This is a genomic window from Pseudomonas sp. ZS1P83, assembly GCF_054897825.1.
In genome coordinates this window covers 5,317,501-5,773,881 of the sequence record NZ_CM142706.1, presented here as the reverse complement: position 1 = coordinate 5,773,881, position 456,381 = coordinate 5,317,501, and the positions used below count along the sequence as shown (strand labels likewise).

Sequence of the window (456,381 nt, the reverse complement as noted above, 5' to 3'; positions counted from 1 at the left end):
TCGAGCTGCAAGGTGTGCTTGCCGGGTGTCAATTTGACTTCAGCCTGGGTCTGCGCCTTGCCGAAGTGCATATGGTTGGCATCATTCGGAATCGGTGCGCCTGCGGCAGGCAGCTTGTCGACATCGATCAGCAAATGGTGATGGCCGGTGTTTTTGGTGACATCGCCCGCTGGCGCCAACGCGACGTTCTCGACGGCGAACTTGACGATGAAGGTTTGCGGGACCGTGGCACCGTCCGCGGGAGAAACGATGGACACTTCTGCACCCTTGGGAGCCGGTGTGGCAGCCGTTGCCAGCATCGAAGCCCCCAACAACAGGCCAGCCAATGCTGCTCGTGACATAAAGGTTTTCATTCTTTTCTCCAGTTTTTTCGTAAAATCCGCTTGGCCATGACAACTTCACGGCCATTCGTTGTCGAAGGCTCTCGACAACCATAGCAAAGCGAGCCTGAACCAGCGCATCGCGATAATGAATTCAAGGAGTGACCATGCGTTTTTTGCCTGGCTTGATCTGCCTGCTACCCCTTTTGAGCCCTTTGGCTCATGCCGAACTGATTGACGATGTAAACGACCGTGGCGAATTGCGCATCGCTCTTGAGGCTAATACACCGCCGTTCAATTTCAAGGACGATGGCAATCTAACGGGCTTCGAGGTCGAATTGGGCCAACTGCTGGCCAACGAACTGGATGTACGGGCCGATTTCGTCATTACCGATTCCAACGATCTGCTGCAAGGTGTTGAAACCGGCAAGTATGACGTCGCCATCAACCACATAGCAGTGACCCCGGACCTCAAGGATCGTTTCGACTTCAGCGAACCTTACAGCTACACCCATGCGCAATTGATCGCGCAGAAGGAAGAGCAACCGCGCTCGATGCTGCTGGTTCAAGCCTTGACCGAAGAGAAGCCGAAAGTCGGCCCGACCGTGAGCCTGGCAATTCCGTTTCAGAAGGGTAACCCGGCGTTTCATGCCAGCCTGGAAAACGCGCTGCAGCGGATCAAGGCGGATGGGCGACTGGAGGCGTTGTCGCAGAAATGGTTGGGGGCGGATACGAGTGTGGCGCCCAAACCGTAAGACACTGAAGATCCCACAGGGGTTTTGTGTAAGACGTTACTTCAGGTTGGTCAGGGCCTGTACAGCTTGCGGCAACTCCAGCTCGCTGAAAACCTGGACACCGTGACGCTTGAGCAACGCCGCAGTAACACCTTCACCACTGACCTTCACACCACTAAACGTCCCGTCATAGGTCAACAAGTTCCCGCAAGACGGGCTATTGGCCTTGAGCACGGCGATCCTGATGCCGAGCTTTTGCACCCGTTCCAACGCCTGATAAGCCCCCGAGAGAAACTCGGCGCTGACGTCCTCGCCCTCGGTGGTGATCACAGAGGCGTGGCCATCAAGCACTTCACCACCCTGCCCGCCCGGAATCTCCGCCGCCGCCCTTGGCGTCGGCAAGCCACCGGCCACCTCCGGACACAACGGCACCACCCGACCTTCATCAAGCCACTGCTGAAGTTGATCGAAAGGCCCGCTGGCGCCGCCGTCGTAACGTACGCGGTGGCCCAGCAGACAGCGGCTTACCAGAATTTTCTGCATGATCAGAACGGCTCGTTGCCACGACGCCGGAACCAGCCGGTCAACGACAGGCGATCCCGGGTCGCGGGCAGGACTTCGTGGGGCACCTCGCCCGACAGGAACACCACCAGGCCTCCGCCGGTAGGCACTACATCGTGTTCGACGCCTTCATCAAGGTACATGCGCAACTGGCCGCCGTGCTCGGGCAGCCAGGCGTCATTGAGGTAAACCACCGCCGACACCCTGCGCCGGTCATCGTCACGAAAACGGTCGACATGCTTGAGGTAGAACGCGCCCGGCGGGTACAAGGCGAAATGGCTTTCGAAATCTTCCAGGCCCAGAAACAAACCGCGATTCATCGCCTCGCGCAGGCTGTCCATCAACTCAAGATAGCTGTCGCAAGCATCTGCCTGGCCGGGCTCGATCCACTGGATATGGTCGCCGCGAATCCCCTCGCGAATTTCGGTTGTCGGCCCGCGCCCCACTGCCGCCGGGACCAATTCACCCTCGGCAGCACGTTTACGGCACTCAGCCGCCAGTTCCAGAGTCAGAGCCTTGGGCAGGAAAATATTCTGCTGCGACCAGCCGTGTTCTGCCAGGTCGTCGACGATACGTAACAGCAGCGGGTGATCAGAGGGTATTGGCATGGCGCGCATAGTATTCCTGTGCCCGAAAATCCGACAGAGCCGCGCAGCAGGTTGATACGAATTCTCGACAAGGACGAAGGCCACACGGAGAATAGTCGCCTGCTGACAGGAGTCCCTATGCGCCGTTTGCTTTTCTCAATGCTGATGTTCTGCGTTATGCCTGCTTGGGCAGACGGCCACGACCAGTTGTACAAGGTCGCCGGCTGGCCAGAACAACGCGCGCATTTCAACGACGCTCTCTCGGCCGCTCAGCAGCGGTATCAAAATAGCCTGCCACCGGCCGTTTTCCAGGCGTTGGTGAATAACAGCAACCAGCGCTTTGCCCCCCAGGCCGTGGACCAGCGCGCCGAAGCGCAATTGCGCAAGACCCTTGCCGATCCGAAACCCGCGCTGACGTTCTTTCAGTCACCCCTGGGCAAGAAAATCGTTGCCGCCGAATTGCTCGCGACCCGTCGTGATCAACTGGCAAAAAACGCCAAGGGTTTACCCAAGATCCAGGCCAGCGACAGCCGCATGCTGATCATCGGCCATCTGGCTCAGGCCCTGCCCGCTCGCGAGGCCGGCGCTGAAGTCAGCCTGGCGATTGCCGGTGTCGCGGCCGACAGCCTCAGTTCGATGATCCCCGGCCTGCTCGGCGGTGGTCAGGCTCAAGGCATGTTGAACGGTCAGCGTCAGCGCTTGATGGACCAGATTGGCAGCGACCTGAACAACACGCTGTTGTATGTCTATCGCGACCTGTCGGATAACGAACTGGAAGAGTTCGCCACGTTTGCCGAGTCTGACGAAGGCAAGGCTTACTATCAGGCAGCGTTGGCAGCGATTCGGGCGGGGCTGGCGGTGGGGCAGAGTACGCCGAGCCTTACCCAATAATCTGCAGCGCGTTTGAGATTGCCTTCGCGGGCAAGTCGGACCGCCGCACCGCTCGCTCCTACAGGGAAATGCATTCCAATTGTAGGAGCGAGGCTTGCCCGCGAAGAGGCCCTCACTACCGCTATCGATTCCGGCCTTTAATTCGCTTGCTCAAAAACCCGAAATACTCCCGCCGCAACGCCAGCGTCTCATTCGCCAGGTGATGCCGCGCCTCGGGCAACATCAGCACCTGCGGCCGATCGAACTTGCCTCGCAACACTTCAAGGTTATGTTCCCAATCCACCGTCATGTCCGCCTGCCCCTGAACAATCAGCGGTCGCCGCGGACTGTTCGGTGCAGCCTCGATTCGTTTGATCCACCGCGCCAACGCACCGACCCAGGCAGTCGGCAGACGTAGCGGCTGCAATGGATCGGCTTGCAGGAATGGCAAAAAATCCGGGTCGTTGGAGTTCTCGCTGAAGCGCCGGGCGATGGCTTTGACGAAGGGTTTGAGCAAGTAATAGCTGAGCTGCGACCAGCCCCAGGCCCGCGGCCGAACCAGCGGTGACAACAGGATTACCTGGCCCTGGGCAGGACTGCTCGCCCCTTGATTAAGAACATGATCGATCACGATCGCCCCGCCGGTACTTTGCCCGCACAAGTGCCACGGCTGTGGCAAATCGAGGGCCACAGCCTCGGTAAACAACCCTTCCAGCGTGTGCTGATACTCGGCGAAATCCTTGATGCTCGCCCGCTCACCGCTGGACAGCCCGTGCCCCGGCAGGTCGCAGGCAATCACCGCAAAATCCTGATCCAGCGCCCACTCGATCACATGCCGGTAAAGCCCGGTGTGATCGTAAAAGCCGTGGAACAAAAACAGCGTCGCCTTCGCCCGCTCGGGCCACCAGACCTGGCTAACCACCTCATAACCATCGACCTCGAAACGCCCAAGGCTACTGCGCACATTACGCCCCGCAAAATCCAGCCCGTAGAAGCGCTGGTAAGCCAGCGCCTCTACCGACAGCGGCTGCCTGTCGGCCAATGGCCGCAGGCTGGCACGCAGATGATCGGGGTCGAAAGTGGCAGACATGAGCAATTCCAGAACGCGAAACGGTCTTTATTGGCCTGCGATATTCATCTGTCGCGGCAAGCATGGCAAGCTAGCGCACCTTCGAGGACTGAAATCCATGCGCTCGCCCTACCGCGCCACACTGCTTGCCAGCCTGCTCGCCCTCGTGTGTGCCGGCGCGCTGTGGTTTGCTTACGACTGGTTTCAGGGCCGCTACCTGCGAGCGTTCAGCGAGCACACCGCAGTGTTCTCCGGTGACCCGCTGCGCCTGCCCGACAACCTCGCCGGCCCCGGCGCCATCCGCCTCGTGCACTTCTGGGACCCGGCCTGCCCGTGCAATGTCGGCAACCAACAACACCTGAGCGAACTGGTTGAGCACTACGTACCGCAAGGCGTGGAGTTTTATGCGGTACAAAAGCCTGGCAGCCACGGTCAGTTACCGAGCACTTTAAGCCGCCTGAAAAGCATCACCATCCTCCCAGGTTCCGAACAGATCCCCGCCAGCCCGGCCGTGGCGATCTGGGATCGCAGCGGCAAACTGGCGTATTTCGGCCCGTACAGCGAGGGCCTGACCTGCAATTCGAACAACAGCTTTATTGAGCCGATTCTGCAAGCGTTGAGCGAAGGCCGCGCGGTGAGTGCCACGCACACACTGGCAGTGGGTTGTTACTGCCCGTGGCCAAAAAAACAACAATAGATAACTAATGCAATATGCCCATCTATAAGCCAGGATGGGCAAAATTGCTCGACGAAGATTTATGATAGGTATTAGACAATATCTTTAAAATCCAAATAACGTCTTAATGGTTCAGGAATCTCCACAGAGCCGTCAGCCTTTTGAAAGTTTTCCAAAATCGCGATCATCGTTCTTCCTAGTGCCGAAGCGGTTCCATTGAGAGTATGAACATACTGATTTTTCTTCAGAAGAGGGTCCTTATATTTAATATTAAGGCGACGCGATTGATAGTCAGTACAATTACTTGCTGACGTTATTTCGCCATATTCCCCGGCAGTGCCTTTACCCGGCATCCAGGCCTCGATATCATATTTTTTGTACGCCGGCGCCCCCAAGTCGCCAGTGCAATTTAGTACGACTCGATACGGAATACCAAGCTCGGTATAAATCTCTTCCTGCAATGCAAGAATTTTCTCATGATATTCAGCGCTATCCTTGGGCAGACACACTACAAATAATTCTAATTTTTCAAATTGATGGACCCTGTAAAGGCCTTTGCTAGACTTACCGGAAGCCCCAGCCTCTCGCCTGAAACAATGGCTTTCGGCAATATAAAGAAGTGGGAGTCGAGCAAAATCAATTACCTCATCAGAATGCATACCGGCAATACATATTTCGGCTGTAGCGATAAGACTTTTGTCTAAGCCACCCAACTCGTATGTATTACTTTCGTCCCCCTTGGGAGAAAATCCTACGCCTTCCATTATATGATTGTAAGATATGTCCGGCGTCTGCAAAGGCGTGAAGCCGGCCTTTAATGCCTTATTGAAAATATAGCTCTTCAGCGCGTGCTGGAGGAACACTGCTTGATTTTTAAGAAAATAAAATTTTGAACCTGCGACTTTTGCACCCGAGTCAAAATCAAGCAAGTCGAGATTACGCCCCAATTCAAGATGATCCTTACTGGAAAAGGAGAACTTGGGAATGTCACCACTTACTCGAACAGTTAAGTTATCGTCATCGCTGAGGCCAATCGGCACTTCTGACGAAATCCAATTTGGTAACTGGCGGATACACAATGAAAACTCCGCTTCAAGTAAATTAAACCTCTCCTTAGCCTTTATAACGGCACCTTTTAATGTCATCGCACTCATCGCGACGGACGGTGGGCTTTCCGCCGTTGAGGCACTATCTCTGGGACCTTTCGAAAGAGCATTTAACTGACCTTGCATATCCTCAAGTTCTCGCTTTTGCGATTTAACGTCCTCATAGAGAGAAATAATACGATCTAAATCGATTCTTATATTTCTTGCCGACAAATTGGACTTCATCGACTGATAATTTTCCTGAAGCTTTTTTATATCTATCATATTAAATACTCGCATATTTTTCTAATACTTACGGAAACAGACGGCTTCACCTAACCGAACTGGCACCAAATATCTAGGCAACAATTAAAGGTCCAGATAAAAAATTTGCTAATGCTTTAATGCCAAATCGCATTTGATCGATATCGATTTTTTCATTCGCTGAGTGTGCATCACTTAAAGAGCCCGCACCAAAAATCGCAGTGGGAATATTGGCTTCTTGGGCATAATGTCGAGCATCACAACTAGCCCTCCAAGCAAACATTCCATCGTTCTTGTTTAACCCCCGCGCCTCGGAAACAGATTGATCTAATCGCTTTAAAAAAATGTCCTCCTCAGAAACAATATATGCTTTATTCCGTAATCCAACGTAAAAATCTAAGTCGACTTTGACTTCTGGGTATTCCGACAAAAGTGACTTCATTCGAGTATTCAATAAAGTTTCGATATCTTCTATCGACGTGGCTGGCAAAAAACCAATATTAAAAGTGAAGCTGCACTTTTCGGGCACCGAACCAGGCCACTCTCCCCCTGAAATCTTACCCACATTTATCTGTACAGGTCGTTTCCAGATTGAAAAGGCAGAGTCACTATGAGACTCCCGAACCATCTCTTTTTCTAAAGCGTTCAAACCTTCGATTAATTTCATTGCGACAGTTATCGCAGACACCCCCTCTAGAATGCTACCCATATGAACAGCCTTTCCGACAATAGTTATTTCACAGGTCAAACACCCTCGGTGACCGCGATGAACCGCCAAGTCAGTAGGTTCGAAAACAACGGCCATATCTGCATAAACCCCATGAAGAATAGTGGACAATGTTCCGTTACCTCCTACTTCTTCTTCCGAAACCAAGTCCAATAAAATTTTAAATTGAGGACTGATCTTTTTGTGCTTCATATACGCCAAAGCACCAAACAATAAAAAAAGATTCCCCTTGGTATCACATGATCCACGACCATAAACGTAATTGCCGTCGATCCAAGGTGATAGCAACTTTCGCCCCTCACCCTCTGCCGGAACAACATCTATGTGCGAGTTGAATAGAACCGTGCTATCCGTAACAGACAACGCATTCAACTCTGCTCTAATATTTACTTTTCCATTGTTATCATCTGAAACAGTGTTAGCCCTATGAGCTCCAAGCTCCGTATGATATTGCTCAACACGGAACCTAAAACCATATTTCTCAAGTAAATTCTCCAAACAAGGAATGGCCTCCCGCTCCTTTCCTAAGCTGGTATCAATAGATAAATACTCTATTAGCTCAGGTAGCATTTCTTTTTTGTAACCATTAAACCAATCACCGAACTCACAAGTATTTAACATTATCGTCACCTTTGAATTTTTTCAATTACAAGGGGATCAATCTTGTTTAATCAGATATGACAAAGTTTTCTCAGATAGACCTTGTCGAACTTTGGATAAAAATATTTCTTGAGTGGCCTTGATCATTTTGTAATCTTCAGTTCCATTCAGAAGATCGGAGCAATAGCTCAAGTCTTTTAACGCATCACCAATTGAAAATCTAAGCGGATCTTCGATATCATCTATAATGGCGCTCACAAGCGATTGAGTAATAGCATTATTTACTGCCCCCTGCTGTATTAAAGTTCTTAAATAATGAACATTAATGTTCAATACCTGCGCGGCACCAATCATATTTGCAGTCAGCGCAACAACTCCCATAGAAAGCGCATTATTTAGCAACTTTAACTTCTGCCCTTCCCCTGTTTCCCCCGCATGAAGTACCCATCTACAAAACCCACTTAATACAGTACAAGCCTCATCCACCAGCGCCTTTGGTGCCCCAAGTATCGCATTTGACTCCCCACGTCTTGCCTCTCTAGGCCCTCTTGTGAGTGGCGCATCAACGTAACGAATGCCGTGGTCCAACAATTTCTCGGAAAGTTGTCGGGTTTCAACCGGACATCCTGTCGTAGTATCAATTATTAATAGACCCTCGTGACGTGCTGTAATTAATCCATTCCTGCCAAAGCAGACACTTTGAACCTCTTTCGTAGAGGGAAGTGACAGAATAATGGTTCCGCACGACTCAGCGACTTCCTTCGGAGTGGTTACTTCATTACCACCCAACTCGACTAACTCTGCTATGCCTTTCCGAGAGCTATACGATAAACTTGTAATCGAAGCTCTATTTCTGATTAGGCTTACAGCAATTCCGCGCCCCATTTTTCCGAGACCTATAAGCCCTATGCGACGCCCTTCTAGTAGCGTCTTTTTATACAAATCAATATCGACTACTCCAGTCATAAGGCAACTCCTTCGAAACACCGAATTTTATTAACTTAGCCAGCTCATACAATTGCCGTATTTCCTTTTCGTCTGAGGCATAACGGCCCTCAGAAAACCCTCGCCGCCTGATTACTCTCCCCTTCTCAAACTCATTTACGATTTTCTGTACCAAAAGGGCTTGAGACTTAGTTGGTAGAGTCTTTGAACCTCCGACACCGATATCGCTAATAACGTCCTCCAGAAATAAACAGATTTTTTCAATGTGCCGGCGCGAACCAAACTGTTGAGACTGAGTAACACATGAAGTCTCAAGACTCGGTAAGATAGCATCCCCGCCAATTCTAAAAATTCTCAGACTATCGTCGTCCCACCCAGGGTTATCTAGGTGAAGGACCGCAACTTCAACAACCTTCGATAATTCGTCAGCAAGTAGAAACTCCATCGTTCTACTACGTTGACTGTGAACATAACTACTAGTGCCACTAAGTAACATACCTCCCTCAAACTCAGCACAAGCCGTCATCGTGTCAGGTCGAAATGCCCCTCCTCGTACGTAATCGCTTTCTAAAATGCAGGAAAAGTGAAGCTGGAAATCATTATCATCTTTTACAGCACCTAAATAGCAGGCCAAATCTACTGGATGAGTTATTTCTGAAATTACTCCCACAGTGGGTCGTGAATCTTTTATTCGATATTTTGACCAAACAAAATTAGCACTGGATACACTTCGCCTATTGCTTTCAATATAATTTTTCAATGCTGAAACAGCTGAACTGTACCGTTCGACGAAACTAACAAAGATCTGATCATCATCAAATGCTGAACGTACGAATTGACAATTCTCCTCACTAGTAACAATAGGCTTTTCGCAAATTATTTTTTTATATCCAATTGATTGCTCTTTAATGAATCTCAATATTTCATAATGTGAACTGTCAGTGGTAGCAATTATAATTAGCTCACATGGAACATTTCTTAGGATTTTTTTGAAGTCCAACTCTAAAGGTATATCTATTTCGGTTAAAGCATTTAGCTTTTCTGGATCTATGTCCGCCACACCTACTATTTCTATTTTGCCGATTGACGGATCAATATATTGGGCAGCTCGTAAGAAACGCGAACCAGATCTCCCTACCCCAATTACCACAGTTTTAATACTCATCATTACCTCAACCCCGCTTTACTTATTCATCAACAGCCCCAGCAATAAATAACTTAATTACAACAAGCAAAATACACATAAAGGCAACCTTAGTTGCACTTGCGCGCTTTTGACTTTTGGTAATGCTCAACGTACCAATTCACAGTTTCCCTCAAGCCTGTCGCGACGGTCATGCTTGGTTCATACTTTAGTTCCTCTTTGATCCGATTTATATCTGCTAATGAATGTCGAATGTCGCCTTCCCTATACGGAGCCTTAACTGGAGTTAACTCATATTGCAAACCCAAGTTTTCGAGCTGACTTTTTATCAAGCAGTAGAGTTCGATCAAAGATGTTTGAGAATTCAGTGCGACATTGAAGATATTGCTTGTGCTTCTTTCATTAGCTAGGGAAGCAAGGATATTGGCCTGGACCACATTTCCCACAAAACAGAAATCTCGGCTCGTGTCTCCACCCCCATTTATCACGACAGGTTTATTGCGAAGCATCGACTCAATCCACCGCGGAATTACCGCCGAATATTCACTTACTGCATTTTGCCGGGGACCAAAAACATTAAAATACCGTAACCCAATAATTTTATAATCGCAGGATGAAGAGAAAACATCCGCATACAATTCATTCGCTCTTTTCGTCACAGCGTAAGGTGACAACTGTTTGCCCGTTTGTTCCTCATGCATTTGCGCACCCTTTACGTTTCCATATACTGAACTAGAAGATGCATATACAAAACTCTTGAGCCCTATATTCCTTGAAGACAATAACATATTCAAAAATCCGCTTATGTTAACTTCATTAGTTTCCAAAGGATCTTTCAAAGATCGTGGAATTGACCCTAAAGCCGCATGATGCAAGACATGGTCGACACCAATGAGACTCTTCCTACAGTCTTCCAAGTTCCTAATATCCCCCTCTATGAATTCAAATCTGTCCCACTGGCGCTTACTAACCTTAAGTTTTACTTCCTTAAGGTTACTTTGTTGTCCAGTCGAAAAATCATCCAACCCCACTACCTCCTGGTCTGCGGAAAGTAAATACTCAAGTAAATTCGAACCAATAAATCCTGCGACACCTGTGATCAACCATTTTCGCTTTGTATTTCTCAATGACACTTCAAGGTTTTCAATCAGAGTGCTCATATAAACTCCGACATTAGAGACGCAAGTCGCTGGAGGCCTTAGGCAAAATATATTTCAAATCGTAGATTAGGCATTGTGCTTTCCCCCAAGAACGGATGATTTCTTCATCAAACGATCGAAACTCATCGTGAGCGACCGCCAGTACTACAGCGTCATATGCTGCTAACGCTGGAGATGAAATCGTATTAAGGTCATACATATCAAGCACGTCATCCTTGTTAGCAAAGGGATCATATATATCAACCTGCACGTTATAATCAATTAGTTTTCGGGCTATATCGACTATCTTGGTATTACGCAGATCAGTACAATTTTCTTTAAAAGTACAACCGAGCAATAGAACTCTAGCTCCATTTATTGGAAAACACCGCTGAACCATTTTTTTTATCAGTTCAACGACGATGTGTTCTGCCATACCTTCATTGATTCGCCTCCCTGAGAGGGTCATGACAGGGTGATGGCCAATTTCTTCGGCTTTATATGCAAGATAATACGAGTCCACACCGATGCAATGTCCACCAACCAATCCAGGCCTAAAAGATAGAAAGTTCCATTTGGTTTCGGCCGCGGTCAACACCTCTTCAGTGTCAATTCCCAACCTATTAAAAATCATGCTGAACTCGTTTATTAAAGCAATATTCACATCCCGCTGAACGTTTTCAATAAGTTTCGCTGCTTCTGCTATTTTTATACTGCTTACAACATGGACTCCGGCTTTTATAATACTTGAGTAAAGTTCTCGAACAAACTTCTCAGTTTTAACTGTCGAGCCCGATACTAATTTGACAACTTGAGTAAGACCGCGTTTTTTATCGCCTGGATTAATTCGCTCTGGACTGTACCCTACAAAAAAGTCTAAATTAAACTTTAGACCTGAAACCTCTTCAATGCAGGGCACACACTTTTCTTCGGTTGCACCAGGATAGACTGTTGATTCAAATATAACTACATCATCCTTTTTTAGCACTTTCCCGAGCAGCTCACAGGCAAATATCAAAGGATTGAGGTTTGGCCTACTATCTTCAGCAGGAGTTGGAACCGCTACGATATATACATTATAGAGCGCTAGGTCATCTGGATTTGCAGATAGCTTTAACTTAGAAGACCTCGCTATTGCTTCGTCACCAACCTCGTAGCTGACATCTGTACCGCTTACAAGTTGGTCTATTCTTTTCTCATTAATATCAAATCCGAGAGTAGGATAAAAACGCCCAAATTCAACAGCAAGGGGAAGTCCTACGTACCCTAGTCCAATAACAGCGATGCGACATTGATTAATATCCATACACTCTCCAGAGATTTCTCAAAGTAGTTTGGATTAGCGAACCAACAAAAAAATAGTAACAATGATGACAAAACAGTCTAATCAAACCAATATGCTGTTTGATCTTAATTCAATTTCGGCCAACAACTTCCCTTGTCAGAACCTCTAAGTACTCCGTGAGTATAGAATCCCTATCTAGAAACGGGACAATCTCCCTGACTTTATTGAATAGAACGGTAGTTGAATCTGACAAACCATCTACGCCTCGTATTTCCGCCGCTTGGCAAGCGCATATCAGCTCGAAAGAAATAATAAATTTAGTATTTTCAAAAATTTCTCGAGCTCGCCTTGCTGCCACTAACCCAAATGAGACGATATCTTGAAAATCTGCAGTCGTCGAAAGTGATTGGATAGATAAGGGAGTACAAAGTGATCTATTCTCCGCCGTCAATGAGGCAGTCATGAATTGTCCTCCCATTAGACCTAATCTCAACCCAGGGTCTTTACTACAAAGGAACGGCGGAAGCCCATTGCTATTACTTTTATCGAGGAACCTATCTACGCGCCGGTTAGAAAGATTTGATAATGTAGTGAGCCCAATCGATAAGATATCCATTGCCATCGCGACATATTGCCCATGAAAATGGCCATTATGAAAGATCTCATTAGAGTCAGGCACAATAAGTGGGTTGTCGTTTGAGGAATTCAATTCATTCTGCACAATGGTCCGAACATACTCTAATCCATCTACAACTGGACCGAGAATTTGCGGAGTGCATCTTATCGAATAAGCATCCTCTATTTGACTATTAGATGGCTTTACCGAACCGTCTTGTTCTAACTGAATTTCCTTCTGAGCTTCTGCCTCCTGTTTGATCATTTTTGATGTTTCAAGATAATCAAAAATTTTCTGTGCTACTTTCAACTGTCCTGGATGAGGTTTCAATTTATGGACTTCTGGATCAAATGGTTTCTTTATTGCATGTAGCCCTTCAAAACTTAGAGAACTTATTAGACAATATTGCTCTAACAATTCTTGAACTTCTCGAACCAAACAACAGGCGACACCGGTCATCGCCGAGGTTCCATTTATGAGTGCTAAACCTTCCTTATAGCTTAAACGAGCTTTTTCTATTCCCGCGAGAATAAGCGCGTCTTGCGCCGGGAGCAACTTACCCTCGTACCTGACTTTCCATTCGCCCGTGCATACAAGCGCAATACATGCAAGGGGCCCTAGATCTCCGCTTGTCCCTAAAGACCCTTTTTCCGGAATACATGGAAGAATCCCGCTATTGTACAAAGCTACTAATACATCTAATACCTCTAAAGAAATAGCTGAGTTCCCTCGACACAGTGAATTTATTCGCGAAAGCATTATCGCTTTAGTATCCACTTCACTTAAATAGCCACCTACATTTGTTGCAACAGATCTTATAAGATTCATTTGGAGCATATTCGCTTTTTCTATTGGCACATGCCAATTAACAAAGCCACCCATGCTTGTATTTACACCATATATAATACGACCCTCAGAGACAAACTTTTCTAGTTGTCGTCGGGACGAATCGACCCTGCGCCGGGTCTCATCGCTTAGGCTGATTTCGGTATCACTCGTCGCTATCTCTGCGAGTCGTTCAGGAGAAAGAGTTTCACCTGTTTCAAATATAAACATGACGTCACCTCTGGCTTGTATTAATTTTTATTCTCCGCTCTATCCTATCCGCGTTTTCGATAGCCTTAGCTCTTGTTGATCCAACGGCAATTATATACGCTACACCACCGCATCCATATTGAATCGGCGGAATTTCGTCACCGACTTTAAGTTCGCTCCCCCACCATTTGAAAGAATAATACCCTTCACATTTTTTTAGTGAATCTACATCCGAAATACTTTGTATAACGCCCGGATCCAGAGCAATTGATCTATTTACCATCCCCTTAGAGAATTTTGGAAGCAACAAATCCATATTGATTTCGTCACCCACTGCTTGCTGTATTGCCGCTTTTAGTATGGTTGTTCCATTGCTTAACGGAACCATCTCCGTACCAAAACGTGGTCCGCCTAGTCGTGCGGCAACCTCAAGTACGTTAACTCCTTTCCTTGCTGAATAAACAAGATCTCCTTTAACTACTCCTTTGGTTAATCCTAGCGAGAGCGCGGCATCACGCGTAACTTCATATAATTCATTTTTTGCCTTTTCGGGAAGAAATGTAGGCATTACATCACCTACCTCTACAAAAAAAGGATGGTACTTCTCGTAATGGAAAACTCTATCCGATATAGCGGTAAGGTAAAAATCACCATCCACCATCAATCCTTCAACACTGTGCTCAGTTCCGATCAGATACTCATTCAATATTATATCTTTTTTGTCGGAAAAACTTTTACAGTGCGCGTATGCAAAACCTAAACTTCCTATAGAGTCAACTCTGATCACACCTTTGGATGATGACTGATCTATCGGCTTTAAAATAATCGGAAACTCAAACTCTTGTATGCGCTGAAGTAACTGTTCATACGAATTTATAACAGCATATTTTGGTGAAGGGACACCATGTTTTCGAAATGCATCGGACCTCAGATCTTTATGTGTCGCTTTCATAGCTGAAGCTATCGAAACCGAATACAAATCTAATTCAGCGGCAATGGTAGCGACCGATATAGCGGTATCCCAACAAAGACTGATTACACCATTGATCTCAACGCCCGACTCCACCAAGCTTTTAGCTGCTCCCAATGCCGCTTCCGGATCCTTCGAGTTTGCTTCAACAAAAATATCTGCTTCCGACGTGCCTACATCTAGTGGAAATTCCGATATCAAAGCTACTTTATAGCCCCACGTTTTAATTGTAGGAATTACCTCTCCACTCAAACCATTCCCACATAGTAAAATAGTCTTCACTGGAAACTACCGCCTTAAATGTTCACCGCACTTAAACGATGCTTATTTTTATTAAGTTGCGCTAAAAAACAACCAGCGCTCCGACCGCATATTACTATCACCAAGAACTCAAAGAGGGACAGATCATTACACCGCCCAAATCACTTGTGTTCTTTATAGTCAGACTAGAAATAATTCGCAATGCTATTTTTGTAGTACAATTCGCTAACTAACGAAGGAAGTTTCCTATAAACACATCGCCTCAACCACATTAATTCGCTATGTGCTGCCGCTTATCCATTCCTAGATCAGCGGCCTCAACGCTATAGATCATATTCTTTCGCCTACAATTTTCTCATTTATCTGCACACTTTTAAGTCAACTATTTTATATGCTTCACAGTACGAACAAGCAACCAGCCTTTGCGTAGGAGACGTACTAATTATGCGCAGGGGATTGCCTATATTAGAGACACTACTTTAAACAACTTATACGCAATACTGTTTAACCCAGACACGACAACGAACACTAGAAGATGGAGTTCGTAGATTCAGTGGCACTTTCTTGTGATTGCCACGCACACACTCGCGGTGGGGTATTACCGACCTTGGCCAGTCGACCCCACGAAGTAGCAAAGACGTTGAAATACGAATCCCTCCTACGGGCGATGGGCCAATTCGGTGAGCCGTGTTAAACAGTGGCACCAGGGAACTACTGCCACTCATAACAACAAGGAATCACCATGAAACGTAGCCTGACTGTTCTCGCCCTGCTGATTGTCGCGCTCGCCGCAGGTGCCGGCGGGTATGTCTACAGCAAGCAGCCGTCACGCCAAGGCATGGTGGAGCTGCAACACCTGCAAGGTTCGGTCACCGTGCGCTACGACGAGCGCGGCATCCCGCACATCCGCGCTGAGAACGAAACCGATCTGTACCGCGCCCTTGGGTACGTGCACGCCCAGGACCGGCTATTTCAGATGGAAGTCCTGCGCCGCCTAGCCCGCGGGGAGCTGGCCGAGGTCTTGGGCCCGAAACTGCTCGATACCGACAAGCTGATGCGCAGCCTGCGCATTCGTGAACGCGCCGAAACCTACCTGGCGAATCTGGACAAACAATCGCCGACCTTTATCGCCCTGCAAGCCTATCTGGACGGCATCAACCAGTATCAGGACAGCCATCCAAAACCCGCAGAGTTTGATGTTCTGGGCATCCCCAAACGCTCGTTCACGGCTCAGGACACCATCAGCATCGCCGGCTACATGGCCTACAGTTTTGCCGCGGCGTTTCGCACTGAACCGTTGCTGACCTACGTACGCGATCAGCTGGGCGCCAACTACCTGACTGTCTTCGATCTCGACTGGCAGCCCAGAGGTGTGCTCAACGGCAGCACGCCGCCTCTGGCCAGTACCGACTGGAAAGACCTCAACGCCCTCGCCCGCCTTAGCGAACAGGCACTCGCCGACAACGGTTTGCCGCAGTTCGAGGGCAGCAACGCCTGGGTCGTCTCTGGAGGCCGAACCAAAAGCGGCAAACCGCTGTTGGCCGGCGACCCGCATATCCGCTTTTCCGCGCCGTCGGTGTGGTATGAAGCGCAGCTCTCGGCGCCGGACTTCGAACTCTACGGCCACTATCAGGCGTTGATGCCGTTCGCCTCCCTCGGGCTGAACCGCGATTTCGGCTGGAGCATCACCATGTTCCAGAACGACGACCTCGATCTGATCGCCGAGAAGGTCAACCCGGACAACCCCAATCAGGTCTGGTATCGCGGCAAGTGGGTGGACATGGTGATCAGCGAACAGCAGATCGCGGTCAAGGGCCAGGCACCCGTGACATTGGTATTGCGCCAGTCGCCCCACGGTCCGATCGTCAACGATGCGCTCGGCACCAGCGTCGGCAAAACACCGATCGCCATGTGGTGGGGGTTTCTCGAAAGCCAGAATCCGATCCTTGAGGGCTTCTACCAGCTCAACCGGGCCGACACCCTGGCCAAGGCGCGCAGTGCCGCGGCGAAGATTCAGGCGCCGGGTCTGAACATCGTCTGGGCCAACGCCAAGGGCGACATCGGCTGGTGGGCAGCGGCGCAGTTGCCAAAACGTCCGACGGGTGTGCGTCCGGGGTTCATCCTCGACGGCAGCACCGCCGAAGCGGACAAGGAAGGTTTCTACCCGTTCAGTGCCAACCCACAGGAAGAGAACCCGACACGCGGTTACATCGTCTCGGCCAACTTCCAGCCTGTATCGCCGACCGACATGGAGATTCCCGGTTACTACAACCTGGCCGATCGAGGTCAGCAGCTAAATCGCCAGCTCAGCGACAAAACCATCAAGTGGGATCTGGACGCCAGCCAGAAGCTGCAACTGGGCACCACCACTGCCTACGGCCCTCGCGTGTTGGCGCCGTTGCTGCCGGTATTGCGCGAAGTAGTGAGTGACCCCTCCGAGCTCAAGCTGGTTGAGCAACTGGCCCAATGGAAAGGCGACTACCCGCTCGATTCCACCAGCGCCACGCTGTTCAACCAGTTCCTGTTCAACCTGGCTGACGCGACGATGCACGATGAGCTGGGCAATGACTTCTTCGAAACATTGCTGTCGACCCGGGTGATTGATGCCGCATTACCGCGACTGGCCGCGACCCCCGATTCGCCATGGTGGGACAACCGCAACACCCTCGGCGAGGAAACCCGCGCCGATACGGTCAAGGTTGCATGGCAAGCGAGCATCGCTCACCTCAAGACCACCCTCGGCGCCGATTTCGCACAATGGCAGTGGGGCAAGGCGCACACGCTGACGCATGGCCATCCGCTGGGGCAGCAAAAGCCGCTGGACCGCCTCTTCAATGTCGGCCCGTTCGCGGCGCCTGGCACTCACGAAGTGCCGAACAACCTTTCGGCGAAAATTGGTCCGGCGCCATGGCCAGTGACTTACGGACCGTCGACCCGTCGCCTGATCGACTTCGCCGACCCGGCCCACAGCCTGACCATCAACCCGGTCGGCCAGAGCGGCGTGCCGTTCGACAGCCATTATGACGACCAGGCTGAGGCGTTTATCGAAGGGATCTACTACCAGGCGCATCTCAATGATGAAGAAGTCACGGCCAATACGCGGAGCACGTTGAAGCTGTTGCCGGCGCGTGTGGCTCAGTAGTTGATCGTTCCCACGCTCCGCGTGGGAACGATCTGTCAGCTCAAACCATCGCCGCAAAGTTCAGCCTGAACTGCTGCGGCGTCACCCCCAGCCTGCGGTTGAACACACTGCGCATGTGCTGGGCATCGCGAAACCCGCACTGATAGGCCACGGTCTTGAGCGGCGATTGGGTGCTTTCGAGCAGCACCCGCGCCGCATCCACCCTGGCCCGTTCGACGAATTCCGCCGGGGTGATTTTTGCCACTTTGGTAAACACCCTGGAAAAGTTGCGGGCACTCATGTTGGCGGCGTTGGCCAGGTCGGAAATCGTCAGGTCGCCCGTCAGGTTGGCCAACACGTAGAGCTGCACCAGTGCCACGGCAGAAGTGGGTTCGGCGTGAGGCGTGAGGAATGGGCTGAACTGTGACTGCCCGCCGGAGCGCTGAGTGAACACCACCAATCGTTTTGCCACATTCAATGCGACTTCCGGCCCGTGATCCCTGGCCAGCAAGTACAGCGACACATCAATCCCCGCCGTGACACCTGCCGAGGTGTAGAGCTCGCCGTCCTGCACGTAAAGACGATCAGCATCAACCTGAGTCGACGGGCACAACTGCGCCAGCGCCGCGGCGTCACCCCAGTGGGTAGTGACCGTTCGCCCTTCCAGCAACCCGGCCCGGGCAAGCACGAACGCGCCGTTGCAGATCGAGCCAAAGCGCTGCGCCAGTGCGCAGGCATCGCGCAGCCAGGCATCGAATGCCGCACCGAAATCCATGAACGGCAACTGCGGCCCACCGGCCACCAACAGCAAGTCATAGGCCTCCAGCGCTTCGCTGAAATGCCGATGGGCATTGAGTGCCAAACCGTTGGAACACGGCATCACCCCGCGCTCGACGCCAATCACCTCCAGTCGATAGTGATCGTGCGGTTCGAGGAAACGATTGGCTTCTGAAAACACATCCATGGGACCGGTGACGTCCAGGGACTGAACGCCTGAGAACACCACGATGGCAACGGTTTTACTCATGGCGTAGTTAACCTTCTGTGGCTTCAACGAGCTCATGATACTTCGGCTTACGCAATTCCTGTGGCGAGGGAGCCTGCGCTAGCGAACCGATTTTCGTAGGAGCCAGGCTTGCCGGCGAAGGCGCTCTCAAGATCGCCTTCGCCGGCAAGCCTGGCTCCTACAGGGCCCGCGTTCAAACTTAGCCAATCCTCGGCCCACAAGCGAGGTTGGCGCGATATGCATGCTCATTGGCAAGGATCGCAGCCATGGATCGATTGTCCGGTTTCGGGTGCGCGGACAGACTGAACCCATCAGCGCAATGTAGCGTTGGTCACCGCCGGCGTCGAGATGGATGTGTTGGGCATCGATTACGGGGCGTTCCCCAGCGCGCAACGCGAAGAAGTGGTGCACGCCCACCCGCGTGGCGAAGGGTTCAAGGAGTGCATCCTGTGTGCGTTCGCCAACGGCTTCAAACACCGGCCGGACACCACGTTCGGCACTGTAAACGCTGATGTGCTGGTCGACAGCGAGCCAGGCTTCAAGCCGATGAACTTTGTCGAGATCATCCGCAAGTCGCCGTGGGTGGCTTGACCTGATCATTCCCACGCTCCGCGTGGGAACGATCATCATGTGTTACTTAAGCCGCTTCCGGCGCCGGGGCGCGACGCACGTCCGGTTGTTTCCAGGAGTCGGCAGCACCTTCTTCGATCGCCTGCTGAATCGCACGTTTGCGACTTTCTTCGGCACGGCGGCTGAAGAACCAGACCAGGAACGTCATCAGCGATACCGCCAGCAGAATCAGGCTGGCCACGGCGTTGATCTCGGGTTTCACGCCCAGACGCACCGCCGAGAACACTTCCATCGGCAGGGTTGTCGAACCCGGCCCCGAGACGAAGCTCGCCAACACCAGGTCGTCCAGCGACAGGGCGAAGGACATCATGCCGCCGGCCCCCAAGGAGGGCGCGATCATCGGGATGGTGATCAGGAAGAACACCTTCCACGGCCGCGCACCGAGGTCCATGGCCGCTTCTTCGATGGACAGGTCCAGCTCACGCAAGCGCGCCGACACCACCACCGCCACATACGCCGCACAGAACGTGGTGTGGGCGATCCAGATGGTGATGATGCCCCGCTCCTGTGGCCAACCGATCATCTGCGCCATGGCCACGAACAGCAGTAACAGCGACAGACCGGTGATCACTTCGGGCATCACCAGCGGCGCGGTGACCAGGCCACCGAACAGCGTACGACCCTTGAAGTGGGTGATACGGGTCAGCACGAACGCGGCCAATGTACCCAGCGCCACCGCCGCCACCGCCGTGTAGCAGGCGATTTCCAGCGAGCGCACCACCGACCCCATCAGTTGCGTGTTGTCCATCAAACCGACGTACCACTTGATCGACCAACCACCCCACACCGTCACCAGTTTGGAGGCGTTGAACGAGTAGATCACCAGGATCAGCATTGGCGCGTAGATGAACAGCAGACCCAGCACCAACATCAAGCTTGAGAAACGAAAGCGCTTCATTCTTTGCCCTCCATTTCTTTGGCCTGACTACGGTTGAACAGAATGATCGGCACAATCAGGATCGCCAGCATCACCACCGCCAGGGCAGACGCCACCGGCCAGTCACGGTTGTTGAAGAACTCTTGCCAGAGCACTTTACCGATCATCAGGGTTTCCGGACCGCCGAGCAGTTCCGGGATCACGAACTCACCCACGACCGGAATGAACACCAGCATGCAACCCGCGACAATGCCGTTCTTGGACAGCGGAATGGTGATCTTCCAGAAGCTGTTGAAGGTGCTCGAACCGAGGTCCGATGCGGCTTCCAGCAGGCTGTTGTCGTGCTTCACCAGGTTGGCGTAGAGCGGCAGGATCATGAACGGCAGGTACGAATAAACGACGCCGATGTACACCGCGAGGTTGGTGTTGAGGATCTGCAGCGGTTCGTCGATCCAGCCCATGCTCATCAGGAAACCATTGAGCAAACCGTTGTTACTGAGGATGCCCATCCACGCGTAGACGCGGATCAGGATCGCGGTCCAGGTCGGCATCATGATCAGCAGCACCAGCACCGTTTGCATCTCTTTGCGGGCACTGGCAATGGCGTAGGCCATCGGGTAGCCGATCAGCAAACAGAGGACGGTGCTGATCAGCGCCATCTTCAACGAGCCGAGGTAGGCGGCGATGTACAACTCGTCGCCGGCCAGCATTGCGTAGTTGCTCAGGTTAAGCAGCAACTGCACTTTTTGGTCGAGGTAGCTGTAGATCTCGGTGTACGGCGGAATGGCCACGTCGGCTTCGGCGAAGCTGATCTTCAAGACGATGAAGAACGGCAGCATGAAGAACAGGAACAGCCAGATGAACGGAACCCCGATGACCATCTGACGGCCACCGGGAATTATTCGATTGAGGCGGCGTTTGAATTTGCGCAGGTTCATGAGCGAAGTACCACGCCGCTGTCGTCTTCCCAATACACGTAAACCTGGTCACCCCAGGTAGGGCGCTGACCGCGGCGCTCGGCGTTGGCGACGAAAGACTGGACGATCTTGCCGCTCGGCAGTTCGACGTAGAACACCGAGTGACCACCGAGGTAGGCGATGTCGTGCACCTTGCCGCTGGACCAGTTGTATTCACAGGTCGGCATGGTCGGGGTCACCAGCAGTTTTTCCGGACGGATCGCGTAGGTCACGGATTTGTCCTGCACCGAGGTGCTAATGCCGTGGCCCACGTAAATCTGGCGGTCCAGGTCCTTGCAGGTGATGGTCGCGTGGCCCTCGGCGTCGTCCACCACTTCGCCGTCGAAGATGTTGACGTTGCCGATGAACTCGCAGACCAGACGGCTGGTCGGGGTTTCATAGATGTCGATCGGGCTGCCGATCTGGGCGATCCAGCCCAGGTGCATGATCGCGATGCGCTCGGCCATGGTCATGGCCTCTTCCTGGTCGTGGGTCACCATGACGCAGGTTACGCCGACCCGCTCGATGATCTCGACCAGCTCAAGCTGCATTTGCGAGCGCAGCTTTTTATCCAGCGCGCCCATCGGTTCATCGAGCAGCAACAGCTTCGGTCGCTTGGCCAACGAACGCGCCAAGGCCACACGCTGACGCTGACCACCGGACAACTGATGCGGCTTGCGCTTGGCGTACTGGCTCATCTGAACCAGCTTGAGCATGTCCGTGACACGGGCATCGACTTCAGCGGCGGGGATTTTGTCCTGCTTGAGGCCGAAGGCGATGTTCTGCGCCACGGTCATGTGCGGGAACAAGGCATAGGACTGGAACATCATGTTGATCGGCCGCTCGTACGGCGGCATGTCAGTGATGTCTACGCCATCGAGGAAAATGCGCCCCTCCGTGGGCCGTTCGAAACCTGCGAGCATGCGCAGCAACGTGGATTTGCCCGATCCCGAACCGCCGAGCAGGGCGAAAATCTCGCCTTTCTTGATTTCCAGGGACACATCGTCCACGGCAATCGTCTCGTCGAACTTCTTCGTGACCCGGTCGATTTTGACCAGCACCTGTTTCGGTGTCTGGTCGCCCTCGAGGGCTTTCTTATAGGCGCCGGAGGCAACTGCCATTTACGAAACTCCCAACAAAATTTGCAGTTCGCCCGAGGCGAGCGAACCTTGGATAGTTTGAGCCTTACAGCTATTTACCCGACTTGACCTTGGTCCAGCTGCGGGTCATCAAACGTTGAATGTTTGGTGGTAACTCGATAGACACGTAAGTCTTGTCGAGGACTGCTTGCGGTGGATAAACCGATTCGTCAGTGCGAATGGACTGTTCCATCAATTTGTCCGACCCTGGGTTAGGGTTGGCGTAACCCACGTAATCACTGACCTGGGCGATCACCTCAGGTTTGAGCAAATAGTTGATGAAGGCGTGGGCTTCCTTGACGTTGGCCGCATCCTTGGGGATCGCCAGCATGTCGAACCAGAGCGCGCCGCCCTCTTTCGGAATCGAGTAGGCGATGTTCATGCCTTTGCCGGCCTCAGCCGCGCGGGCCTTTGCCTGGAACATGTCGCCGGAAAAACCGATCGCTACGCAGATATCGCCGTTGGCCAGGTCCGCGATGTATTTGGAAGAGTGGAAATAGGTCACGTAAGGCCGCACCGCCAGCAACTTCGCTTCGGCCTTTTTGTAGTCTTCGGGGTTGGTGCTGTTGGCGTTGAGGCCCATGTAGTTGAGGACCGTGGGCATCATTTCATCGGCGGAGTCGAGGAACGCCACGCCACAGCTGTGCAGCTTCTTGATGTTCTCCGGCTCGAACACCACATCCCAAGAGTCGATCTTGTCGAGGCCCAACACAGCCTTGACCTTATCGACGTTGTAACCGATGCCGTTGGTGCCCCACAAATACGGCACGGCGTACAGGTTACCCGGATCGTTTTGCTCCAGACGCTTGAGCAGCACCGGGTCGAGGTTGGAATAGTGGGTCAACTTGGATTTGTCGAGCTTCTGGAAAGCGCCCGCCTTGATCTGTTTGCCAAGGAAGTGATTGGACGGCACGACCACGTCATAACCGGTACGCCCGGCCAGCAACTTGCCTTCCAGGGTTTCGTTGGAGTCGAAGACGTCATACACCGGTTTGATGCCGGTCTCTTTCTGGAAGTCAGCCAGGGTGGTCTGACCAATGTAGTCCGACCAGTTATAAATATGCACAGTGCCAGCCGCCTGGACACTAACGGCAAGCGTCAGTCCGGCGCCGACCAGCAGTGCATGGCGCAACAAAGAAAAAATAGGCACGTGGAGGTCCTCTAAAATTAGTTGGGCCCAAGTTGCCCCGCGTTACATGACAGCCATGGCGGCCTGGCAACAAAACCGGGGCGCAACTTACCTTCGAAAAACCGTTCCAGCAAAACTTTTATGCAGAGACCTGTAGCAGCTGCCGAAGGCTGCGTTAAGGTCCGAAGGACCTTCCCGCGTTTTCAACAGCACAACTGCTTCGCAGTTGGACGCAGCCTGCGGCAGCTGCTACAGGGTTTTACTACTTATTTACCCGATTTGATCTTGGTCCAACTACGAGTCAGGATCCGCTGGGCCGCGGCCGGCAAGTCGGCAATCGCGTACAGCTTGGCCAGCACGTCCGCTGGCGGGTAGATGCCTGGGTCGGCGGTGATGTCTTTATCGACCAATGCGGTCGCTGCCGCATTACCGTTCGGGAAGCGTACGGCGTTGGTGATCTCAGCCATGATTTCCGGCTTCTGCAGGAAGGTCATGAATTTGTAGGCGCCTTCGACGTTTTCGGCATCTTTAGGGATGGCGACCATGTCGTAGAAGCTGCCCGCACCCTCTTTCGGAATGTTGTAGCTGACTTTCACCTTGTCACCGGCCTCAGCCGCGCGGGACTTGGCCTGGTAGATGTCACCCGAGTAACCGACAGCAACGCAGATGTTGCCGTTAGCCAGGTCAGAGATGTACTTGGACGAGTGGAAGTAGCCCACCGAAGGACGAATCTTCAGGAACAGCGCTTCGGCTTCGGCCAGTTGGTTTTTGTCCTGGCTGTCGGTTGGATAGCCCAGGTAGTGCAACGCCACCGGAATCATCTCGGTTGGCGAATCGAGGAAACTGATACCGCACGACTTCAACTTCGCGGCGTTTTCAGGTTTGAAGATCAGGTCCCAGGAATTGGTGGGCGCATCGGCACCCAGTGCAGCCTTGACCTTCTCGGCGTTGAAGCCGATACCGATCGAACCCCACATGTACGGGAACGCGTGTTCGTTGCCCGGGTCGCTCACCGAGACTGCTTTAAGCAGGTCAGTGTTCAGGTTCTTCCAGTTAGGCAGCTTGGACTTGTCCAGCTTCTGGTAAACACCGGCCTTGATTTGCTTGGCCAGAAAGTTGTTCGACGGTACGACGATGTCGTAGCCGGACTTGCCTGCCAGCAACTTGGCTTCCAGGGTTTCGTTACTGTCGAATACGTCGTAAACAACCTTGATCCCCGACTCGGCTTCGAACTTCTTGACGGTATCCGGCGCGATGTAATCGGACCAGTTGTACACGTGAAGAACCTTGTCGTCCGCCTGAACTGCGCCCGCCATCACACCCATCAGGGACATGGCGAGGAGGGTCTTGCCAGCTATCTTCATACCTAATGCCTTCATGGGTAATGCTCCAATTTTTCTTTTTAACCACGTGCTTGTTAACCAAGAGCCAGCGGCCTATTCCTGGGCAACTAAAACAACCGGTAGTCTGGCAAGATCCAAGGCAGGCTTTCAAGGAAAGACCCATCCTTTGTTTGCGCTGAGCGAAATGCAAACTTCACACCCCGCTCAGAGCCTAGCACTTAGCCCTGCAATGCACTCAGGGTCAGGTCCAGACACTTGCGTGCCTTGGTCACCAACTCATCGATTTCTGCCGGTGTAATCACTAGTGGTGGAGCAATGATCATGGTGTCGCCGACGGCGCGCATGATCAGGCCGTTTTCGAAGCAGAACGTGCGGCAGATCATGCCGGCGCCCTTGCCTTCGTAACGCTTGCGAGTGGCCTTGTCCTGCACCAGTTCGATCGCCCCCAGCAGCCCCACCCCGCGGACTTCCCCCACCAACGGGTGATCGTTCAGTTCCCGTAGACGCTTTTGCAAATAGGGTGCCGTTTCTGCATGAACGCGCTCGATAATTTTTTCTTCGCGCAGAATGCGGATGTTTTCCAGTGCGACCGCAGCGGCCACCGGGTGCCCGGAATAGGTGAAACCGTGGTTGAAATCACCACCTTCATTGAGCACCGCAACCACTTCATCACGCACGATCAGGCCACCCATAGGGATGTAGCCGGACGTCAGGCCTTTGGCGATGGTCATCATGTCGGGTTTGAGGTCGTAGAAATCGCTACCAAACCACTCACCGGTACGGCCGAAACCACAGATCACTTCGTCCGCCACGAACAAGATGTCGTACTTGGCGAGGATTTCCTTGATGCGCGGCCAGTAGGTGTCTGGCGGAATGATCACGCCGCCGGCACCCTGGATTGGCTCGGCGATAAAGGCACCGACGTTGTCCACGCCGACTTCCAGAATCTTCTCTTCCAGCTGATTGGCCGCCCAGATACCGAATTCTTCCGGTGTCATGTCGCCGCCTTCAGCGAACCAGTACGGCTGCGCGATGTGGACGATGCCCGGGATCGGCAAGTCGCCTTGTTCGTGCATGTACGTCATGCCACCCAGGCTCGCGCCGGCCACGGTGGAACCGTGATAACCGTTCTTGCGGCTGATGATGACTTTCTTCTTCGGCTGGCCCTTGATCGCCCAGTAGTGGCGAACCATACGCAGCATGGTGTCGTTGCCTTCAGAGCCGGAACCAGTGAAGAACACGTGGTTCATGCCTTGCGGCGCGATGTCGGCGATAGCCTTGGCCAATTCCAGCACTGGCGGGTGAGCCGTCTGGAAGAACAGGTTGTAGTAAGGCAGTTCGCGCATTTGTTTGCTGGCGGCATCGGCCAGTTCATCGCGACCGTAGCCGATCGCCACGCACCACAGGCCGGCCATGCCGTCGAGGATCTTGTTGCCTTCGCTGTCCCAGAGGTAAACACCCTTGGCGCGGGTGATGATCCGCGGGCCTTTCTCTTTCAGCTGCTTGAAGTCGCTGAACGGGGCCAGGTGGTGATCGTTGCTCAGGGTTTGCCATTCACGGGTTTGCGGGTTGTTGCTGGTCATGCGAATTCTCCTAAGGTTGCAGTGAAAGGCGCGGCAATTTCCGGCCGCGCCCGGCGTATCAGACGGCGAAAAGCAGGAATTCCCGCTCCCACGAACTGATCACACGCTTGAAGTTTTCATGCTCGGCCCGCTTGACCGCGACGTAGCCAGTGATGAATTTTTTGCCCAGGTACTTCTCGATAGTCACGCTGTGTTCCATACGTTCCAGCGCGTCTTCGATAGTCAGCGGCAGGCGCAGGTTGCGGCGTTCATAGCCACGGCCCACCACCGGCGCACTCGGGTTCAAGCCTTCGACCATGCCGATGTAACCGCAGAGCAGGCTCGCGGCAATCGCCAGGTACGGGTTGGCGTCGGCGCCCGGCAGGCGGTTTTCCACCCGACGGTTTTGCGGCCCGGCATCCGGAACCCGCAGGCCCACGGTACGGTTCTCTTCGCCCCACTCCACGTTCACCGGTGCCGAGGTGTCCGGCAGGAAGCGGCGGAACGAGTTGACGTTAGGCGCAAACAGCGGCAACAGCTCGGGGATCAGTTTCTGCAAACCACCAATGTGGTTCAGGAACAACTGGCTCATGCTCCCGTCTTCATTGGAGAAGACGTTCTTGCCGGTTTCGATGTCGATGATGCTCTGGTGCAAGTGCATCGCGCTGCCCGGCTCGCCGGTCATAGGCTTGGCCATGAAGGTGGCTGCCACGTTGTGCTTGAGCGCGGCTTCGCGCATGGTGCGCTTGAACACCAGGATCTGGTCGGCCAGGGACAGGGCATCGCCGTGACGGAAGTTGATTTCCATCTGCGCCGTGCCGTCCTCGTGGATCAGCGTGTCGAGGTCCAGCTCCTGCAATTCGCACCAATCGTAGACGTCTTCGAACAACGGATCGAATTCGTTTGCCGCTTCAATCGAGAAGGACTGGCGACCCGTTTCCGGGCGACCTGAGCGGCCAACCGGCGGTTGCAGCGGGAAGTCCGGGTCTTCGCAACGCTTGGTCAGGTAGAACTCCATTTCTGGCGCCACAATCGGCTGCCAGCCCCTGTCGGAATAGAGTTTCAGAACCTTTTTAAGCACGTTGCGCGGCGACAGCTCGATCGGGTTGCCTTGCTTATCGTAGGTGTCGTGAATCACCTGGGCAGTTGGCTCGATAGCCCAGGGCACCAGGAACACCGCGTTCTGGTCGGGACGGCAGATCATGTCGATGTCGGCCGGGTCGAGCAGTTCGTAATAGATGTCGTCTTCGACATAGTCGCCGGTCACGGTCTGCAACAGAACGCTCTCGGGCAGGCGCATGCCTTTTTCGGCAATGAACTTGTTGGTCGGCGAAATCTTGCCCCGGGTGATTCCGGTCAAGTCGGCGATCATGCATTCGACTTCTGTGATCTTGTGGTCTTTCAACCAATCGGTGAGCTGGTCGAGGTTGTTACTCATAAATGCCTCTTAGGCTTGGTTTCCTGACTCTTATGAGTCAGGCGTTGTTTGACGCATCGGCGTCGCTTGGTACAGATTGCCACTGCAATTGCCGCGCACAAAGACCCACCTCGACAATGGCGTGAATCAGCGGGAACGAAGTGGTGTGTGCAAAATCATGAGCAGTACCCGACGCATGGGTCGGGCCGCCACGGTGAAACGGTTCTATATTGGAAGCAGAGCCCGTAAAGAGAATGCCATCCAGACCGTCCAGAATTTCGGACGGTGCCAGCAAATCGGCCAGGGACGGAAGAATCACCGGCAGGCCCTTGGCTGCTGAGGCCACGGCGCGGACGTACTTGTCGCCACTGATGTGATAAGCATGCAGACCGATCTGCTTAGAGCAGGCGGTGACGCCGATTAACGGCAGGCGAGACATGAAGCACCCCGGTATTATTGGTGTTTTGGGTTTGAATCGAGCTTAGCCTTGTTCATTTTTTTACACAACACCCCCGTAAAAAATACAACACGGCCCGCTCAAACCCGCGGGCGCTAAAGCGCTCAAAGGCATAAAAACACCCCAAAGTGCCTCAAAAATGCCCAATGGGCGCTTTTTTAGGGCAAAAAAGGCCTCGCTTGACTTCGGCATGCCGTTCGGGTTGACTGAAACCCGAAGTGATCAATGATTGATATTTTTAACAACAAAGGTGTTGCATCATGTCGGTACCCCCGCGTGCCGTTCAGCTTAACGAAGCGAACGCGTTCCTTAAGGAACATCCTGAGGTTCTGTACGTTGACCTTCTGATTGCGGATATGAATGGTGTGGTGCGCGGCAAGCGCATTGAACGCACCAGTCTCCACAAGGTTTACGAGAAAGGCATCAACCTGCCGGCCTCTCTATTTGCTCTGGATATCAATGGCTCGACGGTCGAAAGCACCGGCCTGGGCCTGGACATCGGCGATGCTGACCGAATCTGCTATCCGATCCCTGACACCCTCTGCAATGAGCCTTGGCAGAAGCGCCCTACCGCGCAACTGTTAATGACCATGCACGAACTCGAAGGTGAACCTTTCTTCGCGGATCCCCGTGAAGTCCTGCGTCAAGTCGTGGCCAAGTTCGATGAGATGGGTCTGACCATCTGCGCCGCGTTCGAACTGGAGTTCTACCTGATTGACCAGGAGAACGTGAACGGTCGCCCACAACCGCCTCGCTCACCGATTTCCGGCAAGCGCCCGCATTCGACACAGGTTTACCTGATCGACGACCTCGACGAATACGTCGACTGCCTCCAGGACATTCTGGAAGGTGCGAAAGAGCAAGGCATCCCTGCCGACGCGATCGTCAAGGAAAGTGCCCCGGCGCAGTTCGAAGTGAACCTGCACCACGTGGCCGACCCGATCAAGGCCTGCGACTACGCAGTTCTGCTCAAGCGTCTGATCAAAAACATCGCCTACGACCATGAGATGGACACCACCTTCATGGCCAAGCCTTACCCGGGCCAGGCGGGTAACGGTCTGCACGTCCACATCTCGATTCTTGATAGAGACGGCAAAAACATTTTTGCCAGTGAGGATCCCGAGCAGAACGCCGCACTGCGTCACGCGATCGGCGGTGTGCTCGAGACCCTACCGGCGCAGATGGCTTTCCTCTGCCCGAACGTCAACTCCTACCGTCGTTTCGGCGCACAGTTCTACGTGCCGAATGCACCGTGCTGGGGTCTGGACAACCGTACTGTTGCGGTACGTGTGCCGACCGGTTCCGCCGACGCGGTCCGTCTGGAACACCGCGTTGCCGGCGCCGATGCCAACCCGTACCTGCTGATGGCTTCGGTCCTGGCAGGCGTGCATCACGGTCTGACCAACAAGATCGAGCCAGGCGCACCCGTGGAAGGCAACTCCTACGAGCAGAACGAGCAAAGCCTGCCGAACAACCTGCGCGATGCATTACGCGAGCTGGACGACAGCGAAGTCATGGCCAAGTACATCGATCCGAAATACATCGATATCTTCGTCGCGTGTAAAGAGAGCGAGCTGGAAGAGTTCGAACACTCCATCTCTGACCTCGAGTACAACTGGTATCTGCATACCGTGTAAGCGATTGCAGTAAAAAAAGCGCCGCAGGCCTCACAGCTTGCGGCGTTTTTTTGTGCATCGATCATTCCCACGCTCCTGCGTGGGAATGCATCAAGGGACGCTCCGCGTTCCAGGCTTACCGATGTTGTCATGCCTGGCATTGATGTGAGGCGGAGCGTCACGGGCTGCATTCCCACGCAGAGCGTGGGAACGATCAACGCGGTCAAAGGGTGGGAGCGAGGCTTGCCCGCGATATAGGTAGTCCGTTCCTTTCTCTTCCATACTGACTTCGCCGGATGTTGGCTGTCGGCGAGGAAGGAACATGCACCTGCGGGCTACGAATATGCTCGCGCAGCACTCGATGATTACGCCTTCACCTTCGAGTCCACAGGTGCGCTTGCGCCCTCTAACGAATTCTCAGGGAAAGCCCGACACGGCTCTCTATATCGCCTTCGCTGGACGCAAGCATGCATGTCCCTGCATGTACTTTAGCGCCTGTGGAGGTGTTCCATGCAAACGCTCCTGTCTCAGAATTTCACTGCTTATATCGGAATTGATTGGGCAGACGCCAAGCACGACATCTGTTTGCAGATTGCTGGAGAGGCGCAGCGGAGTTTCGAGGTCATCGACCACAAGCCCGAGTCGATTGATCGCTGGGCCAAGTCGCTGCATCAACGTTACGGTGGCCCGATCGCGATCGCCGTGGAGTTGAACAAAGGGCCACTGATAGCGGCTCTGCAAAAATATGAGTTTTTTTGTATCTTTCCGATCAATCCGAGCATCTTGGCCCGGCACCGTAAAACCTTCGTCCCCAGTGGCGCCAAGGATGATCCAACGGATGCTCAATGGGCGCTTGAGCTGTTGCTGAATCACCCCGAACGGTTTCCTCAACTGGTCCAGCAAAGCTCCGCCATGCGTTCGCTCGCCAGCCTGACCGAACATCGCCGCGGGTTGGTCGATGACCGGGTCAAGATCAGCAATCGTCTGGTCTGCATGCTCAAACAGTATTATCCGTTGGCTCTTGAGCTGTTTCATGACCATGACACGCTGGTTTTCTGTGAGTTTTTGGCGCGCTGGTCGACATTTGAAGTGCTTAAGCACGCTCGGCCAGCCAGCGTTTTGAAGTTCCTTCACGCGCATAATGTTCGCCATGCTGAGCTCAATCAGCAGCGTTTGGCATTGATCGCCAAAGCCATGCCGTTGACTGAAGATCCAGGCGTGGTCAGTCCTTCAGCGCTGTATGTGCTGGCCCTGGTCTCGCAACTGAAAGGGGTCATCACGGCGATCAAAGATTTTGATCGGGAGATCGAAAAAACTGCCAACACCCTGGCCGACTATCGACTCTTCAAGGCCTTGCCCGGCGCGGGACAGCAGCTTGCACCACGGTTGATGGTCGCCTTTGGTGAGCAGCGTGATCGCTTCAAGGATGCCAGTGCTGTGCAGCGATATGCCGGGATTGCCCCGGTCACCGAACGCAGTGGCAAGAAAAAAGTCGTCCACTGGCGCTATCAATGCGCAACTTTTTTGCGCCAGACCTTTGTTGAGTGGGCTGCACACAGCATCAATCAATCGGTGTGGGCAGAGGCTTATTATCGCCAGCAAAGGGCCAAAGGCTGCTCATACCAAGCGGCCCTCAGGGCCCTGGCGTTCAAGTGGATCCGGATCGTTTATCAGTGCTGGAAGAGCAGCACCGTGTACGACGAAAAGGTTTATTTACAAGCCTTGCTCCGGCACGGCTCACCGTTGACCAGCGAGCCGGACACAGCAAAACCGTGTTGACGGAAAGGCTCAGGGCGTGAAGGCGGCCGAGAAGACAACACACAACTCGACTCGTACAATGCCCGCTGCCCTGCAGGAGACACTAATGACCCGACTCGCCACCCCACGCAAACCCCGCGCACGCAGCCGGGCCCGGATCGATTCAATACTCGATGCCGCCCGCACGCTGCTGGCTGCCGAGGGCGTGGCCAGCCTGTCGATCTACAGCGTCGCCGAACGCGCGGAGATCCCGCCCTCCTCCGTCTACCACTTCTTTGCCAGCGTTCCGGCGCTGCTCGAAGCCCTGACGGCCGACGTCCACGCGGCGTTCCGCGCCTGCCTGCAAGCGCCCATCGACCACAACGCCCTGTACGGCTGGCGCGATCTGTCGCGACTGGTGGAACAACGCATGCTCGACATCTACGACGAAGACGCCGCCGCCCGCCAACTGATCCTCGCGCAGCACGGACTGACCGAAGTCACCCAGGCCGACCGCCAGCACGACATCGAACTCGGTGACCTGATGCACAAGCTGTTCGATCATCATTTCGAACTGCCGAAATTGCCGACCGACGTCGATGTGTTTGCCCTGGCCATGGAACTCGGCGACCGCGTCTATGCGCGCTCGGTGCAACAACACGGGCAGATCACCCCGCGCATGGCCGAAGAAGGCATGCGGGTATTCGACGCCTATCTGGGCCTGTACTTGCCGCCGTACCTGCCCAAGCGACCCGCGCTCTGATCGTTTCCGCGTTCCGCGTGGGAACGATCAATTACAGAGCCGAACGCGCTTACAACTTGGCGATCGACACCTCAGTGGATTTCACAAACGCGATCACTTCGCTGCCGACCACCAGTTCCAGCTCTTTCACCGAGCGAGTCGTGATCACCGAGGTGACGATGCCGGAAGCGGTCTGTACGTCTATTTCCGACAGCACGTCACCGAGTACGATTTCCTTGATGGCGCCTTTGAACTGGTTGCGAACGTTGATGGCTTTGATCGTCATGATGTTGATTCCTGTCGTGGGATAAGGCGTGAGCTATTGAGCCCAACGCAATTGCGTGGGTAATGGTGAAACGGGTTCCGGTTCCGGCGGCTGGCCGGGCAGCGCCAGCACGCGATTGAGGACTTCGGTTTCCAGCGCCGCCAGCCGATGAGAGCCGCGAACCCGAGGGCGCGGCAACTCGACGTGCAGGTCGAGGCCGACTTCGCCCTCTTCGATCAGGATCACCCGATCGGCAATCGCCACCGCTTCACTGACGTCGTGGGTGACCAGCAACACGGTGAAACCGTGCTTCTGCCAGAGCCGCTCGATCAGCTGCTGCATTTCAATTCGGGTCAGCGCATCCAGCGCGCCCAGCGGTTCGTCCAGCAACAGCAAACGCGGTTGATGGATCAACGCGCGGGCCAGGGCCACACGTTGCTTTTGCCCGCCGGACAAGGCGGCCGGCCATTCATTGGCGCGGTCTGCCAGACCTACCGACTCAAGGGCTTCCAGCGCTTGTGGCCGCCAATTGCCCTTGAGCCCGAGGCCAACGTTGTCGATGACCTTTTTCCATGGCAGCAAACGCGCTTCCTGGAACATCAACCGGGTGTTTTCCCGCGCATCACTCAGCGGCGCGGAACCGGCCAGCAATTCACCGCCCGTGGGTTTGTCGAGGCCGGCGAGCAAGCGCAGCAAGGTACTTTTGCCACAACCGCTACGACCGACCACGGCGACAAACTGACCGGCCGTGATGTGCAGATCGACCTCACGCAGCACCTGCCGCGAGCCGAAGGTTTTTTGCAGCTTGCGCACTGCCAGCGCAATCCCGCGCAGCAGGCGTGGAGGTTGTTGAGCCGTCATGCCGCACCTCCCTTGGTCACCTGATAGGCCGGGTGCCAGCGCAACCACACGCGTTCAAGCCCACGGGCCACGAGGTCGGCGAGTTTGCCGAGCACGGCGTACAAGAGAATCGCCAGCACCACCACGTCAGTCTGCAAAAACTCCCGGGCATTCATCGCCAGGTAGCCAATGCCGGAGCTCGCAGAAATAGTTTCCGCCACGATCAGGGTCAACCACATGAAACCGAGGGCGAAACGCACGCCGACCAGAATCGAAGGCAGCGCGCCCGGCAGGATCACCTGACGGAACAGGCTGAAACCGGACAAGCCATAACTACGGGACATTTCCACCAGCGCCGGATCGACGTTGCGGATGCCGTGATAGGTGTTGAGATAGATCGGGAACAATGTGCCCAGTGCCACCAGGAAAATCTTCGCCGACTCATCAATGCCGAACCACAGGATCACCAACGGAATCAGCGCCAGGTGCGGCACGTTACGGATCATCTGCACCGAACTGTCGAGCAGGCGCTCGCCCCATTTCGACAGGCCGGTGATGAAGCCCAGCGTCAGACCGATGCTGCCGCCGATGGCGAAGCCCAGCGCTGCGCGCCAGCCGCTGATCGCCAGGTGAGTCCAGATTTCACCGCTGCGCACCAGGCTGACACCGGCTTCGATGACCGCGATTGGCGCCGGCAGAATCCGTGTCGACAACCAGCCTGCCGACACCGACAGCTGCCACACCGCCAGCAGCAAAACAGGTAACGCCCAGGGCGCAAGACTGTGGATAAGTTTCTTCATGGCGCGCCTCAGCTCTGCGACGCGGCTTTTGGGAGGATGTCGTTGGCGACCATCTCACCAAACGGGCTGACGTAACCGGCGCCTTTCGGCAGCTCTGGACGCTCGATGTCCAAGTGCGGGAACAGCAACTCGGCAACGCGGTAAGACTCTTCGAGGTGTGGATAACCGGAGAAGATGAACGTGTCGATGCCCAGGTCCGCGTATTCCTTCACGCGGGCGGCCACGGTTGGACCATCGCCCACCAGCGCCGTACCAGCACCGCCGCGCACCAGACCGACACCGGCCCACAGGTTGGGGCTGACTTCCAGATTGTCGCGGCTGCCGCCGTGCAATGCGGCCATGCGTTGCTGACCGACCGAATCGAAGCGCGCCAGCGAGGCTTGGGCACGAGCGATGGTTTCGTCATCCAGATGAGAGATCAGCCGATCCGCCGCTTGCCAGGCTTCGGCATTGGTTTCGCGAACGATCACGTGCAGACGAATGCCGAAGCGAACCGTACGCCCGAGCTTCGCGGCCTTTGCACGAACCTGTTCGATTTTCTCGGCAACGGCTGCCGGTGGCTCGCCCCAGGTCAGGACCATTTCGACCTGTTCCGCCGCCAGGTCTTGGGCCGCTTCCGACGAGCCACCGAAGTACAGCGGCGGACGCGGTTGCTGGATCGGCGGATAGAGCAACTTGGCGCCCTTCACACTGATGTGCTGACCGTCGTAATCGACGGTTTCGCCTTCCAGCACGCGGCGCCAGATACGGGTGAATTCCACCGAGGCTTGATAGCGTTCTTCGTGCGTCAGGAACAAACCGTCGCCGGCCAATTCTTCCGGATCACCGCCGGTTACCAGGTTGAACAACGCACGACCGCCGGACAGGCGATCCAGCGTCGCGGCCTGACGCGCTGCCACCGTCGGGGAAATGATCCCGGGGCGCAGGGCGACGAGGAATTTCAAACGCTGGGTCACCGGGATTAGCGACGCCGCTACCAGCCATGAGTCTTCGCACGAGCGACCGGTAGGAATCAGCACCCCGCCGAAGCCCAGGCGATCCGCCGCTTGCGCGACTTGTTGCAAATAACCGTGGTCGACGGCGCGAGCGCCTTCGGCGGTGCCAAGGTAATGACCGTCGCCGTGGGTAGGCAGGAACCAGAAGATATTGAGGCTCATGGAGTGGTCTCCTTAGGGAATTGAATTACTGAGCTTTGGCAACGGCCGCCGGTGGCGTCCAGATCACGTCTTTGATGCTCAGTGGCTTTGGAATCAGTTTGAGCTGGTAGAAGCTGTCGGCGATTTTCTGTTGCGCGGCGACCACTTCAGGCGTGAGGAACAGCGCGCCATAGCCCTGGCGTTTCATCGACGTCAGGGTGATGTCCGCCGGCAGGCCGATGAGTGGCGAAACCTGTTTGGTCACGTCTTCGGGGTTGGCTTTGGTCCATTCGCCGACCGCGCGCACTTCTTCCACGAGGGTCTTGATCACCTCAGGATTTTTCTGCGCATAAGGCTTGGTCGCGAGATAGAACTGATGGTTGTCGACGATGCCTTGGCCGTCACGCAAGGTACGTGCTTGCAGTTGCTGTTCGGCGGCGGCCTGGTACGGATCCCAGATCACCCAGGCATCGACACTGCCACGCTCGAACGCGGCGCGGGCATCGGCCGGCGGCAGGAATACGGTCTGGATGTCGGTGTATTTGAGCCCGGCGTCTTCCAGCGCCCGCACCAACAGGTAGTGAACGTTGGAGCCTTTGTTCAGGGCTACTTTTTTGCCCTTGAGGTCCTGCACCGATTTGATCGGCGAGTCCTTCGGCACCAGGATCGCTTCGCTGTGAGGCGCAGGCGGTTCGTAGGCGACATAGAGCAGATCGGCGCCGGCGGCTTGGGCGAATACGGGTGGCGTTTCACCGGTAACGCCGAAATCGATGGAGCCGACGTTCAGGCCTTCAAGCAGTTGCGGGCCGCCGGGGAATTCAGTCCATTGCACGTCCACGCCTTGGGCGGCGAGGCGTTTTTCGAGTGTGCCTTTGGCTTTGAGCAGCACCAAAGTGCCGTACTTTTGATAACCGATCCGAAGGACGCCTTCATGGGTAGAAAGCGCCTGAGCTTGAGTGATAACGCCGAAGGCGGCCGCGACAAACAGAGCGACCAGACCACGACGCAAAATGACAGTGCGCATAGCGCTCTCCTTTTTGCAGTTGGGTTTTGGCTGCACCTGCTTGGCCGTTAGCGGCTGAGTAAGGTGAGTGAATCAAATTCAGGTGTGGCTTAAGTGCTGGCTTAAATGCTCCAGCGAGCACTCAACAAACGTTCATTCAACAGGTTCGGATCGATCGGCTTGGGACGGCGAGCCATGGCGCTGAAAAACAGCTCCAGCGATTCTTTCAGTCGTTGTTCCAGCTCGGGTACCAACTGCGCCTGGGCGCTGCCTTCGCCGTAAGCGATCTGGCTGTCCACGGCGAAAATCCCGTGGAGCATTTCCTGGGCTTTCAACGCCGACAGCACCGGCTTGAGCGCGTAATCCACCGCCAGCATGTGGGCGATGCTGCCACCGGTGGCCATTGGCAAAACCACCTTGTGGGCCAGCGCGCGTTCGGGCAGCAGGTCCAGCACGGTTTTCAATGCGCCAGAGAACGACGCTTTGTAAACCGGCGTGGCGATCAGCAGGCCATCGGCGTTTTCAATCTGCTGCAGCAGGTCGATGACCTTCGGGCTGTCGAAGCGTGCATGCAGCAAGTCTTCGGCCGGGAAGTCCCGTACCTGGTAACTCACCACTTCCACACCTTGCTCCTGCAACCAGCGTTGCGAGCGCTCCAGCAGCACCCCGGAACGGGAGCGTTGGCTGGGACTGCCACCGAGTGAGACGACCAGCATCAGACGATTCCTTGAACGGTGTTGGCGATTCGCGGCTTGCGATCTCACTTTGATGGAATGACCTTAACAGGTGATTGTTATATCTTTAAATCATATTTATTCATTTGGTTATTCTTTACAGATCTATGAAAAACACCTTTTCTTTGGCAAAAAAATAGGCCGTAAAAACGGCCTGAAATCCCCTGCTTTGAGAATGTACGCCCCCCTGTAGGAGCGAGGCTTGCCCGCGAAGGCGTCGTCTTGGCCTGTATCAATGTCTGACGTGATGGCCTCTTCGCGGGCAAGCCTCGCTCCTACGGGGCGGTTATTTCAGATCAACGATTCGGTTGTGGCGTCAGACGCAGGTACGGCTTCACCGCGCGATAGCCCTTGGGAAAACGTTTCTGGATTTCGTCTTCATCCTTGAGCGAAGGCACGATCACCACTTCATCACCGTCCTGCCAGTTCGCTGGCGTGGCCACCTTGTAGTTGTCGGTGAGTTGCAGCGAGTCGATCACCCGCAGAATTTCATGGAAGTTACGGCCGGTGCTCGCCGGGTAGGTGATGGTCAGCCGAACCTTTTTGTTGGGGTCGATCACGAACAGCGAGCGCACGGTCAGGGTGTCGTTGGCGTTCGGGTGGATCAGGTCGTAAAGGTCCGACACCTTGCGGTCGGCGTCGGCAAGGATCGGGAAGTTGACGAGGGTGTTCTGGGTTTCGTTGATGTCCTCGATCCACTTGTGGTGCGAGTCCACCGGATCCACGGACAGGGCAATCGCTTTCACACCGCGCTGGGCAAATTCGTCCTTGAGCTTGGCGGTGAAGCCCAACTCGGTGGTGCACACCGGGGTGAAGTCCGCCGGGTGGGAAAACAGCACGCCCCAGCTATCGCCCAGCCATTCGTGGAAACGGAGGGTGCCGGCGCTGGAATCCTGTTCGAAGTCGGGGGCGATATCGCCCAGTCTGAGGCTCATGGTGCTGCTCCTGGTGAGTGCTTGTTGAGATCAACTGTGCCTGCATTTCCTATTCATTAAAAAGAATAAATATCGATTTATTTAGATCGCAAAAGAATATTAAAAATGTGTTCATTGGACCTCGGCGACGATCAGGACGACCATCGCCCTCAAGGTTCGAGAAGGCCTTGAGTTGCTGCACAAAGAGGGAAATTTCGAGGAGGGTTTACGGGGGTGAGCCTGACTTGAAAACGCAAAAGCCCCGCCCGGCGTGATGCCGGGCGGGGCTTTTTTTACTTCAGTTACGCGAGTGCTATTACAACAGCGGGATCGAGTAGCTGACGATCAGACGGTTTTCGTCCTGGTCGCGTTGGCCTGGGACGTCGTTGCGCCACATGGCGTTTTTCCACATCAAGCCCAGGTTTTTCAGTGGACCGCTCTGGACTACGTACGCCAGGGTCAGGTCGCGCTCCCACTCGGAACGGCCGGAACCGTTCTCGCGACCATTTGTACCAACGGTATCAATGTTGTCGCCACGCAGGTAAACGATGCCGGCAGTAGCGCCTGGCAAGCCGACCTTGGCGAAGTCATACAAGTAGCGAGCTTGCCAGGTACGTTCGCCAGCGCGGGCGAACTTGGCAATCTGCGAGTCGGTAATGATGTAAGCCGACGAGCCGTCACCCTGGTTCAGCCAAGGAAAATCGCTGCTGCCGTTGCTGACCTGGTAACCGCCACCAAAGGTGTGACCGGCAACGGAGTACAGGAACAGGCCGCTGTACAAGTTGTTATCGACCTTGCCTTTACCAGCGCGGAAGCCCTGATAGTTACCGGTGCTGTAGTAAGCCGAGTCGTGGCCGTTGGCACCATCATCAGAGCTGTTGAAGTAACGCAAGTCAGACTTCAACACCCCAGGACCGATTGCCCAGTTGTGAACCAGACCCAAGAAGTGCTGCTTGTAGAAATCTTCCAGGTTGCCGTAGTAGTACTGGGCAGTCAGGTCTTTGGTGATTTTGTAGTCGCCACCACCGTAGATGAACTTGTTGCTGTCACGACCAGCAGCTGTGGGAGCGTTCGCACCAGCAATCGACAACTCTTCGTTGTTGCTGGAGTTACGACCTTTGGCGTGCTCGATCTGACCACCGACCAGTGTCAGGTCCTTGATCTCGTTCGAGGTGATCTGACCACCTTGAAAGGTTTGCGGCAGCAGACGGCCATCGTTGGTCACGATAACCGGTAGTTTTGGCTGCAGGGTGCCCAACTTCAGTTCGGTCTGGGAGATCTTGGCTTTGGCAGTCAGGCCTAGGCTGGAGAAGTTATCAACCGCTTCACCGTTGGACTTGCTTGGGAAAACAGTACCGCCATAAGAAGTCGAAGTGGCGCCGTTGGTGCCGCCGCCCGAATCCAGACGCACGCCCAGCAGGCCGATAGCATCAATACCGAAGCCAACGGTGCCTTGGGTGTAACCGGAGATGAAACGCAGATCGAAGCCTTGACCCCATTCTTCGTTTTTGCTCTGAACACCGTTAGCCTTGTTGGCAGGAGTGCCTGCAGCACTGTCACGGTTATCGGTGTTGATGTAGAAGTTACGCAGCCCCAAAGTAGCTTTGCTGTCTTCGATGAAACCGGCGGCGCCTGCCTGCTGCGCCAAAACCCCTACGGCCACAGCCAGGGCCAAGGTGGACTTGTTCATGTGTTTCGCTCCTATCGTTTCTAATGCTTGTGGTCCTGGGTCGAATGCCCTGGATCCGCAGACGCGCTAATCGCGCCAGCCCCTCTAAATTGTTGGTGATCGCTACAGGATACCTCGACATAAGCCTTAAAAGAATTACGTCATTCTTTTTCATTCCATTTGGCTATATACCATCACAGCACAGAACAGGGGTATCGGCTAAAAGGCCAATTCCTTAACCTGTTTGATTGTCGAGGGGTGAAATCGCCAAATCCGAGACCCGTCGCGAATCGGATGAGCTTACTTTATGCGTTTGGAAAAAAAGCTAAAAAGAATAAAAAATCATCATGTGCGCTGTTTATGGAATATGAAAAAAAGCCCGAAAAAAAACCTCGCCAACGGGCGAGGCTCTTTCTGGTGCGAATTACATAAAGCTGTAGGTGTAGTTGAAGATCAGACGGGTCTGGTCTTGATCAGGAGTGCTGGTGTTGCCACGGTAGGTACCGTGACGCAGCGTTGTACCAAACCCTTTAAGCGCACCCGTTTGAATCACGTAGTCCACACGTGCGTCGGTCTCGTGCTCACTCAGGTCTTTACCAGTACCGCTGGTAGCCCTGATGTCTTGGCCATTCAAGTAACCAATCGAAGCTTTCAAACCCGGCACGCCCAGTGACGCGAAGTCATAGGAGTACTGACCGTACGTGGTGTTTTCACCGGCACGGATAAAGCTGCCAACCGTGGCGTCGGTAAACGAGTAGAAGCTGGCGCCGCCGGCACCTTCCGGATTACCGTTGCCATCGACAACGCTACCTTGGTTCAGGAAAACAAAGCCGCCGTCATCGCTGACACGCTGATGCCCGAGCAGAAACGCGCTGCCACCCAGGGTATAGGTGAACGTGCCGCTCCAGGTCTTGTTATCGACCACGCCCCTTTCCTTGGCGAAGCCATTGTTGTTGTTGAATTGGTAGCCGGCATCGCCGTTCTTGCCGTCGGAGCTGCTGTCGAAATAACGAAGATCGGTCTTGAACGACTGGTTCGGAGCGATTGGGTAGACGTGTACCAAGCCGAGGAAGTTCTGCTTGTAGTAGTCTTCCAGGTTCGCATAGTAGTACTGCAGCATGAGGTCTTTGGTGACCTTCCAATCAGCACCGGCGTAACGGAACTGGTTGCTGTCCTGCGTACCGCCAGCCACTGCCAGGCCGGTGCTGTTGGAGGAGGCGCGACCTACCGCGTGCTCCAGCTGACCCACGTTGAAGGTCACGTTGTCGATTTCCTTCGAGGTGAGGGTGCCACCTTCAAAGGTTTGTGGCAGCAAACGACTGTCGTTCGCGATGAGGATCGGCATGTTTGGCTGCAGAGCGCCGCCCAAGTGGGCTTCGGTCTTCGAGAAGCGTGCCTTGACGTTGCCCGCTACACGGCTCCACTCATCCACCGCTGAACCATCGGAATCGCTAGGGATGAACGTGTTGTTGGCCGGATGATGACCCTTGCCACCATCCAGATGGATGCCGACCAGCGCCTGAGCGTCGAAACCGAAACCAACGGTACCTTGGGTGAAACCGGACAGGTAATCGAATTTGAGACCCTCACCGGCTTCTCGCTGTCTGTTACCAGGAAGCTTGGCACCTTCACGGACATCGGCGTCGTAATACATGGTCCGAGAACTAACGGAAGCCTTGCTGTCTTCGATGAAACCCGCGGCGCCTGCCTGCTGCGCCAAAACCCCAACGGCCACGGCCAGAGCCAAGGTGGACTTGTTCATTGTTTCGCTCCTCTCGTTTTCTAATTCTTGTGTTCTTGGCCCTGGGTCGTATGCCCGGGATCCTAAGATGCGCGATTAGCGCCAGACCGTGACTCACAAGTCAATCGTAACTATGTGTGTCTACGACCATAGTCTAATCCCCGATTATTTAGTCCTTGCAGGGTCATGAATTCGTCATAAACCCAAAAAGAATTGGTTAATTCTTTTTTCATACCTTTTAGGAATATAGCCCACCCGACTTATCGACTCGGAGTAGAGCGGCCGACCCATAAGCTAATTCCTAAATAGTATTTACTAGCAATTTTTTAGATCGATTAGCTTTGACGCAATTCGGAAACATTTCCTTACCGAAAGGCGAAGCCATGACGACCAAACGCGCACTATCCAGTCCATTTGTTACAGTTTGTGTATCGGTATTATTTTCTTTTAGCGCTCACGCGGCGAACCTCACGGTCGGTTATCAAACCGGCATCGACCCCAGCAAAGTCCCCCAGGCAGATGGACTGTACGAGAAAACCACCGGCCAGAAAATTGACTGGCGTCGTTTCAATAGCGGCCCGGAAGTGGTTGCAGCCATTGCTTCCGGCGATGTGCAGATTGGCAACCTCGGCTCAAGCCCGTTGGCGGCCGCCGCGTCGCGCAATCTGCCGATTGTCGCGTTCATCGTTTCTGCCCAGATCAATGCCGCCGAAGCACTCGTGGTGCGCAACGGCAGCGGTATCGATAAACCGGAAGATCTGATCGGCAAGACCCTCGCCACACCCTTCGTTTCAACCTCCCATTACAGTCTGCTCGGCGCGTTGAAGCACTGGGGCCTGGATGCCTCGAAAGTCAAAGTGGTGAACTTGCAACCTGCGGAAATCGCGGCGGCGTGGAAGCGTGGTGACATTGATGGTGCGTTTGTCTGGTCACCCGCGCTGGGGGAAATTCGCAAGACTGGCAAGACCTTGACCGACGCCGCAGAGGTTGGCCAATGGAGTGCACCGACCTTCGAAGTCTGGGTCGCGCGCAAGGATTACGCCGAGAAACATCCAGAAGTTGTGGCCAAATTCGCCAAAGTCACGCTGGATTCGTTCGCCGACTATGCCGCCCATAAAGACAGCTGGACCGCTGACTCGGTACCGGTTCAGAAAATCGCCAAACTGACCGGTGCCAACGCCACCGATGTACCGGAATTGCTGGCGGGCTCAGCCTTCCCGGATGCCACGGCCCAACAGACCACCGCGCTGCTGGACGGCGGCACGGCCAAGGCCATTGGCGAAACGGCGAAGTTCTTGAAGGAACAAGGGAAGATCGAGACGGTGCTGCCGGATTATTCGCCGTATGTCAGCGCAAAGTTTGTGCAGGATTAAGATCGTTCCCATGCTCTGCGTGGGAATGCCTCTTCGGACGCTCCGCGTTCGGCTTTGAAGGGACGCGGAGCGTCCCGGGCTGCATTCCCAGGCGGAGCAAGGGAACGATCAAACGATCAGGTCAGAGGGTCTTTTCGAAGATCTTCGAATTACGCTGATAGTTGTATAGCGATGCCCGCGCCGACGGCAGGCGTTCGACGCTGCTCGGCACGAAACCACGCTCGCGAAACCAGTGAGCGGTCCGCGTAGTCAGTACGAACAAGGTTTTCAACCCTTGCGCCCGGGCACGGGTTTCAATGCGCTCCAGCAGCTCATCACCACGACCGCCATGGCGGTATTCCGGGTTCACCGCCAGACACGCCAACTCCCCCGCATCCGAATCAGCAATCTGATACAGCGCCGCACAGGCGATGATCATGCCTTCGCGCTCGACCACACTGAACTGCTCGATCTCACGCTCCAGCACCTCACGGGAACGCCGCACCAGAATGCCCTGCTCTTCCAGCGGGCTGATCAAATCCAGCAAGCCGCCGACGTCTTCAATGGCCGCCTCGCGCACAATCTCGAATTGCTCCTGGGCCACCAGCGTACCGCCACCGTCACGGGTGAACAGTTCGGTCAGCAGCGCGCCGTCTTCGGCGTAGCTGACGATATGACTGCGTGCCACGCCACCGCGGCAAGCTTCAGCGGCCGCATCCAACAGCTCAGCCTGATAGTTGCTGCCCAGGCGCTGCAGATGCGCCGGCACTTGTTGCGGACGCAACTCACGAACCAGACGACCGTTTTCATCGATCAGCCCCAGGTCGGCGCCAAACAACAACAACTTGTCCGCACCCAGTTCGATGGCCGCGCGAGTGGCGACGTCTTCACAGGCGAGGTTGAAAATCTCACCGGTCGGCGAGTAACCCAGTGGCGACAACAACACGATGGAGCGTTCATCCAGCAGACGATTGATGCCCTTGCGATCGACCCGACGCACTTCGCCGGTGTGGTGATAGTCGACGCCTTCGAGCACGCCGATCGGCCGCGCCGTCACCAGATTGCCGCCGGCCACCCGCAGACGCGAGCCCTGCATCGGCGATGAAGCCATGTCCATGGACAGTCGCGCTTCGATGGCGATACGCAGCTGGCCCACCGCATCGATCACGCACTCAAGGGTCGCGGCATCGGTGATGCGCATGTCATGGTGGTAATGCGGGGTCAGGCCACGCGCAGCCAGGCGGGTTTCAATTTGCGGACGGGAACCGTGAACCAGCACCAGTCGCACGCCCAGGCTGTGCAACAGCACCAGGTCGTGGACGATATTGCCGAAGTTCGGGTGCTCCACGCCGTCGCCGGGCAGCATGACGACGAAAGTGCAATCGCGGTGGGCGTTGATGTAAGGCGAAGCGTGACGGAGCCAATTAACGTATTCGGGCATGAACCTGGGCCTGTAATAAATAGCAGCCAAAAAATGGGCGAAACTGAAAACGCACAGCGGGCTGATGGTTATCGTCGGAACAGGCTTGGCGACACGCGCGCTCTCCTCATGAATACGGGTTGGGATGCTGGCAATTTATACGGCTTGGGCCGGTGTGAGGCAGTAATGTTCAATCAGTTGTCGTAATAGATGCACGGTAGGCTGCAAACGTGACATTTCGAGGTATTCCCCCGGTTGGTGCGCGCAGGCGATATCGCCAGGGCCCAGCACCAATGTTTCGCAGCCGAGGCGCTGAAGATAAGGCGCTTCCGTGCCGAACGCCACTGCTTCGGCGCGATGGCCGGTGAGCTTTTCCGCGACCCGGACCAATTCGGCGTCCTCGGCTTGCTCAAACGGCGGCACTTCGGGGAACAGCGGCGCGTAATCGATCTTCACCTGATGCCACTCGGCAATGGGCTTGAGCTTCTGCAGAATCTCCGCGCGCAGGGCATTAGGGTCCATGCCTGGCAACGGCCGCAGATCAAACTCCAACGAACACTGGCCACAAATGCGGTTGGGGTTATCGCCACCATGGATGCAGCCGAAATTCAGGGTCGGCGTCGGTACACCGAACTGCGGATTACGAAATTTGCGCTGCCACAGCAGGCGTAAACCGCGCAGTTCACCGATGGCATCGTGCATGGCTTCGAGGGCACTGTGGCCAAGGCGCGGGTCCGAGGAATGGCCGCTCTGACCGAGGATGTCGATGCGCTCCATCATGATGCCTTTGTGCATGCGGATCGGCTTTAGCCCGGTCGGCTCGCCGATGACAGCGGCACGGCCCAGTGGCCTCCCGGCTTCGGCCAGTGCGCGAGCGCCGGACATCGAGCTTTCTTCATCACAGGTCGCGAGAATCAGCAGCGGTTGTTTGAACGGTTGGTCGAGCAGAGGAATGACGGCTTCGATGGCCAGGGCGAAAAAACCCTTCATGTCGCAACTGCCCAGCCCGATCCAGCGGCCATCGACTTCGGTCAGCTTCAGCGGATCGGTCTGCCACAGCGCGCCATCGAACGGCACGGTGTCACTGTGACCGGCCAGCACCAAGCCTCCGGGGCCAGAACCGAAACTGGCCAGCAGGTTGAATTTGCCGGGGCTGACCTGCTGAATGTCGCAGGCAAAACCAAGGTCACCGAGCCAACTCGCCAGCAGGTCAATCACCGGGCGGTTGGATTGATCGAGGCTGGGTTGGGTGCAGCTGACGGACGGCGTAGCGATCAGCGCAGCGAACTGATCTTTCATGGACGGCAAAGGCATCGCTGACTCCCATCTCCCAATTTGAAGTCCATCATAGAGCCATCCGGCGACAGGAATAAACCGTCGCGGCACGTAGGACTTGTGAGTCCTGTACACTGCACGACCTTGGCAGCCACACATTCCCCCCGGCTGCGCTCCCGATCCTGGATTTTCCGGCCATGCAGAAAGAAACCGAAATCAAACTCCGCGTCAGCCGCGAAACCCTCGCTGCCCTGCGCGAGCACCCGCTCCTGAAAAAACGCAACAAAAGTGGCTGGGAACGCCGTGAGTTGATGAACCAGTACTTCGACACGCCTGAGCGCGACCTGGCCCGCGCCAAGGTTGCCCTGCGCCTGCGTCGCGATGGCGAAGAAGTGATTCAAACCCTCAAGACCCGTGGCCAGAGCGTCGCCGGTCTGTCGGTGCGTAATGAATACGACTGGAACCTGCCCAAAGCCAAGCTCGACGTGAAGAAACTCGACGGCGAATGCTGGCCCGAAGAACTCGCCGAGCTGGACAAGAAAACCCTGAAGGCGATCTTCACCACCGATTTCGTCCGCGAACGCGCTGAAATCGCTTGGGGCCGTGGCAAGACCAAAGTGGTCATAGAAGCCGCGCTGGACCTCGGCCACGTTGTGGTCGGCAAGCAAAAAGAAGAAATCTGCGAACTGGAGCTGGAACTGCGCGAAGGCGAGCCGTCCGCTTTGCTGGAACTGGCCGCCGAACTGGCCGCGACCCTGGCCCTGATGCCATGTGACATCAGCAAGGCCGAACGCGGTTATCGCTTGTACGACGCCAACAGCTATTCGTTGAGCCTGCCGGCGCCGCAGATTACCGCCGAAACGCCGCTGGACGACGCTTTCGCCGCGCTGAGCTGGCACTTGCTGAGCAGCAGCCAGCGTCTGGCCGAGCAGTATCGCTTCAACGGCCACTGGCGCCTGCTGCAGGACTGGGTCGAAAACCTGGCTGAATTGCGCGCGCTGCTCAGCAGCCTGGGTCAAGCCGCACCGCGTCAGTCGACGCACGATCTGCGCGTCGCGCTGGATGCCTTGCTCGAAGACTGGCGTCCGCTGGTGCAAGCCGGTGTCGACGACGAAGACGTGCGTAAAGCCGCGCCGGAGCAGTTCCTTGAAGAACTGGAAGACCCGCGTTGGGGCCTGTTCTCGCTGAACACTTCGCGCTGGTTGCTCGCCCGCACCTGGGCTGCCGATCGCAACGTTCGTGGCAATCGTCAGGGCGCTGCGCAATTGGGTAGCTGGTTACCGCGCCTGCTAGGTGAAGAAGCGACGTCCCTGCAATTGCAGCGTTACCAGCAACAGCCGGAAGATCTCGCCGAACAGCTGCCGCGCATCGAGCGCATCCAGGCCTGGCTGCATCACGCCCGCAGCGTGTTGGACATCCCGGAAATGGATCGCCTGTATGGTGAGCTGAAACAGCTTGCTCTGCTTGCTAACGAGCCGATCACCGATGAATCGCTGGATGCGCGCAAGCAGCAGGCGATTGCGGTGTATCAGAATCGTGCCTGGAAGATGTTGCTGCGTATGTAATCCTGTGATGATGATCGTTCCCACGCTCCCGCGTGGGAACGCAGCCGGTGACGCTCCGCGTCACCTGGACGCGGAGCGTCCCTTGAGGCATTCCCACGCAGAGCGTGGGAACGATCACCGCACTAGCGCAACACCGGCAAACTCGTCGTGGATTTGATCTCCGACAACGCCACGATCGAGTTGACCTCCTGAATCCCCGGCACCATCGACAGCTTCTCGAAAAAGAAGCGCTCGTACGCTTCGATGTCCGCCGTGACGATGCGTAGCAAGAAATCCACCGACCCCATCAGCACATAACACTCCAGCACTTCGGGAAAGCCACGAATCGCCTCGGTGAACTCGGTGAAGTTCGAACGCCCGTGAGCGTTGAGTTTGATTTCAGCGAATATCTGCGTGTTCAGGCCGATTTTCTTCCGGTCGAGCAACGTTACCTGCCCGCGAATGATCCCTTCTTCCTTCATCCGCTGAATCCGTCGCCAGCATGGCGACTGCGAGAGTCCCACCTGTTCAGCGATCTGCGCACTGGAGAGTGAAGCGTCCTCTTGCAGCAACGCGAGAATCTTGCGGTCGTAGCCATCCAGCTCGCTCTGCATAAAAAAACCTTTGATTGATCACTTTTCGAATCAAGCAATTCAAATAATTGCCAATACGCTCAATCATAGATAAGAAATGCCCGGCACCGAATGTAAAAATTCCTCCAGTGATTTTGGAGTCCGACCATGCCGCATCTAGAAGCCGTGAACACCCCACACACCCGCGCCGATGTCTGGAACGTCAGCAACGCTCACTGCCGCGTTCACTATCAATTGCTGGCCGAGGCCGAACCGGATCTGCTGTGCCGGGCGCTCAACCTGTTCGCCTTGCAGTGCCTGACGCCTGTGCAGGTCAACATGCAGCGGCGGGACGATCTGCAGTCGATCGACATCGTGATGGACGGTCTGAGCTGGCACCGCGCCCAAGTGATCGCGGAAAAATTACGTAACCTGATCAGCGTCTGTTCGGTCGAGCTGCAAGCGGCTGATTGCGCGTGGGATGAACCGGCTCAGGCGGCGGGCTGAAAAAACTCGACACGGCTTCGTCGGGTAGTGGCCCAACGGTCTGCGGGTCCGCGACTATCCTTTGCGAACTGTTGTTCATAAGGAGCCCGCATGTCCGTTCAACTTGCCATTCAGGACCGCTGGCTGGATCTCAATGATTTGCTGCGTGAACTGGTCGCCCAAGGCTTTATCAGCCAGGACTCGGCCGAACACGCGCTCAATGCTCGACGCCGTCACGCCGCCAATGGCCAGATGCACCCACTGGAATTCATCGCCAGCCAACATCTGGACGACCTCAGCCGTCCGGGTAAACACCTCGATCTGGAAAGCCTGACGCTTTGGCTGTCGCAGCAGGCCGGCCAGCCTTATCTGCGGATCGATCCGCTGAAAATCAACGTAGCGGCGATTACGCCGCTGATGTCCTACGCCTTCGCCCAGCGCCACAAGATTCTTGCGGTCTCCATCGACCGCGACGCGGTGACCGTGGCCAGCTCCCAGCCCTACGTCACCGGCTGGGAAGCCGACCTGACCCACGTGCTCAAACTGCCGATCAAGCGTGTAGTGGCCAACCCGGTCGACATCCAGCGCTTCAGCGTGGAGTTCTTCCGCCTGGCCAAATCGGTCAGCGGCGCGACCAACGCCGATCAGCAGATGAACACCCTGGGCAACTTCGAGCAGCTGCTTAACCTCGGCGCCAGCGACCAGGAACCGGACGCCAACGACGCACACATCGTCAACATCGTCGACTGGTTGTTCCAGTACGCGTTCCAGCAACGGGCCAGTGATATCCACATCGAACCCCGTCGCGAGCAAGGCACGGTACGCTTTCGCATCGACGGCGTGCTGCACAACGTCTATCAATTTCCGCCACAAGTGACCATGGCCATCGTCAGCCGCCTGAAAAGCCTCGGGCGGATGAACGTCGCGGAAAAACGCAAGCCCCAGGACGGCCGGGTCAAGACCAAAACCCCGGACGGTGGCGAAGTCGAGCTGCGGCTATCGACATTGCCTACCGCATTCGGCGAAAAAATGGTCATGCGGATCTTCGACCCGGAGGTACTGCTCAAGGACTTTGATCAGCTGGGCTTCTCCGCCGATGACTTGCGCCGCTGGCAGGACATGACTAGCCAGCCCAACGGCATCATTTTGGTCACCGGGCCGACCGGTTCCGGTAAAACCACCACGCTTTACACCACGTTAAAGAAGCTGGCGACGTCAGAGGTCAACCTCTGCACCATCGAAGACCCGATCGAAATGGTCGAGCCGGCGTTCAATCAGATGCAGGTCCAACACAACATCGACCTGACCTTCGCCGCCGGTGTGCGCGCGCTGATGCGACAGGATCCGGACATCATCATGATCGGCGAGATCCGTGATCTGGAAACCGCTGAAATGGCGATCCAGGCCGCGCTCACTGGCCACCTGGTGCTGTCGACGCTGCACACCAACGATGCGCCGAGCGCGATCAGTCGCTTGCTGGAACTGGGCGTGCCGCATTACTTGATCAAAGCCACGGTGCTCGGCGTCATGGCCCAGCGCCTGGTCCGCACCTTGTGCCCGCATTGCAAGGCGCCGCTGACGCTGGGTGAAGAAGACTGGCAATCCTTGACCCGGCCTTGGCAGGCACCGTTGCCGAACAACGCACATCGTGCCATCGGTTGCCTGGAGTGTCGCGATACCGGTTACCGTGGCCGCGCCGGGGTCTACGAAATCATGCAGCTGACAGACGGCGTCAAAGCGCTGATCAACCCCGACACTGATTTGCTGGCTGTGCGGCGGCAGGCGTTCAAAGAAGGCATGCGCAGTTTGCGGTTGTCAGGGGCGCAAAAAGTGGCGGCCGGTTTAACGACGATTGAGGAGGTCTTGCGGGTGACGCCGCAGAGTGAGCAGAAATGAAGCCTTTTATGTCTCCTGATGATGCGAGGGCCGACTAACGGTTCTTATCCCCAGCCGGCGCCGCTACACTCCTGCGATCGCAAATTCATTGATCAACAGGGAATCGTTATGCAGATCGGTAGCGTGCTTTTACTTTTTGTCGGCCTGGTGGTCGCCATTCTGTTCATGGGTTTCAAGGTCGTGCCTCAGGGGTACCAATGGACGGTCGAACGTTTCGGCCGTTACACCAACACGCTCAAGCCCGGCCTGAACATCATCATTCCGGTGATGGACCGCATCGGTCGCAAGATCAACGTCATGGAAAGCGTGCTGGACATTCCGCCTCAGGAAGTCATCACTGCCGACAACGCCACGGTGCAGATCGATGCCGTGTGCTTCTTCCAGGTGGTCAACACTGCCCAGGCCGCCTACGAGGTCAACAACCTCGAACACGCGATCCGCAACCTGCTGCAAACCAACATCCGTACCGTGCTCGGCTCCATGGAGCTGGACGCGATGCTCAGTCAGCGCGACGGGATCAACGAAAAACTGCTGCGCACTGTCGATGAAGCCACAGCACCGTGGGGCATCAAGATCACCCGGATCGAAATCAAGGACATCAGCCCGCCAGCTGACTTGATGGCGGCAATGTCGGGGCAGATGAAAGCCGAGCGGATCAAGCGCGCGCAAATTCTTGAAGCCGAAGGCCTGCGCGCCGCGGCGATTCTGACGGCCGAAGGCAAGAAGCAGGCACAAATCCTGGAGGCCGAAGGTGGCCGTCAGGCAGCGTTCCTTGAGGCCGAAGCCCGTGAACGCCAGGCCGAAGCCGAAGCCCAGGCCACCAAAGTGGTGTCCGAAGCCATCGCGGGCGGCAACGTGCAGGCAGTCAATTACTTCGTCGCGCAGAAGTACATCGATGCGCTCGGAAAACTGGCCTCGGCCAACAACAGCAAAGTGATTCTGATGCCGCTCGAGGCCAGTTCGATGATCGGCGCAGTCGGCGGCATCGGCGAAATCGTCAAGGCCACGTTCGATAACAAGAAAGCCTGAGGCACGATATGTGGGCATTCCTGCAGCATTTATCGTTCTGGGACTGGCTGGCATTAGGCACCGTGCTGCTGATTCTCGAAGTGTTCGGCGCCGGTGGCTACTTGCTGTGGATCGGCATGGCAGCCGCCGCCGTTGGCGTACTGACTTATGCAGCGCCGGACATCACTTGGGAATTGCAGTTTCTGCTGTTCGGCCTGCTCTCGATCGCTACCGCCCTGTATTGGTGGAGACGCCAGCGTAGCGCGGTGCGGATGAGTGATCAGCCGAACCTAAACCTGCGCGGTCAGGAATTGATCGGCAAAACCTTTGTGGTACATGAAGCGATTGTCGACGGTCGCGGCAAGATCAAGGTCGCCGACGGCGTGTGGATGGCCCGAGGGCCTGACGCCGCCGCGGGCTGCCGCGTTCGGGTGATCGAGCAGCAAGGGGCTATTTTGCTGGTTGAACCAGCTGAATGAGCCATTACGGAACTCGACTGGGTGATTGGCAATCCAAGGCCGTAGATAACCCAGTGGAGTCACCCATCATGCGTCTCAAACTTGCTGTCGCTACCATCGCCCTGCTGTCCCTTCCCGTCGGTTCGGCGATGGCCGATAGCTTTTGGCGTAACGTCATCTCGTCCGGTGCGACCACCGGCTCGACCTACCTGACCTTCAAGGATCACAAGCTGATCGTTGCCGCCCAGGACGACGCCGGTAGCTTTGTTGCCAGTGACGGCGGCATTCGTGGGCCATACCTGGAAGCCGCGATGCAGAAAGTCCGCGCCGACAACCCTGGCCTGCAGGCCACGGACATGGAACTGGCGAATGCGATCCTGGCGAAGAATGCCGTTGCCTCCGAGTAAGCTTTTCAGCTGAACAAAAATGCCGCTCCCAATGAGCGGCATTTTTTTGTCCAGCACAAAACCCCTGTAGGAGCGAGCGGTGCGGCGATCCGACTTGCCCGCGAAAGCGGTGTATCAGTCGACGTAAATGTTGAATATTAAATCGCCTTCGCGGGCAAGTCGGATCGCCGCACCGCTCGCTCCTACAGGGGGGCAGTACTATTAGCGATAGTCGTCCACCGGCACACATGCACAAAACAGATTGCGGTCGCCGTAAACGTTATCGACACGGTTCACCACCGGCCAATACTTATGCGCCTTGGTATGAGCATCCGGCGTCACCGCCTGCTCGATGGTGTAAGGCCGCTCCCAAACCCCGGTGATGTCCGCCAGGGTATGCGGCGAACGTTTCAGCGGATTGTCATCGGCCGGCCAGTTGCCGTTCTGCACCTCGGTGATTTCCGCGCGGATACTCAGCATCGCTCCAATGAACCGATCCAGCTCTGCCTTCGATTCACTTTCGGTCGGTTCAACCATCAACGTCCCCGGCACCGGAAATGACATGGTCGGCGCATGGAAGCCATAGTCCATCAACCGCTTGGCGACGTCTTCCTCGCTGATCCCGGTCAGCGCCTTGAGTGGCCGCAGGTCAAGAATGCATTCGTGAGCCACCCGTTCGTTACGCCCGGTGTAAAGCACCGGAAACGCCCCGGACAGATGCTGCGCCAGGTAATTCGCGGCGAGAATCGCCACCTCACTGGCATCCGCCAGTTGCGGTCCCATCATCGCGATGTACATCCAGCTGATCGGCAGAATGCTCGCGCTGCCCCAAGGCGCTGCGCTGACCGCTCCGTTCTGCGGCAGTGGCCCTTCAATCGGCACCACCGGGTGATTGGCCACGAACGGTGCCAGATGCGCCCGCACACCAATCGGCCCCATGCCCGGCCCGCCGCCGCCATGTGGAATGCAGAAGGTCTTGTGCAAGTTCATGTGGGACACGTCGGCGCCTATGTCCGCCGGACGCGCCAGCCCGACCTGGGCGTTGAGGTTGGCGCCATCCATGTACACCTGACCGCCGTGGCTGTGGATAACTTCGCAGATTTCGCTGATGCCTTCCTCGTACACCCCGTGGGTAGAAGGATACGTCGCCATCAGGCAGGCAAGTTTGTCTCCCGCCTCCGTGGCTTTGCCTTTCAGGTCGTCCAGATCAACGTTGCCCGCCTCGTCGCACTCGACGATCACCACCCGCATGCCGGCCATTTGCGCCGAAGCCGGGTTGGTGCCATGGGCGGAAGACGGAATCAGGCAAATATCCCGTGCGCCTTGATGGCGGCTCTCGTGATATTTGCGGATCGCCAGCAACCCGGCGTACTCGCCTTGAGCGCCGGAGTTAGGTTGCATACAGATTGCGTCGAAACCGGTAATCGCGCAGAGCCAGCGCTCCAGTTCTTCGATCATCAGTGAATAACCGACCGCCTGCTCTTTCGGCGCAAACGGGTGCAGGTTGGCGAATTGCGGCCAGGTGATGGGAATCATCTCGCTGGTGGCATTGAGCTTCATGGTGCAGGAGCCCAGCGGAATCATTGATTGATTGAGCGCCAGGTCTTTGCTCTCCAGTTGCTTGAGGTAACGCAACATTTCGGTTTCGCTGTGATGGGCACTGAACACCGGGTGGCGCAGATAAGACGAGGTACGCAGCAGACCTGCGGGAATGCCGCAAGCAAGGGCTTCAGCATCCAGTTCGTCGACGTTGAGCCCGTGATCGGAACCGAGGAACACATCAAATAACTTCGCGACGGTGGATTCGTCAGAGGTTTCGTCGAGGCTCAACCCCAGCTGCCCGCGCCCGAGAATGCGCAAGTTGATCTGCGCCGCTTGGGCGCTTTCGATAATTGCAGTCTGAGTACCACCGACCTCCAGCGTCAGCGTGTCGAAAAAGTGTTTGTTGAGGCGGGCGATGCCGTGGCGCTCAAGGCCGGCGGCGAGGATGCAGGTCAGCCGATGGACGCGCTGGGCAATGCGTTTGAGCCCTTCCGGACCGTGATAGACCGCATAGAAACTGGCGATGTTGGCCAGCAGTACTTGAGCCGTGCAGATGTTTGAGTTGGCCTTCTCCCGGCGGATATGTTGCTCGCGAGTTTGCAGGGCCATGCGCAAGGCGACATTGCCGCGAGCATCTTTCGATACGCCGATGATCCGCCCGGGAATCGCCCGTTTGTACACATCGCGACTGGCAAAAAACGCCGCGTGAGGCCCGCCGTACCCCATGGGCACGCCGAAACGCTGGGATGAACCGAACACCACGTCGGCGCCCAACTCCCCCGGCGGCGTCAGTAACAGCAGACTCAGCAGGTCGGTTGCGACACACGCCAAGGCTTGCTGAGCATGCAGATGATCAATCAATGGACGAAGATCACGGATCTCGCCGTGGGTATCGGGATATTGCAGGAGCGCACCGAACACCTGGTGCTGTTTCAAGTTATCCACAGTGTCAATGATCAGCTCGAAGCCGAACCCTTCTGCTCGGGTCTGCACCACGGAAATGGTCTGCGGATGACAGTTTTCGTCGACGAAGAACAGATTGCTTCTGGACTTGGCGACACGCTTGGCCAGTGCCATGGCTTCCGCCGCCGCCGTGGCTTCATCCAGCAGCGAGGCGTTGGCCAGCTCCAGGCCAGTGAGGTCGATGGTCAATTGCTGGAAGTTCAGCAGCGCTTCGAGCCGGCCCTGGGCGATCTCTGGTTGATACGGCGTGTACGCGGTGTACCAACCGGGATTTTCCAGCACGTTGCGCACAATGACGGTCGGCGTGAGGGTGCCGTGGTAGCCCATGCCGATCAGGCTGGTCCAGACCTGGTTTTGCTCGGCGTACCCACGCAGTTTGGCCAGCGCGGCTTCTTCGTCGAGGGCGGGTGGCAGGTCGAGCGGCCTGTTCAGGCGGATTCCCGGCGGCACCGTTTGCTCAATCAACTCAACCCGGCTGCCGAGGCCGAGGCTGTCGAGCATCGCCTGTTGCTCGGCAGCATCAGGCCCGAGGTGGCGGCGAAGGAAGGCATTGGTGTCGCGTAACTGGCTCAAGGACGGCAACTGGGACATGACGGGCTCTCTCTTGACTGGCGCTCAACGTCGATGCAACACGGTCAAACCAGCATAGCAGTCGATGCCCGAGCGAATGGCGTGGCGCCGTCGACCAATCCGGATCATCATGCTCGGCGCACGCCTAATATCCGCCGATCGGATTTCTGAACTCATGAATCAACTGCCTTTCCTGCCTTTCTCCAAACCCACCATCGACGAAACCACGATTGCCGCTGTTGGTGACGTATTGCGTTCGGGCTGGATTACCAGCGGCCCCAAGGTCCAGGCCTTTGAAGCGCAACTCTCTGAGTATTTTGGCGGGCGCCCGGTGCGCACCTTCAACTCCGGCACCTGCACCATGGAAATCGCCTTACGCATTGCCGGCATCGGGCCGGGCGATGAAGTGATCACCACACCGATTTCCTGGGTCGCCACCGCCAACGTCATTCTGGAGGTAGGCGCTACGCCGGTGTTCGCCGACATTGATCCGATCACCCGCAACATCAACCTGGATCAGCTGGAAGCGGCAATCACCCCGCGCACCAAAGCGATCATTCCGGTGTACCTCGCCGGTTTGCCGGTGGACATGAGCCGGTTGTATGCGATCGCCAAAAAACACGGATTGCGGATTGTCGAAGACGCCGCGCAAGCCTTGGGTTCGAGCTGGAACGACCAGCGCATTGGCTCAACCGGCGATTTCGTGTCCTTCAGTTTCCAGGCGAACAAAAACGTTACCTCGTCAGAGGGCGGTTGCCTGGTATTGAACAATGCCGAGGAAGTGCGACTGGCGGAAAAGTACCGTTTACAGGGCGTCACCCGCAGCGGCTTCGATGGACTGGACGTTGATGTGCTGGGCGGTAAATTCAACATGACCGATGTTGCAGCGGCCATTGGTCTGGGGCAGTTTGCACACATCGAATCGATCACCGCTCATCGACGTGAGCTGGCCAGGCACTATTTTGCTTGCTTTGGCGAAGATTTCGAAGCGTTGTATGGGGCTCAACTGCCCCCGGCGGATTTCGAGAACAGCAACTGGCATTTGTTTCAGCTGGTGTTGCCTGAGCGCAGGGATGGCCAACCGGCACGGGCTACCTTCATGGAGCAGATGCAGGCATTGGGCATCGGCATCGGCTATCACTACCCGCCGATTCACCTGCTGAGCCTTTACCGCGAGCGCGGGTTCAAGGAAGGGATGTTTCCGGTGGCCGAACGGGTCGGTCGCCTGATTGTTTCGCTGCCGATGTTTACCGCCATGAGTAAGGCGGATGTCGAGCGGTCGGTGGCAGCGGTGAAGTCCGTATTAAATCCATAGAACGTGTGGGAGCGAGCCTGCTCGCGAAGGGGGAGTGTCAGTTGGCATTAATGTTTGCTGACACACCGCTTTCGCGAGCAGGCTCGCTCCCACATGGATTATTCGCCGATAGCGGCTTTGTAGCCGGCGGCGTCGAGCAGCTTTTCCAGGTCGGCGGTGTTGCTTGGCTTGAGCTTGAAAATCCAGGCACCGTATGGGTCGGTGTTGAGCGTTTCGGGCGATGTGCTCAGGTCTTCGTTGACCGCAATCACTTCACCGGCAATCGGGGAGTAGATGTCCGAAGCCGCTTTAACCGACTCCACCACGCCAGCTTGTTCTTCGGCAGCGAAGCCTTTTCCGACTTCGGTCAGCTCAACGAACACCACATCGCCCAAGGCTTCCTGAGCGTGATCGCTGATGCCCACGGTGACGGTGCCATCGGCTTCGAGACGGGCCCATTCGTGACTTTCGGCAAAACGCAGGTCGGCAGGAATATCGCTCATGTTCTGTGTCCTCAAGAGAATTGTCGGCGGTCGTTGCCCGCCAGAAAAGATTAGATCAAGGTTTTGCCATGGCGTACGAAGGTCGGTTTAACCACTCGGACCGGGTACCACTTGCCACGGATTTCCACTTCTGCGCGGTCGGCTGTCGCCATTGGCACGCGCGCCAGTGCTATCGATTTGCTAAGCGTAGGAGAGAAACTACCACTGGTGATCTCCCCTTCGCCAACATTGGCGATGCGGACCACTTGATGAGCGCGTAAAACCCCGCGCTCCTCAAGGACCAGACCGACCAGTTTGTGCTGCACGCCACCCGCACGTTCGGCCTCAAGAGCGCTGCGACCGATGAACTGGCGAGTGGCCGGTTCCCAGGCAATGCTCCAGGCCATGTTGGAGGCCAGGGGTGAAACGTCTTGGTGAATGTCCTGACCGTAGAGGTTCATGCCGGCTTCGACCCGCAGAGTATCGCGCGCCCCGAGGCCGATCGGCGAGATGCCCGCGCCCACCAGATCGTTGAAAAATCCCGGGGCTTGATTGGCCGGCAGAACGATTTCCAAGCCATCTTCACCGGTGTAACCCGTGCGCGCGATGAACCAGTCACCATCGGGCTGGCCTTCGAAGGGCTTGAGCATCTGAATCAGGTTGCCGCGGGACTGGCTCACCAGTTCGGAAATTTTGTGCCGGGCCTGAGGCCCCTGAATGGCCAGCATCGCCAACTCGGAGCGCTCGTTGAGCTGCACATCGAAACCATCGAGATGGGCCTGCATCCAGGCGAGGTCCTGATTGCGGGTGGAGGCGTTGACCACCAGCCGATAACCGTCCTCGAGACGGTAGACGATCATGTCGTCGACGATGCCGCCGCGCTCGTTGAGCATGGTGCTGTACAAGGCACGGCCGGGGCTGTGCAGACGTTCGACATCGTTGGCCAGCAAATGCTGGAGCCAGGTCTTGGCCTGAGGGCCGTCGACATCGATCACGGTCATGTGGGATACATCGAAAACCCCGCAATCGCGACGCACCTGATGGTGTTCCTCGACCTGCGAGCCGTAATGCAAAGGCATATCCCAACCGCCAAAATCGACCATCTTCGCGCCGAGGGCGAGATGAAGGTCATACAGAGGCGTGCGCAGTCCCATGGGTTTCTCCTTCCGGGCGTGGCGAAGGTGCTGGCCGGTGCTGCACGGGGTGAAAGCCTTGAAATATAAGGCTTTCAGCCGATTTCAGCTACCTGGTCTGTAGGACGGACCGCACCGAATGCCGCGCATTGTAGCCTCAAGGTGTAGGACTGGCACCTAGGCGTTTCGATGCGCTGAACGTCGAATCAATCCGATGACCGGTAGCAGGCCGACCAAAACCAGAGTCAAGGCCGGCAAAGAGGCCCTCGCCCACTCGCCTTCGCTGGTCATTTCGAAGATCCGCACCGCCAGCGTATCCCAGCCAAACGGGCGCATCAGAAGGGTCGCGGGCATTTCCTTGAGCACATCGACGAACACCAGCAACGCAGCGCTCAACGTGCCGGGCAGCAATAACGGCAGATACACTTTGAAAAACAGTCGTGGCCCACTGACGCCAAGGCTACGTGCTGCTTCGGGCAAAGATGGCCGTATTCGCGCCAGACTGCTTTCCAGCGGCCCATACGCCACCGCGATGAAACGCACCAGATAGGCCAACAATAATGCCGACAAACTGCCCAGCAGCAATGGCTTGCCGGCGCCCCCCAGCCAACCCGATAGCGGAATCACCAGTTCGCGGTCCAGGTAACTGAACGCCAGCATGATCGACACCGCCAGCACCGAACCCGGCAAGGCGTAGCCGAGATTGGCCAGACTGACGCCGGAGCGGATTGCTCGTGTCGGCGCCAGGCGTCGAGCAAACGCCAGCACCAAAGCAACACTGACGGTGATCAGCGCCGCCATGCCGCCCAGGTACAAGGTATGGACGATCAGCCCCGCGTAACGCTCGTCCAGGTCGAAGCGCCCGCGCTGCCAGAACCACACCATCAGTTGCAGCATCGGAATGACGAAGGCGCAGGCAAACACCAGACCGCACCAACTCATGGCCGCCATCGCCTTGAAACCGCGCAGGTGATACAGCGCCTTGACCCGTGGCCGCTCGTTGCTCGCCCGGTTGGCCCCGCGAGCACGGCGCTCGCCGTACAGCACGACCATCACCACCAGCAGCAACAGGCTGGCCAGTTGTGCGGCAGTGGAGAGGCTGAAGAATCCGTACCAGGTCTTGTAGATGGCGGTCGTGAACGTGTCGAAGTTGAACACCGAGACCGCGCCGAAATCCGCCAGGGTTTCCATCAGCGCAAGCGCCACGCCAGCGCCGATGGCCGGGCGCGCCATGGGCAACGCGACTCGCCAGAACGCCTGCCACGGGGATTGCCCCAAGACTCGCGCCGCTTCCATCAAGCCTTTGCCCTGAGCCAGGAACGCGGTTCGCGCCAACAGGTAAACGTAGGGGTAGAAGACCAGCACCAGGACCAGAATCACGCCGCCGGTGGAGCGCACCCGCGGCAACCTTAAGCCCGTGCCAAACCATTCGCGCAATAGGGATTGCACGGGGCCGGCGAAATCCAGAAGGCCGACGAAGACGAATGCCAGCACATAAGCCGGTATCGCAAAAGGCAACATCAGCGCCCAGTCCAGCCAACGCCGCCCGGGGAATTCACAGAGACTGGTCAGCCAGGCCAGGCTCACGCCCAGGACCGTCACGCCGATACCGACGCCGAGTACCAGGGTCAGGGTGTTGCCCAGCAGGCGCGGCATCTGGGTGTCCCAGAGGTGGGACCAGATTTGATGATCGATGGTTTTCCATGACAACAGCAAAACGCTAAGTGGCAGCAGGACCAGCGCAGCGATGGCGAAGACCAGGGGGTACCAGCGGCGTTGGGCGGGGTGGGCCAAGGAAAAGCTCTCGTCTAAATGATTGTGCCCACGCTCTGCGTGGGCACACACCTTGTGACGCTCTGCGTCACGCTTCGACGCGGAGCGTCGGGGGATGCATTCCCACGCGGAGCGTGGGAACGATCAGTGTTGCAGTTAGTTCCAGCCAGCCCGGTCCATCATCCGAATCGCTTCAGCCTGGCGCTTGCCTGCAATCTCCACCGGCAACGTATCAGCCACAAACTTGCCCCAGCTCGCCACTTCAGCGGAAGGCGGAACCGCAGGGTTAGCCGGGAATTCCTGGTTCACATCAGCAAAGATCTTCTGCGCTTCAGGCGTGGTCATCCATTCAACCAAGGCCTTGGCCGCTTCCGGGTGCGGGGCGTGTTTGGTCAGGCCGATGCCCGACAGGTTGACGTGTACGCCACGGTCACCCTGGTTCGGCCAGAATAGCTTCACCGCCAGATCAGGCTTCTGCTTGTGCAGACGACCGTAGTAATAGGTGTTGACGATGCCGACGTCGCATTGACCCGCATTGATGGCTTCCAGCACCGCGATGTCATCCGAGAACACATCGGTGGACAGGTTATTCACCCAGCCCTTGAGAATCTTCTCGGTTTTGTCGGCGCCGTGGACTTCGATCATGGTGGCGGTGAGGGACTGGTTATAGACCTTCTTCGCGGTGCGCAGGCACAAGCGGCCTTCCCAGTTCTTGTCGGCCAGACCTTCGTAGGTGGTCAGCTCACCGGGTTTCACCCGATCGGTTGCGTAAGCGATGGTTCGCGCCCGCAGGCTCAAACCGGTCCAGGCATGGGCGGAGGAGCGATATTGCAGCGGGATATTGGCGTCGATCACCTTGGAGGTGAACGGTTGCAGGATGCCCATTTGCTCGGCCTGCCAGAGGTTGCCGGCATCGACGGTCAGCAGCAGGTCGGCGGTGGCGTTCTCGCCCTCGGCCTTGATCCGCTGCATCAGCGGCGCTTCCTTGTCGGTGATGAACTTCACCTGCACACCGGTTTTCGCGGTGTAGGCATCGAAGACCGGTTTGATCAGCTCGTCGATCCGCGAGGAGTAAACCACCACCTCGTCAGCGGCCTGGGCAGCGGTGCTGCCAATCAGGGTCAGGGCGAGCGCGGTCAGTAGACGCTTCGGAACCAACATGGGAGCGATCTCTCGATTGAAAAATTGAAGCCAAATGATATGGACTCACATTTGCCTTCTCAATCGAACAGTTCACGGAGGCGTTACCAGATGTTGCACAGCCAGAACGACCGACCCTGTGGCGAGGGGATTTAGCGGACCGCCGCACCGCCCCGTTCGGCTGCGCAGCAGTCGTTTACCACCGCACAGGTGTGCCTGACTTTCCTCGACTGCAGTTATAGGGTCGCTTCGCAACCCAACGGGGCGGTGCGACGTTTCGCTAAATCCCCTCGCCACAACTCAGGCCTTGGCGAGTACTGGCAGATCCCCGATCAACCCCAGCGCTTCGCGCACGAACAGCGCCTTGGCTTCAGGCATCTGGTCGACCATCTTTAACCCGGCATTGCGCAACCAGCGAATCGGCAACGGATCAGCCTGGAACAGGCGCTCGAAACCCTCCATCGCCGCCATCAATGCCAGGTTGTGAGGCATGCGCCGACGCTCATAACGACTGAGCACTTTCACATCCGCCAAACGCTCGCCACGGGTGGCCGCTTGCAACAGCACTTCGGCCAGCACGGCGGCATCAAGGAAACCGAGGTTCACGCCCTGCCCGGCCAATGGGTGAATGGTATGGGCCGCGTCGCCGATCAGCGCCAGGCCTTCAGCCACGTAACGCTTGGCATGGCGCTGACGCAGGGGCACGCACAGACGCGGATCGGCGCTGAGCACCGTGCCGAGTCGGCCTTCGAAGGCTCGCTCCAGCGCTGTGCAGAAACCTTCGTCGTCCAGCGCCATCAGGCGTTCGGCTTCGCTCGGGGTGGTCGACCAGACGATCGAACACCAATCCTGCTGACCATCATGCTCCAGCGGCAGAAACGCCAATGGACCGTTGTCGGTGAAACGCTGCCAGGCGGTCAGTTGATGAGGTTTTGAGCTGCGCACGCTGGTGACGATCGCATGGTGCAGATAGTCCCACTCGCGAGTCGCCACACCGGTCAGCCGCCGCACTGCGGAGTTGGCACCATCCGCCGCAATCACCAGCGGTGCGCGCAGCGTGCGCCCATCGGCCAGGGTCAGCAGCCAATCGTCGCCGGAGCGACGCATTTGCTCCAGGCGCGCATTGGCCAGCATTCCCAGATCACAGTCATGCAACCGGTCGAGCAAGGCATCCTGAACCACGCGGTTCTCGACGATATGCCCCAGCACTTCGGCATGCACACTGGTCGCCGAAAAATGAATGTGCCCGGTGCCGCTGCCGTCCCAGACGTGCATGTCGGTATACGGGCTGCTGCGCCGGTTGGCGATACCGTCCCAGACACCGAGGCGTTCGAGAATCCTATGGCTGGCCGTCGACAAGGCGCTCACTCGCGGCTCGAACGGCGATTGTTCGTCGAAGGGCTTGACGCTCATCGGGCTGCCGTCCAGCAGCAGGACTTCCAGCCCGCTGTCCTGTAACGCCAGCGCCAGGGCGCTACCGACCATTCCGGCCCCGACAATCAGCAGATCTGCGCGCATTTCCATGCTTTAAGCCTGTCTCGCTTGCGGCTTGAGCCGCACGTAAAGGGTTTTTCCGACAATGTACCGGTGACCGAGGTTCTCCAGCAGCATCAGCATGAAAAACGGATCGACCATCGAGTCGAGTCTTGCAGTCAGCCACTTAAGCATCGGGTCGAGTACCCAAGCCCATGGCTTGCCGGGCGAACCAGCGTTTGGCCGGCGGCAGCAGATCGAGACCGAGCAGGCCGATGTTGCGGCCCAGGGAAACCAGCGGTTGAGTGCTGCCGAACAAACGGGTGACCTGATCGGAGAATCCCACGGTCAGGTTCTGATCCAGACGCTGACGTTCGCGGTAAGCCTGCAAGGTCACAAAGTCGCCGGGAGATGTTTCGCTCGCCAGCAGCGCATCAGCCAAAGCCTGGGCATCACGCAGGGACAGGTTGAAACCCTGGCCGGCAATCGGGTGCAGGCTGTGAGCGGCGTTGCCGAGAATTGCCAGATGCGGACGCACCTGCTCTTCGGCTTCGATCAGCGTCAGCGGGTACAGATGCCGCGCACCCACCTGATTCAAGGTGCCGAGGCGATAACCGAACACGCCCTGCAACTCGCTGAGGAAACTGCGCTCATCAAGCGCCGCGAGCCGTTGCGCGTCCATTCCCAATCGAGTCCAGACCAGTGCACAGCGGTTTTCCGGCAGCGGCAACAACGCCATCGGGCCGTCATCGGTGAAACGCTCGAAAGCCATGCCGTTGTGCGCTTCGCTCGGGGTGATGTTGGCAATCAGCGCGCTCTGGTTGTACGGGCGCTTTTTGATACCAATCCCCAGTTGTTCGCGCAGGCCGGAACGGCCACCATCCGCGAGCACCGCAAGGTCGCATTCCAGGGTGGTTTCATCGTTGAGGGTCAGGCGATAGCCGTCGATCAGCGGCTCCATGCGCGTGACTTCCGCCGGGCAACGCCATGTGATCACGTCCTTATCCAGACCTTGCCAGAGGCATTGGCCGAGCCAGGCGTTTTCCACCACATAACCCAGCGCCGGAACGCCCTCTTCCATCGCCGACAGTCGCGCGGTGGAGAAGCGTCCACGGTCGGAGACATGTATCTGCTTGATCGGCTCGGCGCGGCGGGAGATTTCCTGCCACACGCCCAACCGTTGATAAATCTGCTTGGCGCCGTAGGACAACGCCGAAGAACGGGCGTCGTAGCTCGGTTGATAGGTGTGGCCGGGGGCAAAGGGTTCGATCAACACGATCTTCCAGCCACGCGCCTTGGCCCCTGCTTGCAACGCTAACGCCAGGCTGGCGCCGACCAGACCCCCACCGATGATTGCCAGATTGACTCGACTCATGCCGCTTGTGCCCGCGCGGCGGCCATCAAGGCCTCGATCTCGGCGACCGTTTTCGGCACGCCTTTGGTCAGGATTTCACAGCCGGTTTTGGTGACCACTACGTCGTCCTCGATGCGTACGCCAATGCCGCGCCATTTCTTCGCCACATTCTGGTTGTCCGGGGAAATATAGATACCCGGTTCCACAGTCAGCGCCATGCCGACTTCCAGCACGCGCCATTCACCGCCGACCTTGTATTCGCCGACATCATGCACATCCATGCCCAGCCAGTGGCCGGCGCGGTGCATGTAAAACGCTTTATAGGCTTCGCCGGCAATCAACTCGTCGACGGCGCCCTGCAACAAGCCCAACTTCACCAGCCCGGTGGTAATGACCCGGACGGTGGCTTCGTGGGCATGATTCCAATGTTTATTCGGGGCGATTTCGGCAAACGCGGCCTCTTGCGACGCCAACACCAACTCGTAGATCGCCTTCTGTTCCGCTGAATACTTGCCGTTGACCGGCCAGGTGCGGGTGATGTCGCTGGCATAGCAATCGATCTCGCAACCGGCATCGATCAACACCAGATCGCCGTCCTTGAGCACGGCGTCATTCTGCTGGTAATGCAGGATGCAGCTGTTGCGCCCCGCGGCGACGATCGAGCCGTAGGCCGGCATCTTCGCCCCGCCCTTGCGGAACTCGTAGTCGAGCTCGGCTTCGAGGCTGAATTCATGCAGCCCGACCCGGCTGGCCTGCATCGCGCGGATATGCGCCTGGGCGGAAATCCGTGCGGCTTCGCGCATCACCTTCACTTCTGCTGCCGATTTATACAGGCGCATGTCGTGAAGCAGATGATCCAGGGCAACAAATTCGTTCGGTGGCTGGGCGCCGAGGTGCGCTTTAGAGCGGATCACGTTGATCCAGTCCATCAGGTGCCGGTCGAATTCCGGGTTGCTGCCCATGGCCGAATACACCCGGTCACGGCCTTCGATCAGGCCCGGCAGGATGTCGTCGATGTCGGTGATGGGGAAGGCGTCGTCGGCGCCGAAGTCGCGAATCGCGCCTTCCTGCCCGGCGCGCAGGCCGTCCCACAACTCTCGCTCGGCGTTGCGTTCACGGCAGAACAGTATGTATTCGCCATGTAAACGCCCAGGCATCAAAACGATGACCGCCGAAGGCTCGGAAAAACCGCTGAGATACTGGAAGTCGCTGTCCTGACGGTAGACGTGCTCGACGTCGCGGTTGCGGATGGCAACGGCGGCGGCGGGCAGAATGGCGATGCTGTTGGGTACCATCTGCGCCATCAGGGCCTTGCGGCGACGGCTGTATTCCGATTTCGGGATATGAATCATGGGCAGATGGCTTTCCCTGGCTCGCGATTAATGCAACGACGGTTTGGCGGCAGCCGGCGCGTCCGGCTTTTTGGTTTCGGTGAACAGCAGCAGCGGCGCAACGCGCAGGTACTCCATCACTTCCATGTAATCGCTTTCGCCGTCGTCGGACTCTTCCAGTGCGTCTTGCACCTGCGAAATAGCCGCCAGATCCTGCAGAACTTCAGTGGCCTCGGTGCTCAGCATGCTGCTGTCACGGCAGTTCAAGCCGAAACCGCTGAGGAAGCCCTGGCACCATTGGCCCAGTGCGGCGGCGCGGTCAGCCAGTGGCTCGTCATCGGTCGGAAGCAGCAGAACGACGGTCACGTCGTCGCCGGTGAGCTCGCCCTTGACCATCTCTTGCAGGCCGATCAAGGCATTGCGAATGTTTTCTTGCGGCTCGCCTTCGAGCAGCTCGGCGGCATCAACCAGCCAGCCTTCGGCATCGAAGCCGGCACCGGCGCAACTGCGGCCGAGCAGCAGGCCATGCAGTTCTGCAGGCGAGACGTTATGACCGCTGGAAGTCAGCAGTGTGACGAAGGCTTGGTACGGAGAATTCTGAATGGGCATGGGCAGCTAGGCGCCAGACGGCGCTATGTCTAGAATGAAGGCCTTGTATCCTACATCGACAGACTCGCCAAGACTATTAAAGGCTGTCCGCCAGCTATCACCCATCTGACATTTCAGTGGACCCAATGGAAGACACCGACCTGCAAGCGCTAATGGCCAGACTCGAACTGCTAATTACCCGCGTCGAGCAACTAAAGAGTCAAAACGGACTCTTATCAGCTCAGGAAAAGACCTGGCGCGAGGAACGCGCTCACCTCATTGAAAAGAACGAAATCGCCCGGCGTAAGGTCGAATCAATGATTTCGCGCCTCAAGGCCCTGGAGCAAGACTCATGAGTTCAAGCAATAGCGTTACCGTGCAGATTCTCGATAAAGAGTATTCGATCATTTGCCCCCAGGAAGAGCGCAGCAACCTGGTGAGCGCCGCCCGTTACCTGGACGGCAAGATGCGCGAAATCCGCAGCAGCGGCAAAGTCATTGGCGCCGATCGCATCGCCGTGATGGCCGCGCTGAACATCACGCACGATCTTCTGCACAAGGAAGAACGCCCGGATGTACAGGCCGGCGGCTCGACCCGTGAGCAGGTTCGTGACCTGCTGGACCGCGTCGATCTGGTGCTCGCCACCGATCCGGACGTCACCAAGGGCTGAAACGCGAAACCGCTTGGGGTATACTCGCAACACTCCCTGGGGTGCTTGCCAGTTGGCGATGTCCCTGAGCCGATTTGCTATACCCTGGAGGTTGCACGTTGGGCTGGTGTGCATGTCCGCTAGACGGAAAGCCTTAAAGCCTACTGCATCTTCCACCTTGAACTTTCGGGTTCAAGGGCTAAGTCGACAGCGGTACATCCGGGGAGCCTGATTCCAGTCCGATGCCGGTTTTATGCCGGCATCGGCTTTTTTACGGGTACGCTTTATGTACCCGCACTGCCGAAGCCCGAATCCATGACCGAACCTGCGCTGCTTCCCCGCCCGCAACTTCGACGCATGCTGCGCAAGGCCCGCCGCGCATTGACTCCCAGTCAGCAGCGCCAGGCTGCACGCGGGCTGTACAAGCAATTGGCCCAGCAGCCGCTGTTTCGCCGCGCAAAACATATCTCTCTGTATCTGCCCACTGACGGTGAAATTGATCCGCGTGTTTTGCTGCGTGCCGCTCAACGTCGCGGCAAGGCGACTTATCTGCCGGTGCTCAGCGCCTGGCCACGAACCAAAATGGTGTTCCAGAGAATTCGCCCCGGCGAAAAACTGAAACCCAACCGTTTTCGTATTCTCGAACCCCGGCACAACCTCGCCCGGCAACGCAAAGTCTGGGCACTCGATCTGGTGCTGTTGCCATTGGTGGGATTTGACGATGTCGGCGGACGCCTGGGCATGGGCGGTGGTTTCTATGATCGAAGCCTGGCGTACCTGGCGCGACGCAAAAATTGGCGCAAGCCGACGCTATTGGGGCTGGCCCATGAATGTCAGAAGGTCGAGCGATTGGCTCAAGCGAGCTGGGATGTGCCGTTACAGGGAACGGTGACAGACAAGGCGTGGTATTTCGCAGGCTAGACGCCGCAGGAATAAGCGGCGCCCGAAGACAGGTTCAGCGTTTGAACGCCGACGGCTGCTGTTGCTGCGCGATTTCGATCGGAGCGTCGGTCTTGTTGTTCCACAGGCTTTGGGCATAGCCAGTGGTCACGACGCCGAGGCCGAACAAAATAACCAAAATCCATAGTAAATCCGGTTTGCGTTTCATCGATTGCCCCCCAAAGGCACATCAACACGATGACAGCAGCGGTTTCCGTTGTAGGTGTAGGCCGTGCAGCAGCGTCAAGCTTAGAAGGCCGGCATTCTGCGACAACGTGAACCGACACGCAAATGCTGGCGTCAACCGACCGTCGGTTTGTCATAAAATTGCCCGACAACTTGCCCACCCCCCTCGCAAGGAGCAAAAACCATGGCTTATTGGCTGATGAAATCCGAGCCCGACGAGCTCTCAATCAAGGGCCTGGAGACGCTTGGCAAAGCGCGCTGGGACGGGGTTCGCAACTACCAGGCGCGTAATTTTCTGCGGGCCATGGCCGTGGGCGACGAGTTTTTCTTCTATCACTCCAGCTGCCCCGAACCGGGAATTGCCGGGATCGGACAGATTGTCGAAGCCGCGTATCCGGACCCGACGGCGCTGGAGCCGGAAAGCGTTTACTTCGATCCGAAATCTTCACCCGAGAAAAACGCCTGGAGCGCGATCGATGTCGCTCACCTCGAGACGTTTCCCAAGGTGCTTAAGCTGGATTATCTGAAACAGCAGGCGGCGCTGGCCGAGATGCCGCTGGTGCAGAAAGGCTCGCGACTGTCGGTGATGCCGGTGACGGCCGAGCAGTGGGCGGCGGTGATTGCATTAAGGCCTTGATTGATCTATTGCCTGAAAGAATGCCATCGCGAGCAAGCTCGCTCCCACAGTGGATCTGCATTCACTGAAGATCCCCTGTGGGAGCGAGCTTGCTCGCGATGAGGCCGGTTCAGACAATAAAAGTCTTATTGGATGATCAAGTTGTTGAACAACAGGTCCTCAACCACTGGCTTACCGGTTTCGTCGTTCATGATTTGCTGGGTCTGCTTCAGGGCTTCCTGACGCAGCTTTTCCTTGGCATCGACGTTGTTCATCGCCTCGGTAGTCTGCTGGGCAAACAACGCCACCAGTTGATTACGAATCAACGGTTCGTTGGCTTTGACCAATTTGGTCGCTTCTTCCCCGGTCACTCGCAACGCCACATCGGCCTTGTAGACCTTGAGCTTCGGTGTGCCGTCCAGCCCGTAGTTACCCACGAACGGCGGGCTCAGGGTGATGTAATTGACCTTCGGAGCTTCTTTGGCTTCTTCGGCCATCGCTGCCACGGGCAGAGACAGGGCCAGCAACAACATGATCCACGCTTTCACAATTCGCTCCTTATCCGGTTTGCGGCCTAGCATAACGACCCATCGCACAAGCACAAGCTTATGGCTGACTATCAGGGCCGGGCATGCTCGTTGACCCATCGACTCACACACCTACACTTATCGGCCATCACTCCCAAAGGAATAGCCCTGATGAAAGCCGTGCTGTGCAAAGCCTTCGGCCCTGCCGAATCGCTGGTGCTGGAAGACGTCGCCAGTCCTGTTGCGAAGAAGAACGAAATCCTGCTGGACGTGCACGCCGCCGGGGTGAATTTCCCGGACACGCTGATCATCGAGGGCAAATACCAGTTCAAGCCGCCCTTCCCGTTTTCCCCGGGAGGCGAAGCCGCCGGCGTGGTCAGCGCGGTGGGTGAAAAGGTCAGTCACCTCAAGGTCGGTGATCGGGTCATGGCCCTGACCGGTTGGGGCAGTTTCGCCGAACAGGTCGCGGTGCCAGGCTACAACGTGCTGCCAATCCCGCCATCAATGGACTTCAACATTGCCGCCGCTTTTGGCATGACCTACGGCACTTCGATGCACGCGCTCAAGCAACGAGGCAATCTGCAACCCGGCGAAACCCTGCTGGTGCTCGGCGCTTCCGGTGGCGTCGGCCTGGCTGCGGTGGAAATCGGCAAAGCCATGGGCGCCCGCGTGATCGCCGCCGCCAGCAGCGCCGAAAAACTCGCGGTGGCCAAGGCTGCTGGCGCCGATGAGCTGATCAACTACAGCGAAACCAGCCTCAAGGACGAAATCAAACGCCTGACCGATGGCCAGGGCGCCGACGTAATCTACGACCCGGTGGGTGGCGACCTGTTCGACCAGGCCATCCGCGCCATTGCCTGGAATGGACGCCTGTTGGTGGTCGGCTTTGCCAGCGGTCGCATCCCCGAACTACCCGTGAACCTCGCGTTGCTCAAAGGTGCAGCCGTGGTGGGCGTGTTCTGGGGCTCCTTCGCCCAGCGTCAGCCGCAGGACAACGCGGCGAACTTCCAGCAACTGTTTGGCTGGTTTGCCGAGGGCAAGTTGAAGCCACTGGTGTCGCAGGTGTATCCGCTGAGCAACGCGGCGCAGGCGATTAATGATCTGGGCCAGCGCAAGGCAGTCGGGAAAGTTGTGGTGCAGGTTCGCTGACCCCAATGAAGCGGTCTGGACTTCAAATGAAAGTGTTCAGACTGCTTACTTCCCATTCAAACGAAGGACATTTCTCAAAGACTCGTCCTACCCTGGAGCGAAACGCGGCATGAAGACCTGCAAGTAACGCTTCCCACAACGTCCTTCATTTATATCTGCGCGACATGTTCATAAAAGAACATGCAATCTCCAACATTTCCTCTGTTTGGCCGATGCGAACCGGTGCTATTTTCGGTAACGAAACTGTAACATTCGTATCCGCAGTCAAAACAAGAAATCTGGAGCTCTTGAATGTTTGCTTTCTTTCGTCCTGCCGCACATCAGGCTCCATTGCCTGAAGAAAAAATAGACAGCACCTACCGACGCCTTCGCTGGCAGATCTTCGCCGGGATTTTCTTTGGCTATGCGGGTTATTACTTGCTGCGCAAGAATTTCTCCCTGGCCATGCCGTACCTGATCGACGAGGGTTACACCCGTGGTCAGCTGGGGTTGGCGATGTCGGCAATCGCGATTGCCTACGGTCTGTCGAAGTTCCTCATGGGCCTGGTGTCCGACCGCTCCAACCCACGTTACTTCCTGCCCTTCGGCCTGCTGGTATCGGCGGGGGTGATGTTCATTTTCGGTTTCGCACCGTGGGCTACGTCCAGCGTCACCATGATGTTCATCCTGCTCTTCATTAACGGCTGGGCTCAGGGCATGGGCTGGCCACCGAGTGGCCGGACCATGGTGCACTGGTGGTCGCAGAAGGAACGGGGTGGCGTGGTGTCCGTGTGGAACGTGGCGCACAACGTCGGCGGTGGGCTGATCGGCCCGCTGTTCCTGCTCGGCATGGGCTTGTTCAATGACTGGCACGCGGCGTTCTACGTGCCGGCGGCGGTGGCTCTGGCGGTGGCGGTGTTCGCCTTCATGACCATGCGTGACACTCCGCAATCGGTTGGCCTGCCGCCGATCGAGAAGTACAAGAACGACTACCCGGAAGGCTACGACGCCAGCCACGAAGACGAATTCAGCGCCAAGGAAATCTTCGTCAAATACGTGCTGCACAACAAAATGCTCTGGTACATCGCCATGGCCAACGTCTTCGTCTACCTGCTGCGCTACGGCGTATTGGACTGGGCACCGACTTACCTGAAGGAAGCCAAAGGCTTCAACGTGGATAAGACCTCGTGGGCGTACTTCTTCTACGAGTGGGCAGGTATTCCGGGCACGCTGCTGTGTGGCTGGATGTCGGACAAGATCTTCCGTGGCAACCGTGGACTGACCGGCATGGTGTTCATGGCATTGGTGACCGTGGCAACCCTGGTGTACTGGCTCAACCCGGCCGGTAACCCGACCGTGGACATGATCGCGCTAGTCTCGATCGGCTTCCTGATTTACGGCCCGGTGATGCTGATCGGCCTGCAAGCGCTGGAACTGGCGCCGAAGAAAGCCGCCGGTACGGCAGCGGGCTTCACGGGTCTGTTCGGGTATCTGGGTGGCTCGGTCGCGGCCAGTGCAGCGATGGGCTACACCGTGGACCATTTTGGCTGGGACGGCGGCTTTGTGCTGCTGATCGGTGCATGCCTGCTGGCGATGGCCTTCCTCGCGCCGACGCTGTGGCACAAGCAAGTCGCCAGTCAGAGTCGTGAAGCAATCGCCTGATCGGCCTTTGATTTGCAGCGCTTGAGCCGCGCCTCCAGATTCCGGTCTGGCATGGCGTGGCTGCGCAGGGCGTTGGCGGTCTGCTCGACATAATCGCGCGTGGTGCCGTATCGCCCGCAAGCGTTTTCGAACACATGGCTCAGCACGTGATCCGGCAAGTTGCCGGCATAGCTGGGCAGGTGTCGCTCCAATACAAATCCCAATGCCTGAACCTGACTTCCGTCTTCAAGACGGCAGTTGAGCCAGTGTGGGCGATAGGACGGGAATGGCATCTCGCGCTGCCAAAGTGCGTAAAGAGACGCTTCAAGTTGTTCATCAGGCAAGCGATAGGCGAATCCGCTGCACGAACCACCGCGATCCAGGCCGAATACCAAGCCAGGCACTTCGGGCGTGCCGCGATGTTCGTGGGACCACAAATACAAACCGCGATGGTAGCCATGCACGCGACCGCGCACTCGCTCCACCGCTGCGCATTCGGGACGCCAGATCAGTGAGCCGTAAGCAAACAGCCACACTGGCCCGCCCTTGTGGCGCGCCATCGTCGACTGCATCGAGCTGAGCAATTGTTCGTGTGTGAGCTGCGGCCCCAGATCGAGTCGCGGAGGGTAAGCCAGATTCAAAAAAGCAGATTCAATGGCACTCATGGCGATGGAATTTCGGCCCTGCAATCATTACAAAATATAAGCAACATTCACGTCATAGAACATAGAGTAGTAATACTAAAACGAAAAGTGCCAAGAGACACCCTGAGCAACAGCCATAAACATTCAAACTGAAGCTGGAAGGCCTGGTCATATACCCTAATATCATTTAGGAGAATTCTTAAATATCAGAATGAAATATACATAAGCATTAGACGCGCCCAAGATAACACCCACCCAGGAGAAATTTCCTACAAACCCTTCGGATTTGCCGCCTACCCGCTCCAGTATGCGTCGCGTATAACGGCCACCCAATGGCGCAAGCCACACTGCCTCAAAGGCCTGAACAATGAAAAAACCATGGAATTACGGGCTACTTTTGATGCTCATGGCGCAGCACTCGCTAGCGGAGGATCCCTGCGCGAAAGACACGGGCTCCTGGTATCTGCAGACCAGCGTCTTTACTCAGCACTTCTCCCCCGACGCCAACCACAATAACAATCAGGACCTCATCGGCCTTGAGCGCGAGCAAGCGTCCGGTTGGTTGTTTGGTGGTGCAACTTTTCGCAACTCATTCAGCCAGCGTTCATATTATGCGTATGCTGGCAAACGCTACGAGAGCGCCGACTATCCGGTGTACTTCAAACTGAGTGGTGGCTTGCTACAAGGTTACAGCGGCAAGTCTCAGGACAAGATCCCCCTGAATCACTTCGGCGTCGCGCCGGTGATTATTCCTTCAATCGGTGCACACTACGGACCGTTGGCAGCCGAGCTGGTGTTGCTCGGCTTCAATGCCGTCATGGTGACGACCGGGGTGCGTTTCTAGAACAGTTCGCCCACCTACGATCGCGGCGCATACGCAAATACATCCGCACGCATCTGATGAGCATCCATCCCGGCTTCGACCAAGGCATCGAGCGTACCGTAGACCATCGCCGGCGAGCCGCTGGCATAGACATGCAAGGATTTCAGATCAGGGAAGTCCTCACACACCGCTTCATGCAACATGCCGTAACGCCCCTGCCAGCCGCCTTGATCGCTGACGACTTTATGCAGGAACAGGTTGGGTAATTTCAACCATTCGCCCCAATGTTCGACCTCATAAAAGTCTTCAGGACGACGCACGCCCCAATACAAATGCACCGGATGTTTGAAGCCCGCGGCACGGCAATGTTCGATCAGGCTATGGATCTGGCCCATGCCAGTGCCAGCGGCAATCAGCACCAGCGGACCGTCCGGCAATTCCGCCAGATGGGTGTCGCCGAACGGCATTTCGATCCGCACCATTGGGTTGCGTTGCAGCTGTTCGATCAGGCTCAGCGCACTGCTTTCGCGCGCCAGCACATGGATTTCCAGATCACGCCCGCCGTGCGGCGCAGAGGCAAGGGAGAATGCGGATTTCTCGCCGTTCTCGCGCTCGATCATCAAGTACTGACCGGCGTGATAGCGCGGCGGCTTGCCGGCCGGCGCTCGCAGACGCACACGCCAGGTGTCGCCGCCGACGTCCCTGCATTCAATGACCTGACACGACAAGCTGCGCACCGGCAATTCTCCCCGTGCGAGCACGCCATCCCACAGCACGATGCAGTCTTCCAGCGGCTCTGCTATGCAAGTGTAGAACTCGCCATGGTCGCGCACACTGCCTTCCTGTTCGACCCGCCCTTCCACCAGCAACGCGGCGCACACATGGCAATTGCCGTTTCGGCAACTTTGCGGGCATTCATAGCCCAGACGCCGCGCGCCATCGAGAATCCGCTCGCCGGGCAGAATCTGTAGCACTGCTCCGGAGGGCTGCAAGGTTACACGCATCAATCTATTCCTAACTGATTCCAGATGGCATCGATCCGTTGAGTCACGGCTTCATCCTTGACGATCACCCGGCCCCACTCGCGAGTGGTTTCGCCCGGCCATTTATGCGTGGCATCGAGCCCCATCTTCGAACCCAGGCCGGAGACCGGCGAGGCGAAGTCCAGGTAGTCGATCGGCGTGTTGTCGATCATCACCGTGTCGCGCTTGGGGTCCATGCGCGTGGTGATGGCCCAGATCACGTCGTTCCAGTCGCGTGCGTTGATATCGTCGTCAGTGACGATAACGAACTTGGTGTACATGAACTGTCGCAAAAACGACCAGACACCGAGCATTACCCGCTTGGCATGGCCGGGATACGACTTCTTCATGGTCACGATGGCCATGCGGTACGAGCAGCCTTCGGGCGGCAGGTAGAAGTCGGTGATCTCCGGGAACTGCTTCTGCAGGATCGGCACAAACACTTCATTCAGCGCCACGCCTAGAATCGCCGGCTCATCCGGCGGACGGCCGGTGTAGGTGCTGTGATAAATCGGTTTGATCCGGTGGGTGATGCGTTCGACGGTAAACACCGGAAAGCTGTCGACTTCGTTGTAGTAGCCGGTGTGGTCGCCGTACGGGCCTTCATCGGCCATTTCGCCCGGATGGATCACGCCTTCAAGGATGATCTCGGCGGTCGCCGGGACTTGCAGGTCGTTGCCACGGCATTTCACCAGTTCGGTGCGGTTGCCGCGCAACAAGCCCGCGAAAGCATATTCGGAAAGGCTGTCCGGTACCGGCGTTACAGCGCCAAGAATGGTCGCAGGGTCGGCGCCCAGCGCCACGGACACCGGGAACGGCTGGCCCGGATGCTTCTCGCACCACTCGCGGTAATCCAGGGCACCGCCACGGTGGCTCAGCCAACGCATGATGACCTTGTTGCGGCCGATCACTTGCTGACGGTAGATGCCGAGGTTCTGGCGATCCTTGTTCGGACCTTTGGTGACGGTCAGGCCCCAGGTGATCAGCGGGCCTACGTCGCCCGGCCAGCAGGTCTGCACCGGCAGCATCGCGAGGTCGACATCGTCGCCTTCGATGACCACTTCCTGACAGACCGCGTCTTTGACCACCTTCGGCGCCATGGCGATGATCTTGCGGAAGATCGGCAGCTTGGACCAGGCATCTTTCAGGCCTTTCGGCGGCTCGGGTTCCTTGAGAAACGCCAGCAGCTTGCCGATCTCGCGCAATTCGCTGACCGCCTCTGCGCCCATGCCCAGCGCTACGCGCTCAGGGGTGCCGAAGAGGTTGCCGAGCACTGGGATGTCATACCCGGTAGGGTTTTCGAACAACAGCGCCGGGCCTTTTGCCCGCAGCGTGCGATCACAGACTTCGGTCATCTCCAGCACTGGAGAAACGGGGATCCGGATGCGTTTCAACTCTCCGCGCTGCTCAAGCTGCTGCACGAAATCCCGAAGATCCTTGAATTTCATTGATGATGGCACCCGTAAAATAGGCGTACATCCTACCTGCTCTGGCAGCCAAACAGCAGCCTGTCAGTGCCCCGCACCGATCAATTTTGATTGGCGCCCAGCATCACCGGGGTAAACAACGGGCTCAATCTGGCACTGCCAATGTCCGACAGATGATCCTCATCCCTGTACTGCGAATGACCGTTGACTTCGATATTGCAGATGCCTCGCGAGCACATTAGCGGCGTCGGGTCGATGACATGCACGCCAGGATCTGCGGCGCTCATCGAGTCGAACAGGGCACTGAGAAAGTGCTGCCTTGCCAAGTGTTCCTCAAGCGGGCGCCCCAGCCCCTCGACCGATCCGCCGATACGCGCCAAGCTCGTCAAGCGAGAAACGCTGCCCTTGCGCTGCAGCGGCACTTCCTTGAACAACCAGACCTGCGCACCCGCCTCTCTTAACGCCGCCACCCGTGCCTTGAGTGCCTTGGCCATGCGCTGCTCGGCTTGTGCCGTGTCGTCGCGCTCGTTGAGCAGCACTTTTTTATCGCCGTCTTCACGGCCGTAAACGTTAAGGCTCCAGTTGGATACCAGTACCACATCCTTGATCTTCAGGCTGCGAACGCGCTCCATTGTTCGCTCGTTGAAATCGTTGCAGCGCTGGCGTTGATCGTCGCTGAGAACCGGCGAACAGGCACTCATGCTGTACAGCCACACGGGGTGACCTTCAACTTGTGCGTTGTGTTCGATGGCCGGTAACAGCGCCGCGGCATGACTGTCGCCCCAGAACATCTTCGTTGCCGCAATACCGGTGTTGCCACCGACCAGGCACGCCTTGTCCAGATTCTTGTCCGAGGTCACCAGCATGCATTTCATCTGCCCGGCCTTCCAGTCCCGAGACTCTGCGTATTCCAGGGCCTTGCCGGTAAGACGCTGAGGAAAGCCATCGGCCGATCGCACGGCCGAACCTATGACCGCCAGGGCTGCCATTGCCAGCAAACCGCCCAACAACACGGGTCTACGCCCTGCCAGTACGCGTTTTTCGCGGAAAGGAAGCTCGACGAAGCGCCAGCTCACCCACGCAAGACCCATCGCCAATCCAATCCAGCCTGCAGCCTCAACTGACTGAATACCGTCAATCGATATGGCATTGGCGTAGACGTAGACCGGCCAGTGCCACAGATACAGGGAATAGGAGATCAATCCGATCCATACCAGCGCGCGGGCACTCAAGACTTTACCGACCCATGTCGAACCCTGGCCACCCGACCAGATCATGGCGGTCGCCCCAAGAACAGGCAGTAACGCAGCCCAGCCCGGGAATGCGGTGGATTTATTGAACGTGAAAACAGCAACAAGGACCGCGACCAGGCCGGCCAGCGCTACTGACTGATAGAACCAGGGCCGCGCCGAGTATCTCGACGCAGGCAAAACAGCCAGCATGGCACCGCACAACAGTTCCCAGGCGCGAGTCGGCAGCGAGAAGAAAGCCACGTTAGGCTTAGGGTCGATATAGGCGACGTTCAGCCCGAATGACACCAAAAGCACGGCAAACAGCATCCAGCGCCAATGGCGAACATGGCGCATCAACAACGCCATCAACAGTGGAAAGAAAATGTAGTACTGCTCTTCAACGGCTAAAGACCAGGTGTGAAGCAGCGGTTTCAAATCCGACGCGGGCTGAAAGTAGCCGTCCTCTCGCATGAACAGAATGTTCGATGCAAAAAGCGCCTGATAACGGACCGTCCGTCCCAGCTCCGAGAAGTCCCTGGCCGTCAGTAACAGCCAGCCGAGCGCCAGCGTCACCAGCATCACCACGCTCAAGGCTGGAATGATGCGCCGGGCACGGCGCGCCCAGAAATCGACGAAGCTGAAACGCTGCGCACTGATCTCGCGGAACAGGATGGTGGTAATCAGGAAGCCGGAAATGACAAAGAAGACATCGACGCCGACAAAGCCACCGCTGAACGTGCTGAACCCGAAGTGGAACAGCACGACAGGAATAACGGCCAGAGCTCGCAAACCATCGATATCACGGCGATTGCCAAACGTGTGCATGACGCCCCTTGTCGTTTCAGATACAAAACCGATTAAAAAAGGGGCTCACCGATAGCGCGAATGGGGATATTCGACGGAGGTCAACTGAGGACGTACCTGTCAGAACACGCGATCAATCGCCAGCAAGATTAACGCAGGGAACGCCCGACGATGGATCAGCTGTGAGCGGGCGGTGACGCCCATGGAATGGGCGGCAGTTTACAGTAGGCGGTGTATGTATCCAGATACAAATGTCGCGACACAAATATCGCGCGCAAAAAAAAGCGCCCTTTCAGGGGGCGCCCTTTTTAAGCGTGTTTCGACTTACTTGCGTTTCATCGACAGGAAGAACTCATCATTGGTCTTGGTCGTTTTCAGCTTGTCGACCAGGAACTCAATGGCAGCGATTTCGTCCATCGGGTGCAGCAGCTTGCGAAGGATCCACATGCGCTGCAACTCGTCGTCGGCCGTCAGCAACTCTTCGCGGCGGGTGCCGGAACGGTTGATGTTGATGGCCGGGAAGACGCGTTTTTCGGCGATGCGGCGATCCAGAGGCAGTTCCATGTTGCCCGTGCCTTTGAACTCTTCGTAGATCACTTCATCCATCTTCGAGCCGGTTTCAACCAGCGCGGTAGCGATGATGGTCAGCGAACCGCCTTCTTCGATGTTCCGCGCGGCGCCGAAGAAACGTTTCGGTTTCTCCAGGGCGTGGGCATCGACACCACCGGTGAGTACTTTGCCGGAGCTCGGGATCACGGTGTTGTAGGCGCGAGCCAGACGGGTGATGGAGTCGAGCAGAATCACCACGTCCTTCTTGTGTTCGACCAGGCGCTTGGCCTTCTCGATCACCATTTCCGCAACCTGCACGTGGCGGGTTGGCGGCTCGTCGAACGTCGAGGCAACCACTTCGCCGCGCACGGTGCGCTGCATTTCGGTGACTTCTTCCGGACGTTCGTCGATCAGCAATACGATCAGATGAACTTCAGGATTGTTACGAGCGATGTTCGCTGCGATGTTCTGCAGCATGATGGTCTTACCGGCTTTCGGCGGCGCAACGATCAGACCGCGCTGGCCTTTGCCGATCGGGGCGCACAGGTCGATGACACGACCGGTCAAGTCTTCGGTGGAACCGTTGCCGGCTTCCATCTTCATGCGCACGGTCGGGAACAGCGGGGTCAGGTTCTCGAAGAGAATCTTGTTTTTCGCGTTCTCGGGACGGTCGTAGTTGATCGTGTCGACCTTGAGCAGCGCGAAATAACGCTCGCCTTCCTTTGGAGGGCGGATCTTGCCAACGATGGTGTCACCGGTGCGCAAGTTGAAGCGACGGATCTGGCTCGGCGAGACGTAAATATCGTCTGGGCCTGCAAGATAGGAAGCGTCAGCGGAGCGAAGGAAGCCGAAGCCGTCCTGGAGAATCTCCAGCACGCCATCACCGGAGATTTCCTCGCCGCTTTTAGCGTGCTTTTTGAGCAGGGAGAAAATCACGTCCTGCTTGCGCGAACGGGCCATATTTTCTATGCCCATCTGTTCGGCCAATTCGAGCAGTTCGGTAATCGGCTTTTGCTTGAGTTCAGTCAGATTCATATAGGAATGACGTAATCATTTATGGAGGGGGGGAAATTAAGCTTTTGGCTTAATGAGGCCGCGCCGCAGAGAAGGCGACAGGATCGCGTACTTATTCGAAAAGGAGTGCGTCGGCGACGGCTAGTAGGGGGCAGTGGAGAAACCAGTGCGGGGCCGAATGTACCACCTGAGTTTCGGAGCGTCTAGCCCTCAATAACGAAAAGGCCCCGCAATATGCGGGGCCTTTTTGATGACGCTTTAAACGACGCTTAGATGTTGGCGTCGAGGAAAGCAGCCAGCTGCGACTTCGACAGTGCGCCGACCTTGGTCGCTTCAACGTTGCCGTTCTTGAACAACATCAGCGTCGGGATACCACGCACGCCATGCTTGGCCGGAGTTTCCTGGTTTTCGTCGATGTTCAGTTTGGCAACGGTCAGCTTGCCTTTGTAGGTTTCAGCAATTTCGTCCAGAACAGGAGCGATCATTTTGCAAGGGCCGCACCATTCAGCCCAGTAGTCGACCAGTACAGCGCCTTCGGCCTTGAGGACGTCGACGTCGAAGCTAGCGTCGGTGACGTGTTTAATAAGATCGCTGCTCATGGAAGTCTCCAGGTTGTAAGCAAAAAAACGTGGCCCATCATAGCCGCCCTTCCCTCGTTCAGGAAGGTGCAGATGATTGAGTCTCGCTATGGTGGCGCATGAGTTTGGGTATAGCTCAAGTCATGAGGTGGCGGGAGCGACGAAGGCAATTGCGGTGCGCAGGGCGGCGTTGCGTACATGTTCGTGCATGGCCTTCTGCGCCGCGCCGGACGCCCGCCTGGCCAGCGCGCGGAGGATTTTTCGGTGTTCCTGCCAGGTTTCCATGGCGCGCTCGGGCCGGATGAACGGTAGTTTTTGGCTCTCTGGAAAAATGTCGGCGCTGGCCGTCAGGATGCTCAGCGTCGTCTGATTACCGCTGGCCAGCAGGATGCGCCGGTGAAACTCGAAATCCAGCCGCGCCGTTGCCTCAAAGTCACCGGCCTTCAATTCGGCTGCATTCCTTTGATGCGCGTGGGAACGATCGGCAATAAACCGTACGCGTTGGCGGCAGCGTTTGATCGTGGCACGATGTCGAGGTTATCGACCGAGACCCCCTGACCATGCCGCAATCTCAAGCCAAGAATCTGTCCCTGATCGCCGCAATCGACTTGGGCTCCAACAGCTTTCACATGGTCGTGGCCAAGGCCCAGAACGGCGAAATCCGTATTCTCGAACGACTCGGGGAGAAGGTTCAGCTGGCCGCGGGCATCGACGATGAGCGCCAGCTCAACGAAGAATCCATGCAGCGCGGGCTCGATTGCCTGAAGCGTTTTGCCCAACTGATCAACGGTATGCCGCCCGGCGCCGTACGGATCGTCGGCACCAACGCTCTGCGTGAAGCCCGTAATCGTGGCGAATTTATCCGCCGCGCTGAAGAAATTCTCGGCCACCCGGTGGAAGTCATCTCCGGCCGTGAAGAAGCGCGTCTGATCTACCTCGGCGTTTCCCACACCCTCGCGGACACCCCGGGCAAGCGCCTGGTGGCCGACATCGGCGGCGGCAGCACCGAATTCATCATCGGCCAGCGCTTCGAACCGCTGCTGCGCGAAAGCCTGCAAATGGGCTGCGTCAGCTACACACAGCGCTATTTCAAGGACGGCAAGATCACCCCGGCCCGCTACGCCCAGGCATACACCGCGGCGCGGCTGGAGATCATGAGCATCGAACACGCCCTGCATCGCCTGACCTGGGATGAAGCCATCGGCTCCTCGGGCACCATTCGCGCCATCGGCCTGGCGTTGAAGGCCGGGGGTCATGGCACGGGCGAGGTCAATGCCGAAGGCCTGACCTGGCTCAAGCGCAAGCTGATCAAGCTCGGCGACGTCGAGAAGATCGACTTCGAAGGCATCAAGCCTGACCGACGGGCGATCTTTCCGGCTGGCCTGGCGATTCTCGAAGCGATCTTCGACGCGCTCGAACTGCAACGCATGGACCACTGTGAAGGCGCCCTGCGCGAGGGCGTGCTCTATGACCTGCTGGGCCGTCATCATCACGAAGACGTCCGTGAGCGCACCCTCAGCTCGTTGATGGAGCGTTATCACGTCGATCAGGAACAAGCGGTGCGCGTTGAGCGCAAGGCGTTGCATGCCTTCGATCAAGTGGCTGAGGATTGGGACCTGGATGACGGCGTCTGGCGCGAATTGCTCGGTTGGGCGGCCAAGGTCCATGAAGTGGGCCTGGACATCGCTCACTATCACTACCACAAGCACGGTGCCTACCTGATCGAGCACTCGGACCTGGCCGGGTTCTCCCGCGAAGACCAGCAAATGCTCGCGCTATTGGTGCGTGGCCACCGACGCAATATTCCCCGGGACAAGTTTGCAGATTTCGGCGATGAAGGCATCAAGCTGATTCGCCTGTGCGTGCTGCTGCGCTTTGCGATCCTGTTCCATCACATCCGCGGCACCCAGGAAATGCCTCAGGTCGTGCTGCACGCCAATGGCGACAGCCTGGATGTGTTGTTCCCGAAGAATTGGCTGGACGAAAACCAGCTGACCCAGGCCGACTTCGGTCTGGAAGCGGAATGGCTGACCCGGGTTGGTTTTGTGCTCAACGTTCGCTGAGACGCGCTCCTGTAGGAGCACAGCTTGCTGGCGATGGCGATCTGACGGACGCCTTCGCCAGCAAGCTGTGCTCCTACAGGGACGGCGGCGAACACAAAAATGGCGATCCGCAGGGATCGCCATTTTTTTCACTCTATGTTTGCGTTAGCGGACCGCAAGAATCGGGCTACCCAATCGCTCCAGCAGTGTCGCCTGGGCGCTGCGCGGATTCTGGTTGCCGGTCGGCGTGTTGCGGATGTAACGGCCGTCCGCCTGCAAGCTCCAGCTGTGAGTGTTATCGGTGAGATAAAGCTCCAGCTCTTTCTTGACCCGCATGATCAGCTTCTTGCCCTCGACCGGGAAGCAAGTCTCAACACGCTTGTCGAGGTTGCGCTCCATCCAGTCGGCACTGGACAGGAACATCTGCTCTTCACCGCCGTTGAGGAAGTAGAAGACCCGGGTGTGCTCCAGGAAACGACCGATGATCGAGCGCACGTGGATGTTGTGCGAAACCCCGGCAATGCCCGGACGCAGACAGCACATGCCACGCACCACCAGATCGATACGCACCCCGGACTGACTGGCCTTGTACAGCGCGCGGATAATCTTCGGATCGGTCAGCGAGTTGAACTTGGCGATGATGTGCGCCGGTTTGCCGTCGAGGGCGAACTGGGTCTCGCGGGCAATCATGTCGAGCATGCCCTTCTTCAGCGTGAACGGCGCATGCAACAGCTTTTTCATACGCAGGGTTTTACCCATGCCGATCAACTGGCTGAACAGTTTGCCGACGTCTTCACACAACGCGTCGTCGGATGTCAGCAGGCTGTAGTCGGTGTACAGACGGGCATTCGCCGCGTGGTAGTTGCCCGTACCCAAGTGGGCGTAACGGACAATCTCACCCGCTTCTCGACGCAAAATCAGCATCATCTTGGCGTGGGTCTTGAAGCCGACCACGCCGTAGATCACCACCGCACCGGCCGCTTGCAGACGGCTGGCCAGTTGCAGGTTGGACTCTTCGTCGAACCGCGCGCGCAATTCGATCACCGCGGTGACTTCCTTGCCGTTACGCGCCGCATCGACCAGCGCATCGACGATTTCCGAGTTGGCGCCGGAGCGGTACAGGGTCTGACGGACCGCCAATACATGCGGGTCCTTGGCCGCCTGGCGCAGCAGGTCGACCACCGGCGTGAACGACTCGAACGGGTGCAGCAACAGGATGTCCTGCTTGCTGATCACACTGAAAATGTTCTCGCTGTTCTGCAGCAGTTTCGGGATCTGCGGGGTGAACGGCATGTATTGCAGCTCACGCTGACTGTCCAGACCGGTGATGCTGAACAGGCGGGTCAGGTTGACCGGACCGTTGACCTGGTACAGCTCGGTTTCGTGCAGGTTGAACTGCTTGAGCAAATAGTCGGACAACTGTTTCGGGCAGGTGTCGGCAACTTCAAGACGCACCGCGTCACCGTAGCGACGGGAGAACAACTCGCCGCGCAGGGCGCGGGCCAGGTCTTCTACATCTTCGGTGTCGACGGAAAGGTCGGCGTTACGGGTCAGGCGGAACTGGTAGCAGCCCTTCACCTTCATGCCCTGAAACAGGTCATCGGCGTGAGCGTGAATCATCGACGACAGGAACACATAGTTGTCGCCAGAGCCGCCGACTTCTTCCGGCAGCTTGATGACGCGCGGCAGCAAGCGTGGCGCCGGGATGATCGCCAGACCGGAATCGCGGCCGAAGGCGTCGATACCTTCGAGCTCGACAATGAAGTTCAGGCTCTTGTTGACCAGCAACGGAAACGGGTGCGTTGGGTCGAGGCCGATCGGGGTAATGATCGGCGCGATCTCGTCGCGGAAATAGCGGCGCACCCAGGTTTTGATCTTGGTGGTCCAGTGACGTCGGCGGATGAAGCGGACCTGATGCTTTTCCAGTTCCGGCAACAGAATGTCGTTGAGGATCGCGTACTGGCGGTCGACGTGACCGTGTACCAGTTCACTGATGCGGGCCAGGGCCTGATGCGGTTGCAGGCCATCGGCGCCAGCCTGTTCACGGGCGAAGGTGATCTGCTTCTTCAGACCGGCCACCCGAATCTCGAAGAACTCGTCCAGGTTGCTGGAGAAGATCAGCAGAAACTTCAGCCGCTCCAGCAACGGGTAGGACTCATCCAGCGCCTGCTCCAGCACGCGGATGTTGAACTGCAGTTGCGAGAGCTCGCGATGGATGTAGAGGCTGCTGTCATCCAGGCCGGGGATGGCAATCGCCGGGGCCGCATGTGCGGGTTCGGCCACCGCCGCGGGTGGAGCAGGCTCCAGTTCCGGCGGGGTTTCGGCGATTTGCTCCACCACAGGTTGAGCGTCTTTTACGGCAACTTCAGTGAGTCCTTCGGTATTCATCGAATGTTCCTGGGAGGGCTATTTTTGCTCTCGTAACAATTGAGCAGCACGGGCGGCAAAGTAAGTCAGGATGCCATCGGCGCCTGCACGTTTAAAAGCGGTCAGGGATTCGAGGATAACCCCTTCGCTCAACCAGCCATTCTGGATCGCCGCCATGTGCATGGCATATTCACCGCTGACCTGATAAACAAAGGTCGGCACTTTAAATTCTTCTTTGACCCGGTAGAGGATGTCCAGATACGGCATGCCTGGCTTGACCATGACCATGTCCGCGCCTTCTGACAAGTCCGCGGCCACTTCATGCAGGGCTTCGTTGCTGTTGGCCGGGTCCATTTGATAGGAGGCCTTGTTGGCTTTGCCCAGGTTCAGCGCCGAACCGACCGCATCGCGGAACGGGCCGTAATAGGCGCTGGCGTACTTCGCCGAGTAGGCCATGATCCGCACGTTGACGTGATCGGCCAGTTCAAGCGCTTCGCGGATCGCCTGGATGCGACCGTCCATCATGTCCGACGGGGCCACCACCTGAGCACCGGCTGCGGCATGGGACAGCGCCTGCTTGACCAGTGCGTCGACGGTGATGTCGTTCTGCACGTAGCCTTCTTCGTCGAGGATACCGTCCTGACCGTGGGTGGTGAACGGGTCCAGAGCGACGTCGGTGATCACGCCCAGTTCAGGAAATTGTGCACGTAACGCACGGGTGGCGCGCTGGGCGATCCCGTTGGGGTTCCAGGCTTCGGCGGCATCCAGCGATTTGAGCTCCGGCGGCGTCACCGGGAACAACGCCAGTGCCGGAATCCCCAGCTCGACCCACTTGGCCGCTTCTTCAAGCAACAGATCGATGGTCAGGCGCTCGACGCCTGGCATCGACGCCACCGCTTCGCGACGGTTTTCACCGTCCAGCACGAACACCGGCAGGATCAGGTCGTCGACGGTCAGAACGTTTTCACGAACCAGTCGACGCGAGAAATCATCACGACGGTTGCGACGCAGGCGGGTTGCTGGAAACAAACGGTTGGCAGGGGTAAAGCTCACGGCAGACTCCTGAGCCCGCGCTGGCGGGCGAGCGTGACAGTTATAAGCGGGCATTATGACGAACAGATGACAGTTGTGCTTAGCCCTGTGACACGCAGCCGCATTCCATTGTCATTGTAGGAAATGTTCACGTCGAGACACATTTGGACACTTTCATGAATGTGCCCGAAGCGTTAGGCTGCGCGTTCATTTCGCCAGCATCCAGACAATGCTCCAACAATTTCTTCAGGAATTCGGCTACTTCGCCCTCTTTCTCGGCACGTTTTTCGAAGGCGAAACCATTCTGGTGCTCGCAGGCTTCCTCGCGTTCCGCGGATACATGGACCTCAAAGTGGTCATGATCGTGGCGTTCCTCGGCAGTTATGCCGGTGATCAGCTGTGGTATTTCCTGGGGCGCAAGCACGGCCGCAAGTTGCTGGCGCGCAAACCGCGCTGGCAATTGATGGGCGACCGGGCGCTGGAACATATCCGCAAGCACCCAGACATCTGGGTGCTGAGCTTTCGCTTTGTCTATGGCCTGCGCACGGTGATGCCGGTGGCGATCGGCCTGTCGGGCTATCCGCCGGGACGTTATCTGCTACTTAACGGCATTGGTGCAGCGATCTGGGCCGCGGCACTGGCTGCTGCCGCTTATCACTTCGGCGCGGTGCTCGAAGGCCTGCTCGGCAGCGTCAAGAAGTACGAGCTGTGGGTGCTTGGCGCCCTGCTGATACTGGGCTTTTGCCTGTGGTTGCGCCGACGCTTCAAGAATGCCCGTCTGGCGAAGAAGATCTACGCCGACGAGCAGGCCGAGTTGGCCAAGTCTAACGAGACTAAGACGCCAGCCGAGTGAAACGGTTTCTGCAACAGTAGAGACCGATACCACTGAGCAGGCTGTAACTGAGCAAGCCGACCCAGCCCACCGCGCTGGCCGGCCACAGCCCAACGACCGGCGCCAGCCACACCAGCGGCACATTCGACGCCAGGCGCAGCAGTTCCAGCTTCAGCGCCCACGGGCGATTCTCCAGGGCCACGCCCAACGTAAACAAGCCCAGCACCACGGCACTCCAGCCGAGCACCAGCGCGGCTGTCGGCAAACGCTGCTCCAGGTTCATCAAATAACTGCCCAGCGCGATGTAGATGCAAAACTGCAACACGACGTAGAGCTGCTGACGCCCGTCCAGCGCCACCTCGAATTTACGGAACTGACTCAGATCCGGCTTGTTCATCGGGTACTTGGCCGCCACGTCCGCCGGACGCCAACCGGTGCGCATGAACCAGATGCGCAGCGTGTCCCATTTGCTTTGCGCACGCCGCGCGTCATCCCACAGCTGCGCGTAGAACTGCACGTTAGCCCACAACGGATTCCAGCTCGCCAGCGGCGTGGTCACGCCGAAAATCACCGGTTCGTTGTCGTCCTCTTCCTGGAACGAGCCAAATAGACGGTCCCAAATAATGAACACCCCGCCGTAGTTGCGATCCATGTAGAGAGCGTTCTGTGCATGGTGAGCCCGATGATTGGACGGCGTGACGAAGAACCACTCGAACCAGCCGAGCTTGGGAATGTGTTTGGTATGCACCCAGAATTGGTAAAGCAAGTTCAGCGCGGCGACGCTGACGAACACCAGCAGCGGCACGCCGAGCACGGCCATCGGCAGGTAGAAGATCCAGCTCAGCAGGAAGCCCGTACTGGTCTGGCGCAGCGCCGTGGAAAGGTTGTAGTCCTCGCTCTGGTGATGCACCGAATGCGCCGCCCAGAGGATGTTGCGTTCGTGGCCCATTCGATGCAGCCAGTAATAGCAAAAGTCGTAGAAGACGAAGGCCAATACCCAGACCCAAACGCTGTCGGCCGAGAGTTCGAACAGCGCCAAATGCTTGAGGGCAAATGCATACGTGACCAGGCCCACGCCTTTGGTCAGCAGGCCGGTGGTGGTCGACAACACCCCGGTGCTGATGCTGTTGATCGCGTCCGCCACGCGATAATTGCTCACTCCGCGCCAACGGTCGGCCAGCAGCTCGACGGCAATCAGCACAAAGAAAAACGGCACCGCATACAGAATGAAGTCCATGACGCGCCCTGATCGGAATCTTGAGGACAGATCCTAGGTGTAGCCGCGAATTAACCCTATGGCAACGAGTGACAAATTAGTGGACATTTAACGCCATGAATCTGGAGAAAAGCCCATGAGCAAAAAAATTGCAGTGATCCTATCCGGCTGTGGCGTGTACGACGGCGCCGAGATCCACGAAAGCGTGATCACCCTGCTCCGTCTGGACCAGCGGGGTGCTCTGGTGCAGTGTTTCGCACCGAACATTGCGCAGTTAAATGTGATCAACCATCTGACCGGCGAAGAAATGCCCGAGTCGCGCAACGTACTGGTGGAATCGGCGCGGATCGCAAGGGGCAACATCAAGGATATCCGTGAAGCGAGCGTCGACGACTTCGACGCGTTGATCGTGCCCGGTGGTTTCGGGGCGGCCAAGAACCTGTCGAACTTTGCCATCGAAGGCGCCGGCTGCACCGTGCAACCGGAAGTCCTGGCCCTGGCTGAAGCGTTCGCCGAAGCGGGCAAACCGGTCGGTTTGATCTGCATTTCACCGGCCTTGGCGGCGAAGATCTATGGACCGGGCGTGACCTGCACCATCGGCAACGACGCCGACACATCAGCCGCCATGAATAAAATGGGCGCTACACACACAGACTGCGCGGTCACTGACATCGTTGAAGACAAAGCACGCAAACTGGTCAGCACCCCGGCGTACATGCTGGCGCAGAGCATCAGTGAAGCGGCTTCGGGTATCAACAAACTGGTCGACCGCGTCCTCGAATTGACACACGAAAACGATGCGTAACACGGAGCAAATGTGGGAGCGAGCCTGCTCGCGAAAGCGGCCTTACAGTCAACATCGGTGTTGGATGTAACGGCCTCTTCGCGAGCAGGCTCGCTCCCACATTGATTTCGGTATGGCTTAAGACTTTCGGGTCAGCCGCGTGAGGATCCGGTCCAGCGCATTGGCAAACGCTTGCTTCTCACGCTCGCCAAACGGCGCGGGCCCGCCGCTCATCTGCCCCTGTTCACGTAGATCGGTGAACAGGTTACGCACCGCCAACCGATCGCCCATGTTCTGCGCATCGAACTCTTTGCCCCGTGGATCCAGCGCCGCAACGCCCTTTTTCACCAGACGGTCGGCCAGCGGCACATCGCTGCAGATCACCAATTCGCCGGGTACCGCGTATTCCACCAGGTAGTCGTCGGCGGCATCCGGACCACTCGGCACCACGATCAGTTTCACCAGGGCCAAACCCGGCTTGATCTGCGGCTGTCCAGCCACCAACACCACTTCGAACTGGCGCTTGAGCGCGAACTTCACCACCAGATCCTTGGCCGCCCGAGGGCAGGCGTCGGCATCGATCCAGACACGCATTGTGTTTTCCTCCGTTAAAAGCATCGCGGGCAAGTCTCGCTCCTCAGATATCACAGTCCGTAGGAGCGAGGCTTGCCCGCGAATGTGAGCGAAGCGAATGCTGTTTAAGAAACCTGCACCCGCCGCTTCTCAGCCAGCCGACTACGGCCATACAGCACAATGATCGCAACGATCGCTACGACCTGCGCACTCAGCGAATACGCATCAGCGTGGATGCCCAGCCAGTCGAAGTCAAAGAACGGTACCGGCCGGGTGCCGAAAATCCCGGCTTCCTGCAACGCCTTCACGCCGTGCCCGGCAAACACCACCGACAGCGCGCACAGCAAAGCGGCGTTGATGCTGAAAAACAGCGACAGCGGCAACTTCGCCGACCCACGCAGAATCACCCAAGCCAGACCGACCAGCAACACCAACGCCGTCGCACCACCCGCCAACACCGCGTTATGACCCGCCGGACCGGCCTGCAGCCATAGGGTCTCGTAGAACAGAATCACTTCAAACAGCTCGCGATACACCGAGAAGAATGCCAGCGTCGCAAACCCGAAACGCCCACCGCCGCCCACCAGGCTGCTCTTGATGTAATCCTGCCAGGCCGCCGCGTGACGACGATCGTGCATCCACACGCCGAGCCAGAGCACCATGACAGCTGCAAACAACGCCGTCGCACCTTCCAGCAATTCGCGCTGCGAACCGCTGACATCGATCACGTACGCCGCCAGCGCCCAGGTCGCCAGACCCGCCAGCAGCGCCAGCCCCCAGCCGACGTTGACGCTGCGTGCTGCCGATTGCTGGCCAGTATTGCGCAGGAACGCGAGGATCGCTGCCAGCACCAGAATCGCTTCCAGGCCTTCGCGCAGCAGAATCAACAAACCGGAGATGTAGCTCAGGGACCAACTTAAGCCATCGCTGCCCAGCAGGCCGGCGGATTCCTTCAACTTGGCCTTGGCTGCGTCCAGACGCTGCTGGGCCTGGGCCACCGGCAAACCATCCTGCAACGACTGACGGTACGCCATCAGCGATTTTTCAGTGTCTCTGCGGACGTTGGCGTCGACGTTATCCAGCGAACTTTCGACCAGTTCGAAACCCTCCAGATAAGCCGCCACCGACAGGTCATAGGCCTGATCGTGATCGCCGGCACGGTAGGCTGTAATGCTCTTGTCCAGGGTCGCGGCGGTGTAGTCGAGCAGCTGCGCGGGGCCACGCTTGACCTGCGGCGGTTGCGCCCGCTGCGCACGGAAGGACGCCGCCGCTTGCGGCCCATCGGCGGCCTGCACTTCTGCGGGAGTCTGACGGGCCAGGTCGGCGATGTTGTAGGTCTTTTCGGATTTTGCAGCAGCCGGGTCGGCGCTGAAGCTGGCGATGTAGGTCGCCAGATCCCAACGCTGACGATCATCCAGCTGATCGGCGAAGGCCGGCATGTCGGTGCCTTCGACACCGAGGCCCAAGGTGCTGTAGATCGCGTAGAGGCTCAGGTGATCAAGCCGCGCCGCATCACGCAGATTGGACGGCGGCGGCGTCAGACCGACACCCGCCGGACCATCCCCGGCACCCGCGTCGCCGTGGCAAACAGAACAATGCTGAGCGTAGAGCGGCGCACCACGGATCGGATCCGGCGTAATGATCGGCGCCTGGCTGACCTCATAGGCCACGGCCAGCCTGGCGCCGAGTTGCCGTGCCTGGCGACCGACATCCGCGCCGTCCTGACGCGCAGCGATCGCGTTGCGCAGCGTGCTGACGCCCTGCTCCAGCCCGGCTTTTTCCGGTTTGGCCGGCATCGCGGCGATCAAGCCTTGCAGCACCTTGATGGATGCCATCTGCCCTTGGTATTCGGACTTATTAATGACCTCGCCCGCTTGCACCGTTTCCGGGTAATCCGCGCCGATGTAATCGAGCAGATGCAGCGCTTGCGGCGCGCCTTCCCCGGTGTCGGCCAGCAGGTTGAAACTGCACAGGGCAAACAGCGGCAATACCAGCCAGGCCAGGAAACGGGACGGGGCAGTCATGAATGAATCTCAATTGGAAATACGAAGTAACACATTGTTCACTTCCAATCACTTTCACTCAAGCTTTGTTATGCGTTGCGGTTCGACTTGTGATCAGCGCCTTGGGTTGGCGCTTCCGAGGCATAGTGGCACTCCGTGAAAACGGGAAATTAAAAAGCCATTACATAGCCAGTATCCCTGTTTATAATGCCGCGCCCTCGTTATTGCGATTCGGCATTTAAGCTCCTCTTGTTATGAGGAATTGGCAGGAGGCCAACATCCCCGCCAATAGGTCCCATCAGCCCGACCAGCATTTGCGGCTGCTTACATTCAGGGAAGAAGTACCCGCCATGGCATCCCGCGCCCTAACCTCGATCGCGCTCAGCGCCGTCACCTTGCTCTCGGGTTGCTCCGCTTTTCGCAACTACGATAGCGAACTTGCGCAAACCAACCAGCATCTGGCCTCCGGCAATGTCGACGCCGCGCTGACCTTGCTGGAAAAGAACAACACTGGCGAAGACAAGGACCTGCTCTATTACTTCGAGAAAGGTGAACTGCTGCGTGCCAAGGGCGACTTGTCCGGCAGCCAGAACGCCTGGACCCGTGCCGATCAAGTGGTGGGCAAGTGGGAAGACTCGGTCAAGCTTGATACCGCCAAGTACCTCGCCCAGTTCGGCAGTTTCGTGGTGAACGACAAGGTTCGTCGCTACGAAGGCTACGACTACGAAAAAGTCATGTTGACCACGCAGATGGCCCTCAATCTGCTGGCGGTGAACGACTTCGACGGCGCGCGCCTGTCGATCAAAAAGACCCACGAACGGGAAGCCGTGATCGCCGACCTGCGCGACAAGGAATACCTCAAGAGCGAAGAGCAAGCCGAGAAAGAAGGCGTCAAAACCCAGTACAAGGATTTGCAGGGTTACCCGGTCGCCAGCCTCGACGCACCGGACGTGGTCAGCCTGAAAAACAGTTACCAGAGTGCGTTCAGCCACTACCTGGCCGGCTTCGTCTACGAAGCCCTGGGTGAAAAAGACCTGGCCGCACCGGGCTATCGCAAAGCCGCCGAACTGCGCCCGAACACCCCACTGCTGGAACAGGCGCTGGTGAATCTCGACAAGCCAAGTGGCAAGGGCGAAGAAAGCGACATCCTGATCGTCGTGCAAAGTGGTCTGGCGCCGTCGCGCGATTCCATCCGCATTCCATTGCCCTTGCCGATCAGCAACCAGTTGGTGATCACCCCGCTGTCGTTCCCGATCATCAAGCCGGATACCTCCACCGCCACGCTCACCCAGATTGGCGTGGACGGTCAGCAACTGAACCTGACCCAACTCAACAGCACCACCGCCATGTCCCGACGCGCCCTGCGTGACGACATGCCGGGCATCATCCTGCGCACCACCGTGCGTGCGGTGACCAAAGGCGTGGCGCAGAAGCAGATCAACGAAACCAACCCGCTGGCGGGCCTGGCAGTCGGTATCACTTCAGCCGTGCTCGAAGGTGCCGATACCCGTACGTGGCGCACCTTGCCGGACAACACCCAAGTGGTACGTCTGCGCATGAAGAAAGGTGAGCACCAAGTCACCCTGCCGAGCGCCGTGGGCGGTTCGGTGGTCAAGGTCACCGTCGATCAGCGTTACCAGGTCATCAGCCTGCGCGCCGTGGGCAATCAAGTGTTCGCCAGCGGCCTGGCCGCGCACGTGATCCCGAGCGCCAACCCGACCGCCGTGGCCAGCCTCAAACCTTAAGAACGGAGTCTTTGCATGCGCTTCAAACTCATCGCTGTCGTCGCCCTGGCCTTGTTGGCCGGGTGCGCCACCCCGCCACCGCCGGAGCCTGGCAGCGCCGCCAGCAAGGTCGTGGCCATGGGCAAGCTCAAGAACATCGTGGTCGGCGCCATGCGCGTAGCCCGGGAAAACGGTTTCATGACGGTCAATGTGCAGCTGAGCAACACCAGCTTCAACAACAAGACCTTCTACTACCGTTTTGCCTGGCTCGGCCCTGAAGGCTTCCCCGTTGCCGAAGAAGAAACCTGGAAAAGCCAGATGATGTACGGCGAGCAAACCAGTTTCATTCAGGCGATCGCGCCAACCGCCAAAGCCGTGGATTTTCGTCTGGAAATCAAAACGCCTTAAGCCCGACACCCTATTCGTTCAGTTCTAGAGAGCATTCCCATGTTTGCACGCTTTTCGTTCATCGCCGTTATCGCCCTTCTGGCCAGCGGATGCGCTAACACTTCGCCAACGCTTGGCAGCAAAAACATCAGCTACGGCGACACCAAGGCTGTGGAAACCGTGACCAACGAGTTCGGTTCCACCGACCTGCAGATGATCGCTGAGTCCATGACCCGCTCCCTGGCCCAGTCCGGCATTCTGCAAGGCCGGCCGGTGGTTCAGGTCTACGACGTGAAGAACAAGACCAGCGAGTACATCGACACGCGTGAAATCACCACCAGCATCAAGACTCAGCTGATGAAGACCGGCACAGCTCGTTTCGCCAGCGACAATACCGCCATGCAGAGCCAGGTTGACCAGCTCAAGCTGCAAAACCAGAGTGGTCTGTACAAGAAGAACACGGTGGCCAAGACCGGCAACATGATCGCCGCCAAATACCGTATCGAAGGTTCGATCAGCTCGATCGTCAAGCGCAGCAGCGACTACAAGGACGTCTTCTACAAATTCAGCCTGCAACTGATTGACGTTGAAAGCGGTCTGGCCGAGTGGATGGACGAGAAAGAAATCCGCAAGACCACGGAGCGTTAATCAATGCGCCCATGGATTGGCATGATGGCCCTGGCTTGCGCGTTCAGCGTGCAAGCGGCCCCGAAAGTCGCGGTGACGGACCTGGCGTACCAGGAGCGCGTGGAAGAGTACATCCACATTGTTTCGGCGCAGAGCAACCACAGCCAGAGTTACTACGGCGCCAGCGGGTCTTCGAGTTACAACGAAATCGAAGCCACCAGCAGCTACATCGAACAAGGTGAATTGCGCAAATTCACCGGCGACATCAAGGGCGAGATTCTTCGTACCGGCATGTTCCAGCTGGTCCAGGGCACGCCTTATACATCGGCGTCCAAGGGTGACGTCTATGACGTGATCAAGCGGATCAAGGCCGGCAACTTCAAAGGTGCCGACTACGTGTTGTTCGGCACCGTGTCGGACATCGACTTCAACAACGACATCAACGAGCTCGCCAACACCGACAGCTACTCGGCGGTGCTGGCGTTGACTCTGGTGGCGGATTTCAGCCTGATCAACACCAAGACCTTCGAAATCACCTCGGCCTTCACGGCGATGGGCGAAGGTCAGGACACCAAACTGATGAACCATCGGGACATCCGCGTCTCGCTGAACCGCCCGCGGGTGGTGCGTGATGTGTCCAAGTCCTTAGGGGAAGACGTGGCGGGACAACTGAGCCAACAGCTCGGTGGCGGCAGTAATGAGCAGCCAGGCCAGGCCCCGCTGCGCAACAACCTGCCAAGGGATACGGCGCCGGTCATTTTGCGCTGACCCAAGGCTTGCTCTGACCCTGCGGTGAACTGCTTTTGTGGTGAGGGGATTTATCCCCGTTGGACTGCGTAGCAGTCCCATCTCTGGGGCCGCTTCGCGACCCAACGGGGATAAATCCCCTCGCCACAAAAGCCCTCGCCACGAGGGCATCCGCATCACAAATGAAAAAGGCGACCTCGTGAGGTCGCCTTTTTTGTGCTGACGGTTTTACATCGCCGCTTTGCGAAGGGTCGCCATGAACGCCGCCGCACCAATGAACAGCCCGGCAAAAGTGCGATTCATGCGTTTTTGCTGCTTGGGCGTGCGCAACAGGCGCAACACCCTGGAGGCCAGCCCGGTGTAACCAGCCATGACGATCAGGTCGACGCAGATCATGGTCACACCGAGGATCAGGTACTGCGCCACCAGCGGTGCCTGCGGATCAATGAATTGCGGCAGTACCGCGAGCATGAACACCAACGCCTTGGGGTTGCTGACGTTCACCAGAAAACCCCGGAACACCAGTGCCATCGGCTTGCCGATTTGCCGGACTGCCGCGTCGTCGCTCATGTCATTGGGCAGCGCGCGCCATTGCTTGACCGCCAGGTAAACCAGATAGGCCACGCCAAACCATTTGATAGCGTAGAAAGCGCTGGCCGACGCCGCGAGGATTGCACCGACACCGGCGGCGACAATCGCAATCTGTAACGCCAGACCCAATTGCAGGCCCAGGGCGTTCCAATAACCGCGCCAGAAACCGTATCGCAGACCGCTGGACATCGACGCAATGGCGCCGGCACCGGGGGACAGGCTGATCACCCAGCAGGCGGCAAAAAACGCCAGCCATGTTTGAAGCACCATCGCACACCTCGACTCAGACTCGTGACAGACGTCTAAGCTAATGCGGCTTTGGACCGATGACTACCGATTTTTTTTGCAGGACCGTACAACTGCCGACCAGTGTCGGTCGGCAATTTCGGCTACTTTTCGAAACTGCTGGAAGGGAATACATCGTTGCCGCGCCAGCGTCGAACCGAGCGCTGGAAGAACAGGCTGTTGGGCACTTGCACCATCGCGCTGCCGGTGCCGAGTTCTTCGGCTTCGATCAGCGTGGTGTAGAGCAGGTTGATCGCCACTACCCGGCCTTTGACGCCAGGCTTGTCGGTGGTGTCCACCAACTCGACCACATCGCCGAGACGGAACGGGCCGACGGTGAAGATCAAGATCGCGCAGAGCAGATTGGAGAGCACGCTCCACATCGCGAAGAACGCCACCGCCGCTACCGCGACAAACCCGGACAACGCGGTCCAGAGCACCGTCGCTGACACCCCCAGGCGTTCCAGTACAAAGATCAGCGCACTGCCCATGATCAGCCAGCGCAGACCACCGCGCAGCGGCATCAGCAATTGCGGTGGAAACGGATACCGCTGACCCAAGCGAGTCAGGCACTTGGCGACGCAACGCTGGGCGACATATCCCGCCAACAGAATCAGCAGGACTTGCACAAAGAACCAGATCGGCTCAATCCACACGGCAGGCAATGGCAGCTTGAAGGCTTCCATCAGGACAGCGCCTCCAGCTCCGCCTGCATGCTTTCGAGCAATTCCAGTGCTTCCATCCAGGCTTCTTCCAGCTCGGCTTCACGTACCTTCAGCTTGGCCTGTTCGGCCAACAGATCACGCAATTCGTTTTTGCGCGCCGGTTCGTAAATGTCGCTGTCGCCGAGGCTGGTATCGATCTTCGCCAGTTTCTCGTGCAGCTTGCCCAGCTCGGCTTCGAGCTTGTCAGCCTCGCGTTTGTGCGGCGCCAGTTGCTGACGCAACGCAGCGGCGGCCTGGCGTTGGGCCTTCTTGTCGGTCTTGTCCGGATTGACCGGGGTATTGCTGACGGGCGCATTGCGCTGACGGTAGTCCACCAGCCAACGGGTGTAGTCTTCCAGGTCGCCGTCGAATTCCTCGACCTTGCCGTCCGCCACCAGGTAGAAATTGTCGGTAGTGCTTTTAAGCAAATGCCGATCGTGGGAGACCACCAGTACCGCGCCGCTGAATTCCTGAAGCGCCATGGTCAGCGCCAGGCGCATTTCCAGGTCCAGGTGGTTGGTCGGTTCGTCGAGCAGCAGCAAGTTCGGCCGGCCCCAGGCGATTAACGCCAGCGCCAGACGAGCCTTCTCGCCACCGGAGAAATTCAGCACCGGCTCATCGATCCGCGCGCCACGGAAGTCGAAACCACCGAGGAAGTCGCGCAGGGTCTGCTCGCGCTCGGTCGGCGCCAGGCGTTGCATATGCAGCAACGGGCTGGCCTTGGAGTCGAGCGAATCCAACTGATGCTGGGCGAAGTAACCGACGACGGTGTTCTCGCCACGGGTCAATCGACCGGACAACGGCTCGAGTTCACCGGCAAGGTTTTTGATCAGGGTCGATTTACCGGCGCCATTCGGGCCGAGCAAACCGATCCGTGCACCGGGGGTCAGTTGCAGCTTGACCTTTTCCAGCACGGCTTTGTCGCCATAACCCAGCCGAGCATCAGATAAGTCAATCAGCGGGCTGGAGATCTTCACCGATTCGCGGAAGACGAAATCGAACGGCGAATCGACGTGGGCAGCGGACAGTTCTTCCATCCGCTCCAGGGCCTTGATCCGGCTTTGGGCCTGACGGGCCTTTGTGGCCTGGGCCTTGAAGCGGGCAATGTAGCTTTCCATGTGCGCACGTTGCACCTGTTGCTTCTCGTAGGCCTGCTGTTGCTGGGCTAGACGTTCGGCACGAGCGCGTTCGAAGGCGCTATAACCACCGCGATACAGGGTGATCTTGCGCTGATCGACGTGAGCCACGTGATCGACCACGGCATCGAGGAAGTCCCGGTCGTGGGAAATCAGCATCAAGGTGCCGGGATAGCTTTTGAGCCATTCTTCGAGCCAGATGATGGCGTCGAGGTCCAAGTGGTTGGTCGGTTCGTCGAGTAGCAGAAGGTCCGAGGGGCACATCAAAGCCTGCGCCAAGTTCAGACGCATCCGCCAACCACCAGAGAAATCTCCTACCTGGCGATCCATTTGCTCGTTGGTGAACCCAAGCCCCGCCAGCAACTTGCGCGCTCGGGCGTCGGCCGTGTAACCGTCGGCGCTGTCGAGCTCGGAGTGCAGGCGGGCCTGAGCGGCACCGTCATGGGCCGCTTCGGCTGCGGCGAGGTCGCGTTGCACCTCGCGCAGGCGCAGGTCGCCATCGAGCACATAGTCGACCGCCACGCGATCGAGGGTGTCGATCTCCTGGCGCATGTGGGCGATGCGCCAGTCCGCCGGCAAGAAGCAATCACCCGAGTCCGGGTGCAGGTCACCCAGAAGCAAGGCGAACAGGCTCGATTTGCCGGCGCCGTTGGCACCGATGAGGCCGGCTTTGTGGCCGGCGTGCAGGGTCAGCTCGGCGTCTTCTAGCAGACGTTGCGGGCCACGCTGTAAAGTCAGGTTCTGAAGTCGAATCATAATGGCGGCGGAGTCTACCAGCTTCGCTCGCAACTGGCGCGAGTAGCACTATGTCCTCTGACCTGTGGAGCTTTTCCCTTTGCACTTACGCCCGTCCCGGCGTTGAACGCGCATGCCTGCGATTACAGTCGGCGGGCGTGAATGTGTGCTTGCTGCTCGGCGGATTGTGGCTGGGGCAGCGGGGAGTTGCCTGTAACGAGCAACGATTGCAGCAACTTCGTGATGTGGCCGTGCCCTGGGATGCCGATGTCGTGCAACCGCTACGAGCATTGCGCATGCAATGGAAAGCCGCCGCGACTGAAGATGCCGAGCTGACTAGGTTGCGCGAACAATTGAAGACATTGGAGCTCGATGCCGAACGACATCTGTTGTTGCGGCTGGAGCGATCGGCGCGGTGTTGGCCGCAAGATGAGGCGACCGATCTATCGGCCTGGCTGGAAGGTGTGACGGCAGGCGCCGCCCACCTGGACCGCGACGCGTTGCATCAGCTGCGCGTCGCGGTATCCGGCACTTAGGAAGCGCTGGTTGGGGTGGTTGCTGCGATCGATGCGGCGGCCGGCGTTGGCGCTGGCGTAGCTGTCGAGGTGGCTGCTGCTAAAGCAGACGTTGCTGCCGGAGCCGGGTTGGCTGGCTTGGCAACTGGCGCGGAGGCCGGCTTGGCCGCAACCGGTTTTTTCACTGCTGGTTTTGCAGCTGGCTTCGCCGCCGCTGGCTTGGCAGCGGGTTTGGCGGTGGCCGGTTTGGCAGCTGGTTTAGCGGCCGGCTTGGCCGCTGTTTTTACAGCGGGTTTGGCCGCGGTTCTCGCAGCAGGTTTTGCAGCGGTTTTAGCCGCGACAGATTTGGCGGCTGGCTTGGCAGCAGGTTTCGCCGCTGCAGTTTTGGCTGCTGGTCTTGCTGCCGTTTTTGCAGCTGGTTTAGCAGCTGGTTTAGCAGCGGCAGTTTTCGCCACGGCGGGTTTGGCAGCGGCCGTTCTTGCAGCACCAGATTTGGTTGCGGCAGGCTTGGCAGCCGTCGTTTTAGCAGCTGGTTTCGCAGCGCTGGCAGCGACTGCTTTTCTTGCTGCTGGTTTTGCTGCGGCTTTCACCGGTGCTTTTGCAGCAGCCGGTTTGGCAGCGGCTTTCTTGGCAGGGGCCGCAGCAGGCTTGGCCGAACGCAGGGACAACGCCTTGCCGACAGCCTCTTGTACACGACCGACGCCCTGGGCCAATTTCAGGCTTTCTTGAGCATCGCGCTTGAGTTGCAGAATGTAGCTGCGAGTTTCCGATTGACGATCCTTGAGGGTATCAAGCAGGTCCTCAAGCTCCTTCGCCGCGCCCTTGGCTTTGGTTTGTGCCTTGGCCTTGCCGGCCGCCGCAGCGTTCTGCAATTTGGTACGGGACTTGTGCAATTTTTCCTGCGCTTTTCCGCGCTGCTTTTCCAGTTTGGCGAGCAGTTTTTCAGCATCAGCCAAGGCTTGGGAACAAGCGTTTTCCAGATGCTCGAGCAAGCTGCCCGAGAGTTGTTGGAGTAAGTGCAACGGAGTATTTACTGGCTTCTTGGTGGCCGACATGGTTTACCTCCTGGCTGACGTGGGTGCGGCTCATACTAGACCTCTGCTGCTACCGCCGCTAGGGCATGTTGACAGTATCCAAAGCGCTGCGTTGCAACGGATTGAAATTCTTCTTCGCCTACGCAAAACCAGTTCACCGTTGAGCGCATTCACACTGGCATAATCCTGCGCATCTCAGTTCGGAGAGTGCCCATGTCGCGCTACCTTTTTTTATCACTGTTCGTGTTTTTTTCCGTCGCCCAGGCCGCCGAAAAAACCAAAGGGAATGACACTCACGATCTCTCTTACAGCCTGGGCGCGAGCCTCGGCGAACGCCTGCGCCAGGAGGTTCCCGATCTGCAACTTCAGGCGCTGATCGAAGGTTTGCAACAAGCCTATCAAGGCAAATCCCTGGCGTTGAAAGATGAGCAGATCGAACAGATTCTTGCCGAGCACGAAGCCCAGGTCGCCTTGCAACCAACCCTGCCGCAAAGCGAAATCGCGCTCCAAAAAGAGCGGGCGTTTCTCGACGGGGAAAAAGCCAAACCGGGCGTTCGTGAGATGGCAGACGGAATATTGCTAACGGAGTTGGCGCCGGGCGCTGGTGCCAAAGCTGGCCCCAACGGCAAAGTCCAGGTGCTGTATATCGGTCGCCTTCCCGACGGCACAGTGTTCGATCAGAACAGTCAGCCGCAGTGGTTCAGTCTCGACAGCGTGATCAGCGGATGGCGCAGCGCGTTGCAGCAAATGCCGGTCGGCGCGAAATGGCGCCTGGTGATTCCATCGGCCGAAGCCTATGGCGCCGAGGGTGCCGGCGACCTGATTGCGCCGTTTACACCGCTGGTATTCGAAGTCGAATTGCGCGGTGCCACAAGCTGAATACCGGAAACGAAAAACGGCGCGCATAGCGCACCGTTTTTGGAGGTCTTGCAGGAAGGGGTTCAGGCCTGAACCGAATCTTCTTCCTTGTGAGCGGTGTGCAGCACTTCGATCAGGCAGTCTTCCAGTTCGAAGCGTTCGTGCAACAGGCCACCCAGCTCTTTGAATTTCTCTGCCACGCATTGACCTGCATCACACAGATCGTTGAAGGCGAGCAGCTTCTCGGTGATGACGTCGATGCGAGGGTAGAGGGTCTCGGCCAACTCCAGTCCGCGAGTGTCACCAAACGCCTTGGCTTCGCCGGTCAACTGTTCGTAGATCTCGAAATGCCCGGCAGACACGTAATCGACTAGCACTCCGCAGAATTCCTGCAATGGCTTTCGGTTTTCGCCCAGCGCCTCAGGCTTGGCGCCGAGAGCATCATAGGCCCGAACCAGTTCGTGACGCTCCTGCAACCAGCGATCGATCAGCAGATGCACTCCACCCCAGCGTTCTTGAGCATTCTGACAACTTTCGAGCATGGTGATCTCTCTTCCCTTGTGGGTCATGCTGCCCTACACCCGTCGCACACTTGAAGGTCAAGTATCGGCCAGGCAGAGCGTCATTCGAGCAACATAATTCCAATGACACGTGCGGGCCAGATTATGCCCGCGCGACAATGGCTTCAAGGTACGCAGGAGATAAAGTTCATACAAGTGTTTAATCACCCGCCAGCGTCCGGTGTGACAACTCGCCGCTGAGCGGTCGCTGACAGGCTTTCCAGACAAGACGCAGTACCTGATAAATACCTAAACCCGTCATCGCCATGAAGAGCAGCAGACTCCACTCAGGAATGCTCAGATCGAACAGTGTCCAGAAAATCTCCGCGCACTCTACCTCCCCTTTAAACATCTGCGTGACCTGACAAAACCAAGGCATGTCCTCGTACTGGACGGCCAGATTGGGCGAGCACGTCAACAGCTGATGCGTTGGATCGCTCTGCAGCAATACCTGCCGCCACGCCATGACCGTACCCGCCAGACTGCAAAACAGACCGAGCATCCAATACAGAAAAGACCCGAAGCGGCCCGGCCCATGCACCGAAGCCATCAGGCAGGTACCCGTGAGTAACGCGAGGGAAAACCGCTGTAACAGGCACAACCCGCAAGGCTTGAGGCCGACTGCATATTCCAGGTAATAAGACACGCCCAGGGCCAGGGCACCTGCAATGAAAGCCATGAAAAACAAGGAGCGTGAGCAGGCCAAAGACATGGCATTTCCGTAACAGTAGAGACAGACGGTTACGGTAGAGGAAAGCACGCCAGCCTTTCAAGGCAGGCCAGCAGGGACACTTCAACAGAAGTGTAGGGAATTCCCGACAGGAACGAGAGGATTAGGTGTAGTCCTTTGTAGGACTCTGCCGATGACGGACTACAAAGGTAAAATCCCGGCAGATTGCAGCCGACTGGATCGCCCGTTCGAGCGACCCGTCATTCACTTATCAAGCGTTAACAGGAACTGGCAACGGTGCCGCCAGCAAGCGCTCGTCCAACAGGCCCAAGCCCTCCTGGAACAACTGATTGCTGCGCTCGGTGTCACCCAGCTGCGCCAACAGCCGCGCCAGTTCCGCGCAGGCTTCCGGATTGCGCTGCACGCGCAAGCTGCTTTCCAGATAGTCACGGGCCTTGCCCCAAAGACTGCTTTGCAGGCACAAGCGCCCCAGGGTCAGTAGCAGGCTCGGGTCGGCCGGATGGACTTTGAGCCAGCCCTCGGCGGTGTGCAGTTGACGTGCCGGATCACTGCCGCGAACGAGCCCATAGAGGCGTGCAAGATGACTGTCGTAGTTGCGCTTGAGCGCCGCTCGCAGGATCTCTTCGGCTTCGACCTGAGCACCCAGTTGCCGAAGTTGCTCGGCATAAGCGAGCACCAGTTGCGGCTCCTGACGCTGAGCGGAGGTCAACTGCTGCCAGGCGCGATTGAGCGACTGCAAGCCCACCGTCCCGTCTTCTTCCTGATGTGCCGCCAGGGACAGGTTCTCACCCCAGGCCCGGCGTTCCAGTTCGACCAGCTCGGCCGGTGGCAGGACCTTGTCCTTGCGTAGCTCCGGCAGCAGGCGAATCACGGCCGACCAGTCGCCCCGCTGTTGATGCAAGCGCTGTAACTGACGCAAGGTCTGGACGTTATGAGGATGACGCTCGTGCATGGCTTGCAGGGTCACCAGAGCGCCTTCGGTATCGCCGCGGTCGGTCTGTAATTGGGCGTGGCTGAGGGCAATCGCCAACTCCGCCTGAGGCTGTCGCTCAAGCGCGCGCTCCAGCAAGTTGTCGCTTTCCTCGTAATGACCTTGTTCGTTCGCGGCCCGGGCAGCGCCGAGGTAGTAAAGCAACGGCTGGCGCTCGGCTTCCGCGGCCCGGTGCAGATGACGCTGTGCACTGGCCCAGCGACCTTCGGCCAGATCCAGCTGACCGTGTTCAATCGCCACCTGCACCCGGCGACTACGGTTGCGTCGCGACCAGGGATTGACCACACCGCTGGAGGTCGTCACCAGTTCGATCAGCGCCTTGATGCCCCAGAACACCAGCCACAGCACGGCGACCAACGCCAGGGTTGCCCACAGGCTTGATTCGTAACGGAAGCTTTTGTAGGCGATCAGCACGTAACCGGAATGCTCGGCAATCGCCAGCCCCAGCGCGGCAGCCGCGGCGATCACCAGGAACACGATCACATAGAGGCGTTTCATGGCGTCGCCTCCTGCGCGGTGTCCGCGGCAGGTTTGGCCATCGGCTTGATCGAGTCCTCGGCGTTGACGTTACGCCGCTCCAGATACCCCTGAACCGCGCTCAGCGTGCCGGTCAGATCTGGCGTGACGACGGTGACCGGCTGCTTGCTCAACTCGCCAACCTGCTCAAGCATCACTTTGCTCTGAGGGTTGTCCGGATTGAAGTTGCCTTTGAGCACGTCCCGCGCCTCCGCCAGCGCCTGGGTGTAAACGGCTGCCTGGCCATTGAGCGCGGCCCATTGCGCCTGCTCCAGTACCAGGCTCAGGGCCAGGCGAACCTGGCTCAGGCTCTGCCCAGCCAGCAATGGACGCACATTCTTGTCGGCGTTGAAGTCAATGCGGATGTAGCGCGAGACCTGATCCCACCATTGCGCCCAGCGACTCGCGCCGTCGCCATCGGCGGTAAGACCCAACAGGGATTCACCGCGATCCTTGTACTCGGGTGCCAGCTCGGTGAGGCTGATCACCTGATCGCGCAGCGCCCCCAGTCGCAGGAACAGCCCGGTGCGATCCGGCTGCCCGGTGCTACGCAATGCCACCAGCGTTTTGGCCACTTGATCGCGAGCGGCGAAGGAACCCGGGTCGTTCTGTTCGCGCAAAATGTCATCGGCGCCCTGCACCAGGGCCTGGGCACTGCTGATGTCCTGCAACGCGGAAAGACGCAGGCTGGCCAGGCGCAGCAGGTGCTCGGCCTCGGCCAGACGCCAGTCCTTGCGGCTGGCACCGAGAACCGTTTCCAGACGTTGATTCAAGCGTTGCTGATCACTTTGAAGTTGAGTGACCAAACGACTGCGCGCGTCGAGCTCGTCGGCGGCAGGCATTTGTTCCAGGCGAGCAGTCAGGCGTTGTTCATTGAGCTTCAGGTCTTGCGCCTGATCGTTCAATGCCTGAACCTGACTCAACTGCTGTTGAGTATTGGCTTGCAGGTGACGCACCTGCCAGACTCCCCAACCGCCCACGGCGACACCGGCAGCGCCCAGCAACAGCGCGACAATTGCCAGCCCATTGCCTCGGCGCTGCATTGCCGCAGGTGGCCCGGTTTCAACCGGTGCTTCAACCGGTGCATCGAGCACTGGCTGGACGTCATCTTTAGGCAAGGCTGTTTCGCTCACGTATCCATCCTTTGCATTAGAGAACGGGTTCGGGATGCTCCCGTAACGCCGTCAGCAAAGCCGCGGCACTGGCGCCGCGACAATCCACAACTGTTTGGGCCCCGGCGGCACGTGCCAGCTCGGCGACCCTGATGCTTGGAACAAACAACGGCAACCGCGCCAGATTCGGCCAGGCATCGCCGGCCAATTGATGCAGGTGCTCAAAACCCTGTCCACTGCTGACCACCAGCCCGTTCAGGCGTTCCGCCCGGATCCGCTCAGGCAGGGCCGCTGACGGGTACTTCGGCAGGCCGCGACTGTACAACTCCAGATACTCGACACTAGCACCTAGCTCGCGCAAACGCTCAGCCAGCAACTCGCGTCCGCCCTCCCCGCGCATGATCAGCACGCGTGGACCGGGCCGTGCGATCGCCTCGCGCAACGAGGGCAATTCAAGCAAGGCTTCGCTGTCATCGCCATCCAACGGGAAGCTGATGTCCAACCCGCGATCCTCGAGGATCTGCGCGGTGGCTGCGCCCACGCTGAACCACTTCACACGAAATGGTTGCGGCTGATACCGGTCGAGCAGATCCACAGCAATTCTGGCGGCCGGCTTGCTGACTACAATCACCGCGCAATAGCAATCCAGACCCTGAATCACCTCGCGCATTGTGTCAGAGACAGGAATCGACTCGATCTCCAAAAGCGGCAAACTGCTGCTGAAAATCCCCTTTTCGGCCAGAAGACTGCTCAGCACCGCCGACTCATCCGCGGGACGCGTCAGCAGCAGGCGCCAGCCCGTCACTCGTGACCTGCCTCGCCGTAGACTGCTTTCAGAATGTCGTTGGCGCCTTGACTCAGCAGGTCTTCCGCCACTTGCACGCCCAGGGCTTCGGCGTCACTGCGTGGTGCACGAGCCTCGGCGCTGAGCAGCAGACCACCGTTCGGATCACCGACAAGACCACGCAACCAGACTTGCTCACCTTCAAGCACGGCGTAGCAGGCGATTGGCACTTGGCAGCCACCATTCAGATGTTTGTTGAGAGCACGTTCGGCGGTCACGCGGGTGGCGGTGTCCTGATGGTGCAGCGGCGCCAACAGCGCGTGAATTTCCCTGTCGACGCTACGGCATTCAATACCCACCGCGCCTTGGCCACCGGCCGGCAGACTGTCGTCGACGCTGATGGCCGAGCTAATCCGATCTTCAAAGCCAAGACGAATCAGGCCGGCAGCAGCGAGGATAATGGCGTCGTATTCGCCGGCATCGAGCTTGGCCAGGCGCGTGTTGACGTTACCGCGCAGGAAGCGGATCTCCAGGTCCGGACGCCGGGTCAACAACTGGGCCTGGCGGCGCAGACTGGAGGTGCCGACGATGCTGCCTTGCGGCAACTCATCCAGGCTGGCGTAGGTATTGGAGACGAACGCATCGCGCGGGTCTTCACGCTCGCAGATGCAGAACAGGCCGAGACCTTCAGGGAAGTCCATCGGCACGTCTTTCATGGAGTGCACAGCGATGTCGGCTTCGTTTTCCAGCAGCGCGGTTTCAAGTTCTTTGACGAACAGGCCCTTGCCGCCGATTTTCGACAGCGGCGAGTCGAGCAACTTGTCACCGCGACTGACCATGGGCACCAACGTCACGAGCAGACCCGGATGGGCCTCTTCCAGACGAGCTTTGACGTATTCGGCCTGCCACAGGGCGAGCGCACTTTTACGGGTGGCGATGCGGATTTCGCGAGAGGACATGGATCGATCCGTACTGAATAGATACGACGGATAATAACAGCTCAGCCAAATCCACTTTGACTTGTATCAGAAACCGCGTGGCCTCCCTGGCCTCAGACACCCAGCAATCGGGATAAAACCCGCCCGTAGATAGCGGATTAAAGCTGCTGCATCATCTTGCGCACGCCGGCCACATGGCGTCGGCTGACGATCAGGGCATCGCCGTTCAAGCCTTTGAGGAACAGCTGAAAATGCCCCAGAGGCGTGCGTTGCAGGCGTTCGATGCGTTCGCGGGCGACCAGCGCGTTGCGGTGGATGCGCACGAAGCGGTCGCCAAATTCATCTTCAAGTGCCTTGAGCGGCTCATCCAGCAGCACTTCGCCGCCTTCGTGGCGCAAGGTCACGTATTTGTGATCCGCAATGAAGTAGACCACCTGACCCAACGGGATCAGTTCGATACCTTTACGGGTACGGGCGCTGATGTGACTGCGTGGGCCGCTGCCACTCTCGGCGGCGGGACGGGTCAGGGCCGCGAGCTGGACGCGATTGGGCCGCTCGGCTTGTTTTAACGCTTCATGCAATTGTTCTGTACGCACAGGTTTCACCAGATAGCCTACGGCGCTGGCCTGTAAGGCTTCCACGGCAAATTCATCGGGCCCTGCGCAGAACACCACGGCGGGCGGGGTTTCGCGTTCGCACAATCGTGCAGCCACTTGCAGGCCATCGAGGCCCGGCATGCGGATATCGAGCAGCACGATATCCGGTTTGTGGCTGTCGATCAGTGCCAACGCCTCTTCGCCGTTCGTGGCGCTAGGCTCCAGGACACTGTATCCCTCGAGTTCGCCAACCATTCGGCTCAGGCGCTCGCGGGCCAGGGGTTCGTCATCAACGATCAGGACATTCATATTGCGCTGGATTCCTGCGTGAGTCTCGCACAAGGATAGCGTAGACAGGTGAAGTGACGTCCGTCACCGCGATCCACGCTAAGACTAGCGCGAAGGCCAAAAAGTGCCGCGCGACCGACGGCTAAATTTTCATCTGCCTGGCGATTGGCGGCACAGGCCCGCGCTGGCCAAGCATTGCCGTAGGGTTTGTTGATACACAATATGAACACCCCCTCTTCTTATAGTCAGTTGCAGCGCCTGGAAGTGCGCTGATCCACCTGTCCTACTGTCCAACTGTAGACGGTTGCCGGCACGATATTGCTCAATTGAAAAATATCGTTGCGCAATTCCCCGAGGCGCTGGCTCGAGTATGGACCGCAGCATGAGAAAAAAACGTGTCGACCAGTGTCAGCGACAGGATTGGCAACCCTGTTATTATCCGCGACAGCTTTCAACGCCATCTTTCTTCAGCCGATACGAGCGAATTCATGAGCACTGACAAGACCAATCAGTCCTGGGGCGGCCGCTTCAGTGAACCCGTCGACGCCTTCGTCGCCCGCTTCACCGCCTCCGTCACTTTCGACCAGCGCCTGTATCGTCACGACATCATGGGCTCGATCGCTCACGCCACGATGCTGGCCAAGGTCGGCGTGCTGACCGATGCCGAGCGCGACAGCATCACCGATGGCCTGAAGACCATCCAGGGTGAAATCGAGGCCGGCCAGTTCGACTGGCGCATCGACCTGGAAGACGTGCACATGAACATCGAGGCGCGTCTGACCGACCGCATCGGCGTGACCGGTAAGAAGCTGCACACCGGCCGCAGCCGCAACGACCAGGTCGCCACCGACATCCGTTTGTGGCTGCGTGATGAGATCGACCTGATCCTGAGCGAAATCACCCGCCTGCAAAAAGGCTTGCTGGAGCAGGCCGAGCGCGAAGCCGGCAGCATCATGCCGGGCTTCACTCACCTGCAAACCGCGCAGCCGGTGACCTTCGGGCACCACATGCTGGCCTGGTTCGAAATGCTCAGCCGCGACTACGAGCGCCTGGTCGATTGCCGCAAACGTACCAATCGCATGCCACTGGGCAGCGCTGCACTGGCGGGCACCACCTACCCGATCGACCGCGAATTCACCGCCCAACTCTTGGGCTTCGACGCTGTTGGCGGTAACTCGCTGGACAACGTTTCCGATCGCGATTTCGCCATAGAGTTCTGCTCGGCCGCGAGCATCGCGATGATGCACTTGTCGCGCTTTTCCGAAGAGCTGGTGCTGTGGACGAGTGCCCAGTTCCAGTTCATCGATCTGCCAGACCGTTTCTGCACCGGCAGCTCGATCATGCCGCAAAAGAAAAACCCGGACGTGCCGGAGCTGGTGCGTGGCAAGACTGGCCGCGTATTCGGCGCACTGATGGGCCTGCTGACCCTGATGAAAGGCCAGCCACTGGCCTACAACAAGGACAACCAGGAAGACAAGGAGCCGCTGTTCGACGCCGCCGACACGTTGCGTGACTCGTTGCGGGCCTTTGCTGACATGATCCCGGCAATCAAACCCAAACACGCGATGATGCGCGAAGCGGCACTGCGCGGTTTCTCCACCGCCACTGACCTGGCCGACTATCTGGTTCGTCGCGGCCTGCCGTTCCGTGACTGCCACGAAATCGTTGGCCATGCCGTGAAGTACGGCGTGGAAAGCGGGAAAGACTTGGCGGAAATGAGCCTGGAAGAGCTGCGCAAGTTCAGCGACCAGATCGATCAGGATGTGTTCGCCGTGTTGACGCTGGAAGGCTCGGTAAATGCCCGAGACCATATCGGCGGGACCGCGCCGGCGCAGGTCAAGAAGGCTGTGGCTCGCGGCCAGGCATTGCTCGCCAGCCGCTAAACCGTCAAAAGCATCGCGGGCAAGCCTTGCTCCTACGAATTCGCGTCGATCACACAACTGTGGCACGACGTGAGATTTGTAGGAGCAAGGTTTGCCCGCGATGACATTCACAAGAACGCTACACAATCTACTTCTTGGAAGCGACCATCGCTATAAACGCTGGCATCGCTGCTTCCTTGTCCTGGGCAATCCGCTGCACATGCGGGTTCTGCTCCAGACGCTGCAGCAACGCCTTCGCCGCTGGCATCTCGGCCAACAGATCGATACCGAACAGCTTCTGCCCGACTGCACAAGCCAGCGGCACGCTGTAAAGGAAATACAAATCCGCAATGCTCAGGCTGTCACCTGCCACATAAGGGGCGAACCTGCCGTGCCTGCCCAGTGAGGAAAACCCCAGCAGCAACTCGGCTTTGGTCTTGTCCTTGATCGCCTCCGGCACGGTCATGCCGAAAAATGCTTCGGTGTAGCAGGCGCGCCCCGGCAGTTCGATGTACAGCTCGATTTCCTTGGCCAGCGCCAAGACCTGCGACCGCTCAAAGGGATCGCTCGGCAACAGCGGCGTGCCTTTCTGGCTTTGTTCGAGGTATTCGAGAATCACGCTGGTTTCGTTGACGAAACCCTGTTCGACGCCCAGCACCGGCACCTTCCCGCGCGGGCTGATGGCGAACGCTTCGGCGCTCGGTCCTGGGTAAAACAGTACTTCTTCAAACGGCAGTCCCTTCTCCAGCAGCGCCAGCTTGACCATGTTGTAGTAGTTGCTGACGGAAAATCCATAAAGCTTGAGCATCACTTAGCCTCCAGGCCGTGCAGGGGTTGGCAGCACCCTTTATAGAACGCCGAGGTGCTTCTTGCCAGCAGCATCACACTGCTGAATACAGGTAAACTGACCGCCTTTCCTTGAGGAGCCTGCCATGAGTGAACCAACCCCCAATAACAACCAAGACGACATCGACGAAGAAGAGTTCGCCGAAAACACCCTGATCGAAGCCATCGAAAACCAGATTGAAAGCGACAACCCGCCGGCCGCCAAGGCGACCTTCAACAAGCTGACATTGGTGGGTTACGAGCGTGAAGAAATCCTCAATCTGATGGCCCACGTTCTGGCAGTAGAAATCGACGCAATCCTCGAAGAAGACCGCGCGTTCAACACTGAATGGTATGAAACTGCGTTGCGTGCATTGCCAGAGTTGCCACCGGAAAAGAAATGATCCCCGCTTCTCGTAGGAGCGAGTACTGGACATGCCGCACAAGTGAGATCACCTTAGGGGCGCTGTCGTCCAATTCCTAGAAAGTCTGGAGTCCTTATGTCGCTTACCCCTGAGTTGGTTGCCGAACTGGAAATCCTCGCACTCTTCAACCTGGACAGTTCCCAGGAAGGTTTGAAAATTCATCAGACCGCTGCCCCGAAAGCCATTGCCGCCGCCCAAAGACTGTTCGACAAAGAACTGATCACCCAGCCAGATGGTGGTTATCTGACCAGTCTGGGTCGTGACGCCGCGCAAAATGTGCAAACCGTTCTGACCATTCTCAACGTACGGGAAACTGCCTGAGCATTACCGCAGAGCATTACCGCAGCGCCCACGGAAACCCCTGCTACGGGATTTCCGCGGGCTCACTCTGTTACCCGCCGTCGCCCCGCGATAAAAATCTGACGCCAGAAAAACAAAATCAGCTTAAAAGTCCCAGGGCCGAAGCGCTAAACTGCCCCTCATTCTGAGACCCCCCACGTCCGAGCCCCGCGAGCCGGTTTGAGCTGACATGACCCGCACCCATGAAATCCGCCCCGATCTGGACGAGGGAATCGACCGCAAGGTTCTCAGCCAACTGCGCGCACGTTTTCTGAAGCTCAACGAAGGCCGCATGGCTCGCGCCATGGAAGGGTTGTCGACCCGTCAGCAAGCGGTGCTGACCCTGTTGCCGCTGTTTTTCCACGTCAATCATCCGCTGTTGCCGGGATACGTTTCGGGCGGTACGCCAGCCGGGCTGTCGAATTACGAACCAGACGCCAACGCCCTCGCCGAAGCCCAACGCCTGACTCGCTCGTTTTCCTATAAGCCCCGCCACGGCAGCAATCCGCCGCGACCGATTCACGGCCTGTTCCTGATGGGCAGTCTCGGCACCCTGGCCCAGGCCGACCAGAGCGACATGGACGTGTGGGTTTGTCACGGGCCGGACTTGAGCGAAAACGAGCTCACTGAGCTGCGCAAAAAATGCCAGCTCCTCGAAGTCTGGGCTACCAGCCAAGGCGCTGAGGCGCATTTCTTCCTGATCGACCCGACCCGTTTCGTACGCGGCGAACGTGATACGCAACTGAGCTCGGAAGACTGCGGCACCACCCAGCACTATCTGCTGCTGGACGAGTTCTATCGCACCGCGATCTGGCTGGCCGGCCGCACACCCATTTGGTGGCTGGTGCCCGTCTACGAAGAGGCAAGTTACGACCGGTACACCCACACGCTGATGTCCAAGCGCTTCATCCGTGCCGACGAAACCCTGGACCTGGGGCATCTGGCCTATATCCCACCCGGCGAGTTCATTGGTGCCGGGCTCTGGCAGTTGTTCAAGGGCATCGAATCGCCTTACAAATCGGTGCTCAAACTGCTGCTGACCGAGGTCTATGCCAGCGAACACCCCAAAGTCCATTGCCTGAGCCTGCGCTTCAAGCAAGCGGTGTTTGCCAATAGGCTCGACCTTGATGAGTTGGACCCGTACGTCGTGGTCTACCGGCGCATCGAGGAATACCTCACCGCCCGTGGCGAGCCGGAACGGCTGGAGCTGGTACGCCGGGCGTTGTACCTGAAGGTCAACCGCAAACTCACCGGCAGCAGCAGTCGCACTCAGAGCTGGCAGCGTTCGCTGCTCGAACGCCTGGCCCTCGAATGGCACTGGGATCAGCGTCAACTGGCCCTGCTCGATAGCCGCAGCCAGTGGAAAGTCCGCCAGGTCAGCGCTGAACGCAGGGCCTTGGTCAACGAGCTCAATTACAGCTACCGCTTCCTGACCCAGTTCGCCCGTAACGAACAGACTGCCAGCCTGATCAACAAACGCGACCTCAACGTGCTGGGTCGGCGGCTGTACGCGGCGTTCGAGCGCAAGGCCGACAAGGTCGAGTTCATCAACCCTGGCATCGCCCCGGATCTGGCCGAAGACACCCTCACGCTGGTGCAAGCGCCGAACAAAAAAGAATCGGGTCAACCTCAGTGGGGTTTGTACAACGGCAGCCTGACGGCCCTGGAGTGGCAGCATTTCGCACCGATCAAGCGCAGTCGCCAATTGCTGGAACTGCTGACCTGGTGTCACCGCAATGGTGTGATCGACAGCAGCACTCGCCTGGCCTTGCATCCCGGCAGCAGCGACCTGAGCGAGTTTGAACTGTTCAACCTGCTCGGCAGCCTGCAACAGAGCATCGTCCTGCCGCTGACAACTGTCGCCGAAGAACCGTTACTGCGCGCCAGTGTGCCGAGCGAAGTGCTGATTCTGGTGAATGTCGGTGTCGATCCTCTCAAGCACCACCGCGACCTGAACATCCTGATGACCACCGAGCGCACCGATTCCTTGAGCTACGCCGGCGTTCGGGAAAACCTGGTGCTGACGCTGGATCAGGTCACGCTTAATAGTTGGAACGAAGTGCTGGTCAGCCGCTTCAACGGCCCCCACGCGCTGCTCGACTGCGTGCGCGATTACCTCAACAACCTGCCCAGCGGGCTACAACAACCCAAGTTACGAGTGCGTTGCTTCTGCCACAACCGCGCACAGTTCATCGCCCAGCGGGTCGAAGAAATCCTCGATACCGCGCAGAACCTGCTGTTGAGCAAACTCAATCATCGCTACCTGATTCAGGTCCAGCAGCACTACCACGTGCTGGAACTGGTACCCGGACAAGTCAATCATGTCGCCCTCGCCACGCTGCCGGCGCTGGTCGATTATTTGGGCGAAGAGCTGGCAAGCTACAGCCCGCTGCACCTGGACCCGATGGCACTGGAAGATCAAGACCTGGCGCTGGTCCTGCCAATGGGTCAGCCCGACTGCATTCAGGTGTTCTACCGGATCAATGAATACCACGCCGACCTGTACGTACTGGATGAACTCAATGCCCTGTGGCAGCAGCGTTTGCCCTACCACGACGAGCAAAGCCTGCTGGTGCCATTGCAACGTTTCCTGCAATCGCTCCAATACCGGCGCGACGCATTGCTGTCGATGGATGTCGCCCAGCCGCTGAGCCTGGACACCTTGTATTACCAACTGCTGCCATCCGGCCCCGTACGGGCACGTCGGGTCGAAGCTCGGCCAGCGCCGCAAACCCCGGTCAACAAACCGTTCTACGACGTGCAGGCGATTGTCGGCAAAGCCGCACCGGGAAAGGTGCAGGTCACGTTGTATTGCAATCAGCGGGAGTTTTCAGCGTTGGAGCATGGCGACCAACTGTTCAGCGTTGTCGCCCGGGAAATCGTCGAGCAACGCCGTGAGACCGAACGCTATCGCTGCTACATCACCGACCTGGAACTGTCGGGCCTGCTCGGTGATGGGCAGAACTCAAGCAATCTGTATTTGCGCTACAAGGCCGACCTGGAGCGCGCATTGAACGAGGCGCTCGAGCAAGTCTGAGGGGACATCATTCCGGGAAAGCACCACCATTGGCAGGCTGCGATTCGACTTCCAGCAGGGTCAGCTTGAGGGTCTTGCCGCCCGGAGCCGGCCAGTCGATGTGCTGACCAACCTTCAAGCCGAGCAAGGCACTGCCCACTGGCGCCAGAATGGAAATCTTGCCTTCGTCGGCATTGGCGTCCTTCGGGTAAACCAGCGTCAGGTGATAGTCCTTGCCGCTGATTTCTTCACGGCAATGCACACGGGAGTTCATGGTCACGACATCGGCTGGCACCTCTTCGTGACCGACCAGGGTATCGGCGCGGTCCAGTTCGGTTTGCAGCGCGATCACGCCCGGCAGCGTGTCATCCAGGCTGTCGATCAGGCGTTCCAGACGTTGAACGTCCAGACGGGTAAGGGTGATTGAAGGTGCGGTCATGATTTGGGCAGACTCCTTTCTTCTGCACAGAAAAAGCAAAACCCCGCCAGAAAAAGGCGGGGTTTTCACGAGCCTCGATGGGTTGAGGCGTACCCGGACACTATCACAGCTCAAAAAATATACAAGCCGGGGGCGGACACCGCCCTCAAGACTTTACAGAGAACCACTGTGTGGTTAATACAGGGAACCATTGTGGCGAGGGGATTTATCCCCGTTCGGCTGCGAAGCAGCCGCGAAACCGGAGAACGGGGCCGCTTCGCGACCCATCGGGGATAAATCCCCTCGCCACAAAATCCCCTCGGCACAATCAGGGATCAGATAACTGATTTACGTTGAAGGGCCTGCGTGCAGATGACACGACGCCGATCATCATCGGCCGAGCGCCATTCGCGGATGTCTTCGACAGGGCGAAAACACCCAAGGCAGACCTTCTGCTCGTCCAGCCGACACACACCGCTGCACGGCGAAGGCACCGCCGGGCTGACATTGCTGTAGAGCGGTTTGGGCGGACGAACGGGCGCAGGCTGGGTCACGATCTCACAGACCTTCGAAATCGAGTTCGACGCCAGCTTGCTGCTTGACGATGCGCTCAAGCATCTCGCCCAATTGCTCTTCGCTCTTGTCGCACATCCAGCGCTCGCTCTCTTCGTCGTAATCGAAGTGGAACCCGCCGGACACCGCCGCCAGCCACAACTGCCGCAGTGGCTCCTGGCGGCTGAAGATCAACTGGCTGCCGTTTTCGAACTTGACGGTGAGCACACCGGCCGAGCTCTCCAGATCAATATCCAGGTCACTTTCGTCAAAAACATCCTCCAGCGTCTGCTGGGTGGCATCGACCAGATCGTGGAAACGGGCTTCAGTCAAACTCATTGCGGGAACCTCAAAAAGTGTCTACTCACGCTCAAGCGCCGCAAGATACGGGCGAGCCCCGGTGATTGCAAAGGATAACGACCAAGGGCCGATATAGGTACATCAAACGCTGTACCTGTGGGAGCGGGCTTGCTCGCGATATAGGTAGTCCGTCGACATTTATGCTGACTGACACGGCCCCTTCGCGAGCAAGCCCGCTCCCACAGGGATTGCATCTGGCTGGCCGACATCGGCCCAAGCCCCGCCGGACGGGAGCCCCGTCGCATAGGCAAGCTGCCGGGTGGCCGGTATACTCCGGCGCAATTAACGCATTTTCAAGGATTTCGCCATGAAGCGCCTGATCTCTTCCCTTGCTGCGCTCGCTTCGCTCGTCGCTTTTACCTGCTTACTATCGGCCTGTGGTCAAAAAGGCCCACTGTACCTGCCCGATGACGACCAGGATCCTGCCGAGCAGGCCAAGTCGTCGCAAAAGCAGCCTGTTTCCAAAGCACACAAGCACGACGTCTACCAATAAGGGAACGCCATGGACGCTTTTAACTACCGTGACGGCGAACTGTTCGCGGAAGGTGTTGCCCTGTCTGCCATCGCCGAACGCTTTGGCACACCGACTTACGTCTACTCCCGTGCGCACATCGAAGCCCAGTACCTGGCTTTTGCCGATGCACTGGCCGGCATGCCGCACCTGGTCTGCTTTGCGGTCAAGGCCAACTCCAACCTGGGTGTACTGAATGTCCTGGCGCGTCTTGGCGCCGGTTTTGACATCGTCTCCCGTGGTGAGCTGGAACGCGTACTGGCCGCTGGCGGCAGCGCCGACAAGATCGTGTTCTCCGGTGTCGGCAAGACCCGTGACGACATGCGTCGTGCCCTGGAAGTCGGCGTGCACTGCTTCAACGTCGAATCCACCGATGAGCTGGAACGTCTGCAAGTCGTCGCCGCCGAGCTGGGCGTTCGTGCGCCGATCTCGCTGCGCGTGAACCCGGATGTCGACGCCGGTACCCACCCGTACATTTCCACCGGTCTTAAAGAAAACAAGTTCGGCATCGCCATCGCCGACGCCGAAGACGTGTACATCCGTGCCGCCCAACTGCCTAACCTGGAAGTCGTCGGCGTCGATTGTCACATCGGTTCGCAACTGACCACGCTGCCGCCGTTCATCGATGCCCTCGACCGCCTGCTGGGCCTGGTCGACCGTCTCGGCGATTGCGGCATTTACCTGCGCCACATCGATCTCGGTGGTGGTTTGGGCGTGCGTTATCGCGATGAAGAGCCGCCATTGGCTGCCGACTACATCAAAGCCGTGCGCGAGCGCCTCGACGGTCGTGACCTGGCGCTGGTGTTCGAGCCGGGCCGCTTTATCGTCGCCAACGCCGGCGTGTTGCTGACCCAGGTCGAGTACCTCAAGCACACTGAACACAAAGACTTCGCCATCGTCGACGCGGCCATGAACGACCTGATCCGCCCGGCGCTGTACCAGGCCTGGATGGACGTCACTGCCGTGCGCCCGCGCAATACCGCTGCCCGTGCCTACGACATCGTCGGGCCGATCTGCGAGACCGGCGACTTCCTGGCCAAGGACCGTCAGTTGGCCCTGGAAGAAGGCGATCTGCTGGCCGTGCATTCGGCCGGTGCCTACGGGTTTGTCATGAGTTCCAACTACAACACCCGCGGTCGTGCTGCTGAAGTGTTGGTGGACGGTGATCAGGCATTTGAAGTGCGTCGCCGTGAGACGGTAGCCGAGTTGTTTGCTGGCGAAAGCCTGCTGCCGGAGTAAAACCATGCTGCTGCGTTTTACCAAGATGCACGGCCTGGGCAATGACTTCATGGTCCTCGACCTGGTCAGCCAGCATGCGCACATCCTGCCCAAACACGCCAAGCAATGGGGCGATCGGCATACGGGTATCGGTTTCGACCAGTTGCTGATCGTCGAAGCGCCCAGCAACCCGGATGTGGATTTTCGCTATCGGATCTTCAACGCCGATGGCTCCGAAGTGGAACAGTGCGGCAACGGTGCGCGCTGCTTCGCGCGCTTCGTGCTCGACAAGCGCCTGACCGCGAAACGGCTGATCCGCGTCGAAACCAAAAGTGGCATCATCGAACTGGATATCCGCAGCGACGGGCAGATCGGTGTCAACATGGGCGCACCGCGCCTGGTACCGGCCGACATTCCGTTCGACACGCCGGAACAGGCCCTGAGTTATCAGGTTGACGTCGACGGCACTGCGGTCGAACTGGCCGCCGTGTCCATGGGCAACCCCCATGCCGTGCTGCGGGTCAGCGATATCAACAACGCGCCGGTGCATGAACTGGGGCCGAAAATCGAAAACCATCCGCGCTTCCCGGCGAGGGTCAATGTCGGTTTTCTCCAGGTCATCGACCGCAACCGTGCGCAGTTGCGCGTCTGGGAACGCGGGGCCGGGGAAACCCAGGCGTGCGGAACCGGCGCTTGCGCTGCCGCAGTGGCCGCGATCAGCCAGGGGTGGATGGATTCGCCGCTATTGATCGACCTGCCCGGCGGGCGTTTGTCCATTGAATGGGCAGGCCCTGGCCAACCGGTCATGATGACCGGCCCGGCAGTCCGCGTATATGAAGGACAAGTGCGTCTTTGAGTGAGCTAAATCCATGACCGACAAGCCCCTGGTTCCCGCCCTGCAGCCCGACGAATCCCCTTCCGAAAGCCTTGAGGCGGCGGCGATTGCCGCGTACCTGGAGGCTCATCCGGATTTCTTCGTCGAGCATGAAGAACTGCTCGCGACCTTGCGCATTCCGCACCAGCGTGGCGACACCATTTCGCTGGTCGAACGCCAGATGACCATCCTGCGCGACCGCAATATCGAGTTGCGTCATCGCCTCTCGCACTTGATGGACGTGGCCCGCGACAACGACCGCCTCTTCGACAAGACCCGCCGCCTGATTCTCGCGCTGATGGACGCCACCAGCCTGGAAGATGTGGTGATCAGCGTCGAAGACAGTCTGCGCCAGGACTTCCAGGTGCCCTTCGTCAGCCTGATTCTGTTGGGTGACAATCCCATGCCGGTGGGCCGTTGGGTGACTCATGCCGACGCGCAAACCGCCATCGGCGGTTTGCTCTCTGAAGATAAAAGCGTCAGCGGCAGCCTGCGTGAACACGAACTGGACTTCCTGTTTGGCGAAGAACAGCGCAAGCAGATTGGTTCCACCGCCGTCGTCGCCATCAGCTACCAGGGCATCCACGGCGTCCTGGCCATCGCCAGCCGCGACCCGCAGCACTACAAGAGTTCGGTGGGCACGCTGTTCCTCAGTTACATCGCCGAAGTGATGGGCCGCGTGCTGCCGCGGGTCAACAGCTCCCTGCGCTCGGTACGCTGACCATGGAACGGCAACTGGACGCTTACTGCGAACACTTGCGCAGTGAGCGACAGGTGTCGCCCCATACGCTGTACGCCTACCGCCGCGACCTCGACAAAGTGCTGGGCTGGTGTGTTAAACAGAACATCAGCAGTTGGGCGGCCCTGGATATCCAGCGCCTGCGCAGCCTGATCGCACGCCTGCATTCACAGGGTCAATCGTCCCGCAGCCTGGCGCGGTTGCTGTCGGCAGTACGTGGGCTCTATCACTACCTGAACCGCGAAGGCCTTTGCGATCACGACCCGGCCAACGGCCTGGCGCCGCCGAAGGGCGAACGTCGGCTGCCAAAAACCCTCGACACCGACCGCGCACTGCAACTGCTTGAGGGCGCGGTGGAAGATGATTTCCTGGCGCGTCGGGATCAGGCGATTCTGGAGCTGTTCTATTCCTCAGGCTTGCGGCTGTCGGAACTGACCGGGCTCAATCTGGATCAGCTGGACTTGGCCGATGGCATGGTTCAAGTGCTCGGCAAGGGCAGCAAGACCCGACTGCTGCCGGTCGGCAAGAAAGCACGCGAAGCGCTGGAGTTGTGGCTGCCACTACGGTCCATGACCAACCCGGCGGACGACGCGGTGTTTGTCAGCCAGCAAGGCCGGCGCCTTGGCCCACGGGCGATTCAGGTGCGGGTTAAAGCCGCTGGCGAGCGCGAATTGGGACAGAACCTGCATCCGCACATGCTGCGACACTCCTTCGCCAGCCATTTGCTGGAGTCCTCCCAGGACTTGCGGGCGGTTCAGGAATTACTCGGTCACTCGGACATCAAAACCACTCAGATCTACACCCACCTGGACTTCCAGCACCTGGCGACGGTTTACGACAGCGCCCATCCAAGGGCCAAACGCATCAAAGGCGATGAGTCATGAGAATCCAATTGATCACCTTCGACCTTGACGACACCCTGTGGGACACCGCCCCGGTGATCGTCAGCGCCGAAGCCGTATTGCGTGAATGGCTGACCGAGCATGCACCGAATCTGGGCGCCGTGCCGGTAGAGCATTTGTGGGCGATTCGCGAGCGGATCCTCAGCAGCGAACCCAGCCTCAAGCACCGCATCAGCGCCCTGCGCCGCCGAGTCTTGTTCCACGCGCTGGAAGAGGCCGGTTACGACCAGGGTCAGGCCTCAGACCTGGCCGATCAGAGTTTTGAGGTGTTTCTGCATGCTCGGCATCAGCTGGAAATCTTCCCGGAGGTGCAACCGACCCTGGAGGCTCTGGCCAATCACTACGCTCTCGGCGTGGTCACCAACGGCAATGCCGATGTGCGCCGGTTAGGGCTGGCAGATTACTTCAAGTTTGCCTTGTGCGCCGAAGACATCGGCATCGGCAAGCCGGATGCGCGACTGTTTCATGAGGCGTTGCAACGGGGTGGTGCGACGGCTGAAACGGCCGTGCATATCGGCGATCATCCGGGTGACGATATTGCCGGCGCCCAGCAGGCGGGATTGCGGGCGATCTGGTTTAACCCGGCGGGCAAGGTGTGGGAAGCGCAGAAGGCGCCGGATGCCGAGATTCGCAGTTTGACCGAGTTGCCGGCGTTGTTGGCGCGGTGGAATGCGGCTTCGTAGCGGCTTCGAAATCGCCTTCGCGGGCAAGCCTCGCTCCTACAGGATTTACATCGATCACATACCCTGTAGGAGCGAGGCTTGCCCGCGAAGCTTTTGGCCTCTTTATCCACGCCCATGAAAAAGCCCGCAGCGACGGCGGGCTTTTTCAGCAAGCAAGCTGCAGGCGCTTAGATAGGCCGGCTGCCGTACTTGTTGTCAGGCTTCTTGGGAGGATCGGCGACCACATTGGCCTCCACTTCCTGCACCCTCCCGCCTTTGGCCAGGAACTCTTCCATGGCTCGCGCCAGAGCATCACGCTCCTTGTTTTTCGCTTCGACGCTCGGCAGCTCATCGACCGATACCGCTGCCTTGGCTTTGCCTTTGGCGGTCGGAACGGGCGCTTCACCGCCATCGTCTTCAGCGACGTCGTCCGTCGCTGCTTCCAGACCTTCTTCGGTTTCGTCGTCGCCTACTTCGAGGTCGTCGTTTTCCAGATCATCGTCGCTCATGTTCTACCTCATGACTTGCGAAAAGCAGATTAGTTATAGCCCAGCTTCGCCATCTGTCGACGACTGCTGGAAAAAATTCAACCGCCATTGGTGACCAACGGCTTATGCCCCTTCACCGTGCACGGTGGCGAGGACTTTACGGGCACCGCCATGATCACGGTGCTCGCCCAGATAAACGCCTTGCCAGGTTCCCAGCGCCAGTCGGCCTGCCGAAATCGGCAAACTGAGCTGACAGCCAAGTACGCTGGCCTTGAAGTGCGCCGGGAGGTCGTCCAGGCCTTCGTCGTTATGCTCATAGCCGTCTGCTCCTTGTGGGATCAGACGATTGAAAAATCGTTCGAAGTCGCGACGTACCGCCGGATCGGCGTTCTCGTTGATGGTCAACGACGCCGAGGTATGCTGCAGCCACAAATGCAACAGACCGACCCGACACGCCATGATTTCAGGCAGGCCGGCGAGTAATTCGTCCGTTACCAGATGAAAGCCCCGGGGCCTCGCCCGCAGGGTAATCAGAGTCTGTTGCCACATACAGTTCTCCGCACGTTCGGGGCGCATTCTAGCGCGCTCAGGGAAAAAACAAAGGCCCTAATATTCCTTCAATCATGTAAGCCATTGGCCGCAGAAAAGCGCCCGTCGTAAACGCCACTAAACGTGTACGAAAAAACCTTTCAGCAGTTCCTTCAATGACAAACTCCAGACAAAAAAATGCCCGGCAAGCCGGGCAAGTTTTTTTGTGCGCGTACTTACAAGTTGTAGCCGCGTTCGTTGTGGAGTGCCAGATCGATGCCGACCGCCTCTTCTTCCTCAGTGATACGCAGACCCATAACGGCGTCCAGGACCTTGAGGATGAGGAAGGTGGCGATCGCGGTGTAGATCACCGTAAAGCCCACGCCTTTGCACTGAATCCAGACTTGTGCGGCGATGTCGGTGACCGTGCCGAAGCCGCCCAGCGATGGTGCAGCGAAGACACCAGTCAGGATCGCGCCGAGGATACCGCCGATACCGTGTACACCGAAGGCATCCAGGGAGTCGTCATAGCCGAGTTTGCGTTTCAGGGTGGTAGCGCAGAAGAAGCACACCACGCCGGCTGCCAAACCAATGACCAGAGCGCCCATCGGACCCACGGTGCCAGCGGCTGGCGTGATTGCAACCAGACCGGCCACAACACCCGAAGCGATACCCAGAGCACTTGGTTTGCCGTGAGTGATCCACTCGGCGAACATCCAGCCCAATGCTGCGGCGGCGGTTGCAATCTGGGTCACCAGCATCGCCATACCGGCAGTGCCGTTGGCCGCAGCAGCGGAACCGGCGTTGAAGCCGAACCAGCCAACCCATAGCATTGCAGCGCCCATCAGGGTGTAACCGAGGTTGTGCGGCGCCATCGGGGTCGTCGGGAAGCCTTTGCGCTTGCCCAGTACCAGGCAGGCAATCAGACCGGCCACACCGGCGTTGATGTGCACCACGGTGCCACCGGCGAAGTCCAGCACGCCCCAATCCCACAACAGGCCGCCGTTACCGGACCAGACCATGTGCGCGATCGGTGCGTAAACCAGGGTGAACCAGACGCCCATGAAGATCAGCATGGCGGAGAACTTCATCCGCTCGGCGAAGGCGCCGACGATCAGTGCAGGGGTGATGATGGCGAACGTCATCTGGAAGGTGATGAACACCGCTTCAGGGAACAGAGCCGCAGGGCCGGTCAGGCTCGCTGGCGTGACACCGGCGAGGAAGGCCTTGCCCATGCCTCCGAAGAACGAGTTGAAGTTGATGACGCCCTGTTCCATGCCGGTGGTGTCGAACGCGATGCTGTAGCCATAAATGACCCACAGAATGCTGATCAGACCGGTAATGGCAAAGCACTGCATCATCACGCTAAGAATGTTTTTGGAGCGAACCATGCCGCCGTAGAACAGCGCGAGGCCGGGAATGGTCATGAACAGCACAAGGGCTGTCGAGGTCATCATCCAGGCAGTGTCGCCGGAGTTAAGGACTGGGGCCGCCACTTCGTCTGCCGCCATGGCCAGGCCGGGCATTACGAGGGACAACAGGGCTCCTAGCCCTGCGAATTTACGCAGAGTCATTTTGTTTTCTCCTGGGGCGTTGGGTTTGTGGCGGCTTAGATTGCGTCGGTATCGGTTTCGCCGGTACGGATGCGAATCGCCTGTTCCAGATTGACCACGAAGATCTTGCCGTCACCGATCTTGCCGGTGTTGGCAGCCTTGGTTATCGCCTCGATAACCCGGTCAAGATCCTTGTCGTCAATGGCGACGTCGATCTTCACCTTTGGCAGGAAATCGACCACGTATTCCGCGCCGCGATACAGCTCGGTGTGACCCTTCTGCCGACCGAAGCCTTTGACTTCAGTAACGGTAATGCCCTGCACGCCGATCTCGGACAGCGACTCGCGTACGTCGTCCAGTTTGAACGGCTTGATGATGGCAGTGACTAGCTTCATGAAAACTCTCTCCCGAATTGGTGGACTTGCCCCAGGAAAACAAACCCGACTCAAGTCTAAGCGCAGTGCCTGGCTTTGTAACGCATCGTCGGCCTTACCTGCCCGTCCGACGCCTGCTAACCACTCCGCACGAAACACTTCCCCCCGTTCCGCTTGGCGCACTGCATTCGTCACAGCGACTGCATCAGTGCATGGGTCACTACCGACTAAGCAGAAAGCTTGCCATCTCGCCAAAACCCACTGATTTCAGGCCGTTGGCCGCTGCCGCAAGCTGCTTCTCGCCCATAGCCCGACGGATACGCACAACAACAGTGCGCGGCCGTCCGTCCGCATGCGCGAAAAGCGTGCACCCCTGACTGCGAGAATGACTATAGACACTGCGTGATACACTGCCCGCCATTGTTGACAGGACATTTCCCATGCTCGCGCCCAAAGACTTCCTCGATGCCCTGAGCGGCACCGCCTCCCGCCTCTTCAGCGGCGACACCCCACTGCCGAAAAGCGAAATCGAAAGCCAGTTCAAGGCATTGCTGCAAAGCGGCTTCAGCAAGCTGGATCTGGTGAGCCGGGAAGAGTTTGATAGCCAGATGGTCGTGCTGGCACGGACGCGGGCACGGTTGGAAAGTCTTGAGGCGAAGGTGGCGGAGTTGGAAGCGAAGCTGGATCCGCCTGCCGAGTAAAAACGCATATCCCACTTTGAAACCCAATCCACTGTGGGAGCGAGCCTGCTCGCGAAAAGGTCGGAACGACCTTCAGATTTACCTGTAGGAGCTGCCGCAGGTTGCGATCTTTCGATCTTCAGCCTCGCAAAAATCCAGGCAACGTCCTACAAAAATCACACCGCCGTCCGATTGCGTCGTAAGGCCTCCAGTTTCTATGCTCATCCCCAGCTGAATGTTCAGCTCTGGGTTTGGCGACCCGGAAGACCCCGACGCACCGCGACCACATTCGACCGAGGAATTTGTTCCCATCTCGAATTATGGCGGCTATGCGTGGGAGACCTTCGGGTCTGCCGGTTTTCGGGCGTCACCGGTTCGCCAACCCGCGCATGGCTGCCACCCTTTTCGTTTGGCGACGATCAGAGGCAGTTTTCTTCATTTGATCCCGAGAATTGCACCATGGACGAAAACTATTTAATACCCCAAGTCTTCACTCGCCACAAACTCCACCTCCACGCCCTTCTAATAGAAAACCAACCCTGGTTCAGCGCCCGCGATCTCGGCCGTCTCCTGCGCCTCTACCTCGACGACCGCGCCGTCCGAAAACTAGACCCCGACCAACGCCAATCAGCGCAAATGCTCATCCACGGCAGTATCCAAAACATCCTGCTGATCAGCGAATCCGGCGTCTACGCACTACTGGTCTACCACTACTGCCCCGAATACCGAGGCTTGCGCGAATGGTTGACTCACGAAGTCGTCCCCACACTGCGAGACGTTCAGCAACACACCTCAACCGAACGCCCACAACTGAGCCTGCTCAATTGGCCGGACATGTCGTTGAGTCTGTTGCACTGGAATAACCAGCCGTGGATTCGGCTGCAGGATGTTCCGCAACTGTTGCCGACTGATGAGCAGGCACAACGTGCGGTCAACGTGCCGTGGTGGAAGAAAGCTTCGCGAGCGCTGCAGTTGCTTTAAGCACTCACCCACGCCCGATTTCGACGCAACGCAGATCGTAGGTCGATTGCAGATTCAACCAAAATTCGGGCGTGGTGTTCAGGTGGAGCGATAGCTTCTTGGCGAGGTCAGGATTGACCGCTCTGGCCTGCGCCACCAGCTCACTCACTTCAACCTCGAACATACATAACTGGCACGTAAGATCAGCCACCGTAGCGCCCAACGGCTCAAGAAACTCCTTTTCAAGGATTTCTCCGGGATGAATCGGCCGCATTCCATTAGTGTTCATTTCCCCTCCTGAGGGCTTAATCTGCTGCGATCATAATCAGCGCGCTCTAGCACACAAGAGCGCCCTCGCACTTTCGCCGACGTCCTTCATGTATCTCGGCACAGTCCTACAAAAACCAGCTTCCATGTAGCGGATTGCACTCGATATCAGCTCCGACGTAACCTTTGTAGCAGCTGGCGCAGCCTGCGTTCAGCTGCTAAAGGTCGTGCGCTCCAGCAACATCTTGCGAAGGTTTCCCTCCTCTCCGGCCTGACTCCACGACTACCCTTCAAAAAACCGCAGGAAGCGGTCTCGTCAGCTCAAGGAATGATCATGTCTCTGGCCATCGTCCACAGCCGCGCCCAGATTGGCGTGGAGGCGCCCGTCGTCACCGTAGAAGTTCATCTGGCCAACGGCTTGCCATCGCTGACAATGGTCGGTTTACCTGAAGCGGCAGTGAAGGAAAGCAAGGATCGAGTACGCAGTGCGATCATCAACTCAGGCCTGCAATTTCCAGCACGCCGCATCACCTTGAATCTTGCGCCCGCCGACTTACCAAAAGACGGCGGACGCTTCGATCTGGCGATTGCCCTTGGGATTTTGGCGGCCAGCGTGCAGGTGCCGACGTTGACGCTGGATGACGTGGAGTGTCTGGGAGAGCTGGCGCTCTCAGGCGCCGTGCGGGCAGTTCGGGGGGTGTTGCCAGCAGCGCTGGCAGCACGCAAGGCCGGTCGCTCGTTGATGGTGCCCCGGGCGAATGCCGAGGAAGCGTGCCTGGCATCAGGGTTGAAGGTGATTGCGGTAGATCATCTGCTGGAAGCGGTTGCGCATTTCAATGGCCACACGCCGGTTGAGCCCTATGTCTCCAACGGGCTGCTCTACGCCAACAAGCCCTATCCCGATTTGAATGAGGTGCAGGGCCAACTCGCGGCCAAGCGTGCGTTGCTGATTGCGGCGGCAGGAGCTCATAACCTGTTGTTCAGCGGTCCACCGGGAACAGGAAAAACCCTGTTGGCGAGCCGTTTACCTGGGCTTTTACCGCCACTGGCGGAGAGCGAGGCGCTGGAAGTAGCGGCGATTCAATCGGTCGCTAGCTGCGTGCCGCTGAGCCATTGGCCGCAGCGACCGTTTCGCCAGCCCCATCACTCCGCCTCAGGTGCGGCGCTGGTAGGCGGCGGTTCGAAACCGCAACCCGGCGAAATCACTCTCGCCCACCATGGCGTTCTATTTCTGGACGAGCTGCCGGAGTTTGATCGCAAAGTATTGGAGGTTTTGAGAGAGCCACTGGAGTCCGGGCACATCGTGATTGCCCGCGCCCGTGACCGCGTACGATTCCCGGCGCGATTCCAATTGGTTGCCGCGATGAACCCCTGCCCCTGTGGATATCTTGGCGAGCCGAGCGGCCGCTGCTCTTGTACGCCGGACATGGTCCAGCGCTACCGCAACAAACTGTCGGGCCCACTGCTGGATCGCATCGACTTGCACCTGACTGTCGCAAGGGAAGCTACGGCTTTAAATCCAGCATTGAAGGCAGGTGACGACACGGCCACTGCCGCCGTTCTGGTCGCCGATGCACGAGAACGGCAACACAAACGCCAGGGCTGCGCGAACGCCTTCCTCGACCTGTCAGGCCTGCGCCGTCATTGCAACTTATCCACAACTGACGAAACCTGGCTGGAAACTGCCTGTGAACGACTGACCTTGTCGCTGAGGTCAGCCCATCGACTGCTCAAAGTGGCGCGCACACTGGCGGACCTTGAGCAAGTCGATGGCATCACCCGTGAGCATCTGGCCGAAGCACTGCAATACCGGCCGACCACTAACTAGCAGGGATTATTCTTTGGTGAGATCCACCAATGGTGTTTGGCGCACCTCAGTTTGCCGCCCGCTCTGAATCTCGCTCACCCGCTTCAACGCGTTATCCACAGCCCCCTTGTCCGCCAACAGGCTGTAGCTGATCTGGAACTGCTTCTGCTCCTTGGCCGCAATCGTCGGCACCAGATTCAGTGGCCGCTGATACCGACGGTTATAGGAAAAGCTCGTCCCTGGCTCAAGACCCGTGACGTAGCCCTGCCCTTGGGTGTCAGTGTTTTTCCACAGGGAGAACACCGGCAACTGTTGAGTATTGAAACCCACCGCAACCCCAAGGCTGCCTGCCTTGTTATGCAACACGGTCAGCGTGTCGCCCTTGGCATCGGCATACGGCACGACGTTGTAAACCGTCTCGTCGTAGTCCTTGGTCGGCGCGCGGTAGGTTTGCCAGTCCGGCAGATCCCCTTTTGCCTTGTCATTGAACGGCGACACCTGTTTCACCGGTGCGGCGAAACGGGCGCCCTGCTCCAGGAATGGAGTGCTGAAGTTGCTGTGGTACAGCGCCTGGTATTCCTTTGGATAATCGCCGTTGTTGGTGAGGGTGTCGTTGAGGGCGAACGCAGCGCTGCCGGGTTCGGTGACCAGTTCGGTCATCACCGAGAAGTCGACTTTCTTGAACGCCTGCTCTTTCAGCTCGCCGCGCAGGCTGATGGCGTAAGGCGCATTTTCGTCGATGTGCAAAGTGACTTTGCCGGCCGGAATGTTGGCGGCGCGACCGTGGAGAGTCAGCAGTTCACCGTTGTCCATGCCCGGGTGGCCGACCCACTCGTAGCCACAGCGAGCGACCAGCTCGTTAAAGCCCTCGAGCCAGCCCAGCCCGCCGCGGCCGTTGAGTTCGATGAAGGACGGATTGACCACGTCCTTGACCGGCGAATCCCAACCCATGCGCACATCACCGACCGACGCCTGTAGGACGTTCATCCCGCGGGTCGGCACCACCGAGAGTTTCATGGTGCCGTTATCGATGTCGACGATGCTGACGCCCTCCTGCCGACCGCCGTGCAAGGTACGCAGGGTGACCGAGAAGGGTTTGCCGGTTTTGATGCCGAGCTGCTGACTGGTGATCTGCCAGTTCTGGGCCGCTTTGTCGGTGTCGAGCAACACGTAGTCCCAAGCCATGGCGTGGGAGGTAGCCGACAGCGCACCGAGAGCGATGATGAGTTTGAGCGGAGTCATGACAGGAGCCTTTCTTGGAGTTGTGTCGTTTTTATAGTCTTGCTGAAACGATTCATCAAGCTTAAAAACAACACAACTCAGCTCATGCCAGAGAAAGAATGCGGCAGTCCCTTAGCGGAACCGGTCAACCTCATGCCGCAAATCCGCTGCCAGCTTCTCCAGCTCTTTGGCGGTGATCGCCAGATTGGACACCACTTCGCGCTGCTCACTGTTCGCCAGGGCAATGCTTTGCAGGTTGCTGCTCAGCAAGGTTGCGGTGCTGCTCTGCTCTTGGGTCGCGGTGGTGATCGCCGCGAATTGCTGCCCGGCAGAACGGCTTTGCTCATCGATACGTGCTAGGGCACTGGCGACGTTGGCGTTGCGCGACAAGCCTTCCTGCATCAAGACGTTGCCCTGCTCCATAGTGCTGATGGCATTGCCAGTTTCCTGCTGAATACTTTGGATCATGCCGGAAATTTCGTCAGTCGCTTTGCGAGTGCGTGAAGCCAGGTTGCGAACTTCATCGGCCACCACCGCAAAACCACGACCCTGCTCGCCGGCACGAGCGGCTTCGATAGCGGCGTTGAGCGCCAGCAGGTTGGTTTGATCGGCAATCGAGGTAATCACACCGACAATGCCACCGATTTCCTGGGAGCGCTGACCCAAGGTATTGATCACCGTCGCCGTGCTCTGAAGCGCGCCGGCGATTTGCTCCAGAGACGAGGACGCTTCGTCCATCGACGTACGACCGATCTGGGTTTGCTGTGCGTTTTCCTGAGCCAGACGCTGGGTGCTGCCCATGTTGTCGGCAATGTTCAGGGAGGTGGCGCTGAACTCTTCCACGGCGCCGGCCATGCTGGTGATTTCGCCCGACTGCTGCTCCATCCCTTCATAGGCACCACCCGACAGACCGGACAAGGCCTGGGCACGGCTGTTGACCTCTTGCGAAGCTTTGCGGATGTGCTCGACCATGGTCGACAAAGCTTGGCTCATCTGGTTGAAAGCGCGGGCCAGCTGACCGATCTCATCGTGGCTCGACACGTTCAGCCGCACGCTCAAATCACCGGCACCCAAGGCTTCAGCCTGACGCACCAAATCACCCAGCGGCGCGAGTTTGCTGCGCAACAGCCAGACTGCCGAGCCCACAGCGATCAACATTGCCAGCAGACTGCCAATTGCCAATTGAATACCGACACTCCAGGTCACGGCACGGATTTCGGTTTTCGGCATGCTCGCCACGACCGACCATGGGCCGCCTTCAAACGGTACGGCAATGCTGTAGAAGTCCTCGGACTTGTCGCTCCAGAACTCGCCCTTGCCCGGCGTTTTCGCCAAGCCAACGATGGTCGGAGTCGCCTGATCCAGCGCTTGTACGCCCGCGATCGGCACCAGCCATTTGCTCTGTTCATCCAGCAGCGCCAGGGAACCGGTCTGGCCGATACGGAAGCGCTTGAGGTTGGCGAACTGCGCGTTCTGCGCGTCGGTGTAGTCGAATCCTACGAACAGTACGGCAATCACCTTACCGCTGCTGTCGCGTACGGGGGTGTACTGAGTCATGTAGGAGCGTTCGAACAGCAAGGCACGACCGACATAGCTCTGCCCCGCCATCAAGCGGGCATAGGCCGGGTTCGCGTGATCGAGCAGCGTGCCGATCGCCCGGTTGCCGTCCTGTTTGCTAAGTGAGGTGCTGATCCGAATAAAGTCTTCGCCGCTGCGCACGAACACCGTGGCGACACCCGCCGTCATTTGCTTGAACTCGTCCACTTCCTTGAAGTTGTTGTTCAATACTTCGCTGCCCAGGTGCAGGCCCGGGGTCTGGGTGCCCGCCACGACCACCGGTTCGTCCGGATGCACGCTCAGCCCCGCGCTGAAGCGTTTCTCGAACAGGCCGGCCAAGCGCTGGGTGCTTTCACGCAACGTGCCGTGAAAGGTGCTCAACTGATCGGCCAGCAACCGGGCTTCACTGGCCAAATGCTCTTCGCGGGTGGCAAGGTTGGCGGTGTCCAGCGAGCGCAGGGCGAACACGGTACTGCCGCTGATGACAATCGCCAGTATCACGGCAAGCGCAAGACCAAGCTGTGAGGCGATCCGGGCACGAGGTTGAGACATGACAGCTCCTGGCCGAGTGACCGGATCATCCTGATCACGACGCACACTCAGCAAAATTTCTAATGGGAATTACGTCGAACCTGCACGAAGGTTCCATCTGCAGATTTTCGGCGGCAAACCTGAATACTTGAGTAGTTAACCGGGATATGGCTCAAGGCCGCCATTTGCGGCGGCTCTATCGATTCAACTCAAGTGCTGGACATCGGGCAATTCCATTGCTCGGACTTCGCCTTGCAAGAAGTCGCTGAGTCGACGCAAACGTTCACCTCCGGGGCGTGTTTTCGGCCAGACGAGGTAATAATTCTCACCGCTGGCGACGGCCGTCGGCCACGGCAAACTCAAGCGTCCCTGCGCCACATCCTCCGCGACCATCAACAGATCGCCCATGGACACGCCATAGCCTCGGGCGGCGGCGATCATGCCGAGTTCCAGCGTGTCGAACACCTGCCCGCCCTTGAGTGACACCTGGTCCGTCAGCCCCATGCGTTCCAGCCAACTGCGCCAGTCGCGACGGTCCGGCGTCGGGTGCAGCAGTTCGGCATTGGCCAGCCGCGCGACATCCCACGGCTGGTCCTGCAGAAGATTCGGCGCGCCTACTGGAATCAGCTCTTCCGGGAACAGGAAACTCGCCTCCCAGTCCGGCTGAAAATGCCCGTTGCTGAGGATGACGGCGCAGTCGAACGGTTCATGGTTGAAGTCCACCGAGTCGACGTCCATCCAGGCGCTGGTCAATTGCACCTCATTGCCTGGTTGCAGGTGCCGAAAGCGGCTGAGCCGTGCCAGCAGCCAACGCATGGTCAGGGTCGACGGCGCTTTCATGCGCAGAATGTCATCCTCGGCGCGCAAGGTATTGCAGGCCCGCTCCAGCGCGGTGAAGCCTTCACGAATGCCAGGCAGGATCAGCCGCGCCGATTCGGTCAATTGCAGATTGCGCCCGCTGCGGTGAAACAGCCGACAGGCAAAATGGTCCTCAAGCGTACGAATATGTCGGCTAACCGCACTTTGAGTGATCGATAATTCTTCGGCCGCGCGGGTAAACGAGCTGTGCCGCGCCGCCGCTTCGAATGCGCGCAGGGCATACAAGGGAGGAAGACGACGGGACATTCGGAAAGCTCCTATAGCGGGATTCGGTCACCCTAGCAGAAACTCTCCAGCATGAGTTTGAATCATGCCACCCATCCTTTTTATCCCTTTGTGCAAACCCCGTAGAGCGCCGAGAATCGAGGCTTTCCTGTCCACTTTGGCTTTCCTTTTCTCTTTAAGAGCGGAGCGTGATGACCATGCAGCATCCAGCGCGTACCGAACTCTGGGCCATCCTGCGGCTGGCGGGGCCGTTGATTGCCTCACAGTTGGCGCACATGCTGATGGTCCTCACCGACACCTTGATGATGGCGCGCCTGAGTCCCGAAGCGTTGGCCGGGGGTGGCCTGGGCGCGGCGACTTACTCGTTCGTGTCGATTTTCTGCATCGGCGTAATAGCGGCGGTCGGCACCTTGGTGGCGATCCGTCAGGGCGCGGGCGATATCGTGGGCGCTGCGCGGCTGACTCAAGCCGGGCTTTGGCTCGCATGGCTGATGGCACTGGTGGCCGGGTTGCTGCTGTGGAACCTCAAACCGGTATTGCTGCTATTTGGCCAGACCGAAACCAACGTCCATGCGGCAGGACAGTTCTTGCTGATCTTGCCATTCGCCTTGCCCGGCTACTTGAGTTTCATGGCCCTGCGCGGTTTCACCAGCGCCATCGGCCGGGCAACGCCGGTGATGGTGATCAGCCTGGGCGGCACCGTGGCCAACTTCGTCCTCAACTACGCGTTCATCACCGGGATGTTTGGCTTGCCAAAAATGGGCCTGGTGGGGATTGGCCTGGTCACCGCGATCGTCGCCAATCTGATGGCCGTGGCACTGGCGCTGCACATCCGTCGGCATCCGGCCTACAACGCTTACCCGCTGCGCCAGGGCCTGTCGCGGCCGAACCGGCAGTACCTTAAAGAACTGTGGCGCCTGGGCCTGCCCATCGGCGGCACCTATGCAGTGGAAGTCGGACTGTTTGCCTTTGCGGCGCTGTGCATGGGCACTATGGGCAGTACGCAACTGGGCGCACACCAGATCGCCCTGCAAATCGTCTCGGTGGCGTTCATGGTGCCGGCGGGGCTTTCCTATGCGATCACCATGCGTATCGGTCAGCACTACGGCGCCGGGCAGTTGCTTGACGCACGGCTGGCCGGTCGGGTCGGGATCGCGTTTGGCGGCGCCTCGATGCTGGCCTTCGCCATGGTCTTCTGGCTGCTGCCCAATCAGTTGATCGGGTTGTTCCTTGACCATAACGACCCGGCCTTTCGCCCGGTCATCGACCTGGCCGTGAGCCTGCTGGCGGTAGCGGCGTGGTTCGAACTGTTCGACGGTACGCAAACCATCGCCATGGGCTGCATTCGCGGGCTCAAGGATGCCAAGACCACGTTCCTGGTGGGTTTGGCCTGCTACTGGCTGATTGGCGCGCCAGCCGCCTGGTGGATGGCCTTCCATTTGAATTGGGGGCCGACGGGCGTCTGGTGGGGCTTGGCGCTGGGGTTGGCGTGCGCGGCGGTGAGCCTGACGTTGGCGTTTGAGTGGAAGATGACGCGGATGATTCGGCGAGAGCCTTCGCCACAGGCTGGTTTCCGGATGGTTCAGCCTGACTGAGATTCCCTGTAGGAGCGAGGCTTGCCCGCGAAGGCGTCGTGTCAGTCGACATCTCTGTTAACTGACACGCCGCCTCCGCAGGCAAGCCTCGCTCCTACAGGATCCTCGTTAGCTCACGACTTCCAATGCGGTCTGCTGGCTGGAGCCAAAGGTCAAATACTCAACCAGCTCCGCCAGCGGCAATGGCTTGCTGATCAGATACCCCTGCACCTGATCGCAACCAAACCCGCGCAACAAATCCAGCTGCTCCGGTGTTTCCACACCTTCGGCGACCACTTCAAGGTTGAGGTTGTGCGCCAGATTGATCATCGCGTGGACGAGTTTGCGGTTCTCTTCACGCTCCTCCATGCCGCCGACGAAACTCTTGTCAACCTTCAGCAAGGTAATTGGCAAGCTGTTGAGGTGCACAAACGAAGAGAAACCGGTACCGAAGTCGTCCAGGGAGAAGCGCACACCCAGACGCCCCAGGGCATCCATTGTCTGTTTCACCAGATCGCTGCGGCGCATCACCGCGGTTTCAGTCAGTTCGAACTCCAGCCATTGCGCCTCGACGCCGCGCTCGGCAATCAACCGACTCAGCGTCGACAGTAACTGGCTGTCCTGAAACTGCCGGAACGAGAGGTTGATCGCCATGTGCAACGCCGGTAAACCCCGTTCGCGCAACGCCTGCATGTCGCGCAAGGCGCGGGAAATCACCCAGTAACCCAACGGCACGATCAAACCGCTCTGCTCGGCCAGCGGCACAAACTCGCTGGGTGGCAGCAAGCCCCGTTCGGCGTGACGCCAGCGCACCAACGCTTCGAGGCCGACGATCTGCCCGTCCTCAAGGTTCAGGCGTGGCTGGTAATGCAGTTCCAATTCATCCCGACGCAACGCCCGGCGCAGCTCGCTTTCGAGGTCGGCGATGCTGCGGGCATTGCGATTGATGCGTTCGTTGAAGATGTGAAAGGTACAGCCCTGAGTGCTTTTGGCTTGTTGCATGGCGATGTGCGCGTGCCACATCAGCGGGTCGGCGCCGGCCTGGGCCCGGGCGTGGGCAATACCGAGGCTGGAGCCGATCAACAGGCTTTCGCCGTCGACCCAGTAAGGCTCGGCCAGCGCTTCGGTAATGCGTTCGGCCATCCATTCGGCGCGCTGAGGCGCGCGGCGAGTGTCAATCAGCAGGGCAAATTCATCGCTGCCCAGCCGCGCCAGTTGATCGCCGGCCTCAAGCTGGCTTTTCAGCCGCGCGACCACTTGCAGGATCAACCGATCGCCGGCCTGATGGCCGAGGGCGTCGTTGGCGTGACGGAAGTTATCGAGGTCGAGGTGACCGAGGGCCAGGCCGCGGCCGTCGTTTTCCGCCAGGCGTGCCGCCAGCAAGGTCTGAAAACCCTGGCGGTTGGCGATGCCGGTCAGCGGGTCTTGCTCGGCCAGGCGCTGCAGTGTGTTTTCCAGCACGCCGCGCTCACGCACATGGCGCAGGCAACGTCGCAACATGCCGGGATCGAGCAGATCGCGCACCAGCCAGTCACTGACACCGTCGGGTGGAGACAGCGGCTCGTGTTCGAGCAGCAACACCGTCGGCAGGCTGCAACGGCCAGGCAAAGGCTGAAGAGCCGGGATCGTCAATAACACCGCGTTGCGGTTGTCATCGAACAGACTGCTGACCGACTCCCAGCTCGGCGCGCTGATCAGCACGGCCGAGCTCCCCATCGGAGCCAGACACTCGCGCAACAACGCTGCCCACGCTGGCTCTTCGGCCAGTAGCAGCAAACGCAAGGGTTCGACAGGCGTAGACAAGCTAGCTCCCTAGACTCTGCAAAGATGTAGGCGACGGGCATTATGCAGCGCCGGTAACCAATGACCAAATGACATCGTTATCAACCGTTGCTTTGTATCTTGAATGACGAACATTAGACGCAAACTCATTGCGCATCCTGCGTGAAAGTATCAAAACCGGCAAATATAGATAGCGTGCTGCGTCACAAGTCGGAGAGAGCAGCACAATTCGCTGAGCCTGTTAAAATGCCGGCCCATTTCGCAAACGACTCCCTGATTTCGTATGTCCCGACTCAATCCCCGGCAGCAAGAAGCCGTGAGCTACGTCGGCGGCCCTCTTTTGGTGCTCGCCGGCGCAGGCTCCGGCAAGACCAGCGTGATCACCCGCAAAATTGCGCATCTGATCCAGAATTGCGGCATCCGCGCGCAGTACATCGTCGCCATGACCTTCACCAACAAGGCGGCGCGCGAGATGAAGGAGCGGGTCGGCACCCTGCTCAAGGGTGGCGAAGGTCGCGGCCTGACGGTCTGCACCTTCCACAACCTGGGCCTGAACATCATCCGCAAGGAACACGTGCGGCTGGGCTACAAGCCAGGTTTCTCGATCTTCGACGAGACCGATGTCAAAGCCCTGATGACCGACATCATGCAGAAGGAATACTCGGGCGACGACGGCGTCGATGAGATCAAGAACATGATCGGCTCGTGGAAGAACGACCTGATCCTGCCGCCCGAAGCCCTGGAAAACGCACGCAACCCCAAGGAACAGACCGCCGCCATCGTCTACACCCACTATCAGCGCACGCTCAAGGCGTTCAACGCGGTGGACTTCGACGACCTGATCCTGCAGCCGGTGAAGCTGTTCCAGGAACACCCCGACATCCTCGAAAAATGGCAGAACAAGGTCCGCTACCTGCTGGTAGACGAATACCAGGACACCAACGCCAGCCAGTATTTGCTGGTGAAGCTGCTGATCGGCACGCGCAACCAGTTCACCGTGGTCGGTGACGACGACCAGTCGATCTATGCCTGGCGCGGCGCGCGGCCGGAAAACCTGATGCTGCTCAAGGACGATTACCCGTCCCTGAAAGTGGTGATGCTGGAGCAAAACTATCGCTCCACCAGCCGCATCCTGCGCTGCGCCAACGTACTGATCTCGAACAACCCGCATGAATTCGAGAAGCAGCTGTGGAGCGAGATGGGCCACGGCGACGAAATTCGCGTGATCCGTTGCCGCAACGAAGACGCCGAAGCCGAACGGGTGGCTGTGGAACTGCTGACCCTGCATTTGCGCACGGATCGGCCGTACAGCGATTTCGCGATTCTGTATCGCGGTAACTACCAGGCCAAGCTGATCGAGCTGAAGCTGCAACACCACCAGATTCCGTATCGCCTGTCCGGTGGCAACAGCTTTTTCGGACGTCAGGAAGTAAAAGACCTGATGGCCTACTTCCGCCTGATCGTGAACCCGGACGACGACAACGCCTTCCTGCGGGTGATCAACGTCCCTCGCCGGGAGATCGGTTCGACCACACTGGAAAAGCTTGGCAACTACGCCACCGGGCGAAAAATCTCGATGTATGCCGCCACCGACGAAATCGGTCTGGGCGAGCATCTGGATGCCCGCTTCACTGATCGCCTGTCGCGCTTCAAGCGTTTCATGGACAAGGTTCGCGAGCAGTGCGCCGGCGAAGACCCGATCTCGGCGCTGCGCAGCATGGTCATGGACATCGACTACGAGAACTGGCTGCGCACCAACAGCTCCAGCGACAAGGCCGCCGATTACCGCATGGGTAACGTCTGGTTCCTGATCGAGGCGTTGAAGAACACGCTCGAAAAAGACGAAGAAGGCGAGATGACCGTCGAAGACGCCATCGGCAAACTCGTCCTGCGCGACATGCTGGAACGTCAGCAGGAAGAGGAAGACGGCGCCGAAGGTGTGCAGATGATGACCCTGCACGCCTCCAAAGGTCTGGAGTTTCCTTACGTGTTCATCATGGGCATGGAAGAGGAAATCCTCCCGCACCGCTCCAGTATCGAAGCCGACACCATCGAAGAAGAACGCCGGCTGGCCTACGTCGGAATTACCCGAGCGCGTCAGACGCTGGCCTTCACGTTCGCCGCCAAGCGTAAGCAATACGGCGAGATCATCGATTGCGCACCGAGCCGCTTCCTCGATGAACTGCCACCGGACGACCTGGCCTGGGAAGGCAACGACGACACGCCGGTTGAAGTCAAAGCTGTTCGCGGTAATACCGCATTGGCGGATATACGCGCGATGTTAAAGCGCTAGAATCGACTGCTTTTTAACCGAACCTTAGGCGCACAAGGCGCCAAAAGAGGAAGCTTCATGGAAGCACTGCACAAGAAAATTCGCGAAGAAGGCATCGTGCTTTCCGACCAGGTCCTGAAAGTCGACGCCTTTCTGAACCACCAGATCGACCCGGCCCTGATGAAGCTGATCGGCGACGAATTCGCCACGCTGTTCAAGGATTCGGGCATCACCAAGATCGTCACCATCGAAGCCTCGGGCATTGCTCCGGCGATCATGACTGGTCTGAACCTCGGCGTGCCGGTGATTTTCGCCCGCAAGCATCAGTCCCTGACCCTGACCGAAAACCTGCTGTCGGCGACCGTTTATTCGTTCACCAAGCAGACCGAAAGCACCGTGGCGATCTCCCCCCGCCACCTGACCAGCAGCGATCGCGTGCTGATCATCGATGACTTTTTGGCCAACGGTAAGGCGTCGCAGGCGCTGATCTCGATCATCAAACAGGCCGGCGCTACGGTGGCTGGTTTGGGGATCGTGATTGAGAAGTCGTTCCAGGGCGGCCGTGCGGAACTGGATGCGCAGGGTTATCGGGTTGAATCGTTGGCGCGGGTGCAGTCCCTGGCTGGCGGCGTTGTGACCTTTATCGAATAACCCTCGCTGACGATCGGTCCCACGCTCCGCGTGGGAATGCCTCAAGGGACGCTCCGCGTTCCAGCTTTCGAATGGGACGCGGAGCGTCCCGGGCTGCATTCCCACGCAGAGCGTGGGAACGATCAGTCACGATCAGGTTTGCGCGGTGGCTTTCAGGCCGGTGAGCAATAGCCGCTGAAACAAATCCTCTTTCAGCCCTTCCGGGTTGGTCAGCTGCATCCGCTCCAGATGCACGGGAAATTCCGACGCCTGCGGCGCATCCAGCGCGGCCTTGCCCAGTTCCAGAATCTCCGTGAGTTTGAACTTGCTCTTCAACCAGTTCAGCGCCCGCAACAGATCCCGCTCTTCAGCGGTGAAATCACACCCCAGCGGATACTCCGGAAACAAATTCGGATGCCGCGCCTGAATCGCCTGCAAACGCTGCGGGTAGTTATCGGCGAACCGTGGATCAATGCGGAAGTTCTTCGGCAATTTACCAACGTTCTGCGCCTGCTCGATCAACCCCTGCTGGAAGCGTGAATCACTGATGTTCAGCAACGCCTCGATCACTGCCGCATCGGTCTTGCCCCGCAGATCGGCGATGCCGTACTCGGTGACCACAATGTCCCGCAAATGCCGCGGGATCGTGCAATGGCCGTACTCCCAGACGATGTTCGAATTCACCTCACCGCCCGATTCACGCCAGCTGCGCAGGAGCAACACCGAACGCGCCCCTTCCAGCGCATGGCCCTGGACGACGAAGTTGTATTGCCCGCCGACACCGCTGAGCACTCGCCCGTCTTCGAGTTGATCGGCCACGCCTGCACCCAGCAAGGTCATGGTGAACACGGTGTTGATGAAGCGCGCATCGAGGCGCTGCAAGCGTTTGAGTTCTTCCTGACCGTAGAGCTCGTTGATGTAGCTGATGCGGGTCATGTTGAATTCGAGCCGCTTGCTTTGCGGCAGCTCGCGCAGGCGCTCATAGAAACTGCGCGGCCCAAGGAAGAAACCGCCGTGCACCGAGATGCCGTCAGTCTGCGCGGCTTCATCCAGCGTGCCGGCATTCGCTTGTTGCTGGGTCGGCACATCGGGGTAGACCTTGCGCCGCACAATCCCGGCGTCGGCCAGCACCAGCAAACCGTTGACGAACATTTCGCTGCAACCGTAAAGCCCTTTGGCGAAGGGTTCGACGCCGCCCTCGCGGTCGATGAGTTGCGCCCACTGGCTGAGATTCACGTCCGCCAGCAACGCCTTGTAACCCTCATTGTCGGCCTGCCGCGCCAGCAACGCAGCGGTCAGCGCGTCGCCCATGGCGCCGATGCCGATCTGCAAAGTGCCGCCGTCGCGTACCAGCGTGCTGGCGTACAGCCCGATGAAGTGATCCTGGAAACCCACCGGCATGTTCGGCGTGGAGAACAGCGTGGTGCTGTCCTTCTCGTCGATCAGCAGGTCGAACGTGTCGATACCGATTTCGGCATCGCCGGGCATGTACGGCAAATCGTTGTGCACCTGGCCCACCAGCAGGATCGTCTCCCCCCCCGTCCGACGCTTGGCGATCATGGGGAACAGGTCGAGGGTGATGTCCGGGTTGCAGCTCAGGCTCAGGCGATCGGGATGTTCGCTGTGGCTGGCCACCAATTGCGCCACCAGGTTCAGCCCGGCGGCGTTGATGTCTCGAGCGGCGTGGCTGTAATTGCTGCTGACGTAATCCTGCTGGGCCTGTTCGCTGTGGAGCAGGCTGCCGGGCTGCATGAAGAATTGCTGAACATGGATGTTGGACGGCAGGTTGTCGCGATGCAGCTCTGCCAGGAAATCCAGTTCCGGATAATCACCGAAAACCCGTTCGATAAAGGGTTCCAGAAAACGCTTTTGCAAACCGTCGCCCAAGGCGGGACGGCCCAGGCATAGCGCGGTGTAGATTGTCAGCTGCCGTTCGGGCAACTGCGCGATGCGTTGAAACAGCGCGTTGACGAAGTGGTTGGGTTTGCCCAGACCGAGGGGCAGCCCCATGTGGATATGCGTTGGCAACCGTGCCAAGACGTCATCAACCGCTTGCTCGATAGAACACAGCTGCACCATCTGATCCTCCCTTACATTCCGTGAACTGGGGTTGGACCGAGCTTGCCGGGTCTTTGCTCCAATGAATAGTCTCGGGAGCAAATCGTGGGCACAAAAAAGCCGCTCGTAAGCGGCTTTTTTGCTGAAGATGAAGGCTTATTTCAGGCCGGACATCTTCTGGATAGCACCCTTGAGGTCGGCATCGGCGCAATCGGCGCAGGTGCCTTTTGGAGGCATTGCATTGATGCCGGAGATGGCTTTTGCCAGTAAGCCGTCAAGGCCGCCTTCTTTCTTGGCGCGCTCGCCCCACGCTGCGGCATCACCGATTTTCGGCGCGCCCAACAGGCCAGTGCCGTGGCAAGCGTTGCAATGTTTTGCAATCACTGAGTCAGGGGTTTTGGCATCACCACCACCCGCAGAAGCAGCTACTTCCATCCCCTTGCACTCTTTACCCGTCACACAGACTTGGCCGACGGGCTCAAGGCGTTTAGCAATATCGTCGTTGGTCGCAGCTTGTGCGCTGACTGCCCATAGGGCCAATACGGTTGCTGGTACGGCCAGCATTTTCATAATTAGATTCACGCGTTCACCCTCAATGGTGGCTAGTCACGCCCACGGCCACGGTTCGCAGGCGGGCGCAAGTATAACGGTAAGCCCGCCACACTGAAACAACCCCAAAGTCGAAGGGGTCTTATGCGTGGAGGAAAAACAACTCGGGCACCTGCGCAATGCTGGCGGGACGCCTCTTTACTTAGAAATTGGCTGGAGTAGCTGCGCTGATTAGTCGCGCCGGCGCATCGAACGGATTGCGGAAACGGTGCGGTTTAGTACTTTCAAAGTAGTAGCTGTCGCCGGCTTCGAGCACAAAAGTTTCAAGCCCTACCACCAGCTCAAGTCGACCTTCGAGCAAAATCCCGGTTTCCTCGCCCTCATGGGTGAGCATCTCGTCACCGGTGTCGGCGCCTGGCGGGTAGATTTCGTTAAGGAACGCGATGGCCCGGCTCGGATGAGCCCTGCCGACCAGCTTCATGGTCACTGCGCCATCGGAAATATCGATCAGCTCGTTGGCTTTGTAGACGATCTGAGTCGGTTTTTCCTGCAGGATCTCTTCGGAAAAGAACTCGACCATGGACATGGGAATCCCGCCCAGTACCTTCCTCAGCGAACTGATCGAGGGGCTGACGCTGTTCTTCTCGATCATCGAAATGGTGCTGTTGGTGACGCCCGCGCGTTTGGCGAGTTCACGCTGGGAAAGTCCTTTGAGCTTACGGATGGATTGCAGTCGTTCACCGACGTCCAAGCTTGCGCCTCCAAGATTCAGGTTGTTGGAATATTGAGCGTTATCATGGCGACAGCGTTCAATATTTACAACACTTGGACCTGAATCCTGTTTGGCGAAGCGACTTTCGGTCGGTGCACTTTGCGTCAAGCCCCGGAATAGAGCATTGGCACCCGGCGCAGGTTGCAGAAGATCTGGTAAGGAATCGTGCCCGCGGCCACAGCCACGTCACTGGCGAGGATATTTTTGCCCCACAACTCGACGGTCGAACCGAGACCGGCTTGCGGCACATCGGTCAGGTCGATGCAGAGCATGTCCATCGACACCCGGCCAATCAACTGGCTGCGCTGCCCGGCAACCATCACTGGCGTACCGGTCGGTGCCTGACGTGGGTAGCCGTCGGCGTAACCCATGGCTACCACACCCACGCGCATCGGTTTCTGGGTGATGAATTTGGCGCCGTAACCGATCGGCTCGCCGGCCGGCAGTTCACGCACGCAAATCACTTTCGATTCGAGGGACATCACCGGTTGCAGGCGCGACGCCACGGCATTGGCTTCTTCGAATGGCGTAGCGCCATAGAGCATGATGCCCGGGCGAACCCAATCACTGGGAATCTGCGGCCAGCCGAGCACTGCCGGCGAGTTGCGCAGGCTGACCTCGGCCGACAAGCCCTGACGCGCTGCTTCGAACACGGCGACCTGTTCGGCACTGGCCTGACTGTGCAGCTCATCGGCCCGGGCGAAGTGGCTCATCAGAACAATCTTCGCCACCTTGCCGCTGGCCAGCAGCCGTTGATAGGCCGCCTGATAATCCTTTGGATGCAAGCCAACCCGATGCATGCCCGAGTCGAGCTTGAGCCAGACCGTGATCGGCTTGCTCAGTGCAGCGTTCTCGATGGCTTCGAGCTGCCACAGCGAATGCACCACGCACCAGAAGTCATGCTCGACGATCAGCGACAGCTCATCGGCCTCGAAAAACCCTTCCAGCAACAATACCGGCGCATGAATGCCCGCGGCTCGCAGCTCCAGGGCCTCTTCAATGCAAGCCACGGCAAATCCGTCCGCGCAGGCTTCCAGTGCCTGGGCGCAACGCACCGCGCCATGACCATAGGCATCGGCCTTGATCACCGCGAGGGCCTTGGCCCCCGTGACTTCACGGGCGATTTGGTAGTTGTGACGCAGGGCTTGAAGGTCGATCAGGGCACGGGCAGGACGCATGGCGGCAGACTTCTGGTCGGGTCATTGGGGAAGAAAAACCGGCGCTGGCTGACGGCGTGAACCGCCAGTAGCACCGGAAGAGGGATCTTTCTGAACACTTATTTCAGAGCAGTTATTTCAGAGCAGTTATGGCAGAGCGGCGACAACCGACAGCTCAACCAGTATTTGCGGTTCGCACAACTTCGATTCAACCGTGGCACGGGCCGGTGCGACGCCTTTTGGCAGCCACTTGTCCCAGACCGCGTTCATGCCTTCAAAGTGTGCATCAATGTCTTTCAAGTAAATCGTCACCGACAGCAGGCGGCTCTTGTCGGTCCCGGCCAGATCCAGCAAACGCTCGATGTTGGCAAGCGTTTCACGAGTCTGTTGTTCAATCCCGGCGTTCATATCGTCGCCGACCTGCCCTGCCAGATACACGGTACCGCTGTGGACTACGATCTGGCTCATACGCTCATTGGTGAGCTGGCGCTGGATTGACATGTTTTGCTGACTCCTGAATTTTTTTGCCGTAACGGGAAATATCGAGGCCTTCGGCACTGATTTGCGGCGTTTTCTTCGCCATCAGATCAGCCAGCAAGCGACCGGAACCGCACGCCATGGTCCAACCAAGCGTACCGTGACCCGTGTTCAAAAACAGATTGCTGAACGGCGTTGCACCGACGATCGGCGTGCCGTCCGGGGTGGTCGGACGCAGACCGGTCCAGAAACTTGCCTGGGCCAGATCGCCGCCCTGAGGATAAAGGTCGTTGACGATCATCTCCAGGGTTTCGCGCCGACGTGGGTTCAGCGACAGGTCAAAACCGGCTATTTCAGCCATGCCGCCAACGCGAATGCGGTTGTCAAAACGGGTGATCGCGACCTTGTAGGTCTCATCGAGGATAGTCGAAGTCGGGGCCATCGCCGGGTTGGTGATCGGCACGGTCAGGGAGTAACCCTTGAGCGGATACACCGGAGCCCGGATGCCCAGCGGCTTGAGCAACTGCGGCGAATAGCTGCCCAGTGCCAGCACGTAGCGGTCAGCGGTTTCCAGCTTGCCGTCGATCCATACGCCGTTGACGCGATCACCGGCGTAGTCGAGGCGCTGAATGTCCTGGCCGAAGCGGAATTCCACACCGAGCTTCACAGCCATTTCGGCCAGGCGGGTGGTGAAGATCTGGCAGTCGCCAGTTTGATCGTTCGGCAGGCGCAAGGCACCGGCGAGGATGTCGGTGACGCCGGCCAGCGCCGGTTCAACCCGAGCAATGCCAGCGCGGTCGAGCAGTTCGAACGGCACGCCGGACTCTTTCAGCACGGCGATATCTTTCCAGGCGCCGTCGAGTTGAGCCTGGGTGCGGAACAGTTGTGTAGTGCCGAGGCTGCGGCCTTCGTAGGCAATGCCGGTTTCGGCGCGCAATTCGTCGAGGCAATCACGGCTGTACTCGGACAGACGGACCATGCGCTCCTTGTTCACCGCATAACGGTTGGCAGTGCAGTTGCGCAGCATTTGCGCCATCCACAGGTACTGGTCGATGTCGGCGGTGGCCTTGATCGCCAGCGGTGCGTGGCGCTGCAACAGCCACTTGATGGCCTTGAGCGGAACTCCCGGCGCGGCCCATGGCGAGGCATAACCCGGCGACACCTGGCCGGCGTTGGCGAAACTGGTCTCCATGGCAGGGGCTGGCTGACGGTCCACGACCACCACTTCAAACCCGGCCCGAGCCAGATAATAAGCACTGGCGGTACCGATGACGCCGCTACCCAAGACCATAACGCGCATTTTCATATCCCTCATCGCGGCTTGCCGCTGACGTTCGTAGTTGTCGAGCATTGATGTGCGCAGTGTAAAAAAGATTAGGCAGTGCTTTTCACTATATAAGTGCCTATATTTGGCGAGAATTCTCGGCAAAATCCCTTTTCACGGAGGCGCATCCCCTATGCGTACCAACACTCAAACGAAGCGTGAGCTGGACAAGATCGACCGCAACATCTTGCGGATCCTGCAAGCGGACGGGCGCATCTCCTTCACCGAGCTGGGGGAAAAGGTCGGGCTCTCGACCACGCCATGTACCGAGCGGGTCCGGCGTCTGGAGCGCGAAGGAATCATCATGGGCTACAACGCCCGGCTCAATCCGCAGCACCTCAAGGGTAGTCTTCTGGTGTTCGTCGAGATCAGCCTCGACTACAAATCCGGTGATACTTTCGAAGAGTTCCGACGCGCGGTCCTGAAGCTCCCGCACGTGCTGGAGTGCCACCTGGTGTCAGGGGATTTCGACTATCTGGTGAAGGCGCGGATTTCCGAGATGGCCTCGTACCGCAAACTGCTGGGCGACATCCTGCTCAAGTTGCCGCATGTGCGCGAATCCAAGAGCTATATCGTGATGGAAGAGGTGAAAGAAAGCCTGAATCTGCCGATTCCGGATTGAGCCGACGATCAAACGAGGACTTGCCGAGTGCTGGCCATGTACTCGTGAATTTGCTTCTCGACCCGCGGATGAATCAGCTCCACCGGTCTGCGCCCATTAGGGCACGGCAAAGTCTTGGTGGTGCCAAACAGCCGACAGATCAGCGGCCGCTCGTCATACACGGTGCAGCCGTTGGGCCCCAAGTGGACGCAATTGAGTTCATCCATCGCGGCGTCCTGCTCTGCCCGGGTCTTGCGCGGCAGGCGAGACATTTCTTCCGGTGAGGTGGTCACCGGCCCACAACAGTCATGGCAGCCGGGCACGCAGTCGAACGAGGGAATCTGCTGCCGGAACGTGCGTATTTTCTGACTGTTGCAACTCATCTAAGCGGTGACCAAAAGCGGAATAGAGCGCGATTCTGACGCAAAAGCCCCGATCCAGACAGCACCTGCCGACCAGTGTTGCCCGTGTCCGAAGGTCCGGCTTATGCTCCGTCAAATTTTCTAAACACAAGAATCAGGAACACGCACATGAATGCCCGTGCTCAACAACCTGCCCCGAACCACCAGCACACTGCCTCTTATTACGCCGCCAGCAGCCTGCCGCAGCCCGATCATCCGGCGCTCACAGGCGATCTGGTGGCTGACGTGTGCGTGGTCGGTGGCGGGTTCTCCGGGTTGAACGCGGCGCTCGAACTGGCCGAACGCGGCTTGAATGTGATCCTGCTCGAAGCCCACAAAATCGGTTGGGGTGCCAGCGGACGCAACGGCGGGCAATTGATTCGTGGCGTCGGCCATGGCCTCGATCAGTTCGCTAACGTGGTCGGTGCGGACGGCGTGCGTCAGATGAAACTCATGGGCCTGGAAGCGGTGGAAATCGTCCGACAGCGGGTCGAGCGTTTTCAGATCGCTTGCGACCTGACTTGGGGCTACTGCGACCTGGCCAACAAGCCCCGTGACCTCGAAGGCTTTGCCGAAGACGCCGAAGAGCTGCGCAGCCTCGGTTACCGTTACGAAACCCGTCTTCTGCAAGCCAACGAAATGCACTCCGTGGTGGGGTCCGACCGCTACGTCGGCGGTTTGATCGACATGGGCTCGGGGCATCTGCATCCGCTGAACCTGGCACTGGGCGAAGCGGTCGCCGCCCAGCAGTTGGGGGTGAAGCTGTTCGAACAATCGGCGGTTACCCGCATCGATTATGGCCCCGAGGTCAAGGTCCATACCGCCCAGGGCTCGGTTCGCGCCAAGACGCTGGTACTGGGCTGCAACGCTTACCTCAATGAACTCAATCCCGAGCTCAGCGGCAAAGTGCTGCCCGCCGGCAGCTACATCATCGCCACCGAACCCTTGAGTGAAGAGCGGGCTCACTCGCTACTGCCGCAGAATATGGCGGTCTGCGATCAACGGGTGGCGCTGGATTACTACCGACTCTCGGCGGACCGACGCTTGCTGTTTGGCGGCGCCTGTCATTATTCAGGTCGCGACCCGAAGGACATCGCCGGGTACATGCAGCCGAAAATGCTGGAAGTTTTCCCGCAACTGGCCGGCGTGAAGATCGATTTTCAATGGGGCGGGATGATCGGCATCGGCGCCAATCGCCTGCCGCAGATCGGGCGGCTGAAGGATCAGCCGAATGTGTATTACGCCCAGGCATATTCCGGTCATGGCGTGAATGCCACACACCTCGCGGCGAAACTGTTGGCTGAGGCTATCAGCGGTCAGCACAGTGGAGGCTTTGATCTGTTTGCCAAGGTGCCGCATATCACCTTCCCTGGCGGCAAACATTTGCGTTCGCCGTTGCTGGCGTTGGGTATGCTTTGGCATCGGCTTAAAGAGTTGGTCTGAGGGAGATGATCGTTCCCACGCTCCTGCGTGGGAATGCATCCAGTGACGCTCTGCGTCACAGCGGACGCGGAGCGTCCGGGGCGGCATTCCCACGCAGAGCGTCACTAGTGTCCGGTAAAAAACGAGGGGGGAGCTTGCTCCCCCTTGCTGTTGGCGGCTGTGAGGCATAATCGGATTTTTCAGACTCGATTTTGACTTATGTTTTCCAGCACCCGTTTAAGCCAACTACTCAGTGCGATCCCGCGCCAGTTTTTCCAGCAATCCATCGAAACACACCAAGCTGATCGCTACGTCAAACGCTGCACGACCTGGCAATTGCTGGTGACACTGATCAGCGGCCATTTGACCCAAGCCTCAAGCCTGCGGTCCTTGGCGACTATCTCCGAAAATTTCGGCCCGCATAGCTACCATCTTAATGCCGGCCCTATTGCCCGCTCGACAATGTCCGATGCCTTGAACAAGCGTGACTACCGGCCATTACAGGACCTTTGTGGGTACCTGATGAGCGCCGTCAGCCGCCAGCAGCGCAAGGAGGTCGGGGCCATGGTTAGCCTGATTGACTCCACGTCGATCACCTTGCGCGGACCTCACTTCGATGGCTGGACAGCCGCGACGAAAACCCGCATCACCCAAGGCCTCAAAGTGCATGTCGGGCTGGATCTGGCGCAGCTGGCCCCGGTGTACGTGAACATTACGCCTGCCAACGTCAACGACCTGAGCGATGCACTGGAAATGCCGATCCAGACCGGCATGACGTATGTTTTCGACAAGGGCTACTGCGATTACAACTGGTGGCACGAGTTGCAGACCAAAGGTGCTTTTTTCGTCACCCGCCTGAAGAAAAACGCCAATATCAAAGTGCTGCATGAGCACTCGACCGTGACTGAGCAAAGCTCGGTCATGACCGATGAAGTCGTCCGGTTTGGCAAAAAGCATTTGGCCGGCAAACGCCTGAACGACTACTGGGAAAAGTCGGTAAGACGCGTCGTGGTTGAGCGCGAGGGGCATGCGACGCCGTTAGTTCTGGTGACCAACGACTTCACGAGGACAGCTGAAGAAATCGCGTCCTTGTACAAAGATCGTTGGCAGATCGAGCTATTTTTCAAGTGGATCAAACAACATCTGAAGCTCAAACGCTTTTATGCCTACTCCGAAAATGCGGTGCGTTTGCAGATTTACAGTGCCTTGATCAGCTATCTGTTACTGCAAATACTCCATCGTCGCTCAGGATTTACCGGCTCGTTGTTCGAACTGACGGTTCGCATAGTTCATGTCCTGTTTGAACGGCCCGGAACCCCAGTATTGAGGGATCGACGAAGGCAGGAGCGAGAAAAGTTGAAGGCTGCCCAAGGCAGCCTTCAACTATGAAGCATGTTTACCGGACACTAGTGACGCAGAGCGTGGGAACGATCATTACTAGATCCGCCAGAACGGTTTAAGCCCCTCCTCCCGCGCCTGCTCCCGACTCAACCCGACATCCCTGAGCTGCTCGGGCGTAAGCTCGAGCAACGCCTTGCGCGTGTGCAGGCGATGCCAGAACAGACCCCAGCGACTCAGGCCCGACGGTGCGTTGCGCATGACCGCCTCGCATGCGCCGTTGTTTTGCCCTGCCGCCAGTTCCTGACTGTGTAACGTCAGCCGCACATCGCTCAAGCCGTTCATTTTGATTGCTCCTGTTTACTTGGGTAGCCAGAGCTTTCATGATGCGTGGACGGCAAAAAGCATTACAGATTCAATGCTGTTGTATTAATTCCATACAGATTTGCGGTATTGACCTCTGAATCGCTGATTTTTGCCCCATCTGTACTGGTCAGCCCAACTACCCTACCGAGACTGCACCATGACCCTTTACGTCAACCTCGCTGAATTGCTCGGCACGCGTATCGAACAGGGCTTCTATCGCCCCGGTGACCGGTTGCCGTCGGTGCGGGCGTTGAGTGTCGAACACGGGGTCAGCCTGAGCACCGTGCAGCAGGCTTATCGGATGTTGGAAGACAGCGGGCTGGCGACACCGAAACCGAAATCCGGGTACTTCGTGCCGGTCAGCCGCGAGCTGCCGGAACTACCGGCCGTTGGCCGCCCGGCTCAACGCCCGGTGGACATTTCCCAGTGGGATCAGGTGCTGGAGTTGATTCGCGCAGTGCCACGCAAAGACGTGGTGCAGCTGGGCCGCGGCATGCCGGACCTCACCTCGCCAACCATGAAGCCGCTGCTGCGCGGGCTGGCGCAGATCAGTCGGCGCCAGGACATGCCCGGCCTGTATTACGACAACATCCATGGCAACCTCGAACTGCGCGAACAGATCGCCCGCCTGATGCTCGATTCCGGTTGCCAGTTGAGCGCCGCAGACTTGGTGGTGACCACCGGTTGCCACGAAGCGCTCTCCACCAGCATCCGCTCCATCTGCGAACCCGGCGACATCGTCGCGGTGGACTCGCCGAGCTTTCACGGCGCCATGCAGACCCTCAAGGGCCTGGGCATGAAAGCCCTGGAAATCCCCACCGACCCGCTCACCGGCATCAGCCTCGATGCGCTGGAACTGGCCTTGGAACAATGGCCGATCAAGGCCATACAGTTGACGCCCAACTGCAACAACCCATTGGGCTACATCATGCCGGAGTCGCGAAAACGTGCGTTGTTGACACTCGCACAGCGCTTCGACGTGGCGATCATCGAGGACGATGTGTATGGCGAACTGGCCTACACGTACCCGCGTCCACGCACGATCAAATCCTTCGACGAAGACGGCCGCGTCCTGCTGTGCAGTTCCTTCTCCAAAACCCTGGCGCCAGGGCTGCGTATCGGGTGGGTGGCGCCGGGACGGTATCTGGAACGGGTGCTGCACATGAAATACATCAGCACCGGCTCTACGGCGCCGCAACCGCAGATCGCGATTGCCGAATTTCTCAAGGCCGGGCACTTCGAACCGCATTTGCGGCGGATGCGCACCCAATACCAGCGCAATCGCGACTTAATGATCAATTGGGTCAGCCGCTATTTTCCTGCCGGCACCCGCGCCAGTCGCCCGCAGGGCAGCTTCATGCTCTGGGTTGAGCTGCCGGAGGGCTTCGACACCCTGAAACTGAATCGTGCGCTGCACGATCAAGGCGTACAGATTGCCGTCGGCAGCATTTTTTCCGCCTCGGGCAAATACCGCAATTGCCTGCGCATGAACTACGCTGCCAAGCCCGCACCGCAGATTGAAGACGCGGTGCGCAAGGTTGGCACTGCGGCGATCAAACTGTTGGCCGAGACTCCCACGGACTGAGGAAGTCCTACCCCGCCCGGCAAACTACCTCGACGGTTGCGTAAGGCAAGGACGATTCGGGAAGCCCGGCGGTGTCGAGTTCAAGATGACAGGGCCGATTATCAGGCAGCATCACTTGCAGTCGAACTTCGTCCGGCGCATCAGCCAGGTACACCAAGCCGGCGTCCACCACGCTGGTCAGGTACTCGCCCTGGTTGCCATGAACCGATGCGCCTTTGGGCACCCAGTCGCCCTCGGCCGTACGCACATGCAGCATCAACCGGCGCACGGAACCCACGCTGAAGTCCAGTCGTGGTACTGCGCCACGTCCGGCTTCGACTTCTTGATAGCCGTTGAGCACGTCCAAGTGACGCGGCAGGCTGACGGTGTCGATTTCGATACGACTGGTTTGGTAGGCCGGCAGGCTCGCAGCCACCGCCCGCCCGCCGCCATCGGTCCAGACCGGGCCTTGGGGCGTGCTGACCTTGACCCCGGCAGCATCGCCGACTTTGAGCAGGCCGAAGGTGTCACGCAACGGATAGGGTGACGGCGTCAGCCCTTCTTCATGGATTGCCAGGCCGCCGCGTAGCGAGAGGTCGTAACTTTTGGCGCCAACGCCACTGCGCGAATAACCTAGGTCAACGCTGGTGTAACGGGGCAAGGCATTGAGGCGCCCGTTGAAATCCGTCTGACCACTGTCAGAACGGTCTGCACCGAGGCTGTAGCCCAGGGTATCGCTGATCTGTTCTGTATAACGGGCGCCGGTGCGCAGTCCGCTTCGCTCATCGTGGCGCCCGTAGGTATTGAGGCTTCGGTTGCGCCCAAGGGGCAGACTGAGGCTGGCATAGAGGCCCGTGCCACGGGCGTCGTCACCGCTGTCGCGCTGCACACTCAACGACAGGTTTGCACCACTGAACGCCCGAGACCACGAGGTGCTGACGCGCAAACGATCCTGCCCGCCTCCCACGGTATACCGCGTCAACGATCCGGAAAACGCTCCCCATAGCGGGTTGGAATGGCTCAACGACGCACCCCACTGGCGCTCAGAGCGACTATCGAAGTCATCGGCAACAGACGCCAGTCCGGTGTCGGCCAGATGTCGAAACCCTTGACTGCGCTGACTAGCCGCCAGGCTGGCGGACAACCCGGCACCCAGTGCCGTGCTGAACGTGGCGTGCAGTTCTCGGCCCTGACCGCTTTGTGGCGTACGCGAACTCAGCTGCTGGAAACTCACCACCGACCTTCGCGTCAGCGCCTGCTGCACACCCCAACCCAAGGATTGGTATTGACCAGCGCCCATCAACCCGCCACTTAACTGAGTCGCAGGCCCCCACTGCCAGTCCTTGCTCACGGCAAAGAAAGACGGCGCATCGCGCTCTTCCCCGTCAAACCGTCGGACCTTGCCTGCCGCGATCCCATAGCCCGGCAACGTCCCGACGCTGACGGGGCGTACGTTGGCCGCCGGTACGCGGAAGTCGCGCTGTTCGCCGCTCTCTTCGAAGACGCTGACCTCAAGGTCAAGTCGATTGCTGAGCAACGGCAAGTCGCGCAGGGTGAACGGCCCGCTGGGGACGAGGGTGGTGTAGATCACCACGCCACTCTGGCGCACCTCGACCCGCGCCGGCGAATAGGCCAGCCCTTGCACCGCCGTCCCGGCCCCCAGGCCTTCGCCATTGCGAAACGCGAGGGCCGTTTCCGGGAGGATCTGGAGGCCGGTAAACGCTTCTCCGGCAAACAGCGACGAACGCATGTTGAGCTGGCCCAGTTGCACGTTGGCCTGAAAACGCTCCCAGGTACGCGAGGCCTGGGTGTAAAGCGTTTCAAAACGCTCTACGCCCTGAAACGAGGTGTAGTTTTGCCGACTGCGCACCACCCAATCGCCGGCGTTGAAGCCCAACTCGGTGCCAAGACTGCGAAACTGGCTGGATTGCCGGGAGGCAGAACTGGTGAGCACCAGCGCGTCATAGTTGAGCAACCCGGCCATACCACCCGAGGCCCAGGTTCGCGGGTGCGGCGCTGACGGGAGCAGCAGGTCGGTTGGCACCAACAGCTGCACTTGTTGTTTGCCCGGGGCCAGCTGTACCTGCACCCCCGCCAGACCATCAATGGCCCGTAAACACTGCGCACTGTCAGCGCTTGAGGGCAGATCCGATGGCGCGGCAATCCCGGCCTGATCAAGCAGATTTGAATCGAAGCATAATTGCCCGTCCGCATCGAAGGTCGCCACGACGTGTCCCGAAGGTGCGCCATTGACCTGCAGCGCCACTCGATTGCGCCCTGCCGAAAAGCGTGGCGCGCGACCAAAGTACTCCGCGACTTTCGGATCAATGCCACGTGCCTTGAGCACTGACTGGTCGAACTCGGTAGGTGCCTCACCCCAGGCGTTGTCCATCACCAACATGACAAGGGCAAAGCCACCGGCCAGACTCCAACCGCTGCCATGACTCACTACTGCAAACTCAGCGGCGCATCGTAGTTGCCGACGGCAAACCCATAGGTTGTCGCGGGAAATAGCCGTACATGGGTGGCCAGGATCGACGGCGCGCTGAGGCTCAGCACCTCTCCTGGCAGGATATAGGTGCGCCCCAGGTCCAGCGTCGCGCCACCGGGAATCAGGTTCACTGACCTGGCCAGCCGTACCACATAGGGACTGGGATTGCTGACCCGCACTCGATTGCCGGCGCCCGTCCAGACCAACCGTTTCCAGGGCATGCGCTCTACCGGGAGATTGGCCGGACGCAGGATGACCGGGATGTTCTGCCGGATCCCCAGGCTGACGTGTGCATCACTCGCATTCTGCCGAGGCTTGATGCCTTCCAGCACCACACGCTTGAGCCGTTCGGTTTCCAGGGGTTTGGCGCTACGCAGGATAAACCGAACTTGCTGGCTCTGACCCGGTTCGACGCGCGCCACTGGCGGGTTCAGCAACAACAGAGGCTCATTGTCCTCGGCGATATGCTCGATGGAGCTGTACAGCAACGCCGGTTGGTCGTCGGAGTTCCTGACGTTCAGGGTTGCCTCGCCCAACGCCTGGTCGATTACCACCACTGGCGTCTCGGGGGTCATTCCGGCGGCATGCATGCTCGGATTCGTGAACGACAGGCACAAAACGGCGCCGGCGCCGAGCACCTTGAAGGATTTAAAGGGGTACATGAAAGTCTCCAGAAGGCATCGACCGATGCTGTTAAACACAGCGCCAGCCGATACCCGGTGATGCAATGACGCCTGTCGATGACGGTTTTTCAGGCAAGCCGCCACCCAGGTTCGCGCCAGGCAAACCCCGTCAATCAGGCAGGTTCAGAGCACAGTGACGCAGTGGCTGCGTCGGCTCAGAGGTAATACACCTCAAAGGTGACCGAACCATCGAGCAGGAACTCGTCGGTGGTCGGTGGCAGCTCGGAGGTGGCGCGAATGGCCGCTGCCACTTTCATCGGGAAGGTGTGCAGACGGGCTGCAGCCGGGCCTGCCGTCGCACTCGGCCCCCAAGAGTAAGAGGTCGGCGCATTGGACATCAATCCACTGACCGGAACACGCCACACCGGGTTGGCCGGCGAACGCACCAGGAAAGTCTGCGGATTGCCGTCGGTCAAAGGCTGTCCAGTCAACAGTCCGAAACCACCGATACCGACACCCTGAGTACTGCCCAAGCCGTAGTAAAGAGCGTCGCTGGTCCGGCCATTGAACGTCAGACCCGCAACCTTGGTGGCGCCACGGTTATCGGTGACGGCGATTTCCACCGCAGCCGGCGCATCGCAAGCAATTTTCAGGGTGATATCCCGTGACGGCAGATTGTTTTGCGCGGTAGGGCTCAAGGTGGCGGAAAAGATTCGACCCAGATCGACATTGTTACCGCCGGCAAAGGCCGGAATGCACGATGTCGGGATGACCGTGCCGGAGACCGTCAGATCAACGCTGGCTGCCTGCACCGCCATAGGCGCCAGTGCAGCGGCCAAAACGCTTACCCAATAAAACTTCTTCATAATCAATTACCTGTGAGATAGCTGGAAACATGGGCGCACGGGCCGCGCAAGGAAAAAACCGCTGCCTGCTACCGCATCCGATGCCCAGTCATCATTCCGGGTTTTGTAGGACGTTTATGTAGGAAACAAAGGGAAATCAATGCGGTTTTATCTACAGGCGTTGTAGTTTCTGAGGGCTCACGGAGAACCGTCCGACAACCAGAGACTTCACGTCTTGCAAAAGCGATGAATCACAATGACGTGCCATACTTCGACCTTTGCAATCACCTGAGACGATCCGCTTTGAGAGTCAGTCCAGCCCTGCCCTTCGCTCTTTTACTCGCCTTGCTGCTCAATGGCTGTGCGAGCCTCGACGTCTCCCGTGAGCCCAGCCAGGCATTGCCGGCGGCCAGTTCGGCATTCGGTCGCTCAATCCAGGCTCAGGCCGCGCCCCATGAGGGGCAATCCGGCTTTCGCCTGCTGCCCAATAGCACCGAGGCCTTCACCGCCCGCGCCGAGCTGATCCGTAACGCCCAAAGCAGCCTGGATTTGCAGTACTACATCGTTCACGACGGCATCAGCACACGGATGCTGGTGGGCGAACTGCTAAAGGCTGCCGATCGCGGGGTGCGTGTGCGCATCCTGCTCGACGACACCACCAGCGATGGTCTGGATTGGATTATTGCCACTCTGGCGGCGCATCCGCAGATCCAGATCCGTGTGTTCAACCCATTGCATCTGGGCCGCAGCACCGGCGTGACACGAACGGTAGGACGGTTGCTCAACCTCTCGCAGCAGCACCGACGCATGCACAACAAGCTCTGGTTGGCGGACAACAGCGTGGCTATCGTCGGAGGGCGCAATCTGGGGGACGAATATTTCGATGCCGAACCCAATCTGAATTTCACTGACATCGACATGCTCAGCGTCGGCCCGGTCGCCGAGCAGCTGGGGCACAGCTTCGACCAATACTGGAACAGTGCGCTGAGCAAGCCGATCGACGAGTTCCTCTCGAGCAAACCGACGGCCAAGGACCTGGAAAACACCCGGACCCGACTGGAGGAATCGCTTGAGGAAACGCGCAAACAGAATCACGCGCTCTACCAGCAGTTGATGACCTACACCACCCACCCGCGCCTGGACATCTGGCGTCGGGAGTTGATCTGGGCCTGGAACCAGGCGCTGTGGGACGCGCCGAGCAAGGTATTGGCCGACGGCGAGCCAGACCCGCAGTTGCTGCTGACCACGCAGCTGGCGCCCGAGCTCAATGGCGTCAGCAAAGAGCTGATCATGATTTCGGCCTACTTCGTACCCGGCCAGCCGGGGCTGGTGTACCTGACCGGGCGCGCCGATGCCGGGGTGTCGGTGAAATTGCTGACCAACTCACTGGAAGCCACTGACGTGCCGGCGGTGCATGGCGGTTACGCGCCGTATCGCAAGGCACTGCTGGAGCATGGCGTGAAGTTGTTCGAATTGCGTCGCCAGCCTGGCGAAGGCGGCGGCAGCGGGCCCCATCTGTTCTCCAGCAAGTCCTACCGCGGCTCCGAATCAAGTCTGCATAGCAAGGCGATGATCTTCGACCAGCAGAAGTCTTTCATCGGCTCGTTCAATTTCGACCCGCGCTCGGTGCTGTGGAATACCGAAGTCGGGGTGCTGGTAGACAGCCCGGAACTCGCCGCGCGCGTTCGCGAATTAGCGATGCAGGGCATGGCGCCACCCCTGAGTTATCAGGCCAAGCTTGAGAATGACCAGATTGTCTGGGTCACTGAAGATGACGGCAAACTGCACACCCTGACCAAGGAACCCGCAAGCTGGTGGCGGCGCTTCAATGCGTGGATGAGCACCACCGTCGGCCTGGAGCGGATGCTCTAGGCCGGTTCGGTCACCGCGCCAAACGCGCCTTGGCGCGACAGCAGAATGACCAACCCCAGCGCGCCTGCCGCCATCAACAGCGGCAACGCATGCCCGCTGATCCACTGACTGCCAGCACCGGCCGCCAACGGTCCGATCAGACAACCGATACCCCACAGCTGCGCGATATGCGCATTGGCGCGCACCAGTGCATCGTCGCGATAGCGTTCGCCGATCAGGATCAGTGACAAGGTGAACAAACCGCCGGCACTGGCACCGAACAACACCCACAACGGCCAAATCAGCAACGTGTCGATCAACAATGGGATGGCCAGGCTCGAAATCAGCAGGACCACCGCACACCCGCTGAACAACGTACGTCGTGACAAGCGATCAGCCAGCGCGCCAATCGGCAATTGCAGCAACGCATCACCCACCACTACCGTGCTGACCATCGCCAAAGCGATTTCCGTCGTGAAGCCCTGACGCAGGCAATAGACCGGCAACAAGGTCAGGATCATCGCTTCGAACGCCGCGAACAGCGACACCGCCCAGGCAATCGCCGGCAAGCCACGGCAGAACCCCAGCAAGTCGCCGAGGGTCACGCTGCAGGCTTCGCTGGTCGGGGCGCCGCTGCGACCCAACAACACGAACGGTGCCGCCGTCAGCAAACCGACGCCGACCCAGAATCCATAATCGTGTTCGGTGCCCACAACGCCCAGCAGCAACGGCCCGGCCAACTGACTCAGTGCATAACTGCTGCCATACAGCGCCACCAATCGCCCGCGCCATTGCTCGACCACCAGTTGGTTGATCCAGCTTTCACCGAGGATGAAGACCAGCGTCAGGATCACCCCGATCATCAGCCGCAATACCAGCCAAATCGGATAGCTCGGCAACAGCGCCAGCAAACCGATGGACAACGCCCCGGCCCACAGGCACAGACGCATCAGGTTGGCTGTGCCCAGACGTGCGGCCAGATGGCTGGAGATCTTGGCCCCCAGCAACACGCCAATGGCGGGCATCGCCGCCATAACGCCGATGGCGAAGGAGCCGTAACCCCAGCTTTCCAGGCGAAACGACACCAGCGGCATGCTGACGCCCAGGGCCAGGCCGACACTCAAGACAGACGCCAACACGGCGAAATAAGTCGCCCAACGCATTTCCCACGCTCCTGTGGATATTGTTTTTCAGTTGCAGAGACAACACAGCCGGACCTTCCTTGCGGAAAGCCCGGCTGCGAGATGGATCTACAGTGGGAGCAAACGTGCTCCCACAGGTTTTACAACTTGATCCAGGTCGCCTTCAGCTCGGTGTACTTGTCGAACGCGTGCAACGACTTGTCGCGACCGTTGCCGGACTGCTTGAAGCCACCGAACGGGGCAGTCATGTCGCCGCCGTCGTACTGGTTGACCCACACGCTACCGGCGCGCAGTGCCTTGGCGGTCAGGTGAGCCTTGGAAATATCCTTGGTCCACACCGCGGCGGCCAAACCGTAAGGGGTGTCGTTGGCGATCTGGATGGCTTCTTCGGCGGTATCGAAAGCAATCACCGACAGCACTGGGCCGAAGATTTCTTCCTGAGCGATTTTCATCGCATTGCTGACGCCGTCGAAAATGGTCGGCTCAACATAGGTGCCACCGGTTTCCTGAAGAATGCGCTTGCCGCCCGCCACCAGTTTGGCGCCGTCGGTGTGGCCGGACTCGATATAGGACAGCACGGTGTTCATTTGCTGGGCATCCACCAGCGCGCCGACGTTGGTCGCCGGGTCCAGCGGGTTCCCTGGTTTCCAGGTTTTGAGGGCTTCGATCACCAGCGGCAGGAATGTATCCTTGATCGACCGCTCCACCAGCAGACGCGAGCCGGCGGTGCAGACTTCGCCCTGGTTGAAGGCGATGGCGCCGGCAGCCGATTCAGCGGCAGCTTGCAGGTCCGGAGCATCGGCGAACACGATGTTCGGGCTCTTGCCGCCGGCTTCGAGCCAGACGCGTTTCATGTTCGATTCGCCAGAGTAAATCAGCAATTGCTTGGCGATCTTGGTCGAACCGGTGAACACCAGGGTATCCACGTCGTTGTGCAGGGCCAGGGCCTTGCCAACGGTGTGACCGTAACCTGGCAGGACGTTCAGCACGCCTTTCGGGATACCGGCTTCAACGGCCAGCGCAGCAATGCGAATAGCCGTCAGCGGGGATTTTTCGGACGGTTTGAGGATCACCGAGTTACCGGTGGACAGCGCCGGGCCGAGTTTCCAGCAGGCCATCATCAGCGGGAAGTTCCACGGCACGATGGCGCCGACAACGCCGACCGGCTCGCGAGTGACCAGACCCAACTGATCGTGCGGGGTCGCGGCGACTTCGTCGTAGATCTTGTCGATGGCTTCACCGCTCCAGCTCAGGGCTTGAGCCGCGCCGGGAACGTCGATGTACAGGGAATCGCTGATCGGCTTGCCCATGTCCAGGGTTTCAAGCAAGGCCAGCTCTTCGGCGTGCTGTTTCAGCAGGCCCGCGAAACGAATCATGGTGGCTTTGCGTTTGGTCGGCGCCAGGCGCGACCAGACGCCGGAATTGAAGGTGGCGCGGGCATTTTCAACAGCGCGCTGGGCATCGGCGGCGTCACAGCTGGCAATCTTGCCCAGCAGACGGCCATCGACCGGGCTGATGCACTCGAAGGTCTCGGCGGAGACAGCATCGGTGTATTCGCCATTGATGTAGGCCCGGCCTTCGATCTTCAAATCGCGAGCCCGTTGTTCCCAATCGGCACGAGTCAGGGTGGTCATACGAGTGTCCTCCTCTTGTTGAATACGAGCGCGCCGCGTTCTTCGTGGGCGCCCTCAGGAATTCTGCCCGGCCAGCCTGCTTTTTCGGCCCAAGGCAACCGCCACCCTAAACCAGTGGCCGGGGTTGTTTCAATATATTTGACATAAGGTCGGCAAACGGCCTTGCAGTGTTCATTTTAATAAACATAGACTTTGGGCCTTCCAGCACCTTTCCAGCCACTCGCGCCGCAATCACGGGGGATTACAACAATGAGCATCCAGGACATCGTCGACTTCAACCAGGCCACCACTGAGCCTGAGCGCTATAGACCGGACCAGGCCAAGATCCTGAAAGGTGACCCCGAACAAGTGGTTTACAACCACTACAACAGCCCCTGCGGCCAATTGAACGCAGGGGTTTGGGAAGGCGCTGTTGGCCAGTGGCATGTGAACTTCACCGAGCATGAATACTGCGAAATCATTCAGGGCGTTTCAGTGCTGCGCGACAACGAAGGCAATGGCAAGACCCTTCGTGCGGGTGATCGCTTCGTGATCCCGGCCGGGTTCCGCGGCACCTGGGAAGTGCTGGAGCCGTGCCGCAAAATCTATGTGGCGTTTGAACAGAAGGCTTGAGGACTTGTGTTAGCTGGGCCGGCCTCTTCGCGGGCAAGCCTCGCTCCTACAGAACGGACGCGATTCACCGTAGGAGCGAGCGGTGCGACGATTCGACTTGCCCGCGAAGGCGTACTGACAGGCAACGCATAACCCACAGGCAACAAAAAAGGCCCGTATCTCGCGATACGGGCCTTTTTCGTAAGAGGGAAAAATCAATTACTTGATTTTGCCTTCTTTGTAGATCACGTGCTTGCGAACAACCGGATCAAATTTCTTGATCTCGATTTTGTCCGGAGTAGTGCGCTTGTTCTTGTCGGTAGTGTAGAAGTGACCAGTACCGGCGCTCGAGATCAAACGAATCAATTCACGCATGATTATCTCCCTTAGATCTTGCCAGCTTTGCGGATTTCGGCCAGCACGACAGTGATGCCACGCTTGTCGATGATACGCATGCCTTTGGCAGATACGCGCAGACGCACGAAACGTTTCTCTTCTTCAACCCAGAAGCGGTGATGCTGCAGGTTCGGCAGGAAACGACGACGGGTTTTGTTGTTTGCGTGGGAAATGTTATTCCCAGTCACCGGACCCTTACCGGTAACTTGACATACTCTCGACATGCCTCAGCCCTCTAAAACCACATGCCCAACCCGGCATGGGTTGGCCGCTTAATCTCTCAGTCATTTGGCGCCAGGCGCCGCGTTTCTTTAGAGGTCTTACCGGCTACACCTACAAGTGAAGGAACCGGGCCCCTAGAAAAGAGCGCTGCTTTATACCAGAAAGACTAGAGAGCAACAACATTCCGTGTGCGTTGAGTTGATAAAAACCCCACTTTTCTGGCTCCGAGCGCCTTGGATAAAGGCTGTCGTCGATAGAGACCGCTCGTCGCAGAGAATCGGCCAACACGCCAATCCAGGATTTTTCTCAGCCCGCACTCACGGAAAACAGTCGCCTATAGTCCCCTTAAAATGAAAAAGGGGATAGTCATTTGCAAAAGAGCCCACTAGGGTAAGCCTTTTCCAGACTGCACTTGCAGATGGGCTTCGATCTGTAAAGGAATCCGACCATGCGCCTCGCGGCCCTACCGCTGTTGCTCGCCCCTCTTCTGCTGAGCCCATTGGCCCATGCCGCCGCGCTGAGCGTCTGCACCGAGGCAAGCCCGGAAGGGTTCGACGTGGTGCAATATAACTCACTGACCACCACCAACGCCTCGGCTGACGTGCTGATGAACCGTCTGGTGGACTTCGATACCGCCAGCGGCAAAGTGGTCGCCAGCCTCGCGGACAGCTGGGAAGTCACGCCAGACGGTCTGACCTACGTCTTCAAATTGCATCCGCAGGTGAAGTTTCACCGCACCGAGTACTTCAGCCCGACACGCGAACTGACCGCCGAAGACGTGAAGTTCAGCTTCGACCGCATGCTCGACCCGGCAAACCCATGGCACAAAGTCGCCCAGAGCGGCTTCCCGCACGCCCAGTCGATGCAGTTGCCGGCGTTGATCAAGAAGATCGACGCACTGGACCCGTTGACCGTGCGCTTCACCCTCGATCACCCGGACTCGACCTTCCTCGCGACACTGAGCATGGGCTTCGCCTCGATTTACTCCGCCGAGTACGCCGACAAATTGATGAAGGCCGGCACCCCGGAGAAACTCAATAGCCAACCGATCGGCAGCGGTCCGTTCATCTTCACGCGCTTCCAGAAAGATGCCTCGATCCGCTACAAGGCCAACCCGGACTACTTCCGCGGCAAGCCTTCGGTGGATCCGCTGATCTTCGCCATCACCCCGGACGCCAACGTGCGGTTGCAGAAATTGCGCCGCAACGAATGCCAGATCACCCTGTCGCCCAAGCCTCTGGACGTACAGGCAGCACTGAAAGAACCGACGCTGAAAGTCGAAAAGACCGACGCCTTCATGACCGCGTTCGTCGGCATCAACAGCCAACATCCGCCGCTGGACAAGCCTGAAGTGCGCCAGGCGATCAACCTCGCGTTCGACAAGGCCAACTACGTCAAAGCCGTGTTCGAAGACACCGCCGAGCCCGCCAATGGCCCGTACCCGCCCAACACCTGGAGCTACGCCAAAGGCCTGCCGGGCTACCCGCATGACGTCGAAAAGGCCAAGGCACTGATGGCCAAGGCCGGGCTGAAGGATGGTTTCCAAACCACCATCTGGACCCGACCTTCCGGCAGCCTGCTCAACCCGAACCCGAGCCTCGGCGCGCAACTGCTTCAATCCGATCTTGCAGAAATCGGTATTCAGGCCGAGATTCGGGTAATCGAATGGGGCGAACTGATTCGCCGCGCCAAGGCCGGTGAACATGACCTGCTGTTCATGGGCTGGGCCGGCGACAACGGTGACCCGGACAACTTCCTCACACCGCAGTTTTCCTGCGCCGCGGTCAAGTCCGGCACCAACTTCGCCCGCTACTGCAACCAGGACCTGGACAAGCTGATCAGCGCCGGCAAAACCACCGGCGAGCAAGGTGTGCGCACCAAGCTCTACGAACAGGCTCAGGCGCAGATCCAGCAGCAGGCACTGTGGCTGCCGCTGGCCCACCCAACCGCCTTCGCACTGACGCGCAAAGATGTGCAGGGTTACGCGGTAAGCCCGTTTGGTCGTCAGGATTACTCGAAGGTCAACCTGAAATAGGTCTGGACTACATCCACCCGTACTCGGCCATGGACAGCGGATCGCCGTCACCGATGATGAAATGGTCGAGTACCCGCACATCGATCAGGTCCAGCGCCTCTTGCAGGCGCTTGGTCAGCGTGCGGTCGGCTTGACTGGGGTTGGTGTTGCCCGACGGATGGTTGTGGCAGAGGATCAACGCTGCAGCATTGTGGGCAAGTGCACGCTTGACCACCTGTCTTGGATGGACACTCGTGCTGTCGATAGAGCCGCGAAACAACGCTTCAAAGGCCAGCACTTGATGCTTGGAATCCAAAAACAGACACCCGAACACCTCGTGAGGCTCGTGGCGCAGCATCGACTTCAGGTAATCACGAACTGCCTGCGGATTTTCCAGTGCCGACTTTTGGCGCGCACGTTCGGCTAAATGCCGTCTGCCCATTTCCTGTACCGCTTGCAACTGAGCGAATTTCGCTGGTCCGAGCCCCAATTGCCTGCTGAATGCTTCCTGATCGGCCTCGAGCAATGCGCGCAGGCTGCCAAACTGATTCAACAGGTGTCGCGCCAGATCTACCGCGCTTTTACCCGACACGCCGGTTCGTAAAAAAATCGCCAGCAGTTCGGCGTCCGAAAGACTCCCAGAGCCCAACTCAAGTAACCTCTCCCGCGGGCGCTCGGCCGCCGGCCAATCACGAATACTCATAGCACCTCCCTGTGTGTGGGCGCCGCTGTTCCGTAGCGGTCGCTGTGATATCGTAGCCCATCTTTTTTGCTGGCGATTTCATCCCTGGGGAGGGGGTATCGCCATGCAGCCACCATCGAATTGAAAGGCAGACCTATGCAGCGGCTGTATCGGAAACGCATCGTTCTGGGCGTCGGTGGCGGTATTGCTGCCTACAAGAGCGCCGACCTGGTTCGCCGACTGATCGACCAGGGCGCCGAAGTGCGCGTAGTCATGACCCGTGGCGGCAGCGAGTTCATCACCCCGCTGACCATGCAGGCCTTGTCCGGGCACCCGGTCCACCTCGACCTGCTGGACCCGGCGGCCGAAGCCGCGATGGGCCACATCGAGCTGGCCAAATGGGCCGACCTGGTGCTGATCGCCCCCGCCACTGCGGACCTGATCGCCCGTCTGGCCCAAGGCATTGCCAATGACCTGCTGACCACCCTGGTGCTGGCCACCGACGCCGTGGTCGCCGTTGCCCCGGCGATGAACCAGGCCATGTGGCGCGATCCAGCGACCCAGGCCAACCTGCAACTGCTCGAAAGCCGCCACTTGAAAGTCTTCGGCCCGGCCTCCGGCAGCCAGGCCTGTGGCGACGTCGGCATGGGCCGCATGCTCGAAGCCACCGACCTTGCCCAATGCGCCGCGGACTGCTTCCAACGCCAGGCGCTGACCGGCAAACACGTGCTGATTACCGCCGGCCCGACCCAGGAAAACATCGACCCGGTGCGCTACATCACCAACCACAGCTCCGGAAAAATGGGCTTTGCCCTGGCCGAAGCTGCGGTGGAAGCCGGTGCCCGCGTAACGCTGATCACCGGCCCCGTACACCTGTCGACCCCAGATCGCGTCACGCGCATCGACGTGGTCAGCGCTCGCGACATGCTCGCCGCCTGTGAAGCCGCGATCCCTTGCGATCTGTTCATCGCTTCTGCGGCAGTCGCGGACTACCGCCCGGAAGTCGTCGCCCCACAGAAACTCAAGAAAGACCCTACGAACGGCGACGGCTTGTTGCTACAGATGGTGCGCAACCCAGACATTCTGGCCTCCATCGCCACGCGCCCTGACCGTCCGTTCAGTGTCGGTTTCGCCGCTGAAACCGAACACCTGCTCGATTACGCTGCCCGCAAGTTGAAAGACAAGAACCTCGATTTGATCGTCGCCAACGACGTCGCCAACCCGAGCATTGGCTTCAACAGTGAAGAAAACGCCTGCAGCGTGATCGACCGCCAGCTACACGCCACACTTTTCGCCCAGACCAGCAAGAGCAAGATTGCCCGCCAGCTGATCACTTTTATCGCCGAACGTCTGAACCAGGTTTAATTTACATGCACGCTTTGCAAGCCAAGATCCTCGACCCCCGCATCGGTACCGACTTCCCGCTGCCGCAGTACGCCACACCAGGCTCCGCCGGCCTCGACCTGCGCGCCATGCTGGAAAAAGACACCGTCATCAAGCCGGGCGAAACCCTGCTGATTCCTACCGGCCTGTCGGTGTACATCGGCGACCCGGGCCTGGCGGCGCTGATTCTGCCGCGCTCCGGCCTGGGCCATAAGCACGGAATCGTGCTGGGCAACCTCGTCGGCCTGATCGACTCCGATTACCAGGGTCCGCTGATGGTGTCGTGCTGGAACCGTGGCCAGACCGATTTCAACATGGTGGTGGGCGAGCGTTTGGCCCAGCTGGTTTTGGTGCCGGTCGTTCAAGCGCACTTCGAGATGGTCAAAGAGTTCGTTGAAACCGAGCGCGGCGCTGGTGGTTTCGGGCATTCCGGCAGCCATTGATCGGAAAGCTGGCGACCTTGTGGCGAGGGAGCTTGCTCCCGCTGGGTTGCGTAGCAGCCCCGATTTTGTGAGTGCTGCGCAAGCTCCCTCGCCACAATTTGCACTAGGCTCATCTGGAAGGTTTACCGCCCAATATCAAGGCATTGGCCAGCCAATCACTTGCTAATGTTGGGGGCATGGCCTTTGCACACCACGAACTCTCAGTGGAAAACGCCGTCATACCCTTCAGTTTGAGCCTGTCGACGAGTTCTTCGCAGCAGGCCCAGCCACCCTTCGAGATGGAGCATTTCCAGTAATGAGCAGCCCAGCCCAAGTCGCACCCAAGTTCCCCGACAGCATCTTCCGCGCCTACGACATTCGTGGCACCGTCCCGGAATTTTTGAACGCTGAAACCGCTTATTGGTTAGGCCGCGCCATCGGCTCCCAGAGCCTGGCCCAGGATGAACCTAACGTTTCCGTTGGCCGTGACGGTCGTCTGTCCGGCCCGGAACTGGTGGAGCAACTGATCAAAGGCCTGGCCGATGCCGGTTGCCACGTCAGCGACGTCGGCCTGGTGCCAACGCCTGCGCTGTACTACGCCGCCAACGTGCTGGAAGGCAAATCCGGCGTCATGCTCACCGGCAGCCACAACCCGTCGAACTACAATGGTTTCAAGATCGTCATCGCTGGCGACACCCTGGCCAACGAACAGATCCAGGCCCTGCACGAACGCCTCAAGACCAACAACCTGAGCAGCGGCAAGGGCAGCATCACCCAGGTCGAGATCCTCGACCGCTACAACACCGAAATCGTCCAGGACATCAAACTGGCCCGCCGCCTGAAGGTTGTGGTCGATTGCGGTAACGGCGCGGCCGGCGTGATTGCTCCGCAACTGATCGAAGCCCTGAACTGCGAAGTCATCCCGCTGTTCTGCGACGTCGACGGCAACTTCCCGAACCATCATCCGGATCCGGGCAAGCCTGAAAACCTCGTGGACCTGATCGCCAAGGTCAAGGAAACCAACGCTGACCTCGGCCTGGCCTTCGACGGCGATGGCGACCGCGTCGGCGTGGTGACCAACACCGGCAGCATCGTCTTCCCGGACCGCCTGCTGATGTTGTTCGCCCGTGACGTACTGGCGCGCAACGCTGACGCGGAGATCATCTTCGACGTCAAATGCACCCGTCGCCTGACGCCGCTGATCAAGGAATACGGCGGCCGTCCGCTAATGTGGAAGACCGGTCACTCGTTGATCAAAAAGAAAATGAAACAAACCGGCGCCCTGTTGGCCGGCGAAATGAGCGGGCACATCTTCTTCAAGGAGCGCTGGTTCGGTTTCGACGACGGCATTTACAGCGCCGCGCGTCTGCTGGAGATCCTCAGCAAAGAAAAATCCACTGCGGAAGAGCTGTTTGCGACCTTCCCTAACGATATTTCTACGCCGGAAATCAATATCCATGTGACCGAAGAGAGCAAATTTAGCATCATTGATGCACTGCACGACGCGAAATGGGGCGAAGGCGCCAACCTGACCACCATTGACGGCGTGCGAGTCGACTACGCCAAAGGCTGGGGCCTGGTGCGCGCCTCCAACACCACACCGGTGCTGGTGCTGCGCTTCGAGGCCGATGACGAGGCTGAATTGCAGCGCATCAAGGATGTTTTCAAAGTCCAGTTGAAGCGTGTTGCACCTGATCTCCAATTACCGTTTTGATCCTCTGAAGCACCCGGAGCCCTGAATGACCCTCGAACGCGAAGCCGCCGCCAACACCGCCAAGGTCCTGTCCGAAGCGCTGCCTTACATTCGCCGCTATGTCGGCAAGACGCTGGTGATCAAATACGGCGGCAACGCGATGGAAAGCGAGGAGCTGAAAACCGGCTTCGCCCGCGACATCGTGCTGATGAAAGCTGTCGGCATTAACCCGGTGGTGGTTCACGGCGGCGGCCCGCAAATCGGCGACCTGCTCAAGCGTCTGTCGATCGAGAGCCACTTCATCGATGGCATGCGCGTGACTGACGCGCAAACCATGGACGTGGTGGAAATGGTCCTCGGCGGCCAGGTGAACAAGGACATCGTCAACCTGATCAACCGTCACGGCGGCAGCGCCATCGGCCTGACCGGTAAAGACGCCGAGCTGATTCGTGCGAAGAAGCTCACCGTGACCCGCCAGACGCCGGAGATGACCCAACCGGAAATTATCGACATCGGCCAGGTGGGCGAAGTGGTCGGGATCAACACCGACCTGCTGAACTTGCTGGTCAAAGGCGATTTCATTCCGGTGATCGCGCCAATCGGCGTTGGCGCCAACGGTGAGTCGTACAACATCAACGCCGACCTGGTGGCCGGTAAAGTCGCCGAAGCGCTGAAAGCTGAAAAGCTGATGCTGCTGACCAACATAGCCGGCCTGATGGACAAGTCGGGCACGGTCCTGACCGGTCTGACCACCCAACAGGTCGACGACTTGATCGCCGACGGCACGATCTACGGCGGCATGCTGCCGAAGATCCGTTGTGCGCTGGAAGCGGTTCAGGGCGGTGTGGGCAGTTCGTTGATCATTGATGGTCGGGTGCCGAATGCGATTCTGCTGGAGATTTTCACCGATACCGGTGTGGGTACTTTGATCAGTAATCGCAAGCGTCACTGATTCCAGAACGTCAAAAGATCGCAACCTTCGGCAGCACCCACGGATGTACGAATATTCCGTAGGAGCTGACGAAGTCTGCGATCTTTTTTATGCGCGAAGGAAATGCCTTACCTAACTCAGCGAAACGTCCGACATCGCGTAGAAAACAATCCGCCTAGGATCTTCCCTGTATCCACAGGAGATCTTCCCTATGCAGAAAAAACACGTTCCCTACGGCAGTGACGTTTCTGCAGGCAGCTATGCCTGCGCAGATTGCGGCCACACATATTCCAACCAGTCGAAGACGTCGCTTCCACCCTGCCCGAACTACGAGCCGAGCACTCACTCGCTCAATGGCTGGAACATTCTGTCGGGACGCGGCGATGCTGTTCGCGACCCTTATCCGACCAAGTAGTGGCGACATTGGAGCCTGAATAGGGCTCCAAAACAAAAAAGGCCCTGTTTTCACAGGGCCTTTTTGTTAGACGCCGAACTGAGCCCGATAGGCTTCAACCGCTGGCAAATGCTGCTTGAGCTGCGGATCGTCCGCCAGGAATTCCAGCACCTGGTTCAACGAAACAATGCTGATCACCGGAATGCCGAAGTCACGCTCCACTTCCTGGATCGCCGACAACTCGCCGTTGCCACGCTCCTGACGGTTCAGGGCGATGAGCACGCCTGCAGCCTTGGCGCCGTCTTGGGACGCGATGATCTGCATCACCTCACGGATTGCAGTGCCTGCGGTGATAACGTCGTCGATAATCAGCACGTCGCCGGTCAACGGTGCGCCGACCAGACTGCCGCCTTCGCCGTGGGCCTTGGCTTCCTTGCGGTTAAAGCACCATGGCAGATCACGACCATGATGTTCGGCCAGAGCTACTGCAGTGGTCGCCGCCAAAGGGATACCTTTGTAGGCTGGACCGAAGAGGACGTCGAACGAAATGCCGCTCTCGACGATGGCTGCCGCGTAGAAACGACCCAGCTGCGCAAGCGCCGATCCCGAGTTGAACAGGCCGGCATTAAAGAAGTAAGGACTGGTGCGCCCGGACTTCAGGGTGAACTCGCCGAAGCGCAAAACGCCGCGATCGATGGCAAAACGAATGAAATCGCGCTGATACGCTTGCATGAAAAAAACCCCAAATACCACGGATTTAGCTAATTAGGTTGACGCCGTGTATCATACACGCACGCGATTTTTGGGGCCATTTATGCGGATCATCAGTGTGAACGTCAATGGTATTCAGGCTGCAGTGGAGCGAGGTTTGCTCAGTTGGCTGCAAGCACAGAATGCCGACGTCATCTGCCTGCAGGACACCCGCGCCTCCGCCTTTGAACTGGACGATCCAGCCTTCCAACTGGATGGCTACTTCCTTTATGCCTGCGAAGCCGAAGTTCCCGCCCAAGGTGGCGTGGCTTTGTATTCGCGGCTGCAACCGAAGGCAGTCATCAGCGGTCTCGGGTTCGAGACAGCCGACCGCTACGGGCGCTACCTGCAAGCCGATTTCGACAAGGTCAGCATCGCGACCTTGCTGCTCCCTTCGGGGCAGAATGGCGATGAAGACTTGAACCAGAAGTTCAAGCTAATGGACGATTTCGCCCGTTATCTGGATAAACAGCGACGCAAACGTCGCGAGTACATTTACTGTGGCTCGCTGTACGTGGCGCAACAGAAGCTGGATATCAAAAACTGGCGTGACAGCCAGCAATCCCCGGGCTTCCTGGCACCTGAGCGTGCCTGGATGGACGAGATTGTCGGCAACATGGGCTATGTCGATGCCCTGCGCGAAGTCAGCCGTGAAGGTGACCAGTACAGCTGGTGGCCGGATAACGAACAGGCTGAAATGCTCAACCTCGGTTGGCGTTTCGACTATCAGTTGCTGACGCCGGGTCTGCGCCGCTTCGTACGTAGCGCGCGTTTGCCTCGCCAGCCACGGTTCTCGCAGCACGCGCCGCTGATCGTGGACTACGACTGGACGCTGACTATCTAAGCGTCTTTTCGCAGACACAAAAAAGCCGACATCAGTGTCGGCTTTTTTGTGCGCAACGATTTATTTGATCAACCGCCACGTGAACGGATACCGGTAAGGCAGCCCTTCATTGGCCTTCACGCCACCGATGATGGTCAGCACCAGCGCGCCGATCGCCAACAGGCCGAACAGGAAGAACCCGACGATCACCACCATCAGCAGCAAGCAGATGGCGGAGGCAATGGCGACGGTGATCTGAAAGTTCAGCGCCTCCTTGCCTTGTGCATCGATGAACGGGTCCATCTCGCGCTTCATCTGCCAGAGAATCAGCGGGCCGATCAACGTACCGAACGGAATCCAGACCCCCAGCAAGGCGGACAGGTGACAAAACATCGCCCATTGCCGAACCTCTTTGCTCGGGATGGGAAGCAGCTCTTGCTCGTCACTCATGGCGTCCTCCTTGCGTGGAGCGGTCCGATCAGTCGGCCAATGCGGCCTTTTGCAGTTCGAAGATTTCGGTCATGCCTTTCTTCGCCAGTTCAAGCATAGCGTTCAGTTCTTCAGGCTGGAACGGCGCGCCTTCGGCGGTGCCCTGAACTTCGATGAAACCGCCCGTGCTGGTCATCACCACGTTCAGGTCAGTCTCGGCAGCCGAGTCTTCCAGGTAGTCGAGGTCGAGCACCGGCTCGCCCTGGTACATGCCCACCGAAACGGCAGCGATCATTTGCTTGAGCGGGTCGCCGCCTTTCAGGCCGCCGCGCTTCTTGATCACTTTCAAGGCATCGACCAGTGCAACCATGGCGCCGGTGATGGACGCGGTGCGGGTGCCGCCGTCAGCCTGGATCACGTCGCAGTCGACGTACAAGGTGACGTCGCCCAGCTTGGACATGTCCAGCGAAGCACGCAGGGAACGGCCGATCAGACGCTGGATTTCCAGGGTGCGGCCGCCTTGCTTGCCGCGGCTCGCTTCACGCTGGTTACGCTCGCCAGTGGCGCGCGGCAGCATGCCGTATTCGGCGGTCAACCAGCCTTGGCCTTGACCTTTGAGGAACCGCGGCACGCCGTTTTCGACGCTGACGGTGCAGATGACTTTGGTATCACCGAACTCGACCAGTACAGATCCCTCGGCGTGTTTGGTGTAGTTGCGGGTAATGCGGATCGAGCGGAGCTGATCGGCAGCGCGACCACTTGGACGTTTCATAGGGAATACCTGTACGGGGGACGGAAAACTGCGGAGCATTATAGAGCCGCAGGGCCACGAGTGGGCACTTCTAAAAAATCCCCCGACGACTGAAGGCCCTGAATAGCACTTTACCGACGGCCTGCAGCCCTTTGTCACACCGTGTGTTTGGGCGCATTCGCCCCACTGCGCTACAATCCTGCGCCTTTGCTGCCTCTCGGCTTAAATTCATATAGATCAGGCCTGCGAAACCTTTGGTAACGCATGAACCTGCATTGCGAGGTACCTCCATGGTGCACAGCATGACCGCCTTCGCCCGCGTCGAAAAAGCCGGCGCCCAAGGCACCCTTAGCTGGGAATTGCGTTCGGTCAACAGCCGCTACCTGGAGCCGCACTTGCGTCTGCCGGAGTCCTTTCGCGACCTCGAAGGCGCGGTCCGCGAAGCCCTGCGACAGGGAATCTCACGGGGCAAGCTCGAATGCACCTTGCGCTTCACCGAAGAAAATACCGACAAACCACTGCAAGTGGACCGCGAGCGCGCCGCACAACTGGTCGCTGCCGCCGAGACCATCGCCGGCCTGATCAAGAATCCGGCCGCGCTGAACCCGCTGGAAGTCCTGGCCTGGCCCGGCGTGCTGGTGGGCGATGCGACCGACCCGCAAGCCTTGAATGCCGAAGCACTGGCGCTGTTCAACGAAGGTCTGAAAGAACTCAAGGCCGGCCGCGAGCGCGAAGGCGCGGAGCTGGCACGGTTGATCAATGATCGCCTGACCTCTATTGAAGAAGACGTGGTGACCCTGCGTGAACTGGTCCCGCAGATGCTCGCCACCCAGCGCCAGAAAGTGCTCGACCGCTTTGCCGACATGAAGGCCGAGATGGACCCGCAGCGACTGGAGCAGGAAATGGTCATGCTCGCGCAAAAGAGTGACGTCGCCGAAGAACTGGATCGCCTGAGCACTCACATCATCGAAGTTCGCCGGGTGCTCAAATCCGGTGGCGCTGCCGGTCGGCGCCTGGACTTCCTGATGCAGGAGCTCAACCGCGAAGCAAACACATTGGGCTCCAAAGCCTTCGACCCGCGCAGCACCCAGGCGGCGGTCAACCTCAAGGTGTTGATCGAGCAGATGCGCGAACAAGTGCAGAATATTGAGTAAGGCAAACCCGACATGACCCACAGCACCGGCACCCTGTACATCATTTCCGCCCCTTCGGGCGCGGGCAAGAGCAGCCTGGTCAAGGCCCTGACCGACGCTAATCAAGAGATCCGCGTCTCCGTTTCCCACACCACCCGCGCCATGCGCCCCGGTGAAGTGAACGGTGTGAACTACAACTTCGTATCGCGCGAAGAGTTCGTGAAGATGATCGAACACGGGGATTTTCTCGAGCGCGCCGAAGTGTTCGGCAATCTCTACGGCACTTCGCAAAGCCACCTGCAGCAGACCCTGGACGAAGGCCACGACCTGATTCTGGAAATCGACTGGCAGGGTGCAGAGCAAGTGCGCAAGTTGATGCCCCAGGCCCGTTCAATCTTCATTCTGCCACCGTCCCTGCAGGCCTTGCACCAGCGCCTGACCAATCGCGGCCAGGACAGCGACGAGATCATCGAAGGCCGGATGCGCGAAGCGGTCAGCGAGATGAGTCACTACGTCGATTACGACTACCTGATCATCAACGATGATTTCGCCCACGCACTGAAGGATTTGCAGGCGATTTTCCGCGCCAATCAGCTGCATCAGAAGCGTCAGCAACAGCGTAACGGAAAACTTTTGGCTGAATTGCTCGGCTAATCAGCGCTTCCCAAAACCGCTGGAAGGGCTTTACATTGGCACTTGCAGCGCGTCGAAGGGCTTGGTCAAAAAATCAGCGCTTCCCTAAACGCTGGTGATTTTTTAAACTGTTGAGTCCGCTCGCCCAACCGGGCAGCGCGCATATTGCATTCGCTCCGAGGAATACCATGGCCCGCGTAACCGTTGAAGATTGCCTAAACCACGTGGAAAACCGCTTTGAGCTGGTCATGCTGTCTACCAAGCGTGCCCGTCAACTGGCCACCGGCGGCAAAGAGCCACTGGTCCAGTGGGAAAACGACAAGCCTACGGTTGTAGCCTTGCGTGAAATCGCTGAAGGCCTGATGAGCTACGAGTTCATCGCCAATGCTGAAATCGTCGAAGACGAACCGCTGTTCGCAGCGTTCGAAGACGAGTCCAACGAGGCCGTCTAAGCCATGCCTGGTCGACGTAGCACGGCGCGGGGTCACAGCGAACGGCAGGATTTATCATGCCGAGCATAGACGCCCTCGCCGATCGCTTATCGACCTACCTCGGCAAGGACCAGGTCAACCTGGTCCGCCGAGCGTACTTTTACGCCGAACAAGCCCACGATGGCCAACGCCGCCGTAGCGGCGAGGCGTACGTCACGCACCCACTCGCGGTTGCGAATATTCTTGCCGACATGCACATGGACCATCAGAGCCTGATGGCTGCGATGCTGCATGACGTGATCGAAGACACCGGTATTGCCAAGGAAGCGCTGCAAGCTCAGTTCGGCGAAACCGTGGCCGAACTGGTCGACGGGGTCAGCAAACTGACCCAGATGAACTTCGAGACCAAAGCCGAAGCCCAGGCCGAAAACTTCCAGAAAATGGCCATGGCCATGGCCCGCGACATTCGCGTGATCCTGGTTAAGCTGGCTGACCGCTTGCACAACATGCGGACGCTGGAAGTCCTGTCCGGCGAAAAACGCCGACGGATTGCCAAGGAAACCCTGGAAATCTATGCACCTATTGCAAACCGGCTGGGCATGCACGCCATCCGCATAGAATTCGAAGACCTCGGCTTCAAAGCGATGCACCCGATGCGTTCCGCACGGATCAACCAGGCGGTCAAACGCGCCCGGGGCAACCGCAAGGAAATCGTCAACAAGATCGAAGAATCCCTCGGTCACTGCCTGGCCATCGATGGCATTCAGGGCGAGGTCAGCGGTCGTCAGAAACACCTCTACGGCATCTACAAGAAAATGCGCGGCAAGCGTCGAGCCTTTAACGAGATCATGGACGTCTATGCGTTTCGGATCATCGTCGACAAGGTCGATACCTGCTACCGCGTGCTGGGTGCTGTGCATAACTTATATAAACCACTGCCGGGGCGCTTCAAGGATTACATCGCGATCCCCAAGGCGAACGGCTACCAGTCGCTGCACACCACATTGTTCGGCATGCACGGTGTTCCGATCGAGATCCAGATCCGCACCCGTGAAATGGAAGAGATGGCCAACAACGGCATCGCCGCCCATTGGCTGTACAAATCCAGCGGCGACGAGCAGCCAAAAGGCACTCACGCCCGCGCTCGTCAGTGGGTCAAAGGCGTGCTGGAAATGCAGCAACGGGCCGGCAACTCGCTGGAATTCATCGAGAGCGTGAAGATTGACCTGTTCCCGGACGAGGTCTATGTGTTCACGCCCAAAGGCCGGATCATGGAGCTGCCTAAAGGCTCCACGGCGGTCGACTTCGCTTACGCGGTGCACACCGACGTGGGCAACAGCTGCATTGCCTGTCGGATCAATCGTCGTCTCGCCCCGCTGTCCGAACCGTTGCAAAGCGGCTCCACGGTCGAGATCGTCAGCGCCCCCGGCGCGCGGCCGAACCCGGCGTGGCTCAACTTCGTGGTCACCGGCAAGGCGCGGACCCACATCCGCCATGCATTGAAACTGCAACGCCGCTCCGAATCCATCAGCCTCGGCGAACGCCTGCTGAACAAAGTGCTGAATGGCTTCGACAGCTCGCTGGAGAAAGTCGCGGCCGAGCGCGTCAAAGCGATGCTCACCGAGTACCGTCTCGAACTGATCGAAGACTTGCTCGAAGACATCGGCCTGGGCAATCGCATGGCTTACGTGGTGGCTCGCCGCCTGCTTGGCGAAGGCGAGCAACTGCCCAGCGCGGAAGGCCCGCTGGCGATTCGTGGCACCGAAGGCCTGGTGCTCAGTTACGCCAAGTGCTGCACACCGATCCCGGGCGACCCGATTGTCGGCCACCTGTCCGCGGGCAAAGGCATGGTCGTGCACCTGGACAACTGCCGCAACATCAGCGAAATCCGCCACAACCCGGAAAAATGCATCCAGCTCTCGTGGGCCAAGGATGTCACCGGCGAATTCAATGTCGAGCTGCGCGTCGAACTGGAACACCAGCGTGGCTTGATCGCTCTGCTGGCCAGCAGCGTCAACGCGGCCGACGGCAATATCGAAAAAATCAGCATGGACGAACGCGATGGTCGCATCAGCGTGGTCCAACTGGTGGTCAGCGTGCACGACCGCGTGCACCTGGCCCGCGTGATCAAGAAACTGCGCGCTCTGACCGGGGTGATTCGCATCACTCGCATGCGTGCGTAAGCCACTCATTACAAGGAGTCATTCATGACCAAAACAGTTATCACCAGCGACAAGGCCCCGGCCGCCATCGGTACTTACTCCCAGGCGATCAAGGCTGGCAACACCGTTTACATGTCGGGTCAAATTCCTCTGGACCCAAAAACCATGGAACTGGTTGAAGGCTTCGAAGCCCAGACCGTCCAGGTGTTCGAGAACCTTAAAGCCGTCGCCGAAGCGGCTGGCGGTTCGTTCAAGGACATCGTCAAACTGAACATCTTCCTCACCGACCTGAGCCACTTCGCCAAGGTCAACGAGATCATGGGCAAGTACTTTGACCAGCCTTATCCTGCCCGCGCCGCCATCGGCGTTGCGGCCCTGCCAAAGGGTTCGCAGGTTGAAATGGATGCCATTCTGGTCATCGAGTAATGCGTCCGGCGCAGCCCTTCACGGCTGCGCCGCTGTCGTATGTATAAAAAGCGTTTTGAAAGGATTCCACCATGCGCCAAGCGCTTGTTCTCTCGCTGCTCGCCCTATTCCTGGGCGGTTGTGCCAGCAACCCTGCCGACCGTGATATTAGCGGCACCTGGATCAATCAGTCGGCGATCGATGCTGCATCCAAAGGCGGCCCCCTGCGTGAAGCGCTCCAGGCCTATGGCCCGAACCTGGAATGGGACGTCAACACCAAGGCCAGTCAGGCCCGCTACACCAATGGTTTTGAAAACGTCGATGGCAAGCTGCTGGGCGAAGAGTCCGGTGCCTGGAAGGTCGACTTTTATGGCAGCTCTGCCAGCGAGCTGAAGCGCGACGGCAAGCAACTGAGCCAGGTCGCCAACGACAACGAGCCGGAGCAAGTCTTCGAGCGCGCTCAGGTTCAGGTGCCAGACGGCGCACCAATCGGCGCCAGCTTCGAGCGCGCGCTGTATTCGGCCTACATGGGCGGCAGCTGGAAAGTCGTCAGCGGCCCAGGTGAAGGCAATACCGTGCAATTCCAGGCTGACGGCCAGGTTGCCGGCCTGCCGGGTGCGGATCGCTACGCCTTGTGTCTGGCCGGTGATTGCGCTTCGATGAGCAGCGGTAACGACAACATGTGGCTGCAAGTGAATGGCCAGGGCAACACCTGGATCTTTGCGCGCAAGGGCAAAGAGCTGGAGATTTTCCAGACCGTGAACACCGCTCAGGCGGACGAGATGCCATCGTTCACGCCGGGTGATCGCAAGTGGTTGCTGGAAAGGCAATAACCCGGCCTAGCGCAGATCCATTGTAGGAGCGAGGCTTGCCCGCGAAGGCGATGTAACAGCCAACGTAGATGTTGGACGTTATGACGCCTTCGCGGGCAAGCCTCGCTCCTACAGTTAGTTTGTGGTGACTGGAAGTCAGCAGCGGTCTTCGAGTATCGCGGCATAGCCTTCGCGAAAGCTTGGGTACTTCGGTATCCAGCCCAAGGCCTTCGCCCGAGCATTACTGCACTGCTTGCTGCCCGTGCGCCGCACGGTCGCATCCTCAGCCCATTCAGTCACGCCCAGGTACTCACGCAACCAGTCCACCACTTCCGCCAGCGGTGCAGGTGCATCGTCGACACCGATATAGAAGTCATCCAGCGTCACCCCACGCCGATCCGCCTCAAGCAGAAACGCCATCAACCCCGCTGCATCGTCGGCATGAATACGGTTGCCATAAAGCGGGGGATCGATCGCCACGCGATAACCTCTGCGAACCTGCGTCAGCAGCCATTCGCGGCCCGGGCCGTAAATGCCGGTCAAGCGCACGATGCTGGCCGGGATGCCGCTTTGGAGTGCCACTTGCTCAGCCTCTAGCATCAATCGACCTGAATAGCCTGCTGCAATGGTCGGCGAAGTCTCGTCGACCCACTCGCCATCCTGCTGGCCATACACACTGCTGCTGGAAACAAACAGCAGGCGATTGGGCACCTGACCGTAGTCGTTCAGCCAGTCCAGCACATGCTGCAAGCCCTGCACATAAGCAGCACGATAACCGGCTTCATCGTGATCGGTGGCGGCCGCGCAATACACCAGATAATCCACCGCACCGACTGGCCAGGTCGCCGGGCAGTCTTCATTGAACAAGTCGCCGGCAACACCAATGACTCCCTCGGGCAGGCGCGAGACGTCACGCCTCAGGCCATGAACCTCCCACCCAGAAGCCACCAATTGCGTGGCCAGACGGCTGCCAACATCACCGCAGCCGGCGATCAAAACAGAAGGCGCGGACATCAGAAAACTCCCTCAAGAAAGGTACAGACTAGCGCCCGAAATGGATGAGCGGCTAGTAACGGAGGAAAAAAAGAGACGCTATTACTTTTGTTAACGAGAATTACTTGCAATAATGCCTGCCACTTTTGTTCTCGGCCTCACCAGGCCTGGAAGAGCATCTACCGTTTTTCTTTCTCAGGTCCGGCCAGCATGACACGCAATCAATTCCCCGCTTCGCCAACCAAACGACCTCGCGCCTGGAGCGCGGTAGCCGCCCTGCTGATCAGCTTGATGCTGGCGCCGACTGCCGCGTTCGCTGACGCACAAGCGCCAGTCGCTCCGGCCGCCACGGCTGCTCAAGCGCCAGCGGATCACGCCGCATCGGCCGTTACCCCCGCCCAAGCCGTAGACACCACCGCCGAAGACGCTCCTGAAGTCCTCGAAGCCGACAACTCCCTGGGCATGGCCCACGACCTGTCGCCATGGGGCATGTACCAGAACGCCGACATCATCGTGAAAATCGTGATGATCGGTCTGGCCATCGCCTCGATCATCACCTGGACCATCTGGATCGCCAAGGGTTTCGAGCTGATGGGCGCCAAGCGTCGTCTGCGCACTGAAATCGTCCACCTGAAGAAAGCCACCACCCTTAAAGCAGCCAGTGCTTCGGCAACCAAGGCCGGCACCCTCGCCAACCTGTTGGTGCACGATGCACTGGAAGAAATGAAGCTGTCGGCCAACAGTCGCGAGAAAGAAGGCATCAAGGAACGTGTCAGTTTCCGCCTCGAGCGTCTCGTTGCAGCCTGCGGTCGCAACATGAGCAGCGGCACCGGCGTGCTCGCCACCATCGGCTCTACCGCGCCGTTCGTCGGCCTGTTCGGCACCGTGTGGGGCATCATGAACAGCTTCATCGGCATCGCCAAAACCCAGACCACCAACCTCGCCGTCGTGGCTCCCGGCATCGCCGAAGCCCTGCTGGCGACTGCACTGGGTCTGGTTGCCGCGATTCCGGCCGTTGTGATCTACAACGTCTTTGCCCGCTCCATCGCCGGTTACAAGGCGCAGGTGTCCGACGCTTCGGCGGAAGTCCTGCTGCTGGTCAGCCGCGACCTCGACCACCTGCCGCCCGAGCGCAGCTCGCAACCGCACATGGTGAAAGTGGGGTAATCGGCCATGGGCCTGCATTTGAAAGAAGGCGCAGACGACGATCTGGCCGAGAACCACGAAATCAACGTCACACCGTTCATCGACGTGATGCTGGTGCTGTTGATCATCTTCATGGTGGCGGCCCCGCTCGCCACCGTGGACATCAAGGTCGACCTGCCCGCCTCGAGTGCCAAACCGGCGCCACGGCCAGAGAAACCGGTGTTCCTCAGCGTCAAGGCTGACCAGCGCCTGTTCCTCGGCGAAGACGAAGTGAAGGCCGAAGCACTCGGCGCCACCCTCGACGCCAAGACCAAAGGCAAGAAAGACACGACGATCTTCTTCCAGGCCGATAAAGGTGTGGACTACGGCGACTTGATGAGCGTGATGGACAACTTGCGCTCCGCCGGTTACCTGAAGGTGGGTCTGGTCGGACTCGAGACGGCAGTCAAGAAATGATCACGACGCGCCAAAAGCTGACGCGTTACAGCGCGAGCCTGGCCGTGGTGCTGGGCGTCCATGCGCTGGCCATTGCACTGGCGCTGAACTGGACGTCGCGCCCACCGATCGAGCTGCCGCCGCAGGCGATGATGGTCGAGTTGGCGCCGGTTCCGGCCCCGCCACCGCCGGCACCGCCGAAGGTCATCACGCCGCCGCAGCCACCGGCGCCGGTAGAGGAACTGCCGATACCGAAACTGGCTGAAGTGCCGAAGGCCGAGATTGCGGTGCCGAAACCGGTCAAACCCAAGCCCAAGCCTCAACCGCCCAAGCCTGTGGAGAAAAAGCCGGAACCGCCTAAAGAGAAGCCGTCCGAGGAAAAACCGAGCGACGCGCAACCGACTCAGGCGCCAACGGAAAAATCCGCACAACCGGCACCGGGTCCATCACCGGCCCAGCAAGCGGCCAAGGCCAGTTGGCAGAGCGAATTGCTCGCGCATTTGGCCAAGCATAAGAAGTATCCACCCGCTGCAAGGATGCGGAACAAGGAAGGTGTGAACCGTCTACGTTTCGTGATGGATGCGCAAGGTAATGTGTTGTCGTTCGAACTGGCGAGCCCTTCCGGCAACGCCGATCTGGACCGCGCCACCCTGCAAATGATCCGCGAGGCTCAACCACTGCCCAAGCCACCGGCGGATATGCTGACCAACGGCTCCATCGAAATCGTTGCACCGTTTGTTTACTCGCTGGAAAAACGCCGGCGTTAAGCAAATACGCAGTCCCTTGTAGGAGCCGAGCTTGCTGGCGATGAGGCCCTAACATTCAGCATCTTCGTTGACTGATATACCGCTATCGCGAGCAAGCTCGGCTCCTACAGGTTATGTGGCGGCCACAAGATCTTTTAAAGGCACCGAAAGGTGCCTTTTGCATATCCACCAGCGGCAAACCCGCTTTGCCCGGTGTCACTCAACACACTCAGTCTGATAACGTGCGTCTATCGATTGCAGCCGGTATGCTTGGCCCGCAACTTCATGGACGCTTGCTATGACTCTTACAGAATTACGCTACATCGTTACCCTCGCCCAAGAGCAGCACTTCGGCCACGCGGCCGAGCGTTGCCATGTCAGCCAGCCGACCCTGTCGGTGGGCGTGAAAAAGCTTGAAGACGAACTCGGTGTGCTGATTTTCGAGCGCAGCAAGAGTGCCGTGCGCCTGACCCCGGTTGGCGAAGGCATTGTCGCCCAGGCGCAAAAAGTCCTGGAGCAGGCCCAAGGCATCCGCGAACTGGCCCAAGCCGGCAAGAACCAGCTGACCGCGCCGCTGAAAGTCGGCGCCATCTACACCGTCGGCCCGTACCTGTTTCCGCACCTGATTCCACAACTGCACCGGGTCGCCCCGCAGATGCCGTTGTACATCGAAGAAAACTTCACCCACGTGCTGCGCGACAAATTGCGCAACGGCGAGCTCGACGCGATCATCATCGCCCTGCCGTTCAACGAAGCCGACGTGCTGACCCTGCAACTCTACGACGAGCCGTTCTACGTCCTGATGCCGGCCCAGCACCCCTGGACCCAAAAAGAATCCATCGACGCCAGCCTGCTCAACGACAAGAGCCTGCTGCTGCTCGGCGAAGGCCACTGCTTCCGTGATCAAGTGTTGGAAGCGTGCCCGACCCTGGCCAAAGGCAACGACGGCGCCAAGCACACCACGGTGGAATCCAGCTCCCTGGAAACCATCCGCCACATGGTTGCGTCCGGCCTGGGTATCTCGATTCTGCCGCTATCGGCCGTGGACAGCCATCACTACGCCCCCGGCGTGATCGAAGTGCGCCCATTGTCGCCTCCGGTGCCGTTTCGCACCGTGGCCATCGCCTGGCGAGCGAGCTTCCCGCGGCCGAAGGCAATTGAGATCCTCGCTGACTCCATTCGCCTGTGCTCGGTGGCCAAGCCGCAAGCACCGGTGGTTGCGGCCTAAGTCGCTGCCATGACCGAGTTGTCGCAAGTGTCGGTGACGGCACTCAAGGGTGTCGGCGAAGCCATGGCCGAGAAATTGGCCAAGGTCGGCCTGGAGAATCTCCAGGACGTGCTATTCCACCTGCCGCTACGCTATCAGGACCGCACTCGCGTGGTTCCGATCGGCCATTTGCGACCGGGCCAGGACGCCGTGATCGAAGGCACCGTCAGCGGCGCCGACGTGGTCATGGGCCGCCGCCGAAGCCTGGTGGTGCGCCTGCAGGACGGCACTGGCGGGCTCAGCCTGCGTTTCTACCATTTCAGCAATGCCCAGAAAGAAGGCCTCAAACGCGGCACGCGCATTCGCTGCTACGGCGAAGCGCGGCCCGGTGCATCGGGGCTGGAAATCTATCACCCGGAATACCGCGCCATCACTGGCGACGAGCCGCCGCCGGTGGATGAAACCCTGACCCCGGTCTACCCGCTCACCGAAGGCCTGACCCAGCAGCGCTTGCGCCAGTTGTGCATGCAGACCCTGACGATGCTCGGCCCGACCAGCCTGCCCGACTGGCTGCCGACTGAACTGGCGCGGGATTATCAACTGGCACCGCTGGCCGATGCGATCCGCTACCTGCATCACCCACCCGCCGATGCCGATGTCGACGAACTCGCCCTCGGTCATCACTGGGCGCAGCACCGTCTGGCCTTCGAAGAACTCCTGACGCATCAACTGTCCCAGCAGCGCCTGCGCGAGAGCATGCGTTCCCTGCGCGCGCCGGCGATGCCAAATGCCACCCGGCTGCCGGCCCAGTATCTGGCCAATCTTGGCTTCACTCCGACCGGCGCTCAGCAACGGGTCGGCAACGAAATCGCTTACGACCTCAATCAGCACGAACCCATGTTGCGGCTGATTCAGGGCGACGTTGGCGCCGGTAAAACCGTGGTCGCAGCCCTCGCTGCACTCCAGGCCTTGGAGGCCGGGTATCAAGTGGCACTCATGGCGCCCACCGAGATTCTCGCCGAGCAGCATTTCATCACCTTCAAACGCTGGCTCGAACCGCTGGGCATTGAAGTGGCGTGGCTGGCCGGCAAGCTCAAAGGCAAGAACCGCGTGGCCGCACTGGAGCAAATCGCCAGCGGCACGCCGATGGTGGTCGGCACCCACGCGCTGTTCCAGGACGAGGTGAAATTCAAGAACCTGGCCTTGGTAATCATTGATGAACAACACCGCTTCGGTGTGCAGCAGCGCCTGGCGTTGCGGCAGAAAGGTGTCGGCGGGCGGATGTGTCCGCACCAGCTGATCATGACCGCGACACCGATTCCGCGGACGCTGGCCATGAGCGCCTACGCCGACCTCGACACCTCGATCCTCGACGAACTGCCGCCCGGTCGAACCCCGGTGAACACCGTGCTGATCACCGATACCCGACGCGTCGAAGTCATCGAGCGGGTGCGCGGTGCCTGTGCCGAAGGACGTCAGGCCTATTGGGTGTGCACGCTGATCGAAGAGTCAGAAGAGCTGACCTGCCAAGCCGCCGAAACCACTTACGAAGACCTCACCGCCGCCCTCGGCGAGCTGAAGGTCGGGCTCATCCACGGTCGCATGAAGCCCGTCGAGAAAGCCGCCGTCATGGCCGAATTCAAGGCCGGCAACCTGCAACTGCTGGTCGCGACCACCGTGATCGAAGTCGGCGTCGACGTGCCCAACGCCAGCCTGATGATCATCGAAAACCCTGAACGCCTCGGGCTCGCGCAGCTGCACCAGTTGCGCGGTCGCGTTGGTCGAGGCAGCGCCGCCAGCCATTGCGTGCTGCTTTACCATCCGCCGCTGTCACAAATCGGTCGTCAGCGACTGGGCATCATGCGCGAAACCAACGACGGTTTTGTCATCGCCGAAAAAGACCTCGAGCTGCGCGGCCCCGGCGAATTGCTCGGTACGCGTCAGACCGGCCTACTGCAATTCAAGGTCGCCGACCTGATGCGCGACGCCGATCTGTTGCCCGCCGTGCGCGACGCCGCCCAGGCGCTGCTGGAGCGCTGGCCGGATCACGTCAGTCCACTGCTCGACCGCTGGCTACGTCATGGGCAGCAATACGGCCAAGTGTGAGCACCGTCGCAGTTTCTGAACCCTCGTTCTGAGCAAGCTGGTTATACTCCTGCCATTGTTTTAAAACGGATATAGACCATGACCGAAGTTGCCCTCGCACCCGCCACCCCGCACGCTCCGTCGGTTATTCGGCTGCTGCTGGGCAAACTGGGTATCGCCTACGAAGAAGTCCTCGACCATCACGGCCTGAACGCCGCACGCAAAGTGCAGGCTGTTCTGCTTGATGACTCCGTGGGCGCGCTCATGGTGCTGTTCCCGCAGAGCCAATTGCTGGACCTCAATCGCCTGGCCGAACTGACGGGCCGCCGCCTCACCGCCGTGCCCACCGAACGCCTGGTAAAAATGCTCGGCAAACACAACCTGAGCCTGCTGCCCGGCCTGCCGGCGCTCACCAGTTCACCGTGCCTGTATGAAGAAAGCCTGCTGCGCGAACCGAAGTTGCTGATCAACTCGGACGAACCGGGCGTGTTGCTGGAAGTCACCAGCGAAGACTTCAAGACCATGCTGACCAAGGCCAGCGCCGCCAACTTCGGCGAAGCGCTGACCCTCATTCGCCCGAACCTCGACCGCCCTCACGATGACCGTGAGGAAATCACCCAGGCCGTTCAAGCGTTCACCGCGCGGCGTATCCAGCAGCGTCTGGAAGAGACCATCGAAATTCCGCCGCTGGCCGAGACCGCGCAGAAAATCATCAAACTGCGTGTCGATCCCAACGCCACCATCGACGACATCACCGGCGTCGTCGAAACCGACCCGGCCCTGGCCGCACAGGTTGTGAGCTGGGCGGCGTCGCCGTACTACGCCTCGCCGGGCAAGATTCGCTCAGTGGAAGACGCCATCGTCCGGGTCCTGGGTTTCGACCTGGTGATCAACCTGGCGCTGGGCCTGGCGCTTGGCAAAACCCTGAGCCTGCCGAAAGACCATCCGCAACACACCACGCCGTACTGGCAGCAGTCGATCTACACCGCCGCCGTCATCGAAGGCCTTACCCGCGCCATGCCGCGCGCCCAGCGCCCGGAAGCCGGCCTGACCTACCTCGCCGGCCTGCTGCACAACTTCGGCTACTTGCTGCTGGCCCACGTGTTCCCGCCGCACTTCTCGCTGATCTGCCGCCACCTGGAGGTCAACCCGCACCTGTGCCACAGCTACGTCGAGCAACACTTGCTGGGCATCAGCCGCGAACAGATCGGCTCCTGGCTGATGCGCTACTGGGACATGCCCGACGAGCTGGCCACTGCGCTGCGCTTCCAGCACGACCCGAGCTACGACGGCGATTACGCCGAGTACCCAAACCTCGTGTGTCTGGCTGTGCGTTTGCTGCGTAGCCGTGGCATTGGCTCCGGGCCAGATGAAGATATTCCGGATGCGTTGCTGGAGCGCGTCGGCCTGACTCGCGAGAAAGCCAACGACGTCGTGAGCAAAGTCCTTGAGGCTGAAGTGCTGCTGCGTGAACTGGCTTCGCAATTCACCCAGCCCTGAAAAGCTTCGTGGGCAAGTCGGATCGCCGCACCGCTCGCTCCTACGGATCAGCTAAATCCTGTAGGAGCGAGCGGTGCGGCGGTCCGACTTGCCCGCGAAGAATCCACCCCGATCCAACTGGCTCTCCCTCGCCACAGGATCGCGCAGAATTCTCAAGCCTTAGACTTAGCCTTCCTCGGCTTCAAATACTTGGTCAATCCCTGAAACCAGATCACCAACGCCGGGTTGCCCTTGATCTGAATCGACTTGTCCTGAATCCCCGTCATAAACGCCAACTGCTTGTTCTTCGCCTGCATCGTGGCAAAGCCATACGCCGCATCTTTAAAGGCAATCGCAAACGCAGGCTCGGCATGTACGCCGGACCTACTGGTAATGCGCTGATCCTTCACAAAGAAATGCCGCGCCACCTTCCCGTCCAGGGTCTGTAATTGGAATACAAGCTCCTTGTCACCCAACTGCTGCTGAAACGCAGGATTAGTCCGACTGGCCTTACCCATCAACAAACCCAGCATCCACAGAAGAAAACGAAATTTCATGCGCACAGCCTCAAAAGGAAAATGAACGGCCGGCGCAGTGTAGCGGCTTCATGAAAGAACGCCACTGTCTAGTTGAGTTAGAAGAAGATGAACTACTTTTCCAGCATTATGACCGCCAAGTCACACTTTCCGCCGAAGTTTCAGACGCTGCAGCCAAGACGAAGTGGCGCCCATAGCGTCACGCAGTTGGGCGGCAGTGATCGTTCGATCTGCCGCATCGAAAGCCAGCGCCGTTCGCAGGGCTGGCCAGCAGTGTCTCGGTAGATTCCTGGGTGCCTGCAGCTCGCGTTCGAGGTGCCCGTCGCGGGCCTCGGTCGAGGGCAAACGGCGGAACGGGTGTTTACCGCCCGCCAATTCGTACAACACGCAGGCCACGCCGTAGACATCCGCGCTGGCCGACAGCGGTTGGCCTTCGAGCAGTTCGGGGGCGGCGTAGCCGGGGGTCCAGGCGTTGAAGCGGTTGCGGCTCAGGTGTGGCAGGCCGGGCAAGATGCCCTCCTCGGCCTGGCCCAGACCGAAGTCGAACAGGCGCACACCTTCTTCGCTGAGCATGACGTTGCTCGGCTTCATGTCGCCGTGCAGCACGCCGCGAGCGTGGGCGAAGGCCAGCGCGTCGAGCAGCGGCAGCGCGATGTCGCGCAGTTCTTTCCACGGCAGGCCCAGCGGCCGCTCGCAAAATAATTTGTCCAGGGTCAGCCCACGCATGAGTTCCATGGTGATGAAGGCGCGCTGGCAGTCGGTGTCCACTTCAAAACTGTGCAAACGCAGCACGTTGTCGTGGCGCAGTCGTCGGGTCAGGGCGAACTCGCTGTAGAGCAAGGCACTGGCGTCCGGCGATTCGGCAAATTCTTCGCTGAGGATTTTCAGCGCGATGTAAGGGTCGGGATCGCCGAACTGCTCGCTCAGCAGATCCCGTGCGCGGTAAACCGCGCCCATGCCGCCAGCACCGAGCAGGCGCTCGATGCGGTAACGGCCTGCCAACACGTCGGGCATTTCGCCGACGCTGGCCTTTGTTGGCGCCAGCGCGGGCTCTGCTTTATGCGGCTTTCCGTTCAGAGGCGTGGCGAACGCAAAGTAAGTCAGGTTATTGGCTTCCTCGTCGGTCACCTGCAGGTCGTCGAGCGGCGGCATGAGTTCAGTCATTTTCGGATCACCACAGCCGTCAGGTTGTCCCGGGCCGAGCCCCGCAGAGCGCCGTCGAACAGACGCTCCAGCGCAACGTGCGGCGCGGTCAGGCTCAGGGGCGTTGCCCAAGGCATCAGTGCTCAACCCTTGGTACAAACCATCGCTGCACAACAGAAACGCATCGAAGGGGTAAACCTCGAGTTCAAGCACATCCAGCGTCAGCTGCTCGGCAGCCCCGACCGCACGGGTCAGGGCATGGGCAGAAGGATGCGCCTTGGCTTGTTCGACGCTCATGTGTTGCTCGTCGATCAGTTGCTGTTGCAGCGAATGGTCCTTGGACAGCTGATACAAACGCTGGCCGCGCCACAGGTAGCAGCGACTGTCGCCGGCCCAAATGCAGGCGGCGCGACTGCCTTCTACGAGCAGCGCCACCACGGTACTGCCCATGATGCTGTCGTGGCGCCCGGCCGTGACGGTCAACTCCTGACCCAAACGACGGTTCAGCCAGTGCAGGCACTGGCGTATGCCCTTGAGTCGTTCGTCGAAGTCGTCCTGCACCGGCAACTCCGCCAGGCTGGCGACGATCAACTGGCTGGCGATGTCGCCGCCCTGATGACCGCCCATGCCGTCCGCGACCACCCACAGACCCTGCTGCGGGCAGTCCAGGAAAGCATCTTCGTTGCGCGCCCGAACCTTGCCCGGATCGGTTCGCGCAGCGCTGCGCCAGGGACTGGCAACCAGCATCAGAGCTGCACCGGCATACGGAAGGTACGCAGCACGCCCATGTCGAACGGGTTCGGTGTGCGCTGGCTCGACAGCAAGTAGTTGGCGCGCAGGCCGCCTACGTCAGCTTTCAGTACCAGCACATCGCGACCGCTCAGGTACTCGGTCTGCATCAGGTCGAACAGACGGAACAGCGACCATGGGCCGGTGTTCTTCTCGATGCCGATCGGGCGGCCGACCATTTTGTCGAGGACCAGGCTGGTGCGACCGTCTTCAGCGTCGGTCGGCCATTTGAACGACACCGGCACGATCGGGCCGTGGCGGTACTCGATGGTCTTGTCGCCAAACTTGAACTCGGAACGGCTGACGGCCGGGTCGAGGGTGTACGGCTCCAGTTTGAACTGCACTTGCGGTTCGGCCGGATTGATCGAGAAGAAGCTCTGGCGAATCACTTGTGCGGCGGCCATCTGGTCGAGGTAAACCTTGGAGATCGGCATGCTATGACCGTCGATGCTACGCAGACGGTAGTTGCCTGGATCGCCACTCACGAACGGACGCATGTAGGTATCAAAGAAGCGATCGGCAATACCGTGCGCCTTGAAGAACTCGCGGAAGTCGCTGATCGCAACATCGCTGGTGCTGTGGGCGCTGAATGGATAGCGCTTGTTGATCGCCTTGCCGTAGAAGCTGTACAGCTCGCTCTGATAACGCTGGTTCAGGTATTGGTAGGAATCGTTCAGCACCAGACGCCAAGTGTCTTCAGCCAGTACGTTGAACCACACGCTGACCGGACGCGGCAGACGGTTCGAGGCATTGCGCAAGTTGCTCAGCGCATCACGCTGGCCGCTCATGCGGGTCTTGGCCATTTCGAACGCAGCCTGTTCCGGCGCACTGGCACGCGTCAGGCTCGCCAGTTGCAGTTGCAAGTCGTTAAGCGCCGTCAGCGCCGGAGTCAAATCAGCGGCCGGGCCGTTGTTGTCATCCAGTAAACGGTGCAGCGGTTCGAAGCGACGTTGCAGGGATTTCTTCGCGGTGTCGGGCAGCTGCTTTGCCATATTAGCCGCCATGCCCGATGCTTTTTCCGCTGCACCAGCGGCCAGTTTGCCGAGCTTGCCGCCCATCTCGCCCAGTTTGTCTGCTGCCTCGGAAGCCTCATCGGCACTGTCCGCGATCACCGGGAAACGGGTGTTCTCACGCACTTCCACCAGCAGTTGCAGCACTGGGGAGTTGGCGGCCGTCAGGCCAGCCAGTTGCTCGGCACCTTCACCGGCGTCGTTGATCGGTGGCAAGGCAACCTGGCCAACCGCTTCGCTCCAGAAGTTGGCGTAGTCGCGGAAGTACAGTTGCTCCAGCTCGACCATCAGGCGACGCAAGTCCATGCCGCTGATGCCCGAGCCTTCGCCCAGCACCCAGTTGTCACGCAGAAGGTCGGTGACCAGCGCAGTGCCCTGAATCGAGAAATACTGCTGATAACCCTTTTTGGTGTAGAAGCCCGGAATCACGTAATCGGTGCCAACAAACAGCACACCCTGTGGACCCAAGTGTTGGCTGAAGCGGTATTCCGGCAGGTTACGGGCCTGCTCGCGCAGCATCCGGTAAACCACGTTAACCAGCGACTCGCTGCGCAAAACCTGACGCGCCTCAGCCACCAGTTGATCGTTCAGCGGATAGACAAACGGCTGCTTCAGCAAACGCTCGAAGTGCGTGTTCAGACCGTTCTGCACCGCCGTGTTGCCGGCGTAACGAAGGGACCAGTCAGTGGCGACCCAATCTTTGAGCCACGCAGCATCGCGGCGATCTTTCATGTTCAGCATCAGGTACGCACGCAGGCTGTTGAGCAGGCGTTCGCGGTCCTTCATGTTGGCGCGAATCTGCCCTTCCAGCAGCGTCGCGACCTTCGGCAGCAGTTGCGCTTCAAGCTCATGCTCGTAGGCGTCCTTGACCACTGGATTGACGTCTTCACCTTGATACAGGCCGCCGCGCTCGTGGTACGACACGTCACCCTTTTTCGGGAAGACCTGAGTCGCCGCGTAGCGGGTGTCGAGGGTCTTGAGCACCGCCATGGAGTCGTCACGCGCGGTCAGGGCCGAGCGCTGTTGAGTCCAGTTTTGGGCCAGGTTACGCAGGTTTTCCAGACGCTCGTAGTTGGCCGAAAATCCGCCCGCCCACAGCATGCCGAACATCGCCAGTGCCGACAAAGCGCCCACGTACAGGGCACGTTGACCCCAATGGATGCGGCTGCGTTCGCGTTTGTCCAGACCGGCCAGATCGGCCTCGGGGAAAATCACTCGGCTGAGCAAGTGGTGAATGAAGCGCGAACGGCCACTGCGCAAGGTCGGCAGCACGCCGGCATTCATGCCCAGATTGGCGCCGATGCCGGCGGTGGTCTGGTCCATCTCTTGAGTCAGGTGCGGTGCGCTGGTCAGGTAGAAACCGCGCAACTGGCTGACACGCTGGTAGCGGTTGCCGGTGAACGCCATGTCGACGAACAGGCACAGGCGCTCGCCGATCTGCCCCAGTTGATGCGGGAAGTCGAGGATGCGACCACGGCGCTGGGTGTCGCGCTCCTGATGCATGCGCATGATGACTTGGCTGTTCAGGCGACGCAGCAGCTCTTCGAACTCGCTACGCAACACAGCCACATCGGTGCCGCTCTGCTCTTTGCGGAAGCTGGTGCCGAGCACCTGATCGCTTTCTTCGCGAGTCAGTTGATCGAAGAACTCGTCGAAACCAAGCAGCTTGTCAGCCTTGCTCAACACCAGATAAATCGGCACATCAACGTGGAGTTTTTGATGCACGTCTTGCAGACGGGCACGTACCTGGCGGGCCAAGGCATCGAGGTCTTGCTCGGTGTTGCCCAGCAGCATTGCTACTGGAATGGTCACCAGCACGCCGTTCAACGGACGGTTGCGGCGACGCTTGCGCAGCAGGTCGAGCAAGGTGCTCCAGGCGCTGTCATCGACTTCGTCATCCGGATGGGTCAGGTAACGCCCGGCGGTGTCGATCAGCACACCGTGGTCGGCGAAATACCAGTCGCAATGACGGGTGCCAAGGGTGTCGCGGGTCAGCTTGCGGTCGATCTTGTTGATCGGAAACTCAAGGCCCGAGAAGTCCAGCAAACTGGTCTTGCCGCTGGCTTGTGGACCGATCAGCAAGTACCAGGGCAAATCGCTGCGCCAGCGTTCGCTGCGACCGCGATAGAGGCTCGAGGTCTTCAGGGTTTTCAACGCATCCTTGAAGTGCACGCGAAGCTCTTTCTGCTCTTCGTCGATCAGCTCTTCACGGCGGACACGGTCCTGGCCGTCTTCAGTGTCTTCGATGGCTTTCTTGCGTACGCCAGCGCGCCAGCTGACGAAGACCATGCTCAGGCCCCAGATCAGGAACAGCACACTGATGGTCAGCAGGCGGGAGGTCGAACCTTCCCAGAACTTGTAGTCATCGATCGCCAGCAGCGGCCCGACGAACCACACCAGCAGCGCGACAAACAGCACCACCAGCAAGGCCCAGACCCAGGTCTGGCGCAAGAGTGTGCCGACTTTCTTGAAAAACTTTTTCATCACACGTCCCTGTTTACGGCTGCGACTGCGGCGCAGCGGCGGCCGGATCAAGCTGCTGATAAGGTTGCAGAACGGTTTCGCGTTGCTCGCCCAATACCCAGGCGAAGCCCGAATACATCACCACCAGGCACACCACGGTGAACAGCACCACCATCCACGCCGGCACGATGCGCACCAGGCTGCGGCGCTGATCGTTCAAGCCTTCCCAATGTGGCGACAGTTCGCGCGGCACGTCGCCGCGCAGTTGGCGAATCTGGCGGTACAAGCCGTCGCGGATGCCTTCGAGTTCGAGCATGCCGCGAGCTTGCACGCGGTACTTGCCCTCGAAGCCCAGCGACAGGCACAGGTACATCAGTTCCAGCATCGGCAGGTGCTTGACCGGGTTTTTCGACAGGCGATCCAGCAGCTGGAAAAACTTCTCGCCGCCGAAGGTTTCGTTGTGGAAGCTGCTGAGCAGGCTCATCTGCGACCATTCGCTTTCGTTGCCCCACGGCGTAGTGACGACGGCTTCATCGACCACGGTGCAGAGCACGTAACGCGCGGCCATCACCTGGCTGCTTTCGGCGCCGTTGTGCAGCGCGCGCGATTCAAACAGTTTCAGCCCGGCAGTCAGTCGCTCGTTGAGCGCGTACAGGTCTTCGCGGGTGTCGCTGTGCTTGAGTCGCACCACTTCCGACAACAGGTCGGACGCTGCGGCTACCAGCGAGTTGAGGCTGATGTTGAACGCTTCGGCCGGACGCAGGCGCGCGGCGTAAATCATCCGTTCTTCGAGCTGTTCGAAACGCGGTGGTGCAGCGAAATCTGTCAGCGGGCTCGAAGCAGGGCCGTGGCCCTGGTGGTCGAGCAGGACGGTTTTATCGTCCTGGTTATGTTCCATGTCCTTGATCACGTCGGTCAGTTCCTGATGGCCCAGAATTTCAGTTCAAGCTCGGCAAATTCACCGGACACGTGGAACGCAAAGCCGCCGGAGCGCTCGAGTTGCGCCAGGTCTTCGGAACTGAGTTCGAGAATGAAATAGGTTTTGTTGGAGTGGAACGCGATCTGCCGCGGCGCCACCGGCAACGGTTTGACCTTGATGCCCGGCAGATGCAGGTTGACCAGTTGGCGGATGCGCTCCACCGGGCCGACCTTGAGGTGCGCCGGCAAGCGGTGGCGCAGCTCTTCGGCGTCACAGTTGGCACTGGCGGCGAGCACGAACGAGGCCGAGCCCAGCAGTTTGTGGTCGTGCAACGGCGAGACGATGATCCCGTACTGACGCGCTTGCAGGACCAGTTCGATGGCGTGCTGTTCGAGCACCATCGACAGCACCTGACGAATCGCTTCCATCAGTTTGCGGAAGCTCGCGCCCTGGTCGCTGTGCTGGTAACGGCTGTCCAGACGCGGGCGTTTGCTGTCGCTGGAGAAGGTCGCCAGATCGCCGAGCATGGTCAGCAGCGTGCGGTACAACGCTTCTGGGTGAACCTGTTCCAGGCCGAGGTAGTGGCGCAACAACAGTTCGGTGCGGTTGATCAGTTGCAGCATCATGAAGTCACCGACTTCCGCGCCACCCACCTTGCCGTTGGAACGGATGCGTTCGGCGATGGTGTCGCCCCGGTGGCCGAGCATGCTGATCACTTCTTTCAGGCACGACAGCAGGTAGCTGGACGAATGCGCCTGAAGGAAGGTCGGGACGAAGTCCGGGTCGAGGCTGATCACGCCATCAGGCGTGGTGTCGAGCACTTCGCAGATCTTCAGTTTCACGTAGGCTTGGTCGCTCTGCTGCTCGCCGAGCAACAGTTTGAAGTCCGGACGGCCGCAGCTGACCTGGCTGGCAGAGTCGTCGCCGGCGTTGGAGTCGGCGACTTCCGCTTCGTACGCGGTATAGCGCGCCAGCACGTCGGATTGCTCCGGACGGCGTGACTCGATGTGGTTGCCGGTGACCAGTGGCAGCGCCAGGTAGATCGGCGTGTTACCGATGTTCGGTGGCACGTCGAGTGCCAGCGGCTCGGTATTTCCACCGAGTTCGAACAGGCTGCCGTCCGGCAGAATCCCCGAGGCCTGGCTGATTACCAGTTTGCCCATGTTGAGGAACTGCAAGTCGATGTCCAGGTTCAGGAAGCCCCAGGTGTAGCTGCCCAGCAACTGAGTGCGGGTCTTCATCTGGTGATCGTAGTAGCGATCGTTGTGCTGGAAGTGCTGCGGGCGCAGCAGCATGCCTTCCTGCCAAATGACTTTATGGGAATTCATGATCAGTCATCCGCCTTGGCAAGCGTTTCGTTGCTGTTGCGAATACCGGCCTGGTCGAGGGTCAAATCAGCGTCGGTGACGTCCACCGGGGTGACTTGCACCGTGTAGCGCCATTTGGTTTCCGGCAGATCGCGGTAAGCCGCAAGGATGCCGACGTAGCGACTGCCCTCCTCCACGCTGAGTTTCATCGCCACGGTTTCACCTGGACGCAGCTCGATTTCTTCGCTGGCCACCAGGTCCGGGGCCAGGGATTCCTTGGCGCGCTCGTAGAGACTGAAGAAGTCAGCGTTCTCAAACGTCACCGGGTGCTTGAGTTCAAACAGACGCACGACGATTGGCGACGGACGCCCGTTGAGGTCCGGGTTCAACTGGTCGCTGGCGGTCAGCTTCAGGTTCAGCTTGGTGACGTGAGAATACGGCGACAGCGACGAGCAACCGGCCAGCAGCACCAGGGCCGCGAACGCCGTCAGCGTCTTGAAAAAAGCGGTCGAGCAGCGAGACATGCGCATCATCCTTGGTGGTCGGTGTGAAGGGTGGAAATCAGGCGGATCTGTTCTTCGTAGGCCTGGGCGAAGTCGCGGGCCAGCAGGCGCTCACTCCAGTCATCGTCCTGACGCAGGGCCTGGTGATAACGCCCGTAAGCCCTCCAGCGGCTGCCGGACGTGGCGAGCAGTGGCTTGTTGTCACGCTCGAAACGCAGGGTCAATTGCTGTGGCGAGAAGTGCTCCAATGTGCCGCGAACGGCAGCGCGGCTAGCGGTCAACAGGGCGACCTGATGCGCCTGCAAATCGCGGAACGCACGGGAGATTGCTTGCTCGGCCGGCAACTGGCCCGGCTTGTTCGGTTGCAACAAAATGCCCAGCGCTTCACCGGCATCGACGGCAAATTTGAGCGGGTTTTTGTGGGTGCCTTGCACGGTGGTCTGGGCCAGACGCAGTTCGTTTTTCAATTCCCTGCGGGTGCGCAGGCTCTGCTGCAAACCGCCGACGCTTTGCTTGAGCAGGCGTGCAGCGTTCATCGCCAGGGCTTCGCGGGCATCGTGGTCGAGGCCTTTGAGGTCCACGCCCAATGCCGCACCGAAGTGCTCCCAGAAACCTTCGCTCTGACGCTCGACCGCTTTTGGCGGTGGCGCGGGTGCTGGCTCTGCCGGGGCGTTGATCAGCTCCGGCACCATCAGGATTTCCATGTCGATGCGGGCGTAGTCGGCGCGCTGACGGGAGTCCTCGATCGTCGCGCTCGGGGCGATCAGTTCGTCGATTTCCGAATACACGCGCTCTTGTTGATCGAGGGCATTGAGCGGATCGAGGTCCAGAAACGCATCGTCCGGAATGACGCTGCCCGCCGCTTGCGGACGGCCGATTTCGACGTCGAAAGTCGCCGGGTCGCGAACCAGCCGTGCACGGATCTCGAAGTCACCCAACACGTAGACGCTGCCGTGCTCGATGCGCATGGCTTCGCCCTTGCGCAGACGCGCGCCGCTTTCGCTGTCCTGGATACCGTTGCTGCTGGTGTCGGTCAGGAAGAACGTGCCTTCGCGGTAGCTGATCAGCGCGTGGTGGTTGGACAGGTGACGCTTGCGGTCGGGAATGATCCAGTCGCAATCCTCGCCCCGGCCGATCACGCCGCCGGCCTGTTTGAAGGTTTTCTGGCACAAATCCGTGGGCACGAACTGCTTGGTGTTCAGCATTTCGAAAACCAGTTCCATGGTGATACTCCTTGCGGTCACTTGCCGCGATTGACCGCCTGCGGATCACCCAATGGGCGATAGGTGTTGTCGTTGAATTTGTAATTGCCGCTACAGCCGCCGAGGCCGCATAGAACGACAAGGGTCAGCAGGACGGCTTGCCAGTGACGAACAGACATCAGAGGGTCTCCAGGGGTAGACAAAGCACAAAGCGCCGACCCGTTTGGGCGGCGCTGTCAGAAGCGGAAGAGGTTGATTGGAAGGCTCTAATCCAAGGCCTATAGCCAATCACAGGGAAAATAGTGATCCCCTGTGGCGAGGGGACTTGTCCCCGTTCGGCTGCGCAGCAGTCGTAGTCCGGTAACCGCGGTTTACCTGAATAAACGGGCATGCCGGTTTTGGGGTCGCTTCGCAGCACAACGGGGATAAATCCCCTCACCACAGGAACTCCATTCACCACAGAAATCCCGCATGCCACAGAAACCTGCCTTGGCTCAGCCATCGAAATCACCCAGGTTGATATTCAGGCGCCCGAGGCGGTACAGCAGCGTGCGGCGTGGCAGACCGAGTTCGCGGGCCGCGAGGGTCTGGTTGCCGTCGTTTTTGCGCAGGCAATCGAGCAGCAGACTGCGCTCGACCTGCTCCAGGCGTTCACGCAGGTTCAGGCCGCTGCTGTCTTCCGGCAGGGCTTCCATGCGCAGAGAGAAATGCTCGGCCAATAACTCGCCGCCCTCGCACAGCAACACCGCGCGTTCGACCAGGCCTTTGAGTTCACGCACGTTGCCGGGAAAGGCGTAACCGGACAGGTGATCCAGCGCCGCATCGGACCAGCGCACCGCGTCGCGCTGCAAGAACGAGCAAGCCTTGCCGGCGAAGTGTCGGGCGAGGTCGAGGATGTCGCCTTCGCGCTGACGCAAGGCCGGCAACTCGATCGGGAATTGCGCGAGGCGGTAGTACAAGTCCTCGCGGAACTTGCCTTCGCTGACCAGCACCGATAAATCCCGGTGAGTCGCGGCGATGATGCGCACGTCGATCTTGTGGGTGTCGTTGGAACCCAGCGGGCGGATCTCGCCTTCCTGAAGAACTCGCAACAGCTTGGCTTGCAGGGACAACGGCATGTCGCCGATTTCATCCAGCAGCAAGGTGCCGCCGTTGGCCGCGTCGAACAGGCCGGCGCGATCTCGGTCGGCGCCGGTGAACGCACCTTTGCGGTAGCCGAACAGTTCGCTTTCCAACAGGTTCTCGGGGAACGCCGCGCAGTTCTGCACGATGAACGCCTGGGACCGTCGCGGGCCGCAATCGTGTATCGCCCGTGCGACCACTTCCTTGCCGGTGCCGGTTTCGCCGCGCAGCAGCACGGTATAAGGGCTGTGCAGGACTTTGCTGATCAGCGAATAGGTCTGGCGCATGGCCGAACTCTTGCCAATCAAACCGTAACCGCTGGCACTCGGGACGCTGACCTTTGCCGGTCGTGAATCACCGGGCGGCTGACGCAAACGTTGTAGCAAATGCAGTTGACCAAGGACGAACGAGCCCAGTTGACCGAGGGAATCAGCGAAGCCTTGCAGGTCAATGTGCCGGCGACTGGCACACAGCAACAAGCCTTCGACGGCCTTCTGCTGATTGACCAGCGGCACACATAACAGCGACTGCCAAGGCGTGGCCTGAGGCGGCAGAAAACTGGTTTCGTGCAGGCTGCCGCTCAGCTCGCTGAGGCACACCACGCGGTTCTGGCACAGGGCGAATTGCAGCAGTTGTTCACCGTTGTAATCCGCCGGCAGGCTCGCCGCTTCCCGGGGTTGCAGGATGCCATTCAGGCACTCGGCGTTCATCCCCAGGCACGTGTGAGTCGCGTCCAGCAGGTACAGCTGCGTCAGCTCACAACCGCTGAGCTCGGCCAACCCGCGCACGAAGTCACCCAGCAGCGCAGCACCGTCCGCCGCCCGCGACAGGCTGGCGAACTGCGCCAGCAAGGCTTCGGCATAGACCAGCGGTTGCGGCACTTGAGTGAACATCACACCCACCTCAGGCGAACTCGCAGGTCACGCTGGCGTTGCCGTCGAGCGTCGCGTGGACACGTTTGAGGCTTTCACCGGTGGCCATCGCATCGAGCAAGCGGTCGGCCACCAGCGGCAGCACGTGCAGGTCGAGCAAATGGTCGATCAGGCGCGCGCCGCTGTCGCTCTGGGTGCAGCGTTCGGCCAAGTGATCGACGAGGTCCTGCGAGTAGGTGAAATCCAGCTGACGGCGGTTCAGGCGCTCGCCCAAACGACCGAGTTTGATTTCGATCAGCTCGCGCAGCACCGGGCCGCCCACCGGGTAGTAAGGCACCACGCGCATCCGCGCCAGCAGCGCCGGTTTGAAGTGCTTGCTGAGGACCGGGCGAATGGTTTCTTCGAGGACTTCGGCCGATGGGCGTGCGCCGTTTTCGCAGAGCTCGCTGATGCGGTCGCTGCCCAAGTTCGAGGTCATCAGGATCAGCGTGTTGCGGAAGTCAATCTCGCGCCCTTCGCCGTCGTTGGCCACGCCTTTGTCGAAGATTTGGTAGAACAGATTAAGCACGTCCGGGTCGGCTTTCTCGACTTCATCGAGCAGCACCACCGAGTACGGCTTCTGGCGCACGGCTTCGGTGAGCATGCCGCCTTCGCCGTAACCCACGTAACCCGGCGGCGCACCGATCAGGCGCGAGACGGTGTGCTTTTCCTGGAACTCGGACATGTTGATGGTGGTGATGAAACGATCACCGCCGTACAGCAAGTCCGCCAGGGCCAACGCGGTTTCGGTTTTGCCGACGCCGCTCGGGCCGACCAGCAGGAACACGCCGACCGGTGCATCAGGTTTGTTCAAGCCGGCAGCGGTAGCGCGCATCGAGCGATCCAGTGCGTGTACGGCTTGTTCCTGACCACGGATGCGCGTGCGCAAGTCGGAGGCGAAGCTCGCGACTTTGGCGTTGTGCTCGCGGGCCAGTTGCGCCAGCGGCACGCCGGTCCAGGCGCTGATCACTTCGGCCACCAGACGCGGGCAGACTTCAAAGCTCACCAGACGCTCCTTGAGCTGAAGCTCGGTCAGGGCTTTGTGAGTTTCGTTGAGTGCGGCTTCCAGCGACGCGACGCTTTGCGCTTCGTCCACGACGGCAGCCGCTTCGCGCGCCTTGGCCAATTGCTGACGCAGGTCCAGCAGCCGCTCGGCCAGTTCTTTCTGTTCGGTCCAGAGGGCTTTCAGCGCGACCCTTTCGTCTTCGGCTTCGGCCAGACGATCTTCCAAAGCGTCCAGCGCTTCGTGATCGATCAGCAAGCCTGCTTCAGCATCACGGCGCAGAGCCTGACGCTGACGGCCCCCTTCAGCCAGTTCGCCACGCAGACGTTCGAGGCTTTCCGGGGCGGCGGCGAGGCTGATGCGCACGCGGGCGCACGCGGTGTCGAGCACATCGACGGCTTTGTCCGGCAGCTGACGGCCAGCGAGGTAGCGAGCAGACAACTCGGCCGCCGCAACCACCGCGTCATCGCGCAGGTAGATGCCGTGGCTCTTCTCGTAGACCTGCGCCAGGCCACGGAGGATGGTCACCGCTTCGCTCACGGTCGGTTCGTGCAGTTGCACCGGTTGGAAGCGACGGGCCAGGGCCGGGTCTTTTTCGAAGTACTTCTTGTACTCCGCCCACGTGGTGGCGGCGATGGTGCGCAACTCGCCACGGGCCAGGGCTGGCTTGAGCAGGTTGGCCGCGTCGGAACCGCCGGCGTTGCCGCCCGCGCCGATCAGCGTGTGGGCTTCGTCGATGAAGATGATGATCGGTTTCGGCGAGGCTTTGACTTCGTCGATCACGCCTTTGAGGCGACGCTCGAACTCACCTTTGACGCTGGCGCCCGCCTGCAACAGGCCCATGTCCAGCGACAGCAGCTCTACGCCTTTCAAGACTTGCGGCACTTCACGGGCCGCGATGCGCGAAGCCAGGCCCTCGACGATGGCGGTTTTACCGACGCCGGCTTCACCGACCACGATCGGGTTGTTTTTGCGGCGACGGGCAAGGATGTCGACCATCTGACGGATCGCGCCATCGCGGCACAACACCGGGTCGAGTTTGCCGTCGCGAGCCTGTTGGGTCAGGTTGTGGGTGAAGCGCTGCAGCAGCGATTCGCCGGGCACGGCCGGTTTACCCGTGGCTAGTTGTTCTTTTTGCGACAGGGCGAATTCTTTCAGGCGCTCAATGTTCAACTTGGCCAGCAACGACTGGTAGCGGCTGCCGGCGTAGCGCATCGGATTGCGCAGCAACGCGAGGATCAACGCGGCTTGCTCGACCTGACTTTGGCCCAGTTCAAGGTTGGCCACCAACAACGCGTCTTGCAGCCACTGCACCAGTTCCGGGGCGAACACCGGGTTACGCGAGGCGCTGTGCTCGACCCGCGATTGCAACGCGGCGCTCAGTTCCCCGGCATCGACGTCGGCGTCTTGCAACGCGCGGGCGAGCAGGCCTTGCGGGCGCTCCAGCAAGCCCAGCAACAAGTCTTCGACGAGGATCTTGCTGCCGCCACGGGCGACGCAGCGTTCGGCCGAACTTTCCAGGTCACGACGGGTTTCGGCGTCCAGCGCCTGGATAAGTTGTTGCAGGTCTACGTTGATCATAAGTCTCACGTCCTTAAGGAATTTTGCTGCCCAGGGTCACCACGCCGTCCGCTTTTTCGCGACCGAGCCAGCTGGTCCATCCCAGGCGACACGCGTTCTGCTCACCGATGCGCAGTTCGCGTATTTCTTCCTGGCGCAGGACCAGGCGAATGTCGTAATCGAGTGGGTCACGCAGGGTGAACCGCACCAGCGCGCAGAGCGGCTGGTAGCCGAAACCGATCGGCAGAAATTCGTGAAAGCGTTGCCAGTCGAGCTCACGGATGTGAATGCGGAATTTGCCGCTGCGGTCGCGCACGTGTTCGCCCAGCACCAGGTCTTCGCCGAGCAGGCTGTTGGCGCGGCCCAAGCGATTGCGCTGCTCGTCGAGAATTTCGACGCGGCGCTCGATGCACTGCTCGATGGTCAGCTCGGCATGTTTGAAGTAGTAACGCAGCACCGCTTCGATCAGCGCCGCCGAGTGCGCCCGCAAGCTGAGCAAGCCGAGGTACGGCAGCAGGCGTTTCCAGTTCAGCTCCTGAGCCTTGCGGATCTCCTCGCCACCGAGGCCGATCAACGCAAACAGTTGCGAGGAAAACGGGTCGAGGGCACCGCTCTGGAAGCTCGCGCGGTAGCGGTACTTGCGCCAGATCGGCAGCATCAGCCGTTGCAGGCGATGGTGGAACAGGTCGAGAAAGTTGCGGGTCGGGTTGCCGTCTTCGCTATCGCCCAAAGCCTGTTCGCCGTAGAACGCCGGCAACGGCGAACCGGAACCGACCAGGCCGATCAGGTTGAAACGCAAACGTGCGCGCATCTGCCCGTGCTCTTCGAAAAACTCCACGCGATCAACATCACTGCCGGGGAAACCCAGGCTCGGATTGGCCTGGAATTCCAGCTGGTCGTACAGATCGTCTTCGCTCAGGTACGGGTGTGCCTCGCGCAGCCGGTCCACCACCAGCAGTACGGCCTGAAATAGCGAGTACTCGCGTATTACCCGGGTCAGCCCGCTTAAAGCAGGGGTTGCAGACCCATGCGTGGTGTCCATTGGTACACCTCTCCCTGTGTGCTTTTTACTCGCAGCTCGTGGTACGAATTGAGACTGGCGTAAAGCGCGAAAAACTCGTTAAGAACCGAAGCGAAAACGAACAGGTCGCCTTCTCCGATATACCCTTGCGGGTCGATGATCAGCTCGGTGCGCAACCCGCGCACCGGCAACCCTCGGTGCAATCGGTCGACGTGTTGGTGTTTGATCGACTTGAGCCCGCCCAGCAGGCGTTTACTGACTTTTTCCGCGTGTTGGTCGTAGTAGCGCGGCAGGTCGTAGGTTTCGAGAATCACCTTCAACGCATTGACGTCGGCCAGCGACAGATAGTTAAGCGACATGTTGCTGATCAGCTTCCAGAGGAAGTCACGGTTCAGTGGCGGCGCATAACTGGGAGTGGCCGGGGTGATGTTGCGGAAACTCAGGAACTCCGGCGTCTCTTCGCACGCCTGGCTGATGTCGCCGAGCTTGAGCTTGCGCGGCAGGTTCTGGTTGGTGCAGATCAGCTCGATCGACAGCGTTTCGTGGGCTTCGGTGTGGCGAATGCCGAAGCTCAAGTAAGTGTCTAGGCCGTCGTGCAACGAGGACGAACGCTGGCGGATGCTGTAGTGCGGACGGCTGTTGGGCACGTCGAAACTCGGGTCGTGCTCGAAGGATTCGAACGGCACGTACTCTTGATAACCAAGGCCGCCGGGCTTCCAGCCGGTGACGGTTTCCACGGAAAACACGCCGCAGTTTTCCAGGCCGAATTCGGCCGGCAACAGCAGGTATTCGTCTTGTTTGCCGTCGAGGCGGATCGGCAACGCGTCGTGTTTGAACAGATTGACGATCGGCGTGCAGTAGAGCTTCACGTTGTCCAGGGTAGGACGCAGACGCTGGATGCCGCTCTTGCGAATGTCGAAGCGCAATTCCAGGCCGCGCACCTGTTTGAGGGTGTCTTCCGGCAGCGCTTTGAGCAGGTCCAGACCGTTGATATCGACGAACAGGAATTTGTCCTGGAAGGCGAAATATTCCTGCAGGTGGCGATAGCCGCGGAAGGTGTTCAGCGGATACGGGATCAACGCTTCTTCTTCGGCAAAACCCACCGGCTGCACGCGGTCGCCAGGCATCTTGAACGCCATTGGCGCGCCGTTTACGCCGTTGATTGGTTTGCCGGCACTGTCCAGCGGGACCAGTTCGATGCCTTCCAGGTTGCGCAGCAGGCTCAGGTAAAGCATCTGACTGATGTAACGCTCGCCGGCAAAGTGCAGGCGTAGACGGCTCAGCTCCAGCTCACCAAGGTGACCGTCTGCGCTCATCTCCAGACGCAGACTCAACAGCGAACCGTCGCCTTTCACCGAGTAATTCAGCGCGGCCAGGTCCAGCGGCAAAACCTCAGTCGGGTAGCACGTACGGAAACGGCAGCGCACATCTTCGATCGGCACACTCTCAACCGGCGTGCCGCGCTCGACCATCAACGCAGATCCCGATCGCTTCAACGGGTCGAACTGCAAAATGCTGAACGCCGGCAGCGGCCGCATGTAGTTGGGCCACAGCAGGTGCATCAGCGAATGGCTGAGTTCCGGTAACTCGTCGTCGAGCTTCTGGCGCAGGCGCCCGGTCAGGAAGGCAAAGCCTTCCAGCAACCGCTCCACGTCCGGATCCCGCCCGGCCTGACCCAGAAAAGGCGCCAACGCCGGGCTACGCTCGGCGAATCGACGACCCAACTGGCGAAGTGCGGTGAGTTCGCTTTGGTAGTAGTGGTTAAAGGACACGGGGTTACCTGTAAGTCGTTAGCTGACGTTGACCTGACCGCTGCCATCCAGGCGTGCGGCGAAACTGACCTGGCGTTTGAAACCATCAACTTCCAGCAAGCCTTCGATGCTGAAGGACAGGCGAAGCTGATCGTGGTCACGCGGCAAGGAAATGACACGCACATTGCTCAGGCGTGGCTCGTAGGCTTCGATGAAATTTTCGATGGCCAGACGGGCCTGACTCAGGGAGTCGTGCAGGCTCAGCCGCATGTCATTGAGATCGGGTAGCCCGTAATCGGACAGCGTTTGCACGCTGCCCGCACGGGTACTGAGCATCTTGGCCAGATGGGCAGCCACGGACGCCATGGCGCAAACCTCGCGGCTCCAGCCGACGCGTTTGTCCGCGTCGCCCCCCAGGCGTTCGAAAAGGCTGCCGTATCCAGTCATGAGTCGCTCCGCTTACTCTTTGTCCAGCTTGCCAACCAGCGACAGAGTGAAATCGGCACCCATGTACTTGAAGTGCGGGCGCACGTTCAGGCTGACGCGGTACCAGCCAGGCTCGCCTTCAACATCGCTGACGATGATCTGGGCAGCGCGCAGTGGACGACGCCCGCGAACTTCGGCGCTTGGGTTTTCCTGGTCGGCCACGTACTGGCGGATCCACTTGTTGAGTTCCAGCTCGAGGTCGGTACGTTCTTTCCACGAACCGAGCTGCTCGCGCTGCAGCACTTTCAAGTAGTGAGCCAGGCGGTTGACGATCATCATGTACGGCAGTTGGGTGCCGAGCTTGTAGTTCAGCTCTGCTGCTTTGCCTTCAGCGCTGATGCCGAAGAGTTTCGGCTTCTGCACCGAGCTGGCGGAGAAGAACGCTGCGTTGTCGCTGCCTTTGCGCATGGTCAGGGAGATGAAGCCTTCCTCGGCCAGTTCGTATTCACGACGGTCGCTAACAAGTACCTCGGTCGGAATCTTGGTTTCGATTTCGCCCATGCTTTCGAAGTGGTGCAACGGCAGGTCTTCAACCGCGCCACCGCTCTGCGGGCCGATGATGTTCGGGCACCAGCGGAATTTGGCGAAGCTGTCGGTCAGCTTGGTGCCGAACGCGTAGGCGGTGTTGCCCCACAAGTAATGCTCGTGGCTGTTGGCGACGGTTTCTTTGTACACGAACGATTTGACCGGGTTTTCTTCCGGGTCGTACGGGTTACGCAGCAGGAAACGCGGCACGGTCAGGCCAACGTAACGGGAGTCTTCCGACTGGCGGAAGCTCTGCCATTTGGCGAATTGAGGGCCTTCGAAGTGATCTTTCAGATCCTTCAGGTCCGGCAGGCCTGTGAAGCTTTCCAGGCCGAAGAATTTCGGGCCGGCCGCCGCGATGAATGGCGCGTGGGACATGCAGGCAACGCTGGAGACGTACTGCATCAGTTTCACGTCCGGCGAGCTTGGGGACATGAAGTAGTTGGCGATAATTGCGCCAACCGGCTGACCACCGAACTGGCCGTATTCAGCGGTGTAGATATGCTTGTACAGGCCAGACTGCATCACTTCCGGCGAATCGTCGAAATCGTCCAGCAGGTCTTCTTTGGAGACGTTGAGGATTTCGATCTTGATGTTTTCGCGGAAGTTGGTGCGATCAACCAGCAACTGCAGTCCACGCCACGACGACTCCAGGGACTGGAAAGCCGGGTGGTGCAGAATTTCGTCCATCTGGCGGCTGAGCTTGGCATCGATCTCGGCGATCATGCGGTCAACCATGGCTTTCTTGACCGGCTCACCGCTGTTCTGCGGCTTGAGCAGCTCTTCGATGAACGCCGACACACCGCGTTTGGCGATGTCGTAGGCTTCGTCGTCCGGCGTCAGGCGGGTCTCGGCGATGATGCTGTCGAGAATGCTGTATTCGCCGCTCTCTTTGCTCTTTTGCTGTGCTGTGCTAGTGCTCATTGTGTTGGCTTCCTTGGCTGATGGAGACTCAGGCGTCCTGAGCTGCGGCGTTCAGGCCCAGCTCACCCAGTACGCGACCGCGGGATTCGTCGTCGGCGAGAACGCCTTCGATGGCTTTGCGGAACGCAGGCGCGTTACCCAGCGGGCCTTTGAGCGCCACCAGCGCGTCGCGCAGTTCCATCAGTTTTTTCAACTCAGGCACTTGCTCGACCAGGCTGGCCGGGTTGAAGTCCTTCATCGAGTTGACGCGCAGTTGCACGCCCAGCTCTTCAGTGCTGCCTTCTTCCTGAAGGCGGTTCGGCACGTTCAACGTCAGGCTCAGCTCTTGCTTGGCCAGCACTTCGTCGAACGTCATTTTGTCGATGCTGATCGGTTTGCGATCTTCGACTTTGCGTTCGTCCTTGCGGTGGGTGTAGTCACCGATTGCCAGTAGTTTCAACGGCAGTTCAATCTCTTCCTGTGCACCACCGGTGGCAGGTTTGAACGTGACGTTGATGCGTTCCTTGGGGGCTACCGAGCCTTCTTTGGCCATGGCTTTTCTCCTTGCGGTTGTGGCCCTGGGGCCTATTCGAGTACCACTTCGAGATCGAGGTGGCACAGCCTGCGATAAATCTCTTCCTTGCGTTCACGTACGGCATGGTTCTGCGGTAACAACTCGCAGCAGCTATGCAGTAAATGCAGCACTTGCAGCGCAAGATCGGGCTCCCAGGCGTGCAGGCCTGAGTCCTGTAATGTTTGGTCCAGGGTGTCGAGTTGGGTCTTGGCCAGTTCGTATTTCTTGGCCATGAAGCACAGCCGCGCGAGGGCGAACTGCCAGAAGAATCGGACGCGTCCGCCGTGGGCGCTTTGCAGGCCTTGCTTGAGGATCTGCACGGCAGCCTTGAGGCCGTCCTTGCGCAGGATCGGCAGGACTTCTTCCAGGGCCACTTCCCAGGACGGCTGGCTGTCAGCGACTTCGACCTTGCGCGGCGCACTGGCGCTTTGCAGGTGCGGCATGACGTGGGCACTGACCCAGGCGCGGGTGGCGGGGTCAGCGAACGGCGCGCCGTCGTGGAAACGCAATTCGATGATGCCGGGCAGGCGCTGAATCAAAAGCGCGAAGTGAATTTCCACTTCGCGCATAGCCATCTCGGCGTTGAGCCCCTGAAGGCATTCCCAGACCATTCGCTGGCCATCGAACCAGAACGGCGCCTTCGCCAGGCTCGCCTCCAGTTCCACCAGCAGGTCAGCGTATTTGGCCTGGTCGTAACGGTCCTGGCAGGCCTTGAGCTTGTCGGCTGGCAAGCTGCGCAGGACGGTGATTTGCTCGGCATTGCGCTCGGGTACCGCGTCGATGGGCAACCACAACAGTGTGCGATTGAGGCGCAAGGCGCGCAGGTCGGTGGCTTTCTGCTTGAGCCACCAGGCACACAGCGGACGGGCGTTTTCTTGCTGGGCGCGCAGGGCCTTGTGGGCTTCTTTCTCGTTGTCGATCGGCGCGCCGGGAGTGAACAGCTGCGTAGCGGCCTGCTTGACCTGGGCCACGGCGGCACCTACCACATTGGGCTCCGGCTGGTTGTCAGCGGCGCGCTGGACCATGTTTTTCAGGCGACGGGAAATCGGCAGCAGCAACGGCGCATCGTCGCCCAGGTGTTCGGTGCAGGCAGCATCAAGGCCCTCCAGATGTTCCACCAGACGGCGGAACAGCGGCAGTTGCTCTTTGATCGCAATGTTTTCGTTCAGCACCTGCTCAAGACGCGGCACCAACCAACTGATGGCAGCGGAGCGGGTGCGGGCCTTGTTGGGATGAACCTCGGCCCAGTGGTTCTCGCACAGGTGGTGCAAAAGTCCGAGGCCGGCCAGCAGTCCCTGGAAGGACTCGCGTTGGTACAGGGCCCAGGTCAACCAGGCACCGACTCGCAAATCCTTGGATTGAGTGCGCAGCAGGTTTTCGCTGTTTTCGCGGATTTTCAGCCAGTCGATCTGACCGCTTTCGTGCATGGATTGGGCTTTGCCCAACTCGCTTTCCAGTGCCTCGTATTCGCTCGAAAAGCGAACATCCTCGCCCGCGAAATTCTCTTTGGAAACAGAGGCTTTTGCGAGTTCAAGGTAATGGGCAGAAAGTTTGTTTGAGTAGGACATTCGTGGTCTTTAATTAGGTTTACTGTCATACAGTCATTGGAATTTCAATAGCATCAAAGATGCTGCGATGAAACTCACCCAATTGAGTTCGTCCTGTTTTAAGAACTCGCGCTTCGTAAAGCCGCTAATCATCACTGAGAATTCATACCCTGACGCTGACGCCAAGCATGACAAGAATAAAAAATGATAAATGTAGGAACTTTCTGAAAGGTTAGAGTCATTTAAGGAAAAAGCGATGATTGGTAGCAAGCCATAAAAAACGTCACCAAAATGATGGCGCGGCCTCCAACCCCGCCAAATGCTGCCCTGTATAGCGTGTACTTGATCGCACAATGCTCGACTTACCCCAAACTTCTCACGTTTGCTGACGCAATCTGAAATACGGAAATTTCGGACTGCGCTTCGGGCTCCTTCCTATATCAATCCTTTTGCTGCCTTGTTAGCGTGCTCTGCAACTTACATTTGCTCAGGACAGGTATGGTTTGAGCGTTGCAATTTGTTACTTCTTTCAGCTTAAGGACAAGCTGCTAACAGCAAAAGGATAAGCGTATGTTCGCACCGGCCAATGTTGCCCAGTTCACGCTTTTGATCCCAACGGTTCGCCACGATTTTAAGGTGCTGGCCTTTGAAGGCACTGAAGTCATCAGCACCTTGTATTCGATCCAGGTTGAACTGGTCAGCGAGTACCCCGATTTCGATCTGGAGAGTCTGCTCAGCCAACCGGCCTTTCTCCAGTTCGGCCTTTACGGCGAAGGGATTCATGGCTATATCTCAGGGGTGTCCGCGGGTGATATAGGTAAGCGCCTGACCCGTTATCACCTGACCCTGGTCCCGGCGCTGCACTTCTTGCAGTTCAGCCACGATCAGCGGATTTTCCAGCGCCAGACGGTGCCGCAAATCATCGCTCAGGTACTCAAGGGGCATGGCATCCAGGCCGATGCTTTCACCTTCAACGTCAGAACAAGTCCCGAGCGCGAATACTGCACCCAATATCGCGAAAACGATTTCGAGTTCGTCCAGCGGTTGTGCGCCGAGGACGGCATCGCCTGGCATCACCAGCACTCCCGGGAAGGCCATGTGCTGGTGTTCACCGACGACCAGGTCTTTTTCCCGACGCTAGGCGCAACCCCTTATCGGCAAGACACCGGCATGGTCGCCGAGCATCCGGTCGTCAACCGGTTCGCCATGGGGTTCAGCACTCGCACCAGCACAGTCACATGCCGCGACTATGACCTGAAACGCCCTAGCCAGTTGCTGGAAAGTCGCTTCACGGCCGAGTTCACCCCAGCGCTTGAAGACTATCGCTATCCGCTGCTGATGAAGACTGAAAAACATGGCAAACAGCTGGTCCGCCAAGCACTGGAGCGACACCGTAGCGACTATCAGTTAGTCGACGGAGCAAGCAATCAGCCGACGCTGCGCAGCGGTTACTTGTTCGACCTGACCGAACACCCGCGAAAAAACTGCAACGGCATGTGGTTGCTGGTAAGCCTTCATCACGAAGGGAAAGAACCGCAATCCCTGGAAGAAGCACTCGTCAGCGACGACAAACCCACGGACGGTTTCACTCAAGGCTACCGCAACAGTTTCAGCGCCATTCCATCAGACGTTCTCTACCGCCCTCCTCTGCGCCCCCGAAAGCCTGTGCTGGTATGCCAGACCGCTCGTGTTACAGGGCCGCCCGGAGAAGATATTTTTTGCGACGACTACGGTAGGGTTCGCGTCGAGCTGCCTTGGGATCGAGCGGAACTCAACAGCGAAAAAAGCAGCTGCTGGCTACGGGTTGCCTCCAGTTGGGCGGGCGAGGGATTTGGTGCAGTGACGATCCCGCGCGTCGGGATGGAAGTGGTCGTGGCTTTCCAGGAGGGCGATCCGGATCAACCGTTGATCACCGGTTGCGTGGTCAACAAGGTCACGTCCGTCGCTCATCAACTGCCCGAGAACAAAACCAGAACGGTGCTACGCAGCCAAAGCTCACCGCGCAATGGCGGCTACAACGAATTGTCGATTGAAGACCGCGCCGGGCGGGAAAAAATCTACCTGCGCGCACAACGCGACATCGAGCAACTGATCCTCAACGACAGCCACAGTCTGATCAACAACGACCGCTTCGAGCAGGTGGACAACCACAGCACCAGCCTGATCAAGGGTAAGGAGTTGCACACCACCCAAGGCATGCGAAGCACGGTGATCGGCGGTGATGAGTTGATCACTATCAGCGGCAACAGCAGCACGACGTCCGCTGGTTCGCTGGTGATTCACGCCGGTCAACAGGCGCATGTCACCGCCACCAACGTGGTGATCGATGCAGGCATGAGCCTGACGCTCACGGCGGGCGGTCACCACATCGTCATCAATGCGGGCGGGATCTTCAGCAGCGTGCCCATCGTCGAGGGTGGTGCGCCACTGGCGGGTATTCAGCCGCTACAGGCGCTACAAGCTCCGGCTCGCACGGCCAATGCCGTCATCGCCAACCCAATGTCCATCGTTGCCGGCGCCCGACAGCAGGCGGCGGACTACTGCCCGCTTTGCGAGGCTTGTCTTGCTGGCCAATGCAACATTGGGGAAGCCGCATGAATACCCTTGAACAATGGCTGCTCGAACAATCCCGGTCCGGACGGGAGCTCTATCTGGTGCTCGACTCGGACGGTCAGCTCGACGAGCGCAATGCATTAACCAAGGAACTGGGTGCCGATCAGTACCGCAATCTGTATGTGGGCACGGCGGCTAATTCAATGGCGCAAGCAGGCCCTGTTCTTTTTCAGATAGGTACAGTCAAACATCCGGTGATTCAGGCGTTGCTCGATACGCCGGAGCGTAATTGGGGCTGGCTGGGCAGTGCCACCCTCACGGACCTCGACGCTTTGGTCACTCACTGGCGCGACCGGTTGGTAGTCGGTGAGCGCCCGAATCAGGCGCTGTATCGCTTCCACGATAATCGCGTACTGGGGCGCGCCCTGAGCCATCTGCAACCTGAGCAGCACGCCGATTATCTGGGGCCGATCGCCAGCGTCTGTTATTGGCACGCGGAGCAATGGACGGCCACTGACAACCCTGACCCCGGCGAACACCCGCTACCGGTTGATCCGGCCTGGTTGAAAACCCCGACGCCGGACATTGTCTACGCGAACGTGCTGTTCGATAACACGCGCCGCTACCTGGTCCGTGAGCACACCGAAGCCTTGGTTGCCCTCGCCACAGAGCGAGATGTGGATGACTGGTTGTGGGGATTGATTCAATTGGCTCGTTTGTGGGGTTGGCAGCAACCGGAGCAGGTGCATTTTTTGCTGACGCAGTGCTTGAAAGCGCCTGGGTACTTGCCTCCCAAGGCATGGCAACCGAAGCCGGAAGAGGATTCAGCGGCGCATTTTGAGCGGGTGTATCAGCAAGTGTTGTATTGGGAGGGAGATGCACACTTATAAAGCGCGTCGTCAGTACCTTAAAAACATACGAAATCACCCAATCAATGCGAACTTTCAAAACGACAATATGAAAAGAATTAAATTAGCAGCAAACAGAATGATCGTAATTTTGATTACGACCTCTTTAACTGGTTGCATTGGTTACACCCTAAAAACACCTGATCCTTATACGCGCAGCGGAGACAAAACAACCCGTGAGTGGTGTGGGATTACGCTATGGGCTCTAATTTTACCAATCCCATTAATGCTGCCTGTATGCAAGGTGTACAAGGACCAAAAATTCAACTCTGATTTTTATGCGTGCGGCCCTCTTATGTTTCTAGGACCTTTAGTTCATAGCTACAAAGGGAACGCTTTGTGTGGAAAATTCCCTGGATAATCAAAGGTAAGCGCAGAAGGGAAGTGAGTTTGATTGTGTATGCGGAGAAACACTTGCTATCGGCTGCGGCGGATACACCAGCACCTTCCGCATACCGGCCGGTCGCCACACTTCTCCCATTTACGCAGGCTGTACGGAAAACAAGGACGTAACGCCATGACGCATCAGAAAGCGCTGTATTCGCGGGGATATGTCCCGCACATCAAACGAATCGTTCAAAGCCTGACACTCAGCAGTTGCCTCGCCCTGACCCTGGGTTGCTCTGCTGTCGGTAAGCCAAATACTTTTACCTTCGTCCCCGACTTCCCGCCCAACTTCAAGTACGAGCTGAAAGCCATCTACATCCCCGCCAAAGGGGAAACATGCAGCTTGCCCGGAGGGCGAAATTTTCAGGTCAGCTTCAATAAACCCAACATGGAATACGAGGCCACTGCCGAAATTGAGCTGTACAGGACCGTGAGCGACTGTCCGATGGCGTTGAACCTTGTGGAGCTCAAGGTCATAGGCGTTTTTGGCCCGGAACGAAGTGACAGCAGCTATGACTTCGCCTCATTTGCCGTGCGTCCAGAGTTGTTGGAGCGACACATGGGCACGTTCAGCGATGACGGCACAGGTGAGTTCTTCGGTGAATGCCAGTGGTTTTTCCGTACTGTCGGCCCCGAGCGTTACCTCATAAAAATCCTCTACTGCAAAAACACTGATGCGCAGGGGATCGTCACCAAAGGTCGTCCTTCTACGGCTTACACGCTAGATCAACTACCGGGGAAAACGGTAACGCTTAAGGTCAAGTTGGCCGTCGATGAAGAGCCTTACATGGGAGACACATGGGTGAAGGTGCCCAACGGCTGGAAGCGCTGCATGGGGAAAGGTTTTGAAGACCAGCATGCGTTTTGTTACGGCAACCATAAAGATTTCAGCACATTCAAGATGGTGGATGAGCGGATCTGCACCATTTACCCAGGCTGTACGGAAAACAAGGATGAGACCCCATGAGCGTTGAAGCTTTATCCGCCAATGATGCACCATTCATGCAGGGCAACATCCACGCCTGCCCTTTGCGTGGCCATTCGACGAGTTTTCAGTTAGTGGACGAGTTTGGTGATGGTAAGCCATATGCAGGTTTGCCCTTCGAGGTCACCGACTACGAAGACACTGTCTACTCAGGCAAGTTAGATGCGAACGGCGCCGGCAAAGTTACGAACCATTTTTGTGGACCGGTGGTACTCAAACTCAGTCAGGCGTATCAAGGGAGTAATGATGATTACAGCGAACTAATTCGCAGAAAACACTACCCACTCCCCATCACCGAACTCCAAGTACGCGCCGAAAAAACCCGCTTCTTCAACAAATCAGGCGTACGAACCCAAGCCAATCCCGCAAAAGACCTCGCTGCCCCCACTACCTATTACCAGGTTGAAGTGAGTGAACTGGTAAAGCACGTGGCGCACTTGCCGCCCCTGGCCTTTCGTCGCGACCCACCCAATATGGTGGTGCACAAACTGCTGCGATCCACTCTCAAAACCAGAGCTTTCACAATTGTCGATAAAAGCGCCCCGGATGGAGGGCTAAACGGGGTCTTCAGTCAGATGGACATGGCCACGGTCGAGTTGGGTTTCTTCCCGCCACCGCCCAAACCAAAGGGCATCGCCCTGCTGCCGAACAAACACCATGTGATGGAAGTGCGGCCAATGAGAGCGCTACGCCCGATGTTGTCGACCGGCGACGAATTTTGCGCACTCAACCTCTATCAACTGGCCTTGATGTCGACCCTGAGTTACACCGACTTTGGTCAGGAGCCGAACACACAACCGGTCAAAACAGACAGCGTGAGCTTCCCCTTGCAGCCAACCAGCGGTAACTGGTTCGGCCATGCATTGCCGCAGTTTGATGAGTTGTGGAAAGTCGATGCTACACAGACGAAGAAGTACTACCCGCTGTATGAAGAGGTCCCTTATTCAAAACGGCTGGAAGTGGTGCCGTTCGACCCGTTGCTCTACCCCGAGGTCAACAATCCAGAGTTGGGAGATGAGCAGGAACACCCGGCCAAACTACACTTTCTCGATGATCGCAATAATGAAAACAGCACGGACACCCAAGCCTTCATCACCCATCACGACGAATTGATATTGGTTAGTGTGCGCGGAACCCAAGAACTACTGCCCGACGGCCTGCGTGATATGCATGCCCAGCAGGTTCCTTTTGAAGAAGGAGAAGGCAAGGTTCACAACGGCTTTTACGGCGCCGCCAAGGTCGCCTACCCGTTTGTCGTGAGCTACCTGGAAAAATTCTACAGCGGACAAAAACTGCTGATTACAGGGCACAGCCTGGGCGGTGCGGCGGCGCTGATATTGGCTGAAATGTTGCGACGCAATAACCGATATGCGCCGGACATCGTGCTCTATACCTACGGCGCACCCCGCGCTGGCGATGCTACTTTTGTCGAAAGCGCCCACCCCCTGAACCATCACCGTATCGTCAAACACAACGACCCCGTGCCGAGCGTGCCCGCCACGTGGATGAATACGCCGTCTGTGCCGATGTATTACAAGCATGGGGCGATAATCGTGTTGAACCCCGCCATTGGCTTGGCATACCTGGCTTTAAACATGATCAATTTCGGAGGCGAGCCTTACGGGCACCACGGCAAGCTGCGCCACTTCATGCCAGTGGTATTTGGCAAAGAGCACAAGTCCTCGATTCTGTGGGAGCCGGGTTGCAGCACGATCAACGATCACGGCTGTGCAGAGGCGTTGCATCAGATCAACGGCCTGCCCAAACGTGGCTCACTACTGCGGCAGATGATGGAGGCCTCCGATCACTCGATGGTCGGCAGCTACATACCCGGCTGCTGGGCCAGCCTGCGCCGTTGGCAGGAGGCGCAGGAGCGCAAGCGATCACTGGTGACCCTGAGGGAGTTCAACTGGATCAGCGACGGCTTGGAACGCATCAGCGATCAACTGGACAACATCAAACGGAACATCGCAAAGAACCCCAGCGCACACGCCAATTACCATCAAGACGCGCAAAAGACGGAGGCTCTCAGCGAGGAAAAGGAAAAGATTCAGATGACCCGGGATCGCCTGCTGGCCCTGCACGGCCAGCAAGTCACCGAGGCCGACGTATATGGCAGCTACGCCGACCAGCCCGAGTGGGTACAGGAAAATCTGCTGCGCTGGAAAGCCCATCCGGAAAACATCGTTCAGGAACAGTTGGCGATGATTCCACCCGTAGCCGAAGACCACGACGCAGCCATTGCGGCAATTACGGGCGGGCATGCGGTGGGGGCGCCATTCCATTTGGATATTGATTCGATTATTTAGAGAGGCTAGGGCGACAGGGAAATCCCTGTCATCCCTCTCTATCGGCACGACGATGTGCCCGCAAATGGAAGTTGGTACGGAATGCCGATATTTTCGGCAATTAAACACCGCGCGCCAGCGCTTGTTTAAAAACCCTCCGGGTTACTTCCTGCAAGCTACAACACCTTGCGCCGTTGCCTACAGCTACGCCAGAATCCGCCGGCTTGTGCGCCTTGGGGCTGGTCGGTACCTTGATTCGTGTCACTGAACCTCAGTGATCGGGTTTAGTCGCCCGCTGGAATTGAAGTAGCACGAGCGCCCGTCAAGCAGGCATTTCCTATCCTGCATTTGATGGTGGCTGTGCGTAGGGCACCTTCGGGTGCGCCGGCTTCTTCAATTCCCCGGTCCGACTAACCTGCGTACAGCTGCCACCCCTTCGTTTAGTCGGCGAAGTGTTGTCAGCATCACTTATGGAATTGAAGATCATGTTCAAGGTAACTCCAAACCCGCCGGACACCGACCCGGTCTCCCCCTACGAAAGCCTCGATTCAAACAAACTCAACGACGCCGCCGAACGCGCCCTCGACCATCACTTCCCGCCAGCCGAACCGAAGCCGCCGAAATTCAACGGCCAACTCTTCAGCGTCTGCCCCGACATCAACACTGAAACCCTGCTCGCCAACGCCTCGGAAGATCTACTTTCCATCAGCGCCATCGCCGCCGGCCTCGCCGACGATGTGGACGGCTCACGACGCTCCGTAGCCTTGGCGCTCAGCCGCATGGCCGACGGGGTGCATTTGTTGGTGGAGCGAGCGTTGGATCATCTGGATGAGCCGGAAATGGCAGCGATACTCGCCAAGCAGTCGTAAACCCTGAGTGCACGGTGAGCCTGACGCACCGCATTTTCTGATTTTACGACCGCTACGCAGCCGAACGCAGGCTTCGCCAGCTGCTACACGGATCGCGTCTTGGCTTGACTGATCGGCATTACCCTCGCCCCATAAAAAAATGGGCACCCAACCTCGTTGGCGTGCCCATTTTTTATCCCGCTCACCCGCCATGCGGGGTGTCGGTGCGTGTTACGGATTAACGCTGTCTTTCAACGATTTGCCCGGCTTGAACGCAACGGTGTTGCTGGCCTTGATCTTAACTGGCTCACCGGTTTGCGGGTTTTTGCCGGTGCGGGCACCGCGATGGCGTTGCAGGAAGGTACCGAAGCCCACCAGCGTGACGCTGTCCTTGCGGTGCAGAGCGCCGGTAATTTCTTCGAGAACGGCGTTAAGAACGCGGTTGGCCTGCTCTTTGGTGAGGTCTGCTTTTTCAGCAATTGCTGCGGCGAGTTCTGGTTTACGCATGTTAGTGAAGCCCCTTTGACGGTTTTTTGTTGTTATGTCCGTGCTGTTCTCGTTGGAACAGCGCCCAAAGCGCCGCAGGTGCTCTACTCTGCGGCAGACGAGAGTGAGAATGGCATGCACGGAAGACCCGCGCCAGTCTCGGCGCGACCTTTGTAGTGGCGAAAGAGGGGTGATTCCGACAGAACGACCGGTATTTACGCCAGCAGTGCCGGAAGCTCTTTGTTCAGGGCCAGTTTTTCCATCACCGCCGCGCCTGTCAGGGCATATCCCAGCAGTTTGCCGCTGGCATCGCGGCACAATACCTTGATGTCCGCGCCCTGCCCTTCGACAGTCCAGACGCCTTCGAAACCCCGTGGCGGTGGTGAAACCACCAATGGGCAGACCGGGGTTTTCACGGTGATGGGCATCGGGCCATAACTCACTGCCGTAGGGTTTCCGGCGAGGGTCTGTGCCAGGGCTCTCGCACAGCTCATGAGGGGCATCACGTACAACAGATTCAGCCCGTCGACTTCGGCGCAGTCGCCCAAGGCGTAGATATTGGCGTGGGAGGTTTTCAGGTGACGATCGACGACCACGCCGCGATTGACCTGCACACCGGCAGCGGCCGCCAGGTCGATGCGCGGACGCAGCCCAATAGCCGAAACCACCACGTCGCAAGGAATCACCTGACCGTCAGAGAGATGTGCTTCCAGGCCGTCAGCCACGCGCTGCAAGCGGTTGAGCACCGGTCCGAGGTGGAAGCATGCGCCGAGGCTTTCCAGCCCGGCCTGGACCGCAGCGGCCGCCGCCGGGTGCAGCAGGGTCGGCATGACTTGCTCGCACGGTGCAACTAATTGCACCTCGTAGCCGCCGAGGATCAGGTCGTTGGCGAACTCGCAGCCGATCAGACCGGCGCCGAGCAGCAACACCCGACGTTTGCCGGCCGCCGCTGCGCGAAAGCGTGCGTAATCTTCCAGGTCGTTGATCGGGAAAACGGCGTCAGCCGCATCGCCTTCGATCGGCACCCGCACGGTTTCCGCGCCCCAGGCGAGGATCAGGTCACGGTAAATCACCGATTCCTCACCGATCCACAAGCGCTTGTGGCCCGGATCAATGCCGCTGATGCGCGTGTGCGTGCGCACTTCGGCCTTCAACTGCTCGGCCATGGCGCCCGGTTCGGCCATGCTCAGGCCATCAGCGTCCTTGTTTTTGCTGAAGCCGGTGGAGAGCATCGGCTTGGAGTAGGAGCGCCCGTCATCTGCAGTGATCAGCAGCAGCGGGGTTTCGCCATCGAGTTTGCGAAACTCCCGGGCCAGGTTGTAGCCAGCCAGCCCGGTGCCGACGATCACGACAGGTGCGTTCATTCCCTACTCCTCTAAAACGTCTTAGTTGATTTCGATCATTTCGAAATCCATCTTGCCCACGCCGCAGTCCGGGCACAGCCAGTCTTGCGGCACGTCCTGCCACAGAGTGCCCGGCGAAATGCCGTCATCCGGCCAGCCGTCGGCTTCGTTATAAATCAGGCCGCAGACCACACATTGCCACTTTTTCATTCACATACATCCTCAGGATTCAGGCTTTTGCCGGCGCGAACGGTCAATGGTTGGAGCACTGCCGTCCGGCTCAGGGGCGTTTTGTACTGATCGGGCCCGGCAGATGCAAGCCTGTTCGACGCGACGGCTGGCCGGATCAATCAAAATCGCCGGCTGACATGGTAAGCTCGCCGCCTCATTTGCTGCCAATAATGACTCACTGTGCCGCACTCAAAATCCCCCACCGCGACCCCGCTCTGGCTCCCTGAAAGCCAACTGACGCCCCTCCCCGACACGTCTACCCTCGACTGGCTGTTCGACGAAGGCTCTCTGACCCGACGGTTGATCCGTTTGTCGAATGACGGCTTCAGCGTCACACCACTCTTCGAAGGCTGGCAGCCCCTGCGCGCCGACGAATGTGCTGCGCTGGAGCTGGCCGAAGGCAGCGAGGGCTGGGTTCGCGAGGTGTATCTGCGCGGCCACGGCGAGGCTTGGGTGTTTGCACGCAGCGTGGCGGCGCGCAGTGCGTTGCAGGGCGACGGTTTGCACATGGACGAATTGGGCAGCCGCTCCCTGGGCGAATTGCTGTTTTGCGATCAAGCATTCCAGCGCCGCGCTATCGAGGTTTGTCATTATCCTCAACAGTGGCTGCCGATGGAGTGCCGGGCACCTGAACTGTGGGGTCGACGCTCGCGTTTCGACCGTGGCGCCTTGAGTGTGCTGGTGGCCGAAATTTTCTTGCCGACCCTGTGGAACGCCACCCGCGCCCATCCGGAGAATTGCTGATGTACCAGAGCCTGCTCAAGTCCCTGAATCGCTTGAATCCACGGGCCTGGGATTTCGTTCAGCTGACTCGAATGGACAAGCCGATCGGCATTTATCTGCTGCTGTGGCCAACCCTGTGGGCACTGTGGATTGCCGGTAAAGGTTCACCGTCATTGGCCAACATCGTGATTTTCGTCCTTGGCGTGGTGCTGACCCGCGCCGGCGGCTGCGTAATCAATGACTGGGCGGACCGCAAAGTCGACGGCCACGTGAAGCGCACCGAACAGCGGCCATTGGTGAGTGGCAAGATCAGTTCCAAAGAAGCCCTGGTGTTCTTCGCGTTGCTGATGGGCGTGAGTTTCCTGCTGGTGCTCTGCACCAATGCCACGACGGTCTGGCTGTCGTTCGGTGGTTTGGCGCTGGCCTTCACGTACCCGTTCATGAAGCGCTACACCTATTACCCGCAAGTGGTGCTGGGCGCGGCGTTCTCCTGGGGCATGCCAATGGCGTTCACCGCCGAGACCGGTGAACTGCCAGCGGCGGCGTGGTTGCTGTGGATCGCCAACCTGCTGTGGACGGTGGGCTACGACACCTATTACGCCATGACCGACCGCGACGACGACCTGAAGATCGGCGTGAAATCCACGGCGATTCTGTTTGGCGAAGCGGACCGGGTGATCATCCTGACCCTACAAGGGCTGGCGCTGGGTTGCCTGCTGCTGGCCGGGTCGAAATTCGAGCTCGGCGGCTGGTTTCACTTGGGATTGCTGGCGGCGGCGGGCTGTTTTGCGTGGGAGTTCTGGTACACCCGCGGCAAGGACCGGGTGCGTTGCTTCAAGGCGTTTCTGCACAACCACTGGGCCGGGTTGGCGATTTTCGTGGGGATTGTGCTGGATTACGCGCTGCGCTGAGGTTATGAAGCGAAAAGATCGCAGCCCGCGACAGCTCCTAATGTTTACATCCTGGAGCTGCCGCAGGTTGCGATCTTTTTACGGCTTCAGCGAATCACTTACTTATGCTCACGCATCACGTGCCACACGGCTTTCATGCCGTCACCTTTCATTTCTCCAGGTTTTTCGTCCTTCATGAACGTGTACAGCGGCTTGCCGTCGTAAGCGTATTGCATCTTGCCGTCATCACGCTTAATGACGCTCCATTCGCCTTCGGCCTTGGCACCCGCCGGAGCCATCATTGGCGGCCAGTTCTTGGCACAATCATCGTTACACATTGACTTGCCGCCAGCATCCTTGTCGAACGTGTACACCGTCATACCCTTATGATCGACCATCATCCCGTCTTTCATCATTGCTGGCTCAGCCGCGAAGGCCATCGATGGCAACGCCAAGGCAGCGGTCAGCATCAGAGCCTTGATGGATTGCGAGTATTGCTTCATGGAAACCTTCCTTTTGTGGTTGTCAGGATTCGGAATTAGAGCTTAGTTCAGGATCACAACAATCGCAGGGCGACTAAAATACTGTCACACGACTGCAATAATTCCGTTATCTAATGCGGCGCAAGACAGTTAAATGACAAGAGGATTAAAGGCATGGTTGGCAGGAGCATTCTGATCGTCGACGACGAAGCGCCCATTCGCGAGATGATCGCCGTTGCGTTGGAAATGGCCGGCTATGACTGCCTGGAGGCTGAGAACTCCCAGCAGGCCCACGCCATCATCGTTGACCGCAAGCCGGACCTGATCCTGCTCGACTGGATGCTGCCCGGCACTTCAGGCATCGAGTTGGCCCGGCGCCTCAAGCGCGATGAGCTGACCGGGGACATCCCGATCATCATGCTCACCGCCAAAGGCGAAGAGGACAACAAGATCCAGGGCCTGGAAGTGGGTGCCGATGACTACATCACCAAGCCATTTTCCCCACGTGAGCTCGTTGCGCGCCTCAAGGCCGTGCTGCGCCGTGCCGGTCCTACCGATGGCGAGACGCCGATCGAAGTCGGCGGCCTGCTGCTGGACCCGATCAGCCACCGCGTGACCATCGACGGCAAACCCGCCGAGATGGGCCCGACCGAATACCGCCTGCTGCAGTTCTTCATGACCCACCAGGAGCGCGCCTACACCCGTGGCCAGTTGCTGGACCAGGTCTGGGGCGGCAACGTCTATGTCGAAGAGCGCACCGTCGACGTGCACATCCGTCGTCTGCGCAAAGCCCTCGGCGACGCCTACGAAAATCTGGTACAAACCGTGCGCGGCACCGGCTACCGGTTTTCCACCAAGGCCTGAGCAGACCGCCAGACTCGCTGACAAGGACGCATATTTTCCGTGAACCAAAACTGGCATGGCATCCTGATTCGCCACATGCTGTTGCTGGTCACCACCTGCCTGGTGATCGGCCTGATTTCCGGCTACTACGGCTGGAGCCTCGTTGCGGGCCTGGGCCTTTACCTTGCCTGGACGCTCAAGCAACTGCTGCGTCTGCACGAGTGGCTGCGCCTGCACAAATCCGATGAAGCACCGCCCGATGGCTATGGCCTGTGGGGCGAAGTGTTCGACAGCATCTACCACCTGCAACGCCGCGACCAACGGGTGCGCGGACGCCTGCAAGCGGTGATCGACCGGGTCCAGGAATCCACCGCCGCGCTGAAAGACGCGGTAATCATGCTCGACAGCGACGGCAACCTGGAATGGTGGAACCGCGCCGCCGAAACCCTGCTCGGCCTCAAGACGCCGCAAGACAGCGGTCAGCCGGTGACCAACCTCGTACGCCATCCGAGCTTCAAAGAATACTTCGAGCAAAACAACTACGCCGAGCCGCTGGAAATCCCGTCGCCGACCAATGATCGCCTGCGCATTCAGCTGTACATCACCCGCTACGGTAACAACGAACACTTGATGCTGGTGCGCGACGTGACACGTATCCATCAGCTGGAACAGATGCGCAAAGACTTCATCGCCAACGTCTCCCATGAACTGCGCACACCGTTGACGGTGATCTGCGGTTACCTGGAAACCCTGCTCGACAACGTCGAGGAAGTGAACCCGCGCTGGACCCGTGCCTTGCAACAGATGCAGCAGCAAGGCGGACGCATGCAAACCTTGCTCAACGATTTGCTGCTGTTGGCCAAACTGGAAGCCACCGATTACCCGTCGGACAACCAGCCGGTGGCCATCGACGGCTTGCTGCAATCAATCAAGAGTGATGCTCAGCAGTTGTCTGCTCAGCGCAATCAGCAGATCACGCTGGAAGCCGATCCAACGATTCTGCTCAAGGGCAGCGAAGCCGAATTGCGCAGCGCGTTTTCCAATCTGGTGTTCAACGCGGTGAAATACACCCCGGCCGAAGGCAATATCCGCATTCGCTGGTGGGGTGACGAGCAAGGCGCACACCTGAGCGTGCAGGACTCCGGCATCGGCATCGACAGCAAACACCTGCCGCGCCTGACCGAACGCTTCTACCGCGTCGATTCCAGCCGCAACTCCAACACTGGCGGCACCGGGCTTGGGCTGGCGATTGTCAAACACGTGCTGCTGCGCCACCGCGCGCGGATGGAAATCAGCAGTGTGCCGGGCCACGGCAGCACCTTTACCTGCCACTTTTCGCCAGCCCAAGTCACAAAATCCCGAGTCATCAGCGCCACCGACTGATACCGGCCAGCACTCACCACTAGGCAATCGCCCGGTCAGCCGCTACATTGGCTGACTTGCGCCTGCCCTTCAGGCGCACTTTTTTCTTACCTTTCGAATACACGGAACCCGCAAAACTCCATCATGGACCCTTCCCCTGGCTTGACCCTCGCGACACTCTTCGCCGATTTCGGCATGATTCTTTTTGCTCTGATCCTGGTATTGCTCAACGGCTTTTTCGTTGCGGCAGAATTTGCCATGGTCAAATTGCGCTCGACCCGGGTCGAAGCCATCGCTGAAAAAAACGGCTGGCGCGGACACATCCTGCGCACCGTTCACAGTCAGCTCGATGCTTACCTTTCGGCCTGCCAATTGGGTATCACTCTCGCCTCACTTGGCCTCGGCTGGGTCGGTGAACCGGCGTTTGCGCACATCCTCGAACCGCTGCTTGAAGCGGTCGGCGTGCAGTCGGCCGAAGTGATCAAAGGCGTGTCGTTTTTCGCCGCGTTCTTCGTCATCTCGTACCTGCACATTGTGGTGGGTGAGCTGGCTCCGAAATCCTGGGCCATCCGCAAACCTGAACTGTTGTCTCTCTGGACGGCAGTGCCGCTGTACCTGTTCTACTGGGCGATGTACCCGGCGATTTACCTGCTCAACGCCAGCGCCAACACGATTCTGCGGATCGCCGGCCAAGGTGAACCCGGCCCACATCACGAACACCATTACAGCCGTGAAGAACTGAAACTGATCCTGCACTCCAGCCGTGGCCAGGACCCAAGCGACCAAGGCATGCGCGTATTGGCCTCGGCGGTGGAAATGGGCGAGCTGGAAGTGGTCGACTGGGCCAATTCCCGGGAAGACCTGGTGACGCTGGAGTTCAACGCGCCGCTGAAGGAAATCCTGGCAATGTTCCGTCGCCACAAGTTCAGCCGCTATCCGGTGTACGACAGCGATAGCCAGGAGTTTGTCGGCCTGCTGCACATCAAGGATCTGCTGCTGGAACTGGCGGCCCTGGACCACATTCCCGAGTCGTTCAACCTCGCCGAACTGACCCGTCCGCTGGAGCGCGTCTCTCGTCACATGCCGCTGTCGCAGCTGCTGGAACAGTTTCGCAAGGGCGGCTCGCACTTCGCCCTGGTTGAAGAAGCTGACGGCAACATCATCGGCTACCTGACCATGGAAGACGTGCTGGAAGTGCTGGTCGGCGATATTCAGGACGAACACCGCAAGGCTGAGCGCGGAATCCTCGCGTACCAGCCGGGCAAGCTGCTGGTGCGTGGGGATACGCCGCTGTTCAAGGTCGAACGTCTGCTGGGCATCGACCTGGACCACATCGAAGCCGAAACCCTCGCCGGGCTGGTCTACGAAACCCTGAAACGGGTGCCCGAAGAGGAAGAAGTGCTGGAAGTCGAAGGCTTGCGCATCATCATCAAGAAAATGAAAGGGCCGAAGATTATTCTGGCCAAGGTGTTGATGCTCGATTAAGTGCAACACGTGTGGTCAGCGGGCTTTTGTGGCCTCGCCACAGTTGGTGATATCCAACACCTCACTGCTTGCCCAACGCAAAGTTGGGCAACGCGCCAACCGGTTGATTGAACTGGTACGGAATCGACACCAGCCCCAACCCGGTATTGCGCTGCACCACGAAATGCAGGTGCGGCCCACTGCTGTTGCCGGTATTGCCCGACAGCGCCAACGCACTGCCTACCGACACCCGTTGCCCCTCGCGAACGCTCACCGAACCTTGCTTGAGGTGCAGGTACACGCCCATGGTTCCGTCATCGTGCAGCACTCGCACGAAATTGCCCGACGGATCGGTGCCGCGCCCGGTCTGGGCATTCTCGGTTTTCACCACCACCCCGCCTCGCGCCGCAATGATCGGCGTGCCCTCGGGCATGGCGATGTCCATGGCGTAGCGATTCTTTGGACCGAAGTGGCTGTATTGACCGTTGGCGCCCTGACTCAGTCGAAACGGCCCGCCACGCCAGGGTAGCGGGTATCGATAGGCCATGGCGGCGCCTGAGGGATCACCCAGGGAGTATTCAAATTTTGGGGTATACGCGAGCGCCCTTTCGGGCTGCGTGGCCGTGAGCAGCGCCAGACGAATACTGCTGCGTGCCGGCATCACCCGGCGAATCGGTCGGCTCGGCGCACCGCTGACGTTCTTCAACCCGCCGAAGCTCAACTCGATCTCTACCGGCGCATACAGGTCATTGCGCACGTAAACACTGTCCACGCCCTTCTTCTTCGTGATGACGAGATACACCTGACGCTCAAGATTCTCAACCATGCGATCACGAAAAACGAACACCTTGGAGCCTGTCGTGGGGCGGTCGCTGTAGGAGACCACGCCATTGGCGTCGGTGGACTTGTAGATCGTCATGGCCATCGCTGAGGTGGATGCCATGAAAAGACCACAGAAAAACAGCAGGCGCGCGAGCATGGGCAAGATTCTGTCGAGTAAGGCCTGGGTAGGAGCCTAGCAGCTGCAATGGACCCGGGTAGTCGGCAGATGTTTCAAATGATCGTTCCCACGCTCTGCGTGGGAATGCAGCAAGGGACGCTCTGCGTCCCACCGAAGCGGACGCGGAGCGTCCGAGGAGGCATTCCCACGCGGAGCGTGGGAACGATCAGCGGTACAAATTACGCGCCGGGAACGAAATGCTTCTGCGCCGTGCCGCGAGCAATCAGGCGGGAGATGTAGTCGAGCTTCTGTGCATCCTGATCGACAAAGCGGAAGGTCAGTTGCAGCCAGTCGCTGTCGGGCTTCGGCTCGTGGGCGACGATGGCGTGCAGGTAACCGTTCAGACGAGCGGTTTCGGCGTTGTCGCCCTGCTCCAGGTCGAGCACGGCGCTGTCGAGCACTTGCGGCAGGGAATCGGTGCGTTTCACCACCAGCAGTGCTTCCTTGAGACTCAAGGCCTTGATCACACATTGCTGAATGCCGTTCGGCAGGCGCAGTTGGCCCTGGCCACGACCGCCAGTGGGTGCTGCAGAGGACGCTGCAGGCTTGATCGGCGGGCTGTTGAGCAGACCGCGAGACGGAGCAGCCGCCGGGGCTGACGCGGCGGCGACAGGTTTGGCGAACGGGTTGACCGCCGCTGCGGGTGCGACGACGGCAGCCTTGCCACCCGTCAAGGCGCTCAGGGAATCGTTGCCGAACGCCGAGTTCATTTTGGTCGGCGCGCTGTTCATCAAGGTGTCGAGCTTGCCGACCTTGTTCAGGGCCTGCTTGACCTTGGTCAGCAGTTGCTCGTTGGTGAACGGCTTACTGACGTAGCCGGAAACCCCGGCCTGGATCGCCTGGACCACATTTTCTTTATCGCCCCGGCTAGTCACCATCACGAACGGCATGGTCTTGAGGTTGTCCTGCTCGCGGCACCAGGTCAGCAGCTCCAGGCCGGACATTTCCGGCATTTCCCAGTCGCACAGGACCAGGTCGAAAGCTTCACGCGCCAGAATCGCCTGAGCCTTCTTGCCGTTGACCGCGTCTTCGATTCGGATCCCCGGGAAGTAGTTGCGCAAACACTTCTTCACCAGGTCACGAATGAACGACGCGTCGTCCACGACCAATACACTGACCTTACTCATCCATCACCTCTTTAAAAAATCCCGGCAAGCATACCGCTTTGCTGATGGCACATTGCCAAAAACCTTCAGTCACGCCGGGACTTTTCGTTCGCGGGTGCTGCTTTCGAATTCATAAACCAAAAACAAAAACGCCCGGCCAGAAGGCCGGGCGCTTTTCTCAGGCAATCTTACTTATCGTCAGCTTTACCCGGAACATTAGCGGTTTCGCCACTTGTGCCTTCAACTTCTTCCTTCATGCGCTTGAGACCCAAGTGACGCACGTCGGTGCCACGCACCAGGTAAATCACCAACTCCGAGATATTGCGCGCATGGTCGCCGATCCGTTCCAGCGAACGCAGGACCCAGATAATGCTCAAGACCCGCGAGATAGAGCGCGGGTCTTCCATCATGTAGGTGGCCAGCTCGCGCAGCGCGGTTTTGTATTCGCGGTCGATGATCTTGTCGTACTGCGCCACCGACAACGCCAGGTCGGCGTCGAAGCGGGCAAAAGCGTCCAGCGCATCACGAACCATGTTGCGGACCTGGTCGCCAATATGGCGAACCTCAACGTAGCCGCGTGGGGCTTCGCCTTCTTCGCACAGCTGGATGGCGCGACGGGCGATTTTGGTCGCTTCATCGCCAATTCGTTCCAGGTCGATCACCGACTTGGAGATGCTGATGATCAGACGCAGGTCGGACGCCGCAGGCTGTCGACGGGCCAGAATGCGCAGGCACTCTTCGTCGATGTTGCGTTCCATCTGGTTGATCTGGTCGTCGATCTCGCGAACCTGCTGGGCCAGACCGGAGTCGGCCTCGATCAGCGCGGTCACCGCGTCGTTGACCTGCTTTTCCACCAGCCCGCCCATGGCCAGGAGGTGGCTGCGCACTTCCTCGAGCTCGGCGTTGAACTGCGCGGAAATGTGGTGAGTAAGGCCTTCTTTGCTAATCATTTTGGCGTCCTTGGAGCGTCCGGTAAGGTGCGGTGGACCGCAGCGTCAGTTCAGTGAGCAACCAACCGCTTGCTAGCCGTAGCGACCAGTGATGTAGTCTTCGGTCTGCTTCTTCGCCGGATTGGTGAACAGGGTGTCGGTGTCGCCGAATTCAACCAGTTTGCCCATGTACATGAACGCCGTGTAGTCGGAAACCCGCGCGGCCTGTTGCATGTTGTGGGTCACGATGACGATGGTGAACTTCGATTTCAGCTCGTAGATAAGCTCTTCGACTTTCAGCGTGGAGATCGGGTCGAGTGCCGAGCACGGTTCGTCGAGCAGCAGCACTTCTGGCTCCACGGCGATGGTCCGAGCGATCACTAGACGTTGTTGCTGACCACCGGACAGGCCGAGTGCCGATTCATGCAGACGGTCTTTGACTTCGTCCCACAGCGCCGCGCCTTTCAACGCCCACTCGACGGCTTCGTCGAGGATGCGCTTCTTGTTGATGCCTTGAATGCGCAGGCCGTAGACCACGTTCTCGTAGATGGTTTTCGGGAACGGATTCGGCTTCTGGAACACCATGCCAACGCGACGACGCAGCTCGGCCACGTCTTCGCCCTTACGGTAGATGTTGTTGCCGTAGAGGTTGATCGCGCCTTCGACACGGCAGCCATCCACCAGGTCGTTCATGCGGTTGAACGTACGCAGCAGCGTGGACTTGCCGCAGCCGGACGGGCCGATGAAGGCGGTCACGCGCTGTTTCGGGATGTTCAAGCTGACGTCGTACAGCGCTTGTTTGTCGCCGTAGAACAGGCTCAGGCCTGGCACTTCGATGGCGACGGTTTCCTGCTCGAGGCTCAAGCTCTGTTTGTCGCGGCCCAGGGCAGACATGTTGATGCCGTGGGTGTGTGCTTCGTGCTGCATGGGAGGCTCCCTGTGCTAACAAATTCGGTTCGGTTGGCCGCAGGCGTTGACCTGCGGTTACGCAATTCTTTGTAGGAGCGAGGCTTGCCCGCGAAGGCGTCGGCACATTCAAAATAATGATGCGACTGACAGACCGCTTTCGCGAGCAAGCTTCGCTCCTACAGGGGTAGCGGTATTAGCTGTCCAAAGCTTTGTATTTTTCGCGCAGGTGGTTTCGGATGTATACGGCTGACAGGTTGAGCGTGGCGATCACCAGCACCAGCAGCAGCGCCGTGGCGTACACCAGCGGCCGCGCGGCTTCGACGTTCGGGCTCTGGAAGCCGACGTCATAAATATGGAAGCCCAAGTGCATGATCTTCTGATCGAGGTGAAGGTACGGGTAGTTACCGTCCAGTGGCAGCGACGGTGCCAGTTTCACCACACCCACCAGCATCAGCGGCGCCACTTCACCGGCGGCGCGAGCCACGGCGAGGATCATGCCGGTCATCATCGCCGGGCTGGCCATCGGCAGCACAATCTTCCACAAGGTTTCCGCCTTGGTCGCGCCGAGGGCCAACGAGCCTTCACGTACGGTGCGAGGAATCCGCGCCAGACCTTCTTCGGTGGCCACGATCACCACTGGCACCGCCAGCAGCGCCAAGGTCAGGGACGCCCAGAGCAGACCCGGCGTACCGAAGGTCGGTGCCGGCAGTGCTTCAGGGAAGAACAACCGGTCAACCGAACCGCCCAGCACATAGACGAAGAAGCCCAGACCGAACACGCCGTAAACAATGGCTGGAACGCCGGCCAGGTTGTTCACGGCGATGCGGATAATCCGGGTCAAAACGTTCTGCTTGGCATACTCACGCAGGTAAACTGCCGCCAGCACGCCGAACGGCGTCACGATCATCGCCATGATCAGGGTCATCATCACCGTGCCGAAAATCGCCGGGAAGATCCCGCCTTCGGTGTTCGCTTCACGCGGGTCGTCGCTGAGGAATTCCCACATTTTGCTGAAGTAGAAACCGATCTTGGTGAAGGTGCCCATCGCGTTCGGCTGATAAGCGTGAACCACTTTACCGATACCGATTTCAATCTCTTTGCCGTTCGCATCGCGGGCCGTCAGGCTGTCGCGGTTGAACTGGGCGTGCAGGTCGTTCAGGCGGACTTCGACGCCTTGATAACGAGCGTTGAGCTCGGCGCGCTCGGATTCCATGTCCGCTTGTGCGGTGGCATCGAGTTGGCCAGCCAGTTCCAGTTTGCGGCCGTGCAGACGGACGCGCTCAAGACCCGCATTGATCGCGCCGATGTCGGTTTTTTCCAGGTTCTTGAGCTGTGCCGCGAGTTTGTTGACGCGATCGACACGGGCCTGCAACTCAGGCCACGCAGCTTCGCCTTCAGCGATGACCTTGCCATCCTGTTTGACGTTGACCAGGTACCCGTAGAAATTGCCCCACTCGCGACGCTCAATGGCCATCAGCTCGGGCGGGGTCTTCTGGTTGGTCAGCCACTCGCCGACGATCCAAGTGAAGTCGTTGCCGTTCAGGTCACGGTTGCCGACCTTGATCAGCTCCCGGGTCATGAACTCCGGGCCCTGATCAGGTACCGGCAGGCCAGCGCTTTTCAGGCGCTCGCGCGGCACTTCTTCTTTCTGCACCACTTCGCCGATGACGAGGTGGTTAGCCTGGCCCGGCACGTCGTAACTGGCGTGCACCAGGTCTGCCGGCCAGAAGTGGCCCAAACCGCGCACGGCAATCACTGCCAGCAAGCCAATGGTCATGATGACCGCGATGGACACCGCGCCACCGCTGATCCAGACGCCGGGGGCGCCGCTCTTGAACCATCCATTCAGGGAGTTCTGTTTCACAGACTTCTACCTTTCTTAAAGCGACGAGTATTTCTTGCGCAGACGCTGACGAATCAGTTCTGCGAGGGTGTTCATGACGAAGGTGAACAGCAGCAGCACCATCGCCGAGAGGAATAGCACGCGGTAGTGGCTGCCGCCGACTTCCGATTCGGGCATTTCCACTGCGACGTTGGCGGCCAGGGTGCGCAGGCCTTCGAACAGGTTCATTTCCATGACCGGGGTGTTACCGGTGGCCATCAGCACGATCATGGTTTCACCGACCGCACGGCCCATGCCGATCATCAGCGCCGAGAAGATGCCTGGGCTGGCGGTGAGGATCACCACGCGCGTCATGGTCTGCCACGGCGTGGCACCGAGGGCCAGGGAACCGAGGGTCAAACCGCGAGGCACGCTGAACACGGCGTCTTCGGCAATGGAGTAGATGTTCGGGATCACCGCGAAGCCCATGGCCAGACCGACCACCAGAGCGTTGCGCTGGTCGTAGGTGATGCCCAGGTCGTGGGAGATCCACATGCGCATGTCGCCGCCGAAGAACCAGGTTTCCATGTACGGGCTCATGTACAGCGACAGCCAGCCCACGAACAGGATCACCGGAATCAGAATCGCGCTTTCCCAACCGTCCGGCACTTTCAGGCGGATGGACTCAGGCAGGCGGCTGAAGACAAAACCGGCGACCAGAATGCCGATTGGCAAGAGCATCAGCAGGCTGAAGATGCCCGGCAAATGCCCTTCTACATAAGGTGCGAGGAACAGGCCGGCGAAGAAACCGAGGATCACCGTCGGCATTGCTTCCATCAACTCGATCACTGGTTTGACCTTGCGGCGCATACCCGGGGCCATGAAGTACGCGGTGTAAATCGCAGCGGCGACGGCCAGTGGTGCGGCCAGCAGCATGGCGTAGAACGCGGCTTTCAACGTACCGAAAGTCAGCGGCGACAGGCTCAGCTTGGGTTCGAAGTCGGTGTTGGCGGCGGTCGACTGCCAGACGTATTTAGGCTCGTCGTAGTTCTCGTACCAGACCTTGCTCCACAACGCGCTCCAGGAAACTTCCGGGTGCGGGTTGTCGAGCAGCAGCGGTTGAATCTTGCCGCCCGCCTCCACGATCACCCGGTTGGCCCGTGGCGACAGGCCGAAAACACCCTGGCCATCGACCACCTGATCCACCAGCAAGGTGCGGTGGGCGGTGCTGTGGAACACGCCAAGCTTGCCGGAGGCGTCGAGGGCGATAAAGCCTTTGCGACGCTCTTCGGCGGTGATTTCAACGATCGGCGTGGTGCCCATCTGGAAGGTACGGATCTGCTTCAGACGCAGTTCGCCATCGTGGTCGCGGGCCATGAACCATTGAGCCAGACCACCTTTGGAGTCGCCGAGGATCAGCGAGATACCGCCCACCAGTTGAGTACTGGCAGTGATTTGCGCTTCGCCGTCTTCAAGCAGTTTGTAGCGACCGTTGAGGCTCTTGTCGCGCAGGCTGAACACGTCGGCCTGGGCGCGACCGTTAATCACGTACAACCATTGCTGGCGCGGGTCGACAAAGATGTTCTTCACCGGCTCGGTCATCTGCGGCAGATCGATGCGCTTCTGCTCGTTGGTGACTTCGCCGGTCATCATGTTTTCTTCGCTGGTCAGCGACAAGACATTGAGTTGCGAACCGGTGGAACCGACCAGCATCAGCGTCGTATCGGTAGCGTTGAGGCTGACGTGCTCCAGCGCCCCGCCCGCCTCGTTCAGCGCAATCGGCGTTTCGCCGTACGGATACTCGACGGCCGGCGAGATGGTTTTCTTGCCATCCGGGTAGCTGACTTTATAGGTGTGACGGAATACCAGTGCCTGGCCGTTGGACAGACCTACCGCCACCAGCGGATGGCCCGGCTGGTCTTCGCCAATGGAGGTCACGGTGGTGCCGGCCGGGATCGGCAGATCGACGCGCTTGAGTTCAGCGCCACTGTCGATGTCGAAGAACAGCGCCTGGCCCTTGTCGGAAACCCGCATGGCGACCTGGTTCTGCTCTTCCAGGGAGATCATCAACGGCTTGCCGGCGTCTTGCATCCAGGCGGGCGTGATGGCGTCCTGGGCGGTCAGGTCGGCGCCCTGAAACAGGGGCGCGACAACGTAAGCGAGGAAGAAGAAGATCAGCGTGATCGCGCCGAGAACGGCGAGGCCGCCAACGAGGACGTACCAGCGGGTCAGGCGATCTTTGAGCGCGCGGATGCGGCGCTTGCGTTGCAGCTCAGGCGTATTGAAATCAATTCGCTTGGGGGGATTAGTAGTCATGGTGGAATTGGCCAGATCATTCATGCGCACACCCTAGCGGTCCTATATGACAGAAAGATGACAATGCAGTGACGCAACAAATCCGCCGCCAGCGGGAACTGGCAGCGGACCGAAAATTTGGGGGGCCGGCTTGCTTAGGAAGCAAGCCTTGACCTTGTAGGAGCAAGGCTTGCCCACGATGGGAGCGCCACGGTTTCAAAGGTGAAACGCGGCGCCCTCATCGCGAGCAAGCTCGGCTCCTACGGTTTTACTTTTTTACGACTTCAGCGCCGCCTTCCGCCAGACCCAGGTCAGCCAGTGCTTTTGCAGCAACCTTGGCCGGCAGTGGGATGTAGCCGTCTTTCACTACAACTTCCTGGCCCTGTTTGGACAGAACCAGTTTCACGAACTCGGCTTCCAGCGGGGCCAGAGGCTTGTTCGGGGCTTTGTTGACGTAAACGTAGAGGAAACGCGACAGCGGGTATTTGCCGTTCAGTGCATTTTCTTCGGTGTCTTCGATGAACTCAGTGCTGCCCTTCTTGGACAGAGCCACAGTCTTCACGCTAGCGGTCTTGTAGCCGATGCCCGAGTAACCGATGCCGTTCAGCGAGGAGCTGATCGACTGCACGACCGAAGCCGAGCCTGGTTGTTCGTTGACGTTTGGCTTGTAGTCGCCTTTGCACAGGGCTTCTTCTTTGAAGTAACCATAAGTGCCGGACACCGAGTTACGACCGAACAGCTGAACTGGCTTGTTGGCCAGGTCGCCGGTCACGCCCAGGTCACCCCAGGTTTTGACTTCAGTCTTAGCGCCGCACAGACGAGTGGACGAGAAGATCGCGTCGACTTGTTCCATGGTCAGGTGCTGGATCGGGTTGTCTTTGTGTACGAAGACAGCCAAAGCGTCCACTGCAACCGGGATTGCGGTTGGCTTGTAACCGTACTTCTGCTCGAAGGCAGCCAGTTCGGTGTCCTTCATCTTGCGGCTCATCGGGCCCAGGTTAGAGGTACCTTCAGTCAGCGCAGGTGGCGCAGTGGCGGAGCCAGCGGCCTGAATCTGAATGTTTACGTTCGGGTATTCTTTTTTGTAGTTCTCAGCCCACAGGGTCATGAGGTTGGCCAGGGTATCGGAGCCGACGCTGGACAGGTTGCCCGACACACCAGTGGTCTTGGTGTAGCTCGGGATCGACGGGTCAACAGCGGCAACCGCGTTGGCAGTCGCAACGCCAGCAGCGACAAAAGTCATTGCCGCCATCAAACGCTTCAGTTTCATGCCTTACTCCTAGCAGATAGGGTGTGTTAAGTCGGGGCCAAGTATCAGCAGGCCGTGTGAACACTCTATGGCTGAAATATGACAATTAGATGAAAGGCCAGCATCCGATGTTTTGAAGGGATACCGCGTCATCGTTCTTCGCGGGCAAGTCGGCTTAGCGACCCTTCTTCCAGAGGTACGCGCCCACCAGAATCCCGACTCCGCAAATGATCGCCACGTAATACGCCGGCCCCATCGGGCTTTCCTTCAGCAACAGCGTAACGACCATCGGCGTCAGGCCGCCGAAGATGGCGTAAGCCAGGTTGTAGGAGAACGACAGCCCGCTGAAGCGCACCACCGCCGGGAAGGCTTTGACCATCACGTAAGGCACCGCACCGATGGTGCCGACCAGGAAGCCGGTCAAGGCGTACATCGGGAACAGCCAGTCAGGGTGGTTGAACAGGCTGTGGTAGAAGGTCCACGAGCTGATCAGCAGCAGCGCACTGCCGAACACGAAGATGCGACCAGCACCAAAGCGGTCAGCCAGTGCACCGGAGGCGACGCAGCCCACGCTCAGAAACACGATCGCCAGGCTGTTGGCCTGCAACGCGGTGGTTGGCGAGAAGTGGTAGACGGTCTGCAGCACGGTCGGGGTCATCAGAATAACCACGATGATGCCGGCGGACAGCAGCCAGGTCAGCAGCATGGAAATCAGGATCGCCCCGCGATGGTCACGCAACACGGCGCGCAGCGGCACTTCTTCAGCCAGGGCCTTGCGCAGTTGCAGCTCGGCAAACACCGGCGTCTCGTGCAACCAGCGGCGCAGGTAAACCGAGAACAGGCCGAACACGCCACCCAGCAGGAACGGAATCCGCCAAGCGTAATCCGACACTTCCACCGGGGTGTAAAGGCTGTTGATCGCGGTGGCGACCAACGACCCCAGCAGGATGCCTGCCGTCAGACCGCTGGTCAGGGTGCCGCAGGCGTAGCCGATATAACGCTGCGGTACGTGTTCGGAAACGAACACCCACGCGCCCGGTACTTCACCGCCAATCGCCGCGCCCTGAATCACCCGCATCAGCAGCAACAGGATCGGCGCCCACATGCCGATCTGCGCATAAGTCGGCAGCAAACCCATGATCAGGGTCGGCACCGCCATCATGAAAATGCTCAGGGTGAACATCTTCTTGCGTCCCAGCAGGTCGCCGAAGTGCGCCATGACGATGCCGCCCAGTGGCCGCGCCAGGTAGCCGGCGGCAAAGATCCCGAAAGTCTGCATCAAGCGCAGCCACTCAGGCATGTCGGCCGGGAAGAACAGCTTGCCCACCACCGTGGCGAAGAACACGAAAATGATGAAGTCGTAAAACTCCAGCGCGCCGCCCAGGGCAGACAGCGATAAAGTCTTGTAGTCGTTGCGGGTCAGCGGACGTGCGGACTGAGTAGGCTGCGCGATGCTTGAGGGCGCGGTGGTCATGGCAAGGCTTCTCTTATAGTCGGATCTGCAACCCCTACAACGCTGGCGGAGGCTTGGGCAGGTCCGGCACGATAACAAATTGTTCGAAAAAGCACATAGAGGCGCGTAATTGACGGTCTAAATGAGAACCGGACGGTCGTCTCGGAGTCTACCGATCGATATACTTGCAATCCTGCACCTGCTTGTAAGGGGTTGCTGTGCGAAAACGTCGTTGGCACCCGTCAGCCGATTTCGCAGAGTTTCCCTTTAGGCGCCTTACGAAAAACGTGACGAACGTAGTATGTTCGGGGCTGAATCGTTTTTCCAAGACGGCTATTCACCCGCAACACCTATAAAGAGTCACGGGTCAGAGGCACCCCCGGCATGATAGAGCTCGAACAAGAAGATCCAATCCCGCAAGGCGACCTTGCCCTGCAAATTACCGCGCTTCCCCGCGAAACCAACGGCTTTGGCGATATTTTCGGCGGTTGGCTGGTGTCGCAGATGGATTTGGCCGGCACCGCAATGGCCAGCAAAGTCGCGGGTGGTCGCGTGGCCACGGTTGCGATCGACCGCATGGCGTTTCTGGTTCCGGTAGCGGTGGGCGCCCAGCTCTCCTTCTATACCCAGGCGCTGGAAATCGGCCGCAGCTCGATTCAGATGATGGTCGAAGTCTGGAGTGACGATCCGCTGTCCAGCGAATGGCGTAAAGTGACCGAAGCCGTGTTTGTGTTCGTCGCCATCGACGGCAGCGGCCGCACCCGTTCGGTTCCGCCACGCGCGCGTTAAACACTGCGACCTTTCAGCGGTCCATTGCAGTCATTGTTCCTGATCGAGAATTGCCCCATGAGCACGCCCAACGTTGAAGCCGTGAAACTGGATGAACTGAACTGCTGGCGCATCCGCCACGGTCAGGCCGAATTGCTGGTCGCCCAGCAAGGCGCGCACATCCTCAGTTATCAATTGGCCGGCCAACCGCCGCTGATCTGGCTCAACGACGAGGCCGTGTTCAAGACTGGCAAGAGTATCCGCGCCGGGGTTCCGGTGTGCTGGCCCTGGTTCGGTAACTTGCCGCGCAACCCGCAAAGTGTTCAAGCGATGCGTGTCAGCAACGAACCGCCGACCGCCCACGGGCTGGTCAGGGCGATGGACTGGGAACTGGGTGGTATTGAAACCGAGGGCGAAAGCCTGAAGGTGGAATTTGTCCTGCCCTACCCTGAGGGCGGTTTGCCGGGCTGGCCGCATCAGGTGGATTTGAAGCTGAGCATTCGTCTGGATGATCAACTTCACATCAGCCTGATCAGCCATAACCAAGGCTCTGACAACGTCACCATCAGCCAGGCGCTGCACAGTTATTTCGCGGTCAGCGATGTGCGCAATGTGCATGTCGAAGGGCTGGATGGTTTGAGTTACATCGAAACCCTGGACGACTGGAAAACCGTCACTCAGACCGGCGATTTGCGCTTCGCTGGCGAGACCGATCGCATCTATCTCAATACCCCGGAGAAGCTGAGCATTGTCGATCCGGCCTGGGAGCGGCGCATCGAGCTGACCAGCAGCGGTTCACGCTCGGCGGTGATCTGGAATCCGTGGATTGATCGCGCTGCAGCGTTCAGTGACATGGCGGACGATGGCTGGCAGCGGATGCTGTGCATCGAAACAGCGAATGTGATGGATGATGTGGTGACGCTGGCGCCAAGTGCGAGTCATACCTTGGGCGTGAGCATCGGCAGCAAACCTCTCTAACACCACAAAACCAATAGATGTGGGAGCGAGCTCCCACCTTTGATCGGTGCCAAATTGACTGGCGCGTTACAGATCCGACTCTTCCACCACCCGCACCTTCGCCGCATCCAGCGCATACGCCGCGTCAGCCAGGTCGTTGTTGACCTTCTCGATTTTCAGCGTGCCGGTCACCCACAGCGGCGTGTAGATATCATTGAGCTTCAGCCCCTTCGGATACCGCACCAACACCAACTGGTTTGGCGGTGGTGGCGGAACGTGGATGCAGGCGCCCGGATACGGCACGAGGAAGAACAGTGTGCTGCGGCCCTTGGCGTCGGACTCCAGCGGCACCGGATAACCACCGATGCGGATGTTCTTGTCGTTCATCGACGGCACGGTTTTGGTCGAATACATCACCGCCGGCAAGCCCTTGCTCTGCTTCATGCCACCCTTTTGGGTAAAGGTGCCATTGGTTTCGGGGGAGTTGTGGTCGATTTCGGGCATGGCTTCGAGGGCTTTCTGGTCCGACTTGGGCATCAATTCGAGCCAGTCGGTTTCCGGCAGTTCGCCGGCGTGGGCAAGGCCCGTACCCAGTAAAAGGAGAGTGAACAGAAGACGGCGCATGGAGGGGCTCGGCAAAGGAGAGGTCGGTGCAACGCCGAGCATTCTAGCCCTCTCTGCGTGCGGCGCAGAGGGGGCTTTGTCGCTTTGAATCAGTTTCTTTTGATCAAGCCGTAGACCACCAGCAACACCACCGCGCCGACCAGCGCACCGATGAAGCCTGCGCCTTCGCCTGCGTGGTAGATGCCCAGAGCCTGACCGCCGTAAGTGGCCGCCAGCGAACCGCCGATACCCAGCAAGATGGTCATGATCCAGCCCATGTTGTCATCGCCCGGTTTCAGGAACCGAGCCAGCAGGCCGACGATCAAGCCGATAAAGATGGTTCCAATAATTCCCATGGCATTTCCCTCTGATTAAGTGCTACGTCCAAGCCTAGTCAGACTTTGGCATCCTGCCATGAGAGAACGGCGGGCCCTGAATGGTTCCGCCGCTGCCACATGAAACTATTCGGCGATGAGCGCTTCGACCTTGAGGATCTGCTGCTCCAGCGTGGCCTTGTCGGCGCAGCGCAGGTTGGCGTGACCGACCTTGCGACCGACCTTGAACGCCTTGCCATAATGATGCAGATGGCAATCGGCTATGGCCAGGACTCGCTCGGTCTCCGGCACTTTACCGATGAAGTTGAGCATCGCGCTCTCGCCGACCTTGGCCGTCGAACCCAGCGGCAGACCGGCAACGGCCCGCAAGTGGTTTTCGAACTGGCTGCACTCGGCACCTTCAGTAGTCCAGTGACCCGAGTTGTGCACCCGCGGGGCAATCTCGTTGGCCTTGAGGCCACCGTCTACTTCGAAGAACTCGAACGCCATCACGCCGACGTAATTCAGCTGCTTGAGCACACGGCTGGAATAGTCTTGCGCCAAGGCTTGCAGCGGATGGTCAGTGCTGGCCACGGACAGCTTGAGGATGCCGCTGTCGTGGGTGTTGTGAACCAGCGGATAAAACTTGGTCTCACCATCGCGAGCGCGCACGGCGATCAACGAGACTTCGCCGGTGAACGGCACGAAGCCTTCCAGCAGGCAGGCTACGCTGCCCAGCTCGGCGAACGTGCCGGCCACGTCTTCAGGCTTGCGCAGGACCTTCTGGCCCTTGCCGTCATAACCCAGGGTGCGAGTTTTCAGCACGGCCGGCAGACCGATGGAAGCAACAGCAGCGTCCAGATCGGCTTGCGATTGAATGTCGGCGAACGCCGGGGTGGGAATCCCCAGGTCCTTGAACATGCTTTTTTCGAACCAGCGATCACGGGCGATGCGCAGGGCTTCGGCGCTCGGGTAGACCGGGACGAATTGCGACAGGAAGGCCACGGTTTCGGCCGGGACGCTCTCGAACTCGAAAGTCACCAGATCGACTTCATCAGCCAGCTGACGCAGGTGGTCCTGATCGCCGTAATCAGCCCGCAGGTGCTCGCCCAACGCGGCAGCGCAAGCATCCGGCGCCGGGTCCAGGAAAGCGAAGTTCATGCCCAGCGGAGTGCCCGCCAGGGCCAACATGCGACCCAACTGGCCGCCACCGATTACACCGATCTTCATCGTCAACAACCTCAGGCGATGCGTGGGTCTGGATTGTCCAGGACGCTGTCTGTCTGCTCAGCACGGAAAGTTTTGAGCACTGCGTGGAACTGCGGGTGCTTGGCGCCGAGGATACTCGCCGATAGCAGCGCTGCGTTGATCGCACCGGCCTTGCCGATGGCCAGGGTGGCGACCGGGATGCCTGCGGGCATCTGCACGATAGACAGCAGCGAATCGACGCCCGACAGCATCGACGACTGCACCGGCACGCCCAGTACCGGCAGGTGAGTCTTGGCCGCACACATGCCTGGCAAGTGGGCTGCGCCGCCGGCACCGGCGATGATCACCTCGATGCCACGCGCCTCAGCCTCTTCGGCGTACTGGAAGAGCAGGTCCGGGGTGCGGTGGGCAGAGACCACTTTCACCTCGTAAGGGATGCCGAGCTTTTCCAGCATATCGGCGGTGTGGCTAAGGGTGGACCAATCGGACTTGGAGCCCATGATCACGCCAACCAGTGCACTCATCGTCGTGCCTCTTCTCTCTGGGCGCCCACAGGCGCGTCAAAAAACAACAAACCACGCAAAATGCGTGGCTTGATTGTACGAATTATGGCCGGACGAACCGGCCAAAGGCCGCGCAGTATACCTCAATGAGGCAGATAAACAGCCCCCGGTGCGACCATTTGTCATTTACTGCAATCCGTCAGATTCATTGACTCATCGGTCAAAAAAATAGCCAAACAGAGGGGCTATTCAGTTAAACCGAATGCACGATTTCTCCAAGTTATTCTGTGTGGGGTTTACAGAGTAATGCAATAGAACGAAATATATGTTCACTCGCCAAATCACAACTTCATAGTTAGTTTTATTATCGCCATCAGCCATGACTTACGAGCAACTTACAACAACAACTTTCTAACTAAATGGGTATCGATAAGCAATTTAAAAAGGATTCAAGAATGACTTCGACTATCGAAAAAAATCACAAAAACTCCATTACCATCATCGCCGTTATCCATGATGACGTGCCGAAATCTACGGCAACGACGATTTACGCTGATCACTTCCGACCTCTCGTAAGCGAGCTGGAAAGCTTCACCGAGCGAAAAGTCAATGTCGTCTTCGCTGGCGGAGAACCCTATAACAAATTTGATTACAAGGGCGATGATTCTCTTAATACCTTACGAAGCTGGGAGGCTCTGGGGTACAAACTACTCGATGAAATGAAGAACGAAGGTTTTACGGATGATATGACCAAAGTCATCTTGGTCACAAATGATACGTTGAATGACAAGACAGCAGGTGCCGCACTTCTTTGGCCACCGGCCAATACCGGCAAATTTGCGATTGCATCACTGGGCAGCTATTTGTATGTCGGACATGAAGTCGGTCATTTATTGGGGGCTAAACATGAGGACTTTGAAGTTCAGTACAACGGCTGGTGGGCCGAAACTTACATGGCGCCAAAACGAGAGATAATCCGATCCATCTCTTATACTTTCAGCCCTGCCAACCGACGAAATATCAAGAACTATCTGGCCGACAAAGATTGACGCTGAACCCTGTTAACAACAGAGGCGCGCAATGTACGCCTCTGCCCGCTACGGTTTAAAGGTTGGCACTCGCCGCCCCGCCCTCAAGCTTGCGCCACAGCAATCGTACGTTGGCCTTGCGCACCAACGCGCAGCGGTACAAACGAATCTCCAGCGGCACATGCCATTGCGGGCCGCCGCAGACCACCAGCTCACCGCGAGCCAGTTCGGCGCGCACGCTGAGCTGCGGTACCCAGGCGATGCCCAGCCCTTCTAGCGCCATGCTTTTCAGGCTGTCGGCCATGGCTGTTTCATAAATGGTAGTGAAGCGCAGCGCCCGTTGGCGCAGCAGCATGTTCACCGAGCGCCCGAGAAACGCCCCGGCGCTGTAAGCGAGCAGCGGCACACTGCCTTCGCCTTCCAGGTCGAACAGTGGCTTGCCCTCGGCGTCCGCCGCGCAGACCGGGAGCATTTCGGTGGCTCCAAGGTGCAGTGACGGGAAGATTTCCGGGTCCATCTGCATTGCAGCATCCGGGTCGTAGAACGCCAGCATCAGATCGCAACCGCCTTCACGCAGCGCATGCACCGCGTCGCCGACGTTGGTCGCCACCAATCGCGTGGCAATGTTCAACCCTTCGTTGCGCAATTGCGCGATCCACCGTGGAAAGAAACCCAACGCCAACGAGTGAGCGGCCGCAACCTGCATCACCTCGCCCTGCCCGCCTTCCAGATGATGGAGATGACGCAACACTTCACCGAGTTGTTCGACCACGGTCCGCGCGGTAACCAGGAACAACTGCCCCGCCGCCGTCAGCTCCACCGGGGTGCGCGAGCGATTGACCAGGGTCAGCCCCAGTGCGGCTTCAAGGCTGCGGATCCGCCGACTGAATGCCGGCTGCGTCACGAAGCGTCTTTGGGCAGCCTGGGAGAAGCTGCGGGTGGCAGCCAGAGCACTAAAGTCCTCAAGCCATTTGCTTTCAAGGTTCATCACGTCCTCCCGGACACGCACCAATTTAGGTCACACGCTCGCCGCAGACACGGCGTCACACGGGCATTATGCCGAATGTGCATAGGCTAGTGTTTAACAGCATTGGCCCAAAATTCTCCACAAGCCTAGCATTTGCAGTGTTCCGGCACAGACCGGGTCCCTATCGAGATGATTTCTATCATGTCTTCCGCTGCATCTTTCCGCACAGAAAAAGACCTGCTTGGCGTACTCGAAGTACCTACTCAAGCGTATTACGGCATCCAGACCCTGCGAGCGGTGAACAACTTCCGTCTCTCCGGCGTTCCGATTTCGCATTACCCGAAGCTGGTTGTCGGCCTCGCAATGGTCAAGCAGGCCGCCGCTGACGCCAACCGCGAACTGGGTCACCTGAGCGAAGCCAAGCATGCTGCCATCAGCGAAGCCTGTGCACGTTTGATCCGCGGCGATTTCCACGAAGAGTTCGTGGTGGACATGATTCAAGGCGGCGCTGGCACTTCAACCAACATGAATGCCAACGAAGTCATCGCCAACATCGCGCTGGAGGCCATGGGTCACCAGAAAGGCGAATACCAATACCTTCACCCGAACAACGACGTGAACATGGCGCAGTCGACCAACGACGCCTACCCGACCGCGATCCGTCTGGGCCTGCTGTTGGGTCACGACGCGCTGCTGGCCAGCCTCGACAGCCTGATCCAGGCGTTCGCCGCCAAGGGCCAGGAATTCAGCCACGTATTGAAGATGGGCCGTACCCAGCTGCAAGACGCCGTGCCGATGACCCTGGGTCAAGAATTCCGCGCCTTCGCCACGACCCTGAGCGAAGACCTGGCGCGCCTGAAAACGCTGGCACCTGAACTGCTGACCGAAGTGAACCTGGGCGGCACCGCGATTGGCACCGGCATCAACGCCGACCCGCGCTACCAACTCCTGGCCGTTCAGCGTCTGGCTCTGATCAGCGGTCAACCGCTGGTTCCAGCCGCCGACCTGATTGAAGCCACCTCCGACATGGGTGCCTTCGTGCTGTTCTCCGGCATGCTCAAGCGCACCGCGGTCAAGCTGTCGAAGATCTGCAACGACCTGCGCCTGTTGTCCAGCGGCCCACGCACCGGCATCAACGAAATCAACCTGCCGGCGCGTCAGCCAGGCAGCTCGATCATGCCCGGCAAGGTCAACCCGGTTATCCCGGAAGCGGTTAACCAAGTGGCGTTCCAGATCATCGGCAACGACCTGGCCCTGACCATCGCAGCCGAAGGCGGCCAATTGCAACTGAACGTGATGGAGCCGCTGATCGCATTCAAGATCTTCGACTCGATCCGCTTGCTGCAACGCGCCATGGACATGCTGCGCGAGCACTGCATCGTCGGCATCACTGCCAACGAAGAGCGTTGCCGCGAACTGGTCGAACACTCGATCGGCCTGGTCACTGCGCTGAACCCGTACATCGGCTATGAAAATGCCACCCGCATCGCCCGTATCGCGCTGGAAAGCGGCCGCGGCGTGCTGGAACTGGTGCGCGAAGAAGGCTTGCTCGACGACGAAATGCTCGCCGACATCCTGCGCCCGGAAAACATGATTGCTCCGCGTCTGGTGCCTCTGAAGGCTTAACCGAACGCAACGCCGGCGCTTGCTCTTTTAACGAAGAGCACGAAGCGCCACGCTCACCAGGTCGAGGGACTAGACACCTCTCACCTTTTGAGGGCTTGGGGATTTATTTCCCAAGCCCTTTTTTTTAACTCTTTTGCAACAAAACAGAACCTGTGGGAGCGAGCCCGCTCGCGAAGAACGATAACGCGGTTTATCTGAAAAACCGCAGCGCCTGCATTCGCGAGCAGGCTCGCTCCCACAAGAGCCCGACGCCACAAACGTCGGGTGTTTCAAAGCTTCGTTTCGTCGCTTGCACCACAATCGTGCAGACGGGCAACGCACTGATAGGTATAGTGCCGCCCCTCTTCGCGTGAGCGGTCGTCGGTAACGAGGCCCAAACCCATGCGAAACCCGAACTAATAACAACCCGCGATATGGAACCGGGACGAACCTTCGCCTCACCTGTTGTGCCACGCGCAAGCCGGTGTAACGCGATATTTCTGACCATCCAGCATTTGCCTAAACAAAAAACAGCGAGGAATAATCCATGCTCGAAGTCATTAACGACTTCCTCTCAGGGAAAGTACTGATCGTGCTCATTGTCGGGCTCGGTAGCTACTTCACGATCCGCTCGCGTTTCGTTCAACTGCGCCACTTCTTCCACATGTTCACGGTGTTCCGCGACAGCCTGAAAAGCAGCGCCGGTCAACTCAGTTCGTTCCAGGCCTTGATGCTCAGCCTCGCCGGTCGTGTCGGTGCGGGCAACATCGCCGGTGTCGGTATCGCCGTGACCCTGGGTGGTCCTGGCGCGGTGTTCTGGATGTGGGTGACCGCGTTGGTCGGCATGTCCAGCAGCTTCTTCGAATGCTCCCTCGGCCAGCTCTACAAGCGCTGCGATTCCGACGGCACGTACCGTGGCGGTCCGTCCTATTACATCCAGCACGGCCTGCAGAAACGCTGGCTGGGCATGATCATGGCGTTCCTGCTGCTGATCACCTTCGGCTTCGCCTTCAACGGTTTGCAATCCCACGCCGTGACCCACTCGCTGAACAACGCGTTCGGCCTCGACACCACCTATACGGGCCTGGCCCTGGCGGTGTTGCTGGGCCTGGTGTTCATCGGTGGTATCAAGCGGATCGCCAAGGTCGCTGACCTGTTGGTCCCGGTGAAAACCCTGGTGTACATCGGCGTGACCCTCTACGTGATCGTGCTGCAGTTTGATCACGTTCCAGCCATGCTGATGACCATCGTCAAAAGCGCTTTCGGTCTCGACCAGGCCTTTGGCGGCCTGATCGGCAGCGCCATCGTCATGGGCGTGAAGCGCGGCGTGTTCGCCAACGAAGCAGGCCTGGGCAGTGCGCCGAACGTGGCCGCCGTGGCGTCGGTCGAGCATCCGGTGGCACAAGGCGTGGTTCAGGCGTTCAGCGTGTTCCTCGACACCTTTGTGATCTGCACCTGCACCGCGTTGCTGATCCTGCTCTCGGGCTTCTACACACCAGGCTTCGAAGGCGACGGCATTGCCCTGACCCAGAACTCGCTGGCCGCCGTCGTCGGTGACTGGGGCCGGAGTTTCATCTCCGTGGCCCTGTCGTTGTTCGTGTTCACCTCGATTCTTTACAACTACTACCTGGGCGAGAGCAACCTGCGCTTCCTGATCGGTGAAAACCGCAAGGCGCTGATCGGCTACCGCGCATTGGTATTGGTGTTGATCTTCTGGGGTGCAATCGAGAACCTGGGTACGGTGTTCGCGTTCGCCGACATCACCATGACTCTGCTGGCGTTCGTGAACCTGATCGCGCTGTTCCTGCTGTTCAAAGTCGGCATGCGCATCCTGCGTGACTACGATGACCAGCGCGCAGCCGGCATCAAGACGCCCGTGTTCGATTCGAGCAAATTCCCGGATCTGGACCTGGACTTGAAAGCCTGGCCCGCCAATCCACCAGCCGTCGCCCCTAAGGCCGAAGCTGAACCGCAAGGCGTACCCGCAGCGCAACGCTGATCGGTTAAAGTGCCGTATCCCATGTGGGAGCGAGCCTGCTCGCGAAGGGGCCATAACTTTCAACATCAATGTTGATTGTGAGGCCGCTTTCGCGAGCAGGCTCGCTCCCACAGGGGAAGTCACCGCTCTCGGAGAACCCCCATGAATTCCTCGACCTATCCTGCCGCCCAGCACGTCATGGTGCTCTACACCGGTGGCACCATCGGTATGCAAGCCAGCGCTCACGGCCTGGCCCCGGCGTCCGGTTTCGAAGCGCGGATGCGCGAGTACCTGCACAGCCAACCTGATCTTGTTGTGCCGCAGTGGCGTTTTCGCGAGATGTCGCCGCTGATCGACAGCGCCAACATGAGCCCGTCTTACTGGCAGCAACTGCGTGAAGCGGTGGTTGACGCTGTCGATGTCCAGGGCTGCGACAGCGTGCTGATCCTGCACGGCACCGACACCCTCGCCTACAGCGCCGCCGCCATGAGCTTTCAGTTGCTCGGCCTGCATGCCCGTGTGGTGTTCACCGGTTCCATGCTGCCGGCCGGTGTAGCCGACAGCGATGCCTGGGAAAACCTCAGCGGCGCGCTGGTTGCTCTGGGCCTCGGCCTTGCGCCGGGCGTTCATCTGTACTTCCACGGCGAGCTGCTGGACCCGACCCATTGCGCGAAAGTTCGCAGTTTCGGTCGTCATCCGTTCAAACGACTGGAACGGCAGGGCGGCGGTGTGAAAGCGTCCTCAATTCCCGCGCAACTGAATTACAACCAGCCGAAGCAACTGGCGAACGTCGCAGTATTGCCATTGTTTCCCGGCATAAGCGCTGAAATTCTTGATGGACTGCTCGACAGCGGCATTCAGGGACTGGTGCTGGAGTGCTATGGCAGCGGCACCGGACCGAGCGATAACCCCGAGTTTCTCGCCAGCCTGGAACGGGCACGGGACAAGGGGGTTGTGGTTGTGGCGGTTACGCAGTGCCATGAAGGCGGCGTTGAGTTGGATGTTTACGAGGCCGGTAGCCGGTTGCGCGGTGCAGGCGTGCTTTCGGGTGGCGGTATGACCCGTGAAGCCGCGTTCGGCAAGTTGCATGGCTTGCTGGGTGCCGGGCTCGACAGCGCTGAAGTGCGGCGCCTGGTCGAACTCGACCTGTGCGGCGAACTTATCTGACACCACACGGTACCTGGAGCGAGGCTTGCCCGCGAAGGCGTTTTCGATAACGCCAAAAGCTTCGCGGGCAAGTCGGATCGCCGCACCGCTCGCTCCTACAGATGACTTGGACGCGGCACACAACTTGCTCCTTTTCCAGCATCTCAAGGCTGGAACACCCCATGCTCCACTCCCACCTCACCACCCTCAACGCCGTCTCTCTGGTGCTCAACGCCTTCAAGGCCGAAGGCCTGCCCAGTGAAGCGCTGCTCGTGGGAAGCGGCATCAGCGCGGCGGATCTGAGCCGGGCGGACACGCGCATCACCACGAACCAGGAGATGCAGGTCTGCGCCAATGCCGTCGCCCTCAAACGCGATATCGGCCTGGAACTTGGCCAACGGATGCACGTTTCGTCCTACGGTATGCTCGGTTATGCGCTGCTCACCAGTGCCACCTTCGGTGACGCTTTACGTCTGGCGATGCGCTATCCGGCGCTGTTAGGAACACTTTTCGAACTGAGCCTTGAAGCCGACGGCGAGCGTATCTGGTTCGTCGCCGCAGATTACCGGGAGAATCCCGCGCTGGCGGTATTCAATGCCGAGTTCTGTCTGGTGTCGTTGAAAGTCACCTGCGACGACCTGTTCGGTCACCCGTTGCCGCTGCTGGCGGCTCGTTTCGAACATGCCGCCCCCGACTACGAGGCGACCTACGCCGAACACTTCAATTGCCCGCTGCACTTCGGCGCGCGGAACAACGCCTTTGCCTTCGATAAACGCTGGCTCGACCAACCGTTGCCACTGGCCGACGTCATCACCCACCAGGCAATGACTGAACGCTGTCGCAAACAGAACACCGAGTTCACTGGCCGCCAGGCCTGGCTGGGGCGGATTCGCCAACTGCTGAGTACACAATTGAATGCAGCGCCTGGCCTCGATGGGTTGGCTGAGCAGATGAATTGTTCGGCGCGAACCCTGCGCCGGCACCTCAAGGATCTGGGTTGCAGCTATCAGGAATTGCTCGACGAATTGCGCTTCGAACAGGCCAAACTAATGCTCTGTGAAGATCAAATGCCGATTTATCGAATCGCCGAGGCTTTGGGTTTCAGCGAGACCGCGAGCTTCCGCCATGCTTTCGTCCGCTGGAGTGGTGTCGCGCCGAGCCAGTTCAGACCATGAGTACGACACCTCCCCTGTAGGAGCAAAGCTTGCTCGCGATGGGGACAACGCGGTGTATCTACAAAAACGCGGTGATGCCATCGCGAGCAAGCTTTGCTCCTACGAGGTCTGGCGCCCAACCCTGGGGCACCATTGCGTCCAATAAGGGGCGAATTTCGGTCAGATCTTTTGGCCATATTGATCCCCTTTTGGCCTTTCCTGCCGTTCTCCGAAACACCTCCTGCCGCAAGACTGTGTTCAACCGAATCAGCCTGCGGAGAACAAGAAATGCTGACGATCTACTCGGACGATCACCACCTGCACCACGGCCGTTGTGAATTGATAGACGGGCAATTGAAGCCCTGCTTCGAAATGCCCTCTCGGGCGGACCATGTTTTGCAACGCGTGCAGTACCGCGACCTCGGCCCGGTCGAGGCGCCACAGGATTTCGGCCTCGACCCGATTGCGCGCATCCACAGTCGCGACTACCTCGACTTCTTCAAAGGCGCCTGGGCGCGCTGGACCGAATTCAATACCGACGGCGATTTGTTGCCCTACACCTGGCCGGCTCGCACGCTGCGCCGAATCATGCCCACCAGTCTGCACGGCCAGCTCGGCTATTACAGCTTCGACGGCGGCGCACCGATTACCGCCGGTACCTGGCAAGCGGCGTACAGCGCGGCGCAAGTCGCGTTGACCGCTCAAGCTGTCATTCAACGCGGCGCCCGCAGTGCCTTCGCTTTGTGCCGTCCACCGGGACACCACGCCGCCAGCGATTTGATGGGCGGTTATTGCTACCTCAACAACGCCGCCATCGCCGCTCAGGCCTTCCTCGACCAAGGCCATAAGAAGGTCGCGATCCTCGACGTCGACTATCACCACGGCAACGGTACTCAGTCGATTTTCTATGAGCGCAGCGACGTACTGTTCACCTCGATCCACGGTCATCCGGAAGCCGAGTTCCCATTCTTCCTCGGTTATGACGATGAGCTCGGCGAGGGGGCCGGCGAAGGTTTCAACTTCAACTACCCTTTGCCGGCTGGCAGCGGCTGGGACAGTTGGAGCACCGCGCTGGAGCACGCCTGCAAAGAGATCGAAAAATACGGCGCCGATATCGTCGTCGTCTCCCTGGGCGTCGATACGTTCAAGGACGACCCGATCTCCCAATTCAAGCTCGACAGCCCGGATTACCTGGCAATGGGCGCGCGCATCGCCGGCCTCGGCAAGCCGACGCTGTTCGTGATGGAAGGCGGCTACGCGGTTGAAGAAATCGGCATCAATGCCGTGAACGTTCTTGAAGGTTTTGAAAGCGCCCAATGAGGAATTAGAACAATGAACAGACTCAAGCGTTTTATCGCTCCAGCGCTCTTTCCCACAATGCTGTGCGCCACCGTGCTCAGTGGTGCCGTTCACGCTGAAGAGCGAACGTTGCGCGTCTACAACTGGTTCGACTACATCACCCCCAAAGCGCTGGAAGACTTCAAGGCCCAGAACACCCAGACCAAATTGGTCTACGACATCTTCGACACCAACGAAGCGCTGGAGGCCAAGTTGCTGACCGGCAATTCCGGCTATGACGTGGTCGTGCCGTCCAACGTGTTCCTGGCCAAGCAGATCGAGGCCGGCGTGTTCCAGCCGCTTGATCGCAGCAAACTGCCGAACTGGAACCACCTCGATCCCAAGCTGATGAAGCTGATCGAATCCAACGATCCGGGCAACAAATTTGCAGTACCGTACATGTACGGGACCATCCTGATCGGCTTCAACCCCGACAAGATCAAGGCTGCATTGGGTGACAACGCACCGGTGGACAGCTGGGACCTGATCTTCAAGGAGGAGAACATCAGCAAGCTCAAGCAGTGCGGCGTGGCGCTGCTCGACTCGCCTTCGGAGATTCTGCCACTGGCCCTGCAACACCTCGGCCTGGACCCCAACAGCAAGAAGCCTGCGGACTATGAAAAGGCTGAAGCGCTGTTGATGAAGATTCGTCCGTACGTCACCTACTTCCATTCTTCGAAGTACATGGCCGACATCGCCAACGGTGACATCTGCGTCGCCGTCGGTTACTCCGGCAGCTTCTCCCAGGCCGCCAACCGCGCCAAGGAAGCCAAGAACGGCGTGATTGTCGACATGCGCCTGCCGAAAGAAGGCGCGCCGATCTGGTTCGACATGCTCTCGATCCCCAAAGGCGCGAAGAATCCGGAAGACGCCTACACCTTCATCAACTACTTGCTGCAGCCGCAGGTGATCGCGCCGGTCAGCGACTTCGTCGGTTACCCGAACCCAAACAAGGACGCCACGGAATTGGTCGACCCGGCGATCCGCAACAACCCGAACCTGTACCCGACCGAAACGGCGATGAGCACGCTTTACACCCTGCAACCGCTGCCCCGCGATGCCGAACGGGCGCGGACTAGGGCCTGGACCAAGATCAAGTCAGGGACCTGACCCGCTGCCGACCGCCAAGACCCGCACGGACGCGGGTCTTTTTTTTGCCTGCGATATTTATCTACCGCCAAGTGCGAAGGCCAGTCCTCCATCCTGCCCTGATCCGGCGCTGCTCACGACAGCGGCCTCCACCGTCAGACAAGGAAACGGTCATGCCCGAAACTTCAACACCGAGTGCTGTGGATGTACTGACTCAACGGGTGACCGGCCCTTCGCTCACTGAAGTCGCCGCGAATGCCTTGCGTCCCGCGCTCGATCCGATTTTAACGGCCTTGCAGCAGCTCTACACCCAGCAGTTGCCGCTCGAGCTGCCGTTACTGGCCCTGCAATACAAAATCCGCGGCGAAGGGGGCCTGACTGAGCAAGGTTGCCGCTACGTCGTCGCGGCGTTGGCAAGAAAGGCCCGCACAAAGACTATTTGCAGGAGTACGAAATACTCGACAAGAAGACCAACAAGATCCTGTGGGGCTTCTTTTCAACCGATATATATCTACCACCTGACCCGGTGGATGCGCGGGTACTTTCGATTGCAGACGGCAGTCTGCCGTCACGCCCACCCCCAACCGGTCACGATTTCATGAGCAAAACAACCCGAACGAACACCGCCCCACTGCTGCTGAACAAAAGCCGTCTGGTGGAGCTAACCAGCGGTGGTCCGACCCTGCATGGCGCCGCTGCGCATTTACTGCGCAAGGCCTTGTTAAAAAGCTTTCCCAAGCAACAGATCGATCCCGACAAAGCCGTGTTGATGTCCCCGTTATGGCATGAGCAGGGCGAGGAAATCGTCACCCGCAGCAGCCGTTTCGAATCATTGACGCACGCATTGGCGCGTATGGCCTTTACCCAAGCAACAGCCAACTACATCGAAAGTGAACACTTTCTGACCTTCACACCTCATGCCGCCGAACCGATCCATCTGCCGGTCAGCATGGACGCCATCACTACCTTGCTAAACGAGTACGCACCGTTGCTGTTCATTGGCTTCGAACAAAGCCAGCTGGACTACTGGAATGAAATCACAGGAAACTCGCCGCGCTGGCAGGTGTTGTCCGACACCCTGAAAGAGGCGCCCGATGTTCAGTCGGTCACTGGATGGGACTCGGATGAGTGCAGCCTCGGGAGACTCGTCTCGCAATACCCCGACAAGCTATTGCGCCCGGCTTCCGGCAACGGGCTGTCGAACGTGCGCGCCTGCCTGCTTGATCTCGATCTCGCCGTTGAATCGGCAGAGGACGATAACACCCGGCATCTGATGATCGGCGGCGCCCTGGTGCTGACCGCCACTTCGGGCAGCCGTAAGCTGATCACGATGTACACCATCGCCGACGGCTACGAATCGTTCAGCTCGATGGAGCAACTGGGCGCCCGCCTTCCCGCACGGATAGGCATCGATCTGAGCGGCCAGAGCCTGACGTGGCGACTCTACGAACCTGAAGGCAATATTTTTGATGCCATGGTTTGGGCATTGGTGGGGTGTCAGATCGACTCCATTGATGCTCTCGATCCAGCCAGTCGCTCGCCCTTGGCCGGGTTTACCTCCCGACAGGACGAAAGCAGCACGATCAGCACCGGGGAAAAGGCGCATATCGAACAGCTGGAAAGCTCAATTCCCTCGTGGCTATCAACGGGCTCACTTGACGATATTCAAGCCTACGGCGGTTACTTGACCGAGCTTGGAAACCTCAGAGACGAGACCGGCAATGACGCCTTTGACGCCAACGATATTCCTCTGATTCAAACCTATGCCCAGCAGCACATGCGTGACGCCATCGTTGCCGACAAAACTGATACAGATGCCGTGAACCTGCGCCTTGATGACGTTCGGATCACCGTCACCCATAGCTTCGAAGCCGGCGGTTTCACCCTGCCCGACCCGCGCAACGTCAGCGTCGAAACCCTGGGCGAATTCGCCCTGCAAAACACCCGCCCCTATAGCGCGACGGTGGCCTACGCCGATGGCACAGCCGTGCCAGACTGGATGACGGTGACGTTTCTGTTGCGCATGGCCAACGCAATCAATCTCGGCGAAACCTATCCACGCCTGATCAAACGCACACTCATCGATGACCCGGTGCAGGCTCGCCGTTACAAGGTCCGTTACTGTCGTCAGCTGCCGTTACTCCTGCCCATGTTGTCGCTGGAGTGCAAACTCAAGCACCAAGGTGAAGTCGATGAGGTGGGTTACCGTCAGGTCTGCCAACTGATGGAGTCGATCAAAAACGACTCACCCTTCACCGAGTGGCCGGTGCAAATCCGCCCGTTGGCGTTCATGCCCCGCTACCGTCTAGGCAACACACCCGACACCGTCGCGAACATGTACATCATCGAGCCGCGCAAAGGCTCGAGCGGCCCATGCCTGCTTTATCGACCCTTGCTGGATCAACCGCTGCACCAGTTTCCTTCCGAGCAAAACATGCTGTACGCGTTTTATCAGTCGGGCGAAATGCGCGATTCGATACTGGCCTGGCTGCCTACCCGCGCGTTGAGTTTCGAGTACGCCCAGTATGTGTTTTCAAGCGGCATTCCCTCGCCCTGGACCATCACCGAACTGGCCTTCGAGCCGTTTATTCACCTGGACCTAACCGCCTCGGTTGAACTGGCAAACACACCTCTGAGCGGCGACGTTCTCACGACCCTCTATACCCAAAATAGCCAAGCCATGGCCGAGCTCGCCGATCGCCAATCGACTTCCAATGGCGAGCGTCGCTGGGCGCTGCTGGCGGACAGTGGCTGGGCGACTTTCTCGGTGGCGGCCAACTTTCTCAGCGGCCCGGCGGGTACCGCGGTCTGGGTCTGGCAAAGCATCAGTCAGATCCAGCAGGCTCTGGATACCAGAGAACGCGGCGACACACTCGTGGAATGGTCCTCGATCGGCGACCTGCTACTGACCCTGGGCATTCTTCTCTCGCAACGCGTCGCGACACGGCGAATTCGGCTATCAAGTCCCCTTGATGAGGTCTCTGCGCCGAAACGCGCGCCCATGGACGAACCTCAACTCATCACCTCCTCCGCTCAAGCTGTGATGGTTACGCATGACGCGACCCCGCTAAGCGCTGAACTGCCCGAGGCTCATCTCTGCGCCCTGGCGCCTGCCGGGCCGACCCGTAGCAGTGCAGAAGCCCAATTTTTACAAAAGATCGATCAACTGAAAGTATCGGCTCCGCACCTGCCCGACGGAACACGACCCAATGCCGACCATCTTTATGAGCACGAGGGGAAGCTGTACGCCCAGGTGGGTGTGCGATGGTTTCAGGTCAGCGCCGACGCGGACGAACCGGTGCTCGTTCTCGATCCGAACAACCCCGCCTACCCAGGATTTTGCGTGAAGTACGACGAAAAGGCAGGTAGCTGGCACTGGGATCTCAAGCTTCGGTTACGCGGCGGCGGCCTAACCCGCCGGATCGAAGCTTTGCGGCGAGAAAAGATCAAAAAAAAGGACGATGCGTGGGCCGCACTGCATCGGTTCATCGAACAGGAAGCCATTCGAAAGGCCAGTGTGGATGAGGTCTTGAACCCTTTGGAAAGCAGCGACGTATCGTCCGACGAAACGATAGCCAGTTACATCTCCAGGTCCGATGAGGTGGCGAACGGATATGGCCAGGCGCTGGAAGCCCTCGAAACGTGGCGCGAAGCGGGCGGCGCTGGCGTGTTTTATCAGTCTCAGCTAATGCGTTTCACCATTGAACAACATCGCTACCTGAACGGCTGGATGCAAATGAAGTTGCGTGAATACGTGAAAATCATCGCGCCCCAGTTCAGTCAGACGGAACCTTCAACGACGAGATCCCATGCCGCGCAAATGGAGGCGGCACAAAAGGCCATCGCCGTGAGCGATGAATTGATCGACCGTCTCGGCCGCATGCACGCCTCACTGGACCGGTTGATGAACCACACCGGCATTATGCGCAAGGTGGCTGGCGATCTGAAAAAGATGCTGCCCGTAATGTCCCAATACGACCTGAAGGCCAATGAAATCGGCATGTCCACGGAGCTTTGCCTGCGTGAGGCGTCGGACAGTGACATGAGTCAGGCACGTCAATCGGTCGTCGATATTTTCGACAATGCGGCCGACGCGGGCCACAGCCTGGTCGAGCGGCGCAGTAACGCACAGCCTTCGCACATCCAGACACTCGATGTCGAGCAACTCACCGTCCTGGTGGACCGTCTGGCAGAAGCCGAACGGCGTCTGGAAGAGCTGTCTGTCAGCTTGCTCGATCTGCTGGAACCTGTCCGCTTCGAGCGCGTTCGCACGTTGGTTGCCGAATTCCATCAACTGGCGCGCAGCCGTCTGCTCACATTGCTTCCGGAAGCGGAAGAAATACCGGTGGCCCAGATGGCGAGACTTGAACCGGTGGCCTCCACTTCACGCGCCATCGGCAAGGTGAGCAAATCACGGCCACGGGTCGTCGAGGCGCAAAAAAAACCGTCTACCGAAACACCGCTGACGGGCGATGACGTTCCCATTATCAAGACGGCTAACAGACGCCCGGTGCAACCGGCGGCGCTAAACGATCAAGATATCATCGGCAACGGGCTGTCTCTGAGTGTAGAACTCGATGCGTTCATTGAACGAATTTGCGCCGATGCGCAACGCCCCTCCCGCGTTCCGGCGGACATGAAAGACCTGCTCGACCAGCAGGCGACCCGACTCGATCAAGCGGCTGATGACGTTGCGCTAATACTGGCTCGCAGAGCCGCCGACTTCCCCGTGGGGAGCCTGAGTGCAGAATTGCGTACGGGGGCCGCAAAAGCCCGGCGCGAAGGGGTGAGCGTCTACGGCGCGATGCTCATCAAGCGCAGGCCCCGCGAAACTTACCTGAAATGGCTCATGGAGCACGATCAGGTATCAATCATCAAAGACGCACGTGGTCGTATCAAGACTAAACAGCGCAAAGACTACTTTCAGGAGTACGGCATTTTCGACAAGACACGCCAAAACAAAGCGTTGTGGGTCGCGCATTTCCATTACAACGAACTGACCGATCCGGATGAACGATTCACCGCCGCACATCTCAAGTTCGCCGAAGGCTATTTGAAAGAACTCCCGGCCAAGACCCGTCAGGAACTCGATGTCTTCGATGCGCTGGACAATGCGTTGCGCCGAATCGTCAATCCGACAGTCCGGGATCTGTTTTTGAAACCCGAGCCGAACGTGTCATCTGAGGCGTAAACATCGCTACGGGATCAGTCGCACCAGACGTCGCGCAACCGTGCCAGAGCCGCTTCGATCGCCGGCTCTGGGACGGCGGCGAAGCCCAGTACCAGCCCGGCTCGCGAATCCAGCGGTGTCTGCGAATCGGGTAACCAGTAACTACTCAAACCATTGACCTCGACGCCCACGCTTTCGGCTTGTTCAATCAACTCGCGTTCGCGAGCCACGCTGCTCACCGGGACTGTCAAGTGCAATCCGGCCACCACATTGGGCAGATCGCCAACGCCCTCGATGTTTATTGGCCAACAGGCCAACAGACAATTGCGTCGACTCAATGCGGCGCGGCGCATACGTCGGATATGTCGCTGAAAATGCCCGGTAGCCATGAACTCGGCCATTACCGCTTGGGTACTGACTTCGGAATGCCGGACATCGACCGCGCGCCGCTGAGAGAAAGCGCTCACAAGCGCCGGCGGCAGGACCAGGTAACCCAGTCTTAGCGCTGGAAATGCAATCTTGCCAAACGTTCCGACATACAGCACCCGCCCCTGACGATCGAGTGCAGCCAACGGCGCCAGCGGTGCGCCGCTGTAACGGTATTCGCCGTCGTAGTCGTCCTCGACGATCCAGCCCTGAGTGCGCTCCGCCCAGGCGAGTAATTCAAGGCGTCGCGCCAGGCTCATGACCACCCCGGTCGGGTATTGATGTGAGGGCGTGACATACGCCAGTCGACAATCGCCGAGCTCCGCCAGTTCTCTGCAGTCGATACCTTCGCTGTCCACGGCCACCCCGTGCAATCGCGCACCGGCCACGGCGAACGCATGACCCGCCGCCCGATACCCCGGATTTTCAATCGCCACACCATCGCCCGGCTCGACCAGCAGCTGTGCACAAAGGCTAATCCCCTGCTGCGCGCCACTGGTGATCACTATTTGCTCAGCCGTGCACTGCATGCCCCGCGAACTGCGCAAATACGCGGCAATTAGTCCGCGCAGACGCTCATCGCCCGCCGGATCGCCGTAGCACAACTGTTGCAAGTCCGGTTTACGCCAGAAAGCCGCATTCAGCTTGGCCCAGACCTCGAAAGGAAACAGATCAAACGCCGGAACACCCACCCGAAATGCGCGGGGTGGACCGACGGGAGGCAGGGCCAAATGGTTCCTTTCAACGCGCCACAATGCACCGCTGTGGATAACTTTTCTGGATGAAACCACAGGTAAATCCAGCCAATTTGTGGATAAGGCTGTGGGTAACCCTGTTGACAACCCTGTGGATACTTTTGTGGATAGTTTTTTTGCCGGGAGCGCGGTTTGCGGTAACTGTGCGACATAAGTCCCATCACCGACACGCCCTTCAATAAATCCCTCGGCGTAGAGCTGATCGTAGGCACGGACCACGCTGTTTCGGGAAATTGACAACGCCGCTGCCAGGTCCCGACTGGCCGGCAATCGCGTGCCGCTGGCCAGCCTTCCGTCGAGCACTCGTACGCGAAGCGCTTGATAGAGCTGACGACTCAAACCCTGATGGCGATCGAGTTCGATACCCGCGGGGTTGAATGACAAGGACAAAGGCTCGCTGGTCATGGCAATGGACCTATGAAATGAGTCGTTAATGGCTCTTACAACAGACCAATAGCCTGCCTAGGATGCAGACATTCGCCAAGGAAAATCTCCATGTACACGCCAAGCAGCTTTGCTATAGATGATTTGCATGAACTGCACCAGCAGATACTCGGCACCCGCCTCGCTGTGTTGGTCACACACGGGGAACAAGGTCTGCAAGCCAGCCATTTGCCGGTGCTGTTGAGTTCAGACCAGGGTCCGAATGGCACCCTTTACGGACACTTCGCCAAGGCCAATCCGCAATGGAAGGCATTGCAGAACGGTGCCGAAGCCCTGGTGATTTTTGCCGGTGCCGACGCTTACGTCAGCCCAGGGCTTTACCCGAGCAAAGCCGAGCACGGCAAAGTCGTGCCGACCTGGAACTACGTCGCCGTGCACGCGTATGGCACGGCCGAGGTTTTCACTGACGCCGATCGCTTGCGCAATCTGGTCAGCGCCCTGACTGATCGTCATGAAGCGGGTCGCGCCAGTCCATGGAAAGTCGCCGATGCCCCTACCGACTACATTGATGGGATGCTCAAGGCCATCGTCGGTTTTGCCTTGCCGATCCAGCGCCTGGAAGGCAAGCGCAAGCTCAGCCAGAACCGCAGCGCTGCAGACATCGCTGGTGTGCGCGAGGGGCTTGCCGCCAGCCCTGATGTGCACGACCAGGCCCTCGCCCACTTGATGCGTTAAGGAACGAACATGAGTCAGATCGAGATCCGCCAGGTCACCGCCGACAACCACGCCGCCTGGTTGCCTTTGTGGCAAGCGTACCTGCGCTTCTACAACACAGAACTGCCTGAGGCCGTCACCCAAAGCACCTGGCAGCGCATGCTCGACCCGAGCGAGCCGACCCAGGCCGCACTGGCCTGGGCCGACGGCAAAGCGGTGGGCATGGTGCACTTCATCTACCATCGTTCGAACTGGAGCATCGAAAACTCCTGCTACCTGCAAGACTTGCTGGTAGTGCCGGAAACGCGCGGCACCGGCGTCGGCCGACAGCTGATTGAATTCGTCTACGCCATCGCCAAAGAGGACGGTTGCTGCAAGGTCCACTGGCTGACTCACGAAACCAATGCCACTGCGATTCAGCTTTATGAGCGCATCGCCGAACGCCCCGGTTTCATCCAGTTTCGCAAAGCCATTTAAGGTTCAAGGAGAACAACATGTCGACTTCACTCACCGACTGGAAAGGCGTCCCGGCACCGTCGGTTCAAACCCTCGAAGGGCGCTTCATCCGCCTGGAGAAACTTGACCCGGCGCGTCATGGCGACGGTTTGTGGAAGGCCCTGCAAGGCCCGGGTTCCGACCCGAAACTCTGGGACTATTTGCCTTACGGTCCTTTCCCGGAGCGCAGCGCGTTCAACGATTGGCTGAACAATCATGCGGCCAATAGCGACCCGTATTTCTTCAGCGTGATCGACCGTGCCAGCGGCGATGTGCAGGGCATTCTCAGCTTGATGTCGATTGTCCCTTCACAAGGTCGGATCGAGATCGGCCATGTCACGTTCGGTGCGCCGATGCAGCGCTCGCCGAAAAGCACCGAGGCAATTTATCTGCTCGCCAAAGAGTCGTTTGCCTTGGGTTACCGGCGCCTGGAGTGGAAGTGCAACAACGGCAACACCCGCTCCAAGTACGCAGCCGAACGACTGGGGTTCAGTTTTGAAGGCGTGTTTCGCCAGCACATGGTGGTCAAGGGCCAGAACCGGGATACGGCGTGGTATTCGATTCTGGATTCGGAATGGCCGGCGATTGGGGCGGGGTTTGAGCGCTGGCTGTCCGATGAGAACCAGACGGATTCGGGGCAGGTGAAAACCCTGGCCGAGTGCCGCGGGTAAATCTTCGGCGCCTGGACTGACGCCTTCGCGGGCAAGCCATGCTCCTACCGGATTTTTGTCGGACACACGATGTGTGAACGCCACCTAACCTGTAGGAGCATGGCTTGCCCGCGAATGGCTTCACGCTAGTCTTTGGGCAAGCACCGCAATATGCTCCGGTCCGATCCCGCAGCAGCCACCCAAATGAGTGGCCCCGCGCTGCTGCCAATCAGCCGCCCACTGCAAATAACCCGGCGGATCCAGGTCTTCGCGCAACGGGTCCAGACCATCATTGGCCGTGGCCTCTTTCGGTTGCGGCGGGAAGGCATTGGCGTACGCGCCGATGTGAATCTTCACACCCAAATGCTCGAAGGTTTCCCGCGCGGCATCAATCGCAGCACCGATCACTTCCGGCTGGCTGCAGTTGAACAGCAACGTCTCGACACCCAGCTCAGCCGCCACGGCGGCGGCTTCAGCCACAGGCTCACCCGAACGCAAGCGCGGCACCTCGTCCGTGTCCTCATCCTTCAAAGTAAACGACAGCCAGAACGGCTTGCCGTCCTTCGGCAGACCGGCGTGGATCGCTCGCGCTTCAATGATCGAGCTCTGGGTTTCCGCCAGCCACAGATCGACATGGGGTGCCAGACCATTCACCAGTGGCGCCAGCAATTCAGTCACCCGAACAGCATCGAAAAGGTCCGGACGGTAGGAACCAAACAGCGGCGGCAATGAACCGGCTACACGTACTGGTTTGCCCGACGTCTCTACAGCGCGACGGGCCAGCTCACCGGCCAATGCTGCTAGCGCCTGGCCTTCGGCCGCAAAACGTTCTTCGCCAATGTGAAACGGCACCACCGCGTAACTGTTGCTGGTGATCACGTTTGCACCGCTTTCGATATAAGCCACGTGCACCGCCTCTACCGCTCGCGGCGCTTCGCTCAAGGCCAGCGCCGACCACTCGGGCTGCCTGAACGGCGCGCCTCGGCGTTGCAACTCACGACCCATGCCGCCATCCAGAATTACCGTGCTTGCTGTGCCCATATGCTTTTCACTCATAAGCTTATGAAAATAACTCACTATCAGAGTCGTTCTTATAACTATTTAATACGCACCATCCGGTTAATAACAACCTCTTTTTTATCAGGAATCGACTGTGAAATTTCAACCGCTACTGGCCTTGGGCCTGACGATTCTGGCTGCCTCCACCCAAGCCTTTGGCGGCGCCACGCTGGATCGCGTCGAGAAAAAGCAGGAACTGGTGGGCGTGTTGATGGAAAGCTATCCACCCTTCTCGTTCCTCAATGATCAAAATCAGCTCGATGGATTCGATGTCGACGTGGCCAAGGCCGTGGCGGACAAATTGGGCGTCAAACTGCGCCTCGAAACCCCATCCTGGGATGTGATCGCCGCCGGCCGCTGGAGCGGTCGCTACGACATCTGCATCTGCTCCATGACCCCGAGCAAGGCTCGCGGCGAGGTCTTCGACTTCCCGGTCGAGTACTACGCTTCGCCGGCCGTGATCGTGGTCAACGCCAAGGACGACAGTATCCACAGCGCCAAGGACCTGAGCGGCAAAAAAGTCGGCCTCACCACCGCCTCCAGCTACGAAAGCTACCTGAACAAGAACCTAGTGATCGAAGGCGCCGAAGACACTCAATTGCAGTACCCGTTCGAGGACGTGCAGATCGCGCCGTATGACACCGACAATGTCGCCTTCCAGGACCTCGGCCTGGGCGCTGGCGTTCGACTGGACGCGATCCTCACCAACCTTGTCACCGCACAACCGCGCCTTAACGAAGACAAACGCTTCAAGCTCGCTGGCGAGCCGCTGTACTCGGAGCCGAACTCGGTAGCCATTGAAAAAGGCGACGCACAGTGGGATGCCAAAGTGCGTGACGTCTTCGCTCAGCTCAAACAGGACGGCACCCTGAGCAGGCTCTCGCAGAAATGGATCGGCGCCGACATCAGTAAATGACTTCTTTCCCAAAACCTCCCCAGCCGCCGCAACCGGTGGCTGAGTCGCGACTGCAACGGATCTTCGGTTTCCGCACGCGGCTGTACCTGACCTGGGCAGCGATGTTCGGGTTGTTCGCCAGCTTCTTCCTGAGCTTCGACCTGAAGTTCTCGATCATCCTCGACAAACTGCCGAACCTGATCGGTCTGCACCTAGCGCCCAACGGCTTCTTGCAGGGTGCGGCACTGACGCTGTTTCTGTGCCTGTGTTCAATCGTGACCTCCTCGCTGCTGGGCTTCATCACCGCCCTGGCACGGCTGTCGAAAAGCGCTGTGGCCTTTGGGATTGCGAGCTTCTATGCCTCGTTCTTTCGTGGCACACCGCTACTGATCCAGATCCTGCTGATCTACCTCGGCCTGCCACAACTCGGCATCGTCCCGGGCGCCATCGCCGCCGGCATCATTGCCCTGTCGCTAAACTACGGCGCCTACCTGAGCGAAATCTTCCGCGCCGGTATCCTCGGCGTCCCCCACGGCCAACGCGAAGCGTCCCTGGCGCTGGGCATGCGGGAAACCGTGATCTTCTGGCGGGTCACCTTGCCCCAGGCCATGCGCACCATCATTCCGCCGACCACCAACCAGTTCATCTCGATGCTCAAAGACTCTTCGCTGATCTCGGTGATGGGGGTTTGGGAGGTTATGTTTCTGGCGCAATCGTATGGCCGGTCGAGCTATCGCTACATCGAGATGCTGACGACGGCGGCGGTGATTTATTGGGTGATGTCGATTGGGTTGGAGCTGATTCAGGCGCGGATGGAGCGGCATTATGGGAAGGCGTATCTGGGGCGTAATTGACTGCACTGCCGTCATCGCGAGCAAGCCAGCTCCCATAGCGGTTGGTGCAGTATCAGTTCGAGTCGCGCCGAATCCGCACCACGCCCATCTTCAGTCCGAACGGTCTGAACACTGCATTCAGCGATTTCAGTGTCTGATTGCCCTCTCCATGCTCGATATGCACCAGCGTGCGCACCGATATTTTGCACATCCTGGCAAATTGGGTCTGGTGCAGGCCGGTGACTTCCACTCGCAAGCGGCGCACGGCTTCACCTATTTCAGTTGTTCCCTGGGCAAGCCCTTCTTGAATGCTTTCGATGAGTACAGTTCGCTCGGCAACGGTCATGGTCATTTCAGGTCCCACTCTTTCAAACGCTGCTCCAGATTGTTCAAGGCTATTCGTGGGTGATTCATTGTTGCAGCGGGCAAACCGCTGGCCGTCAGAATGTCGGGGAGAGCCGCGAGGTGTCTGGCATCCTCGCGCAAGCGTTCAAAAAAGTCCGGCGCCCCGCTCAACGCGGCCAATGGGTCCTTTGGATCGGTAATATCGGCCAATGCCTGACAGACACCACGCCAATCCACGTCGCCCGCTCTCTCCAGCTCTTTTGGCCACTTGGTGGTGCGTGTCACGCCTTCGTCGTCCATCACCATCGGCGCCAGGTCATAAATCGGCGCAAGACGAAACGAGGCTGCGTCGCGGATAATTGCGGTGTTGCGGCCATGGTTATCCGAGTTGCCGAGGATTTTATTGATCAAGTCCCGACGCAGATAGTCAGCAACCAGATCCGGGATTTGGTCCGCCTGGCCCGCATCACGCCAAATTCCCGCCAACAGCCGGATAACCTCCATATGGTTCATGGCGCCTCCGGGAATCGTGATGTTCGCCAAGGAGTAGATCGACTCCACGGCGAATCGCTCGACACCCTGAGGGGTCACTTGCCGATCGAATCGCTGCATCCACAGGCTGGGTTTGGTCGCCTCTTCCAAAGCCAGGCCCTGTTCGGCCACCGTTTCGATACTCAGTTTTTGCAGCGCTTTGTAGTAGTGGTACTCGCTTCTGAGGATGTCCTGATCGGTCCTGGTTCCTTTATTGCGAGCGAACTTCACGAACCAATGCTGAACGACGTCTGCGTCTTCGAGTACCGCATCGGGGTACAAAAGTCCGGTCTTATCTTCGGCCAACAACAACTTGGGTGCCTCGCCACCGGCACCGGTTGCGCCGCCAATCGCAGCACCCTGTTCATAGGCGTACTCGAGAAATCGATTATCGCGACTGACGACCTCCTGGCGTTCAAACCCCATCAGCTCACGCGGGTCCAGGGCCTCGACAGATTCTTTTATCCGCATGTTGCCAATTGGCGCTGGCGTGCTTCGGGCCAGCAGATAAAGGTCAGCACTGATCTCTGCTGGTTTGTCCCGACCTGCGTGAGCCAGCAGGAATTTCCTGGCGGCACCGGCAGGTGCAATGTCATGCACAAATGCCGGCGCGTTGGATCGCTGGCCGTCCCATTCCAAGGGAAACCTGGCACTGACTGCCTTGGCGAAGGGACTGCCAATGCACTCGATGTTTTCGACGAGATAGGCCGTCAAGTAACCAAAGTTGCATCGGCTTTCGAAACCTTTCCCAGGGTCGTCGAAATCTAAGACCATGGCGTCGTGCCATTTCCCGGTCGCAAAGATTTGTAAGGTCAGATTGAACATGCCGACATCACCTGTATTTAAATGCATATCTGAAAGATTTTTAACTCTGTGAATGCAATATAGTGCATTTAACCACCCGAAGGGGCTCCATGGACTGCATTAAAATGCATATCGAGAATCATTAACCGACTAAAACCGCAAAGTAATGCAGATTGGGGTGGATCACAGATATCGCAATGGCGACTGGGGGTGCTGGGCGGTTACTCCAGGACCGACCTGGATACCACGGGGGTCGATGGCAACGTCGAGAGCTGGCACGCCGGCGTCTACGCCTTGCGCCAAAGCGGCCCGTTCGCCTTGCGCCTCGGCGCGGCATACAGCGGCCGAAAGGCGATTACGATTCCGACAGCCAGCAAGCCTTCGCTGAACTGGGCTACGCGATGGGCAGCGGCCGCCTCAGCGCCGAACCGTTCGCCAACCTCGGCTACCAGCGCTACCACCGCGACGTGGCAGATGAGTTTCTGAGTTTTCGCCAACGGACGCGTCCGGGATCACTGTAAGGAAAGACGTCTGATGGCCGGGTGAATCCGGCCCCTGCCGAAACCCGCCCATTTTTCGGCTACAGGCGACGTCTCCAAGACTGTCAAAGCGCCCGGAAACGCCCGGCATCTTCAACCCGGATCAACTTTTAGAGTTTGGCCTCACTTCAAACGAGGCTGAACTCTATGATCGCTCAACATCAGTGCCGACCCCACCACCTCGCCTTGGCGATTGCGCTTGCCCTTGGCTGTACTGACTTTTCGTTCGCCCAGGAGATTTCGACGCAGGCCGATGCGTTGGTGGTCGAAACGGCGGATCCGCCCGTCGATGCGCTTGAAGCATTCATGAACAACCCCGACACCCGAAAGGCACCGATCACCAAGGCAGCGGAAGGAATTGATCGGACATTCGGTGACGAAAACGACCTGGTCATCGTGTCCGGGCGTGGAAGCATCGCCGGGTTCATCGACGGAGGCGCAGGTACCAATTTTCTGCAACTGGATACCGCCAGTGGTGGCAAGTTAGACGATAGTCGTCGCTTCAACGGTTTGGAGATCAAACGCAGCACGTGGACCTCGAACGGTCCCGGCAATTTCGACACCGGCGTATGGGTGCGTCCCAAAGCAACGCTCATAAACGACGGACTGATCAACGGCGAGGCGTTCACCCAGGGAACGCTCGTCAACACCGGCACAATTGGCGCCGGAGTGACGGTGCAATCCGGCGGCACCCTGAATAACTCGGGGATCGTCCTGGGTAACGTCTCTATTGATGAAAAAGGCGTTTTTACCGGCAACGGTACCGTCGGTGCGCTGCAGGTCAGAGGAAAGCTAGCCGTCGATAAAATGCACGGCGCCCCGACGGTCAAGGGTGACTTGACCCTTTCCAACACGGCCGAATTGACCTACGAGGTTGATCCCGACCGTAACAGCGGGACGATAACCGTCGGTGGTACCGCGAGCCTGGGAGGTGCCACGCTCAAGATCGTCACCACAGCAAGCGACTACGCGACACTCAGCGACCAGCGCATTCTTGTCGCCAAGCGAGTCGAAGGAGAATTTGGAAAAATCGTCAGCAACCTGGCATTTCTAACGCCCAAATTCGATCACCAGAAAGAGCATGTCGATCTGATCTTTACTCGGAATGCCACGCCGTTCGAAAGCGCTGCGAACTCCAGCAGCGGAAAGGAATTAGGCAAAAGCATCATCGATCCGAACGATTTACCCCAGGCACAGGCGCCTGCTGACGATACTTTTACCCACACCGAAACCCTGCATTCAGCGGTCGATACTGACCCGTCCGCTACGTCAATAACGATTGCAGAAATACCCCCGACAGTGACGCCACCCTCCACCGTCGCGGGTACGCCCGTGTCAACTCACACAACAATGGCCAATGCCGCGCGCACGGTTCCGAAGCTTCGCATACCCATCAATGCCGCGGTCGCCGCCCTGCTGACGGCCGACAAACAAACGGCATCGCGCGCCATCGAGCAATTGGCCGCCAGCGACCACGCCAACCTCGCGAAAGCAACCCTCAACAGCGACAGCCCGATCAGCGCGACCATGCTCTCGGCCATGGGTCAGCTGGACAGCGCTGGCGGTGACAAAAGACCCGGCAATGCCCCACGCCTCGCCACCGGCAGTGAAGCCAGCGGCAGGGTCTGGCTGCAGGCGCTAGGTCACGGAGGGACATTGGATCGCGATAACGACGCCCTGAAACATTCGACCCAAGGCCTGGTGCTGGGCGCGGATTGGGGCGGGGATCAGGCATGGCGCATCGGCGTGCTGGGCGGTAAATCCGAAACGCGCCTGGACAGTCGGGGTCTGGATGCCAATCTCGACAGCTGGCACCTGGGCGCCTATGCCCTGCGCCAGAACGGCCCCCTGTCCCTGCGACTCGGGGCGACCTACAGCAATCACGACGGCAACACCAAACGCCGGGTAGCGTTCAACGGTTTCAGCGACCGCCCGGAAGGCCGTTTCGACGCCAACACCCAGCAAGCCTTCGCGCAACTGGCTTACAACCTGGGCCGTGCCGACGTCAGCATCGAACCGTTCGCCAGCCTTGGCTACCAACGCTATCAGCGCGACGGCTACACCGAAAAAGGAGGCGCCGCAACGTTGAAGGTCCACGGCCAAACCCGGCGCAACGTCAACAGCACACTCGGCCTGCGACTGGCAATGCTCAATACCCTGGACAACGGCATGCAACTGACGCCGCGATTCAGTGCCGGCTGGAAACATACCTACGGCGAGGTGGAAAGCGACACCCGCCAGCGATTAGTGACGGGCGGGAGGGACTTCACCGTTTCCGGCGCAGCGCTGGACCGTGACAGCCTGCAGGTCGATGCCGGCCTGGACTTTGGGCTGTCGGCCACACACAGCGTAGGGGTCGTCCTCAGCGGCGAGGTCGGCAGTGATAGCCGCAACCACGGCGTCATGGGCCAGTGGCGGATGGCGTTCTGATCACTGACCGAACGCCGCATTCCCTGCTCGCGATAGCGGAATATCAACCAACAAACTGGGTGAACAAACGACAGGCGAAAAAAAGGGGAGCACATGCCCCCCCGAGGTTTAAAGCGGTATATCGAGGCTGTTAACTCAGCCTTCGATCTCGATCAGGATTTCGCCCGGGTTCACCCGGTCGCCCTTGGCCACGTGGATGGCGGTGACTTTGCCGGCGATGGCCGATTGGACTTCGGTTTCCATCTTCATCGCTTCGGTGATTAGCACGGCCTGGCCGGCTTTCACGGTGTCGCCTTCCTTGACCAGCACGTCGACGATGTTGCCCGGCATGGTGGTGCTGACGTGGCCAGGTGCAGTGGCTTGCTTGCGCTTGCTGCTGCCGCCGCTGACGAATTCGTTGAGCGGTTCGAACACCACTTCTTCCGGCATGCCGTCGATAGACAGGTAGAAGTGACGCTTGCCTTCAGCCTTGACGCCGACACCCGTGATGTCGACGCGGTAGGTTTCGCCGTGGACGTCGATGACGAACTCGGTCGGCACGCCTTCGCCACCGGCCGAGGTCACGCCGCCGGCTTCTGGAATCGGCAGCAGCACTTCTGGAGTCAGGGTGCCGGCGGCGCGTTCTTCGAGAAACTTGCGACCGATGTCCGGGAACATGGCGTAGGTCAGCACGTCTTCTTCAGACTTGGCCACTGTGCCGATTTCGGCACGCAGTTTGGTCATTTCCGGCTTGAGCAGGTCGGCCGGGCGTACATCAATCACTTCTTCGTTGCCGATGGCCTGGCGACGCAGTTTTTCGTTCACGATGCCTGGCGCCTTGCCGTAGCCACCTTGCAGGTAAAGCTTCACTTCGTTGGTGATGGTCTTGTAGCGCTCGCCGGCCAGCACGTTGAAGAACGCCTGGGTGCCGACGATCTGCGAGGTCGGGGTCACCAGCGGAGGGAAGCCGAGGTCTTCACGAACGCGTGGGATTTCGGCCAGCACTTCGCTCATGCGGTTCAGGGCGCCCTGCTCTTTCAACTGGTTGGCCAGGTTGGAAATCATCCCGCCCGGCACCTGGTTGACTTGAACACGAGTATCGACGGCGGTGAACTCGCTTTCGAACTGGTGATATTTTTTGCGCACAGCGTAGAAGTACAAGCCGATCTCTTGCAGCAGTTCCAGGTTCAGGCCGGTGTCGAACTCGCTGCCTTTAAGGGCGGCAACCATCGACTCAGTACCTGGGTGGCTGGTGCCCGAGGAGAAGCTGGAGATCGCGGTGTCGATGTGATCGGCGCCGTTCTCGATGGCCTTCAGTTGGCACATCGTTGCCATGCCAGCGGTATCGTGCGAGTGAATAAACACGGGCAGCGACTGCTCGCTTTTTAGAGCCTTGACCAATTCGCCCGTGGCGTACGGGGTCAGCAGGCCAGCCATGTCCTTGATCGCCACCGAGTCGCAACCCATGGCTTCCATTTGTTTGGCTTGGGCCACAAACGCGTCGATGGTGTGCACCGGGCTGGTGGTGTAAGCGATGGTGCCCTGAGCATGTTTGCCAGCAGCCTTTACCGCTTCGATGGCGACTCGCAGGTTACGCACGTCATTCATCGCATCGAAGATGCGGAATACGTCGATGCCGTTGACCGCAGCTTTGGCGACGAAAGCTCTGACCACGTCATCGCTGTAGTGGCGATAGCCCAGCAGGTTCTGGCCACGCAGGAGCATTTGCAGACGCGTGTTAGGCAATGCCGCGCGCAGTTGGCGCAGGCGCTCCCACGGGTCTTCTTTGAGGAAGCGTACGCAGGCGTCGAAGGTCGCGCCGCCCCAGCACTCCAGCGACCAGTAGCCGACTTTGTCGAGCTTGTCGCAGATCGGCAGCATATCTTCGGTGCGCATGCGGGTCGCGAGCAGCGATTGGTGGGCGTCGCGCAGGATTGTGTCGGTTACGTGGATACGCTTTGTAGGTAAAGAGTTGGACATTGTTTTATTCCTCACAGGCCTGCGTGGGCGGCGATGGCGGCGGCGATGGCCAGGGCCAGCTCTTCGGGTTTGCGCTTGATCGAGTAGTTGGTCAGTTCAGGGTGGCTTTCAACGAAGCTGGTATTGAACTGGCCGCTACGGAATTCCGGGTTACGCAGGATTTCCTGGTAGTACGCGGCGGTGGTCTTGACCCCTTGCAGACGCATGTCGTCGAGGGCGCGCAAGCCACGGTCCATCGCCTCTTCCCAAGTCAACGCCCATACGACCAGTTTCAGGCACATGGAGTCGTAGTACGGCGGAATGGTGTAGCCGGTGTAGATCGCCGTGTCGGTGCGCACGCCGGGGCCGCCGGGCGCGTAGTAACGGGTGATCTTGCCAAAGCTCGGCAGGAAGTTGTTTTTCGGGTCTTCGGCGTTGATCCGGAATTGCAGCGCGAAACCGCGGTGCTGGATGTCTTCCTGTTTCACCGACAGCGGCAGGCCGGACGCGATGCGAATCTGCTCACGCACAATGTCGATGCCGGTGATTTCTTCGGTGATGGTGTGTTCCACCTGCACCCGGGTGTTCATCTCCATGAAGTACACTTCGCCCTCGGCGAGCAGGAACTCCACGGTGCCGGCGTTCTCGTAACCCACAGCCTTGGCCGCACGCACCGACAGGTCGCCGATGTAGGCGCGCTGTTCCGGGGTGAGTTGCGGGCTCGGGGCAATTTCGATGAGCTTCTGGTTGCGGCGCTGGATCGAGCAGTCACGCTCGAACAGGTGCACCACGTTGCCAAAGCTGTCACCGAGGATCTGCGCTTCGATGTGTTTCGGATTGACGATGCATTTTTCCAGGAACACTTCCGCGGAACCGAAGGCCTTGGTGGCTTCGGAAATGACTCGCGGGAAGGCTTGTTCGAGATCTTCTCGGCTGTCGCAGCGACGGATACCCCGGCCGCCACCACCGGAGGTGGCCTTGAGCATGACCGGATAACCGATGCGGTCGCCTTCAATCAAGGCTTCGGCGATATCTGCGACGTTGCCTTCGGTCCCCGGGGTGACTGGCACGCCCGCCTTGATCATGCTGCGACGGGCTTCAGTCTTGTCGCCCATGCGGCGAATCACTTCAGCCGATGGACCGATGAATTTGATGCCACGTTCAGCGCAGATGTCCGCCAGTTCAGCGTTTTCCGAAAGAAAGCCGTAGCCAGGATGCAAGGCATCACAACCGGTTTCCACCGCCAGATTCACCAGTTTACGCGCGTTCAGGTAACCAGCCAGTGGCTCGGCACCAATGCTGTGGGCCTCGTCCGCCCGCTTCACATGCAAGGCATGGCGGTCGGCGTCGGAATAGATCGCGACCGAGCGAATGCCCATCTCGGCGCAGGCACGCACGATTCGTACGGCAATCTCACCACGGTTGGCGATCAGGATCTTTTTTATCACTTGGAGGTTCCCTTGAGCCGGTGGTACCCACGACCTGGTAGCCCAGGTCGACGCGTGACCAAATGTTTCGATTCGGTCGCAGCCTCACACTAGCCCCCACAAGGGATTAACAAAAATGATTAATAATTGGGTCAGGCATAAGTAAAGACTTATAGTTGACTCATCAGCCTGCGGTGAGAGTGTCTAAAAAATGCGTAAGTCATTGATGCGTATGACATTGCGTCAGTTGCAGGTCTTCAATGAAGTCTGTGATTTGAGGTCCTACAGCCGCGCAGCCGACGAAATGTCGCTCACACAACCTGCCGTGAGCCTACAGATTCGTCAACTTGAGGAGCTGGTTGGTCAACCGTTGTTCGATTACGTCGGCAAAAAGCTCTACATGACCGAGGCAGCGGAAGCCCTTCAGCGCGCCAGCCGGGATATTTTCGGACGCCTGGAAAACCTCGACATGCAGCTTTCGGACATGCAGGGATCGCTGCAAGGTCAGTTGAAACTGGCGGTCGAATCCAGCGCCAAGTATTTCGTGCCGCATCTGTTTGCCGCGTTCAAACGCCAGCATCCGGAAGTGAACCTGCACCTGACAGTGGTTAACCGCGGACAAGTGATTCGACGTCTGTCGGACAACCGCGATGATCTGGTGATCATGTCGATGGTGCCGCAAGACATGGGGCTGGAGTTTCTACCGTTTCTCAACAATCCAATCGTCGCCGTGGCGCCGCCGGATCATCCGCTGTCCCATATGGGGCCGCTGCGCTTGCAGGATCTTGAGCCCTACACACTACTACTGCGCGAACCGGGCTCCGGTACGCGGCTGGCTTGCGAGGAGTATTTCAAGGAAAAGCGCGTGCACTTCACGCAGACCCAGGAAGTGGCGTCGGCCGAAGCCCAGCGTGAGTGCGTACTGGCGGGTCTGGGCCTGGCGCTATTGACGCGCCACGCCCTGAACCTTGAATTGGCGACCGGCGCACTCATAGAGCTGCCGGTCGAAGAGCTGCCGCTGTACCGCAGCTGGTGCCTGGTGCAGGCCAAGGCGAAACGGCTGTCACCGGTGGCGCACGCGTTCCTTGCGTTTATTCGCAGCGAGCGGGTGCAGATCAGCGCGCTGGTTGAGCGCTTCGACGGGAAGTTGCCGGTGCGGCCTGCCAGTAGTTGAGTTCCAGATCGTTAGGAAAATCGCCGATTTCGGCCAGAAGCTGGCGGCGGTCGCAGCGATCTTCGATAGCGCGGCGAAATTCCATGCGGCGCTGGTCTTCCTGCTGACGACGGGTTCTGACGGCGCTGTTGCGTTCTTCGTAGGGCTGGGCCATTTCGAGTCTCCCAAGGCGATTACGGGAGTTACAGGATGGGCACCAGGGATGACGGTTTGGCGGCGAGTGGGTTACAGGCAGATGAAAGTTGTCGTATTTGAGGACGCCTTCGCGGGCAAGCCTCGCTCCTACGGGGTTCACCGCGGACCTGTAGGAGCGAGGCTTGCCCGCGAAGACTTTCTCAAGCCAAACGACGAATCAATCGTCCAGCGCTTTTACCGATTTAGGCGACAGCCGCAAACTACGAAGGCTGCGCTTGACGCTCTTGAGGTGATTGACCAGGCTTGGCCCGCGCGCCATGGCCACGCCCATCGCCAATACGTCGATCACCACGAGGTGGGCGATCCGCGAGGTCAGCGGCGTATAGATCTCGGTGTCTTCGTGCACATCGATCGCCAGGTTGACGGTCGACAACTCAGCCAACGGCGTCTGGCTCGGGCACAAGGTGATCAGCGAAGCGCCGCTTTCGCGCACCAGATTGGCGGTGATCAACAAATCTTTGGAACGCCCGGACTGGGAAATACAGATCGCCACGTCAGTCGGTTTCAACGTGACCGCCGACATCGCCTGCATGTGCGGGTCGGAATACGCCGCCGCCGTCAGCAACAAACGGAAGAACTTGTGCTGGGCGTCTGCCGCCACTGCACCGGAAGCACCAAAGCCATAAAACTCGACCCGCTGGGCCTGCGACATGAGCGACACAGCCCGCTGTAACTCCACCGGATCGAGCTTCTCGCGAACCTCCATCAGGGTGTGCAGCGTGGTGTCGAAGATTTTCAGGCTGTAGTCAGCGACGGAATCGTCTTCATGGATCGCAAACTGCCCGAAGCTCGCGCCGGCAGCAAGACTCTGCGCCAGCTTCAGCTTCAAATCCTGGAAACCGGAACAACCGATGGCGCGGCAAAAGCGCACGATGGTCGGTTCACTGATGCCCACGTTGTGGGCCAGGTCGGCCATGGAGCTGTGCATCACCGCCGCAGGATCAAGCAGCACGTGGTCGGCGACCTTGAGCTCCGACTTGCGTAAGAGGTGGCGTGACTGGGCGATGTGTTGCAGCAGATTCAAAGGGCTGGACTCTTTGTTATTGGCAGGTGCCGGGGATGTAGCGCGCTTGTAGTTATACTACAAGAATCGGCTTTTTGCCTGCTCAATGCGTAACTCGATGTCCCCATTTCACGCCACATGCGCTCCATGTAGCCCTTACAAGGGTTTCGCGTCCGCACGCAACAGCTCGGCCAGGCCATGGGCCTCGACCGGGCGGCTGATTAAATACCCCTGCACTTCATCGCAGTGCTCGGTTTTCAAAAACTCAAGCTGCTCCGGTCGCTCTACCCCTTCCGCCACCACCTTCAACGACAACCCGTGCGCCATGGCAATGATCGCCCGGGTGATCGCCGCGTCCTCGCTGCCCTCCCCCAGACCGCGGATAAACGCCTGATCGATCTTCACGTAATCCACCGGGATGCGCTTGAGGTAGCTCAGGGACGAATACCCGGTGCCAAAGTCATCAATCGCCAACTTGACCCCCAAATCCCGCAATTGCTGGAAGGTCGCGATGATGTGCTCGACGCTGTCGAGCAACTGACTTTCGGTGAGTTCCAGCTCGAGGTAGTGCGGCGCCAGGCCGGTTTCTTCCAGCACTTGGCGGACAAGGCTGACCAGCTTGCCCTGACGCAGTTGATGCACCGACAGATTGACCGACACCCGAATCGGCGCAAGCCCCTGGCGCTGCCACTCACAGGCTTGCCAGCAGGCCTGACGCAACACGAACTCGCCGATCGGACCGATCAACCCCGTTTCCTCGGCCAGGCCGATGAAGTCCCCCGGCGGCACGCGCCCCATGGTCGGGTGATCCCAGCGCACCAGCGCCTCGGCAGCATTCAGCCGGCCCGTGGCGAGGCACAGTTTCGGTTGGTAAAACACCTTCAACTGCTTCTCTTCGATGGCTTTACGCAGTTGATTTTCCAGCTGCAAGCGCTCCAACGTACTGGCTTGCAGGCTGTCGGTGTAGAACTGGAAATTATTTCCGCCCAGGTGCTTGGCGTGCTGCATGGCCATATTCGACTGACTGACCAGCGCGGAAATTTCTCGCGCGTTGTCTGGCAACATGCTGATGCCCATGGATGCGCTGACCACCAGCTCATGGCCATCGACAGTGATCGGCAAACGCAGCTTGGTCGACAGTCGGGTCGCCACCCGCGCCAGACTCGACAGGTTGCCGTAGGCATTGAACAACACGGCAAATTCATCGCCGGATAAGCGAGCGATGGTGTCCGCCTCAGGCAAAGCATTGATCAGCCGTCGGGCCATCTTCTGCAAGAGTTGGTCGGCGATTTCATGGCCAAGGCTGGCGTTGAGCAGCTTGAAACGATCCAGATTGATATGCAGCAACGCCAGATTGCGGTGGCCGCCCTGGCGCACCCGCTGATGGGCCTCGCTCAGCCGTTCGCGGAACAGTGAACGGTTAGCCAGACCCGTCAATTCGTCGTAATGAGTCAGGTAACGCATGCGTTCTTCGGATTCGCGGCGAGCCGAGAGATCGGCAAAGAAGCCCACGATATGGCTCACATTTCCCCGAGCATCGCGCACAGCATTGAGTTGCAACCATTGCGGATACACCTCGCCATTCTTGCGGGTTTCTACCAGCTCGCCCTGCCAACTGCCGTGCTGCGCCAGCGCCTGATGAATCGCTGCGTAGTGCCGGCGGGCATCGCGACTGCATGGCAACTCGACCACGTTGCGTCCGATCATGTCTTCAATGTCGTAGCCGGTGACTCGACTGAAGGCCTGATTGACGGCGATCAGCGCGTAATTCGGATCGAAAATCACAATGCCTTCGCTGGCGGCCTCGAACACCGTCGCGGCCAGTTGCCGCTGTTCTTCCAGACCTTTGCTGACGCTGATGTCGCGACGGGTGCCGACCATGCGGATCACTCGGCCATTATTGCCGCGCTCAACGGCTCGTCCTCGGTCCTCGATCCAGACCCAATGGCCATCGCCGTGGCGCACGCGGTACTCGATTTGGTAATCCTCGCTGCGCCCCTTCAAATGCTCGACCAGCGCGCGCTTCAGTGACGGCAAATCATCGGGGTGCAGGCGCGGCTTGAGGTGGCGGAGCATCGCCGTTACGAGTTCCGGTTCCAGGCCGAACAGCTCCTGAAGGTGGGTGTGATGGACTTCGTCGGTTTGCAGGTTCCAGTCCCACAAGCCCAACTCACTGGCCTTCAACGCCAGCGCCAGACGCGCTTCACTCTTGCTCAGGGCCTGGTTGGCGGCATCCAGCTCCAGGCTACGCTGGGCGACGCGGCTTTCCAGCTCGATCTGAATTTGCCGCAGTTCGTCTTCGGCACGACGGCGCTGGTCGATTTCCTTGGCCAGCTTGTGATTGAGCTGGTCACTGCAACGTTGGGCCTGCTGCAAGTGCTCGATCAATGCCTGATTCTGGAAGCGCCGCAACAGCCCGCTATCGATGAGCCGATTGACCTGCCAGGCGACCACGCTCAGCGCGCCCAGTAAAATCAGCCCGAACCAGCCCCACCCCTGACTTTGTTCATCGCCGCCCCAAAATAGATAGCCGATGGCCGGCAACAAACAGGGCAAGGTAAAGGACAGGAACGCCGGCAGGCTGACCGCGTAGGCAACGCTGGCCGAAAGGGCCGCGGCGCCGATCAGGCCGAACACCCAGGCTTGCTGCATGAAATTGTCAGCGGGTACCAGGGCAATGCCGGCGCCGGCCAGGGTCAGGCCGGTCATGGCCGAGCCCAGCAAAAACATACGGCGCCAGATCGGATGCGCCTGACGGTTGGGTATCGCCGAATCGAAGGCCGCGACTTGAATTACCCGCAATGCCACCAGCGACAACAGCCACACCAGCCAGACGCTGACCAGGAAGTAGCGCTGCGGACTCCAAAGCAAGCCTGCGCAGACCAGACCATTGATCAACATGAATAACGTGGGCAGCAACGAGCCCTGATAAAGCAGACGCGTGCGTTCGACCGCCATTTCCATGGCGTACTGTTTGCGGATAACCCGGGGCTCCACAACGGGGCCCGACAGGTCGGTGCTGAGGGTCATAGGCAATGTTCTTGTTCTTATAATGATGAGCATGAGCCCGAAACGTCGACGGAGCATACACAAGCAAGTGCCCGGACCAAACTGCACCAAATCACAAAACCGACAAAAACTGCCCCCCTCCTTACCCGCTGAAAAGGCTTGGAGCGAGCCCCGCCAACGCCTGCAGCCCATGACCGACCGGTCGTCATCCGTGCTTCTTTCATCGGCTAATGCAAAGCTCGGTTTGCCCGGTGTGACGGCGCACCCTAGAATGCCCCGATGCGCGATGATCTCTCCCTTCTGCTGAACTCCCTCAACGATGCCCAACGCCAGGCCGTAGCTGCCTCCGTGGGTCGTCAGTTGGTCCTGGCCGGTGCTGGTTCCGGTAAAACCCGAGTGCTGGTGCACCGTATCGCCTGGTTGATCCAGGTCGAAAACGCCTCGCCCCACTCGATCCTGTCGGTGACCTTCACCAATAAGGCCGCTGCCGAGATGCGTCATCGCATCGAGCAGCTGATGGGTATCAATCCGGCCGGCATGTGGGTCGGTACCTTCCACGGCCTGGCGCACCGCTTGTTGCGGGCGCACTGGCAGGAAGCCGGCCTGAGCCAGACTTTCCAGATTCTCGACAGCGACGACCAGCAACGGCTGGTCAAGCGGGTGATCCGCGAGCTGGGTCTGGATGAACAACGCTGGCCGGCCCGACAGGCCCAGTGGTTCATCAACGGGCAGAAAGACGAAGGTCTGCGTCCGCAACACATTCAAGCCAGCGGCGACCTGTTCCTGGCGACCATGCGCAGCATTTATGAAGCCTATGAGGCCGCGTGCCTGCGCGCCGGCGTGATCGATTTCTCCGAACTGCTGCTACGCGCCCTTGATCTGTGGCGCGATCATCCGGGTCTGCTGGCGCACTATCAAAAGCGCTTCCGGCACATTTTGGTGGACGAGTTCCAGGACACCAACGCCGTGCAGTACGCCTGGCTGCGTTTGCTGGCCAAGGGCGGCGACAGCCTAATGGTGGTCGGCGACGACGACCAGTCGATTTACGGCTGGCGTGGCGCAAAGATCGAGAACATCTATCAGTACTCCGACGACTTCCCGGACGCCGAAACCATTCGTCTGGAGCAGAACTACCGCTCCACCGCCGGGATCCTCAAGGCCGCCAACGCCCTGATCGCCAACAACACCGGACGCATGGGCAAAGAGCTGTGGACCGACGGCGGCGAAGGCGAAGCGATCAACCTGTACGCTGCGTTCAACGAACACGATGAAGCACGCTACGTGGTGGAAACCATCGAAAGTGCGCTCAAAACCGGCTTGGCCCGCAGCGATATTGCGATTTTGTACCGCTCCAACGCCCAATCGCGCGTTTTGGAAGAAGCCTTGCTACGCGAGCGCATTCCGTACCGCATCTATGGCGGTCAGCGCTTCTTCGAGCGGGCAGAAATCAAGAACGCCATGGCTTACCTGCGTTTGCTCGAAGGTCGTGGCAACGATGCAGCGCTGGAGCGGGTGATCAACGTTCCGGCCCGTGGTATCGGTGAGAAAACCGTCGAAGCGATTCGCGACCATGCCCGTCACAGCGATGTGTCGATGTGGGAAGCCATGCGCCTGCTGGTGGCCAACAAAGGCCTGACCGGTCGCGCGGCCGGCGCGCTCGGGGCGTTTATCGAGCTGATCGAGAATCTAGCCGCCAAGTGCATGGAAATGCCGCTGCACCTGATGACCCAAACCGTCATCGAGCAGTCCGGACTGATTGCCTACCACGAAGCGGAAAAAGGCGAAAAAGGCCAGGCACGGGTAGAAAACCTTGAGGAACTGGTCAGCGCTGCGCGCAATTTCGAAAATGCTGAAGAAGACGAAGACCTGACGCCATTGGCGGCATTCCTCGGTCATGCGTCGCTGGAGGCCGGGGATACTCAGGCCGACGAGCACGAAGACAGCATTCAGTTAATGACCTTGCACAGCGCCAAGGGCCTGGAATTTCCTTACGTGTTCCTGGTGGGCATGGAAGAAGGCCTGTTCCCGCACAAGATGAGCCTCGAAGAACCTGGCCGCCTTGAAGAGGAACGCCGTCTGGCCTATGTCGGCATCACCCGGGCCATGCAGAACCTGGTGATGACCTATGCTGAAACCCGACGCCTGTACGGCAGCGAGACCTACAACAAGGTGTCGCGTTTCGTACGTGAAGTACCGAAAGGCCTGATCCAGGAAGTGCGGCTGTCCAACAGCGTCAGCCGTCCCTTCGGCGGCGCCCAGCAGCAGAGCTCCAGCAGCCTGTTTGGCGGTAGCGAGATCCCGGATACCGGATTCAGCCTCGGCCAAGCGGTTCGGCATTCGGTGTTCGGCGATGGCGTGATCCTGAACTTCGAAGGTGCCGGTGCACAGGCCCGGGTCCAGGTGAACTTCGGTGAAGGCAGCAAGTGGCTGATGCTGGGATACGCGAAGCTGGAAGCTATTTAGTTCTGATCTACCCACACTCTGCGTGGGAACGATCTATCTACAAAGGTGCGAACCATGGGCTCAGGCTTCTTTTCTTCCTGGACATTCTGGGCCCTGATGTCGGCAGCTTTCGCGGCCATGACCGCGATCTTCGCCAAAATCGGCATCGAAAACGTCAATTCCGACTTCGCCACCCTACTGCGCACCGTGGTGGTATTGGTCAGCCTGGCCTTGATTTTGTACGCTACGGGCCAATATCAGTCATTAGGATCGATCTCCGCCAAGAGCTATGTGTTCCTGCTGTTGTCCGGTCTCGCCACCGGTGCATCGTGGATTTGCTACTTCCGCGCACTGAAACTGGGGCCGGCCTCGCTGGTCGCTCCAGTAGACAAACTCAGCGTGGTGCTGGTGGCGGTACTCGGCGTGATCCTGTTGGGTGAAAAACTCGACCTGCGCCAATGGGGCGGAATCGGCCTGATTACGGCCGGTGTGGTCATGCTGGCGCTGCGACGCTAGGCAGCCCTCCTACAGAACTTATCCACTCGTCCTACAGACCAAAGTTAACAGGCCTTATTGCGCTGACTGAAGCTGAACGCCACCTGTCAGGCAAAAGCCCGAAACACTCTGCCGCTAGCCAGTAACACTTCAGCTGTGCAACATGGCGCGCGTGCCATCCACAAATGGGAATTCCCTTTATGAAACGTTTTCTTAGCATCGCCATGGCGTTGTGCATCGGTCTGACGATGAGCCTCGACGCCAATGCCAAGCGCTTTGGTGGCGGCAAGAGCTCCGGCGCTGCGCCGACTCACCAGACCAGCCAAATGGCTCCTTCTTCTGCCGCAGGTGGCGCTGCTGCTACTGCCGGCGCGGGCGCTGCCGCCAAGGCCGGCGGTGCTTCGCGCTGGCTCGGCCCTCTGGCCGGTATCGCGGCCGGTGGCCTGCTGGCCTCCATGTTCATGGGCGGCGGCTTCCAGGGCATGCAGATCTTCGACATCCTGATCATGGCGGTCATCGCCTTCCTGGTCTTTCGCTTCATCGCCGCTCGTCGTCGCAAGCAACAGGAGCATCTGTCTCCAGCTGGCGCGCCGATGCAGCGTGAAGTGTTCGAGCAGAAGCCTGCAGGCGGTTCGATCTTCGGCGGCTCGGCAGCACCGGCTGCCGCTCGTCCGGTGATCAATGCTCCGGCCTGGTTCAATGAAAAGAACTTCATTGAAGCGGCCCGCAACCACTTCCAGTCCCTGCAACAGCACTGGGACGCCAACGAAATGGACAAGATCTCCGAGTTCGTGACCCCGCAACTGCTGGAGTTCCTCAAGCGCGAACGTGCCGACCTGGGCGAAGGTTTCCAGTCCACCTACATTGATAACCTCAATGTACAACTGGACGGCGTGGATGATCGCGCCGACAAGACCATCGCCACCCTGACCTTCAGCGGTGTGTCGAAGACCTCGCGCTTTGACCAGGGCGAAGTGTTCAGCGAAAGCTGGAACATGGAACGTCCGCAGGGCGAGAACCAGCCTTGGCTGGTCGCCGGTATCCGCCAGAACGGCTGATCCCTCCTGCGTTAAGCATGCTGTAATGAAAACCCCAGCCTCGGCTGGGGTTTTCTATTTCGCGGTTGCATCTATAGCGAGCTACTGTATAAACCGCCCCATATAAACCGCGCCATCAGCAAGAGGATCCCGGACGTGGAAGAAATCATCGAACAACTGCGTGAAGCCAACGAACCGGTACCGGTCCCCTTGGAGCTGCCCGACGAAGATCAATTGGTGGAAATCGAAGAACAGCTGTTCATCGATATTCCGTTTGTCTTCAGAGAATTTTTGCTGACCGTCAGCGACGTCGTCTACGGCAGCCTGGAGCCGGTGACTGTTACCGACCCGCAATCCCACACCTACCTGCCGGACGTTGCCGCCAACGCTTGGGATGCAGGCGTTGATCGCAGCATGATCCCAATCTGCCAGGACGGTGACGACTACTACCTGGTCGAAGAAGACGGTACCGTAGTGCTGTGGCAAGCCGAAGAAGAACTGATTGCCGAAGAAACCTGGGAATCGGTGTGGCACTGGGCGCGGGACGTCTGGCTGGAAAGCTGATCCGCCTGACGCCCCGCGTGGTCATCATCGATGCCAGCAGCGCGCCCTCGCCCTGAGGCTGGATGCTGCGCAGCCATTCGCCGTACATCCCCAATACCCTACCCAGTCGCTGCGGCATCACCGCTGCAAGCTTGATCGACAGCGGATCAGCCGCGGATCAGGTAGGGCGTCAGCAACGTGGTGATCACCGAGACGGCAACGGCGACGGGGTAGAGGAAGTTGCTGGTGACCTGCAGCGTCATGCCCCGAGCGGTGTGGGGGCTCCTGGGGTGACATTGCTCAATCGGCAGACGTGGGAAAGGTCTGATAGAGCAGAGTAAAAATCCGCGCTCCGAGTAGGAATTGCTCTTGAGGCGGGCTTTTGAAGGGTAACACCGCGACTTCCGGCAGAAAGACGGTGCAATATATGGAAACAGATCGATCCGAGCGTGACGGCAGCCACCCGTCCGGCGTCCCGATAACTGTTGGTTTGAAAAAGCTGACGAGGCACCCGCAGAGGTGCCGCCCTCCCGAAATTCTGCCTTGAACCGTGAGAACGCTATGGAACCCGGAAACGCACAACTGTCGATGACGGTATTGATGACCCCCGACATGTCCAACTTCTCTGGCAATGTCCACGGCGGTACCTTGCTCAAATACCTCGACGAAGTGGCCTACGCCTGCGCCAGCCGTTATGCCGGCCGCTACGTGGTGACCCTGTCGGTGGACCAAGTGATTTTCCGCGAGCCGATTCATGTCGGCGAACTGGTGACCTTTCTGGCCTCGGTCAATTACACCGGCAACACCTCCATGGAGGTGGGCATCAAGGTGGTGACCGAGAACATTCGTGAGCGCTCGGTGCGCCACACCAACAGCTGCTTCTTCACCATGGTCGCAGTGGATGACGACCGCAAACCGGCTGCTGTCCCACCCCTGCAACCGCAGAACAGCGAAGACAAGCGCCGCTTCATGCAGGCGCAGCAACGTCGGCAAATTCGTCAGGAACTGGAAAAGCGTTATCAGGAAATCAAGGACGACGCCTGATAGGGCAAAGGCCGCAGCCTCCAGAGGCTGCGGTTTTTTCTGCCTGCGACGCCGTTACGAGCTGATCGCCGTCGCCTCGAACCGCACCCGTGGATGGGCAATCCGGTCCTGAGCCCGCACCAATTCCAGCTCATAGCTGGCGCAGGCCTGGGTTTCCAGCAGCACTTCATGCACCGCCGACGCTGCAAACTCGAAAGCCGCTACCAGGCTATCGCCCAACAGCACGCGAGCCAGAAACAGCCCGGATGTCAGATCGCCAACGCCCACTGGCTGACGCGGAAATGCCAGCATGGGACGACGCAGATGCCAGCTGCCTTCGGCCGTCACCAGCAGCATCTCGAAAACATCCGCCGGCTTACCGGGATAGTCCAGATGCTTGACCAGCACAGCCTTCGGACCGCGCGCCAGCAATGCTCGCGCCATGGCCAGGCAATCGAACAACGATTGCGGCCTGCGCCCCGAAAAGCTGTCCAGTTCCAGCTGGTTCGGGCACATGAAGTCCGCCACCGCAGCCGCCTCTTCCAGCAGGAAATCGCTGACTTCCGCGGGCACGCTGCAACCCTTCTCCGGATGGCCCATCACCGGGTCACACAGATACAGCGCCTTGGGATTCACCAACTTGATCCGCGCCACACCCGTCAGGATCGCCCGACCCTGGGCCGCACTGCCGAGATACCCGGACAACACGGCGTCGCAGTTGCCCAGCTCGCCAATCGCCGCGATGCCTTCGACCAGCTCGGGAATCTGATGCGGCGCCAGCACTTCACCGGCCCACTGGCCATACTGGGTATGGTTGGAGAACTGCACGGTATTGAGCGGCCAGACGTTCACCCCGACCCGCTGCATCGGGAAAACCGCGGCGCTGTTGCCAGCGTGGCCGAACACCACGTGGGACTGGATGGCGAGCAGATGGGGCGTACGTTTCATGCGGTGAGTTTTCCGTAACCGATTGAAATTCAAGCCGCGCAGTATGCGACTAAACACAGCCTGTACGACAGACCGGCGACGCAGTTAAGCTGACACTATCTTGTTGGAGCAACTTGTTAATGCTGACCCTTGGAAATATCTTCGTGCTGATGTTGCTTGCCACCGGTGGCGCGTGGTTGTGGCACAACCATGGCCTGCGCGAGCGTGCGCTGGAGCGGGTCAAGCAGCATTGCGCAAAGCTTGGAATCGAGCTGCTGGACGGCAACGTCGCATTGAAAAAGATCGCGTTCATCAAAGATGCCAACGACCGGCGGCGTCTCGCCCGTGTGTATAACTTCGAATTCACTGTGACCGGTGAAACCCGTCACAACGGCACCATCACCCAGTTCGGCGCCCACAGTGCGCAGATTGAGCTGGCGCCCTACCCGATGCCGTTCGACGACACGCCTGCGGTGGGCGATGTCGTGAAGCCGCGCGCTGAGGTGATCGAGTTGAGCCAGTGGCGGCAAGAACACACTAAATGGCGTCCTTGATTTAAGTCGGGCTCGACCGGCAGTCGGCTAGATCTCGTTGCAATGAATCAATATCCTGCGGTTCACTGAAAATCAGCTCGATACGCGAATCACGCCGCCATTCGCTGGGCTGCCAGTTCAGCACCGAGTTTTCCAGTGCATTCGCCGAAACCCAACCGTCGCTGCTGTGGATAACTAGCTTCGCCCGCCGCCAGACAAGGCTTTCAAGCCACTGGCCAACGCGCGCCGCATCGAATGTCTGACTCGGATGCCAACGCCAGCCGACGCTCCAGCCGCCCTCCTGTTCCTGGCTCAAGCAAATTGGCAGCGCCGGATCCGTCCAGATGGCCGGCATCTGCGCCAAACCTTTGGGCGCGATGAAGTTATCCACACCCGCCACAGCCTGAGCCCCAAATCCCGGTAATTTGCTCAACGGCAAGATGGCTTGCTGCGTCCAATACAGAGGTCGAGAAGGCAGCTGCGCGGCGATTCGCTGGCGATCATTGGCGTCGAGACCTTCCGCTTTGTTCAGCAACAACAAACCAGCACTGCTCAACGCCTCCTGTTGCGCCTCGGGCAGTGGTTTGCCAGCGGCGAGTGCCTGGGCATCCAATACCAGTACACAAGGCTGAACTGCCAGCACGCCATGCCACGGCGCCTCACTCAATTGCCTGAGCAATTGCGCCGGATGACCCAGCCCGGAAGGTTCGATGAATAACCGATCCGGGCGCGCCTTACGCAGCAAACGCCCGAGGCCGATCTGAAAAGGTGCACCGTTGACGCAACACAAACAGCCCCCGGCCACCTCACCCAGTGCGATACCATCGACGTCCTGGGTCAGCAACGCAGCGTCGAGGCCGATCTGGCCGAACTCGTTGATCAGCACTGCCCAGCGCTCACCGAGCGGCCGCTGCATCAGCAGATTCCTGATCAAGCTGGTCTTGCCGGCACCCAACGGGCCTGCAATGACGTGAGTGGGAATGTTCTGCAACATGGTTAATGTTTTCTGAGGAGGTAGGGGATGCGGTTGATGGGATTGTCGTTGCTCCTGGCGCTCACTTCAGGTGAGGCGTTGGCCCAGGCCTGCGTGGTACATAGCACGGCTACGCGACTTGACGTGAAAGTCTGCCAGCAGAACCGCAACATCCCGGAAAAACTGTTCGCCGATGGTTTCTGCCAGCCGAACCTCCCTGGTCAGAAAGTCGAGGTGCAATACGTCGATCAATGCCCCACCGGCGCGTTTGGCGTGTGCAGCAACGCCCAAGTCGCCAATATGCCTTACCGGCAGGATATTCACTATTACGGCGTAGCTACCGATGCAGCGTATCTGAAGCCGTTTTGCGAAGGCCAGAGTCAGGGCAACTGGCTCAAGCCTTAACCCAGCCAATCCAGGGTCAGAATCAAACGGCGCTCCCCCGGCGCGGGTTGCGGCGAACGGTGAATCAGGCCGAAACCTTCGTTGCCGTGCCATTTCTCGCCTTTGAGCAGTGCCACTTCGCCCCTGGCGATTTGCTCGATCAGCGAATCCTGTGTGGGTTCGGCCTCAGGCTTGCCCAATTGCCGGCGATCCATCACCCCTTCTTTCAGCCACTGACTTCCAATTCCGGCATAGGTGGTGATCAGACGAACCGGCACATGATCGACGTGAAAGCTCGGGCACATGGCCTTGTCCAGAACCCGCACGCGCAGGCCGATGCGCTTGGAGCCCAATAGACAGGCGAATGCGCTGACCAGCCAGGACACGTCTGCAATGAAACCTGCATACCCTTCGAGATCGCTGAATCCTGAGGCCAATCCATGCAGATTGGGTTCGACGTCGTCGCTGGACAACTCCAGCACCCGTGACTCGGCCAGCGGTTCATTCAAGGACAGAAGCAAGCGCCCGAAATCATCAATGTGCGCCGGGAGCTGGCGCTGCCAAACGGCGAGGTTTACCCCGTCATCAAGAATTCGGGGCAGGGTCTGTGGCGTGTCACCTTGAACCTGATGAACGATCGACTGCCGCTTCAGACTGGGCACCAACATCAGGCGGCTACCTCTTCGTGCCAAGGGCCGAACGGATCTGTCAGCAATCGCCAGCCCTCGACACCCAACGCCATTTCATCGTCGGTCAGCAGGCAGTTGTCGAGTTCGGTGGTGAGTTGCGCGAAGTCGATGTTCTGGCCGATGAACACCAGTTCCTGACGGCAATCGCCGGTGGCTGCGGTCCAGTTTTCCATGATCCCGGCGGTGCTTTCTTCGTCCTGCGGCCACTGCGGTTTCGGTACGAAACGCCACCAGCGTCCGGCGAATCCATGGCGCATCAAACCGCCGGCCTGGGACCAGCTAGCGGCGTCCATGTGTTTGCTGGCCAGCCAGAAAAACCCTTTGGAGCGCAGCAGTTTGCCGTTCACCCACGGGCGATCGATAAAACTGAAAAAGCGCTGAGGATGAAACGGTCGGCGTGCTCGGTAAGCCGTCGAAGCGATGCCGTATTCGTCGGTTTCGGGCACATGCTCGCCACGTAATTCCTGTAACCAACCCGGCGCCTGAGCGGCCTTGTCGAAATCGAAACGACCGGTACTCAGGATCTTCTCCAAGGGAATTTCGCCCATGACCATCGGGATGATTTCTGCCTGGGCATTGAGCCGCTCAAGGATCGCGATCAGCTCCTGGCGTTCACTGCTGCTGATCAAGTCGATCTTGCTGATCAGAATCACGTCGGCGAATTCGATCTGCTCGATCAACAGGTCGGTGATCGAGCGTTCGTCCTCCTCGTCCAATGTTTCACCACGGGAAGCGAGACTTTCGGCGGCCTGATAGTCGAGCAGGAAATTCATGCCATCAACTACCGTGACCATGGTGTCGAGCCGGGTAATGTCGGCCAGGCTGTGCCCTTCTTCATCCCGGAAGGTGAAGGTTTCCGCCACCGGCAGCGGCTCGGAAATGCCGGTGGATTCGATCAACAAATAATCAAAGCGACCCTCCTTGGCGAGTTTGCTCACCTCTTCCAGCAAGTCTTCGCGCAAGGTGCAGCAGATGCAGCCATTGCTCATCTCCACCAGTTTTTCTTGCGCACGATTCAGGGTGACATTGCGCTGGACCTCGCTGCCATCGATGTTTATTTCGCTCATATCATTGACGATCACGGCAACGCGCAGGTTGTCGCGATTGCGCAGCACGTAGTTGAGCAGCGTGCTTTTGCCAGCGCCGAGAAAGCCCGACAGGACGGTCACGGGGAGACGATTGGGCATCAGGTATTCCTCACAGGAGATGCCCGGTCGCAGTGTCGGGCTTAATTTGATGTTATAGTATAACAATACAATTAAGCCACTCTCCTCTTGCCCACGATGATAAAGGGCACGATGCTGAAGCCCGTCCGCTCCGTGAGAAATCCCCCCATGCGTATTGCCCTGAAAATAATGCTGATGAGCTTTTCGCTGCTGGTCGCCATCGACGCCTGGGCGAAAATCCCGAGCCTGGCCAAATGCACCCGAAGCGCCAATCTGCTGGCCTGCGTGGATGGCGACGGCAACGCCTATAGCGTCAACACCGTCGGTAGTACGATCTATTTGCGGGGCTTCGAAGCGGCCGGAAAACGCCACTGGGCGCAGACCAACAGTCGCTATGGACAACTCACGTTTTTCACTGGGCTCGCTTCCGATGGCGAAGCCTGGGTTGGCTATAACCGCCGCGTCGGCTGGACCACCATCAATCGGTTTTCCAGCTCTGGCGGCAGCAGCGGTAAGTTCACTTGTAGCCGAATTGCAGGGTGTTAGGCCTGGGACTTTTTCTGCTCCTGCCGCCAAGCGATGTAAGTGTTTACTGGCGGATTTTTCTGGAAGTAGCGCTGTAACCCTTCGAACAAGCCATCGGCTACGGCCTGCTGGTGGCGCGCGGTGACCAGTCGCTGACTGTCGCGAGCGTTGGAGATGAAGCCGGTTTCCACCAGAATCGACGGCACATCCGGCGACTTCAGCACCGCAAATCCGGCTTGTTCCACGCGCTTCTGATGCAGCGTGGTGATGCCCGCCAGACTGCCAAGCACCGTGCTGCCCAACTGCAAACTGGCGGCGATGGTGGCGTTCATCGACATGTCGAGAATCACCCCGGCGAGCATCGGGTCCTTGTCTTTGAGATTGAGCAGGCTGGTGGCACCCAGCAGGTCCGCGCCGTTCTCCCGTTGTGCCATAAAGCGTGCAGTGGCGGAAGTCGCCCCACCTTCAGACAAGCAATACACAGAGGCACCTGACGCGGTAAGACGCGGCGCCGCGTCCGCGTGCACCGAGATAAACATGTCGGCGTTGTGCTTGCGGGCAATCTCCACGCGTTTACGCAGCGGGACGAAGAAGTCGTCGTTGCGCACCAGTTTCACGTCGAAGCCCTTCTCGCGCTTCAGCCGCTTGGCCAACAACTGTGCGATGGACAACACCACGTCTTTCTCACGCTCACCTTTGGCGCCGACCGCGCCGGGGTCTTTGCCGCCGTGACCGGGGTCGACCACCACGATGATGTCGCGCTTGGGGTGAGCCTTGTCGCCGACCGCCTCGGGCGCAGCCGCCATTTGTAATGGCGCAGCAGTCTTCAGATCAAGTACCAGTCGATGGCCCTGACCGTCCTGCGGTGGCAGCAAAAAACTGGCGAGCTGCACCGGACCGCTGAGGTCGAGGACGATCCGCGTATCACCCTGACCAAATTGTCCGGAACGGATCGAGCGAATCACAGTGTTGCTAAGCGCCAACTGACTGAAGTTGCCATTCAGGTTGGCGCCACTCACATCGATGATCAGCCGTTCGGGAGCACTCAGGGAAAACGTCTTGTACTGCACCGGCCCGCTCAGATCGAACACCAATCGTAGCTTGTCATCCGAACGCCAGAGCCGCGCATTGCGAATCTGTGTGGCCGAGACGCCAAACGGTAAGGCGAAGGCCGCGCTGGCCAGGATCAGGTTTAGCAGGTGACGTCTGTGCATGATGAAAGCCCGTTCATAAAAAAGGCATGGTTGATTTTAATGTAATAACATAACATACAGAATCGACTCTCACGATGGACCTGCTCATGAATGCGCTGACTCTGCCGGATATTGCCGCGCAGGCCTCACGCCAAGCCCTGTCACTCGACTGGGTGGGCATGTGCGGCATTGCTCTTCCTGTTTTATTCGATGGCCAACGACTGAGTGCAAAGGCCGACGCGGGCGTCAGCCTTGATGATGGAGAGGCGCGCGGGATTCATATGTCGCGGCTGTATTTGACGCTGGAAATACTTGAGCGAGAAAACCTGACGCCCGCCTTGCTGCGGCGAGTTTTACAAAGTTTTCTCGATACTCATGAAGGACTGTCCACTAGCGCGTACTTAAAAATTCACACCGATTTACTGCTCAAAAGACCGGCGCTAATCAGTCCATTGGCCGGCTGGAAAACGTATCCAGTGACCATCGAAGCCTGTTTGAAAAACGCGATGTTCCACGTGGAACTAAAAATCGACGTGCCTTATTCCTCGACCTGCCCGTGTTCCGCGGCGCTTTCCCGGCAGTTGATTCAGCAGCAATTTGTCGACGACTTCGCCAACCAGCCATTGCAACACGCGGATGTATTGGCTTGGCTCGGCTCCACAAAAGGCATCATCGCAACGCCTCACAGCCAACGGAGCAATGCGAAATTACGGTTTCGACTGGATGACTATCTGGATGACTTACCGCTGATCGCAATCATCAACGACGCTGAAGCAGCCCTCGGCACCGCCGTACAAACCGCCGTAAAACGCGCCGACGAACAAGCCTTCGCCCTCGCAAACGGTCAGAACCTGATGTTCTGCGAAGACGCCGCACGACGTTTGAACCTGGCCTTGAAACGCTCCCCCGGCATCAACGCCTTCCACATACGAGTCATCCACGCCGAAAGCCTCCACGCACACGACGCGGTCGCCGAAAGCCGCTGGAACTGGGAGGCCGCATGATTCATTGCCAAGCCTTGCGATGGGGCGCACCCGGTCAACCGCTCACGCCACCCGTAGATTTCGAATTGCCCAAGGGCAGCCTGACCGCTGTGATCGGTGCCAATGGCTCGGGTAAAAGCAGCCTGCTGAAAGTTATCGCAGGTTTACAAAAACCGCTGATCGGCAAGGTCGTACTGGATATTCCACGCAAGGGCGGCCTCTCGTTCCTACCCCAACAACAACACCTGGACCGCCAATTTCCCATCAGCTTGCAAGAGCTAGTGGCCGCCGGTTTCTGGGGCAGCACGCAGTCTGCAGAAACTCGCAGCCAACACCTCAAAGCCGTGCTGGAAAACTGGTGCTTGACCGGGCTGGAGCAACGACCATTGATGGCGTTGTCCGGCGGCGAATTACAGCGTGCCCTGCTCGCCCGTTTGAGCCTCGCGCAAGCGCCATTGCTGTTGCTCGACGAACCCCACGCCGCCCTCGACGAACTCGGTCAGTTGCTGCTCTGGAAACACATCCACACGTGGCATGCAGAAGGTCGGACTCTGGTGATCGTGTGTCATGACTTGGCCGCCGTTCGCCAACACATTCCTCAAACGTTGCTGATCAAAAGCACCGGCTGCGTCCTCGGGTCGAGCGTTGATCTGATCCACCAACAACCACATACGCGGGTGGCCTGATGCTCGCTGCCGCTCATCTTTGGCAACCGTTCCACGAGTTCGTGTTCATGCGCCGAGCGCTTCTTGGTGGATTGGTCCTGGCGTGCAGCACGGCACCGCTCGGTGTGTTTCTGATCCTTCGGCGCATGAGTCTGATCGGTGATGCGGTGGCGCACGGTATCTTGCCCGGCGCTGCATTGGGCTTCTGGTTCGCAGGTTTGAGTCTGCCCGCGCTGACCATCGGCGGTCTCGGCGCAGGCCTCAGCATGGCCGGACTCGCCGCCTGGATCACCCGGCGAACCGGCCTGCGGGAAGACGCGAGCCTCGCCGCGATCTACCCGATTTCACTGGCCAGTGGCGTGCTGATACTCGGCATCGCCGGCAAACGCCTGGACCTGTTGCACCTTTTGTTTGGCTCGGCGCTGGCGGTCGATGGCCCGACGTTGACAGGCATGCTCTGGGTCTCCGGCTTCAGCCTGATCGCCATGGCCTTCATCTACAAACCTCTGTTGCTGGACACCCTCGACCCACTCTTTCTACAAACCGTCAGCCGCCTCGGACCACTGGCCCACGGTGTGTTTCTGATGTTGGTGGTGCTGAACCTGGTGATCGGTTTCCAGGCCATTGGCGCGCTGATGGTGGTCGGCTTGATGATGTTGCCCGCCGCCGCATCGCGCTTCTGGAGTCGTCGCTTACCGATGTTAATGACCATCGCCGCCCTGCTCGGCTGCCTCTCGGTGTGGCTCGGTTTATTGCTGTCGTTCTACTACTCACTGCCCAGCGGTCCGGCGATCGTGCTGGTGGCCGGCAGTTTGTATCTGCTGTCCGTGGTGTTCGGACCGGTGCACGGTTTACTGCGCCGCCCGCCTTTGCTCACATCCCAATGAGGTGTTACCCGATGCGCGCTTTACTCGTGCTGTTCAGTTTGATGCTGTCGATGTCGCTGTCTGCTGCGGAAAAACTTCAGGTAGTCACCAGTTTCAGTATCCTCGCCGACATGACCCATCAAGTCGGCGGCGACCATATCCAGATCACCAGCATGGTCGGCGCGGATGCCGATGCTCACACTTACGAGCCGACACCTGACGACGCCAAGGCGTTGCTCAAAGCCAAACTCATCATCAAAAACGGTCTGGGATTCGAGCCATGGCTGGACCGTCTGGTGACGAGCACCGAGACCAAAGCGCCTGTGATCAGCACGAGTCACGGCGTCATCCCGCGTTCCCTGGATGAGGGCGGAGAGAGGGTTCCCGACCCACACGCCTGGCACAACCTGGCGAACACTGAGCTGTACATCAGCAACATCACCAAGGCACTGATCGCCGCCGACCCGACCAACAAACTCGACTACGAACGCAACAGCCAGGCCTACCTGAAACAGATCTACGCGCTGCTTGCCGAAGCCAAGGCCAAACTCGGCTCACTGCCACCGGGCAATCGCAAGATCGTAACGTCCCATGACGCCTTCGGTTATCTCGGTCAGGCTTATGGCATCGACTTCATGGCGCCTCAAGGCCTGTCCACTGAACGCGAACCGTCAGCCGCCGAAGTCGCTGCTCTGATCACCCAGATACGCCAGGCCAAGGTCAAAGCGGTGTTCATGGAAAACATCAAGGATGCACGCCTGCTCAAGCAGATTGCCGATGAAAGCGGCGCGCACATCGGTGGCACGTTGTACTCCGATGCCCTGGCGGCTACTGGTCCGGCCAGCACCTTTGTCGGATTGTTTGAGTACAACCTCAACACCCTGTACGACGCGTTGAGCAAACCATGATCCGCAAGAACCCTTCAGGCGATTTGCCAGTGATCGCAGAGTCCGCCTATGTGGATAAAACCGCCATCATCTGCGGAAAAGTGGTGATCGGCGAAAACGTCTTCGTCGGCCCCTACGCGGTGATTCGGGCCGACGAGGTGGATGCCTCGGGCGAGATGGAGCCGATCACCATCGGCGCCAACTCGAACATCCAGGATGGCGTGGTGATCCATTCCAAGTCCGGAGCGGCAGTGACCATCGGCGAGTTCAGTTCGATCGCCCACCGCTCAATCGTTCATGGTCCGTGCAAGGTTGGCGACCGGGTGTTTATCGGTTTCAACAGCGTGCTGTTCAACTGCGCAGTCGGTGACGGCTGCGTGGTGCGGCACAACTCGGTGGTCGATGGTCGCGATTTACCCGAAGACTTCTATGTGCCCTCCACCACCCGCATCGGCCCCAAGACCGATCTGTCGCAGTTCCCACCGGTGAGCGTCAGCGCCTCGGAGTTTTCCGAGGACGTGGCGCGTACCAACGTTGACCTTGTGCGCGGCTACAAAGCCCTGCAGAACGAGTTCTGACCATGAGCAGCGTGCTGATTCGCAATGCCCGGCTGGTGAATGAAGGCCGTGAGTTTGACGGAGATCTGCTGGTGAGCAACGGTCGAATCGTGAAGATCGCCAGCAGCATCCACGGTGAAAATGCCCGCGTGGAAATCGATGCACAAGGGCAATGGCTGCTGCCCGGCATGATCGACGACCAAGTGCACTTCCGCGACCCAGGCTCGCCGGACAAGGGCAGCCTCTACACCGAATCCCGGGCCGCGGTCGCCGGCGGCATCACCAGCTTCATGGACATGCCCAACACCCATCCTGCGACCCTGACCCTCAGCGCACTGGCTGACAAAAAGCGGAAAGCGGCGATCAACTCGGTCGCCAATTACGCCTTTCATTTCGGCGTGAGCAACGACAATCTCGACACCGTCGCCAGGCTCAATCCCTGTGAAGTAGCTGGCGTCAAAGTGTTCATGGGCGCCTCGACCGGCAACATGCTGGTCGATGAACCACACATTCTGGAGCGACTATTCGCCGAGGTGCCCACCATTTTGTTGGCACACTGCGAACACACGCCCAGCATCGACGCCAACGCCGCGAACCTGCGTGACGTGTTCGGTGAACACATTCCTGCTGCGGCCCATCCGCTGATCCGCAACGCCGAGGCCTGCTTTCGCTCCTCCTCAATGGCCGTGGACCTGGCCAGGCGTCACGGCACCCGACTGCATGTTCTGCACCTGACCACCGCCCGCGAACTGGCGTTGTTCGAAGACAAGCCGCTGGCCCAGAAACGCATCACCGCCGAAGTCTGCCTGCATCACCTGCTGTTCGATGATCGGGATTACCCGAGTCTCGGCAACCTGATCAAGTGCAACCCGGCGATCAAAACCCCGGCCGACCGCAATGCCTTGCGCGAAGCATTGCTGAGCCATCGACTCGACGTGATCGGCAGTGATCACGCGCCACACACCTGGGCCGAAAAACAGCGGCCCTACAGCCAGGCGCCTGCCGGCTTACCGTTGGTGCAACATGCCCTGCCAGCGCTGCTGGAATTGGTCGCGGATGAAGTTCTGCCGATCACCACGCTCGTGGCCAAGACCAGTCATCGCGTTGCCGATCTGTTCGCCATTCCCGACCGCGGTTATCTGCGCGAAGGCTATTGGGCCGACCTCGTTCTGATCAAACCAGAACCCGGCGGTGTCGCCGTTTCCCAGCAGCCGATCCTGTCTCAATGCGGCTGGACACCTTTTGCCCGACAGCGTTTTCGCCACAGCGTCAGTACCACGATTGTGTCGGGGCAAATTGCCTGGCACAACAAACATCTTAATGACAACTGTCAGGGTTTACCTCTACGATTTATGCGCTAGCACTCGAGAGCACCGACATGATTCACATCACCCTGAGCGATGGTTCATTGCGTGAATACGACCAGCCACTGTTGGTGTACGAGTTCGCCGCGAGTATCGGACCCGGACTGGCAAAAGCGGCGGTGGCCGGCCGAGTGGACGGCGTCCTGGTGGACTGTGAGTTCATGATCGAGGCCGATGCCCGGGTCAACATCGTCACACCTCAAGAGCCCGATGGGCTGGAGATCCTGCGACACTCCTGTGCACTGATGCTGGCCATGGCCGTCAAACAACTACATCCACAGGTTCAACTGCACGCAGGAACGGCGCTGGGCGACGGGTTCTTTTATGAATTTTCTGCCGAGCGATCCCTAACGCAGGCAGACCTGCCACTGATCGAAGCACGCATGCAGGCTCTGGCGGCGACCAATCACTCGATTCGCCGTCAAGGGAAGACGCAGCTGTACCGCCTGGGGAACTTCGAGACTACGACAGTTGGTCCGCATGTCCCCGCGACGAGAGTGCTGCAAGCGTTCACCCTCGACCACATCAGCGGGACGTTGCAGCAGCGGATTTATGGTACGTGCTGGCCCTGCCAACAGGAGCTGGAAAACTGGCGGACGCCGCCCCACGTCATCATCGTCAGCATGGACGAACGTCAGGCGGATTACGCGCAATCGGTGACCGAGGCATTGCGCCGAAGTGGCGTGCGCGCCCGCGCGGATCTGCGTCACGAGAAAGTCCGTCAAAAAATTCGCGAGCACAGTCAGCATGTGCCGTATCTGGTGGTGATCGGGGAGAAAGAAAAGGACGGCGGGTTTGTCAGCGTGCGGAGTAGCACCGGGGAGGATTTCGGCAGGATGGCGATCGAAGCCCTGTGTGAATGGTTGAATCAAACCCGCTCCTACACAACCCTGTAGGAGCATGGCTTGCCCGCGAAGCTCTTAGGCTCTCGGCTTAACGGTCCCGCAATTTTGACCCAACCACACGGCGCGGCTCTCGAGGCTGCCCTTCTGCTGAATGCCGGTGGCATTGAAAGTGCCGTTAACCTTGGTGGTGAACTCACGATCACTGAGGAAAGTGGCGACACCGGTGCCCTGCGCTTTCGGACAACTGAAGCGGAATTTCCACTGGTTGCCGGTACGATCAGTGACTTCCTGCTTGCAGCCCGATTGCGGATCCGTCAGCGGAATGTCGTCGGTCTTCACCTGTTCCGGTGTCAAACAAGACCGAATCCCTTTGCCGCCCATGGTGATGCCCTGTTTCTCCAGTTGCGTACGCTGTTCAGGGGTTATCTGGCTCTGTATCTGGCCGAGGATCAGCTGCAAGTCCGGGAGGTTCTGGTCATCGACCTTCATGTTGCTTGTGGTCAATTCCCACAAGCCAGGCTGCAGCATCTGCGCCTGAGCGGCCACAGGAAGTGACAAACCTATAGCCATGGCCAAACCCAGCAGACGAACGTTCATCGAGTAACTCCTGATCAGTAGTGGCCGTTAGACGTCAGCCAGGGGCTTCGGTTCAGGGGCCAATTAAATAGCGACATTCTGCACGGAACATGGTCTGTTACGCATTGAATATTCAGGAGCAAGGCTGCCCCATGGATTACTTTGGACCGCCTATTTTCGGCTACACGATCGCACTGCTACACACGCTGGGCCTGATCGCTGCCATCCACGCCGTGCTCACCGTGCGCACCGCCCAGGGATCGATCGCCTGGGCCCTGTCGTTGCTGTTTATTCCCTACCTCACGCTCATCCCGTATCTGGTCTTCGGCCGCAGTACCTTCGATGGTTACATCAAGGCTCGGCGCCAGGCCAACGAAGAAATGCGCAAGGCTATCTCCGAGCTGAACTGGCGCCCTTGGGTAGAAGAGGCACTGACCGCTCGCGCCTCCAATGCTTACGCGTCCTTGAGGGCGATGCCGAAACTTGGGCGCATGCCCTGTTTGGCGAACAACGAAGTGCGCTTGCTGATTAACGGTCAGGCCACCTTCGACGCCATTTTTGAAGCCATCAGCAACGCGAGGGAAGCGGTGCTGATTCAGTTTTTCATCATCCACGACGATCGTCTCGGCCAACGGCTGCAAACCTTGTTGCTGAAAAAAGCCGCCGAAGGCGTGGCGGTTTATTTGTTGTACGACCGTATCGGCAGCCACTCCCTGCCTCACAGTTACGTGCAGCCGTTGCGCGATGCCGGCGTCGAGGTCAAAGCCTTTGCGTCCCGTAGCGGCTGGCTCAACCGCTTCCAGATCAACTTCCGCAACCACCGCAAGATTGTGGTGGTTGATGGAGTACTGGGCTTCGTCGGTGGACACAACGTCGGCGACGAATACATGGGCGAGAAACCACCCCTGGCGCCGTGGCGCGATACCCATGTGCAAGTACGCGGGCCGGTGGTGGCCTGCATGCAAGAGTCTTTCGCCGAAGACTGGTTCTGGGCAGCGCGGTCGTTACCCCCGCTGATCCTGCCGGACGTTTATCCGGACGACGGTGTGCTCTGCCAATTGCTGGCGAGCGGCCCGGCAGATTCCTACGAAACCTGTTCGTTATTCTTCGTCGAAGCCATCCATGCGGCGACCGAAAGGGTGTGGATCACCAGCCCTTATTTCATCCCCGACGAAGCCGTGTTCGCTGCGTTAAGGCTGGCGGCTCTGCGTGGCGTGGATGTGCGGCTGCTGCTGCCCTCACGACCGGACCACCGGATCGTCTACGCCGCCTCCAGTCTGTATGCCTTCGAAGCCGTGCGCGCCGGCGTGCGGGTGTTCCGCTACGAGCCTGGATTCCTGCATCAGAAAGTGGTGTTGATCGACAGTGAAATCAGCGCCATTGGCAGTGCCAATCTGGACAACCGCTCGTTCCGCCTGAATTTTGAAGTGATGTTGTTGACGGTCGACAGCGCGTTTGCCGCTGAAGTAGAACAGATGCTCAATGATGATTTCGCCCAAGCGCACGAGATCGCCAAAGAAGAAAGCCGGGAGACCCGCCGTCTGCAGCAGGTCGGCATGCGGATCGCCCGGCTTATTTCACCGATTCTTTAAGGAGTATAGATATCGTCGCGAGTCCATGGCAGGTCATGGCTGCCATCGGGGTGGGCTTTGACTGCGAGAATCTGGTGCAGATTGATCCAGCCCTTGGCGAACGCGTAAGCGCATCCCGCCAGATACAACCGCCAGATCCGTAAGGCCTGCTCTGGCACCAGTCGGGAAGCAGCTTCCAGATTGTCTTCCAGGCGTTCGCTCCAGTGGTCCAGAGTACGCGCGTAGTGCAGGCGCAGACTCTCGACGTCGACGATCTCCAGCCCTGCTTCGCTGATCTCGGCAGAGATCATCGACAGATGCGGTAGCTCGCCATTGGGGAACACATACTTCCCGATGAATTCACCGACACCGCGCCCCACCGGACGGCCATCGATGTGCTTGGCGGTGATCCCGTGGTTCATCACCAAGCCACCCTCTTTCACCGCACCGAACAAGGTTTTGCAGTACTCGGCCAGATTGGCGTGGCCAACGTGTTCGAACATGCCGACACTGACCACTTTGTCGAAGCGACCGTCCTGAGGCAAATCGCGGTAGTCGAGCAGTTGCAGTTCGACCAGATCGTCCAGGCCTTCGGCCGTCACCCGTTCACGGGCAAGTTCCAATTGCTCTTTACTGAGTGTGATCCCGAACACCTTCGCGCCAAACTCCCGGGCGGCATACCGTGCCAGCCCGCCCCAACCGCAACCGACATCCAGCAGGTATTCGCCCGGTTGCAGCCGCAGTTTGCGGCACAGGTGGCGGAATTTGGCTTGTTGGGCTTGCTCCAGCGTTTCGCTGCCGGTCTCGAAATAGGCGCAGGAATACGCCATGTCGCTGTCGAGCCACAGCTGATAAAACGCGTTGGAAAGGTCGTAGTGGTAGGAAATCGCTTTGGCGTCGGTCTCCTTGTCGTGAGCGGTGCGCACTGGCTGACTATCCTGGTCTCCAAGCAACGCCAGGCTCCATTCATCACAGACGCGAATCACCTCACTGATGGAACCTTCCAGCTCAAGTTTGCCTTCGACAAACGCCGCTCCGAGCGCGTCCAGGCTTGGATGAGTGAACTGGGTAACCATTTGTGGGTCCTTGACCACAATTGTGACGCTGGGTGTCGGCCCCAGATTGAACTCATGGCCGTCCCAGAGTCGCAGGCGTAACGGTATCTGCAGATTCTGTAAGGCCGGTGGCAGGTGCGCGAGCATGGAGAGCCCCCCTTGTTTCAGACGTCTGATGTGAGGGTAGACCATCCTGGAAAAATAGCTGGCTATCGATTTAATAGCCGATTTCTATGATTCGTAGCGTTCGAACCAAACGCCGCGAATTCACAGAAGTGATTGCCCTCACCTAGATGACTACGAATTCGGCCTACAGTTCTGAAAACTACAAATCGCCCGTGATCGCTGTTTAGAGCATTCACCAGGCGTACTCAATCTCCATCCTTCAGTTTGAGCAATGGCTCCTGAAACCGCAGTAGACGCCCAGCGTTACCGAGTACCAGCAATGTGCTGAGATTGTGCAGCAAGGCAGCAATCATCGCCCCCGCAGCGCCGAGCCAGCCAAATGCAGCGAAGGCTACAATCGCCAACGTCCAGGCCAAACCAATGATCACGTTAACCTGCAACGTCTGTCGGCATTGGCGACTCAACCGAACACACGTGCCGAGCCGTCGCAGATCGCTACCGATCAACACGATGTCGGCCGAGGCAAGCGCGATGTCCGCCCCGCCCGCCCCCATCGCCACGCCGACCACACCCGCTTTGAGCGCCAATGAATCGTTTATGCCATCGCCCACCACCATCGGCCGGAAACCACTGCCGATTTCCTTCAGCACGCGATTGAGTTTGTCCTCGGGCAAGGCCTGAGCTTCGACATCGCTGATCCCGACATCGCGCGCCAATGTGTGCGCAACGCTTTGCCGATCACCCGTGAGCAACAACTGCCTCCCTAACCCCAGTTCACGCAGCTCGCTCAACGCAAATCGAGCCTCGGGTTTGACGCTGTCGGCCAGCAACAACCAGGCGAGGAATTCACCGTTGAGCGCCAGCCCGGCAATCGGGCCATCGTGGTCGGGGACACTCGAAGTGGCGATACCCAATTGCGCGAACAGCTCCGGACGACCGAGCGCCGCCTCGCCCTGCTCTGTCATCGCCACCACGCCCAGCCCCTGACGCTCGTGAATGTCGGAAAGCAGCAGAAAATGCTCCTGAGTGACTAACCCGGCGAGCGCGCGGCTGACCGGGTGACTGCTGGCGGAGCCGAGGCTGGCGGCAAGTTTGAGAACGTGACTGCGATCCTCGAGAGGACTGTCGATGGATTGCAACCGCAATGTGCCGAAGGTCAGGGTCCCGGTCTTATCGACCACCAGTGAAGTCAGGTCTGCTAACTCTTCGAGGAACGCGGAGCTGCGAATCAGAATCCCGTGACGAGCGGCCACCGCCACCCCGGCAATCGCCGTGGCCGGTGCCGACAACACCAGCGCGCAAGGACAGGCCGCCACCAACACCGCAAGCATTGCCTGGGCATCGTTAGTGATGAACCAAGTCACAGCGGCCAGCAGCAACACCAGCACCATGTAGCTGCCGGCGTAGCGTTCCAGCAAACGCGTGATCGGCGGTTTGGAACGCTCGGCGCTTTGCATCAATGCGATAACTTTGCCGAGCGTCGACTCATTGCCGGTGCGGGTCACTTCGATGCGCAGCAGACCGTCGAGGTTGATCGCGCCGCCGAAGACTTGCATACCGACGTCCGCCTCCATTGGCACCGATTCGCCGGTAATCGAAGCAGTGTCCAGGCTCGCCTGACCGGACAACACCCGACCATCCGCCGGCACTCGATCACCCGCGCGCACCTCGACGAAATCGCCGGTCTTGAGTGTGCCGTTATCGACTTCGACGATGGAGCCATCGGCCTGAACCTTGCGCGCGTGGCTGCGAGTCAGTTTGCCGAGGGCGCGAATCGCCTCCTGGGAGCCGATCACGCTGCGCTCTTCCAGCACGTGGCCGAAGATCATGATGATCGGCAGCAACGCTGCGGTCAGCAGATCACCCGTGGCCCACGCCCCCAGCATGGCCAGGGCGATCAATTGATCAGTGATCCCATGCAGGCTCGGATAACGCAGGCTGTACCAGGCTGAACGCATCACTGGCACGGCCACCAATAACGACGCAAAGCCCAGCAGCAATTGACTCACGCCAGTCTGCTCCGGCGACATCCAGCGCCAGGTCAAGCCGAGCGCGAGCAAGCCAAGTGCGAGCATGGCCAGCGTCAATTGCTGCGCGGCGCTACGTTGTTCAGCCGAGGACAACATGCTCGGTACGGTGGCGGTTTGGGTCGTCATTGTGCCGCTCCCTGAATGATCAGGCGGGAATCGTCTTTCGGGTTGACCGTGGTCACCGAGCCGGCCTGACCGAGAATCTTCGGTATCCGCTCGCGGTAGATACGCAGCAGCATCTGCGGGTCGGTGCCCTGTTGCTGCGCCTTGGCCAGACTCAATACGGTGGCCGTGTCAGTCGAGGCTTTGGCGAGCCGTTCACTCGCTTGGGCATGGGCGACTTGCAGCGTGCGATCGGCTTGTTCGTTGGCGGTCTGAGTCAGTTTCTCAGCTTCAGTGCGAGCATTGGCCACGACTTTGTCGGCTTGCTGACTGGCGGTCAGAACAGCGTTGAAGGCGTTGACCGCTGGGCCGGGAAGACTCGATTGCACGTCGACGCGCGTCACTTCTATGCCTAACCCCTGCCCGGTCGCAGTCAGTTCCGCCAGGCGCTGATTGATGCCTTGCACCAGATCACCGCGCAACCGTTCGCGGCGTTCGGCAGCCTGGCTATCGGCGCCCATCAGCTCCGGCCGAGCAACCAGAATAGTGTCCAGATCTCGTGCGGCCGTGAGCGCCACGGCGCTGCGAGTGACCAATCGATCCAACGCCGGTAACACATGTTCGCCTTGAAGAACGAAGGCGTACGGCTCAGTAACTTTATAGAAAACCCGCACATCCAGTTGCACCACGCCCGCATCACCGGTGAGCAAGTAACCGGAGCCGGCGAGTGCATCACTGATCGGTGTAGCGAAACTCGCCACTCGGTCTGCCTGCAACGCGGCATCGGTGCGCAGCAGGTTTTCCACTCGACGCTCAATCACTCGATCTGCTGCAGGCAACAAAATCACCTGCTCAAACGGACGGGGCCAAGCCAATAAAAGGCCAGCATTCTGAATTCGATCCAACGCGCCGAAGTGCAAAACCACAGCACGATTTTGCGGATCGATCTGCCGCACATTGGAAAACGCCCACGCCAAAGCGGCGAGCACTGTAACGGCGTAAAGCGCCAAAAAAGCCAATCTCCCCGCCTGAATCCAGGGACTGCTTAACTCGTTTGTTCCACGTGGAACTAATTTCATGGTTGCGACCCGGACTTGTTATCGAGGGTCGGCGGACCATCAACCAATACCCGGAACGGCGCAGCGTCGGTGCGCAGAATCAGTTTTGTGCCGGGCGTGACGATCGTGCCTAGCGTGTCGAGGGAGCGCAGCAGGTTGTAGAGTTGCGGCGAACCGGCATAGGCGCGGCCGTAAATTTGCGCGGCTTCGACGCGCGATTGCGCTTCGATGTCCGCCGCTTTTACCGTGGCGTTGGCCTGCACGATTCGCGCGTCACGCTCGGCAGCGGAACGGATTTGCGCCGCTTCACGCTTGCCGATGGCCGTGCGTTCGGTGGCGATTGTTTCACGCTCGGCGCGCATGCGATCGACCGTAGCGGTGAGGGTTACCGACGGTAAGGTCAGACGCTCAATGCCAACTTGCAACACCCGCACACCATAAGTCGTGAGCAACTGCTGATCGATTTGCTGACGCAGTTGCGCTTCAAAATCAGCGATGTGAACTTGGTTGGCGTCGGTGTTCACCAGGTTAGCCAGATCAAAGCTGCTGGCCGTGGTTTCCAGAGCGGAGCCAACAAACGTGCGAATCTGCCGCGCCGCTTCGTCCGGCTGATTCTGTACGGCACGCATGAAGCGTTGCACGTTGTCCGGATCGCCCTGAACCTGCCAAGCCACGTAAGCCTGAACGATAATGCGCAAACCATCCCGCGTACCCACGTCCTGCAAACCGCTGGACGTGGTGCGCAGCCGCAGATCCACTGGAATCGCTGCTTCAAAAGGAGCAGGCCAACGCCAGCCAAGACCCGGCTCAAGCAATACCCGCGATGGATTACCGAAACGCGTGATCACTGTGGCCTCCCCCGAACGCACTTGCACCAGGCTTGCTGCCGCGATGGCGAATGCCACCAGCAACGCCGCCCAGCCCATTCGCCGCCACGGGAACGGGCCCGCTTCTTGTGGATCACCGTGGTGGTGATGTCCGTGGTGATGCCCACCATGGCCGTGGTCGTGGCCAGTGTGGTCATCGTGATCGTGAGTGTGCGACTGGCTCAATTGGTAGCTCCTGGCTGAGCGGTCTTACGCGGCGGCGCAGGGTCAACCGGCAGCGTGAATGTACGGAGGTCGATGGTCGGCGCGTTACTGCTGCCGCCCAGACGATGATCGAGCACCAACAACCTGGCATTGGCCAAGCCCTGGGCCAGTTGGCTGAAGTACTGCTCCAGCACGAAGGCCTGGCCGGCACTGGCGTAAGCCTTTTGCTCGGCGCTGAACCTCAGATCCGCCGCTTGGGCGGTGGCGTTGATTTCGCGAGCATTGGCCGTCGCTTGATCGCGAGCGATGCTGGCCTGCAATTGCGCCTGATTGGTGGCCTCCGCCGCCGCACCGCGCTCGCGGGAAATCAATGCCTGGGCGCCAATCTGCGCGGCCTGGACGCCGTGATAGGCATTGGCGGCACCGGCCGGCGGATGAATTGCCTCGACCACTGTGGCAAGAATTTCCACGCCGCTGTCGAGTTTCTGCAAGTCAGCCTGCACCGCCCGGCCAATCGCTTCGGCGAGCCCTACCCTGTCCTCCCCAAGCAAACCGTCGAGGGTTAGCGAAGCGAAGTCATGAACCAGAATCCGGCTGGCGGTGCTGCGGATCAGCGTCGGGACGTCGGCACTGTTGTAGGTCGCGGCCAACGCCGCTTGATCGCTCAGGCCGATGCGATAGACGAAACGCACGTCCATGTTGACGATCTGGAAGCTCTGCTTGTCGGCTCGGCTGCTGGCAATGACTTGGGATTTGTCGTTCACATGGCTGGCGTCCCACAAGCGATTGGCAATGGCGGGCGCCGGGCCTTCGGCGGGTTCGGCAACGACCGGCGCCGGTGTTTCGCCAACACTGGTGGCCAACTCGTGGACCACACCGTTCTCGACGCTCAACACTCGGCCCAGAGGCCAAGGCAAACCCGCGTGCAAACCGGGACCGAAGACCTCCACCGGTTTGCCGAAACGCTCGTAGATACCCCGCCCTTGGAGCGGTATTTCGTGAATACCGGTTAGCGACCAACCCAAAATCGAGACCACGGCCAGCACGGGTAGAAATGCCCGACGCATGTAGGTGAAGGCCCAGATCTGCCGCAGGTCGATGCCGAAACGGTTGTGCAATTCGTGCTGCAACGCCAGCAAAGGTTGCGGCGGCCAGCGCAGCATGTCGGCGACGAAGCTTCGCGCCAACAAGGCAGGTTCGAGTTGTTCGCGTTGCGGACTGAACAACGACAACATGGCGCGCAACAGTAGTTCGGCGGCGACGAGCCCCGGCAGCAGGCCGATCAGTACTGCCAGACGCGCCGGCCATACCGAGGTTTCGCTACCCAACAGCAGGCACAAAGCGCCAAGCACCAGGCAAATGATCGCCACCCGCGTCAGCTGCGCCAACGGCCCCGCTTCGGGCCATTGGGCGATGTTTTCCTGAGCCAGTTGACGTTCCAGCACCAACAAACCGAAGGCTAGCAACAACGATAGCGCCGCACCGACACTGGCCGACAATCCCAGTGCGGTAGGCGGCAGCGCAAGGTTCCAGACTTGTTCGATGCTCAATAACGTCAACAGCGACCAGCCGCCGAGCCACAGTGTCGGCGGGCCAATCTGCACCAGCATTCGCAACCATCGCTGACTGATCCGATCGAGCAAGCGTTCGTACCAGCCAACCGGGGAGACGACTTCATCTGCAACGAGCACCTGCACCACGGGGTTCATCGCCCGCGCACGCCATTGCGTCACCCACCAGGCCGATTGCAAACCAGCGACCAGCACCAGCAAAGCGGCGCTCTGATTAACCAGCAACGACGGCCAGAGCGACTGCGGCGCAAACAGCCCGACAAAAAACGCCAGTAGCCAACCTGTCGACGCAAGCGCGCCCAGACCGATTGCGAACTGACGCAATCGTCGCCCTTGAAAAACCGCCTGCTGAAAACGCGGCAGTCCGGCTACTTGCGTCCCATCGACATCGAGATCGACTTGCATACCACCCCAGTGTTTATCGTTGCTCACATCGCAGTTCGTTACGGTATAACGAAAGCCGTGAAATTTCCGTTCTTAAATCCCCTATCTAAAGGCGCTCAACCTGTCGCTTGGCTGAAGCCTTTACCGAAATGCTGTTGAACGCGAATATTACGTTCGTAAGAAATACACGCATTTTCAGAAACGGCCTACATAAGCAGCTACCTCCTCTGCCTTAAACTCCCCCCATTCTGACCACAAGGAGTGAGCGCATGGCGAGTCATAGCTACATGACTATTACCGGTAAAAAGCAGGGTCTGATTTCTTCCGGCTGCTCCAGCCAAGACTCTATCGGTAACAAATGCCAGTTTGGGCATGAAGACGAAATCATGGTGTTGGCTTACGCCCATAGCATGTTAACGGTCAGTGATGGCAGTACGTCAGGCGGGCGAGGCAAACATATGCCAATTGCCATTACCAAAAATATTGATAAATCTTCGCCACTGCTAGCCAGCGCTCTGGCTGAGGGTGAAGAAGTTGAATGCAAGATTGATTTTTATCGCACGTCTCCAGCCGGTGGCCAGGATAAATATTATTCAGTGAAAATAACGGGCGGTCGTATTGCGAATGTAAGTCTTCAGATCCCGCACGCTATCCATATGTCCGACACGGAGCCGCAAGAGCTGGTGTCAATTCGTTATCGAGATATTAGTTGGACGCACATCCAAGCGGGTACAAGTGCCTATAGCACGTGGGAAAACGAAGATGAATGAGACGTCATGTGATATTCATGACGTCACCAAAGCCGCTGCGGACCTGGTTGCATTAGGCTGCACAGTAGGCGCTACACATTTTCATGACGGTATTACGCAGCTTCAATTCAATTCGATGGTTTCTTCTTATGCCAACGAAGTAATCAAGGCCGTTGATGAAGGGCTCCTCACTGCGTGGGAGGGAGTGCAATCGATAACAAAAGAATATGCGGAGCTAACTTCCAAGGCGATTTTTTATGCTCAAAATGGCATTGGTGTTGTCGCTGGCGCTATGCAAGTTGAGGTAGGTGTAGCAGTTACCGGGGCCACAGGGGGATGGGGGACGCCATTTGGTGGAATGTTTATCGCGCATGGCGTTAATAATATCTATGAAGGCTTTGGCAATATTTATAATGGCCCTGAAGCACCTCGCGTGCAGGGACCTGTGCGGCGCGTTTATCAAGACGCTTTAGGAGGCGAATACCAGGGAGATATGCTCTATGGTTCTATGGACTTACTATTGTCTGGCATTGGCATTATTAGACTAGTACGCAAGCCTGACTCTGTGCAGCTATTTAGGCATGACCCGATGAACTATGAAAGGGCGTACCTACAAACAGGGAAGGTAGCTCTATTTTTCGAGGCTTTGGTTGACTACATCACATTAAATTCAATGCTTACTAAAGAAAAACCCGAGTAAACACACAGCGCTATGGCGCCATTAAAATCAAATTACGCCACGTAACCTTTTTACTAAAAAACGAAACGCAAAAAAACAGAGAAGGATATACGTAACTATATAGGCTACGCGCAGAATCATGCCCTCCATGGGTATGAAGTATGTTATTACCCGCACAATAACTGCCGCGTAAAGACCATTACTCCCAAGAGTTAAAAGAAGAACTGCAAAATAGTAACGGATATTTTCAAAGTTCATGATTAGAGAGTTTCACACCTATAAAGCACTAGGCTAGTTTATCCACTAGGATTAATCAATTCCCTTTTAAGTTTTGACCGCTTTGTATTATTTGGTTAACCCGTCTTCGCGATCTACAGTGGTAAATGCCCCAACGGCAACGCCCCCGGGGTTTTAACCGTATGAATCGCAAAGTTGCTGCGGATGTCACTTACGCCTGGCAACTTCAGCAAACGCCCCGTGAGAAAACGGTCATAGGCGCGCAAGTCCGGCACCACCACTTGCAGCAGAAAATCCGATTCCCCTGACACCAGAAACGCTGAAATCACCTCGGGTAGCGCCGTCACGGCCAGGCGAAAGGCTTCGGCCTGCTCATCGTTGTGCCGTTCAACCTTGACCCCGACAAACACCGTCAGCCCGAGCCCTACTTCGTCGCGATCCAGATTGGCCTGGTAACCGCGTATCACCCCGGCTTCTTCAAGCATTCGTACCCGGCGCAAACACGGCGAAGCGGACAGGCCGATCTCGTCAGCCAGTTGCACATTGCTCAGGCGACCGTCCCGCTGCAGGGCTGCGAGAATTTTGCGGTCGTAGGCATCCAGTTTCATGGTTTGGCAGATCCTGATGGTTCAAATGCAATTCAGTGGCAGGTTATGCCAACCAGATGCATTTTAGAAGCGAACTACGCAACCACCTGCCCTGCCTTTCAGCCCTAGACTGGCCGTACCGAATCGACAACGAGTGGGGTGCGACGTGGCAGGACTCTGGCTGTTTTTCATGGCGCTGGCGGTGGTCTATCTGTTGCCGGGCCCGGACATGATCCTGCTGTTGCAAACCGGTGCCCGTCAGGGCAAAGGCGCGGCGCTGGCCACCGCTGTGGGTCTGGGCATTGCCCGAGGCTGCCATGTGGCGTTGGCGGCGCTGGGGCTGGCGGCACTGTTCAAGGCAGCGCCCTGGACTTTTGACGTGGTGCGCCTGGCCGGGGCCGCGTACTTGCTATGGATCGGCATTCAATGCCTGCGAACCAACATGCTGCCGAACCTTAACGGCGCAGACACAACGTTCGATACACCTCGCTGGAGTGCAGCAATCCGGCGCGGTGTGCTGACCAACCTGCTCAACCCCAAGGCGCTACTGTTCTGCTCGGTGCTGCTGCCGCAGTTCATCGATCCACACGCCGGGCCGGTGCTCGCGCAATTTGCGACCCTGGGCGTGGTGCTGGTCGGTGTCGGTTTGTTGTTCGACAGCGCTTACGCACTGACCGGCGCAGCGCTTGGCCGATGGCTGCAACGCAGTCCTTCGGCCCAGCGCCTTCAGCAGTGGCTGTTTGGCAGCCTGTTGATCGGCTTCGCCGTGCGGCTGACCTTTGTGCAACAGGCCTGAGCCTTACCGCGCCTTACGCCGGCGGCGGTTGATCAGCAACAGCGCCGCTACCGTGGCCGCTATCACACCGCCAATCAGCAGCGGTTTTTTGTAGGGTCGCAGCTGCGAGCGCGCGGCGTCGGTCACCTGGGTCACATAGCGCTTGTCGGCGCTCTGAAAGTCCGGATCCTGGCATTGATGACCAAAATCGCCGGCCCAGACCACATACGGGCCTTCCTCGACATAACGACGGTAGAACGCGCTTTGCTCTTGCAGGCTGGTGCCCCACGACGAAGCCTTGCACAACACCGAAGCAAACGCCTGACTGCTGTGTGGCAGATAATCAGCAGCCTTGCTCGCCAGAGCCGTGGCGACAAATCGGTAATGGAAACGCTCATCAGGTTGCGCGACCGTGGCTTGCTGGCGCTGCACTTCACCCTCGGCCATCAACGATCCGACCTTGAGCTTGGGCGCTTCCAGACTGTAATTGCCGCCGAAGGTCACGTAATCCGGGGACATTTCGTAGCCCAACAGCTCCATTCCGTCGAAACGGGCCATTGTCGCGGCATGGTAATAAGCGAATGCCCGTTTGGTCGGCCACCATTTTGATTCGGCGTCGTTGCGCAGCTGCCCGTACCACCTGGCCTTGGCCTGCAAGTCGGCGTTATCGAAGTAGGCTGGCGCTTCGTCGTATCGCTCTTCGCGCAGCAACCGTCGCCCAAGCACATTGCGCAGTTTCGCCGCCACCGGCAACTGCACATAGTTATCGCGATCCTCCTTAGTCAGAGGCGGCGGCGCCGGCACCTGAGTGTCGACGTATTGCTTGAGCTCATCAACAGTCAACACGCGCTCGGCGACCGTCGCGGCGTCGGGCCAGTAAATGCCATTGCTGCGATAAAGCTGATCGAACGCTTGCAGGTAGTCCCCGCGTTGCAACGCCAGAATCGCGCTTTCACCCTCAACCCGGCACTTGGGCTGAAGCGTTTCGAAGTCCCAATCCGGCGTGCGCCGCTCTCCCCAGGATTCATTCTGAGGAAAGGCTTGGGCAGCCTTGGCATACGCCGCGGAAGCCGCGTTTTTATCACCCTCGCGCACTGCCAATTTGGCCCGCAGCCACCACGCCAGTCCGCCATCACCGGCGTGTTCGAGGAAGGCCTTGGCGCTGGCGTAGTCGCCCTGTTGATAATTCACCGCGGCCAGGCGATCGGCGTTATCGAGGCTACCGCGGGTGCTGTTTTGCAGCAGCTTGATCAGTTTCAATTCGTTCGGCGGTTGATCACCGAATGACCAGCCAAGTCGGCTGATCAAGGACGCCGTGACCAGTTGCTGCACCGGTTTACCGTTGAGCAAACCCGCCAGTTGATCCTCCGGCAGCGCCGCCAGATCGGCCATCAACAGCTTCAGCGAGGTATAACCCACCGCCGAACCCTGAAGGTTTTGCGTGGCGTAGAGTTCGATGGCGCTGTTCCAGTCGCCGGCCGTGCGGGCGACGCGGGCCTCTTCGCCAAGACTGGCGACACCCAACTCCAGTGGGTCACTGAAGCCGTCGATGCTTAGTTGACGGGTCTGCTCGAAGGCCTTTCGGGATTGAGCCAACAGATCAGGGCCAGCGTCCGCTTCGGAACTCATGGCAAACAGCGATCGACCTAACGAGTAAGCCGCCCAGGTACTGCGCAACGCCCGTTGATCCGTCGGCAATGCCAATACCTTCTTGAAATACTCGGCTGCCAGTCCATGATCACCGGCATTGAATGCCACAGCGCCGGCCAGATAAAACTTGAGCTCAGCCGGCAGGCTCGCGCCCTCAATCTCGACCTGATGCGCATCGGTCAGGCTGCGTAGCTGTTTCACCAGCACCTGCTGTTCAGCCGTCAAACCGGCCTGCTCAGCCTTATCCCGCTGTTCTGCGTAGTCGGGCGCATCCATGCCATAGGCGGTTTCGGTGACGTTCTTCAGCCCGGCGACCGTATGCCCGAGGCGGCTGATTTCAAATCTGAAGTTACCTTCCGGCAGCTCCGCCAGCGACTGGCCACGGTTGTCCAGCAGACGCATCGGGAAGTCCGGCCCACAGGCCAGCGCCGAACCCAGCGGCAGACTGAGGCTAAGACAAAGTAGATGACGCGGCCAGTTACGGGTAAACATTCGAACCTCCTTGATCAATATGTGCGCAACGAGCCCAACCAATGGCGCGCTGCTCGCCGGCCGGTATTCGACCGTCGCGCAAACGGGTGAAGGTAAGCAGATCCGGACGCTGTTGCAACGCATAACCGGCCAACGCATCGGCGCCATCACAACCCTGCACCGCGAGTGTCAGGCGTTCGGGCCAGGCGTTGTCGAGGTTGCCCTGATTGCTGAGGCTGATGTCATACAGGCCTTCTTGCTCAGAGAGTTTCAGCGCCAGATGACTGTCGAGGGCATCGCCACGAGCCACGGCGCCCAGGGTCGTCAGGCTCCAGGCTCGGCGGTCGTTGGCCAGCGGCAGACGAAACCAGATCAGGCCCGCCAGATGAGCCGGTGGATCATTGCGCAACTCGGTCCCGAGCCGGCTCAGTTGCTGCGGATCGGCGAGCAATTCCCGGCGTTTTCCGCCCCGTTCGATGGGCACTTCGCTTTCCACTACCGGTGCTCCGCCTCCCGACAACAACGCCACACCATAGGCTGGCAGCGCCAGATAGAACGGTTTCGAAGTAATGCGGCTCCAGGCCATGGTCCATTGACGGGCCTGATCCGGGTCGAACAAACCAAGACGCGGATCGCTCACCGCGTGCACCTGCACCACGCTGCTGTCGACTGTGGATAACAGCGCCGGCAATTCGGGACTGTCGAGCCAGGCCGGCAATGCTGTGATGCTCAGCGCAATAGAGGCCGGCAGAACTGCGCGCAGGTGCGTAAGAAATTCGCGGTAGGCCGGTAGCCGAGCATTACCGGCATCGTGGTCGATTTCCACGCCGGAGAGAGTCAGCCCCTGCCCTTGCCAATCGCCGAGCACCTGCTGGATCTGCGCGGTGACTTCGTCCTGATCCAGCGACTTGAGCTGGCCATCAAGACGAATCACCGCGATCAGCGGCCGACCATCCCGTTTGAGCAGCGCCGGGTCAATCCGCGCCCGGCTCCAACCCGCCTCAGGGAATGCCTGCAAGGCCAGCACCCGCAGGGTGGAAAAGTCAGCGCGACTGTCCCTCAGCGCCGCTTCGTGGGCCGGTGTCCATTGTCGTTGCCAGACGTAGAGTTGCTGATCGAGCGGTGGCGCGTCCTGTCGTTCGCAACCGTTGAGCAACGCCACCGCGACAATCAAGGCCGACAGACGAGCGAAAAAATACATAACCGAATCTGATCCTTTGATCGCAGCGGCAAGACGCTGCGTTCGGCAGATGCTACAGGTCGAGGACCAAAGGCTGCGACCCCTGAGCCGGAATCGCACAACAAATCAGTACTTGTCCGTCGCCGGGCACTTCTGCCGGCGGCTGTGGATAATTCACCTGGCCGCTGATCAGACGCGTCTTGCAGGTCCCGCAGGAACCGCCGCGGCAGCTGAATTCCGGGCGCAACCCACGGCTTTCCGCCAACTCCAGCAAACTGCCACCGTCGGGTTGCCAGCGAGCCTCTTTCGCCGAGCGCTGAAAAACCACCGGCACCGAGGTCGTCGCCGCGGGCGGTTGCTCGATGACCACCGCGTCGGGGTCCGGCACCCGGCGTAAAGTCGAGGGGCCGAAGGTTTCGGCGTGAATCCTTGCATCGCGGATGTCCATTTCCCGCAGGCTGTCATACAGCCCTTGGGTAAAACTGCTTGGACCACAGAGGACGAAATCCAGCTGATCGTAGTCCTCCACTTCAAGAATGGTCTTGAGCAACGCGGTGTCGATCCTCCCGGTCAGGTCGAAGTCTTCCCCCTCTCGGGCCTCTGCCTCCGGTTGACTTAGCAGACGCAACACCCTGACCGCACCACCCGCGTCATCGAGCAAACGATCCAGCTCAGGACGAAACACTTGATCGGCCAGCGTGCGCGAACTCTGGAAGAACCAGGTCGGCCGGATGTGGCGGGTGCGCAGGCCTTGATAAACCACCTCGCGCAGCATCGACAGCAGCGGCGTGATGCCTACCCCGGCAGCCAGAAGCACCAGCGGCCGACGTTCATTGGGTGCCACGGTGAAATGCCCCTGAGGCGCACGGGCCTCCAACAGATCACCGACGCGCACCTGTTCATGCAGGTGCGAAGACACCAAACCGTCACGCTTCACGCTGATGCGGAAAAAATCATCGGATGGCGCGCTCGACAGGCTGTAGGTACGGATATGGACATCACCACCAATGTTGAACCGCAGGGGTAAATGCTGCCCGGCCTGAAACACTGACAACCCCGCGCCATCGGCAGGCTCCAGATAGATTGAGCGGATGTTGTGGCTTTGCGCTTCGATACGCACCACCCGCAACGGCCGCCAGCGATCCCCCAAGGCCTGGGCTTGCAGACGGGCGTTGGCTTGCTCCCAGGTGCCGGTCAGCAAACTGGTGGGTGACACGCCGTCGAAGCGCCACCGCAGAGCAAGCGCGGCGGGACGACGCACCACGCTTTCCACCTCGACTGTCCACAAGCGCTCAGCCCCTTGAAACGCCTCGACCTGTGGGCCTCCAAGAATGACTTCGGTGCGACCGCTGAGGTGCAGCAGGTCTCCCGAATTGAAATCGATGAACAGCAAACCGGCCCGAGGATTGAGCACCAGGTTGCCCAAGGTGTTGAAAAACAGGTTGCCGGCGAAATCCGGAATGGTCAGACGATTACCTTCTACCTGTACGAAACCGGCCTGGCCGCCGCGGTGAGACACGTCCACCGAACGTTGGCCCCCGACGTCCACGTAACTGGCGACAAAGAACGTATCGGCTCCCGCGATCAGGGTCTTGGCCGCATCATCCAGCCCGTTGAGGTGTTGCGCGACGCGAGTCGACGGATCCGCCAGTGGCACCGAGCGAAACTGCCGCAATTGAATGTACTGCGGGCAATTGCCGAAGGACTGCTCCACCGCCACATCGAAGCCGCTTGCCGTCATCGCGCCGACTCGACCGTTGAGGCGGTTGCGGCGACGGGTGTGCAGTTCGATCCCCAGCAGACCGATCGCCGCGCCCTCTGTCAGTTGCGCAGGATCATCAGCGCCCGGCAGGCTGCGAAACTGCAGCGCACCCGGCTCCGGCGAGTGAGCAAAGCCCGGTTGCCCTTCTAGAATACTGGCCCAAGGAGTACCGTCGGCATCCACCGCGCCGTACAGCATGAACGGCAGTTGCTCATAGAACTTGCGGTGCTGGTCCGGCATCTCGCTGCGAATGACCTTACGACCGAGTACCTCCATTCGCTCGGCAATGCCCACATGAGCCTGCAATTGTTTCTCGCCGGCGTGCCAGGGTGAACGGTCCATAACGGCTTCTCCCCTGCGCCATCGGCGCAGTGTGAACGACCCGACAGTGTCGGGCCGCAGGCATCAGGCAGTTTTTTGCAGACCGGCGACGGTGCGCGGCATGCCGACAAACCCTGGCAAGGCTTCGATCCGCGCCAGCCAGGCCCGGATGTTGGCGTAGTCTTCCAGCGACACATCGCCTTCTGGCGCATGGGCGATGTAGCTGTAGGCCGAAACGTCGGCAATGGTGGGCTCGGCGCCCGCCAGATACGGCGTTGCCTTTAGTTCCTGATCGATCACTTTGAGCACGGTGTGGGAATAGGCGATCACCTCTTCAGCGTTGTAAGCCGCACCAAACACCGTGATCAGCCTTGCTCTGGCGGGGCCAAAGGCAATCGGCCCAGCGGCAATCGACAACCAACGCTGAACCTTCGCCGCGCCGACCGGATCGGCTGGCAACCAACGGCCGTTACCGTACTTTTGCGCCAGATAAACCAGGATCGCGTTGGAATCGGCCAGTATCACGCCTTGATCATCAATGACCGGCACCTGACCAAAAGCATTGAGCGCCAGGAAATCCGGCTGTTTGTGCGCGCCCTTGGCCAGATCGACAAAGATTAGCTCGGTCGGCAGTTGCAGCAGGGACAGCATCAGCTCCACGCGATGAGCGTGGCCGGAACGTGGGAAGTTGTAGAGTTTGATGGCTTGCATGGTGTTCTCCGCTGGAAAGTGGCGCTGTTGAAGAGCGATCAGTAACGGTGGGGAGCCATCTTCCACTCGCAACCCAAACAACAGAATAACCAGCAAACGCAATCCATTATTTCAGCCGGCGCAATAACCCTCTAGCCGAGCAAGGCCGGATGTTCGCGCAGTGTCTTCACCGCGAAGTCCACAAAACTACGGACCCGCACCGGGGCCTTGCGCCCACCCTGATAGACCACATGGATAGGCAATGGCGGCAGTTCGAAGTCAGCCAGAACGATTTCCAGCTCACCGGAGGCGACTTTGCTTGCCACCTGATACGACAGAACCCGGGTCAGCCCCAGGCCCATGCATGCGGCGGTGATTGCAGCCTGATTGGCGGTGACAACAAGACGAGGCTCCGGACGAACGCTGATCAGCTCTCCCGCGTCAAGAAACGGCCAGCTTCTGAGTTGACCAATGGACGAGGTGGCGATGATCGGGGCTCCGCTCAAATCTGCAGGATGTCGAGGCCGACCACGGTCAATCAGAAATCCAGGAGAAGCGCAGATCACCCGCCGCACTTCGCCCACTCGAATTGCATGCTGATTGCTGTCAGGCAACTCACCGATGCGCACCGCCACATCGATGCCCTCCTCGACCATGCTCACCACCCGGTCTACCAGTAAAGCGTTGATGCACACTTCAGGAAATTGCGTCAGATAATCCACCATCACCGGCGTGACAAACAGCTCACCGAACAACACCGGCGCCGTGATTGTCAGTTGCCCACGCGGTTGAGCGTGACTGCCCGCCGCCGAATCCTCGGCTTCCTGCACCTCGGCGAGAATCCTCCGACAGTCTTCCAGGTAACGCTGACCCGCCTCGCTCAAATGCACACTGCGGGTGGTGCGTGTCAGCAGCAACGTGCCGATGCGTTTCTCCAACGCCGCCACGGCGCGAGTGACACTGGCTGCCGACAGACCCAAACGCCGCGCCGCCGCCGAGAAGCCTTGGTCTTGGGCGACGGCGGCGAAGACTTGCATCTCCTGGAATCGGTCCATGGGCGTGTCCTCATTGAAAATCAAAAAATCGCAGCCGTGGCAGCTTCTTGTAGGTTGACCCTGATCCAGAGGAAGAGATTACGCTTAGGTTATGGACCTACATGCTTTCTGGCGACAATTTAGATCAGCCAAGTTTATCGAAACTATCTGGCATCAGCCCGAGCGGTGCTCAGAGTATCCAAGGGGTTCTGCACATGCCGATGCGTATTTCAGGTCGCTTGACAACCGCATCTTTCACTTACCGCCTGGTCCTGCTACGCAACCGGATTCCGGTCGCAATCTAGGATTGTTCTTAAATAATGCGATGACGAGACTGTAGGTAAATTCTGCGAGATTGGGAAAAAATCGACGATGTCGCCGGGGGCCATTGCGAAAAATAAATCGTTTAGCTTGTTCCTACCTAAGCTCCTTCAAGGGAGAAAAATAAGAAAGTTGAAGTCTGTGAATAAACAACATTAAGACCATTCAAGAATATCAATTACCAGTTATTAATCATGGGTCTATGCAACAAACCTATTTTTCGGCTGACAAAAAACACAATTAAAACTTCCTTCGGATACCCGCCGCCCTGTAAGAATATTCTTTTGTTCGTGAAGGCATCGTCCGAAAGACAATTACAGTTAAACCAGACCCGATTGAGGATATAAATTAATTCTTTGACATTCCCGTCCTCATCTGCAAAAACTCTAGGTGTTGCGCAACAGACCTTCTCAAACGCAATACTAAGGATGGAGTAACAGTTAATGGATTCTAAAGTTAATGATGTAACGTTCGAACTTCAACTGGACCCAGGAACTGCGGAAAAATTTTCCGTTATTTTGAACGATGAAAGCCTCATGCACGCCGGTTTTGTGGCACATCAGTCAAACAACAACGTGTTGACGCTGTCTCTGGCTGAAGACGTAAAAATCGCAGCCTGAAAAACCGGGGGGAAGTAATTCCCTCCCGTTTTCTATTGTGTCAAACATGATGCTTGCTGATACCTTTAATCCCTAAAAGGTGACCCATTATGCAAAGGCTTAGTTCGAGCCTTCGTCGCCGCAGTGCCGAAGAAACATTAAAAAATTATCGTCAACAATATAGCCCCGCGCATGGGTATTACCCGAGTGACCGACACAACTTGGCTGGACCGCATTGGCATTCCGGTGTTTGCCAGTATACGACCCGGTGCATTGAAGGGTTCGCTGTGTGTAAATGCGGGTAAAGGCCTCAGACCAGCAGAAGCCAAGATAGGCGCATACATGGAAGCCATCGAGTTCAGCCTTGCGCAATACAATACGGCGCAACTGAAACTGTTAAAGACCACGCCGAGGCAACTCATTGAAAGCCACGAAGGACGAATAGCGTTCAATCAGTTCTGCATGTTGTATGGCGTCTCTGCCGACGCCGACTCGCTCATCATGGCCATCGAAGTTGAAGATGTATTGCGCAAGCAAAAGGTGCTTGCACCCGCCGAACTGGTGTTCATTCCCTACCCCAAAAACCCCGGGCAACAACTCTTCGGGGAAAGCTCCAGTGGCCTGGCTTCAGGCAATGACTTGGTGGAAGCCTCGGTACACGCTGTTTGCGAACTCATGGAGCGCGATGTTCAAGCCTTTAATCACCTGCATGACCGCTCCCGCCTCATCAATCTGGACCGCTACAGTTTAGAAACCGACGCCCTACTCAATAAAATCAATGACGCGGGGTTGAGCCTGTCGGTCCGTTACACCGAGAACTGTTTTGGCCTGGCCTACTTTCAGGCTTTTATCATGGAAGAGTCCACCCAAGCGCCCATCTCTGTGGCCACCGGCTCAGGGTTACATCCCATCAAGGAAATCGCCTTGATCCGGGCCATCTGTGAGGCGGCCCAAAGCCGTTTAAGCCACATCCACGGAGGCCGGGACGACATCATAGAGCGCGTCAAATACTTCGAGAAGAAGGGCCGTTCGGTCGAACTTCAGGCCATCTCACGCTTGCGTAGCGTGGCCACCTCCCGGGACCAGATGATCGATTACTCCTCCATTGACTGCCAGGAATCCGCGATCCCCACGCTTGAATCGGCCTGGGAGTTGCTCTTCGAGCGGTTGCAGCGCGTCGGGCTCAGTACCGTGTTAAGGGTCTTACTCAGCAAAGCGACGGACGACATCACTGTGGTCAGAATTATTATTCCGGGGCTTGAAGCCTTTGAACCCGGCCTGAAAAGGGTCGGTCCGAGGTTAATGACGTATGTCAAACAAAGCGCTTGATTTATGCACACTGTTTGCTGGCCCCACGCTGCAAGGAATAGACAGTCAATTGCTGTGCAGTAGCGGCCTGGTGGTACGCCCGCCCGTCAAACGCGGCGATATCGAACGCCTGGTGGCGCAATCGCCCCCCTCGAATCTGGCCATTGTCGATGGCGTGTTCCATGCACACCCTGCGGTCGGCCATGCCGAGATACTCGACGCCTTGGATGCGGGTTGGCGCATTTGGGGATTATCGTCCATGGGGGCTATTCGCGCCTGTGAAATGGATACACTGGGAATGGCAGGCTTTGGTGAAGTGTATCGACAATTCGCCAGCGATCCGGACATGTCCGACGACGAAGTGACCCTGATACATCAAGCACAAGAGCCTTTTCTTTCGCTCAGTGAACCCCTTATTCATATCAGGCAGTTTTTAAGACAGTGGACGACTGAACAGATCATTACGTCAGCACAAGAACAACACATACTTCACTACCTGAAAAACATGTGGTACGGACATCGAACATTAAGTTGTTTGAAAGAAGCCTTACTGGCACTCCCTGTCGCGGAGAAAAAAATAGACAGCGCCCTGGCCAACTTTTCTGCCTACAGAGTAAAGAGTCTGGACTTGATCGATTTTCTCAAACTGCAACCATGGACGAAGAAGGTAAAAGAAAATGTCTCCATCAGCGATATTGTGTGAAATAAATGGTTTGCCATTTGTGCACCCAATGTTCAATAGCAAAAAACTGTTAACGCTCGTCGCCGTTGTACGTAAAAATATCGAGGGCGGCGAGTTACCTCTAACCAGCTATTTGCAACCAGACTATGCCACCGCCCTGTATAACCGGCACGTCAAAGGTGCGCCCGTTTTTCCACCCCATCAAGCGTTAGGCAATGCAGAACAGATCATGTTGGCCGAAGCGAAGAGCAACCTCAAAGCCTTGCTACCGGAATGGACTATGTTATTTGACTTGCCGGTTAAAATACATAAGTTGCTGAATCAACAAGTCAGCCTGACCAATCCCGTACTGCCGCAACAAATGTTTCTGGGCGAAGCCGCGTTTACCAGCATTACGGACCTTGAAGAGTTACTGGTACATGAACTGTCCCATATCTGGTCCAGTTTGATCGCCGAGATTTACGACTTCCAGCTCAAGGACAGTTCGAACAACTACATACTGCCATCAGGAACCGGTGGCAAGAACCCTAGGGGGGTCTTATTGGCGTGCCTGTTTGCGGCCAGCGCCGTGAACTACCACCAGCGGTTGCTGGCCAGCGGTTCCGTGCGATCTCGTCCCGAACGACTCGACTACTTGCACCAGTATTTTCTCAAAAGTCTGGCCACTCTCCAGGCGTCGGCCGAACTTTCCGAAATCGGAAAACTGATCATCTCAAGGCTGGATATGTTTTCCAGCGACCTGATAACTGACACCGTTCAAGGATGACCCCATGGCAGTCGTACACTTTCCCAGGCAGTTTATGTCCTACACCGATCAACATAAAACACACGCCACTGAGGGCTTTTGTGTCAGCGATGTACTGAAAAATCTGACCACCCGATTTCCCGACCTGATTGGCCCGGTCTTCTCTGAGGACCTGTACCCACTGCCGTTCGTGGGGTTGTTCGTCGACGGTATGCCCGTGATCAGTGCACATGACCGTCATTGTCCTCTGGACAGTAACGCGCAATTGATTCTGATCCACGCAGTGGCAGGTGGCTGACATGCAATGCAACCTGAAGACGGACGACTCCCGTTACGCCCGCCAAATCATCCTCAGCGAGGTCGGCGCTCAGGGGCAGCAGCGCCTCAAAGACAGCAAGGTGCTGGTGGTCGGCGCCGGGGGGCTGGGCTGCCCGGTACTCCTGTACTTGGCAGGTGCCGGCGTCGGGACGATCGGCATCGTTGATAACGACATCGTCGACGTCAGTAATCTGCACCGACAAATTCTTTATGCGATTGCCGATGTAGGCGACATGAAAGTGTTGGCAGCCAAGCGCCGCATCAACCAGTTGAATCCGGACATCGTCGTCCACACCGTTGCCACGATGCTGAACCCGGACAATGTCCTGTCGTTGCTGGCGGACTACGACATCATCGTCGACGCCACTGATAACTTCGACGCCAAATACCTCATCAGTGATGCCTGTATCGAGTGCGAAAAACCGATGGTCTATGCCTCGATCAGTCAGTTCGAGGGCCAGGTGTCGGTATTTAATTATTACAACCGGCACACCCAACAATGGGGGCCGTGCTTTCGGGATCTGTTCGAAACACCGCCGCCACCGCACTTGACACAAAACTGCTCGGAGGCGGGCGTTCTTGGCGTCATACCGGGATTGCTCGGTTGCTTTCAGACCAATGAAGTACTCAAGCTCATCCTCCGTACCGGGGAGCCCTTGAGCGGGCAATTGTTGTCTATCGACTGTCTGGACAACACTTTCCAGCTGTTGAACATCAACAAAAAAACACGGGACCGGCGTCTTACGAGACCGCTTGGCGCCACGACCACACCTGAGTGGCGCGACAGCTACTGGCTGTCACCCGACACACTGCACGACTGGATAGCGACACAAGCGCCATTTCAGTTGGTCGATGTGCGCGACGTCAGCGAGCATCAGCAAGGCTCGCTGGGCAGCGGACTGATCCCACTCAAAGACATAATCAAGCGCCAGGAAGAACTCGATCCCACCCGTTGTATCGTTTTCTATTGCAAATCCGGCGTCAGGAGCAAGGCGGCCCTACTGGCAGTTCGCAGCGTCAACCAGGAAGCGGAACTCTATAGCCTTGAGGGTGGTATCGAGCGATATCTGGCGATCTACCCTGATGAACGTCACTCCGTCGTTTCTTGAACGCCCCTGCTTTCGCAGTAGCCCTATCTGAATCAAAGGTACGTCAATGAGTGCAAATTTTTCAGGTATTACGTGGGGCTTTGCCGGTATCGACCGGCGTTTGCTGAAAGTGCAATTCAGCTTTTTACTGATGGTTTTGGGTGGACGGTGCAATCAACTGGCGGTGGCCTGGTGGGCCTTGCAGGAAACAGGCTCTGCGCTCTACTTCGCCAACATGATTGCCTGTTCCATCGCGGCGGAGGTTTTAGCCAAACCCCTGCTTGGATGGCTGGGGGACAAGTACAACAAAATCCTGATCATCAAGCTGGCCTCATGGCTCAGCCTGCTGACAGCGCTATTGATGGTGGTGTTGTCCGCCACGGGGTCGTTCAACCCCTGGACGGTTAGCGCGCTGATGATGATCAGCAGTGCGATCGTCGGCGTGCGCGACCCTCTCCAGGCATCAATCATTCCTTTATTTGCAGACGACGATAAAGTCTCCCTGGCCTTCCGGACCAAAAGCGTGATGTCGTCCTTTTCGATTCTGCTGGGGCCGGTACTGGCCAGCGGTTTGATTTACGGGTTCGGTATCACGTTCGCCTTTGCTGTCGATTTTTTTGCGATTCTCATCGCCGTGGCGTTGATAGCGACTATCCCGAGCCACATCGGTGCCACTGGCCAAGACGAAAAAGCCCTGGGAGCCAGCGGCTTCAGCATGATTTATTCCGGCTTCAAAGTGGTTTACGGAGTGAAAGTCGAATTTTACTTGGCCATCATTGCAATGCTGATCAACTTTGCCCTGTTTCCGTTCTTCACCATCCTGATCCCACTGTACGTAAAGGACGTCATCCAGTATCCGGTCACTTACATTGGTCTTCTGGATTCGTGCTTCGGACTGGGCATTCTGGCGGGTAGTTACAAGATCATCGGCTGGTTATCGGACCGGGTCCCCCGTGACATGTGTGTGTCCGCAGGATTTGCATTACTGGGGTGCAACCTAGTGGTGGTCGGCACCGTTTCATCGTCGCTCGTCGTACCCGCGGCCTTTTTCTGTGGCGGCGTAGGCCTGATGTTGATCAACATCCCCACCTCCGCAGTGAGGTTGCTGGCGACACCCAAGCTCCATCGCAATCGGATTTTTGCCACGGTTTCATTTCTGTCTGCGGCGGCCAGCCCTTTAGGCAGTTTTGCGATGAACACCCTGATCGCCTATCTGGGGGTCACACTGACAATCACGCTGCTGGGCGTCATGGTGCTGCTGCTTTCTCTGATGGTCTTTCTGGTACCCGATTTCAAAACTTTCATGCGTTCCCCGGATACGCAGCTAAACGATGCCTACCTGGACAAATACCCTGAAGCGTTTGCGCACTGACGTGCCTCGCCGTACCCCCGCCTCTAACAAACGGAGTTGCCTTTCACCATGCCGGACCTCAAGGATCGACCTGAATCTGCTCGACGTGAACAGATCTTCTGCGGCCAATATTATGACGACATGGGCTGTACCGGTTTCCTGGGGGATCCGTCCAAAGATCGAATCTCGGTTCTGATGCTGGGGCTTTCCGACGGTGCAGCGCTGGCGCCAATCGCAGCCAGCACCAGAGTTGCCAGTCTGTTGGCTGTTGATCTGGACGAGACCGCTCTCGCGCGAAGTCTCGACAATCGGAATCGACTTGCAGCGCATATCGACTTTGACAGCGTGGTCGCCGATGCCGCGCACTTCCTGGTTGTCACTCCCGACCGGTACGACGTCATTATTGTCGACCTATACACCCAGAGCGGTTATGCCCCGATCGTGTTTGATCACGGGTTCCACCAACTATTGAAGTGCCGCCTCAATCCCCTCGGTCACGTAGTGTTCAACGGTTTTGGCGTCCCCATGAACCTGGACCCGTTCAACGGCCCTACACCCCAGGCTTGGCTCGCCCGCTGCCTGAACAACAGCTGGGGCGACATTCATTATCTGCCCCACCGACGCAATGCGACGTTCATTATCGGACCACCTCCATCAACCACACCGCACACCGCACCTGCCTTGGAGTGTTTATGCGCCAGTGACCGGCTCTTTATGGACATCATGAGCCTTCGCCTCCGCTACCTGACACCCACGGTTATCCGTCACGCGCCGCTTGTGCCCCCGGCGCTGGATTTCGTCGGCATTGATCTGGAGGTGCAAAAACGCTGGGTGGACTCGTTACCGGCCTTGTCTGCGCTGCTTCCAGCCGCGCTGAAGCTGAGCAAGCCTAACGACCTTCGCGTGTTACTGGATGACCCGGACGCTTGCCAAGCGCTCCAAGAACGATTATGGAAGGACAAGTCTTCGCTGCGCACCACACTGGCGTTGCTGATCGCAGGCGAAGTCAACTTCTCGGACCGCGATGTGTCGTGGCTGCCCGACTGGGTCGTGTCGACATTGGAGAACAGTGTAGAAATCCAGCCACGAGATTGGCTGGAAGGTTTACTCCCTTATGCCTATGGCGTCATTACCCACAGAACTCGAGGAGATACAGCCAAAGTGGAAGGTTTTCGGCGGGCGCTAGAGCGATTGTCAGCTAGTGTTTCCACCCCGCGACCATGAGACCTAAATCAGAAAAGGAAATCGACGGCAGAAGAGGTTTCAGCAAAGCCACGCTATGCCTAACGTTGAGTGCAAAGCGAGTTGTATTGAAGGGGATTTTTTCTGGGATTTTTCTGACAGTTTTTTGAATATTTTCCGACAACGCAGTACTGGAACAACTACGCAGGAGCACTCGTCGTGCTCCTGCGTAAATCGCTTATTCCACCGTCACCGACTTCGCCAGGTTACGCGGCTGGTCAACGTCGGTGCCCTTCAGGACGGCCACGTAATACGAGAGCAACTGCAGCGGAATGGTGTAGAGGATCGGCGACAGGGTGTCGTGTATGTGTGGCATTTGTACAACGTGAGTGCCTTCACCATTAGTCATGCCGGCCTGCTCGTCTGCAAAGACGATCAGCTGACCACCACGGGCGCGAACTTCCTGGAGGTTGGATTTCAACTTTTCCAGCAACTCGTTGTTGGGCGCCACGGTGACCACTGGCATGTCGTTATCCACAAGCGCCAACGGGCCATGTTTCAGCTCGCCGGCCGGGTAGGCTTCGGCGTGGATGTAGGAGATTTCCTTGAGCTTGAGCGCCCCTTCCATCGCTACCGGGAATTGCGCACCACGACCAAGGAACAGGGTGTGGTTTTTCTCGGCGAACAGCTCGGCGATTTTCTCCACGGTGCTGTCCATGGCCAGCGCTTCGCCAAGGCGGGTCGGCAGGCGACGCAGTTCTTCAACCAACGTGGCTTCGACACCTTTGGCCAACGTGCCCTGAACCTGGCCCAGGGACAAGGTCAGCAGCAACAGGCCGACCAATTGAGTAGTGAAGGCTTTGGTGGAGGCCACGCCAATTTCACGGCCGGCCTGGGTCAGCAGTGTCATGTCGGACTCACGTACCAGTGAGCTGATGCCGACGTTGCAGATCGCCAGGCTGGCGAGGAAACCCAGTTGTTTGGCGTTGCGCAGGGCCGCCAGGGTGTCAGCGGTTTCGCCGGACTGGGAGATGGTCACGAACAGCGTGTCGGGCTGCACCACTACCTTGCGGTAGCGGAATTCGCTCGCGACTTCGACCTGGCACGGGATCCCGGCCAGTTCTTCGAGCCAGTAACGGGCAACCATGCCGGCGTGGTAACTGGTGCCACACGCGACGATCTGCACGTTGCGCACTTTGGCGAACAGCTCGGCAGCCTGTGGACCGAACGCTTGCACCAGCACGCCGTTCGGACTCAGGCGACCTTCCAGGGTGCGCTGCACTACAGCCGGTTGCTCGTGGATTTCCTTGAGCATGAAGTGGCGGAATTCGCCCTTGTCAGCGGCTTCGGCGCCATCGCGGTACTGCACGGATTCGCGTTTGACAACTTGGCCGGTCACGTCCCAGATCTGCACGCTGTCGCGGCGAATTTCGGCGATATCGCCTTCATCCAGGTACATGAAGCGGTCAGTGACCTGGCGCAGGGCCAACTGATCGGAAGCCAGGAAGTTTTCACCCAGGCCCAGGCCAATAACCAGTGGGCTGCCGCTGCGGGCGGCGACCAGACGATCCGGTTGCTGAGCACTGATGACCGCCAAACCGTAAGCACCGTGCAGCTCTTTGACAGTAGCCTTCAGGGCCACGGTCAGATCACCCAGATCCTTGAGTTTGTGGTTCAACAGGTGAGCAATGACTTCGGTATCAGTATCCGAGGTGAACACGTAACCCAAGGCTTTCAGTTGCTCGCGCAGGGCTTCGTGGTTCTCGATGATGCCGTTGTGCACCACCGCCAGATCATCGGAGAAATGCGGGTGAGCATTGCGCTCGCACGGCGCACCGTGAGTGGCCCAGCGGGTGTGGGCGATACCCAGGCGGCCGACCAGCGGTGTTTCGGCCAGCGCCAGTTCCAATTCACTGACTTTGCCCGGGCGGCGCAGTCGCTCAAGCTTTTCGTCATTGGTGTAGACCGCTACGCCGGCACTGTCATAGCCACGGTATTCCAGGCGTTTCAGGCCTTCGAGCAGGATGGCTGTGATGTTACGTTCTGCAACTGCGCCAACAATTCCACACATGCTATTTCTCCTGACTGACAGCCGCGAGGATCAAGTTGATTCCGCGGGCCTGAATCTGATCCCGTGCCGCAAGCGGCAGGCGATCATCGGTAATGAGGGTATGGACGCTGCTCCAGGGCAACTCCAGGTTGGGAATCTTGCGGCCGATCTTGTCGGCCTCGACCATGACAACCACTTCGCGGGCGACTTCAGCCATGACCCGGCTCAGTCCCAGCAATTCGTTGAAAGTGGTGGTACCACGAACCAGGTCGATGCCATCGGCACCGATGAACAACTGATCAAAGTCGTAAGAGCGTAGTACCTGCTCGGCCACCTGCCCCTGAAAGGACTCGGAATGCGGGTCCCAGGTGCCGCCGGTCATTAACAGCACCGGCTCATGCTCGAGCTCGCTCAAGGCATTGGCGACATGCAGGGAATTAGTCATCACCACCAGACCCGGTTGTTGGCCGAGTTCCGGAATCATCGCCGCCGTGGTGCTGCCGCTATCGACGATGATCCGCGCGTGCTCACGGATCCGCGTAACGGCGGCGCGGGCGATAGCCTGCTTGTATTTGGACACCGGCTGACCAATGTCGGCCACCAGTTCTTGAGGCATGGTGATCGCTCCGCCATAACGGCGCAGCAGCAAGCCGTTGGTCTCAAGCGCCGCGAGGTCCTTGCGGATCGTAACTTCCGAAGTTTCAAAGCGCTTGGCCAGCTCATCCACACTGACTTCGCCCTGCTCATTGAGCAAGGCGAGGATATTGTGACGGCGTTGAGGTGTATTGCGTTTCGACATGGCTTGGTAAGTTTCGATTCGAAAGATAACGGAAGCAATCAAAACCTATCGGCTAAACTTCGTCAAGTGTGGGGCGATAAAAACAGCTGTGGATAACTCAGCTCTTCTTGATCTTTTCCGGCCGCTTCCAGCCGTCGAGGTTCTTCTGCCGCGCTCGGCCTACCGCCAACTGCGCGTTATCCACATTTTGGGTAATGGTCGAACCCGCAGCAGTCGTGGCACCCGCAGAGATATCCACAGGCGCGACCAACGAGTTGTTGGAACCGATGAACACATCTTCACCCAACACGGTTTTCCATTTGTTGGCGCCGTCGTAATTGCAGGTGATGGTGCCAGCCCCGATGTTGGTCCGCGCACCAATCTCCGCATCCCCCAGGTAAGTCAGGTGACCGGCCTTGGCGTCCTCGCCCAAATGAGCGTTTTTCAACTCAACGAAGTTACCCACATGGGCTCGTGCTTCCAGCACTGTGCCTGGGCGCAAACGAGCGAACGGACCGGCATCGCTGCCTTCACCGAGAATCGCGCCATCGATGTGGCTGTTGGCCTTGATCACCACGCCTTTGCGCAGGGTGCTGTCCTTGATCACACAGTTCGGGCCGATAACCACGTCGTCCTCAATAACGACCTTGCCTTCGAGGATCACGTTGATGTCGATCAGCACGTCGCGGCCGACGGTGACTTCACCGCGTACATCAAAACGAGCCGGGTCACGCAGTGTCACGCCCTGAGCCATCAAACGACGACCGGCTCGCAGCTGATAGTGACGCTCAAGCTCGGCAAGCTGCTTGCGGTCGTTAGCACCCTGCACTTCCATGGCATCGTGGGGTTGCTCGGTGGCCACCACCAGTCCGTCGCTAACCGCCATGGCGATCACGTCGGTCAGGTAATACTCGCCCTGGACATTGTTATTGGAGAGGCGGCTCATCCAGTCGCCAAGACGTTCGAAAGGCAGCGCCAGAATGCCGGTGTTGCCCTCGGTGATTGCGCGTTCAGCTTCGTTGGCGTCTTTCTGCTCGACGATAGCGGCGACCTTTCCAGCCGCGTCACGGACGATGCGGCCGTAGCCGGTTGGGTCGTCCAGTTCAACGGTGAGCAAACCCAGTTGTTGTGGCGCCACTTTCTTCAGCAAACGTTGCAGGGTTTCGACTTCAATCAGCGGCACGTCACCGTAGAGAATCAGCACAGTGTCGGACTTGATGAACGGCACGGCCTGCGCCACCGCATGACCGGTTCCCAGCTGTTTGTCCTGCAGGACGAAATTCAAATCATCCGCCGCCAGCCGCTCGCGCACGGAATCGGCGCCATGGCCGATCACTACATGTATGCGCTGTGGATCAAGTTGCCGGGCGCTGTGGATAACATGGCCGAGCATCGAGTTGCCGGCAATCGGGTGCAGAACTTTCGGCAACGTCGAACGCATGCGAGTGCCTTGGCCGGCAGCGAGGATAACGATTTCTAAAGACATGACTGGCTACCAATCCTGGGTGGTCGGCGGCTGCGACCAGGTTATGAATGTCGGAAAAGAAAAAAGGGTAGCCGAGGCTACCCTTTTTAATCAATCGCACAACAAGTGGAGCCTATTAGTGGCCGAACTTCTTGCGGATCTGCTGGACGGTGCGCAGCTGAGCTGTCGCCTCGGCCAGACGTGCGGCAGCAGAACCGTAATCGAATTCTGCACCACGGTCATGCAACGCCTTCTCGGCAGCCTTAACGGCTTCCTGAGCGGAGGCTTCGTCCAGGTCGGCGGCACGTTGCACAGTGTCGGCAAGCACCTTGACCATGTTCGGCTGAACCTCGAGGAAACCACCGGAGATGTAAAACACCTCCTCTTCCCCGCCCTGCTTGATCAGGCGGATCGGGCCCGGCTTGAGATTAGTGATCAGCGGCGCGTGACCCAAGGCGATACCAAGATCACCCAGTGCACCGTGCGCAACCACCATCTCGACCAGGCCGGAAAAGATTTCCCCTTCCGCGCTGACGATATCGCAATGGACTGTCATAGCCATCTGATTGCCTCAACCTAAATTAGCGCCCGTTGCCGGACGCCGGGATTACAGTTTCTTGGCTTTCTCGATCGCTTCTTCGATGCCGCCGACCATGTAGAACGCTTGTTCTGGCAAGTGGTCGTAGTCACCGTTGAGGATGCCTTTGAAGCCAGCAATGGTGTCTTTCAGGGAAACGTATTTACCCGAAGCACCGGTGAAGACTTCAGCCACGAAGAACGGTTGCGACAAGAAACGCTGGATCTTACGAGCACGGTTTACCAACTGCTTGTCGGTTTCCGACAGCTCGTCCATACCCAGGATCGCAATGATGTCCTTCAGTTCTTTGTAACGTTGCAGAACATACTGTACGCCGCGAGCGGTGTCGTAGTGGTCCTGACCGATCACGTTCGGGTCCAGCTGACGCGAAGTCGAGTCCAGTGGATCGACCGCTGGGTAGATACCCAGGGAAGCGATGTCACGGGACAGAACGACGGTGGCGTCCAAGTGGGCGAAGGTGGTCGCTGGCGACGGGTCAGTCAAGTCATCCGCCGGTACGTATACCGCCTGGATCGAGGTGATCGAACCGTTTTTGGTCGAAGTGATGCGCTCTTGCAGAGTACCCATCTCTTCGGCCAGGGTCGGCTGATAACCTACTGCGGAAGGCATACGGCCCAGCAGTGCGGATACTTCGGTACCGGCCAGGGTGTAACGATAGATGTTGTCGACGAACAGCAGAACGTCGTTACCTTCGTCACGGAACTTCTCGGCCATGGTCAGGCCAGTCAGTGCTACGCGCAGACGGTTACCCGGCGGCTCGTTCATCTGACCGTAAACCAGTGCCACTTTGTCCAGAACGTTGGAATCCTTCATCTCGTGGTAGAAGTCGTTACCCTCACGAGTACGCTCACCCACACCGGCGAACACGGAATAACCGGCGTGCTCGATGGCGATGTTACGGATCAGTTCCATCATGTTTACGGTTTTGCCTACACCGGCACCACCGAACAGACCGACTTTACCACCCTTGGCGAACGGGCAAACCAGGTCGATAACCTTGATGCCGGTTTCCAGCAGGTCGTTGCCGCCCGCTTGTTCAGCGAAGGTTGGCGCAGGGCGGTGAATGCCCCAGCGCTCTTCGGTGTCGATCGGGCCAGCTTCGTCGATCGGGTTGCCCAGAACGTCCATGATCCGGCCCAGGGTCGCTTTACCGACCGGTACGGAGATGGCAGCGCCAGAGTCCGTGACTTCCAGACCGCGCTTCAAGCCTTCGGTGGAACCCATCGCAATGGTACGAACCACGCCGTCGCCCAGCTGCTGCTGAACTTCCAGGGTGGTTTCAGCCGCGCTCATTACTTTCAGCGCGTTGTAGATGCTCGGTACGCTGTCGCGTGGAAATTCCACGTCGATAACGGCGCCGATGATTTGAACGATACGTCCGCTACTCATAGCTGGATCCTCTGAATATTTGAACCGTTAAACCGCGGCAGCGCCGCCGACGATTTCCGAGATCTCTTGGGTGATCGCAGCCTGACGCGCCTTGTTGTAGACCAGCTGCAAATCGCTGATCAAATCACCGGCGTTGTCGGTAGCGTTCTTCATCGCGATCATCCGCGCAGCTTGTTCAGCCGCGTTGTTCTCGACCACCGCCTGGTAGACCTGCGACTCAACGTAGCGGACCATCAAGCCGTCAAGCAGCTCTTTGGCATCCGGTTCGTAGAGATAGTCCCAGTGGTGCTTGAGCGATTGATCCGGGGTTGCCTCCAGTGGAATCAACTGCTCCACAGTAGGCTGTTGCGTCATGGTGTTGATGAACTTGTTGGACACCACGGACAGGCGATCAATACGGCCGTCCAGGTAGGCATCCAGCATCACCTTGACGCTGCCGATCAGATCATTGATCGACGGCTCTTCACCCAGGTGGCTGATAGCTGCAACGACGTTACCGCCGAAGTTGCGGAAGAAAGCCGCACCCTTGCTACCAACAACACACAGATCGATCTCGACGCCGTTTTCACGGTTTTTCGCCATGTCCTTGACCAAGGCCTTGAACAGGTTGGTGTTCAAGCCACCACACAGACCACGGTCACTGCTCACTACGACATAACCGACGCGCTTGATTTCACGCTCGATCATGAAGGGGTGGCGATATTCCGGGTTAGCGTTGGCCAAATGACCAATAACCTGGCGGATGCGCTCCGCGTAAGGACGGCTAGCAGCCATGCGCATTTGTGCCTTGCGCATTTTACTGACCGCCACTTTTTCCATGGCGCTGGTGATCTTTTGCGTGCTTTTGATGCTCGCAATCTTACTGCGAATCTCTTTTGCGCCTGCCATGTAACACCTATCAGGTTAGCAAGCGGGAGCCTTACGGCTCCCGCTGCGGCTTACCAGGTTTGGGTGGCCTTGAACTTCTCGATACCGGCTTTCAGGCCAGCGTCGATTTCGTCATTGAAGTCACCCTTCACGTTGATCTTCGCCATCAAATCGGCGTGATCGCGGTTGAAGAAAGCAATCAGCGCTTGTTCGAAGCTGCCGATCTTGGCGATTTCAACGTCAGTCAGGAACCCACGCTCAGCGGCATACAGCGACAGCGCCATGTCAGCGATCGACATTGGTGCGTATTGCTTCTGCTTCATCAGCTCGGTAACGCGCTGACCATGCTCAAGTTGCTTACGGGTCGCTTCGTCCAGATCAGAAGCGAACTGGGCGAATGCCGCCAGTTCACGGTACTGAGCCAGAGCGGTACGGATACCACCGGAGAGCTTCTTGATGATCTTGGTCTGAGCGGCACCACCCACACGGGATACCGAAACACCGGCGTTCACAGCAGGACGGATCCCGGAGTTGAACATGGCCGATTCCAGGAAGATCTGACCGTCGGTGATGGAAATCACGTTGGTCGGAACGAACGCGGAAACGTCGCCAGCCTGGGTTTCGATGATCGGCAGTGCGGTCAGGGAACCGGTTTTGCCGGTCACTGCGCCGTTGGTGAACTTCTCTACGTACTCTTCCGAAACGCGGGATGCGCGCTCCAGCAGACGGGAGTGGAGATAGAACACGTCGCCTGGGTAAGCTTCACGACCTGGTGGACGGCGCAGCAGCAGGGAAATCTGGCGGTAAGCCACTGCTTGCTTGGACAGATCGTCATAAACGATCAGCGCGTCTTCACCGCGGTCGCGGAAGAATTCACCCATGGTGCAACCGGAGTACGGTGCCAGGAACTGCAGTGCTGCAGATTCCGAAGCGCTCGCAGCCACGACGATGGTGTTAGCCAGTGCGCCGTTTTCTTCCAGCTTGCGAACAACGTTAGCGATGGTCGATTGCTTCTGACCGATAGCTACGTAGACGCAGAAAATACCGCTGTCTTTCTGGTTGATGATCGCATCGATCGCCAGAGCGGTTTTACCGATCTGACGGTCACCGATGATCAGCTCACGCTGGCCACGGCCGACAGGGATCATGGCATCGACAGCCTTGTAGCCAGTCTGTACAGGCTGGTCTACCGACTTACGCCAGATCACGCCTGGAGCAACTTTCTCGACCGCATCGGTCTCGGTGTTGTTCAGCGGACCTTTGCCGTCAACTGGGTTACCCAGTGCGTCGACTACGCGACCCAGCAGTTCCTTACCAACCGGAACTTCGAGGATGCGGCCAGTGCACTTGGCGCTCATGCCTTCAGCCAGAGACTGGTAAGAGCCCAATACAACGGCACCTACAGAGTCTTGCTCCAGGTTGAGAGCCATACCGAAGACGCCGCCCGGAAACTCGATCATCTCGCCGTACATTACGTCGGCCAGACCGTGAATCCGCACGATACCGTCAGATACGCTGACGACAGTGCCTTCGTTACGGGCTTGGGAGGTCACATCGAGCTTGTCGATGCGGCCCTTGATAATTTCACTTATTTCGGAAGGATTGAGTTGCTGCATTGCTCTGCTGCCCCTTCAAACTCAAGATTTCAATGCTTCGGCAAGATTCGCGAGTTTGCCGCGAACCGAGCCATCGATTACCAGGTCGCCGGCGCGGATGACAATGCCCCCAATAAGGGATTTGTCTTCCTCGACTTGCAGGCGCACTTCCCGGTTGAGTCGTGCACTGAGAACCTTGGCGAGTTTGTCTTGCTGTTCTTGGTTCAATGCAAAAGCACTGGTGACTTCAACGTCTACCGATTTCTCTTGTTCGGCCTTGTACAGGTCAAACAGAGCGGCGATCTCCGGCAACAGCGGGAGACGGTCGTTTTCGGCAACGACGTGAATGAAGTTCTGTGCCTTCACATCAAACTTGTCGCCGCACACGTCAATAAACGTGGCGGCCTTGTCTGCGCTCGTCAGTCGCGGGGCCTTGAGCACGCGCTGCATGGTGTCGTCTTGCGACACTGCTGCAGCCAGGCCGAGCATGGCTGACCAAGAGGCCAGTTGCTGGTGGGCCTGGGCGTGCTCGAAGGCTGCCTTAGCGTAAGGTCGGGCCAACGTGGTCAATTCTGCCATGATCGCCCTCGCTTAAATTTCAGCAGCCAGTTTGTTTACCAGCTCCGCGTGCGCGTTTTGATCGATTGTGGCACCCAGGATCTTCTCGGCGCCGCCAACGGCCAGAGCACCCAATTGGGCACGCAGCGCGTCTTTGACACTGTTCAGTTCCTGCTCGATCTCGGCCTGAGCCTGAACCTTCACACGGTCAGCGTCGATACGGGCTTTTTCAACAGCCTCTTCGACGATTTGATTACCGCGTTTCTTGGCTTGCTCAATGATTTCGGCTGCCTGAGCTTTCGCTTCGCGCAGTTGCTGACCCGCTTTATCTTGGGCCAACTCCAGGTCGCGAGCTGCTCGGGCGGCAGCGTCCAGTCCATCCGCGATCTTCTTCTGACGTTCGTGCAAAGCCGCGATGACCGGAGGCCACACGAACTTCATGCAAAACAGTACAAAAATGAAGAACGCAACGGACTGGCCAATCAGGGTTGCATTAATGTTCACGCCAACACCTCGCTCGTTCGTTGCACATCACACCAATTACTCGAAGGTTCGAGCAATTAGCCAGCGAGTTGACCAACGAATGGGTTCGCGAAGGTGAAGAACAGAGCGATACCAACACCGATCATGGTCACGGCGTCGAGCAGACCGGCAACGATGAACATTTTAACTTGCAGCATTGGAACCATCTCTGGCTGACGCGCTGCGCCTTCCAGGAACTTGCCACCCAACAGGCCGAAACCAATTGCGGTACCCAGTGCGCCCAGGCCGATCAACAGTGCAACAGCGATAGCGGTTAGACCAACTACAGTTTCCATCTTTCCTCCCGACTTTTACGTCGTATGGTTTAGGTTTTTTAGATTTTAAAGCGGTAAAACAAATCGTTTCATAGCCCTGTTCGGGCACCCACTCGTTTGACCGAGTGGGACATCAGACCAGTCGAGACTGGTCTTAATGGTTCTCTTCGTGCGCCATCGAGAGGTAAACGATGGTCAGCATCATGAAGATAAACGCCTGCAGGGTGATGATCAGGATGTGGAACACAGCCCACGCCCACTGCAGAACTACACCCAGGCCGCTAAGCCAGAGCAGACCGCTGCCGAACATCACAGCGATCAGAATGAAGACCAGTTCGCCGGCGTACATGTTGCCGAACAGACGCAGTGCCAGAGAGATTGGCTTGGCGATCAGTGTCACGAACTCCAGCAGGAAGTTCACCGGAATCAGCAGGGCTTGAAGGAAGATGTTCTTGCTGCCGAAAGGGTGCAGGGTCAGTTCGCCGATGAAGCCGCCGATGCCCTTGATCTTGATGCTGTAGAAAATGATCAACGCGAACACCGAGAAGGCCATGGCCAGCGTAGCGTTCGGGTCGGTGGTCGATACGGCACGGAACGGAATCTCGTGGTTGCCGGAAATGGCCGCGGCCAGTTGCGGGATCCAGTCGACCGGTACCAGGTCGATGGCGTTCATCATGAACACCCAGACGAAGATGGTCAGTGCCAGTGGTGCAACCACGGGGCTACGGCCATGGAAGCTGTCTTTCACGCTGCCATCGACGAATTCGACCAATACTTCAACGAAGTTCTGCAAAGCACCAGGAACACCCGTAGTCGCCTTCTTTGCCGCCATGCGGAAAAGAAGAACGAAAATCAGACCCAACGCGACCGACCAGCCAAGGGTATCGACGTGGAAAGCCCAGAAGCCCATTGCTTTGGCCTCTGCTGCGGTGTGGGCAAAGCCCCAGCCGCCGGTAGGTAGCTGACCGAAGGTCAGGTTCATCAAGTGGTGCTGGATATAGCCCGAAGCGGTTTCTGCTGCCATGGTTGCCTCAAACGCCCTAAGGTCTCGAAAGTCTTGTTCTCATCAGCAGGGGCGCGAACCAGCTGACCAGTTGGGTCAACACGAAGACGCCGAATACAGCTAGCGGCGCCAATGGCTTCACACCTGCAAACGTCAATGCAAAGAGCACTGCCGTCAAAATCAGTTTGCCCGCCTCGCCGGCATAAAAAGACCGGACGATGGCTTGAGCTGCTCGGGCGCCGGAAAACCGAAATGCCCTGTGAGCGAAATAAACATTGGGCAGCAAGGCTATCAGGCCTCCGCAAAGTCCTGAGTACCCGGCTACGACTCCATGCCAGTACCAGAGCGCCAAAGCGGCCAGTACCAAAACGACAAATTGAGCCAGTAATACCGGAAAAACTGCCAGGCGATGGAACGGCAAGCGGTTTGGCGTGCGGCTCTCCATCGTTTTTGCTCCCCAATGATCGGCTGCCGAAATTCAATAACTTGGCATAATTTGTGCCGACAAAATGCGCGCAGAGTATAGGGGCGGTTCTGCCCCTATTCAACTGTCAGGTAGTGATTTCCGACTCCCCGCTACATGAGGAAATGTTTCAGCGGATGTGTGCAAGCACACCTTGAAGTTCATCGAGGGAGTTGTAACCGATCACCAACTGCCCCTTCCCCTTTTTACCGTGGCGGATCTGCACCGCAGAGCCTAGGCGCTCAGCCAGACGCTGTTCGAGTCGAGCAATATCCGGGTCCTGCTTTACCGGTTCAGCAGGTTCCTGTTTGCCACTCAACCACTGGCGAACCAGTGCTTCAGTCTGGCGCACAGTCAGCCCCCGTGCGACAACGTGTCGCGCCCCTTCAACCTGCTGATTCTCCGGTAAACCGAGCAAAGCACGGGCATGACCCATTTCCAGGTCGCCGTGGGACAGCATGGTTTTGATGACTTCCGGCAACGCGATCAAGCGTAGCAGGTTAGCCACAGTCACGCGGGATTTGCCCACCGCTTCGGCCACTTGTTGCTGAGTCAGCTGAAATTCCTGCTGCAAACGCTGCAAGGCCACCGCTTCTTCGATCGGATTGAGGTCTTCGCGCTGGATGTTCTCGATCAGTGCCATCGCGATCGCGGTTTCATCCGGCACATCGCGAACCATTGCCGGGATGGTTTCCTGGCCAGCCTGCTGGCTGGCGCGCCAACGGCGTTCGCCGGCGATGATTTCGAAGCGACCGCTGCCGATCGGACGAACCACGATCGGCTGCATCACGCCCTGAGCCTTGATCGACTGCGCCAGCTCTTCCAGCGCCTGTGGGTCCATGTCCCGACGCGGCTGGTACTTGCCGCGCTGGATCAGGTCCAGGGGCAGGTGCTGCAGCTCACGCTGATCTGCCTGCACCGCTTGTTCTTCCAGCGAGCTGACAGTCGGACCACTCAGCAGTGCATCCAGTCCACGTCCGAGACCTCGTTTCTTGACGGCCATGGGGATTCCTTAAGTTGCCTGAGCGGCGGCAGTGCGTGAGTTTTTGCGTTGACGGCGAACCATCTCGCCGGCCAATGCCAGATAGGCAATGGCGCCCCGCGATGATTTGTCGTACGCCAGCGCCGGCATGCCATAGCTTGGCGCTTCGGCCAGGCGGATGTTGCGCGGAATCACCGTGTCGTAGAGCTGCTCACCGAAGTGTTCCTTGAGCTGCGCCGAAACATCGTTCATCAGGCTCAGGCGCGGGTCATACATGGTCCGCAACAGCCCTTCGACTTTCAGGTTCGGATTCAGCAGTTCTGCGATGCGCTTGATGTTATCCACAAGGTCGCTCAAGCCTTCAAGTGCAAAATACTCGCACTGCATGGGGATAATGACCCCGTCGGCAGCAACCAGTGCGTTAAGCGTCAGCATCGACAGCGATGGCGGGCAGTCGATCAAAATGTAATCGTAGTTTTCACGGATCGGCGCCAACGCACTCCGCAGGCGGCTTTCCTTCATCTGCATTTCCAGCAGAACCACTTCCGCCGCGGTCAAGTCACGGTTGGCCGGCAGCAGTTGGTAACCACCGTGCTCGGAGTAGTGCATGGCCTGGGCCAGATCGCATTCGCCGATCAGCAGGTCGTAGACCGAGTTTTCCAGCCCGTGTTTATCCACACCGCTACCCATGGTGGCGTTGCCCTGTGGATCGAGATCGATCAACAGCACCCGACGCTTGGTAGCGACCAGGGAAGCTGCGAGGTTGATGCAGGTGGTGGTCTTGCCCACACCACCCTTTTGGTTCGCTACCGCGAATACCTTAGCCATTCTTGCTTGTGTTCCCAATCATGCCGTGCGGCGCAGTATCAGCAGATGGCGTTGGCCTTGGCAACCGGGTACGGCCAGGGCGTGTTCGCTATCGAGGTGGAAGTCTGCCGGCAATGCTACCAGCTCATCGGCCGGATGAACGCCCTTCATTGCCAGCCAACGTGTATCGGCGTCGCCGAGGTGGCGAGTCCAGTTGCTGAAGTTCTCCATGCTGCTGAACGCCCGGGAAATGATCCCGTTGAACGGCTGATCAGGCTGAAAAGCTTCGACGCGACTGTGGATAACTTGCAGGTTATCCAGTTTGAGTTCGAGTTTGACCTGAGTCAGGAAGCGGGTTTTCTTGCCGTTGCTGTCCAGGCAGGTCACTTGGGACTCTGGAAACAGGATGGCCATCGGGATACCCGGCATGCCACCACCGCTGCCCACGTCCAGCCAGCGACCGTTTTCGACGAACGACATCACGCTCAAACTATCGAGCAAGTGGCGGGAAACCATTTCATCTGGATCGCGGACGGCGGTCAGGTTGTAAGCCTTGTTCCATTTGATCAACAGGGCCAGATAACCCAGCAGCTGAGCATGCTGGGTTTCTTTCAGTGTGACACCGAGCTGGCGAGCACCTGTGGATAACTCTTCTGCGTGTTGCGAGGTGACCAACGAACTCAAGCGCTTTGCTCCAACTGACGGCCCGCGCCGCGTTTTTTCAAATGAATCATCAACAGCGAAATCGCTGCCGGCGTCACGCCCGGGATACGCGACGCCTGGCCCAAAGTCTCTGGACGGGTCGCACCGAGCTTGCTCTGGATCTCTTTGGAGAGACCGGAAATATTTGTGTAATTGATATCCACAGGCAGTTTTGTGTCTTCGCTGGCCCGCAGCCGTGCGATTTCATCCTGTTGGCGATCGATGTAACCGGCGTATTTGGTCTTGATTTCGACCTGCTCGGCGACTTGCGGATCTTCTGCGCCCCCACCGGTCACGGAGATCAGACCAGCGTAGTCGATTTCCGGACGGCTCAGCAGATTGAGCAAGTTGTATTCGTGGGTCAGCGGCGTGCCGAATTTCTCGGAAATTGCATCGCCCTGCTCGGTACCCGGGCGAACCCAGGTACTTTTCAGGCGTTGCTCTTCTAGCGTGATGCTTTCGCGCTTGGTGCAGAACGCAGCCCAACGCGCGTCGTCCACCAGACCCAGTTCGCGACCTTTTTCGGTCAAGCGCAGGTCGGCGTTGTCTTCGCGCAGGATCAGGCGGTATTCGGCGCGGGACGTAAACATCCGATACGGTTCCTGGGTACCCAGGGTAATCAGGTCGTCGACCAACACTCCGATGTACGCCTCGTCGCGACGCGGGCACCAGGCATCTTTGCCCTGAGCACGCAGTGCGGCGTTGGCTCCGGCCAGCAAACCCTGGGCGCCGGCTTCTTCGTAACCGGTGGTGCCGTTGATTTGCCCGGCGAAAAACAGACCGCCGATGACTTTGGTTTCCAGGTTGTACTTCAGGTCACGCGGGTCGAAGTAGTCGTACTCGATGGCGTAACCCGGACGAACGATGTGCGCGTTTTCCATGCCACGGATCGATTGCACGATCTGCAGTTGCACGTCGAACGGCAGTGATGTGGATATCCCGTTCGGGTACAGCTCGTTGGTCGTCAGGCCTTCCGGTTCGATGAAAACCTGATGGCTTTCCTTGTCGGCAAAGCGATGGATCTTGTCTTCGATCGACGGGCAGTAACGCGGGCCGATACCTTCGATCACACCGGAATACATCGGTGAACGATCAAGGTTGGCGGCAATGATCTCGTGGGTGCGGGCGTTGGTGTGGGTAATCCAGCAGCTGACCTGTTTCGGATGCTGCTCTTTGGAACCCATGAACGACATCACCGGGATCGGTGTATCGCCGGCTTGCTCGGTCATCACCGAGAAATCCACAGAACGACCGTCGATACGCGGTGGTGTGCCGGTTTTCAGGCGACCAACGCGCAGTGGCAATTCACGCAATCGGTGAGCCAGGGCGATCGACGGCGGATCACCGGCACGACCACCGGAAAAATTCTGCATGCCGATGTGGATAAGTCCACCGAGGAAGGTACCAGTGGTCAACACCACGGAGTCCGCCAAGAAACGCAGACCCATTTGGGTGACAACACCGCGCACTTGTTCCTGCTCGACGATCAGGTCGTCGGCAGCCTGTTGAAATATCCACAGGTTCGGCTGGTTTTCGAGGATTTCGCGGACAGCGGCCTTGTACAGAACCCGATCAGCCTGAGCGCGGGTTGCACGCACGGCGGGGCCTTTGCGGCTGTTCAATACGCGAAATTGAATACCACCTTTATCGGTGGCCATGGCCATCGCGCCGCCGAGGGCATCGATTTCCTTGACCAGGTGGCTTTTGCCGATTCCACCAATAGCGGGGTTACAGCTCATGGCGCCGAGGGTTTCCACGTTATGCGTCAGCAACAGGGTTTTTGCACCCATACGTGCTGAGGCCAGTGCTGCCTCGGTACCGGCATGACCGCCGCCGATGACGATCACTTCAAAACGGGAAGGGAAATCCACCACGCACCTCGTGCCTGCTTCAGTTAGGTAATCAGGAATAGTTTGAGCTCAGGGTTTTGGACCTGGCCGGCAAGTATAGGGACTTCGCCCTTCCTAAAGAACCCTTTGCACAAAATTTAACCAGCTGTGGAGAAGTCGCGGTTATAGAAATTAAAAAGAGAGAAATTTATTAAATCTTTGTTTTTATGTTTATTTCTACTGAAGCACATTTCTGTGGATAGATCTCTACAGTCCTTTATATTCAATATGTACAGAGATTCAAAACCCTGTGGTCATGTGCCAAGGAGGCCCTTGGATAACCGGTTTAAGCCTGTGGATGAAAGGGGTTGTTATCCACAGACGCGGTTATCTTCAGTTTTGAGGCCCTGTTATCAACTGCCCTTAGTGGCAGTTATTCACAGGGCTTAAACCACAGAAAAACGCAGAATAGGCAAATCCTGGACATGGAAAATCCACACAAGCAGAAAGAATCTGACTGGCACTGAAGGAAAATTTAGGAAAAGGAGGGAACAGACAGGCACGGATGGCCTGTCTGTGGACTATGGAAGGACTATTTACCGATACAGAAGCTGGAAAAGATTCGTCCCAGCAGGTCATCAGAGCTGAATGCACCGGTGATTTCACCCAAAGAGTGCTGGGCCTGGCGTAAATCTTCCGCCAGCAGTTCACCGGCACCAGCCAGGGTCAGCTGCGCACGGCCGTGCTCGAGGGAAGCACTGGCATGACGCAACGCGTCAAGGTGACGCCTGCGAGCGCTAAAGCTACTCTCCGAGGTCTGTTCGTAGCCCATGCAGGCCTTGAGGTGGTCGCGTAGCAATTCCAGCCCTTCACCTGCTGATTTGGCGCTCAGGCTGATGGTGACGTGGCCATCCTCGCTGATTTCCAGGGCAATGGCTTCGCCAGTCAGATCTGCCTTGTTACGGATCAGCGTGACTTTCGCCGGATCCGGACGGACTTCCAGGAATTCTGGCCATAACGCGAACGGATCAAGCGCCTCAGGAGCGGTAGCATCGACCACCAACAGCACACGATCAGCCTCGCCGATCGCTTTTAACGCCCGTTCGACGCCGATTTTTTCCACCTGGTCTTCGGTATCTCGCAGACCTGCGGTGTCGACCACGTGCAGCGGCATGCCATCGATGTGGATATGTTCACGAAGAATGTCCCGAGTGGTGCCCGCAATCTCGGTCACGATCGCTGCTTCTCGTCCGGCCAGAGCATTCAGCAAGCTGGATTTACCAGCATTCGGCCGGCCAGCGATCACCACGGTCATCCCGTCACGCAGCAGGGCACCCTGCCCGGCTTCTCGGAGTACGGTGGATAACTCGTCACGCACTTTGTCGAGCATGCTCAGTACGTGGCCATCGGCGAGGAAGTCGATTTCTTCTTCCGGGAAGTCGATAGCCGCTTCGACATAGATGCGCAGGCCAATCAGTTGCTCGGTGAGGTTATGCACACGCTCGGAAAATGCGCCCTGCAAGGAACGCAGGGCATTTCGTGCAGCCTGTGCAGAACTCGCCTCTATCAAGTCGGCAATTGCTTCGGCCTGAGCCAGGTCGAGTTTATCGTTGAGGAACGCGCGCTCGCTAAATTCACCTGGCCGTGCCAACCGACAGCCTAGTTCCAGGCAACGCTGAAGCAGCATATCCAGAACTACCGGACCGCCATGGCCCTGGAGTTCCAGCACATCTTCACCGGTGAATGAGTTCGGGCCCGGAAAATACAGTGCGATGCCTTGATCCAGAACCTCATCGTTTTCACTGAGAAATGGGCCGTAGTGGGCGAATCGCGGCTTGAGTTCACGACCGCTGAAGGCTTTGGCGGCAACGCTCGCCAGCGGCCCGGAAATACGGACGATGCCTACACCGCCGCGACCTTGAGCGGTGGCGACGGCTGCAATGGTTTCACGAGGAACGCTCATAACCGTTATCCAGACAAAAGTGACAGATAGCAAAACGCCCCACTAGGGGGCGTTTTGAGTGGTTATCCACAGTGTAAGTCAGGCAGCTGCTTTGGTAGCCGCTTCGATCTTACGAGTGATGTACCACTGTTGGGCGATTGACAGGCAGTTGTTCACTACCCAGTACAGCACCAGACCAGCCGGGAACCACAGGAAGAAGAAGGTGAAGATGATTGGCATCAACTTCATCACCTTGGCCTGCATCGGATCCGGAGGAGTCGGGTTCAACTGCTGCTGGATGAACATGGTTGCACCCATGATGATCGGCAGAATGAAGAACGGATCCTTGATCGACAGGTCAGTAATCCACAGCATGAACGGCGCTTGGCGCATTTCAACGCTTTCCAGCAGAACCCAGTACAGCGAAAGGAAAACCGGCATCTGCACGAGGATTGGCAAGCAGCCACCCAGCGGATTGATCTTCTCTTTCTTGTACAGCTCCATCATGGATTGCGACATTTTCTGCCGGTCGTCGCCATGTTGCTCTTTCAGCGCGGCCAGTTTTGGTGCCACTGCACGCATGCGCGCCATGGATTTGTAGCTGGCAGCCGACAGCGGGAAGAAGATCCCTTTGATCAGCATGGTCAGGAAGATAATCGACCAGCCCCAGTTACCGACCAGCGCGTGGATGTGCTGCAGCAGCCAGAAAATTGGCTGCGCAATGAACCACAGAATGCCGTAGTCGACGGTCAGTTCCAGACCTGGGGACAACTCTTTCAGTACAGCCTGGCTTTTCGGACCGGCGTAGAGAACGGCGCTGGTCTCGGCTTTTGCACCTGGCGCGACAGTCATTGCCGGGGCGGTGTAGCCGATGATGTAGTTGCCTTTGCTGTCTTTACGGGTCTGGACGACGTTGTTTTCGCCCTTGGCCGGAATCCATGCGGTCACGAAGTAATGCTGCAACCAGGCAACCCAACCGCCGGTGACGGTTTCTTTCAGCTGGGCCTTGTCCATGTCCTTCATGGACACTTTCTTGTACGGCTCGTTACTTGTCCACAGGGCGGCGCCCAGATAAGTCGCGGTGCCGGTGGCAGTGCTGGAAGAAGGATCGGAGCTGGCATCACGCTTCAACTGCGCGAACATCGCACCGGACCAGGGCTGAGCGCTCTGGTTATCGATCAGGTAGGAAACGGTTACGTCATACAGGCCACGTTTCAGGGTGAAACGCTTGATGTAGTTGACGCCGTCCTTGCTGAACTTCAGGTCTACGACCAATTGGTCTTGACCGTCAGCCAGTTGGTAAATCTTCTTCTCCGAGGAGTAAACCGGACGACCGGCAGGACTTGCGTCCGGACCGTTGGAGCCGATCAAACCGCTCTGGGCCAGATAAGTCCGTTCGTTGCCGTTATCGAACAGCTGGAATGGAATGTCCGGATGGTCCTGGCGACGTGGATACAGCGGCAACGTCAACTGGGCAACATCGCCACCTTGTGGATCGATAGCCAGGTTGAGCACATCCGTTTTGATCTGGATGAGGTCTTTGCTCGCAGCCACTGGCGTTTCAGCGGGTGCAGTTGCAGTGGTATCGCTTGCGGCGCGTGGAATGTCGTCACTGACAGAAGCATTATTGCCAGTCGCCGTATCCGGTAGACCGGGTGCGGTAGTACTGGAAGCAACATTCTGAGTCGGCAGGGCAGCCTGGCCATAGTCCTGGTTCCATTTAAGAACCATAACGTAGGTCACGATTGCCAGGGCGACGATCAGGATCGTGCGTTTGATATCCATGATTACTCGGCCATCGAAGAAGAACGGGAGGTAGGGATAGATGGAACCGGGTCATAACCACCGGGATTCCACGGATGACAGCGACCTAAACGACGAAAGGCCAGCCAGCCACCGCGCAGAAGGCCATGATTTTCTATGGCTTCATACGCGTAGCAGGAACAACTGGGGTAGAAACGACAGTGACTGGCCATCAGAGGACTAATGGCATAGCGATAAATCTGGATCGGAACGAGTGCCAGTTTACGCATCGGGACTGTCTACCCCTACAGTTTCGGTTTTGACTGCTGGTACTGGCGTGCTGCGTGCCAGACGCTTCCAGAGTTTGCCGAAATGCTGAATCAATTCGGGGTTTTCTACGTCCCCCAAACCTTTGCGCGCGACGATAACAATGTCCCAGCCGACCAGCGAATCCTGGTGCAGACGGAACGATTCGCGCATCAGACGTTTGAGGCGGTTGCGCTCGACGGAGAGCTTTACGCTCTTTTTCCCGATTACCAGCCCGAGACGGGGGTGATCAAGATCGTTGTTGCGCGCAAGGAGCAGGAGATTTTTCCCCGGAACCTTGCCGGTAGGGGAGTCAAAGACCGCCTTGAAATGCCGGGGAGTAAGCAGGCGCTTTTCCCGACTGAAGTCCTGACTCACCTCCAGTGCCGGATTATCAAACTGCCAGACGCGCACGACCTTTGGCGCGACGACGCGACAGGACGGCGCGACCGTTTTTGGTTGCCATGCGAGCACGGAAACCGTGGGTACGAGCGCGTTTGATAGTGCTTGGTTGGAAAGTACGTTTCATTGTCGTGTTACCTGGTTCGTCCACAACGGGCCGGAATGGCCCCCGTTTTAAGAGACCGGGGATTCTAGAGAAAGCAAGCCTCTAGGTCAATTTCCAACCAGCGTTTCCTTATAAATAGATCTCCAGCCGTTTTTCCTGCCAGAGGACGTTCGCTAGATATAGAAATTAAAAAGGAAAGTATTTAAAGCTTTTCTGTAAAGCTTATAAAAGCTAGGGGCACGATCTTCTGTGGATAACTACCATTCACCCTTTAAAGACGTGATGTACAGAGAATGACAACTACAGTGGAAAACGGTGGTCAGCCTGTGCTGCGCCATCGGATAAGCTGTGTGTGAAAGGGGTACTTATCCACAGCATGGTTATCCACCGAGTTTCCCACCCACTTGTGCAACGACCTTAGACCCGGTTATCCACAGAGCTTATGCACAGACCACTGGTCGTCTTTATTTCGTATAACGCCCTGATTCTTATTGGGCAGTGAACAACCTTCGTGTGGATAAGTCGGCGTCTGGTCGGCTACAATGGCCGCTTGTTTTTGCCTCACCGGCTTTCAACTTAGGGGATATCCGTGTCAGTGGAACTTTGGCAGCAGTGCGTGGAGCTTTTGCGCGATGAGCTGCCAGCCCAACAATTCAACACTTGGATCCGTCCACTACAGGTCGAAGCCGAAGGCGACGAGTTGCGTGTTTACGCACCGAATCGTTTTGTTCTCGACTGGGTCAACGAAAAGTACCTGGGCCGCGTCCTTGAACTGCTGGATGAGCATGGCAATGGCACAGCGCCGGCGCTTTCCTTATTAATAGGCAGCAAACGCAGTTCGGCACCGCGCGCCGCCCCGAATGCTCCGTTGGCCGCCGCTGCCTCACAGGCTCAGGCCGCTCAAGCACCTGTCAGCGCTCCGGCGCCATCCTCGGTAGCCGCCCCGGCCAAGCGTTCGATGCAAAAAATGGCCGAGGTTAATGAAGAGCCTTCGCGTGACAGCTTCGACCCGATGGCCGGTGCCAGTTCGCAACAGGCACCGATTCGCGCCGAACAACGCACGGTGCAGGTCGAAGGCGCGCTCAAGCACACCAGCTACCTGAACCGCACCTTCACCTTCGAAAACTTCGTCGAGGGCAAGTCCAACCAACTGGCACGGGCTGCGGCCTGGCAAGTGGCGGACAATCCCAAGCACGGTTACAACCCGCTGTTCCTTTATGGTGGCGTCGGTTTGGGTAAAACCCACTTGATGCACGCTGTGGGTAACCACCTATTAAAGAAGAATCCGAATGCCAAGGTCGTGTACCTGCATTCCGAGCGGTTCGTGGCCGACATGGTCAAGGCCCTGCAGCTGAACGCGATCAACGAGTTCAAGCGCTTCTACCGTTCGGTGGATGCGTTGTTGATCGATGACATTCAGTTCTTCGCCCGCAAGGAACGTTCCCAGGAAGAGTTTTTCCACACCTTCAACGCCCTGCTTGAAGGTGGCCAGCAGGTCATTCTTACCAGTGACCGCTACCCGAAAGAAATCGAAGGCCTTGAAGAGCGTCTCAAATCCCGTTTCGGTTGGGGCCTGACGGTAGCCGTCGAGCCACCGGAGCTGGAAACCCGCGTGGCGATCCTGATGAAAAAGGCCGATCAGGCCAAAGTCGATCTGCCCCATGACGCGGCGTTCTTCATCGCCCAACGTATTCGTTCCAACGTCCGTGAGCTGGAAGGCGCGCTCAAACGCGTGATCGCCCACTCGCACTTCATGGGCCGTGATATCACCATCGAGCTGATTCGCGAATCCCTGAAAGATCTGTTGGCACTGCAAGACAAACTGGTCTCTGTGGATAACATTCAGCGCACGGTCGCTGAGTACTACAAGATCAAGATCTCCGACTTGCTGTCTAAACGTCGTTCGCGCTCGGTAGCTCGTCCGCGTCAGGTCGCCATGGCGTTGTCAAAAGAATTGACCAACCACAGCCTGCCGGAAATCGGCGACGTGTTTGGCGGCCGAGACCACACGACTGTTTTGCACGCCTGCCGCAAGATCAACGAACTTAAGGAATCCGACGCGGACATCCGCGAGGACTACAAGAACCTGCTGCGTACACTGACCACTTGATGAACACCAGCGCAGCTAATTAAGGCAAGGGACTAGACCATGCATTTCACCATTCAACGCGAAGCCCTGTTGAAACCCCTGCAACTGGTCGCAGGCGTCGTCGAGCGCCGACAGACCTTGCCGGTGCTTTCCAACGTGCTGCTGGTTGTCGAAGGCCAGCAACTGTCGCTGACCGGTACCGACCTGGAAGTCGAGCTGGTCGGTCGTGTACAACTCGAAGAGCCTGCGGATCCAGGCTCCATCACTGTGCCTGCGCGCAAGTTGATGGATATCTGCAAGAGCTTGCCGAACGATGCGCTGATCGACATCAAGGTCGACGAGCAGAAGCTCGTGGTGAAGGCCGGCCGTAGCCGCTTCACCCTGTCGACCCTGCCGGCCAATGACTTCCCGACTGTGGAAGAAGGCCCTGGCTCGCTGACCTGCAGCCTTGAGCAAAGCAAACTGCGACGTCTGATCGAACGCACCAGCTTCGCGATGGCCCAGCAGGACGTGCGTTACTACCTCAACGGTATGTTGCTGGAAGTCTCGGCTGGCATCATCCGCGCCGTGGCCACTGACGGTCACCGCCTGGCCATGTGCTCAATGCAGGCCGATATCGGTCAGCCGGATCGTCATCAGGTCATCGTTCCACGCAAAGGTATTCTCGAGCTGGCGCGCCTGCTGACCGAACCGGACGGCATCGTCAGCATCGTGTTGGGTCAACACCACATCCGCGCCACCACCGGCGAATTCACCTTCACCTCGAAACTGGTCGACGGCAAATTCCCTGACTACGAGCGCGTCCTGCCTAAGGGCGGTGACAAACTGGTACTCGGCGATCGCCAGGCCCTGCGTGAGGCCTTCAGCCGCACCGCGATTTTGTCCAACGAGAAGTACCGCGGCATCCGTCTGCAACTGGCTAACGGCCAGCTGAAAATTCAGGCGAACAACCCGGAACAGGAAGAAGCAGAAGAAGAAGTGGGCGTTGAATACAACGGCGGCAATCTGGAAATCGGCTTCAACGTGAGCTATCTGCTCGACGTACTGGGCGTGATGACCACCGAGCAGGTTCGTCTGATCCTGTCCGACTCCAACAGCAGTGCGCTGGTGCAAGAGTCCGACAACGACGACTCGGCTTACGTTGTCATGCCGATGCGTCTGTAATCATGCTCAGCAGAAGCTAGATGTCCTTAAGTCGCGTCTCGGTCACCGCGGTGCGCAATCTGCACCCGGTGACCTTCTCCCCCTCCCCCCGAATCAACATTCTTTACGGCGCCAACGGCAGCGGCAAAACCAGTGTTCTGGAAGCCATTCATTTGCTGGGACTTGCCCGTTCGTTTCGTAGCAGCCGTCTTCTGCCGGTCATTCAGTACGAGCAATTGGCGTGCACGGTGTTTGGCCAGGTTGAATTAGCCGGGGGCGGGCACAGTGCCTTGGGGATCTCCCGCGACCGCCAAGGGGAGTTTCAGATCCGCATCGACGGGCAGAACGCCCGCAGCGCGGCGCAACTGGCGGAAATCCTGCCGCTGCAGTTGATCAACCCTGACAGCTTCCGATTGCTGGAAGGCGCGCCGAAGATTCGTCGGCAGTTTCTCGACTGGGGCGTGTTCCACGTGGAACCACGATTCATGTCCACCTGGCAGCGCTTGCAGAAGGCCCTGCGCCAGAGAAACTCTTGGCTGCGGCATGGTACACTTGACGCCGTTTCGCAAGCGGTTTGGGACAGGGAACTGTGCCAGGCCAGCGCTGAAATTGATGAATACCGCCGCGCTTATATCAAAGCCTTGAAACCAGTCTTTGAACAGACCTTGAGCGAACTGGTTGAACTCGAGGGCTTAACGCTCAGCTATTACCGAGGTTGGGACAAAGACCGCGAACTGAGTGCAGTGCTCGCCGGGTCCCTTCAGCGCGATCAGCAAATGGGTCATACCCAAGCAGGACCACAGCGTGCTGATTTGCGTCTTAGATTGGGCGCACACAATGCCGCGGACATCTTGTCCCGCGGTCAGCAGAAGCTGGTGGTCTGTGCTTTGCGGATTGCCCAAGGGCACTTGGTCAGCCAAGCCCGACGCGGGCAGTGTATTTATCTGGTGGATGACCTGCCGTCCGAACTGGACGAGCACCACCGTCGCGCGCTTTGCCGCTTGCTGGAAGACTTACGCTGCCAGGTGTTTATCACCTGTGTAGATCACGAATTATTGAGGGAAGGCTGGCAGACGGAAACGCCAGTCGCTTTGTTCCACGTGGAACAGGGCCGTATCACCCAGACCCACGACCATCGGGAGTGAAGGCATTGAGCGAAGAAAATACGTACGACTCAACGAGCATTAAAGTGCTGAAAGGCCTGGATGCCGTACGCAAACGTCCCGGTATGTACATTGGTGACACCGACGATGGCAGCGGTCTGCACCACATGGTGTTCGAAGTGGTCGATAACTCGATCGACGAAGCTCTCGCCGGCCACTGCGACGACATCAGCATCATCATCCACCCGGACGAATCCATCACCGTTCGAGATAACGGTCGTGGCATCCCGGTAGATGTGCACAAAGAGGAAGGCGTTTCGGCAGCCGAGGTCATCATGACCGTGCTGCACGCCGGCGGTAAGTTCGACGACAACTCCTACAAAGTATCCGGCGGCCTGCACGGTGTAGGTGTGTCGGTGGTGAACGCGCTGTCCGAAGAGCTTGTTCTCACGGTGCGCCGCAGCGGCAAGATCTGGGAACAGACCTACATTCACGGTGTTCCACAAGAACCGATGAAAATCGTCGGTGAAAGCGAAACCACTGGCACCCAGATTCACTTCAAACCGTCCGATTTGACCTTCAAGAACATCCACTTCAGCTGGGACATCCTGGCCAAACGGATTCGTGAACTTTCCTTCCTCAACTCCGGTGTTGGCATCGTCCTCAAGGATGAGCGCAGCGGCAAGGAAGAGCTGTTCAAGTACGAAGGCGGTCTGCGTGCGTTCGTTGAATACCTGAACACCAACAAGACGCCGGTCAACCAGGTGTTCCACTTCAACGTCCAGCGTGAAGACGGCATCGGCGTGGAAATCGCCCTGCAGTGGAACGACAGCTTCAACGAGAACCTGTTGTGCTTCACCAACAACATTCCGCAGCGCGATGGCGGTACTCACCTGGTGGGTTTCCGTTCCGCACTGACGCGTAACCTGAACACCTACATCGAAGCTGAAGGTCTGGCGAAGAAACACAAAGTCGCGACCACCGGTGACGATGCCCGTGAAGGCTTGACCGCTATCATCTCGGTAAAAGTGCCGGATCCGAAGTTCAGTTCCCAGACCAAAGACAAGCTGGTTTCTTCCGAAGTGAAGACCGCGGTCGAACAGGAAATGGGCAAGTACTTCTCCGACTTCCTGTTGGAAAACCCGAACGAAGCCAAGCTGGTCGTCGGCAAGATGATCGATGCGGCTCGCGCTCGCGAAGCGGCGCGTAAAGCCCGTGAGATGACTCGTCGCAAAGGCGCGCTGGATATCGCTGGTCTGCCGGGCAAACTGGCTGACTGCCAGGAAAAAGACCCTGCCCTTTCCGAACTGTACCTCGTGGAAGGTGACTCTGCTGGCGGCTCCGCCAAGCAGGGACGTAATCGTAAAACCCAGGCCATCCTGCCGCTGAAAGGCAAGATCCTGAACGTCGAGAAGGCGCGGTTCGACAAGATGATCTCTTCGCAAGAAGTGGGTACCTTGATCACCGCGCTGGGCTGCGGCATTGGCCGCGACGAGTACAACATCGCGAAGCTGCGTTACCACAACATCATCATCATGACCGATGCCGACGTCGACGGTTCGCACATCCGTACCTTGCTGCTGACCTTCTTCTTCCGTCAGTTGCCGGAGCTGATCGAGCGCGGCTACATCTACATCGCTCAGCCACCGCTGTACAAGGTCAAGAAGGGCAAGCAAGAGCAATACATCAAAGACGACGACGCCATGGAAGAGTACATGACGCAGTCGGCCCTGGAAGATGCGAGCCTGCACTTGAACGAGGAAGCACCGGGTATTTCCGGAGCAGCCCTTGAGCGTTTGGTGAATGACTTCCGTCTGGTGATGAAGACCCTCAAGCGTCTGTCGCGCCTATACCCACAGGAACTGACCGAGCACTTCATCTACCTGCCGGCAGTGAGCATGGAGCAACTGTCCGATCACGCAGCGATGCAGGATTGGCTGGCCCAGTTCGAAGTTCGCCTGCGCACCGTCGAGAAGTCTGGCCTGGTTTACAAAGCCAGCCTGCGTGAAGACCGTGAACGTAACGTCTGGCTGCCTGAGGTCGAACTGATCTCTCACGGCTTGTCGAACTACGTCACTTTCAACCGCGATTTCTTCGGCAGCAACGATTACAAGACTGTGGTCTCTCTGGGCGCTCAATTGAGCACCTTGCTGGACGACGGCGCGTATATTCAGCGTGGCGAGCGCAAGAAGCCGGTCACCGAGTTCAAGGAAGCCCTTGAATGGTTGATGACTGAAAGCACCAAGCGTCACACCATCCAGCGATACAAAGGTCTGGGTGAAATGAACCCGGATCAGCTGTGGGAAACCACTATGGACCCGAGCCAGCGCCGGATGCTCAAAGTGACCATCGAAGACGCCATTGGCGCAGACCAGATCTTCAACACCCTGATGGGTGATGCGGTCGAGCCTCGTCGTGACTTCATCGAAAGCAACGCCTTGGCAGTTTCCAACCTGGACTTCTGATTCAGTGTCGGTTCACAAAATAGTTGCCTATTTTCACAAATAAATGAATCGGCCCACCCTTACGGTGGGCCGCAGCAGACAGAAGGCCAGCGCATCGCGCTGGCCTTTTTTTTCGAGTTTCCTGAGATCAGGCGCCCAGTGGCCGGATTCAGCGACCGGGAGTAAGGTAATGCGGAAGATTCAAACAGACGCGGGCAACGGGTTTATGAAAACTGCTCGTGAAAGCTGGGAAATGTGCTGAGCACCTTTCTTCTGGCTAAAAGATAAAGTCGTCTAGGTTGTATTGGCTATGCGAAAAAACTACACGAACAAGAATAAACCTTAGCTCAGAGCGGCCCTCAACTAGCACGCTTTCCCTGACCAATTTCGTATCATCGGATGCCGTATGTTTTTATCAGCATTTGCTGATTTCATTGCGTATGGTTTAACTTACTACATACTTGTTATGTTTTTAGTTCGATGTATAACAAGTAATAGTATGAGCGATACTAAGACTGCACTAATAGAGGCCGGTAGTATCGTCTAGCCGCCGTCGCGGCAGGTGATATGGCCCTTGGTTTCTTATGGATTTCACTTACGGGTTGGTCGTCTCAGTTTATGGGTAGCCTATCTGTCTCCGTCACGCACGTGCTCCCTTATCTCGGCATGACCCCTATTACCGTGCCATTCGCTCGGCTTTCGCGGTATTGCGCAGCGCCACCGAGCATGTGCGCGAGAAGTCCGTCATGCGCCAGGTGACCATCAGCTTGATTCCGCTGTTTGGCATCAACCTGTTCTTTCCGCGGCTGGCCGAGTTCCTGGCGCAAAACCCGGAACTGGACATCAACGTCACCTACGCAAACCACCGCAGCTATCCCAGCGATGCAGCGGACATCTCGATCCGCTTCGGCACCGGCCACTGGCCGCGCTATCACAGCGAGCCGCTGATCTCGGGCGCCGTCTCGCCCTATTGCAGCCGCGAATTCCTTCAGCGCCACGCCCCCATCGACTCGCCCCAGGCCTTGAGCCAACTGCCGTTGCTGCACGACGAAGAACGCGGCACCTGGGCCCAATGGTTTCAAGTCGCCGGGGTCAAGCACGCCAGTGCACCCAATGGCTTGCTGCTCGAAGACGGGCAACTGGCGCTGACCGTTACGCTCACCGGCCTGGGTTGCTCGCTGCTGCGCGAGCCGTTGGTGGCGCCCCATGACGCCAGCGGCGAACTGGTAAAGCTGTTCGACCTGCACGTGGATGACAGCCGCCAGTACTACCTGTGCCGGCGCTCCAACAGCGAACTGTCCGCCGAAGGCCTGAGCCTGTATGAATGGATCAAGCGCAGCCTGGTGACGGCTACGCCAACAACCGCTGATTGATCACCATTTGCTCACGCCCGCGCGCCACAATCCAACGGTGGAAGTCGCGGCAGTGGGCCTTGTCGAACGCGCCCTTGGCACCCACCAAAAAATACGCCGACGGCAAGGGCAAGGCCCGGGCAAACGGCCTGATCAAACGCCCATCTGACAAGGCATCAGCCACCATTGAATATTGCGCCAGTACCACACCCTGCCCTGCCAATGCGGCCTGGATTGCCATGGCCGACAAGGAATACACGCGGTAGCCATCGCGAATGCCTTCGCAGTCCACCTGTTGGGCCTTGAACCAGTCACGCCACGAAGGCGGCGAGGCGAATTTCGGTAGCCAGTCGATGGACAGCATCGGGTATGCCAGCAGGTCCGCCGGTTTGTTGAGCGGCACATCAGGCCGCAACAACCGAGGGCTGCACACCGGCACCACGCAATCGCGAAACAGCTCGATGGCAGTTTCCGTGGTTACGTAGTCGCCGTAGGTGAAGCGAAAATCGATGTCGTAGCCCTCTGGCGAAGGTTCGGCGTGACTGCCATCGAGAAACAAATTGAGTTCCGGGTGCTCGTCCTGCCAGGCATAGATGTGCGGTGCCAACCAATCCGACAGCAATGACGGCAAGGCGCTGATGCGCAGGTTGCTGGCGTTTTTCGACCGCTCGACCTCGATCTGGGCGATGCGCAGACTCTCGAATGCCGCTGCGCAGCTGTCGTGATAACGCTGGCCGGCGGCGGTCAGGCGAATACGTTTGCCGACCTTCAAGGTCAGGCTCAAGCCCAGGGTGTCTTCCAGCAGCTTCATTTGTTGGCTGACGGCACCGGCCGAGATACCCAGGCGCTTGGCGGCCTCGACAATGCCGCCGAAACGTCCCACGGCTTCAAAAACCTGCAACGCGCGCAGAGAAGGCAAGCTGTTCATCAGCATCTCCATAGCAATCGACGGGTTGATACTTTAGCTGAGTAGCAAGCCACAGTTTTCGACATCATTTTGTATATGAAAAGCATCGTGTTTGGCTTTGGCGGGTTTTTACCTGCCAGGGTCAGGAGACGCCTCATGTTGTTGCGCAAGACCCGATACGGTGCAGCCTCCGATGTAACCATGTGTAACCAAAACCCACAGTGACCCGGCGACTTAACCACCCCGGGCTTATCAGCACCGCGACAAACAGCACCTTGCAGACATTTTCCATGAATTGGCCTGCATTTTGCTCATCATGTATATACAGGTACTGTCATACAAAGACGTTTCTGTATTACACCTTTAGCGTCCGATCCGTCAGACAAAGGAAAAACAACAATGAAAAAATTTGTCCTCGCCACCGTCCTTGCATTGGCTTCCACCGGCGTCCTGGCCAAGGATTTAAGCGTCATTCGCTTTGGCGTCGATCCGACCTTCGCTCCGTTCGAATCGAAAAACCCCGACGGTCAACTCTTGGGCTTTGACATCGACCTGGGCAACGCCATTTGCGCCGAGCTGAAGGTCAAGTGCGTGTGGGTGGAAAACGCATTCGACAGCATCATCCCAGCGCTGCGGGCGAAAAAGTTCGATGCCGTGTTGTCGGCAATGACCATCAACGACCAGCGCAAAAAAAACGTCGACTTCTCCGACCGTCTCTATAACTCCCCCAACCGTTTGATCGCGAAAAAGGACAGCGGCCTGCTGCCTACGCCCGAATCCCTGAAAGGCAAGCGCGTCGGCGTCGCCCAAGGCACCACCCAAGAGGCGTACGTCAAAAAAATCTGGGCGCCTAAAGGGGTGATCATGGTCACCTACCCCAACCAAGACTTGCTGTATCCGGACCTGGTCAGCGGCCGTATCGACGCCAGCCTGACCGACGCCGCCGTGGCCGATCTGGGCTTTTTGCAAACGCCTAAGAACACCGGTTTCACCTTCGCCGGCGACGCCGTGTACAACGAGGAACTGCTGGGCGAAGGCATTGCCATCGGCCTGCGCAAGAACGAGCCGCAGCTGATGGAAGCCATCAACCGGGCACTGGCCGAGATGCACAAGAACGGCACCTACGACACCATCCAGAAGAAGTACTTCACCTTCGACATCTACAACTAAAAGCCCTGCGCTTGACCGGTGCCGGAAAGCCCGCGGCTTGGTGATCCGGCGCCTTGCCCATCCATTTCGCGCAAGGGCCGACCCGCGGGCCGCCCTTGCCAACGGAGAGACAGAACATGCTTTTACAGGGCTATGGTTCGCTCATTCTCGAAGGTACGTTGGCGACCATCCAGCTGGCACTGATGTCCATGGTACTGGCCGTCATGCTGGGCCTGATCGGCGCATCAGCCAAGCTATCGAAACAACCGCTGCCGCGTCACCTGGCAGCCGGCTACACCACGCTGATTCGCAGCGTGCCGGACCTGGTGATCATGTTGTTGCTGTTCTTCAGCCTGCAGATCTGGCTGAACAACCTGACTGAATGGCTGGACACCGAACAGATTGACATCAACCCCTTCGCGGCCGGGGTGCTGACCCTGGGTTTCATCTACGGTGCCTATTTTACCGAGACCTTCCGCGGCGCTTTTCAATCCGTGCCAGCCGGCCAGCTGGAAGCTGCCGTGGCCTACGGCATGAATCGTCGGCAGGTGTTTGTGCGGGTGCTGTTTCCACAAATGATGCGCTTCGCCCTACCGGGAATCGGCAACAACTGGCAGGTGTTGATCAAGGCCACGGCGCTGGTGTCGATCATTGGTTTGATCGATATCGTCAAAGTCACCCAGGACGCGGGCAAGAACTCCATGGACCTGTTTTTCTTCAGCGTGGTCGGCGGCCTGATCTACCTGGCCCTGACCACCGTTTCCAACGGCGTGCTGATGTGGCTTGAACGCCGCTACTCGGTGGGCGTGAGAGGTGCGCAGCTATGATCGATATCATCCAGGAGTACTGGAAAGCTTACCTTTGGTTTGACGGCTACCAATTCTCAGGCGTGGCCATGACCCTCTGGCTGCTGGTCGCTTCCATCGCCATCGGCGGCACCCTGGCCGTGCCGCTGGCCGTGGCGCGAGTCTCGCCCAATCCGCTGCTGCGCATGCCCGTATGGTTCTACACCTACGTGTTTCGCGGCACGCCGCTGTATATCCAACTGCTGATCCTCTACACCGGGATCTACAGCTTGCAAGTGGTGCGCGACCAACCGACCCTCGATGCGTTTTTTCGCGAGGGCATGAACTGCACCCTGCTGGCCTTTGCCCTCAACACGTGTGCCTACACCACGGAGATTTTCGCCGGCGCCATCCGCGCCACGCCCTATGGCGAGATCGAAGCAGGCCGCGCCTATGGCATGTCCACCTTCACCCTGTACCGGCGAATCATCCTGCCCTCGGCATTGCGACGTTCGCTGCCGTACTACAGCAACGAAGTGATCCTGATGCTGCACTCCACCACCCTCGCCTTCACCGCCACCGTGCCCGATTTATTGAAGGTCGCTCGCGACGTCAACTCTGCGACCTACTCCTCGTTCGAAGCCTTCGGCCTGGCGGCGGTGCTGTACGCGCTGATGGTGTTTACCCTGGTCTGGCTGTTTCGTCGCTGCGAAGTGCGCTGGCTGGCCTTCTTGCAACCGCAGGCGCATTGAGTGACCGTCCTTTTGGAGACATCGAACATGTATAAGCTAAGCGTAGATGAGCTGCACAAGAAATACGGCGACCACGAAGTACTCAAGGGCGTATCGCTCAAGGCCAAGGCTGGCGATGTAATCAGCATCATTGGCTCCAGCGGCTCGGGCAAAAGTACCTTCCTGCGTTGCATCAATTTCCTGGAACAGCCGTGCGCCGGAACCATCACGGTGAACAACGAGCAAATCCGCACCAAACAGGATCTCAACGGCGCGCTGCGGGTGGCCGACCCGCGTCAGCTGCAAAAAGTGCGCACCAAACTGGCGATGGTGTTCCAGCACTTCAACCTCTGGCAGCACATGACCGTGCTGGAGAACATCATCGAAGCACCGGTGCATGTGCTGGGCGTCAAGCGCAAGGACGCAGAGGCACGCGCGCGGCAGTACTTGCATAAAGTCGGTCTGGACCCGAGTGTTGAGAAAAAATACCCGTCCCACCTGTCCGGCGGCCAGCAGCAAAGGGTCGCCATTGCCCGTGCCCTGGCCATGGAACCGGAAGTGATGTTGTTCGACGAACCCACCTCCGCGCTGGATCCGGAACTGGTGGGCGAGGTGCTGAAAGTGATGCAGGCCCTGGCCGAGGAAGGTCGCACCATGGTCGTGGTCACCCACGAGATGGGTTTTGCGCGCAACGTCTCCAACCATGTGATGTTCCTGCACCAGGGCCGGGTTGAAGAGCAAGGCCCGCCGGGTGAAGTGCTGGTCAATCCGCAAAGCGAGCGCTTGACCCAGTTCCTCTCCGGCCGCCTGAAGTAACCCCCTTTCGACAGGAGACAACGATGAGTAACGGTTTTCCATCGCACCGCAGCTTTACCCAGCAGCGTGAACAATTCCTCGCCGCCGCCCAAGCCGTCGGCGCCCGTCTGAGCCATTACCCGCACCCATTGCGCGGCCCGTTCGCCGAAGCCCTGGGCACCGATGTGGCCCTGCTCGGCAACCCCCAGGCCAAACGGGTGTTGGTGGCCTTGAGCGGCACCCACGGCGTGGAAGGTTATTACGGCTCGGATTGCCAGCGCCAATGGCTGCAAACCTTCAGCGAGCGCAGCCTGCCCGACGACGTCGCGGTACTGATGATCCACTTGATCAACCCGTGGGGCACGGCCTGGATGCGTCGGGTCAACGAGGACAACATCGACCTCAACCGCAACTACCTGGACTTCACCAAGACACCGCCCGACAACGCGGCTTATGAAACGCTGCACCCGATCTACACCTGCACCCAACTGCGTGGCCCCGAGCGTGAGCGCGCCGATGCCCAGCTCAATGAACGGATCAGCCGCGAGGGCTGGTCGGCAGTTATGTCGATTGTCGAGGCCGGTCAGTATCGCCATCCCGATGGCCTGTTCTACGGTGGTAACAGCTCAAGCTGGTCGAACCAGACCCTGCACCGGATCCTCGGCGAACACCTGGCACACGCCGAGGTCGCGATGTGCTTCGACCTGCACACCGGCGCGGGCGATTATGGCCATCCGATGCTGATGACCATTGCCCAGGCCGCGTACCCGGCACTACCCCAGGCCCAGGCGTTGTTCGGGCCCTGGCTGTTCACCCTGATGACCGGCGCCAACAGCCAGAGCGACACCGGCGTTGCTGCCACTGCCACCGGTTACACCTCCCAGGCCATCATCAACGCCTTGCCCCATGTGCAACTGATGCCGTTCGTGATCGAGTGCGGCACCTACCCTGGTCAACAAATCCATGCGGTGCTGCGCGACGATCAGTGGCTGCACCTACACGGCGACCCAACCGGCCCCGAAGCACGGCAGATCAAGTTGCAACTGCTTGAACAATTCTTCCCCGCGGACAGCGACTGGCAAGAGTTGGTATCGGTGCGAACGCGGCAGATCTGGGAACGGGCGTTGTCCGCGATAGGCACGCGCGGCGGTCTGTAAAACGCACAGCACCCAGTGTGGGGATTGCTCGCGATAACAGTGTGTCAGTCAATACATTTGGCGCCTGATACTCCGCTATCGCGAGCAAGCTCGCTCCCACAGGAGATGTTCGTGGGGGCGCGATAAACACTTAAGCAAACCTAAACCAAACATCAGTTTTACCCATCTATTCTTACTCAACTGGCCTCTCGTATTCTGGATCCGTCGTTAGCCACGATCCGAAGAATAATAAGGAGAGACCCCATGTTTATGCGCAACGCCTGGTATGTCGCCGCCAGTGAAACCGAACTCGGTGAGCAACTGCTTGCGGTCAAGCTGCTGAATGAGGCGGTAGTGCTTTACCGCAAAGGCGATGGCACCCCGGTCGCCCTGGAAGATGCCTGCCCGCATCGCAAACTGCCGTTGTCCTTGGGGCGGCGCCAAGGTGACGACATTGAATGCGGTTACCACGGCCTGACCTTCGACTGCTCGGGCAGTTGCGTGCGCGCCCCCGGCAGTAAGCACGTCCCGCAAGGCGCCAAGGTGCGCAGTTATCCGCTGGCCGTGCGCTACGGCCTGATCTGGATCTGGATGGGCGATGCCGAGCTGGCCGACGCCAGCAAGATTTGCCACGTGCCCGAATGGGGCGATCCAGCCTGGGGCCTGAATCGTGGCGACAGCATGGTCATCCCCTGCAACTACCTGTACATGACCGACAACCTGCTCGACCCCTCCCACGTGGCCTGGGTTCACCAGTCCTCCTTTGGCAGCGTCGCATGCGCCCAGGAACCGCTGCAAACCACGGTGACAGAAGTCGGCGTGATCGTGTCGCGGTGGATGCGCGACATCGAAGTGGCGCCGTTCTACGCTAAGTTCGTCAAGTTCAGCGGCAACTGTGACCGCAAGCAGCATTACGAAGTGCACTACCCGGCCCAGGCCATCATCAAGGCCATCTTCACCCCTGCCGGCACCGGATCGGATGCCGGGCCGGTGCACGAACAGGTGTTCTTGATGAACTCCTACAACTTCATGACCCCCATCGATGAATCCACCACCCGCTACTACTGGTTCCAGGTGCGCAACTTCGACCAGGACAACGAGGAAGTCTCGCGCCAGTTCGATGAGGACGTACGTGACGCTTTCGCCGAAGACCGCGTGGTGCTCGCCGCCGTCCATCAAGGGATGGCCAACAAACGCAGCCCCAATATCGACCTGGCCTCAGACTCGGGGCCCCTGCGTTTCCGGCGCAACCTGGCCAAATTGATTGCCCAGGAACAACCTGCGGACTTGATCCCGCTGGTACAGGCCAAACCGCAAACAGCGGAGGTTTGAGATGAGCAGCCAACCCCAGGGTTTCAAGGCTTGGCGGGTGATCGAGAAAACGCCGGAAAGCGCGGTCATTACCTCCTTCGTCCTGGCGCCGCAGGACGGTCCTGCACCCATGGACTTTCGTCCGGGGCAGTTCCTCACGGTGCGGCTGGTGTTGGGCGACGGCACTCGGGTGCTGCGTAACTACAGCGTCAGTGCCCTCACGGACAACCCGCTCCAGGTACGAATTTCGGTCAAGCGTGAACCCGCCCCGTTCGATCGCCCAGACCTGCCGGCCGGACAAGGTTCCAACCACCTGCACGACGGCGTGCGGGTTGGCGACGTACTCGACATCGCAGGCCCATCCGGCACCTTTGTGCTGGACGAGCAAAGTCCAAGGCCGGTGGTGCTGTTCAGCGGCGGCGTCGGCTTGACGCCCATGCTGAGCATGCTGCATCGCCTGAGCGGCCAGTCGATGCGCCCGGTGCACTTTCTGCACGCCTGCGAAAACGGCGCGGTGCATGGGTTTCGCGATGAAGTGCTGGCCCTGGCCGACCGGCGCCCGGGCATTGAAGTGCACTTCTGTTATCGCAATCCGAGCGAGGCGGATCGTGACCACTTTCACAGCCAGGGTCTGATCAGTCGCCAAACCCTGCACCGCCTGCTGCCGTTGGACGACTATGATATCTACCTGTGCGGCCCTAGGCTTTTCATGCAGGCCAACTGGCGGCTGTTGCGCAGCCTTGGGGTGGCCCGCGAACGAATTCATTACGAGTTTTTTGGCCCGGCGACGGTGCTTGAGGAAGACGACGTCAGTCCAGCGCCGCCACCTGAGCCGACGCTGAGCGAACCTGTGGCAAAGGACGGCGCCGTAAGTGTCTGCTTCATGCCGTCCGGCACCCGCGTAGCCTGGGATGAAAACTGCCATTCATTGCTCGAATTGGCCGAACAGGCGGGCCTGACTCCGGCGTTCAATTGCCGGGCGGGCTTGTGCAATACCTGCCAGGTGAGCTTGCGCGAAGGTACGGTCGAGTACTTCGACGACCCGCTGGACGCTCCGCCAAACGGCGACATCCTGTTGTGCTGTACGCGGCCCACCAGTGCGATCACGGTGCAACTGCGCCAATAGCAAGCGCCGTAGGCAAAGTCGACCGCGTGTCTGAGGCTGGGCGCAAAAAATCAGATCCAATATTTGGGTTAATCGAGTCTGATTTTTTTGCGCCCACTGCAATGAAATATCAAAACGGGGTGATGTAGCCCTGAGATCAACAAGACTTTTTGATCAGGCTTCGTTCAGAAGCTTTTTGCGCAATTCGGCCAGCGTCGCTTCGATTTCTTCTGCGCCGACAGTTATTGCGATTTTAGTTTCCCAACGCCAAGTACCGGGCCGCGTTGCGCCCAGCGCCAGGGCAGGTGCCGCGATCTGGTAGATGCCATCAGGCAGGGGGCCGAGCAGCTGTCCCACGTCTGGCAGGCAGATGCAGCCGTCCAGGCACACTTGTTTCTCTCCAGCTGGGCAGGCGTTGGTCTGGGCTGGAACTTCAAGAGTCAGGCAAAGAACAATCAGCGCCACCAGGCGCGTGGTGATGAGCGGCATTGGGCCCTCCAAGGACGCCCGAACTCCTCTATTTTGTGAACCTACATTCAGCGAACCTACCAAACAAAAAAGGCCAACACCTAGTGTTGGCCTTTTTTATCTCTTCAAAAAATGGTCGCAGAAGCGAAAACATCGCAAATCGCGCGCATAAAAAACCGGCTATATCAGCCGGTTTTTTGCGCCCGAAAAAACTTATGCACCATTTACCGAGTTTTATGAGTTTAAGAAATATGTATATAAATCATAAGAATATGATAAAAAAACGTTAGTTTTCGGTGAAACGGTACACAGGTTATCCACAGAATCTCAGACAGCCAATTGATCAGTTGCGGCTGGCGCTTGAGGGGCCGGTGGCAACGAACCCATATCCCGTTGCATTTGCTCGTTCCAGGCTTGAACCCGGTCGTTCAATGCGGCAATGGCTCGCGGCCCGCTGCCCTCGGCATACATCGGTTCACCGATGATCACGGTGATCACGCCCTGCTTTTTCGCCCAACCGGTTTTTGGCCAGAACTTGCCAGCATTGTGTGCAATCGGCAGCACCGGAAGATCGGCGTTGACGGCCAACGCGCTACCACCGCGCGAGAACTTGCCGACGGTGCCGTAGGGAACGCGCGTGCCTTCCGGGAAGATCAGCACCCAGACGCCATCCTTCAGCAACTCATCGCCCTTCTTCGCCACATGTTTGAGCGCGGCTTTCGGGTTGTCGCGATCGATGGCGATCGGTCGCAGCATGGCCATCGCCCAGCCGAAGAACGGCACGAACAGCAGTGAACGCTTGAGGACCTGACTCAACGGCTCAAAGTAAGCCGATAGAAAGAACGTCTCCCAGGTGCTCTGGTGGTTCGACTGAATCACGCAGGGCTGATCAGGCACGTTCTCGGCACCCTTCACTTCATAGCTGATGCCCAAAAACACTTTGCTCAGCCACAACGCGCAGCGGCACCAGTACACGTTAATGAAGCGATATCGGGCCTTGAACGGCAGAAAAGGCGCGATAAAAAAGCTCAGGCTGCACCAAAGCAAAGAGCTGGTGCCCAGCAACAGATAAAAGAGGAACGTTCTGATGGCCTGCAATATCGACATGGCGACGTTTACCGTGCGGGCACTGCCCGTCTATATAAAGCGCACTTCCCTTTCATCCTTGGACAGGAATTTCAGAAGCGCAGGACTTATTTAAGTGCATTTGTGCACAAGTTCCGCGGCAATCGCCGCCAGATCGTCAAAAATCAAGGTGCCTACCGGCAGGGTCTTGCCCTGAGTCTTCTGGCCTTTTCCGGTCTTAACCAAAACTGGCTGAGAATCGACGGCTTTGGCGGCCTCCAGGTCACCGAGACTGTCGCCGACGAACCATAGATTCGTCAGCGATACGTTGTAATGAGCGGCGATGGTTTTCAACATCCCGGGTTTTGGCTTGCGGCAATCGCAGCCTTCATCCGGCCCGTGCGGGCAATAGACGATCAGCCCGACCTCACCACCCTGATCCGCCACCAACGAGCGCAAGCGCTCGTGCATGGCGTGCAGGGTGGCGATGTCGTAATAGCCGCGAGCGATGCCCGACTGGTTGGTAGCCACCGCTACCGTCCAGCCGGCCTTGCTCAACTGCGCGATGGCTTCGATCGCACCGGGGAGCGGAATCCACTCCTCCACCGACTTGATGTAAGCGTCGGAGTCGTAATTGATCACCCCGTCCCGATCGAGAATCAGCAGTTTCAACAGCAGCCCCTCAGCCCAGCAGCGAGATGTCGGCGACGCCGAGGAACAGCCCACGCAGACGTGCCAGCAACGCATAACGGTTGGCGCGGACCTTGGCGTCTTCGGCGTTGACCATCACGGCTTCGAAGAACGCATCCACCGGCTCGCGCAAGGCAGCCAAGCGTGCCAGCGATTCGCTGTACTGACGCGCAGCGGCCATCGGCTGGACAGCCTGGTCAGCCTGCTGGATCGCCGAATACAGGGAGAACTCGTTGGCGTTGTCGAAGTACTTGGCTTCCACGACCGAAGGAACAGAGCCTTCTACCTTGCTCAGCAAGTTCGAAACGCGCTTGTTCACCGCGGCCAGGGCGGCGGCTTCCGGCAACTTGCGAAACGCCTCTACCGCTTGTACGCGCTGATCGAAGTCCAGCGCCGAACCCGGCTTCAGGGCACGCACCGACAGGTACGTCCCGACATCAACGCCTTCGTCTTCGTAACGGGCACGCAGGCGGTCGAAGATGAACTCCAGCACCGAGTCGTTCAGGCCTGCGGCCTTGACCTTGGTACCGAACGCATTCACGGCGAAAGCCACGGCGTCGTTCAGGTCGAGGTCGAGTTTCTTGTCGATCAGGATTCGCAATACACCCAGCGCTGCACGGCGCAGGGCATACGGGTCTTTGCTACCGGTCGGCAGCATGCCGATGCCGAAAATGCCGACCAGCGTGTCGAGCTTGTCCGCGATAGCCACGGCCGCACCGGTCAAGGTGGTCGGCAGTTCAGCGCCGGCACCGCGCGGCATGTACTGCTCGTTCAGGGCCAGTGCAACATCTTGCGGCTCGCCGTCGTTGAGGGCGTAGTAGTAACCGGCGACACCTTGCATTTCCGGGAACTCGCCGACCATCTCGGTCGCCAGGTCGCACTTGGACAGCAGGCCGGCACGGGAAGCCCACACGGCGTTGCCGCCAATGCGTTGAGCGATGAACGCAGCGAGTTTGGAAACGCGCTCGGCCTTGTCGTAGACGCTGCCGAGTTTTTCCTGGAACACCACATTCTGCAGACGCAGGTTGAAGTCTTCGAGTTTCTGCTTCTTGTCTTGCTTGAAGAAGAACTCAGCGTCGGTCAGACGTGGACGAACCACTTTCTCGTTACCGGCGATGATTTGTTGCGGGTCTTTGCTTTCGATGTTGGCCACAGTAATGAAGCGTGGCAGCAACTTGCCGTCGGCATCCAGCAGGCAGAAGTACTTCTGGTTGTCCTGCATGGTGGTGATCAGCGCTTCTTGCGGCACATCGAGGAAACGTTCCTCGAACGAGCACACCAGCGGCACCGGCCATTCAACCAGCGCGGTCACTTCGTCGAGCAGGGCTGGCGGAACGATTGCAGTCCCTTCCTGCATCGTTGCCAGCTCTTCGACGCGCTTGCTGATCAGCTCGCGACGCTCATTGGCATCGGCCAATACGTAAGCGGCTCGCAGGTCGGTCAGGTAGTTGGCCGGCGAGGTGATGCGCACACTTTCCGGGTGATGGAAGCGGTGACCACGGGAATCGCGACCCGATTTCTGGGCGAGGAGGGTGCAGTCGATGACCTGGTCACCGAGCAGCATCACCAGCCACTGAGTTGGGCGAACGAACTCTTCCTTGCGAGCACCCCAGCGCATGCGCTTGGGGATCGGCAGGTCGTTCAGAGAATCTTCGACGATGGTCGGCAGCAGGCTCGCGGTCGGTTTGCCGGCGATGCTTTGGCTGTAACGCAGTTTCGCGCCGCTCTGATCGATTTCGCTCAGGTCGACGCCGCACTTCTTGGCGAAGCCCAATGCCGCTTGAGTCGGATTGCCTTCGGCATCGAACGCGGCCTGACGTGGCGGGCCATCGAGATTGATGCTGCGATCCGGCTGCTGAGTTGCCAGCGAAGTGATCAACACAGCCAGGCGACGTGGCGCGGCGTAGACGGTTTTGGTCTCGTAGTTCAGGCCTGCAGCTTGCAGGCCCTTGTCGATACCGGCCAGGAACGCGTCGGCCAGGGAGTTCAGGGCTTTGGGTGGCAGTTCTTCGGTGCCCAGTTCAACCAGAAAATCTTGAGCACTCATTGTGCAGCCTCCAGCTTAGCCAACACTTCATCACGCAGGTCCGGGGTCGCCATCGGGAAGCCCAGCTTGGCGCGAGCCAGCAGGTAGGCTTGCGCAACGGAACGCGCCAGAGTGCGGACACGCAGAATGTATTGCTGACGCGCGGTCACCGAGATCGCCCGGCGAGCATCCAGCAGGTTGAAGGTATGAGACGCCTTCAACACCATTTCGTAGCTCGGCAACGGCAGCGGCTGGTCGAGTTCGATCAGGCGCTTGGCTTCGCTTTCGTAGAAATCGAACAGTTCGAACAGCTTCTCGACGTTGGCGTGTTCGAAGTTGTAGGTCGATTGCTCGACTTCGTTCTGGTGGAACACGTCGCCGTAAGTCACTTTGCCCATCGGGCCGTCAGCCCAGACGAGGTCGTAGACCGAGTCCACGCCTTGCAGGTACATGGCCAGACGCTCGAGACCGTAAGTGATCTCGCCGGTCACCGGGTAGCACTCGATGCCGCCCGCTTGCTGGAAGTAAGTGAACTGCGTCACTTCCATGCCGTTGAGCCAGACTTCCCAACCCAGGCCCCAGGCGCCAAGGGTCGGCGATTCCCAGTTGTCTTCAACAAAGCGAATGTCGTGGACCAACGGGTCCAGACCGACGTGCTTCAGGGAGCCCAGGTACAGTTCCTGAAAGTTGTCCGGGTTCGGCTTCAGCACTACCTGGAATTGGTAGTAGTGCTGCAGACGGTTCGGGTTTTCGCCGTAGCGGCCGTCAGTCGGGCGACGACTGGGCTGCACATAAGCGGCGTTCCAGGTTTCCGGGCCAATGGCGCGCAGGAACGTGGCAGTGTGGAAAGTCCCGGCGCCTACTTCCATATCGTAGGGCTGAAGTACCACACAACCTTGCTCGGCCCAGTATTGCTGGAGGGCGAGGATCAAGTCTTGGAAGGTACGCACGGCTGGCGTAGGCTGGCTCACGAAATTCACCTGTTTCTTGGGCTGCGATTTAAAGAGCGGGAGTATACCCGATTCGGTCCTGCGCACGCCCCCTGGAGCCTTATGCCACGCTGCTTTTGGTGTTCCGAAGATCCGCTGTACATGGCTTATCACGATCAGGAGTGGGGTACGCCGCTACGCGATGCGCAGGGCTTGTTCGAGTTGCTTTTGCTCGAAGGGTTCCAGGCCGGCCTTTCCTGGATCACCGTGCTGCGCAAACGTGAGCGTTATCGCGAGGTGCTGTTCGGCTTTGACGTACAGCGCGTGGCGCAAATGAGCGACGCCGAAATCGATGAATTGATGCTCGATCCGGGCATCATTCGCAATCGCCTCAAACTCAACGCGGCCCGGCGCAATGCCCAGGCCTGGCTGGCGCTGGAAGATCCGGTGGAGTTCCTCTGGTCCTTCGTCGACGGCAAACCTGTGATCAATCATTTCAAGGATCGCAGCGAAGTGCCGGCCGTGACGCCGACCGCCGTGGAGATGAGCAAAGGTCTGAAAAAGGCCGGCTTCACCTTCGTCGGCCCGACTATTTGCTACGCGCTGATGCAGGCCTCGGGCATGGTCATGGACCACACCCGCGATTGCGATCGTTACGCGACACTGGCGAACGGCGGTTAGAATAGCCGCCTCGCGCACAGCACAAGATCAGGAGTGACCTGTGGATAAGTTTAAAGGCGCCTTGCTGGTAGGCGCTCTGCGGCTGTTTGCCCTGCTCCCGTGGCGGGCAGTGCAGGCAGTGGGCTCGGCCATCGGCTGGGTGATGTGGAAAACCCCCAACCGTTCCCGCGATGTGGTGCGGATCAATCTCGCCAAGTGCTTCCCCGAGATGGACCCGGCTGAACGGGAGCGTCTGGTCGGCCAGAGTCTGAAAGACATCGGCAAGTCCCTGACCGAAAGCGCCTGCGCCTGGATCTGGCCGGCCCAGCGCTCCATTGACCTGGTGCGTGAAGTCGAGGGTCTCGACGTATTAAAGGACGCCCTCGCCTCCGGCAAAGGTGTGGTCGGTATCACCAGCCACCTGGGCAATTGGGAGGTGCTGAACCACTTCTATTGCAACCAGTGCAAACCGATCATTTTCTATCGCCCGCCGAAATTGAAGGCTGTGGATGATTTGCTGCGCAAGCAGCGGGTGCAATTGGGCAACCGGGTGGCCGCTTCCACCAGGGAAGGCATTCTCAGTGTCATCAAGGAAGTGCGCAAAGGCGGTGCAGTGGGCATTCCCGCTGACCCGGAACCGGCCGAATCCGCCGGGATCTTCGTGCCGTTCTTCGCCACTCAGGCCCTGACCAGCAAGTTCGTACCCAACATGCTCGCCGGCGGTAAAGCGGTCGGCGTGTTCCTGCATGCGCTACGTCTGCCGGACGGTTCGGGTTACAAAGTGATCCTCGAAGCCGCGCCAGAAGCCATGTACAGCACCGATACCGAGACGTCCTGCGCGGCCATGAGCCAGGTAGTCGAGCGCTATGTGCGGGCATATCCGAGTCAGTACATGTGGAGCATGAAGCGCTTCAAAAAGCGTCCACCGGGTGAAGAACGCTGGTATTGAGTTGATTGGCATGATCTGTGGATAACCAAGGAGCGGGGCTTGCCCACTAAGACGCCATAACATTCAACATAGTGTTGGATGCCATATCGCCTTCGCGGGCAAGCCTCGCTCCTACGGGTTTGGGTTATCCACAACCGTTCAATAAAGGGCGCAGAAGATGTCCGAACACCGCAAATCTTTTCGTATCAAGATCAGTCACCACAGCTTCGGCGAATGCCTGGGCCAAACGCGTGACCTGTCGACGACAGGCGTCTACGTCAAGCATCCGCGCTTGTCGGCGCTACCCAAGGGCGCGGTGGTTTACGGTCAAGTGCAGGACTTACCCACAGGCGCGCCGCGCGTGCGCATGGAAGTGGTGCTGGTGGATGCCGAGGGCATTGGCCTGCGATACCTCTGATCAGTGGGCTTGACGCTCAAGCTTCTTCAGAAACACCGTCATTTCCTTTTCTGCCTGCTTATCGCCATGGGCGCGAGCAGCTTCCAGGCCCTGTTCCCACGCCTGACGTGCGGACGCGAAATCCTCCAGCCCCAGATGGGCCTTGCCCAAAAGCTTCCAGGCCGCCGAATACTTCGGATCAAATTCGACGCAATGCTGAAAATGCTCGGCGGCCTTGGCGTGTTCCCCAAGATCCAGGTAACCCTTGCCCAGGCCGAAGCGCAGCAATGCGTTATCCACACCCTTGGCGAGCATTTTTTCCAGGGATTCGAGCATTTTTTAACACCTCTTTAGACAGCGATCGTTCCCCCGCTCTGCGTGGGAATGCCTCAATGGACGCTCCGCGTCCGCGTCGGCAGGGACGCGGAGCGTCCCGGGCTGCATTCCCACGCGGAGCATGGGAACGATCGGTTAGAAGAAGCTGAGTCCTACATGAAACAACTTTTCCACATCCCGAATATGCTTTTTATCCACAAGGAACAGAATCACATGGTCACCCGCCGCGATTACTGTGTCGTCGCGGGCAATGATCACTTCTTCGTCGCGGATGATTGCGCCAATGGTGGTGCCCGGCGGCAAGCCAATGTTCTCAATGGACTTGCCGATGACCTTACTCGACTTCTCATCACCGTGGGCAATCGCCTCGATGGCTTCCGCCGCGCCCCGGCGCAATGAGTGCACGCTGACGATATCGCCACGGCGCACGTGAGCCAGCAAGGTGCCGATGGTCGCCAATTGCGGGCTGATGGCGATGTCGATGTCGCCGCCCTGGATCAGGTCGACGTAGGCCGGGTTGTTGATGATGGTCATCACCTTCTTCGCACCCAGGCGCTTGGCGAGCAGCGACGACATGATGTTGGCTTCGTCGTCGTTGGTCAGGGCCAGGAAAAGGTCAGCGTCGGCGATGTTCTCCTCCATTAGCAAATCGCGGTCGGAGGCACTGCCCTGCAACACCACCGTGCTGTCGAGGGTGTCCGAGAGATGACGGCAGCGCGCCGGGTTCATCTCGATGATCTTCACCTGGTAACGACTTTCGATGGCCTCGGCCAGACGCTCACCGATCTGTCCGCCACCGGCGATAACGATGCGCTTGTAGCTCTCATCGAGGCGGCGCATTTCGCTCATCACCGCGCGAATATTCGCCTGCGCCGCGATGAAAAAGACTTCGTCGTCCGCCTCGATCACCGTATCGCCCTGAGGCAGGATCGGCCGATCGCGACGGAAAATCGCCGCCACGCGGGTTTCGACATTCGGCATGTGTTCACGCAACTGGCGCAGCTGCTGGCCCACCAGTGGGCCGCCGTAGTACGCCTTGACCGCCACCAATTGCGCCTTGCCTTCGGCGAAATCGATTACCTGCAGGGCGCCCGGATGCTGGATCAGTCGCTTGATGTAGTTGGTGACCACTTGCTCCGGGCTGATCAGCACGTCCACCGGAATCGCTTCGTTGTCGAACAGCTCGGAGCGAGTCAGGTACGCGGCTTCGCGCACCCGGGCAATCTTGGTCGGGGTGTGAAACAGGGTGTGGGCCACCTGGCAGGCAACCATGTTGGTTTCATCGCTGTTGGTCACCGCCACCAGCATGTCGGCGTCGTCCGCGCCGGCCTGACGCAGCACCGTCGGCAGTGAGCCGCGGCCCTGCACGGTGCGGATGTCCAGCCGATCACCGAGGTCGCGCAGGCGTTCGCCATCAGTGTCGACCACCGTGATGTCGTTGGCCTCGCTGGCCAAGTGTTCCGCCAGCGAACCGCCGACCTGCCCTGCGCCGAGGATGATGATTTTCATCCAGTCACTCCATTGAATCCATTTAACCGCGCGCGGCGGCGATCTTGATCAGCTTGGCGTAGTAGAACCCGTCGTGGCCGCCTTCCTGGGCCAGCAACTGGCGACCATGAGGCTGCTTGATGCCGGCCGCAGTGGCGAGGTCCAGTTCACGGGCGCCCGGGGTACGAGCGAGGAACGCTTCGATGACTTCAGTGTTCTCGGTCGGCAGCGTGGAACATGTTGCGTAAAGCAGAATGCCGCCGACTTCCAGCGTTAACCACATGGCGTCGAGCAGCTCGCCCTGAAGCACCGCCAGCGCGGCGATGTCATCGGGTTGGCGGGTCAGTTTGATGTCGGGATGGCGACGGATCACGCCGGTGGCCGAGCACGGCGCGTCCAGCAGAATGCGTTGAAACGGTTTGCCGTCCCACCAGGTGGCGGTGTCGCGGCCGTCGGCGGCGATCAGTTCGGCGCTGAGGCCCAGACGTGCGAGGTTTTCCCGCACTCGCACCAGACGTTTGGCTTCCAGGTCCACCGCTACAACGCCGGCGAGTGCCGGCTCGGCTTCAAGAATGTGGCAAGTCTTGCCGCCCGGCGCGCAGCAAGCGTCCAGCACCCGTTGGCCTGGCGCCAGGTCGAGCAGGTCGGCGGCCAGTTGCGCCGCTTCATCCTGCACGCTGATCCAGCCTTCGGCGAAACCCGGCAGGCTGCGCACGTCGGCGGCGGCGTCGAGGATGATGCCGTCCTGACTGTAAACGCACGGCGTGGCGGCGATACCGGCTTCGCTCAGCAACACGAGATAAGCATCGCGGGTGTGATGGCGACGGTTGACTCGCAGAATCATCGGCGGGTGCGCGTTGTTCGCCACACAAATGGCTTCCCACTGTTCAGGCCAGAAAGCCTTGAGGGATTTTTGCAGCCAGCGCGGATGGGCGGTGCGCACCACCGGGTCATGTTCCAGCTCGGCCAGCAGCGCTTCGCTTTCCCGCTGGGCGCGACGCAACACGGCGTTGAGCAAAGCCTTGGCCCACGGCTTTTTCAGCTTGTCGGCGCAACCCACGGTTTCACCGATGGCGGCGTGGGCCGGGACCCGGGTGTAAAGCAGTTGATAGAGACCGACCAGCAATAGCGCTTCGACATCGGCGTCGGCTGCCTTGAACGGTTTCTGCAGCAATTTGGCCGCCAGCGCTGACAAACGCGGCTGCCAGCGAGCGGTGCCAAACGCCAGGTCCTGGGTGAAGCCGCGATCACGGTCTTCGACCTTGTCCATCTGTGTCGGCAGGGAACTATTGAGTGAGGCTTTTCCGTTAAGAACAGCAGCAAGTGCCTTGGCGGCGGCCAGACGTGGATTCATTGAGCGTCCGCCACTTGACCGAGAACGGTGCCAACAGCGAATTTCTCACGTCGGCTGTTGAACAAGTCGCTGAAGTTCAGCGCCTTGCCGCCCGGCAATTGCAGACGAGTCAGGCACAGGGCCTGTTCACCGCAGGCGACAATCAAGCCGTCCTTGCTGGCGCTGAGGATTTCACCCGGCGCGCCCTGCCCTTCGGCGAGGTTCGCGGCCAGCACTTTCAGCGCTTCGCCGTTCAGCGTGCTGTGGGTAATCGGCCATGGGTTGAAGGCGCGAACAAGGCGTTCCAGTTCAACGGCTGGACGGCTCCAGTCGATACGCGCTTCATCTTTGTTCAATTTGTGAGCATAAGTGGCGAGGCTGTCGTCCTGCACTTCACTTTCCAGAGTGCCCGCAGCGAGGCCGGCAATCGCCTGGATCACGGCGGGTGGACCCATTTGCGCCAGACGGTCGTGGAGACTGCCCCCGGTGTCTTCACCGGTGATCGGCGTGGTGACTTTCAGCAGCATCGGCCCGGTGTCGAGGCCCAGTTCCATGCGCATCACAGTCACACCGCTTTCGCTGTCACCCGCTTCAACGGCGCGCTGAATCGGCGCCGCACCGCGCCAGCGTGGCAGCAAGGATGCGTGGCTGTTGATGCAGCCCAGGCGCGGAATATCCAACACCACTTGCGGCAGGATCAGGCCGTAGGCGACCACCACCAGCAAGTCCGGCTTGAGCGCGGCCAGTTCAGCCTGAGCGTCTTCGTTGCGCAGCGTCGGCGGTTGCAGCACCGGGATGTTGTTTTCCAATGCCAGCTGCTTGACCGGGCTTGGCATCAGCTTTTGCCCGCGGCCCGCCGGACGGTCCGGTTGGGTGTAGACCGCGACGATCTCATAAGGGCTGTCGAGCAGGGCCTTGAGGTGTTCGGCGGCGAATTCCGGGGTGCCGGCAAAGACGATGCGCAGTGGCTCAGTCATGGAAGCAATCTCTGAAAAGAAAAAGGCTTGCCGCAGCAAGCCTTTGAAAGGAGGGCATCAAGCGTTCTGGCGATGGAGCTTTTCCAGTTTCTTCTTGATTCGGTCGCGTTTGAGACTGGACAGGTAGTCGACGAACAATTTGCCGTTCAGGTGGTCGCATTCATGCTGGATGCACACCGCGAGCAGGCCTTCGGCGATCAGTTCGTAAGGCTGGCCGTCGCGGTCCAGGGCCTTGATTTTGACCTTCTGCGGGCGATCGACGTTTTCGTAGAAGCCCGGCACAGAGAGGCAGCCTTCCTGATACTGCTCCATCTCGTCGGTCAGGGTTTCGAACTCGGGGTTGATGAACACCCGTGGTTCGCTGCGGTCTTCGGAGAGGTCCATGACGACGATACGTTTGTGCACGTTCACCTGGGTCGCGGCGAGACCGATGCCTGGCGCTTCATACATTGTTTCAAACATGTCATCGACCAACTGACGCACTTCGTCGTCCACTACGGCCACAGGTTTGGCGATAGTGCGCAGGCGCGAGTCGGGGAATTCGAGGATGTCTAAAATGGCCATAAGCTTAATTGCTGCACGTGTGAGGTAATGTCGGGTCGATGGCCTGGCGGGTCCGAAGATGCAGGCTACCGTTGTAAAACGTAGCTCCCTTCTTTTCGAGAAGAGTCAGGAGCGAGCCACGGGGGCTCTGGCGTTTCACGTGAACGCACATAATAAAGGGATTCACCGCATGAGGAAATCACTACTCGCCTTGCTCCTTCTGGCCTCGGCCGGTTTGGCGTACGGGCAAGTGCAACTCAAGGAAGGTTTTCCACAGCAATACACCGTAGTATCGGGTGACACACTCTGGGACATATCGGGGAAATTCCTCCGTGAGCCGTGGAAATGGCCGGAGCTCTGGCAGGCCAATCCACAGATCGAAAACCCCAATCTCATCTACCCCGGCGACTCGCTTTCGCTGGTCTACGTCAATGGCCAGCCGCGCCTGACCCTCAACCGCGGCGCTTCCCGGGGCACCATCAAGCTTTCGCCACGCATCCGCAGCAGCCCGGTCGCCGACGCCATCCCGAGCATTCCGCTGCAATCGATCAACAGCTTTCTGCTGAGCAACCGCATCGTCGACAAGGTCGAGGACTTCGACAAGGCGCCTTATATCGTCGCCGGCGATGCCGAACGGGTGCTCAGTGGCACCGGTGACCGAATCTTCGCTCGCGGCCACTTTGACCCAGCCCAGCCGGTTTACGGCATCTTCCGTCAGGGCAAGATCTACACCGATCCTGGCAGCAAAGAGTTTTTGGGGATCAATGCCGACGACATCGGCAGTGGCGAGATCGTGGCCACCGAAGGCGACGTCGCCACCCTGGCGCTGCAACGCACTACTCAAGAGGTTCGCCTGGGCGACCGCTTGTTCAGCGGTGAAGAGCGATCGATCAACTCGACCTTCATGCCCAGTGCGCCAGCAACCGAGATCAACGGGTTGATCATCGACGTGCCGCGCGGTGTCACGCAGATTGGCGCACTGGATGTGGTCACGCTGAACAAGGGCCGGCGCGATGGTCTCGCCGAAGGCAATGTGCTGGTGGTGATGAAAACCGGCGAGACTGTGCGTGACCGAATCACCGGTCAGCCACTGAAAATCCCGGATGAACGCGCCGGTTTGCTGATGGTTTTCCGCACCTACGACAAGCTCAGCTACGGGCTGGTGCTCAACGCATCACGCTCCCTGGCGGTCCTGGACAAGGTGCGAAATCCGTAAGTAAGCTCCACAAGTTACCAACAGAGTTATCCACAGCTTATTCCCGTTTGAACGGGGCTCATAACGATCAAGGATGATCCATGTCACTGCCTGCTTTTGCACCGGTTTCCCCTGCGGAACTGGAAGCTCGTTTACGTTTGCATCGCTTGCCGGAGCTCGGCCCTGCGCGGTTCAAGAAATTGCTTGAGGCGTTCGGCTCGGCCTCCAAGGCTATCAGTGCGCCCGCCAGTGCCTGGCGTTCGCTGGGTTTGCCCCTCGCTTGCGCGGAGGCCAGGCGCTCCACTGAAATCCGTGATGGTGCGAGTCACGCATTGGCCTGGTTAGAGCGCCCGGGCCAGCATTTACTGATGTGGGACCAACCTGACTACCCGGCGCTGCTGGCGGAAATCAGTGATGCGCCGCCGCTGTTATTCGTTGCGGGCGATCCGGGCATTCTGGAAAAACCGCAGCTGGCGATGGTCGGTAGTCGTCGCGCCTCGCGGCCGGGCATGGACACCGCCGCCGCCTTTTCCCGCAGTTTGGCTGGCGCCGGTTTTGTCATTACCAGCGGTTTGGCGCTGGGCATTGATGCTGCCGCGCATCAAGCCGCTTTGGACGTGGGCGGGCGAACGGTCGGTGTACTTGGCACGGGACTTGAAAAGTTTTATCCACAGCGCAATCGACGGCTGGCGGACGCCATGATCGACTCGGGCAGCGCGGTGATTTCGGAGTTCCCGCTGGACGCCGCTCCCAGCGCCAGCAACTTCCCCCGGCGCAATCGAATTATCAGCGGTTTATCCCTCGGCGTGCTGGTGGTCGAAGCGAGTGTCGCCAGCGGTTCGTTGATCACCGCGAGGCTGGCGGCGGAACAAGGGCGTGAGGTGTATGCGATTCCGGGGTCGATCCACCACCCTGGTGCCAAGGGGTGTCATCAGCTGATCCGCGACGGCGCGGTGCTGGTGGAAACCATCGAGCACATCCTCGAAGCCTTGCGTGGCTGGCAACGGTTGCCGTTATCCACAGAGACACCCTCGGTTGCGGCGACTCATCCCTTGCTTATGCTGCTTCACGCGGCGCCCCATACCAGTGAAGCATTGTCTGTCAGCAGCGGCTGGGCCTTGCCCAAAGTGCTGGCAGCGCTGACGGAGCTGGAAATGGACGGCCGTGCGGTCTGCGAAAGCGGGCGCTGGTTTGCGCGGGGGAGCTAGGTTTTATAAGGAAGATCGGTAAACTGCGCAGAGCCTTATTCCGGAGAGTTTTTCATGGTCAACAGTTGGCGTGTGCAACAAGCCGCACGAGCAATTCGCGCAGGGGCGGTGATTGCCTACCCAACCGAAGCTGTCTGGGGCCTGGGTTGCGACCCGTGGGACGAAGAAGCGGTGGATCGTCTGCTGATGATCAAGGGACGGTCTGTGGATAAAGGCCTGATTCTGGTCGCCGACAACATTCGCCAGTTCGACTTCCTCTTCGAAGACTTCCCGGAACTGTGGATGGACCGCATGGCCAGCACCTGGCCGGGGCCGAACACCTGGCTGGTGCCGCATCAGAATCTGTTGCCCGGGTGGATTACCGGTGTGCACGAGACAGTGGCGCTACGGGTCAGCGATCATCCGCAAGTACGGGATTTGTGTGCGTTGGTGGGGCCGCTGGTGTCGACCTCGGCCAATCCACAGGGCCGGCCGGCGGCGCGGACCCGGATTCGTGTCGAGCAGTATTTCCGTGGGCAGATTGATTTAGTGCTGGGCGGGAATTTGGGTGGGCGCAAGAATCCGAGCGTGATCCGCGACCTCGCGACCGGCAAGGTTTTGCGCCCGGATTGAGACCGCGTCATCGTTCTTCGCGGGCAAGCCTCGCTCCTACAGATTCGTACCGTACACGTAACGCGTGCACGACTCAGACCGGTAGGAGCGAGGCTTGCCCGCGAAGGCGTCCTCAAGGCAACAAAACAGTCGAGCCAGTCGTACGCCGGGCCGACAATTCGGTCTGCGCCTTCGCCGCTTCAGCCAATGGATACTTCTGGCTGATGTCCACCTTGAGTTTCCCGCTGATGATCATCTCGAACAGCTCATCCGCCATACGTTGCAGGTTTTCAGCGTTATTGGCGTAGGTCGCCAGGGTCGGGCGGGTCACGTACAGCGAGCCCTTCGCCGAGAGAATCCCCAGGTTCACCCCGTCTACCGCACCGGACGCATTGCCGAAGCTCACCACCAGACCGCGAGGCGCCGTGCTATCGAGCGAGGTCAGCCAGGTGTCCTTGCCGACGCCGTCGTACACCACCGGGACTTTTTTGCCGTCAGTCAATTCCAGTACGCGTTGTGAGACGTTTTCATGGCTGTAGTCGATGGTTGCCCAAGCGCCGTTGGCTTTGGCCAAAGCGGCTTTTTCCGGCGAGCTGACCGTGCCGATCAACTTCACACCCAAGGCCTTGGCCCATTGGCAGGCCAGGGAGCCAACACCACCGGCCGCGGCGTGGAACAGGATGGTTTCGCCACCCTTGAGTTCATACGTCTGACGCAGCAGGTACTGCACGGTCAGGCCCTTGAGCATCACCCCGGCGGCCTGTTCGAAGCTGATCGCGTCCGGCAGGTGCACCAGATTGGCCTCCGGCAAGACGTGAACGTCGCTGTAGGCGCCCAATGGGCCGCTGCCGTAAGCCACGCGATCACCGACCTTGAACCGGGTGACTTCACTGCCCACCGCCTCGACCACGCCCGCACCTTCCGAGCCCACGCCCGATGGCAAGGCTGGCGGTGCATAGAGGCCGCTGCGGTAATAGGTGTCGATGAAATTCAGGCCGATGGCCTGGTTAGTCACGCGAACCTGTTGCGGGCCGGGCTCGGCGGGTTGGTAATCGACGTATTCGAGCACTTCAGGGCCGCCATGGGCGCGGAACTGGATACGCTTAGCCATCAGAACTCTCCTTAGGTCTTAGCTTCTAGAGGTGTAACGCGAAGCTCCCTATCGGACTCCTATGCTTGATCTTCGTCAACTGCGGCAGGTCCATCTGCGATGTTATGCTACGCGCCCATTTGCGCCGGCCCCCGTTCCAATGGAGCGCCGCGTAGCTTTGCCCGATTCAAGGTGATGACATGACGACCCGCACCGAGGCCGTAAAAGCCTACCTGCTCGACCTGCAAGACCGCATTTGCGCGGCCCTCGAAGCTGAAGATGGCGGCACGCACTTCGTTGAAGACGCCTGGACCCGGCCTGCCGGCGGTGGCGGTCGCACCCGGGTGATCGAAAACGGTGCGGTCATCGAAAAGGGCGGCGTTAACTTTTCCCACGTCTTCGGCAGTGGTCTCCCACCGTCCGCTAGCGCTCATCGGCCAGAGTTGGCCGGCCGTGGCTTCGAAGCCCTGGGTGTGTCGCTAGTGATTCACCCGCACAACCCGCATGTGCCGACATCCCACGCCAACGTGCGCTTTTTCATCGCGGAAAAAGAAGGCGAGGAACCGGTCTGGTGGTTCGGCGGCGGCTTCGACCTGACGCCTTATTACGGCAACGAAGAAGATTGTGTGCACTGGCACCGTGTCGCTGAGCAGGCCTGCGCGCCGTTCGGTGCGGATGTTTACCCGCGCTACAAGGCCTGGTGTGACAGCTACTTCCACATCAAGCATCGCCATGAGCCGCGCGGCATCGGCGGGCTGTTTTTCGATGACTTGAACGAGTGGGACTTCGACACCAGTTTCGCCTTCATGCGTGCCATCGGTGATGCGTTCATCGACGCCTACCTGCCGATCGTGCAGCGCCGCAAAAATGATGCGTTTACCGCGAAACAGCGTGAATTCCAGGAATTCCGCCGCGGGCGCTATGTCGAGTTCAATCTGGTCTACGACCGCGGTACGCTGTTCGGTCTGCAATCGGGCGGTCGTACCGAGTCGATCCTGATGTCCCTGCCACCGCAAGTACGCTGGGGCTACGACTGGAAAGTCGAACCGGGCAGCGAAGAGGCACGACTGACCGAATACTTCCTGCAAGACCGCGATTGGTTGGCCAAGGCCTGAACGAGGAGTTCTGATGGACCGTTACGTCGTATTCGGTAACCCGATTGGCCACAGCAAGTCGCCGCTGATCCACCGTCTGTTCGCCGAGCAGACGGCTCAACAACTCGACTACAGCACGTTGCTGGCGCCCCTCGACGACTTTTCCGGTTGCGCCCAGGCATTTTTCCGCGATGGTCGTGGGGCGAATGTCACGGTACCGTTCAAGGAAGAGGCCTATCGTCTGGCGAACAGTCTGACGGCGCGGGCGCAACGCGCCGGTGCGGTGAACACGCTGAGTAAACTGGCCGATGGCAGTCTGTTAGGCGACAACACCGATGGCGCCGGACTGGTGCGGGACCTGACGGTCAACGCCGGTTTCAGCCTCAGGGGCAAACGCATCCTGCTGCTCGGTGCTGGCGGCGCGGTGCGCGGTGCGCTGGAGCCTTTGCTGGCCGAGCAACCGGCGTCAGTGGTCATCGCCAACCGCACGGTGGAAAAAGCCGAACTGTTGGCGGAATTGTTCGCGGACCTGGGGCCGGTGTCGGCCAGTAGTTTCGATTGGTTGAAGGAGTCGGTGGACCTGATCATCAACGCGACGTCCGCCAGTCTGTCAGGTGAAGTACCGCCGATTGCCAGCAGTTTGATCGAGCCGGGCAAGACGGTGTGCTACGACATGATGTACGGCAAGGAGCCGACCTCGTTCTGCCGTTGGGCAACAGAACATGGCGCAGCGGTGTCGATGGATGGCTTGGGGATGCTCGCTGAACAAGCGGCAGAAGCCTTCTTCCTGTGGCGCGGCGTGCGGCCGGACACGGCGCCGGTGCTGGCAGAACTCCGCCGGCAGCTAGCCGCGTAACCCTGTAGGAGCGAGGCTTGCCCGCGAAGGCGTCCTCGAGTATGCCAAAAGCTTCGCGGGCAAGCCTCGCTCCTACAGGAGACGGTATTTCAATCTTCGAAACGGATCGGGCATTTCTCTGCCCCTTCCAGCTTCCTCAATTCCTCCACCACCTGCGGCCTTGCCCGCCGCAGGGTCAGGCTGCGATCCTGACGCAGTAGTCGCCGCGCTTCCTGGTGCAGCATTTCCACACCTGAATAGTCGATGAAGTTGATCTGTTGCGCCTCGATCACCACGCGCGGGCCGTGCATCCGTTGCAGGCGTACTTGCAGGTAATGGCTGGCGCCGAAAAAGATCGAGCCGCCGACCCGCAGAATGTCTTCATCTCCGTCGCGCCAATGTTGGACCCGCGGTTGTGAGGTGCGCTTGAGGTAGAAGAACAGCGAGGCCAGCACGCCAGCGTAGATCGCCGTCTGCAACTCCAGCAGCAGCGTGGCGACACAGGTCAGCGCCATGACCAGGAACTCGGCGCGGCTGACCCGCAGCAACGCGCGAATGCCGCGATGATCCACCAGCCCCCAGGCGATCAACAGAATGCTGCCGGCCATGGCCGGGATTGGAATGTGCGCGATCAACGCCGCGCCGAAGAGGGCGAACAGTGCGACCCATAACGCTGAGAACACGCCGGCCATCGGCGAGCAGGCACCTGCTTCGTAACTCAGGCCCGAGCGGGTGAAGGAACCGGCTGACAGCGACCCGGAAAAAAACGCACCGACCATGTTCGATAAACCTTGGGCGCGGACTTCCTGATTGGCGTCGAGCAACTGCTGTGAGCGGGCCGATAAGGAACGGGCAATCGACAGACTGGTGACCAGCCCAAGCATACCCACCGCCACTGCGCTGGGTAGCAAACGCAGAATCAGGTCCAGATCCAACGGCAGCGGGCTGAAGGGCGGCATCCGTCCGACAAATGCGCTGACCAACTTCACATGGCCGAACATCGATGGCCAGAACCAGACCAGCAATCCGCTCAGCGCCAGGGTAATCAACAGCGTCGGCCAGCGTGGCAAGAGCAGTTTCAACACCACGCCCACCACGACTGTCGCCAACCCCAGCATTAGCGAAGGTTTATCCACTTCGCCGAGGTGACTGAACAGCATCATCAAGCTGTTCAGCGCTGTTGCCTGGTTGGGCAAGTCCAGCCCCAGCAGATTCGGCAGTTGGCCGATGGCAATCACTACCGCCGCACCGAGAGTGAAACCCAGGACCACCGAGTGTGAGACGAAATTCACCAGGGCGCCGAAGCGCAGCAAACCGAGCAGCCACTGGAAAATACCGGCGAGAAGCGTCAGAAGCAGAATCAGGGTGACGTAATCCTGCGACGCAGGAACGGCCAGAGGGCTGACGCTGGCGTACAAGACGATAGAAATCGCCGCCGTAGGACCGCAGATCAGGTGCCACGAACAACCCCAGAGACACGCGATCAGCACCGGGATGATGGCGGCGTACAGACCGTATTCCGGTGGGAGACCGGCGATCAGCGCGTAGGCAATGGATTGCGGCAGCGCGAGAATGGCGCCGCTGAGACCGACGATCAGGTCACGACCGATGCTGGCGCGAGTTTGCCGGGGCATCCAGCTGAGGAAGGGGAAGAGCGAATGGCGGCTTGGGAAGGCCATGGGTCCTCTCGGGTGGGGTTTTGCGCAAGGGTAGCAGGACCATACGCTGATCGTTCCCACGCTCTGCGTGGGAATGCATCCCGTGACGCTCCGCGTCACATCTTGAAGCGGACGCGGAGCGTCCATGGCGGCATTCCCACGCAGAGCGTGAGAACGATCGGCGGAGAGAGTTAAAGCTTCGCTTTCACCACCGGCAACGCATCCTTCCCATCCACAGTCTTCACGCCATCCAGCCATTTATCCAACACCGCCGGATTAGCCTTGATCCACGCCTTGGCCGCATCAGCATTGCTGACTTTCTTGTTCACCACGTCGGCCATGATGCTGTTCTCCATCTCCTGGGTGAAATTCAGGTTGGTGAGCAGCTTGCCGACGTTCGGGCAGGCCTGTGCATAACCCTTGCGGGTGAGCGTATGAACGCTGCCGGTGTCGCCGAAATACTTCTCGCCGCCCTTCAGGTAGTGCATTTTCAGCTGCACGTTCATCGGGTGCGGGGTCCACCCCAGAAAGGTCACGTATTTCTGTTTTTTCACCGCGCGAGACACTTCGGCCAGCATCGCCTGCTCGCTGGACTCGACCAGTTTCCACTGGCCCATGTCGAAGTCGTTCTTCTTGATGATTTCTTGCAAGGAGATGTTGGCGGGAGCGCCGGAGCCGATACCGTAGATCTTCTTGTCGAACTTGTCGGCGTATTTGTTCAGGTCGGCAAAGTTATGCACACCCGCGTCCCAGACGTAATCCGGGACGGCGAGCGTGAATTCGGTGCCATCGAGGTTTTTCGCCAGTTGCGTAACGTCACCGGTGGCCACGAACTTGTCGTAGAAGCCCTGCTGCGCCGGCATCCAGTTACCCAGAAACACATCGACCTGGCCATCCTTGAGACCGCCAAAGGTAATCGGCACGGCAAGCGTGTCGACTTTGGCCTTGTAGCCCATGCCTTCCAGCAGAAACCCGGTGATGGCGTTGGTCGCGGCGATGTCGCTCCAGCCAGGGTCGGCCATTTTTACCGTCTCGCAACTCTGATCGGCATACGCCGATGCGCTGCCCAGAGCCAGAAGCCCGACTGTCACTGCTGTGGATAACCTACGCATGGCATTCCCCTTAACATTATTGGTTTTGGCAGGGTTGTGGATAACGTGCTTTACGCTCCAGATCGTCGAGGTCGATGTGGTTGCGCATGTACTGCTGACTGGCGTCCACCAGCGGCTGGTGATCCCAGCTCTTGAGCTTGCCGATGGTCAATGCCCCGGCGACAAATCGTCGGCGTCGCTGGCTGGCGAGCACTTGTTGATGGATCGCCGGGATGTCCCATTTGGCCCGTGCTTCGGCGAGAAAATCTTCGAAAAGCGCTCGATGGCGCGGTGATTGACTGAGTTCTTCCTGCTCGCGCGGGTCGTTGTGTACGTCGAAGAGTAGGCAAGGGTCGTCTTCGCTGTAGATGAATTTGTAAGCGCCACGGCGAATCATCATCAGTGGGCTGATAGTACCTTCGGCCATGTATTCGCCGAAGACCTCGTCATGACCGCCCTGCCCTTGCAGGTGCGAGACCAGTGAGCGGCCGTCCAGCGGCAGCCCCGGTTCCAGCGAACCGCCCGCCAGTTCCACGAAGGTCGGCAACAAATCGGCGGTGGACACCGCCGCGCTGACCCGGCCAGCGCCGAATTGCCCCGGCGCACTGATCAACAGAGGCACGCGGGCGGCCATTTCGTACCAGTGCATTTTGTACCAGAGACCCCGCTCACCGAGCATGTCGCCGTGGTCGCCGGAGAACACGACGATGGTGTCATCGATCAGGCCAGTTTCCTCGAGTGTTTGCAGGAGTTTGCCGACGTTACTGTCGATATAGCTGCACGCACCGAAGTACGCACGGCGTGCATCGCGAATTTTATCCACAGGCAATGGTTTGTCCCACAGGTCGTAAACTTTGAGCAAACGCTGGGAGTGCGGATCGAGTTCGGACTGGGCCGGGGTCTGAGGCAATGGGATGTCGGCATCGTCGTACATATCCCAGAAAGCCTTGGGAATGGTGTACGGGTCGTGTGGGTGAGTCATCGAAACCGTCAGGCAGAACGGCTGATCGCCCTCCTCACGAATGTGATCGAACAAATACTGTTGGGCCTTGAACACCACCTCTTCGTCGAAATCCAGCTGATTGGTGCGTACGCATGGCCCGGCTTGCAGCACTGATGACATGTTGTGGAACCAGGTTGGACGCACGTCTGGCTCGTCCCAGTTCACCGACCAGCCGTAATCGGCCGGGTAGATGTCGCTGGTCAGGCGTTCTTCATAGCCGTGCAGTTGATCCGGGCCACAGAAATGCATCTTGCCCGACAGCGCGGTGCGGTAGCCGAGTCGACGCAGGTAGTGGGCATAAGTGGGTACATCGGCGGGGAAATCGGCCGCGTTGTCGTAGGCGCCGATCTTGCTCGGCAACTGACCGCTGACCAGGGTAAAACGCGACGGCGCGCACAGTGGGCTGTTGCAATAAGCGGCGTCGAACACCACGCCTTCGGCGGCGAGGCGGCTGAGATTAGGCAGTTTGATGGGCGAAGGACCGTAGAACGGCAACATTGGCGCGGCCATCTGATCGGCCATGATGAAAAGAATATTCTTGCGCTTCATGTGATCGCGGCATTCCATAGTGAATATTTATGCGAGAGTGCTGCGATCGAGCATGTAGCCCATGCATTTTGTGGTAAAGCCCATGCGCGGCAATGACTAGGATAAGCACAGCTTATGTATGACGCCCTTGGTGATTTGTCTCTGGATTTGCTTCGCGCCTTTGAAGCGGCGGCCCGTCAGCGCAGCTTCACCGCTGCTGCGGTGGAACTTGGCACCACGCAACCGGCCATCAGCCAGCAGATCAGACGGTTGGAAGAGCAACTCGGAACGCGGCTGTTCGACCGGATCTATCGCGGCATCGAATTGACCGAGCCCGGGACAATCCTTTTTGAGCAGGTTCAGCTCGGATTGCAGAACATCGATTCAGGATTAAGCGCGATCAGCGCACAGAACCAACATGAAGTGTTGCAGGTCGCCACCGACTTCGCCTTCGCCGCCTATTGGCTCATGCCGCGCCTGCACCGTTTTCATGCTGCCAATCCTCAAGTGGACGTCAGCCTGGTCACCAGCGAACGCAGCCTCAACATGCTGCGCACCGATATTGATGTGGCGGTGTTGTTTGGTGATGGTCGATTCAAGCAGGGTGAAAGCCACTGGTTGTTCAGCGAAGAAGTGTTTCCGGTGTGCAGCCCGCTGTTGCTGAAGGACCGCGCCCTGCCCTTGCCAGTCCAATCACTACTGGAATTCCCGTTGCTGCACCTTCGAGGCGAAAACAGCAGCAACTGGTTCGACTGGAGCGGCGTGTTTCGTGAGTTGGGGATTGCTTCGGCACCCGCTCCGGGGCAACTGCGCTTCGACAATTACACGTTGCTGATTCAAGCGGCGATTGGCGGCCAAGGCGTGGCCATTGGCTGGCGACACCTTGTGGATAACTTGCTGGCGCAGGGATTGTTATGCCGACCGATTGCGGAAACGGTCATTTCCCGGCTCGGCTATTACGTGGTCCTGCCCCAGCGAAAACGACGTGGAGCGCTGATTCAACAGTTTGTGGACTGGCTGATGATCGAGCAGGCCAGCAGTGCGCAATCGCTGAACGGCCTTCCGCTACCGTCTATCGCTGTATAGCCTCGGTTGCAACAAAGGTCACGTGTTCGCCGACATGCAGGTTCAACCGCAACTCATCGGCAATCCCCACCGCCACCCGGCTCAACCGCTCAAGCGGTTCAGCGAGGCCCGGTTCCAGGCTGCTGCTGACGTGGCTGAAATGCTCGATGGTCAGCCCGGCAACCCCGCGCGGCGCATTCACCAACGTCCAGTGCAAGGTGCTGCTTTGCAGGGCTTCGCGGATTTCTTCGGCGGCGTGGCGCTGCAGGTCATCCTCCACCTCCGGCTCGTCCAGCTCCTCAAAATGCCCCACCACAAACAACCGGCTAATGCTGGCGGCTTGCATACCATCGATCAGAGCATCCACGGCCAGCACTTGCTCGACCGGGCCGGGGATGATGGATTTTTCCACGTGCTCGCTGTTCATCGGCAACCCTGGTGCCTCCAGCAGACAGATCACCGCCGAACAACCGGCGACACTCTGCTTGACCCGCTCGGCGTCGAACACATCGCCAGTCTTTGTCCGCAATCCCGGACGCGGGGCGAGCGCCGTCAGATCATCAAGAATCGCGATTACCTCATGTTGGCGTCTCAGCATTTCCGCCATCAGCGCACTGCCCAGGCTACTCATGGCACCATAAAGCACCACTTTCACCACCGGTGTTTCGGCATTTTTCATGTCTGTGCTCCGTTCTTCCTACGTATATGGCGTGTGACCTGTGGGAAACAGCGCCAGTTCGACTCGGTTCAGAGGGTTTCAAATGCAGCGGATCAAGGGCTACCACGCGCATGTCTATTTCGACGCCAGCACCCTCCCACAGGCGCGAGCCTTGTGTGAGCAGGCGGTGCAATTGTTTCCACTGAAGATGGGCCGCGTCCATGAACGCCCGGTGGGCCCGCACCCGGATTGGAGTTGCCAATTGGCATTCGAGCCGCAATACATCGGCGACGTGCTGCCCTGGCTTGCGCTCAACCGCAAGGGTTTGGTGGTGTTCCTGCACCCGGACACCGGCGACGATCTGCTCGATCACACCGAGCATGCCATCTGGATGGGCGCGGTTCGGCCGCTGGATCTGTCTATTTTTTGATCAGTTTACAACTGTTCCTCAGCTTCGCCGGGCAAATGTTCGTCCAGATGCAGCCAGGGCAAACGGTTGTCCGTCCAGATATGCCTTTCGGCGGGTGCCTGTTCGGGATGATCGAGGGTGGCGATGGTCACGTCGATGCTGTCCGGGCTCAGGTGCGTGACCAGCGCCAGCTGCGCCCCACAGTTGCCGCAGAAATACCGCACGCAGGTTGTCGAAGAGTCGTACTGCGCGGGTATCCCTTTCACCCATTCAAAGGCTGATGCCGGTACGGTGATCCAAGTGGTCACAATCCCGCCACTGACCCGTCGGCAAATCGAACAATGACAGTGGGCGATGTCGTGCAAAGGCCCGCGGAATTGATAGCGCAGATGTCCGCAGTGGCAGCCGCCAGTATGAATATCGGCCATGTTTTATTCTCCTGCCCCGTATTCAGGGACTTTAAACCCGTCCGACGACCGGTTGCACATCTGGTCAATGCTTTCATCTGCGAAAGCTGGGTGAAAGCTTCCCCGATTAGGATCGCCCCCACTACCGGCATCAGACCGGTTGGCCAATGCCAGTGTTTTATCGCTCGCACAGCCCATTTAACAACAACAATGGTGATCCTGATGTCCTCTGCTACCCGCCACTTCGCTGTCACTCCGCCCATACGTCTCGTGCTTTCCGTTCTGCGCTGACCCACCCGGTTCGCCCATTCCCTAGCCGCGCTATGCCTGGAGTATTCCCATGCTGACTTTCCTTGGCTTTGCCATGGTCATCACGTTCATGTTCCTGATCATGACCAAGCGCCTCTCCGCGCTGATCGCTCTGATCATCATTCCGATCCTGTTCGCGCTGTTCGGTGGCTTTGCGCCGAAGATCGGCCCGATGATGCTCGAAGGCATTACCAAGCTCGCGCCGACCGGTGTGATGCTGATGTTCGCCATTCTGTACTTCGCCCTGATGATCGACTCCGGCCTGTTCGACCCGGCTGTGCGCAAGATCCTCAAACTGGTCAAGGGCGACCCGCTGAAAGTTTCGGTCGGCACCGCCGTTCTGGCGCTCGTCGTCTCCCTCGATGGTGACGGCGCGACCACTTATATGATCTGCGTGGCCGCCATGCTGCCGCTCTACAGCCGCATCGGCATGAGCCCGCGAATCATGGCCGGTCTGATCATCCTCGCCGGTGGCGTGATGAACATGACGCCTTGGGGCGGCCCGACCGCCCGTGCGGCCAGTGCGCTGCATGTGGACCCGTCCGACATCTTCGTACCGATGATTCCGGCGATGGCTTTCGGGGTGCTGGCAATCCTTGTGATTGCCTACTTCTACGGCAAGCGTGAGCGTGCGCGTCTGGGTGAGCTGCACCTGGTGGGCGATGAAATCGACCACAGTGAAATCAGCGTTTCGCAATTCCCGGATGCCCGTCGTCCGAAGTTGATCTGGTTCAACGGCGCCCTGACCCTGGGCCTGATGTGCACGCTGATCGCCGGCTTGTTGCCGCTGCCGGTGCTGTTCATGGTGGCGTTCAGTATCGCGATGATCGTCAACTACCCGTGTCTGCAACAGCAAAAGGATCGCATCTCGGCCCACGCCGGTAGCGTGCTGGCGGTGGTCGGTTTGATCTTCGCGGCCGGTATCTTCACCGGTATCCTGTCGGGCACCGGCATGGTCGATGCGATGTCGAAAAGCCTGTTGGCGGTGATTCCGGACTTCCTCGGCCCGTACCTGGCGGTGATCACTGCACTGGTGAGCATGCCGTTCACATTCTTCATGTCGAACGACGCATTTTATTACGGCGTGTTACCGGTACTTGCCGAAGCAGCCAGTCATTACGGTATAACCGCGGTTGAAATGGCACGTGCCTCAATCGTCGGTCAGCCCGTCCACTTGTTGAGCCCGCTGGTACCATCGACCTACCTGTTGGTGGCCCTGGCCGGTATCGACTTCGGTGATCACCAGCGTTTCACCCTGAAGTGGGCAGTGCTGGTGTGCATGTGCATACTGATCGCCGCTTTGCTGATGGGGATTTTTCCGCTGTTCAGCACTCTATAAGCCCAAGACTCACCATGACGGGTCCAGGCTTTGTTGTTTGAAGCCCGGGCCCTTCGTGGTTTAACAATCGCTCAAAGGAATACACATGGAATGGCTGACCAACCCTGAAATCTGGGTTGCCTTCTTTACCCTGACCGCCCTGGAAATCGTCCTGGGTATCGATAACATCATCATGATTTCGATCCTGGTCAGCCGCATGCCCAAGCACATGCAAAAGCGCACCCGGATTTTCGGCCTGGCGCTGGCAATGGTCACGCGGATCCTGTTGTTGCTGTCGATCACTTGGGTCATGCGCCTCACTGCCGATTTGTTCGAAGTGTTCGGCCAAGGCATTTCCGGGCGTGACCTGATCCTGTTCTTTGGTGGTCTGTTCCTGCTGTGGAAGAGCTCGCAAGAGATGTACCACGCGCTGGAAGGCGAGGATGAAACCAATGAGGAACCGAGCGGCAAGGGCGGCAACTTCCTCTACACCATCATTCAGATCGCGATCATCGACATTGTGTTCTCGCTGGACTCGGTCATCACCGCCGTGGGTATGGTGTCCCATGTTCCGGTCATGGTCGCGGCGATCATCGTTGCCGTGCTGGTGATGATGTGGGCTTCTGGCACCATCAGCGAGTTCATCGACAAGCACCCGTCGCTGAAAATGCTGGCGCTGTCGTTCCTGTTGATCGTCGGTACCGTGCTGATTGCTGAATCCTTCGACGTTCACGTGCCAAAAGGCTACGTCTACTTCGCCATGGCGTTCTCGCTGGCGGTGGAAGCGATCAACATCAAGATGCGCACCGTGATCGCGAAAAAGCGCAAACAGCAGGACCCGGTAAAACTGCGCAAGGACATTCCGGGTCAATGACCCCGAATGTTGCGCGATGACAAAGGGGCCTTCGGGCCCCTTTGTCACGTCTGCATCAAGCTGTTTTTATGACGGTTTTGTTTCAATCGCTTCTTTAGCTGTGCGATGCTGGCGCACAGACCGTTAGCCAACTACAGCTTAAGTACAGAACGTAGAAGAACGCGCGGCACCGTCAACTTGCCCCTTTGGGGCGCTGCCACCACAGGGGGCCTGCATGCTCACCCTGCTCAATTTGTTATCTGCCGTGGCCTTGTTGATTTGGGGCACGCACATCGTCCGAACCGGCATCCTGCGGGTCTACGGTTCAAACTTGCGCCACGTGATTGGCCGGAACATGTCCAAGCGCTTGCTGGCGTTCATCTCGGGGATCGTCGTGACCGCGATGGTCCAGAGCAGCAACGCCACCGCCATGCTCGTCACCTCCTTTGTCGGTCAGGGCCTGATGGCGCTGACCCCGGCCCTGGCGACCATGCTCGGGGCCGATGTCGGTACTGCTTTGATGGCGCGAGTGCTGACTTTCGATCTGTCATGGCTGTCGCCGCTGCTGATCTTTCTTGGGGTGATTTTCTTCCTGTCGCGCAAACAGACCCGGGTCGGACAGATGGGCCGGGTTGGCATCGGCCTGGGGCTGATCATCCTGGCCCTGCAACTGATCGTCGAATCCGCCGCGCCGATTACGCAGGCACAAGGTGTGAAAGTAATTTTTGCCTCGCTGACCGGCGACATCCTGCTGGATGCCCTGGTCGGCGCGCTGTTTGCGATGGTTTCCTACTCCAGCCTGGCAGCCGTCCTGCTGACGGCGACCCTGGCCGGTGCCGCGGTGATCAGCTTGCCAGTTGCCATCGGCCTGGTGATCGGCGCCAACATCGGCAGCGGCATCCTTGCTTTCCTCAGCACCAGCATGCAGAACGCAGCTGGCCGTCAAGTGGCTTTGGGCAGCCTGCTCTACAAACTGATCGGTTTGCTGCTGATCATTCCGGTGCTTGACCCATTGGTGCACTGGATCGACAGTTTGGACTTCAGCCCTCAGGAAATGGTCATTGGCTTTCACCTGCTCTACAACACCGCGCGCTGCCTGATTTTGCTGCCAAGTGTCGGGCCGATGGCCAGGCTTTGCGCGTGGCTGCTGCCGGAGCGGCCGGAAATCAACGGCACTGCCAAACCGCGGCATCTTGATCCGACGGCATTGGTCACGCCCAGCCTGGCGCTGGCCAATGCCGCCCGGGAAACCCTGCGCATCGGCGACCTGATCGACAACATGCTCGAGGCCATGCTCGACGTGCTGCGCGGCAACCAAACCGCCATCACCCAGGAAATGCGGCGCCTGACCGATGATGTGGAATCACTCTACGGTGCGATCAAGCTCTATCTGGCGCAAATGCCCCGCGAGGACCTCAGCGAGCAGGACAGCCGGCGCTGGGCGGAAATCATCGAGTTGGCGATCAATCTTAAACTCGCCAGCGACGTCATCGAACGCATGCTGCGCAAGGTTCAGCAGCAGAAAACCTCGCAGCGCCGGTCTTTTTCCGAGGTCGGCCTGGAAGAGTTGGCGGGGCTTCACAGTCAGTTGATATCCAACCTGCGTCTCGGCTTGTCGGTGTTCCTCAGTGCCGACAAGGAAAGTGCCCGCCAGTTACTGCGTGAGAAGCGTCGCTTTCGCGCACAGGAACGCCGCTTGGCCCATGCTCACGTCAGCCGATTGCAACGTAAGATCGTGCAGAGCATCGAGACCAGCTCGTTGCACCTGGAGTTGATTGCCGACATGAAGCGTCTGAATTCTCTGTTCTGCAGCAGCGCCTATGTGGTGCTGGAAACGTCCGACACCGGCGCACTAATTGCCGATGATTTGGCTGACATCACGCATTCACCCTGAACGTCCACAGTTGCCAGCAGTCTGTTGAACTTACGCTAGCCGTATGGAAGCTCGTTATGCGTTGTCTGTTATTCGCCTGTCTGTTGCTTGGCTCATTCCCTGCGTTTGCCCTGGATCGATTTCAGGTCGAGGGCTATACGCTGCCCAACGGCCTGCAATTAATGCTCAAACCCGGCACCGAGCGCGGGCATGTGGCGATTCGTCTGGTCGTCGGCGTCGGCATTGATGATTTCAGTTGTGCCGACAAGGAGCTGCCACACCTGCTTGAACACTTGCTGTTCAGCGGCATCGACGCCACTGGCGAAGGCGGGCTGGAAGAACGCATGCAGGCCCTGGGCGGCGAGTGGAACGCCTACACCAGCAACGCCGACACGACGTTCGTCATCGAAGCTCCGGCAAAAAACCAGCGTAAGGTCCTCGACTTGCTGCTGGCACTGCTGACCCAAACCCGAATCGACGACAACGCGATCAACACCGCCAAACAAGTGGTCGAGCGCGAAGACGGCGGCCATTACTCGCACCTGCAACGCTGGCTGGATCGCCAGGATCTTGGCCACACGGCGAGTAATCAGCTGGCGGTGGAACTGGGCCTCAAATGCCCCGAGCGGCCTGAAGTCGATCACCTGACCCGCGAACAGCTGGAAAAGGTACGCAAGGGCTGGTATGCGCCGAACAACATGACTCTGATCGTGGTCGGCGACCTCGACAGGTTGCTGCCGGCCTATCTGGAACGGTCTTATGGTGCGCTTGAAGCGGTAGACCCTACCGAACACCCGCCCCTGCCGGCCATCCAGGCCAGTGCCGCCCACGAGCGCACCCTGAGTCACGGTTTTGTCGGCGGCAGTGCCAAGTTGCATTGGCTGGTGCCGGAGCCGGTGCTGGAGGATCAGCACGACGAAACCTTCGACTTGCTAAAGGACTATCTGGATTGGGCGCTCTATCGCCAATTGCGTCTGGCCCATAGCTTGTCCTACGGGCCTTCGGCCGAGCGTGAGGTGTTTGGCGGCGTGGGTTTCATGAGCATGAATGCCGACGTTGAACGCGATGACGTGTCCGAGGCCGAACAGGTGCTGGATGATCTGAAGGCCGGGTTGCTCAGGGACGGTCTCAATGCCAACACCTTCAACCGCCTCAAACAGGCCGCCATCGCCCGACAAGCCTGGGCCGTGCAAGGCAATAGCGCGTTGGCCGATTATTACTGGAGTGCCCTTGGGGACTACGACGACGGCCGTTTCGCCGACCCGGCCAAGGAACTGCAAGAGGTGACACTGGCGGAAGCGAACAAGGCCATGCGTGAATTGCTCATGCAGCCGGGCTACCTGCGGATCGAAAAGCCGTTGATGAGTGATGACCAGGTGATGTGGGCGATTGCCGGGGTGTTCGGGTTGCTTGTAATCGGTTTGTTGGCTTGGCGAGTACATCGCCGAAAGTAACCGGCACCCTCGCCACACCGCCCTCTCGGCGGTTACCCTGTCGAGGATTTTCCCCACGACTATTGCGAACCGCCGAATGCCTACACTGACCCTATTCGTACAGCGCATCCTGGAATTGATGAAGCGCTACCCAGGGGTCATTGCGCTCGGTGGTTTCATTTCCGGGGTCGGCAGCTTCATTCTGGTGGATCGTCAGCAAGGTCTGGCGACCTGGATCACCACCATCATGCTGGTCAGCTGGATCTGGCTGATGCTGGAAAACAGCCTCACCAAGCTGTTCGCCAGGATCTTCAAGCGCGAAATACCCCAGCCTCTGCTGCGTTACGCCACGCAGATGATCCACCAGGAAAGTCTGTTCTTCGTCCTGCCGTTCTTTTTTATCACCACCACCTGGAACAGCGGCCAGTTGTTTTTCACCGGGCTGCTGTGCATCGCCGCGCTGATTTCCATCATCGATCCGCTCTACTACAAATGGCTGGCCCCCCGGCGCTGGGCGTTTCTGGCACTGCACACACTGACGTTGTTCGCTGCACTGCTGACCGCCCTGCCCGTCATCCTGCACCTGACCACCTCCCAGAGTTTCAAACTGGCCCTGGGCACCGCCGTCGTGCTGTCGTTCCCGAGCCTGGCGTCGATCTTCCCGATACGTACCGTGCGCAACGCGCTGGCGATTCTGAGCATCACCGTCGGCATCGGCGGCGTTGGCTGGGTGCTGCGTTCGTGGGTTCCGCCGGCGACGCTGTGGATGACCGATGTGGCGATCAGTACGCAAATGCAGGACCGTATCCCCGGCGATAGCCTCGATGAGGTCACCGCCGACCAGATCCGTGGTGGCGGCCTGTACGCTTACACCGCGATCAACGCTCCGCGCGGTCTGGATGAGCGGATCTATCATGTGTGGCAGTTCAACGGCAAAGAGGTCGACCGCATCCCCCTGGACATCCACGGCGGGCGCAAGGAAGGCTACCGCGCCTGGACCCACAAGCAGAATTTCCCCGGCAACCCCGCGGGTAAATGGCAGGTTCGGGTGCTGACCGAAGCTGGCCAGGTCATCGGTGTGTTGCGCTTCGAGGTAAAGGACAACAAGCCTGCGACTGCCGCAAAGTAACCCGTTCGTGCTATTACGTAGATCTGCGTAATAGCTGATAAAGCACGGAGCTTATGACCAGCAACACAATGGCCGGCAGTGCCCAACTGGACACCTCTCACTCCCCTGCTCAGTTGCGGGTCACGGGTGACTGGACGCTCGCTCATTACGCCGATCTCAAGCACCTGAGCGAAAAGCTCCACGGCCAATACGACGACAGCGCTCACATCGACCTCAACAGCCTCGGCGCGCTCGATACCGCCGGTGCGTCGCTGCTGGTGGAGTTGCTCGGATCCGAGCGTCTGGGCCGATCCGCCGAACATCCCGATTGCACACTGTCCTCTGCCGACCGTGCCTTGTTGCAGACGGTCTATTGCTCGCTGACTGACTTCTGCGTGCCAATCAAGAAACCGGAAATCAGCGTCGGCATTCAACTGCTGACCCGCATCGGCCGCGCGGTCGACGCGGTCTGGCAGGACACCCTGCAACTGCTGGGTTTCGTCGGCCTGATTCTGGAAACCATCGCCCGCAGTCTGTTTCGCCCCAAGCGCTGGCGCATCACGCCGATGGTGGCGCACATCGAACAGACCGGGCTCGACGCCGCGCCCATCGTCGCCCTGCTGACCTTTTTGGTGGGCGCCGTGGTGGCGTTTCTCGGAGCGACAGTGCTGGCGAGTTTCGGCGCGAGTATTTTCACCGTGGACCTGGTGGCGTTCTCCTTCCTGCGCGAATTCGGGGTGCTGCTGACCGCGATCCTGATGGCCGGCCGCACCGCCAGTGCGTTCACCGCGCAAATCGGCTCGATGAAAGCCAACGAAGAAATCGACGCTATTCGCACCTTGGGCCTCGACCCGATGGAGTTGCTGGTGGTGCCGCGAGTGTTGGCCCTGCTGGTCGCGTTGCCGATGCTGACCTTTCTGGCGATGCTCTCGGGGATTGTCGGCGGCGGTGTGGTTTGCGCGGTGTCGCTGGATATTTCGCCCGCGATGTTCCTGTCGCTGCTGCAATCGGATATCGGCGTTCAGCACTTCCTGGTCGGGATCGTCAAAGCGCCGATCTTCGCGTTTTTGATCGCCGCCATCGGCTGTCTTGAAGGCTTCAAAGTCAGCGGTAGCGCCGAGTCTGTCGGCGCGCACACCACGTCGAGCGTGGTCCAGTCGATTTTCGTGGTGATCGTGCTCGACGCCGTGGCCGCACTGTTTTTCATGGAGATGGGCTGGTGAGTCGTCTACCCCGAGCGCCTTCCGAGGCGGTGATCGAAGTCCGCGGGCTGTGTAATCGCTTTGGTCGGCAAAGCGTGCATGAGAACCTCGACCTGGATGTGTTCAAGGGCGAAATCCTCGCCGTGGTCGGCGGTTCCGGCAGCGGTAAATCGGTGTTGTTGCGCAGCATCGTCGGCTTGCGTCAGCCCAGCGAAGGGGTGGTGAAGGTCTTCGGTAAAAACCTGCCGACGCTGTCCGAACACGAGCGCTCGAAGGTCGAACGGCGCTTCGGCGTGCTGTTCCAGAAAGGCGCCCTGTTCTCTTCACTGACGGTTACCGAGAACGTCGCCCTGCCCCTGATCGAGCATGCCGGTTTGAGCCGAGAGGACGCCGAACACTTGGCGGCAGTGAAAATGGCTTTGGCCGGGTTGCCGCTGTCGGCGGCCGACAAGTACCCCGCTTCGCTGTCCGGCGGCATGATCAAGCGTGCGGCACTGGCCCGGGCGCTGGCGCTGGACCCGGACATCCTGTTTCTCGACGAACCCACCGCCGGCCTCGATCCGATTGGCGCGGCCGCGTTCGATCAATTGATTCTGACCCTGCGCGATGCGTTGGGCCTGAGTGTGTTTCTGGTCACCCACGACCTCGACACGCTCTACACCATCACCGACCGGGTGGCGGTGCTGGCGCAGAAGAAAGTGCTGGTGGCGGACGCCATCGACAAGGTCTCGGAAACCGATGACGCGTGGATTCACGAATACTTCCATGGCCCTCGCGGCCGCGCGGCGCTGACGGCCGCTCAACAGCTTAAGGAGGTCTGACATGGAAACCCGAGCCCATCATGTATTGATCGGCCTGTTCACCGTGATTGTGGTGGCGGGCGCCCTGCTCTTCGGCTTGTGGCTGGCCAAATCCAGCGTCGACAGCGAGTTCAAGGATTACGAGATTGTCTTCAACGAGGCCGTCAGTGGCCTGTCCAAGGGCAGCGCCGTGCAGTACAGCGGGATCAAGGTCGGCGACGTGGTGACATTGCGTCTGGACCCGAAAGACCCGCGCCGCGTGTTGGCGCGGATTCGTCTGGGCGGTGATACCCCGATCAAGGAAGACACCCGGGCTATATTGGCGCTGACCGGGATCACCGGCACCTCGATCATCCAGCTCAGTGGCGGCACACCGCAGAGCCCAAAACTTCGGGGCAAGGACGGTGAGTTACCGACGATTGTTGCTTCGCCCTCGCCTATTGCTCGCTTGTTGAACGACAGCGGCGACCTGATGGCCGGTGTGAACATGCTGATGCAGAACGCCAACCAGATGTTTTCCACGGAGAACGTCGAGCGCATCAGCAAAACCCTTGAGCATCTGGAGCAAACCACTGGAACCATCGCCGACCAGCGCGGCGATATCCGTCAGGCGATGCGGCAACTGGCGTCGGTCGGTAAGCAAGCCGGCGCGATGCTGGAACAGACATCGGCGCTGATGCGCAATGCCAACGGCATGCTCAACGATCAAGGAAAGCAGATGTTCGGCAGCGCCGAGCAGGCGATGAAGTCGCTGGAACAGAGCAGCGCGACCATCAACACGTTGCTCACGACCAATCAGGATTCCCTCAACAGCGGCATACAAGGCCTCAATGGCCTGGCCCCGGCTGTGCGTGAGCTGCGCGATACCCTGACGTCGTTGCGGGCTATTTCCCAGCGTCTGGAAGCCAACCCCAGCGGCTACTTGCTGGGCAATGACAAGAACAAGGAGTTCACGCCATGAAGCTGACACACCTCGCCCTCCTCGTCAGCTTCATTGGGGTCAGCGCTTGCTCGATCCTGCCCAAGTCCGAGCCGTCCGATGTCTATCGGTTGCCTTCGGCCCAGAGCGGCGCATCGGCCAGCCAGGGGACGCCGCAGCGCTGGTCGCTGCGCCTGGCCAAGCCGCAGGCCAGCGAGGCCTTGAACAGCCCGAAGATCGCCGTGATCCCTCAGGGTGATCTAATCAGCAGCTACAAGGCCTCGCGTTGGAGCGACCCGGCGCCGGTGTTGCTGCGCAATCGTCTGTTGGACGGTTTCCAGCGTGATGGACGGGTTTCATTGCTGAGCACCGACGACAGCAACTTCCAGGCAGATCTTGAATTGGGCGGTAGCCTGCAGGCGTTCCAGACCGAGTACCAAGGCACGGCTGCAAGCGTGGTCGTGCGTCTGGATGCATTGCTGGTGCGTGGTTATGACCAAAGAATCCTCGCCAGCCGACGCTTTGAAGTGCGCCAGCCATTGAGCGATGTGAAGGTGCCGGCAGTGGTGGCCGGGTTTGGCCAGGCCAGTGATCAACTGACGGCGCAGGTGGTGGCTTGGGCGGTTGAGCAAGGGCAGAAAATCGCGCCGCCACAAAGGCCTTGAATACTTACACCGCTTTCGCGAGCAAGCCCGCTCCCACAGGGGTTCTTCGTTAACCAAAGAACCAGTAACAAACCCCGATCGCGCCCAACACCCCGGCTAGTTCGGCCAGCAACGCACACCCCACCGCATGCCGCGCCCGCTGGATTCCCACCGCGCCGAAGTACACCGCCAATACATAGAAGGTCGTTTCGGTACTGCCCTGGATCGTCGCCGCCACGAGCGCCGGGAAGCTGTCCACGCCAGAGGTTTTCATGGTTTCGATCAGCATCGCCCGGGCGGCACTGCCAGAGAACGGTTTGACCATCGCCGTCGGCAGTGCATCGACGAAGCGCGTGTCCCAACCGGCCCATTCCACCAGATGCCGGATCCCGTCCAGACCAAAGTCCAGCGCTCCGGACGCCCGCAGCACGCCGACGGCACACAGCATCGCGACCAGATACGGCAGCAGATTCTTGGCCACATCAAAGCCTTCTTTGGCGCCTTCGACGAATGCTTCGTAGACCTTCACCTTACGGAACGCGCCGATCACCAGAAACAGCATGATCAACCCGAACAGCGTCAGGTTGCCGAGGATCGATGACAGGCCGGCCAGAGCGGTCGCCGAGAGCGTCGCCAGCAGCGCCATGAAGCCACCGAGTGCCAAGGCACCGGGAATCAAGTACGCGAGCACCACCGGGTCCCACAGGCGCAAACGCTGCATGAACGCCACCGACAGCAGGCCGACCAATGTCGAGCAACTGGTCGCAAGCAGGATGGGCAGGAACACCAGGGTCGGATCGGGTGCACCTTGCTGTGCGCGGTACATGAAGATCGTCACCGGCAGAAGGGTCAGGGAGGAGGCGTTGAGCACCAGGAACAGAATCTGCGCGTTGCTGGCGATGGTGTCGCTGGGGTTGAGCTCTTGCAGCGCCTTCATGGCTTTGAGGCCGATCGGCGTGGCGGCGTTGTCCAGGCCCAGGCCGTTGGCGGCAAAGTTCAGCGTGATCAGGCCGATGGCCGGGTGACCCGCCGGGACTTCGGGCATCAGGCGCAGAAACAGCGGGCCCAGCGCCTTGGCCAGCCACTCGACGATCCCGGCCTTCTCGGCAATCCGCAGAAAGCCCAGCCAGAGGGTGAGGGTGCCGAACAGCAGGACCATCACCTCGACCGACAATTTGGCCATGGCGAAAATACTTTCCACCATCGCCGCGAAGATCCCGGCGTTACCGCCTATCAGCCATTGCGCCAGTGCCGAAACGGCAGCCACGATGAAGAAGCCGAGCCACAGGCCATTGAGCATCAGTTAAATCCCCCGAAGAATGCGGCGAATGATAGCGGGGTAGCCAGAAACGACAAACCCCGGATTTTCTCCGGGGTTTGTTTTGCGAGCGCACCCGCTCTTTGCGAGCGATCCGTGCTACCTCGTACTGTAGGAGCGAGGCTTGCCCGCGATCAGAGCGCCGCGGTGTATCAGTCACACCGCGTTATCGTTCTTCGCGGGCGAGCTTCGCTCCTACAGGGGCCAGCGTTAGTTGTTGATGGTCTCACCGGCCGGCAACTTTTCCTTGCTGCGCCAGTGCGGCAGGGAGTTCCAGTAGCGTTGGCCCTTGGCATCGTCGTACATGCCTTCCCAGCGGGATATGACCAATACGGCCAGGGCATTGCCGATCACGTTCAGCGCGGTTCGCGCCATGTCCATGATGCGGTCGACACCCGCGATAAACGCCAGGCCTTCGAGTGGAATGCCAACGCTGCCCAGGGTGGCCAGCAACACCACGAAGGACACACCCGGTACGCCGGCGATGCCTTTGGAGGTGACCATCAGGGTCAGCACCAGCAGCAATTGCTGGCTGATGGACAGGTCGATGCCGTAGAGCTGGGCAATGAAGATTGCCGCGATGCTCTGGTACAGGGTCGAACCATCGAGGTTGAACGAGTAGCCGGTCGGGACCACGAAGCTGCAAATGGCTTTCGGCGCGCCGTAGGCTTCCATCTTCTCGATAACGCGCGGCAGCACGGTTTCGGAACTGGCGGTGGAGTAGGCCAGCACCAGCTCATCCTTGAAGATGCGCATCAGCTTGATCACCGAGAAGCCAAACAGGCGAGCGATCAGGCCCAGCACCACGAAGGCAAAGAAGGCGATGGCGACGTAAACCAGGATCACCAGTTTGGCCAGCGGCAGCAGGGAGGCGAAACCAAAGTTGGCCACGGTCACCGCGATCAGTGCGAAAACGCCGATCGGGGCGTAGTTCATGATCATGTGGGTGACTTTGAACATGCTTTCCGACACGCCCTGGAACAACTTCACCAGCGGCTCGCGCAGGTCCGATTGCAGGCTCGACAGACCGAGGCCGAACAGTACGGAGAAGAAGATGATCGGTAGCATCTCGCCGCGGGCCATGGCCGCGAAGATGTTCGACGGGATCAGGTTGAGGATGGTTTCGATGAACGCATGTTCATGCTGAACTTCGGCGGCAGTGGCCTGGTACTTGGAAATATCCACGGTACCCAGGGTGCTCATGTCGATACCGGTGCCCGGATGGAACACGTTGGCCAACACCAGACCGACCACGATGGCGATAGTGGTGACGATCTCGAAGTAAAGGATGGTCTTGAGGCCGATACGCCCGAGCTTCTTCGCGTCACCGACGCCTGCAATACCGACGATCAATGAAGAGATCACGATCGGGATCACAATCATCTTGATCAGACGGATAAAGATATCGCCTGCTGGTTGCAGAACGTTGCTGATCCACCAGGCTTTTTCGGCACTGAAATGGTTGAGCAGCGCACCGATTGCAATCCCCAATACCAGACCGATGAGGATCTGCCAGGCGAGGCTAAGCTTTGCCTTCTTCATATCTTTACCCTTACTTGCGTTTGACTCAGGCACATGCAAAAACTGGAACGCTTGTGGCGAAAAAGTCTTGTGCATCTACCCCCGTATAAGGTGTCCCGGAGCGATTGTTATCGGCTCTCTGGCAGGCGAAAAAGGCGCAACTATTCCGATGCAAGGAAGCAACGTCTAATGCTGTAAACGCCTACCCTATGCCGAATCGGCATGAGCTTTTTTAACTGAAACTCGCGTCCCAGCCGGTTCGAATACGACATTTCGGCAGGCATAAGTGCCGTGAACCGGCCATTCTGGAGGAGGTTGGTTGATTTTTAAGCGGAGAAATCAGGGTTGAAACTTGGGAAATAGCCTACGTTTAAACGCGAAAATTCTCTGACATTTAGTCGCAGCTTTCTCGATATACGGTCACAAAAAAAACACCACGAAAGGATTTTGCGAGGGATTAACGGAGGTGGAGCGGAGGAGGCGAGCGGAACGCTCTAGGACAAGCTTTACGCTGACGAAGCTCTTCGCAAGTCCGTCAGGTCGTGAGTGACCGGCGAACTTGCGCCGCAGCTTTTACCTGACCCGGCCCTTGCGCAGGCACCCCACGTGCCCGTAGGTCACTCCGCCCCAGAAACAGGCAGAACGTCCCGACCCCTTGGTCATGCGTCTACCTTCCTCGGGTAGCGCATCGGAAAAAAGCACTGTGGCCTCTTTCTTGTTTCGAACTCAGTCCATCGCCATGGCACAACCGCCCAGGAGCAGGGCGGCTGCCAGAGTCTTTAATAAAACGCTCATATTCAGCCTCGACTTCAGCCTCGACCGCGACGGCCAAAGAAGAAGGAAGCAATGAACATCACCAGGAACACGACAAAGAGAATCTTGGCGATACCCGTGGCGGTGCCCGCGATACCACCGAAGCCCAGTACCGCAGCGATGATGGCAATGATCAAGAATGTAATTGCCCAGCTCAACATGGTGATTCTCCTTACGCTTCTATTTAGAGATGTGACTTGTGGTGCTTTTCCCGGCGCATCGAACGCGCCAAGTTCGTGTGTTTAGAACACCCAACGTTCCTGACGAGGCATCTCATCCACAGACTGAGCCTGATCGACGTCCATCATTCGCATCGGGGCGCTGTCAGCCTGGTTATTGCTGGCCGCACTGAAATGGGTTTGGGTCGGATGCTGAATCGACAGGCGTGGCGCTTCTTGCTGCTGGCTCTGCTCCCAACGCTGAAACTGCTGGCCGCCGATCAAGGTGATCAATAGCGCCATAACAGCAAACAGACCTTGCTGGATATGCAGTGGCGAGAAAAGCAATTGGGCGGCACGTTGGCGACTCATCCTGAAGCTCCTCCCACTCGTTGGTGATCTTGTTGGGGCGACGTTACATGCCCTGGTTAAGTAAACTATTGCAGCCTGCATGCCAGCTTTTCATGATAATAAAATCGAATAAAATCAATTGGTTATGAATGATGTGGAATTCGGATCGGACGCATCCTGCACGATGGTCCTTTTGATGTCGTGCGTAATGCACGATAGTTTCGTAGGAGATTTCAATATTTTTGAATTGCGGAGAGGGCATGAATGTCACAAGGGGACACCGGTAGCTGCCTGCGAACCGGCTATCTGATAAAAAAACAACAAAATCAGGCGATTAGCCGTAGGGTGCTGAGATAGCTACGCTGCTGTAGCTGGAATCGACCAGAATCAACCATGCAAGTTGCCCGATTTTTCCGGGACTAACCAAGATCATTCTTTAAGGAGCGTAGGAAAATGGAATCAGCCACTGAGCATCAAGGCCGCATTCTGCTGGTGGATGATGAGTCCGCCATCCTGCGTACTTTTCGCTATTGCCTCGAAGATGAAGGCTACAGCGTCGCTACCGCCAACAGCGCTGCCCAGGCTGATGCGTTGCTTCAGCGCCAAGTCTTCGACCTGTGCTTCCTCGACCTGCGTCTAGGTGAAGACAACGGCCTCGATGTGCTGGCCCAAATGCGCATTCAGGCACCCTGGATGAGGGTGGTGATCGTCACCGCTCATTCGGCTGTGGACACCGCCGTGGATGCCATTCAGGCCGGTGCCGCCGACTATCTGGTCAAGCCTTGCAGCCCCGACCAATTGCGTCTGGCCACCGCCAAACAGTTGGAAGTGCGGCAACTGTCGGCACGTCTGGAAGCCCTTGAAGGCGAAGTGCGCAAACCCAAGGATGGCCTGGACTCTCACAGCCCGGCGATGAAGGTAGTACTCGAAACCGCCCGCCAGGTGGCCAGCACCGATGCCAATATTTTGATTCTCGGCGAGTCCGGCACCGGTAAAGGTGAGCTGTCCCAAGCCATTCACGGCTGGAGCAAGCGTGCGAGGAAATCCTGCGTCACTATCAATTGCCCGTCCCTGACCGCCGAACTCATGGAAAGCGAGCTCTTCGGCCATAGCCGTGGCGCGTTCACCGGTGCCAGCGAAAGCACCTTGGGGCGAGTCAATCAGGCCGATGGCGGGACGCTGTTTCTTGACGAGATCGGCGATTTTCCCCTGACGTTGCAACCAAAGTTGCTGCGGTTTATTCAGGACAAAGAGTACGAGCGCGTGGGTGATCCGGTGACCCGCCGCGCCGATGTGCGAATTCTCGCGGCCACCAACCTCAACCTCGAAGACATGGTGCGCGACGGCCGTTTCCGTGAAGACCTGCTCTACCGCCTGAACGTCATCACCTTGCACCTGCCGCCTCTTCGCGAGCGCCGGGAAGATATTCTGAATCTGGCCGATCGTTTTCTGGCCCGTTTCGTCAAGGAGTACGCGCGTCCGGCTCGTGGCTTCAGCGACGAAGCCCGCGAAGCGCTGCTCGGCTACCGCTGGCCGGGGAACATCCGGGAGTTGCGCAACGTTGTGGAGCGGGCAAGCATTATTTGTCCACAGGAGCGGGTCGAGATCAGCCACCTGGGCATGGCCGAAACCCCGATCAACAATGCGCCACGCATCGGCGCTGCGCTGAGTCTGGATGAGTTGGAAAAAGCTCACATCGGAGCGGTCCTCGCCACCGCAGACACACTGGACCAGGCCGCCAAGACCCTGGGTATCGATGCCTCGACGTTGTACCGAAAACGCAAGCAGTACAACTTGTGAGCTGTCTGCGATGAAACTGGCGATGAAGTTGCGCACCCGGCTATTTCTGAGTATTTCTGCACTGATCACCGTGGCGCTGCTTGGGCTGTTGCTTGGGCTGGTCAGCGTGATGCAAATGGCGGGCACCCAGGAAGCGCTGATTCGCAATAGTTTCGACACCCTCGACCTGGGGCTGAAATTGCGTCAGACCCTCGGCGATCAACTGATCATCATGCTCAGCGAAAAGCCAGATCCTGCGGCGTTTGAGGCGTCCAGGCAGCATTATGTTCAGTTGCTTGATGACGGCATTGCCCATACCCGGACGGGTGATGAGCTCCTGTACGGCTTCGAGCAGGCCAAGGCTGACTACCAGAGCTTTCTGCAAGCGTACGACTTGTCACGTGACTCGACGCACGTGTTGAGTGGCAACGAAGTACTCACAGAAAAATTCAATGCGCTGCGCAATGGTTTGATCGCCGAGCACAAGCGTGCGCTGGATAACATCAGTGCCACCGAACAGCAGGCTCGGGAGAGGGCGCTGCTGGTTGCCGGCCTGCTCGGGCTTGTGGGGCTGGCGGTGCTGATCATCGGCTTCGTCACCGCCCATGCTATTGCTCGACGTTTTGGTGCACCGATCGAGGCCCTGGCTCAGGCGGCGGACAACATCGGCCAAGGTAATTTCGAAGTGACGCTGCCGATTTCCTCGGCAGTGGAAATGAACCAGCTGACCAAGCGCTTCGGGATCATGGCCGAGGCCTTGCGCGAGCATCAGGCCACCAATGTCCATGAGCTGCTCGCAGGCCAGCAACGTTTGCAGGCCGTGCTCGACAGCATCGACGATGGGCTGCTGATGATCGACCGCGATGGTCGTTTGGAACACCTCAACCCCGTAGCGCAGCGTCAATTGGGTTGGGACACCGATCGTCTCGGTCAAGGTCTGGGGACGGCGCTTGAGCGTCCCGAACTCGATGAACAGCTGCAACTGGTGCTACGCGGCGGCACCTTGGAGCGGGCGCCGGAAGACCTGAGTATCGAGGTCGACGGTGAGTCGCGGTTGCTGACCTTTAGCCTGACACCGGTCAGTCATACACAGGGCCATATTCTCGGCGCCGTGATGGTGCTGCATGACGTCACCGAACAGCGCGCATTTGAACGGGTGCGCAGCGAGTTCGTACTGCGCGCCTCCCATGAATTGCGAACGCCGGTCACCGGGATGCACATGGCGTTCGGCCTGTTCCGCGAGCGCGCGCACTTTGCCGAGGACTCGCGTGAAGCGGATCTGCTAGATACCGTGAACGAAGAGATGCAGCGCTTGATGCAGTTGATCAACGACCTGCTGAACTTCTCCCGGTATCAGAACGGATTACAGAAACTCACGCTGGCGCCGTGCGCCATCGAGGAGTTGCTGGAACAGGCCCGGGAACGTTTTGCCGGCCCTGCAAATGAGCAGCGCATCGACCTGTCGGTGGAGGTGCAAGGGCCATTACCGCGATTGCAGGCTGATCAGCCGCAGCTGGACAGGGTGCTCGATAACCTGATCGACAACGCGTTGCGCCACACCGCCCCCGGCGGGCAAATACGTTTGCAGGCTCGACGCCATGGAGAGCGAGTCATTATCAGCGTCGAGGATAACGGCGAAGGTATTGCCTACGGCCAGCAGGGGCGGATTTTCGAACCCTTTGTACAGGTGGGTCGCAAGAAGGGCGGTGCCGGGCTAGGTCTCGCACTGTGCAAGGAAATCGTGCAGTTGCACGGCGGACGGATGGGTGTTTATTCGCGGCCAGGGCAGGGTACCCAGTTCTATATGGCGCTGTCGGTATAAGCCACAGCAGCTTCAGGCTTCGTCATCGAAACGTCGAGCGGCCAATCGGCGGCCACGGGTAATCAGCTCGATGAACTGCACCGCACTTAACGCATGGGCGAAGAGCCAACCCTGACCGAACTTCACGCCTTCACTGCTCAGAAGCGCCGCCTGGGACTCATGTTCGATGCCTTCGGCAATGACTGTGAGTTGCAGGGCTTGGGCCATGCGAATGATGTGCGGTGCGACACCGCTACTCGCAGCGTCATGACCCAGCGCATCGATAAACGCCTTATCGATTTTCAGGCAGTCGACTGGCAGGGTTTGCAGGTAGGCGAGGCTGCAATAACCGGTGCCAAAGTCATCAATCAGCACCTGATGCCCCACATCCCGCAAGGCTTGCAGGTTTTCCCGAGCGACGACGACATCAATCAATCCCCGCTCGGTGACTTCAAAGGCAATTTGCTTTGCTGCGACGCGGTGCAAGGTCAGCAGGCGCGCCATCACCTGGCCAATACGCGGCACCATGACGTCGCAGGCCGCCAGATTGACCGAAATGTACAGTTGTGGATTGGCCCGCAACAAATGACCAAGCTGCTCAAGCAGGCGCTGCAGGACGAAGTCGGTCATTTGGCGGATCTGGCCGGTGTTCTCCGCCATCGGAATGAACAGGTCGGGACTGGTCAGAGTGCCGTCCGGCCTTCGCCAGCGCAACAAGGCTTCTGCTCCGACACAGTTGCGACTGTCGAGGTCGAAGATCGGTTGGTACAGCACCTGCAACTCGCCTCGCCGTATGGCGCCACTGAGTTCGGCGTCCAGCGACTGTCGCTGGCGCACCAACAGAAGCACCAGAAAGCCCACACACACCGCCAGCACCAGACTGGCCGGTAGCAACCACCACCAGGCCGCCGGCACATGCATGCCGGTGCGCGGGCTGATCAGCACCAATTGGTATTCCGGATTGTTGGTGGGCATGCGGTAAATCAAGCGGGACTGCGTGATTTGTAGCGCGTCGCTGCTTTTCGGGGGCCAGGGTTCGGTCGGTGGCCAGACCTGTGAGACACCCAGTACCGGAATCGCGCGCGTGCCGTCGAGTACCACCAGCAGGCTGCTTCCCGGTGACAAGTCGACCATGTCAGTCAAATGCCCGCGAGACGTCGCAACACGAAAATTACCGCGCCCGAGCATCAGCGCGGCACGGTTTTCATCGGGTTCGGTGGTGGTGTTCAGCCAGTAACTGTAGGTCGGGCCTTTGATGTCCGGCGGTCTTGTCATCGACAGCCCTTCCTGGCGGGGGCGGTTGGAGCAGATCCGTGAGGCATCCATATAGGCGGCTTCGTAAACAAAACGGTAATTGAAGCTGACCTGCTGCAAGGTCGCGATCATTTCGTCATCGCAGCCCCGTAACGGCTGGGCTTCCAAGTCGTCGAGGCTTTCACGCAACTGCCCGAACAGTTGCTCCAGGCGAGCAAGGAAGCGCTCGCCCTGGGCATTCATCTCTTCGCTTTCACTCTGCTCGACTTGATGCATGGCCACGAACAGGCTGCCGGCCATCAAAAGTGTCGCGCTCAAGGCAGCAGCCAGTATCGCCAAGAACCATGGGCGATAGAACCAACTACGTAATGTCTCTCGAGCAGCAGGCATATGGAATATCCGAAGAATTACCAATGAGTTATAGCTGCTGATTGGAAAAAAGCCCTGACCGTCGGGCGGGCGTCATTATTTTGTCTGATTCAAGACTTGTAGAAGCGCCGCGGTTTGCGCATCCGGTGTGCCATCGAAACGAGACGGTCGGAAATGCATCTGAAAGGCCGCAATCACATGACGCGTCGCAACATCCAGTTCGCCGGTTTGCGGCGTGGGATAACCCAGACGGGCCAGCTGTGCCTGAAACCAACTGATGGTTGGCGGCTGTACTTCGAACTGTGCTTGCTGACGCGTTACGGCCAGCTCGTTCGGCCAGATACCAAGGCCTTCGGCAGCTAGACGCTTCCAAGGGAACAGCGGCCCCGGATCGAGCTTGCGCAGTGGGGCGATGTCGCTATGGCCGATGATGCTACGTGGATTGATGGCGTAACGCTTGCTGATGTCCCTGAGGAGGACGATCAGGGACTGGACCTGGTCTTCGCTGTAGGGGTACCAAAGGCGCCCGGTAGGGGTGTCTTTAAAGCCCGGGTTGACGATTTCGATGCCAATAGAGCTGGAGTTCAGCCAGGTTCGGCCTTGCCATTCGCTTTCCCCGGCGTGCCAGGCTCGGAGGTTTTCATCCATCAGCTTGTAGATGGTGGCGCCCTTGTCGTCGCCAATCAGATAGTGGCTGCTGACCTCGCCATGGGTTAGTAGCTGCAGCGAGCGCTCCAGTGACGCCGAGGTGTAATGCACCACCACAAATTGAATGCGGCTGTCGTGATTGGCTGAAGGGTGACGGGTGTCGAAACGGGGGCCGCTGGCACAACCGACCAACAGAATCAGCGACACGATGAGGGCTAAGTATTTCATGGCAGAAGGCAATACACGCAAGACAGTAATGCAACAGTGTAACGTACTGCCTTGCGCTTAGACGGCCAACGCTAAGTTTTAAACAAAATGGAACAATTGATCGTTAACCCAGTTCCACCCGGTTGCGGCCGGCATGTTTCGCCCTATATAGCGCCTGATCGGCTCTTTTCAGCACCAGATCGCTATGTTCGCCGGGTTTGAACGCAGTCAGCCCCATGGAAATGGTGATGGTCACCGGCTCACCCTTGAAGTGAAAAGGGCAGGCTTCGATCGACGCACGCAGGTTTTCCAGCAGTTTCGCGCCGACAGCCGGTACTGTCGCTGGCATCAACAGGACGAACTCCTCACCGCCAAACCGGGCAATGAAATCCGTTCCGCGCAGGCGCTTACGGAGCACGCTGGCGATAATTTTCAGCACTTTGTCGCCCGCCAAGTGGCCATAGTTATCGTTGATACGCTTGAAATGATCGAGGTCGAGCATTGCCAGCAACAGCGAGTTGCCCTGTTGCTGCCATTGGCTGATTTCGTGATCCAGCTGTTCGCTCCAGGCGGCCCGGTTAGGCAGGCCGGTCAGCGGATCAATCAAGGCTTTCTGGCGGTGCTCTTCGAGATGCTCGCGATAGCCCAACGCTTCCTGCTCCATGTGCGCAACGCGTTCGGCCAGACCATGAAGACGGGCCGCGACTTCCTGCTCGCGCTCATTACGCTGCTTCTGATGCTGGTCCATGGTGCCGAGCAGGCCTTCCAGATGGTTTTCCAGGACGTGCTTGAGATCGTCCAGGTCGGCCGCGTCCTGCATGCTGTTCTGCAAGCCGTCGACCTGCTCTCGGATCTGGGTGTCCATCTCGCGTGCCGCAGAACGGTTGTCGGCATGGCCCTCGCTGGCTGCTTGCAAGTTGCTTTGGAACGACTCCAGGCGTTCGTTGAGCTGCTGCAAATAGGCTTCGAATTCGTGCTGGCCGCTGTCGGTGATTGCCAGCATCAAGGTTGCCAAATCATCGAGTATCGGCAGCAATTCGTACCAGTTCAGGCCATTTTTCAGTCGATCACGCATGGCTTCGGCTTGCGGACGATGACGCTCGGGAAGCGTCAGGTCGTCGAGTAAGCCCAGAAGCGTGTCTTCGATGTGCCTGGCTACCGAGCTATAGGACGGTTCGGGTGAGTCCGGCAGGGCGTAGAGAATATCCAGCTCGGGTTGTTCGGGACCTGCGGTGGCCAACACTTGGGCCATGGCCGGGGGTAGCGGCAGGCTGTCGAGGTGGACCACCGGGGTTAATTCGTCGGGATTGATTGCCGGTTGAGCCTGCGTTGCTGGCTCGATGATCGATGGAGCCAGTTCTGGATGTTCAATGCCCGGTTGCGGTGGCGTCTCTGGAGTCTGGGCGGGTGCTTGCTCCGGCTCAAGCACTGGCGGGATAAACGCTACAACGGCAGGAGAAGGCGCTGCCGCGGGCAGTGTCTCGACCCTCAGTGGCTCGGGTGCAGCAACGGTAGCGGCGACTGGTGCGACCGCCACTTGCGGCTTATCGACGTCTGGCGCGAGATCGACGTTTACTTGTGGTCTCTCGGCATGAGGCACAGCAATCGATTCGGCCTGCTGCGGGGCGGGCGGCGGGACAGCGGCGGGGGTGACCTGGAATGCCGTTTCATCCGTTTCACGGCTACCAAACAGTCGCTGCAGCAAACCTGGGCGGCCGGGTTCCACCGGGTTTTCAAGCTGACCCAAGGCTTTGCCTTGCAGGCCGCTCAGTTCGCTGAGCAGCAACGGCATTTCGCGCGCCTGCCCGACCCTTGTATCCAGATGCTTGGCGAAGTTTTTCAGCGGCCGGCTCACTTCCCGGGGCAGCGGTAATGTTTGTAGCTGGGAAACCAGCGCGGTCAGTGCGGCGCTGGTCTGATTTATCCTGGTTTCCCGGCGCTGTTCGGAGTCGAGCACGGCTTTTTCCAGCCGCGGAAGCAGGGCGGCCAGGCCGGCGTCCATGTCATCAGAGCGCACTATTTCGCGCATTTCCTTCATGCACTGATCAACCGCGCTATCGGTACCTTCAGCGGCCAGGGTGCTGCGCACCAGCCCGCGACGCAGCAGGTCGAGCCGGGCGTCCCATCGACGCTCGAGCTTTTCCTGTTGTTCGATGCTTTTGAGGTATTTCTCTTTCCAGCGCTGTGCTTCGTCGCTCATTCATGGGATCCGCGAGGGGCAGGACTCAACGCGGGCAATGCATCAGCCGTGAGCGAACCCGGCAGACGAATCTCTACCGCGACCGGCAGGTGATCGGAAATGGGTTGTGCCAGCACCTCGACCTTTTCAAGGGTCAGGGTCGGGCTCAGCAAAATATGGTCCAGGCAGCGCTGCGGGCGCCAGCTAGGGAACGTCGCTTCCAGTTGTGGCGCGAGCAGACCGAGGTCGCGCAACGGGGAGTTTTGCAGCAAGTCACTGGCATGGGTATTCATGTCGCCCATCAGCACCTGGTGTTTATAGCCGCCGATCAACTCGCGGATGTAAGCCAGTTGCATGCTGCGAGCGCGAGCGCCCAGCGCCAGGTGCATCATCACAACCACCAGCGCCTCCGGACCTTCGCCGAAGCGCACCAGAATTGCCCCGCGCCCCTTGGGCCCCGGTAGCGGATGATCTTCAATCGCCCACGGGCGCAGGCGGCTGAGCACACCATTGCTGTGCTGGCCGAGGCGACCGAGGTTGCGATTGAGTTGTTGATACCAGTAGGGGAATGCTCCGAGTTGGGCCAGGTGTTCAACCTGGTTGACGTAGCCTGATCGCAGGCTGCCGCCATCGGCCTCCTGCAAGGCGACCAGATCGAAGTCGCCCAACAGATTGCCGATCTTTTGCAGATTGTCGGCACGCCCGGTGTGCGGCAACAGATGCTGCCAGCCACGGGTCAGGTAGTGTCGATAGCGCTCGGTACTGATGCCGACCTGAATATTGAAACTGAGCAAGCGCAGACGGCTGTCCGCGGGTAAGCCCGTCGATTCCAGATGATGCTCGTTGACCCGTGGACCATGCAGGCCAACGACGCGTTCAGTACCCCAGCGGCGCATGGCAGTCGCCGCGCTTAGTTGGCAGCAGCCTTGTTAGCCGCTCGCTCTTTGTCGATCAGTTTGTCGGCCAACTGCAATGCTTGCTCGGCGCCGCCGGCAGAGCCCACGTCGAAGCGATACTTGCCGTTGACGATCATGGTTGGAACACCGGAGATTTCATACTTCTTCGCCAGTTCGCGAGCCTTGATGATCTGGCCCTTGATGGCAAAGGAGTCAAAAGTGGCCAGGAACTTGTCCTTGTCTACGCCTTGAGTCACCAGGAAGTCGGCCATTTCATTCTTGTCGACCAGCTTCTTGTGTTCTTTCTGAATGGCTTCGAACACTGCCGAGTGGACCTTGTGCTCAACGCCCATCGCTTCAAGGGTCAGGAACAGCTGGCCGTGTGCGTCCCACGGACCACCGAACATGGCTGGAATACGCACGAAATTCACATCGGAAGGCAGTTTCTCAGCCCAAGGATTGATCACCGGTTCGAAAGCGTAGCAGTGCGGGCAGCCGTACCAGAACAGCTCCACGACTTCGATCTTGCCAGGCACGGCGACCGGAACCGCATTGCTCAGTTCGACATAAGGTGCGGCGGGTGCTTCGGCGGCTTGGGCAGTCATGCCGAACAGGCTGGCAGCGACGAGTGCGGCGCTGATGATCAGATTACGCATGCTTTACTCCTGGACAATTTGGGTCGCCTCGCGCGACCTGTTTTCAGACAGATCCTGGCGGGCTTGAGTTCTGTAGTGTAACGGCAGCGGCCACAAAAAAGGGCGGCCAAAGCCACCCTTTTTATGCTTGCATCGACGGATTAATCGAGCGTTAACGTTGCAGGAGATGTGCAGCTCACGCAACGCCCGATTTGCCGGTCTTAGTGCAGGCCCTGAATGTAGCTGGAGACTGCTGCGATATCTTCGTCGCTAAGCCTTTTGGCGATGGTCTGCATGGTTTTGGTGTCGCCATCGTTGGACCGGCCGCCTTCTTCCTTGCGGAAGTCGGTCAGTTGCTTGGCAACATATTGAGCGTGCTGGCCGCCCAGGTGCGGGAAGCCGGCAGCTGCGTTGCCTGTGCCATTCGGTGAGTGACAACCGGTGCAGGCTGGCAGGCCCTTGGCCAGGTCGCCGCCGCGGAACAGTGCTTCACCCCGAGAAACGACTTTCGGGTCGGCGGCGCCAACGCTGCCTTTCTGGCTGGCGAAGTAGGCGGATATATCGGCCAGGTCCTGATCGCTCAGGTTGGTCAGCAGACCGGTCATTTCCAGTACCGTGCGTTTGCCGGACTTGATGTCGTGTAGCTGCTTGTTCAGATAACGTTCGCCCTGGCCTGCCAGTTTCGGAAAGTTAGGCGCCATACTGTTGCCATCCGGGCCATGACAGGCGCCACATACTGCGGCTTTCGCCTGACCAGCAGTCGCATCACCTGCAGCATGGGCAATGCCGGAGATCCCCACGGTCAACAGCAGACTCACGATCAATTTGTTCATCAGCTAATCCAACTACGGCTAAGGGTTAAAGAGTTATGGGCCGGGATCACTCGCTCATCCACTGGATGATTGCTCGGTAATCCTCGGCACTGCAGTCCATGCACAAACCACGCGGCGGCATCGCCTTGAAACCCTGGGTCACGTGTTGCACCAGCGTCTCCATACCTTTCGCCAACCTCGGCGTCCAAGCTTCCTGATCGCCCTTTTGAGGCGCCATGGGTAGTTGGCCGGAATGACAGGCACCACAAACACGGTTGTACACAGCTTCCGGATCCTGTGTAGCCTGAGCGCTGTAAAGCGGCATCAAGACACCGGCAGCTAGCAGCCATTTCGTCATAAAACGACCTTTTCAGGGTTGAGAGCGTGCTGCGTTCTAGTGCGCAATCAAGGTCAATCGCTCTCGTGAACTTCATCCTACGCTGGGACAAAGCGCACACAAAATCTGCGGCATTATATACTGGCGTCACTGAAACGGAAACGACACTGCTCGCCGCGTCCATTCCCGGCGCCGCCCACATCGGAAATCCCATGCAACTCAAGAATCCCATCCTCGGTCTGTGCCAACAGTCCACCTTCATGCTCAGCGCCGCCAAAGTCGACCAATGTCCCGACGACGAAGGCTTTGAAGTGGCCTTCGCCGGGCGCTCCAACGCCGGCAAGTCCAGTGCTCTGAACACCCTGACGCATGCCAGTCTGGCGCGAACCTCGAAAACTCCGGGGCGCACACAGCTCTTGAACTTCTTCAAGCTAGACGATGATCGTCGTCTGGTCGACCTGCCGGGTTACGGTTACGCGAAAGTGCCTATCCCGTTGAAGCTGCACTGGCAGCGTCACCTGGAAGCCTATCTGGGCGGTCGCGAGAGTTTGAAAGGGTTGATTTTGATGATGGACATCCGTCATCCAATGACCGACTTCGACTTGTTGATGCTCGACTGGGCCGTCGCCAGCGGCATGCCGATGCACATTTTGCTGACTAAAGCCGACAAACTGACCTATGGAGCGGCGAAAAACGTCCTGCTCAAGGTTCAGGCAGACATCCGCAAGGGTTGGGGCGATGCGATCAGTATCCAGCTGTTTTCGGCCCCAAAACGTCTGGGCCTGGAAGACGCCTACACTGTACTGGCGGGCTGGATGGAACTGGCGGACAAGGGCGCGGAGCTTGCCGAGTAGGCTGTCCAAACAAAAGCAGCAGGCAAAAAAAACCCCGGACTTCTTATGGGGAGGGGGAAGTTCCGGGGTTCAAGTTCCGGACCGCTAGGGCGGGGTCCAGATATCTGCCAACACTTAACACAACATTAGGAGCATCGAAGGGCTTCACCACCCATTCAGTTACTCTGAGTGGCGATTCAGGAGTTTAGTTCAGAATTTTTTACAATGCCTTTGGAATAGGCCAGCAAGTTTTCCGAACTAAGAGCCCTTCGCCCCTTTCTGCCGCGGCACTATGCCGCAGCAGAAAGCGCCTTTTCAGACGGTTCAGTGAGCCTCATCCCAGTTATTTCCTACGCCAACCTCGACCAAAAGCGGCACATCAAGCTTCGCTGCGTCGCTCATGTGCACGCGAATTTCATCACGGACCTGGTCGACCAAATCTTCCCGCACTTCCAGAACCAATTCATCGTGCACCTGCAGAATGACTTTGGCGTCGAGGCCTGACGCTGTCAGCCAGCTATCCACAGCAATCATGGCTTTCTTGATGATGTCCGCGGCGGTGCCTTGCATCGGGGCGTTGATTGCCGTGCGTTCGGCACCTTTGCGCAGGGCCGGGTTTTTCGCGTTGATTTCCGGCAGGTAAAGGCGACGACCGAAAATGGTTTCAACGAAACCTTGCTCGGCGGCCTGGGCGCGGGTGCGCTCCATGTACTCGAGCACGCCTGGGTAGCGGGCGAAGTAACGGTCGATGTAGGCCTGGGATTGCTTGCGGTCAACGCCAATCTGCTTGGCCAGGCCAAACGCGCTCATGCCGTAGATCAAACCGAAGTTGATCGCCTTGGCACTGCGCCGTTGGTCGGTGGTGACGTCCCCCAGCTCAACTCCGAAGACTTCCGCTGCGGTGGCTTTGTGCACGTCCAGATCGTTGCGGAAGGCGTGCAGCAGACCTTCGTCTTTGGCCAAGTGAGCCATGATCCGCAGTTCGATCTGTGAGTAGTCGGCAGCCAGCAGCTTGTAGCCTTTGGGTGCGACGAATGCCTGACGAATCCGACGACCTTCGGCGGTGCGGATCGGAATGTTCTGCAGGTTCGGATCGCTGGACGACAAACGTCCGGTCGCCGCTACGGCTTGGTGGTAAGAGGTGTGAATCCGCCCGGTGCGTGGGTTGATCTGCTCTGGCAGGCGATCGGTGTAAGTGCTTTTCAGCTTGCTCATTGAGCGGTACTGCATCAGCACTTTGGGTAGCGGGAAATCCTGTTCGGCCAGTTCCGCCAGCACGGCTTCGGCGGTGGACGCCTGGCCTTTGGCGGTTTTGCTGAGGATCGGCAGGCCGAGTTTTTCATACAGAATCACGCCCAATTGCTTCGGCGAGCCGAGGTTGAACTCTTCCCCGGCGATGGCGAACGCCTCACGCTCGAGGGCGACCATTTTTTCGCCCAGTTCAACGCTCTGAATGCCCAGCAGGTTGGCATCGACCAGCGCGCCTTGGCGTTCGATTCGTGCCAGCACCGGCACCAACGGCATTTCGATTTCGCTCAGGACCTTGCTGAGGCTCGCAATTGCGTTGAGCTTTTCCTGCAAGGTTTGATGCAAACGCAGCGTCACGTCGGCGTCTTCGGCGGCGTAAGGTCCGGCCAGCTCCAGGGAGATCTGGTCAAACGTCAGCTGCTTGGCGCCCTTGCCGGCGATGTCCTGAAAACTGGTGGTGGTGTGATTCAGGTATTTGAGCGCCAGGCTGTCCATGTCGTGACGGGTTGCGGTGGAGTCCAGCACGTAAGATTCGAGCATCGTGTCGAAAGCGACGCCTTGGACGGAGATGCCGCAGCTCTGATCGCCACCGATGGCGCAGTTGGCCAAGATGTTCATGTCGAATTTGGCGTGTTGGCCGACCTTAAGCTTGTTCGGGTCTTCCAGGATCGGTTTCAGTGCCCGCAACACAGTGTCGCGATCGAGCTGGTCGGGTACGCCCATGTAGGAGTGGGTCAACGGGATGTAGGCCGCTTCGTTGACTTGTACAGCGAAAGACAGACCGACCAATTGCGCCTGCTGCGCGTCGATGCCAGTGGTTTCGGTGTCGAAGGCAATCAGCTTGGCGTCGTTGAGCTTCTTCAGCCACAGGTCGAAGTCTGCCTGGGTGAGGATCGTTGTGTACTTGAGCTCAGTATCGACGGCGGCTTCTTCAGCCACCGGAGCAGTCACTTCCTGGCCGGAACGCTTGGCATCGCGGTGGTTCTCTTCGAACCAGCTCTTGAACTCCAGCAGGGTATAGAGCTCGGCGAGCTTGTCGTGATCCGGCTTGCCCATTTGCAGGTCGTCGAGGCCGATATCCAGCGGCACGTCGATCTTGATAGTTGCCAATTGATAGGAGAGAAACGCCATCTCCTTGTGCTCTTCGAGCTTGGCCGGCAGGGTCTTGGCCCCGCGAATCGGCAGGGTCGGGACGATGTCGAGCTGCGCATAAAGCTCGGTCAGGCCGCCGTTCACGCCGACCAACAGTCCGGAAGCAGTCTTCGGACCAATGCCCGGAACGCCCGGAATGTTGTCGGAAGAATCGCCCATCAGTGCCAGATAATCGATGATTTGCTCGGGAGCGACGCCGAATTTCTCCTTCACGCCCTCCACGTCCAGCGCGCTACCGGTCATGGTATTGACCAAGGTAATGTGGCCGTCGACCAGCTGCGCCATGTCCTTGTCGCCGGTGGAGATCACCACTGGGCGGTCGGCCGCCGCGCTGCTGCGGGCCAGGGTGCCGATTACGTCATCGGCCTCGACGCCTTCGACGCACAACAGCGGAAAGCCCAGGGCGATCACGCTTTGGTGCAGCGGCTCGATTTGCACGCGCATGTCGTCGGGCATGCTCGGACGGTTGGCCTTATATTCGGCGTACATGTCATCGCGAAATGTCCCACCCTTGGCGTCGAACACCACGGCGAACGGACTGTCCGGGTACTGCTTGCGCAGGCTCTTGAGCATGTTCAATACGCCCTTGACCGCACCGGTCGGCAGTCCTTTGGACGTGGTCAGCGGTGGGAGGGCGTGAAAGGCGCGGTACAGGTAAGAAGAACCGTCCACCAGGACGAGGGGGGCTTGGCTCATGAGCAGGATCAACCTTTTCGGCGGGTCCGGCGCTAGAATAGCGGGACCGTTGACGACAAAGGGACAAGGTTATCATGCGCACACTAAATCGCTTGCTGCTGGCTGGGTTGTTTGCAATCGCACCATTGGCCGTCATGGCGGCGGACGATGCGCCATCGCCGGAGCCGGAAGTCACCATCCGCACGGAAGGCGATAAAACCATCCAGGAATACCGCCAAAACGGTTTCCTATACGCGATCAAGGTTACCCCAAAAGGCGCACCGCCTTACTTTCTGGTGCGTGCGGACGGAACGGATGCAAACTTCATCCGCTCGGATCAGCCGGATATGCTGATTCCGTCGTGGAAGATTTTTGAGTGGAAGTAGTTTCTTAATTTCAATCGGCGCTGGCTCGAGTAGCGGCGCCCGTACTGGCAGTTCAAACATGTCTGTGTTCACCCCGCTGGCTCGGCCCGAGCTGGAAACCTTTCTCGCCCCTTACGGGCTCGGCCGCCTGCTTGATTTCCAGGGGATTGCCGCTGGTAGCGAAAACACCAATTTCTTTATCAGTCTGGAGCAGGGCGAATTTGTCCTGACCCTCGTTGAGCGTGGTCCGGTTCAGGAGATGCCGTTCTTCATTGAACTGCTCGACGTGCTGCATGACGCTGACCTGCCAGTGCCTTATGCATTGCGCACCACCGACGGCGTCGCCTTGCGCGAACTGGCCGGCAAACCTGCGCTGTTGCAGCCGCGTCTGGCCGGCAAGCACATCAAGGAAGCCAACGCGCAGCATTGCGCTCAGGTCGGCGAGTTGCTCGGTCATCTGCACCTTGCAACCCAGGCCAACATGATCAAGCGCAAGACCGATCGCGGCCTGGACTGGATGCTGGAGGAGGGCACGCAGTTGCTGTCGCACCTGAATGCCGTGCAGAGCGATCTGCTGCAACGGGCTCTGGACGAAATCACACAGAAAAAGACGAAAATTCTGGCGCTGCCGCGAGCCAACATCCACGCCGACTTGTTCCGCGATAACGCGATGTTCGAAGGCACTCACCTGACCGGGTTGATCGATTTCTACAACGCCTGTTCGGGGCCAATGCTCTACGACGTGGCGATTGCTTTGAACGACTGGTGTTCAGACGAAGGCGGGTTGATCGTCGGACCACGAGCGCGGGCGTTACTCGGCGCTTATGCAGCGTTGCGGCCGTTTACCGCAGCCGAAGCCGAGTTGTGGCCAACTATGTTGCGGGTGGCGTGTGTGCGGTTCTGGTTGTCGCGGTTGATTGCGGCGGAGTCTTTCGCCGGACAGGACGTGTTGATTCACGATCCGATGGAGTTTCAGCAGCGTCTGGCGCAGCGTCAGAAGGTCAGTACACCGTTGCCGTTCGCCCTCTAAAAGCTTCGCGGGCAAGCCTCGCTCCTACAGGATTTATGCGGTCCGTGTGGGAGCGGGCTTGCTCGCGAATGGGGGCGACACAATTTTCCGATTACAACGACTCCAGGCATCCTGCCAAATCATTTCCCAATTTCTCCAGCACCTGCTCATACCCCTGAGCGGTCGCCGGCGTGTACCCGCCCAGCGCGTCCAGTTCCGCGAGTTTCACCGGCAGACCCGCCACCAGGGTTTCCGCCAGGCGCGGACGCAACGGCGGCTCGCTGAACACACAGGTTTTGCCGACTTCCTGCAGTCGAGTGCGCATCGCCGCGACATGCTGGGCGCCGGGTTGTACCTCGGCCGCGACGCTGAATACGCCAGCATGATTGAGGCCGTAGGCGTCTTCAAAGTAGTCGAAGGCCTCGTGGAATACGAAGTACGGTTTGCCTGCGATGCCGGCCAGACGCGCCTTCAAGCGAAGGTCCATCGCATCCAGACGCTCATCGAACGCCTTGAGGTTGCTCTGATAACGCGCCGCATTGGTAGGATCGGCTGCACTCAGGTCAACAGCCATTTTTGTGGCGATTACGCGAGCGTTGACTGGCGAAAGCCACAAGTGCGCGTCCAGACTGCCGGGACGGTGGTCGTGATCATGTTCGTCGGCTTCTTCTGCATGGGATTGGCTATCTTCGGCGAAATGTCGCAGTTTCAGACCCGGCAGGTCCTGCACGGCGACGCTGGGGAGCGTACGACCGTTCAGCACGCGAGGCAGGAAACCTTCCATGGCCGGGCCGATCCAGTAAACCAGATCCACCGACTGCACCTTCCGTACGTCGGATGGGCGTAAGGCATAGTTATGAGGCGAGGCGCCGGGCGGCAGCAAGACTTCCGGAATCGCTACACCATCCTGCACCGCAGCGGCGATCAGCTGTAGAGGCTTGATACTGGTGAGAACTTTGACGTCGGCGTGAGCTGAACCCATCAGCAGAAAACTTGCGATAAATGCGACAAAGATAGAAAAAAGTCGGGACACGATGACCACTCGAAGAGGCGAGAACGGGTAACATAATAACGTCTCTCACAAAACTCGTCGCCGCTAATGCCTAAAACACCGATTGCCAGCCGTCCCCACGACCACTCTCATTGCGTCCATAGCGCATTGTCTGAGGCCGATACTCTGTGCGCACGTCAAGGCCTGCGCCTGACCGCCTTGCGCCGGCGGGTGCTGGAGCTGGTATGGCAAAGCCACAAACCGTTAGGTGCTTACGACATTCTCGCGGTACTCAGCGAGCAGGACGGCCGCCGCGCGGCGCCGCCGACTGTGTACCGAGCGCTGGATTTTCTGCTGGAAAACGGCCTCGTACACCGCATCTCCTCGCTGAACGCTTTCGTCGGCTGCAATCACCCGGAACACGCCCACCAGGGCCAGTTCCTGATCTGCCGTGAATGCCACGCGGCGATTGAACTGGAACAAAAATCCATCAGTGACGCGATTATCGGCAGCGCCAAGGATGTAGGATTTGTCGTGGAAGGCCAGACCGTTGAAGTGGTCGGCCTCTGCTCGGGTTGCCAGGGGGTTTGATGAGCAACGCGCTGATTCGCCTCGAGCAGGTTGCCGTCACCTTTGCCGGGCAAAGCGTGCTGGATAACATTGAGCTGAGCGTCGAACCCGGGCAGATCGTCACCCTGATCGGCCCCAATGGTGCCGGCAAGACGACCCTGGTTCGCGCCGTTCTCGGATTGTTGAAACCGGACAGCGGCAGCGTGTGGCGCAAGCCGAAACTGCGGGTCGGTTACATGCCGCAAAAACTTCACGTCGATCCGACGTTGCCGCTGTCGGTGCTGCGCTTCTTGCGTCTGGTGCCGGGCGTGGACCGCGCCACGGCTTTGGCGGCACTCAAGGAAGTCGGCGCCGAACAGGTGATCGACAGCCCGGTGCAAAGTGTTTCCGGTGGCGAAATGCAGCGGGTGCTGCTGGCCCGGGCATTGCTGCGCGAGCCGGAGTTGCTGGTGCTCGACGAACCTGTGCAAGGCGTCGACGTGGCCGGTCAGGCCGAGCTTTATAGCCTGATCACCCGATTGCGTGACCGTCACGGCTGCGGCGTGTTGATGGTGTCCCACGATCTGCACCTGGTAATGAGCACCACCGACCAGGTGGTCTGCCTCAACCGTCACGTCTGCTGTTCCGGGCACCCCGAGCAGGTTAGTAGCGATCCTGCTTTCGTCGAGTTGTTCGGAAAGAACGCACAAAGCCTGGCGATTTATCACCACCATCACGACCACGCCCATGACTTGCATGGTTCGGTGGTCAGCGCGGCCCCGTCGGCCCCTACCCACGTTCACGGAGATGGCTGCAAGCATGGCTGATTTTCTGCTCTACGCCCTGCTTGCAGGTCTGGCCCTGGCGTTGGTTGCGGGCCCGCTGGGTTCGTTCGTGGTCTGGCGGCGCATGGCCTATTTCGGCGACACCCTTTCCCATGCCGCGCTGCTCGGTGTGGCACTGGGCTTTCTGCTGGATGTCAGCCCGACCGTGGCGGTCACCGTAGGCTGTTTGCTGTTAGCCGTGCTGCTGGTGACCTTGCAACAGCGCCAACCGCTGGCGTCCGACACGCTTTTGGGAATTCTCGCACCGAGCACGCTCTCTCTGGGCTTGGTCGTACTAAGCTTCATGCACGAAGTGCGGATCGACCTGATGGCCTATCTGTTTGGCGACCTGCTGGCGATCAGTCCGACCGACCTGGCCTGGATACTCGGCGGCAGCGCGGCTGTTCTGGCCTTGCTGGTGACGTTGTGGCGGCCATTGCTGGCGATCACGGTGCATGAAGAATTGGCCAGGGTTGAAGGTCTGCCGGTGGCGGCGTTGCGCCTGACCCTGATGTTGTTGATTGCCGTGGTGATCGCGGTAGCGATGAAAATCGTCGGTGTATTGCTGATTACTTCGCTGCTGATTATCCCGGCGGCTGCGGCACAACGTCACGCCCGGTCACCGGAGCAGATGGCACTGGGCGCGAGCCTGCTGGGTATGCTCGCGGTCTGTGGCGGGCTGTCGCTGTCATGGTTCAAAGACACCCCGGCGGGCCCATCGATTGTCGTGACGGCCGCCGCACTGTTTCTGCTGAGTTTTGTCCTGCCCCGTCGAGGGGTGTAGACTTGCTCGTTTTTTGCGCAAATAGAGAGTCGCAGGAATGAAGCTGTTAGCCTCCCGTTATCTGCTCCTTGTCGCATTTTCGCTACTGGGCGCTTGCCAAAGCACGCCACCGGCGGCCACCGAGGCTACCGGTGCACGGGCCACGGCCGTCGCACAGCTGGAACAAAGCCTCGCCAGCAGCGAACTGGCGACTGCCGAAGATCAACTGGCTGCCTTGCAGGCCGAGTCGCCCAATGATCAATCCCTTGAGCAATACCAGCGGCAACTGGCCGAAGCCTATCTGCGCCGCAGTCAGATTGTGCTGCAAAAAGGCGATGTGAATGCGGCTGCCACTGCTCTGAGCCGAGCCCGGGCGTTGATGCCCAAGGCTCCGGCGCTGACGGGTGGGGTCAACAATGCCATCGTTAATGCCCGCAAAGCTGAGCTGGATAGAGCCGAAGCGGCGCTCATGGCTGCTGAAGCCAAGCCACAGGCCAAGGTCATTGATCCTACGGCTGAAAGCACCACGATTGCATTGAATTTGACCGATATGACGAAGCTTCGTCGCCAACTGGATGCGATCGCCGCCGATGTGGTGAATTACCAGTGCGACGTAAGTATTCAGGTGCCACGCACTCAGGACTACCCATGGTTGGCGACGTTGCTGACCAAACGGGTGAAGAAGCTCGATGCGGATTTTGATCTGAACCTGGAGAGGCAGATTCTGCGCAATATTCCTGCGCAGATGGTCTTGAGCCCGCGTAAACGCTAAAAGCTTCGCGGGCAAGTCGGATCGCCGCACCGCTCGCTCCTACAGACTTGGTGTCGTTCGTTGATTATGTGAACGACTCAAAACCGTAGGAGCAAGGCTTGCCCGCGATGGCGTCCTCACTCTCAACAACGAACTTTAAGCCGGAATCGCCTTGGCCTTAGGCTCCCTGTCCCATACCCGATGCTGCCCGATCGCAGCAAAAAACGGTTTGATCAACTTCGCATCCGTACCCACGATCAACCCCGCATCAGCCTCCAGCTTCAACACATCCAGCAACTGCTTGGCCTCGCCTTGCAGCGCAATCGCCTTCAAGTGCTTGTACGCCTCCAGCAGGTAATGCAGCGCCACACCGTCGGTGCTTAACGCCTTGATTGACGCCGCGCCACCGGGCACAAACACCGCATCGAACGCCACCGAAGGCATGCCTTCCATCGACGCATCGACCGGCAGTGTCTTGCCATCGGCAGTTGTCACAGGCGCAGAAGTCGGGCCGAGCAGTTTGGCGTGCGCACCTTCTGCCATCAGCGCTTTCTTCATTGCGTCAATCGCTGCACCATCGACGCCGTTGGCTGCCAGGATTGCCACTTTGCGGGTTTTGATATCTGCCGGCAGCAAATTGGCCTGACTCAGGGCCGGCGAGCGATCCAGCGAGGTCTTGCGCACCTCGACCGTCCCGGCCTTCGGTGCCGGCAAGCCAAGATTCTGCGCCACGCGTTTGGCCAGTTCCAGGTCGATGTTGGCGAGGATTTCATTCACCTCGCGCGCGCGGATGTGCTCGCGCTCAACCTTGCCCAACTCAAAGCTATAAGCCGAGATGATGTGTTCCTGCTCGTGCTTGCTCATGCTGTGGAAAAACAGCCGCGCCTGGGAGAAGTGGTCACTGAACGATTCGCTGCGCTGACGGATCTTGTTGGCGTCGATGCGCTCTGGATAACTTTCAAAACCGCCGTCCTGTGCTGCCGGCGGGGTTTCCTTCGGCCAACCGCTATCAATGGAGTTCGGTTCGTAGGACGTGCGACCCTTGTCGATGGTGCTGCGATGCATCGCATCCCGCTGGCCATTGTGGAACGGGGCCACCGGGCGGTTGATCGGGATCTCGTGAAAGTTCGGCCCGCCGAGTCGGCTGATTTGCGTATCGGTGTAGGAAAACAATCGACCTTGCAGCAATGGGTCGTTGGAGAAGTCGATCCCCGGCACGATATGCCCAGGGCAAAAGGCAACCTGTTCGGTCTCGGCGAAGAAGTTGTCGGGGTTGCGGTTGAGGGTCATTTTGCCCAGCGGGGTGATTGGCACCAGTTCTTCCGGGATCAGCTTGGTCGGGTCGAGGATATCGAAGTCGAATTTATGTTCGTTTTCCTCCTCGATGACCTGTACGCCAAGTTCCCATTCCGGGTAGTCACCCATCTCGATCGACTCCCAGAGATCGCGACGGTGGTAATCGGTGTCTTTACCGGCGAGCTTTTGCGCCTCATCCCAGACCAGCGAACAGGTCCCGGCCGTGGGGCGCCAGTGGAATTTGACGAAGCGCGATTTACCTTCGGCATTGATCAGGCGGAAAGTGTGCACTCCGAAGCCTTGCATGCTGCGCAGGCTTTTCGGGATCGCCCGGTCGGACATGGTCCAGATCACCATGTGCGCCGACTCTGGTACCAGAGAGACAAAATCCCAAAAGGTATCGTGGGCTGAGCCGCCGGTGGGTATCTCATTGTGCGGCTCGGGTTTTACCGCATGCACGAAGTCAGGAAACTTGATCGCATCCTGAATGAAAAACACCGGCATGTTGTTGCCCACCAGGTCGAAGTTGCCTTCGTTGGTGAAAAACTTCACCGCGAAACCTCGCACGTCCCGCACGGTATCGCCCGACCCACGAGGGCCCTGCACCGTGGAGAAACGGACGAAAACCGGGGTTTTTTGGCTTGGGTCTTGTAGGAACCCAGCCTTGGTCAGCACGGAATGGGTTTCATAGGTCTGGAAGTGTCCGTGAGCACCCGTGCCGCGGGCGTGAACGATGCGCTCGGGAATGCGTTCATGGTCAAAGTGCGTGATCTTTTCACGCATGATGAAATCTTCCAGCAACGATGGCCCGCGCGCGCCGACCTTCAACGTGTTCTGGTTATCGGAGACTTTCACGCCCTGGTTGGTACGCAGGGCCTGTTCAGTGGCGTCAGATCGAAATTGTTCCAGGCTGTCGAGCTTGGCATTAGTGTTGCCGCGGTCCAGGGTGTCGGTCCCGGCCAGTGCGCTTTTGGTTGCGGCAGGCTTCTTGGTACTCATCAGTATTAAACTCCTCGTTGCGATTCCTGCCGTAGCCAGGACTCTTGAGCAATTCCCCCGGCACGGCACCGGGGGCGTTTTCGAGTTGCTTAATTAGTGACTAATAACCTTTTTAGCCGTTCCTTTTTTTTGACCTTTGATCGCGTTATTGCCAAATGGAAGGTTGAAATCGAAATAAATGCTAAGAACCTCTATACGGACAGGCTAAAATGCGCGCCCGGCTAACCGCTGATCCTTTTCCAACGCGCCCCACAAGGTTCGCTACGTGATCGAGTTTCAAAACGTCCACAAAACCTACCGCGTTGCCGGTAAGGATATTCCCGCGCTGCATCCGACCAGTCTGACGATTGAGAATGGTCAGGTCTTCGGCCTGATCGGCCATTCCGGCGCGGGAAAAAGTACCTTGCTGCGTCTGATCAATCGCCTGGAAGAGTCCAGTGGCGGCAAGATATTCGTCGACGGCGAAGAAGTCACCGCGCTTGACGCCAACAGCCTGCGGCGCTTCCGTCAGCAGGTGGGGATGATTTTCCAGCACTTCAACTTGCTGGCGTCCAAGACAGTGGCCGACAACGTCGCGCTGCCCCTGACCCTCGCCGGCGAACTGTCGCGCAGCGAGATCGACCAGCGTGTGGCCGAGTTGCTGGCGCGGGTCGGTCTGTCCGACCACGCCAGGAAGTACCCGGCGCAATTGTCTGGCGGTCAGAAGCAGCGCGTCGGCATCGCTCGCGCCCTGGCAACCAAGCCGAAAATCCTGTTGTGCGACGAAGCCACCAGCGCACTGGACCCGCAGACCACTGCGTCGGTCCTGCAATTGCTGGCCGAAATCAATCGCGAACTGAAGCTGACCATCGTATTGATCACCCACGAGATGGACGTGATCCGCCGGGTCTGCGATCAAGTGGCGGTGATGGACGCTGGCGTGATCGTCGAGCAAGGCTCGGTCACCCAGGTGTTCCTGCATCCGAAGCACCCGACCACCAAGCGTTTCGTGCAGGAAGATGAGCAAATTGACGAAAGCGAACAGCGCGATGACTTCGCTCACGTGCCGGGTCGCATCGTGCGTCTCACCTTCCAGGGCGAAGCGACCTACGCGCCACTGCTAGGTACCGTCGCTCGGGAAACGGGTGTGGACTACAGCATCCTGGCCGGTCGTATCGACCGCATCAAAGACATCCCCTACGGGCAATTGACCCTGGCCGTCACCGGTGGCGACATGGAGGCGGCGTTCGCCCACTTCACCGCGGCTGACGTCCACATGGAGGTCCTGCGCTGATGGAAGTCCTGACAAGTTTCTTCGTCAATATCGACTGGTTTGAAATCTGGCTGGCCACCGGCGACACCTTGCTGATGCTCTTCGGTTCGTTGTTGTTCACCGTTTTGCTCGGCCTGCCCTTGGGCGTGCTGTTGTTCCTCTGCAGCCCGCGTCAGTTGCTGGAAGCCAAAGGCGTCTACGCGATGCTGTCGCTGATGGTGAACATTCTGCGTTCGCTGCCGTTCATCATTCTGCTGATTGTGATGATCCCGTTCACCGTGTTGATCACCGGCACGTCCCTCGGGGTCGCCGGTGCCATTCCACCGCTGGTGATTGGCGCTACGCCATTCTTCGCGCGACTGGTGGAAACCGCCCTGCGTGAAGTGGATCGCGGCATCATCGAGGCCACCCAGGCGATGGGCGCGACGACGCGGCAGATCATCACCAATGCGTTGCTGCCGGAAGCCCGTCCGGGCATCTTCGCGGCGATTACGGTGACAGCCATTACACTGGTGTCCTACACGGCGATGGCCGGTGTGGTCGGCGCGGGTGGTCTGGGCGACCTGGCGATCCGTTTCGGTTACCAGCGTTTCCAGCCTGATGTGATGGTCGTGACTGTGATGTTGCTGCTGGTGCTGGTTCAAGTGCTGCAAACCGTCGGCGACAAGCTGGTTGTCCACTTCTCCAGAAAATAAAGAGTTCACGTAAATAAGACTGAGCCGGCCATTCGCTGGCAGGCGCCGCACAGGCGCCTCACAAGGAGTTAGCTGAATGAAAAAACTACTCGTCGCGTTCGCAGCCGTTGCAGCGTTTTCTGCTCAGGCCGATGAAACCCTGACCGTCGCAGCCTCCCCGGTTCCGCACGCAGAAATTCTCGAATTCGTTAAACCGGCCCTGGCCAAAGAAGGCGTGGACCTGAAGGTTAAAGTCTTCACCGACTACATTCAGCCGAACGTGCAAGTTGCCGAAAAACGTCTGGACGCCAACTTCTTCCAGCACCAGCCGTACCTCGATGAGTTCAACAAGGCCAAGGGCACCGACCTGATCGCCGTTGCCGGCGTGCACCTGGAACCGCTGGGCGCTTACTCCAGCAAGTACAAAGCGCTGACCGAGCTGCCAGGTGGCGCCAACGTGGTGATCCCGAATGACGCCACCAACGGCGGCCGCGCGCTGTTGCTGCTGGCGAAGGCTGGCCTGATCAAGTTGAAGGATTCGAACAACATCCTCTCGAGCGTCAAGGACATCACCGAGAATGCCAAGGACCTGAAATTCCGTGAACTGGAAGCCGCGACCATTCCGCGCGTGCTGACCCAGGTCGACCTGGCGCTGATCAACACCAACTATGCACTGGAAGCCAAGCTTGATCCGGCCAAGGATGCGTTGGTCATCGAAGGCAACGACTCGCCTTACGTGAACATCCTCGTTGCCCGTCCAGACGATAAGGACAGCGAAGCGATGAAGAAGCTGGTTGCTGCCCTGCACAGCCCGGAAGTGAAAGCCTTCATCCTCGAGAAGTACAAAGGCGCGGTATTGCCGGCGTTCTGATCTACAACCGGTAACGAAAAGGGGGCGCATTGTATGCGCCCCCTTTTTTTGTGCCTTGAAACACCGACCCTGTAGGAGCCAGGCTTGCCGGCGAAGGCGTCCATGAAATCGCCTTCGCCGGCAAGCCTGGCTCCTATGGGAAAGCGAGGTGTTTATTTGCGTTTGAGCATCACCGGCAACTGCGCCACCAGTTTCTGGTTGTTCAACGGCGCGCGAATGAACCCGCGTTGCGTTCCGTCCGGCCCGATCACCGCCAGGTTGCCGCTGTGATCGACGGTGTAGTTCGGCTTGCTGGTGTCCGCCGGAATGAACGGAATGCTGACCGCATTGGCGAGTTTCTGGATGTCTTCGACCGAAGATGCCGTCAGGCCTTTGAATTGCGGATCGAAGTAGCCCAGGTACTGCTTGAGCTGCTTGGGTGTGTCGCGGTTCGGGTCGACGCTGACCAGAATGATCTGCAACTTATCCACCGCTTCCGGCGGCAGTTCGCTTTTGATCTGGCGCAACTGGGCGAGGGTGGTCGGGCAGATGTCCGGGCAGAAGGTGTAACCGAAGAACAGCAGCGACCACTTGTCTTTCAGCGCGTTGACCGCCACCGGCTTACCGTCCTGATCGGTCATCGTCACGTCCGGCAGGTTGCGACTTTGCGGCAACAGGATGATCCCGGCGTCGATCAACGCGGTCGGGTCGCCCTGACCTTTGCCGGACAGCACCTTGTTGATGGTCAGGCCCAAGACCAACGCGATCAGGGCGACGAGGATGAAGACGGTTTTTTGGGTTCGAGTCATAGGTTCAACAGTAAGTAGTGGTCTACGAGCAGCGCGATAAACAGCAGGAACAAGTAATAAATAGAGTACTTGAAGGTGTTGATCGCCGCGTGCGGCCGAGTGCCACGGTACAGCACCACGGCCCATTGCAGAAACCTCGCGCCCAGTCCTAGCGCACAAATCAGGTAGAGCACGCCGCTCATGTGGATCACGTAAGGCATCAGGCTCACAGCCAACAGCGCGAAGGTATACAGCAGGATGTGAACCTTGGTGTAGTGCTCGCCATGGGTGACCGGCAGCATCGGAATGTCGGCCTTGGCGTATTCCTCTTTGCGGTGAATGGCCAGGGCCCAGAAGTGCGGCGGGGTCCAGGCGAAAATGATCAGCACTAACAGCAAGGGTTCGGCGCTGACGTGACCGGTGGCGGCGGTCCAGCCGAGCAGCGGCGGGGCAGCGCCAGCCAGTCCGCCGATGACGATGTTCTGCGGCGTCGCGCGCTTCAGGAAACCGGTGTAGACAACTGCATAGCCGAGCAGCGAGGCCAGGGTCAGCCACGCCGTCAGTGGATTGGTGAAGGCCAGCAGTACGGCTTGCCCAAGCACCGCCAATACCAAGGCAAAAGTCAGCGCGGCCGCAGGTGACACTCGACCCTCTGCCAAGGGTCGTTTGTGCGTGCGGGCCATGACCGCATCGATCCGTCGGTCCACGACATGGTTGACCGCCGCCGCACCGCCAGCACACAAGGCGATCCCCAGATTGCCGAACACCAGCACCGTCCACGGCACCCCGGCGCGGGTTGCGAGGAACATCCCTACCAGCGAGGTGATGAGCATCAGCACCACCACTTTCGGCTTGGTCAGCTCCAGGTAGTCACGCCAGATCGCCTGACTGTGACGTTCGCCGATCAGAGTCGCCATGGCATCTCTCCTTTTATTGTTATGGGCCTGGCTGAGTGTTTGCGCGGGCTGAACCGCCAGCGCGCAAGGGTTTGCTGCTTGACCCGAACCAGGCTGGTTCGCGCGTGATAATTGACCAGCACCATCGTCAGCAACAGTGCCGCGCCGCACGCGTTGTGCGCGACGGCCACGGGCAGCGGCAGATGAAACAACACGTTGCTGATGCCGAGGGTGATTTGCGCGGCGAGTACGATCAGCACCAGCCCGGCCAGGCGCGTCATGCCGACCACCTTCAGTTGCCACGCCAGACCGAGCAACACCAACGTCACCAGCAGCGCGCCGATGCGATGAGTCAGGTGAATCGCCGTGCGGGCATCACTGTCCAGTTGCCCGCCGAGGTAGTTGGGGCCGATGTGTTGGGTCAGGTGAAAGCCGTTGGCGAAGTCAGCCGGTGGCAGCCATTGCCCATGACAGGTCGGGAAGTCGATGCAAGCCACCGCTGCGTAGTTGGAACTGACCCATCCGCCGAGAGCGATTTGCCCGATCACCAGCAGCAACCCGGCCGTCGCCCAATACTGCAACCGCCGTGGCACCGTCAGCGCCGGCAACACGCCGGACAATCGCAACGTCAGCAAAAACAGCAGGCTCAACGTCGCGAAACCACCGAGTAAATGCCCGGTGACCACCTGCGGCCAGAGCTTGAGCGTCACCGTCCACATACCGAACGCTGCTTGGGCAAACACTACCGCCAGCAGAAACAATGGCAGCTTCACCGGTTGCCCTGGATGACGACGATGGACCCAGGCGCGGCCAGCCAATACCGAGATCAACAATCCGAGGGTGCCGGCGAAGTAGCGATGGACCATCTCGTTCCAACCCTTATGGGCTTCCACCGGCGCGTCAGGAAAATGCAGTTCGGCATGGGCCAGTTGGGCTTCGCTTTTCGGCACGCTGATAAAGCCGTAGCACCCCGGCCAGTCCGGGCAACCGAGACCGGCATGGGTCAGGCGAGTGTAGGCGCCGAGCAACACCACAATCAGTGCCAGCAAGGTGGCAAACAGCGCGAGGCGAAATCCAGGTTTGGCCATGACGATGCCCTTATCCGATGTTCGACAGTTTCAGCAGATGGCGCAGGTCGTTGAGCAGATCCTTACCCTTCACCGTTGGGTCGTAGCGCAATACCAGGTTGCCGTGCGGGTCGATGATCCATAGTTGCGGCGCGGTTTTGTCCCCGTTGGCTTTGCTAAACGTGGTCAGGTCCATGGGATAGCGCTGAAGTTGCGGATACTCGCGGGTCAGCTTGGCGTCGTAATCACTGCTTAGCGGTTGCGCGGCGGCCAGTGCGTGGCTGGCGCGGGACGCATCGCGACCGAGGCCGATCTGAATCTGCCGCGCCAGATACACCAGTTGCTGGCAGTCCACCGAACACTCCTTGGGCGCCGTGACCAGGATCTGCCAGCGGTCTTCCTGCGCCTGCACGCCGAGGTCGGCGCGGGTCTGGCCGTTGCCGATCAGTTCGCCGTGATAACTGCGGCCCTCCGGCACCCAGAACTGCCATTTGTACATGCCGGTGGCGAGGATCATCGGACCGATCACCCCAAGCAGGATCAGCAGCAACTGCAAGCGCCCTTTACGCCGACTCGCGGGCGTTTTCGCCTCAGACATGCTGGGTGGATTCATGGCCGCTCCCATGGTGTTTCTCCTTTGCGTTGTGCCAGCCGAGATAGAGATAGAGGCCGAGCAGGGCGATCGACATGGCAAACCACTGCACGGCATAAGCCAGGTGTTTTTCCGGTCCCATGGCGACTACTGGCCAATCGGCCTGGTAGGAGGCGGGGCCGGCTTCTTCGCGTAATTCGTAGGGAAAACCTTCACGATCGAGCGCTGTCCAGAGCTTGGCCGGCTCGACCGCGGTGATCAGTTGTGGCCAGGTCGTGGTGCTCGGGTCGGCGTGCAATTGGAAGGTGGCGCCGGGGGAGACGTAGACCCAGGCATCGAGACTCAACGCCTCTTTGGGTGTAGTGAATTGCGGCGGGGTGCGCCGATCCGGCCACGGCAGCCAGCCGCGATTGACCAGCAGCCAGAGCCCGGTCGCTTGATCCTGAAACGGTTGCAGCAGCTCGACGCCGACCTTGCCGTCACGCTGGCGGTTATCCAGCAATAAGCTGTGCGCGGCATCGAACTGGCCGTGCAAGCGAACGCGGCGGAAGGCGGGATCCTCGGTGTGTTGCAGCTCAATGCTGGCCATCGGTTCAGCCGCCCGACGCTCGGTGTAGCTTTGCAGTAGCGCGCTTTTCTCCGCGCCCCGGCCCAGTTGCCAGAACCCGAGTGACACCAGCATGGGCAGCAACAACGCGACCACCACGGTCGGCACGATGCCCGGCCGAAAGCGCTTCATGGCGTCGCCAGAAAGTCGGTCGTTGCGATAGCTATACTCAAGTGCATCGCCTTTCCCCCGGAGTCTCACCATGCTCAAAGCAGCCATCGTCCTGATGCTGATTGCCACGGTTGTCAGCCTGTTCAGCGGCCTGTTTTTTTTGGTCAAGGACGACAGCAGCTCGAACCGCCTCGTCATTGCCTTGAGTGTTCGTGTTGCCCTGGCCGCCATCACCGTCGGCTTGATCGCCTGGGGTTTTTTCAGCGGCCAGCTGGTCTCTACTGCGCCTTGGTAAAGCCTCAGAGCACGTAGACGAAAACGAACAGACCGATCCACACCACGTCCACGAAGTGCCAGTACCAACTCGCCGCCTCGAAGCCGAACTGATGATCGTTGTCGAAATGCCCGCGCATGATCCGCATCAACATTACAAACAAGATGATGGTGCCGATGGTCACGTGAGCGCCGTGGAAACCGGTGAGCATGAAGAACGTCGCGCCGTAGATGCCCGAACCCAGCGTCAGGCCCAGTTCGTGGTAGGCGTGCATGTACTCTTCGGCCTGAAAGCCGAGGAACCCGCAACCCAGCAGCACGGTGATCGCCAGCCAGATTTTCAGCGCGCCGCGATGGCCCTTTTTCAAGGCGTGGTGGGCGATGGTCACGGTGACGCTGGAGCTCACCAGCAACACGGTGTTGAGCAGCGGCAAGCCCCAAGGGCTGATGACTTCCTTGGGTGGCGGGAAGAGTTTTGGGTCAGGGGTGTGCAGCAATGGCCACGCAAACTGGAAGTTCGGCCAGAGCATGTGCGCGATGCCTTTGACCCCTTCACCACCGAGCGCCGGGCCGGAAACGTTTCGCACATAAAACAGCGCGCCGAAGAAGGCGATGAAGAACATCACCTCCGAGAAAATGAACCAGCTCATGCCCCAGCGGAACGAGCGATCCATCTGTGCGCTGTACAACCCTCCGCGACTTTCCTTGATCACGGTTCCGAACCAACCGAACAGCATGTAGGCCAGCAGAAGGCTGCCAACGAAAAAGATCAACGGGCCGTGGGATTCCGGCCGCGTCGCTTTCAGATCGTTGAACCAGGTGGCCAGGCCGAACACGGTGGTGAGCATGCCGACCGTGGCAATGATCGGCCATTTGCTCTGTGCCGGAACGTAATAATGTTCATGAGTTGCCATTTATTGTTCTCCTTATCGGGCACGCTCAGCCGCCAGTATTTACAGCCACCGGTGGATGTCGGGCGGTGATATCGAACAGCGTGTAGGACAGCGTCAGGTGCTTCACATCCTTGGGCATGTCACGGTCAACGATGAAACGTACCGGCATCTCGATCCGTTGACCGGGCTGCAGCACTTGCTGGGTAAAACAGAAACATTCGGTCTTGTGGAAGTAGGCCGCTGCATGGCTGGGCGCGATGCTCGGAACCGCCTGGGCGCTCATCGGGCGATCGGTCGGGTTATGGGCGATGAAAATCATCTCGTTCACCGCGCCCGGGTTGGCCGTCAGTTCGTCGCTCTTGGGGTAGAAATCCCAGGACATGTCGGCGGAGTTGGTCGACAAAAACTGCACGCGAACCTGCCGCGAGGTGTCGACCGTTTGCTCGCCCTCGTACTGCCCGGCCGTCTTGCCATTGATGCCGAACGCCTTGCACATCACGTCGTAGATCGGCACCAGGGCAAACCCGAAGACAAACATCGCCACCACCACCATCAGTAGGCGCGTGACCAGCTTCTTCAACGAAATCGAATCAGCCATGGTGGTGGGCCTCAAGGGCTACAGCGTTCATTTCACTTCCGGAGGAGTCGTGAAGGTGTGATACGGCGCCGGTGATGGAATGCTCCATTCCAGGCCTTCGGCCCCATCCCAAGGTTTGGCCGGTGCTGGCGGGCCGCCGCGGATGGTTTTGATCACGATGAACAGGAAGAAGAGCTGCGTGGCGCCGAACATGAACGCGCCGATCGATGACACCATGTTGAAGTCAGCGAATTGCAGGTTGTAGTCCGGAATTCGCCGCGGCATGCCCGCCAGCCCCACGAAGTGCATCGGGAAGAACGCCATGTTCATGCCGATGAACGAGAGCCAGAAGTGCAGCTTGCCAAGGGTTTCGTCGTACATGTGGCCGGTCCATTTCGGCATCCAGTAGTAAGCCGAAGCGAAAATCCCGAAGATCGCCCCCGGCACCAGTACGTAGTGGAAGTGCGCGACTACGAAGTAGGTGTCCTGGTACTGGAAGTCCGCTGGGGCAATGGCCAGCATCAACCCTGAGAAACCGCCGATGGAGAACAGGATCACGAACGCCACCGCGAACAGCATCGGCGTCTCGAAGCTCAGCGAGCCTTGCCACATGGTGCTGGCCCAGTTGAACACCTTGACCCCGGTGGGCACCGCAATCAGCAACGTGGCGTACATGAAGAACAACTCGCCCACCAGCGGAATGCCGACCACGAACATGTGGTGCGCCCAGACGATGAACGACAGGAACGCAATGCTCGCTGTGGCGTAGACCATCGAGGTGTAGCCGAAAAGCGGCTTGCGCGAGAAGGTCGGAATGATCGAGCTGACGGCACCGAAGGCCGGCAGGATCATGATGTACACCTCGGGGTGACCGAAGAACCAGAACACGTGCTGGAACAACACCGGGTCACCGCCACCGGCGGCACTGAAGAAGCTGGTGTTGAAGTGAATATCCATCAGCATCATCGTCACGCACCCGGCCAGGACCGGCATCACCGCGATCAACAGGAACGCGGTGATCAGCCAGGTCCAGACGAACAGCGGCATTTTCATCAACGTCATGCCGGGCGCGCGCAGGTTGAGGATGGTGGCGATCACGTTGATCGCGCCCATGATCGAACTGATCCCCATCAAGTGGATGGCGAAAATGAAGAACGTCACGCTTTCCGGCGCGTAGGTCGTCGACAGCGGGGCGTAGAACGTCCAGCCGAAGTTCGGCCCGCCGCCGGGGGTGAACAGGGTCGACACCAGCAGAATGAACGCCGCCGGCAACAGCCAGAAGCTGAAGTTGTTCATCCGTGGCAGGGCCATGTCCGGCGCGCCGATCATCAACGGGATCATCCAGTTGGCGAGGCCGACGAAGGCCGGCATCACCGCACCGAAGACCATCACCAGGCCGTGCATGGTGGTCATCTGGTTGAAGAACGCCGGTTCGACGATTTGCAGTCCCGGCTGGAACAGCTCGGCGCGAATCACCATCGCGAACGAGCCGCCGAGCAAGAACATGGAGAACGCGAACCACAGGTACAGCGTGCCGATGTCCTTGTGGTTGGTGGTCAGCACCCAGCGCATCAGGCCTTTGGCGGGACCGTGGGCGTGGTCGGTGCCGGTATGAACATGGTCATCGATTACAGCAGTCATGTCCTGTCTCCTGCAAACAGATGGGCTGGGCAGGCCGGGGCGCGATGCCCCGACCGGTTCCTTACGTACGCAATAGACCGGGTCATTTGCTTTCCGCCTGTTTCAGCTCCAGCACTTCTTTAGGCGTGACCATGTCGCCCTTGTTGTTGCCCCAGGCGTTACGTTCGTAGGTCACGACCGCTGCGATATCGACTTCCGAGAGCTGCTTGCCGAACGCCGCCATGGCGGTGCCGGGCTTGCCGTGGAAGACAATGCTCAGGTGACCTTCTTTCGGTCCGGTGGCGATTTTCGAGCCTTTGAGCGCCGGGAACATCGGCGGCAAGCCCTGACCTTCGGCCTGGTGACAGGCGACGCAGGTGGTGTGATAGATCTTGTCGCCGCGCTCTTTGAGCTCGTCGAGGGTCCATTCCTTGCTGGTCAGCTCTTTAAGCTGCATGGCCTCGGCCTTGCGCTCGCCCAGCCATTTTTCGTAATCGGCCTTTTCCTTGACCTCGACCACGATGGGCATGAAGCCGTGGTCCTTGCCGCACAACTCGGCGCACTGGCCACGGTAGATGCCGGGTTTGTCGATCCGGGTCCAGGCTTCGTTGACGAACCCCGGAATCGCATCACGCTTGACCGCAAAGGCCGGCACCCACCAGGAATGGATGACGTCGGCGGAAGTCACCAGGAAGCGCACCTTGGCGCCGATCGGCAGCACCAAAGGCTTATCGACCTCAAGCAAGTAGTGCTCGCTCTTGGCTTCCTTGTTGTGGATCTGATCAGCAGGGGTGGTCAGGTTGCTGAAGAACTCAACGTCCTGGCCCAGGTATTTGTAGTGCCACTTCCATTGATAGCCGGTGACCTGAATATCAATATCCGGCTCACTGGCGTCGTACATCTTGATCAGGGTTGCGGTTGCGGGAACCGCCATGGCCACCAGGATCAGGAAGGGCACGATGGTCCAGAGAATTTCGACGGTGGTGCTTTCATGAAATTTTGCGGCCACCTGCCCGGTCGAGCGGCGGTGGAGAATCATCGACCAGAACATGGCGCCGAAGACGATGATGCCGATCACTACACAGATCCAGAAAATGGTCATGTGCAGGTCAAATACTGCGTGACTGATTTCAGTCGCTCCCGGCGCCATATTCACAGTCCAGGCCGCTTGTGCCTGACTGAAAATCGACCACAACAGGAGGCCCATCCAGACGTGTGGATGTCGCATCATTGCGGGTTCCCCTTATCGTTCTTGTTATCCCGCCGGCTTTCACCTGCGGCAGGGAGCGGCTTTCTCAGACTACGAACTTGAATCGCCGGGCCTTGCTACGTGTGCAGTCGGGCGTCATCAGCTAACTCCATTCCCACCCGAGTATAGACAGCGACTGCCACCTCGCAATGTGATGGCGTAAATGATCTGAAACAGCTGGGACTTGCGTTCTGGGTCACGAATGGAGAAGGATGCAGACGAGTGGTGGTAAATCGAGATAACTTTGATGTCTCAAGGATGAAATAATTATGACAAATGCGTCTTAGCATTTTTCGTATGCCAGCGAAGTTATGTCTTCCCTATTTCATTGCCTTTGTTTCCTGGAGTTTTCATGAACACCGCCGCATTGCGCGAGCAGATCCAAAAAGCCCAGCAACACGAGGCCGAGACCGGCCTGCTGACTCGTCAACTGGAAACCCAACTGCCGCATCTGCATGCCGCCATCCAATTGCCGGATGTAGACGCCAAGGGCGTGATGACCCGTTTTGTGGCCGCTTATATAGAGCAAGTGCCGGACCTGTTGGACGCAGCCAATGATGTCGCACGGGAAGCGGGCATCGAATCGCAGATCAAACCGGTGCTGAAAATCGCCGAGCAGTTCTTCCTCCAGCCGCCGGCCATCATGACCGGGCATATCGGCCTGGACAGCCTGCTGGACGAAGCTTATCTGGCGCATCGGTTGGTTGAAGAGGTTAACGACCTGTACATCAAGCATTTTGGCCAGCCACTGATCCCCTTGGACACGACTGTTGCCAACCTGATTGCCCACCATTTGATCGGTGAGGAGTTTGCCAATCAATTGGATGAGGCGGTGCATCACGCCGTTGACGAGATGCTTAATGAAGAGAGTTTCGCGCTGGAATCGGTAGAAGCCTACCGCGAGAAACTCAACAGCCCGGACACCGGCGCTGCATGGAAGCGCTGGCCGTGCCTGTCGCGCCAGCTGGGCGTAGGCCTGAAGCTGGATCAGCCGGCGGCTTAAACGACACATACCCTGTAGGAGCGAGCGGTGCGGCGATCCGACTTGCCCGCGAAGGCGTCCTTCAAGTACGCCAAAAGCTTCGCGAGCAAGCTTCGCTCCTACAGGGTATCTATCCGGCAGAACCGACGCCGACGGTGGTCCGCAAACGCCCTTCCAACCTACGCTTCAACCCCCGCGCTTCAATCAACAGCTTCGAACCCTTCGCCGCATTGGCCCGACCCCATTCCTCCAGCAACTCCAGGCACGAGTGATCGATGTAGCTCAAGTTATTGAGCGGCACATGCACCGTCGAGCCCGGTGGAATAGTCCGCAGCACTTGAGTCAGCGCCGGGACTTTGAGGAAAGTAGCTGCACCTATCAATCGCAGTTCCATCTCGCCGTCCTTGGGCAGGTCGATCAGGCTGATTTTCAGCCGCGAAGCCTTCCAGGCCAGTTTGGCCAAGGTCAGACCGAAGCCGATCAGCACGCCGGTCAGCAGGTCGGTGAAGATGATTGCCAGAGCGGTCGCCGCGTAAGTAAACATCGGCATCCGGCCATAACGGCCGAGGCCGCGAAAGGCCTTGAGGTCGACCAGTTTGAAACCTGTGTAAACCAGCACACCCGCCAGGCTCGCCACCGGAATGCTTTGCAGCACGCTGGACAGCAGCAACACGAAAGCCAGCAGCCATAGACCATGGAACACCGCCGACAGTCGCGTGGTGGCGCCGGCCTGGACGTTGGCCGAACTGCGTACGATCACGCCGGTCATCGGCAGCGCGCCGAGTAAACCGCAGAGCATGTTGCCGACGCCCTGAGCTGACAGTTCGCGATCGAAGTCCGAACGCTCGCCGCTGTGCATGCGGTCCACCGCAGCGGCCGAGAGCAGGGTTTCGGCGCTGGCGATAAACGCCACGGCAAACGCCGCAATCAGCAAGGTCGGGTCAGCCAGATTGAGCAAGTCGGCGGGTTTCAGCCAGTCGATGGCTTCCGCCAGGTTGGCCGGGACCTCCACTCGCTTGACTTGCAAGGCGAGTACCAGGCTGGCGACAGTCGCCAGACCCACGCCAAGGAGTGCGCCGGGAATGAAACGCAGGGAATGAGGGCGGAATTTCTCCCACAGCCACATCACTGCAATCGTCGACAGCCCGAGCAAACCGGCTTGCCAGCCAAAGGAGGGCAAGGCCTGGACGACCGCCGCCGGGAAGGCTGCCAGATTATCCAGCCCCGAGGGCTTGGGCACGGCGTCGAGCATCACATGCACCTGTGACAACACGATCAACACGCCAATCCCGGCAAGCATTCCGTACACAACCGCAGGCGCCGTGACCCGAAACCAGCAACCCAGTTTCAAGCGTCCGGCCACCAATTGCAGAAAACCGGCCAGCAGCAGGATTGGCCCGAGCATGGCGATACCATGCTGGCGCACCAGTTCGAACACCAGAACAGCCAAACCGGCCGCCGGGCCGCTGACTTGCAGTGGCGAACCGGCAATCCAGCCCACCACCAAGCCACCGATGATCCCGGTGATCAAACCTTTGGACGGCGGCAGCCCCGAGGCGATGGCGATGCCCATGCACAAGGGCAGGGCGACGAGAAACACAACCACGGACGCCAGCAGCTCCCGTGGCAGTACAGCTTTGAGTTGAGCAGCACGCATGGTGACTCTCCCGAAGTTTTCTTCAGGCGTGGCGAAGCCAGGCTGCTTGATCAGCAGCCTCGGCTAAACCACACAATGATTTAGGAAGATTTAGAAGCGCGCTTTGGGCGTCGCCACCGGAATCGGATGGCTGCCATCGAGCGGCAGGAAACACCCCTTGTCCGCGTCGTAAGCTTTGATTTCGCTGGTTTCGATGTTGTAGATCCAACCATGTATAAACAGCTGACCATTGGCCATGCGCGAGGCGACCGACGGGTGCGTGCGCAAATGCTGCAGCTGGGCGATCACATTCTCCTCGGTGAGGACGTGCATGCTTTCGTTTTCGTCAGCGCAATGGCAGTTTTCCTGGACCATGGTTTTTGCCACTTCGGCATGACGCAACCAGGCTTTGACCGTCGGCATTTTTTCCAGGCTTTGCGGGTTGAGCACTGCGCGCATCGCGCCACAGTCGGAGTGCCCGCAGATGATGATGTGTTGCACGCCGAGGGCCAATACTGCGTATTCGATCGCCGTGGAAACACCGCCGTTCATTTGCCCATAAGGCGGCACTACGTTGCCGACGTTACGGGTCACGAACAAATCGCCGGGGGCGCTTTGGGTGATCAGCTCAGGAACGATGCGCGAATCGGCGCAGGCGATGAACATCGCTCTGGGGCTCTGGGCCGTGGCAAGTTTTTTGAAGAGTTCTTCCTGCTGTGGAAAAACCTCGTGATGAAAATGCAAAAAGCCGTCAACGATATGCTTCAGCGCTGCATCGGCGGTTTCCGCCTCGGGTTGGGCTGAAGCCGACGCAGCCAACGGCTGTTTATCCTTGTCACTCATGATTCATCCTCTTTGGCGGAGTCAGGGAATTTTCCCGTTTTGTCCGGTGTAAAGCCAGTGGCTGTTTAAAAAACATCCAGGTCGAAAATCTCGACCCGTCAGTCACTCGATGAATAAGGTAGCCGTTGAAACTTAACTCAAACTGAATAAAAGGCTCTAGGCCGTGTGTTCCAGGTCACAAAAAACGTGACCGGCCCAAGACCAGATGCGTTTCCCTCTACTCAACCATAGGCCAATTGTCCTTAAATCAACGACATCTGGCGACCCGGCGGACAGAAGGCATCGCAGTCCAGATTGAAACCTTCGCGACGATTGAGCCCCAGGCGTTTGATTGTTTTGGCAAATCGTTGCGCCAACAGGTCAGCAAACGGCCCTTCACCGCGCATTCGTGCGCCAAACCGACTGTCGTAGAGCTCACCGCCACGGCTTTGACGAATCAGGCTCAACACATGAGCGGCACGCTGAGGGTAGTGAGCGGCGAGCCATTCTTCGAACAGCGGCGCAACTTCCAGCGGCAGGCGCAGCATCATGTAGGCCGCACTTTGTGCTCCAGCGGCATGAGCCTCGGTGAGCAGGCTTTCGAGTTCGCTGTCGTTGATCATCGGAATCATCGGCGAGCACAGGACTCCCACCGGAATTCCCGCTTCACGCATCACGCGGATCGCCCGTAAACGGGCCTTGGGTGCAGCGGCGCGCGGTTCGAGGATGCGTTTGAGCTCATCGTCCAGGGTAGTGAGGCTGATCATCACCGCCACCAGCCTTTGCTTGGCGAGTTCGACCAGCAGATCCAGATCCCGAAGAATCAGCGAGCCCTTGGTAATGATGGTCACGGGATGGCGATAGCGCAGCAGCACTTCGAGGGTTTTGCGGGTGATTTTGTGTTCGCGTTCGATCGGCTGATAAGGGTCCGTGTTGGAGCCCAGATTGATCGGCGCGCATTGATAGCCGCGCTTGGACAGCTGTTCTTCCAGCACATCGGCGGCGTTGGTCTTGGCGATCAGTTTGGTTTCGAAATCCAGCCCTGGCGACATGTCCCAATAAGCGTGGCTGGGCCGCGCGTAGCAATAGATGCAGCCGTGCTCGCAGCCGCGATAGGGATTGATCGAGCGATCGAAGGGCAAGTCTGGCGAGGTGTTACGAGTGATGATGGTTTTCGCCGTTTCGATGCGCACCTCGGTGCCTTGGGTGATCGGCGCTTCCTGATACCAGCCATCATCCTCGGCCACCGAGCGATTCGGCGCGAAGCGGTTGTGCGGGTTGGTGGCGGTACCGCGACCGCGAGGTGGCAGAGGCGTGTTCATCGACGGGCTTCCGTTAGCTGTATGTGCATACAGTATCTGAGTAACTGATGATAGGCCAGTGCCGTTCGGCAGCTTGATGTTTGCTCTTTAGTTAATTCATTTAAGAACGAAGTTGTTATCTGGATCTTCGGTTTAGTCATCATGAGAAACATATAGCGAGTAGCGTTTTTAGATGACCTGTCAGTACCATTCATGCCACACGAAGTTGTCGTGTTATCAATAATTAAAAGGATTTAGTTAATGTCGTTTTTCAATCAGCGCGGTATTTTTTTGCAACTATTGGCTCCGAGAATTACCAACCCGCGGGAAGCGCAAGTGTCGATGCAGCTTGCTCGTAAAGAGTCGACGTGGGACGCGGTTAATCAGGTGGAAACCGATGCACTGGTCGACTCGGTCTATGTAACGGCTGTCTCCAGCGATGGAGGCCGTTCCTTCAGTATCGGCACGATCAGCAGTGACGTAGATGGTGATCGTGATATCGACGGTGATGACAAGACCAAATTACTGGCCCTGGCCACGGCTTATTCCAGCATCGTAAACCCGTAAGCGTTGCTAATTAAACCTGACTGAAACTCCAGGCAGGTTTAATATCAGCTGTTCTTTTAGGGGGGCTTGGTTAGTTGTCCAAGTTCGTCGCTTGATGTAATTGTCATGTCACTGCAACACGAAGCAATGGTAGCAGGCTAAGTATCAAGATGAACCGCTTCAGCTAAAAGCCTCGGTTTTGCGACGAAAGCGATTGGCTGATTCACGATTCTTTGACAGACGGCTCACAGGTCTTTGACCGTTCAGGGCTGAAGCTGGGTGTCATCTTCCTGCCTCTTCCTGAACGGGCCCCCCGAGCATGTCTCTACCGCGTTGTATCCCAGCGATTTGCCTGTCACTGGCCGCACTTTTGAACCTCACGCTGGCCGTCGCCGACGACAGTGCTTTGCCCCGTCCTGCGGAATGGGCTCAATCGGTCGAGGTGCAATACAACCTCTTCCGAATGTCCCCGACGCTCTATCGCAGTGCATTGCCCGACCGAGGCGCGGTGCCGTTACTGGAAAAACTCAAGGTCGGGACGGTGATCACTTTTCTGCCCGAGTCGGATTCAAGCTGGTTGTCGACGCCAGGTATCGCACAGATACAGCTGCCCTATCGCACCAACCATGTGGATGACGCGGATGTACTAAAGGCCCTTCGTGCGATCCAGACTGCCGAAGCCGTGGGACCGGTGCTGATGCACTGCAAACATGGTTCGGACCGCACTGGCCTGATAGCGGCCATGTACCGGGTCGTGGTGCAAGGCTGGAGCAAGGAAGACGCCCTGAGCGAAATGACCCAGGGTGGTTTTGGTGACAGCACTCATTTCAAGGACGGTGTCCGTTACATGATGCAGGCTGATGTCGACAAGCTTCGCACCGCGCTGGCCAACGGCGATTGCAGCACGAGTCCGTTCGCCAGTTGTTCGATGAAGAGTTGGTTCAAATCGGCCCACGTCGAGTAAACCTCTGCGTCAGCAGGCAACGGCCTCTGACGAAAGCGCGAAAAGATCTTCGGCGATCGGCCGTTCAAGAAACTCTGCGAGGGCGGTCAGCAAGGAGCGCGAATCGCCCGGAGAAGAAAACACCTCGCGAAAGGCTCGCCCTGTTTGCGCATTGAAGACCCAGTCTTTGCGGAATCGCTTGAAAGCTTCGGTAGCCAGCACGCCTGACCACGTGTAGGCGTAAACGGAGGCTGCGTAACCGGTCACCATGTAGTCAAAGCTGTTTGCGAACCGGCAGTAGGACGGCCATTGCAAGTGATCAGCACCGCTTCGCGGGACTCATCAAAACTCCGGGCAATCGGGCTTTGCGCCAGACGTTGGTACGCTCGGAACAGCGTTTGATTGCTCATCTTTTCAGTCTTGTACTGCGCCACGGCATCGACCCAAGTCATCCCAGGTCGGAAATTCGGATGGGTGTCGGGCATGGCGTCTTCCTTGAGTAGAGGCTGGTTTCGGTCAGCCTATAAAGGAAGCGCAGGGCAAAGGTGGTAGATAGATACCACCTTCCAATCTATTCGGGAGTGGAAGGTGGGTTGACTCAGTGTTGCTCGTCAGGCTTTTTCTTCAGCTTCGGGTTCGGGAAAAACTGCACGGCCTGAACCTTGGCGTCCGGCACCTTCAGCGCCGAGGTGTTGACCCGCGTGCCCAATTCCTTGGGCACAGACAGGCCTTGTTCATTCAGCGTGTCCGAATAACCGCAGGCCACGCACTCGCGGTGGGGGACTTCGTCTTCGTTCCACATCATCAATTTGTCCGGCTCGCTGCACGCCGGGCAGACCGCCCCGGCGATAAAGCGTTTTTTCGTCTTCACAGGCCCCTCACTCATGCTGCCGCGACCTCACTCAGGCCGCTATGGCGCAAGAGTGCGTCAATCGACGGCGGGCGTCCCCGGAAGTCGACGAACAGCACCATCGGCTCCTGGGAACCACCGCGCGCCAGGATCGCTTCACGGAATGCGCGCCCCGTGTCTGCATTGAGGACGCCGTCTTCTTCGAACTTCGAGAAGGCATCGGCCGACAGCACTTCAGCCCATTTGTAGCTGTAGTAACCCGCCGCGTAACCGCCGGCGAAGATGTGGGCGAAGCTGTTAGGGAAACGGTTGTAGGCCGGTGGATGCATGACCGAGACCTCGTCACGCACTCCTTCGAGTACTTGCAGCACGCTGCGACCGTCGCCGTGAGTTGCATGCAATTCGAAGTCGAACAACGAGAATTCCAATTGGCGAACCATCATCAGGCCGGACTGGAAGTTCTTCGCCGCGAGCATTTTGCCCAGAAGGTCCTGAGGCAGCGGTTCGCCGGTTTCGTAGTGACCGGAGATCAGCGCCAGACCTTCCGGCTCCCAGCACCAGTTTTCCATGAACTGGCTTGGCAACTCGACCGCGTCCCAGGCCACGCCGTTGATGCCGGACACGCCGGCGTGTTCGACGCGGGTCAGCAGGTGATGCAGGCCATGACCGAATTCGTGGAACAGGGTGGTGACTTCGTCGTGGGTCAGCAGGGCTGGCTTGCCGCTGTCGGCCGGGGTGAAGTTGCACACCAGGTTCGCCACCGGGCTCTGCAGTACGCCTTCAGCCGTGCGGCGATGGTCGCGGGCGCCGTCCATCCAGGCACCGCCGCGCTTGTTGGCGCGGGCGTAGAGGTCGAAGAAGAAGCGACCGACGTGCTGGCCGTTTTCCTTGATTTCGAACAGGCGAACATCCGGGTGCCAAGTGTCGAAGCCTTTCTGCTCGGCGATTTCGATGCCGTACAGACGCTGGACGATAGCGAACAGACCGCCCAGCACTTTGTCGATCGGGAAGTAAGCGCGAAGGGCTTCCTGGGCGACGCTGTAGCGCTGCTCGCGAAGTTTTTCACCGTAAAAACCGCTGTCCCAGCTTTGCAGGTCCGGGCAGCCTTGTTCGGCGGCGTAAGCCTTGAGCTGTTCCAGGTCCTGCGCAGCGAACGGCTTGCTGCGCTTGGCCAGATCCCGTAGGAAACTGAGCACTTGATCGCTGGATTCAGCCATTTTGGTCGCCAGACTCAATTCCGAGAAGCTGGCGAAACCGAGTAACCTGGCCAGTTCCTGACGCAGGTCGAGGATTTCTTCCATGACCGGGCCGTTATCGTTCTGACCGGCATTCGGGCCTTGGTCCGACGCACGGGTGCAGTAGGCGGCGTAAACTTCTTCGCGCAGGCCACGGTCGTGAGCGTAAGTCATCACCGCGTAGTAGCTCGGGAATTCCAGGGTGATCAGCCAGCCATCGAGGTCTTTGGCTTGGGCGGCGGCGGCCATTTGCGCCTTGGCCGAATCGGTCAGGCCAGCGAGGGCGGCTTCTTCGGTGACGTGCTTGGTCCAGGCCTGAGTGGCGTCGAGCAATTGGTTGGAGAAGCGGCTGCCCAGCTCCGACAATTTGCTCTGCACTTCGGCGTAACGCTTCTGTTCGACTTCCGGCAGGTCGATACCCGACAGACGGAAGTCGCGCAGGGAGTGTTCCAGGATAGTTTTCTGCGCCACGTCGAAACCGGCAGCCTCGGGACTGTTGGACAGTGCTTCGAACGCTTCAAACAGTTCGCGGTTCTGCCCCAGTTCGGTGGAATAGGCGCTCAAGGCTGGCAGGCAGGATTCGTAGGCTTCGCGCAGTTCGGCGCTGTTGCACACGGCATTCAGGTGGCTGACCGGGCTCCAGGCCGCGCCCAGTCGATCATTCAGTTCGTCCATCGCCAGCACCAGACTGGCCCAGGTTGGTTGTTTGCCCTGGGTTTTGAGGATCTCGATAATGGCGGCGCGGTTGTCAGCCAGGATCTGTTCGATGGCCGGTTGCACGTGTTCGGCACGGATCGCCGAGAACGGCGGCAGGTCGTAGGACTGCAAAAGAGGGTTGTTCACGCTCACGGTTGGCACCTTGGCTGGAAGAAACATGCATGAAGAAACATAGCCCCATCATAATTACAATCGACGGCAACCGCAGCTATCAGCAAAAGAGAGAGAGCCTATCGTGACCCTTCGCAAGTATCAGAACCACACGCCGCTGCTCGGCAAAGGCGCCTTTGTCGACGGTTCGGCGGTGGTGATCGGCGACGTCGAAATCGGCGAAGACAGCTCGGTCTGGCCGCTGACGGTGATTCGTGGCGACATGCACCACATTCGTGTTGGCGCGCGCACCAGCGTGCAGGACGGTTGTGTGCTGCACATCACCCATGCCGGGCCGTTCAATCCCGATGGCTTTGCGTTGCTGATTGGCGACGATGTGACCATTGCTCATAAGGTCATGCTCCACGGCTGCACCGTGGGCAATCGGATTCTGATCGGCATGGGCAGCATCGTCATGGACGGTGCGGTGGTCGACGACGATGTGATCATTGGCGCTGGCAGCCTGGTGCCGCCTGGAAAACGACTGGAAAGCGGCTTCCTTTACGTGGGCAGCCCGGTGAAGCAGATCCGGCCGCTGACTGACAAGGAAAAAGCCTTTTTCACCTACAGCGCGGCGAATTACGTGAAGCTCAAGAATTTGCATCTGGCCGAAGGCTACGACCAGCTCTGACCCTGCGCCCTTATTCAGGATTCAACATGCATTACCAAACCGTATTGTTTGACCTCGATGGCACCCTGACCGACCCGCGCGAGGGCATCACTCGGTCGATCCAGTTCGCCCTGAGCAAACTGGGCATCGATGAGCCCGACCTGACCAAGCTCGAACACTTTATCGGCCCGCCGTTGTTGCAGGCGTTCATGCAGTTCTACGACTTCGACGAATCCAAGGCCTGGGAGGCGGTGAACTTCTATCGCGAACGCTTCAAAGTCACTGGCCTGTACGAGAATCGCGTATTCGACGGCGTCACACCGCTGCTGGAAACGCTCAGCGGGCAAGGGCGACAGCTGTATATCGCCACGTCCAAGCCGTGGGTTTTCGCGCGGGAAATTGCCCGACACTTTGACTTCGCCAAGCACTTCAACGTGATCTACGGCAGCGAACTGGACGGGACTCGTACCAACAAAGTCGAGTTGATCGCCCACTTGATGGCCGAAGAAGGTCTGGACCCGGCCAACACCCTGATGATCGGCGACCGTAAGCACGATTTGATCGGTGCGCGCAGCAACGGGCTGGATGCGGCGGCGGTGGGTTACGGTTTTGGCAGTCGGGAAGAGTTGAGCGCTGAAGCACCGGCCTATCACTTCGAGACGCTGGAAGAGATGCATCAGGCGTTTTTGCAGCGCTGATCAAATCCATTCGCGGGCAAGTCGGATCGTCGCACCGCTCGCTCCTACAGAGACCGCGTAAATTCTGTAGGAGCGAGCGGTGCGGCGATCCGACTTGCCCGCGAAGGCGCCCGCCCAGACACATCCTGAGCAACTGTTCTCACCCCAGTCCCTTCTTATCGTCCTAGCCTGAAGACAAAGGCCACGATCAAGGAGGATCATCTTTGCCGGAGTTAGAACATGCTCATCGATTGCGCACTGGACGATATTCGGCGTCTGGACAGATTTACCTATTGACGGCCGTGGTTTTGAATCGAGAACCGTTATTTCGCGACTTAAAGAATGGTCGATTGGTGGTAGACGCCTTTAGAACGGCTGAGCGAGAAGGGTTTGCAACGTCGTTAGCCTGGGTCGTTATGCCTGATCATTTTCATTGGCTGATCGAGTTGCAGAACACTCAACTGCCCAAGTTGATGGCGCGGACCAAATCACGCATTGCGGTGACGCTCAATCGCTCGATTGGACGTCAAGGTCCAGTTTGGCAGCACGGTTATCACGACCGCGCCCTGCGCAAAGAGGAGGATTTAGAGGCAGTTGCTCGATACATCGTCGCCAATCCGTTGCGAACAGGTTTGGTTGAGCGGGTAGGGGATTACCCGTTGTGGGATGCGATTTGGTTGTGACATTGGAGACGCCTTCGCGGGCAAGCCTCGCTCCTACGGGTGATCCGACGATGTAATGAACCCTCGTAGGAGCGAGGCTTGCCCGCGAAGAGGCCCGTCCTGTCACCGCAAGTCTACGATCCAGCCAATGCCTTCAGCGCCGGCTTGCGCTCATCAACCGGCAACGCGCCGAGCTTCTCGACTGCCGCATAAAACCTCACCCAATCCCCTCCCACCTGTCTGAACAACGCCGAAAACGCCGGCACCCATTGGTCATACAGCCCAAATGGCAACAGCCGGGCATTGTTCATCGGCGCATTGATCCACGCGTCATAGCGTTTGTCCCCGGCCCACTGGCTATCGCGTAACTGCCGGTATTCACCCCGCAATCGCTCGAACTCTGCGGCTTTGCGCTGGCGCATCTGGTCGGCGGCCAGGGGCAGGGTGTACTGCCGTTCAAGTCGCGCGCGGGTAGCCAGAACCAATTGAATGAACTGGTCCCGTTGCTGCACCTGCGCGCCGCTGTCTGGCGCCAGGCCGCGGAATGCACGCCATTGGCGGGTGCCTTCCTGTTCGACGAAGGTGGCGAAAGACTCGTTGAATTCGGTGTCGTCCTTCACATAAAAGCGTTGATGCGCCAGTTCATGGAAGATCAGCGTGGCCAATCGTTCGTCGCCCCAGCTCATCATCGAACTGATGATCGGATCGTTGAACCAGCCGAGCGTCGAATAAGCCTCGACGCCGCCGATCGACACGTCCATACCTTGCAGTCGTTGCAATGCCGCCTCACCGCGGGCCGCGCTCTGACTGTAATAACCGCGATAGGCCACGCAACCGGCGATCGGGAAGCAATGGCTCTGTGGCGTCAGAGAAAATTCCGACGTGGCGAAGACATTCCAGACTACGAACGGCCGGCCAATGTCGGCGTACAAACGGTAACTCTGGTTATCCGGCAGATGCAGGTGTTGGCTGGCAAATGTGCGGGCCTTTTGTGATTGAGTCAGGTGCGCACGCAATAGCTGATCGCGAGCGGGATCGGCAATCACTGTGGAAACCGGCTCCCGTGCCCGCAGCAATTGCAGCTGACCACTGGCCAATTGGCCGTAATAGCTGACGCCGGCGCAACCGTTGAACAACAAAAACAACACACCCGGAAACAAAATGCGTAAAACGCGATCAAGTAACCAAAGGCTTGGAAGCGGCCTGATCAAAATGAATCATCCCTGGAGAGTCTGCCCGCAAGACTATCCCGCCTGACTGGAGCTCCGCTATGCGCACGTTGATGCTGACAGGAAGCCTGCTGATGCTGGCAGGTTGTGCTGGATTCGGATTACCCCCCCATGATCCGGCTCAAGCGTGGATCGACCTGGATTCGAAGCAGGAAGACACCGCGCTGCAAGCGCTGGAAGTCGATGACAAGGCTTCCACCGACAAGCGCTATTTCGAGGTTCAGCCGGGTAGCCATGAGCTGACGGTTCGTTACCAATTCCCGGTCGCGCCAACCAACATCGGACCCGACGCCGAGCCGCTATGGCGCGACTGCCAGTTGAACGTGAAATTCAAGGACTTCAACGCTGGCGAGAGGTATCAACTGAAGGCGGGGAATATCGGTTTTCGGCCGTGGGCAAAGCTCTATGATCAGCAGCAAAAAGTGATCGGCCATGGTGTACCGGCAGGCTGCCAACGCACCTGATCAGCGTTATTCAAAAGGACTAGTCCTTGAGAAAATCATCATGCGCAGGTTAATGCTGTTACTTGCTGCAAGCATCGTTGCGGGCTGTCAGAGCCCGTTGCCAGCGGTTAATCCGCAGATGGCCCGGGTCGAGTTTTCGACGCCATTCCCCAACGATAAATTGCTGATGGCCGAACGCCTGGACAAGCAGCGATTGCGCGACGGGCGTTTTTTCCAGGTCACGCCTGGCAGCCATGAGTTGATCGTCAGATTCGACTTTGAAGTGCCCGGTGGTGGGGGCAACGGCATGATGAGCGCCCCCTCGGAACGCTTGTGCTACCTGACCATCAACTACGATCATTTTGAAGCCGGCCAGCGTTATGTGCTGGAAGGCCGTTCGATAGCGTTCACCCCCGGTGCCCGGCTGTTCAACGCCAAGGGTGAAATCGTCGCTGAAGACCGAGAGTCCTATTGCCTCATGTGAGGTGAATCAGCGGTCGTTCTTCTGGTAGATGATTTTCTTGGTGCCGCTTTCGCACGAACCAACGACCATGTTCTGATCGTGCACTTCGTCGTTGGTGACGATCTCCAGGGTATAGGACGAGACGTTATTGGCCTGGATCTTGGCTTCAATCTCGGCCTTGAGTTCTTCACAGGATTTCGGTGCCGCCAGGGCCGATGTGGCCAACGCGCAACAGATAACCGCCAAGGCAAAACGTTTCATGGTTGAAGCTCCTTTGAGGCAGCGCGCACGATAATGCGTTTTAGCTGCTGTCATTTATTCGACCACAATCTCGCCAGCCAGGTTTTGTTTCAGGGCAAAAAAAGAACGCAGCCCACCGAGGCTGCGATCTTTTATCGGGGAGCGCGACAACCCGCTATCAGCTGACCAACGTTGCATCCAGACTGATTTTCGCATTCAGCACTTTGGAAACCGGGCAGCCCTCTTTGGCCTTGTTGCTCAGCTCCTCGAACTGCGCTTGTGTCGCCCCGGGGATTTTCGCCTTGAGGATCAATTTCACCGCCGTGATCGCAAAACCGCCGTCCACCTGGTCCAGGGTGACTTCGGCATTGGTGTCGATGCTGTCAGCCTTGAGACCGGCATCGCCGAGAATCATCGAAAACGCCATGGAGAAGCAGCCCGCGTGCGCCGCGCCGATCAGCTCTTCCGGATTGGTGCCCTTGCCGCCCTCGAAACGTGCCTTGAAGCCGTAGGGTGCTTCTCTGAGTACACCGGTTTCCGTGGAAATCGAGCCGATGCCGGTTTTCAGGTCACCTTCCCAATGAGCCGATGCTTTCTTCGTAATAGCCATGTCTGCCTCCTCAAGATCCGGCGCGAAGCGTCGCGCCTTCGTGGTTTTCGGTTGCTAGGGTTCTGAGGATAGACGGTGGTGTAAAGTTCACCTGATCTCATAAGTCCTACCGTTTTCGTAGGAAATTTTGCTTTGGCTATTGAAACTCGGGTATATGCCCTCATTGCATGAAACACGCTTATAGATTCGGCAGGTTTTCGTTTGTAAGAAAAAACCTGCGTCCTCAATTGGAGAAGCAGGCTTATGAAACAACTGTCCGATATCAAGTTCTCGACCCTTGATCTGGTGCCTGTGCGGGAGAACGGCAGCGCGGCCCAGTCGCTGCGCAATTCCCTGGACCTGGCGCAGCACGTCGAGAAGCTCGGCTACAACCGTTTCTGGGTTGCCGAACACCACAACATGGACGGCATTGCCAGTTCGGCGACCTCGGTATTACTTGGCTACCTGGCCGGCGGCACTTCGACTATTCGTGTCGGTTCCGGTGGCGTGATGTTGCCCAACCACGCGCCACTGGTGATCGCCGAGCAGTTCGGTACGCTCGAAAGTCTGTACCCGGGCCGGATCGACCTGGGCCTGGGTCGTGCTCCCGGTTCCGATCAGATGACCGCCCGCGCCTTGCGTCGTGAACGCTCCGGCAGCGCCGACGAATTCCCGCAAGACGTGGCGGAACTGATGCGCTACCTCGGTCCGCGCACCCCGGACCAGCGGATCATCGCAATGCCGGGCACCGGCACCCATGTCCCGGTCTGGCTGCTGGGCTCCAGCCTGTTCAGTGCACAACTGGCTGGCGAGCGCGGTTTGCCTTACGCCTTTGCCTCACATTTCGCACCGCGCTTAATGCATGAGGCCGTTCGCGTCTACCGCAATCACTTCAAGCCTTCAGCGGTATTGGATAAACCCTACGTGATGCTCGGTGTACCGTTGGTGGCTGCTGACACCGACGAGCATGCAGATTATCTGGCGACTTCGGTCTACCAGCGCATCCTGGCGTTGATGCGTGGCCAGAGCCTGGTGCAACGTCCGCCGGTAAAAACCATGGACGGCCTGTGGCTGCCTCATGAGAAAGAGGCGGTCGGCGATTTCCTTGGCCTAGCGATGGTTGGCAGCCCGCAGAAAATCCGCGCCAAACTGGAAGTGCTGATCGAACAGACCCAGGCGGACGAGCTGATTTTCACCTGCGACCTGTACGAGCAAGCCGATCGTGTGCACTCCTATGAACTGCTGGCGCAGGTCATGAAGGGCTGACACTCAAATAGCGAGCACAAAAAGCCGACGCCATTGCGTCGGCTTTTTCATTTTCGAGGGAGGTCAGCCCTGCTTGTAGACGATTTGCTTGGTGCCTTTTTCACAGGTGCCGACGACTTTCCCGTCAGCAGCAGTGCCTTTATCAACGATTTCCAATGAATAATTGGAAATACCTTTGGCATCCAGCTTCGCGGCGATATCGGCTTTCAGCTCTTCGCATGGCTTGCCCTGAGCCAGGGCTGTTCCTGCAAGACTCAACAAACCTACCGCCAAAATAAAATTCTTCATCGGTCGCATTCCCTGGTCGGATCAATAGGGGCATCCAGCGATCAGCCGGATGTACTGATGTAGCGCTTTGTCATTCCCTATGGCGCTCGGCCAGCGCGCAATTTCCGAAGATTAGCTCAAACTCAGCTAGTGGCAATCCGGAACCCGACTTTGAGCGTCACCTGGAAGTGTGCAGCCTTGCCGTCCTTGATGTGCCCGCGGGTTTCGGTTACTTCAAACCATTCCAGGTGCTTGATGCTTTTATTGGCTTCGGCCAGAGCGTTGTTGATGGCGTCTTCAATGCTGCTGGTGGACGAGCCAACCAGTTCGACTTTCTTGTAGGTGTGATGATCAGTCATGGCGTTCTCCTCAGGGTGTGAAATACAGCCTAGCAGTGATTTTTCGTATTACTTCTGTCGGCCCATCTGACGCAGAGGTTCATATTTACTGCACTTTCTCGAACCCCGGAAGTCCCAACCAACACACGCAACTCAATCAATGCAGGAGAGCCACCATGGCCAACACCTCTTTACGTAAAGCCTCATTGCAAAGCATGGAAGCCGAAATCGAGAGTCTGCTGAAATCTTTGGAAAGTTTGAAAGACGACGCATCGGACGAGTCGCGTAAAACCCTTAAAGCGCTGAAAAGCAACGCCGAGAACGCGCTGAAGCATTCGCGCCATCTGCTCAGCGATGCGTATGAAGAAGTCAAAGTCAAAACTCGTGAAACCGGGATTGCCACGCGGGACTACGCCCAGGAACACCCTTGGACTACAGCAGGTGTCGCCGTCGGTGCATTGGGTCTGCTCGCGGCTTATCTATTGTGCAAACGCGGTGACTAATCCGTCTGGCGCAGCTCGTTTTTGAGCCACTGCGCCAGTTGCCGAGCGCGCCCATCCGCGGCGCGTTTGGGTAGCCACAACGCCAGTTGCGCCGGGGTTTCACTGAAGCCCCAAGGCGCAACCAGGCGACCGGCCTTCAAGTCTTCGGCCACCAGCGGTTCAGGGGCAATCGCCACACCCAACCCGGCCACTGCGGCCTCCAGCAAATAATACAAATGCTCGAAACCCTGACCGTACTTCAACGCCTTTGCGTCGAGGCCTATTTGCTGCGCCCAGCTAGGCCAGGCCTGTGGGCGTGAGGTGGTGTGCAGTAATGACTCGTTCATTAGCGCTGTGGGCGGTGCATCTTGCAGTCGTTCGTGGCCTGCGAATCTCGGGCTCATGACCGGGCCGATGCGTTCGCTCGCCAACTCATACACTTGCATATCCGCTGGCCACGGTGGCTCGGCAAACACCAGCAAGGCGTCCAGTCCCGGACGCCGTGGATCGAGATCACCCTCGCCAGCCGACAGGTGCAAGCGCAGGTCCGGCAGGTCGGTATTCAATCGCCCCAACCTGGGAATAAACCAACGTGCCAACAAGCTGCCCGAGCAACCCAGTACGAACGGCGCATCGGCAGTGCTTTGGGTCAACTCCGCACAAACAATCCGCAAGCGCTCGAACGCCTCACCGCTGGCATCGCGCAAACGAACGCCAGAATCTGTGAGTTTCAGGCCGCGTCCATCCTTGATGAATAGGCTCACGCCGAGGTGTTCTTCCAATATCTTGAGCTGCCGGCTGACCGCGCCATGGGTGACGTGCAGCTGTTCGGCGGCCTTGCTGACGCTGTTCAAGCGGGCAGTCGCTTCGAAGGCCCGAAGGGCGTTTAGCGGAGGAAGGTCATGGCTCATTGGATTTGTGAGTTTTCCTGACAGGTTGCGGCGATCTTATCGGTTTTCAGCTCAAAACATCAGGGGTAGAGTTAAGCCCAATGTCATCTCACGCATTCACTGGAGCGACCCATGACCCAGACAAATCTGCGCAACGGCCCCGACGCCAACGGCCTGTTTGGCGCGTTCGGCGGCCGTTACGTCGCCGAAACCCTGATGCCGTTGATCCTCGACCTGGCCCGTGAATACGAATTGGCCAAGGATGATCCTGCATTCAAAGAAGAATTGGCCTACTTCCAGCGCGACTATGTTGGTCGTCCAAGCCCACTGTACTTTGCCGAACGTCTGACAGAGTTCTGCGGCGGCGCGAAGATTTACCTCAAGCGCGAAGAGCTGAACCACACCGGCGCGCACAAGATCAACAACTGCATTGGCCAGATCCTCTTGGCGCGGCGCATGGGCAAGAAACGCATCATCGCCGAGACCGGCGCTGGCATGCACGGCGTGGCGACTGCCACCGTGGCTGCACGTTTTGGCCTTGATTGCGTGATCTATATGGGCACCACTGACATCGAACGTCAGCAAGCCAACGTATTTCGCATGAAGCTGCTGGGCGCCGAAGTGATCCCGGTCGTGGCCGGTACCGGCACCCTGAAAGATGCGATGAACGAAGCCCTGCGTGACTGGGTGACCAACGTCGACAGCACCTTTTACCTGATCGGCACTGTGGCCGGTCCGCACCCTTATCCTGCGATGGTTCGCGACTTCCAGGCCGTTATTGGTAAAGAAACCCGTACTCAATTGCAAGCCCAGGAAGGTCGTCTGCCGGACAGCCTGGTGGCGTGTATCGGTGGTGGTTCCAACGCCATGGGCCTGTTTCACCCGTTTCTTGATGACAAGAGCGTCGAGATCATTGGCGTCGAAGCCGCTGGTTATGGCATCGAAACCGGCAAGCACGCGGCCAGCCTGAACGGCGGCGTACCGGGCGTGCTGCACGGTAACCGGACCTTCTTGCTGCAGGACGACGATGGGCAGATCATCGACGCTCACTCCATCTCCGCCGGCCTCGACTACCCAGGCATAGGCCCGGAACACGCCTGGCTGCACGACATCGGCCGCGTCCAGTACACCTCGGTAACCGACGACGAAGCCCTCGACGCGTTCCACAAATGCTGCCGCCTGGAAGGGATTATTCCTGCACTGGAAAGCGCCCATGCCCTGGCCGAAGTGTTCAAACGCGCACCGACCCTGCCAAAAGATCATCTGATGGTGGTCAACCTGTCCGGTCGCGGGGACAAAGACATGCAGACCGTGATGCACCACATGGAACACTCTCAGCAAGAGCAATCCAAGCAGGAGAAACACTGATGAGCCGCCTGCAAACGCGTTTTGCCGAACTCAAGGAACAGAATCGTGCCGCCCTGGTGACCTTTGTGACCGCTGGCGACCCGAGCTATGACACCTCTCTGGCGATCCTCAAAGGCTTGCCTGGCGCCGGTGCCGACGTGATCGAGTTGGGCATGCCCTTCACCGATCCAATGGCCGACGGCCCGGCAATCCAGTTGGCCAACATCCGCGCCCTCGGCGCCAAGCAGAACCTGGCGAAAACCCTGCAAATGGTTCGCGAGTTCCGTGAAGGCAACAGCGAGACGCCGCTGGTGTTGATGGGCTACTTCAACCCGATTCACATGTACGGCGTGCCGCGGTTCATTACGGATGCCAAAGAGGCCGGTGTTGACGGTCTGATCGTGGTCGACTTGCCGCCGGAGCATAACGGTGAGCTATGCGATCCGGCCCAGGCAGCAGGTTTGGATTTCATCCGTCTGACCACCCCGACGACCGACGATGTGCGCCTACCGACCGTTCTGAACGGCAGCTCTGGTTTCGTTTACTACGTATCTGTTGCCGGTGTGACCGGTGCGGGCGCGGCGACTCTGGAGCATGTTGAAGAAGCAGTTGCCCGTCTGCGTCGCCACACCGATTTGCCGATCAGCATCGGTTTCGGCATTCGTACTCCAGAGCAGGCGGCGTCCATTGCTCGTCTCGCCGACGGTGTTGTGGTGGGTTCGGCACTCATCGATCACATCGCCAATGCGTCGACTCCGGATCAGGCTATCGATGGCGTGTTGAGCCTTTGCTCGGCGCTGGCTGATGGCGTGCGTAAGGCCCGCGTCAGCTGAAGGTAAAGCTCCTGATATAGAGGAATTAGAGCCTGGCGGCGCAGACTAAACAGCAAGACTGAGGGCTTCAGGACTACGTTCTGAAGCCCTTTTTGCTGTATGTGCAGTGGGGAAAGTGATCGTCGGGCAATCAGACGTTTCGGCATTTTCATCGGGTAAGACTTTAGGCGTTGAAGGCTTCGCGGATTTGCCGCGAAGCCTGCTGTTTATGGCAACTCCAACCCGCCCGCGGCCTTGTGCAACTTCCTCAGATGCTCGCCAACCTGCTTCAGGTTGGCTTCATTGGCGGCCATCTCGGCCGCACGGCTCGGTTCGAGCAGCGCTCTCACCTCTTTGTCCAGATCGCCTGTCAGCGCCTGAAGCTGCTTCTGCCGCAGGCTGCTTTCCGACTCTAGACGTTGCCACTCACTCGGTTGCGGCAATCCATAACCCCCGGTGCCAAGCAACTCCGCCGGACGGCTGAGGAAGCCGCTGTTGGCAAGAATCTGCTGCAAAGTCGCGTTGGCCTTGTCCATGCCGCCGTTCTTCAGTTCCCGAGCGCCCAGATAGCGCTGCTTAACTTCGTCCTGGGCCAGCACCAATTGTTGGCGGAAGGCGGCCTGCTCCAGTAGCAGTAATGCCGCGCTGGTGCGCAAATCGGCTTGGTCGACCCATTGCCGGCGCTCTTCAGCTTTCAATGAGAGCCAGTCTTCGACCTTTTCCTGCTTGATCGGCAAGTGTTTCTTCAGCACTTCGAACATCGCTTGATATCGATCGCGGAAGGAGTCGAAACGATAGCCCAGACGCAGCGCTTCGCGGGGATCATCCAGCACGCTGGTGTCTGCCAGTCCGCGGCCCTTGAGTACTTCAAGCAAGCCGTTGGGCATGATGTTGTCCAGCCCGACCAGTTTCGCGTTGTTGGTGCCGCTACGCAGTAACTTCAGGCCTTCTACCGCGCAGTTGTTGGACAGGAAGAAGTAGTTGCCGTCGTAACTCCAGTGCATCTCGGCGGCATGTTCCACCACGTCTTCGATTTCGCGTCGCGACAAATTCAGCGGGACCGAGGCGAGGCTGCGCAGTTCGGTCTTGGTGTATTCGTCGATCACCTGGGCCAGCGGCAGAACAAACAGGCGCGACGGGTATTTGCCCACCAGTCCGTCCCAACTCGACAGCTGTACATCACCGACGAAGGCGCGGAAGGACAACACCAGATGCTGATCCAGATCGAGGCGACAATCTGGCCCACGTGGACGGCCGGGTGCACAGATCACCAACCGCAACATGCTGTGGCCCCAGCGGCTGGCCCAGTTCTGGTTGGCTTCAGCCAGCAGATAGTCGACGGCGTACACCCGTTCCGGATCGACCTGGCCCAGTGGCGTTTTGGCGAAATCGTTGCCGGCATTGAGGAAAGAGAAGGTTTTGCCACACGCGTCTTTAGCGGCGGGCGCCCAGCCGAAATGTTCTTTGTAATAACGGTGCAGCGCAGGACGGCGGCAAGCGTAGGCGGGGTCGAGAAGGAAATACTCCATGTTGACCGCGACGAACTCCTTGGGGCTGCTCGTCTCGTAAATGTCCGGGCTACGGGCGATTTGTCGATTGTGCTGCTCGCGCTCGCCGCGGCGGCCAACGTACTGCGGCCAGCCGGCGAGGTCGAGCAGGCGCGGGTCGTCGCTGAGGGTAAAACGCCGTGCTGATTGGCCGCGGCACTCATCCGGTATACCCACCAGTCCCGAGCTGCTGTTGCGCCGGGTGCAGCGCTGAATCAGTGTGCGTTCCGCTTCTGGCCACAGGCGCGAGCGGTCATAGATGTGGGTGAGTTCGTGCAACACGGTGGCAAGCATTTCGCGGCGCACGGTGCCATGGGGGCGATAAGTCTTCTTGGTCGCGGCGCTGCCGTCAGTGAGGCTGGCAAGCAGGTTGCGGTTCAGATCGAGCTCGGACACCAGCGACGCCTGACCGTAAGCGTTGCTCGGCATGTCATCGGTCCAGCCGACTTCGATGCGTCGGTCGAGCTGCTCAATGAACCGCGGCGGCAGCGCCTGCATAGCTTCATCGAGCAAGGCCTGACTGGCCTGCTGTTGAGCGGGGCTGAGGCCGTCGGTCTTGAGCCTTAATTGCAAATCAGCCTGGGCCGTGTTGCCGAGCAGCAAAATGACCCCGGCCAACAGCCAGGCGCCTGGCGACCTCACAGTGCGAGGATGGCTTCAGCGAGAACCTGATCACTGGCGTCGCGCGCTTCCGGAACGCGGGTGCGTAACGTGTTAAAGGCAGCCTCCAGGTGCGCGCCACGAATGTCGCCATCGCTGGCGACGAAGCTGGCTGCATCGTCGTGGGCCTCACGAACGATCTTCGAATCACGGATGGACGTCGTGGTATCTGAAGTGAAATCAAGCGTGCGTTGGGTGGCATTAATGATGATGTTACTGGTGGCGACCAGGGTGTGTGCCTGGGCCACACCGGTCAATAACAGCAGGCCAAGGGCGGCAGCAATCAGGGGGCTACGCATGGAACGACTCCGTAAGAACAAGGATAACTATTGGACGAGAATTGCCTGCGCCAGTTCAAGGTCGCTGGCATGAAGTTTTAACTGGGTCCGGCGCAGATAAATCAGGGCGGACTCCAGTTGTACTCCTCGCAGTTGGCCATCGCTGGCGATGAACGCCGCAGCGTCATCTTGTGCCGCGAGGAGCAGCTTACGGTCGAAGGGGGCGGAGGTCACCATGCTTGTGGCGTAGCCGGTAGCCACAATGCCTTGTGTTGACAGGTCAAAGGCATGGACCGAGCCCATCCAAAAGGCTGCCACGAAAACCGGTGTGATCAATCGATGTGAAAGAAAACGCATGAGACTCGATAGCTGAAGGTGAGTCGCAAGGCTAGCGCAATGCCCGGTCTAGAGCCAGCGCCGAAACATTGGGACACGGCGGGCGTGTCCCACGTCAGTGATGCTGCTTAGATAGTCAGTATGGCTTGCGCCAGTTGTGCATCAGTCGCGTTCAGCTGAGGTGCCTGGTGGCGAATATGGTCGAGTGCGCTTTCCAGTTTCACACCACGAATGGCGCCTTTGCTGGCAACGAAGCTGGCGGCGTCGTCACGGGCGGCACGCACGATTTTGTCATCGCGAAAGGAAGCAGTGACATCGGAAGTCGCATCGGAGGTTGCCTTGAGCGCGCCGACAACGGCATCGGTGGTCACGATAAAGCTGGAGGCGTGGGAATTGGCAGCCACGGCAAGCAGGGCTGCAGCGCTGAGCAGACGAAGTCGGGACATGGTGAAACTCCTTTGGAAAACCGATTGAGAGGTGGCGCAGTGTCTGTTGAGTCAGACGCCAGTCATGCAGCGTTCGCCACGTTCTATCTGGATATTAGGCCTGTGAGTATCGGTTCGAACAGTCCCGCCTGTTCAAGCGGGAAACTAGCGCCAGAATGGTTTATCCAATTCGTTGAGACGATCCGCGTGGCTGATGCACAGGTCTGAGAGCTGCCGGTCATTGAGTTGGCCCAGTAGACGCCGGGTTCGGGCCCTTTCCAGACTGTTGGCGAGGCTACCCATTAATCCACGAAACCAATGGGGGCGAGGGGTTGATTGAGGCGTTGAAACGGAAACATCCAGTAAGTGATTCATGGCGCGGTCCTTTTGCTGGTAATTCGGAATTTCAGGGTGCTCCCTTCCTGCCTACCGCAACAGACACACTACGCTGAAATTGTACTGGTTCAGCTTGTTAAATATGGAAACTGTACCTGTTAAGAGGTGTCTCTACTGTATGACCCTTATTGATGCTCGAAAACGACAAAGCCCGTCGTGGTTTCCCACGACGGGCTTTGTTTTTTCAATTTGGATGCTGGCGGTGGACCCGGTGGGTCAGAGCCAGCGACGCTAACTTAGCGCCAGAACGGCTTGCTCAGCTCTTCGTAGCGTTGTGCTTCGCTAATCCCGGCGTCAGCCAGCAGACGCGAATCCAGACGAGCCAGTTGATGGCGGCTGGAGATGCGGCGCTGCCACAACATCAGGTTGGCAAGAACGCGAAGAGGCGTGGAAGCCTGGGTTTTTACAGCGTTGTCTTCGAAAAACAGCTCGGAACTGAGTGTACGTTCCATGGTTGACATCCTTCCGCTTGTGGCGGGATTAGGTAGTGGTTTAACTGATGCCAATGATCCTCTCGTTTGGCCAGTCTCTCTAGATACAGTTCACCTGTATTGTGAGGTACCAGTTAACTGTTAATAGATGGTGTACTGGTCTAAATTGAGGCAACTGTACTTGTCGGCACTAGTATGGTGCGTTTTTGATGATTTTGCTGAGAGAGGTAGGTGATTACGGTAGGAAATGACCGGTACAGCAGTACAGTTTTAAGTGAATTTCTACTTGGCAATAGCAGGCTGACGAAACTGTGTTTGCGTCAGCTGCCATCTGTATCAATTACACCTAAGCATTCGCCCGGTTTCTTCAAGATTAATGTGCCAGCTCAGGGCATCACGCAGAATATGCGGCGTGTGTCCGCCGAGTGCACACGCAGCTGTGAAGTAGTCATCAAGGGCTTGGCGATAGTCCGGGTGCACGCAGTTATCGATGATGACTCGAGCGCGCTCTCGCGGCGCCAGGCCACGCAAGTCCGCCAGACCGATCTCCGTGACAAGGATGTCAACGTCATGCTCGGTGTGGTCGACGTGGCTGACCATCGGTACCACGCTGGAAATTGCGCCGCCCTTGGCGATCGACTTGGTCACGAAGATCGCCAAATGCGCGTTGCGCGCAAAGTCGCCCGAGCCGCCGATGCCGTTCATCATCCGCGTGCCGCAGATGTGGGTGGAGTTGACGTTACCGTACAGGTCGAATTCAAGCGCCGTGTTGATGCCGATGATTCCGAGCCGACGCACCACTTCCGGGTGGTTGGAAATTTCTTGCGGGCGCAGAACCAGCTTGTCCTTGTAGCGCTCAAGGTTGCCGAAAACATCGGTATTGCGACGGCTCGACAAGGTGATCGAGCTGCCCGAAGCAAAACTCAGCTTGCCGGCGTCAATCAGATCGAACGTCGAATCCTGCAACACTTCCGAATACATCGTCAGGTCTTCGAAGGGCGAGTCGATCAGGCCACACATCACCGAGTTGGCGATGTTGCCAATCCCGGCTTGCAGCGGGCCGAGCTTGGTGGTCATGCGCCCGGCGGCCACTTCCTGCTTGAAGAAGTCGATCAGGTGGTCGGCAATGGCCTGAGTGTCGACGTCTGGCGGCAACACGGTGGACGGCGAGTCGGATTGATTGGTGATCACGATCGCGACGATCTTTTCCGGCGGGATCGGGATGGCCGTGCTACCAATGCGATCATCAACCTTGACCAGCGGAATGGGTGTGCGGGTCGGCCGATAGGTCGGGATATAGATATCGTGCAGGCCTTCGAGATTTGGGTTGTGCGCCAGGTTGATCTCGACGATCACCTGTTTGGCGAAAATCGCGAAGCTGGCCGAGTTACCCACCGAAGTGGTCGGCACGATATGGCCCTGCTCGGTAATGGCCACGGCCTCAATCACCGCGATGTCCGGCAGTTTGAGCTGCTGGTTGCGCAATTGCTCGACGGTTTCCGAAAGGTGCTGATCAATGAACATCACTTCGCCGGCGTTAATGGCCTTGCGCAGGGTGCTGTCGACCTGGAATGGCATGCGTCGCGACAATACGCCGGCTTCGGTGAGCTGTTTATCGAGGTCGTTGCCCAGGCTGGCGCCGGTCATCAGCGTGATTTTCAGAGGGGTGATTTTGGCGCGTTCGGCCAGTGCGTGGGGCACGGCTTTGGCTTCGCCGGCGCGAGTGAAACCACTCATGCCGACGGTCATGCCGTCCTGAATCAGAGCGGCTGCGTCAGCGGCGCTCATCACCTTATCCAACAACGAAGGCAAGCGAATACGATCACGGTACATGGATTGTTATCTCGGGCAACGGAAGCAAGGTATGTAGTCTAGTGATTTCAAAAAAATTCCTCCCGCTACCATGGTCGAATGCAGACCCTTGATTTAGAGCCTTTGGTCGGGGAATAAAAAAACCCCAGCCTACTAAAGGCTGAGGTTTTGGGTATTGCTGCTTCCGCAGGTTTTAACCGACGGCTTTAACCATGTCTTCGATGACTTTCTTGGCGTCGCCGAAGACCATCATGGTTTTGTCCAGGTAGAACAGTTCGTTGTCCAGACCGGCATAGCCGCTGGCCATCGAGCGCTTGTTGACGATGATGGTCTTGGCCTTGAACGCTTCGAGAATCGGCATGCCGGCAATTGGCGATTTCGGATCGTTCTTCGCGGCCGGGTTGACCACGTCGTTGGCGCCGAGCACCAGCACCACGTCGGTCTGACCGAACTCGGAGTTAATGTCATCCATCTCGAACACTTGCTCGTAAGGCACTTCGGCCTCGGCCAGCAGGACGTTCATGTGCCCTGGCATCCGACCAGCCACCGGGTGGATCGCAAACTTCACGGTGACTCCCCGGTGAGTCAGCTTCTCCGCCAGTTCCATCAGTGAGTGTTGGGCGCGTGCCACCGCCAGGCCATAACCCGGAACGATGATCACGGTGTCGGCGTTGGTCAGCAGGAAGGTCGCATCGTCAGCCGAACCGGATTTCACCGGACGGGCCTCTTTCGAACCTGCCGGGCCAGCTGCATCTGCCGTGTTGCCGAAACCGCCGAGCAATACGTTGAAGAACGAACGGTTCATCGCCTTGCACATGATGTACGAGAGGATCGCACCGGATGAACCTACCAGGGAGCCGGCAATGATCAGCATCGAGTTGTTCAGCGAGAAGCCGATCCCCGCCGCTGCCCAACCGGAGTAGCTGTTGAGCATCGAAACGACTACCGGCATATCTGCGCCGCCGATCGGGATGATGATCAGCACGCCGAGCACAAAAGCCAAGGCCAGCATCAGGGCGAAAGCGCTGAGGTTGCCGGTCAGCATAAAGGTCACGCCCAGCGCGAGAGTCGCCAGACCCAGCAGCAGGTTCAGCTTGTGCTGGCCGCCGAACTGTACCGGTGCGCCTTGGAACAGACGGAACTTGTACTTGCCCGACAGCTTGCCAAACGCGATCACCGAACCGGAGAACGTGATTGCACCGATGGCGGCACCGAGGAACAGCTCCAGGCGGTTCCCGGCAGGAATCGGATCACCCAGTTGCTTGACGATGCCCAGCGATTGCGGCTCAACGACTGCAGCAATGGCAATAAACACCGCGGCCATACCGATCATGCTATGCATGAAAGCGACCAATTCCGGCATCTTGGTCATTTCAACGCGCTTGGCCATGATCGAGCCGGCGGTGCCGCCGACCAAAAGACCGACGATCACGTAGCCGATGCCAGCGGTGGTGAGCTCAGCGCCCAGCTTATAGATGAGGCCCACGGTAGTGAGGATCGCCAACGCCATGCCGAGCATGCCGTACACATTGCCGCGCCGCGACGTGGTCGGGTGCGACAGGCCTTTCAGGGCCTGGATGAAGCAGATCGACGCAATCAAGTAGAGCGTCGTGACGAGATTCATGCTCATTACTTGGACGCCTCTTCTTTTACCGCTTTCGGGGCTTTTTTCTTGAACATCTCAAGCATCCTACGGGTCACCAGGAAGCCACCAAACACGTTCACCGCCGCCAGAGCCACCGCCAGGGTGCCCATAGTCTTGCCCAGTGGCGTCACCGTCAAAGCCGCCGCCAGCATGGCGCCGACGATTACAATCGCCGAGATCGCGTTGGTTACCGCCATCAAAGGCGTGTGCAGTGCAGGTGTAACGTTCCAGACCACGTGATAACCGACATAAATCGCCAGCACGAAGATGATCAGGTTGTAGATACCGGGGGAGATAAGCTCTTCCATCGTCTGAATCCCTGCTTAGGCGTTTTTGCGGATGACTTGGCCGTCGCGGCACATCAGGCACGCGGCGACGATGTCGTCTTCGAGGTTGATCTCGAACTGGCCTTCTTTGTTGAAAACCAGTTTCAGGAAGTCCAGCAGGTTGCGCGCATACAGTGCCGAAGCGTCTGCCGCGACGGCGCCGGCCAGGTTAGTCGGGCCGCAAATGGTCACGCCATTCTCGACGACGACCTGGTCAGCCACGGTCAGCGGGCAGTTACCACCCTGAGCAGCCGCGAGGTCGATGACCACCGAGCCTGGCTTCATCTGCGCCACGGTCTCCGCGCTCAACAACGTTGGCGCCTTACGGCCCGGGATCAATGCGGTGGTGATGACAATGTCAGCCTGTTTGGCGCGTTCGTGCACGGCCAGGGCCTGACGTTGCATCCAGCTGGCGGGCATTGGTCGTGCGTAACCGCCGACACCAACGGCGCATTCACGCTCTTCATCGGTTTCGTAAGGTACGTCGACGAACTTGGCGCCGAGGGATTCGATCTGCTCTTTTACCGCAGGACGCACGTCAGACGCTTCGATCACTGCACCCAGACGTTTCGCCGTAGCAATCGCCTGCAAACCGGCCACACCTGCGCCGAGAATCAGCACGCGCGCCGCTTTCACGGTGCCCGCAGCGGTCATCAACATCGGCATGAAGCGAGGATAGTAGTGAGCAGCCAGCAACACGGCTTTATAACCGGCGATATTGGCTTGGGAGGACAGCACATCCAGGCTCTGAGCTCGGGAGGTGCGCGGCGCGGCCTCCAGTGCGAAAGCGGTAATGCCGCACTCAGCCAGCTTGGCAATGGTTTCATTGCTGAACGGGTTGAGCATGCCCACCACAACGGTGCCGCTTTTTATCAGCGTTAGTTCGCTGTCGCTGGGGGCGACCACCTTGAGAATCAGCTCGGCACCGAACGCATCGTTGGCGCTGCCAATCATTGCGCCCGCCGCTTCATAAGCACCGTCGACAACACTGGCGTTAATGCCGGCGCCGCTTTGCACAGTGACCTTATGACCCTGGCCGATCAGCTTCTTGATGGTTTCCGGGGTTGCAGCAACCCGTGTTTCACCTGTTTGGGTTTCGAGAGGAACACCAATGTGCACGTCAAATCTCCTGCGTGATCTTATTGAGTAAACCCAGGCACTTCGGATGGTGCGGCTGGGGCGGCCGATCAGCACGATCCCGCCAAATCGGGGCGGGGCGCGGCATTTTGCAGGCGAACTTAGTGCCCTTCAAGGGATTATGACGGGTGACGGAAAATTAACTACAAGTCACCCCGTGACCGAATGTCGCAACTAACCGGTTGAATCCCTTGCAGGCCGTGCCTTGTATGGATTCTTGTAAAAATTGAAGCGTTTACGCATCGGTCAGGTGAATGAGGCGTTATTGCTTCCCAATAGAGGCTCAAGGCCACGTACTCAGGCGCTTTTAGGACGTTTGTACTGCTTGTCGGTACAGTTTTCGAATATGCGACAAATACTTATATCTGTAGTGCTTTTGTTTTGCTGACTACGAGGTCAGCTAATCAGGCTAATCCTTTATCCTTCTAGGCTGTAGCTCTGTGCCTGGTTAACCAGCCAATCGCGAAATGCCCGTAAAGAGGCCGATTCTACCTTTCGCTCAGGAATCATCAGGTAATACGCCTTGATGCTTGATAGCGCCTGGGCGTTGGCAATGACAAGGCGCTTCTCGGCCAGTTCGCGTTGAATCAGGAACGGTGGAATCAGCGCTATTCCCATATCGTGCATGGCCGCTTGGGCAAGCATGGAGAATAGCTCGTAGCGCGGCCCTGTCATGTCTCGCGGGATATTAAGGTTCTGGGAGTCGAACCACTGGCGCCAGGCATAAGGGCGGGTGGTCTGCTGCAGCAGTGGCAATTCGGCGATTTCACCGGGAGACAGGTTTGTCCTTTTCCCCAAGAGATTGGGGCTACACACCGGCATCGGATTTTCGCCCATCAGCCTGTGGGATTCGGTACCCGACCAGTCAGCGTCGCCAAAATAGATTGCGGCATCGAAGTCGGTGTCGGCAAACAGGAAGGGGCGTGTTCGGTTGGTGAGGTTGACCGTTACTTCCGGGTGCTTTTGCTGAAAGTCCTTGAGTCGTGGCAGCAGCCATTGAGTGCCGAAGGTCGGAACCACCGCCAGTTCAATCACGTTGGCGCCTTGCTGACCCATCACTGACAACGTGTCCCGCTCGACCGCATCCAGTTGAGTGGCTACCCGTCGGCTGTAGGAAAGGCCGGCCTCCGTCAGCTTGACCCCGCGTCGCGAGCGTCGGAACAGTTCTACGCTGAGGAACTCCTCAAGACTGGCGATCTGTCGGCAAATTGCGCCCTGAGTAATCGAAAGCTCCTGGGCTGCCTTGGTAAAGCTTTCGTGGCGAGCTGCCGCTTCAAAGCTGATCAGGGCCGTTGTGCTGGGGATTTTCCTGCGCATGTACGCCAACCTCACTAATGCATCGCATAAAAGCTATTTTGCGATGTTACGGAGTGAGAAATTAGCACAACAGTATGCAAATTCCTCGTTTGCCGTGATGCCGAACACGGCCTAGGATCAGTCCACGTTATTTGACCCGATTCGAGAGGACACACTCATGGGCGGTAAAGCTAGCTTCAACTGGATCGATCCCCTGCTGCTGGATCAACAGCTCACCGAAGAAGAACGCATGATCCGCGACACCGCTGAGCAATTCGCCCAGCAGAAGCTCGCACCGCGTGTTCTCGAAGCTTTCCGCCATGAAAAGACCGACCCGGCGATCTTCCGCGAGATGGGTGAGGTTGGCCTGTTGGGCGCGACCATCCCCGAGCAGTATGGTGGCAGTGGCCTGAACTACGTCAGCTACGGCCTGATCGCCCGTGAAGTCGAGCGTGTCGACTCCGGCTATCGCTCGATGATGAGTGTGCAGTCTTCGCTGGTCATGGTGCCGATCAATGAATTTGGTACCGAAGCCCAGAAACAGAAGTATCTGCCGAAACTGGCATCCGGCGAATGGATTGGCTGCTTCGGTCTGACCGAACCTAACCACGGTTCCGACCCGGGCGCGATGATTACTCGTGCACGCAAAGTGGAAGGCGGCTACAGCCTGACCGGCAACAAGATGTGGATCACTAACAGCCCGATTGCCGATGTGTTCGTGGTCTGGGGTAAGGACGACGCTGGCGACATCCGTGGCTTCGTTCTGGAGAAGGGCTGGAAAGGCCTGAGTGCTCCTGTGATTCACGGCAAGGTTGGTCTGCGTGCATCCATCACCGGCGAGATCGTCATGGACAACGTATTTGTCCCTGAAGAGAACATCTTCCCGGATGTCCGTGGTTTGAAAGGTCCTTTTACGTGCCTCAACTCGGCACGTTATGGCATTTCCTGGGGCGCGCTGGGTGCTGCCGAGTTCTGCTGGCACACCGCTCGCCAGTACACCCTGGATCGTCAGCAGTTCGGACGCCCACTGGCCGCCACTCAGCTGATCCAGAAGAAGCTGGCCGACATGCAAACCGAGATCACCATGGCGTTGCAAGGCTGCCTGCGTCTGGGTCGTATGAAAGATGAAGGTACGGCGGCGGTCGAGATCACTTCAATGATGAAGCGCAACTCCTGCGGCAAGTCCCTGGACATTGCTCGCATGGCGCGCGACATGCTGGGTGGTAACGGTATTTCCGATGAGTTCGGTGTTGCTCGCCATTTGGTCAACCTGGAAGTAGTGAATACCTATGAGGGTACGCATGACGTCCACGCACTGATCCTCGGGCGTGCGCAGACTGGCATCCAGGCGTTCTATTAATAGGAGAACGGCCATGGGCGCGCTTTCGCATCTACGGGTACTGGATTTATCGCGGGTGCTGGCCGGGCCCTGGGCCGGACAGATTCTTGCTGACCTCGGCGCCGAGGTGATCAAGGTCGAGCGGCCGGGCAATGGCGATGACACGCGCGCCTGGGGGCCTCCCTTCCTTAAAGACGCCTATGGCGAGAACACCAGCGAAGCCGCCTATTACTTGTCGGCCAATCGTAACAAGCAATCGGTCACCATCGACTTCACGCGCTCAGAAGGACAAAGGCTGGTGCGTGAGTTGGCGGCCAAGTCAGACATCCTCATCGAGAACTTTAAGGTGGGTGGTCTGGCGGCTTATGGGCTGGACTACGAGTCGCTAAAGGCGATCAATCCGAATCTGATCTATTGCTCGATTACCGGGTTTGGACAGACGGGCCCGTACGCCAAGCGCGCGGGTTATGACTTCATGATCCAGGGGCTTGGCGGTCTGATGAGCCTGACTGGGCGTCCCGAAGGCGACGAAGGTGCTGGCCCGGTAAAAGTCGGCGTGGCGCTGACGGACATCTTGACCGGTCTCTACTCGACGGTGGCTATTCTGGCGGCACTGGCTCATCGGGATCATGACGGCGGCGGTCAGCATATTGATATGGCGCTGCTGGATGTTCAGGTGGCCTGTCTGGCTAACCAGGCAATGAATTACCTGACTACAGGTAATGCTCCGAAGCGCCTGGGTAATGCTCATCCGAATATCGTGCCTTATCAGGATTTTCCTACGGCGGATGGAGGCTTCATACTTACCGTGGGTAATGACGGGCAGTTTCGCAAGTTTGCTGAAGTGGCAGGTCAGCCGCAGTGGGCGGATGATCCACGCTTTGCGACCAACAAGTTGCGGGTGGCGAATCGTGCGGTGTTGATTCCGCTCATACGCCAGGCGACGGTGTTCAAGACTACTGCTGAGTGGGTGCTGCAGCTTGAGCAAGTAGGCGTGCCATGCGGCCCGATCAATGATCTGGCTCAGGTGTTTGCCGATCCTCAGGTTAAGGCACGTGGGTTGGCGATTGAGTTGCCTCATGTGCTGGCAGGCATGGTGCCGCAGGTGGCGA

The 456,381-nt window shown here is 58.6% G+C and carries 424 protein-coding genes, 1 other RNA gene and 10 pseudogenes (2 of these 435 cut by a window edge); 188 read left to right on the top strand and 247 right to left on the bottom strand.

Annotated elements, in window-relative coordinates:
* Positions 1-353 carry the 5' portion of a DUF4399 domain-containing protein gene (locus ACYZT0_RS27075; protein ID WP_462043767.1) on the bottom strand. Its footprint begins 73 nt before the window's first position, so only the first 353 of its 426 coding nucleotides appear in the window; its start codon is at positions 351-353; its stop codon lies off the left edge, out of view.
* 134 nt (positions 354-487) lie between these two features.
* Between ACYZT0_RS27075 and ACYZT0_RS27070 the strand changes: the two genes are divergently transcribed.
* Complete coding sequence (locus tag ACYZT0_RS27070) at positions 488-1,075, top strand: transporter substrate-binding domain-containing protein (protein ID WP_462043766.1); 588 nt, start codon at positions 488-490, stop codon at positions 1,073-1,075.
* 36 nt (positions 1,076-1,111) lie between these two features.
* Here ACYZT0_RS27070 and ACYZT0_RS27065 read toward each other — a convergent pair whose 3' ends face one another.
* Together ACYZT0_RS27065 and ACYZT0_RS27060 are read right to left on the bottom strand one after the other, a co-directional pair.
* The gene (locus tag ACYZT0_RS27065; RefSeq protein ID WP_462043764.1) at positions 1,112-1,597 is read right to left on the bottom strand and encodes a 2-thiouracil desulfurase family protein; all 486 of its coding nucleotides are present in this window, start codon (positions 1,595-1,597) and stop codon (positions 1,112-1,114) included.
* 2 nt (positions 1,598-1,599) lie between these two features.
* Positions 1,600-2,232 carry a 2OG-Fe(II) oxygenase gene (locus ACYZT0_RS27060; protein ID WP_462043763.1) on the bottom strand — a complete coding sequence of 211 codons (633 nt, stop codon included), beginning with the start codon at positions 2,230-2,232 and terminating at the stop codon, positions 1,600-1,602.
* 108 nt (positions 2,233-2,340) lie between these two features.
* On the opposite strand from ACYZT0_RS27060, the gene ACYZT0_RS27055 reads away from it, so the two are divergent.
* Positions 2,341-3,093: a DUF2059 domain-containing protein gene (locus ACYZT0_RS27055; RefSeq protein WP_462043762.1), complete on the top strand. Its 753-nt coding sequence runs from the start codon at positions 2,341-2,343 to the stop codon at positions 3,091-3,093.
* Positions 3,094-3,214: 121 nt separating this feature from the next.
* Here the strand turns inward: ACYZT0_RS27055 and bipL are convergent, their stop codons facing one another.
* Positions 3,215-4,162, bottom strand: coding sequence for a phospholipase BipL (gene bipL, locus ACYZT0_RS27050; RefSeq protein ID WP_462043761.1), 948 nt, complete (start codon positions 4,160-4,162; stop codon positions 3,215-3,217).
* 97 nt (positions 4,163-4,259) lie between these two features.
* Here bipL and ACYZT0_RS27045 point away from each other — a divergent pair, with 97 nt between their 5' ends.
* Positions 4,260-4,838: a DUF6436 domain-containing protein gene (locus ACYZT0_RS27045; protein ID WP_462043760.1), complete on the top strand. Its 579-nt coding sequence runs from the start codon at positions 4,260-4,262 to the stop codon at positions 4,836-4,838.
* Positions 4,839-4,909: 71 nt separating this feature from the next.
* Here ACYZT0_RS27045 and serS read toward each other — a convergent pair whose 3' ends face one another.
* The 8 genes from serS to ACYZT0_RS27005 form a co-directional block, all read right to left on the bottom strand.
* Positions 4,910-6,187 (bottom strand): serine--tRNA ligase, encoded by a 1,278-nt coding sequence (gene serS, locus ACYZT0_RS27040; protein ID WP_462043759.1) that lies wholly within the window; start codon positions 6,185-6,187, stop codon positions 4,910-4,912.
* A gap of 73 nt (positions 6,188-6,260) precedes the next feature.
* A complete protein-coding gene (locus tag ACYZT0_RS27035) occupies positions 6,261-7,514 on the bottom strand; it encodes a M20 family metallopeptidase (RefSeq protein ID WP_462043758.1) in 1,254 nt (417 codons plus the stop codon).
* Between the two features lie 36 nt (positions 7,515-7,550).
* A complete protein-coding gene (locus ACYZT0_RS27030) occupies positions 7,551-8,459 on the bottom strand; it encodes an NAD(P)-dependent oxidoreductase (RefSeq protein ID WP_462043757.1) in 909 nt (302 codons plus the stop codon).
* On the bottom strand, positions 8,437-9,603 hold the full coding sequence (locus tag ACYZT0_RS27025; RefSeq protein WP_462043756.1) for a Gfo/Idh/MocA family protein: 1,167 nt from the start codon (positions 9,601-9,603) through the stop codon (positions 8,437-8,439). The genes ACYZT0_RS27030 and ACYZT0_RS27025 overlap by 23 nt, the downstream gene beginning before the upstream one ends.
* Positions 9,604-9,692: 89 nt before the next feature.
* On the bottom strand, positions 9,693-10,742 hold the full coding sequence (locus ACYZT0_RS27020) for an SDR family oxidoreductase (RefSeq protein WP_462043755.1): 1,050 nt from the start codon (positions 10,740-10,742) through the stop codon (positions 9,693-9,695).
* A 13-nt stretch (positions 10,743-10,755) separates the two neighbouring features.
* Positions 10,756-12,027: a nucleotide sugar dehydrogenase gene (locus tag ACYZT0_RS27015; RefSeq protein WP_462043754.1), complete on the bottom strand. Its 1,272-nt coding sequence runs from the start codon at positions 12,025-12,027 to the stop codon at positions 10,756-10,758.
* A gap of 109 nt (positions 12,028-12,136) precedes the next feature.
* The gene (locus ACYZT0_RS27010) at positions 12,137-13,678 is read right to left on the bottom strand and encodes a phenylalanine aminomutase (D-beta-phenylalanine forming) (protein WP_462043753.1); all 1,542 of its coding nucleotides are present in this window, start codon (positions 13,676-13,678) and stop codon (positions 12,137-12,139) included.
* Positions 13,679-13,682: 4 nt separating this feature from the next.
* Positions 13,683-14,909, bottom strand: coding sequence for an ATP-grasp domain-containing protein (locus ACYZT0_RS27005; RefSeq protein ID WP_462043752.1), 1,227 nt, complete (start codon positions 14,907-14,909; stop codon positions 13,683-13,685).
* A gap of 721 nt (positions 14,910-15,630) precedes the next feature.
* Here ACYZT0_RS27005 and ACYZT0_RS27000 point away from each other — a divergent pair.
* Positions 15,631-18,030 (top strand): penicillin acylase family protein, encoded by a 2,400-nt coding sequence (locus tag ACYZT0_RS27000; protein WP_462043751.1) that lies wholly within the window; start codon positions 15,631-15,633, stop codon positions 18,028-18,030.
* Between the two features lie 40 nt (positions 18,031-18,070).
* Here the strand turns inward: ACYZT0_RS27000 and ACYZT0_RS26995 are convergent, their stop codons facing one another.
* Positions 18,071-19,036, bottom strand: coding sequence for a GlxA family transcriptional regulator (locus ACYZT0_RS26995; RefSeq protein WP_462043750.1), 966 nt, complete (start codon positions 19,034-19,036; stop codon positions 18,071-18,073).
* Positions 19,037-19,333: 297 nt separating this feature from the next.
* Between ACYZT0_RS26995 and ACYZT0_RS26990 the strand changes: the two are divergent.
* A pseudogene (locus ACYZT0_RS26990) lies at positions 19,334-19,606 on the top strand (phosphohydrolase); the annotation flags it as partial.
* 46 nt (positions 19,607-19,652) lie between these two features.
* Here ACYZT0_RS26990 and ACYZT0_RS26985 read toward each other — a convergent pair.
* From ACYZT0_RS26985 to ACYZT0_RS26950, 8 genes and pseudogenes are all read right to left on the bottom strand, one after another.
* A complete protein-coding gene (locus ACYZT0_RS26985) occupies positions 19,653-20,543 on the bottom strand; it encodes an ABC transporter permease subunit (protein ID WP_462043749.1) in 891 nt (296 codons plus the stop codon).
* A complete protein-coding gene (locus tag ACYZT0_RS26980; protein ID WP_462043748.1) occupies positions 20,540-21,460 on the bottom strand; it encodes an ABC transporter permease subunit in 921 nt (306 codons plus the stop codon). Before ACYZT0_RS26980 ends, ACYZT0_RS26985 begins: the two co-directional genes overlap by 4 nt.
* The gene (locus ACYZT0_RS26975; RefSeq protein ID WP_462043747.1) at positions 21,457-22,599 is read right to left on the bottom strand and encodes an ABC transporter ATP-binding protein; all 1,143 of its coding nucleotides are present in this window, start codon (positions 22,597-22,599) and stop codon (positions 21,457-21,459) included. The genes ACYZT0_RS26980 and ACYZT0_RS26975 overlap by 4 nt, the downstream gene beginning before the upstream one ends.
* Before the next feature lie 70 nt (positions 22,600-22,669).
* Positions 22,670-23,767, bottom strand: coding sequence for a polyamine ABC transporter substrate-binding protein (locus ACYZT0_RS26970; RefSeq protein ID WP_462043746.1), 1,098 nt, complete (start codon positions 23,765-23,767; stop codon positions 22,670-22,672).
* Positions 23,768-24,012: 245 nt separating this feature from the next.
* Entirely contained in the window at positions 24,013-25,110 is a 1,098-nt protein-coding gene (locus tag ACYZT0_RS26965) for a polyamine ABC transporter substrate-binding protein (protein WP_462046641.1), read from the bottom strand.
* 197 nt (positions 25,111-25,307) lie between these two features.
* Positions 25,308-26,672 carry an aspartate aminotransferase family protein gene (locus ACYZT0_RS26960; protein ID WP_462043745.1) on the bottom strand — a complete coding sequence of 455 codons (1,365 nt, stop codon included), beginning with the start codon at positions 26,670-26,672 and terminating at the stop codon, positions 25,308-25,310.
* Between the two features lie 58 nt (positions 26,673-26,730).
* Positions 26,731-28,089, bottom strand: coding sequence for a glutamine synthetase family protein (locus ACYZT0_RS26955; protein WP_462043744.1), 1,359 nt, complete (start codon positions 28,087-28,089; stop codon positions 26,731-26,733).
* Between the two features lie 100 nt (positions 28,090-28,189).
* A pseudogene (locus ACYZT0_RS26950) lies at positions 28,190-28,507 on the bottom strand (gamma-glutamyl-gamma-aminobutyrate hydrolase family protein); the annotation flags it as partial.
* Between the two features lie 278 nt (positions 28,508-28,785).
* Between ACYZT0_RS26950 and ACYZT0_RS26945 the strand changes: the two are divergent.
* The 3 genes from ACYZT0_RS26945 to ACYZT0_RS26935 all read left to right on the top strand — a co-directional run bounded on the left by ACYZT0_RS26945 (position 28,786) and on the right by ACYZT0_RS26935 (position 32,641).
* Complete coding sequence (locus ACYZT0_RS26945; protein WP_129440201.1) at positions 28,786-30,162, top strand: glutamine synthetase family protein; 1,377 nt, start codon at positions 28,786-28,788, stop codon at positions 30,160-30,162.
* Positions 30,163-30,651: 489 nt separating this feature from the next.
* The gene (locus ACYZT0_RS26940; protein WP_462041914.1) at positions 30,652-31,920 is read left to right on the top strand and encodes an IS110 family RNA-guided transposase; all 1,269 of its coding nucleotides are present in this window, start codon (positions 30,652-30,654) and stop codon (positions 31,918-31,920) included.
* A gap of 85 nt (positions 31,921-32,005) precedes the next feature.
* Entirely contained in the window at positions 32,006-32,641 is a 636-nt protein-coding gene (locus ACYZT0_RS26935; protein ID WP_462043743.1) for a TetR/AcrR family transcriptional regulator, read from the top strand.
* Positions 32,642-32,690: 49 nt separating this feature from the next.
* Here the strand turns inward: ACYZT0_RS26935 and ACYZT0_RS26930 are convergent, their stop codons facing one another.
* The 9 genes from ACYZT0_RS26930 to ACYZT0_RS26890 all read right to left on the bottom strand — a co-directional run bounded on the left by ACYZT0_RS26930 (position 32,691) and on the right by ACYZT0_RS26890 (position 41,743).
* Complete coding sequence (locus ACYZT0_RS26930) at positions 32,691-32,906, bottom strand: TOBE domain-containing protein (protein ID WP_007942473.1); 216 nt, start codon at positions 32,904-32,906, stop codon at positions 32,691-32,693.
* Between the two features lie 33 nt (positions 32,907-32,939).
* Complete coding sequence (gene ssuB, locus ACYZT0_RS26925) at positions 32,940-33,746, bottom strand: aliphatic sulfonates ABC transporter ATP-binding protein (RefSeq protein WP_462043742.1); 807 nt, start codon at positions 33,744-33,746, stop codon at positions 32,940-32,942.
* Positions 33,743-34,525 carry an aliphatic sulfonate ABC transporter permease SsuC gene (gene ssuC, locus ACYZT0_RS26920; protein WP_462043741.1) on the bottom strand — a complete coding sequence of 261 codons (783 nt, stop codon included), beginning with the start codon at positions 34,523-34,525 and terminating at the stop codon, positions 33,743-33,745. Before ssuC ends, ssuB begins: the two co-directional genes overlap by 4 nt.
* 8 nt (positions 34,526-34,533) lie before the next feature.
* The gene (gene ssuD, locus ACYZT0_RS26915; protein WP_462043740.1) at positions 34,534-35,682 is read right to left on the bottom strand and encodes an FMNH2-dependent alkanesulfonate monooxygenase; all 1,149 of its coding nucleotides are present in this window, start codon (positions 35,680-35,682) and stop codon (positions 34,534-34,536) included.
* A 25-nt stretch (positions 35,683-35,707) separates the two neighbouring features.
* Positions 35,708-36,685: a sulfonate ABC transporter substrate-binding protein gene (locus ACYZT0_RS26910; protein ID WP_462043739.1), complete on the bottom strand. Its 978-nt coding sequence runs from the start codon at positions 36,683-36,685 to the stop codon at positions 35,708-35,710.
* A 101-nt stretch (positions 36,686-36,786) separates the two neighbouring features.
* On the bottom strand, positions 36,787-37,380 hold the full coding sequence (gene ssuE, locus ACYZT0_RS26905; RefSeq protein ID WP_462043738.1) for an NADPH-dependent FMN reductase: 594 nt from the start codon (positions 37,378-37,380) through the stop codon (positions 36,787-36,789).
* Positions 37,381-37,694: 314 nt separating this feature from the next.
* Entirely contained in the window at positions 37,695-38,333 is a 639-nt protein-coding gene (locus ACYZT0_RS26900) for a peroxiredoxin (protein ID WP_462043737.1), read from the bottom strand.
* Between the two features lie 295 nt (positions 38,334-38,628).
* Entirely contained in the window at positions 38,629-40,002 is a 1,374-nt protein-coding gene (locus tag ACYZT0_RS26895; RefSeq protein WP_462043736.1) for an OprD family porin, read from the bottom strand.
* Between the two features lie 403 nt (positions 40,003-40,405).
* Complete coding sequence (locus ACYZT0_RS26890; protein ID WP_462043735.1) at positions 40,406-41,743, bottom strand: OprD family outer membrane porin; 1,338 nt, start codon at positions 41,741-41,743, stop codon at positions 40,406-40,408.
* A 362-nt stretch (positions 41,744-42,105) separates the two neighbouring features.
* Here ACYZT0_RS26890 and tauA point away from each other — a divergent pair, with 362 nt between their 5' ends.
* The gene (gene tauA, locus ACYZT0_RS26885; RefSeq protein ID WP_462043734.1) at positions 42,106-43,095 is read left to right on the top strand and encodes a taurine ABC transporter substrate-binding protein; all 990 of its coding nucleotides are present in this window, start codon (positions 42,106-42,108) and stop codon (positions 43,093-43,095) included.
* A gap of 121 nt (positions 43,096-43,216) precedes the next feature.
* Here the strand turns inward: tauA and argA are convergent, their stop codons facing one another.
* A complete protein-coding gene (gene argA, locus ACYZT0_RS26880; RefSeq protein WP_462043733.1) occupies positions 43,217-44,515 on the bottom strand; it encodes an amino-acid N-acetyltransferase in 1,299 nt (432 codons plus the stop codon).
* Between the two features lie 135 nt (positions 44,516-44,650).
* Positions 44,651-45,808 (bottom strand): acetylornithine deacetylase, encoded by a 1,158-nt coding sequence (gene argE / locus ACYZT0_RS26875; RefSeq protein ID WP_462043732.1) that lies wholly within the window; start codon positions 45,806-45,808, stop codon positions 44,651-44,653.
* A gap of 158 nt (positions 45,809-45,966) precedes the next feature.
* On the opposite strand from argE, the gene ACYZT0_RS26870 reads away from it, so the two are divergent.
* Positions 45,967-47,334, top strand: coding sequence for a CYTH domain-containing protein (locus ACYZT0_RS26870; RefSeq protein WP_462043731.1), 1,368 nt, complete (start codon positions 45,967-45,969; stop codon positions 47,332-47,334).
* A gap of 122 nt (positions 47,335-47,456) precedes the next feature.
* On the opposite strand, the gene ACYZT0_RS26865 is transcribed toward ACYZT0_RS26870, so the two are convergent.
* Entirely contained in the window at positions 47,457-47,927 is a 471-nt protein-coding gene (locus tag ACYZT0_RS26865) for an Lrp/AsnC family transcriptional regulator (RefSeq protein WP_310262187.1), read from the bottom strand.
* A 126-nt stretch (positions 47,928-48,053) separates the two neighbouring features.
* On the opposite strand from ACYZT0_RS26865, the gene ACYZT0_RS26860 reads away from it, so the two are divergent.
* The 5 genes from ACYZT0_RS26860 (at position 48,054) to ACYZT0_RS26840 (ending at position 52,140) form a co-directional block, all read left to right on the top strand.
* The gene (locus tag ACYZT0_RS26860) at positions 48,054-48,392 is read left to right on the top strand and encodes a hypothetical protein (RefSeq protein WP_462043730.1); all 339 of its coding nucleotides are present in this window, start codon (positions 48,054-48,056) and stop codon (positions 48,390-48,392) included.
* Positions 48,393-48,482: 90 nt separating this feature from the next.
* Positions 48,483-50,267: a GspE/PulE family protein gene (locus tag ACYZT0_RS26855; RefSeq protein WP_462043729.1), complete on the top strand. Its 1,785-nt coding sequence runs from the start codon at positions 48,483-48,485 to the stop codon at positions 50,265-50,267.
* 108 nt (positions 50,268-50,375) lie between these two features.
* Entirely contained in the window at positions 50,376-51,296 is a 921-nt protein-coding gene (locus tag ACYZT0_RS26850) for an SPFH domain-containing protein (protein ID WP_008150402.1), read from the top strand.
* 8 nt (positions 51,297-51,304) lie between these two features.
* On the top strand, positions 51,305-51,754 hold the full coding sequence (locus ACYZT0_RS26845) for an NfeD family protein (protein WP_462043728.1): 450 nt from the start codon (positions 51,305-51,307) through the stop codon (positions 51,752-51,754).
* Positions 51,755-51,819: 65 nt separating this feature from the next.
* Positions 51,820-52,140: a DUF2388 domain-containing protein gene (locus ACYZT0_RS26840; protein ID WP_169857239.1), complete on the top strand. Its 321-nt coding sequence runs from the start codon at positions 51,820-51,822 to the stop codon at positions 52,138-52,140.
* A gap of 201 nt (positions 52,141-52,341) precedes the next feature.
* Here the strand turns inward: ACYZT0_RS26840 and gcvP are convergent, their stop codons facing one another.
* Entirely contained in the window at positions 52,342-55,215 is a 2,874-nt protein-coding gene (gene gcvP, locus ACYZT0_RS26835; protein ID WP_462043727.1) for an aminomethyl-transferring glycine dehydrogenase, read from the bottom strand.
* 154 nt (positions 55,216-55,369) lie between these two features.
* On the opposite strand from gcvP, the gene ACYZT0_RS26830 reads away from it, so the two are divergent.
* Entirely contained in the window at positions 55,370-56,509 is a 1,140-nt protein-coding gene (locus ACYZT0_RS26830) for a DegT/DnrJ/EryC1/StrS family aminotransferase (RefSeq protein WP_462043726.1), read from the top strand.
* 98 nt (positions 56,510-56,607) lie between these two features.
* Here the strand turns inward: ACYZT0_RS26830 and gcvH are convergent, their stop codons facing one another.
* The 8 genes from gcvH to ACYZT0_RS26790 form a co-directional block, all read right to left on the bottom strand.
* Positions 56,608-56,991, bottom strand: coding sequence for a glycine cleavage system protein GcvH (gene gcvH / locus ACYZT0_RS26825; RefSeq protein WP_462043725.1), 384 nt, complete (start codon positions 56,989-56,991; stop codon positions 56,608-56,610).
* Positions 56,992-57,041: 50 nt separating this feature from the next.
* Positions 57,042-58,124 carry a glycine cleavage system aminomethyltransferase GcvT gene (gene gcvT, locus ACYZT0_RS26820; protein WP_462043724.1) on the bottom strand — a complete coding sequence of 361 codons (1,083 nt, stop codon included), beginning with the start codon at positions 58,122-58,124 and terminating at the stop codon, positions 57,042-57,044.
* Positions 58,125-58,280: 156 nt separating this feature from the next.
* Positions 58,281-59,897, bottom strand: a complete 1,617-nt coding sequence (locus ACYZT0_RS26815; protein ID WP_462043723.1) for an ABC transporter permease — start codon at positions 59,895-59,897, stop codon at positions 58,281-58,283.
* Between the two features lie 135 nt (positions 59,898-60,032).
* Complete coding sequence (locus tag ACYZT0_RS26810; RefSeq protein ID WP_462043722.1) at positions 60,033-61,037, bottom strand: extracellular solute-binding protein; 1,005 nt, start codon at positions 61,035-61,037, stop codon at positions 60,033-60,035.
* Positions 61,038-61,316: 279 nt separating this feature from the next.
* Positions 61,317-62,534: a 2-octaprenyl-3-methyl-6-methoxy-1,4-benzoquinol hydroxylase gene (locus ACYZT0_RS26805; RefSeq protein ID WP_462046640.1), complete on the bottom strand. Its 1,218-nt coding sequence runs from the start codon at positions 62,532-62,534 to the stop codon at positions 61,317-61,319.
* 142 nt (positions 62,535-62,676) lie between these two features.
* The gene (ubiH, locus tag ACYZT0_RS26800; RefSeq protein WP_462043721.1) at positions 62,677-63,864 is read right to left on the bottom strand and encodes a 2-octaprenyl-6-methoxyphenyl hydroxylase; all 1,188 of its coding nucleotides are present in this window, start codon (positions 63,862-63,864) and stop codon (positions 62,677-62,679) included.
* On the bottom strand, positions 63,861-65,195 hold the full coding sequence (gene pepP, locus ACYZT0_RS26795) for a Xaa-Pro aminopeptidase (protein ID WP_462043720.1): 1,335 nt from the start codon (positions 65,193-65,195) through the stop codon (positions 63,861-63,863). The genes ubiH and pepP overlap by 4 nt, the downstream gene beginning before the upstream one ends.
* A gap of 27 nt (positions 65,196-65,222) precedes the next feature.
* Positions 65,223-65,783 carry a YecA/YgfB family protein gene (locus ACYZT0_RS26790; RefSeq protein WP_462043719.1) on the bottom strand — a complete coding sequence of 187 codons (561 nt, stop codon included), beginning with the start codon at positions 65,781-65,783 and terminating at the stop codon, positions 65,223-65,225.
* 125 nt (positions 65,784-65,908) lie between these two features.
* On the opposite strand from ACYZT0_RS26790, the gene ACYZT0_RS26785 reads away from it, so the two are divergent.
* The 4 genes from ACYZT0_RS26785 to ACYZT0_RS26770 all read left to right on the top strand — a co-directional run bounded on the left by ACYZT0_RS26785 (position 65,909) and on the right by ACYZT0_RS26770 (position 67,332).
* On the top strand, positions 65,909-66,118 hold the full coding sequence (locus ACYZT0_RS26785) for a TIGR02449 family protein (RefSeq protein ID WP_458508799.1): 210 nt from the start codon (positions 65,909-65,911) through the stop codon (positions 66,116-66,118).
* Entirely contained in the window at positions 66,115-66,432 is a 318-nt protein-coding gene (locus ACYZT0_RS26780; RefSeq protein WP_150765618.1) for a cell division protein ZapA, read from the top strand. Before ACYZT0_RS26785 ends, ACYZT0_RS26780 begins: the two co-directional genes overlap by 4 nt.
* 30 nt (positions 66,433-66,462) lie before the next feature.
* Positions 66,463-66,641: non-coding RNA, 6S RNA (ssrS, locus tag ACYZT0_RS26775), on the top strand.
* A gap of 85 nt (positions 66,642-66,726) precedes the next feature.
* Entirely contained in the window at positions 66,727-67,332 is a 606-nt protein-coding gene (locus ACYZT0_RS26770; RefSeq protein ID WP_046045124.1) for a 5-formyltetrahydrofolate cyclo-ligase, read from the top strand.
* Between the two features lie 34 nt (positions 67,333-67,366).
* On the opposite strand, the gene ACYZT0_RS26765 is transcribed toward ACYZT0_RS26770, so the two are convergent.
* On the bottom strand, positions 67,367-67,519 hold the full coding sequence (locus ACYZT0_RS26765) for a hypothetical protein (RefSeq protein ID WP_007942433.1): 153 nt from the start codon (positions 67,517-67,519) through the stop codon (positions 67,367-67,369).
* A gap of 201 nt (positions 67,520-67,720) precedes the next feature.
* Between ACYZT0_RS26765 and ACYZT0_RS26760 the strand changes: the two genes are divergently transcribed.
* Complete coding sequence (locus ACYZT0_RS26760; protein ID WP_462043718.1) at positions 67,721-68,173, top strand: EVE domain-containing protein; 453 nt, start codon at positions 67,721-67,723, stop codon at positions 68,171-68,173.
* Positions 68,174-68,298: 125 nt separating this feature from the next.
* Here the strand turns inward: ACYZT0_RS26760 and ACYZT0_RS26755 are convergent, their stop codons facing one another.
* The gene (locus ACYZT0_RS26755; RefSeq protein WP_462043717.1) at positions 68,299-68,700 is read right to left on the bottom strand and encodes a flagellar basal body-associated protein FliL; all 402 of its coding nucleotides are present in this window, start codon (positions 68,698-68,700) and stop codon (positions 68,299-68,301) included.
* Between the two features lie 150 nt (positions 68,701-68,850).
* Here ACYZT0_RS26755 and ACYZT0_RS26750 point away from each other — a divergent pair, with 150 nt between their 5' ends.
* Positions 68,851-69,828: an NADPH:quinone oxidoreductase family protein gene (locus ACYZT0_RS26750; protein WP_462043716.1), complete on the top strand. Its 978-nt coding sequence runs from the start codon at positions 68,851-68,853 to the stop codon at positions 69,826-69,828.
* 291 nt (positions 69,829-70,119) lie between these two features.
* Positions 70,120-71,469 (top strand): glycerol-3-phosphate transporter, encoded by a 1,350-nt coding sequence (gene glpT / locus ACYZT0_RS26745; protein ID WP_462043715.1) that lies wholly within the window; start codon positions 70,120-70,122, stop codon positions 71,467-71,469.
* Here glpT and ACYZT0_RS26740 read toward each other — a convergent pair.
* Positions 71,445-72,113, bottom strand: a complete 669-nt coding sequence (locus ACYZT0_RS26740; protein ID WP_462043714.1) for a gamma-glutamylcyclotransferase — start codon at positions 72,111-72,113, stop codon at positions 71,445-71,447. The two genes, glpT and ACYZT0_RS26740, sit on opposite strands and share 25 nt — an antisense overlap.
* 346 nt (positions 72,114-72,459) lie before the next feature.
* Between ACYZT0_RS26740 and ACYZT0_RS26735 the strand changes: the two genes are divergently transcribed.
* Entirely contained in the window at positions 72,460-72,936 is a 477-nt protein-coding gene (locus ACYZT0_RS26735; RefSeq protein WP_462043713.1) for a sn-glycerol-3-phosphate transporter, read from the top strand.
* A 14-nt stretch (positions 72,937-72,950) separates the two neighbouring features.
* Here ACYZT0_RS26735 and ACYZT0_RS26730 read toward each other — a convergent pair whose 3' ends face one another.
* The 6 genes from ACYZT0_RS26730 to ACYZT0_RS26705 all read right to left on the bottom strand — a co-directional run bounded on the left by ACYZT0_RS26730 (position 72,951) and on the right by ACYZT0_RS26705 (position 80,030).
* Complete coding sequence (locus ACYZT0_RS26730; protein WP_462043712.1) at positions 72,951-73,919, bottom strand: CDP-6-deoxy-delta-3,4-glucoseen reductase; 969 nt, start codon at positions 73,917-73,919, stop codon at positions 72,951-72,953.
* On the bottom strand, positions 73,919-75,385 hold the full coding sequence (ubiD, locus tag ACYZT0_RS26725) for a 4-hydroxy-3-polyprenylbenzoate decarboxylase (RefSeq protein WP_462043711.1): 1,467 nt from the start codon (positions 75,383-75,385) through the stop codon (positions 73,919-73,921). Before ubiD ends, ACYZT0_RS26730 begins: the two co-directional genes overlap by 1 nt.
* An 80-nt stretch (positions 75,386-75,465) precedes the next feature.
* The gene (locus ACYZT0_RS26720; protein ID WP_462043710.1) at positions 75,466-77,421 is read right to left on the bottom strand and encodes an acyltransferase family protein; all 1,956 of its coding nucleotides are present in this window, start codon (positions 77,419-77,421) and stop codon (positions 75,466-75,468) included.
* 303 nt (positions 77,422-77,724) lie between these two features.
* A complete protein-coding gene (gene rho, locus ACYZT0_RS26715) occupies positions 77,725-78,984 on the bottom strand; it encodes a transcription termination factor Rho (protein ID WP_007942421.1) in 1,260 nt (419 codons plus the stop codon).
* 248 nt (positions 78,985-79,232) lie between these two features.
* Positions 79,233-79,562 (bottom strand): thioredoxin TrxA, encoded by a 330-nt coding sequence (gene trxA / locus ACYZT0_RS26710; protein WP_008150340.1) that lies wholly within the window; start codon positions 79,560-79,562, stop codon positions 79,233-79,235.
* A gap of 120 nt (positions 79,563-79,682) precedes the next feature.
* Positions 79,683-80,030, bottom strand: a complete 348-nt coding sequence (locus ACYZT0_RS26705) for a FadR/GntR family transcriptional regulator (RefSeq protein ID WP_462046639.1) — start codon at positions 80,028-80,030, stop codon at positions 79,683-79,685.
* 71 nt (positions 80,031-80,101) lie between these two features.
* On the opposite strand from ACYZT0_RS26705, the gene ppx reads away from it, so the two are divergent.
* Entirely contained in the window at positions 80,102-81,604 is a 1,503-nt protein-coding gene (ppx, locus tag ACYZT0_RS26700; RefSeq protein ID WP_462043709.1) for an exopolyphosphatase, read from the top strand.
* A gap of 144 nt (positions 81,605-81,748) precedes the next feature.
* On the opposite strand, the gene ppk1 is transcribed toward ppx, so the two are convergent.
* Positions 81,749-83,971: a polyphosphate kinase 1 gene (gene ppk1, locus ACYZT0_RS26695; protein WP_462043708.1), complete on the bottom strand. Its 2,223-nt coding sequence runs from the start codon at positions 83,969-83,971 to the stop codon at positions 81,749-81,751.
* An 18-nt stretch (positions 83,972-83,989) separates the two neighbouring features.
* Positions 83,990-85,003 carry a porphobilinogen synthase gene (hemB, locus tag ACYZT0_RS26690; protein ID WP_462043707.1) on the bottom strand — a complete coding sequence of 338 codons (1,014 nt, stop codon included), beginning with the start codon at positions 85,001-85,003 and terminating at the stop codon, positions 83,990-83,992.
* Positions 85,004-85,211: 208 nt separating this feature from the next.
* Here hemB and ACYZT0_RS26685 point away from each other — a divergent pair, with 208 nt between their 5' ends.
* On the top strand, positions 85,212-85,835 hold the full coding sequence (locus ACYZT0_RS26685; protein WP_462043706.1) for a DedA family protein: 624 nt from the start codon (positions 85,212-85,214) through the stop codon (positions 85,833-85,835).
* Here ACYZT0_RS26685 and ACYZT0_RS26680 read toward each other — a convergent pair.
* Positions 85,816-87,051 carry a sterol desaturase family protein gene (locus ACYZT0_RS26680; RefSeq protein ID WP_462043705.1) on the bottom strand — a complete coding sequence of 412 codons (1,236 nt, stop codon included), beginning with the start codon at positions 87,049-87,051 and terminating at the stop codon, positions 85,816-85,818. The genes ACYZT0_RS26685 and ACYZT0_RS26680 overlap by 20 nt on opposite strands.
* Before the next feature lie 115 nt (positions 87,052-87,166).
* On the opposite strand from ACYZT0_RS26680, the gene elbB reads away from it, so the two are divergent.
* Complete coding sequence (gene elbB, locus ACYZT0_RS26675; protein ID WP_462043704.1) at positions 87,167-87,835, top strand: isoprenoid biosynthesis glyoxalase ElbB; 669 nt, start codon at positions 87,167-87,169, stop codon at positions 87,833-87,835.
* Between the two features lie 117 nt (positions 87,836-87,952).
* On the opposite strand, the gene ACYZT0_RS26670 is transcribed toward elbB, so the two are convergent.
* Both ACYZT0_RS26670 and ACYZT0_RS26665 read right to left on the bottom strand, forming a co-directional pair.
* A complete protein-coding gene (locus ACYZT0_RS26670) occupies positions 87,953-88,408 on the bottom strand; it encodes a YaiI/YqxD family protein (RefSeq protein ID WP_462043703.1) in 456 nt (151 codons plus the stop codon).
* Between the two features lie 104 nt (positions 88,409-88,512).
* Positions 88,513-90,411: an FTR1 family protein gene (locus ACYZT0_RS26665; protein WP_462043702.1), complete on the bottom strand. Its 1,899-nt coding sequence runs from the start codon at positions 90,409-90,411 to the stop codon at positions 88,513-88,515.
* A 329-nt stretch (positions 90,412-90,740) separates the two neighbouring features.
* Here ACYZT0_RS26665 and ACYZT0_RS26660 point away from each other — a divergent pair, with 329 nt between their 5' ends.
* The 4 genes from ACYZT0_RS26660 to ACYZT0_RS26645 are packed head-to-tail and all read left to right on the top strand — an operon-like array spanning position 90,741 to position 93,896.
* On the top strand, positions 90,741-92,135 hold the full coding sequence (locus tag ACYZT0_RS26660) for a COG3014 family protein (RefSeq protein WP_462043701.1): 1,395 nt from the start codon (positions 90,741-90,743) through the stop codon (positions 92,133-92,135).
* Between the two features lie 15 nt (positions 92,136-92,150).
* On the top strand, positions 92,151-92,522 hold the full coding sequence (locus tag ACYZT0_RS26655; RefSeq protein ID WP_462043700.1) for a YcfL family protein: 372 nt from the start codon (positions 92,151-92,153) through the stop codon (positions 92,520-92,522).
* 39 nt (positions 92,523-92,561) lie between these two features.
* On the top strand, positions 92,562-93,149 hold the full coding sequence (gene lpoB / locus ACYZT0_RS26650) for a penicillin-binding protein activator LpoB (RefSeq protein WP_309676329.1): 588 nt from the start codon (positions 92,562-92,564) through the stop codon (positions 93,147-93,149).
* Positions 93,150-93,152: 3 nt separating this feature from the next.
* Positions 93,153-93,896: a penicillin-binding protein activator LpoB gene (locus ACYZT0_RS26645; protein WP_462043699.1), complete on the top strand. Its 744-nt coding sequence runs from the start codon at positions 93,153-93,155 to the stop codon at positions 93,894-93,896.
* A gap of 207 nt (positions 93,897-94,103) precedes the next feature.
* Here the strand turns inward: ACYZT0_RS26645 and ACYZT0_RS26640 are convergent, their stop codons facing one another.
* From ACYZT0_RS26640 to ACYZT0_RS26630, 3 genes are all read right to left on the bottom strand, one after another.
* Positions 94,104-94,736: a LysE family transporter gene (locus ACYZT0_RS26640; RefSeq protein WP_462043698.1), complete on the bottom strand. Its 633-nt coding sequence runs from the start codon at positions 94,734-94,736 to the stop codon at positions 94,104-94,106.
* Positions 94,737-94,855: 119 nt separating this feature from the next.
* Positions 94,856-95,437: a mechanosensitive ion channel domain-containing protein gene (locus ACYZT0_RS26635; protein ID WP_462043697.1), complete on the bottom strand. Its 582-nt coding sequence runs from the start codon at positions 95,435-95,437 to the stop codon at positions 94,856-94,858.
* Positions 95,437-97,347, bottom strand: a complete 1,911-nt coding sequence (locus tag ACYZT0_RS26630; protein ID WP_282376153.1) for an ATP-binding cassette domain-containing protein — start codon at positions 97,345-97,347, stop codon at positions 95,437-95,439. Before ACYZT0_RS26630 ends, ACYZT0_RS26635 begins: the two co-directional genes overlap by 1 nt.
* 50 nt (positions 97,348-97,397) lie before the next feature.
* On the opposite strand from ACYZT0_RS26630, the gene ACYZT0_RS26625 reads away from it, so the two are divergent.
* On the top strand, positions 97,398-97,862 hold the full coding sequence (locus ACYZT0_RS26625; protein WP_462043696.1) for a TIGR02444 family protein: 465 nt from the start codon (positions 97,398-97,400) through the stop codon (positions 97,860-97,862).
* On the opposite strand, the gene ACYZT0_RS26620 is transcribed toward ACYZT0_RS26625, so the two are convergent.
* Positions 97,859-98,896 carry an AlgP family protein gene (locus ACYZT0_RS26620; protein WP_462043695.1) on the bottom strand — a complete coding sequence of 346 codons (1,038 nt, stop codon included), beginning with the start codon at positions 98,894-98,896 and terminating at the stop codon, positions 97,859-97,861. The genes ACYZT0_RS26625 and ACYZT0_RS26620 overlap by 4 nt on opposite strands.
* A gap of 192 nt (positions 98,897-99,088) precedes the next feature.
* On the opposite strand from ACYZT0_RS26620, the gene ACYZT0_RS26615 reads away from it, so the two are divergent.
* Positions 99,089-99,754: an FKBP-type peptidyl-prolyl cis-trans isomerase gene (locus ACYZT0_RS26615; RefSeq protein WP_462043694.1), complete on the top strand. Its 666-nt coding sequence runs from the start codon at positions 99,089-99,091 to the stop codon at positions 99,752-99,754.
* 62 nt (positions 99,755-99,816) lie between these two features.
* Here ACYZT0_RS26615 and rsd read toward each other — a convergent pair whose 3' ends face one another.
* The 8 genes and pseudogenes from rsd to ACYZT0_RS26575 all read right to left on the bottom strand — a co-directional run.
* Positions 99,817-100,275, bottom strand: a complete 459-nt coding sequence (gene rsd, locus ACYZT0_RS26610) for a sigma D regulator (protein WP_162436706.1) — start codon at positions 100,273-100,275, stop codon at positions 99,817-99,819.
* Positions 100,276-100,453: 178 nt separating this feature from the next.
* Complete coding sequence (locus ACYZT0_RS26605) at positions 100,454-101,005, bottom strand: disulfide bond formation protein B (RefSeq protein ID WP_462043693.1); 552 nt, start codon at positions 101,003-101,005, stop codon at positions 100,454-100,456.
* Between the two features lie 229 nt (positions 101,006-101,234).
* Positions 101,235-102,473 (bottom strand): heme biosynthesis HemY N-terminal domain-containing protein, encoded by a 1,239-nt coding sequence (locus ACYZT0_RS26600; RefSeq protein ID WP_462043692.1) that lies wholly within the window; start codon positions 102,471-102,473, stop codon positions 101,235-101,237.
* Positions 102,470-103,624 (bottom strand): uroporphyrinogen-III C-methyltransferase, encoded by a 1,155-nt coding sequence (locus tag ACYZT0_RS26595; RefSeq protein ID WP_462043691.1) that lies wholly within the window; start codon positions 103,622-103,624, stop codon positions 102,470-102,472. Before ACYZT0_RS26595 ends, ACYZT0_RS26600 begins: the two co-directional genes overlap by 4 nt.
* Before the next feature lie 16 nt (positions 103,625-103,640).
* Positions 103,641-104,408 carry a uroporphyrinogen-III synthase gene (locus ACYZT0_RS26590; protein ID WP_462043690.1) on the bottom strand — a complete coding sequence of 256 codons (768 nt, stop codon included), beginning with the start codon at positions 104,406-104,408 and terminating at the stop codon, positions 103,641-103,643.
* A complete protein-coding gene (hemC, locus tag ACYZT0_RS26585) occupies positions 104,405-105,346 on the bottom strand; it encodes a hydroxymethylbilane synthase (RefSeq protein ID WP_462043689.1) in 942 nt (313 codons plus the stop codon). Before hemC ends, ACYZT0_RS26590 begins: the two co-directional genes overlap by 4 nt.
* A 137-nt stretch (positions 105,347-105,483) precedes the next feature.
* Complete coding sequence (locus tag ACYZT0_RS26580) at positions 105,484-106,230, bottom strand: LytR/AlgR family response regulator transcription factor (protein ID WP_461967094.1); 747 nt, start codon at positions 106,228-106,230, stop codon at positions 105,484-105,486.
* Positions 106,227-106,340, bottom strand: a pseudogene (locus ACYZT0_RS26575) (sensor histidine kinase); the annotation flags it as partial. The pseudogene ACYZT0_RS26575 and the gene ACYZT0_RS26580, both read right to left, overlap by 4 nt.
* A 357-nt stretch (positions 106,341-106,697) precedes the next feature.
* Between ACYZT0_RS26575 and argH the strand changes: the two are divergent.
* Entirely contained in the window at positions 106,698-108,092 is a 1,395-nt protein-coding gene (gene argH, locus ACYZT0_RS26570) for an argininosuccinate lyase (RefSeq protein WP_010465079.1), read from the top strand.
* A gap of 127 nt (positions 108,093-108,219) precedes the next feature.
* Here argH and ACYZT0_RS26565 read toward each other — a convergent pair whose 3' ends face one another.
* On the bottom strand, positions 108,220-108,879 hold the full coding sequence (locus tag ACYZT0_RS26565; RefSeq protein WP_462043688.1) for a glutathione S-transferase family protein: 660 nt from the start codon (positions 108,877-108,879) through the stop codon (positions 108,220-108,222).
* A gap of 124 nt (positions 108,880-109,003) precedes the next feature.
* Here ACYZT0_RS26565 and ACYZT0_RS26560 point away from each other — a divergent pair, with 124 nt between their 5' ends.
* The 3 genes from ACYZT0_RS26560 (at position 109,004) to ACYZT0_RS26550 (ending at position 112,697) form a co-directional block, all read left to right on the top strand.
* Positions 109,004-109,300, top strand: coding sequence for a hypothetical protein (locus ACYZT0_RS26560; protein ID WP_462043687.1), 297 nt, complete (start codon positions 109,004-109,006; stop codon positions 109,298-109,300).
* Positions 109,301-109,396: 96 nt separating this feature from the next.
* Entirely contained in the window at positions 109,397-109,642 is a 246-nt protein-coding gene (locus tag ACYZT0_RS26555) for a TIGR02647 family protein (RefSeq protein WP_008150272.1), read from the top strand.
* Between the two features lie 208 nt (positions 109,643-109,850).
* The gene (locus ACYZT0_RS26550) at positions 109,851-112,697 is read left to right on the top strand and encodes a class I adenylate cyclase (protein WP_462043686.1); all 2,847 of its coding nucleotides are present in this window, start codon (positions 109,851-109,853) and stop codon (positions 112,695-112,697) included.
* 7 nt (positions 112,698-112,704) lie between these two features.
* Here the strand turns inward: ACYZT0_RS26550 and rnk are convergent, their stop codons facing one another.
* The 3 genes from rnk to cyaY form a co-directional block, all read right to left on the bottom strand.
* Positions 112,705-113,115, bottom strand: coding sequence for a nucleoside diphosphate kinase regulator (gene rnk, locus ACYZT0_RS26545; protein ID WP_461975358.1), 411 nt, complete (start codon positions 113,113-113,115; stop codon positions 112,705-112,707).
* A gap of 314 nt (positions 113,116-113,429) precedes the next feature.
* Positions 113,430-113,648, bottom strand: coding sequence for a DUF1289 domain-containing protein (locus ACYZT0_RS26540; RefSeq protein WP_462043685.1), 219 nt, complete (start codon positions 113,646-113,648; stop codon positions 113,430-113,432).
* Between the two features lie 4 nt (positions 113,649-113,652).
* Complete coding sequence (gene cyaY / locus ACYZT0_RS26535) at positions 113,653-113,985, bottom strand: iron donor protein CyaY (RefSeq protein ID WP_462036855.1); 333 nt, start codon at positions 113,983-113,985, stop codon at positions 113,653-113,655.
* 328 nt (positions 113,986-114,313) lie between these two features.
* On the opposite strand from cyaY, the gene lptM reads away from it, so the two are divergent.
* Genes lptM through ACYZT0_RS26505 form a run of 6 tightly spaced genes read left to right on the top strand, consistent with a single transcriptional unit; the run spans position 114,314 to position 118,933 of the window.
* A complete protein-coding gene (gene lptM, locus ACYZT0_RS26530; protein ID WP_462043684.1) occupies positions 114,314-114,499 on the top strand; it encodes an LPS translocon maturation chaperone LptM in 186 nt (61 codons plus the stop codon).
* A 9-nt stretch (positions 114,500-114,508) separates the two neighbouring features.
* Entirely contained in the window at positions 114,509-115,756 is a 1,248-nt protein-coding gene (lysA, locus tag ACYZT0_RS26525) for a diaminopimelate decarboxylase (protein ID WP_462043683.1), read from the top strand.
* A 4-nt stretch (positions 115,757-115,760) separates the two neighbouring features.
* The gene (gene dapF, locus ACYZT0_RS26520; protein WP_462043682.1) at positions 115,761-116,591 is read left to right on the top strand and encodes a diaminopimelate epimerase; all 831 of its coding nucleotides are present in this window, start codon (positions 115,761-115,763) and stop codon (positions 116,589-116,591) included.
* Positions 116,592-116,604: 13 nt separating this feature from the next.
* Positions 116,605-117,330 carry a DUF484 family protein gene (locus ACYZT0_RS26515; protein WP_462043681.1) on the top strand — a complete coding sequence of 242 codons (726 nt, stop codon included), beginning with the start codon at positions 116,605-116,607 and terminating at the stop codon, positions 117,328-117,330.
* A gap of 2 nt (positions 117,331-117,332) precedes the next feature.
* Positions 117,333-118,232 carry a tyrosine recombinase XerC gene (gene xerC / locus ACYZT0_RS26510; protein WP_462043680.1) on the top strand — a complete coding sequence of 300 codons (900 nt, stop codon included), beginning with the start codon at positions 117,333-117,335 and terminating at the stop codon, positions 118,230-118,232.
* Positions 118,229-118,933, top strand: coding sequence for an HAD family hydrolase (locus tag ACYZT0_RS26505; RefSeq protein ID WP_462043679.1), 705 nt, complete (start codon positions 118,229-118,231; stop codon positions 118,931-118,933). The genes xerC and ACYZT0_RS26505 overlap by 4 nt, the downstream gene beginning before the upstream one ends.
* Positions 118,934-119,100: 167 nt before the next feature.
* Here ACYZT0_RS26505 and sutA read toward each other — a convergent pair whose 3' ends face one another.
* From sutA to glnK, 4 genes are all read right to left on the bottom strand, one after another.
* The gene (gene sutA, locus ACYZT0_RS26500) at positions 119,101-119,421 is read right to left on the bottom strand and encodes a transcriptional regulator SutA (RefSeq protein WP_462043678.1); all 321 of its coding nucleotides are present in this window, start codon (positions 119,419-119,421) and stop codon (positions 119,101-119,103) included.
* Positions 119,422-119,523: 102 nt separating this feature from the next.
* The gene (locus ACYZT0_RS26495; RefSeq protein ID WP_462043677.1) at positions 119,524-119,949 is read right to left on the bottom strand and encodes a secondary thiamine-phosphate synthase enzyme YjbQ; all 426 of its coding nucleotides are present in this window, start codon (positions 119,947-119,949) and stop codon (positions 119,524-119,526) included.
* A 215-nt stretch (positions 119,950-120,164) separates the two neighbouring features.
* Entirely contained in the window at positions 120,165-121,502 is a 1,338-nt protein-coding gene (locus ACYZT0_RS26490) for an ammonium transporter (protein WP_462043676.1), read from the bottom strand.
* A 35-nt stretch (positions 121,503-121,537) separates the two neighbouring features.
* Positions 121,538-121,876: a P-II family nitrogen regulator gene (gene glnK / locus ACYZT0_RS26485; RefSeq protein WP_002555808.1), complete on the bottom strand. Its 339-nt coding sequence runs from the start codon at positions 121,874-121,876 to the stop codon at positions 121,538-121,540.
* A gap of 419 nt (positions 121,877-122,295) precedes the next feature.
* On the opposite strand from glnK, the gene ACYZT0_RS26480 reads away from it, so the two are divergent.
* Positions 122,296-122,556, top strand: coding sequence for an accessory factor UbiK family protein (locus ACYZT0_RS26480; protein WP_462043675.1), 261 nt, complete (start codon positions 122,296-122,298; stop codon positions 122,554-122,556).
* A 438-nt stretch (positions 122,557-122,994) separates the two neighbouring features.
* Positions 122,995-123,516 carry a BRO-N domain-containing protein gene (locus ACYZT0_RS26475; RefSeq protein ID WP_462043674.1) on the top strand — a complete coding sequence of 174 codons (522 nt, stop codon included), beginning with the start codon at positions 122,995-122,997 and terminating at the stop codon, positions 123,514-123,516.
* A 4-nt stretch (positions 123,517-123,520) separates the two neighbouring features.
* On the opposite strand, the gene ACYZT0_RS26470 is transcribed toward ACYZT0_RS26475, so the two are convergent.
* Positions 123,521-123,784 carry a HigA family addiction module antitoxin gene (locus ACYZT0_RS26470; protein WP_462043673.1) on the bottom strand — a complete coding sequence of 88 codons (264 nt, stop codon included), beginning with the start codon at positions 123,782-123,784 and terminating at the stop codon, positions 123,521-123,523.
* Positions 123,785-124,096: 312 nt separating this feature from the next.
* On the opposite strand from ACYZT0_RS26470, the gene ACYZT0_RS26465 reads away from it, so the two are divergent.
* Positions 124,097-125,590: a YifB family Mg chelatase-like AAA ATPase gene (locus ACYZT0_RS26465; RefSeq protein ID WP_462043672.1), complete on the top strand. Its 1,494-nt coding sequence runs from the start codon at positions 124,097-124,099 to the stop codon at positions 125,588-125,590.
* 6 nt (positions 125,591-125,596) lie between these two features.
* Here the strand turns inward: ACYZT0_RS26465 and ACYZT0_RS26460 are convergent, their stop codons facing one another.
* From ACYZT0_RS26460 to ACYZT0_RS26450, 3 genes are all read right to left on the bottom strand, one after another.
* Complete coding sequence (locus tag ACYZT0_RS26460; protein ID WP_462043671.1) at positions 125,597-126,811, bottom strand: aldose 1-epimerase family protein; 1,215 nt, start codon at positions 126,809-126,811, stop codon at positions 125,597-125,599.
* Between the two features lie 111 nt (positions 126,812-126,922).
* On the bottom strand, positions 126,923-128,899 hold the full coding sequence (locus tag ACYZT0_RS26455; RefSeq protein ID WP_462043670.1) for a methyl-accepting chemotaxis protein: 1,977 nt from the start codon (positions 128,897-128,899) through the stop codon (positions 126,923-126,925).
* 183 nt (positions 128,900-129,082) lie between these two features.
* A complete protein-coding gene (locus tag ACYZT0_RS26450; protein ID WP_462043669.1) occupies positions 129,083-130,003 on the bottom strand; it encodes a LysR substrate-binding domain-containing protein in 921 nt (306 codons plus the stop codon).
* A gap of 176 nt (positions 130,004-130,179) precedes the next feature.
* On the opposite strand from ACYZT0_RS26450, the gene ACYZT0_RS26445 reads away from it, so the two are divergent.
* Positions 130,180-131,577 carry a NorM family multidrug efflux MATE transporter gene (locus tag ACYZT0_RS26445; RefSeq protein ID WP_462043668.1) on the top strand — a complete coding sequence of 466 codons (1,398 nt, stop codon included), beginning with the start codon at positions 130,180-130,182 and terminating at the stop codon, positions 131,575-131,577.
* A 108-nt stretch (positions 131,578-131,685) separates the two neighbouring features.
* Here ACYZT0_RS26445 and ACYZT0_RS26440 read toward each other — a convergent pair whose 3' ends face one another.
* Positions 131,686-133,359: a putative bifunctional diguanylate cyclase/phosphodiesterase gene (locus tag ACYZT0_RS26440; protein ID WP_462043667.1), complete on the bottom strand. Its 1,674-nt coding sequence runs from the start codon at positions 133,357-133,359 to the stop codon at positions 131,686-131,688.
* 262 nt (positions 133,360-133,621) lie between these two features.
* Between ACYZT0_RS26440 and rep the strand changes: the two genes are divergently transcribed.
* Positions 133,622-135,631: a DNA helicase Rep gene (rep, locus tag ACYZT0_RS26435; RefSeq protein ID WP_449645038.1), complete on the top strand. Its 2,010-nt coding sequence runs from the start codon at positions 133,622-133,624 to the stop codon at positions 135,629-135,631.
* Positions 135,632-135,688: 57 nt separating this feature from the next.
* Positions 135,689-136,261: a xanthine phosphoribosyltransferase gene (locus ACYZT0_RS26430; RefSeq protein WP_020799401.1), complete on the top strand. Its 573-nt coding sequence runs from the start codon at positions 135,689-135,691 to the stop codon at positions 136,259-136,261.
* A gap of 132 nt (positions 136,262-136,393) precedes the next feature.
* Here ACYZT0_RS26430 and ACYZT0_RS26425 read toward each other — a convergent pair whose 3' ends face one another.
* The 6 genes from ACYZT0_RS26425 to dadA all read right to left on the bottom strand — a co-directional run bounded on the left by ACYZT0_RS26425 (position 136,394) and on the right by dadA (position 142,553).
* Complete coding sequence (locus tag ACYZT0_RS26425) at positions 136,394-138,319, bottom strand: acetyl-CoA hydrolase/transferase C-terminal domain-containing protein (RefSeq protein ID WP_462043666.1); 1,926 nt, start codon at positions 138,317-138,319, stop codon at positions 136,394-136,396.
* 135 nt (positions 138,320-138,454) lie between these two features.
* On the bottom strand, positions 138,455-138,880 hold the full coding sequence (locus tag ACYZT0_RS26420) for a c-type cytochrome (RefSeq protein ID WP_462043665.1): 426 nt from the start codon (positions 138,878-138,880) through the stop codon (positions 138,455-138,457).
* Between the two features lie 169 nt (positions 138,881-139,049).
* Positions 139,050-139,598 (bottom strand): cupin domain-containing protein, encoded by a 549-nt coding sequence (locus tag ACYZT0_RS26415; protein ID WP_008150195.1) that lies wholly within the window; start codon positions 139,596-139,598, stop codon positions 139,050-139,052.
* A 125-nt stretch (positions 139,599-139,723) separates the two neighbouring features.
* Positions 139,724-140,797 carry an alanine racemase gene (gene alr, locus ACYZT0_RS26410; protein ID WP_462043664.1) on the bottom strand — a complete coding sequence of 358 codons (1,074 nt, stop codon included), beginning with the start codon at positions 140,795-140,797 and terminating at the stop codon, positions 139,724-139,726.
* A gap of 126 nt (positions 140,798-140,923) precedes the next feature.
* Positions 140,924-141,277 (bottom strand): RidA family protein, encoded by a 354-nt coding sequence (locus ACYZT0_RS26405; protein WP_076029299.1) that lies wholly within the window; start codon positions 141,275-141,277, stop codon positions 140,924-140,926.
* The gene (dadA, locus tag ACYZT0_RS26400) at positions 141,249-142,553 is read right to left on the bottom strand and encodes a D-amino acid dehydrogenase (RefSeq protein ID WP_462043663.1); all 1,305 of its coding nucleotides are present in this window, start codon (positions 142,551-142,553) and stop codon (positions 141,249-141,251) included. The genes ACYZT0_RS26405 and dadA overlap by 29 nt, the downstream gene beginning before the upstream one ends.
* Positions 142,554-142,710: 157 nt before the next feature.
* Between dadA and ACYZT0_RS26395 the strand changes: the two genes are divergently transcribed.
* The gene (locus tag ACYZT0_RS26395; RefSeq protein WP_003206849.1) at positions 142,711-143,199 is read left to right on the top strand and encodes an Lrp/AsnC ligand binding domain-containing protein; all 489 of its coding nucleotides are present in this window, start codon (positions 142,711-142,713) and stop codon (positions 143,197-143,199) included.
* Between the two features lie 8 nt (positions 143,200-143,207).
* On the opposite strand, the gene ACYZT0_RS26390 is transcribed toward ACYZT0_RS26395, so the two are convergent.
* Positions 143,208-143,561 (bottom strand): YkgJ family cysteine cluster protein, encoded by a 354-nt coding sequence (locus ACYZT0_RS26390; RefSeq protein ID WP_462043662.1) that lies wholly within the window; start codon positions 143,559-143,561, stop codon positions 143,208-143,210.
* A 147-nt stretch (positions 143,562-143,708) separates the two neighbouring features.
* Between ACYZT0_RS26390 and ACYZT0_RS26385 the strand changes: the two genes are divergently transcribed.
* Both ACYZT0_RS26385 and ACYZT0_RS26380 read left to right on the top strand, forming a co-directional pair.
* Positions 143,709-145,022, top strand: coding sequence for an NAD(P)/FAD-dependent oxidoreductase (locus ACYZT0_RS26385; RefSeq protein ID WP_462043661.1), 1,314 nt, complete (start codon positions 143,709-143,711; stop codon positions 145,020-145,022).
* Between the two features lie 198 nt (positions 145,023-145,220).
* Complete coding sequence (locus tag ACYZT0_RS26380) at positions 145,221-146,390, top strand: IS4 family transposase (RefSeq protein ID WP_462043660.1); 1,170 nt, start codon at positions 145,221-145,223, stop codon at positions 146,388-146,390.
* Between the two features lie 48 nt (positions 146,391-146,438).
* On the opposite strand, the gene ACYZT0_RS26375 is transcribed toward ACYZT0_RS26380, so the two are convergent.
* The gene (locus tag ACYZT0_RS26375) at positions 146,439-146,684 is read right to left on the bottom strand and encodes a DUF1127 domain-containing protein (RefSeq protein ID WP_462043659.1); all 246 of its coding nucleotides are present in this window, start codon (positions 146,682-146,684) and stop codon (positions 146,439-146,441) included.
* Positions 146,685-146,862: 178 nt separating this feature from the next.
* Here ACYZT0_RS26375 and ACYZT0_RS26370 point away from each other — a divergent pair, with 178 nt between their 5' ends.
* Entirely contained in the window at positions 146,863-148,290 is a 1,428-nt protein-coding gene (locus ACYZT0_RS26370; RefSeq protein ID WP_462043658.1) for an aminotransferase-like domain-containing protein, read from the top strand.
* A 7-nt stretch (positions 148,291-148,297) separates the two neighbouring features.
* On the opposite strand, the gene ACYZT0_RS26365 is transcribed toward ACYZT0_RS26370, so the two are convergent.
* The 3 genes from ACYZT0_RS26365 to ACYZT0_RS26355 all read right to left on the bottom strand — a co-directional run bounded on the left by ACYZT0_RS26365 (position 148,298) and on the right by ACYZT0_RS26355 (position 152,249).
* Entirely contained in the window at positions 148,298-150,718 is a 2,421-nt protein-coding gene (locus ACYZT0_RS26365) for a fimbria/pilus outer membrane usher protein (RefSeq protein WP_462043657.1), read from the bottom strand.
* Positions 150,718-151,422, bottom strand: coding sequence for a fimbria/pilus chaperone family protein (locus tag ACYZT0_RS26360; protein ID WP_462043656.1), 705 nt, complete (start codon positions 151,420-151,422; stop codon positions 150,718-150,720). Before ACYZT0_RS26360 ends, ACYZT0_RS26365 begins: the two co-directional genes overlap by 1 nt.
* A 176-nt stretch (positions 151,423-151,598) precedes the next feature.
* The gene (locus ACYZT0_RS26355) at positions 151,599-152,249 is read right to left on the bottom strand and encodes a DUF1120 domain-containing protein (RefSeq protein ID WP_462043655.1); all 651 of its coding nucleotides are present in this window, start codon (positions 152,247-152,249) and stop codon (positions 151,599-151,601) included.
* A gap of 282 nt (positions 152,250-152,531) precedes the next feature.
* On the opposite strand from ACYZT0_RS26355, the gene ACYZT0_RS26350 reads away from it, so the two are divergent.
* Positions 152,532-154,100: a phospholipase D family protein gene (locus ACYZT0_RS26350; RefSeq protein ID WP_462043654.1), complete on the top strand. Its 1,569-nt coding sequence runs from the start codon at positions 152,532-152,534 to the stop codon at positions 154,098-154,100.
* Here ACYZT0_RS26350 and ACYZT0_RS26345 read toward each other — a convergent pair.
* Together ACYZT0_RS26345 and ACYZT0_RS26340 are read right to left on the bottom strand one after the other, a co-directional pair.
* Positions 154,097-155,242 carry an MFS transporter gene (locus ACYZT0_RS26345; protein ID WP_462043653.1) on the bottom strand — a complete coding sequence of 382 codons (1,146 nt, stop codon included), beginning with the start codon at positions 155,240-155,242 and terminating at the stop codon, positions 154,097-154,099. The genes ACYZT0_RS26350 and ACYZT0_RS26345 overlap by 4 nt on opposite strands.
* 119 nt (positions 155,243-155,361) lie before the next feature.
* Entirely contained in the window at positions 155,362-156,855 is a 1,494-nt protein-coding gene (locus tag ACYZT0_RS26340; protein ID WP_462043652.1) for an aldehyde dehydrogenase, read from the bottom strand.
* A 249-nt stretch (positions 156,856-157,104) separates the two neighbouring features.
* Between ACYZT0_RS26340 and ACYZT0_RS26335 the strand changes: the two genes are divergently transcribed.
* Positions 157,105-157,467, top strand: coding sequence for a cupin domain-containing protein (locus ACYZT0_RS26335; RefSeq protein WP_462043651.1), 363 nt, complete (start codon positions 157,105-157,107; stop codon positions 157,465-157,467).
* A 198-nt stretch (positions 157,468-157,665) separates the two neighbouring features.
* Here ACYZT0_RS26335 and rpmG read toward each other — a convergent pair whose 3' ends face one another.
* Together rpmG and rpmB are read right to left on the bottom strand one after the other, a co-directional pair.
* Complete coding sequence (gene rpmG, locus ACYZT0_RS26330) at positions 157,666-157,821, bottom strand: 50S ribosomal protein L33 (RefSeq protein ID WP_007894709.1); 156 nt, start codon at positions 157,819-157,821, stop codon at positions 157,666-157,668.
* Between the two features lie 11 nt (positions 157,822-157,832).
* A complete protein-coding gene (gene rpmB, locus ACYZT0_RS26325) occupies positions 157,833-158,066 on the bottom strand; it encodes a 50S ribosomal protein L28 (RefSeq protein WP_007894701.1) in 234 nt (77 codons plus the stop codon).
* Between the two features lie 446 nt (positions 158,067-158,512).
* Between rpmB and ACYZT0_RS26320 the strand changes: the two genes are divergently transcribed.
* Entirely contained in the window at positions 158,513-160,099 is a 1,587-nt protein-coding gene (locus ACYZT0_RS26320; RefSeq protein ID WP_462043650.1) for an ABC transporter substrate-binding protein, read from the top strand.
* A 7-nt stretch (positions 160,100-160,106) separates the two neighbouring features.
* On the opposite strand, the gene radC is transcribed toward ACYZT0_RS26320, so the two are convergent.
* Positions 160,107-160,781: a RadC family protein gene (radC, locus tag ACYZT0_RS26315; protein WP_462031254.1), complete on the bottom strand. Its 675-nt coding sequence runs from the start codon at positions 160,779-160,781 to the stop codon at positions 160,107-160,109.
* A gap of 135 nt (positions 160,782-160,916) precedes the next feature.
* Between radC and coaBC the strand changes: the two genes are divergently transcribed.
* From coaBC to ACYZT0_RS26290, 5 genes and pseudogenes are all read left to right on the top strand, one after another.
* The gene (gene coaBC / locus ACYZT0_RS26310; RefSeq protein WP_462043649.1) at positions 160,917-162,125 is read left to right on the top strand and encodes a bifunctional phosphopantothenoylcysteine decarboxylase/phosphopantothenate--cysteine ligase CoaBC; all 1,209 of its coding nucleotides are present in this window, start codon (positions 160,917-160,919) and stop codon (positions 162,123-162,125) included.
* 5 nt (positions 162,126-162,130) lie between these two features.
* Entirely contained in the window at positions 162,131-162,586 is a 456-nt protein-coding gene (gene dut, locus ACYZT0_RS26305) for a dUTP diphosphatase (protein ID WP_462043648.1), read from the top strand.
* 289 nt (positions 162,587-162,875) lie between these two features.
* Positions 162,876-164,279, top strand: a pseudogene (locus tag ACYZT0_RS26300) (phosphomannomutase/phosphoglucomutase); the annotation flags it as partial.
* 25 nt (positions 164,280-164,304) lie between these two features.
* Positions 164,305-165,210, top strand: coding sequence for an acetylglutamate kinase (gene argB / locus ACYZT0_RS26295; protein WP_008007602.1), 906 nt, complete (start codon positions 164,305-164,307; stop codon positions 165,208-165,210).
* Between the two features lie 190 nt (positions 165,211-165,400).
* Complete coding sequence (locus ACYZT0_RS26290; RefSeq protein WP_282376221.1) at positions 165,401-165,604, top strand: hypothetical protein; 204 nt, start codon at positions 165,401-165,403, stop codon at positions 165,602-165,604.
* A 66-nt stretch (positions 165,605-165,670) separates the two neighbouring features.
* Here the strand turns inward: ACYZT0_RS26290 and pyrE are convergent, their stop codons facing one another.
* Entirely contained in the window at positions 165,671-166,315 is a 645-nt protein-coding gene (pyrE, locus tag ACYZT0_RS26285) for an orotate phosphoribosyltransferase (RefSeq protein WP_007894680.1), read from the bottom strand.
* Between the two features lie 82 nt (positions 166,316-166,397).
* Here pyrE and ACYZT0_RS26280 point away from each other — a divergent pair, with 82 nt between their 5' ends.
* A complete protein-coding gene (locus tag ACYZT0_RS26280) occupies positions 166,398-167,177 on the top strand; it encodes an exodeoxyribonuclease III (protein ID WP_007934608.1) in 780 nt (259 codons plus the stop codon).
* A 60-nt stretch (positions 167,178-167,237) separates the two neighbouring features.
* On the opposite strand, the gene ACYZT0_RS26275 is transcribed toward ACYZT0_RS26280, so the two are convergent.
* Both ACYZT0_RS26275 and rph read right to left on the bottom strand, forming a co-directional pair.
* The gene (locus tag ACYZT0_RS26275) at positions 167,238-167,606 is read right to left on the bottom strand and encodes a DUF4870 domain-containing protein (protein ID WP_462043647.1); all 369 of its coding nucleotides are present in this window, start codon (positions 167,604-167,606) and stop codon (positions 167,238-167,240) included.
* 28 nt (positions 167,607-167,634) lie between these two features.
* Positions 167,635-168,357 carry a ribonuclease PH gene (gene rph / locus ACYZT0_RS26270; RefSeq protein ID WP_010465211.1) on the bottom strand — a complete coding sequence of 241 codons (723 nt, stop codon included), beginning with the start codon at positions 168,355-168,357 and terminating at the stop codon, positions 167,635-167,637.
* Between the two features lie 269 nt (positions 168,358-168,626).
* Here rph and ACYZT0_RS26265 point away from each other — a divergent pair, with 269 nt between their 5' ends.
* The 6 genes from ACYZT0_RS26265 (at position 168,627) to ACYZT0_RS26240 (ending at position 173,933) form a co-directional block, all read left to right on the top strand.
* On the top strand, positions 168,627-169,490 hold the full coding sequence (locus tag ACYZT0_RS26265) for a YicC/YloC family endoribonuclease (protein WP_008150145.1): 864 nt from the start codon (positions 168,627-168,629) through the stop codon (positions 169,488-169,490).
* Positions 169,491-169,502: 12 nt separating this feature from the next.
* The gene (gene gmk / locus ACYZT0_RS26260) at positions 169,503-170,123 is read left to right on the top strand and encodes a guanylate kinase (RefSeq protein ID WP_282376229.1); all 621 of its coding nucleotides are present in this window, start codon (positions 169,503-169,505) and stop codon (positions 170,121-170,123) included.
* A gap of 167 nt (positions 170,124-170,290) precedes the next feature.
* A complete protein-coding gene (rpoZ, locus tag ACYZT0_RS26255; protein WP_007894670.1) occupies positions 170,291-170,554 on the top strand; it encodes a DNA-directed RNA polymerase subunit omega in 264 nt (87 codons plus the stop codon).
* Between the two features lie 56 nt (positions 170,555-170,610).
* Positions 170,611-172,716: a bifunctional GTP diphosphokinase/guanosine-3',5'-bis pyrophosphate 3'-pyrophosphohydrolase gene (gene spoT, locus ACYZT0_RS26250; protein ID WP_462043646.1), complete on the top strand. Its 2,106-nt coding sequence runs from the start codon at positions 170,611-170,613 to the stop codon at positions 172,714-172,716.
* 24 nt (positions 172,717-172,740) lie between these two features.
* Positions 172,741-173,121, top strand: coding sequence for a RidA family protein (locus ACYZT0_RS26245; RefSeq protein WP_003229509.1), 381 nt, complete (start codon positions 172,741-172,743; stop codon positions 173,119-173,121).
* Between the two features lie 71 nt (positions 173,122-173,192).
* Positions 173,193-173,933 carry a hypothetical protein gene (locus tag ACYZT0_RS26240; protein WP_462043645.1) on the top strand — a complete coding sequence of 247 codons (741 nt, stop codon included), beginning with the start codon at positions 173,193-173,195 and terminating at the stop codon, positions 173,931-173,933.
* 135 nt (positions 173,934-174,068) lie between these two features.
* On the opposite strand, the gene ACYZT0_RS26235 is transcribed toward ACYZT0_RS26240, so the two are convergent.
* On the bottom strand, positions 174,069-174,926 hold the full coding sequence (locus tag ACYZT0_RS26235) for an SDR family oxidoreductase (RefSeq protein WP_462043644.1): 858 nt from the start codon (positions 174,924-174,926) through the stop codon (positions 174,069-174,071).
* A 189-nt stretch (positions 174,927-175,115) separates the two neighbouring features.
* Here ACYZT0_RS26235 and exbB point away from each other — a divergent pair, with 189 nt between their 5' ends.
* The 6 genes from exbB (at position 175,116) to ACYZT0_RS26205 (ending at position 182,024) form a co-directional block, all read left to right on the top strand.
* Positions 175,116-176,072 (top strand): tonB-system energizer ExbB, encoded by a 957-nt coding sequence (gene exbB / locus ACYZT0_RS26230; protein WP_462043643.1) that lies wholly within the window; start codon positions 175,116-175,118, stop codon positions 176,070-176,072.
* Positions 176,073-176,078: 6 nt separating this feature from the next.
* Positions 176,079-176,507 carry a TonB system transport protein ExbD gene (exbD, locus tag ACYZT0_RS26225; protein ID WP_129439980.1) on the top strand — a complete coding sequence of 143 codons (429 nt, stop codon included), beginning with the start codon at positions 176,079-176,081 and terminating at the stop codon, positions 176,505-176,507.
* A complete protein-coding gene (locus ACYZT0_RS26220) occupies positions 176,504-177,253 on the top strand; it encodes an energy transducer TonB family protein (RefSeq protein ID WP_462043642.1) in 750 nt (249 codons plus the stop codon). Before exbD ends, ACYZT0_RS26220 begins: the two co-directional genes overlap by 4 nt.
* 277 nt (positions 177,254-177,530) lie before the next feature.
* Positions 177,531-178,460, top strand: coding sequence for a LysR substrate-binding domain-containing protein (locus ACYZT0_RS26215; RefSeq protein ID WP_462043641.1), 930 nt, complete (start codon positions 177,531-177,533; stop codon positions 178,458-178,460).
* Positions 178,461-178,469: 9 nt separating this feature from the next.
* Positions 178,470-180,545, top strand: a complete 2,076-nt coding sequence (gene recG, locus ACYZT0_RS26210) for an ATP-dependent DNA helicase RecG (RefSeq protein ID WP_462043640.1) — start codon at positions 178,470-178,472, stop codon at positions 180,543-180,545.
* Between the two features lie 78 nt (positions 180,546-180,623).
* Complete coding sequence (locus ACYZT0_RS26205; protein WP_462043639.1) at positions 180,624-182,024, top strand: aminoacyl-tRNA deacylase and HDOD domain-containing protein; 1,401 nt, start codon at positions 180,624-180,626, stop codon at positions 182,022-182,024.
* A gap of 152 nt (positions 182,025-182,176) precedes the next feature.
* Here the strand turns inward: ACYZT0_RS26205 and ACYZT0_RS26200 are convergent, their stop codons facing one another.
* The 17 genes and pseudogenes from ACYZT0_RS26200 to tssA form a co-directional block, all read right to left on the bottom strand.
* Positions 182,177-182,560, bottom strand: a complete 384-nt coding sequence (locus ACYZT0_RS26200; protein WP_462043638.1) for a helicase — start codon at positions 182,558-182,560, stop codon at positions 182,177-182,179.
* Between the two features lie 120 nt (positions 182,561-182,680).
* Positions 182,681-183,703, bottom strand: coding sequence for a serine/threonine-protein kinase (locus tag ACYZT0_RS26195; protein ID WP_462043637.1), 1,023 nt, complete (start codon positions 183,701-183,703; stop codon positions 182,681-182,683).
* A pseudogene (locus tag ACYZT0_RS26190) lies at positions 183,700-184,429 on the bottom strand (PP2C family protein-serine/threonine phosphatase). The gene ACYZT0_RS26195 and the pseudogene ACYZT0_RS26190 overlap by 4 nt, the downstream one beginning before the upstream one ends.
* Complete coding sequence (gene tssM / locus ACYZT0_RS26185) at positions 184,429-187,965, bottom strand: type VI secretion system membrane subunit TssM (RefSeq protein ID WP_462043636.1); 3,537 nt, start codon at positions 187,963-187,965, stop codon at positions 184,429-184,431. The pseudogene ACYZT0_RS26190 and the gene tssM overlap by 1 nt, the downstream one beginning before the upstream one ends.
* A gap of 13 nt (positions 187,966-187,978) precedes the next feature.
* A complete protein-coding gene (icmH, locus tag ACYZT0_RS26180; protein ID WP_462046638.1) occupies positions 187,979-188,842 on the bottom strand; it encodes a type IVB secretion system protein IcmH/DotU in 864 nt (287 codons plus the stop codon).
* A gap of 17 nt (positions 188,843-188,859) precedes the next feature.
* On the bottom strand, positions 188,860-190,191 hold the full coding sequence (gene tssK, locus ACYZT0_RS26175; RefSeq protein ID WP_462043635.1) for a type VI secretion system baseplate subunit TssK: 1,332 nt from the start codon (positions 190,189-190,191) through the stop codon (positions 188,860-188,862).
* Positions 190,192-190,193: 2 nt separating this feature from the next.
* Entirely contained in the window at positions 190,194-190,694 is a 501-nt protein-coding gene (tssJ, locus tag ACYZT0_RS26170) for a type VI secretion system lipoprotein TssJ (protein WP_462043634.1), read from the bottom strand.
* A gap of 5 nt (positions 190,695-190,699) precedes the next feature.
* Positions 190,700-191,896, bottom strand: coding sequence for a type VI secretion system-associated FHA domain protein TagH (tagH, locus tag ACYZT0_RS26165; protein WP_462043633.1), 1,197 nt, complete (start codon positions 191,894-191,896; stop codon positions 190,700-190,702).
* 17 nt (positions 191,897-191,913) lie between these two features.
* A complete protein-coding gene (locus ACYZT0_RS26160; RefSeq protein WP_008030659.1) occupies positions 191,914-192,054 on the bottom strand; it encodes a hypothetical protein in 141 nt (46 codons plus the stop codon).
* 315 nt (positions 192,055-192,369) lie between these two features.
* On the bottom strand, positions 192,370-193,890 hold the full coding sequence (locus tag ACYZT0_RS26155) for a sigma-54 interaction domain-containing protein (RefSeq protein ID WP_462043632.1): 1,521 nt from the start codon (positions 193,888-193,890) through the stop codon (positions 192,370-192,372).
* Positions 193,891-193,900: 10 nt separating this feature from the next.
* Entirely contained in the window at positions 193,901-196,492 is a 2,592-nt protein-coding gene (gene tssH / locus ACYZT0_RS26150; RefSeq protein ID WP_462043631.1) for a type VI secretion system ATPase TssH, read from the bottom strand.
* A gap of 13 nt (positions 196,493-196,505) precedes the next feature.
* Entirely contained in the window at positions 196,506-197,513 is a 1,008-nt protein-coding gene (tssG, locus tag ACYZT0_RS26145; RefSeq protein ID WP_462043630.1) for a type VI secretion system baseplate subunit TssG, read from the bottom strand.
* A complete protein-coding gene (gene tssF, locus ACYZT0_RS26140; protein ID WP_462043629.1) occupies positions 197,477-199,264 on the bottom strand; it encodes a type VI secretion system baseplate subunit TssF in 1,788 nt (595 codons plus the stop codon). Before tssF ends, tssG begins: the two co-directional genes overlap by 37 nt.
* Positions 199,265-199,282: 18 nt before the next feature.
* A complete protein-coding gene (gene tssE / locus ACYZT0_RS26135; RefSeq protein ID WP_462043628.1) occupies positions 199,283-199,690 on the bottom strand; it encodes a type VI secretion system baseplate subunit TssE in 408 nt (135 codons plus the stop codon).
* A gap of 12 nt (positions 199,691-199,702) precedes the next feature.
* The gene (gene tssC, locus ACYZT0_RS26130) at positions 199,703-201,178 is read right to left on the bottom strand and encodes a type VI secretion system contractile sheath large subunit (protein ID WP_462043627.1); all 1,476 of its coding nucleotides are present in this window, start codon (positions 201,176-201,178) and stop codon (positions 199,703-199,705) included.
* Positions 201,179-201,206: 28 nt separating this feature from the next.
* On the bottom strand, positions 201,207-201,710 hold the full coding sequence (gene tssB / locus ACYZT0_RS26125) for a type VI secretion system contractile sheath small subunit (protein WP_282376254.1): 504 nt from the start codon (positions 201,708-201,710) through the stop codon (positions 201,207-201,209).
* Positions 201,711-201,742: 32 nt separating this feature from the next.
* The gene (tssA, locus tag ACYZT0_RS26120) at positions 201,743-203,299 is read right to left on the bottom strand and encodes a type VI secretion system protein TssA (RefSeq protein WP_462043626.1); all 1,557 of its coding nucleotides are present in this window, start codon (positions 203,297-203,299) and stop codon (positions 201,743-201,745) included.
* A 549-nt stretch (positions 203,300-203,848) separates the two neighbouring features.
* On the opposite strand from tssA, the gene ACYZT0_RS26115 reads away from it, so the two are divergent.
* The 5 genes from ACYZT0_RS26115 to ACYZT0_RS26095 all read left to right on the top strand — a co-directional run bounded on the left by ACYZT0_RS26115 (position 203,849) and on the right by ACYZT0_RS26095 (position 211,268).
* Positions 203,849-205,876 carry a type VI secretion system Vgr family protein gene (locus ACYZT0_RS26115; RefSeq protein WP_462043625.1) on the top strand — a complete coding sequence of 676 codons (2,028 nt, stop codon included), beginning with the start codon at positions 203,849-203,851 and terminating at the stop codon, positions 205,874-205,876.
* Positions 205,873-206,721 carry a DUF4123 domain-containing protein gene (locus tag ACYZT0_RS26110; RefSeq protein ID WP_462043624.1) on the top strand — a complete coding sequence of 283 codons (849 nt, stop codon included), beginning with the start codon at positions 205,873-205,875 and terminating at the stop codon, positions 206,719-206,721. Before ACYZT0_RS26115 ends, ACYZT0_RS26110 begins: the two co-directional genes overlap by 4 nt.
* Positions 206,722-207,301: 580 nt before the next feature.
* Positions 207,302-208,093 (top strand): hypothetical protein, encoded by a 792-nt coding sequence (locus tag ACYZT0_RS26105; protein ID WP_201185257.1) that lies wholly within the window; start codon positions 207,302-207,304, stop codon positions 208,091-208,093.
* Complete coding sequence (locus ACYZT0_RS26100; RefSeq protein ID WP_462043623.1) at positions 208,090-210,420, top strand: lipase family protein; 2,331 nt, start codon at positions 208,090-208,092, stop codon at positions 210,418-210,420. The genes ACYZT0_RS26105 and ACYZT0_RS26100 overlap by 4 nt, the downstream gene beginning before the upstream one ends.
* A 464-nt stretch (positions 210,421-210,884) precedes the next feature.
* Positions 210,885-211,268, top strand: a complete 384-nt coding sequence (locus tag ACYZT0_RS26095; RefSeq protein ID WP_462043622.1) for a DUF6124 family protein — start codon at positions 210,885-210,887, stop codon at positions 211,266-211,268.
* Between the two features lie 210 nt (positions 211,269-211,478).
* Here the strand turns inward: ACYZT0_RS26095 and ACYZT0_RS26090 are convergent, their stop codons facing one another.
* The 3 genes from ACYZT0_RS26090 to ACYZT0_RS26080 form a co-directional block, all read right to left on the bottom strand.
* Positions 211,479-211,754: an HU family DNA-binding protein gene (locus ACYZT0_RS26090; protein ID WP_003213368.1), complete on the bottom strand. Its 276-nt coding sequence runs from the start codon at positions 211,752-211,754 to the stop codon at positions 211,479-211,481.
* Positions 211,755-211,948: 194 nt separating this feature from the next.
* Positions 211,949-213,097 (bottom strand): NAD(P)/FAD-dependent oxidoreductase, encoded by a 1,149-nt coding sequence (locus ACYZT0_RS26085; RefSeq protein ID WP_462043621.1) that lies wholly within the window; start codon positions 213,095-213,097, stop codon positions 211,949-211,951.
* A 21-nt stretch (positions 213,098-213,118) separates the two neighbouring features.
* On the bottom strand, positions 213,119-213,286 hold the full coding sequence (locus tag ACYZT0_RS26080; protein WP_462043620.1) for a rubredoxin: 168 nt from the start codon (positions 213,284-213,286) through the stop codon (positions 213,119-213,121).
* Between the two features lie 201 nt (positions 213,287-213,487).
* Between ACYZT0_RS26080 and ACYZT0_RS26075 the strand changes: the two genes are divergently transcribed.
* The gene (locus ACYZT0_RS26075; protein WP_462043619.1) at positions 213,488-214,051 is read left to right on the top strand and encodes a chorismate--pyruvate lyase family protein; all 564 of its coding nucleotides are present in this window, start codon (positions 213,488-213,490) and stop codon (positions 214,049-214,051) included.
* The gene (ubiA, locus tag ACYZT0_RS26070) at positions 214,051-214,941 is read left to right on the top strand and encodes a 4-hydroxybenzoate octaprenyltransferase (protein ID WP_462043618.1); all 891 of its coding nucleotides are present in this window, start codon (positions 214,051-214,053) and stop codon (positions 214,939-214,941) included. Before ACYZT0_RS26075 ends, ubiA begins: the two co-directional genes overlap by 1 nt.
* A 98-nt stretch (positions 214,942-215,039) precedes the next feature.
* Here the strand turns inward: ubiA and ACYZT0_RS26065 are convergent, their stop codons facing one another.
* Positions 215,040-215,423, bottom strand: coding sequence for a COG4315 family predicted lipoprotein (locus tag ACYZT0_RS26065; protein ID WP_462043617.1), 384 nt, complete (start codon positions 215,421-215,423; stop codon positions 215,040-215,042).
* A gap of 153 nt (positions 215,424-215,576) precedes the next feature.
* On the opposite strand from ACYZT0_RS26065, the gene phoB reads away from it, so the two are divergent.
* The 3 genes from phoB (at position 215,577) to ACYZT0_RS26050 (ending at position 219,092) form a co-directional block, all read left to right on the top strand.
* The gene (phoB, locus tag ACYZT0_RS26060) at positions 215,577-216,266 is read left to right on the top strand and encodes a phosphate regulon transcriptional regulator PhoB (protein ID WP_008150066.1); all 690 of its coding nucleotides are present in this window, start codon (positions 215,577-215,579) and stop codon (positions 216,264-216,266) included.
* A 75-nt stretch (positions 216,267-216,341) separates the two neighbouring features.
* Entirely contained in the window at positions 216,342-217,628 is a 1,287-nt protein-coding gene (gene phoR / locus ACYZT0_RS26055) for a phosphate regulon sensor histidine kinase PhoR (RefSeq protein WP_462046637.1), read from the top strand.
* 123 nt (positions 217,629-217,751) lie between these two features.
* Positions 217,752-219,092 (top strand): hemolysin family protein, encoded by a 1,341-nt coding sequence (locus ACYZT0_RS26050; protein WP_462043616.1) that lies wholly within the window; start codon positions 217,752-217,754, stop codon positions 219,090-219,092.
* Positions 219,093-219,153: 61 nt separating this feature from the next.
* Here the strand turns inward: ACYZT0_RS26050 and ACYZT0_RS26045 are convergent, their stop codons facing one another.
* From ACYZT0_RS26045 to ACYZT0_RS26010, 8 genes are all read right to left on the bottom strand, one after another.
* The gene (locus tag ACYZT0_RS26045; RefSeq protein WP_462043615.1) at positions 219,154-220,050 is read right to left on the bottom strand and encodes a peptidoglycan DD-metalloendopeptidase family protein; all 897 of its coding nucleotides are present in this window, start codon (positions 220,048-220,050) and stop codon (positions 219,154-219,156) included.
* A 200-nt stretch (positions 220,051-220,250) separates the two neighbouring features.
* Positions 220,251-221,198, bottom strand: a complete 948-nt coding sequence (locus ACYZT0_RS26040; protein WP_462043614.1) for a response regulator — start codon at positions 221,196-221,198, stop codon at positions 220,251-220,253.
* A 167-nt stretch (positions 221,199-221,365) separates the two neighbouring features.
* The gene (gene phoU, locus ACYZT0_RS26035) at positions 221,366-222,127 is read right to left on the bottom strand and encodes a phosphate signaling complex protein PhoU (protein WP_008150055.1); all 762 of its coding nucleotides are present in this window, start codon (positions 222,125-222,127) and stop codon (positions 221,366-221,368) included.
* A 72-nt stretch (positions 222,128-222,199) separates the two neighbouring features.
* On the bottom strand, positions 222,200-223,033 hold the full coding sequence (pstB, locus tag ACYZT0_RS26030; RefSeq protein WP_462043613.1) for a phosphate ABC transporter ATP-binding protein PstB: 834 nt from the start codon (positions 223,031-223,033) through the stop codon (positions 222,200-222,202).
* 175 nt (positions 223,034-223,208) lie between these two features.
* Positions 223,209-224,879, bottom strand: a complete 1,671-nt coding sequence (pstA, locus tag ACYZT0_RS26025; protein WP_462043612.1) for a phosphate ABC transporter permease PstA — start codon at positions 224,877-224,879, stop codon at positions 223,209-223,211.
* Positions 224,880-224,894: 15 nt separating this feature from the next.
* A complete protein-coding gene (locus ACYZT0_RS26020; RefSeq protein ID WP_462046636.1) occupies positions 224,895-226,928 on the bottom strand; it encodes an ABC transporter permease subunit in 2,034 nt (677 codons plus the stop codon).
* A gap of 472 nt (positions 226,929-227,400) precedes the next feature.
* Positions 227,401-228,402: a phosphate ABC transporter substrate-binding protein PstS gene (locus ACYZT0_RS26015; RefSeq protein WP_462043611.1), complete on the bottom strand. Its 1,002-nt coding sequence runs from the start codon at positions 228,400-228,402 to the stop codon at positions 227,401-227,403.
* Between the two features lie 154 nt (positions 228,403-228,556).
* A complete protein-coding gene (locus tag ACYZT0_RS26010; RefSeq protein ID WP_462043610.1) occupies positions 228,557-229,855 on the bottom strand; it encodes an MFS transporter in 1,299 nt (432 codons plus the stop codon).
* A gap of 363 nt (positions 229,856-230,218) precedes the next feature.
* Between ACYZT0_RS26010 and ACYZT0_RS26005 the strand changes: the two genes are divergently transcribed.
* Together ACYZT0_RS26005 and ACYZT0_RS26000 are read left to right on the top strand one after the other, a co-directional pair.
* Positions 230,219-230,623 carry an acyl-CoA thioesterase gene (locus ACYZT0_RS26005; protein WP_003177184.1) on the top strand — a complete coding sequence of 135 codons (405 nt, stop codon included), beginning with the start codon at positions 230,219-230,221 and terminating at the stop codon, positions 230,621-230,623.
* Between the two features lie 57 nt (positions 230,624-230,680).
* Entirely contained in the window at positions 230,681-231,580 is a 900-nt protein-coding gene (locus ACYZT0_RS26000) for a D-hexose-6-phosphate mutarotase (RefSeq protein WP_462043609.1), read from the top strand.
* A 66-nt stretch (positions 231,581-231,646) separates the two neighbouring features.
* On the opposite strand, the gene ACYZT0_RS25995 is transcribed toward ACYZT0_RS26000, so the two are convergent.
* The 4 genes from ACYZT0_RS25995 to purE form a co-directional block, all read right to left on the bottom strand.
* Entirely contained in the window at positions 231,647-232,183 is a 537-nt protein-coding gene (locus ACYZT0_RS25995) for a DUF3299 domain-containing protein (RefSeq protein ID WP_462043608.1), read from the bottom strand.
* A gap of 89 nt (positions 232,184-232,272) precedes the next feature.
* Positions 232,273-232,518, bottom strand: a complete 246-nt coding sequence (locus tag ACYZT0_RS25990; protein WP_282376338.1) for a GlsB/YeaQ/YmgE family stress response membrane protein — start codon at positions 232,516-232,518, stop codon at positions 232,273-232,275.
* Between the two features lie 105 nt (positions 232,519-232,623).
* Positions 232,624-233,706, bottom strand: coding sequence for a 5-(carboxyamino)imidazole ribonucleotide synthase (locus ACYZT0_RS25985; RefSeq protein WP_462043607.1), 1,083 nt, complete (start codon positions 233,704-233,706; stop codon positions 232,624-232,626).
* An 11-nt stretch (positions 233,707-233,717) separates the two neighbouring features.
* A complete protein-coding gene (gene purE, locus ACYZT0_RS25980; protein ID WP_019694319.1) occupies positions 233,718-234,209 on the bottom strand; it encodes a 5-(carboxyamino)imidazole ribonucleotide mutase in 492 nt (163 codons plus the stop codon).
* Between the two features lie 434 nt (positions 234,210-234,643).
* Between purE and ACYZT0_RS25975 the strand changes: the two genes are divergently transcribed.
* Positions 234,644-235,237, top strand: coding sequence for a hypothetical protein (locus ACYZT0_RS25975; protein WP_462043606.1), 594 nt, complete (start codon positions 234,644-234,646; stop codon positions 235,235-235,237).
* A gap of 55 nt (positions 235,238-235,292) precedes the next feature.
* Here the strand turns inward: ACYZT0_RS25975 and ACYZT0_RS25970 are convergent, their stop codons facing one another.
* Positions 235,293-236,204 (bottom strand): LysR substrate-binding domain-containing protein, encoded by a 912-nt coding sequence (locus ACYZT0_RS25970; RefSeq protein WP_462043605.1) that lies wholly within the window; start codon positions 236,202-236,204, stop codon positions 235,293-235,295.
* A gap of 180 nt (positions 236,205-236,384) precedes the next feature.
* Between ACYZT0_RS25970 and aspA the strand changes: the two genes are divergently transcribed.
* The 8 genes and pseudogenes from aspA (at position 236,385) to ACYZT0_RS25930 (ending at position 249,684) form a co-directional block, all read left to right on the top strand.
* Positions 236,385-237,809: an aspartate ammonia-lyase gene (aspA, locus tag ACYZT0_RS25965; protein ID WP_462043604.1), complete on the top strand. Its 1,425-nt coding sequence runs from the start codon at positions 236,385-236,387 to the stop codon at positions 237,807-237,809.
* A gap of 526 nt (positions 237,810-238,335) precedes the next feature.
* Positions 238,336-239,787: an alanine/glycine:cation symporter family protein gene (locus tag ACYZT0_RS25960; RefSeq protein ID WP_462043603.1), complete on the top strand. Its 1,452-nt coding sequence runs from the start codon at positions 238,336-238,338 to the stop codon at positions 239,785-239,787.
* 141 nt (positions 239,788-239,928) lie between these two features.
* Positions 239,929-240,933, top strand: a complete 1,005-nt coding sequence (locus tag ACYZT0_RS25955) for an asparaginase (RefSeq protein WP_462043602.1) — start codon at positions 239,929-239,931, stop codon at positions 240,931-240,933.
* A gap of 161 nt (positions 240,934-241,094) precedes the next feature.
* Positions 241,095-242,087 carry an AraC family transcriptional regulator gene (locus ACYZT0_RS25950; RefSeq protein WP_462043601.1) on the top strand — a complete coding sequence of 331 codons (993 nt, stop codon included), beginning with the start codon at positions 241,095-241,097 and terminating at the stop codon, positions 242,085-242,087.
* Positions 242,088-242,354: 267 nt separating this feature from the next.
* The gene (locus ACYZT0_RS25945; RefSeq protein ID WP_462043600.1) at positions 242,355-243,386 is read left to right on the top strand and encodes a histone deacetylase family protein; all 1,032 of its coding nucleotides are present in this window, start codon (positions 242,355-242,357) and stop codon (positions 243,384-243,386) included.
* A 12-nt stretch (positions 243,387-243,398) separates the two neighbouring features.
* A complete protein-coding gene (locus ACYZT0_RS25940; RefSeq protein WP_462043599.1) occupies positions 243,399-244,514 on the top strand; it encodes a polyamine ABC transporter substrate-binding protein in 1,116 nt (371 codons plus the stop codon).
* Positions 244,515-244,666: 152 nt separating this feature from the next.
* Positions 244,667-244,906: pseudogene (locus tag ACYZT0_RS25935) on the top strand (hypothetical protein); the annotation flags it as partial.
* Between the two features lie 185 nt (positions 244,907-245,091).
* Positions 245,092-249,684: a dermonecrotic toxin domain-containing protein gene (locus ACYZT0_RS25930; protein WP_462043598.1), complete on the top strand. Its 4,593-nt coding sequence runs from the start codon at positions 245,092-245,094 to the stop codon at positions 249,682-249,684.
* A gap of 14 nt (positions 249,685-249,698) precedes the next feature.
* On the opposite strand, the gene pdxR is transcribed toward ACYZT0_RS25930, so the two are convergent.
* A complete protein-coding gene (gene pdxR / locus ACYZT0_RS25925) occupies positions 249,699-251,249 on the bottom strand; it encodes a MocR-like pyridoxine biosynthesis transcription factor PdxR (RefSeq protein WP_462043597.1) in 1,551 nt (516 codons plus the stop codon).
* Between the two features lie 90 nt (positions 251,250-251,339).
* Between pdxR and ACYZT0_RS25920 the strand changes: the two genes are divergently transcribed.
* Genes ACYZT0_RS25920 through ACYZT0_RS25910 form a run of 3 tightly spaced genes read left to right on the top strand, consistent with a single transcriptional unit; the run spans position 251,340 to position 253,108 of the window.
* Positions 251,340-251,963: an FMN-binding negative transcriptional regulator gene (locus ACYZT0_RS25920; protein ID WP_462043596.1), complete on the top strand. Its 624-nt coding sequence runs from the start codon at positions 251,340-251,342 to the stop codon at positions 251,961-251,963.
* A gap of 9 nt (positions 251,964-251,972) precedes the next feature.
* Positions 251,973-252,419 carry a GNAT family N-acetyltransferase gene (locus ACYZT0_RS25915; RefSeq protein ID WP_462043595.1) on the top strand — a complete coding sequence of 149 codons (447 nt, stop codon included), beginning with the start codon at positions 251,973-251,975 and terminating at the stop codon, positions 252,417-252,419.
* A gap of 17 nt (positions 252,420-252,436) precedes the next feature.
* The gene (locus tag ACYZT0_RS25910; RefSeq protein ID WP_462043594.1) at positions 252,437-253,108 is read left to right on the top strand and encodes a GNAT family N-acetyltransferase; all 672 of its coding nucleotides are present in this window, start codon (positions 252,437-252,439) and stop codon (positions 253,106-253,108) included.
* A 120-nt stretch (positions 253,109-253,228) separates the two neighbouring features.
* Here the strand turns inward: ACYZT0_RS25910 and ACYZT0_RS25905 are convergent, their stop codons facing one another.
* Positions 253,229-254,128 carry a homocysteine S-methyltransferase family protein gene (locus tag ACYZT0_RS25905; protein WP_462043593.1) on the bottom strand — a complete coding sequence of 300 codons (900 nt, stop codon included), beginning with the start codon at positions 254,126-254,128 and terminating at the stop codon, positions 253,229-253,231.
* A 112-nt stretch (positions 254,129-254,240) separates the two neighbouring features.
* Here ACYZT0_RS25905 and ACYZT0_RS25900 point away from each other — a divergent pair, with 112 nt between their 5' ends.
* Both ACYZT0_RS25900 and ACYZT0_RS25895 read left to right on the top strand, forming a co-directional pair.
* Positions 254,241-255,062 carry an ABC transporter substrate-binding protein gene (locus ACYZT0_RS25900; RefSeq protein WP_462043592.1) on the top strand — a complete coding sequence of 274 codons (822 nt, stop codon included), beginning with the start codon at positions 254,241-254,243 and terminating at the stop codon, positions 255,060-255,062.
* Complete coding sequence (locus ACYZT0_RS25895) at positions 255,059-255,895, top strand: amino acid ABC transporter permease (protein ID WP_462043591.1); 837 nt, start codon at positions 255,059-255,061, stop codon at positions 255,893-255,895. Before ACYZT0_RS25900 ends, ACYZT0_RS25895 begins: the two co-directional genes overlap by 4 nt.
* 52 nt (positions 255,896-255,947) lie before the next feature.
* Here ACYZT0_RS25895 and ACYZT0_RS25890 read toward each other — a convergent pair whose 3' ends face one another.
* A complete protein-coding gene (locus ACYZT0_RS25890) occupies positions 255,948-256,226 on the bottom strand; it encodes a helix-turn-helix domain-containing protein (RefSeq protein WP_462043590.1) in 279 nt (92 codons plus the stop codon).
* The gene (locus ACYZT0_RS25885) at positions 256,223-257,575 is read right to left on the bottom strand and encodes a HipA domain-containing protein (protein ID WP_462043589.1); all 1,353 of its coding nucleotides are present in this window, start codon (positions 257,573-257,575) and stop codon (positions 256,223-256,225) included. The genes ACYZT0_RS25890 and ACYZT0_RS25885 overlap by 4 nt, the downstream gene beginning before the upstream one ends.
* Before the next feature lie 147 nt (positions 257,576-257,722).
* On the opposite strand from ACYZT0_RS25885, the pseudogene ACYZT0_RS25880 reads away from it, so the two are divergent.
* Positions 257,723-258,033, top strand: a pseudogene (locus tag ACYZT0_RS25880) (autotransporter domain-containing protein); the annotation flags it as partial.
* 207 nt (positions 258,034-258,240) lie between these two features.
* A complete protein-coding gene (locus tag ACYZT0_RS25875) occupies positions 258,241-260,523 on the top strand; it encodes an autotransporter outer membrane beta-barrel domain-containing protein (protein ID WP_462043588.1) in 2,283 nt (760 codons plus the stop codon).
* A 135-nt stretch (positions 260,524-260,658) separates the two neighbouring features.
* On the opposite strand, the gene oadA is transcribed toward ACYZT0_RS25875, so the two are convergent.
* Together oadA and ACYZT0_RS25865 are read right to left on the bottom strand one after the other, a co-directional pair.
* Positions 260,659-262,482, bottom strand: coding sequence for a sodium-extruding oxaloacetate decarboxylase subunit alpha (oadA, locus tag ACYZT0_RS25870; RefSeq protein WP_462043587.1), 1,824 nt, complete (start codon positions 262,480-262,482; stop codon positions 260,659-260,661).
* An 11-nt stretch (positions 262,483-262,493) separates the two neighbouring features.
* Entirely contained in the window at positions 262,494-263,909 is a 1,416-nt protein-coding gene (locus tag ACYZT0_RS25865) for an acetyl-CoA carboxylase biotin carboxylase subunit (protein WP_462043586.1), read from the bottom strand.
* Between the two features lie 205 nt (positions 263,910-264,114).
* Between ACYZT0_RS25865 and ACYZT0_RS25860 the strand changes: the two genes are divergently transcribed.
* Entirely contained in the window at positions 264,115-265,062 is a 948-nt protein-coding gene (locus ACYZT0_RS25860; protein WP_462046635.1) for a LysR family transcriptional regulator, read from the top strand.
* Here ACYZT0_RS25860 and ACYZT0_RS25855 read toward each other — a convergent pair.
* The 3 genes from ACYZT0_RS25855 to ACYZT0_RS25845 form a co-directional block, all read right to left on the bottom strand.
* Positions 265,004-265,216, bottom strand: coding sequence for a PA3496 family putative envelope integrity protein (locus tag ACYZT0_RS25855; protein ID WP_462043585.1), 213 nt, complete (start codon positions 265,214-265,216; stop codon positions 265,004-265,006). The two genes, ACYZT0_RS25860 and ACYZT0_RS25855, sit on opposite strands and share 59 nt — an antisense overlap.
* Before the next feature lie 198 nt (positions 265,217-265,414).
* Positions 265,415-266,281: a transcriptional regulator HexR gene (hexR, locus tag ACYZT0_RS25850; RefSeq protein WP_008156648.1), complete on the bottom strand. Its 867-nt coding sequence runs from the start codon at positions 266,279-266,281 to the stop codon at positions 265,415-265,417.
* 135 nt (positions 266,282-266,416) lie between these two features.
* The gene (locus tag ACYZT0_RS25845; RefSeq protein ID WP_462043584.1) at positions 266,417-269,290 is read right to left on the bottom strand and encodes an EAL domain-containing protein; all 2,874 of its coding nucleotides are present in this window, start codon (positions 269,288-269,290) and stop codon (positions 266,417-266,419) included.
* Positions 269,291-269,548: 258 nt separating this feature from the next.
* On the opposite strand from ACYZT0_RS25845, the gene uvrD reads away from it, so the two are divergent.
* The 4 genes from uvrD to ACYZT0_RS25825 all read left to right on the top strand — a co-directional run bounded on the left by uvrD (position 269,549) and on the right by ACYZT0_RS25825 (position 273,807).
* Positions 269,549-271,732 (top strand): DNA helicase II, encoded by a 2,184-nt coding sequence (uvrD, locus tag ACYZT0_RS25840; protein ID WP_462043583.1) that lies wholly within the window; start codon positions 269,549-269,551, stop codon positions 271,730-271,732.
* 54 nt (positions 271,733-271,786) lie between these two features.
* On the top strand, positions 271,787-272,227 hold the full coding sequence (locus ACYZT0_RS25835) for an EamA family transporter (protein WP_462043582.1): 441 nt from the start codon (positions 271,787-271,789) through the stop codon (positions 272,225-272,227).
* Between the two features lie 179 nt (positions 272,228-272,406).
* Positions 272,407-273,264, top strand: a complete 858-nt coding sequence (locus ACYZT0_RS25830) for a Tim44 domain-containing protein (protein ID WP_462043581.1) — start codon at positions 272,407-272,409, stop codon at positions 273,262-273,264.
* 135 nt (positions 273,265-273,399) lie between these two features.
* Positions 273,400-273,807, top strand: a complete 408-nt coding sequence (locus ACYZT0_RS25825; protein WP_110657681.1) for an SMI1/KNR4 family protein — start codon at positions 273,400-273,402, stop codon at positions 273,805-273,807.
* 22 nt (positions 273,808-273,829) lie between these two features.
* Here ACYZT0_RS25825 and ACYZT0_RS25820 read toward each other — a convergent pair.
* Positions 273,830-274,058: pseudogene (locus ACYZT0_RS25820) on the bottom strand (cation:proton antiporter); the annotation flags it as partial.
* A 289-nt stretch (positions 274,059-274,347) separates the two neighbouring features.
* On the opposite strand from ACYZT0_RS25820, the gene ACYZT0_RS25815 reads away from it, so the two are divergent.
* Complete coding sequence (locus ACYZT0_RS25815) at positions 274,348-274,830, top strand: acyl-CoA thioesterase (protein WP_462043580.1); 483 nt, start codon at positions 274,348-274,350, stop codon at positions 274,828-274,830.
* Between the two features lie 54 nt (positions 274,831-274,884).
* Here the strand turns inward: ACYZT0_RS25815 and pdxY are convergent, their stop codons facing one another.
* Entirely contained in the window at positions 274,885-275,757 is an 873-nt protein-coding gene (pdxY, locus tag ACYZT0_RS25810; protein WP_462043579.1) for a pyridoxal kinase PdxY, read from the bottom strand.
* A 119-nt stretch (positions 275,758-275,876) separates the two neighbouring features.
* Between pdxY and ACYZT0_RS25805 the strand changes: the two genes are divergently transcribed.
* Positions 275,877-276,290, top strand: a complete 414-nt coding sequence (locus ACYZT0_RS25805) for a DUF3301 domain-containing protein (RefSeq protein WP_462031302.1) — start codon at positions 275,877-275,879, stop codon at positions 276,288-276,290.
* A 1-nt stretch (position 276,291) separates the two neighbouring features.
* Here the strand turns inward: ACYZT0_RS25805 and ACYZT0_RS25800 are convergent, their stop codons facing one another.
* Positions 276,292-277,263, bottom strand: coding sequence for a CobW family GTP-binding protein (locus ACYZT0_RS25800; RefSeq protein WP_462043578.1), 972 nt, complete (start codon positions 277,261-277,263; stop codon positions 276,292-276,294).
* Between the two features lie 27 nt (positions 277,264-277,290).
* Between ACYZT0_RS25800 and ACYZT0_RS25795 the strand changes: the two genes are divergently transcribed.
* Complete coding sequence (locus tag ACYZT0_RS25795; RefSeq protein WP_462043577.1) at positions 277,291-277,647, top strand: NADH:ubiquinone oxidoreductase; 357 nt, start codon at positions 277,291-277,293, stop codon at positions 277,645-277,647.
* On the opposite strand, the gene ACYZT0_RS25790 is transcribed toward ACYZT0_RS25795, so the two are convergent.
* On the bottom strand, positions 277,644-278,294 hold the full coding sequence (locus tag ACYZT0_RS25790) for a DUF1826 domain-containing protein (protein ID WP_462043576.1): 651 nt from the start codon (positions 278,292-278,294) through the stop codon (positions 277,644-277,646). The two genes, ACYZT0_RS25795 and ACYZT0_RS25790, sit on opposite strands and share 4 nt — an antisense overlap.
* Positions 278,294-279,502, bottom strand: coding sequence for a zinc metallochaperone GTPase ZigA (zigA, locus tag ACYZT0_RS25785; RefSeq protein WP_462043575.1), 1,209 nt, complete (start codon positions 279,500-279,502; stop codon positions 278,294-278,296). The genes ACYZT0_RS25790 and zigA overlap by 1 nt, the downstream gene beginning before the upstream one ends.
* Positions 279,503-279,649: 147 nt before the next feature.
* Here zigA and ACYZT0_RS25780 point away from each other — a divergent pair, with 147 nt between their 5' ends.
* The gene (locus tag ACYZT0_RS25780; protein WP_462043574.1) at positions 279,650-280,027 is read left to right on the top strand and encodes a glutamine synthetase; all 378 of its coding nucleotides are present in this window, start codon (positions 279,650-279,652) and stop codon (positions 280,025-280,027) included.
* On the opposite strand, the gene ACYZT0_RS25775 is transcribed toward ACYZT0_RS25780, so the two are convergent.
* Complete coding sequence (locus ACYZT0_RS25775) at positions 280,024-281,220, bottom strand: N-acetylmuramoyl-L-alanine amidase (protein ID WP_462043573.1); 1,197 nt, start codon at positions 281,218-281,220, stop codon at positions 280,024-280,026. The genes ACYZT0_RS25780 and ACYZT0_RS25775 overlap by 4 nt on opposite strands.
* An 86-nt stretch (positions 281,221-281,306) precedes the next feature.
* Between ACYZT0_RS25775 and folE2 the strand changes: the two genes are divergently transcribed.
* The 7 genes from folE2 to ACYZT0_RS25740 are packed head-to-tail and all read left to right on the top strand — an operon-like array spanning position 281,307 to position 287,417.
* Positions 281,307-282,203: a GTP cyclohydrolase FolE2 gene (gene folE2 / locus ACYZT0_RS25770; RefSeq protein WP_462043572.1), complete on the top strand. Its 897-nt coding sequence runs from the start codon at positions 281,307-281,309 to the stop codon at positions 282,201-282,203.
* A complete protein-coding gene (locus ACYZT0_RS25765) occupies positions 282,200-282,868 on the top strand; it encodes a metal ABC transporter ATP-binding protein (protein ID WP_462043571.1) in 669 nt (222 codons plus the stop codon). The genes folE2 and ACYZT0_RS25765 overlap by 4 nt, the downstream gene beginning before the upstream one ends.
* Positions 282,868-283,734, top strand: a complete 867-nt coding sequence (locus ACYZT0_RS25760) for a metal ABC transporter permease (RefSeq protein WP_462043570.1) — start codon at positions 282,868-282,870, stop codon at positions 283,732-283,734. Before ACYZT0_RS25765 ends, ACYZT0_RS25760 begins: the two co-directional genes overlap by 1 nt.
* A gap of 11 nt (positions 283,735-283,745) precedes the next feature.
* Entirely contained in the window at positions 283,746-284,621 is an 876-nt protein-coding gene (locus ACYZT0_RS25755; RefSeq protein ID WP_462043569.1) for a metal ABC transporter substrate-binding protein, read from the top strand.
* Positions 284,618-285,178 (top strand): gamma carbonic anhydrase family protein, encoded by a 561-nt coding sequence (locus ACYZT0_RS25750; RefSeq protein WP_056738548.1) that lies wholly within the window; start codon positions 284,618-284,620, stop codon positions 285,176-285,178. The genes ACYZT0_RS25755 and ACYZT0_RS25750 overlap by 4 nt, the downstream gene beginning before the upstream one ends.
* 2 nt (positions 285,179-285,180) lie before the next feature.
* Complete coding sequence (locus ACYZT0_RS25745) at positions 285,181-286,518, top strand: dihydroorotase (protein WP_462043568.1); 1,338 nt, start codon at positions 285,181-285,183, stop codon at positions 286,516-286,518.
* A 17-nt stretch (positions 286,519-286,535) separates the two neighbouring features.
* Entirely contained in the window at positions 286,536-287,417 is an 882-nt protein-coding gene (locus tag ACYZT0_RS25740; RefSeq protein ID WP_462043567.1) for a His/Gly/Thr/Pro-type tRNA ligase C-terminal domain-containing protein, read from the top strand.
* A 24-nt stretch (positions 287,418-287,441) separates the two neighbouring features.
* Here the strand turns inward: ACYZT0_RS25740 and ACYZT0_RS25735 are convergent, their stop codons facing one another.
* Positions 287,442-287,963: a DUF3617 domain-containing protein gene (locus ACYZT0_RS25735; RefSeq protein ID WP_462043566.1), complete on the bottom strand. Its 522-nt coding sequence runs from the start codon at positions 287,961-287,963 to the stop codon at positions 287,442-287,444.
* 131 nt (positions 287,964-288,094) lie between these two features.
* Between ACYZT0_RS25735 and cls the strand changes: the two genes are divergently transcribed.
* A complete protein-coding gene (gene cls / locus ACYZT0_RS25730) occupies positions 288,095-289,534 on the top strand; it encodes a cardiolipin synthase (protein ID WP_462043565.1) in 1,440 nt (479 codons plus the stop codon).
* On the opposite strand, the gene cfaB is transcribed toward cls, so the two are convergent.
* From cfaB to hflK (ACYZT0_RS25705), 5 genes are all read right to left on the bottom strand, one after another.
* A complete protein-coding gene (gene cfaB, locus ACYZT0_RS25725; RefSeq protein WP_462043564.1) occupies positions 289,531-290,715 on the bottom strand; it encodes a C17 cyclopropane fatty acid synthase CfaB in 1,185 nt (394 codons plus the stop codon). The genes cls and cfaB overlap by 4 nt on opposite strands.
* A 224-nt stretch (positions 290,716-290,939) precedes the next feature.
* Entirely contained in the window at positions 290,940-292,850 is a 1,911-nt protein-coding gene (locus tag ACYZT0_RS25720; RefSeq protein ID WP_462043563.1) for a cation-translocating P-type ATPase, read from the bottom strand.
* Positions 292,847-293,905, bottom strand: coding sequence for a protease modulator HflK (hflK, locus tag ACYZT0_RS25715; RefSeq protein WP_462043562.1), 1,059 nt, complete (start codon positions 293,903-293,905; stop codon positions 292,847-292,849). The genes ACYZT0_RS25720 and hflK (ACYZT0_RS25715) overlap by 4 nt, the downstream gene beginning before the upstream one ends.
* Positions 293,902-294,936, bottom strand: a complete 1,035-nt coding sequence (gene hflC / locus ACYZT0_RS25710) for a protease modulator HflC (protein ID WP_462043561.1) — start codon at positions 294,934-294,936, stop codon at positions 293,902-293,904. Before hflC ends, hflK (ACYZT0_RS25715) begins: the two co-directional genes overlap by 4 nt.
* Positions 294,933-296,891, bottom strand: a complete 1,959-nt coding sequence (hflK, locus tag ACYZT0_RS25705) for a protease modulator HflK (RefSeq protein WP_462046634.1) — start codon at positions 296,889-296,891, stop codon at positions 294,933-294,935. Before hflK (ACYZT0_RS25705) ends, hflC begins: the two co-directional genes overlap by 4 nt.
* Before the next feature lie 248 nt (positions 296,892-297,139).
* Here hflK (ACYZT0_RS25705) and ACYZT0_RS25700 point away from each other — a divergent pair, with 248 nt between their 5' ends.
* Both ACYZT0_RS25700 and ACYZT0_RS25695 read left to right on the top strand, forming a co-directional pair.
* Positions 297,140-297,640, top strand: a complete 501-nt coding sequence (locus tag ACYZT0_RS25700; protein WP_462043560.1) for an Hcp family type VI secretion system effector — start codon at positions 297,140-297,142, stop codon at positions 297,638-297,640.
* Positions 297,633-298,319, top strand: coding sequence for a DUF4225 domain-containing protein (locus tag ACYZT0_RS25695; RefSeq protein ID WP_462043559.1), 687 nt, complete (start codon positions 297,633-297,635; stop codon positions 298,317-298,319). Before ACYZT0_RS25700 ends, ACYZT0_RS25695 begins: the two co-directional genes overlap by 8 nt.
* Before the next feature lie 350 nt (positions 298,320-298,669).
* On the opposite strand, the gene ACYZT0_RS25690 is transcribed toward ACYZT0_RS25695, so the two are convergent.
* Positions 298,670-299,143, bottom strand: coding sequence for an Lrp/AsnC family transcriptional regulator (locus ACYZT0_RS25690; protein WP_007896573.1), 474 nt, complete (start codon positions 299,141-299,143; stop codon positions 298,670-298,672).
* 145 nt (positions 299,144-299,288) lie between these two features.
* Between ACYZT0_RS25690 and ACYZT0_RS25685 the strand changes: the two genes are divergently transcribed.
* On the top strand, positions 299,289-299,918 hold the full coding sequence (locus ACYZT0_RS25685) for a LysE family translocator (RefSeq protein ID WP_462043558.1): 630 nt from the start codon (positions 299,289-299,291) through the stop codon (positions 299,916-299,918).
* Positions 299,919-299,921: 3 nt separating this feature from the next.
* Here ACYZT0_RS25685 and ACYZT0_RS25680 read toward each other — a convergent pair whose 3' ends face one another.
* From ACYZT0_RS25680 to ACYZT0_RS25660, 5 genes are all read right to left on the bottom strand, one after another.
* A complete protein-coding gene (locus ACYZT0_RS25680) occupies positions 299,922-302,039 on the bottom strand; it encodes a hypothetical protein (protein ID WP_462043557.1) in 2,118 nt (705 codons plus the stop codon).
* Positions 302,026-303,219 (bottom strand): DUF3142 domain-containing protein, encoded by a 1,194-nt coding sequence (locus ACYZT0_RS25675; RefSeq protein ID WP_462043556.1) that lies wholly within the window; start codon positions 303,217-303,219, stop codon positions 302,026-302,028. The genes ACYZT0_RS25680 and ACYZT0_RS25675 overlap by 14 nt, the downstream gene beginning before the upstream one ends.
* 52 nt (positions 303,220-303,271) lie before the next feature.
* Positions 303,272-305,302 carry a 2Fe-2S iron-sulfur cluster-binding protein gene (locus tag ACYZT0_RS25670; protein WP_462043555.1) on the bottom strand — a complete coding sequence of 677 codons (2,031 nt, stop codon included), beginning with the start codon at positions 305,300-305,302 and terminating at the stop codon, positions 303,272-303,274.
* Between the two features lie 63 nt (positions 305,303-305,365).
* Positions 305,366-305,992, bottom strand: coding sequence for a glutathione S-transferase family protein (locus tag ACYZT0_RS25665; protein WP_462043554.1), 627 nt, complete (start codon positions 305,990-305,992; stop codon positions 305,366-305,368).
* A gap of 131 nt (positions 305,993-306,123) precedes the next feature.
* A complete protein-coding gene (locus ACYZT0_RS25660; RefSeq protein WP_462043553.1) occupies positions 306,124-307,026 on the bottom strand; it encodes a LysR family transcriptional regulator in 903 nt (300 codons plus the stop codon).
* Positions 307,027-307,769: 743 nt separating this feature from the next.
* Here ACYZT0_RS25660 and ACYZT0_RS25655 point away from each other — a divergent pair.
* The 8 genes from ACYZT0_RS25655 to ACYZT0_RS25620 all read left to right on the top strand — a co-directional run bounded on the left by ACYZT0_RS25655 (position 307,770) and on the right by ACYZT0_RS25620 (position 314,641).
* A complete protein-coding gene (locus ACYZT0_RS25655; RefSeq protein WP_462043552.1) occupies positions 307,770-307,946 on the top strand; it encodes a hypothetical protein in 177 nt (58 codons plus the stop codon).
* A gap of 171 nt (positions 307,947-308,117) precedes the next feature.
* Positions 308,118-309,254, top strand: coding sequence for a YcaO-like family protein (locus ACYZT0_RS25650; protein WP_462043551.1), 1,137 nt, complete (start codon positions 308,118-308,120; stop codon positions 309,252-309,254).
* Positions 309,235-309,936 carry a TfuA-like protein gene (locus tag ACYZT0_RS25645; RefSeq protein WP_462043550.1) on the top strand — a complete coding sequence of 234 codons (702 nt, stop codon included), beginning with the start codon at positions 309,235-309,237 and terminating at the stop codon, positions 309,934-309,936. The genes ACYZT0_RS25650 and ACYZT0_RS25645 overlap by 20 nt, the downstream gene beginning before the upstream one ends.
* Positions 309,911-310,681: a hypothetical protein gene (locus ACYZT0_RS25640; protein ID WP_462043549.1), complete on the top strand. Its 771-nt coding sequence runs from the start codon at positions 309,911-309,913 to the stop codon at positions 310,679-310,681. The genes ACYZT0_RS25645 and ACYZT0_RS25640 overlap by 26 nt, the downstream gene beginning before the upstream one ends.
* 4 nt (positions 310,682-310,685) lie before the next feature.
* The gene (locus tag ACYZT0_RS25635; RefSeq protein ID WP_462043548.1) at positions 310,686-310,958 is read left to right on the top strand and encodes a MoaD/ThiS family protein; all 273 of its coding nucleotides are present in this window, start codon (positions 310,686-310,688) and stop codon (positions 310,956-310,958) included.
* A 1-nt stretch (position 310,959) separates the two neighbouring features.
* Positions 310,960-312,087, top strand: a complete 1,128-nt coding sequence (moeB, locus tag ACYZT0_RS25630) for a molybdopterin-synthase adenylyltransferase MoeB (protein ID WP_462043547.1) — start codon at positions 310,960-310,962, stop codon at positions 312,085-312,087.
* Positions 312,088-312,133: 46 nt separating this feature from the next.
* Entirely contained in the window at positions 312,134-313,438 is a 1,305-nt protein-coding gene (locus ACYZT0_RS25625; RefSeq protein WP_462043546.1) for an MFS transporter, read from the top strand.
* A gap of 48 nt (positions 313,439-313,486) precedes the next feature.
* The gene (locus ACYZT0_RS25620) at positions 313,487-314,641 is read left to right on the top strand and encodes a spermidine synthase (RefSeq protein WP_462043545.1); all 1,155 of its coding nucleotides are present in this window, start codon (positions 313,487-313,489) and stop codon (positions 314,639-314,641) included.
* Positions 314,642-314,837: 196 nt separating this feature from the next.
* On the opposite strand, the gene glmS is transcribed toward ACYZT0_RS25620, so the two are convergent.
* From glmS to rpmH, 21 genes are all read right to left on the bottom strand, one after another.
* A complete protein-coding gene (glmS, locus tag ACYZT0_RS25615) occupies positions 314,838-316,670 on the bottom strand; it encodes a glutamine--fructose-6-phosphate transaminase (isomerizing) (RefSeq protein ID WP_462043544.1) in 1,833 nt (610 codons plus the stop codon).
* A 1-nt stretch (position 316,671) separates the two neighbouring features.
* The gene (locus ACYZT0_RS25610) at positions 316,672-317,448 is read right to left on the bottom strand and encodes a DeoR/GlpR family DNA-binding transcription regulator (protein WP_462043543.1); all 777 of its coding nucleotides are present in this window, start codon (positions 317,446-317,448) and stop codon (positions 316,672-316,674) included.
* A 97-nt stretch (positions 317,449-317,545) separates the two neighbouring features.
* Complete coding sequence (gene glmU / locus ACYZT0_RS25605; protein WP_462043542.1) at positions 317,546-318,913, bottom strand: bifunctional UDP-N-acetylglucosamine diphosphorylase/glucosamine-1-phosphate N-acetyltransferase GlmU; 1,368 nt, start codon at positions 318,911-318,913, stop codon at positions 317,546-317,548.
* A gap of 115 nt (positions 318,914-319,028) precedes the next feature.
* The gene (locus ACYZT0_RS25600) at positions 319,029-319,454 is read right to left on the bottom strand and encodes a F0F1 ATP synthase subunit epsilon (protein WP_462043541.1); all 426 of its coding nucleotides are present in this window, start codon (positions 319,452-319,454) and stop codon (positions 319,029-319,031) included.
* A 45-nt stretch (positions 319,455-319,499) separates the two neighbouring features.
* Positions 319,500-320,879: a F0F1 ATP synthase subunit beta gene (gene atpD, locus ACYZT0_RS25595; RefSeq protein ID WP_462043540.1), complete on the bottom strand. Its 1,380-nt coding sequence runs from the start codon at positions 320,877-320,879 to the stop codon at positions 319,500-319,502.
* Between the two features lie 27 nt (positions 320,880-320,906).
* Positions 320,907-321,767: a F0F1 ATP synthase subunit gamma gene (atpG, locus tag ACYZT0_RS25590; protein WP_458510657.1), complete on the bottom strand. Its 861-nt coding sequence runs from the start codon at positions 321,765-321,767 to the stop codon at positions 320,907-320,909.
* Between the two features lie 50 nt (positions 321,768-321,817).
* Complete coding sequence (gene atpA / locus ACYZT0_RS25585) at positions 321,818-323,362, bottom strand: F0F1 ATP synthase subunit alpha (RefSeq protein ID WP_282379785.1); 1,545 nt, start codon at positions 323,360-323,362, stop codon at positions 321,818-321,820.
* A gap of 21 nt (positions 323,363-323,383) precedes the next feature.
* The gene (locus tag ACYZT0_RS25580; RefSeq protein WP_282379784.1) at positions 323,384-323,920 is read right to left on the bottom strand and encodes a F0F1 ATP synthase subunit delta; all 537 of its coding nucleotides are present in this window, start codon (positions 323,918-323,920) and stop codon (positions 323,384-323,386) included.
* Positions 323,921-323,932: 12 nt separating this feature from the next.
* The gene (locus tag ACYZT0_RS25575) at positions 323,933-324,403 is read right to left on the bottom strand and encodes a F0F1 ATP synthase subunit B (RefSeq protein ID WP_008027535.1); all 471 of its coding nucleotides are present in this window, start codon (positions 324,401-324,403) and stop codon (positions 323,933-323,935) included.
* Positions 324,404-324,459: 56 nt separating this feature from the next.
* Positions 324,460-324,717, bottom strand: coding sequence for a F0F1 ATP synthase subunit C (gene atpE, locus ACYZT0_RS25570; protein WP_002555987.1), 258 nt, complete (start codon positions 324,715-324,717; stop codon positions 324,460-324,462).
* Positions 324,718-324,850: 133 nt separating this feature from the next.
* Positions 324,851-325,720, bottom strand: a complete 870-nt coding sequence (gene atpB / locus ACYZT0_RS25565; RefSeq protein ID WP_462043539.1) for a F0F1 ATP synthase subunit A — start codon at positions 325,718-325,720, stop codon at positions 324,851-324,853.
* Positions 325,721-325,736: 16 nt separating this feature from the next.
* On the bottom strand, positions 325,737-326,144 hold the full coding sequence (locus tag ACYZT0_RS25560; protein ID WP_007948092.1) for a F0F1 ATP synthase subunit I: 408 nt from the start codon (positions 326,142-326,144) through the stop codon (positions 325,737-325,739).
* 148 nt (positions 326,145-326,292) lie between these two features.
* Positions 326,293-327,165: a ParB/RepB/Spo0J family partition protein gene (locus ACYZT0_RS25555; RefSeq protein WP_077748853.1), complete on the bottom strand. Its 873-nt coding sequence runs from the start codon at positions 327,163-327,165 to the stop codon at positions 326,293-326,295.
* A gap of 9 nt (positions 327,166-327,174) precedes the next feature.
* Positions 327,175-327,972 carry a ParA family protein gene (locus tag ACYZT0_RS25550; protein ID WP_462043538.1) on the bottom strand — a complete coding sequence of 266 codons (798 nt, stop codon included), beginning with the start codon at positions 327,970-327,972 and terminating at the stop codon, positions 327,175-327,177.
* Between the two features lie 18 nt (positions 327,973-327,990).
* Positions 327,991-328,635, bottom strand: coding sequence for a 16S rRNA (guanine(527)-N(7))-methyltransferase RsmG (rsmG, locus tag ACYZT0_RS25545; protein ID WP_462043537.1), 645 nt, complete (start codon positions 328,633-328,635; stop codon positions 327,991-327,993).
* Entirely contained in the window at positions 328,632-330,524 is a 1,893-nt protein-coding gene (gene mnmG / locus ACYZT0_RS25540; protein WP_462043536.1) for a tRNA uridine-5-carboxymethylaminomethyl(34) synthesis enzyme MnmG, read from the bottom strand. Before mnmG ends, rsmG begins: the two co-directional genes overlap by 4 nt.
* A 550-nt stretch (positions 330,525-331,074) precedes the next feature.
* Positions 331,075-332,445 carry a tRNA uridine-5-carboxymethylaminomethyl(34) synthesis GTPase MnmE gene (mnmE, locus tag ACYZT0_RS25535; RefSeq protein WP_462043535.1) on the bottom strand — a complete coding sequence of 457 codons (1,371 nt, stop codon included), beginning with the start codon at positions 332,443-332,445 and terminating at the stop codon, positions 331,075-331,077.
* A gap of 78 nt (positions 332,446-332,523) precedes the next feature.
* The gene (gene yidC, locus ACYZT0_RS25530) at positions 332,524-334,209 is read right to left on the bottom strand and encodes a membrane protein insertase YidC (protein WP_462043534.1); all 1,686 of its coding nucleotides are present in this window, start codon (positions 334,207-334,209) and stop codon (positions 332,524-332,526) included.
* A 2-nt stretch (positions 334,210-334,211) separates the two neighbouring features.
* A complete protein-coding gene (gene yidD / locus ACYZT0_RS25525) occupies positions 334,212-334,457 on the bottom strand; it encodes a membrane protein insertion efficiency factor YidD (RefSeq protein WP_462043533.1) in 246 nt (81 codons plus the stop codon).
* Positions 334,450-334,851, bottom strand: coding sequence for a ribonuclease P protein component (rnpA, locus tag ACYZT0_RS25520; RefSeq protein WP_027926203.1), 402 nt, complete (start codon positions 334,849-334,851; stop codon positions 334,450-334,452). Before rnpA ends, yidD begins: the two co-directional genes overlap by 8 nt.
* Positions 334,852-334,867: 16 nt before the next feature.
* A complete protein-coding gene (gene rpmH / locus ACYZT0_RS25515) occupies positions 334,868-335,002 on the bottom strand; it encodes a 50S ribosomal protein L34 (protein ID WP_003213577.1) in 135 nt (44 codons plus the stop codon).
* 568 nt (positions 335,003-335,570) lie between these two features.
* Between rpmH and dnaA the strand changes: the two genes are divergently transcribed.
* The 5 genes and pseudogenes from dnaA to ACYZT0_RS25490 all read left to right on the top strand — a co-directional run.
* Positions 335,571-337,091: a chromosomal replication initiator protein DnaA gene (gene dnaA, locus ACYZT0_RS25510; protein WP_462043532.1), complete on the top strand. Its 1,521-nt coding sequence runs from the start codon at positions 335,571-335,573 to the stop codon at positions 337,089-337,091.
* 39 nt (positions 337,092-337,130) lie between these two features.
* Positions 337,131-338,234 carry a DNA polymerase III subunit beta gene (dnaN, locus tag ACYZT0_RS25505; protein WP_017341709.1) on the top strand — a complete coding sequence of 368 codons (1,104 nt, stop codon included), beginning with the start codon at positions 337,131-337,133 and terminating at the stop codon, positions 338,232-338,234.
* A 20-nt stretch (positions 338,235-338,254) separates the two neighbouring features.
* Positions 338,255-339,358: a DNA replication/repair protein RecF gene (gene recF, locus ACYZT0_RS25500; protein WP_462043531.1), complete on the top strand. Its 1,104-nt coding sequence runs from the start codon at positions 338,255-338,257 to the stop codon at positions 339,356-339,358.
* Between the two features lie 5 nt (positions 339,359-339,363).
* Positions 339,364-341,781: a DNA topoisomerase (ATP-hydrolyzing) subunit B gene (gene gyrB / locus ACYZT0_RS25495; RefSeq protein WP_462043530.1), complete on the top strand. Its 2,418-nt coding sequence runs from the start codon at positions 339,364-339,366 to the stop codon at positions 341,779-341,781.
* Between the two features lie 605 nt (positions 341,782-342,386).
* A pseudogene (locus ACYZT0_RS25490) lies at positions 342,387-343,133 on the top strand (LysR substrate-binding domain-containing protein); the annotation flags it as partial.
* On the opposite strand, the gene ACYZT0_RS25485 reads toward ACYZT0_RS25490, so the two are convergent.
* Positions 343,111-344,040 (bottom strand): LysR substrate-binding domain-containing protein, encoded by a 930-nt coding sequence (locus tag ACYZT0_RS25485; RefSeq protein WP_462043529.1) that lies wholly within the window; start codon positions 344,038-344,040, stop codon positions 343,111-343,113. The pseudogene ACYZT0_RS25490 and the gene ACYZT0_RS25485 overlap by 23 nt on opposite strands.
* A gap of 378 nt (positions 344,041-344,418) precedes the next feature.
* Between ACYZT0_RS25485 and ACYZT0_RS25480 the strand changes: the two genes are divergently transcribed.
* The 7 genes from ACYZT0_RS25480 to ACYZT0_RS25450 all read left to right on the top strand — a co-directional run bounded on the left by ACYZT0_RS25480 (position 344,419) and on the right by ACYZT0_RS25450 (position 351,052).
* Positions 344,419-345,189, top strand: coding sequence for an ABC transporter substrate-binding protein (locus tag ACYZT0_RS25480; RefSeq protein ID WP_462043528.1), 771 nt, complete (start codon positions 344,419-344,421; stop codon positions 345,187-345,189).
* A 116-nt stretch (positions 345,190-345,305) separates the two neighbouring features.
* The gene (locus ACYZT0_RS25475) at positions 345,306-345,995 is read left to right on the top strand and encodes an ABC transporter permease (RefSeq protein WP_462043527.1); all 690 of its coding nucleotides are present in this window, start codon (positions 345,306-345,308) and stop codon (positions 345,993-345,995) included.
* Positions 345,992-346,705 (top strand): ABC transporter permease, encoded by a 714-nt coding sequence (locus ACYZT0_RS25470; RefSeq protein WP_462043526.1) that lies wholly within the window; start codon positions 345,992-345,994, stop codon positions 346,703-346,705. The genes ACYZT0_RS25475 and ACYZT0_RS25470 overlap by 4 nt, the downstream gene beginning before the upstream one ends.
* A 27-nt stretch (positions 346,706-346,732) precedes the next feature.
* Complete coding sequence (locus tag ACYZT0_RS25465) at positions 346,733-347,500, top strand: ABC transporter ATP-binding protein (protein ID WP_462043525.1); 768 nt, start codon at positions 346,733-346,735, stop codon at positions 347,498-347,500.
* A gap of 23 nt (positions 347,501-347,523) precedes the next feature.
* Positions 347,524-348,636 (top strand): DUF2817 domain-containing protein, encoded by a 1,113-nt coding sequence (locus ACYZT0_RS25460; protein WP_462043524.1) that lies wholly within the window; start codon positions 347,524-347,526, stop codon positions 348,634-348,636.
* A 243-nt stretch (positions 348,637-348,879) separates the two neighbouring features.
* A complete protein-coding gene (locus ACYZT0_RS25455) occupies positions 348,880-349,947 on the top strand; it encodes an aromatic ring-hydroxylating dioxygenase subunit alpha (RefSeq protein WP_462043523.1) in 1,068 nt (355 codons plus the stop codon).
* Position 349,948: 1 nt separating this feature from the next.
* Positions 349,949-351,052, top strand: coding sequence for an FAD-binding oxidoreductase (locus tag ACYZT0_RS25450; protein WP_462043522.1), 1,104 nt, complete (start codon positions 349,949-349,951; stop codon positions 351,050-351,052).
* Positions 351,053-351,322: 270 nt separating this feature from the next.
* On the opposite strand, the pseudogene ACYZT0_RS25445 reads toward ACYZT0_RS25450, so the two are convergent.
* From ACYZT0_RS25445 to glyQ, 5 genes and pseudogenes are all read right to left on the bottom strand, one after another.
* Positions 351,323-351,520: pseudogene (locus tag ACYZT0_RS25445) on the bottom strand (hypothetical protein); the annotation flags it as partial.
* A 306-nt stretch (positions 351,521-351,826) separates the two neighbouring features.
* Positions 351,827-352,606: a lysophospholipid acyltransferase family protein gene (locus tag ACYZT0_RS25440; protein ID WP_462043521.1), complete on the bottom strand. Its 780-nt coding sequence runs from the start codon at positions 352,604-352,606 to the stop codon at positions 351,827-351,829.
* Positions 352,607-352,696: 90 nt separating this feature from the next.
* Positions 352,697-353,242 carry a D-glycero-beta-D-manno-heptose 1,7-bisphosphate 7-phosphatase gene (gmhB, locus tag ACYZT0_RS25435; protein WP_462046633.1) on the bottom strand — a complete coding sequence of 182 codons (546 nt, stop codon included), beginning with the start codon at positions 353,240-353,242 and terminating at the stop codon, positions 352,697-352,699.
* Positions 353,243-353,246: 4 nt separating this feature from the next.
* Complete coding sequence (gene glyS, locus ACYZT0_RS25430) at positions 353,247-355,301, bottom strand: glycine--tRNA ligase subunit beta (RefSeq protein WP_462043520.1); 2,055 nt, start codon at positions 355,299-355,301, stop codon at positions 353,247-353,249.
* Positions 355,298-356,251: a glycine--tRNA ligase subunit alpha gene (gene glyQ, locus ACYZT0_RS25425; protein ID WP_008155694.1), complete on the bottom strand. Its 954-nt coding sequence runs from the start codon at positions 356,249-356,251 to the stop codon at positions 355,298-355,300. The genes glyS and glyQ overlap by 4 nt, the downstream gene beginning before the upstream one ends.
* An 81-nt stretch (positions 356,252-356,332) precedes the next feature.
* On the opposite strand from glyQ, the gene tag reads away from it, so the two are divergent.
* The 3 genes from tag to ACYZT0_RS25410 all read left to right on the top strand — a co-directional run bounded on the left by tag (position 356,333) and on the right by ACYZT0_RS25410 (position 358,215).
* Positions 356,333-356,890, top strand: a complete 558-nt coding sequence (gene tag / locus ACYZT0_RS25420; protein ID WP_462043519.1) for a DNA-3-methyladenine glycosylase I — start codon at positions 356,333-356,335, stop codon at positions 356,888-356,890.
* Between the two features lie 40 nt (positions 356,891-356,930).
* Positions 356,931-357,818, top strand: coding sequence for a lysophospholipid acyltransferase (locus ACYZT0_RS25415; RefSeq protein WP_462043518.1), 888 nt, complete (start codon positions 356,931-356,933; stop codon positions 357,816-357,818).
* 157 nt (positions 357,819-357,975) lie between these two features.
* The gene (locus ACYZT0_RS25410; protein ID WP_462043517.1) at positions 357,976-358,215 is read left to right on the top strand and encodes a PilZ domain-containing protein; all 240 of its coding nucleotides are present in this window, start codon (positions 357,976-357,978) and stop codon (positions 358,213-358,215) included.
* Here ACYZT0_RS25410 and ACYZT0_RS25405 read toward each other — a convergent pair whose 3' ends face one another.
* The 5 genes from ACYZT0_RS25405 to def all read right to left on the bottom strand — a co-directional run bounded on the left by ACYZT0_RS25405 (position 358,216) and on the right by def (position 362,892).
* A complete protein-coding gene (locus ACYZT0_RS25405; protein WP_462043516.1) occupies positions 358,216-358,530 on the bottom strand; it encodes a tetratricopeptide repeat protein in 315 nt (104 codons plus the stop codon).
* Between the two features lie 135 nt (positions 358,531-358,665).
* The gene (gene trkA / locus ACYZT0_RS25400; protein WP_462043515.1) at positions 358,666-360,039 is read right to left on the bottom strand and encodes a Trk system potassium transporter TrkA; all 1,374 of its coding nucleotides are present in this window, start codon (positions 360,037-360,039) and stop codon (positions 358,666-358,668) included.
* A 22-nt stretch (positions 360,040-360,061) separates the two neighbouring features.
* Positions 360,062-361,372 carry a 16S rRNA (cytosine(967)-C(5))-methyltransferase RsmB gene (gene rsmB / locus ACYZT0_RS25395; RefSeq protein WP_462043514.1) on the bottom strand — a complete coding sequence of 437 codons (1,311 nt, stop codon included), beginning with the start codon at positions 361,370-361,372 and terminating at the stop codon, positions 360,062-360,064.
* Positions 361,369-362,328, bottom strand: a complete 960-nt coding sequence (fmt, locus tag ACYZT0_RS25390; RefSeq protein ID WP_462043513.1) for a methionyl-tRNA formyltransferase — start codon at positions 362,326-362,328, stop codon at positions 361,369-361,371. The genes rsmB and fmt overlap by 4 nt, the downstream gene beginning before the upstream one ends.
* A 57-nt stretch (positions 362,329-362,385) precedes the next feature.
* The gene (def, locus tag ACYZT0_RS25385; RefSeq protein WP_027926190.1) at positions 362,386-362,892 is read right to left on the bottom strand and encodes a peptide deformylase; all 507 of its coding nucleotides are present in this window, start codon (positions 362,890-362,892) and stop codon (positions 362,386-362,388) included.
* Positions 362,893-363,061: 169 nt separating this feature from the next.
* On the opposite strand from def, the gene ACYZT0_RS25380 reads away from it, so the two are divergent.
* The 3 genes from ACYZT0_RS25380 to ACYZT0_RS25370 all read left to right on the top strand — a co-directional run bounded on the left by ACYZT0_RS25380 (position 363,062) and on the right by ACYZT0_RS25370 (position 365,886).
* On the top strand, positions 363,062-364,087 hold the full coding sequence (locus tag ACYZT0_RS25380) for a LysM peptidoglycan-binding domain-containing protein (RefSeq protein WP_462043512.1): 1,026 nt from the start codon (positions 363,062-363,064) through the stop codon (positions 364,085-364,087).
* 80 nt (positions 364,088-364,167) lie between these two features.
* On the top strand, positions 364,168-365,274 hold the full coding sequence (gene dprA / locus ACYZT0_RS25375) for a DNA-processing protein DprA (RefSeq protein ID WP_462043511.1): 1,107 nt from the start codon (positions 364,168-364,170) through the stop codon (positions 365,272-365,274).
* A gap of 54 nt (positions 365,275-365,328) precedes the next feature.
* The gene (locus tag ACYZT0_RS25370; protein ID WP_462043510.1) at positions 365,329-365,886 is read left to right on the top strand and encodes an L-threonylcarbamoyladenylate synthase; all 558 of its coding nucleotides are present in this window, start codon (positions 365,329-365,331) and stop codon (positions 365,884-365,886) included.
* A 112-nt stretch (positions 365,887-365,998) separates the two neighbouring features.
* Here ACYZT0_RS25370 and ACYZT0_RS25365 read toward each other — a convergent pair whose 3' ends face one another.
* Positions 365,999-366,976 carry an NADPH:quinone reductase gene (locus tag ACYZT0_RS25365; RefSeq protein WP_462043509.1) on the bottom strand — a complete coding sequence of 326 codons (978 nt, stop codon included), beginning with the start codon at positions 366,974-366,976 and terminating at the stop codon, positions 365,999-366,001.
* 179 nt (positions 366,977-367,155) lie between these two features.
* Here ACYZT0_RS25365 and hemF point away from each other — a divergent pair, with 179 nt between their 5' ends.
* Both hemF and aroE read left to right on the top strand, forming a co-directional pair.
* The gene (gene hemF, locus ACYZT0_RS25360; protein ID WP_462043508.1) at positions 367,156-368,070 is read left to right on the top strand and encodes an oxygen-dependent coproporphyrinogen oxidase; all 915 of its coding nucleotides are present in this window, start codon (positions 367,156-367,158) and stop codon (positions 368,068-368,070) included.
* A 13-nt stretch (positions 368,071-368,083) separates the two neighbouring features.
* Positions 368,084-368,905, top strand: coding sequence for a shikimate dehydrogenase (aroE, locus tag ACYZT0_RS25355; protein WP_462043507.1), 822 nt, complete (start codon positions 368,084-368,086; stop codon positions 368,903-368,905).
* Positions 368,906-368,994: 89 nt separating this feature from the next.
* Here aroE and ACYZT0_RS25350 read toward each other — a convergent pair whose 3' ends face one another.
* The 3 genes from ACYZT0_RS25350 to betC form a co-directional block, all read right to left on the bottom strand.
* A complete protein-coding gene (locus ACYZT0_RS25350) occupies positions 368,995-370,563 on the bottom strand; it encodes a SulP family inorganic anion transporter (RefSeq protein ID WP_462043506.1) in 1,569 nt (522 codons plus the stop codon).
* A gap of 170 nt (positions 370,564-370,733) precedes the next feature.
* A complete protein-coding gene (choX, locus tag ACYZT0_RS25345) occupies positions 370,734-371,654 on the bottom strand; it encodes a choline ABC transporter substrate-binding protein (RefSeq protein WP_462043505.1) in 921 nt (306 codons plus the stop codon).
* 16 nt (positions 371,655-371,670) lie between these two features.
* Positions 371,671-373,185, bottom strand: a complete 1,515-nt coding sequence (gene betC, locus ACYZT0_RS25340; protein WP_462043504.1) for a choline-sulfatase — start codon at positions 373,183-373,185, stop codon at positions 371,671-371,673.
* A 114-nt stretch (positions 373,186-373,299) separates the two neighbouring features.
* Between betC and ACYZT0_RS25335 the strand changes: the two genes are divergently transcribed.
* A complete protein-coding gene (locus ACYZT0_RS25335) occupies positions 373,300-374,250 on the top strand; it encodes a choline sulfate utilization transcriptional regulator (RefSeq protein ID WP_462043503.1) in 951 nt (316 codons plus the stop codon).
* On the opposite strand, the gene ACYZT0_RS25330 is transcribed toward ACYZT0_RS25335, so the two are convergent.
* Positions 374,237-374,908, bottom strand: coding sequence for an NAD(P)-dependent oxidoreductase (locus ACYZT0_RS25330; protein WP_462043502.1), 672 nt, complete (start codon positions 374,906-374,908; stop codon positions 374,237-374,239). The two genes, ACYZT0_RS25335 and ACYZT0_RS25330, sit on opposite strands and share 14 nt — an antisense overlap.
* A gap of 82 nt (positions 374,909-374,990) precedes the next feature.
* Between ACYZT0_RS25330 and ACYZT0_RS25325 the strand changes: the two genes are divergently transcribed.
* Entirely contained in the window at positions 374,991-375,317 is a 327-nt protein-coding gene (locus ACYZT0_RS25325; protein ID WP_462043501.1) for a DOPA 4,5-dioxygenase family protein, read from the top strand.
* A 5-nt stretch (positions 375,318-375,322) separates the two neighbouring features.
* Here ACYZT0_RS25325 and ACYZT0_RS25320 read toward each other — a convergent pair whose 3' ends face one another.
* A complete protein-coding gene (locus tag ACYZT0_RS25320; RefSeq protein WP_462043500.1) occupies positions 375,323-375,724 on the bottom strand; it encodes a GFA family protein in 402 nt (133 codons plus the stop codon).
* A 319-nt stretch (positions 375,725-376,043) separates the two neighbouring features.
* Between ACYZT0_RS25320 and ACYZT0_RS25315 the strand changes: the two genes are divergently transcribed.
* The 9 genes from ACYZT0_RS25315 (at position 376,044) to ACYZT0_RS25275 (ending at position 386,183) form a co-directional block, all read left to right on the top strand.
* The gene (locus ACYZT0_RS25315) at positions 376,044-377,351 is read left to right on the top strand and encodes a CitMHS family transporter (RefSeq protein ID WP_462043499.1); all 1,308 of its coding nucleotides are present in this window, start codon (positions 376,044-376,046) and stop codon (positions 377,349-377,351) included.
* An 85-nt stretch (positions 377,352-377,436) separates the two neighbouring features.
* The gene (locus ACYZT0_RS25310; RefSeq protein WP_462043498.1) at positions 377,437-378,204 is read left to right on the top strand and encodes a TerC family protein; all 768 of its coding nucleotides are present in this window, start codon (positions 377,437-377,439) and stop codon (positions 378,202-378,204) included.
* Between the two features lie 214 nt (positions 378,205-378,418).
* Positions 378,419-380,077 (top strand): Na/Pi cotransporter family protein, encoded by a 1,659-nt coding sequence (locus ACYZT0_RS25305; protein ID WP_462043497.1) that lies wholly within the window; start codon positions 378,419-378,421, stop codon positions 380,075-380,077.
* A 56-nt stretch (positions 380,078-380,133) separates the two neighbouring features.
* Positions 380,134-381,510, top strand: coding sequence for a M16 family metallopeptidase (locus ACYZT0_RS25300; protein WP_462043496.1), 1,377 nt, complete (start codon positions 380,134-380,136; stop codon positions 381,508-381,510).
* A gap of 76 nt (positions 381,511-381,586) precedes the next feature.
* Positions 381,587-382,618 carry a DUF5924 family protein gene (locus ACYZT0_RS25295; RefSeq protein ID WP_462043495.1) on the top strand — a complete coding sequence of 344 codons (1,032 nt, stop codon included), beginning with the start codon at positions 381,587-381,589 and terminating at the stop codon, positions 382,616-382,618.
* 53 nt (positions 382,619-382,671) lie between these two features.
* Positions 382,672-383,820, top strand: coding sequence for an ABC transporter permease (locus ACYZT0_RS25290; RefSeq protein WP_462043494.1), 1,149 nt, complete (start codon positions 382,672-382,674; stop codon positions 383,818-383,820).
* Positions 383,817-384,620: an ABC transporter ATP-binding protein gene (locus tag ACYZT0_RS25285; protein ID WP_462031341.1), complete on the top strand. Its 804-nt coding sequence runs from the start codon at positions 383,817-383,819 to the stop codon at positions 384,618-384,620. The genes ACYZT0_RS25290 and ACYZT0_RS25285 overlap by 4 nt, the downstream gene beginning before the upstream one ends.
* Position 384,621: 1 nt before the next feature.
* Entirely contained in the window at positions 384,622-385,560 is a 939-nt protein-coding gene (locus ACYZT0_RS25280) for an MlaD family protein (RefSeq protein WP_462043493.1), read from the top strand.
* Positions 385,557-386,183 carry an ABC-type transport auxiliary lipoprotein family protein gene (locus tag ACYZT0_RS25275; RefSeq protein ID WP_462043492.1) on the top strand — a complete coding sequence of 209 codons (627 nt, stop codon included), beginning with the start codon at positions 385,557-385,559 and terminating at the stop codon, positions 386,181-386,183. The genes ACYZT0_RS25280 and ACYZT0_RS25275 overlap by 4 nt, the downstream gene beginning before the upstream one ends.
* A 49-nt stretch (positions 386,184-386,232) precedes the next feature.
* On the opposite strand, the gene ACYZT0_RS25270 is transcribed toward ACYZT0_RS25275, so the two are convergent.
* The 4 genes from ACYZT0_RS25270 to ACYZT0_RS25255 form a co-directional block, all read right to left on the bottom strand.
* Complete coding sequence (locus ACYZT0_RS25270; RefSeq protein ID WP_462043491.1) at positions 386,233-387,462, bottom strand: nucleoside recognition domain-containing protein; 1,230 nt, start codon at positions 387,460-387,462, stop codon at positions 386,233-386,235.
* A gap of 228 nt (positions 387,463-387,690) precedes the next feature.
* Complete coding sequence (gene gltP / locus ACYZT0_RS25265; RefSeq protein ID WP_462043490.1) at positions 387,691-389,022, bottom strand: glutamate/aspartate:proton symporter GltP; 1,332 nt, start codon at positions 389,020-389,022, stop codon at positions 387,691-387,693.
* A 788-nt stretch (positions 389,023-389,810) separates the two neighbouring features.
* Positions 389,811-389,975, bottom strand: coding sequence for a DUF1328 domain-containing protein (locus ACYZT0_RS25260; RefSeq protein WP_003177151.1), 165 nt, complete (start codon positions 389,973-389,975; stop codon positions 389,811-389,813).
* An 81-nt stretch (positions 389,976-390,056) separates the two neighbouring features.
* Entirely contained in the window at positions 390,057-390,344 is a 288-nt protein-coding gene (locus tag ACYZT0_RS25255; RefSeq protein ID WP_462043489.1) for a hypothetical protein, read from the bottom strand.
* Positions 390,345-390,776: 432 nt separating this feature from the next.
* Between ACYZT0_RS25255 and algB the strand changes: the two genes are divergently transcribed.
* Both algB and ACYZT0_RS25245 read left to right on the top strand, forming a co-directional pair.
* The gene (gene algB / locus ACYZT0_RS25250; protein WP_462043488.1) at positions 390,777-392,123 is read left to right on the top strand and encodes a sigma-54-dependent response regulator transcription factor AlgB; all 1,347 of its coding nucleotides are present in this window, start codon (positions 390,777-390,779) and stop codon (positions 392,121-392,123) included.
* Positions 392,124-392,133: 10 nt separating this feature from the next.
* Positions 392,134-393,924, top strand: coding sequence for an ATP-binding protein (locus tag ACYZT0_RS25245; protein WP_462043487.1), 1,791 nt, complete (start codon positions 392,134-392,136; stop codon positions 393,922-393,924).
* A gap of 12 nt (positions 393,925-393,936) precedes the next feature.
* On the opposite strand, the gene ACYZT0_RS25240 is transcribed toward ACYZT0_RS25245, so the two are convergent.
* The 7 genes from ACYZT0_RS25240 to ACYZT0_RS25210 form a co-directional block, all read right to left on the bottom strand.
* Positions 393,937-395,547, bottom strand: a complete 1,611-nt coding sequence (locus ACYZT0_RS25240) for an EAL domain-containing protein (RefSeq protein WP_462043486.1) — start codon at positions 395,545-395,547, stop codon at positions 393,937-393,939.
* Positions 395,548-395,622: 75 nt separating this feature from the next.
* Positions 395,623-396,402 (bottom strand): N-acetylmuramoyl-L-alanine amidase, encoded by a 780-nt coding sequence (locus ACYZT0_RS25235; protein ID WP_462043485.1) that lies wholly within the window; start codon positions 396,400-396,402, stop codon positions 395,623-395,625.
* 103 nt (positions 396,403-396,505) lie between these two features.
* On the bottom strand, positions 396,506-398,581 hold the full coding sequence (locus tag ACYZT0_RS25230) for a GGDEF domain-containing protein (protein ID WP_462043484.1): 2,076 nt from the start codon (positions 398,579-398,581) through the stop codon (positions 396,506-396,508).
* Positions 398,578-399,456 (bottom strand): endonuclease/exonuclease/phosphatase family protein, encoded by an 879-nt coding sequence (locus ACYZT0_RS25225; protein ID WP_462043483.1) that lies wholly within the window; start codon positions 399,454-399,456, stop codon positions 398,578-398,580. The genes ACYZT0_RS25230 and ACYZT0_RS25225 overlap by 4 nt, the downstream gene beginning before the upstream one ends.
* Before the next feature lie 14 nt (positions 399,457-399,470).
* Positions 399,471-400,112, bottom strand: a complete 642-nt coding sequence (locus ACYZT0_RS25220) for a thiol:disulfide interchange protein DsbA/DsbL (protein WP_462043482.1) — start codon at positions 400,110-400,112, stop codon at positions 399,471-399,473.
* A gap of 200 nt (positions 400,113-400,312) precedes the next feature.
* A complete protein-coding gene (locus ACYZT0_RS25215) occupies positions 400,313-400,924 on the bottom strand; it encodes a c-type cytochrome (RefSeq protein WP_462043481.1) in 612 nt (203 codons plus the stop codon).
* Positions 400,925-400,970: 46 nt separating this feature from the next.
* Positions 400,971-401,261: a c-type cytochrome gene (locus ACYZT0_RS25210; protein WP_123356939.1), complete on the bottom strand. Its 291-nt coding sequence runs from the start codon at positions 401,259-401,261 to the stop codon at positions 400,971-400,973.
* 191 nt (positions 401,262-401,452) lie between these two features.
* Between ACYZT0_RS25210 and yihA the strand changes: the two genes are divergently transcribed.
* Positions 401,453-402,094: a ribosome biogenesis GTP-binding protein YihA/YsxC gene (gene yihA / locus ACYZT0_RS25205; RefSeq protein ID WP_462043480.1), complete on the top strand. Its 642-nt coding sequence runs from the start codon at positions 401,453-401,455 to the stop codon at positions 402,092-402,094.
* A gap of 303 nt (positions 402,095-402,397) precedes the next feature.
* On the opposite strand, the gene polA is transcribed toward yihA, so the two are convergent.
* Entirely contained in the window at positions 402,398-405,169 is a 2,772-nt protein-coding gene (polA, locus tag ACYZT0_RS25200; protein WP_462043479.1) for a DNA polymerase I, read from the bottom strand.
* 74 nt (positions 405,170-405,243) lie between these two features.
* Between polA and ACYZT0_RS25195 the strand changes: the two genes are divergently transcribed.
* On the top strand, positions 405,244-405,534 hold the full coding sequence (locus ACYZT0_RS25195) for a DUF2782 domain-containing protein (RefSeq protein ID WP_462043478.1): 291 nt from the start codon (positions 405,244-405,246) through the stop codon (positions 405,532-405,534).
* Positions 405,535-405,592: 58 nt separating this feature from the next.
* Positions 405,593-406,543 carry a homoserine kinase gene (locus ACYZT0_RS25190; protein ID WP_462043477.1) on the top strand — a complete coding sequence of 317 codons (951 nt, stop codon included), beginning with the start codon at positions 405,593-405,595 and terminating at the stop codon, positions 406,541-406,543.
* 91 nt (positions 406,544-406,634) lie between these two features.
* On the opposite strand, the gene ACYZT0_RS25185 is transcribed toward ACYZT0_RS25190, so the two are convergent.
* A complete protein-coding gene (locus tag ACYZT0_RS25185) occupies positions 406,635-407,555 on the bottom strand; it encodes a zinc ABC transporter substrate-binding protein (RefSeq protein WP_462043476.1) in 921 nt (306 codons plus the stop codon).
* Positions 407,556-407,621: 66 nt separating this feature from the next.
* Here ACYZT0_RS25185 and zur point away from each other — a divergent pair, with 66 nt between their 5' ends.
* Genes zur through ACYZT0_RS25165 form a run of 4 tightly spaced genes read left to right on the top strand, consistent with a single transcriptional unit; the run spans position 407,622 to position 410,421 of the window.
* Complete coding sequence (gene zur / locus ACYZT0_RS25180) at positions 407,622-408,104, top strand: zinc uptake transcriptional repressor Zur (RefSeq protein ID WP_462043475.1); 483 nt, start codon at positions 407,622-407,624, stop codon at positions 408,102-408,104.
* A complete protein-coding gene (gene znuC, locus ACYZT0_RS25175) occupies positions 408,104-408,889 on the top strand; it encodes a zinc ABC transporter ATP-binding protein ZnuC (protein ID WP_462043474.1) in 786 nt (261 codons plus the stop codon). The genes zur and znuC overlap by 1 nt, the downstream gene beginning before the upstream one ends.
* Positions 408,882-409,670, top strand: a complete 789-nt coding sequence (gene znuB / locus ACYZT0_RS25170; RefSeq protein WP_056738429.1) for a zinc ABC transporter permease subunit ZnuB — start codon at positions 408,882-408,884, stop codon at positions 409,668-409,670. Before znuC ends, znuB begins: the two co-directional genes overlap by 8 nt.
* Before the next feature lie 37 nt (positions 409,671-409,707).
* Positions 409,708-410,421, top strand: a complete 714-nt coding sequence (locus ACYZT0_RS25165) for a PA5502 family lipoprotein (RefSeq protein WP_462043473.1) — start codon at positions 409,708-409,710, stop codon at positions 410,419-410,421.
* A 135-nt stretch (positions 410,422-410,556) separates the two neighbouring features.
* Here ACYZT0_RS25165 and katE read toward each other — a convergent pair whose 3' ends face one another.
* On the bottom strand, positions 410,557-412,695 hold the full coding sequence (katE, locus tag ACYZT0_RS25160) for a catalase HPII (protein WP_462043472.1): 2,139 nt from the start codon (positions 412,693-412,695) through the stop codon (positions 410,557-410,559).
* Between the two features lie 265 nt (positions 412,696-412,960).
* On the opposite strand from katE, the gene ACYZT0_RS25155 reads away from it, so the two are divergent.
* The 3 genes from ACYZT0_RS25155 (at position 412,961) to ACYZT0_RS25145 (ending at position 415,492) form a co-directional block, all read left to right on the top strand.
* Positions 412,961-413,968: a methionine ABC transporter ATP-binding protein gene (locus ACYZT0_RS25155; protein ID WP_462043471.1), complete on the top strand. Its 1,008-nt coding sequence runs from the start codon at positions 412,961-412,963 to the stop codon at positions 413,966-413,968.
* Positions 413,968-414,642, top strand: a complete 675-nt coding sequence (locus ACYZT0_RS25150) for a methionine ABC transporter permease (RefSeq protein WP_131059102.1) — start codon at positions 413,968-413,970, stop codon at positions 414,640-414,642. The genes ACYZT0_RS25155 and ACYZT0_RS25150 overlap by 1 nt, the downstream gene beginning before the upstream one ends.
* Positions 414,643-414,718: 76 nt before the next feature.
* On the top strand, positions 414,719-415,492 hold the full coding sequence (locus tag ACYZT0_RS25145) for a MetQ/NlpA family ABC transporter substrate-binding protein (protein WP_462043470.1): 774 nt from the start codon (positions 414,719-414,721) through the stop codon (positions 415,490-415,492).
* A 152-nt stretch (positions 415,493-415,644) separates the two neighbouring features.
* Here the strand turns inward: ACYZT0_RS25145 and ACYZT0_RS25140 are convergent, their stop codons facing one another.
* The 5 genes from ACYZT0_RS25140 to ACYZT0_RS25120 are packed head-to-tail and all read right to left on the bottom strand — an operon-like array spanning position 415,645 to position 419,553.
* Complete coding sequence (locus ACYZT0_RS25140; protein ID WP_462043469.1) at positions 415,645-416,280, bottom strand: SCO family protein; 636 nt, start codon at positions 416,278-416,280, stop codon at positions 415,645-415,647.
* Entirely contained in the window at positions 416,277-417,176 is a 900-nt protein-coding gene (gene cyoE, locus ACYZT0_RS25135; protein ID WP_462043468.1) for a heme o synthase, read from the bottom strand. Before cyoE ends, ACYZT0_RS25140 begins: the two co-directional genes overlap by 4 nt.
* Positions 417,164-418,243, bottom strand: coding sequence for a COX15/CtaA family protein (locus tag ACYZT0_RS25130; RefSeq protein WP_462043467.1), 1,080 nt, complete (start codon positions 418,241-418,243; stop codon positions 417,164-417,166). The genes cyoE and ACYZT0_RS25130 overlap by 13 nt, the downstream gene beginning before the upstream one ends.
* 10 nt (positions 418,244-418,253) lie before the next feature.
* Positions 418,254-418,847 carry a hypothetical protein gene (locus tag ACYZT0_RS25125; protein WP_462043466.1) on the bottom strand — a complete coding sequence of 198 codons (594 nt, stop codon included), beginning with the start codon at positions 418,845-418,847 and terminating at the stop codon, positions 418,254-418,256.
* Positions 418,813-419,553 (bottom strand): SURF1 family protein, encoded by a 741-nt coding sequence (locus ACYZT0_RS25120; protein WP_462043465.1) that lies wholly within the window; start codon positions 419,551-419,553, stop codon positions 418,813-418,815. The genes ACYZT0_RS25125 and ACYZT0_RS25120 overlap by 35 nt, the downstream gene beginning before the upstream one ends.
* Positions 419,554-419,623: 70 nt before the next feature.
* Here ACYZT0_RS25120 and ACYZT0_RS25115 point away from each other — a divergent pair, with 70 nt between their 5' ends.
* Positions 419,624-419,827 (top strand): twin transmembrane helix small protein, encoded by a 204-nt coding sequence (locus ACYZT0_RS25115; RefSeq protein WP_094469789.1) that lies wholly within the window; start codon positions 419,624-419,626, stop codon positions 419,825-419,827.
* 4 nt (positions 419,828-419,831) lie between these two features.
* Here ACYZT0_RS25115 and ACYZT0_RS25110 read toward each other — a convergent pair whose 3' ends face one another.
* From ACYZT0_RS25110 to coxB, 4 genes are all read right to left on the bottom strand, one after another.
* A complete protein-coding gene (locus ACYZT0_RS25110) occupies positions 419,832-420,719 on the bottom strand; it encodes a cytochrome c oxidase subunit 3 (protein WP_462043464.1) in 888 nt (295 codons plus the stop codon).
* Positions 420,720-420,744: 25 nt separating this feature from the next.
* A complete protein-coding gene (locus ACYZT0_RS25105) occupies positions 420,745-421,296 on the bottom strand; it encodes a cytochrome c oxidase assembly protein (protein WP_462043463.1) in 552 nt (183 codons plus the stop codon).
* Positions 421,297-421,323: 27 nt separating this feature from the next.
* Positions 421,324-422,916: a cytochrome c oxidase subunit I gene (ctaD, locus tag ACYZT0_RS25100; protein ID WP_462043462.1), complete on the bottom strand. Its 1,593-nt coding sequence runs from the start codon at positions 422,914-422,916 to the stop codon at positions 421,324-421,326.
* Between the two features lie 82 nt (positions 422,917-422,998).
* On the bottom strand, positions 422,999-424,126 hold the full coding sequence (gene coxB / locus ACYZT0_RS25095) for a cytochrome c oxidase subunit II (protein ID WP_462003434.1): 1,128 nt from the start codon (positions 424,124-424,126) through the stop codon (positions 422,999-423,001).
* A gap of 370 nt (positions 424,127-424,496) precedes the next feature.
* On the opposite strand from coxB, the gene ACYZT0_RS25090 reads away from it, so the two are divergent.
* Positions 424,497-425,147 carry a hypothetical protein gene (locus tag ACYZT0_RS25090; protein ID WP_462043461.1) on the top strand — a complete coding sequence of 217 codons (651 nt, stop codon included), beginning with the start codon at positions 424,497-424,499 and terminating at the stop codon, positions 425,145-425,147.
* 109 nt (positions 425,148-425,256) lie between these two features.
* On the opposite strand, the gene ACYZT0_RS25085 is transcribed toward ACYZT0_RS25090, so the two are convergent.
* The 3 genes from ACYZT0_RS25085 to ACYZT0_RS25075 form a co-directional block, all read right to left on the bottom strand.
* A complete protein-coding gene (locus ACYZT0_RS25085; protein WP_462043460.1) occupies positions 425,257-426,783 on the bottom strand; it encodes a SulP family inorganic anion transporter in 1,527 nt (508 codons plus the stop codon).
* A 90-nt stretch (positions 426,784-426,873) separates the two neighbouring features.
* Positions 426,874-427,605, bottom strand: a complete 732-nt coding sequence (locus ACYZT0_RS25080; protein ID WP_282383015.1) for a carbonic anhydrase — start codon at positions 427,603-427,605, stop codon at positions 426,874-426,876.
* A 242-nt stretch (positions 427,606-427,847) separates the two neighbouring features.
* A complete protein-coding gene (locus ACYZT0_RS25075; RefSeq protein ID WP_462043459.1) occupies positions 427,848-428,906 on the bottom strand; it encodes a PA0069 family radical SAM protein in 1,059 nt (352 codons plus the stop codon).
* A gap of 240 nt (positions 428,907-429,146) precedes the next feature.
* Here ACYZT0_RS25075 and ACYZT0_RS25070 point away from each other — a divergent pair, with 240 nt between their 5' ends.
* Both ACYZT0_RS25070 and ACYZT0_RS25065 read left to right on the top strand, forming a co-directional pair.
* Positions 429,147-429,452: a hypothetical protein gene (locus ACYZT0_RS25070; RefSeq protein ID WP_462043458.1), complete on the top strand. Its 306-nt coding sequence runs from the start codon at positions 429,147-429,149 to the stop codon at positions 429,450-429,452.
* A 298-nt stretch (positions 429,453-429,750) separates the two neighbouring features.
* Complete coding sequence (locus ACYZT0_RS25065; RefSeq protein WP_462043457.1) at positions 429,751-430,395, top strand: phosphatase domain-containing protein; 645 nt, start codon at positions 429,751-429,753, stop codon at positions 430,393-430,395.
* Positions 430,396-430,404: 9 nt separating this feature from the next.
* Here the strand turns inward: ACYZT0_RS25065 and ACYZT0_RS25060 are convergent, their stop codons facing one another.
* From ACYZT0_RS25060 to prlC, 4 genes are all read right to left on the bottom strand, one after another.
* Positions 430,405-430,596, bottom strand: coding sequence for a hypothetical protein (locus ACYZT0_RS25060; protein WP_462043456.1), 192 nt, complete (start codon positions 430,594-430,596; stop codon positions 430,405-430,407).
* Between the two features lie 41 nt (positions 430,597-430,637).
* Positions 430,638-430,859 (bottom strand): hypothetical protein, encoded by a 222-nt coding sequence (locus ACYZT0_RS25055; protein WP_462043455.1) that lies wholly within the window; start codon positions 430,857-430,859, stop codon positions 430,638-430,640.
* A gap of 113 nt (positions 430,860-430,972) precedes the next feature.
* On the bottom strand, positions 430,973-431,260 hold the full coding sequence (locus tag ACYZT0_RS25050; RefSeq protein WP_129439613.1) for a YheV family putative zinc ribbon protein: 288 nt from the start codon (positions 431,258-431,260) through the stop codon (positions 430,973-430,975).
* Complete coding sequence (gene prlC / locus ACYZT0_RS25045; RefSeq protein WP_462043454.1) at positions 431,257-433,335, bottom strand: oligopeptidase A; 2,079 nt, start codon at positions 433,333-433,335, stop codon at positions 431,257-431,259. Before prlC ends, ACYZT0_RS25050 begins: the two co-directional genes overlap by 4 nt.
* Positions 433,336-433,411: 76 nt before the next feature.
* On the opposite strand from prlC, the gene ACYZT0_RS25040 reads away from it, so the two are divergent.
* The 3 genes from ACYZT0_RS25040 (at position 433,412) to ACYZT0_RS25030 (ending at position 435,296) form a co-directional block, all read left to right on the top strand.
* Positions 433,412-433,957, top strand: coding sequence for a gamma carbonic anhydrase family protein (locus tag ACYZT0_RS25040; RefSeq protein ID WP_462043453.1), 546 nt, complete (start codon positions 433,412-433,414; stop codon positions 433,955-433,957).
* A gap of 26 nt (positions 433,958-433,983) precedes the next feature.
* Positions 433,984-434,634, top strand: coding sequence for an HAD family hydrolase (locus ACYZT0_RS25035; RefSeq protein WP_462043452.1), 651 nt, complete (start codon positions 433,984-433,986; stop codon positions 434,632-434,634).
* A 203-nt stretch (positions 434,635-434,837) separates the two neighbouring features.
* The gene (locus ACYZT0_RS25030; RefSeq protein ID WP_462043451.1) at positions 434,838-435,296 is read left to right on the top strand and encodes an REP-associated tyrosine transposase; all 459 of its coding nucleotides are present in this window, start codon (positions 434,838-434,840) and stop codon (positions 435,294-435,296) included.
* Positions 435,297-435,409: 113 nt separating this feature from the next.
* On the opposite strand, the gene ACYZT0_RS25025 is transcribed toward ACYZT0_RS25030, so the two are convergent.
* Positions 435,410-436,486: an aminopeptidase gene (locus ACYZT0_RS25025; RefSeq protein ID WP_462043450.1), complete on the bottom strand. Its 1,077-nt coding sequence runs from the start codon at positions 436,484-436,486 to the stop codon at positions 435,410-435,412.
* Between the two features lie 59 nt (positions 436,487-436,545).
* Between ACYZT0_RS25025 and ACYZT0_RS25020 the strand changes: the two genes are divergently transcribed.
* The gene (locus ACYZT0_RS25020; RefSeq protein WP_462043449.1) at positions 436,546-436,968 is read left to right on the top strand and encodes a PA0061/PA0062 family lipoprotein; all 423 of its coding nucleotides are present in this window, start codon (positions 436,546-436,548) and stop codon (positions 436,966-436,968) included.
* A gap of 40 nt (positions 436,969-437,008) precedes the next feature.
* Positions 437,009-437,431 (top strand): PA0061/PA0062 family lipoprotein, encoded by a 423-nt coding sequence (locus tag ACYZT0_RS25015; RefSeq protein WP_462043448.1) that lies wholly within the window; start codon positions 437,009-437,011, stop codon positions 437,429-437,431.
* Positions 437,432-437,437: 6 nt separating this feature from the next.
* Here the strand turns inward: ACYZT0_RS25015 and ACYZT0_RS25010 are convergent, their stop codons facing one another.
* Both ACYZT0_RS25010 and ACYZT0_RS25005 read right to left on the bottom strand, forming a co-directional pair.
* Positions 437,438-437,671: a DUF1161 domain-containing protein gene (locus tag ACYZT0_RS25010; protein ID WP_449644384.1), complete on the bottom strand. Its 234-nt coding sequence runs from the start codon at positions 437,669-437,671 to the stop codon at positions 437,438-437,440.
* A 157-nt stretch (positions 437,672-437,828) separates the two neighbouring features.
* Positions 437,829-438,260: an OsmC family protein gene (locus ACYZT0_RS25005; protein ID WP_008152515.1), complete on the bottom strand. Its 432-nt coding sequence runs from the start codon at positions 438,258-438,260 to the stop codon at positions 437,829-437,831.
* Positions 438,261-438,503: 243 nt separating this feature from the next.
* Between ACYZT0_RS25005 and ACYZT0_RS25000 the strand changes: the two genes are divergently transcribed.
* Complete coding sequence (locus ACYZT0_RS25000) at positions 438,504-439,505, top strand: LLM class flavin-dependent oxidoreductase (protein ID WP_462043447.1); 1,002 nt, start codon at positions 438,504-438,506, stop codon at positions 439,503-439,505.
* 63 nt (positions 439,506-439,568) lie between these two features.
* Here the strand turns inward: ACYZT0_RS25000 and ACYZT0_RS24995 are convergent, their stop codons facing one another.
* Together ACYZT0_RS24995 and ACYZT0_RS24990 are read right to left on the bottom strand one after the other, a co-directional pair.
* On the bottom strand, positions 439,569-439,793 hold the full coding sequence (locus ACYZT0_RS24995; protein WP_462043446.1) for a DUF1161 domain-containing protein: 225 nt from the start codon (positions 439,791-439,793) through the stop codon (positions 439,569-439,571).
* A gap of 122 nt (positions 439,794-439,915) precedes the next feature.
* Positions 439,916-440,131, bottom strand: a complete 216-nt coding sequence (locus ACYZT0_RS24990) for a dodecin (RefSeq protein WP_282383060.1) — start codon at positions 440,129-440,131, stop codon at positions 439,916-439,918.
* Positions 440,132-440,286: 155 nt separating this feature from the next.
* On the opposite strand from ACYZT0_RS24990, the gene ACYZT0_RS24985 reads away from it, so the two are divergent.
* Positions 440,287-440,613 carry an ElaB/YgaM/YqjD family protein gene (locus ACYZT0_RS24985; RefSeq protein ID WP_090177306.1) on the top strand — a complete coding sequence of 109 codons (327 nt, stop codon included), beginning with the start codon at positions 440,287-440,289 and terminating at the stop codon, positions 440,611-440,613.
* Here ACYZT0_RS24985 and ACYZT0_RS24980 read toward each other — a convergent pair.
* Positions 440,610-441,503, bottom strand: coding sequence for a LysR family transcriptional regulator (locus ACYZT0_RS24980; protein WP_462043445.1), 894 nt, complete (start codon positions 441,501-441,503; stop codon positions 440,610-440,612). The two genes, ACYZT0_RS24985 and ACYZT0_RS24980, sit on opposite strands and share 4 nt — an antisense overlap.
* Positions 441,504-441,614: 111 nt before the next feature.
* Here ACYZT0_RS24980 and trpB point away from each other — a divergent pair, with 111 nt between their 5' ends.
* A complete protein-coding gene (gene trpB, locus ACYZT0_RS24975; protein WP_309674347.1) occupies positions 441,615-442,850 on the top strand; it encodes a tryptophan synthase subunit beta in 1,236 nt (411 codons plus the stop codon).
* Positions 442,850-443,662, top strand: a complete 813-nt coding sequence (gene trpA, locus ACYZT0_RS24970) for a tryptophan synthase subunit alpha (RefSeq protein WP_462043444.1) — start codon at positions 442,850-442,852, stop codon at positions 443,660-443,662. The genes trpB and trpA overlap by 1 nt, the downstream gene beginning before the upstream one ends.
* Positions 443,663-443,868: 206 nt before the next feature.
* Here trpA and ACYZT0_RS24965 read toward each other — a convergent pair whose 3' ends face one another.
* The 11 genes from ACYZT0_RS24965 to ACYZT0_RS24915 all read right to left on the bottom strand — a co-directional run bounded on the left by ACYZT0_RS24965 (position 443,869) and on the right by ACYZT0_RS24915 (position 453,951).
* A complete protein-coding gene (locus tag ACYZT0_RS24965; RefSeq protein WP_462043443.1) occupies positions 443,869-445,830 on the bottom strand; it encodes a DUF7844 domain-containing protein in 1,962 nt (653 codons plus the stop codon).
* Positions 445,827-446,147 (bottom strand): DUF2388 domain-containing protein, encoded by a 321-nt coding sequence (locus ACYZT0_RS24960; protein WP_462043442.1) that lies wholly within the window; start codon positions 446,145-446,147, stop codon positions 445,827-445,829. The genes ACYZT0_RS24965 and ACYZT0_RS24960 overlap by 4 nt, the downstream gene beginning before the upstream one ends.
* A gap of 27 nt (positions 446,148-446,174) precedes the next feature.
* Positions 446,175-446,483, bottom strand: a complete 309-nt coding sequence (locus tag ACYZT0_RS24955) for a DUF2388 domain-containing protein (protein WP_462043441.1) — start codon at positions 446,481-446,483, stop codon at positions 446,175-446,177.
* A 107-nt stretch (positions 446,484-446,590) separates the two neighbouring features.
* A complete protein-coding gene (locus tag ACYZT0_RS24950) occupies positions 446,591-446,908 on the bottom strand; it encodes a DUF2388 domain-containing protein (RefSeq protein ID WP_462043440.1) in 318 nt (105 codons plus the stop codon).
* A 144-nt stretch (positions 446,909-447,052) separates the two neighbouring features.
* Positions 447,053-447,262: a DUF1127 domain-containing protein gene (locus ACYZT0_RS24945; RefSeq protein ID WP_462043439.1), complete on the bottom strand. Its 210-nt coding sequence runs from the start codon at positions 447,260-447,262 to the stop codon at positions 447,053-447,055.
* Between the two features lie 257 nt (positions 447,263-447,519).
* The gene (locus ACYZT0_RS24940) at positions 447,520-447,735 is read right to left on the bottom strand and encodes a DUF1127 domain-containing protein (protein WP_008154465.1); all 216 of its coding nucleotides are present in this window, start codon (positions 447,733-447,735) and stop codon (positions 447,520-447,522) included.
* Positions 447,736-448,050: 315 nt separating this feature from the next.
* Entirely contained in the window at positions 448,051-449,547 is a 1,497-nt protein-coding gene (locus tag ACYZT0_RS24935) for an acetyl-CoA hydrolase/transferase family protein (protein ID WP_462043438.1), read from the bottom strand.
* A gap of 172 nt (positions 449,548-449,719) precedes the next feature.
* Positions 449,720-451,156, bottom strand: a complete 1,437-nt coding sequence (locus ACYZT0_RS24930) for an NAD(P)(+) transhydrogenase (Re/Si-specific) subunit beta (protein WP_462043437.1) — start codon at positions 451,154-451,156, stop codon at positions 449,720-449,722.
* Positions 451,156-451,479, bottom strand: a complete 324-nt coding sequence (locus ACYZT0_RS24925; RefSeq protein WP_017335806.1) for an NAD(P) transhydrogenase subunit alpha part 2 — start codon at positions 451,477-451,479, stop codon at positions 451,156-451,158. Before ACYZT0_RS24925 ends, ACYZT0_RS24930 begins: the two co-directional genes overlap by 1 nt.
* A 15-nt stretch (positions 451,480-451,494) precedes the next feature.
* The gene (locus ACYZT0_RS24920; RefSeq protein ID WP_462043436.1) at positions 451,495-452,616 is read right to left on the bottom strand and encodes a Re/Si-specific NAD(P)(+) transhydrogenase subunit alpha; all 1,122 of its coding nucleotides are present in this window, start codon (positions 452,614-452,616) and stop codon (positions 451,495-451,497) included.
* 435 nt (positions 452,617-453,051) lie between these two features.
* Complete coding sequence (locus tag ACYZT0_RS24915) at positions 453,052-453,951, bottom strand: LysR family transcriptional regulator (RefSeq protein ID WP_462043435.1); 900 nt, start codon at positions 453,949-453,951, stop codon at positions 453,052-453,054.
* A gap of 157 nt (positions 453,952-454,108) precedes the next feature.
* Here ACYZT0_RS24915 and ACYZT0_RS24910 point away from each other — a divergent pair, with 157 nt between their 5' ends.
* Positions 454,109-455,290 (top strand): acyl-CoA dehydrogenase, encoded by a 1,182-nt coding sequence (locus ACYZT0_RS24910; protein ID WP_461975913.1) that lies wholly within the window; start codon positions 454,109-454,111, stop codon positions 455,288-455,290.
* A 13-nt stretch (positions 455,291-455,303) separates the two neighbouring features.
* Positions 455,304-456,381 carry the 5' portion of a CaiB/BaiF CoA transferase family protein gene (locus ACYZT0_RS24905; RefSeq protein WP_462043434.1) on the top strand. 143 nt of this gene lie beyond the right edge of the window, so the window shows 1,078 of its 1,221 coding nt (coding positions 1-1,078); its start codon is at positions 455,304-455,306; the stop codon falls past the right edge of the window.

Excerpts from the sequence above, each read along its gene's own strand:
- ACYZT0_RS27070 (WP_462043766.1), top strand. The coding sequence starts at position 488 with ATGCGTTTTTTGCCTGGCTTGATCTGCCTGCTACCCCTTTTGAGCCCT.
- ACYZT0_RS27065 (WP_462043764.1), bottom strand. The coding sequence starts at position 1,597 with ATGCAGAAAATTCTGGTAAGCCGCTGTCTGCTGGGCCACCGCGTACGT.
- ACYZT0_RS27060 (WP_462043763.1), bottom strand. The coding sequence starts at position 2,232 with ATGCGCGCCATGCCAATACCCTCTGATCACCCGCTGCTGTTACGTATC.
- ACYZT0_RS27055 (WP_462043762.1), top strand. The coding sequence starts at position 2,341 with ATGCGCCGTTTGCTTTTCTCAATGCTGATGTTCTGCGTTATGCCTGCT.
- bipL (WP_462043761.1), bottom strand. The coding sequence starts at position 4,162 with ATGTCTGCCACTTTCGACCCCGATCATCTGCGTGCCAGCCTGCGGCCA.
- ACYZT0_RS27045 (WP_462043760.1), top strand. The coding sequence starts at position 4,260 with ATGCGCTCGCCCTACCGCGCCACACTGCTTGCCAGCCTGCTCGCCCTC.
- serS (WP_462043759.1), bottom strand. The coding sequence starts at position 6,187 with ATGATAGATATAAAAAAGCTTCAGGAAAATTATCAGTCGATGAAGTCC.
- ACYZT0_RS27035 (WP_462043758.1), bottom strand. The coding sequence starts at position 7,514 with ATGTTAAATACTTGTGAGTTCGGTGATTGGTTTAATGGTTACAAAAAA.
- ACYZT0_RS27030 (WP_462043757.1), bottom strand. The coding sequence starts at position 8,459 with ATGACTGGAGTAGTCGATATTGATTTGTATAAAAAGACGCTACTAGAA.
- ACYZT0_RS27025 (WP_462043756.1), bottom strand. The coding sequence starts at position 9,603 with ATGAGTATTAAAACTGTGGTAATTGGGGTAGGGAGATCTGGTTCGCGT.
- ACYZT0_RS27020 (WP_462043755.1), bottom strand. The coding sequence starts at position 10,742 with ATGAGCACTCTGATTGAAAACCTTGAAGTGTCATTGAGAAATACAAAG.
- ACYZT0_RS27015 (WP_462043754.1), bottom strand. The coding sequence starts at position 12,027 with ATGGATATTAATCAATGTCGCATCGCTGTTATTGGACTAGGGTACGTA.
- ACYZT0_RS27010 (WP_462043753.1), bottom strand. The coding sequence starts at position 13,678 with ATGTTTATATTTGAAACAGGTGAAACTCTTTCTCCTGAACGACTCGCA.
- ACYZT0_RS27000 (WP_462043751.1), top strand. The coding sequence starts at position 15,631 with ATGAAACGTAGCCTGACTGTTCTCGCCCTGCTGATTGTCGCGCTCGCC.
- ACYZT0_RS26995 (WP_462043750.1), bottom strand. The coding sequence starts at position 19,036 with ATGAGTAAAACCGTTGCCATCGTGGTGTTCTCAGGCGTTCAGTCCCTG.
- ACYZT0_RS26985 (WP_462043749.1), bottom strand. The coding sequence starts at position 20,543 with ATGAAGCGCTTTCGTTTCTCAAGCTTGATGTTGGTGCTGGGTCTGCTG.
- ACYZT0_RS26980 (WP_462043748.1), bottom strand. The coding sequence starts at position 21,460 with ATGAACCTGCGCAAATTCAAACGCCGCCTCAATCGAATAATTCCCGGT.
- ACYZT0_RS26975 (WP_462043747.1), bottom strand. The coding sequence starts at position 22,599 with ATGGCAGTTGCCTCCGGCGCCTATAAGAAAGCCCTCGAGGGCGACCAG.
- ACYZT0_RS26965 (WP_462046641.1), bottom strand. The coding sequence starts at position 25,110 with ATGAAGATAGCTGGCAAGACCCTCCTCGCCATGTCCCTGATGGGTGTG.
- ACYZT0_RS26960 (WP_462043745.1), bottom strand. The coding sequence starts at position 26,672 with ATGACCAGCAACAACCCGCAAACCCGTGAATGGCAAACCCTGAGCAAC.
- ACYZT0_RS26955 (WP_462043744.1), bottom strand. The coding sequence starts at position 28,089 with ATGAGTAACAACCTCGACCAGCTCACCGATTGGTTGAAAGACCACAAG.
- ACYZT0_RS26945 (WP_129440201.1), top strand. The coding sequence starts at position 28,786 with ATGTCGGTACCCCCGCGTGCCGTTCAGCTTAACGAAGCGAACGCGTTC.
- ACYZT0_RS26940 (WP_462041914.1), top strand. The coding sequence starts at position 30,652 with ATGCAAACGCTCCTGTCTCAGAATTTCACTGCTTATATCGGAATTGAT.
- ACYZT0_RS26935 (WP_462043743.1), top strand. The coding sequence starts at position 32,006 with ATGACCCGACTCGCCACCCCACGCAAACCCCGCGCACGCAGCCGGGCC.
- ACYZT0_RS26930 (WP_007942473.1), bottom strand. The coding sequence starts at position 32,906 with ATGACGATCAAAGCCATCAACGTTCGCAACCAGTTCAAAGGCGCCATC.
- ssuB (WP_462043742.1), bottom strand. The coding sequence starts at position 33,746 with ATGACGGCTCAACAACCTCCACGCCTGCTGCGCGGGATTGCGCTGGCA.
- ssuC (WP_462043741.1), bottom strand. The coding sequence starts at position 34,525 with ATGAAGAAACTTATCCACAGTCTTGCGCCCTGGGCGTTACCTGTTTTG.
- ssuD (WP_462043740.1), bottom strand. The coding sequence starts at position 35,682 with ATGAGCCTCAATATCTTCTGGTTCCTGCCTACCCACGGCGACGGTCAT.
- ACYZT0_RS26910 (WP_462043739.1), bottom strand. The coding sequence starts at position 36,685 with ATGCGCACTGTCATTTTGCGTCGTGGTCTGGTCGCTCTGTTTGTCGCG.
- ssuE (WP_462043738.1), bottom strand. The coding sequence starts at position 37,380 with ATGCTGGTCGTCTCACTCGGTGGCAGTCCCAGCCAACGCTCCCGTTCC.
- ACYZT0_RS26900 (WP_462043737.1), bottom strand. The coding sequence starts at position 38,333 with ATGAGCCTCAGACTGGGCGATATCGCCCCCGACTTCGAACAGGATTCC.
- ACYZT0_RS26895 (WP_462043736.1), bottom strand. The coding sequence starts at position 40,002 with ATGAACAAGTCCACCTTGGCCCTGGCTGTGGCCGTAGGGGTTTTGGCG.
- ACYZT0_RS26890 (WP_462043735.1), bottom strand. The coding sequence starts at position 41,743 with ATGAACAAGTCCACCTTGGCTCTGGCCGTGGCCGTTGGGGTTTTGGCG.
- tauA (WP_462043734.1), top strand. The coding sequence starts at position 42,106 with ATGACGACCAAACGCGCACTATCCAGTCCATTTGTTACAGTTTGTGTA.
- argA (WP_462043733.1), bottom strand. The coding sequence starts at position 44,515 with ATGCCCGAATACGTTAATTGGCTCCGTCACGCTTCGCCTTACATCAAC.
- argE (WP_462043732.1), bottom strand. The coding sequence starts at position 45,808 with ATGCCTTTGCCGTCCATGAAAGATCAGTTCGCTGCGCTGATCGCTACG.
- ACYZT0_RS26870 (WP_462043731.1), top strand. The coding sequence starts at position 45,967 with ATGCAGAAAGAAACCGAAATCAAACTCCGCGTCAGCCGCGAAACCCTC.
- ACYZT0_RS26865 (WP_310262187.1), bottom strand. The coding sequence starts at position 47,927 with ATGCAGAGCGAGCTGGATGGCTACGACCGCAAGATTCTCGCGTTGCTG.
- ACYZT0_RS26860 (WP_462043730.1), top strand. The coding sequence starts at position 48,054 with ATGCCGCATCTAGAAGCCGTGAACACCCCACACACCCGCGCCGATGTC.
- ACYZT0_RS26855 (WP_462043729.1), top strand. The coding sequence starts at position 48,483 with ATGTCCGTTCAACTTGCCATTCAGGACCGCTGGCTGGATCTCAATGAT.
- ACYZT0_RS26850 (WP_008150402.1), top strand. The coding sequence starts at position 50,376 with ATGCAGATCGGTAGCGTGCTTTTACTTTTTGTCGGCCTGGTGGTCGCC.
- ACYZT0_RS26845 (WP_462043728.1), top strand. The coding sequence starts at position 51,305 with ATGTGGGCATTCCTGCAGCATTTATCGTTCTGGGACTGGCTGGCATTA.
- gcvP (WP_462043727.1), bottom strand. The coding sequence starts at position 55,215 with ATGTCCCAGTTGCCGTCCTTGAGCCAGTTACGCGACACCAATGCCTTC.
- ACYZT0_RS26830 (WP_462043726.1), top strand. The coding sequence starts at position 55,370 with ATGAATCAACTGCCTTTCCTGCCTTTCTCCAAACCCACCATCGACGAA.
- gcvH (WP_462043725.1), bottom strand. The coding sequence starts at position 56,991 with ATGAGCGATATTCCTGCCGACCTGCGTTTTGCCGAAAGTCACGAATGG.
- gcvT (WP_462043724.1), bottom strand. The coding sequence starts at position 58,124 with ATGGGACTGCGCACGCCTCTGTATGACCTTCATCTCGCCCTCGGCGCG.
- ACYZT0_RS26810 (WP_462043722.1), bottom strand. The coding sequence starts at position 61,037 with ATGTTGGTTCCGAAGCGTCTACTGACCGCGCTCGCCCTGACCCTGATT.
- ACYZT0_RS26805 (WP_462046640.1), bottom strand. The coding sequence starts at position 62,534 with ATGCGCGCAGATCTGCTGATTGTCGGGGCCGGAATGGTCGGTAGCGCC.
- ubiH (WP_462043721.1), bottom strand. The coding sequence starts at position 63,864 with ATGAGTCGAGTCAATCTGGCAATCATCGGTGGGGGTCTGGTCGGCGCC.
- pepP (WP_462043720.1), bottom strand. The coding sequence starts at position 65,195 with ATGATTCATATCCCGAAATCGGAATACAGCCGTCGCCGCAAGGCCCTG.
- ACYZT0_RS26790 (WP_462043719.1), bottom strand. The coding sequence starts at position 65,783 with ATGCCCATTCAGAATTCTCCGTACCAAGCCTTCGTCACACTGCTGACT.
- ACYZT0_RS26785 (WP_458508799.1), top strand. The coding sequence starts at position 65,909 with ATGGAAGACACCGACCTGCAAGCGCTAATGGCCAGACTCGAACTGCTA.
- ACYZT0_RS26780 (WP_150765618.1), top strand. The coding sequence starts at position 66,115 with ATGAGTTCAAGCAATAGCGTTACCGTGCAGATTCTCGATAAAGAGTAT.
- ACYZT0_RS26770 (WP_046045124.1), top strand. The coding sequence starts at position 66,727 with ATGACCGAACCTGCGCTGCTTCCCCGCCCGCAACTTCGACGCATGCTG.
- ACYZT0_RS26765 (WP_007942433.1), bottom strand. The coding sequence starts at position 67,519 with ATGAAACGCAAACCGGATTTACTATGGATTTTGGTTATTTTGTTCGGC.
- ACYZT0_RS26760 (WP_462043718.1), top strand. The coding sequence starts at position 67,721 with ATGGCTTATTGGCTGATGAAATCCGAGCCCGACGAGCTCTCAATCAAG.
- ACYZT0_RS26750 (WP_462043716.1), top strand. The coding sequence starts at position 68,851 with ATGAAAGCCGTGCTGTGCAAAGCCTTCGGCCCTGCCGAATCGCTGGTG.
- glpT (WP_462043715.1), top strand. The coding sequence starts at position 70,120 with ATGTTTGCTTTCTTTCGTCCTGCCGCACATCAGGCTCCATTGCCTGAA.
- ACYZT0_RS26740 (WP_462043714.1), bottom strand. The coding sequence starts at position 72,113 with ATGAGTGCCATTGAATCTGCTTTTTTGAATCTGGCTTACCCTCCGCGA.
- ACYZT0_RS26735 (WP_462043713.1), top strand. The coding sequence starts at position 72,460 with ATGAAAAAACCATGGAATTACGGGCTACTTTTGATGCTCATGGCGCAG.
- ACYZT0_RS26730 (WP_462043712.1), bottom strand. The coding sequence starts at position 73,919 with ATGCGTGTAACCTTGCAGCCCTCCGGAGCAGTGCTACAGATTCTGCCC.
- ubiD (WP_462043711.1), bottom strand. The coding sequence starts at position 75,385 with ATGAAATTCAAGGATCTTCGGGATTTCGTGCAGCAGCTTGAGCAGCGC.
- ACYZT0_RS26720 (WP_462043710.1), bottom strand. The coding sequence starts at position 77,421 with ATGCACACGTTTGGCAATCGCCGTGATATCGATGGTTTGCGAGCTCTG.
- rho (WP_007942421.1), bottom strand. The coding sequence starts at position 78,984 with ATGAATCTGACTGAACTCAAGCAAAAGCCGATTACCGAACTGCTCGAA.
- trxA (WP_008150340.1), bottom strand. The coding sequence starts at position 79,562 with ATGAGCAGCGATCTTATTAAACACGTCACCGACGCTAGCTTCGACGTC.
- ppx (WP_462043709.1), top strand. The coding sequence starts at position 80,102 with ATGCCGCAATCTCAAGCCAAGAATCTGTCCCTGATCGCCGCAATCGAC.
- ppk1 (WP_462043708.1), bottom strand. The coding sequence starts at position 83,971 with ATGAATACCGAAGGACTCACTGAAGTTGCCGTAAAAGACGCTCAACCT.
- ACYZT0_RS26685 (WP_462043706.1), top strand. The coding sequence starts at position 85,212 with ATGCTCCAACAATTTCTTCAGGAATTCGGCTACTTCGCCCTCTTTCTC.
- ACYZT0_RS26680 (WP_462043705.1), bottom strand. The coding sequence starts at position 87,051 with ATGGACTTCATTCTGTATGCGGTGCCGTTTTTCTTTGTGCTGATTGCC.
- elbB (WP_462043704.1), top strand. The coding sequence starts at position 87,167 with ATGAGCAAAAAAATTGCAGTGATCCTATCCGGCTGTGGCGTGTACGAC.
- ACYZT0_RS26670 (WP_462043703.1), bottom strand. The coding sequence starts at position 88,408 with ATGCGTGTCTGGATCGATGCCGACGCCTGCCCTCGGGCGGCCAAGGAT.
- ACYZT0_RS26665 (WP_462043702.1), bottom strand. The coding sequence starts at position 90,411 with ATGACTGCCCCGTCCCGTTTCCTGGCCTGGCTGGTATTGCCGCTGTTT.
- ACYZT0_RS26660 (WP_462043701.1), top strand. The coding sequence starts at position 90,741 with ATGGCATCCCGCGCCCTAACCTCGATCGCGCTCAGCGCCGTCACCTTG.
- ACYZT0_RS26655 (WP_462043700.1), top strand. The coding sequence starts at position 92,151 with ATGCGCTTCAAACTCATCGCTGTCGTCGCCCTGGCCTTGTTGGCCGGG.
- lpoB (WP_309676329.1), top strand. The coding sequence starts at position 92,562 with ATGTTTGCACGCTTTTCGTTCATCGCCGTTATCGCCCTTCTGGCCAGC.
- ACYZT0_RS26645 (WP_462043699.1), top strand. The coding sequence starts at position 93,153 with ATGCGCCCATGGATTGGCATGATGGCCCTGGCTTGCGCGTTCAGCGTG.
- ACYZT0_RS26640 (WP_462043698.1), bottom strand. The coding sequence starts at position 94,736 with ATGGTGCTTCAAACATGGCTGGCGTTTTTTGCCGCCTGCTGGGTGATC.
- ACYZT0_RS26635 (WP_462043697.1), bottom strand. The coding sequence starts at position 95,437 with ATGGAAGCCTTCAAGCTGCCATTGCCTGCCGTGTGGATTGAGCCGATC.
- ACYZT0_RS26630 (WP_282376153.1), bottom strand. The coding sequence starts at position 97,347 with ATGATTCGACTTCAGAACCTGACTTTACAGCGTGGCCCGCAACGTCTG.
- ACYZT0_RS26625 (WP_462043696.1), top strand. The coding sequence starts at position 97,398 with ATGTCCTCTGACCTGTGGAGCTTTTCCCTTTGCACTTACGCCCGTCCC.
- ACYZT0_RS26620 (WP_462043695.1), bottom strand. The coding sequence starts at position 98,896 with ATGTCGGCCACCAAGAAGCCAGTAAATACTCCGTTGCACTTACTCCAA.
- ACYZT0_RS26615 (WP_462043694.1), top strand. The coding sequence starts at position 99,089 with ATGTCGCGCTACCTTTTTTTATCACTGTTCGTGTTTTTTTCCGTCGCC.
- rsd (WP_162436706.1), bottom strand. The coding sequence starts at position 100,275 with ATGCTCGAAAGTTGTCAGAATGCTCAAGAACGCTGGGGTGGAGTGCAT.
- ACYZT0_RS26605 (WP_462043693.1), bottom strand. The coding sequence starts at position 101,005 with ATGTCTTTGGCCTGCTCACGCTCCTTGTTTTTCATGGCTTTCATTGCA.
- ACYZT0_RS26600 (WP_462043692.1), bottom strand. The coding sequence starts at position 102,473 with ATGAAACGCCTCTATGTGATCGTGTTCCTGGTGATCGCCGCGGCTGCC.
- hemC (WP_462043689.1), bottom strand. The coding sequence starts at position 105,346 with ATGTCCTCTCGCGAAATCCGCATCGCCACCCGTAAAAGTGCGCTCGCC.
- ACYZT0_RS26580 (WP_461967094.1), bottom strand. The coding sequence starts at position 106,230 with ATGAATGTCCTGATCGTTGATGACGAACCCCTGGCCCGCGAGCGCCTG.
- argH (WP_010465079.1), top strand. The coding sequence starts at position 106,698 with ATGAGCACTGACAAGACCAATCAGTCCTGGGGCGGCCGCTTCAGTGAA.
- ACYZT0_RS26565 (WP_462043688.1), bottom strand. The coding sequence starts at position 108,879 with ATGCTCAAGCTTTATGGATTTTCCGTCAGCAACTACTACAACATGGTC.
- ACYZT0_RS26560 (WP_462043687.1), top strand. The coding sequence starts at position 109,004 with ATGAGTGAACCAACCCCCAATAACAACCAAGACGACATCGACGAAGAA.
- ACYZT0_RS26555 (WP_008150272.1), top strand. The coding sequence starts at position 109,397 with ATGTCGCTTACCCCTGAGTTGGTTGCCGAACTGGAAATCCTCGCACTC.
- ACYZT0_RS26550 (WP_462043686.1), top strand. The coding sequence starts at position 109,851 with ATGACCCGCACCCATGAAATCCGCCCCGATCTGGACGAGGGAATCGAC.
- rnk (WP_461975358.1), bottom strand. The coding sequence starts at position 113,115 with ATGACCGCACCTTCAATCACCCTTACCCGTCTGGACGTTCAACGTCTG.
- cyaY (WP_462036855.1), bottom strand. The coding sequence starts at position 113,985 with ATGAGTTTGACTGAAGCCCGTTTCCACGATCTGGTCGATGCCACCCAG.
- lptM (WP_462043684.1), top strand. The coding sequence starts at position 114,314 with ATGAAGCGCCTGATCTCTTCCCTTGCTGCGCTCGCTTCGCTCGTCGCT.
- lysA (WP_462043683.1), top strand. The coding sequence starts at position 114,509 with ATGGACGCTTTTAACTACCGTGACGGCGAACTGTTCGCGGAAGGTGTT.
- dapF (WP_462043682.1), top strand. The coding sequence starts at position 115,761 with ATGCTGCTGCGTTTTACCAAGATGCACGGCCTGGGCAATGACTTCATG.
- ACYZT0_RS26515 (WP_462043681.1), top strand. The coding sequence starts at position 116,605 with ATGACCGACAAGCCCCTGGTTCCCGCCCTGCAGCCCGACGAATCCCCT.
- xerC (WP_462043680.1), top strand. The coding sequence starts at position 117,333 with ATGGAACGGCAACTGGACGCTTACTGCGAACACTTGCGCAGTGAGCGA.
- ACYZT0_RS26505 (WP_462043679.1), top strand. The coding sequence starts at position 118,229 with ATGAGAATCCAATTGATCACCTTCGACCTTGACGACACCCTGTGGGAC.
- sutA (WP_462043678.1), bottom strand. The coding sequence starts at position 119,421 with ATGAGCGACGATGATCTGGAAAACGACGACCTCGAAGTAGGCGACGAC.
- ACYZT0_RS26495 (WP_462043677.1), bottom strand. The coding sequence starts at position 119,949 with ATGTGGCAACAGACTCTGATTACCCTGCGGGCGAGGCCCCGGGGCTTT.
- ACYZT0_RS26490 (WP_462043676.1), bottom strand. The coding sequence starts at position 121,502 with ATGACTCTGCGTAAATTCGCAGGGCTAGGAGCCCTGTTGTCCCTCGTA.
- glnK (WP_002555808.1), bottom strand. The coding sequence starts at position 121,876 with ATGAAGCTAGTCACTGCCATCATCAAGCCGTTCAAACTGGACGACGTA.
- ACYZT0_RS26480 (WP_462043675.1), top strand. The coding sequence starts at position 122,296 with ATGCTCGCGCCCAAAGACTTCCTCGATGCCCTGAGCGGCACCGCCTCC.
- ACYZT0_RS26475 (WP_462043674.1), top strand. The coding sequence starts at position 122,995 with ATGGACGAAAACTATTTAATACCCCAAGTCTTCACTCGCCACAAACTC.
- ACYZT0_RS26470 (WP_462043673.1), bottom strand. The coding sequence starts at position 123,784 with ATGAACACTAATGGAATGCGGCCGATTCATCCCGGAGAAATCCTTGAA.
- ACYZT0_RS26465 (WP_462043672.1), top strand. The coding sequence starts at position 124,097 with ATGTCTCTGGCCATCGTCCACAGCCGCGCCCAGATTGGCGTGGAGGCG.
- ACYZT0_RS26460 (WP_462043671.1), bottom strand. The coding sequence starts at position 126,811 with ATGACTCCGCTCAAACTCATCATCGCTCTCGGTGCGCTGTCGGCTACC.
- ACYZT0_RS26455 (WP_462043670.1), bottom strand. The coding sequence starts at position 128,899 with ATGTCTCAACCTCGTGCCCGGATCGCCTCACAGCTTGGTCTTGCGCTT.
- ACYZT0_RS26450 (WP_462043669.1), bottom strand. The coding sequence starts at position 130,003 with ATGTCCCGTCGTCTTCCTCCCTTGTATGCCCTGCGCGCATTCGAAGCG.
- ACYZT0_RS26445 (WP_462043668.1), top strand. The coding sequence starts at position 130,180 with ATGCAGCATCCAGCGCGTACCGAACTCTGGGCCATCCTGCGGCTGGCG.
- rep (WP_449645038.1), top strand. The coding sequence starts at position 133,622 with ATGTCCCGACTCAATCCCCGGCAGCAAGAAGCCGTGAGCTACGTCGGC.
- ACYZT0_RS26430 (WP_020799401.1), top strand. The coding sequence starts at position 135,689 with ATGGAAGCACTGCACAAGAAAATTCGCGAAGAAGGCATCGTGCTTTCC.
- ACYZT0_RS26425 (WP_462043666.1), bottom strand. The coding sequence starts at position 138,319 with ATGGTGCAGCTGTGTTCTATCGAGCAAGCGGTTGATGACGTCTTGGCA.
- alr (WP_462043664.1), bottom strand. The coding sequence starts at position 140,797 with ATGCGTCCTGCCCGTGCCCTGATCGACCTTCAAGCCCTGCGTCACAAC.
- ACYZT0_RS26405 (WP_076029299.1), bottom strand. The coding sequence starts at position 141,277 with ATGTCAATCCAGCGCCAGCTCACCAATGAGCGTATGAGCCAGATCGTA.
- dadA (WP_462043663.1), bottom strand. The coding sequence starts at position 142,553 with ATGCGCGTTATGGTCTTGGGTAGCGGCGTCATCGGTACCGCCAGTGCT.
- ACYZT0_RS26395 (WP_003206849.1), top strand. The coding sequence starts at position 142,711 with ATGCGTACCAACACTCAAACGAAGCGTGAGCTGGACAAGATCGACCGC.
- ACYZT0_RS26390 (WP_462043662.1), bottom strand. The coding sequence starts at position 143,561 with ATGAGTTGCAACAGTCAGAAAATACGCACGTTCCGGCAGCAGATTCCC.
- ACYZT0_RS26385 (WP_462043661.1), top strand. The coding sequence starts at position 143,709 with ATGAATGCCCGTGCTCAACAACCTGCCCCGAACCACCAGCACACTGCC.
- ACYZT0_RS26380 (WP_462043660.1), top strand. The coding sequence starts at position 145,221 with ATGTTTTCCAGCACCCGTTTAAGCCAACTACTCAGTGCGATCCCGCGC.
- ACYZT0_RS26375 (WP_462043659.1), bottom strand. The coding sequence starts at position 146,684 with ATGAACGGCTTGAGCGATGTGCGGCTGACGTTACACAGTCAGGAACTG.
- ACYZT0_RS26370 (WP_462043658.1), top strand. The coding sequence starts at position 146,863 with ATGACCCTTTACGTCAACCTCGCTGAATTGCTCGGCACGCGTATCGAA.
- ACYZT0_RS26360 (WP_462043656.1), bottom strand. The coding sequence starts at position 151,422 with ATGTACCCCTTTAAATCCTTCAAGGTGCTCGGCGCCGGCGCCGTTTTG.
- ACYZT0_RS26355 (WP_462043655.1), bottom strand. The coding sequence starts at position 152,249 with ATGAAGAAGTTTTATTGGGTAAGCGTTTTGGCCGCTGCACTGGCGCCT.
- ACYZT0_RS26345 (WP_462043653.1), bottom strand. The coding sequence starts at position 155,242 with ATGCGTTGGGCGACTTATTTCGCCGTGTTGGCGTCTGTCTTGAGTGTC.
- ACYZT0_RS26340 (WP_462043652.1), bottom strand. The coding sequence starts at position 156,855 with ATGACCACCCTGACTCGTGCCGATTGGGAACAACGGGCTCGCGATTTG.
- ACYZT0_RS26335 (WP_462043651.1), top strand. The coding sequence starts at position 157,105 with ATGAGCATCCAGGACATCGTCGACTTCAACCAGGCCACCACTGAGCCT.
- rpmG (WP_007894709.1), bottom strand. The coding sequence starts at position 157,821 with ATGCGTGAATTGATTCGTTTGATCTCGAGCGCCGGTACTGGTCACTTC.
- rpmB (WP_007894701.1), bottom strand. The coding sequence starts at position 158,066 with ATGTCGAGAGTATGTCAAGTTACCGGTAAGGGTCCGGTGACTGGGAAT.
- ACYZT0_RS26320 (WP_462043650.1), top strand. The coding sequence starts at position 158,513 with ATGCGCCTCGCGGCCCTACCGCTGTTGCTCGCCCCTCTTCTGCTGAGC.
- radC (WP_462031254.1), bottom strand. The coding sequence starts at position 160,781 with ATGAGTATTCGTGATTGGCCGGCGGCCGAGCGCCCGCGGGAGAGGTTA.
- coaBC (WP_462043649.1), top strand. The coding sequence starts at position 160,917 with ATGCAGCGGCTGTATCGGAAACGCATCGTTCTGGGCGTCGGTGGCGGT.
- dut (WP_462043648.1), top strand. The coding sequence starts at position 162,131 with ATGCACGCTTTGCAAGCCAAGATCCTCGACCCCCGCATCGGTACCGAC.
- argB (WP_008007602.1), top strand. The coding sequence starts at position 164,305 with ATGACCCTCGAACGCGAAGCCGCCGCCAACACCGCCAAGGTCCTGTCC.
- ACYZT0_RS26290 (WP_282376221.1), top strand. The coding sequence starts at position 165,401 with ATGCAGAAAAAACACGTTCCCTACGGCAGTGACGTTTCTGCAGGCAGC.
- pyrE (WP_007894680.1), bottom strand. The coding sequence starts at position 166,315 with ATGCAAGCGTATCAGCGCGATTTCATTCGTTTTGCCATCGATCGCGGC.
- ACYZT0_RS26280 (WP_007934608.1), top strand. The coding sequence starts at position 166,398 with ATGCGGATCATCAGTGTGAACGTCAATGGTATTCAGGCTGCAGTGGAG.
- ACYZT0_RS26275 (WP_462043647.1), bottom strand. The coding sequence starts at position 167,606 with ATGAGTGACGAGCAAGAGCTGCTTCCCATCCCGAGCAAAGAGGTTCGG.
- rph (WP_010465211.1), bottom strand. The coding sequence starts at position 168,357 with ATGAAACGTCCAAGTGGTCGCGCTGCCGATCAGCTCCGCTCGATCCGC.
- ACYZT0_RS26265 (WP_008150145.1), top strand. The coding sequence starts at position 168,627 with ATGGTGCACAGCATGACCGCCTTCGCCCGCGTCGAAAAAGCCGGCGCC.
- gmk (WP_282376229.1), top strand. The coding sequence starts at position 169,503 with ATGACCCACAGCACCGGCACCCTGTACATCATTTCCGCCCCTTCGGGC.
- rpoZ (WP_007894670.1), top strand. The coding sequence starts at position 170,291 with ATGGCCCGCGTAACCGTTGAAGATTGCCTAAACCACGTGGAAAACCGC.
- spoT (WP_462043646.1), top strand. The coding sequence starts at position 170,611 with ATGCCGAGCATAGACGCCCTCGCCGATCGCTTATCGACCTACCTCGGC.
- ACYZT0_RS26245 (WP_003229509.1), top strand. The coding sequence starts at position 172,741 with ATGACCAAAACAGTTATCACCAGCGACAAGGCCCCGGCCGCCATCGGT.
- ACYZT0_RS26240 (WP_462043645.1), top strand. The coding sequence starts at position 173,193 with ATGCGCCAAGCGCTTGTTCTCTCGCTGCTCGCCCTATTCCTGGGCGGT.
- ACYZT0_RS26235 (WP_462043644.1), bottom strand. The coding sequence starts at position 174,926 with ATGTCCGCGCCTTCTGTTTTGATCGCCGGCTGCGGTGATGTTGGCAGC.
- exbB (WP_462043643.1), top strand. The coding sequence starts at position 175,116 with ATGACACGCAATCAATTCCCCGCTTCGCCAACCAAACGACCTCGCGCC.
- exbD (WP_129439980.1), top strand. The coding sequence starts at position 176,079 with ATGGGCCTGCATTTGAAAGAAGGCGCAGACGACGATCTGGCCGAGAAC.
- ACYZT0_RS26220 (WP_462043642.1), top strand. The coding sequence starts at position 176,504 with ATGATCACGACGCGCCAAAAGCTGACGCGTTACAGCGCGAGCCTGGCC.
- ACYZT0_RS26215 (WP_462043641.1), top strand. The coding sequence starts at position 177,531 with ATGACTCTTACAGAATTACGCTACATCGTTACCCTCGCCCAAGAGCAG.
- recG (WP_462043640.1), top strand. The coding sequence starts at position 178,470 with ATGACCGAGTTGTCGCAAGTGTCGGTGACGGCACTCAAGGGTGTCGGC.
- ACYZT0_RS26205 (WP_462043639.1), top strand. The coding sequence starts at position 180,624 with ATGACCGAAGTTGCCCTCGCACCCGCCACCCCGCACGCTCCGTCGGTT.
- ACYZT0_RS26200 (WP_462043638.1), bottom strand. The coding sequence starts at position 182,560 with ATGAAATTTCGTTTTCTTCTGTGGATGCTGGGTTTGTTGATGGGTAAG.
- ACYZT0_RS26195 (WP_462043637.1), bottom strand. The coding sequence starts at position 183,703 with ATGACTGAACTCATGCCGCCGCTCGACGACCTGCAGGTGACCGACGAG.
- tssM (WP_462043636.1), bottom strand. The coding sequence starts at position 187,965 with ATGAAAAAGTTTTTCAAGAAAGTCGGCACACTCTTGCGCCAGACCTGG.
- icmH (WP_462046638.1), bottom strand. The coding sequence starts at position 188,842 with ATGGAACATAACCAGGACGATAAAACCGTCCTGCTCGACCACCAGGGC.
- tssK (WP_462043635.1), bottom strand. The coding sequence starts at position 190,191 with ATGAATTCCCATAAAGTCATTTGGCAGGAAGGCATGCTGCTGCGCCCG.
- tssJ (WP_462043634.1), bottom strand. The coding sequence starts at position 190,694 with ATGTCTCGCTGCTCGACCGCTTTTTTCAAGACGCTGACGGCGTTCGCG.
- tagH (WP_462043633.1), bottom strand. The coding sequence starts at position 191,896 with ATGGAACTGGTTTTCGAAATGCTGAACACCAAGCAGTTCGTGCCCACG.
- ACYZT0_RS26160 (WP_008030659.1), bottom strand. The coding sequence starts at position 192,054 with ATGTCTGTTCGTCACTGGCAAGCCGTCCTGCTGACCCTTGTCGTTCTA.
- ACYZT0_RS26155 (WP_462043632.1), bottom strand. The coding sequence starts at position 193,890 with ATGTTCACTCAAGTGCCGCAACCGCTGGTCTATGCCGAAGCCTTGCTG.
- tssH (WP_462043631.1), bottom strand. The coding sequence starts at position 196,492 with ATGATCAACGTAGACCTGCAACAACTTATCCAGGCGCTGGACGCCGAA.
- tssG (WP_462043630.1), bottom strand. The coding sequence starts at position 197,513 with ATGGACACCACGCATGGGTCTGCAACCCCTGCTTTAAGCGGGCTGACC.
- tssE (WP_462043628.1), bottom strand. The coding sequence starts at position 199,690 with ATGACTGGATACGGCAGCCTTTTCGAACGCCTGGGGGGCGACGCGGAC.
- tssC (WP_462043627.1), bottom strand. The coding sequence starts at position 201,178 with ATGAGCACTAGCACAGCACAGCAAAAGAGCAAAGAGAGCGGCGAATAC.
- tssB (WP_282376254.1), bottom strand. The coding sequence starts at position 201,710 with ATGGCCAAAGAAGGCTCGGTAGCCCCCAAGGAACGCATCAACGTCACG.
- tssA (WP_462043626.1), bottom strand. The coding sequence starts at position 203,299 with ATGTCCTACTCAAACAAACTTTCTGCCCATTACCTTGAACTCGCAAAA.
- ACYZT0_RS26115 (WP_462043625.1), top strand. The coding sequence starts at position 203,849 with ATGTTCGCACCGGCCAATGTTGCCCAGTTCACGCTTTTGATCCCAACG.
- ACYZT0_RS26110 (WP_462043624.1), top strand. The coding sequence starts at position 205,873 with ATGAATACCCTTGAACAATGGCTGCTCGAACAATCCCGGTCCGGACGG.
- ACYZT0_RS26100 (WP_462043623.1), top strand. The coding sequence starts at position 208,090 with ATGAGCGTTGAAGCTTTATCCGCCAATGATGCACCATTCATGCAGGGC.
- ACYZT0_RS26095 (WP_462043622.1), top strand. The coding sequence starts at position 210,885 with ATGTTCAAGGTAACTCCAAACCCGCCGGACACCGACCCGGTCTCCCCC.
- ACYZT0_RS26090 (WP_003213368.1), bottom strand. The coding sequence starts at position 211,754 with ATGCGTAAACCAGAACTCGCCGCAGCAATTGCTGAAAAAGCAGACCTC.
- ACYZT0_RS26085 (WP_462043621.1), bottom strand. The coding sequence starts at position 213,097 with ATGAACGCACCTGTCGTGATCGTCGGCACCGGGCTGGCTGGCTACAAC.
- ACYZT0_RS26080 (WP_462043620.1), bottom strand. The coding sequence starts at position 213,286 with ATGAAAAAGTGGCAATGTGTGGTCTGCGGCCTGATTTATAACGAAGCC.
- ubiA (WP_462043618.1), top strand. The coding sequence starts at position 214,051 with ATGTACCAGAGCCTGCTCAAGTCCCTGAATCGCTTGAATCCACGGGCC.
- ACYZT0_RS26065 (WP_462043617.1), bottom strand. The coding sequence starts at position 215,423 with ATGAAGCAATACTCGCAATCCATCAAGGCTCTGATGCTGACCGCTGCC.
- phoB (WP_008150066.1), top strand. The coding sequence starts at position 215,577 with ATGGTTGGCAGGAGCATTCTGATCGTCGACGACGAAGCGCCCATTCGC.
- phoR (WP_462046637.1), top strand. The coding sequence starts at position 216,342 with ATGCTGTTGCTGGTCACCACCTGCCTGGTGATCGGCCTGATTTCCGGC.
- ACYZT0_RS26050 (WP_462043616.1), top strand. The coding sequence starts at position 217,752 with ATGGACCCTTCCCCTGGCTTGACCCTCGCGACACTCTTCGCCGATTTC.
- ACYZT0_RS26045 (WP_462043615.1), bottom strand. The coding sequence starts at position 220,050 with ATGCTCGCGCGCCTGCTGTTTTTCTGTGGTCTTTTCATGGCATCCACC.
- ACYZT0_RS26040 (WP_462043614.1), bottom strand. The coding sequence starts at position 221,198 with ATGAGTAAGGTCAGTGTATTGGTCGTGGACGACGCGTCGTTCATTCGT.
- phoU (WP_008150055.1), bottom strand. The coding sequence starts at position 222,127 with ATGATTAGCAAAGAAGGCCTTACTCACCACATTTCCGCGCAGTTCAAC.
- pstB (WP_462043613.1), bottom strand. The coding sequence starts at position 223,033 with ATGCAGCACGAAGCACACACCCACGGCATCAACATGTCTGCCCTGGGC.
- ACYZT0_RS26020 (WP_462046636.1), bottom strand. The coding sequence starts at position 226,928 with ATGCAAGACGCCGGCAAGCCGTTGATGATCTCCCTGGAAGAGCAGAAC.
- ACYZT0_RS26015 (WP_462043611.1), bottom strand. The coding sequence starts at position 228,402 with ATGAAACTGAAGCGTTTGATGGCGGCAATGACTTTTGTCGCTGCTGGC.
- ACYZT0_RS26010 (WP_462043610.1), bottom strand. The coding sequence starts at position 229,855 with ATGACCACCGCGCCCTCAAGCATCGCGCAGCCTACTCAGTCCGCACGT.
- ACYZT0_RS26005 (WP_003177184.1), top strand. The coding sequence starts at position 230,219 with ATGATAGAGCTCGAACAAGAAGATCCAATCCCGCAAGGCGACCTTGCC.
- ACYZT0_RS26000 (WP_462043609.1), top strand. The coding sequence starts at position 230,681 with ATGAGCACGCCCAACGTTGAAGCCGTGAAACTGGATGAACTGAACTGC.
- ACYZT0_RS25995 (WP_462043608.1), bottom strand. The coding sequence starts at position 232,183 with ATGCGCCGTCTTCTGTTCACTCTCCTTTTACTGGGTACGGGCCTTGCC.
- ACYZT0_RS25990 (WP_282376338.1), bottom strand. The coding sequence starts at position 232,518 with ATGGGAATTATTGGAACCATCTTTATCGGCTTGATCGTCGGCCTGCTG.
- ACYZT0_RS25985 (WP_462043607.1), bottom strand. The coding sequence starts at position 233,706 with ATGAAGATCGGTGTAATCGGTGGCGGCCAGTTGGGTCGCATGTTGGCC.
- purE (WP_019694319.1), bottom strand. The coding sequence starts at position 234,209 with ATGAGTGCACTGGTTGGCGTGATCATGGGCTCCAAGTCCGATTGGTCC.
- ACYZT0_RS25975 (WP_462043606.1), top strand. The coding sequence starts at position 234,644 with ATGACTTCGACTATCGAAAAAAATCACAAAAACTCCATTACCATCATC.
- ACYZT0_RS25970 (WP_462043605.1), bottom strand. The coding sequence starts at position 236,204 with ATGAACCTTGAAAGCAAATGGCTTGAGGACTTTAGTGCTCTGGCTGCC.
- aspA (WP_462043604.1), top strand. The coding sequence starts at position 236,385 with ATGTCTTCCGCTGCATCTTTCCGCACAGAAAAAGACCTGCTTGGCGTA.
- ACYZT0_RS25960 (WP_462043603.1), top strand. The coding sequence starts at position 238,336 with ATGCTCGAAGTCATTAACGACTTCCTCTCAGGGAAAGTACTGATCGTG.
- ACYZT0_RS25955 (WP_462043602.1), top strand. The coding sequence starts at position 239,929 with ATGAATTCCTCGACCTATCCTGCCGCCCAGCACGTCATGGTGCTCTAC.
- ACYZT0_RS25950 (WP_462043601.1), top strand. The coding sequence starts at position 241,095 with ATGCTCCACTCCCACCTCACCACCCTCAACGCCGTCTCTCTGGTGCTC.
- ACYZT0_RS25945 (WP_462043600.1), top strand. The coding sequence starts at position 242,355 with ATGCTGACGATCTACTCGGACGATCACCACCTGCACCACGGCCGTTGT.
- ACYZT0_RS25940 (WP_462043599.1), top strand. The coding sequence starts at position 243,399 with ATGAACAGACTCAAGCGTTTTATCGCTCCAGCGCTCTTTCCCACAATG.
- ACYZT0_RS25930 (WP_462043598.1), top strand. The coding sequence starts at position 245,092 with ATGAGCAAAACAACCCGAACGAACACCGCCCCACTGCTGCTGAACAAA.
- pdxR (WP_462043597.1), bottom strand. The coding sequence starts at position 251,249 with ATGACCAGCGAGCCTTTGTCCTTGTCATTCAACCCCGCGGGTATCGAA.
- ACYZT0_RS25920 (WP_462043596.1), top strand. The coding sequence starts at position 251,340 with ATGTACACGCCAAGCAGCTTTGCTATAGATGATTTGCATGAACTGCAC.
- ACYZT0_RS25915 (WP_462043595.1), top strand. The coding sequence starts at position 251,973 with ATGAGTCAGATCGAGATCCGCCAGGTCACCGCCGACAACCACGCCGCC.
- ACYZT0_RS25910 (WP_462043594.1), top strand. The coding sequence starts at position 252,437 with ATGTCGACTTCACTCACCGACTGGAAAGGCGTCCCGGCACCGTCGGTT.
- ACYZT0_RS25905 (WP_462043593.1), bottom strand. The coding sequence starts at position 254,128 with ATGGGCACAGCAAGCACGGTAATTCTGGATGGCGGCATGGGTCGTGAG.
- ACYZT0_RS25895 (WP_462043591.1), top strand. The coding sequence starts at position 255,059 with ATGACTTCTTTCCCAAAACCTCCCCAGCCGCCGCAACCGGTGGCTGAG.
- ACYZT0_RS25890 (WP_462043590.1), bottom strand. The coding sequence starts at position 256,226 with ATGACCATGACCGTTGCCGAGCGAACTGTACTCATCGAAAGCATTCAA.
- ACYZT0_RS25885 (WP_462043589.1), bottom strand. The coding sequence starts at position 257,575 with ATGTTCAATCTGACCTTACAAATCTTTGCGACCGGGAAATGGCACGAC.
- ACYZT0_RS25875 (WP_462043588.1), top strand. The coding sequence starts at position 258,241 with ATGATCGCTCAACATCAGTGCCGACCCCACCACCTCGCCTTGGCGATT.
- oadA (WP_462043587.1), bottom strand. The coding sequence starts at position 262,482 with ATGTCCAACTCTTTACCTACAAAGCGTATCCACGTAACCGACACAATC.
- ACYZT0_RS25860 (WP_462046635.1), top strand. The coding sequence starts at position 264,115 with ATGCGTATGACATTGCGTCAGTTGCAGGTCTTCAATGAAGTCTGTGAT.
- ACYZT0_RS25855 (WP_462043585.1), bottom strand. The coding sequence starts at position 265,216 with ATGGCCCAGCCCTACGAAGAACGCAACAGCGCCGTCAGAACCCGTCGT.
- ACYZT0_RS25845 (WP_462043584.1), bottom strand. The coding sequence starts at position 269,290 with ATGACCCTCAGCACCGACCTGTCGGGCCCCGTTGTGGAGCCCCGGGTT.
- uvrD (WP_462043583.1), top strand. The coding sequence starts at position 269,549 with ATGCGCGATGATCTCTCCCTTCTGCTGAACTCCCTCAACGATGCCCAA.
- ACYZT0_RS25835 (WP_462043582.1), top strand. The coding sequence starts at position 271,787 with ATGGGCTCAGGCTTCTTTTCTTCCTGGACATTCTGGGCCCTGATGTCG.
- ACYZT0_RS25830 (WP_462043581.1), top strand. The coding sequence starts at position 272,407 with ATGAAACGTTTTCTTAGCATCGCCATGGCGTTGTGCATCGGTCTGACG.
- ACYZT0_RS25815 (WP_462043580.1), top strand. The coding sequence starts at position 274,348 with ATGGAACCCGGAAACGCACAACTGTCGATGACGGTATTGATGACCCCC.
- pdxY (WP_462043579.1), bottom strand. The coding sequence starts at position 275,757 with ATGAAACGTACGCCCCATCTGCTCGCCATCCAGTCCCACGTGGTGTTC.
- ACYZT0_RS25805 (WP_462031302.1), top strand. The coding sequence starts at position 275,877 with ATGCTGACCCTTGGAAATATCTTCGTGCTGATGTTGCTTGCCACCGGT.
- ACYZT0_RS25800 (WP_462043578.1), bottom strand. The coding sequence starts at position 277,263 with ATGTTGCAGAACATTCCCACTCACGTCATTGCAGGCCCGTTGGGTGCC.
- ACYZT0_RS25795 (WP_462043577.1), top strand. The coding sequence starts at position 277,291 with ATGCGGTTGATGGGATTGTCGTTGCTCCTGGCGCTCACTTCAGGTGAG.
- ACYZT0_RS25790 (WP_462043576.1), bottom strand. The coding sequence starts at position 278,294 with ATGTTGGTGCCCAGTCTGAAGCGGCAGTCGATCGTTCATCAGGTTCAA.
- zigA (WP_462043575.1), bottom strand. The coding sequence starts at position 279,502 with ATGCCCAATCGTCTCCCCGTGACCGTCCTGTCGGGCTTTCTCGGCGCT.
- ACYZT0_RS25780 (WP_462043574.1), top strand. The coding sequence starts at position 279,650 with ATGCGTATTGCCCTGAAAATAATGCTGATGAGCTTTTCGCTGCTGGTC.
- ACYZT0_RS25775 (WP_462043573.1), bottom strand. The coding sequence starts at position 281,220 with ATGCACAGACGTCACCTGCTAAACCTGATCCTGGCCAGCGCGGCCTTC.
- folE2 (WP_462043572.1), top strand. The coding sequence starts at position 281,307 with ATGAATGCGCTGACTCTGCCGGATATTGCCGCGCAGGCCTCACGCCAA.
- ACYZT0_RS25765 (WP_462043571.1), top strand. The coding sequence starts at position 282,200 with ATGATTCATTGCCAAGCCTTGCGATGGGGCGCACCCGGTCAACCGCTC.
- ACYZT0_RS25760 (WP_462043570.1), top strand. The coding sequence starts at position 282,868 with ATGCTCGCTGCCGCTCATCTTTGGCAACCGTTCCACGAGTTCGTGTTC.
- ACYZT0_RS25755 (WP_462043569.1), top strand. The coding sequence starts at position 283,746 with ATGCGCGCTTTACTCGTGCTGTTCAGTTTGATGCTGTCGATGTCGCTG.
- ACYZT0_RS25750 (WP_056738548.1), top strand. The coding sequence starts at position 284,618 with ATGATCCGCAAGAACCCTTCAGGCGATTTGCCAGTGATCGCAGAGTCC.
- ACYZT0_RS25745 (WP_462043568.1), top strand. The coding sequence starts at position 285,181 with ATGAGCAGCGTGCTGATTCGCAATGCCCGGCTGGTGAATGAAGGCCGT.
- ACYZT0_RS25740 (WP_462043567.1), top strand. The coding sequence starts at position 286,536 with ATGATTCACATCACCCTGAGCGATGGTTCATTGCGTGAATACGACCAG.
- ACYZT0_RS25735 (WP_462043566.1), bottom strand. The coding sequence starts at position 287,963 with ATGAACGTTCGTCTGCTGGGTTTGGCCATGGCTATAGGTTTGTCACTT.
- cls (WP_462043565.1), top strand. The coding sequence starts at position 288,095 with ATGGATTACTTTGGACCGCCTATTTTCGGCTACACGATCGCACTGCTA.
- cfaB (WP_462043564.1), bottom strand. The coding sequence starts at position 290,715 with ATGCTCGCGCACCTGCCACCGGCCTTACAGAATCTGCAGATACCGTTA.
- ACYZT0_RS25720 (WP_462043563.1), bottom strand. The coding sequence starts at position 292,850 with ATGACGACCCAAACCGCCACCGTACCGAGCATGTTGTCCTCGGCTGAA.
- hflK (WP_462043562.1), bottom strand. The coding sequence starts at position 293,905 with ATGAAATTAGTTCCACGTGGAACAAACGAGTTAAGCAGTCCCTGGATT.
- hflK (WP_462046634.1), bottom strand. The coding sequence starts at position 296,891 with ATGCAAGTCGATCTCGATGTCGATGGGACGCAAGTAGCCGGACTGCCG.
- ACYZT0_RS25700 (WP_462043560.1), top strand. The coding sequence starts at position 297,140 with ATGGCGAGTCATAGCTACATGACTATTACCGGTAAAAAGCAGGGTCTG.
- ACYZT0_RS25695 (WP_462043559.1), top strand. The coding sequence starts at position 297,633 with ATGAATGAGACGTCATGTGATATTCATGACGTCACCAAAGCCGCTGCG.
- ACYZT0_RS25690 (WP_007896573.1), bottom strand. The coding sequence starts at position 299,143 with ATGAAACTGGATGCCTACGACCGCAAAATTCTCGCAGCCCTGCAGCGG.
- ACYZT0_RS25680 (WP_462043557.1), bottom strand. The coding sequence starts at position 302,039 with ATGTTTACCCGTAACTGGCCGCGTCATCTACTTTGTCTTAGCCTCAGT.
- ACYZT0_RS25675 (WP_462043556.1), bottom strand. The coding sequence starts at position 303,219 with ATGTATTTTTTCGCTCGTCTGTCGGCCTTGATTGTCGCGGTGGCGTTG.
- ACYZT0_RS25670 (WP_462043555.1), bottom strand. The coding sequence starts at position 305,302 with ATGGACCGTTCACCCTGGCACGCCGGCGAGAAACAATTGCAGGCTCAT.
- ACYZT0_RS25665 (WP_462043554.1), bottom strand. The coding sequence starts at position 305,992 with ATGCAAGCCATCAAACTCTACAACTTCCCACGTTCCGGCCACGCTCAT.
- ACYZT0_RS25660 (WP_462043553.1), bottom strand. The coding sequence starts at position 307,026 with ATGGACCGATTCCAGGAGATGCAAGTCTTCGCCGCCGTCGCCCAAGAC.
- ACYZT0_RS25655 (WP_462043552.1), top strand. The coding sequence starts at position 307,770 with ATGGATTCTAAAGTTAATGATGTAACGTTCGAACTTCAACTGGACCCA.
- ACYZT0_RS25650 (WP_462043551.1), top strand. The coding sequence starts at position 308,118 with ATGGGTATTACCCGAGTGACCGACACAACTTGGCTGGACCGCATTGGC.
- ACYZT0_RS25645 (WP_462043550.1), top strand. The coding sequence starts at position 309,235 with ATGTCAAACAAAGCGCTTGATTTATGCACACTGTTTGCTGGCCCCACG.
- ACYZT0_RS25640 (WP_462043549.1), top strand. The coding sequence starts at position 309,911 with ATGTCTCCATCAGCGATATTGTGTGAAATAAATGGTTTGCCATTTGTG.
- ACYZT0_RS25635 (WP_462043548.1), top strand. The coding sequence starts at position 310,686 with ATGGCAGTCGTACACTTTCCCAGGCAGTTTATGTCCTACACCGATCAA.
- moeB (WP_462043547.1), top strand. The coding sequence starts at position 310,960 with ATGCAATGCAACCTGAAGACGGACGACTCCCGTTACGCCCGCCAAATC.
- ACYZT0_RS25625 (WP_462043546.1), top strand. The coding sequence starts at position 312,134 with ATGAGTGCAAATTTTTCAGGTATTACGTGGGGCTTTGCCGGTATCGAC.
- ACYZT0_RS25620 (WP_462043545.1), top strand. The coding sequence starts at position 313,487 with ATGCCGGACCTCAAGGATCGACCTGAATCTGCTCGACGTGAACAGATC.
- glmS (WP_462043544.1), bottom strand. The coding sequence starts at position 316,670 with ATGTGTGGAATTGTTGGCGCAGTTGCAGAACGTAACATCACAGCCATC.
- ACYZT0_RS25610 (WP_462043543.1), bottom strand. The coding sequence starts at position 317,448 with ATGTCGAAACGCAATACACCTCAACGCCGTCACAATATCCTCGCCTTG.
- glmU (WP_462043542.1), bottom strand. The coding sequence starts at position 318,913 with ATGTCTTTAGAAATCGTTATCCTCGCTGCCGGCCAAGGCACTCGCATG.
- ACYZT0_RS25600 (WP_462043541.1), bottom strand. The coding sequence starts at position 319,454 with ATGGCTATGACAGTCCATTGCGATATCGTCAGCGCGGAAGGGGAAATC.
- atpD (WP_462043540.1), bottom strand. The coding sequence starts at position 320,879 with ATGAGTAGCGGACGTATCGTTCAAATCATCGGCGCCGTTATCGACGTG.
- atpG (WP_458510657.1), bottom strand. The coding sequence starts at position 321,767 with ATGGCAGGCGCAAAAGAGATTCGCAGTAAGATTGCGAGCATCAAAAGC.
- atpA (WP_282379785.1), bottom strand. The coding sequence starts at position 323,362 with ATGCAGCAACTCAATCCTTCCGAAATAAGTGAAATTATCAAGGGCCGC.
- ACYZT0_RS25580 (WP_282379784.1), bottom strand. The coding sequence starts at position 323,920 with ATGGCAGAATTGACCACGTTGGCCCGACCTTACGCTAAGGCAGCCTTC.
- atpE (WP_002555987.1), bottom strand. The coding sequence starts at position 324,717 with ATGGAAACTGTAGTTGGTCTAACCGCTATCGCTGTTGCACTGTTGATC.
- atpB (WP_462043539.1), bottom strand. The coding sequence starts at position 325,720 with ATGGCAGCAGAAACCGCTTCGGGCTATATCCAGCACCACTTGATGAAC.
- ACYZT0_RS25560 (WP_007948092.1), bottom strand. The coding sequence starts at position 326,144 with ATGGAGAGCCGCACGCCAAACCGCTTGCCGTTCCATCGCCTGGCAGTT.
- ACYZT0_RS25555 (WP_077748853.1), bottom strand. The coding sequence starts at position 327,165 with ATGGCCGTCAAGAAACGAGGTCTCGGACGTGGACTGGATGCACTGCTG.
- ACYZT0_RS25550 (WP_462043538.1), bottom strand. The coding sequence starts at position 327,972 with ATGGCTAAGGTATTCGCGGTAGCGAACCAAAAGGGTGGTGTGGGCAAG.
- mnmE (WP_462043535.1), bottom strand. The coding sequence starts at position 332,445 with ATGAGCGTTCCTCGTGAAACCATTGCAGCCGTCGCCACCGCTCAAGGT.
- yidC (WP_462043534.1), bottom strand. The coding sequence starts at position 334,209 with ATGGATATCAAACGCACGATCCTGATCGTCGCCCTGGCAATCGTGACC.
- yidD (WP_462043533.1), bottom strand. The coding sequence starts at position 334,457 with ATGCGTAAACTGGCACTCGTTCCGATCCAGATTTATCGCTATGCCATT.
- rpmH (WP_003213577.1), bottom strand. The coding sequence starts at position 335,002 with ATGAAACGTACTTTCCAACCAAGCACTATCAAACGCGCTCGTACCCAC.
- dnaN (WP_017341709.1), top strand. The coding sequence starts at position 337,131 with ATGCATTTCACCATTCAACGCGAAGCCCTGTTGAAACCCCTGCAACTG.
- recF (WP_462043531.1), top strand. The coding sequence starts at position 338,255 with ATGTCCTTAAGTCGCGTCTCGGTCACCGCGGTGCGCAATCTGCACCCG.
- ACYZT0_RS25485 (WP_462043529.1), bottom strand. The coding sequence starts at position 344,040 with ATGAACAGCTTGCCTTCTCTGCGCGCGTTGCAGGTTTTTGAAGCCGTG.
- ACYZT0_RS25480 (WP_462043528.1), top strand. The coding sequence starts at position 344,419 with ATGAAAAAATTTGTCCTCGCCACCGTCCTTGCATTGGCTTCCACCGGC.
- ACYZT0_RS25475 (WP_462043527.1), top strand. The coding sequence starts at position 345,306 with ATGCTTTTACAGGGCTATGGTTCGCTCATTCTCGAAGGTACGTTGGCG.
- ACYZT0_RS25470 (WP_462043526.1), top strand. The coding sequence starts at position 345,992 with ATGATCGATATCATCCAGGAGTACTGGAAAGCTTACCTTTGGTTTGAC.
- ACYZT0_RS25465 (WP_462043525.1), top strand. The coding sequence starts at position 346,733 with ATGTATAAGCTAAGCGTAGATGAGCTGCACAAGAAATACGGCGACCAC.
- ACYZT0_RS25460 (WP_462043524.1), top strand. The coding sequence starts at position 347,524 with ATGAGTAACGGTTTTCCATCGCACCGCAGCTTTACCCAGCAGCGTGAA.
- ACYZT0_RS25455 (WP_462043523.1), top strand. The coding sequence starts at position 348,880 with ATGTTTATGCGCAACGCCTGGTATGTCGCCGCCAGTGAAACCGAACTC.
- ACYZT0_RS25450 (WP_462043522.1), top strand. The coding sequence starts at position 349,949 with ATGAGCAGCCAACCCCAGGGTTTCAAGGCTTGGCGGGTGATCGAGAAA.
- ACYZT0_RS25440 (WP_462043521.1), bottom strand. The coding sequence starts at position 352,606 with ATGTCGATATTGCAGGCCATCAGAACGTTCCTCTTTTATCTGTTGCTG.
- glyS (WP_462043520.1), bottom strand. The coding sequence starts at position 355,301 with ATGAGTGCTCAAGATTTTCTGGTTGAACTGGGCACCGAAGAACTGCCA.
- tag (WP_462043519.1), top strand. The coding sequence starts at position 356,333 with ATGCCACGCTGCTTTTGGTGTTCCGAAGATCCGCTGTACATGGCTTAT.
- ACYZT0_RS25410 (WP_462043517.1), top strand. The coding sequence starts at position 357,976 with ATGTCCGAACACCGCAAATCTTTTCGTATCAAGATCAGTCACCACAGC.
- ACYZT0_RS25405 (WP_462043516.1), bottom strand. The coding sequence starts at position 358,530 with ATGCTCGAATCCCTGGAAAAAATGCTCGCCAAGGGTGTGGATAACGCA.
- trkA (WP_462043515.1), bottom strand. The coding sequence starts at position 360,039 with ATGAAAATCATCATCCTCGGCGCAGGGCAGGTCGGCGGTTCGCTGGCG.
- rsmB (WP_462043514.1), bottom strand. The coding sequence starts at position 361,372 with ATGAATCCACGTCTGGCCGCCGCCAAGGCACTTGCTGCTGTTCTTAAC.
- fmt (WP_462043513.1), bottom strand. The coding sequence starts at position 362,328 with ATGACTGAGCCACTGCGCATCGTCTTTGCCGGCACCCCGGAATTCGCC.
- def (WP_027926190.1), bottom strand. The coding sequence starts at position 362,892 with ATGGCCATTTTAGACATCCTCGAATTCCCCGACTCGCGCCTGCGCACT.
- ACYZT0_RS25380 (WP_462043512.1), top strand. The coding sequence starts at position 363,062 with ATGAGGAAATCACTACTCGCCTTGCTCCTTCTGGCCTCGGCCGGTTTG.
- dprA (WP_462043511.1), top strand. The coding sequence starts at position 364,168 with ATGTCACTGCCTGCTTTTGCACCGGTTTCCCCTGCGGAACTGGAAGCT.
- ACYZT0_RS25370 (WP_462043510.1), top strand. The coding sequence starts at position 365,329 with ATGGTCAACAGTTGGCGTGTGCAACAAGCCGCACGAGCAATTCGCGCA.
- ACYZT0_RS25365 (WP_462043509.1), bottom strand. The coding sequence starts at position 366,976 with ATGGCTAAGCGTATCCAGTTCCGCGCCCATGGCGGCCCTGAAGTGCTC.
- hemF (WP_462043508.1), top strand. The coding sequence starts at position 367,156 with ATGACGACCCGCACCGAGGCCGTAAAAGCCTACCTGCTCGACCTGCAA.
- aroE (WP_462043507.1), top strand. The coding sequence starts at position 368,084 with ATGGACCGTTACGTCGTATTCGGTAACCCGATTGGCCACAGCAAGTCG.
- ACYZT0_RS25350 (WP_462043506.1), bottom strand. The coding sequence starts at position 370,563 with ATGGCCTTCCCAAGCCGCCATTCGCTCTTCCCCTTCCTCAGCTGGATG.
- choX (WP_462043505.1), bottom strand. The coding sequence starts at position 371,654 with ATGCGTAGGTTATCCACAGCAGTGACAGTCGGGCTTCTGGCTCTGGGC.
- betC (WP_462043504.1), bottom strand. The coding sequence starts at position 373,185 with ATGAAGCGCAAGAATATTCTTTTCATCATGGCCGATCAGATGGCCGCG.
- ACYZT0_RS25335 (WP_462043503.1), top strand. The coding sequence starts at position 373,300 with ATGTATGACGCCCTTGGTGATTTGTCTCTGGATTTGCTTCGCGCCTTT.
- ACYZT0_RS25330 (WP_462043502.1), bottom strand. The coding sequence starts at position 374,908 with ATGAAAAATGCCGAAACACCGGTGGTGAAAGTGGTGCTTTATGGTGCC.
- ACYZT0_RS25325 (WP_462043501.1), top strand. The coding sequence starts at position 374,991 with ATGCAGCGGATCAAGGGCTACCACGCGCATGTCTATTTCGACGCCAGC.
- ACYZT0_RS25320 (WP_462043500.1), bottom strand. The coding sequence starts at position 375,724 with ATGGCCGATATTCATACTGGCGGCTGCCACTGCGGACATCTGCGCTAT.
- ACYZT0_RS25315 (WP_462043499.1), top strand. The coding sequence starts at position 376,044 with ATGCTGACTTTCCTTGGCTTTGCCATGGTCATCACGTTCATGTTCCTG.
- ACYZT0_RS25310 (WP_462043498.1), top strand. The coding sequence starts at position 377,437 with ATGGAATGGCTGACCAACCCTGAAATCTGGGTTGCCTTCTTTACCCTG.
- ACYZT0_RS25305 (WP_462043497.1), top strand. The coding sequence starts at position 378,419 with ATGCTCACCCTGCTCAATTTGTTATCTGCCGTGGCCTTGTTGATTTGG.
- ACYZT0_RS25300 (WP_462043496.1), top strand. The coding sequence starts at position 380,134 with ATGCGTTGTCTGTTATTCGCCTGTCTGTTGCTTGGCTCATTCCCTGCG.
- ACYZT0_RS25295 (WP_462043495.1), top strand. The coding sequence starts at position 381,587 with ATGCCTACACTGACCCTATTCGTACAGCGCATCCTGGAATTGATGAAG.
- ACYZT0_RS25290 (WP_462043494.1), top strand. The coding sequence starts at position 382,672 with ATGACCAGCAACACAATGGCCGGCAGTGCCCAACTGGACACCTCTCAC.
- ACYZT0_RS25280 (WP_462043493.1), top strand. The coding sequence starts at position 384,622 with ATGGAAACCCGAGCCCATCATGTATTGATCGGCCTGTTCACCGTGATT.
- ACYZT0_RS25275 (WP_462043492.1), top strand. The coding sequence starts at position 385,557 with ATGAAGCTGACACACCTCGCCCTCCTCGTCAGCTTCATTGGGGTCAGC.
- ACYZT0_RS25270 (WP_462043491.1), bottom strand. The coding sequence starts at position 387,462 with ATGCTCAATGGCCTGTGGCTCGGCTTCTTCATCGTGGCTGCCGTTTCG.
- gltP (WP_462043490.1), bottom strand. The coding sequence starts at position 389,022 with ATGAAGAAGGCAAAGCTTAGCCTCGCCTGGCAGATCCTCATCGGTCTG.
- ACYZT0_RS25260 (WP_003177151.1), bottom strand. The coding sequence starts at position 389,975 with ATGTTGAGCTGGGCAATTACATTCTTGATCATTGCCATCATCGCTGCG.
- ACYZT0_RS25255 (WP_462043489.1), bottom strand. The coding sequence starts at position 390,344 with ATGAGTCGCCAACGTGCCGCCCAATTGCTTTTCTCGCCACTGCATATC.
- algB (WP_462043488.1), top strand. The coding sequence starts at position 390,777 with ATGGAATCAGCCACTGAGCATCAAGGCCGCATTCTGCTGGTGGATGAT.
- ACYZT0_RS25245 (WP_462043487.1), top strand. The coding sequence starts at position 392,134 with ATGAAACTGGCGATGAAGTTGCGCACCCGGCTATTTCTGAGTATTTCT.
- ACYZT0_RS25240 (WP_462043486.1), bottom strand. The coding sequence starts at position 395,547 with ATGCCTGCTGCTCGAGAGACATTACGTAGTTGGTTCTATCGCCCATGG.
- ACYZT0_RS25235 (WP_462043485.1), bottom strand. The coding sequence starts at position 396,402 with ATGAAATACTTAGCCCTCATCGTGTCGCTGATTCTGTTGGTCGGTTGT.
- ACYZT0_RS25230 (WP_462043484.1), bottom strand. The coding sequence starts at position 398,581 with ATGAGCGACGAAGCACAGCGCTGGAAAGAGAAATACCTCAAAAGCATC.
- ACYZT0_RS25225 (WP_462043483.1), bottom strand. The coding sequence starts at position 399,456 with ATGCGCCGCTGGGGTACTGAACGCGTCGTTGGCCTGCATGGTCCACGG.
- ACYZT0_RS25220 (WP_462043482.1), bottom strand. The coding sequence starts at position 400,112 with ATGCGTAATCTGATCATCAGCGCCGCACTCGTCGCTGCCAGCCTGTTC.
- ACYZT0_RS25215 (WP_462043481.1), bottom strand. The coding sequence starts at position 400,924 with ATGAACAAATTGATCGTGAGTCTGCTGTTGACCGTGGGGATCTCCGGC.
- ACYZT0_RS25210 (WP_123356939.1), bottom strand. The coding sequence starts at position 401,261 with ATGACGAAATGGCTGCTAGCTGCCGGTGTCTTGATGCCGCTTTACAGC.
- yihA (WP_462043480.1), top strand. The coding sequence starts at position 401,453 with ATGCAACTCAAGAATCCCATCCTCGGTCTGTGCCAACAGTCCACCTTC.
- polA (WP_462043479.1), bottom strand. The coding sequence starts at position 405,169 with ATGAGCCAAGCCCCCCTCGTCCTGGTGGACGGTTCTTCTTACCTGTAC.
- ACYZT0_RS25195 (WP_462043478.1), top strand. The coding sequence starts at position 405,244 with ATGCGCACACTAAATCGCTTGCTGCTGGCTGGGTTGTTTGCAATCGCA.
- ACYZT0_RS25190 (WP_462043477.1), top strand. The coding sequence starts at position 405,593 with ATGTCTGTGTTCACCCCGCTGGCTCGGCCCGAGCTGGAAACCTTTCTC.
- zur (WP_462043475.1), top strand. The coding sequence starts at position 407,622 with ATGCCTAAAACACCGATTGCCAGCCGTCCCCACGACCACTCTCATTGC.
- znuC (WP_462043474.1), top strand. The coding sequence starts at position 408,104 with ATGAGCAACGCGCTGATTCGCCTCGAGCAGGTTGCCGTCACCTTTGCC.
- znuB (WP_056738429.1), top strand. The coding sequence starts at position 408,882 with ATGGCTGATTTTCTGCTCTACGCCCTGCTTGCAGGTCTGGCCCTGGCG.
- ACYZT0_RS25165 (WP_462043473.1), top strand. The coding sequence starts at position 409,708 with ATGAAGCTGTTAGCCTCCCGTTATCTGCTCCTTGTCGCATTTTCGCTA.
- katE (WP_462043472.1), bottom strand. The coding sequence starts at position 412,695 with ATGAGTACCAAGAAGCCTGCCGCAACCAAAAGCGCACTGGCCGGGACC.
- ACYZT0_RS25150 (WP_131059102.1), top strand. The coding sequence starts at position 413,968 with ATGGAAGTCCTGACAAGTTTCTTCGTCAATATCGACTGGTTTGAAATC.
- ACYZT0_RS25145 (WP_462043470.1), top strand. The coding sequence starts at position 414,719 with ATGAAAAAACTACTCGTCGCGTTCGCAGCCGTTGCAGCGTTTTCTGCT.
- ACYZT0_RS25140 (WP_462043469.1), bottom strand. The coding sequence starts at position 416,280 with ATGACTCGAACCCAAAAAACCGTCTTCATCCTCGTCGCCCTGATCGCG.
- cyoE (WP_462043468.1), bottom strand. The coding sequence starts at position 417,176 with ATGGCGACTCTGATCGGCGAACGTCACAGTCAGGCGATCTGGCGTGAC.
- ACYZT0_RS25130 (WP_462043467.1), bottom strand. The coding sequence starts at position 418,243 with ATGGCCAAACCTGGATTTCGCCTCGCGCTGTTTGCCACCTTGCTGGCA.
- ACYZT0_RS25125 (WP_462043466.1), bottom strand. The coding sequence starts at position 418,847 with ATGGGAGCGGCCATGAATCCACCCAGCATGTCTGAGGCGAAAACGCCC.
- ACYZT0_RS25120 (WP_462043465.1), bottom strand. The coding sequence starts at position 419,553 with ATGAAGCGCTTTCGGCCGGGCATCGTGCCGACCGTGGTGGTCGCGTTG.
- ACYZT0_RS25115 (WP_094469789.1), top strand. The coding sequence starts at position 419,624 with ATGCTCAAAGCAGCCATCGTCCTGATGCTGATTGCCACGGTTGTCAGC.
- ACYZT0_RS25110 (WP_462043464.1), bottom strand. The coding sequence starts at position 420,719 with ATGGCAACTCATGAACATTATTACGTTCCGGCACAGAGCAAATGGCCG.
- ACYZT0_RS25105 (WP_462043463.1), bottom strand. The coding sequence starts at position 421,296 with ATGGCTGATTCGATTTCGTTGAAGAAGCTGGTCACGCGCCTACTGATG.
- ctaD (WP_462043462.1), bottom strand. The coding sequence starts at position 422,916 with ATGACTGCTGTAATCGATGACCATGTTCATACCGGCACCGACCACGCC.
- coxB (WP_462003434.1), bottom strand. The coding sequence starts at position 424,126 with ATGATGCGACATCCACACGTCTGGATGGGCCTCCTGTTGTGGTCGATT.
- ACYZT0_RS25090 (WP_462043461.1), top strand. The coding sequence starts at position 424,497 with ATGAACACCGCCGCATTGCGCGAGCAGATCCAAAAAGCCCAGCAACAC.
- ACYZT0_RS25085 (WP_462043460.1), bottom strand. The coding sequence starts at position 426,783 with ATGCGTGCTGCTCAACTCAAAGCTGTACTGCCACGGGAGCTGCTGGCG.
- ACYZT0_RS25080 (WP_282383015.1), bottom strand. The coding sequence starts at position 427,605 with ATGAGTGACAAGGATAAACAGCCGTTGGCTGCGTCGGCTTCAGCCCAA.
- ACYZT0_RS25075 (WP_462043459.1), bottom strand. The coding sequence starts at position 428,906 with ATGAACACGCCTCTGCCACCTCGCGGTCGCGGTACCGCCACCAACCCG.
- ACYZT0_RS25070 (WP_462043458.1), top strand. The coding sequence starts at position 429,147 with ATGTCGTTTTTCAATCAGCGCGGTATTTTTTTGCAACTATTGGCTCCG.
- ACYZT0_RS25065 (WP_462043457.1), top strand. The coding sequence starts at position 429,751 with ATGTCTCTACCGCGTTGTATCCCAGCGATTTGCCTGTCACTGGCCGCA.
- ACYZT0_RS25055 (WP_462043455.1), bottom strand. The coding sequence starts at position 430,859 with ATGCCCGACACCCATCCGAATTTCCGACCTGGGATGACTTGGGTCGAT.
- ACYZT0_RS25050 (WP_129439613.1), bottom strand. The coding sequence starts at position 431,260 with ATGAGTGAGGGGCCTGTGAAGACGAAAAAACGCTTTATCGCCGGGGCG.
- prlC (WP_462043454.1), bottom strand. The coding sequence starts at position 433,335 with ATGTTTCTTCCAGCCAAGGTGCCAACCGTGAGCGTGAACAACCCTCTT.
- ACYZT0_RS25035 (WP_462043452.1), top strand. The coding sequence starts at position 433,984 with ATGCATTACCAAACCGTATTGTTTGACCTCGATGGCACCCTGACCGAC.
- ACYZT0_RS25020 (WP_462043449.1), top strand. The coding sequence starts at position 436,546 with ATGCGCACGTTGATGCTGACAGGAAGCCTGCTGATGCTGGCAGGTTGT.
- ACYZT0_RS25015 (WP_462043448.1), top strand. The coding sequence starts at position 437,009 with ATGCGCAGGTTAATGCTGTTACTTGCTGCAAGCATCGTTGCGGGCTGT.
- ACYZT0_RS25010 (WP_449644384.1), bottom strand. The coding sequence starts at position 437,671 with ATGAAACGTTTTGCCTTGGCGGTTATCTGTTGCGCGTTGGCCACATCG.
- ACYZT0_RS25005 (WP_008152515.1), bottom strand. The coding sequence starts at position 438,260 with ATGGCTATTACGAAGAAAGCATCGGCTCATTGGGAAGGTGACCTGAAA.
- ACYZT0_RS25000 (WP_462043447.1), top strand. The coding sequence starts at position 438,504 with ATGAAACAACTGTCCGATATCAAGTTCTCGACCCTTGATCTGGTGCCT.
- ACYZT0_RS24995 (WP_462043446.1), bottom strand. The coding sequence starts at position 439,793 with ATGAAGAATTTTATTTTGGCGGTAGGTTTGTTGAGTCTTGCAGGAACA.
- ACYZT0_RS24990 (WP_282383060.1), bottom strand. The coding sequence starts at position 440,131 with ATGACTGATCATCACACCTACAAGAAAGTCGAACTGGTTGGCTCGTCC.
- ACYZT0_RS24985 (WP_090177306.1), top strand. The coding sequence starts at position 440,287 with ATGGCCAACACCTCTTTACGTAAAGCCTCATTGCAAAGCATGGAAGCC.
- ACYZT0_RS24980 (WP_462043445.1), bottom strand. The coding sequence starts at position 441,503 with ATGAGCCATGACCTTCCTCCGCTAAACGCCCTTCGGGCCTTCGAAGCG.
- trpB (WP_309674347.1), top strand. The coding sequence starts at position 441,615 with ATGACCCAGACAAATCTGCGCAACGGCCCCGACGCCAACGGCCTGTTT.
- trpA (WP_462043444.1), top strand. The coding sequence starts at position 442,850 with ATGAGCCGCCTGCAAACGCGTTTTGCCGAACTCAAGGAACAGAATCGT.
- ACYZT0_RS24960 (WP_462043442.1), bottom strand. The coding sequence starts at position 446,147 with ATGCGTAGCCCCCTGATTGCTGCCGCCCTTGGCCTGCTGTTATTGACC.
- ACYZT0_RS24955 (WP_462043441.1), bottom strand. The coding sequence starts at position 446,483 with ATGCGTTTTCTTTCACATCGATTGATCACACCGGTTTTCGTGGCAGCC.
- ACYZT0_RS24950 (WP_462043440.1), bottom strand. The coding sequence starts at position 446,908 with ATGTCCCGACTTCGTCTGCTCAGCGCTGCAGCCCTGCTTGCCGTGGCT.
- ACYZT0_RS24945 (WP_462043439.1), bottom strand. The coding sequence starts at position 447,262 with ATGAATCACTTACTGGATGTTTCCGTTTCAACGCCTCAATCAACCCCT.
- ACYZT0_RS24940 (WP_008154465.1), bottom strand. The coding sequence starts at position 447,735 with ATGGAACGTACACTCAGTTCCGAGCTGTTTTTCGAAGACAACGCTGTA.
- ACYZT0_RS24935 (WP_462043438.1), bottom strand. The coding sequence starts at position 449,547 with ATGTACCGTGATCGTATTCGCTTGCCTTCGTTGTTGGATAAGGTGATG.
- ACYZT0_RS24930 (WP_462043437.1), bottom strand. The coding sequence starts at position 451,156 with ATGAGCATGAATCTCGTCACGACGCTCTACTTGATTGCGTCGATCTGC.
- ACYZT0_RS24925 (WP_017335806.1), bottom strand. The coding sequence starts at position 451,479 with ATGGAAGAGCTTATCTCCCCCGGTATCTACAACCTGATCATCTTCGTG.
- ACYZT0_RS24915 (WP_462043435.1), bottom strand. The coding sequence starts at position 453,951 with ATGCGCAGGAAAATCCCCAGCACAACGGCCCTGATCAGCTTTGAAGCG.
- ACYZT0_RS24910 (WP_461975913.1), top strand. The coding sequence starts at position 454,109 with ATGGGCGGTAAAGCTAGCTTCAACTGGATCGATCCCCTGCTGCTGGAT.